This is a genomic window from Streptomyces sp. CMB-StM0423 (genome assembly GCF_002847285.1).
GTDB lineage: Bacteria > Actinomycetota > Actinomycetes > Streptomycetales > Streptomycetaceae > Streptomyces.
This window is the reverse complement of sequence record NZ_CP025407.1, coordinates 2,377,979-2,839,351: the sequence shown is the minus strand read 5'-3', so window position 1 is coordinate 2,839,351 and position 461,373 is coordinate 2,377,979. Positions and strand designations below refer to the sequence as shown.

The window sequence follows — 461,373 nt, the reverse complement described above, 5'->3', positions numbered from 1 at the left end:
TGCACCGCCGGGCCGCCGCCGCCGTCCGCTCCCGTACCCCCGTGCCCCTCGGGCAGGTCGCCCACCACCTGCGCCAGGCCCGCCAGTACGACGCCTGGGTGGACGCCGCCGAGGCCGCCGCCGAGCAGGCGGCCGCGCTCGCCGACGACACCGAGGCCGCCCGGCTGCTGGAGGACGTGCTGCGCACCGCCCCCCTCGCGCCGGCCGACCGGGTCCGTCTGACCATCAGGCTGGGCGACTGCGCCCAGGGTGCGGTCCGCTGGCCCGATGTTCAGGACCTGCTCGAACAGGCCCTCGCGCTCGAACCGCCACCGGCCATGCGCGGCCTGCTCCATTTCCAAGTCGGCCTCTTGCTGGAGGCTTCCGGGAGCGACCCGGCGCTGGTCCGCCGGGCGCTTGCCGCCGCCGTCGAGGATCTGCAGGACCCCTTCGAGGCCGCGCTCGTGATGAACGGGCTCGGGTTCCCCTTCGATGACGACGTACCGGCTGCCGAGCACGTGGCCTGGCTCGGCCGCGCCCTGGCGACGGCCGAGACGCTGGACGATCCGCGCGCGGCGGCACTGGTGCGTGGCAAGGCGGCGTCGCAGTTGGCGCTGCTGGGTGACCGGCGCTGGCGCGACGCGGCCGATCTCGTGCTGGAGCACTTGGTCGGCGCTCCCACGCACCGCGACGAGGCCGGTGCTCTGTACTCGGTGGCCGAGGCATGTCTGGCCGGGCACGACGCTCTCGCCGCGAGGCTGCTGGCGATCGTCCCGGACGCCCGCAGCGGGCCCGTGTCCGGCCTGTTGAGGAGCACCCTCGCGCTGGTCCTGGACCATGCCCGCGGGGCGTGGCGGGACATCGACCCCCAGGTTGCCCGGCTGCTGGAAGCGCTGCGCGACCGCCGCTACATGTGGATCGGGGCGGAGAGCGTGGCCGCCTGTCTGCAACTCGCCCGCGGTGAACCCGATGCCGCCCGCGACCGTCTCAGCCGCGGGATGAACGCGGCCTTTTCGATCGCCGCTCTGGAGGCCCTGCCGCCGATGGTGACGGCCACCCTGCGGCTGGCCGTCGCCGAACACCGGCCGGTCGAGGGGATCGAGGCGACCGCCGAGGCGTTCCACCGGTGGCGGCTCAAGCGGCTGTGGCCGCTAGCGGTGCAGTCGCTCCCTGCGTTGGTGGCGGCGCTGGCCGCCGCTGAGCGTACGGACGAGGCCGGTCGTTTCCTACGGGAGTTCGAGCAGGCCGTCGTGCCGCTGGACGCGCCGCTGGCGGCTGCGGCGCTGCCCCGTGCTCGCGGCCTGCTCGCCGCCCACCGCGGCGATCATGCGAACGCGGCCGGCGAACTGGCCGCAGCGGCAGAGGTGTACAGCGGGTTCCCCCGCCCGTACGAGGCCGCACAGTGCCGCGAAGAGGCCGCCGCAGTCCTGCTGGGCGCCGGAGATCCGGCCGGGCAGGCGCTGCTTCGTGAGGCGATCGAGGCGTTCGAGGGGCTGGACGCACGCTGGGACCACGACCGCGCCTCCCGGCTGTCCCGCGACCACGGCCTGGCCCCCGCAGCGCGCCACCGCGGCGGACGTCGCGGCTACGGGGACCGTCTCTCGCCGCGAGAGCGGCAGGTCGCCGCCATGGCTGCGGCCGGACGGACCAACCGGGAGATCGGCGAGACGCTGTTCCTCTCGACCCGCACGGTCGAAGGCCATCTGCGGATGGTGCTTCGCAAGTTGGGTCTGCGCTCACGGATCGGTCTCGCGCACCGCCTGGGAGAGGGTGCACGTACCGGCGGGAGCAAAAACACGTAGGTCCACGCGTGGCTACGCGTCGCCACGCTGCCATGCTCTCCGGCATGCCCGCTTCCCCGACTCCGACCGGCCAGACCGGGCCCCACGACGATGATGCCGAGCCGGACCCCGCCGCCCACGCCCGTCCCGAAGCCGGGACGCCCACGGTGGGGGAGCCGTCGCCCGGCGACAGCTCCTCTCCCGGATACGTGAATCGCACCCGCCCCACCGATTCTGACGCCCGGCCGGACGACGACGGATGGCTGCCGGCCTGAACGCCACGAGCTCGGCCGCATCGTGACCCGGACGCTCACCTCTCCTCCCCTTCCTTGACCTGAAAGGCAGGATCCTCCATGCCTCTCAACAGGCTCCGCGACCGATCATCCGCGCGCCCCCGCCGGCTGGAACGTCGCATATCCACAAGCAGATCGCCCGTGCCCCGCCGGGCGCGGTCCCGGCGGCGCCTGCTCACCGGCGTCGCGGTGACCGCGCTGGCCACCGGGATGCTGACGCCGATGGCATCGCAGGCCGCCGCCGGGAACGGGAGCGGGAACGCCGCCGCCGCGGCGCCCGGGGGCGAGGTGGTGCCCGTTCCCGGCGCCCGCGCCGGTTCGTGGCGGGTCACCCTGGTCACCGGGGACACCGTGCAGGTCAGCCGGGACGCCTCCGGGCGCTTCTCGGTCACGGCGGACCCGCAGCGGCGGCCGGACGGGCACGTTCCGACGTTCGAGACGTACTCAGGTCCCGAGGGCACGTTCGTCATTCCCGACGACGCCCGGGCCGCGGTACGCGCCGGAATCCTGGAACGCAAGCTCTTCGACGTCGCCTACCTCGCGCAGAATGGTTTCGCCGACGCGAAGTCCGACCGGCTTCCGCTCCTCCTCAGCTACCGGGGCGGTGCCCCGCAGACGTCGGTGGCCCGTACCGCGCGCGAACTGCCCGCCGCCGGCGCGCCGTTGTCGCTGGACTCGCTGCACGGTGCGGCGGTGAAGGTGGACAAGGGCGACGCAGAGCAGTTCTGGGAGGCGCTGCGCGGCAAGCTGCCCGCCCCCGGCGCCTCGGCCAGAGCGCCCAAGGCGCTGGCCGGCGGCGTCGCGAAGGTCTGGCTCGATGACAAGGTCAAGGCCGTACTGGACGAGAGCGTGCCGCTGGTCGGCGCGCCCGAGGCGTGGCAGAACGGCCTCGACGGCGCCGGCGTCACCGTCGCCGTCCTGGACACCGGCGTGGACGCCACCCACCCGGACCTGGCCGGGAAGATCGCCGCCAGCAAGAGCTTCATCAAGGACGAAGAGGTCGTGGACAAGCACGGCCACGGCACCCACGTCGCCTCCACCATCGCCGGGTCCGGCGCGGCGTCCGGCGGTTCGCACAAGGGCGTCGCCCCGGGGGCCAAGCTGGCCGTCGGCAAGGTGCTCAGCAACGCCGGTTCGGGCAGCACCTCGCAGATCGTCGCCGGGATGGAGTGGGCCACCAAGGAGGCCGGCGCGAAGGTCGTGTCGATGAGCCTGGGCAGCTCCGCCACCGACGGCAGCGACCCGCTGTCGCGGTCGGTCAACGAACTGACCCGGTCCACGGACTCCCTGTTCGTCATCGCCGCCGGCAACGACGGGCCCGGCAAGGAGACGGTGAGCGCCCCCGGTACCGCCGACTCCGCGCTGACCGTCGCCGCCACCGACAAGTCCGACGCCATGGCGGGCTTCTCCAGCCGCGGCCCGCGGTTCGGCGACGGCGCCCTGAAGCCGGACATCGCCGCGCCGGGCGTGGCCATCGCCGCCGCCCGCGCCTCGGGTACGTCCATGGGCACACCCGTGGACGAGAACTACACCAGCGCCGGCGGCACCTCGATGGCCACCCCGCACGTCGCCGGTGCCGCGGCGGTCCTCGCCCAGCAGCACCCGGACTGGTCCTGGTCCCGGCTCAAGACCGCCCTGATGTCCACGTCCAAGGACGCCGGGCACACCCCCGCGGAGCAGGGCGCCGGACGGCTGGACGTGGCGCGGGCGACCGGCCAGCAGGTGACGGCGACCACCGGCGCGGTGGACTTCGGCACCGTGGAGTTCCGTGAGAACGACCCGCTGGACCGTACGGTCACGTACGCCAACGACGGCGACGCCGACGTCACCCTCACGCTCGCCGCCGACTTCACCGCCGCAGGGCGGCTGACCACCGGCGGCGACACCGTCACCGTCCCGGCGCACGCCACCGCCGACGTCACCGTCACCGCCGACCCCGACGGCTTGGCGCAGGGCGCCTACTACGGCAGCGTCGTCGCCACCGACGGCAGCGGCAACCGCGTCTCCACCGCGGTCAACTTGCAGCGCCAGCCGAAGAAGGTCCTGCTCAGCGTCAAGGTCCTCGACCGCAAGGGCAACCCCGCCGGCCCGCAGATGTTCTCGGCCAGCGCCTCGGCCGTGGACGTTCCCGAAGTCTACGGTCAGCCCGCGAGCAGCTACGGCGACGGCACCGCGCAGTTCCTGGTCCAGCCCGGCACCTGGAGCGTCAGCGGCTCCGTCCTGGACAACACCGAGGACGGCAGCCCGGGCACCAGCACGCAGTTGTACGAACCCGAGGTGACCGTCGGCGAGAACGGGGCCGAGGTCACCCTGGACGCCCGCGAGGCGGTGCGGCTCCAGTACCGCACCCCCCGGCCGCACTCCGACAAATGGGAGGGCATCGCCGTCCAGAGCCTGCGTACCGCGTGGGACGGCACGCCGATCTTCTCCGGCGGGTTCGGGCTCTTCCAGGGCGAGCGGTACTTCACGCCCACCAAGAAGGTGACCAAGGGCGAGTTCCTCTTCTCCACCCGGACGACCCTGACCAACCCCCAGCTCGACATCAGCGTCACCTCCCCGGCCAGGACGCCGCTGGACGTCTACACCTACGGGAAGACCGACGGGAAGTTCTCCATGCCGCGGGGCGAGTACACGCCGTTCCCGGAGGGCCGCCACCGCAAGCAACTGGCCGACGTGGGCATGGCCACGCCCGAGGACATCGCCGGGGCGGACCTCAAGGGCAAGGTCGCCCTGCTGATGATGTCCCCCGATCCGGAGGACGGCGCCAACTGGGGCTGTTACCTCTACAACGACCGGATACAGCAACTGAAGGACGCCGGAGCCACCGGCGTGCTCCTCTACGCCAAGTACGTGCACCAGGGGTGCGCGGTGCCCACCGGGGGCCTGGAGAACGAGCGGGTTCCGCTGCCCGTCGGCCAGATCCTGCCGGACCAGGGCCAGAAGATCCGTAGCCAGCTCGCCCGCGGTCCGGTCACCGTTCAGATCGACAGCAACCCCGACATCGACTACGTCTACAACCTGCTGCGGTACGAGGACGGGCAGATCCCGGCGAACCTCACCTACACGTACAAGAAAAACCAGCTCGCCACCGTCCAGTCGCGCTTCCACCAGACGAACGGCAGCCGGTACACCACCGAGGCGTGGCACAGCCACAAGCCGCTGGAGACGGCCTCGTTCGCGGTCGGTTCGGCGTTCACCTCCGGCCGGGAGCGCCCGCTCTACCTGGGCGGCCTCTACTCCGACGCGCTGCGCACCGGCCAGGTCCAGGCCGTGCAGCCCAACGACAACCGCTCGGTCGCCACGGTCGTGGACCGGCCGGTCCGTACCGAACTCGACTGGCTCTCCACCCCGCTGACGCCCGGGTGGGCCCGGGGAAGCAACGTCCCGGGCGTCGGCTGGAAGCTGGGCTGCTCGTTCTGCGTGCAGGGTGGTCTGCTCCTGCCCGCCTACGAACGGGTGATCGGGGACGGCACGGAGAGCGGCTCCACGGTCGCCAACACCAACGTCACGGTGACCCGCGACGGCGTGGAGCTGGAGCGGGTCAAGACCCCGCTGCCGATCGAGGCGTTCCGGATACCGAAGGGCGAGGGTACGTATCAGATCAAGCAGAGCGGCGCCGGCATGGCCAACACGTGGACGTTCCGCTCCCGGGTGCGGGACGAGGACACCACCGGACCCAACGACATGTGCTTCCTCACGCAGATCGGCAACACCGATCCGTGCAACCCGCAGCCGCTGGTGTTCGTCGGCTACGACCTGTCCGCCGGCCTGTCCCTGGACAGCACGGTCCCGGCGGGGCGCAAGCACACGTTCACCGTGAACGTCCGCCACCCCGAGTCCACCGAGCGGATGCCGGAGATCGCCGGGCTGAAGCTCGGCTACTCCACGGACGACGGCGCCACCTGGAAGGACGCCACCGTCCGCAAGCGCGGCGGCGGCGACTACGCCGTCACCCTCACCTATCCGGCCCTGGCCGACACCTCCGGCTCCGTAAGCCTGAAGGCGGAAGCCTGGGACGAGGACGGCAACCGCGTCGAACAGACCAGCACCAAGGCGATCACCCTGCGGTAGTTCCCCGCACGACGCACCGCACGGCTGCCCCCGCCTCCCGGCGGGGGCAGCCGCACGCCCGGGGTCGGGGACTGCCCGGCGCGGGTTCACGGCGGCCTGATCCTGGGTGGGCATAGTCTGAACCTCCAGGTGTTCGGCGACCGGCCCGTGCCGTACGTCCGGGTTGCCGGGCCCTGGCGCCGAGCCCGCCCGGAGCCCTGGAGAAGCGCATGTCCCTCGCCGTCGTGGTCGGTGCCGGTGGCACCGGCGTGGCCACCGCACGTCTGCTCGCCGACGCCGGCCACCGGGTCCGCCTGGTCACCCGCGGCGGCGGCGGGCCCGAGCACCCGTCGATCGAGCGCGTGGCCGCCGACGCCGCCGACGCCGACCGGCTCTCGGAGGTCGCCCGGGGCGCCGCCACCCTGTTCAACTGCGCCGCCCCGCCGTACCACACCTGGCCCAAGGCCCTCCCGCCGCTGGCCGAAGGGCTGCTCACCGCGGCCGAACGCACCGGTGCCGACTACGTCATGCTCGACAACCTCTACGCCTACGGGCCGGTCGAAGGGCCCATGACCGAGGACCTGCCCCTGGCCCCCTCCAGCGTCAAGGGCCGCGTCCGGGCCGAGGTCTGGCGGCAGGCCGACGCCGCGCACGAGGCCGGCCGGGTGCGCGTGACGACCGTACGGGCCTCGGACTTCATCGGCGCCGGCGCGTACTCCGTCATCACCGTCAGCGTCGCGCCCAAGGTGCTGGCCGGGAAGCCCGCGCTGGTGCCCGCCGACCTGGACGCCCCACACAGTTGGACGGCCACCCGCGACGCCGCCCGGGCGCTGGTGACGGTGGCGCAGGACGAGCGGGCCTGGGGCCGCGTCTGGCACGCGCCCACGCCTCCGCCCCTCTCCGTACGCGAACTGGCCGCCCGCCTGGCCCGGCTGGCGGAGGTACGCGAGCCGCGGCTGCGCGCGATGCCGGGCTGGGTGCTCCGGGCCGGCGGGCTGTTCTCGCCGGTGGTACGGGAACTGCCGGAGATGCAGTACCAGTTCCAGCAGCCGTTCGTCCTGGACTCGTCCCGGGTCGAGGAGACGTTCGACCTCCACCCCACCCCGCTCGACGACGTGCTCGGGGAGATGATCACGGCCGGCTGAGCGCTGCGGTGGACCTCACAGTCCGGGGGCGCCCCACAGCGGGAACCAGCGGGTCAGGTCCTCCTCGACGCGCAGGTCGTCCTTGACCACCGCCTTGACCTGGAGTTCCAGTGGGTTGTCCCGTTTCTCGCCGGGCATCGGGGCGAAGGGGTAGAAGGTACCGCGCTTGTAGAGGTAGACCAGCGCCATGGAGCGCAGCTCGGCGTCGCGGAAGGTGACCAGGGAGCAGAGGAGCTGCGGCCCGAAGCCGCTGTCCTCCAGCGCCGAGTTCACCGCGTGCAGATCGCCCACCAGCGCGGGCAGGTCGTCCGGAGCGCGGCGGGAGAGCAGCCACGAGTACCCGTAGTCGTCGCGGCTGAACTCCACCGGCGCGCCGGCCCGTTCGGAGTCGGCGTCCAGCAGGGCCCGTACCTCCTGCTGGACCTGGGCGAAGGCGCCGCCCTCGATGGAGGCGAAGCACACCGAGCCCGCACCGGTCGGGGTGAAGCCGACGGCCGCCTGGAGCGTGATCGCCGCGGAGGGGAGCCCGAAGAGCTGGTCGAGGTCGGGCTTGACCGGCTTGGACCGGCCGAACAGGGAATCCAGGAAGCCCACGAGGTCTCAGCTCCTTCCCGCGGAGTCCCCGCCGCCCGCTTCGCCCAGCTCGGCGGAGATCCCGGCGAGGGCCTCCAGGCGGCGCTCCAGGGTGGGGTGGGTGGAGAACACGTTGGCCATCGTGCTGCCGGGGCGGATGGCGGGGGTGAAGAAGAACGCGTTGAACGCCTGCGAGGTGCGCAGATCCTGGGTGGGGATACGGGCGATGTCCCCGCTGATCTTGGTGAGGGCCGACGCCAGCGCGGAGGGCTTGGCGGTCAGCATGGCCCCGGCGCGGTCGGCGGCGAGCTCGCGGTAGCGCGAGAGGGCGCGGATGAGTACGAAACTGACCGCGTAGACGACTGCCGAGACCGCCATCACCGCGGCGAGGATGACGACGGTGTTCTGGTCGCGCGAGCGTCCGCCGAAGAGCTGGGAGTAGAAGGCGAAGCGGACGACGAGTCCCGCGATGACGCCCAGGAACGAGGCGATGGTGATCACCGCCACGTCGCGGTGCGCGATGTGGGACAGCTCGTGCGCGAGGACGCCTTCGAGTTCCTCGGTCGTCAGGCGGCGCTGCAGTCCCTTGGTGACGCAGACGACGGCGTGGTTGGCGTTGCGGCCGGTGGCGAAGGCGTTCGGCAGGTCCATCCCGGAGACGGCCACGCGGGGCTTGGGCATGTCCGCGGTGGCGCAGAGCCGGTCGATGATGCCGTGCAACTGGGGTTCTTCCTCGGGCGTGACGAATCTGCCGTGCATCGCGTACATGGCGATCCGGTCCGAGAACCAGTACTGCACCGCCAGCACCCCGGCGGCGATGACCACCACCAGCACGACGGACTTGAGCAGTGCGATCAGCGCGGCGACGAAGGCCACGTACACCAGCCCGAGCAGGAACATCGTGACCACCATGCGGGTGGTCAGTCGCCGGTCGGGCTCAAAGCGGCTGTGCATCAGTACTCACCCCGGGATCAGACCATCGTCGGAAAGCAGTTGCCCCACCTGGGTGAGGCTGGTGCCCTCGTCGGGCAGTACCAGGTCGGACGGCGTGATCTCCTCGTCCGGCAGCGGCCGGCCGAGGCTGCGTACGACGCCCAGAAGCGAGGTCAGAGCGGTGCCGAACGCGCCCTCGTCACGCGCGTCCGCGGCCGACTGGAGCGCGGTGTCCAGGTGGTTGAGCCGGTCCAGGTGCTGGTCGGCGACCTCGTACTGGCCTTCGCCGAGAATTCGGATGATCATGACGCTGCCTCCTCGTCCGAGCCGCTCTCCGCGGCGCCGGGACCTCCCTTCGCCTCCGGGCCGGAACCGGCGGGCAACTGCGCCTTCATCCGGGCCAGCTCGATCTCCACGTCCTGATCCGCGCCCACGCGCTCCAGCTCGGTCTCGATGTCGTCCCGGCCGCCCGGCTGCGTGGCGTCCTCCAGCGCCCCGGTAGCGATCAGCTCGTCCAGCGCACCGGCGCGCGCCTGCATCTGCTCGGTCTTGTCCTGGGCCCGCTGCACGGCGAGGCCGACATCGCCCATCTCCTCACCGACGCCGCTGACGGCCTCGGTGATCCGGGTCTGGGCCTCGGCCGCGGTGTAGGTGGCCTTGATCGTCTCCTTGCGGGTACGGAACGCGTCCACCTTCGCCTGGAGGCGCTGCGAGGCCAGGGTCAGCTTCTCCTCCTCCGCCTGGAGCACCGTCTGCTGGTCCTGCAGATCGGCGATCTGCTCGGCCGCGGTCGTACGGCGGGTGAGCGCCTCGCGGGCCAGGTCCTCCCGGCCGACCGCGAGGGCCTGCTGAGCCTGGCCCTCCAGCTTGCCCGTGGACTTCCGCAGCTCGTCCGTCTGCAGCTCGATGCGCTTGCGGCTGGTCGCGACGTCGGTCAGACCGCGCCGTACCTTCTGGAGCATCTCCAACTGCTGCTGGTACGAGTAGTCCAGGACTTCGCGTGGGTCCTCGGCCCGGTCGAGCGCCTTGTCGGCCTTGATCCGGAACAGGGCGCCGATGCGCTTGGTGATACTGGTCATGACGACCGCCCTCCTCTCGCCTCTCGACTCCGCATGACGCGCGAGAGACAGGCCGGGCGGTTGCGCGTACGCGCGCGGTGACGCCTGCCGCGTAGGGGCACAACCCCGACCATGGCACTTCCATTGTCGCGCACCGACGCGGTCCGGCATCTTCACCGGCCGCGGGCGGGCGCGTACCCGGGCCGACGGGGCATCCGGTGGGGCGCCTGGCCTCGCGCTGGGCGGCGGGATGCTACGCAGAGTGACGGCAGCGCCGGGAGGAAGGGGTGACCGGCGTACGGAGCCGACGGGGCGGCTCCGTACGCGACGGGTGACGGGCCGTGATCAGTCGGTGATGAACCACTCGTCCTTGAGGTATCCCATGGTGCGCCTGCCGAGTTCGCTGTCGGAGAAGGTGACGGAGGCCCTGACCGCTTCGGCGGGAATCTCGACCTTGTCGGGGGCGATCACGGCGACGCCCTGCGGGTCGACGGTGGCGGTCTTCAGGGCTTCCTTCTGCTCCGGCGAGATCATCTGGAACATGGCGAGGAACGCCGTCGAGCACGGGCCGACCCCCTCGGCTTCCCCCTTCTCGGCGGCGGGCCCGGCGACCTCGCACACGGTGTCGATGTCCTCACGGCCCACGGCATGGAGGTACACCTCGTACCGCTCGATCGCGCCCTCCTTCGTCTTGGGCGCGGGCTGATCACCGGCCGGCAGGGCGGACGGCTTCTCGCTCGGGGCGGACGGGGACGGGGCGGTCGAGGGCTTCTCGACCTCCGCGGACGCGGACGGCTCCGAAGCCTCCGACGCTGCCGGAGCCTTCGCGTCCGAGTCGTCCTTCGTCTTGTCCGGACCGCACGCGGTCGCGACCAGGGCCACACACCCCGCCACCGCCACGCTCACCATCGTCCGAGCCCTCATTGGTCCCCCTCAGCATCAGCCGTCAACACAAGGAGGTCACGCAGCCCACGCCGGAACGGTTCCGGCCGAGCCGGAGCAATGCCCGTAAGGACCACGAGGGGGCATGGGGGCGGGGCCGGGAGGATCTGGCGGGCCTGGCGGGCTCCGCTCACCGATCCCGCCCGGCCCGCCGAGTTGACCTCAGTGCTCGCAGAGGGAGAACTCGCGCTCGTAGAGCTGCTCGTTGTGCTCGTTGACGAAGAACTTGCGTTCGCGCATGAGCTGTTCGCGGTGGCCCTTGGCCTCCTCCAGCGTCATGGTCGACGTGTCGGCCCAGGGCTGCTGCGGTGGCACGTCGGACGTCGAGACGATGTTCTTCGACGGGTCGACCAGGAAGAACACGAGGATCTTGCGATGTCCCCGGCGGGTGGGGTCCGCGAGGCGGAACCCGCCGACGCGGTGCTGGAGGATGTTCGGGAAGGCCAGGCAGCGGCCCGCCGGGGTGGCTGCGGAGCCGAGGACCTGGTTCAGGGCGTCCTCGTTCTCCAGGCCGTAGACCTCGCGCACTCCGTTGTCGTCGTTCTGCTCATAGCTCGGGTGGTCGAGGCCCGCGCGGAAGCTCAGCCGGCTCTCTGTGATGTTCTCGCTGTCCCAGTAGTAGATGCCGGTCGAGACGATCCGCTCGTTCACCATCCCCTCGACGTGCCACGACCCACCGGCGTACTCCGGCTTGTCCGGGGTGAGATGGATGGTGGCCAGTTTGACTATGACCTGGAGCCGCCGGCCGCGCAGGTCGACGCGGGCGGAGTCGTCGGGCGGCTCGGGCGCGGTGAAGGCAGGCGCGTCCGGGATGACCGGGCTGCGGTTCTCCCACCAGTCGTCCTGGGCCTCCTCCCAGGCGCGTACGGCTTCCTCGTGGGCCGCCTTGTCGCTGTGGTCCTCCTCGTCCGGATACTCCGGCTCCGAGTCGTACCACCCGTACGGATCCGCCACGATCCGCAGGGGCCGCGGATGGCGCAGATCGGTGAGCACGTTCTCCAGCAGCGGCCGCAGGCGGGCGAACACGTCGGGCAGGACGCCGGCCAGTTCGCGATGGGTCTCGGGGTGGACATTGTTCACGTACGAACGGAAGGCGACCTCGCCGTCGGCACTGACGTCGACGTCCGTGGGCAGCCACTGGAACTTCTCCGAGAACTCGTACGTCGACCAGCGGTCCGTCGGGTTCTCCCAAGCCCGCTCCGGCGCGCCGCTCACCCCGTTCACGAGGCAGAACAGCGAGGGATGAACCAGATCCAGCACCTGTCCATCGGACCCGGGATGCCAGTCCCGCTCCTCTTCCGGAACCTCCTCCAGCACCCGGACCGCTTCCCGCAACCGGGACCGCAACTCGTCATCGACCAGCCGGTCCGACTGCCACACCCCGTCGACGGCGGAAACCTCCACGCCGTTACTCCCGTCGCGCAGCGCCGCGTAATGCGCGAGCTCGGCGAGCACGTAACGGACCTGCGCTTCGGTAAGGCCCTGGGCGATCGCCTCTTGCGTCCACCTGGCGACGACGCCGGCGTCGTTCATCTTGTCGAACCACTCCGGCTTCGCCCGGATATGGGCGCTGCACTGAATCATCTCAAGTTCCCGCAGGGTGCGAGGCTTCGCGAAGGAGAGGGAACGCGATGCCTGAAAGGGCAGCGGGAAAGCGGAAAGGCGACTCAATTCTCTTGGTCCTCCCAGTCGATGTGCGGTGGCCGGAAGGATACGGGAGCCCACTGACACCCCGGCCCACCCTCCCATCCCCCCAGGTCCGGGAGCCGGACACCGCCCCCGGGCCACCTCCGCCCGTACCCGAAGGGCGCCCTTGGGGCAGCCCGTGTCCGCCGGGTGTTCAGAAGTTCCTTGCCCGCGCGGGGGGATTGCCGGGCTACCTTGCGGCGTACGTTGCCGGGCCGGTGGAAGGGCGTGACGTGGTGAACGGTATTCGGTGGATAGCGAGTGCGCACGATCTGGGCTACACCTTCACGTTGTGCGAGAACATCACGCCGGAGGAGTTGCTGGTCCGGGTGGGCGCGGAGCCGCAGCACATCCACGAGATGACCGAGGACGCGGCGATGGAGTTTCTGTCGCGGGAGGAGGACGACCCGCTGGGTGATCTGGATTTCCCCGACCTCGATGACGAGGCCCACTTGTCACGCCTTGGCGAGGCCGGCTTCCTGTCCCGCCCCGAGGCAATCATCCGCGCCGGCGCCGTCCCCGGCTGGGCATACGCGATCGAGGAGTTCTCGGCCCGCTCCACGGCCCACCTGGCCGCGTTGTCACGCGGGACGCAGACCTACTCCGTGTACCGCAGCGTGAACGGGGAGCATCAGATCGGCTACGCCCGGGACGGAAAAGTCCTGGCCTACGTCGATCAGCTCATGCTGCGTTCGGGAGAAGTCGGAGCGGACGAAGGGATACCGGACTTCACCTACACCGACGAGGAACTCCTGGACACCGCCTTCCTGCGCTTCCTGGAGGGCAAGCACGGGATCGCCATCGCCTGGGAGGACACCTGGGGGCCCACTGCCCACCGCCGCCTTCGCGCGGATCTACGGGAAAGGGCCGGGCGGGTGCGCATCATGAAACTCGCAAACTGGGATCGTGACTTCAAGATCGTTCCTGCAAGGTGTTCCATCTCAACGAAGCGGTGGGAACGGTGATCGCGACGCATGGCGACTGGCGTGAGGACAACGAATGGGTGAACGGCCCCACGCCGTTCGGCCCCATGCCCGGAGTTTCGGGAAATGAAGTTGACTGAATCGCCGTCGATCTCGCCGCCCTGGGTGCGGGTGAGCGAGGTCTTTGCCGAACGCTGAGGCCGCCGGGCAGCACGGGCGAGCGTCACGGCAGTGGACCGCCGGGTTGCCGGTCGACGAACGTGCGAACGCGCGGGGTCGCGGCTCGGGGCGGGGAGCGCGGCCTGCGTCAGCTCGGCGAGCAGCCGACGCTGTGAGGCCGTCGGGGAGACATAGGGGACGGACATACGCCGCCATGCCTGGCACACGGCGCAGCCTGTCCCGGCCGACGTCTTCGGTCACCCCGCGAGCGGTCGTACCGAAGTGCTGGTCGTGATCTACTCGGCCCGCCTGACCTCGTGCCTTCACCCGTCATGTGTCCCGTGCATCGGTCGGAGCGATGTTCTGCGTGCCTGCCAATTCCGGTCGAGGGGCGTGCAATTGCAGGTGCCTTGTGGTCTGGTTTGGCCTCCGGTGCGTGTCTGCAATTTCAGGGCTCAGGTCACAGCTTGCACTGTGAGACACATCACGACGCCCGAGAGGTGTAGACCGCAGTTGCGCCGGATTCCCGAACGTGCAGTTCGTCGGGCGTTACCGCGAGGTAAGGAACTGTGCGTGGAGTGGAATCCATGATCGCGGGGTGAAAATGGCGCGCTGCTCATGCGTGTTCGCTCATGTGGTCGGGTTGGCTGGGTGCAGCAAGTTCATCGGGTGACGAGGGAGTCACCCGATTCTCCATATCCGGCCCCCGTTCGAAGAGGACCTATGACCGAGGAAGTCCCCGCAGAGGATCACAGCAGCCCGGTGACGCACGCCATGCTGCACGTCCCGCCCGTGTGCGAGGCGCTGTACCTCGCCAACGCGGACGCCTACTTCACCTACGCCCAGCACTGGCTCGACGACGAGGCCGCGGAAGAGGCAATCCACCTGGCCTTTCATCAGATCCGCAACCGCTGGGAGGAACTGGGCCGGCACGGCGACCTGCGGCAGCAGGCGTGGGCGATCCTGCGCCGGGTGGTCGCCTCGTACGTCGAGGAGTCGGAGGTACGGCGCGAGATCGCGCACGTGCTGGCCGTGTACCAGGAGCTCCTGGAGCAGCAGAACGCGGGCGTAGGGCTGTACGAGGCGATAGCGAAGCTCTCTCCGCGGCAGTTCGACGTGGTGGTCCTGCGCTACCTGTGCAAGTTCCCCACCGACCGGATCGCCTGGTACCTGGGTGTCACGGCCAGCACCGTCGACTACCACTGCCGTCGCGCCACGAAGCGCCTGGAGCGGGACCTCGCGCAGTTGCTGAAGAAGGACGGGGAGACGAAGTGAGCGAGCAGAGCTCGGCGGTGGAACAACTCCTGGCGGGGGCCGGGGAGATGATGCTGGCGGGCCGGCGGCGGTTCGATGTGGCGGCCGGGCTCCGGCGGCTGCAGGAGGGGCCGGCCGGGTATACGGGTCCGGGCACGGACGCCTCTCCCGTCGTGCAGGCGCGGGACGAGTTGTCGGTCCTGGTGCGCTGGACCGTCAACCGGGCCGGGGCGACCGGGTTCGTCGGCCGGCTGGCCAGTCTGCTCAGCGACCACGGGCCGCAGTGCCACGAGGTCTGGCTGGAGGTGCCCGACATAGACGGGGCGATCCGCGGCATGCAGGTCTTCGCCTGCATGCTGTACCAGGCGGATCACCGGGAAAGCGCGCAGTTCTGGTGGCAGTTGGCCGCCGGTGCCGGCAGCCGCGTCGCCGCCTACTGCCTGCATCTGCACCACCTCGGCCTGGGCGAGCCCGCCGAGGCCGGCCACTGGCGTACGCAACTGCAGGAGGACGGCGGCCCCGACGACGAGTTCATATCCGGCGTGAGCCTGTTCGCCGACTACGTCGACCGCCACTGCGAACCCGGCTGGGAACCGCACATGCACCGGGAAATACAGCGTCTGGCGTCCCGCGAAGACGTCCGCGACGCGCTGGTCTGCCGGCCGGAAAGCGAGATCGCCGACCGCTTCAAACGCCACTGCGAGCAGCACTGACGAAAGAAGGTGTCCCGGTGCCGAAGCTCACGCGCCCGCCGGCCAGTTCCGCCGTGCGTCCGAGGAACAACCAGACCTGTGTGCACCACGCCCCCGTCTGCCGGCGGAGTTGCCGGTGCCGCACGCGCAGGAGCGAGATCAATACGCACCTGCTGCACGGCCTGTACTACGGCCTCGGTACCGGGCTGGCGGGCCTGCTCTTCTGGTGGGTACAGCAGATGATCTAGTCCATTCCCCACGCTGACGGCACCGCGCCGGCGAACTCCGCCCGCGGTGCCGTCCCGGCGAGAGCCCCGAATCCTCCGGCTGCCGCGGGCCTTGTGCGAGCGAGGGCGACCGCTGGTGCGCGGAGTGCACATGACCCGGGTGCCTGACGGTCCGTCGGTGCTCACGGTTTCCAACTCCCGTGCCTGCGCGGGCTGATGCACCCTCAACCGATGGCGTGTCAGTGGTGGCGACTAGTCTTCGGCGACGTGCGCGAGCCGGGAGGGGTTGTCATGGCTGAGGGTCCGATCGAGCTGATCCGTCTGGAGGGGGACGGCAACAGCGTCGTTCTCCGGATCGACGGGAAGGAGGCGCGGAAGCCCCCTGTCGAGGAGGATGTGCTGGTCGGGGAGTTCGTGGTCGAAACGCCGTTCGTCCGTGGCACCCTCAAGACCTGGCTCTTTCCCGAGGACCTGGATGAGTGGCAGCAGGCTCTGGACGCGCTCGACGCGGGCCACGACATCGCCTGGCGCGAGGGATCCAGGGCTCCCTGGCTGTACGTCGAGCTCGACGGGGACGACGACCGGTGCCGGGTCACGATGAGGGACCATTCCGCCTCCCTGACGACGGTGACGGTCACCATCCCCCTGGCCGACGCCTGGTTCGACGACGCGTACCGGCGCCTGGACGCGGTCTGGGAGACCTGGCCCCTGGAGGAAGACTGATCCCCGGCCGACGGGATCACTCGGTGACGAAGGTGGCGTGCGCCGCGATGATCTTCCAGCCTGCCCGGTCGCGGGTCCAGGTCCGGGTGTAGCGCATCCGTGCGCGCAGCGGCTGACCGCCGACGGCGCCCTCCAGCGTGCCGAGGAACCACGTGACCCCGGTGTGCGCTGTGGCGAACACCTGGAGGTCCTCTTCCTCAAGGCCGGTCAGCACCTGGTGGCCGGTCCGGTGGGCATCCAGGTCGTCGTCCTTCGAGTAGAGGCGTCCGTCGGGACCGGTGAACCGTCCTGCGTCGTCGAGCAGTTCGCCCAGTGCGTCGACGTCGGAGGCGAGCTGGGCCGCCTGAAGGCGTCGTTCGGCCGTGCGGAGGCTTTCGGCGTGATCGTCGTTCGGCATCCGCCCAGCATGGCTGGTCCCGGTGCCGGAGCGGTCTCCCCTTCTGCTGATGGCAGATTCTGCCCGGTGTCAGCAGGAAAGGCGGCGAGGTGGGGCGGGCCCCTGGAGGCCCGCCCCAACCGTTCCGGATGGTGTCAGGTTGTTACGCCGTGGTTTGCGAGCCAGGTGAGTGGGTTCTTGGCCGAGCCGTAGTCCGGTGTCGTGCGGACCTCGAAGTGCAGGTGGGGGCCCGTGACGTTGCCCGTGGCGCCGGATTGGGCGATGCGGTCCCCCATGCCGACCGCGGCGCCCTCGGAGACGTCTGTCTGCGAGAGGTGGGCGTAGTGGGTGTAGTCCCCGTCGCCGTGTCTGATGACGATCTGGTAGCCGAAGGAGTCGTCCCAGCCTGCTTCCACGACGGTGCCCTTGGCCGCGGCCTTGACCGTCGTGCCGACCGGGACGGACCAGTCCTGGCCGGTGTGGCCGTTCTGCCAGTTCGCGCCCGACGCCTCGTAGCCCGCCGTGGGGGTGCTGCCGTCTACCGGCATGACGGCCGTCGGGTCGGGTGCGGCAGTGGCGGTGCCGTAGGAGGCGTTGTCGGCGTTGGTGCCCGGGCCGTCGGCGGGGCCGTCCAGGGAGAGTTCCATGCCGGGGGAGATCAGGTTCGGGTCCTCGCCGATGACGGATCTGTTGTTCTCGTACAGCGTCTTCCAGCCGCCGTCGACGTCCTGCTCCGCCGCGATGACGGAGAGGGTGTCGCCCGAGGCGACGGTGTAGGTGGTGTCCTCTGCCGCGAAGGCGGCGGACGCGCCGATGACCGGCAGGGCGAGGGTGGCGCCCGCCGCGGAGGCGCGGGTGGCGAGTTTGCGGGCGCTGCCGGGGCGGCGCGCGGCGCGGTGGCGGCCGTGAGGGGATGACATCGTACGGGCCTCTTTCTCCGGACGCCTGCGAGGTGAGCTGTCGGGTTCGGGCTGGAGCTGCCCGGCCGCCGGCTTCGGCGGCCTCACCCCGAGCCGTCGCAGGGACGGCGTGGTCCGGCGGGGGCCGGACCCGTGGGTCCCCCGCTCCTGCCCGGCGGTGCGAGCTGATCAGCAGGTACCGCGGCGCCGGGGGCAGGATTCGGCGGTCCGGCGCGCAGCGGGTGTTCGCCTTTCGAACGGGCAGCCACGCTAGGGGGATCATGTGTTCGACGGCAAGGCCGTCACGCATTCCCGCGGAATAATTGACTCCGCGTCGCGGCCAGTTGACGTCGTGCAGCCGCCAGACCCGGGCAAGCGCTCATTTGCCCGTCGGTCTCCGACAAAGGGAGTGGCGGGTGGTGATGCGTTTACATGCCGGTCGGCCGGCCGGATCGGTGTCCGGTGTTCGGGCCGCGCCGTCGCGCGCCGTGGCCCCGCCGACGTGATCATGGAACCGTGTTGCCCGCCCGCGGTGACGACCGACCCTCCGAAGGAATCGATCATGGACGCCGATGGCCAGCTCGCCTCCGAACCGCTGAATTGTCTGGTCACCGGGGCGTCCGGATACATCGGCGGCCGGCTCGTGCCCGAGTTGCTCGCGGCCGGGTACCGGGTGCGGTGTCTGGCCCGTACGCCCGGCAAGCTCCGCGATCACCCCTGGGCCGGGGACGTCGAGGTCGTACGCGGGGACGTCACGGACGAGGAGTCCGTAGCGGCCGCCCTGCGCGGGATGGACGTCGCGTACTACCTGGTGCACGCCCTCGGCTCCGGCGGTGGGTTCGAGGAGACCGACCGGCGGGCGGCCCGTGTCTTCGCCCGGCAGGCGGATGCCGCCGGGGTGCGGCGGATCGTGTATCTGGGCGGCCTTACGCCGCGGGGGGTGCCGGAGGCGTCCCTGTCTCCGCACCTGCGGTCCCGGGCCGAGGTCGGGCGGATCTTTCTGGAGGGGGCGGTGCCCGCCACCGTGCTGCGGGCCGCGGTCGTGATCGGTTCGGGGTCGGCGTCGTTCGAGATGCTGCGCTATCTGACCGAGCGGTTGCCGGTCATGGTCACCCCCCGCTGGGTGAACACACGCACCCAGCCCATCGGCGTCCGCGACGTGCTCCGCTACCTGGTCGGCTCCGCCGCCATGCCGCCGGACGTCGACCGGGCCTTCGACATCGGCGGGCCCGACGTCATGACGTACCGGGAGATGATGCGGGGCTACGCCGCTACGGCGGGGCTGCACAAGCGGCTCATCCTTCTGGTGCCGGTCCTCACCCCGCGGCTGTCCAGCCACTGGATCGGGCTCGTCACCCCCGTTCCCGCCGCCATCGCCCGGCCCCTCACCGAGTCGCTGCGCCACGAGGTCGTCTGCCGCGAGCACGACATCGCCCGGTACGTGCCCGACCTGCCGGGGCGCCCGCTGCCGTTCGACGAGGCGCTGGCCCTGGCGCTGCGCCGGGTGGGCGAGGCGCGGGTCGCCACCCGGTGGTCGTCCGCCGCCGTGCCCGGTGCGCCCAGCGACCCGCTGCCCACCGACCCGGACTGGGCGGGCGGCAGCCTCTACGAGGACGAACGCCGGCTCTCCGTCGACGTACCCCCCGACGTGCTCTGGAAGGTGATCGAGGGCATCGGCGGGGACAACGGCTGGTACTCCTTCCCGCTGGCCTGGGCGGTCAGGGGCTGGCTCGACCGGTTCGCCGGCGGCGTCGGCCTGCGCCGCGGGCGGCGCGACGCCGCGCGGCTGCGGGCCGGCGACTCGCTGGACTTCTGGCGCGTCGAGGAGATCGAGCCCGGCCGCCTGCTGCGGCTCCGGGCGGAGATGCGGATGCCGGGGCTGGCGTGGCTGGAGATGTACGCCGAGCAGGATGCCGCGGGCCGTACCCGGTACCGGCAGCGCGCCCTGTTCCACCCCCGTGGCCTCCTCGGGCACGCCTACTGGTGGTCGGTGTTCCCCTTCCACCACGTCGTCTTCGGCGGCATGGCCCGCAACATCACCCGGGCCGCCGCCAGGGAGGCGCGCGTCAGTCCGTCTCCCCGGCCGCGGTAGGCGCGGCGAGCGCGGCGAGCGCGGCGAGCGCCGCGTCGAGGCGTTCGGTTGCCTCCTCGGCGACCGGGCGCAGCGCGTCGAGTCCGGTGAGGGTGACCATCGTGCCGGGGTCGAGGGCCTGCACGGCGGTCCGGTTGCCGTCGCGGCGGACGACGACGTTGCAGGGGAGCAGCAGGCCGATGGAGCGGTCGGTGTCCAGGGCGCGGCGGGCGAGGGGCGGGTTGCAGGCGCCGAGGATGACGTAGTCCTCCATGTCGTGGTCGAGCTTCGCCTTCAGGGTGGCGGTGACGTCGATCTCGGTGAGGATGCCGAAGCCCTGCGCCGCGAGGGCGTCGCGGGTGTGGGCGACGGCGGTGGTGAAGTCGGTGTCGAGGTGCACGGTGCGGTCGTAGCGCATGGCGGTCGGCTGTCCTTCCGGTGGTCGGCGCGTGGGACGAGGGGCGGTGTCCGGGCGCCCGCGCGGTCTCGTCTGGCGGTTCTCCCGGGTGCTCCCCGCTTCCCGCTTCCCAAAATACCCCCCGGGTAATTGTGCTACGGTCGCTCATATACCCCCCGGGGTAATTAGCCACTGGAAGGGAGTACGTCGTGTTCTTCGTCGACACGATCGAGGTGCCGGGGCTCGGCAACCGCAGCTATCTCGCCGGCGGTGAGCACACCGCCGTCGCCGTCGACCCGCCGCGCGACATCGACCGCGTGATCGCCGCCGCCGCGCGGCGCGGGGTGCGGATCCCGTACGTCGTCGAGACGCACGTGCACAACGACTACGTCACCGGGGGTCTGGAGCTGGCGCGGGTCACCGGGGCCGCGTACCTCGTGCCCGCCGGCGCCCGCGTCTCCTTCCGGCGCGTACCCGTGCGCGACGGGGACCGTACGGAGATCGACGGCCGCCTCGCCCTGCGGGCGCTGGCCACCCCCGGGCACACCCCCCACCACACCTCGTACGTGCTGGAGGAGGACGGCACCGCCGTCGCCGTGTTCAGCGGGGGGTCGCTGCTCATCGGCACCGTCGGGCGCCCCGACCTGGTCGAGCCCCGGCTCACCGAGGGCCTGGCCCGGGCGCAGCACGCCTCCGCGCGGCGCCTCGCCGACGAGCTGCCCGAGGAGACCGCCGTGCTGCCCACCCACGGGTTCGGCAGCTTCTGCTCCTCCGCGCAGGCGAGCGGCAGCGACACCACCATCGGCCGGGAGAAGGCCGTCAACGACGCCCTCACCCGCGACGTCGACACCTTCGTCGCCGACCTGCTCGCCGGGCTCGACGACACCCCCGCGTACTACGTCCACATGAGCCCCGCCAACACCGCCGGCCCCGCCCCCGTCGACCTCACCCCGCCCGCGCGCGCCGCGGCCGGGGAGATCGCCGAGCGGCTCGCCGCGGGGGAGTGGGTCGTCGACCTGCGCAACCGGGTCGCCTTCGCCGAGGGGCACGTCTCCGGCTCGCTCAACTTCGAGGCCGCCGGGCAGCTCGCCACGTATCTCGCCTGGCTCATCCCCTGGGGCAAGCCCGTCACCCTGCTCGCCGAGTCCGCCGCGCAGCTCGCCGACGCCCAGCGCGAGCTGGTACGGGTCGGCATCGACCGCCCCGCCGCCGCGGCCACCGGCACGCCCGCCGACTGGGTACGCGACGGGGAGACCCCGGCCTCCTTCCCCCGCGCCACCTTCGCCGACCTGGCGGGGAAGGCGGCCGGCGCCGTCGTCCTGGACGTACGCCGCGCCGCGGAGCGCCGCGCCGCCGGGCACGTCGAGGGCTCCGTCCACATCCCCATCCACACCCTGCCCGGCCGCCTGGCCGAGGTCCCCGCCGGTGAGGTATGGGTGCACTGCGCGGGCGGCATGCGCGCCGCCATCGCCGCCTCCCTCCTGGACGCGGCGGGCCGCGACGTCGTCGCCGTCGACGACTCCTTCGACGCCGCCGCCGAGGCGGGCCTTCCGGTACGGACCGCCCGGTGACCGCCCGCCGGCGCCCGATACGCCCCGGCGGCTGTCCGGCGTACGGGACCCACCCCACCGGCGCCGTCCCGTGACCGCGGTCATACTCGCCCTCGCCGCCGGCGCGCTCATCGGCGTCGCCCTCGGCGCGCTCGGCGGCGGCGGCAGCGTCCTGGCCGTGCCCGCGCTGATCTACCTGTTCGGTTTCGGCCCCGTGGCCGCGACCTCCGCCGCCCTGGTCATCGTCGCCCTCACCTCGGCCACGGCGCTCGCCGCCCACGCCCGCGAGGGCCACGTGCGGTGGCGTACGGGCCTGCTCTTCGCGGCGGCCGGAGCCGCCCCCGCGATGCTCGGCGGGGCGCTCGCGGGCCACGTGCCCGGCGCGGTGCTGACCGCGGCCTTCGCTGTGGTCGCGGGAGCAGCCGCGGTGTGCATGCTGCGCTGTCGCCGGCGCGCGGAGGCCATTCCCGCGGTACGCCCCGGCCGTGCCGCCGCGGCCGGGGCCGGGCTCGGCGGGGTCACGGGGTTCGTCGGCGTCGGCGGCGGCTTCCTCGCCGTACCGGCGCTGGTCGGGGTGCTGGGCATGCGGATGAAGGCGGCGGTCGGCACCAGCCTGCTCGTCATCACCGTCAACGCGCTCGCCGCGCTTGCCACCCGCGCCGGCACCGTCGCGGACCTCGACTGGGCGGTCGTCGGCCCCTTCACCGGCGCCGCGGTCCTCGCCGCGGCCGGCGGCAAGCGGCTCGCCGCCCGGGTCTCCGGGGACGCGCTTCAGCGGATCTTCGCCGTCGCGCTGCTCGCGGTGGCCGCGTTCATGCTGATCGACGCGGTGGCGTGAGCCGGCCGCGGGGAGTGATCATGCCAGCGACAGGAACAGCTTCTCCAGCCGGGCGCGCATCGCCTCGGGGTCCTCCCCGTTCTTGCGGCCGGACTCCATGTCGGTCACGCACTGCTGCAGTCCGGTCGCGATGATCGCGAACCCGGCCCGGTCCAAGGCCCGGGAGGCCGCGGCGAGTTGCGTGACGACGTCCTCGCAGTCGCGCCCCTCCTCGATCATCCGGATCACCCCGGAGATCTGGCCCTGGGCCCGGCGCAGGCGGTTCAGCACGGCCTTGAGGTCCGCGCCCTCCAGCTCCAGTTCCACGCTCACTCCTCGGAAAAAAATACCCCTGTGGGTATCGTACGTCCCGGCCAGGGACGACGTCGAACAGTAAGGACACCACCCGCCATGACCAGCATTCCCACCAGCCTCGCCACGGACCAGGCCCGCACCCGGCTCGGCGAACTCGTCGTCGTCGACGTGCGCACCCCCGCCGAGTACGCCTCCGGCCACCTGCCCGGCGCGGTGAACATCCCGCTCGACCACCTGCGCGCCGCGCTGGACGACATACGCCACGCCGCCGAGCGCCGCGACCTCCTCGTCGTCTGCGCCTCCGGAGCCCGCTCCGAGAGCGCCTGCAAGCTGCTCGCCGAGGAGGGCGTCACCGCCGCCACCCTCGTCGGCGGCACCGGCGCCTGGGCCGCGGCCGGGCACGACCTGGACACCCCGGCGGCCTGCGACACCCGGGCCGGCTGGAGCATGGAGCGCCAGGTGCGCTTCACCGCGGGGAGCGTGGTGCTCCTCGGCCTGCTCCTGGGCGTCCTCGTCCACCCGGCGCTGCTGCTGATCCCGGCCGGCATCGCGGGCGGCCTGGTGTTCTCCGCGGTGACGAACACCTGCGGCATGGCGGTCGTCCTCGGCAAGCTCCCGCACAACCGCCCGCGCACCGCCGACCTCGACGCCGCCCGCGCGGAACTCCGCGGCCACTGAGCGCCGGGGCCGGTGAGCGGGGCGGCCGCCGAGCGGGGTCAGGTCACCAGGCCCTGCCGGTACGCGTAGACGACGGCCTGCACCCGGTCCCGTAGATCGAGCTTGGTGAGGATGCGGGACACGAAGGTCTTGACCGTCTCGTGGCTGAGTTGCAGCGCCGCGGCGATCTCGCCGTTGGACAGGCCGTCGGCGATGAGGCGGAGGACTTCGAGTTCGCGCGGCGTCAGCGGGATGTCGTGCGGGGTGCCGCCGTCGGCGGGGCGGATGCGGGCCGCGTAGCGGCCGACGAGCTTGCGCGTCACCTCGGGGTCCAGCAGGGCCGCGCCGGTGGCCACGGTGCGGATGCCGTGCAGGAGCTGGGCCGGCGGCGCGTCCTTGAGGAGGAAGCCGGCGGCGCCGGCGCGCAGGGCCTCGTACACGTACTTGTCCAGGTTGAACGTCGTCAGGACGAGCACCTTCGCCGGGCGCGGCACCCGGGCACCGGCCAGCCGGCGGGTGGCCTCGATGCCGTCGAGCACCGGCATGCGCACGTCCATCAGCACGACGTCCGGGCGCAGCCGGCCGGCGAGTTCGACGGCCGTCTGGCCGTCGCCGCACTCGCCCGCCACCTCCAGGTCCTCCTGGGCGTCGATGATGGTCACCAGGCCGGTACGGACCAGGACCTGGTCGTCGCAGATCAGGACGCGGATCGGCGCGGTCACGAGACACTTCCCGCCGGGATCCGGGCCCGTACGACGAAGCCGCGGCCCGTCTCCCCGCCCGCGCTGAACTCGCCGCCCAGCACGTCCACCCGCTCGCGCAGCCCCGCGAGCCCCCGGCCGCTGCCACCGGGCGAGGCGGCCGGCGCGGCGGCGCCCGCCGTGCTCACCGCCACCGTGATCTCGCCCGCCCCGTGGTGCACTTCGACCGACGTGGCGCTGCCGCGCGCGTGCTTCAGCGCGTTCGTCAGCGCCTCCTGCACGACGCGGTACGCCACGAGGTCCGCGCTGCCCGTCGACTCCGGCGGCGTGCCCTTCTCCGTGAACTCCACCGGCTGCCCCGCCTGCCGCGTCTGCTCCACCAGCGTCAGCAGTCGGCCGGCCGACGGGATGCCGGCCTCGCCGTCGTAGCCGGGGTCGAGCACGTCGAGCAGGTGCCGCAGGTCCGTGATGGCGCGCCGGCCGGTGTCGGTCACGGCGGTCAGGGTCGTGTCGAGGCGGTCGGGCGCGGCGGTCAGATAGCGGGCGGCCTCGGCCTGCACGACCATCGCGGTCACGTGGTGGGTCACGACGTCGTGCAACTCCCGGGCGATGCGCGTACGTTCCGCGGTACGGGTGTCCTCGGCGACCCGGCGCCGGTGCGCGGCCTCCGCCGCCCGGGTCGAGCGCAGCCACGATCCCATGCCCCACACGAGGGCCATCGCCAGGTAGTACATGACGAACTCGCTCGGCCCCTCGGTCCCGCCCACCCCGACGAGCGCGATCGCCAGCGCGACGTACGCGGCGGAGAACAGCAGCGCGAGGGGGCGGCGACGGCGCTCCAGGTGGGCGCCCGCGCTCATCAGGGCGATGGCCTGGGCGGTGCCGGCCAGGGAGTGGTAGCCGCGGAGCTGGTCGACGGCGAAGCCGGCCGTCACCAGGGTGAGGCAGAGCAGCGGCCACCGGCGGCGGAGGGCGAGGGGCAGGCACTGGAGCGCGACCGCGGCGACGGCGAGGGCGTCGAAGTCGCGTCCGGGGAGGCCGCCGAGCTGGGTGCCGTGGGTGTGGGACGCCGGGAGGAGGGCGGCGAAGAGGATGAGGAGACCGAGGGGGAGGTCCCGTACCGTGACGTCGAACCGGCGCCACCGCTCCGGGAGTTGCCGAAGACGCGTCACCGGTGGAGTGTAGCGGCGGCGCGAGGGGCCGCCGGGGGACGGGCCGGTGCCGGGTGGGCGGCAGACGGACGGGCCGCCCGGGGGCGGGCCGGTGCGCGAGCCGGCGGGGGGCGGGCGGCCGGCGGGCGGCCCGCCGTTGGGTGAGCCGCCGCCCCGTGCTCCCGGCATGACCGGCACCGTCCGCCCCCCCGCTCCGTACCCGCGCCTAGTCCTGGGCGGCCTGGTCCGCGACCTTCCGGATCGCGCGTACGGCCACCTCCGGCTCGTCCGCATAGATGTAGTGCTCGCTGTTCTCCGCCGTGCTCAGCTCGCTCCGCTCCGACAGCGCCAGCCACTTGCGCTGCCCCCCGAGCCACGCCCGCTCCAGCCCCTGCCCGTACTCCGGCACCGTGGCCAGGTACTCCTTCCCGTGCCTGATCACCTCGACCGGGATGTCCCCCGCGGACCGCACCTCCCCGTCCGTCACCGTCAGCTTCTCCGGCCCCTTCCCGCCGAGGATCGCGAGGGTCTGCTCGCGCAGTTCGACCGCCGGGCCGGTCGCGGAGTCGGGGATCTCACGGGCCAGGTCGGCGTTCTGCGTCGGCGAGGTGGCGTCCATGAGGACCAGCCCCTTGACCCGGTCGGTGTGGTCGGGCGCGTACCGCGCGGAGATCAGCCCGCCCAGCGAGTGCCCCGCCAGCACCACCGGCCGGTCGCCCGCGACCTGCTCGATCACCCCGGTCAGCACCTTCCCCGTGCTCTCGATCGTCTGCGGCCCCGCGGGCTTGTCGCTGGCGCCCTGGCCCAGCCGGTCGTACGAGCAGACGCGGTCCCCGGCGCTCAGCGTCTTCTGGATGCCGGCCAGCTTCGTCAGGTCGTCGCCGCCCCCGGAGAGCAGGACGACCACCGGCCGGCCCGCCGCGGGGCTGCCGGAGCAGGAGACGTTGACCGACTGCCCGCCGACGTCGATCTTCTCGGTGCCGGTGAGCAGGTCCTCGTCGGCCGTACGCTCCTGGGCGGCGGCGGACGCACCGCCCGCGGCGTCGGCGTCTTCGGTGTCCGAGGAGTCCGAGCAGCCGACGAGTCCTGCGCCGGCCGCCGTACAGCACAGCCAGACCAGTGCCGTCGCGGTGCCGTTGCTGCGGATGCTGCGGAACACGATGTCCTCCAATGAGCGGGAATCCGGGCGGAGTCGGCGGGCCGGGCCTGCCGGCAGGCCGGCCGCACTCCGGTTGCCCAGAACGCTAGGGACCTGGCGGCCCCGGAATCGTCACCGCAGGGAGGACACCTGCGCGTAGCTCGCGCGGGGGACAGCGGCCGCCGGTCCGGGGCGGCCCCGCCGCCGCCGGGGGTCAGCCGCGGGCCATGGCGATGACGCCGGAGAGGCGTTCGCCGGCCTCGTAGATCATGTACGGCACGCCGCGGTCGGTGCCGAACGCCGGGGCCGCCGCGCGGCCGTTCTCGGGGCCCGTGGTGCGGGAGTCGTAGAAGACGCCGAGGTGGTTGCGGCGGGAGAAGTCGGCGCCGACCTCGGTGATCAGGATGTTCCCGCCGCTGCCCTTGTCGGTGTGGTAGACGACGTACGCGCTGCCGCCCCGCTCCAGCAGATGCGCGCCGGAGACGTCGGAGGCGCCGACGGCGGCGTGGTCGATCAGCGGCGCGGGGTCGAACGTCCAGGTGCGGCCGTCGGCCGACCAGCCCCAGCCGATGTCGCGGTGGTTGGAGCGGTCGTTGCGCATGAAGAGCATGACGTAGTGGGCGCCGCGGCCCGGGAGTTCGTACGGGAAGACGCGGGCGTAGGAGGTCTCGGTGGTGCCGGCCGGGAGCATCGCGGTGGTCAGCACGGTCTTGTCGTACGTGAAGGCGATGCCGTCCTTGGAGCGGGCGAGGCGGGTGGTGTTGTTCTCGCCGTGGAAGTAGAGCCACAGCTCGCGGCGGCCGGCGTGCCACATGACGTGGGGGGAGGAGACGTGGCTGACGCTGTAGTGCGGGGACCAGACGTTACCGACGATCGGGTTGCGCGGGTACTCGGTGAAGGGCCCCTCCAGGGAGTCGCCGTAGGCGAGGCAGATGCCGCCGGGGTTCTCGTGGGGGGCGTAGTAGAGGTAGTAGCGGCCGCGCGGGGCGGAGAGGCGGTCGTAGACGCCGCGGACGCAGGGGAAGATGATCTCGCCGCTGGGGTTGTACGAGAGCTGCCCGGGGACCAGCAGCGTGCGCACGTACCGGTAGTCGGGGAACGCCCCGGGGGCGGCGGCCGCCGGGGCGGCACCGGCCCCGCCGAGCGCGAGCAGGCCGCCGCCGGCGGTGGCGGCGGACGCGGCGGAGGCGGTGCGCAGGAAGCGGCGGCGGTCGAGTGTCATGGGGGCTCCTCTGTCGGCTGCGGGGGTGGCGCGGCTGCGCGCGACGCGTACTGCTCATACGCACGAGCCCGGGAGCGGGACCGAAAAGGGCGGCGGCTAATGCGTATTACCGGGACTGTGCCGCCACCCTCCGAAGGCCGTCAAGGCAACCCGCAAGCTAATCACGGGTAATCACCACCGCCCCGTACGGGAACCGCCGAACCGCCTTCCCGGGGGCGGGATTCGGGGTCGGGTGGTAGCCCGTTTGCTGTTCGGTGCGGTGGGCTTCGGCCGCGTGGCGGGTGGCCCCGTCGGGGGTGTTCGTGGCGTGGGCTGTCGCCGCCAGGGCCGTCGGGGGGCGGTGGGCCGTGCGGGGGAGGTTCAGTGCGCGGGCCGTGGCCAGGGCGAGTTCGGCGTGGTCGGTTGCCGCGGCCGTGTCGCCGGTGGCGCAGTGGAGGAGGGCCAAGGGCGGCGTGGGCGTCCGCCTGCCGTGGCGCCCACCGGGCCGGGCGCGGCGAAGTCGGCCGCCTCGCCCGTTGCTGGAGGTGCGCTACCCCGCCGGGGTGGACCGGGACCTTCGCCTGGACGGGCAGGGTCTGACGCTCGTGCCGTCGTACTTCGCAGCCGACGCCCCCGTGAGCCTCGCGGACCCCGAACTCCCGCCCGTCCTCTGGTACCCGGTCCACCACCGGCAGGCCCCCGTACCCCCCGGTCCCGGCCATCCTCCGGAGCAGCGGCTCGCCGCGCTCCTCGGCCGGGCCCGGGCGGCCGTCCTGTACGCCACCGCGCACGGCGCGACGACGGGTGAACTCGCCCGCGCCACCGGTGCCCCCGCCTTCGCGGCCGCCCGGCACGCGGGCACGCTGTGCGACGCGGGCCTGTTCACCGCGGTCCGCGACGGCGGCTCGGTGCTGCACACCCTCACCCCGGCGGGCGCGGCGGTGCTGCGCGCGTCGGGTGCGGCGGGCGGAGCGGGCGCGGCGGCGGCCCGGCGGCCCGCGGACCGGAGTACGGCCCGGGGCCCGGCCCGGCGGCCCGCCGCGGTGCGGATCCGGTGCGGCTGCGGGGCGACCGCGGGTGGCCGGAGTGATCAGCCGGGATGAGCGGCAGACCCGGATGGCAGTGCCCCGCCGCAGTTCGCCGCGCCAAGAGTGGCGGCCGGCCCGTCGCCCTCGGGGGTCCGCGCCCCACCCGGCAGCGGCAGCCGCAGCACCACCCCGCCCCGCCCGGTGCTCTCGTCGGCCCCGGTCTGCTGCGCGCCAGGTGTCCCGGCCGACCGGGCCCAGACCCTCTTCGCCACGGCAGAAGCCTTCATCTTCCTGCGCACGGTACGAATCCCCCATCCTGCACTCCCCGAGCGGACCTGCACGGGGTGCAACGGAAGGGCCGGGCCGTGTCCACCCGGCCCTCCGCGTTGCGGTCACCACCATCGCCCGCCGGGTCCCCCGCGGACCACCCCTTTGCTCCCCACCGCAAACCCCCCGGTCAACGCCCCGCGCCCGGTGCTCGGCACCCCGGCCGTCCCCGGCCGCCGCGGCGCCCGCCGGCGCGCGCCCGCGGCGCCGGGCGCGGGCCTTGAGCGCGGGCCGAGTCCCGGTGGTCCGGGTGGACGGGAGCGGATAGTCTCAACTCCCGCCGTACGTAGGTATGTTCGGCCGTGACAGACGAGGAGAGTGGGCAGTGACGCCTGACGAAGGACCCGCGATACCCGGCATTCCGACCGACCGCCCCACCTCGGCCCGTGCCTACGACTGGATGCTGGGCGGCAAGGACAACTACGAGGTCGACCGCGACATGATCCGCGCCGGGCTGCCGCGGTTCCCCGAGGGCGTCGACATCACCCGGCAGAACCGGCTCTTCCTCTACCGCGTGGTGCGCTACCTCGCGAAGGAGGCCGGGATCCGGCAGTTCATCGACATGGGCTGCGGCCTGCCCACGAACAACAACGTGCACCAGGTGGCGCAGGAGTTCGACAGGTCCACCCACGTCGTCTACGTCGACATCGACCCCATCGTCCTCGCCCACGGCCGCGCGCTCCTCGCCGACGACGACTCCACCGTGGTGATCACGGCCGACATGCGCGACCAGGAGGTCGTCCTCGGCCACCCGGAACTCCAGCGGCTCATCGACTTCAACGAGCCGCTCGCCATCCTCTTCCTCTCCGTGCCCCACCACCTGGTCGACGCCGACGACCCGCGCACCATCCTGCGTACCGTCATCGACCGCTCCGCGCCGGGCAGTTACCTCGCGATCTCCCAGGCCGTCACCGACGACGAGGAGCACGCCCGGGTCACGTCGGAGTACATGAACAACAACCGGGTCCCGTGGCAGACCCGCACCCCCCAGCAGGTCGACGCCTTCACGGACGGCCTGGAGCCGGTCTCCCCGGGCATGGTGAACCTGGCCGAGTGGCGCCCGGACCCGTCCCAGCCGCCGCTGCCGCCGGTCCCGCCGGAGCTGATGGAGTACGTGGGCATCACGAAGCAGAGCAACAGGCTGTACGAGTACGGCGGTCTCCTCCGCAAGCCCTGACCCGCCCCCCGCCCCCCGCCCCCCGACCCGGACCCGGCGAACACCGCCGGGTCCGCTGCGCGCGGGGGTACTCGGTCCCGTACGGCCGGGGCGGGCTCCGGCCCGTAAAGGCCCGCCGGAGCGCGTTCGGAAAGTGAACGCGGGTGAGTGGACGTCGGGTTGAGTCCTGACGAGAGGTGTTGACAGCGGTTTCGGGCGGCTCTAGTTTCTGCCACGCCCCTCTGAGAGCGCTCTCACCCTCCTTTGTCCCCCACTCATTGCGAGGTACGCAGCTCGTGGGACCACAGCCGAAGCGCAGACGCATCCTCCTGGCCCTCACCGCCGCCGCCACCGTCGCCGCCGGGACCGCACTGCCCGCCGGGCCGGCGGCCGCCGCGGAGATACCGGTCGGGCGGGGGAGTTACTCCGACACCCGGCCGCCCGGCACCTCGGGACCCGTCGACAACGCCGGGCAGCCGGTGACGCCGAAGGTGACCGAGCGGGTCGCGGACCGGCCCGTACCGACCAACGACTGGTGGTCGTCGCTCGCCTTCAAGCGGGCCGCCGACAACCCGTACTCCCTGCCCATGTTCGGCCACCCCCTCAGCTACCGCGCCGTGGCCGGCGGTCTTGAGGTCGGGTACGCCACCGAGCACGTCGTCGTCGGGGGCGGCGTGCAGTACGAGTTCCAGCACAAGGCCGACCTCACCCTCGGCGTCGCCGGCCTCAACTCGCCCGACGCCCGGGCGGACGGCTGGTCCGACTGGACCGTCAGCCCCTACTGGGCCGGCGGCGGCCGCACCCTGCGCGCCACCATCGGCCACGGCAGCCCGTACGTCTACGCCGAGGCCACCGGCGGCGCCGCGCAGATCACCGCCGCCGCCGCGCCCCAGGTCTTCGCCGACGACGGCAACGCCCTCGGCATCACCGTCGGCGGCAAGCACTACGCGCTCTTCGCCCCCACCGGCAGCGACTGGACCGTCTCCGGCAGCACCCTCAGCGCCGACCTCGGCGGCAAGGACTACTACTCCGTCGCCGTCCTGCCGGACCCGGGCGCGTTCGAGACCTTCAGCCGCTACGCCTTCAGCTTCGTCACCGGCTCCCGCGTCGACTGGGACTACGCGCAGGACCAGGGCCGCATGAACGCCACGTACACCCTTCAGACCGAGGCCCGCGAAGGCACCGAGACCGGCACGCTCCAGGCGCTCTACCCGCACCAGTGGAAGCACACCTCCGACCAGCTCACGGCCTACGAGTACGTCTCGCCCCGCGGCACGATGAAGGTCCGCGAGGGCTCCTCCTTCACCACCTCCCAGGACGTCACCGGCGTGCTGCCCGCGCTGCCGGAGTCGGGCGGGGTGGACCAGGGGCGGCTGACCGCCTTCGTCAACGAGGTCGCCGACACCGCCGCCGTCGGCCGCGCCGACACGTACTGGACGGGCAAGGCCCTCGGCCGCCTCGCCCAGGTCGTGCCGCTCGCCGACCAGGTGGGCGCGACGGCGGCGCGGGACAAGATCCTCGGGGTGATGAAGGCGCGGCTGGAGGAGTGGTTCACGGCGGGCGGTGAGACGGAGTTCTCGTATGACGCGGTGTGGAAGACGCTCACCGGCTACCCGGCCTCGTACGGCAGCGACACCGAGCTGAACGACCATCACTTCCACTACGGCTACTACGTGATGGCCGCCGCTGTCGTCGCCCAGTACGACCCGGCCTGGGCCGCGGACTCCGCCTGGGGCGGCATGGTCCGCGAACTGATCGCCGACGCCGCCAACCCGGCCCGCGACGGCGACCGCTACCCGTTCCTGCGCGGCTTCGACGTCTACGCCGGCCACAGTTGGGCCGCGGGCCACGCGGGCTTCGCGGCGGGCAACAACCAGGAGGCGTCGTCGGAGTCGGTCAACCTCAGCGCCGGCCTGATCATGTTCGGCGCCGCGACGGGCGACACCGAGCTGCGCGACCTCGGCGTGTACCTGCTGACGACGGAGTCGGAGGCGGTACGCAACTACTGGTTCGATGCCGACGAGGACGCCTTCCCGGCCGACTTCCAGCACAACACGCTGGGGATGGTGTGGAGCGCGGGCGGCGCGCACGCCACGTGGTGGACCGGCAACCCGGAGGAGATCCACGGCATCAACGTCCTCCCGGTCACGGGTGCCTCGCTGCACCTGGCCCGCGACAAGGCGGCGATCGACCGCAACCTCGCGGAGATGGAACGCGAGAACGGCGGCCCGGCGGTGGAATGGCGCGAACTCCTCTGGGAGTTCCAGGCGCTGAGCAACCCGGCGGCGGCGCGTGAGGCGTACGCGGCGGGCGGCGGCGGCACGTACGCGCCGGAAGCCGGCGAGTCGTGGGCGCACGTCTACCACTGGATCCACACCTTGGCGGCGACGGGCGCCCCGGACCCCACGGTGACGGCGGACAGCCCGACGGCGGCGGTGTTCGCGACGGGCGGCACGAAGACGTACGCGGCGCACAACTACGGCGCGACGGACCAGACGGTGACCTTCTCCGACGGCAAAACCCTGAGGGTCCCGGCCCGCTCCTCCGCCACCGAAACCGGCTGACCCCACCGGCCCTCCACCCGTGCCCCGCGCCGCCCCGAACCCCGACCCCGCGGGGCGGCGCGGGGCGCACCTCGGGGGAGGAGGGCGCCTGGTAGGTCCTGGACGCGGACGGCAAGGAACTGGATCAGCTCTAGGTTTCAGAGCAGGAGTTGTTCTGCCGGGGCCGGGAGTTCCTGGCCTACCAGGGCGTGGAAGCGGGGGTAGGCGGTCGGGTGGCCCAGCAGGATGGCGGCCTGGAGGGTGTTGGCTTCCGGGTCCAGGATGAGTTTGGCGTAGCGCGGGGTGGGGGCCGGGTGGGTGTAGGTGAGTTCTATCGTGGCGTTCCCCGTGGGGTGGGGGTTGCCCATGCTGGCTACGTCTACGCCCGGGAGTTTCAGCACCGTTGACGGTTCCGCCGGGGACAGCGGCGGTGGCGGGGTGGGGTTGCCGGTGAGGTGGCCGGCCACGGTGGCGGCCATGTGGTAGCCGGGGGCCACCGTTCCCGTACGGCGGCCGCGGATCGCCGCGCAGTCGCCTATTGCCCAGATGGCCGGGTCCGGGGTGCGGCAGTCGTCGTTCACCAGGTAGCCGCCCCTCTCGCCCCGGGGCAGGTCCGCGGTCGCCGCCAGGTCGTCGCGGGGGCGGGTGCCCGCGGTGAAGAGCACCAGGTCCGCCCTGATGCGGGTTTCGTCCGTCAGGGTCACTCCCGTCGCCGCCCCGTCCGGGCCCGCGTCGATGGACTTGAGCGCCAGCCCCGCGTGCAGGTGGATGCCCCTCTTGCGCAGGCCCGTTGCCAGCATCTCCGCCGCCGTCAGGTCCAGTTGCGCCGGCATCAGGTGCCGGGCCGCCTCCACCACGTGCGGGCGTATGCCCAGGTGGCGGCGGAGCGCCTCCGCCGTCTCCAGGCCCAGGAGGCCCCCGCCCACGATGACCGCCCTCTTCCCGGGCGCGGTCTTTGCCGCCCGGCGGATCGCGTTGACGTCGTCCAGCGTCCGGTAGACGTAACAGCCCCGCAAGTCCGCCCCCGGCAGCGGCGGTCGGGCGGGAACAGCTCCCGTCGCCAGCACCAGGGCGTCGTACGGCAGGCATTCCCCCTCCGCCGTCGCTACCTCTTGTGCCTGTCTGTCTATCGCCGTTGCTCTCGTGTCCGTGCGGACCTGGAGTCCCGGGTCGTCCTGGGCACTCAGCTTCAGGTCCGCTTCCCCTACACCCCGCAATCTGTCCGTCAGCCCTATGCGGTTGTACGCCCCATGCCGCTCCTCGCCCAGCACCACGATCTGCCAGCGGTCCCCGCGGTCCCGTGCGCGCACCTCCGCCACCAGGCGGTGTGCCGTCATTCCGTAGCCGATGACCACCAGGCGGTTCATGCTGTGCTTCCCGCGAACTCCCGGCACAGGCCCCTGATGTCGTCCACGCACGAACCGCATCCCGTCGTCGCCCTCGTCGCCTCCGCCAGCGCCTCCGCCGTCCGCGCGCCCGAATCCCACGCCTCCGTCAGCGCCCCCTTCGTCACGTTGTTGCACCGGCACACCACCGCCTCCGGCGGCAGTTCCGGCAGGGGCCCGGTGCGCGGGGCGGGGCGGCCGAGGAGGAGGGCCAGGCGGCTTTCGGGGAGGGGGGTGTCGGTGGTGTAGAGCTGGGTGAGCGTGGCCAGGGCCTGGGGGAGGCCGGTCAGGACGGCGGCTCGCAGGCGGCCCGCGGGGTCGAGCGCCAGCCGGGCGTAGCGGCTGCGGGCCGGGTCGCGGTACGTGACGATCTCGTCCCCCCCGCCGCCCCGCCCGTCGCCCAGCACCCCCAGCGTCAGCCCCGGCACCCGCAGCCGGAACACCGGGCGCCGCCCGGCGGCGAGCCCCCGCGGCACGCCCTTGCCCGTCAGCGACCTCGCCACCGCCTCCGCCTGCTCCCACCCCGTCAGCAGCGAGCCCCCGGGCTCCGTGCAGTCGCCGACCGCGCGGATCGCCGGGTCGCTCGTACGGCCCGCGGCGTCGACCAGCACCCCGGTCCGTACCGCCAGACCCGCCGCCTCCGCGAGTCCCGTGCGCGGGCGGACGCCCGTGCAGCACAGGAGGGTGTCCCACGCCAGCAGCCATTCGTCGTCGAGCGAGAGCTTCCCCGGCTGCACCCCGGCGGCCACCCGGCCCAGCTCCAACTCGACGCCCAGCCCCGCCAGATGCCGGGTCAGCAGCGCGCCCGCGTCCGCGTCGAGGCGGTCGTCCAGCGGGTACGGGCCCGGGTGCACCAGCGTCACCCGGCGGCCCGCGCGGCGCAGCGCCGCCGCGGTCTCCACGCCCAGCGGGCCGCCGCCGAGGACGACGATGTCGTCGCCGCGCACACGGGTGCAGTCCGTGCGCGAACGCAGCCCGGTGACCCCGTCGATCAGCCAGCCCGAGGCGTGCCGCAGGCCGGGGACGGGCGGGAGGTGCGGGCGGGCGCCGGTGGCCAGCACGAGGGTGTCGTACGGGAGCCGGTCGTGTGCCGTCGTACGCACCTGCCGCAGGCGGCGGTCGATGCCGGCCGCGGAGACGCCGTGGCGGAAGTTCACGTCCGGGAGGTCCGGCAGCCGGAGGTCTGCGGGGGTGAGGCTGCCGTCGAGGAGGGCGGGGAGGAGGACGCGGTGGTACGCGGGGCCGGGTTCGGCGTCGAGGAGGGTGACGGGTCCGTCGTGGCCGTGGTGGCGCAGGCGTTCGGCGACCCGGTGGCCCACGGGCCCGCCGCCGACGATCACGACGCGGGCGGCCGGCGGACTCCCGGCGGTTCCGGACGGGCCCGCCTCCGCCCCGGATTGCGTGCCCGCCGCCCGGCGCCTCCGCCGCCCCGTGACCGTACGCCTCATCCCGCCGCGCCCCGCACCGCCGGCTCCCGCACCCGCTCCGGCAGCTCCACCGGCTCCACGCTCACCGCGCTCACCTTGAACTCCGGCATCCGGCTGCGCGGGTCGAGTGCCGTGCCGGTCAGCAGGTTCGCCCGTCCGTGGCCCGGGAAGTGGAACGGCAGGAACACCGTGTCCGTCCGCAGCGTCGCCACCAGCCGCACCCGCGCCAGCACCGCGCCGCGCGGCGAGCGCACCCGCGCCAGCTCGCCCTCCGCGAGACCCGCCCGCGCCGCCGTGTCCGGGTGGATCTCCACCGTCGCCTCCGGCGCGGCCCGTACCAGCTCCGGCACCCGGCGGGTCTGCGCGCCCGACTGGTAGTGCGCGAGCTGCCGGCCCGTCGTGGCCCACAGCGGGAAGCGGTCGTCGCGTGCGTCGGCCGGCTCGCGGTGGTCGACGTCCTGGAAGCGGGCCTTGCCGTCCGGGTGGGCGAAGCGGTCGAGGAACAGCCGCGGGGTGCCGGGGTGCGGCGGGGATCCTTCGGGGGTGGCGGGGCAGGGCCAGTGCAGCGCTTCGCCCGCGTCCAGGCGGTCGTAGCTGACGCCGCCGTAGTCGGCCGTGCCGCCGGCGGACGCGCGGCGCAGCTCGTCGAAGACCCGGCGCGGCTCCGCCGGGAAGCGGTGGGGCGGTTCACCGAGCCGGACGGCGAGTTCGTGGAGCACGGCCAGGTCGGTGCGTACGCCCGGCGGCGGCGTCAGGGCGCGGTGGCGGCGCAGGACGCGGCCCTCCAGATTGGTGAGCGTGCCCTCCTCCTCGGCCCACTGGGTCACCGGCAGCACGACGTCCGCCATCGCCGCGGTCTCCGACGGTACGAAGTCCGCGACGACCAGCAGGTCCAGCTCCGCCAGCCGGCGCTGGACCCGCTCGGCGTCCGGCGCCGAGACCACCGGGTTAGAGCCGAACACCAGGAGCGCCCGCGGCCCGTCCGCCGTACCGAGGGCGTTCAGCAGCTCCGCCGCGCTCAGCCCGGGACCCGGCAGGCTCTCCGGCGGCACGCCCCACACGTCGGCGACGTGCGCCCGCGCCCCGGGGTCGGTGATGTGCCGGTAGCCGGGCAACTGGTCGGCCTTCTGCCCGTGTTCGCGGCCCCCCTGCCCGTTGCCCTGCCCGGTCAGGCACCCGTACCCGGAGCCCGGCCGCCCCGGCAGCCCCAGCGCCAGCGCGAAGTTGACGAACGCCGCCACCGTGTCCGTGCCCTTGCTGTGCTGCTCGGCGCCGCGCCCGCTGAGGACGTACGCGCGCCGCGCCTCGCTCAGCAGCCGCACCGCCTCCCGCTGCGCGTCGGCCGGCACGCCGGTCACCAGCTCCACGCGCTCCGGCCACCAGCCGGCCGCCCGCCGCCACGCGGCGCGGAAGCCGACGGTACGGGCCGAGACGTACTCCTCGTCGTGCCGCCCCTCGGTGACGGCGATGTGCAGCAGCCCGAGCGCGAGCGCGAGGTCGGTGCCGGGGGCGGGCGCCAGGTGGAGCGCGGCGCGCTCGGCGGTGGCGGTGCGGCGGGGGTCGATGACGACGAGGGCGCCGGCCTTGTTGAGGTGGCGCATCAACGGGGGCATGGTCTCGGCGGGGTTGGCGCCGGCGAGGAGGATGGTGTCGGCCTCGCCGAGGTCGGTGACGGGGAACGGCAGCCCGCGGTCCAGGCCGAAGGCCGCGACGCCCGCCGCCGCGGCGGACGACATGCAGAACCGGCCGTTGTAGTCGATCATCCGGGTGCCGAGGGCCACGCGGGCGAACTTGCCGAGCAGGTACGCCTTCTCGTTCGTCAGCCCGCCGCCGCCGAAGACGGCGACGGAGTCGGGGCCGTGCGCGGCGCGTATCTCCGCGAGCCGGGCGGCGACCGTGTCCAGGGTCCCGTCCCAGTCGGCGGGGGCCAGGCGGCCGGTGCGGTCGCGGACGAGCGGGGTGCGCAGCCGGTCGGCGGCCCGCAGGACGGCTGGTGCGGTCCAGCCCTTCTGGCACAGCCCGCCCTGGTTGACGGGGAAGTCGGCGTCCGGCTCGACGCGCAGCGGCTCCGCGGGGGTGGCGCCTGGGCGCAGGCGGGTGCCGCACTGCAGCGCGCAGTACGGGCAGTGCGTGGCCACCGCGGAACCGGGTGGTGGGAGCGGGGTCGGCGAGGACGGTGCGGGCGAGGAGCCACTGCTCATCCGGATACCCCACTTCAGGCGTCACCGACGTCGGAGCCGTACGGGCATCATGACCCGCCGGGAGCGGGGCGGGAATTGGCAGATTGCTGTCAACTCCCGCACCCGCCACGTGAGGTCGGGCATTCCGGGCGCTACGCGCCCGCCGGCTCCCGCTTCTCCACGTCGTGGACCTGCGAGGACTCCGGAACCTCGACGGACGCCGGAGCCCCGGTGGACTCCGTCCTCCGCGCCGCCTCCGCGGCCCGCGGGCCCTCGCTCAGCCCGACCTTCGCGTGCAGCGTGCGCAGCGCCGCCGGCGCGTACCAGGCGGACCGGCCGAGCAGCCGCATCGCCGCCGGGACGAGCACGCCCCGTACGACCACCGCGTCGACGAGGATCGCCAGCCCGCTGCCAAGACCGAACATCTGGATGAAGCTGACGCCGCTGGTGACGAAGGCGAAGAAGCTGACGGCCAGCAGCCCCGCGGCCATCGTGACGATCCGGCCGGTGCCCGCGAGCCCCTTCGCGACCGCCTCGGCGGGTGTCGCGCCGGCGTCGTGCAGTTCCTTGATGCGGCTGGTGAGGAAGACCTCGTAGTCCATGGAGAGGCCGAAGACGACGCAGAACATCAGCACCACCGTGCCCGTCTCCATCGGCTGGGCGGTGAAGTCCAGCAGGCCGCTGAAGTTGCCGTCCTGGAAGATCCAGACCAGCGCGCCCATGGTGGCCATGAGGCTGACCGCGTTGAGGACCAGGGCGCGCAGGGGCTGGATCACGCTGCCGGTGAAGAGGAAGAGCAACACGAAGGTGGTGCCGAGGATCCAGGCGAGGGCCAGGGGCAATGCGTCGGCGATGGCGTCCTTGGAGTCCACGAGCCGGGCGTCGCTGCCGCCGACGAGCGCGTCCGCGCCCGCGGGGGGGTCGACGGCGCGGATGTCGCGTACGAGGTCCTGCGCGGCGCCCGAGGCCGGGGTCAGGTCGTGCACGAGGGTGAGCCGCCGGGCGTCCGGGGCGGCGAGGGCGTCGGCGGCCGGTCCCGGTGCCGCGTGCTTGCCGTCGGCGTAGCTGCCGGTGGCGGCGTCGACCTGGCGCACGCCTTCGAGCCGGGAGAGGTCGCTCGCGTACGCACCGAGCGCGCCGTCCGCGACCGGCCCGGTGGTGACGATCTGCACCGCGGCCTCCTCGTCGGCCGCGAACCCGGCCCGCAGTTCCGCGGTGACCTGGCGGCTCTGCGCGCTCTCGGGCAGCACCCGCTCGTCGGGGGTGCCGAAGCCGACGCCCAGCAGCGGGCTCGCGGCGAGCAGCAGCACGGCGAGCACGGGCAGGGAGGCCAGCACCGGCCGGCGCATCACGGCGGCCGCGATCCGGCCCCACAGCGGGGAGTCGGTGCGGTGGGCGGCGCGGGTGCCGGGGACGCGGCCCTTGTTGACGCGGTGGCCCAGCACGGCGAGCAGCGCGGGGATGACGAGCAGCGAGCTGACCGCGGCGATCGCCACCACGCCGATCCCGGCGTACGCGAACGAGCGCAGCGAGACCAGCGGGAACACCAGCATCGCGGCCAGGGCGGCGACGACGGCCGCGGAGGAGAAGGCGATGGTGCGCCCGGCGGTGGTGACGGTGCGGCGGACGGCGTCGGGTACGGAGTCGCCGGCCGCCAACTGCTCGCGGAAGCGGGAGACGAGGAGCAGGCCGTAGTCGATGCTCAGGCCGAGGCCGAGCGCGGTGGTGAGGTTCACGGAGAGGACGGAGACGTCCGTGATGCTGCCGAGCACGTACAGCTCGGCGAGGGTGCCGAGGATCGCGATCACGCCGATGACGAGCGGCAGCAGGGCCGCGACCAGGCTGCCGAAGGCGACCAGCAGCAGGACGAGGGTGACCGGGATGGCGACGGCCTCGGCGAGGGCGAGGTCTTCCGCGACCTGCGTGGCCATATCGCTGTTCACGGCGGCGGTGCCGCCGGCGCGTACGGAGACGCCGTCCCGCTCGCCGGTGTACTTCGCCATCAGCGCCTCGGCGTTCTCGCCCTCGTGCCGGTCGCCGCCCTCGACGTGGGCGAGGACGAGGGCCTGGTCGCCGTCGCGGGACTTCAGGGCCGCGTCGTCGCGGTCCCAGTACGACACCACGTGGGAGACGGTCTCTTCGGCGCGCAGCCCGTCGGCGAGCTGCCGGCCGCGCTCGGCGGCGGCGGGGGAGTCCGGCCCGCCGCGCTCGGCGTCGACGAGCAGGACGAGGTTCGTATCGCCGCCGAACTCCTCGTCGATGACCCGCTCGGCGCGGCTGGACGGCGCGTCCGGGTCGCTGAACCCGCCGCCGCTGAGCTTGCCGAAGGCGCCGAAGCCGGCGACGGCCATGACGGCGACCGCGAGTGTGGCGAGGACGAGCAGCGGGCGGGCGCGGCGGATGGCCAGCTCGGCAATGCGCGACAGCATCGGTCTACCGCCCCTCGGAGGTGTGGGTGATGGCTGACATAGCGGTCTCCCGATTCGTATAGGCCGTTCCTTCTGTTAGAAGTTATAACGTTCGCGAAAGGCTGGAGTCAACGGAATGAGTGATACCTTCTCACAAGACCTTGAGGTTGTAAGGGGTGAGGGCAGGCCATGGCCGCGAAGACGGACTCGACGACCCCCCGCGAGCGCTACCGCGCCCAGGTGCGCGCGGAGATCAAGGAGCACGCGTGGGAGCAGATCGGCACGGCGGGCGCCTCCGCGCTCTCCCTCAACGCGATCGCCAAGCAGATGGGGATGAGCGGCCCCGCGCTCTACCGCTACTTCGCCAACCGCGACGAGCTGATCACCGAGCTGATCAGGGACGCGTACCAGAGCCTCGCCGACACGATGCGCGCCACCGCGGCCGACGTGCCCGCCGGCGCTCCTGACGTCCGCGCCCTGGCGGCCTCCCTGCGCACGTGGGCGCTGGCCGACCCGCAGCGCTACCTGCTCATCTACGGCACGCCCATCCCCGGCTACCGCGCCCCCGACGACATCACCGCGATCTCCGCCGAGATCATGGGCACGGTGCTCGACGCCTGTGCCGCGCTGCCGTACGAGCCCGCGGAGGCACCCTTCGCCGGCCACCTGGCGACCCACCGCGACTGGGCCCGCGGCCACCCGGCGCCGCCCGCCGTCCTGCACCGCGCACTGACCGCCTGGACCCGGCTGCACGGGGTGCTGTCGCTGGAACTGGCGGGCCACTTCAGGGACATGGGCTTCGACCCCGCGAAGCTGTACGCGGCGGAGGTCACCGCCCTCACCGAGCCCCCGCCACCGCGCTGACGCAGCAACCCCGCCCGCCGACCCGCCCGTTCGCCCGCCCCTCCGGGCGACACGCCACCCGGCGCGCCGGCCGCGAGACCTCCCCGGCGGGCCGCCCGGGCGTCACCGTGGCGGACGACCTCGGAGCCGGCCCGCCCGATGTGGCTGTCCCAGCGCCGCCGGCCGCTCCGTATCAGACTCTCGGGTCGTCGACATCCAGGGTGATCTTGACCCCGGAAGTCGACAGGAACGTCGCGTGCGGTCCCGATGTCCGAATCTCTGTAAAGGGATTGGAGTCGGTGAAGAAGATCGCCCACACCACTGTACGGTCACTTTGCAGGCGGGCCACGAAGCCTTCGGAGCCGTAGGACCCGTCGCCGGCCCAGAGCAAGTCCCCGTCTTCCCTCTCCACCGAGGCCAGTCCGTCAACCTCTGAAGTCCAATCAGGACGGGACGCGACGTAGTCGGCGAGGTCGAAGCTGTCCCGTACTCGCAGCCCACTCGGGCTGTCCGGGTCGATGACCACGTCGTATGACCTCCCGTCCCGGAAGTGCAGCGCATTGCGGATCGGCAGTCTGAATTCTCTCCACAAATCCTCAATGACGCTCACCTGCCGCACCCTCCTGGTGGTAGATGCCGGGGCCGCTCACTCAGCCCCTGCCGCGGGACCGGTTCGCCCAACGCGTTCCGGTTTCGTCCCGAATTCATTCTCCGCTGAAACTGCTGGCCCCATGTTCTTCCGGTTGTCGAGGCCGGGTGCGGCGCATTCGGATCCACGCGTCTCACCGGCACGGGTTGGCCGATCTCGCGTGCCGCATCGAGCCTGCGGTTATCGTACGAGACAAGTTGGCCATCGACATCCATGACGTCGAGTGGAGCGTCGGGTCGTGACCAGTCCCAGTCTCCTGCCCTCATGCGGTCGGCGTAGTCGTTTTCCGTCACGGTTCGCTGCGAGAAGTTGATGTCCTCCGGGTCCACCCACTCGACATCACCCTGCGGAGCCAGGCCCAGCGGATCGACCCAGGTATGGGGGTTGGTGACATAGGTGAGGGGGTTGGGAGCCGGGCTCAGGCCCAGGGGATCGGGGGTGGTGTAGCGGGCCGTTGACGGGTCGTAGTACCGATTGATGTTGTAATAGAGACCGGTTTCGGGATCGGCGTACTGGCCGGGGAATCGAAGCGGTGTGTCGGCGGTAACCCTGAGATGTGCGGCGGTTCCCCACAGAGTGGTGCGGGTGCGCCAGGCTATTTCCCCGTTGCTGGGATCGATGAGTTCGCGCGGTGTGCCGACGAGGTCGGTGACGATTGCGAAGAAGCGACTGTCGATCTCTTCTTGGGCGGCGGTGTCGGTGAGGCGTTCGTGCTGGGAGACGGGGGCCAGTCCATCGTGGTTCCAGGTCTGGGTGACGGTGTCGGGCCGCGGGCCGCTCGTCGTGCTCTGTTCGATGAGAGTCGCGCCGTCGTAGGTGAATAGGGACTCTTCGACGACGGTGGTTCCGTCGGCGGCGAGGCGCTGCTTTGCGCAGCGCCGGCCGAGGGGGTCGTAGCGGTAGCGCCAGACGGCGGCGTCCGGGGTTGTCGATTCGGTGAGATGGTCTTCGGCGTCGTAGGTGAAGTGCCAGGAATCGGGCTTCTTGGACAGGTTGATCTTCTGGCGCAGGACGAGGCGCCCCGCAGCGTCGTGCTGGTAGCGAAAGCGACCAGCACGGATCAGGGTGGTGCCTTCGTAGGAGCGTTCTCCGGTCGCGTCGCCGGCTGCGTGGTGGGGTGGCCATGCGGCGTGGGTCTGGTTGCCGAGAGCGTCGTATGCGTAGGACTCGTTCCAGTCGGCCGCTCCGACGGCTGTCACCCGGCCGGCAGGGTCGAGCCCGAAGTTTTGCTCACCGGCCAAGTGGTCGTCCAAGGCGCTGAGGTGCCCATCCGGACGGTAGGTGTAGCTGCGCTGCTGGATGAGGGTGGCTCCGGGGCCCGCCGCGAGGGACTGGTGGGCGAGGCGTCCGGCGGAGTCCCAGCCTGTGGTGAGGGTGATGCTGCCGGAACGGCGGGTGATCTCGCGTCCGGCCAGGTCGTGCTCGAAGGCCAGGGTGTGCCCGTCGGTGGTCACCTGGGTGCGATTGCCCGCTGCGTCGTAGTGGTACCGAGTCGAGGTGCCGGTCGGAGTGGTGCGGGTTACCAGATTCCCGGCAGCGTCCCGGACATAGGTAGTGGTGTGGCCGTTGACTCTCTCGGAAAGGACGCGGCCGATCTCGTCGAGTTCGTAGGTCAGGGTTGCGTCCGGTCCTGTCGCAGTCTTCAGGCGGCCGACGGGATCGTAACGGTAGTGGGTGACCTGCCCTTCGGCGTCCTTGGCGACTATTCGTCCGAGCGGATCCCGGGAATAGGTGATGGTCTGGCCGAGAGGGTTGGTACGGAGGGCGAGCCGGCCGGCGGCGTCAAGGGTGTAGCCGGTGGTGCGGTCGTCGTAATCCGACTCCCCGACCAGGCGGCCGGATGCGTCGTATCGGTAGTTCCAGGTGTTGCCCTGGGGGTTTGTCACCCGGACCAGGTGCAGACCCGCGTCATAGTCGAATGTGTGGCGTGAACCATCCGGATCCTTCCGCGCCGTGAGCAGGTCGAAATGGGTGTACTCGTACGTGGTCTGTCGGCCTGCGGCGTCGATGTGACTGGTGCAGTTGCCCTCTCCGTCGTAGCGCCACTTCTCCACGGCCCCGTCCGGGCCGGTACGGGTGGCCAGATGTCCTTCTGGTGTCCACTCCAGTCGTGTGGTGGCTCCGAGCGCGTCCGTGTGGGCAACGGGGCGGCCGAGGGAGTCTCGCTCGTAACGGCTTGTGCCACCGAGAGGATCGATGATTTCGGCCGGGAGGCCGGCAGGGTTGCACAGAACGGTAGTGCTGTTGCCGAGCGGATCGATGATCGCAGTCTGCCGGCCGGCGTCGTCGACTGACACCTGGGTTGTCGCCCCTGTGGCATCGGTCTCCCTGATCAGATTTCCGCGGTCATCGTATTCCCAGGACCAACTCGTTCCGTCGGGCAGGTGTACTGCGGCGAGCCGCTGGCGGGTGTTGTACTCGCGGCGAACCGTCGAGCCGTCGGGGTAGACCACTTCGACGGGCTGTCCGTGGGGGTTGGTGGTGTACCTGGTTGTGTGGCCCAGCGCATCGGTGCTGGACAGAGGGCGATGCCGAGCGTCGTATTCACTCCGTGTGGTGTGACCCAGCGGATCGATCTCGGCGACGATCTGGCAGTTGTCATTGATGACGAAGTGGGTCTTATGGCCCTCGGTGGTGGTCAGTACGGTGACGCGGTGATCGGGCCAGGCGGGGTGGGCTGCGTCGTACTCCAGGGTGATGGCGAGATGCCCCGCCTCGCCGCCTTCGGCGATACAGCGGTCGTGTTCGTCGTAGGTGTAGCGGTAGGAGCGATCGTTGCGGTCGGTCCAGGAGGTGATGCGCAGGCGCTCGTCGTAGGTGTAGCGCAGGGGGAGCCCGGAGGAGTTGATGTCGTCGGTGAGGTTGCCGTCCTCGTCATATCCGAAGCGCTTGATCTCGATATCCGATCCGTCCTCGGCGGCCCCGGCGAGGTGGAGAGCGCTGACGCGGTCGTCGTCGGTGGTGAGCTTGAGGTGGTAGCCGCCCGAATGGACCAGACCCGTGGGTGACCCGTCGGCCTCATAGGTGAAGTCGACGCTGTGACCGTTAAGGTCGACGATCTGCTCGATCCTGCATACGCCGTCGGCGTCGGGGGAGGCGAATCGACGGCTATGACCGGTGACGGGGTCGGTGACGCTGTAACCGCCGGTATCGAGACTTGCCAGAGGCCAGCACGGGCCATTCTCCGGCGTGGTCGGCTCGGTGTCGGAGGGATGGGCGTAGGCGAGCAGGCGGCCGTCACAGGTCGCGAAGACCACGCCCCGCTCATCGACTTCCAGGTGTTGATCGATGGTCGAGGCCCAGGTGGGGCCGAACCATCCTCCGGCCCGGTATGCGGAGGAAATGCGTCGAGTGAAGACCAGCGGGAGCAGGCCGGGGAGCCTGACATCGGTTTGGGGCAGATACATCGCGCCGGTAGCCAGGTCGACGGGGTCGGTGAGCTTGGAGACGACATTCTTGAGGCGGTTGTGCGCGCCTTGGGCGGCGTCGTCAAGCATGGTGCGGCCCCGCTTGGCCAGCCCGAGCACGGCGGCCCTCATGCCTTTCAGACTCTTCATCGCATTGAGCCCGCCCTTGAGGCCCTTGGCCAGGCCGCCGAGGGTGGTGAGGCCCTTCATGCCGGGGATGCAGTCGAGGGCGGCGAACGCTACGTCCCACAAGGAGGCTTCGCCGTTCAGGTACTTGATCAGGGTGTCTGCCAGCACCACGAGAGCCGCCGCGAGGACGACCCACGCGAGCGGCCCGCCGATGATCAGGACGACGATGCCGAGGACCGCGACGATGACCTTGCAGACGGTGACGATGGTGTCCCAGTTGTCCTTGACCCAGTCGACCGCCTTCTCCCACCACTTCCGGTTCTGAATACCGGCGTCGGAGGCGTCCTCCAGCTTGTCCTTCGCCTCGGACGCGGCATCCTCACGCATCTTCTTCGCGTCGGCCGCCATCTTCTTCGCGGCTTCGAGACCGGACTCGGCGTTGTCGACGGCCGTCTGCGCGGAGGCCCGGGCGGACCTGGCGTCGGTGGCGTTGCGGGTGGCGGCGCGTACCTCGGACTCGTCGGGCTTCTCCTTGCCCTCCTTTTCGTCGTACTCCTCGGTTTTCGCCGTGGCGCGCTCGACCCAGGAGTTGGCCGAGTCCAGCCGGCCGGTCGCGGACGACAGCTCGTTACGCGCCTCGCGGCCTCTGGCTAACGCCCTGTCGGCCAGGGACTGAGCCCGCTCCAGCTTCGGCCAGTACGCGGCGAGGGCATCACCGGCGAGGTCGTAGGAGCGCTGAAGCTTCTTGAGGTTCTTGGGGACTTCCTCGAACTCGTCCTGGAACGCCTTCGCCGTCTTGCCCGCCCAGCGAAGGAGCGCGTCCTCACCGGCCATGCCCTTGATCTGCCGCAGCGCGTCCGCCACGTCACCGGCGAAGTCATGCAGTTCACGGGCCAGTTGCTTCACCCGCTCCGGATCCCCGGGTGTGGGATCCTCGTCCAGGTCCAGCACATGCCAATCCGTAGGCCGATTTCCCACGTGCCTCTCCCCTTGCCGGTGCCCCTCCACAGCCGCAGCGCTGCCCATGCCACGCTAGCCACGGTCACGCGTTGAAGAGAAGTGCGATCCTGGCCTCGCCCGGGGGTTTGGGAATCACTAGCGGAGGCTGCGGCACGACTTCCCGCGCCCCCTTGGAGCGTCCGCGGTTTATAGGTTGGCCGGAGGAATCCGGTAGCACAGCGTGATGGCATGGCCAGACCAGAGGACATCGGTCAGGCACGTTGGACGGGGCGCGAGAGGGCCGTAGGCTGCCGCCGAAACCAGCCTCCGGCTGATGCCGGTGCCTGGGACGCGCTCACTCTCTCGCGGAGCGGCCAACCCAGTCGCTTTCTGGAGGCCCTGTTGGTGAGCTGACTCCACTCGGTCCGGGTCGGCGGCCCGGAGTGTGCCAGCGGGTCGCCGGGGTCGTGAAGTGACTGCTCATGGGGCCCTGTGTGATACTTCCTGGCGGTGCAGAGAGCGCCCGCGAGGGAGAGGACCGGGCTCGATGGCGACCGGAGAGGCGTCGGAGCCGGCGGCCCCCGCCGGGCAGGGCGGCGCGGCTGCCGCCGCCGGTGCGGGGCGGGGCGCCCAGGGGTCCGGGACCGTGCAGATCGTGGATCACGCGCTCATGGTGCTCAAGGCCATCGCGGAAGCCGACCACCCTCGTGGCGTGCGCGAGCTGAGCCGCGACCTCGCGATCAGCAAGAGCTCCACGCAGCGCATCCTCGCCTCCCTGGAGCGGGTCGGCCTGGCCGTCGCGGACGAGGCCACCCGCAAGTACGTCGTCGGGCCCGCCGCGCTCACCCTCGCCTGGAAGCACGCGGACAACAGCGACCTGGTCAGCGCCGCCACCGGCACCACCGCCCGGATCGCCGCGGTGACCGGCGAGACCGCCTGCATCTCCACCATCGTCGACGGCCGCCGCGTCACCGTGCACGAGGCCGAGAGTTCGCAGCCGCTGCGGCTCATCACCGGCGTGGGCCGGCCCTACTCGCTGTTCTCCGGCGCCACCGGCCGGGTCCTGATGTCCCTGCTGCCCGCGGACGAACTCCGCCGGCTGGTGGCCGGGCACGTGGCCGACGGTCCTGACGAGACGGCCGCGGACCGGATTCTGGGACAGGTCGCCGAGGTCCGGCAGAACGGTTACGCGCTGAGCCGCAGCGAGTGGATCGCCGGCGGCTGCGGGGTGGCCGTGCCCATCGGCACGCAGGGCAGCCTCGTCGCCGCCCTCAGCATCTACGGGCCCGAGGCCCGGCTCACCGACGAACGCATGGCGGAGCTGGTGCCGGCGCTGCAGAAGGCGGCGGCGGAGATCGCCCTCCGCTGGCGCCAGCCCGCGTAGCGCACGCTCCCGGCAACCCCGCGCTCGGCCGCCCCGTCCCAGCACCCCCGTCCCCACCGCGATTTCCGGCCGGTCCGGCGCCAGTAGGCGTCTGACCGGCCTTTTTCGTGCCCGCATCCTTCTGCCTCCACCCCATTGACCTGCCCAAAAGCTGAAGGTACGGTGTCCCAATCGCTCTTGGTACAGTGTCCCAGAAGTTGAGGTGAGCCCCTGATGTTGCTCGGCTGGCGTGCACGAATCGGGCAGATACGCCCCGCGACGGCGATCGAAGGAGCGGAGGAGTGGCGTGAAGTAGCCCCTACGGGCGTGGCGTTCGCCGACGCCCGGACCATCGTCCCGCGCGTCGACGCCGCCGGACTGCGGGAGATGATGAGCCAGGTCGTCGAGGCGTCGCGGCAGTTGGCCACCGCCAAGGTGGACCTGATCGTGCAGTGCGGCGCCCCCGGCACCTTCATCCCGGGCCCGGGCACCGACGAGAAGGTCACCGGCGAGATCACCGCCGCCACCGGCGTACCGGCGATCACGATGCAGCAGGCGACCAACGACGCCCTCCGCGCCCTCGGCGCGACCAAGGTCGCCGTCGGCACCATCTACACCGACGAGGTCAACGAGTCCCTGCGCACCTACCTCACCGCCCTCGGCTTCGAGGTGACGGCGATGGAGGGCCTCCAGCTCACCGACCCGTACGACGCCAGCGTGCACGACGCCGACAGCGCCTACCGGCTCGGCCGCCGGCTGCACAAGGCGGCGCCCGACGCGGACGCGCTCCTCATCTCCTGCGGCACCTTCCGGACCTTCGAGGTGCTGCCGTACCTCGAACTCGACACCGGGCTGCCCGTCGTGACGAGCAATCAGGCGTCCCTCTGGCGGGCCCTGCGCCACCTGGGGCTACGGGACGGGATGCCGGTCCTCGGCCGGCTCGGCGGCATCCCGGGCCTCCCCGGCTGAGCGCACCCCGCCGGCCTGTCGGCCCGTCGAACCACACCCCACCGCACCGCAGAGGAACAGGACCGTGCTCGTAGACGCACTGCAGTTCAACAAGCCCGCCCGCGAACGCTTCGAGGAGTGGCGCGCCGCCGGGCTCACCGCCGTGCACGTCACCGTGGCGATCTGGGAGGACTCCACCGAGACCATGCGGGAGGTCGGCCGCTGGCAGCGGCATCTCGCCGAGCACGCCGACCTGCTGCGCGAGGGCCGCACCGCCGACGACATCCGCGCCGCGGACCGCGACGGCCGCACGGCGGTCGTGCTCGGCTTCCAGAACAGCAGCCCGTTCGAGGACGACCTCGACCTCGTCGGCGCGTTCCACCAGGCCGGCGTGCGGATCGCCCAGCTCACGTACAACACCCAGAACTCCGCCGGGGCCGGCTGCTGGGAGGCGGACAACGCGGGGCTCTCGCGCACGTACGGCGTGAACCTCATCCGGGAGATGAACCGGGTCGGGATGCTCGTCGACATCTCGCACTGCAACGAGCGGACCTCGCTGGAGGCGATCGAGACCTCCGAGCGGCCCGTCATGATCACGCACGCCAACCCGCGCGCGTTCGTCGGCGAGGACGTCGAACTCGCCTTCCGCAACAAGTCCGACACCGTGCTGAAGGAGTCGGCGCAGCAGGGCGGCGTCGTCGGGCTGAGCATGTACCCGCGGCTGGCGCCGAACGGGCAGGCGTGCACCGTCGCCGACTTCTGCGACATGGTCGCGTACACCGCGGAGCTGATCGGGGTCGAGCACGTCGGCCTCGCCTCCGACTACTACGCGGGCCAGGGCGACGAGGAACTGCACTGGTGGCGCCAGGGGCGGTGGAGCCGCAAGCCGATGGTGCCGATCTCCGGCCAGGTCGACTTCCCCGAGTGGTTCGCCGCGGGCAGCGGCTACGCCGACGTGCTCGCGGAGCTGCGCCGGCGCGGGTTCGGCGAGGGGGAGATCGAGCTGATCTCGGGCGGTAACTGGGTCCGGGTCTTCGACGAGGGCTTCCGGCCGGGCCCGCAGGGCTGAACCGGCCACGGAGCAACCAGCAAGACGACAACCAGCAAGACGACAACCAGCAGGACGACAGGACGGCGGAGGGACGTGGTGTGCGCAATGAGGCGCTTTGACGCGGTCGTCGTGGGCGGCGGCCACAACGGCCTGGTGGCCGCGGCCTATCTGGGCCGGGCGGGGCTGCGCGTCGCGGTGGTCGAGGCGCGCGACCGCCTCGGCGGCCCGTGCGGCCCGTACGAGTTCCTGCCGGGACGCACCCTGTCGTTCACCAACTCGCCCGGCTCGCTCAACCCCGCGGTGGTCCGCGAACTGCGCCTCGCGGACCACGGTCTGCGGTTCGTACGGGCCGATCCCACCGTCGTGCACCGCTTCGCCGACCGCAGCTTCGTCGGCTGGCGCGACCAGGCCCGCGTCGACCGGCAGCTCGACGCCCTCGCCGCCGGCGAGTCCGGCCGCTACCGCGAGCTGATCGCGGGACTCGACCGCCTCGGCGCCGCCCTCGGCGTCTCGCTGGACGAACCGCCGCCGCCCCTGGACGAATTGCGCGGCCGGCTGGCGGACCCGGACGACCTCAAGCTCTTCACCGCCGTCTTCGACGGCAGCCTCCGCGGACTGCTGGCAGAGCGGCTGCACTCCGAGCAGGTCGGGGGACTGCTCGGGATGCTGGCGCTCAACGCCCAGCTCGTCCCGCCGTCGGCGCCGGGCACGGCGATCGGGCTGATGATGCGCCCCTTCGCCCGGGCGTCGGCGGCGGGGCTCCGCGGCCCCGGCGACGCCGAGCGCGTCGCGCTGCGCGGCTCCACAGGACTGCCGGTCGGCTCGATGAGCGCCATCGTCGACGCCCTCGAAGCGGACTGCCGCGCGCACGGCGTCGAGTTCCACACCGGTACGCCCGTCTCCCGCATCCTCCACGACGAGCGGGGAGTCCGCGGCGTGGTCACCGCGGCCGGCGAGGAGTTCGCCGCCGGCCGCGTCGTCGCCGCGGTCAACCCCGTCCACCTCTTCCGCGACCTCCTCGACGACGGCGCGCTCGGCCCGGACGTCCGCGCGGACGTGGCGGGGCAGCGGATGCGCGGCTCGGCGTTCAAGCTGGTGCTGGAGGTCGACTCGCTGCCCGCGTACGCCGGTCTGCCCGGGGACGCGGACCCGGAGTCCGCGCGCGCCTGCCAGTTCCGCTTCGGCGACTCGCTCGGTCACATCGAGGAGTCCGTCACCGCCGCCCTCGCCGGGCGGACCTCGGAACGCCCGCTGATGTGGGGCCTGATCCCCACCCTCACCTCGCCGGGTCTCACCCCCGGGGACACCCATCTGATCAGCGTCAACGCCTGGCACGCGCCGTACGCGCCGGAGGCAGGCGGCTGGGACGGGGCGCGCACCGAGGCGTTCGGGCGGCGCTGCGTCGCGGTGCTGGAGGAGCTGATGCCGGGCCTCGGCGACCGGATCACCGGCCACCGCTTCCTCGGCCCCGTCGAGATCGAGCGCGAACTCGGCCTGGTGGAGAGCAACATCACCCACGGCGACATGCTCCCCGCCGGCCTCTTCGGCGCCCGCCCGCACCCCGCCGTCGCCGGCTACCGCACCCCGCTGCGCGGCTTCTACCTCTCCGGCGCCGGCGTCTGGCCCGGCGGCTACGTCACCGGCACCCCCGGCCGCAACGCGGCCCGCGCCGTCCTCAGCGACCTGCGCGCCCCGGCCCACGACCCGGCCCACGACCCGACCGACGACGAGCAAAGGCGACCGGCATGAGGTTCACGCATCGTCCCCGTCCGCCCCGCCCGCGCCGCGCACCCCGCAGGGGCCTCCGCGCCGCCGCCGGCTGCGCCCTCGCCGCCGCCCTCCTGCTCGCCGGGTGCAGCGCCAACCCGTCCTTCGGCCGCGACTCCGGCACCCTGGTCATCGGCGCCGAGGGCGAGATCCCGCCCCTCGACCCGCATCGCATGTCCGGCACCGTCGGCCTGCGCATCGTCGACGCCCTCTACGACCCCCTCATCCGCGAGGACCTGAGCGCCCGTACGGACCGCGCCCCCGCGCTGCGCCCCGGGCTCGCCGAGTCCTGGAAGTCCGCCCCCGACGCCCGCGGTTACACCCTGGAACTGCGCAAAGGCGTCACCTTCGCCGACGGCGCCCGCCTCGACGCCGACGCCGTCAAGCTCAACTTCGACCGGATCATGGACGAGGACTCCCCGGTCCACGACGCCACCGCCGCCGGGAACATGACGTTCCTGACCCGCTGGATCGAGCGCGTCGAGGTCACCGGGCCGTACGAGCTGACCCTGCGCCTCTCCGAGCCCTACGCGGGACTCCCGCGGCTGCTCACCGACCGGCGCATGTCGATCGTCAGCCCCAAGTCGCTGACCGCGGGCAAGCCCGACGACATCGGCCTGCACCCGGTCGGCACCGGGCCGTTCACGCAGCGCGCCGCCGACCACGGCCGGCGCATCACCCTGGAGCGCAACACCGGCTACTGGGGCGGCAAGCCGCGCACGCCGACCATCGTCGTCGAGTCCGTCACCGACCCCACCACGCTCGCCATCGCCGCCGAGACCGGCGAGGTCGACGCCATCCTGAGCGCCGGGGCCCAGCAGGTGCACCAGCTCACCCACGACGACGCGATGCGCGTGCAGTACCCGGACGCGGCGAACCAGTACTTCCTGCGGCTCAACGCCCGCATCGCCCCCACCGACGACCCGGAGTTCCGGCAGGCGCTCAACTACGCCGTCGACCGCGAGGCCATCGCGACCCTCACCCAGGGCCAGGTCGCGCCCTCCACAGGACCGCTGCCGCGCGGCAACGAGGCGTACGACGAGGCGGCCGCGGAGACGGACGGGGCGGGCAGTTCCCCGTACACGTACGACCCGGAGCGCGCCCGGCAGCTCATCCGCGAGAGCGGCGTCGAGACGCCCGTGCGCCTCACGCTCCTCGCCCCCGACAGCGGCCCCGGCTTCTCCCAGGCGACCGAGATCATGGCGCTGCTGGAGCAGGACCTGAAGGCGGTCGGGGTGTCGCTGAAGGTGCGGTACATGGAGTTCGCGTCGCTGGTGGCCGAGGAGGGCAACGGCTACGACGACCGCACCCACGGCTCGTTCAACGGCTGGACCACGGGCGCCGACGCCGCGGACTTCCTGGAGCGGATGTTCAGCGGCCAGGCGCACCCGCCCGCGGGCGTCAACCGGGGCTGGTACGCGAACGACGACGTCGACGCGCTCTTCGACCGGGCCAGGGGCGAGCCGGACACCGCGAGCCGCATGGGGCTCTACCGGCAGGCCGCAGACGAGATCGCCGCCGACGCCCCCTGGGTCTTCCTCTACCAGGACCGGCTGCCCCGGCTCCTCGGCGACAAGGTCCGCGGCGTCGCCCCCGCCGCCTCCGTCTACGTCGACTACACCACCATCCGCCGCCGGTGAGGCCGGCGACAAGGAGAGAAGTGAGACAGGTGCCGAGAGAAGTGAGGGGAGAACAGCCATGAAGGCCACCGCGGCAGCACCCCCGGGAGCCGCGGGCGCGCCCGCCGCCCGCCCCCCGGCGCGGACGCGCACGCGCGGCCGGCTCGCCCGGCTCTCCGCCGGCAACGCCACCGCGTACCTCGGCGGCGGCATCGTCGCCGCCACCGTCCTCGTCGCGCTCCTGGCGCCCCTCATCGCCCCGTACGACCCGCTGGACACCGATCCGGCGGCCATCGGCCTCGGCCTCTTCAGCGACGGCCACCTGCTGGGCACCGACGAGGTGGGCCGCGACATCCTCAGCAGGCTCATGTACGGGGCCCGGATGGCGCTGCTCGTCGCGATCCTGCCGACGGTCCTGGCGCTGGCGGTCGGCGGCTGCATCGGCCTGTTCTCCGGCTATGTCGGCGGCTGGGTCGACAGCGTGCTGATGCGCGTCTTCGACGTGATGTTCTCCTTCCCCGGCATCCTGCTCGCGCTGGGCATCGGCGTCGCGCTGGGGCCCAGCACCACGTCGCTGATCGTGGCGGTGGTGGTCGTGACGATCCCCGAGTTCGGCCGGATCGTCCGCGGCAACGTCGTCTCGCTGCGGCAGGAGCAGTACGTGGAGGCGGCCTCGGCCCTCGGCTACGGGCACCGGCGGATCGCGTTCCGCCACATCGCGCCGAACCTGCTGGGCGGGCTGGTCGTCTTCGCCACCCTCCAGACCGGCCGCAACGTCATCCTCAGCGCCAGCCTCGCCTTCCTCGGCCTCGGCGCCCAGCCGCCGACGCCCGACTGGGGCCAGATGCTCAGCGGCGGCCGGGCGCTGCTGGTGACCTCGCCGCACGTCGCCACCCTCCCGGGGCTGGCTGTCGTCGTCCTGGCGGTGGGCTTCAACCTCCTCGGCGACGGTGTACGTGACCGGCTCGACCCGCGCTCGCGGCGGTCGCGGGCGGCGAAGGACGACGAGACGGGAGACGCGGCATGCTGACCTTCATCCTGCGCCGCGGGCTGCAGATGATCCCCGTACTCCTCGGGGTGACCGTCGCCACCTTCGGCCTCGGCCAGATCATCCCCGGCGACCAGGCCACCGCGCTCCTCGGCCCCACCTCGTCGGAGGAGGACCGCGCGGCGCTCCGCGCCGACCTCGGCCTCGACGAGCCCGCGGTCTCGCGCTACTTCACCTACCTCGGCAACCTCTTCAGCGGCGACCTCGGCCGCTCCCTGTCCTTCGGCCGCCCGGTCTCCGAGGTGCTGTCCGAGCGGCTGCTCAACACCCTGCTGCTCTCCGGCACGGCCATCGTCGTCGCCGCGGTGCTGGGCGTCGCGATCGGTACGTGGGCCGCGCAGAAGCCCGGCTCCGTACGCGACCGGGGGCTGACCGTCGGCGTGCTGTTCCTCAACTCGGTGCCGTCGTTCTGGCTCGGCCTGGTCCTGATCGTCGTCTTCTCGCTGCAACTGCGGATCCTCCCGGCCACCGGCATGACCTCCATCGCCGGCGGCGGCGCCGTCGACACGGCCGCGCACATGGTGCTGCCCGTCATCACCCTGGCCGCCTGGTCGCTCGCGGTCATCGCCCGCATGACCCGCTCGGCGGTGCTGGAGGTCATCGACAACGACTACGTGCAGACGGCCCGTTCGCGCGGCATCGGCGAGTTCCACGTCATCGTCCGGCACGTGCTGCCGAACGCCATGCCGTCGGTGGTCACGGTGATCGGGCTCCAGGCCGGGTTCCTGCTCAGCGGGGCGGTGCTCACCGAGACGGTGTTCTCCTGGCCGGGCGTCGGCCTCGCGCTCCAGCAGGCCATCTCCTCCCGCGACATCCCCCTGGTCCAGGGCGGAATCCTCGTCATCGCCGTCGCCTTCGTGCTGATCAACCTGCTGGTCGACGTGGCGCAGGCGTACTTCAACCCCAAGATCAAGCTCGCGTAGCGGGAGGCACCACCGTGAACGTGCTGGACGTAGCGCATCTCGAAGTCACCCACCCGGGCCACGGCCACGACTCCTGGCTGACCACCGTCCGCGACGTCTCCTTCCGCGTCGCCGCCGGCGAGTCGCTGGGCGTCGTCGGCGAGTCCGGGAGCGGCAAGAGCCAGACGATGCTGGCGGTCCTGGGCATGCTGGGGCGGGGCGGCGCCCGGGTCTCGGGCCGGGTGGAGTTCGACGGCACGGACCTCACCGCGCTCAGCCAGAAGCAGTTGCGCGCGGTCCGCGGCTCCGGCATCGGGCTCGTCTCGCAGGACGCCCTGTCCGCGCTCAACCCCGCCATGACCATCGGCAAGCAGATGGCCGAGCCGCTGATCCGCTACGACGGCCACAACCGCAGGTCCGCCGCCGACCGGTGCACCGAACTGCTCCAGCTCGTCGGCATCCCCGCGGCCCGCGAACGGTTGCGCGCGTATCCGCACCAGCTCTCCGGCGGCATGCGCCAGCGCGTGCTGATCGCCATGGCGATCAGCCGCGAACCCAAGCTGCTCATCGCCGACGAGCCGACCACCGCGCTCGACGTCTCCATCCAGTCCCAGGTGCTGCGGCTCATCGACCGGCTGCGCCGGGAGCTGGACATGGCGCTGGTGCTCATCACCCACGACCTGGGCGTCGTCGCCGGGGTCACGGACCGGATCGCCGTGATGTACGGCGGGATGATCGTCGAAACGGCGTCGACCGCCGAGCTGTTCGACGCGCCGGGCCACCCGTACACGCGGGCCCTGATGCAGTCCGTACCGCGGATGGACCGGAAGCCCGGCGACCGGCTCCCCGCCATCCCGGGACTGCCGCCGCACCCGTCGGCGCCGCCGCCCGGGTGCGCGTTCCAGCCGCGCTGCGCGCTGGCGCGGTCGGAGTGCGGGGACGGTGTCCCCGTGCTGGCGCAGCCGGAGCCGGTACGCGCCGGGCACCTGGTGCGCTGTCCCGTCAACGTCCCCGTACCGACCGGAGGAGCCGGCTCATGACCGCCTCGGACACCGCGCCGCCCGCCGCCGTCGTGACGGATCTGCGGGTGGACTTCCCCGTACGCACCGGGCTGCTGCGGCGCGTCACCGGCACGACCCACGCCGTCGCCGGCGTCTCCTTCACCGTCCCGGCGCGCAGCATCGTCAGCCTCGTCGGTGAGTCCGGCAGCGGCAAGACCACCACGGGCCGCGCCCTGCTCGGCCTGTCGCCCGTCACCTCCGGCAGCGTGCGGCTGCACGGCCGGGAACTGGGCGAGCTGCGCCGCGACCGGGCGCTGCCGCGGGTGGCGCAGATCGTCTACCAGGACCCGTACGCGAGCCTCAACCCGCGGATGACGCTGCGCACCATGCTCCGCGAAGTCCTCACCGTGCACCGCACGGTGGACCCGGGCGGCGTCTCCGGACGGGTCGCCGAACTCCTCGACCAGGTGGGCCTGCGCACGCAGTTGGCCGGCCGCTATCCGCACGAACTGTCCGGCGGGCAGCGGCAGCGGGCGGCGATCGCGCGGGCGCTGGCCGTGGAGCCGCGGTTCATCGTCTGCGACGAGATCGTCTCGGCGCTCGACGTGAGCATCCAGGGCCAGATCCTCAATCTCATCCAGGACCTGCGCCGGGAGCGGGACGTCAGCTTCCTGTTCATCTCGCACGACATGGGGGTGGTCCGGCACCTCTCCGACCACGTCGTCGTGATGTACGGCGGGAAGGTGATGGAGAGCGCGCCGTGCGCCGAACTGTTCGCGGCGCCCCGGCACCCGTACACGCGGGCGCTGCTGCGCGCGGTGCCGGTGCCGGACCCGCGGGCGGCGGGCGTACGGGACGACGACGGCACACCGGCCGACGGCCCGCGGGCCGAACCACCGGACCCGTCGGCCCCACCGCCCGGCTGCCGCTTCCAGGCGTCCTGCCCCTTCGCCACCGCCGAGTGCCGGGAGGGCGACTCCCCGCCGCCCGCCGCCGTCTCGGCGACCGGCCACATCGTTTCCTGCCATCACCACGACACCCCGGCCGTGCGCGCCGCCCTCGCCGAAAGGACCCCCGCACCATGACCCCCGCCACCCCGGCCGCCGCCGAGTACACCTCCCACACGGAGGGCGCCCGGCGCGCGCCCGCGGGCACGTCCGTACCGCTGACCGACCCGGCGACCGGCCGCGTCTGGGCGGCTGCCCGGCTCGACCAGGACGCCGTGGACGACGCGGTGCGCGGCGCCGCCGCGGCGTTCCGCGAAGGACCGTGGGGCACGCTGCCCGCGCACGCCCGTGCCGACCTCCTCCACCGGCTCGGCGACGTGATCGTGGACCACGCCGACGAACTCGCCCGGCTGGAGACCCTGGCGAACGGCAAGCCGCTGGCGGCCACCCGCGGCGAGGTGCGGGCGCTGGCGCGTTGGTACCGCTACTTCGCCGCCGCGGCCGAGACCCTCGACGACCGCCACCGCACGCTCGGCGCCACGACGGACGCGCTGATCCGGCAGGAGCCGCTGGGCGTCGTCGCGGCCTTCACGCCGTTCAACGGCGCCCTGTCGCTGGGCTCGTGGAAGCTGGCCCCGGCACTCGCCGCGGGCAACACCGTCATCCTCAAGCCGCCGCCGCAGGCCCCGGCCTCGTCCGTACGGCTGGCGGAACTGGCCCTCGACGCCGGGCTGCCGCCGGGCGTCGTCAGCGTCGTCATCGGCGGCGCGGAGGAGGGCGGGCGGCTGGTGGCGCACCCGGACGTGGCGATGGTGACGTTCACCGGCAGCACCGCGGTCGCCCGCACCCTCGGGGCGCGCGCGGCGGGCCTGATGAAGCGCTACGTCTGCGAGGCCGGCGGCAAGTCCGCCCACATCGTCTTCGCCGACGCCGACCTGGACGCCGCCGTGACCGCCGCCCGCCAGGGCGCGTTCTCGGCCGCGGGCCAGACGTGCGTCGCGGGCTCGCGGATCCTCGTACAGCGCGAGGTGTACGAGGAGTTCCTGAGCGGGTACGCGGCGGCGGTGCGGCGGCTGCGGGTGGGCGACCCGGCGGACCCGGCGACGCACGTGGGCCCGGTGGCGTCGGCGGCGCAGTTGGAGCGGATCGCGGGGTACGTGGACGAGGCGCTGGCGGGCGGCGCCCGCGCGGTGACGGGCGGGCGGCGGGCGCCGGTGTCACCGGACTTCAAGGAGGGCTACTGGTACGAGCCGACCGTCCTCGTCGACACCGCCCCCGACGCGGCCGTCTGCCGCGAGGAGGTCTTCGGCCCGGTGGTCACCGTCCACCCCTTCGACACCGACGACGAGGCCGTCGAGATCGCCAACTCCGTCGAATACGGCCTGGCCGCCGGCCTCTGGACCCGGGACCCCGCCCGCGCCCACCGCACATCCCGTCGGCTCCAGGCGGGCGTGGTCTGGGTCAACACGTACCGCCTGCTGCACTGGAGCGTCCCCTTCGGCGGCTACAAGCAGTCCGGCATCGGCCGCGAGAACGGCGTCGAGGCGGTCGCCGAATTCCTTCAGACCAAGTCCGTGGTCACCGAATACGGCACCCCGGCGGACCCGTTCGGCGCCTGACGCCATCCCCGTACGAGACGACAGGAGAGCCCCTTGGAATTCCTCATCAACATACGCATCACCTGGCCCGAGGGCATGGACCCGGAGCACAAGGACTCCGTCTCCCAGGCCGAACGCCGCCGTGCGGCGGAACTCGCCGCTGCGGGCCACCTGGTCCGCATGTGGCGGGTCCCGGGCCGCACGGACAACTGGGGCCTGTGGCGCGCGGCGGACCCCACGGAGATGCACGCGATCATCTCGTCGCTGCCGGTGTGGCCGTGGATGGACGTGACGGTCCACGCCCTGGCGGTCCACCCGGTGGACCCGAAGGCGGCGGAGGTGTAGGGGTCAGAGCTGGCGGCGGGCGAAGGCGACGAAGTCGGCCCAGGCGTCGGGGGAGAAGGTGAGCTGGGGGCCGGTCTTGTCCTTGGAGTCACGGACGTGAACGGCGGAGGGGCAGGCGGCGACCTCGACGCAGTCGCCGTCGCCGCCGCTGCTGTGGCTGGACTTGCGCCAGGAGACGGCGACTTCGATGCAGTCGCCGTCGGGGCTGCTGCTGTAGCTCGACTTGAACCAGGCCAGGTCACGGGTGCTCATAGGGCTCCTCGCATCTGCAGCAAGAGGCTCACGGAATCCTCGGAGGTGAGAGCCTGCGCACACATCCTGGCATACCGCTGCTGAAGCACGCTGATCTCTTTGAGGTCGGAGATGAACAGCCCACCGCGTTGGGCCTCGCTGTAGGCGTACCAGCGGTTCTCCGGAGTCTCCAGTAGTTGCATCGGGCCCGCCAGTCCGGCGTGTGTCTCGCGCACTTGGGGCATGATCTGGAGCTCAACGTTCGGCAACCCTGCGATCTCCAGAAGGTGGTCGATCAGCCCTCGGGTGACCTCCACCCCGCCCAATCGGCGCAGAAGCAGGTGCTCCTCCAGGATGAAGCTGAACGCCGTGTTCACCCGCTCCCGCAGAAGACTCTGCCGCTCCGCCCGTGCTTCCCATTGGTCCTCGATCTGTGCTGCGCTCAGGGGCGGCAACTGGTTCCTGAACGACGCGCGCGCATACGCTTCTGTCTGAAGCAGGCCGGGAATCACGCGGCTCTCGTACGTGTACAGCGTGATCGCCTCCCTCTCCAGCCTCGCCCACTCCCGGAACCACCGCGCCAGCCCAGGCCGTCGCGCCAGATGCGGTACCGACCTCCGCAGCGCCCCCGTGTTCCCCAGCACCGGCTCCGCCCGCTCCACGAAGTCCGGCGGCGGCATCCGCCGACCGCCCTCGATCGACGCCACCGTGTGCTTCGAGTACCGCACGCGCTCCCCGAGCTGCTCCCGGTTCAACCCCGCGTGTTCTCGCAGCGCCTGGACCACCGCGCCGAACGTCCGCATGCTGTCCGACGACTCCGGCTCGCTCCCGCAGCCATCGCCACCACCCGTCTCCTTCGTACCATCGGCCATCCCGGCCACCTCTCGCGCACCTGCCCCGTACCTCACACCCAACGCACCTATGCTCACGGACAGTTATGAGTACTGTCCACCCTCCGTGCGCGTACGCTCGCGCAGCGTACGCGCACAGAGGGTGGCGCCGCGTCACTCCTGCTGCGGCCCGGCCAGCTCCAGGCGGGGCCAGTCGGCCAGGTCGGCGAGCAACTGCCGGTCGTGGGTGGCGACCACGACCGCGCAGGGCGTGGTCGTCAGGGCCCGGGTCAGCTCGTCGACCAGGGAGGCCGACAGGTGGTTGGTCAACTCGTCCAGCATGAGCAGGTCGGGCTGTTCGGCCAGGCACATCGCCAGGTGCAGGCGCCGCTGCTGGCCCTGGGACATGCGGCCCACCGGCGTACGAAGTGCTGTCGCGTCCAGCAGGCCCAGCCCGCTGAGCGAGGGCCCGGTCCCTTTCAGCCCCCGGGACCGGAGCCGGTCCACGTGTGCCTCGTACGCCCGGTACGCGGTGTGCTCCGGGTTCCAGGCGGGGACCTCCTGGGACAGCAGGACCACCCGCGCGTCGTGGTGGACGTGCAGGCTGCCCCCGGTGGGGAGTAGCTGCCCGGCCAGCACGCCCAAGAGGGTGGACTTGCCCGCCCCGTTGGGGCCGGTCAGCAGCAGCCGGTCGCCGCCGCTGATCGTCACCTCGACCGGCTGGTGCAGGCGGCCGGTGACCGTGAGGTCCTGCCCGTGCAGGACCGGGCGTCCGGCCCGGGTGGGCAGGTCCGGGAAGGACAGGCTCCGGGGCGGCTCGGGGACGGTGATGCGGTGCCGTTCGAGGTCTTCCACGCGCCTGTTGAAGGTCTGCACGACCCCGGCGGCGCGCGTTGCGCGCTGGTGTTTTCCTGTTCCCTTGTCCGGGCGCCAGCCGGTCTGGAGGCGTCCGCGGGCCTCCTCGGCGGCCCGGGTGAGCTGGGCGTGTTCGGCCTGCTGGGCGGCGTACTCCTGCTCCCACCGCTCCCGCTCGCGGCGACGGCCCCCGACCCAGCCGTCGTACCCGCCCGCGTACAGGCGACCACGACCGTCCCGGCTCGGGTCCAGGTCCAGGAAGGCCGTGGCGACCGCGCGCAGCAGCGCCCGGTCGTGGCTGACCACGGCCACGCCCCCGGCGCGCTCGCGCAGGCTGCGTTCCAGGAAGCCCAGGGCTGCTGCGTCCAGGTGGTTGGTGGGTTCGTCCAGCAGCAGCAGATCGGTGGTCGAGCCCAGCACGACCGCCAGGCGCACGCGGTAGCGCTGCCCGACCGACAGGGTCGCCAGGCGCCGGTCGCGGTCGGTGCAGGCCCCAAGTCCTTCCAGGGCGACGTCGACGCGCCGCTCGGCGTCCCAGGCGTCCAGCGCGGTGGCGATCTCCAGGGCCTGCGCGTAGGCGTCGTCCGCGCCGGGCGCACCCTGGGCAAGTGCCTCGGTCGCGGTGTCCAGCAGGTCCAGGGCGGTCAGGGAGTCCCCGACCGCTTCTTTCACCAGGTCGCCCACCGTGCGTTCGTCCTCGACGTGCAGGGTCTGCTCGACGAGCGCCAGGGTTCCCGTACGAGCGACCGTGCCCGCGTCGGGCGTCAGCGTGCCGGCCAGGACGTGCAGCAGGGTCGTCTTGCCCCGTCCGTTCTCGCCGACGACGGCCAGCCGGGAACCGGCCGAGACCGTGACGTCGGCGCCGGACAGGACCGTGCGCTCGCCCAGGCGGACCGCGATCCCCTCGGCGCGCACGTGTGCGGCGGCGCCGGCGGGAAGGTCCCGGGACAGGGCGGAGAAGGGGGAAGAGGAATCAGTACGAAGCATGCGTGTTCTCTCAGCTCGTCATGGAGCCGGGCACCACGCGGGGGCCGCCCGGCAGAAGGCCAGGACGGCGGGCGAGAGATCAACCGGGTTCCGCCGCCGTCAGCGGCGGAACCAGGGCTTCATACAGAAAGACATGCCCCCAGAGTACGGGCGGGCCCGAGCGGGAGCGAATCAAATTACCCCTCACTCCGAGCGCAGCGCGGTTGCCGTGCGCGTGGCGGCGGCCCAGGTGGCGGGGAGCAGCGCGCCCGCGGTGGCGATCGCGAGGCCCGCCAGGGCCAGCAGGACCAGGTGCGCGGGCGGGTAGATCTCGACCAGGGCGTCCGGGATATTCGTGCCGACCGAGCGGCCCATCTCCGGGACCACGTAGTGGTGCAGTGCCACGCCCAGCGGGACGCCCGCCGCGCCTGCCGCCAGGCCGATGCCCGCGACCGAGGTGAGGACCATCGCGACCGTCTGCCGCGGGCTCATGCCCAGGGCCTTGAACACGCCCAGGTCGTGGACCCGTTCGCGGGTGTCGAGGACCACGGTGTTGAGGACGCCCAGGCAGGCCACCGCCACCAGCATCGCCGTCAGCATCGCGATGAGGGCCTGCATGGCGACGAGCACGGGGGAGTCCCCGTTGTGCGCCACGGCCATCGCCTCCGCGCCCAGCGGCTCCAGGGTCGCGTTGAGCGCCTTGACGTACGCGCCGCGGTCCGTGCCCGGGGCCAGGTCCACCACGTACTCGTCCGGCTCCCACTTCGGGACCAGGCCGGAGACGGAGGCGTGCGCGGTGCGTACGGCCAGGCCCTCGTCGTTGAGGTCGAAGACCTCGCCGACGATGCGGAGTTCGGCGGTGCGGTCGCCGTCCCGCAGGGTGACGGTGTCGCCGATGGCGGTGTTCGTGGCCTGGAGGAAGCGCGCCGGGGCCACCGCCTCGCCGGGTGCGGTGAACCAGCGGCCCGCCGCCATGCGGTAGCCGTCGGCGGGTGCCTTGCCGCGGTACGTGACCAGCGGCACGGCGCCCTTGCGGCCGGAGACGCCGACCTCGGTCCGGGCGGTGGCGAAGTGGTGTGCCGTCTCCGGGTGGGCCTCGATCGCCGCGGTGATCTCCGCGGGGGAGGCGCCGGAGGCGGGTCCGGCGGCCGGAGCCGGGGGCTGCGGGGGCGCGCCCGGGTCGCCTTCCGTGCCGCCGGGGGCGCCCGGTGTCCCCGGGGCGCCCGCCCCGGGCGGCGGCATCATCCGGTGCACCGTCACGTCCCCCGCCTCGTCCGGCGTCCCCTCCCGCTCCAGCGCCAGCAGCGACGTCCCAAGACCCACCGCGAACGTCACCGTCAGCGCCCCGAACGTCACCGCCGCCGCCATCGTCGCCGACCGCGCGGGCCGGGCGAACGGGCCCGCCAGGCCCAGCACCACCGCCCGCGGCAGCGGCAGCCGGCCCAGCGCCTGCCGCACCCGGCGCCCCCGCGCCGCCCGCGGCGTGCGGCCGACGCTGAGCGCCGCCGTCGTATGCAGCCGGGCCGCGCGCAGCGCCGGGCCCAGGGCCGTCGCCGCGACCAGGGCGAGGACCGCGGCCGGCACCGCGAGCGAGACCCACAGCGGGATGAGGACCCGCCCCGTGCCGTACGCGCTGGCGACCTCGTTCATCAGCGGCACGGACAGCGCGTTGCCCACTCCCGCGCCCAGCGCCGCGCCCGCCGCCGCCGGGATCGCCGCCTGCGCGATGTACGCCCGCGCGACCTGCGACGGCGTGAAGCCCAGCGACTTCAGCACCCCGATCCGCCGCGTCGCCGCGCCCACCGCGCCGCTGACGACGATGCTCACGATCAGCACCGACATCGCCAGCCCCAGCAGCGCGAAGGCGGTGACGAAGGGGATGAAGGCGGCGGTGTCCTCGTTCGCGGCCTGCTTGACGTCGAGGTACGACTGAGACCCCGTCAGCGCCCCCGCGGGGGCGGCCGCCGCCACCGCCTTGCGCGCCGACGCGACCTCGCCGCGCGTGTCCGCGTCGGTCAGCCGGTACAGCATCTGGCGGTCGGGACGGGCGCCTTCGGCGCTGAGTTCGCCGAGCTGCGCCGGTACGACCCAGCCGTCCGCGCTCTCGCCCACCGACTCGGCGATCCCGACGACCGTGAGCACCGGCCCGTCCGCCACCCCGTCCGCCTCCACCTGCGCGCCGAGCGCCATGTCCATCGACCGCGCGCCCGACTCGATCACGATCTCGCCGGGCGCCCGCACCCAGCGGCCCTCCGTGACGTCCAGGTCGTCCACGTCACCGCCCGCCGACTTCCGCCCCGCCACCGTCAGCGGCGGCGACTTGGCCCCCTCGGGCGCGGTGGTGACGCGCAGCCGCAGCGAGGTGATTCCGTACGGGCCCGAGGCCGCGGTGACGCCTTCGGCACCGGCGGTGGCGCGTACCTGCGCGGCCGTCGCCTTCGCGGCGTCGAACTCCCCGGTGAGATGGGCGCCGTGCTGCCGGGCGAAGGCGTTGTCGAACGGCGCCCGGGAGGCGACGAGCAGCCCGGTCGCGAGCACGGCCGCGGCGACGGTGAGCACCGTGGTCAGCACCATCACGGTGGTCTGCACGCGCCGCCGGCCCACCCCGGCGCGCACCACCCGGCCCAGGGCGCTCACCGGGCGGCCCGGGGGGAGTCGCCCTGCGCGGCGGAGATGCCGTACGGAGTCCCCGTACCGCTGACCGTGCCGCTGCCCGTACCGCCGCCGTCTCCGCCGCTGTCCCTCTCGTCGGCCGCGCTGTCCCGCGCGATCCGCCCGTCCACCAGTTCCACCGTCCGTGTCGCGCACGACTCCGCCAGCGCCAGGTCGTGCGTGACCAGCACGATCGTCTGCCCGTCCGCGTGCAAGTCCCGCAGCAGCTCGCGGACTTCCGCCCCCGACGCGGTGTCCAGCGCACCCGTGGGCTCGTCGGCGAGCAGCAGCGACGGGCGGTTCATCAGCGCCCGCGCCACCGCCACGCGCTGCCGCTCCCCGCCCGACAGCCGCCCGGGGTACGCGCGGGCGTGCCGCTCGATGCCGAGGTACGCCAGCAGCTCCGCGGCCCGCGCGGCGGCGCGGGCGCGGGGTATCCCGGCCAACTGGGCCGGGAGCAGCACGTTGTCGGCCACGGTCAGGTCGTCGAGCAGGTTGAAGAACTGGAAGACCATCCCGACCGACGCCCTGCGGTACTTCGCCGACGCGCTCTCGCTCAGCCCGTCCACGCGCAGCCCGTCGACGGTGACGGTGCCGGAGTCGGGCCGGTCCAGGCCCGCGATGAGGTTGAGCAGCGTCGACTTGCCGCTGCCGGACGGGCCGAGGACGGCGAGCGCCTGCCCGGTGCGTACGGCGAGGGTCACGTCGTCCAGCGCGGGCGGGCCCTCGTCGTACGTCCTGCTGACCCCGCGCAGGTCGATCAGTACCCCGGAACTGTGGTCGCTCCCGGTGCGGGCGGTGTGCGGTGGTGCGGTCATGGCGCGGGTCCTCCCCGGCTCGGCGGTCGGCGTGCGGCAGCAGACGCTAAGTGCGGCGGGGGCGCGGGCACGTCGGCCGCGGTGCGGAAGGTCCGTACCGCATCCGGCCGACGGCGGACGGCGTCATCCGCGCGAGGTAGGCGCGGGGTGGAGGCGGGGTGGGCCCCGCGGTGGATCCGGCGGCGGCGGGCGGGTTGGCACACTGAGGCGGTGACGTGGGCGGGCGGGGCCATCGGCCGGTACGGGCGCGGGGCCGGACGTGCGGTGGGGCGGGCGCGCGGGTGGTTCGTGCGCCGGGGCACGGGCCGGGAGGCGCCGGCGTACGAGAACGGCGGCGTGGGACGGCCGGCGAGCGGCGGGGCGGGTGAACGACGGCCGGTCAGCGGCCCGGTAACGGACCCGGGCGACCCGGCGGGCCGCGGGACGGCCCCCGGGCCCCGGCGCGCGGTGGCCCGGACGCTGCGCCGCGCCGCGAGCCGCGCGGCCGGCGGCGGATCCCGCCGGCCCGCCGCAGGCGGGGTCGCGCCGCCGCGGCCGTCCCGGTGGGTCTGGACCGCGGACGTCGCTCTCGCCCTCGTGCTGTCCGTCGGCACCGTCGTCGCCGACCTCGACCGCTCCTTCTACGAGCCGCGCGGCGACGGCCCGCAGCAGGTCGCCCCGCGACCCCCGCTGCCCGGCCTGCCGGGGGTGCCGGAGCCCGGTTCGCCGCTGTTTCCTGAGCCCGGTTCCCCGCAGGTGCCGGAGCCCGGCTCGTCGCTCATTCCGGAGCCCGGTTCGCGGGGAGTGCCTGAGCCTGGCCCGCAGGGGCCGGAAGAGCCGCCTCGCGAGGAGGAGTACCTGCCGCCACCCGTCATCGAGCACGTGCTCCCGCCCGTCCAGGGCTGGGAGTTGGTGCTCGGCGCGCTGACCGCCGTCCCGCTGGTCGTACGGCGCCGCTACCCGCTTGCCGCGCTCTGGGCGGTGCTCGGCGCGGCCGTCGCGTTCCACCTGGGCGAAGTCGCCCGCGGCGCGACGGCGTTCGCCTTCGCCGCCGGGGTGGTCGCGGCGTACAGCGCGGTGATGTACAGCCCGTACCGCAGGAGCGCGCTGGTGAGCCTCGTCGCCGGGGTGCCGCTGTTCGCGGTGGCGGGGGTGGTGCCGGAGGTGGGGCGCGGGTTCCTGCCGCTGCTGGTGCTGCTGCCGATCGGGCTGGCCGCCAACGCGATCCACACGTGGCAGCAGCGCGTACGCGCCCTCCAGGAGCAGCAGGCGGCGGCGACGCGGCTGGCGGTGGACCAGGAGCGGTCGCGGATCGCACGCGAACTGCACGATGTCGTCACGCACAACGTCAGCATGATGACGATCCAGGCGGGGGCGGCGCGCAAGGTGCTGGACACGTCGCCGGAGCAGGCGCGGGAGGCGATGCGCGCGGTGGAGGCCGGCGGGCGGGCGGCGATGGCGGAGCTGCGGCACGTGATGGGGCTGCTGACGATGGCGGCGGCGGACCCGGCGGCCGGCCCGGCGACCGCTTCCGATGCGGCGGCGTACGGCAGCACCGCCCGCGACGCGGACGGCGTCCCCGATCCGGCGCCCGTCGCGGGCAATCCCGCACTCGCCGTCGACCTCGCCCCCCAGCCAGGACTCGGCCAACTCGCCGCCCTCGCCGGGCGCGTACGCGACACCGGCGTCCCCGTCGAACTCTCCGTGACCGGCACCCCCGAGGCCCCGCTGCCCGCGGGCGTCGACCTCGCCGCGTACCGCGTCGTGCAGGAGGCGCTGACGAACGCCGTCAAACACGCCGCCGGCGCCTCGGTCGCCGTCTGTGTGGCGCACGCCCCCGGCGAGTTGCGCGTCGAGGTGACCGACACCGGCGGCCCGCCCGCCGCCCGCGCCGCGGCGGGCAGCGGCCGCGGGCTCATCGGGCTGCGCGAACGCCTCGCGGTCTACGGCGGTACGCTCCACGCCGCCCCGCGCCCCCGCGGCGGCTACCGCGTCCGCGCCCTGATCCCGCTCCAGGACCGGCCGCCCGGCACGCACACCTGACGCACCGGCGGGGTGACGCGCATGCCCCTGGCAGAGCCGGGGGCGCCATGCAGACATAATGACCGGCATGCGGATCTCGGCACGAGCAGACTACGCGGTGCGCGCGGCACTGGAGCTGGCGGCGGCGACGGAGGACGCCCCGGTCAAGGCGGAGGCCATCGCGGACGCGCAGGGCATTCCGCACAAGTTCCTGGAGAGCATCCTCGGCGACATGCGCCGCGGCCGGCTGGTCGTCAGCCAGCGCGGCGGCCGCGGCGGCTACCGCCTCGCCGCGCCCGCCGACGAGATCACCATCGCCGACGTCATACGAGTCGTGGAGGGCCCGCTGGTCTCCGTGCGCGGCGCCCGGCCGCCGGAGCTGTCGTACGTGGGGCCCGCGGAGTCGCTGCTGCCGCTGTGGATCGCGCTGCGCGTGAACGTGCGCAAGATCCTGGGGGAGGTCACGCTCGCGGACGTGGCGTCGGCACGGCTGCCGGGGTACGTGCACGAGCTGGCGGAGGACCCCGACGCGTGGACGAACCCCTGAGGGCGTAGCGCACGCGCCGCGCGCCGTGCGACAGTGGCGGTCGCGTCTCCCCCCACGGACACCCGACTCCGAGGAGAGACGTGCCCGAGAACCGGCACATAGGCAGGCGAGCGCTGCTCGCGGGCGCGGCCGCGGGCGGCATCGCCGCCGTGATCCCGCAGCAGGCGGCCGCACGGGGCCGCCGCGTCGTGGCCCGCCCGCTGGCCAACCCCGGCGGCTCGCTGCCGATGACGCTCCTGTCGTACGTCCACCCCTCCGGCCGGGCCGTGGGCCGCGCGCTGGGCCCGGACGGCGAGGAGGTGCAGGCGGCGTGGCACGGCTTGCGGGTACGGCGGCCGCGCGCGCTGCACGCCTCCGGTTCGTACACCCTCCAGGGGGTCAACGGGCACGGCGCGCTGGTCGGTTACCACTTCCTGCCGGACGAGAACCGCACCCAGGCGGTCGTCTGGGGCCGCGGGGGCACGCCGCGGCGGGTGCTGGCGGGCGACGACTACCGCGCGTGGGGCACGCACATCGACGACCGCGGCCGGGTGCTCGTGCAGACCCAGACGGAGTTCCAGGCCGACCCCGAACTCCCGCCGCGCGGCGGCCTGTACGTCCTGCGCCCCGCCACCGCCGCCGCTCCGGTACGCATCACGCCCCCGGACCCGGAGGCGGTCAACGCCGCCCCCGACGCGCTCGGCGCGGGCGGTCACGTCATCGCGGGACAGGTGCGCTTCATGGCCTGGTCGCGGGATCCGTTCCTCTGGCACGCGGGCAGGGTCACCGAACTCACCCGGCTCACCGGTGCGTACCGCCCGGTCTTCGGCGCGGGCGTCAACGCCCGCGGCGTGGTGGCCGGTTCCGCGGAGGGCGACACGGGGGAGTGGCGGGCGTTCGTCTGGGACGGCGAGCGGCTGACGGACTTCACCCGCTTCGACGGCGGCGCCAGCAGCGTCCCCCTCGACGGCCGCTTCCTCAACACCCGCGGCGAGGTCATCGGCCGCAGCACGGCCACCGACGGCCCGTTCCTCTGGTCCCCCCGCCGCGGCCTCAAGCCCCTCCCCACCCTCCCGGCAGCCCTCTACGGCACCACGGCCACGGCTCTCAACGACCGCGGCGACGCGGCCGGCCACTGCTTCACGGAGGAGGGCCAGCGCGCGGTCTACTGGCGCCACGGCCGCATCGTCGACCTGGGCCTCCCCCCGGGCGCGGTGGAAAGCGAGGCAAGCTGGCTCACGACCACCGGCGAAGCCCTCGGCACCGCCCAGTTCCCCGACCCCGAGGGCGGCACGGTAACCCGCGCCTACCGCTGGACGGTCCACTGACCCCGCCCGCCGACGGCCCGTGGACCGTCGTGGGCCGGTCGGGCGGGCGGCTCGTCCCGGGTCGTGAACTTCGCGAACTCCTCGACGCCGCACGCCGGTCGGGCGGTCCGCACGTCGACACCGTCGACGCCGCGCGCTGACGGCCTCAGCCGCCGAAGTCCGCCGCGTGGTCCCTCGCCCACTCCGCGAACGTGCGGGCCTTGTGGCCCGTCACCTCCGCCACCGTGTGCGTCACCGGCTCCGGGTGCTTCACCAGCTCGGCGTGGGCCTCCAGGATTCCGTCCGCGAACGACGGGGGCAGGCCCGCCGCCACGTACGCCTTGCGGGCCACCTCCGGCGGGGACTCCTCGAAGCGGATGTCGCGGCCCAGGGCCTCGCCGATCGTGCGGACCTGCTCGGCCTGCGTGAGGACTTCGGGGCCCGTCAGGTGGTACGTCGCCCCGGCGTGGCCCTCGTGCGTCAGGGCGCGGAGGCCGACCGCGGCGATGTCGGCCTCGTGGATGAGCGAGCGGCCCGCCTCGCCGTACGGGGCGTGCACCACGTCGCCCGCGCGGATCTGGTCCGCCCAGTGCAGGGTGTTGGCGGCGAAGCCGCCGGGGCGGAGCAGGGTCCACTCCAGGGGCGAGGCGCGCAGCAGGCGCTCGATGGCGGTGTGGAAGCCGAGGATGCCGTCGGGCTCCTCCTCGGGGTCGTCGGCCGCGCCCCAGGCGGAGACGTAGGCGATACGCCGTACGCCCCCGGCCACCGCCGCCTCCAGGACGGCCGGGGCGGTGTCGGCGGTGGGCAGCGGCCAGACGAGGAAGACCGCCGAGACGCCCGCGAAGGCCGGGCCCAGCGTCGCCGGGTCCGCGAGGTCCCCGCGTACGACCTCCACCCCCGCCGGGAAGTCCGCGCGGGCCGGGTCACGCACCAGGGCGCGTACCGGCAGGCCCGCCCAGTTCGCCTGCGCAACGGCCTGACCTCCTACTCGTCCCGTGGCTCCGGTCACCAGGATCATGGTCGCTCCCTCTCGTCGGTGGCTCCGCAAGCCTCCAACTTCAACCGCACTTCAGGTCAAGGCGACCCCCCATGGTGCACGTAACACCACCCCCCATTGGGGTCGTGCGCCCAGTGCCCGCGCCCGTCACCGTCCGTAGCTTCGTAGTCAGGCACAGGGAGTGCCGCACCAACGAGGGGTGAAGACGATGTTCGGACGCAAGGAGCGCCGCGGCACCGCCGGGGAGCACGTCGCCGGCGGCGCGCCGCACGAGGCGCTGCGGCTGGTCAAGGTGACCAAGGTCTACGGGACCGGGGGCGCCGAGGAGGCCGCCGTCACCGCGCTCGACGGGGTGACGCTGAGCCTGCCGGCCGGGTCCTTCACCGCCGTGATGGGGCCCTCCGGATCCGGGAAGTCGACGCTGCTGCAGTGCGCCGCGGGCCTGGACCGGCCCGACAGCGGCGTGGTGATGGTCGACGGCGCGGAGATGACCGGGGGCAGCGAGACGGAGCTGACGAAGTTCCGCCGCGAGCGGATCGGGTTCGTCTTCCAGCAGTACAACCTGCTGCCCACCCTGAACGTCGCGCAGAACGTCGTGCTGCCGCTCAAGCTCGCCGGCCGCCGCGTCGACCGCGCCCGGGTCCGCGAGGTGCTGGCCCGCGTCGGCCTCGCCGACCGGATGCGGCACCGGCCCGACCAGCTCTCCGGCGGCCAGCGGCAGCGCGTCGCCATCGCCCGCGCACTCGTCGCCGCGCCGAGCGTGGTCTTCGCCGACGAGCCGACCGGCGCCCTCGACACCCGCAGCGCCCGCGACGTACTGGGCCTGCTCCAGGAGACCGTGCGCGTCGACCGCCGCACCGTGGTGATGGTGACGCACGACCCGGTGGCCGCCTCGTACGCGGACTCCGTCCTCTTCCTCGCCGACGGCCGGCTGGTGGGCCAGATGAACGCCCCGACCGCCGACGCCGTCGCGGAGCGGATGACCCGCCTCGGCGACATGTACGAAGCCGGTGCCCAGCACGACCCGCGCAACTCCGCGCCGATGGGGGTCTGACCGATGTTCTCGCTCGCCATGCGCTCCATCCGGCAGCGGCCCGGCCGCTTCGCCGCGACGCTCCTGTCCGCCTTCCTCGGCGCGACGATCATCATGATGTTCAACTCGCTCCTCGACACCGCGGGCGCCAAGGGCGTCGACGACGTCAGCTCGGAGTCCCTGTCCACGGCCGCCATGGTCGTCGGCGGCTACGGCTCGCTGCTGGTCTTCTTCGCCGTCGCGTCCACCCTCACGGTCGCCGTACGGCAGCGCACCACCGAGATCGACCTGCTGCGCTCCACCGGCGCGACGCCCGCGCAGATCACCAGGATGATCGTCGGCGAGGCGGCGGTGGTCGGCCTCGCCGGGTCGCTGCTGGCGATCGTGCCCGGCATGCTCGGCGGCCGGATCCTGCTCGACATGTTCCAGGACAGCGGGCAGGTCGCCGACGACGTCGACCACGCCTTCGGCACCATCGCGCTGATGTCCGGCATCGACATCACGCTGCTGGCGTCGGTCGGCGCCGCGTTCCTCGCGGTGCGCCGGGCCACCAAGGCGCGCGAGCAGCACGCCCCGCGCCGCCGGCTGCGCACCTGGGGCGGCTATGCCGCGCTGGGCCTGGGCGCGGCGCTGTGCCTGACCGGGTTCGCCATGGGCGACGCGGGCCCCGAGGCCATGGCGCCGCCGGCGTACGGGGCGATCCTGCTGTCGGTCGGCTTCGCGGCCTTCTCGCCGGCGCTGCTCGGCGGGCTGCTGCGGCTCACCGGCGGGCTCCTGACGGCGTTCGGCGGCGGCAGCGGCTACCTGACGGTGCACGGACTGCGGCAGCGGGCCGCGCAGTTGTCCGGGGTGCTGATGCCGATGGTCCTCTTCGTGGGCATCTCGGTCGCGACGCTGTACATGCAGTCCGTCGAGAACGACCGCATCGAGGCCGCCGGGCTGACGCAGTCGGTGGACGACAAGAACCTGGAGACCCTGAACTTCGTCGTCGTCGGGATCATCGCGGTCTTCGCCTGCGTGATGCTGATCAACACGCTGTACGCGGCGACCTCGTACCGCAGCCGCGAGTTCGGCCAGCAGCGGCTGGCGGGGGCGACCCCCGGCCAGGTGCTGGCGGGCGTCGGCCTGGAGGGGCTGCTGCTGACGGTGACCGGGGTGTTCTTCGGGACCGTCGCGGCGGTGGCCGGGATCGTGCCCTTCACGGTGGCCCGCACGGACGACGTGCTGCCCTCGGCGGGGTACGGGATCTGGCTGGCGGTCGTGGGGGTGGCCGCGGTGGCGACGATGGTCACCGCGCTGGGCACCACCCGGCGGGTGCTGCGGACGCCGGCGGTCGAGACGGTCGCGCTGGCGGCATGAGGGGGCGCACGGAAGGGCCCGCCGACGGGGTCGGCGGGCCCTTCGGCGTGGGTACGGGCCGGGCGGAACGGGCTTACGGCGTACGGGCGTCAGGCCCGCGGCGGCCGCGGTGCACCCGCGGCGTACGGGAGTTGCCCCGGCTCCGGCCCGGCACCCCTACTCCAGCTCGCGCTCCGCGTACACGCGCATCGCGTCCCGTACGAACATCGCCGTCCCCTCCCCGTGCGCGTCGTAATGCGCGCCGAACCGCGGGTCGTCCACGTACATCCGGCCCACCCCCGCGAACGCCTCCGCGGACGGCCCCCGCCCCTGCCAGCCGGCGCTGATCCACTCGTACTGCCGCCGCGCGATCTCCTGCGCCCGGGCGCCGTCCGGCGCCTCGCCCGCGGCGTGCGCCGCGGCGAAGTCGCGGGCGATGTCCTGCTGGCGGCGCTGGAAGTCGCTCTTCTGCTCCTCGCTCAGCGCGCGCCACCACCGGTCGCTCCGCTCGTACGCCGCCTTCCCCCAGCGCTCCGTGACCTCCTCCTCGTACCGGGTGTGGTCGAACCCGTCGAGCACCTCTTCCGCCATGAGCGGCTCCCCTTCCGTCAGCTTCCGCAATGTGGTCCTCACCGACGCGATCTGCCGCCCGATGCGCCGCCGCTCCTGCTCCAGTAGTTGCAGGTGCGTGGCGAGCGCGGCCGCGGTGTCCTGCGGGCCGCCGCCGGCGTCGAGTACCTCGGCGATGGCCGGGAGGCCGAGGCCGAGTTCGCGGAGCAGCAGGATGCGCTGCAGCCGGACCAGGGCGTGCTCGTCGTAGTAGCGGTAGCCGTTGGCCGCCACGCGGCTGGGGCGGAGCAGCCCCACGTCGCCGTAGTGGCGCAGGGTGCGGCTCGTGGTGCCCGCGGTGCGCGCGATCTCCTGGATGGACCACTCCATGGCGGTGCAAGCTCCTCGGTCCGCAGTGCCCGGCCGGCCGGATGGCCGGCCTGCCGGTCGGTGAGCTTTCACCGTAGAAGTTGACGTAACGTCAAGGTCAATCGTCGAAGCTGTGCGGCACCAGCTCGAAGCCCACGGCGAGGTCGGTGCCGCGGAGCCTGCCGGTCTCGGCGAGCATCTCCCCGATGAGCTTGCGGGCGTATGCGCGGGGGTTCTCCTCGCCCAGCCCGACGATGTACGCGTGGTGCTCGGCCAGCGACGCGACGGCCCTGTCCCTGGCGTTCTCGGTGACCTCCTCGGCGTGCGTGGGGTAGGGGGAGCCGGCGACGGCGGTCCAGCGGACGCCGCCCCACGGCAGGAGGCCCTGCTCCAGCAGCTCGGGGAAGATCCAGCGGTTGCCGGCGTCGCCGACGGCGTCCAGCACACCGCGGCCGACGGCCCGGTGGTCGGGGGTGTTGCGGGGGGCGCCGGGGCCCGCTCCCCAGGTGTCGTGGTGGTTGATCGTGAGGATCAGCTCGGGGCGGTGCCGGCGGATCGCGGCGGCGAGGTCGCGGCGCAGCGGCAGGCCCTCCTCGATGACGCCGTCGCGGTGGTCGAGGAATTCCAGCGCGGTCACGCCCACGACCGCGGAGCTGGCCCGCTGCTCCTCCTCCCGCACCCGGGCGCACTCGCCGGGCTCCATCCCGTCGATCCCGGCCTCGCCGCGGCTGGCGAGCACGTACGCGACCTGCTTGCCGGCGTCGGTCCACTTCGACACCGCGGCGGCGGTGCCGTACTCCAGGTCGTCGGGGTGGGCGACGATCGCGAGGGCCCGGTGCCAGTCGTCGGGGAGGGGCGCGAGGGACGGGTGAGCGCTGTCTGTCATGCCGCCATGGTCACATGACGCGGTGTCACGTCCCCGCCCCCCGGCGGGTTCCGCGGCGGAACGAGCCGGGCGCACGGCGAAGAGGCCGACGGTACGGAGAAGACGGCAGAGAGAAGGGGACGGCGAAGAGGCGGTGCCGGGCCCGGACCCGGCACCGCCTCGTCGGGGCGGGTCAGTCCAGACCGCGGTCCAGGACCCGGTACAGCTCGCCGTCGTCGTCGCCGTCCAGCGACCAGACCATCGCGCCGCCCAGGTTGCGGTCGTCGATGTACTCGGCCTTCTGGGCGATGACCTTCGGGTCGTCGTACGTCCAGAACGTGCTGCCGTCGAAGAGCCAGGCGTGGCCGCTCTTCTTGTCGCGGTAGACCTCGTACTTGCCCGAAGCCGCGAACTCCTTCAGCACCTTGTAGTCCTCGAAGCCCGCCTCCCAGGTGCCGGGCGCGGCGCCCGCGGCGGGCTGGTTGAAGCCGGTGCCGCCGCCTTCGACGCCCTTCCAGCCGCGGCCGTAGAACGGGATGCCGAGGACCAGTTTGTCCCGCGGTGCACCGCGCAGCAGCCAGTCGTCGACGACCTGCTGGAGGCTGTCGTCGGGGGAGTGGATGGCGGACTGCTGGTTGGTGTTCTTCTCCCAGGCGCCGTGCAGGTCGTAGCCCTGGAGGGTGGCGTAGTCCAGCTTGGGGAAGAGCTTGCGGGTCTCGTAGCCCGCGTCCATGGCGTTGGCGTTCGCCGGCAGGAACGCGGTCAGCAGCAGGTGCCGGCCGCGGCCCTCGCGCGAGCGCTCCACCTGGTCGAGCTGCCGGCGGAACTCGGCGACGACCGCGGTGAAGTTCTCCTTGTCCTCGGGGCGGTAGACGGTGTCGACGTCACCGGGGTAGTTCGGCCACTCCCAGTCCAGGTCGATGCCGTCGAAGACGCCCGCCGCGCTGCCGGGGCCGCCGCGCCCGTCGACCCGCGGCAGGTTGCCCTTGATGAACAGGTCGATGCAGGAGGACACGAACTCCCTGCGCGACTCGGGCGTGCGGACCGCGTCCGAGAAGTACGTGGACCAGGCCCAGCCGCCGAGCGACATCATGACCTTCAGGTCCGGGTACGTGGCCTTCAGCTCCCGGATCTGGTTGAAGTTGCCCGCGAGCCGCTGCCGCGGCGAGTCGGCGCGGCCGTCGACGGACTCGGCGGCGGTCATCGTCCGCCGGTAGTCGGTGAAGGCGTCGCCCTCGCCCGGGATGTCGTCCTCGAAGCACTTGCCGTCCGGGCTGACGTTGCCGAAGGCGTAGTTGAGGTGGGTCAGCCGCGCGGCGGTGCCGCTGGTGGCGAGGTCCTTGACGAGGAAGCCGCGGTCCCTGGCACCCCACTGGGTGAAGTAGCCGACGCGCCGGGCCTCGTCCCGGCCGCCGCGGCCGCCCTGGTCGTCGTCGCCGTGCTGCCCTGCGGCGGCGGGGGCTTGGCGCGGGGCCTCTTCGGGGGTCGCGGCGGTGGCGCCGGCCGTGGTGAGGCCGGGGGTGACCAGGAGGGACAGCGCACAGCCGGCCACGGCCAGGCGGCGCACGAGTCTTCGGTGCATGGAAACCCTCTTCTCGGGAGATCGCGCTTCTCTCGGGTGCGCCGAACGCTATTGGCCTAGACCAATAGGGGTCAAGGGTTCGTACGGTACGGCGCACCCGGCCGCACGCCGCTGCTCAGCGCGATAATCGCCACGTTCTAGGGTGAAGCCGGACAGCGGCCCGAGCGGAGGGAGTACGGGCATGACCGCGGACACCGACCTCGGCACCCTCCTCGACGGCAACGACGTCGCCGGGCTCCAGGAATGGCTCGCCGACCACCCCCCGCACGTCGTCGCCGACGAACTCGCCCGCGCCGACGAGGTCACCGCCGTCTTCTGCTTCCGGCTGCTGGAGAAGGACCGCGCCGTCGAGGTCTTCGAGGAACTGGGCGCCGGCGACCAGCAGAAGATCCTCGAAGGGCTGCGCGACCGGACCTTCCGGCACGTTGTCGAGGAGATGGACCCCGACGACCGCGCCCGCCTCCTCGGCGAGGCGCCCGCCAACTTCACCCAGCGCGTGCTGGCGGGACTCAGCCCCCGCGAACGCGCCCTGACCGCCCCGCTGCTCGGCTACGAACAGGACGCCGTCGGCCGGTACATGTCGCCGGAGCTGGTGCGGCTGAAGGAGCAGTCCACCGTCGCCGAGGCGCTGGAACGGGTGCGCGCGCAGGGCCCGGACGCCGAGACCGTCTACACGCTGCCCGTCGTCGACGACCGCAGGCACCTGGTGGGCGTCGTCTCCCTGCGGGAGGTGGTGCTGGCCCCGCCGGGGCGGCCGCTCATCGAGCTGGTGGACACCGAGTTCCCGCGGGTCTACGCCACCGACAACGCCGAGACTGCCGCCCGCCTCATGCAGGAGGCGAACCTCCTCGGCCTGCCCGTCGTGGACAGCGAGGACCGGGTCGTCGGCATCCTCACAGTCGACGACGCCATCGAGCTGATCGAGGAGGCGGACACCGAGGACGTGGCCCGGCAGGCCGGCGCGGAACCCATCGAGGGACACTACCTGTCGGTCGGGGTCTTCCGGCTCGCCCGCGCGCGCATCATCTGGCTGTTCCTGCTGATCCTCGCCGCCACCCTCACTGCCGGCGTACTCCAGGCGTTCGAAGGGGAACTGGAGGCGGTGACCGCGCTGGCCGTCTTCATCCCGCTGCTCGTCGGCACCGGCGGCAACGTCGGCGCCCAGGCCGCGACCGGCGCGGTGCGCGCCATCGCGGTCGGCGAGCTGCGCCCCGGCGACGTGGCCCGGGTGGCGTGGCGGGAGTGCCGGGTGGGGTTCCTGCTGGGCGTGGGGCTCGGCATCGTGGGCATGGTGCTGGCGACGATCATGACGGACGGCCGGATCGCGCTGACCGTGTCGCTGTCCCTGATCCTGATCTGCGCGTGGGCGGCGTCGGTCGGCTCCGTGATGCCGCTGCTGGCCAAGCAGTTGGGGATCGACCCGGCGGTGATCTCGGCCCCGCTGGTGACCACGCTGGTCGACGCCACGGGGCTGGTGATCTACTTCCTCCTCGCCCGCGTGATCCTCGGCCTGTGAGGGGTGCCCGAGGGGCGCTGCGGGCGGGGTGCGAGCGGGCCGCGGGCGCCGCGGGCGGGCCCGTGAGGCGCGCCGCGAGCGTGCGGGCGTACGCCCCGGGCACCCCGCGCACACCCGCCGGCGAACGCACTCCGTAAAGCTCTCCCCCGGGGTTGCGGGCCCCGGGCGCAGGTTGCCAAGCTTTCGCGCGTGTTCAGGCCGGAACGGCGCAGGCCGGGGATGGCCCGGGGCCCGGACGGCGACGGTGGCGACGGGGGTGTGAAGAAACGGTGCCTCTAGGGGAGCAGCCCGCCTATCTGCGGGTCGCCGCGGATCTCCGCCGGAAGATCGTCAGCGGCGAACTGCCGCCGCACGCCCGGCTGCCCTCACAGGCGCGCATCCGCCAGTTGTACGGGGTCTCCGACACCGTCGCGCTGGAGGCGCGCAAGGTGCTGATGGCCGAGGGTCTGGTCGAGGGCCGGTCCGGGTCCGGCACGTACGTGCGCTCGCGGCCCGAGCCGCACCGGCTGGTCCGTACCGGCTACCGCGGCCTCGCCGACCTCACCCCCTTCCGCCAGGAGCAGGCCGACGAGTCGGTCACCGGCTCCTGGGAGTCGCGCAGCGCACAGGAGCCCGCCGGCGGGGCGGTCGCCGCCCGGCTGCACCTGGGAGCCGGCGACCCGGTGATGCGTACGCGCTACGTCTTCCGCTCGGCCGGCGAGCCCGTACTGCTGTCCACGTCCTGGGAGCCGCTGGCGCTCACCGGCCGCACCCCCGTGATGCTGCCCGAGGAGGGCCCGCTCGCCGGCCGCGGCGTGGTGGAGCGGATGGCGGCGATCGACGTCGTCGTGGACAACGTCGTGGAGGAGGTCGGCACCCGCCCCGGGCTGGCCGACGAGGCGCACGCGCTGGGCGCCCTGCCGGGGCGGCCGGTGCTGTGCATCCAGCGGACGTTCTATGCCTCCGGGCGGGCCGTCGAGACCGCGGACGTCATCGTTCCGGCCGATCGTTACCGGGTCAGTTACCACCTGCCCGTCAAGTAACCCGAGCCCCGGGCCTTGTCTCCCGTCTCCGCCGATTCGAACTTTCGGCCGAGAATGGTACTTCTCGTGTAAAGCCGTATGCGGGGAGTGAATGCCGGGCGTAAGCTCTGGCATATTCGAAAGGCAAGCAGGCGCCGGGGACCGTGATCGTCCCGCGTGCGTCCTGGGCACACATTCATTCCTGGGGTGGGCATTATGGGTGCGGGTGACAGCGGCGCCGCACGCCCGTGGGTCATCGTCCGCGAGGACGACAACGGCAACCATTACCGCGTCGGCCGCTATGCCACGCGTGACGAGGCCGAGCGCGTGGTCTCCCGTTTCAGCCCCGCCGACGAACGGCAGATATACCGGGTGGAGCGCGCCGGCCCGAGCGACGCCAACCCCGTGTAGCTTCACGTACGCATGCAGGTGATATTTTCGCCCAAAGCGGGTATGTAACTACCACTCCCCTCAAGTCGGGCAAATCCGACAGAACTCCGCTGGGATGTGGTAGGCGTGAGCAACCCCCCGTTCTTCCGCCACGCCGCCGTGACACCGTTCTCCCCGCTCCCCGATCCCGGCGCACTGACCGGCTTCCGGGATCCCACCGGAACCGCGGGGCCGCCACCCGGCTCCGGCCTCACCGGATCTGCCGGCCCATCGGACCCCGCAGGACCCGCCGGTCTCGCCGGCTCGCCCGGCCCCGCCGAGTGGAGCTTCCCCGCGGATCCCGGCTGCGTGCGCACCGCCCGCGCCGTCGTCCGCGACACCCTGCGCACCTGGCACCTCGACCCCGTGACCGACCTCGCCGTGCTGCTCGTCAGCGAGCTGGTCACCAACTCCCTGCGCTACGCCTCAGGACCCGTCGGCCTGCGCCTGCGCCCGGTCGGCGGACCCGACGCCGGCGGCGGCGTCCGCGTCGAGGTGTCCGACACGCTGCCGGTCCCGCCGCTGCTCCGTACCGCCGCGCCGGACGAGGAAGGCGGCCGCGGCCTGCTGCTCGTCGCCAGTGTCGCGGTGCGCTGGGGAACCCGCTGCGGCGGAATGGGCAAGACGGTGTGGTTCGAGCTGGGGTCCGCTGGTTAGAACGTACGAGGGAGGCTTCTTCGGCGTACGGAAGGGGGCGCACGGGGGCGTAGCGCCGGGTGCCGGTCGGGCACCACTTCGCAGACGTGGCGGTTACGGGGACCGGAAGCGGTGGGGCGTTCCGAACCCGTGACCCGACGACCATGTTCCGGATACGGATCTTCCCGCATACTCTGCGGTGCGTACCCGGAGCAGGATCAGCAAAGGGGGCGGTCGCGTGGGAGCACCGTTCTGGCAGAGCAGTCCGCCGGGCTCCATCTACGACCACATCAAGGTGGCCTCCTTCGCCCTTGACGCGGAGGGGCACATCGAGCAGTGGAGTGCCCGTGCCGAGGAGCTCCTCGGCATCTCCGCCGCCGAGGTGCTGGGCCGCGACGCCGTCGAGGCGCTGGTTCCGGAGGAGCTGCGGGCGGACGTGGGGGAGAAGGTCGCCGAGATCCTCGACGGCCGCGAGTGGACCGGTCTGCTGCCCTACCGCAGACCGGCCGGGCCCGACGGCACCGACGCCGGGCACCCCGCCGTCGACGGCATCGCCGAGCTGTACGTCATGCCCACCACCGGCGTCGGCGGCACCCGCGGTGCGGTGTGCCTCACCGTCGACGCGTACGCGCTGCGCCGTATCGAGACCGACCTCGCCGCCTCCCAGGCCGTTTTCGGCCAGGCCCCGATGGGGTTCCTGCTGTTCGGCACCGACCTGCGGCTCGTCCGCGTCAACGAGCGGGTCGCCGCCGCCTTCGGCGGCACCGTCGCCTCCCACGCGGGCCGCGCGCCCCGCGACTACCTCCCCCGCCCCGAGGCCGAGCGCGTCACCGCCGCGCTCAAGCAGGTCCTCGACACCGGCGAGCCCGTCACCGACATGCAGATCCTCGGGCCCACCCCCGAGGAGCCGCAGACCGGCTCCGTACCGGCACAGCGCGAGGGGCAGCCGGGCAGCCTCCGGTGGTCCATATCGCTGTACCGCGTTCACAGCCGTACGGGCCGGCCCATGGGCGTCGCCGCCATCGTCTCCGACGTCACCCGCCGCCGCCGGGCCGAGAGCGAGGCCGCCAGCACCCGCCGCAACCTCGCGCTGCTCAACGAGGCCGGCGCCCGTATCGGCAACTCGCTCGACCTGGAGACCACCGCGCGCGAACTGCTCGGCGTCACCGTGCCGCAGTTCTGCGACATGGCGTGCGTCGACGTCTACCAGAGCCTCCTCGACGGCGACGAGGGCCGCCCAGGGCTTGCCGACGGCAGCGCGGAGCTGCGCCGCGTCGCCTTCGCCAGCGCCGTCTCCGACGCCCCCGTCACCGCCGTCGGCTCCACCCACCGCTTCGACTTCCACTCCCCGCACGCCGCCGCGCTGCGCACCGCCCAGGTGCGCCGGGTGCCGGGCGGCGACAGCGGTCTGGTGCAGACGACGCTCGCCGTGCCGCTGGTCGCGGGGGACACCGTCGTCGGGCTGGTGCAGTTCTCCCGGGCCCGCGGCAGCGAGGACTTCGGCGAACGCGACGCCGCCCTCGCCGCCCAGCTCGCCTCCCGCGCCGCCGTGTGCATCGACAACGCCCGCCTCTACCGCCGCGAGCACTCCCGCGCCCTCATCCTCCAGCGCAGCCTGCTCCCGCCCGGCGACCCCGAGGCGGCGGGCCTCGACATCGCCTGCCGCTACCTGCCCGGCAACACCGCCACCGAGGTCGGCGGCGACTGGTTCGACGTCATCGAGCTGCCGGGACACCGCACCGCGCTCGTCGTCGGCGACGTCATGGGCCGCGGCCTGCGCGCCGCCGTCGCCATGGGCGAACTGCGCAGCGCCGTACGCACCCTCGCCATGCTCGACCTGGAGCCGGCCGAGGTGCTCGCCGCCCTGGACGAGATCGCCGGCGGCCTCGGCGGCGTCTCCGACGAGGTCTACCTGGCCACCTGCTCGTACGTCGTCTACGACGCGGTCACCCGGCGCTGCACCTTCGCCAACGCCGGTCACCTGCCACCCGCCGTCGTCGAACCGGGCGAGCCGCCGCTGCTGCTGGAGGTGCCCGCCGGGATGCCGCTCGGCGTCGGCGGCGAGCCGTTCGAGGAGGTCGAGGTCGAGCTGCCAGACGGCGCCCTCCTCGCGCTCTACACCGACGGCCTCGTGGAGTCCCGCGACCACGGCCTGGACGAGGGCCTGGAGGAGTTCCGCAAGGCGCTCTCCGACCCCGCACAGCCGCTGGAGGACGTCTGCGACCACGTACTCGACACCCTCTACACCCGGCACGGAGAGGACGACATCGCCCTGTTGATGGCTCGTATCCGCGGACTGCCCGCCGACACCGTCGGCGACTGGCTGCTGCCCGCAGAGCCGCGCTCGGTCGCGCTCGCCCGCGAACACGCCCGTACGCAGCTCGCCGCCTGGGGCCTGGAGCCGCTGACCGACACCACCGAGCTGCTCGTCAGCGAGCTGGTGACGAACGCGCTCCGGCACGGCGAGGGCGGCCGCAGCGGCGGCGGCGAGCCGGAGATCCGGCTCCGGCTGCTGCTGGACCGCACCCTGGTGTGCGAGGTCTGGGACAGCAACCTGGTCCAGCCGCGCCGCCGCCGCGCCGGGGACACCGACGAGGGCGGCCGGGGGCTGCAGTTGGTCAGCATGCTCAGCGAGAACTGGGGCAGCAGACGCACGCACCGCGGGAAGACGGTCTGGTTCGAACTGGCCCTGCCGGGCACGGGCAAGCAGGCGGAACTGGACGAGGACGCGCTGCTGTCGGCGTACTGAACCGGGCCGCGGGGGCTTGGTTCGTGCGGGCGCCGGGCTCGTTCCGGGCGGGCTCAGGCCGCGGCGCGGCCGCCGCCGGCCGGTGGCGGCTCGCCGTCCTTCAGCCGGGCCAGCCGGGCGTCGATCTCCGCCCGCTTGCTCAGGTCGTCCACCTGCTCGAACTGCCCGTCCAGGGACGAGTCCGCCGGCTCCGCCCGGCCCATCGTGCGGGCCTCCTCGCGGCGGATCTTCGCCTCGAAGCGGCCCAGGTCGGCGGTGGGGTCGGTGACGTCCACGCTCGCGACGGCGTCGGGCATCCCGTTCCGTGCCTCCGCCGGCTGCGCGCGGGCCATGAGCCGGTCGCGGCGGGATTCGAGGCAGGTCAGCTTCTCCCGCATCGCGTCGAGGTTGTACGTCAGCCGCTCCACCACCTCCGTCTGCGCGGCGATCAGCGGCTCGGCCGCCGTCGCCCCGTTCTCCGAGGTGAGCTGCCGCTCCAGCGCCGTGCGGGCCAGGTTGTCGAACGTCTCGGCCTGCGGGGCGTCGCCCCCGGCGCGTACCTCGTCGGCCTTGCGGCTGGCGGCGAGGGCCTGGGCGCCCCACTCGTCGGCGGCGCAGGTGTCCTCCTTGTGGTCCGCCTCCATCAGGCGCAGGTTGCCGATGGTGGTGGCGACGGCCAGGTCCGCCTCGCGGATGTTGTTGGAGTAGTCCCGGATGAGCTGGTCGAGCGTCTTCTGCGGGTCCTCGGCCTGGTCGACGAGGGCGTCGACGTCGGCGCGGGCGAGCTGGAGGGTGCGGCCGAGGACGGTCTGCTTGCCGGTCACGGGTCTCCTTCGGTCTGGTGGCGGTGCGTTGCCGGTCCCGGGCGGTGTGGTGGCGGTCCCGGGCGGCCGCGGGCGGTCTGGCGGGAGTGCGCGCGGGGCGTGAGCCGTCGCGTAGCCCGTACTCCCGGAAGCTCTAGAAGCGGCCTCCACCGCCCATCCGCCCCCGCGTGCCCCCGCCGCCGAAGGTGCCGGGACCACGGCCGAAGCCGCCCCCGAAGCCGGTGGCGCCCCGGCGTCCGCCGGAGCCGTCCCCGGAGCCGTCGCCGAGCATGCCGCCGAGGATGATCCCGGCGAGCATCCCCGTGCCCATGCCGCCGCGTCCCCCGCCGCCGTAGCCGCTGCCGGCCGGGCCGCCGAAGGGCCCGCCGCCGTACGAGCCGTCGAAGCCCTGCACGTCCTGCTCCGCCAGCCGGCGCGCCTCGCGGCCGAGTTCGTCCGCGCGCTGCGCGTGCCGGAGGGCGCCGCTCGCATCGCTGTCTGCCGGCTCCCCGGCCAGCCGGAGGTGGCGCTCGCCCTCGCCCAGGCGGGTACGGGCCGCGGGGCCGATGCCGCCGCGGTGGGTGGTGACGAAGTCCCGGGCGGCGGCCACCGAACTGCGCGCGCCGATCAGCGCCTGGTCGAGCAGCCGCCGTGCCCGTCGTTCCGTCTCCTCCCGGCCGTCGGCCGCGGCGAGCGACGCCGCCAGGGCCGCGTCCGCCGCCAGCACCCGGCGCAGCGCTGCCAGCGGGTCGTACCTGCCGCCCGCCACCTCCTGCCCCACCTCCGCCAGGACCGTCTGCGCCCGCGTGATCCGGCCCTCCGCGTCGGCGCCCGACTCGTCCGCGGGCGTGCCGCGTTCCACCTCCTGCGCGGCGGCGAGGTCCTCGCGGATGTCGCGCAGCGCGTCGGTGAGCCGGGCGGCGGCCTCGCGCAGCTCGTGCTCGCGGCGCTCGACGGCCGCGACGAGGGTGCCGGCCTGGTCGAGTGCGCTCTCCGCGGCCCGTACGTGGACGGCGGCGGTGGCCGGGTCGTCCGTGCCGAGGGCGGTGCGGGCGTGGGTGAGGTGCTCGCCGGCGAACTGCAGGCGGTCGCGGGCCGCGGCGGGGTTGCCGGCGACGGCGGCTGAGGCGGCGGGGTCGTAGCCGTCGGCCAGCACGGTGAGTCTGCTCTCGGCGGCGCCGATACGGTCCGGAAGGCGCCGCGCGGCGGCCTCGGCGGTGGCGAGGATCTGCGGCGCCCGGGTCACCATCGCGCGCAGCCGGTCGAAGGCGTCCGACTCGGCGTCGAGCCGGGCGTTGGCGTCGGTGCAGCGGGCGACGATCTCCTCCAGCATGTCGCGGCGGGCGTCGTCGTCCTCGGGGCGCGCGTCGTCGAGCGCCTGCCGGAGGCGGAAGGCGGCGGTCAGCTCGTCCCGGGCGTACCCGACGGCGTCGGCGAAGGGCCGCGTGGCCTCCTCGCCGAACTGGTCGGTGGCGAAGCCGAGTTCCTCCTGACTGGTGCGCACGGCGTCGTCGGTCTCCACGAGGAGCCCCTTGGCGCGGGCGTCGAGGTCGGGGGTGCTGGTGTCCTCGTGCGGCCAGTGGGGCGGGCCCCGGCGCCTGGCGCTCCGCCGCCGGGAGATGAACAGGGCGGCGGCCAGCGCGACGGCGAGCGCGGCGACAAGGGGCACCACGAAGTCGGTGGGACTGGCGTCACCCTGGGCGGACTCGCCGCGGGGCCGGCCGCCCGGGTCGGTGGGCCCGGGGGTGACGTCGGCGGGGGGCGCCTGCCGGCCGTCGAGCACGGCCGCGAACCCGTCCGCCGCGCCGATGGCTGCCCCGGCCCAGTCGTTCTGGCGCAGGGCGGGCTCGACGGCGCGGGCGTCGACGGCGTCGACGTCGCTCCGGGAGATGCCGGAGCCTTTGCGGGCGGAGACGGCGAACTGGCGGTCGCCGGTGGCGACGGCGAGGAGGACGTCGCGCTGCTTGAGCCCGTTCCTGTCGGCGGTGGCGTCGGCCCAGGCCCGGGGGGAGAGGGTGGAGAAGTCGCGTACGTAGGCGACGAAGAGCCGAACCCGGTGCTCGCGGTGGAGCCGATCGAGCGCCCGGACGACGTCGGGGCGCCGGTCGCGGAGGGCATGGACGCGGTCGGTGATCTGCCCGTCGGGGTCGAGGGGGACGGGGTCGGTGAGGGGGGCGGACGCGAGAGGCAGGGCGGAGGCCGGGAAGGCGACGGGCAGCAGCGCGAGGACCCCGGCGGCGAAGAGCCGGGCACCGAGCCGCCGAATCCGCATGCGCACGCCTCCGCACCATCACGCGCCGCGGTCCCGGCACGCCCTGTACGGGAGGTTATGTGCCTTTAGGTCGAATCGCACCCGGACCCGATGCGCATGTCTCTCCCCGGCCCAGGGAAGTGATCGACTCCGACCACTTCAGGGGTGTACGCAGTTACAACCTGGGCACCCCGGACGGCTCCGGTGACATCGCCGAAGGTCTCAACGTCGAGTTCCGCGTGTGTGCGCCAGGCATCCAGTGCAGCGATGCCTGGGTGTACGGAACGGCCTGAGCCGATCCACCGTGTGGACCGAGCACGGGCAGGGGCGGTTCTCGGGGGTGCCGCTCCTGCCCGCCGCGGGGCCCCGCAGGGGCCCCGCGGTCAGGCCGGTCTCAGCACCCCTTCGGCTTCTCCCACGCGCATTCGACGTCCGCCGGGCGCTCCGCACCCCGCGTCGTCTGCGACCGCGGCGCCGCCGCCTCCGTGCCCTCGCCGTAGCCCGCCAGGGTCGTCACCACCTTGTCCTCTATGTCCTTCACCGAGCCCGCCAGGTAGTTGTTCAGCACCACGCTGAACACCAGGTCCCTGCCGTCCGCATCCGTCACGTATCCCGACAGCGCCGACGCCCCCGTCAGCGAGCCCGTCTTCGCGCGGGCGTTGCCCTCCGCCGGGGTGTCGCACATGCGCGTGCGCAGGGTGCCGCCCACGAAGCGGTCCTCCGCGCAGGCCAGCGGCAGCGACTCGTACCAGGCGTCGAACCACGGCTCGTCCTGGACCGCCGTCAGCAGCTTGACGAACTCGCGGCCCGGGATCGTGTTGCCCCGCGACAGACCCGAGCCGTCGACCTGGCGCAGCGTGGACGTGTCGACGCCGATCGACTTCAGGTACGACGAGACGCCCCGCAGGCCCGCGCTCCACGTGCCGGCGTCCGCCGTCTCCACGCCGATCGTCTTCGTCAGGATCTCCGCGTGGCCGTTGTTGGAGAGCTTCATGAACGGGACCATCAGGTCCTTCAGCGGCATCGAGCTGTGGCTCGCGACCGTACGGGCCCCCGCCGGCGTCGCCCGCCCCAGCAGCGTCCTGCCCCCGACCTCGACCCCGTGCCGCTCCAGCGCGTCCCGGAAGACGGCCGCCGCGTAGCCCGTCGGCTCCCAGACCGAGATCCACTCCTTGGTGGCGTTCGCCTTCACCGGGATGTTCCCGCTGACGACGATGGTGTTCGTGCCGTGCTCCCGCGAGATGCCCAGCGTGTCGCGCTCGCCCGCCGCGACCGTGGCGCCCCGGTTGTCGATCTTCACGTAGTCGTTGGCCGGCGTCACCTTCACCACCGGCCGGTCGCCCGCCTTCTTGCCCGGGTACGCCTCCACCACCACCGTGCCGGAGTCGTAGTCCGTGTCGGGGGCCACGGTCAGCGCGGAGATCTGCATCGCGTAGTAGTCCGACTCGTAGTCGGCGGACCAGCCGTTGCCGACCCGTTCGGCGTCGAAGCGGGTGTCGTCCGCGACGAGCCGGCCGACCTCGTCCACCCCGGCAGCCGCGACCTTCGCGGCCAGCGCGTCGTAGTCGGCCGCCAGCATCGTCGGGTCGCCGGTGCCGCGCAGGTACAGGTCGCCGCCCGCCGTGAGGGCGTCGGTGGACCAGGTGTAGTCGGGGCCCAGCAGCTCCATCGCCGCCGCCGACGTGGGCAGCTTGGTGTTGGAGGCGGGGGTGAGCCGGGTGGCGGCGGACTGCTCGTACAGCGTCTCGCCGCTCGCCGCGTCGGCCACCACGACGGACGCCAGCGCGCCTTCCAGGCGCTCGTCGGCGAGGACGTTGTCCAGCGCCTGCTTGAGCCCGTCGTCGTCGGGGTCCGCCCCGGCCGGGGCGCCGCCGCCGAGGCCGAGGGCGAGGAGGGCCGCCATTCCGGCGGCGGCCGGCCAAGTCCACGTACGCGCCGCTGACTTCGGGCGTCTGGGGGATCTGCTCATGACAGTGGAGCATGGCGAACCATGACACGGGCAACAAGTACCTTGCTGCCCGTGTCATTGGTCCGACCGGTGGTATCCAGCCGAACGGCCGGACGGAACGCTAGTCCTTGCGGCGGAAGATCTTGCTCCCCAGCCACACCAGCGGGTCGTACTTACGGTCCGCCGCCCGCTCCTTGAGCGGGATCAGCGCATTGTCCGTGATCTTGATGTGCTCGGGGCAGACGTCCGAGCAGCACTTGGTGATGTTGCAGTACCCCAGGCCGTGCTCGTCCTGCGCGGTGGTCCTACGGTCCAGACCCTCGTCCTTCGCCGCGTCGAGCGGGTGCATGTCCAGCTCGGCGACGCGCATGAGGAAGCGCGGGCCCGCGAAGGCCGCCTTGTTCTCCTCGTGGTCGCGGACCACGTGGCAGGTGTCCTGGCACAGGAAGCACTCGATGCACTTGCGGAACTCCTGCGAGCGGTCCACGTCCTCCTGCTGCATCCGGTACTCACCGGGCGCCAGCTTCTCGGGCGGGACGAACGAGGGGATCTCGCGGGCCTTCTCGTAGTTGAAGCCCACGTCCGTGACGAGGTCGCGGACCACGGGGAAGGCGCGCAGCGGGGTGACCGTGATGGTCTCCTCGCGGTCGAACACCGACATCCGGGTCATGCACAGCAGCCGCGGGCGGCCGTTGATCTCCGCGCTGCACGAACCGCACTTGCCCGCCTTGCAGTTCCAGCGCACCGCCAGGTCCGGTGCCTGGGTGGCCTGCAGCCGGTGGATGATGTCGAGGACGACCTCGCCCTCGTTCACCTCGACCTCGAAGTCCTCCAGGCCACCGCCCCCGGTGTCGCCGCGCCAGACCTTGAAGCGGGCGATGTAGCCCGTGGTGGGTGCCGTGGTCACTCGGTCAGCTCCTCGTCCGTCAGGTACTTCACCAGCTCTTCCTTCTCGAAGAGGTCGAGCAGGTCGGGCCGGATCGGCGGCATCTCGCGCTTCTCCAGCCGGATCTGGCCCCGCTCCGGGTCCGGCACGTCCGCCGCGGGCAGCGCGCCGCCCGCCGGGTCGGCGAGCCGGCAGACCAGGTTCTGCTTGCGCCAGTCGCGGTCCATCGCCGGGTGGTCGTCGCGGGTGTGGCCGCCGCGGGACTCGGTACGCTCCCGGGCCGCGCGCGCGACGCACTCGCTGACCAGCAACATGTTCCGCATGTCCAGCGCGAGGTGCCAGCCGGGGTTGAACTGCCGATGGCCCTCGACGCCGGCGCCCCTGGCCCGTACGCGCAGGTCGCCGAGGCGGTTCAGGGCCTCGCTCATCTCCGCCTCCCGGCGGATGATGCCGACCAGGTCGTTCATCGACTGCTGGAGTTCCTGGTGGAGCGTGTACGGGTTCTCCGGCGGCTTGACGCCGCCGTCCCCGTCCGCACCCGCACCCGCGGCCCCGGCGCCGCCGGCGCCGGCCTCCGCGCTGAACGGGCGCAGCGCCTCTGCGGACGCCGCCGCGATCTGCTCCTCGTCGACCTCCGCGCGCCCGTCGGCGGAGCCCGCCGCGTCGCGCGCGTACTCGGCCGCGTAAAGACCCGCGCGCCGCCCGAACACCAGCAGGTCAGACAGCGAGTTGCCGCCGAGGCGGTTGGAGCCGTGCATGCCGCCGGCGACCTCGCCGGCCGCGAAGAGGCCCGGCACGCCCAGCGCCGCCGCCGTGTCCGGGTCGACGTCCACGCCGCCCATCACGTAGTGGCAGGTGGGGCCGACCTCCATCGGCTCGGCGGTGATGTCGACGTCCGCCAGCTCCTTGAACTGGTGGTGCATCGACGGCAGCCGGCGCTTGATCTCCTCGGCGGGCAGCCGGGTCGACACGTCCAGGAACACCCCGCCGTGCGGGGAGCCGCGGCCGGCCTTGACCTCGGAGTTGATGGCGCGGGCCACCTCGTCGCGGGGCAGCAGCTCGGGCGGGCGCCGGTTGTTGTCCGGGTCCTCGTACCAGCGGTCGCCCTCGTCCTCGCTCTGGGCGTACTTCTCCTTGAAGACGTCCGGGATGTAGTCGAACATGAAGCGCTTGCCCTCGCTGTTGCGCAGGACACCGCCGTCGCCGCGGACCGACTCCGTGACGAGGATGCCCTTGACCGAGGGCGGCCAGACCATCCCGGTGGGGTGGAACTGGACGAACTCCATGTTGATCAGCGACGCCCCGGCGAGCAGCGCGAGCGCGTGCCCGTCCCCGGTGTACTCCCAGGAGTTGGACGTCACCTTGAACGACTTGCCGATGCCGCCGGTCGCGAGCACCACCGACGGCGCCTCGATCACGAAGAACCGGCCCGACTCGCGCTCGTAGCAGAACACGCCGGAGACCCGGCCGTCGGGCGCCTTGAGGATGCGCGTGACCGTGTACTCCTGGAAGACCTTGATCCGGGACTCGTAGTCCCCGCCGGTCTTGAAGTCCTCCTGCTGGAGGGAGACGACCTTCTGCTGCAGCGTACGGATCAGTTCGAGCCCGGTGCGGTCGCCGACGTGGGCGAGGCGCGGGTACTCGTGGCCGCCGAAGTTGCGCTGGGAGATCTTGCCGTCCTTGGTGCGGTCGAAGAGCGCACCCCAGGTCTCCAGCTCCCAGACGCGGTCCGGCGCCTCCTTGGCGTGCAGCTCCGCCATCCGCCAACTGTTGAGGAACTTGCCGCCGCGCATGGTGTCGCGGAAGTGCACTTGCCAGTTGTCGCCCGCGTTGACGTTGCCCATGCTGGCGGCGATGCCGCCCTCGGCCATCACGGTGTGGGCCTTGCCGAAGAGCGACTTGCAGATCACGGCCGTGCGCAGGCCCTGCTCGCGAGCCTCGATCGCCGCCCGCAGCCCGGCGCCCCCGGCACCGACCACGACGACGTCCCACTGCTGCCGTTCGACTTGCGTCATTTTCTGTGCTTCGCCTTTCCCATCGGTCGGCTCGCTGCGCCTCAGAAGAGCACCGGGTCGTCGAATGCGCCCGAGGCCAGCAGGTATACGTACAGGTCGGCGAGCCCCACGCTGATCAGGGACGCCCAGGCAAGCAGCGCGTGGCGCTCGTTGAGCTTGCCCACCAGGCCCCAGGCGCGGTAGCGCACCGGGTGCTTGGAGAAGTGCCTGAGCCGGCCGCCGACGATGTGCCGGCACGAGTGGCAGGAGAGGGTGTAGAGCCAGATGAGCACGACGTTGATCCAGAGCACGATGGTGCCGAGACCCACGTGGCCCCACTCGTACTCGCTGTTGCGGAAGCCTAGGACCGCGTCCCACGTGAGGATCGCGGCGACCGCGATCGCGGCGTAGAAGAAGTAGCGGTGCAGGTTCTGCACGATCAGCGGGAAGCGGGTCTCGCCGGTGTACGTCTTGTGCGGCTCGGCGACCGCGCAGGCGGGCGGGGAGCCCCAGAAGCTGCGGTAGTACGACTTGCGGTAGTAGTAGCAGGTGAACCGGAAGCCCAGCGGGAAGACCAGGATGATCGCCGCCGGGGACATGAACCACCAGTCGCCGAAGAGCGCGAAGTTGGGGCCGTTCTTCATGTCCACGCAGTCGGAGCCCAGACACGGCGAGTAGAAGGGCGAGACGTAGGGCGCCGCGTAGTAGTCGGCGTTGCTGAGCGCGCGCCACGTCGAGTAGACGATGAACGCCATCAGGCCGGCGAAGGTGGCGGTCGGCTGCACCCACCAGCGGTCGGTGCGCAGGTGGCGCGCCGCGATCGCGGCACGGCCCGGGGCGCGGACACCGCCCGGCTGGTCGGGGGTCGGTGGGCGTTCGGTTGTTCCGGTGGCCAAGGTTGTCTCCGGCAGGAGGGGATGGAGTGGGGTCGGTGATGGACGGGGTGCGCCTGCGGACCAGGGCCTGACGGGACCCGGGCGCGCGGACGCGGGGCGGGGGTGGCCGGGCTGCCCGCTAGGGGGCGTGCCGGCCGCCGGCGCCGAGTCCCTCGTCGTCGGCGTCCCGCCACAGGGTGTGGTCGTACGGCTGGTCGGGGATGGGGACCAGGGTCGGTCCCTCCTTCTCCGGGCCCTGGGCGGAGACCTCGCGCAGCAGGGCGAGGGACTCACGCAGGTGGTCGGCGTCGGTCCGTACGCGTCGCAGCTCCAGCGCGCCGGTGCCCATGCGCCGCTCCAGGCGGCTCACGGTGCGTACGAGATCGTCGACGCAGCGCTGCGCTGCGGTCAGTTCTTCGTTCAGGGTCATGACATGCCCTCACGTCTTCGGTCGGGCGGTGCTGACGGTGCCCCGCACGCGTCTTCGCGCACAGCGAAGACGCGCTCAGGGCGCTGTGGGGGGAAGTGTCGCGCGTCTCGCGCTCGCTTGGGAAGGGATCTGCAGATTTCCCCCTCCGGGGGTGACGTACGGGGCTGGATCCTGCCGATCCGTACGGAAAACACACGGTCCGCGGTCCCCACGGCTGGGCCGGACGGGTGGAGTTGGGCGGCGCGCCCGCCGTGTCGCCGCGGAGTGCGGGGCGGGCTCGTTTTAGGTGGCGGGACAAGAGAAGTGTGATGAACGGCCAATGACGCCGAAAGTGTGTATCGCGGAGGTATCGCACATGTCCCTTCACAGCCGCAGGCGCTACACCGCCGTGCTGCTCGCCGCGGGCGTCACCCTGCCCCTGGCGGGCTGCGACACCTCCCCGAACGGCGCCGCCGGCGCCGCGCACGACATCACCGCCGTCTCGCGCGAGCAGCTCCGGCCCGGCGGCACGGTCCGCTGGGCCGTGGACGAGGCACCGGAGACGTTCAACGTCTTCCAGGCGGACGCGAGCGAGGCGACCGACCGCGTGGCGGGCGCGGTGCTGCCGCGGCTGTTCACCCTCGACGCGCACGGCAAGCCGACCGCCGACCCGGACTATCTGGAGAGCGCGGAGGTCGAGGACCGCAGCCCGAAGCAGCGGGTGGTCTACCGGCTGAACCCGAAGGCGGTGTGGAGCGACGGACGGCCGATCGGGGCGGAGGACTTCGAGGCGCAGTGGCTGGCGCTGAACGGCGAGGACACCGCGTACTGGACGGCGCGCAACGCCGGTTACGACCGGATCGAGTCGGTCGAGGCGGGCGACGAGCCGGGCGAGGTACGGGTCGTCTTCGACGAGCCGTACGCGGACTGGGAGGCGCTGTTCTCGCCGCTGTACCCGATGAGCGTGACGAAGACGCCCGAGGCGTTCAACGACGGGTCGAGGACGGGGCTGGCGGAGGTCGCGGGCCCGTTCACGATCAAGGACGTCGAGGACAAGAAGAAGGACGGGAAGAAGGGCGAGAAGTACAAGGACGGGAAGAGGGCGGACAAGGAAGAGAAGGAAGAGAAGGGCGGGAAGAAGAAGGACGGCAGGAAGAAGGGGAAGCGGGACGAGAGCGAGCCGACGTCGGTGACCCTCGTGCGCAACCCCCGCTGGTGGGGCGACCGGGCGCTGCTCGACCGGCTGGTCTTCCAGGAACTGCCGCGCGGCGCCGGGCGGGAGAAGGAGCTTGACGCCGGCCGGCTGAACGTCGCCGAGGTCGAACGGGACGAGGCCCTGGAGGCCGCCCGCGCCGAGAGGGCCGCCAAGGCCACGGTGGAGGTCTCCAAGACCGACCGGGCCCAGGACGGCAAGCCGCTGGACCTGGTGACGCTGCCGAAGGCCGCCCCCCGCCCGTACACCGTGCACCGGGCGCTGGAGCCCGCGTACACGCAGCTCGCGCTCAACGGCAGCTCGGGCCCGCTCGCCGACGAGCGGGTACGCCGCGCCGTCGCCCGCGCCGTGGACCGCGGCACCCTGGCGCGCAGCGTCCTCGGCCCGCACGGCCTGCCGTCGAAGCCGCTGGGCAGCCACCTGCTGATGCCGGGCCAGCCCGGCTACAGCGACCAGAGCGCCGCGCTCGGCCCGCAGGACGTGATCGCGGCACAGAAGCTGCTGGCGGAGGCGGGCTGGAAGGGCGGCCCGCGGTCGGAGGAGGCGGAGGCGAAGGGCACCGGCGCCCGCGACCGCGCGGACGGCGCGCGGTCCGGCGACGACAAGCCGGCAGGCGCGGTGCTGCCGACGTACGACGTGCCGCTGTCGGTGACGCGGCCGGCGGAGACGCAGTACGTGGCGCTGGGCCGGCAGGCGGAGCTGTGGGCGGCGGCGGCGAAGCACGGCAAGTCCTCTCAGGCGTACAAGGAGGCCGTGAAGGCGGCCCGGCTGGCGCGCACGGCGCTGGCCGAGCGGGAGACGAGCGTGGCGCAGCCGCCGCGGCAGCGGCCGTTCGTCAAGAACGGCAAGCCGCTGACGCTCCGCTTCGTGGTGCCGGAGGGGCCCGGGACGGAGCAGTTGCGGTCGGTGGCGTCGCGGGTGGTGCGGATGATGGACAACATCGGCGTACGGACCGAGGTGGTGGAGGCCGGGGAGCAGGGCTACTTCAAGGACTACATCGCGGCCGGCGAGTACGACATCGCGCTCTACTCCTGGCCGGGCACCCCCTACCCGGCCACGGACGCCCGCCCGATCTACGCCAAGCCCGTACCGTCCCCCGACGGCTCCCTGGTCGTCGAGCAGAACTACACCCGCGTCGGCACGGACGAGATCGACCAGCTCTTCGACCAGGCGGGCTCGGAACTGGACGACGAGGTCGCCCAGGAACTCCTCACCCGCGCCGACGCCCGCATCTGGGCGGCCGCCGGCTCGATCCCCCTCTACCAGCGCCCCCAACTGGTGGCCACCACCCGCAACCTCGCCAACGCCGGCGCCTTCGGCTTCACCACCCCCCGCTACCAGGACATCGGCTACCGCAACTGACGCGCCCCCGGGCCGGCCGGTGGGGTCCGTACGCGCTGCCCCGCTGGCTGTCGGCGAGGACGACGGGGAGTGCACAGACGTCTGCGAGGTGTGCACGCCGGCGGCGCCGTACCCGGCCTGATCGACCTGCCAGTGTGGTGGTACGCCGGCCCGGGGGCAGCGGGAGCGGGCCGGGGTGTTGCGGCGGCGGCTCGTGGCGTGTGGCTGGGATCCGGACGAGGGCTGAGGGCAGGCCCGGGGCGGGGCCGGGTGGCGCAATGCGGGGGGCGGGTGGAGCGGGCTAGCGTACCGGCGCGCGTGGGGGTGGGGGAGGGGGACCGTACGATAGGAAGGCCGTGGTCGAATCGCCCGGCTGACCCCCTCTAGTTCGGGAGCACCGCCCAGTCATGCCGACGCGCCAGGACATTCGCAACGTCGCCATCGTCGCCCACGTCGACCACGGCAAGACCACCCTGGTCGACGCCATGCTCAAGCAGGCCGGCGCCTTCGCCGAGCACCAGCTCCAGTCCGTCGACGACCGGGTCATGGACACCGGGGACCTGGAGCGCGAGAAGGGCATCACCATTCTCGCCAAGAACACCGCGGTGAAGTACCACCCCAAGGGCGGCGACCCGGTGGTGATCAACATCATCGACACCCCCGGCCACGCCGACTTCGGCGGCGAGGTCGAGCGCGGCCTCTCCATGGTCGACGCCGTCGTGCTGCTGGTCGACGCCTCCGAGGGCCCGCTGCCGCAGACCCGCTTCGTGCTGCGCAAGGCGCTCCAGGCGCGGCTGCCCGTGATCCTCTGCATCAACAAGACCGACCGGCCAGACTCGCGGATCTCCGAGGTCGTGGACGACACGTACGACCTCTTCCTCGACCTCGACGCCGACGAGGAGCAGATCGAGTTCCCGATCGTCTACGCCTGCGCGCGTGACGGCGTCGCCTCGCTGACCCAGCCGGAGGACGGCACGGTGCCGGCGGACAGCGACAGCCTGGAGCCGTTCTTCTCCAGCATCCTGGACTACGTCCCGGCCCCGTCGTACGACGAGGGCGCGCCGCTCCAGGCGCACGTGACCAACCTCGACGCCGACAACTTCCTCGGCCGCATCGCGCTGCTGCGCGTGGAGCAGGGCGAGCTGAAGAAGGGGCAGACCGTCGCGTGGATCAAGCGCGACGGCACCGTGCAGAACGTGCGGATCACCGAGCTGATGATGACCGACGCGCTCACCCGCCGCCCCGCGCAGCTCGCCGGGCCCGGGGACATCTGCGCGGTCGCCGGCATCACCGAGATCATGATCGGCGAGACCCTCGCGGACCCGGAGAACCCGGTCGCGCTGCCGCTGATCACCGTCGACGAGCCGGCGATCTCCATGACCATCGGGACGAACAACTCGCCGCTGGTCGGCAAAGGAGTCGGCGGCGGGAAGAGCAAGGGCCACAAGGTCACCGCCCGGCTGGTCAAGGACCGCCTCGACCGCGAACTCGTCGGCAACGTGTCGCTGCGCGTGCTGACCACCGAGCGCCCCGACGCCTGGGAGGTGCAGGGCCGCGGTGAGCTGGCGCTGGCGATCCTGGTGGAGACGATGCGCCGGGAGGGCTTCGAGCTGACCGTCGGCAAGCCCGAGGTGGTCACCAAGGAGATCGACGGCAAGGTCCACGAGCCCGTCGAGCGCATGACGATCGACGCGCCCGAGGAGCACCTCGGCGCGATCACGCAGCTCCTCGCCGCCCGGAGGGGCCGGATGGAGACGATGACGAACCACGGGTCCGGCTGGGTCCGGATGGAGTTCGTCGTGCCCTCGCGCGGGCTCATCGGCTTCCGTACGGAGTTCCTGACGCAGACCCGCGGCACGGGCATCGCGCACTCGATCTTCGAGGGGCACGAGCCGTGGTTCGGCGAGCTGCGGACGCGCAGCAGCGGGTCGCTGGTCGCGGACCGGACGGGCGCGGTGACGGCGTTCGCGATGACGAACCTCCAGGAGCGCGGGACGCTCTTCGTCGAGCCGGGCACCGAGGTGTACGAGGGCATGATCGTCGGGGAGAACTCCCGCTCCGACGATATGGACGTCAACATCACCAAGGAGAAGAAGCTCAGCAACGTCCGGTCGTCCACGGCCGACATCGCCGAGTCGATCGTGCCGCCGCGGAAGCTGTCGCTTGAGCAGTCGCTGGAGTTCTGCCGCGACGGCGAGTGCGTCGAGGTCACGCCGGACACGGTGCGGATCCGCAAGGTGGTGCTCGACGGGCGCGAGCGCGCGCGGGCGGCCTCGCGGGCGAAGCACGCGTAACGCGGCCCGGCGGGCGGAGCCGGTACGCCGGCGGGCGGAGCCGGTACGCGCGGGGCGTACCCGCGGCATCTGAGACGCGGCAGGCACACGCCGCACGGACGCGCGGCGCGTACACCCTGAATCCCGCCACTCCCCGGACCGGCGCGCGGCGCGCGCTCCATCCGGGGGGTTGTGCTCCCCCGATGGCGTGCCCCCGGAAGCGCGGGCGCCCCTTATGGGGTCTTATGTCACTTAAGTGATACTAGGGACCCCTGGGAGGCACCCTCATGCGCCGAGCCACCCGCGCCTCATGGACCGCCTGCGTCGTGTGCGCCGCACTCGCCGCGACCGGCTGCGGCAGTGACAGCGGTGACGGCAGTTCGTCAGGCGGCGGCGGAGGCACCTTCACCGCGCAGTGGGGCGACCCGCAGAACCCGCTGGAGCCGGCCAACACCAACGAGGTCCAGGGCGGCAAGGTCCTCAAGCTGATCACCCGCGGGCTCGTCATCTACGACCCGAAGACCGCCGAGCCGAAGAACATGCTCGCCCAGTCCATCAAGAGCGACGACCAGAAGAACTGGACCGTCAAGCTCAAGAAGGGCTTCCGGTTCAGCAACGGCGAGCCGGTCACGGCCGATTCCTTCGTGGACGCCTGGAACTACGCGGCCAACATCAAGAACCGCCAGGTCAACGCCACCTTCTTCCGGTACATCGACGGCTACGACAAGGTCCACCCGACCGCGGAGGGCTCCGAGCCGAGCGCCCAGAAGCTCTCCGGCCTGAAGGTCGTCAACGACCGGACGTTCACCGTCAAGCTGTCGCAGGAGTTCTCCATCTGGCCGGAGACCCTCGGCTACCCGGCCTTCGCGCCGCTGCCGAAGGCGTTCTTCGACAACCACGACGCATGGCTCGACAAGCCCATCGGCAACGGCCCGTACAAGATCGAGTCGTTCTCCAGGGGCACGTCGATGAAACTCGTCAAGGACGGCAAGTACAAGGGCGACGACGCGGCCAAGAACGACGGCGTCGAGCTGAAGGTCTACACCGACCAGAACACGGCCTTCACCGACCTCCAGGCCGGCAACCTCGACATCTCCGACGAGCTGCCCGCCGGCCAGCTCGCCAACGCCAGGAACGACCTCGGCGACCGCTTCATCAACCAGAAGGCCGGCATCATCCAGACCCTCGCCTTCCCGCTCTACGACGACGCCTGGGGCGGCGCCGACAACGTCGACCTGCGCCGCGGGATCTCCAAGGCGATCGACCGCGACCAGATCACCAAGCAGATCTACGACAACACCCGCATCCCCGCCAAGGACTGGACCTCCCCGGTCATCGGCGCGAAGGGCGGCTTCGACGACACGATCTGCGGCGACCTGTGCACGTTCGACCCCAAGCAGGCCAAGAAGCTCATCGACGGCGCCGGCGGCCTCCCCGGCGGGAAGGTGACGATCTCCTCCAACGTCGACACCGGCTCCCACCGGGAGTGGATGGACGCGGTCTGCAACAGCATCAACAAGGCGCTCGGCAAGGAGAACGCCTGCGTCGTCAACCCCATCGGCACCTTCGCGGACTTCCGCACCCAGGTCGTGGACCGCAGCTTCAAGGGCCCGTTCCGTGCGGGCTGGCAGATGGACTACCCGCTGATCGAGAACTTCCTGTCGCCGACGTACGTCACCGGCGCCTCCTCCAACGACGGCGAGTACAGCAACAAGAAGTTCGACCGCCTCATCAACCAGGCCAACGCCGCCGAGAGCACCGCCGCGGCCGTCAAGAAGTACAAGGAGGCGGAGCGGCTGCTCGCCAAGGACGTGCCGTCGATCCCGCTCTGGTACCAGAACGGCATCGCCGGCCACTCCGACCGCGTCACCGACGTCACCCTCGACCCCTTCAGCGTCCCGAACTACCCGGACGTCAAGGTCAAGTAGTGCACGCGCGGCGGTCCGCCGCGGCCGGCGCGGGAGGGGCGGACACGCCAGGAGAGGAGGGGCGCCCATGGGCCGCTACGTGATCCGGCGGCTGCTGCAGATGATCCCCGTGTTCATCGGCACCACGTTCCTCATCTTCTTCATGGTCTACGCGCTCGGCGACCCGGTCGCCGCCATGTTCGGCGACCGGGCGCCCGACCCCGCGACCGCGGCGCAGATCCGCCGGGACCTCCACCTCGACAAGCCGCTCTGGCAGCAATACCTGCTCTACATGGGCAACATCTTCTCCGGCGACTTCGGCCAGGCGTTCAACGGCCAGCCGGTGCTGGACCTGATGCGCCGCGCCTGGCCGATCACCGTCCGGCTCGCCCTGCTCGCCGTCCTCTTCGAGATGCTCATCGGCGTCACCCTCGGCGTGATCTCCGGGCTGCGGCGCGGCCGGGCGGTGGACACCGGGGTGCTCTTCGCCACCCTGGTCGTGATCTCCATCCCGACGTTCGTCACCGGCTACGTGCTGCAGTACCTGCTCGGCGTCAAGTGGGGCTGGGTCAAGCCCGCCGTCTCCTCCGGGGCGCCGTGGAACGAACTGGTGCTGCCCGCGGTGGTGCTGGCGCTGGTCTCGCTCGCGTACACCACGCGGCTGACCCGTACCTCCGTGGCCGAGAACGCCCGCGCCGACTACGTCCGCACCGCCGTCGCCAAGGGCCTCCCGCGCCGCCGCATCACGGTCCGCCACCTGCTGCGCAACTCCCTGATCCCGGTGGTGACCTTCCTCGGCATCGACATCGGCAACCTCATGGGCGGCGCGATCGTCACCGAGCGGATCTTCAACATCCAGGGCGTCGGCTTCCAGCTCTGGCAGGGCGTCCTGCGCCAGAACGCGCCCACGGTGGTCGGCTTCGTCACCGTCCTCGTCATCGTCTACCTGCTGGCGAACCTGGTGGTGGACGTGCTCTACGCGGTCCTCGACCCCCGGATCCGCTATGCCTGAGCGCTACGAGGAGAAGCAGCGGGCGGACATCGGGACCCAGGAGGCGGAGTCGCTGCCCGGCAGCGACGTCCTCCAGGCCGAGGCCGGCGGCGCCCCCGGGACGGACCAGCCGGCCCACAGCCTGTGGTCCGACGCCTGGCAGGACCTGCGCCGCAACCCCGTCTTCGTCGTCGCCGGGCTGCTGATCCTCTTCCTGATCTTCGTCTCCCTGTGGCCCAGCGTGGTCGCCACCGGCAGCCCGTACGACTGCGACATCGCCAAGCGCAACCTCGGCGCCGAGTCCGGCCACCCCTTCGGCTTCGACAGCCAGGGCTGCGACGTCTACAACCGCACCGTCTACGGCGCCCGCGCCTCACTGACCGTCTGCACCCTGGCCACCCTCGGCGCCGCCGTCCTCGGCACCGTACTCGGCGGCCTCGCCGGCTACTTCGGCGGCTGGGGCGACGCGGTCCTCTCCCGGATCACCGAGGTGTTCTTCGGCATCCCGATCCTGCTCGGCGGCCTGGTCTTCCTCTCCGTCATCAAGAGCGGGTCCGTCTGGCCGGTGATCGGGCTGATCGTGCTGCTGGGCTGGCCGCAGGTGGCGCGGATCGCGCGCGGCTCGGTGATCACGGCCAAGCAGAACGACTACGTCCAGGCCGCCCGCACCCTCGGCGCCTCCACCCGGCGCATCATGATGCGGCACGTGCTGCCCAACGCCGTCGCGCCGATCATCGTCGTCGCCACCATCGCCCTCGGCACGTACGTGGCGCTGGAGGCGACCCTGTCGTTCCTCGGCGTCGGCCTGAAGCCGCCGACCATCTCCTGGGGCAGCGAGATCTCCACCGCATCCACCCAGATCCGCAACGCGCCGCACGCCCTGCTGTGGCCCGCCGGGGCGCTGAGCCTGACGGTGCTGGCGTTCATCATGCTCGGCGACGCGGTGCGCGACGCGCTCGACCCGAAGCTCAGGTGAGGTGTACGTGACCGCGCTGCTCGACGTCCGCGACCTGCTAGTGGAGTTCCGCACCCGGGAGGGGGTGGCGAAGGCCGTCAACGGCGTCTCGTACAGCGTGGCTCCGGGCGAGACGCTGGCGGTGCTCGGCGAGTCCGGCTCGGGCAAGTCCGTGACCGCGCAGGCCGTGATGGGCATCCTCGACTCGCCGCCGGGGTTCGTCACCGGCGGGCAGGTGCTCTTCCAGGGCGAGGACCTGCTGAAGCTGGGCCGCGAGGCGCGCCGCAAGGTGCGCGGCGAGCGGATGGCGATGATCTTCCAGGACGCGCTGTCGTCGCTCAACCCCGTGCTCACCGTGGGCTATCAGCTCGGCGAGATGTTCCGCGTGCACCGCGGCGCGAGCAGGGCGGAGGCGAAGGCCCGGTCGATCGAGCTGATGGAGCGGGTACGGATCCCGGCCGCCCGGGAGCGCGTCAACGACTACCCGCACCAGTTCTCCGGCGGCATGCGGCAGCGCATCATGATCGCGATGGCGCTGGCGCTCGGTCCTGAACTCATCATCGCGGACGAGCCGACGACGGCGCTGGACGTGACCGTGCAGGCGCAGGTGATGGACCTGCTGGCGGAGTTGCGCGAGGAGACGGGGATGGGGCTGATCCTCATCACCCACGACCTGGGCGTGGTCGCGGACGTCGCCGACAAGATCGCGGTGATGTACGCGGGCCGGATCATGGAGACGGCGTCCGTCCACGACCTGTACAAGGCACCGGCGCACCCGTACACCCGCGGGCTGCTGGACTCCATCCCGCGTCTCGACCAGAAGGGCCAGGAGCTGAGCGCCATCCGCGGCACGCCCCCCAGCCTGCTGGCCATCCCGCCGGGCTGCCCCTTCAACCCCCGCTGCCCGCGCGCCCAGGACGTCTGCGTGACGGACCGCCCGCCGCTGTACGAGGTGACGGACGACGACGGCCGCCCGCTACCGGGCCGGGGGAGCGCGTGCCACTTCTGGAAGGACCAGCTTCATGACCAGCCCTGAGGTGGCCGAGGCGCCGGCGGAGGCGCCGGGCGAGGAGCCGATCCTCGAAGTGCGCGACCTGGTCAAGCACTTCCCGCTCACCCGGGGAATCGTCTTCCGCAAGCAGATCGGTGCCGTACAGGCCGTCGACGGCGTCTCGTTCGACCTGCGGCGCGGCGAAACCCTCGGCATCGTGGGGGAGTCCGGCTGCGGGAAGTCGACCATCGCCAAGATGCTGGTCAACCTGGAGCAGCCCACCGCCGGCCTGATCCGGTTCAAGGGCGAGGACATCACCCGGCTCTCCGGGCGCGCGCTGCGGGCCGTGCGGCGCAACATCCAGATGGTCTTCCAGGACCCGTACACCTCGCTCAACCCGCGGATGACCGTCGGCGACATCGTCGGCGAGCCGTACGACATCCACCCCGAGGTGGCGCCGAAGGGCAGCCGGCGGCAGCGGGTCCAGGAACTGCTGGACGTCGTCGGGCTCAACCCCGAGCACATCAACCGCTACCCGCACCAGTTCTCCGGCGGGCAGCGGCAGCGGATCGGGATCGCGCGCGGGCTCGCGCTGCGGCCGGAGATCATCGTCGCGGACGAACCGGTCTCGGCGCTGGACGTCTCCGTGCAGGCGCAGGTGGTGAACCTGCTGGAGCGGCTGCAGAACGAGTTCCACCTGTCGTACATCTTCATCGCGCACGACCTGTCCGTGGTTCGGCACATCTCGGACCGGGTCGGGGTGATGTACCTCGGCCGGATCGTGGAGTCCGGCACCGACGAGGCGATCTACGAGCACGCCACGCACCCGTACACGCAGGCGCTGCTCTCGGCGGTGCCCGTGCCGGACCCGGAGGCGCGGGAGAGCCGGGAGCGGATCCTGCTCAGCGGCGACGTGCCGTCGCCGGCGAACCCGCCGTCGGGGTGCCGGTTCCGTACGCGGTGCTGGAAGGCGCAGCCGGTGTGCGCGGAGAAGGACCCGGCGCTGGACGTGCCGCCGTGGTTCCGGGACGCGGAGGGGGCGGTGGCGCACCCGTCGGCGTGCCACTTCGCGGCGGAGTGGGAGGACGAGGAGGGGCCGGGACAGGCGGCCCCCGGCGTGGGCGGGTAGGCCGACGGGGCGATCTGCCGTCGGTAAGTAAGTCGGGTTAGTCGGTTTTATCACGTATCGGTGTCATCGTGGGCGTCGGCAGCCGATGCCCCGTCACCGAGTAGAGGGACACCCACCATGAAGCGTTTGTCACGCCGTCGCGCCCACGTGCTGAGCGGGGCGCTGCTCGCCGCAGCGCTGGGCGCGGGGCCCGCCCTCGCGGGCGTCCTCCCGCAGGCCCACGCGACCGAGGGCCCGGTGGCCGGGGCGCACGGGCCGGGGGGCGGGGCGGAGGCTCCGGACACCGCGGAGGACATCGAGGCCGGGTTCGCGGCGGCGGAGGCGGAGCTTGAGGCCGAGGCGCAGGAGGCAGGGGCGTGGGGTCCGGACGACGACTGCGAGGAGCCGGAGACCGGCGGCGGTTCTCCGGGCGGCGGGGGCGAAGAGTCCGGCCCGGGTACGGAGCCGGTCGAGCCGGGCCACGACGGGGGTGAGGTGCCCGGTGCCGAGGCTCCGGGGGCGGAGGTTCCGGACGCCGAGGGCCCGGCGCCGGAGGTCCCCCCGGCCGAACTCCCCGACGCCGAACTCCCCGACACCGAGGCCCCGGACACCGAGGTCCCGGACTGGGAAGCCCCGGATACCGAAGTTCCGGACACCGAAGCCCCGGGCCCTGAAGCCCCGGATACAGAAGCTCCCGACGTCGAAGCTCCCGCGGCCGAGCCCCCCGCTGCCGAACCGCCCGGCGCCCCCGACGCCGAAGCCCCCGGGCCCGAACTCCCCGGCGCCGAGCCCCCCGCGTCCGACGTACCCGCGCCTCCGGCGCCGGACGAGGAGCAGCCCGCGCCCGGCGGCGGGGCGGACGGGGAGGGCGACGGCTTCGAGCCGCCCGACAGCCACAACCCGCCCGCCGACTACGACGACGCGGGCGAGAAGCCCGACGAACTGCCCCACACCGGCGCCGACATCTGGCTGCCGCTCGCCTCCGGCATCGGCGGTCTCGCCGCCCTCGGCGCCGGTGCCGTCGTGGTGGCCCGCAAGCGGCGCGCCCACGCCTGAGACGTCGTCCGCCCGCGCGACGACGGGCCCCGCGGCAGCGCCGCGGGGCCCGTTCCCGTACGTCGTCCGCCCGCGGCGGTCACGCGATGTCGATGACGCCTACCCGCTTCTCCGGGTCGGTCTCGCGCAGCGGGCCCATCATGGCGCTCGCCACGTCGTTCGGCGTGATCTCCGTCGTGCTGCCGTCGCCGCGCTGGACCATGAGTCCGGCGAAGGTGCTGCCGTACAGCTCCTCCAGCTTCTCCAGGTCGAACTTCGGCGCCAGCTTGCCGTCCGGCGTCGCCTGCATCGTCAGGAACTCGGAGATCGAGCGCTCCGGGCTGAACTGGATGTAGGCGTCGCCCGCCTGCACCGTCACCATCCCGGACATCGCCGTCTCGGCGAAGCCGTTCATCGCCGTGTCGAACTCCGCCTGGCTGACGGCCGGTTCCTGCTGCGAGACCGGCAGCGTCACCGGCTTGTTCGCGCCGCCGGCCGCGCGCTCGTCGAACGCCTCCTCCACCGCGCTCATGGACTTCTCCACGTCCACGGCCTCGTGCGGCTCGCCCTTCACGGGCACGGCCTTGCCGTCGACGAAGCGGATCATGCCGTCCCGGCCGCCGCCGGCCTCGTCGGCGATCTCCTGCAACTGGGCCCGCAGCTTGTCGGTGTCGTCGACCATCGCCGGGTCCACCTCGCGGGAGCCGCCGAAGAGCGAGCCGATGACGGACACCGGGTTGTAGTCGCTGCCCATCGCCGAGCGGACGCTCTCCGCGGTGTCGATGCCGAGGCCGGCCGACTGCGGCGTCAGCTCCTGCTCCTGGTCGCCGACGCGGAGCACGATCGGCGCCTGCGTGCGCTTCTCGACGGCCGCGTCGAGCTTGGCCACCGCCTGGTCGCGGGAGCTGCCGCCGATGTCGACGCCGAGGACCGTCGTGCCCTTCGGCACGTCGTCGTTGTTGAGGACGAGCCCCGCGCCGTACGCGATGCAGAGCACGCCGAAGACGCCGGCGCCGGCCATCACGGCGAGCTTCTTGCGATCGCCGCGGGCCCGGCCCGACGGGCTGCCGGAGCGGGAGCGGGCGGCGGAGGCCGGGGCGGGCGGCGGCACCGGCGGCCCGTCGCTGCCCGGTGCCGGTACGGGCCCGGGGGGCGGCACGGCACCGGGAGGCGGCTGCCCGGCGGGGTTGAACCCCGGTACGGGCGCGGCCCCTTGCGGGTACTGCGAGCCGTCCGGTCCCGCCTGCGGGAGGCCGTGCGCCGGGGTGTGCCCGGGACCCGGGCCCTGCGGTCCCGCCTGCGGTACGCCGTGGGCCGGGGTGCGCCCGGGGCCCCGCGGCACGCCGTGCGCCGGGGTGGGGTCAGGGCCCGACGGCACCGCGGGGATGCCGCCGACGGCGGTGTCGCCCATGCCGCCGGTGGGGGCCTGCGGCGCGGCGGAGCCGCGCAGGGTGCGGCCGGCGGCCGGTCCCGCGGGCTTGAGCGGCATGCTGCCGGTGGCGGGGCCCGACGTCGGCCCCGAGGGCACGCCCCCGGGCGGGCCGCCCGGTGCGCCGAGGCCGCCGCGCGGGGTGCCGCCGGCCGGAGTGGGCCGTACGGGCAGGGCGTTGGCCGGGTCGTCCCCGGCGAAACCGTGGCCGCTCTCGCTCACCGGTACGTCCACCGTGCCGGTGTCACCGGGCGCCGGGTGCGGCTGCGGGACGCCGGCCGGCGGGGTGTCCAGCGGCGGGCCGGCCTCGCCGGGCGGCGCGAAGGCGGGGAACTGCATCCCGGCGCCGTCCGTCGTGCCCGTGGGACCCGAGGGCGGCGTCATCGGGGGCTGCGCGGTCATCGGGGGCTGCGCGGGCGGCGGTGCCGGCGCGGCCTCGGGTGCGCCCTGGGCGGGCGCCGGGTCCTTCGGCGCCTTGCGGGGGGCGAACCAGTCGCTCGTCCGCGGCTTGGCGCCGTCGGCGCCGTCCTGCCCGTTCGCCGCCGCGGCGGCCTCGGCCGGTCCTGGCGCCGGTGCGGGGATGCCGGCACCGGAGGTGCCGGGCTCCTCCGCCCCGGCTTCGAGGGGCTGGCGGACCACGACGGGCGGGATCGGCCGGGAGCCCGGGATATTGATCCGGATCCGGGTCGTCAGCGTCGTCTCGGTCGCGGGAACGCCCGCGCCGCCGTCCCGGCCCGGCCCCGTGCCCGGAGCGGGCGCGGGGGGCGTGGCGGTCGGCGAGTCCGGTCCCGCGTACGGCGGGGTGCCCGACGGATACGCGGCGTCGCCGCGTCCCTCGGGACCGGATGGCGGACTGTCATTCTCTCGGCTCACGGCAGGTCTCCCGTAGTGCTCCGCCGCCCGTCATGGCACCCGCGGGCAGCTCGGCGGCGCGCACCACCATACTTGTCCGCTCCGACACTGAGGCCCGACAACCGCATTCGGCCACCCGCGCGAAGGCGTACTTGACAGCAACCGATGCCCAACAGAGCACGTCACTCGGGGAGTCGGGACGGCGGTTCTGCAACTGCGAGGAGCTGCGGCAGGGTGGTGCAGATCACAGCGGTCAGCATCCCGCCGAAGAGGAAGAGCGACGGCCCGAGTCCGGAGGCGAAGGCGAAGTCGCCCTCGGGGCGGTTGAGGGAGATGACGAAGATCGCGATGAGCCAGCCACCGCCCGCGGTGAAGCCCGCGCCGCGGCCCCCGGTGGCCACCCCGGCGCCGTAGCAGAGCCCGCCGACGGCGGCGAGGGCGAGCAGCAGCCCGCCCGGTGACCAGGCCCCCTGGACGAGTGAACCGGCGAGCCCGCCGAGGGCGCCGAGCACCAGGGCGGCCAGATACGTGAATACGCGCCCGAGCGTGATCGGCCGCGCGAGGGCGCTGCCGGGCGGCGGGGCCGCGGGGCGGCGCGCGGGGAGCTCTTGGTGGTGGCGCCGGCCCGGCCGCGCTTCTCCGCGCCCCCGGCGCCCGCGCTGCCCGTGCTCCGGCCGCCCCTGCGCGCGCCCCTGTCGCCGGTGCTTTCGCTGCCCGCGCTTCCGCCGCGGCCCGTTGGCCCGTTGGCCGGGCCGCCGTCGCCCGCGCGTGCGCGGTTCGTGCCGCTGTTGCCCTGTTTTCCACCGCTCGCGGCCGACTTGGGGCGTACGGACCGCTTCTTGGCGCTCACGCCGCCACCTCCGCGAACAAGTCGGTCTCCACCGCGCCCGGATCGCGCCGCGCGGCCTCCGCGCCGCCGGCGAGCCGGAACTGCTCGGTGGTCAGGATCGGCTGGCCCAGCCCGTTGGAGAGCGCGAAGGCGCCGCCGGCCACGGTGATCTGCGTCTCGTGCGCCGCCATCGCCCGCGCCTTCGCCGCCGCGTACGCGCCCCCCGCCACGGCCGACGTGACCTCGCCGTCGTCCACCACGCCCGGCAGGTCCGCGACGGTCGCGGTGCCGGGGAAGTGGTGGCCGGCCGCGGCCAGTTCGGCGAGGCCCTTCTCCGCCGCGCTGCGCGCGATGCAGGTCCAGTAGATACGGGCCACCGCCCACGGCTCCGCGGTGTCCGCGCCGTACGACGCGGCCGCGGCCAGTTCCGCGGCGCGGGTGGCGACGCGGTGGGCCTGGACGTGGTCGGGGTGGCCGTAGCCGCCCCGCGGGTCGTACGTGACCAGCACCTGCGGCCGTACCCCGCGGATCACCGGCACCAGCAGCCCCGCCGCCTCGTCGACGCCGGCCGACCAGAATGTGCCGGGACGCCCGTTCTGGTCGAGGCCCTGCATGCCCGAGTCCCGGAACCGCCCGGGGCCGCCCAGGAAGCGGTGGTCGGTGACGCCCAACGCCCGCATGGCCGCGGCGAGTTCACCGGCCCGGTGGGGGCCGAGCGCGTCGTCACGCTCGGGTCCCAGACGGGCGAGGGCGGGCGGAATGACCTCGCCCTCCTCGCCCCGGGTGCACGTCACCAGGGTGACGAGGGCCCCCTCGGCGGCGTACCGCGCCATGGTGGCGCCGGTGGTGATCGTCTCGTCGTCCGGATGCGCGTGTACCAGCAACAGCCTGCGCCTCGGAAGCTCCCTGCTCATGGAGGAAGCCTAGACGAGCGTACGGAAGGTCCCCCCGGTCAGAAATCGATGCTCTCGATCATCCCTGCCACGTTCTGTGTCACATCGTCGATCGTCGGCGCCATGGAAGAGCTGGCGAGGTAGAAGCCCAGGAGGATGCACACGACAGCGTGCCCGCCCTTCAGGCCACTCTTCTTGATGAGCAAGTAGACGATGATCGCGAGCAGCAGCACTAGCGAGATCGACAGAGCCATTCGGCTCACCTCCCGGAACCTGCGGTCGGGTCATCTGACGGGCCACGTGATGCATGCCCGTCGCGCGCACGCATCATAACTATCGGTGCCCGTGCATCGTTCGGCGCACCGGCGCATGAAGGGGTCGCACGCGGGAGGCCGTCGCGAAGCGGTGGCCGGGAGGCCGGAGAGCGGTGGAGCGGCTGTTGCCGGGGCGGTCACCAGGGGGGCTGGGAGGAAGGTTCCTGCCAGCGGGAGAGGGGCTCCGCGACGGGGTCGCGCTCCCCGCGCCCCGCGAGCGCGAAGAGGATCACGAAGCCGGCGAGCAGCAGTCCGATTCCGGTGCTCGCCTGCAACTGGTGCTCCGTGCTGAGGGCGCCGAAGTTCTCGAAGACCTCGTCCTTCAGATACCGCGAGGTGTCGGCCGCGCCCCAGCCCAGCACGAAGGCGCCGGCCGTCATGCCCAGCGGGCGGGAGAGCGGGGCGCGCTTGGCGGCGGCCACGGCGGCGACGAAGCACACCGCGGCGGTCGCCCACTTCCCGTACGCGAGCGGGGGCTGGAGCAGCGCCCACGACGTGTACTCGCCGGTGAGCCGGTGGCCGTACGCGTCCCAGCCGCCGCGTGCCGCCTCGCGCAGCTCCCACGCCACGAACGCCACCGCGGCGACGGCGAGGAAGGCCATCCCGGTGGCGGCGGCCCCGCGGGCGGGACGGCGCGGCGGCTGCCCGTCGGGCAGCAGGTAGTCGGCGCCGGTGCCGTCCGCGGGCCGCCGGCCGGCGGCGACGGAGATCAGCAGCACCGCGCCGAGCGTGACGGCGACGCCGGCGGAGAGCAGCGCACGGTTGCGCAGGTCCTGGTCGACGCCCTGCATCCAGTCGGCAGTCAGCGTCCACAGCGCGGGGGCGCGCAGCGCGATCGTGGCCGCGCCGGCCGTGGCGAGTGCGCCCGCGGCGGACGTGGAGTGCAGGGCGGTGATCCCGGCGACGGCGTACACGCCGACGAGGACGGGGTCGTAGAGAGAGGTGCCCCAGGGGCTCTCGGGGGCGGCGTCGGGGGAGCCCGCCCAGGCCCACCACAGGTCGGGCAGGCTCGCCGCCACGTCGACGTCGCGGCCGATCCACAGGAGCGAGAGCAGAGCGAGGAGCGCGCAGCACACGGCACCGAAGACGCGTGCGCCGCGCCCCAATATGTGTCCTTGTTCCATCGCCGGAAGACCCCCGATACGCAACCGTGCGCCTTTTGGGCCCACACGGCACCCAGGTCTACACCTCTCGGCAGCCCCGGACAACACCTCCGGCAAGACCGGCCGGGCGGCGGCGGCCGGCGGCCCGGATCCCGGCCGGATCCGGCGCGCAGACCGGACCCGGCCGGGGGACGGCACCCGCACGGCCGTACGCTCCCCAGAGTGTCGCGTTCGTATATCGGTGATGCGACAGACGGGTTGCCGACGTGTTAACGACCTTCGATGCGATATGTCGGACATGTCGGTCACTAAGGCGGCTTGTCAAGCACGTACGGACCTCAATCTGCAAAACATACGCTCAAGAAGCGATTCCGCACCTCAGCTTCCCCCGTCACCCCCTTGACTAGGGGATGAATCGGTTGCGAAAGTCCCGTCAACCACCGCAGCGTGCACGGGCGCTGCGGCACACCCGGTTCGGGAGCAATCACCTATGGACAGTCCGGTCCCGGCCATGGCGGAGGCGCCCAAAGGCGCACCGTACGACCCCGCAGGACTCGAGCGGGGTTCGGCCGGCCCTGGTGGGCAGCAGACTGCCGAACACATCGGCAAATCGCCCGGTCAGCTCATGTGGCAGCGCTTCAAGCGCGACCGCGCGGGGGTCATATCCGCGTATGTCGTCGGCTTCTTCGTGCTGGTCGCGATCTTCGCACCGCTGATCGCGAAGGCGTACGGGAAGTCGCCGTACACGCTGTACAACTCGGCCACAGGCAAGCCCGAGCTGTTCGACGCTCTCGGCTACCCGATCAAGCCCAACGGCGGCATCAGCGGGGAGTTCTGGTTCGGCCTCGAACCCATCCTCGGCCGCGACGTCTTCACGCTGCTGATCTACAGCATCCGCACCTCGCTGGCCATCGCCGTCGCGGTGACGATCCTGACCGTCGGCATCGGCGTCCTGCTGGGCGTGGCCGCCGGCTTTACCGGCGGTCGTACCGACACGCTGATCGGCCGGTTCACCGACCTGATGCTGGCCTTCCCGAGTCAGTTGTTCTTCGTGGCGTTCATGCCCGTCATCACCGCGATGTTCGTCGCTCCCGAGGACGCGACGCCGACCTGGCTGCGGATCACGGTCCTCATCGGGGTGCTCGCGGCGCTGAACTGGATGCGCATGGCGCGCATCGTGCGCGGTGTCGCGCTGTCGATGCGCGAGCGCGAGTTCGTCGAGGCCGCCAAGGTGAGCGGGGCGTCGAACTGGCGAATCATCCGCAAGGAGATGCTGCCGAACCTCGTCACCCCCATCCTCGTGCAGGGAACCTTCGAGCTGCCGCTCGTCGTGACGAACGCCGCGGGACTCTCGTTCCTCGGCGTCGGCCTGGTGAACCCGACCCCCGACTGGGGGCTGATGTTCGCGCGGGCCGCGGACGTGTCCGAAACCGTTCCCACGTTCATGTTCTTCCCCGGCGTCGCCATCGTGATCTTCGTGGTCGCCTTCAACCTGCTGGGGGACTCCGTCCGCGACGCGTTCGATCCGAAGGCCGCGCGCTGACGTTCGTACCGCCGCCAGGGTGCGACCGCCGTGGCACGGGTGTGAACACGCACACAGCAAGACAAGACCGACAGACAGGGTGGTAGACAGTGACTCTCAGGGGTGTACGCAGATCGCACGCCATTGTGGCGGCGCTCGCAGCCGGGGCCCTGGCCCTGAGCGGCTGCAGCAGCGGCTCGGAGAACACCGACTCGCAGCAGGACGACAAGAAGAAGGCGGCGGAGCAGCAGGCGCAGATCCCGTTCGGTGACGCCAAGGCGTCCACCGGGCCGGCTGCCGAGGTGAAGGGCGCCCAGGAGGGCGGCACGATCCCCGTCATGCAGCGCGACAGCTACGCGCACCTCGACCCGGGACAGATATACGTCTCGGACGAGGGCGCCCTGGCGCGGCTGATCCACCGTGGGCTGACCGGCTACAAGGCCGACTTCAACGGCAAGCAGACCCTCGTCGGCGACCTCGCCACGGACAGCGGCAAGCCCTCCGACGGCGGCCGCACCTGGACGTTCACGCTCAAGGACAACATCAAGTGGGCCGACGGCACGGACATCACGTCCACCGACGTCCGGCACACCTTCGAGCGCCAGTTCGCCGAGTTCATCAACGACGGCCCGGTCTTCATCCAGCAGTGGCTGGCCAACGTGCCGGGCACCGAGTACCGCGAGCTGCTGCCCGACGGTCCGTACAAGGGTGACCACCTCCCGGACTCCATCCTGGAGACGCCGGACGACAAGACCATCGTCTTCAAGTTCAAGGACCCGAAGCCGGACCTCCCGTACGCCCTGGCGATGCCGGGCTACTCGATGGTCTCCGAGGCGAAGGACACCCAGGAGAAGTACGACAAGGACCCGATGACGGCGGGCCCGTACAAGATCGAGTCCTTCAAGACCGGCAAGTCGATGACGCTGGTCAAGAACGAGAACTGGGACCCGGCGACCGACTCGACGCGGAACGCCTACCCGGACAAGTACGAGATCACGTTCAACATCCAGTTCGAGACCTCGGCCGAGCGGCTGATGGCCGACAAGGGTGTGAACAAGAACTCGATCAGCTTCACCAACAACGTGGACGCCGCCACGCTGCCGAAGCTGAACAAGGACGCCGAGGCCCAGAAGCGCTCGGTCAACGGCTACCAGCCGTACGTCGCCCAGATGGCCATCAACATGGACCGGGTCAAGAACAAGAAGGTCCGCGAGGCCATCGCCTACGCCCTGCCGATCCAGCCCTACCAGCAGGCGTTCGGCGGCCCGCAGGGCATGGAGCTGGCCGGCGGTCTGATCAGCCCGACCGTCTCCGGCTACGAGGAGGGCTTCGACCCCTTCGGCAAGCTGAAGAAGCCGCTGGGTGACCCGGCCGCAGCCAAGAAGATCCTGGAAGAGGCCGGCGAGACCGGTTACAAGCTCACCTGGGGCTACATCAACACCCCCGAGGGCCAGAACTACTCGCCCACGATGGAGAAGACCCTTGAGGAAGCGGGCTTCGACGTCCAGCGCAAGGAGATCGCGGCCGAGACGTACTACGACCAGATCGGTCTCGTCGAGAACGAGTTCGACATGTACGTGAGCGCGTGGGGCGCCGACTGGCCGTCCGCCAGCACCGTGGTTCCGCCGCTGTACGACGGCCGGCAGATCCAGGACGGCTCGTCGAACTACTCGCACACCAACGACGAGCACATCAACACCGAGATCGACCGGATTCAGAAGATCTCGGACCCGGCCGAGGCGGCCCAGGAGTGGAACAAGCTCTCCCAGTACGTGGTGGAGGACCTGATCTCCAACATCCCCATGACGTACTACAAGCAGATCCAGCTCTACGGTTCGAACATCGGCGGCGTGCAGTACGACGACGTCATCGGTGACATCGACCTGCGCAAGATCTACCTCAAGCAGTAGGCACCACCTCCGGTACGCGGGGCCCGCCCGATCGGCGGGCCCCGCGCACCACCCTTCAACCCACGTCGCCGCTTTGTCCTTCGAAAGCAGCCCACAGTCATGCTTCGTTTCCTGATTCGCCGGACAATCGGCGCATTGATCATCCTGCTGATCCTCAGCGCGGTCTGTTTCTTCCTGTTCTTCGCGATCCCGCGTGACCCCGCCCGCATCTCCTGCGGCGAGAAGTGCACTCCGGAGAACCTGGAGCTGATCCGCAGGGCCCTCGGCCTCGACGACCCCGTTCCCGTGCAGTACTGGAACTTCCTCTCCGGCATCTTCGCCGGCCGTTCCTTCCCGACGGGTGAATGCCCGGCGCCCTGCCTGGGCCGCTCGTTCGTGCACGACGAGAACGTCCTCACGCTTATCCAGGACCGCTTCCCCACGACGCTGTCGCTCACCATCGGCGCGGCCATCGTCTTCCTCTTCTTCGGCGTCGGGGCCGGCATGATCGCCGCCTGGCGGCGCGGCACGGTGCTCGACAAGTTCGTCAGCGGCAGCTCGCTGATCATCGGCTCGCTGCAGATCTACTTCATCGGCCCGCTCGTCCTGTGGGCGCTGGTGTACAGCACCGGACTCTTCGGCGACCCGGCGTACAACGCCTTCACCGACAATCCATGGAAATGGGCGGTCGGACTGATCCTGCCCTGGGCGGTGCTCTCCACGATCTTCGCGTCGAACTACACCCGTATGGTGCGGTCCACGATGATCGAGCAATTGCAGGAAGAACACGTCAGAACGGCCAAGGCCAAGGGCATGTCCAGCGGTACGGTCTTCTTCCGCTACGCCTGGCGCGGTGCCCTGATCCCGGTCGTCACGATCTTCGGCATCGACCTCGGCTCGCTGCTGGGCGGCGCGATCATCACCGAGTTCACCTTCTCGCTGCCGGGTCTGGGCCAGCTCTCCATCGATTCCGTGTTCAAGGCGGACCTGCCGGTGCTCATGGGCATCCTGCTGTTCTCGTCCACCATGATCATCCTCATGAACGTCATCGTCGATGCGGCATACGCCTTCATCGACCCGCGCATTCGTCTGTCCTAGGAGAAGAGCAGTGACCACCCTGACCAAGGAATCGGAAGGTTCCGCGCCGTCCGCGGGCGGTGCCTTCCTCTCGGTGCAGGACCTGCGCGTGCAGTTCACCACCGAGGACGGCGTCGTCAAGGCCGTCGACGGTCTCTCCTTCGACGTCGAGCGCGGCAAGACTCTGGGCATCGTCGGCGAGTCCGGCTCCGGCAAGTCGGTCACCAACCTGACCGTGCTGGGCCTGCACAACCAGATGTTCACCAACGTCGAGGGCTCCATCAGCCTCGACGGCGACGAGCTGATCGGCGCGCCCGAGCGCAAGCTGGAGAAGCTGCGCGGCAACAAGATGGCGATGATCTTCCAGGATCCGCTGACCGCGCTCTCGCCCTTCTACACGGTCGGCCGGCAGATCGCCGAGCCGTACCGCAAGCACATGGGCGTCTCCAAGCGCCAGGCGCACGCGCGGGCCGTGGAGATGCTGGACAAGGTCGGCATCCCCAACGCCAAGCTGCGCGCGGACGACTACCCGCACCAGTTCTCCGGCGGCATGCGGCAGCGGGCCATGATCGCGATGGCGCTCGTCTGCAACCCGGACCTGCTGATCGCCGACGAGCCGACCACCGCGCTCGACGTGACCGTGCAGGCGCAGATCCTCGACCTGATCAGGGACCTCCAGGACGAGTTCGGCTCCGCGATCGTCTTCATCACCCACGACCTCGGCGTCATCGCGAACGTCGCGGACGACATCCTGGTGATGTACGCGGGGCGCGCCGTGGAGCGGGGCACCACCCGCGAGGTGCTGCGCAAGCCGCAGCACCCGTACACCTGGGGCCTGCTGAGCAGCATGCCGCGGCTGTCCTCGGACGTGAACACCCCGCTCACGCCGATCAAGGGCTCGCCGCCCAGCCTGCTGAGCCCGCCGCCGGGCTGCCCGTTCCACCCGCGGTGCGGGTTCGCCGGCGAGGTGGGCGGCACGGCCTGCAGTACGGACCGGCCGGCGCTGCCCGACGGCCGCGGGGCCGCCTGCCATCTGAGCGCCGGGCAGAAGCAGGACATCTTCATCGAGCAGATCAAGCCCCGGCTGGGCTAGGGAGACTGACCACCATGAGCAAAGAACTCACCCTCCCCGGCCCCCGGGACGACACCCCGACCACGGCCGGCGAGGAACTGCTCACCGCGGAGGGGCTCACGAAGCACTTCCCGATCATGGGCGGCTTCCCGATCAAGCGACGGGTCGGCGCGGTGCAGGCGGTCGACGGCATCGACCTGGAGGTACGCGCGGCCGAGAGCCTCGGCCTGGTCGGCGAGTCCGGCTGCGGCAAGTCGACGACCGGGCGGCTGCTCACGCGGCTGCTGGAGCCGACCGGCGGCAAGATCACGTACCGCGGCCAGGACATCACGTACGCCAAGCGCAGGCAGTTGGCGCCGATCAGGTCCGAGATCCAGATGATCTTCCAGGACCCGTACTCGTCGCTGAACCCGCGGCAGACCGTCGGCACCATCATCAGCAGCCCGATGGAGGTCAACGGGATCGCCCCGCCCGGCGGGCGGGAGAAGCGGGTCCGCGAGCTGCTGGAGACCGTCGGCCTCAACCCCGAGCACTACAACCGCTTCCCGCACGAGTTCTCGGGCGGCCAGCGGCAGCGCATCGGGGTCGCGCGGGCGCTGGCGCTGAAGCCGAAGCTGATCGTGGCGGACGAGCCGGTCTCCGCGCTGGACGTGTCGATCCAGGCGCAGGTCGTCAACCTGCTGCAGGAGCTGCAGCGGGAGATGGGCATCGCGTTCCTCTTCATCGCGCACGACCTGGCGGTCGTGCGGCACTTCTCGCAGCGCGTCGCGGTCATGTACCTGGGGAAGATCGTCGAGGTCGGTCCCCGGGACGACATCTACGCCCGGCCGCGGCACCCGTACACCCACGCCCTGCTCTCGGCCGTTCCGGAGGCGACCCTCTCGGAGGACGAGGAGGACACGCCGCGGGAGCGCATCCGGCTGGCGGGCGACGTGCCGTCGCCGATCAACCCGCCGTCGGGGTGCCGGTTCCGTACCCGGTGCTGGAAGGCGCAGGACGTGTGCGCGGAGAAGGAGCCGCCGCTGGTGCAGATCGGCGGCAACAACGCGGGGCACCTGACCGCGTGCCACTTCCCCGAGGAGCCGACGGTGGAGCGGGATGAAGAGGTCATCCTGGACAAGGCGCTGGCCGCGCTGGAGGAAGGTTCGAGCGCGGCTCCGGTGAAGGAGTAGCGCGCAGCCCGTCCGTTACGGAGGCCGGTGCCCGGGGCACCGGCCTCCGTGCGTGTACGGGCGTGGCGCCGCGGGTCAGTTGAGGCGGGCGCGGGCGGCGCGGGCCTGGCGGCGCAGGTTGTCGGCGGCCTGGGGTTCCATGGCCGCGATCACCGAGGCGTACTCCTCCAGCTCGGCCGCCCCGGTGACGAAGTCGCCGCGGGCGATGAGGAGCTGGGCCCGCTCGTGGCGCAGCCGGGCGGGGTGGCTGGGGAGCAGCAGGGCCAGCTCGACGGCGGCGAGCTGCACGTCGGACTGCTCGGGGCGGCGGGCGGCCCAGGCGCGGATGTTGTTGAGGATGCGCAGCACGATGGCGAGCGGATCGGCGGGTACGAGCATCGCGGGCGACAGCGGCTCGCCGCCGGTGGCCTCGGAGACGAGCAGCTCGGCGTCGGCGGGGGAGAGGAGCCGGCCGCCGTCGAAGGGATCGGCGAGGACGGGGGCGCCCGCGGCGGCGCGGCCGGTGAGGGGCTGCCCCGCCGGGGTCGGCCCGAAGCCGACGACGAAGTGCCCGGGGAGGGCCACTCCGTACACCGGGGCGCCGGCGCGGCGGGCGACCTCCATCCAGATGACGGAGAGCATGATCGGCAGCCCGCGGCGGCGGCGCAGGACCTCGTGCAGTTGGGACGACTCCAGCCGCCGGTAGTCGCCGGGCGTCCCGTGGAACCCGTACCGCTCCCCGAGCAGCTCCGCGGCGGCCCGCGCCCACGCGCGGGGCCCGCCGGGTGCGTACGGCAACTGCCCGGCCAGCTCGTCCAGCTCGATCTGCACGGCGTCGATGCCGCGCTCGTCGAGCCCGGGATCGGTCTCGGCCCCGACGAGCAGACAGAGCAGCGCGAGATCGGGCCGCGGCACGCGAGCCTCCTCCGCGAACCGGGCCCGGTGATCGACTCCGGACGTACTCATGCCCCCATTGTGCGACGCAACAGGGAGTACGTCCCGCGCAAACGTGCGACAGGTGTGAAGGGAGGTAGGCGGTGGGAAGCCCTCGCGGGCCGGGCGGCGGGTGTCGCCCGGCCCGCTGTCCGCTACGGCGTGGGGTGGTGGCGGTAGTGGTAGGTGTGGTGGGTGGTGAAGCCCAGGGCGTGGTAGAGGGACAGGGCTGCGGGGTTGTCCGGTTCCACCTGGAGGTACGCCGCCGAGGCGCCCTCCTCCAGGGCGCGGGTGGCGAGGGCCGCCATCACCGCCGTGGCCAGGCCCCGGCGGCGGTGGGCCGGGGCGACCTCGACCGCCGCGAAGCCCGCCCAGCGGCCGTCGACCACGCAGCGGCCGATCGCCGCCGGGGTACCGGACGGATCCGCGCCGGACGGATCCTGGACCGTCGCGAACCACACCGACGGGCCGCCCTCCAGCACCGTACGGGCCGCGGGCGTCAGCTCCGCCGCCCGGTTGTACAGCGAGAACCACCCCGCCGACGTCGTACGGGACAGCGAAACCCGCCCCGCGTCCTCCCGGTCCGCCACCGGCGCCAGCTCGCCGATCTGCATCAGCGCCGCCCGCCGCACCGTCCACCCCCGCGCGTCCAGCTCCGCCGCCAGCGGCTCCGCCGTGTCCGCCGCGCCCGTCGCGACCTGCACCAGCGCCGGCAGCCCCCGCTCCCCGTACCACCGCGTCACCCGCGCCAGCGCCGCGTCCAGCGGCAGCCCGGGGTCGCCCAGCGGCAGCACCGAGTTGGCCCGGCTCGTGAAGCCGGCCGAGGCCCGCAGCGTCCAGTCGCCCAGCCGTTCGCTCTCCACCGGCGGCCAGCCCCGCGCCGCCACCCGGGTCAGCTCCGCCGCCGTCGCCGCCGGGCCGCGCCGCCGCGCCGGCGCGGCCGGTACGACCTTCGCCGCCACCACGGCGGTCTCCGGGATCCGGACGACCTGGCCGTTCCGCCTGGTGAGACGCAGTTCGCCGGCGTCCCAGGAGGTGAGCACACCGACCGCGTCAGTGAACCGCGCGTCCCCCTCGCAGGCATCTGTCAGTCGCCGTACCGAAACGCGTTTTCCCACGTCAGCGCGGGTGATACGGATTTCGAGCCGAGCCCCAGTGGTGAATTCCACAGCTCTCCACGCCCCTCTTGTTCGCTCCGTGCCCGGGAACGGAGATACTAGGTGCGGGCATCGACACGCCGCGCTCCCGCGCCGCCAGCCTGATCGAGGAGGAACGACAGCGTGACCTACGTCATCGCAGAGCCTTGTGTGGACCTCAAGGACAAGGCCTGCATTGAGGAGTGCCCCGTCGACTGCATCTACGAGGGCCAGAGGTTCTTGTACATCCACCCGGACGAGTGCGTCGACTGCGGTGCGTGCGAGCCGGTCTGCCCCGTGGAGGCGATCTTCTACGAGGACGACACTCCGGAGGAGTGGAAGGACTACTACAAGGTGAACGTCGAGTTCTTCGACGACCTCGGTTCGCCCGGTGGCGCCTCGAAGCTCGGCCTCATCGAGCGGGACCACCCGATCGTCGCGGCCCTCCCGCCGCAGGAGCACGACGAGTAAGCACGAGCAGGACCCAGAACCACGGCGATACGCATTGCCCCCGCCCCGTCGGCCCCGGGCTGATCGGCGGGGGCTGTTGCGTCGATTGAGGACAGTGAGAGTGCGACCCGTCACCGCCCGGCTGCCCGTCTTCCCCTGGGACCGGCTGGAGCCGTACAAGACCGCCGCCGCCGCCCATCCCGGCGGCATCGTCGACCTGTCCGTCGGCACCCCCGTCGACCCCGTTCCCGAGGTGGTCAGGGCCGCGCTCGCGGACGCCGCCGACAGCCCCGGCTACCCGCTCGCCTGGGGCACTCCGGCGCTGCGCGAGGCCATCGCCGGCTGGTTCGGCCGGCGGCTCGGGGCGGAGGTCGGGCCGGACGCGGTGCTGCCGGCGATCGGCACCAAGGAGCTGGTCGGCTGGCTGCCGACGCTGCTGGGGCTGGAGCCGGGCGACCAGGTCGCGTATCCGCGGCTCGCCTATCCGACGTACGAGATCGGGGCGCTGACGGCGCGGGCCGAGCCCGTGACGTACGCCGATCCGGTCACGGACCTCGACCCGGCGCGGGTGAAGCTGCTCTGGCTCAACACCCCGTCGAACCCCACCGGGCGCACCATGGACGCGGCCGAGCTGCGCCGCGCGGTGGGGTGGGCGCGGGCGCACGGGGTGCTGGTCGCCTCCGACGAGTGCTATCTGGAGCTTGGCTGGGAGACCGAGCCGGTGTCCGTGCTGCACCCGTCGGTCAGTGAGGGCTCGTACGAGGGACTGCTCGCCGTCCACTCGCTGTCGAAGCGCTCCAACCTGGCCGGCTATCGCGCCGGGTTCGCCGGCGGCGACGCGGCGCTGGTGCGCGAGCTGGTCGCGGTGCGCAAGCACACGGGGATGATGGTGCCGAAGCCGGTGCAGCAGGCGATGATCGCTGCGCTGGGCGACGCGCGGCACGTGGCCGAGCAGCGCGAGCGCTATGCCCGCCGGCGGGCCGCGCTTCGCGAGGCGCTGACGGGAGCGGGCTTCCGGATCGAGCACAGCGAGGCGTCGCTGTATCTGTGGGCGACGCGGGACGAGCCGTGCTGGGACACCGTCGCCGAGCTGGCGAAGCTGGGGATCGCGGTGGCGCCAGGCGAGTTCTACGGGGCCGCCGGCGAGCGGTTCGTACGGGTCGCGTTCACGGCCACCGACGAGCGGGTGGCCGCCGCCGTGGAGCGGCTGGCGGCGCTGCGGGGCTGAGGGCGCCGTCGGCGCCGCCGCCGTCCCGGGTGACCCCGGGAGCGCCGACGGCACGACCCGCCGCGGCGCTGACGGGCCGCCGGAACCGCGGAGGACGGCTCCGCGGGTACCGGCGGCCTCGTGGGTCAGCCGGGCAGGCTCAGAGGCCCAGGCCCGACGTGGGCAGCTCCGGGGTCAGGTTCCCGGCGGCGTCGCCGACGGCGCCCTGGCCCTGCTCGACGGTCTTGCCGGTGGTGTCCTGGACCGCGCCGAGGGCCTTTTCGGTGGTCGGGCCGGCGCTCTCGCCGAGCTGGTTCGCGGTCTCGGTACCGGTGGTGAGCACCTGGCCGCCGGTCTGGGAGGCGGTCGCGGGCAGCGCGCTGGTGTCCAGCGCGCTGACCGGGGTCAGGCCGTTCGTGCTGGGCAGCTCGACGGCGCTTGCGGCACCCGCGGCGCCGACGACCGGGGCGGCACCCGCAGCGACGACGAGTGCGACCCGGGCGAGGTGGCGCTTCAGGGGGTGGGACATGGTGCTCCTTTTGCGGAGGGCTACTGATGGGCATGTCCGCCGTGCGGACGCTGTGACTACCGCGTGAGGAGCCGGAAGGTTGCGGTCGCCCTACGTAAAGAGTTGGTAATGCGTCGCATAATCTGCTTCGCCAGAAAACTGGGCAAAGCGGGTCGGTGCGAGCACCGTTCGACGGGTCGGGGACCCGTCCCCACCGGGCATTTGTCGGATCGTGGAAAAGAACGCGGAATGGCGTCGCGCCGTCAGCCTGCGTTGACCGGCTTCCCCCGTACGGGTCTGCGGGTGCTACGGCTCGGTGACGATACGGACCGACGCCGCGCCCGCCTCCGCGTTCGCGCCCTCGACCTCGCGCCAGCCCGCAGACGACTCCTCGGCCCGCCACTCGCGGCCCGCGAAGGACACCTGCGCGACCCGCAGCCGCGGCGCCTGCGCCACCGCCCAGTGCGCCAGCTCCCAGCCGCGGCCCGCCGCGTCCGCGCCGCCGCCCGCGCCGTCCCCGGCGACCGGCAGCACCAGCACCTCCCCGGCGCCGGCCCCGTTCGCGCCCCCGGACCCCTCGCCCGAGCCGCCCGCGCCGGACGCGTCCGGCTCCGGCAGCACGCCGGCGCCGAACTCCCGCTTCAGCGCCTCGCGCAACAGCGCGGGGTCGCCGGAGCGGGTGTCGCCCTTCGCCGTCGTACAGGTGAAGGCGCCGCCGTCGCGGCCCGTCAGCGCGGCGGCGAGCCGGGCGGCGGCCGGCTCGTGCTTCGCGTACGCCTGCGGGAAGCCGCTGCGCTGCACGCGCTGCGCGGCCTCGGTGAGCGGCAGCCGGGAGTAGCCGGGGATCTCCGCCAGGTGCTCGTAGAACTTGCCGGTGGAGTACACCGGATCGAGGATCTCCTCCTCCGTGCCCCAGCCCTGGGACGGGCGCTGCTGGAAGAGCCCGAGCGAATCGCGGTCGCCGTGCTCGATGTTGCGCAGCTCCGACTCCTGCATGGCGGTGGCGATCGCGATGGTCACCGCGCGCTCCGGCAGCCGCCGGGAGGACGCCACGGCGCTTATCGTCGCGGCGTTGGCGGCCTGCTCAGGATCCAGCTCGTACGCCTCGCCCTCGCCCTTGCCGCGCACCTCGCAGCGCGGCGCGGGGCCGCCGCCGGTGTTGAGGTGGACCAGCAGGTACGCGCCCACGCCGCCGAGCACCGCGAGCGCGACGAACGCGCGGAGGAGGCGGCGGCGGAAGACGTCGGAGGCTGGCACGGGCCCACCGTAGCGTTCGCGGCGGACAACCGCGGCCGCCGGGAGCGCGGCGGGGGGTGGTCCCCGGTGGACGTACGCGGCGCGTACGGCGTGCGTACGGCGCGAGGGGCCCGGCGCACCGGGCCGTAGGGTCGTCGGCATGGACTTGACGCTCGATGCCGCACGGCTCACCGCCCAGCTCGTCGACACCGCCTCCGTCAGCGGCGACGAGAAGCACCTCGCCGACGCGGTCGAGACCGCGCTGCGTCGACTCGGCCATCTGGAGGTCGGCCGCGACGGCGACGCCGTCGTCGCCAGGACCCGGCTGGGCCGCGCCGAGCGCGTCGTGCTCGCCGGGCACATCGACACCGTGCCCGTCGCCGGCAACCTGCCCTCGCGCCTCGACGGCACGTACGAGGACGGCGTCCTGTGGGGCTGCGGCACCTCCGACATGAAGGCCGGCGTCGCCGTCCAACTGCGCATCGCCGCCACCGTGCCCGCGCCCAACCGCGACCTCACCTTCGTCTTCTACGACAACGAGGAGGTCGACGCCTCCCGCAACGGCCTGCGCCGCCTCGCCGAGCGCCACCCCGACTGGCTCGCGGGCGACTTCGCCGTGCTGCTGGAGCCGTCCGACGGCGAGATCGAGGGCGGCTGCCAGGGGACCCTGCGCGCCGTCCTCCGTACGGAGGGCGAACGCGCCCACTCCGCGCGGAGCTGGCTCGGCACCAACGCCATCCACGCCGCTGCCCCCGCGCTGGCCCGGCTCGCGGCGTACGAGTCGCGGCGCGCCGTCATCGACGGCCTGGAGTACCGCGAGGGCCTCAACGCCGTCCGCGTCTCCGGCGGCGTCGCGGGCAACGTCGTGCCGGACGTCTGCGAGGTCACCGTCAACTTCCGCTACGCCCCGGACCGCTCGGAGGAGCAGGCGATCGCCTTCGTACGGGAGTACTTCGACGGCTGCGGCATCGCGGAGATCACCGTCGAGGACAGCTCCCCCGGCGCCCTGCCGGGCCTGGCCCACCCCGCCGCCGCCGCGTTCACCGCCGCGGTCGGCGGCACCCCGCGGCCGAAGTACGGCTGGACGGACGTCGCCCGCTTCACGGCCCTCGGCGTCCCCGCGGTGAACTACGGCCCCGGCGACCCGAACTACGCGCACAAGCGCGACGAGCACGTGCACACGGCCCGTATCCACCACTGCGAGGAGCGGCTGCGCGCCTGGCTCACCGCCTGAGCGCGGGCCGTGTCACCGGCTGTTCCGCCGTGGTTTCTGCCGGGGTTCACATGGCTTCGAGCGGCTTCGCCTAGCCTGGGGCCCGGAGATCGCCGTACGCGGAGAGCCGTACGGGGGAGACTCGTAGCCGGACACGAGTCAGCACGAGGAAGGGAGCGCGCCCGTGGCGAACCGCGAGGAGTTCCAGGAGCAGCGGCTCGGCCCCGTCATCCGCCGCCGCAGCCGCATCCAGCGCGGGACGATGGACCAGCACCTGCTGGACACCCGGGAGCGCGCCGCGGAGTACGTGCACGAGGACCCGTGGCGGGTGCTGCGGATGCAGGCGGAGTTCGTCGAGGGGTTCGGTGCGCTCGCCGAGGTGGGGCCCGCGATCAGCGTCTTCGGCTCGGCCCGTACGGCGCCCGGGAGCGCCGAGTACGCGCGTGGCGTCGCGATCGGCAAGGGGCTGGTGGACGCCGGCTTCGGAGTGATCACCGGCGGCGGGCCCGGGGTGATGGAGGCGGCGAACAAGGGCGCGCTGGAGGCCGGCGGACTGTCCGTGGGGCTGGGCATCGAGCTGCCCTTCGAGCAGGGGCTCAACAGGTACGTCGACCTCGGCGTGAACTTCCGCTACTTCTTCGTGCGCAAGACGTGTTTCGTGAAGTACTCCCAGGGGTTCGTGGTGCTGCCGGGCGGCTTCGGCACGATGGACGAGCTGTTCGAGGCGCTGACCCTGGTGCAGACGAAGAAGGTCACCCGGTTCCCGATCGTCCTCTTCGGCAGCGAGTACTGGGGCGGGCTCGTCGACTGGCTGCGCAAGACCGTCGTGGACGGCGGCAAGGCGGCGGAGCGGGACCTCGACCTGTTCCACATCACGGACGACGTGTCCGAGGCCGTGGGGCTGGTCACCAAGGAGACGCCGTAGGTCCGGTACCGGGCCGGTAGGCGAGCCCGCGGCGGCCCCGTACGGAACCCGCTAGGCGAGCCCGCGGCGCGCGACCGCGGGCGGGCGGTGGCCCGCGATGGCGGCCACCATGTCCAGCACCTGCCGGGTCTCGGCCACCTCGTGCACCCGGTACACCTGCGCCCCCAGCCAGGCCGAGACCGCGGTGGTGGCGAGCGTGCCGACCAGCCGCTCCTTGACCGGCCTGTCCAGCGTCTCGCCGACGAAGTCCTTGTTCGACAGCGAGACCAGCACCGGCCAGCCCGCCGCCGTCATCTCGCCGAGCCGGCGGGTGGCCTCCAGCGAGTGCCGGGTGTTCTTGCCGAAGTCGTGCCCGGGGTCGATCAGGATGCCGTCGCGGCGTACGCCCAGCGCCACGGCCCGCTCCGCGAGCCCCAGGGTGACCCGCAGGATGTCGGCCATCACGTCGTCGTACGCGACGCGGTGCGGCCGGGTGCGCGGCTGCACGCCGCCGGCGTGGGTGCACACGAGCCCCGCGCCGTGCCGCGCGGCGACCTCGGCGACCAGCGGGTCGACGCCGCCCCAGGCGTCGTTGAGCAGGTCCGCGCCGGCCGCGCAGGCGGCCTCGGCGACCTCGTGCCGCCAGGTGTCGACGCTGATCACGACGTCCGGGTGGCGGCGGCGCACCTCGGCGATGAAGCCCGCCGTGCGGCGCACCTCCTCCGCCGCCGACACCTCCTCGCCGGGGCCGGCCTTCACCCCGCCGACGTCGATGATCGCCGCGCCCTCGGCGACGGCCTGCTCGACGCGGGCGAGCGCGGGCTCGTCGCGGAACGTGGCGCCCTGGTCGTAGAAGGAGTCCGGGGTCCTGTTGACGATCGCCATGATCACCGGCTCGTGCGCGGCGAAAGTGCGCGACCCCAGTCGCAGCATGCTGCCTCCTCTGACGCCCTCCGGGGCGGCGGCCCCGGGCTCCTGCCCGCGACCTTAGCCCGCGGGCGCGGCGGGGCGGGGTGCGGCGGGCGGGGCACCGGAGCTGTGCCGGTGCGGTGCCGGTGCGGTCCGTGCGCCGGGCCGCGGGGGCTGTCACAGGGCCCGGCTATGGTGGGGCGCAGCCACCCGGCGTACCGGGCGCGGCCATCCGGCGCCCCGGCTGTCCACGGGGAGACATCGTGTTCTGGTTCATGCTCATCGCCATGGTCGCGGTCGTCGCCGCGGTCACCGTCGTGCTGGCGGGTAACGGCGAGGAGGAGCTCACCGAGCCGCTGCCGGACCGGCTCCACGACCCGCTGCCGCCCGACCGCCCGCTCGGCCGCGCCGACATCGACGCGCTGCGGCTGCCGGTTGCGCTGCGGGGGTACCGCATGGACGACGTGGACGACGCGCTGGACCGCGTCGCCGCGGAGCTGGCGGAGCGGGACGCGCGCATCGCGGAGCTGGAGGCGGCCCTGGCGGGCGCGCACGCGGCGGCGTACCGCGGGGGACGGCCCGGCGGCCAGGGGTACGAGGACGCGCCGCCGGGGCCGGCCTTCGGGGGTGCGGGCGGGGTCGCGGCCCCGGAGGGCCGGAGCAACGGCGGTATGGACCTGGGCACCTGGGACCTGGGCGGGCGCGGCAACGGCGGTGCGGACCGGGTGGAACGGGACCCGGGCGGCCTGAGCAACGGCGGCACGGACCTGAGCGGCCGGGATCCGCGCGGCCCGGACCCCGGCGGTGCGGAGCCGCGCGACGGCCTGGACGGCCGGGCATGAGCGCCGAGGGCGGGGCCGTGGCCGGGCCCGACGGGCTGCTGCGCTGCCCCTGGGGGCTGTCCGCCGAGGACTACGTCGCGTACCACGACGAGGAGTGGGGCCGGCCCGTACACGGCGACGACGCGCTCTTCGAGCGGCTGTCGCTGGAGGCGTTCCAGTCCGGGCTGTCCTGGCTGACGATCCTGCGCCGCCGCGCGGGCTTCCGTGCCGCCTTCGCCGGCTTCGAGATCGCCGCGGTGGCGGAGTTCGGCCCCGGGGACGAACAGCGGCTGCTCGCCGACCCCGGCATCATCCGCAACCGGCTGAAGGTGCAGGCCACGATCGCCAACGCCAAGACCCTCGCCGCCTGGACCCCCGGCGAACTCGACGCCCTGATCTGGTCGTACGCGCCGGACCCCGCCGGCCGCCCCGCGCCGCGCACGCTCGCGGACGTACCGGCCGTCACCCCGGAGTCGAAGGCGCTGGCCAAGGAGCTGAAGCGGCGCGGCGTGCGGTTCGTCGGCCCCACGACGGCGTACGCGCTGATGCAGGCGTGCGGCCTCGTCGACGACCACCTCGCGGACTGCCACGCGCGGTAGCTCGAAGGGCGGCTCACGGCGGCGGGGGCGCCCCCGCCGCCGTACCGGATCAGCGGCCCGTGAAGCGCGGCTCCTCCTTCGCCACGAACGCCTCCACCGCGATCCTGTGGTCCTCCGAGGCGCCCGCGCGGGACTGCAGCTCCGCCTCCTTCGCCAGCGTCTCCGCGAGCCCGTGGCCCGCCCCGTACGCCAGCGACTCCTTGATCGCCGCGTACGCCCCCGTCGGCCCCGCCGCGAGCCGGCGGGCCACCGCCGCCGCCTCGGCGGCCAGGTCCGCCGCCGGTACGACGAGGTTCGCGATGCCCAGCGCCAGCGCCTCGGCCGCCGGGATCCGGCGCGGGAAGAGCAGCAGGTCGGCGGCGCGGCCGTGGCCGACGAGGCGGGGGAGGGTCCAGGAGACGCCGGAGTCCGCGGTCAGCGCGACGCCCGCGAAGGAGGTGTTGAACGACGCGGTGTCGGCCACCACCCGGTAGTCCGCCGCGAACGCGAAGCCCGCGCCGGCCCCCGCGGCGACCCCGTTGACGCCCGCGACCACCGGCTTCGGCATCCCGGCGAGCGCGGCGGCGATGGGGTTGTAGTGCTCGGTGACGGTGTCCATCGCGTGGTCCGTACGCTGCGCGGCGCGGGCCGCGGCGAGGGTGCCGATGTGCTCCTTGAGGTCCTGCCCCACGCAGAACGCCCGCCCGGCGCCGGTGAGCAGCACGGCCCGTACGGCGTCGTCCGCCGCGGCCTCCCGCAGGGTGTCGCGCAGGGCGTTCTTGGCCTCGGTGTCGAGGGCGTTCATCGCGTCCGGGCGGTTGAGGGTGACGGTCGCGAGCCCGTCGGCGACCTCGTACAGCACGGTGTCCGCCATGTTCTTCCCTTCGCTACGCCCCAGGGTCACCGGGGCTCTGCCGCGTCTCGTCCGGTGCCGTCAGCATGGCGGAGATCACTGCTCCGCGACATGTGACGTGCGTCAAATGGAAACGCGGCGCGCCCCGGCCGGGAAGGGCGCAGTATCGCATCCCTCTGGCGGGAATTGGGAGGTTTTGCGGTCGCACGTCGTCGAGAGTATGCGGACCGATGTTGGTCATCAGGACCGGCAATGCGGGATAATGGGCGAGAAGCACTGTGTTCGATGCCGGTGGCGACGAGCCTGTCCACGGGCCGTCGAAGCTTCTCAACGAAGAGCTGGTTTCAGGAAGGGGAACGAGCATGGCGGCCATGAAGCCGCGGACGGGCGACGGCCCGCTCGAGGTGACCAAGGAGGGGCGGGGCATCGTCATGCGCGTTCCGCTCGAAGGCGGCGGGCGGCTCGTCGTCGAGCTGACCCCCGATGAAGCCGACGCGCTCGGCGACGCCCTGAAGAAGGTCGTCAGCTAGTCGGACCGAGGTCCGGAAGAACCCTGTATGCGCCCCGGCCACGCGGTGGCCGGGGCGGATCGTCCTTCAGGACCCGGATCCCCTCCCGCGGGGGGCACCGGCAGGACCGGTGCCGTCCGGGCACTCTGCCCGTACGCCCGTGACATCCGTCACGTCCGGCGGGTCCGTCGCGCCCGTCACACCTCGCGCTTGACGGCGCACAGCAGCCCGTCCCCCACCGGCAGCAGCGCGGGCATCAGCTCCCGGCTCTCCTTCACCGCGCGCAGCAACTCGCGCACCTTCTGCACCTCGTCGGGCTGGGCCGCCGAGTCAACCGTGCGCCCGTCCGCGAAGACGCCCTCGAAGCACACGACGCCGCCGGGCCGCAGCAGGCGCAACGATTCGCCGAGATACTCCAGGCACTCCAGCGGGTCGCCGTCGCAGAACACCATGTCGTACGAGCCGTCCGCCAGCCGCGGCAGCACGTCCAGCGCCCGGCCGACGATGATCCGCGCCCGGTTCGCGGCGAACCCCGCCGCCCGGAACGCCTGGCGCGCGAACTGCTGCCGCTCCGGTTCCGGGTCCACGGTCGTCAGCACCCCGCCGGCGCGCATGCCCTGCAGCAGGTGGATGCCGGAGACCCCGGTGCCGGTGCCGATCTCGACCACCGCCTTGGCGCCCGCTGTGGCCGCCAGCAGCCGCAGCGCGGCCCCGGCACCCGCGGACACCTGGCGCAGCCCCGCCTCCAGGGCCCGCTGCCGGGCCCAGTGCAGCGCCGCCGTCGCGGAGCCCTGCGCACGCGTCGCAGCCGCCGGGTCGCCCGGGGTCACCCCGGCCCGGCCGCTGTCGGCGTCCGCGGCACCGTCCGTGCCGTACGCCTCCGCGAACGACCAGCTCGCCAGCCGGTTGCCGGTAATCGCCTTCTCCTGTTCCCCGTTGGCACCTGCACCTGCATCCGTCGCAAGCGTGACTGTATCCGCTGCCCCTGGGAACCTGCTGGCCGGACCGTGCGTTGGGGGAGACGGAAGTGATACGGACGAGGTAAGGATGCCGGCGGGGATGGTTCCGCTGAATGCGGGAAAATACCGGTCGGATGAGCTTATCCGGAGCTAACGGGCGAGGTGGATATGGTAGGGGGCCTACTGGACACCACCAGAGCCACCAGGGGAGGTGCGGCCGCGTCCGGCGAAGGGGGCACCCTTCGGCGATTCCGCCGAGGGTCCCGGGCACCGGATGAGCCGAAATCCGTGACCGACAATGCTGACGACCGCAGCCACGCCACCGACACCGTGACCGTTGCCGGATTCTCCGCGTTCCCGGCCGATGACGCGTCGTCCAAGGGGTGGACTCCGCCTTCGTGGGAGGAGATCGTCAGCACCCACAGCGGTCGCGTCTACCGTCTTGCCTATCGCCTCACCGGGAACCGGCACGACGCCGAGGACCTCACGCAAGAGGTCTTCATCCGCGTCTTCCGGTCGCTGTCGACGTACACCCCGGGGACGTTCGAGGGCTGGCTGCACCGCATCACCACGAATCTCTTCCTCGACCAGGTGCGGCGCAAGCAGCGCATCCGGTTCGACGCGCTCGGGGACGACGCCGCCGAGCGGCTGCCGAGCCGTGAGCCGTCGCCGCAGCAGCACTTCAACGACACGCACTTCGACGCGGACGTCCAGCAGGCGCTGGACACCCTCGCGCCCGAGTTCCGGGCAGCGGTGGTGCTGTGCGACATCGAGGGCCTGTCGTACGAGGAGATCGCCGCCACCCTGGGCGTCAAGCTGGGCACGGTCCGCAGCCGGATCCACCGCGGCCGTTCCCACCTGCGCAAGGCGCTCAAGCACCGCTCCCCGGAGGCGAGGGCCGAGCAGCGCTCGCTCGCCGGGGCGGGGCAGGGCGCCTACGGCCCGGACGAGGAGGGCGGAACGCTGTGAGCAGCGTGGGCGGGCTGTCGCCCGCCGAGCAGCACCTGGGCGAGGCGCTGGCGGCGCTGGTCGACGGGGAGCTGCCCCACGACTCGCGGGACCGCGTGCTCGCGCATCTGGCGACGTGTCCCCGGTGCAAGGCAGAGGCCGACGAGCAGCGTCGGCTCAAGAGCGTGTTCTCCGCCGCCGCCCCGCCGGCGCCCTCGGACGGGCTGCTGGCCCGGCTGGAGAACCTGCCGGGTGTCGACCTCGACGACGCCGCCCGCCGGTCGCCCTTCGCGGGCGGAGCCGGCGGCAACGCGCGTCCGGGCGGCAGGGCCGGAGGCGCCCGCCCGGCCAGGACCGGCGGCTTCGGCGGCGGCATCCTCGGCGGCGCCGTGCTCGACGGCGGCCCCGGGTTCCCGATCCACGAGGCCGAGCGGCCCTCCGTCGCCCGCGGGCGGCGCTTCGCGTTCGCCGCCGCAGGCGCTGTCTCCTTCGCCGCCCTCGCCCTCGGCGGCGCGCTGCCCATCGAGTCGGCCGTCGACCCCTCGGGCGGCTCCCCGGCGGTCACCCCCGGGGACCGCGGCGAGCCCGCGCGCTACTCGTACGACCCCCAGCTCTCCACCTCCGGCGGTGCGCAGGACGCCGGTCCGGTCCAGCCGTACAGCACGCAGAGCGGCTCGCTGCAGATGGCCGCCTCCGCGACGGCGGCCACGACCGCGACGCCGCAGCCGCCGCTGCTCTCCGTCTTCGCGGTGACCGAGCCGCCGGCGTCCGCGCCGCCCGCGTCCGGGCCGCAGACCGCACTGAGCGGGATGAACACCCCGTCGCCGCAGTGACCGCCCGCGGGGGACGGCGGGACGTCGGCCCCGGGGCGATGCGCGCGACCGCATGCACCTGATTGAATCGCTAGGGCCTGCCCGGCGGGTGAGCAACAACTGCGGGCCGCGACGGTCCGCGCCCAGTCGCATGCGGAACGTGTGGGGAGAACATGGACCAGGGGAAGCCGAGTTGGTGGAGGCAGGAGCCCGGCGAGCCTCCGCGCGAGGCCGAGTCGGACACCGCCGGACCGCCCACCGACTCCGACACCTACGCGCAACCGGCGCCCCCGCCGGCCGACGCGGGCCCACCACCGGGATACGACCCGGAGGTGGACCAGTTGCGTCGGGTCCGGGAGGCGTTGCGGGAGTGGCGCGACGGGGAGGACGACTACCACCGGGACCGGAGCCGCTCCTCTGCGGGGAGCGCGGCGGACGGCGGTGCTGCGGACGCGGGTGCTCGTACGGGTGGCACGGCGGATGCCTCGATGCCCCCGGCGGCGGGTGTGGAGACTCCGGCCGACGGCTCGGCGATCACCGCGGGGGGCGGCGGTATGCCAGCCCAGGACGCAGGTGCGGACAGCGCGGTGGAGCAGGGTGCGGACGGGCGGGACGTGACGGCGACGAGCGGGCAGCCGGCTCCGGGGAGCGGCGCTCCTGCGGGCACGGGGACGGACGCCGCGTCGGTGCCGGAGCGGGCAGAGGCTGCCGGGGCGAGTGAGCCGGGTGGCACGCCGCGCGCGGACGACGCGGCCGTTGCGAGCGCGGACGCTGCCGCCGACTCGGTCACGGCCGCGGATCTTCCCGCTGCGCGGGTCGCGGAGACCGGCGGGCCGGACGCGGGCGCGCTCCCGACGCGCCCCCGGGCGGGCGATACGCCGGGCCCGGCGGCAGCCGCGGACCGGGCCCCGGAGACCGATGGTCCGGGCACGGAACCGGGTGCGCTCCCGGCCGGGACCGGGACCGCCGATGCGGAAAGCACGGCGGCGGAGCCCTCTTCGTCCGCTGTGGGGCAGGACCGGGACGGTGCCGCGGCGGACGCCGGGGGCTCGGGGGAACGGCCCTGGGAGGTCGGCGTGCGGCCGTACCCGGGTGCTTCGGAGACCGGGGCCGGCGGCTCGTCGGGCGGCAGGGACATACCCGCCGCGGTGTCCGCCGTGGCGGGCGCCCGCGCAGGCAGAGCCGCCCTGCCGGAGCACGACGAACGGGACACCCCCGGGACACCGCCGGAGCCCGCAGACGCCCCGCAGAGCGCCGCGGAGCCCCCGCGGCCGGCCACCACCCCGGCCGGTGACCGCGTGGCCGCCTCCGGCCGGGAGGACCCCGCGAAGACACCGGACGACGCCGCGGCGCCGGCGGGCTCCGCCGGGCGGTCCGACGACACTGCCGCGTTGCGGACGGGCACTCCCGAGTGGTCCGGCGACGCGGACGGCTTCGGCCCCGCGCCTTCGGACGCATCGCACCGCGAGGTGGCCGACCGGCCGCCCGCCGCTGCCGCCGGGCCACGCGAGGGCGTAGAGGACGACGACACCACACAGCTCGCCGTCATCTCCGACTCCGACGCCGGGCCCTCCGGGGATGTCCCGGGCCCGCGGCGGTCTCCGGCCGACGCGCCCGTGCCACCCGCCGCCGCGGCGGCCGGTGGCGCCGCACCCGCCGGAACCCGCCACCCGGGCCCGCAGGGCGGCCACCCCGGCCACCCCGGTGCGCCCGGCGGCCCCGGGCCGCAGCCCCGGCCCCGCGCACCGTACGGGCCCGGCGCCCAGGCCCCCGTACCCGGCGCGACACCGCCCGGCGGCGTACCCCCGGGCGAGTACGGCCCGCAGGGCTCCGGGCGGCCCCCCGGCGCCCACCCGCCCACGGCGTCCGGCATGCCGGGACCCGGCGGCGCCCCCGGGTTCGAAGGGCCCGGGCGGCCCCCCGGCGGGCCCGGCGCGCCCGCACCGTTCGGCGCCTACCCGCAGGGCGGTCAGTGGCAGCGCTACGACCCCTGGGCGCCCGCGCACGCGGCACACGCGCCCGAGCGGCGCAAGGGGCGCATGGCGACCCTCGTCGGCGCGCTCGTCATCGCGCTCGTCGCCGGCGGCATCGGCGGCGCCATCGGCAGCTACATCGAGCGCAACGGCACCCCCGGCCAGCTCGAACTCGACCAGTCCTCCGCTGCCGACGACGACGGCGGCAAGCGCCCGCCCGGCAGCGTCGCCGGGATCGCCAGGTCCGCGCTGCCCGGGGTCGTGACGCTGCGCGTGAGCGGCGTCGCCGAGCAGAGCACCGGCACCGGCTTCGTCCTCGACAAGCGCGGGCACATCCTCACCAACAACCACGTCGTGCAGCCCGCCGAGGAGGGCGGCGACATAACGGTGACGTTCAGCGGCGGCGAGTCCAAGTCCGCCGAGGTCGTCGGCGGCGACGCCGGTTACGACCTGGCCGTCGTACGCGTCAAGGGTGTTTCGGGGCTGAAGCCGCTGCCCCTCGGCAACTCCCGCTCCGTCGCCGTCGGCGACCCCGTCGTCGCCATCGGCGCCCCGTACGACCTGCCCAACACCGTCACCTCCGGGATCATCAGCGCCAAGGAGCGCCCCATCACCGCGGGCGGCGAGCAGGGCGACGGCAGCGACATCTCGTACGTCAACGCCCTGCAGACCGACGCCCCCATCAACCCCGGCAACTCCGGCGGCCCGCTGCTCGACCTCGAAGGCCGCGTGATCGGCATCAACAGCGCCATCCGCGCCGCCGACAACGGCAGCGGCGAGCCGCAGACCGAGCAGGGCGGCAGCATCGGCCTGGGCTTCGCCATACCGGTCAACAAGGGCAAGGACGTCGCCGAGGAGCTGATCAACACCGGCAAGGCCACGCACCCCGTCATCGGCGTGACGCTCAACATGCAGTACACCGGCGACGGCGCCCAGGTCGGCACCTCCGCGGAGGAAGGCGGCACCGAGCCGGTCACCCCGGGCGGCCCCGCCGACAGCGCGGGCATCGAGCCGGGGGACGTCATCACCGGCGTCGACGGCGAAGCCGTGCACAACGGCGAGGAGTTGATCGTCAAGATCCGCAGCCGCAGCCCCGGCGAGGACCTGAGCCTGACCGTCGAGCGCGACGGCGAGGAGCTGACCGTCGACGTCACCCTCGGCGAGGGCGACTCCTCCGACTGACCCTGCCAAACGACCCCAAACACCCGCATCGGCCGCGGTGGACCAGTCCACCGCGGCCGATGCGGTACTCCCGGGGAGGCGGGGTCGCCAGGTACCGTGAGAGTCGCCCGGACCTGCCGGCAGCGGGCCGACGGACAGGACAGCAAGGAGTGCCAGGTGTTCTTCGACATAGGACCCCTCGAGCTGATCGCTCTCATCATCCTGGCCACGATCGTCTTCGGCCCCGACAAGCTGCCCAAGGTCATCCAGGACACCATGCGGTTCATCCGCAAGGTCCGGGAGTTCTCCGACACGGCCAAGGAGGACATCCGCAAGGAGCTGGGCCCGGAGTTCAAGGACTTCGAGTTCGAGGACCTGAACCCGAAGAACTTCGCCAAGAAGCACCTCCTCGACAACGACGACCTGGGTCTGAAGGAGATCCGCAACGGCTTCGACCTCAAGAAGGAGGTCGCCGAGGTCGGCGAGGCGGCGCGCACCGTGGGGGACATCGACGATGACGGTGCCGCGGGCGGCAAGCGGCTGAGCCTGACGAAGGACAGCGGCGGCGGCAAGGACGCCAAGAGTGACGCCGCAGGTGAGGCCAAGGGCACGGCCACCGCCGAGCGCCCGCCGTACGACGCGGACGCCACCTGATCGGCTCACATATCAGACCACCTGCCTGTCCTAGCGTATGCAGGTGGATATCCTCCCGTGTGTCTGGGTGAGCGCCCGGCATGCGGTGTGCCAGGCGGGGCGTGCGCCCCGGCGGGGGGCGACCGCCGACTGACAGGTCCAGGCCATGAGGAGGCACCACGCTGATGGAGATGACGAGCGAGGCGGAGCCCGGGGGGACGGTTCAGGAGTCCGAGCCACGCCTGGTGGACAGTTTTCTGCGGGCGTCCTTCCCCTGGTACGGGCTGGACGACGCGTTTTCGGGCCCGCGCTGGCTGCAGTCGACCGGGGGCGGCGACGGCGCGGTCGACCACGGCACGGTGGGCCACGGGGACATGCCCTCGTACCTCGCCGAGGCCGGGATGCGCGAGCACCGCTTCGCGGTGGTCGTGACCGTCGCGAGCCGCCCCGTGCGGCGCAGCGCGGACGGCACCGGGGTGCTGGAGGCGACGTCCGTGTCGTCCGCGGCCTGGCTGGCGGGCTCCGGGCTGCTGTCGTGCACCTGGCCGACGCAGATGGAGCGCCAGATCCGCGAGGAGTGGCTGGACCAGCAGACGTCGGTGGCCTGGGAGCTGGCCGACGACCTGGAGGGGTCCGGCTGGTCGGCGCTGTCGCTGCCGGTCGACGGTGAGGGGACGCAGTTCCACTACCGCGAGTCGGAGTTCGGCTGGGTGCTGGCGGGGACGACGCAGAACCAGGTGCACCTGGGTGCGTACGGCCGCGGCATGAGCGCCTACGGGCTCGCGTTCTCGGTGATCAAGGACATCACCACGTACGAAGACCGCCGCGGATAGCTTCCCGCGGCGGTCCGGGGCGCGGATCGCCTACGAACCGCGCCCCCCTGCTCCGTAGTGCCGGGGGCGTACGCCCCTGCCCGCGCCCGGCGGCCCGGGGCGTACCCCTCAGAACTTGTTGCGCGGCGTGACGCCCAGCGACATCCCCGCGAGCCCCCGCGGCCGCCCGCCGAGCTGCGCCGCGATGTCGCGCAGCGCCGCGCCGGCCAGGGACTCCGGGTCGGTGAGGACGACCGGCTTGCCCTCGTCGCCGCCGGCCCGCAGCGTCACGTCGATCGGGATGGCGCCCAGGACCGGCACCTCCGCGCCCGTCGTGCGCGTCAGCCCCTCGGCGACCTGCTTGCCGCCGCCGGTGCCGAAGACGTCGACCATCTCGCCGCAGTGCGGGCACGGCAGGCCCGACATGTTCTCCACCACGCCGACGATCTTCTGGTGCGTCTGCACGGCGATCGCCCCGGCCCGCTCGGCGACCTCTGCCGCGGCCTGCTGCGGCGTGGTGACGACGAGGATCTCGGCGTTCGGCATCAACTGCGCGACGGAGATCGCGATGTCGCCGGTGCCCGGGGGCAGGTCGAGGAGCAGCACGTCGAGGTCGCCCCAGAAGACGTCCGCGAGGAACTGCTGGAGCGCGCGGTGCAGCATCGGGCCGCGCCAGACGACCGGCGCGTTGCCCGGCGTGAACATCCCGATGGAGATGACCTTCACGTCGTGCGCCGTCGGGGGCATGATCATGTCCTCGACCTGGGTGGGCACCGCGTCCGTGCCGAGCATGCGGGGTACGGAGTGGCCGTAGATGTCGGCGTCGACGACCCCGACCTTCAGCCCGTCCGCGGCCATCGCCGCCGCCAGGTTGACCGTCACGGACGACTTGCCGACGCCGCCCTTGCCGGACGCCACCGCGTACACCCGGGTCAGCGAGCCGGGCTGGGCGAAGGGGATCTCGCGCTCCGCCTTGCCGTTGCGCAGCGACGCGGCGAGCGCCTTGCGCTGCTCGTCGCTCATCACGTCCAACTCGACCGTGACGGACGTCACACCCGCGACCTTCTCGACCGCGTCGGTGACCCGCGAGGTGATCGTGTCCCGCATCGGACAGCCGGCGATGGTGAGGAAGACCCCGACGGCCACCGAGCCGTCTGTCCCGATCTCGACCGACTTGACCATGCCGAGATCGGTGATCGGCCGGTGGATCTCCGGGTCGTTCACCATCGCGAGCGCGGCGCGCACCGCCTCTTCTGTGACAGCCATGCCACAAGCGTACGGCCGAGGGCTACGGGCGGGGAAAGCCAGGGCCCCGGGCGCCCGGTACGCTGCCGCACGTGATGAGGAGATCGGCGTTCCGGATGGTGGCGTTCGCCGTCTCCGCGACCGTTCTGGCGGGCTGTGCCGAGGACGGTCCGGAGGCCGGCGAGAACGGCGTCGGGAAGCTCTCTCCCGAGAGCATCAGGGCCAAGGCGGAGAAGGCCGCGGCGGGCGCGAGTTCGGTGCGGCTGGCGGGCACGCTGGTGAGCAACGACCAGCCGGTGAAGCTCGACATGAGGTTGTCGGCGGCCGGCGGGATAGGCGAAGTGTCCACGGGCGGCATGACGTTCTCGCTGCTGCGCGCGGAGGAGGACCTCTTCCTGAAGGCCGGCGACGAGTTCTGGCTGCACCAGGACGACGGCGAGGACTCCGACGGCAAGCCGTCGGAGTCCGATAGGGCGGCGGCGCGGAAGCTCGACGGCAAGTACGTGAAGGTGCCGCCGGAGGACACCGCGTACAAGCAGCTCAGCGGCTTCACGGAGATGAAGGTGCTGCTCGACGGGCTGCTGAAGCTCGACGGCGAGCTGGCCGCGGAAAAGAACGGCGAGGTCGACGGCTTCACGACGATCCGGGTGACGGCCGACGAAGGCGCGGGCGGGGCGCTGGAGGTGGCCCTGGAGGGGCGGCCGTACCCGCTGCTGCTGGAGCGCGCGGGGGACGCGGGCGAGCTGCGACTCCTGAACTGGGACGAGGAGTTCGAGGTCAACGCCCCGCGCAAGGAAGAGGTCGTGGACTACGGGCAGCAGATCTCGGCGAGCTGAACAGGCTCCGCTTGCACGGGGCTTGAGGCTGTCGTTACGAGTCCCGCCGCGCGCCGGGTACGAACGGCACTCCGGTGGTTCCCGCCCTACGCCCCCTTCGTGCCCTACGCCCCCTTCGTGCCCTGCGCCCCCTTCAGCCGCGCCGCCGCCGGAACAGCAGCCGCGGCAGCGCCGCCGGTGCCGGCCGGCGCGTCGTCGCCGGGGTCGCCGGCGGCGGGGCGGCCAGCGAACCGGACGGCAGCCCGTCCCCGGCGACCGCCGCCCCGCCCCGCGTCAGCCGCAGCACCCGGCTCTCCCGGGCCCAGCGCTCCGCGACGTGGTCGGCGTCCACCGCGTTGAGCCGCTTGCCCTTCAGCTCCGCCACGGCCGCCCGCCACGCCTCGCTCTCCGGCGCCAGCTCGGCCACCCGCGCCGGCCACGCGACCAGCCGCCCGCCCTTGTCCTTGCTGCGCGCGTGCACGGTCACCAGCGCCCCGTCGGCGAGCCCGAGCCCGTCGAGCGGCTGCTCGGCAGGACCGTCGCCGACGAGGACGACGCCGCCGTCGTGCCAGACGTGCCACAGCGCGCGCTGTGTGCCGTCGGGGCCCTCGATCCACACGAGCCCGGACTTCCTGGCGGCCTCTTCTGCGAGGGCGGCTGCGATCGGCTCCATGGCGCACGAGCGTAGCCGCCGGGCCCCGGGCCCGTACCCCTACAGCCAGCCGTTGCGGCGGAAGCCGCGGTGCATCGCCAGGCAGATGCCGAGGATCAGGGTGAGCACCATGGGATAGCCGAACTCCCACTTGGTCTCCGGCATGTGGTCGAAGTTCATGCCGTATACCCCGGCGATCATCGTGGGCACCGCGAAGATCGCCGCCCAGGACGTGATCTTCCGCATGTCCTCGTTCTGGGCCACCGTGGCCTGGGCCAGATTGGCCTGCAGGATGGAGTTGAGCAGCTCGTCGAAGTTGACCACCTGCTCGTGCACGCGGGCCACGTGGTCCGCGACGTCCCGGAAGTACTTCTGGATCTCCGGGTCGACGAACCGCATCGGCCGCTCCGACAGCAACTGCATCGGCCGCAGCAGCGGCGCCACCGCCCGCTTGAACTCCAGCACCTCGCGCTTGAGCTGGTACACCCGCCCGGCGTCGCTGCCGCGCCCGCTGCGGCCGTCGCTCGGTGAGAAGACGTCGATCTCGACCTCGTCGATGTCCTCCTGGACCGCGTCGGCGACGACGATGTAACTGTCGACGATCTGGTCGGCGATGGCGTGCAGCACCGCGGACGGGCCGGTCGCCAGCAGCTCCTGGTCCTGCTCCAGCCGGGCGCGCAGCGCGCGCAGCGAGCCCTGGCCGCCGTGCCGGACGGTGATGATGAAGTCCTGGCCCGTGAAGCACATCACCTCGCCGGTCTCCACCACCTCGCTGGAGGCGGTGAGTTCGGCGTGCTCCACGTAGTGGAGGGTCTTGAAGACGGTGAACAGCGAGTCCTCGTACGGCTCCAGCTTCGGCCGCTGGTGCGCGTCGATCGCGTCCTCCACGGCCAGCGGGTGCAGCCCGAACTCCTGGGCGATGCCGGCGAACTCGCGCTCCGTCGGCTCGTGCAGCCCGATCCAGGCGAAGCCGCCCCCGGCGCGCACCCGGCGCATCGCCTGGGCGGGGGAGAGCCGTTCGCTGATGCGCCGGCCGCCGCGGTAGACGGCGCAGTCGACGACGGCGCTGACGGAGGCCGGGTCGCGGGTGGGGTCGTAGCTGTGCGCGGACTGGCCGCGGCGCTTGATGGCGGGACGGACGACGGCTCGCAGGTCACGGATCATCGACATGGGCGAACTCCTTCACGCTCCTGCCGGGCGCGGGCCAACGCTGCCGGGAATGGGGATCTACGCAGAGGTACACCCACAAAGCGGGCACCGCTGAGCGCGCCGACGGCACGTCAGTGGATTACGGCGGAAAAGTGCGTGCTCAGCCGCCGGGCGCCGAACGGCGCGGCCGGGAGTCGGCCTGGAGATCCCCGCATCGTCGCGGGGGAGGACCGGCGAGGGTCAGCGAGTGCCGGGCCGGGCGGGAGAGCTGTCGGTACTGCAAGGTCGGCTGGGATCCACCGCAGTTCCCACCTCCTCCGGCCGGGCCCTGTCGAAGGGCGTGCGTGTCCAAGCCGTTCGCGTGCTGCTCATGTGCCTGTGCGTCGGGGATGTGCCCGCGCCGTACGTACGACGCGCATCAAGCCGACACGCAAGGTTAGCAGCCGCCGGTGAACCGGCCGTCCCGCGTTGACGCTTCCCCGGCGCCCGTAGGCTGAGGCACATGGCGTACGAGGACGTGCTGGCGCAGGTGGAACGGCGGCTGACCGGGGTGTTCGGCGAGCCCGACGCGCGGGCGTCGGTGACCTTCATCGGCACCGACCGCATCGAGGTGGCGCGTTTCACGTCGGCCACCGCCGAGGGCGAACCGCTCCTGCGTTACGCCACCCTCGGCATGTCCGCGCAGCCCATGACCGACCCGGCGCAGGCGCTGGCCGACCCGCTGCGCGGCCCGCGCGCCGAACTGCTGCTGACCGTACGGGCCGGTCTCGCCGACACCGGCAAGGTGCTGCGCCCGCTCGCCGTCCTCGCCGCGTCGCCCCAGGTGGAGGGCGTCGTCGTGGCGCCGGGGGCGTCGCTGGAGGTGGGCGGGCGGCTGTGGCCCGGCGCGCCGTTCCGCGCGGTGCTGGTCGCGGAGCCGGGCGGGCTCGTCGACGACGTGGTGCTGCCGGAGCCGCGGGAGCCGGTGCGGTTCCTGCCGCTGCTGCCGATGACGCCGAACGAGGCCGCGTGGAAGCGGGTGCACGGCGCGGCGGCGCTGAACGAGCGCTGGCTCGCGGCGGGCACGGACCTGCGCGACCCGCTGCGGCGCGGGGTGGAGCTGGGCGCGTAGCGCCGCCTCCCGGCGCACGCCGTACGGGGACGGGGTGGCGGCCGGCGCGCGCCGGGACGGCAGCGCGGGCGGCCCCGGACGGGTGATCGTCCTTGACGGCGCGGCGGCCGGGGAGGACCGTAAGTTCCTATGAGGGGCGAACCCAGTTGCCCGAAGTGCGGCGGGCGGGTCCGGGCGCCCGGTCTCTTCACCGACTCCTGGCAGTGTGAGCGGCACGGACCCGTGCAGCCGCTGCAGCCCGTCATACCGCCCAGCGTCGAGGCGCTCGGGGTGGTGGTGCACCGGGCCCAGGTGCCGGTCTGGATGCCGTGGCCGCTGCCCCTGGGCTGGCTGTTCACCGGCGTCGCGAACGCGGGCGACGACCGCAGCGGCGGCCGGGCTACCGCCGTCGCCTGCTCCGGACCCGGACCGCTGGGCGGTCCTGGCGAGCTGATCCTCGTCGCCGAGGAGCTGGGCGTCGGCCTCGGCGCGCGCTTCGCCGGCGTGCAGGGGCCCGACCCGGGGCCGGGGATGTGCACCGACAAGCCGCCGGACGCCAAGGTCATCGCCGCCGGCCGGCCCACCCCGCTGTGGCACGTCGGCGGCGTACCCGCGGACCGGGCCGTCTTCGCCGGGGAGGCGCGCGGCCTGTGGCTGTGGGCGGTGGTCTGGCCGGAGCAGTCGGGACTGCTGCTCTACGACGAGCTGGTGCTCACCGACCTGCGCGACGCCGGCGCCGAGATCGAGCTGCTGCCCTGCGGGGCCCTGTCGCCGCGGCTGCTCTAGGCCCTGTCTGGCAAATCCCGCCTGCGTCGCGACGCCTGGCACGCACGCTCGCTGCGTTGTCGGATCGACCGAACAGGCCCACTATGCGGTCGACCCTCCGCCTTGCGGTCGTACGCACCAGACGCCGCGACGCCCGCCCAGAGGGCGGACGGCGCTGTTTGCCGGACAGGGCCTACCCGCGCCGCGCGACGGGTGTCCGCGAAGCCGCACCTTCTCGGTTGGACAGCCGCCCGGGACCGTAAGCTGGGTGCCTTCCAGCGACCCCGAGCCCGTGCGAGGTACCGTCCGTGCGCATCGACCTGCATACCCACTCCGCCGATTCGGACGGTACGGACACCCCCGCCGAGCTGGTGCGCAAGGCGGCGGCCGAGGGTCTGGACGTCGTCGCGCTCACCGACCACGACGGCGTCGGCGGCCACGCCGAGGCGATCGAGGCGCTGCCCGCCGGGCTGACCCTCGTCCCCGGCATGGAGCTGTCCTGCGACCTCGGCGGCATCAGCCTGCACATGCTCGCGTACTTCTTCGACCCCGAGGAGCCGGAGCTGACCCGCGAGCGCGACGCCGTGCGCAACGACCGGGTGCGCCGGGCCCGGCTGATGACCGAGCGGCTGATCGAGCTGGGCGTGCCCATCACCTGGCAGCGCGTCCAGGAGATCGCCGGCGAGGGCGCCATCGCCCGGCCGCACGTGGCCAGCGCGATGGTCGAGGCCGGCATCGTCGACTCGGTCCAGGACGCGTTCACCGACGAGTGGATCGGCTCCGGCGGCCGGGCGTACGTGGAGAAGCACGAGCTGGACCCCTTCGACGCCATCCGGCTGATCAAGGGCGCCGGGGGCGTCACGGTCTTCGCCCACCCGCTGGCCGTCAAGCGCGGCGTGTGCCTGCCGGAGAGCGCGGTCGCGGAGCTGGCCGCCGCCGGCCTCGACGGCATCGAGGTGGACCACATGGACCACGACGAGGAGACCCGCGCCCGGCTCCGCGGCACGGCCGCCGACCTGGGCCTCCTCGCCACCGGCTCCAGCGACTACCACGGCGCGCGCAAGACATGCCGCCTGGGCGAGTTCACGACCGCCCCGGAGGTCTACGAGCAGATCGTCGACCGCGCCTCGGGCGCGGCCCCGGTAGAGCGCTAGCCGCGCGCCGGGGCGTTCGGGCCGGCGGGCGGGTATGCGACGCTGCCCGCCGGGGCCCGTTTCGTACGGGACGCCTTAAGCTCCTGGCGTGTTCGATCTCGCCCTCTTCGGCTCGGTCTTCGTCACGCTGTTCGTGATCATGGACCCGCCCGGCACCACGCCGATCTTTCTCGCGCTCACCTCGGGCCGGCCGCTCAAGCTGCAGCGCAAGATGGCCATGCAGGCGGCGGCCGTGGCCTTCGGGGTGATCGCGGTCTTCGCCGTCGGCGGGCAGCAGATCCTCGACTACCTGCACGTCTCCGTACCGGCGCTGATGGTCGCGGGCGGGCTGCTGCTCCTGCTGATCTCCCTCGACCTGCTCACCGGCAAGGCCGAGGAGCCCACCCAGACCAAGGACGTCAACGCCGCCCTCGTACCGCTGGGCATGCCGCTGCTCGCCGGACCCGGGGCGATCGTGACCGTGATCCTGGCGGTGCAGGACGCGCACGGGGTGCGCCAGGAACTGGCGGTGTGGGCGGCGATCGTCGCCATCCACCTCGTGCTGTGGGTGACGATGCGCTATTCGCTGCTGATCATCCGGGTCATCAAGGAAGGCGGCGTCGTGCTGGTCTCGCGGCTGGCCGGGATGCTGCTGGCGACGATCGCGGTGCAGCAGATCGCCAACGGCGTCACGGAGTTCATCCAGCAGGCGTGAGCGCGTACCGCCTCGTCACACCCCGAGGCCGCGGGCGCCGGGACCGCGCTCGCCCAGCCGGTCGTCGGTGTTGGCCAGCGCGCACTTGTCGAGCGACAGGCAGCCGCAGCCGATGCACTCGGTGAGGTTGTCGCGCAGCCGCTCCAGCCGGCGGATATGGGTGTTGAGGTCCTTGCGCCAGCCCTCCGACAACTGCGCCCAGTCGGCGCGGGTGGGCGTACGTCCCTCGGGCAGCACCGCGAGCGCCTCGCGGATGGCCGCCAGCGGGATCCCCACGCGCTGCGAGGCGCGGATGAACGCGACCCTGCGCAGGGTGTCCCGGGAGAAGCGGCGCTGGTTGCCGGTGGTGCGGCGGCTGCTGATCAGGCCCTGGCGCTCGTAGAAGCGCAGCGCGGACTGGGGGACTCCGCTGCGGTCGGACAGCTCGCCGATGGTGGCTTCCCTGGCCCGCGGGGAGAGGTGGTGCGTCATGTCCGCCAGCGTAACTCGACCTCAACCACGGTTGAGGTTCTCTGTGCCACTACCGGTCGGCCGACCAGAACGCGGCGAGTGCGGCGGCGGTCTCGGCCGGGCGGTCGACGTTGGGGGAGTGGTCGGCACCTTCGACGACGGTGCGGTGGGCGCGCAGCCGCCGCGCCATGTCGTCCATCTGCGATACGGGCCACACGTAGTCGGAGGCGCCGGTGAGCACGTGCACGGGCAGCGGCAGGCCGGCCAGCTCCGCGGTCCTGTCGGGCTCCTCGCGCAGTTGCCTGGCGGTGGCCATGAGCTGGGCGGGGCTGGTACCGAGCCAGCGGCGGTGCAGGAAGTCGTCCACGTCGGCGGGGGTGCGGGCGTCGGCGGCCTCGGGCGGGTCGAAGGCGCGCATGGCCTGCCAGACGGTCTCCATGTCGTACGTGGCCAGGGCGTCGCCGAGGAGCTTCGCGCGGGACTGCTGCTCGTCGCAGACGACGCCGGGGCCGCAGCTCATCAGGGTCAGCGAGGCGAAGGCGCCGGGCGCCCGGAGGGCGGCGGCGCGGGCGATGTGGCCGCCGAGGGAGTGCCCGAGGAGGTGCAGCGGAGGGTCGTCGGGGGCGGTGAGCGCGGTGGCGAGGGCGAGGAGGTCCTGCGCGAGTTCGTCCTGCGCGTACGCGTCCTCGTCGGCGGGGCCCTCGGTCTCGTACTGCCCCCGGCCGTCGACGGCGAGCACGCGGAAGCCGGCGGCGGCGAGGGGTCCGAGGAGGGCGATGAAGTCCTCCTTGCTGCCGGTGAACCCGGGCAGCAGGAGCGCGGTCCCGTGGACGGGCCGCCCGGCCCGCAGCGCGGCGAACGCCCCCCGCGGAGTGTCGACCCGCAGGGCCTCGACCCCGCCCGGCAACGCAACGAACGGCGGCTTGCTCATCCCCCGACCCTAACCGCGGCCGCACCCCCCGGGACACCCACCCCGCTCCGCGGGGGCGCGGAGGTGCGGCCGGGCCGAGGCGCCGGCCGCGGGCCCGCGGCCACCGGGCGGCAGGGGCTTCGCGGCGCGGCGGGGGCGGAGGCACCGTCGGCACCGGCAGGGCGTCCGGCGGTCGTCGGCAGGAGCTCGGCGATCGCGGAGGGATCCCGACGTCGGGGCACCGCGGCCGTGGCGCCTGCGACCGCCGCCTCGGCGGATGGCCACGGGCCAGGGGCGGCTCCGGGCCGGGCCCCGCGCGGTTGGCGGCGGGGCGCCGGCGTCGTGGTGCCTGGAAGCGCCGTTTCGGCGGATGGCTTCTGGCCGCAGCGGCTTGGCCGCACTGCCGGTCTTGGCGGGGCGCGGTGCCGTGGCGGCAGCCGTTCCTGGCAGCGGCGGCCCCTGGCGCGTAGCGCCACCGCTCGTGGCAGGCCGCGGGCCCGGGGCGTACGTCGTGACGTACGTCCCGGGCCCGAAGGGTGCTGTTGTGCTGCTACTCCGCCGCAGCCGTGCCCGCGTTGCCGCTGCGGGTGCGGCGACGGCGGCGGCGCGGCTTGCGGGATGCGGCGTCCGCCGCGGCCGCGGCCGGCTCCGCCGCGGTCTCCCGCGGCTCGGCTGCGGCCCCGGCGCCTTCGGCGGCCTCGGCCGCCACCGGGCGGCCGCTCCGCGTGCGGCGGCGCTGCCGCTGCGTACGGGTCCGCTTCGGGTGCTCCTCGGTGGCCGGCCGGCGCGAGCCCGCGCCGCGGCGGCCGCCGCCCGTCTCGCCCAGGTCTTCCAGCTCCTCGGCGCCGAGCCCCGCGCGGGTGCGCTCGGCGCGCGGCAGCACGCCCTTCGTACCCTCCGGGATACTCAGCGACTCGTACAGGTGCGGGGAGGTGGAGTACGTCTCCTCGGGGTTCTCCAGGTCGAGCTCCAGCGCCTTGTTGATCAGGTGCCAGCGCGTGATCTCGTCCCAGTCGACCAGTGTGACCGCCGTGCCGGACGCGCCTGCGCGGGCGGTGCGGCCGATGCGGTGCAGGTACGTTTTCTCGTCTTCCGGCGTCTGGTAGTTGATCACGTGCGTGATGCCGGCGACGTCGATGCCGCGCGCCGCCACGTCCGTGCAGACCAGCACGTCGACCTTGCCGTTGCGGAACGCCCGCAGCGCCTGCTCGCGCGCGCCCTGGCCCAGGTCGCCGTGGACCGACCCGGCGGCGAACCCGCGCCGGGTCAACTGCTCCGCGACGTCCGCGCACGTGCGCTTCGTACGGCAGAAGATCATGGTCAGCCCGCGGCCCTCGGCCTGGAGGATGCGCGCCAGCATCTCCGGCTTGTCCATGGAGTGCGCCCGGAATGCGTGCTGCTCGACGGCGGCGACGGTCGCGCCCTCGTCGTCGGGCGCGGTGGCGCGGATGTGGGTGGGCTGCGACATGTAGCGCCGGGCGAGGCCGATGACCTGCCCCGGCATGGTGGCCGAGAACAGCATCGTCTGCCGCTTGGCGGGCAACTGCTGGATGATCTTCTCGACGTCCGGCAGGAAGCCGAGGTCCAGCATCTCGTCGGCCTCGTCGAGCACCAGCACCTTGATCTTCGACAGGTCCAGCTTGCGCTGGCCTGCGAGGTCGAGGAGGCGGCCGGGGGTGCCGACGACGACGTCGACGCCCTTCTTCAGCGCCTCTAGCTGGGGCTCGTACGCCCGGCCGCCGTAGATCGACAGCGCGCGGACGTTACGGACCTTGCCGGCGGTCAGCAGGTCGTTGGTGACCTGGACGCACAGCTCGCGGGTGGGGACGACGACGAGCGCCTGCGGGGCGTCCGTCAGGGCGCCGGTGCCGGCGCGACCGTTCTCGACGTCGGCGGGGACGACGACCTTCTCCAGCAGGGGAAGGCCGAAGCCGAGCGTCTTACCGGTACCGGTCTTGGCCTGGCCGATCACGTCGGTGCCGGCGAGGGCCACGGGAAGGGTCATCTCCTGAATGGGGAAAGGAGTGGTGATTCCCACGGCCTCCAGGGCCTCAGCAGTCTCGGGGAGGATCCCCAGGTCTCGAAACGTGGACAGGATGCTTGCCTCTTCTGTCGGTCGCGGCGAGCGGCGGGGGACGGGGGTCGTACCGCGCGGGTGGCGCGGGACCACTTCTTCCGTCACTCGCGCGCTCAAGCCGCGAGAATTCCCTCCGGCGGTGTGCGTACGGCGGGACAGGCCGCACGGGCTCCGCTGAGAGCGGTCGGGGTCGGAGCCGATCGGGCCACCGACCGGGCATCCTTCAATACATGCTTCCCACGCGCCTCCGGGCTCACGCCCGCGGCGTGGGGGACCCGCCGTGACCGGCGAGTGCTATACCACTCTACCTAAAATCGTGCAGCCGTGTTGTGCGATGTCTCATAGTCCACGGGCTGACCAGGCTCTTCCCAGCCCCCTGCGGGCCGCTATATTCCGCTCCTATGGACACTCCCCCTGCCGACGAGGCCGCCCCCCAGGACACCGGCGAAACCGGCGCCGCCGCCGACACCGCCGCATCCGGCGTAGCCGCCGAGGACTGGGCGCAGGCCGCCGCCGACCCGCAGTACCGGGCCGCGGTCGTGGACCTGCTCGGCGCCCTCGCCTACGGCGAGCTGGCCGCCTTCGAGCGGCTGGCGGAGGACGCGAAGCTGGCGCCCGGCGTGGAGGACAAGGCGGAGCTGGCGGCGATGGCCGCCGCCGAGTTCCACCACTTCGAGCGGCTGCGGGACCGGCTGGCCGAGATCGACGAGGACCCGGCGCGGGCAATGGAGCCGTTCGCCGCCGCGCTGAACGAGTTCCACCGCCAGACGGCGCCGTCCGACTGGCTGGAGGGCCTGGTCAAGGCGTACGTCGGCGACTCGATCGCCAGCGACTTCTACCGCGAGGTCGCGGTCCGGCTGGACTCGGACACCCGCGGCCTGGTGCTGAGCGTGCTGGACGACACCGGGCACGCCACCTTTGCCGTCGGGAAGGTCCGCAGCGCGATCGAGGCCGACCCCCGGCTGGGCGGCCGGCTGGCGCTCTGGGCGCGGCGGCTGATGGGCGAGGCGCTGAGCCAGGCGCAGCGGGTGGTGGCGGAGCGGGACGCGCTGTCGATGATGCTCGTGGGCGGCGTCGCCGACGGGTTCGACCTGGCGGAGGTGGGGCGGATGTTCTCGCGTATCACCGAGGCGCACACCAAGCGGATGGCGGCGCTGGGTCTCTCCGCATAGCGCGGCGCCCGGGCGGTCCGCCCGGGCGCGCGTGGGTCTCTCCGGTTCAAGGGTTGGTACGGGTAGGGCCGCTCAGCGCACCGGGCGGCCCGCCAGGTACGCCGCCGCGGGGCGGCTCCGCTCCCGGTTCTTGACCAGCAGCGACAGCATCGCCGCCGAGAAGGCTCCGGCGACCGGCAGGACGATCGGCAGGTTCCCCGCGCCCAGCACCGTGTGGGCCAGGGCGGCGCCGAGCACGGCGGCCCCGGGTCCCGTGGCCAGCGTCAGGTTCCGGTGCCGGAACCGATCCGGATAGCGGGAGAGTGCGGCCAGGGCAATCGCCAGGCCGATGACTGCGGAAAGTACGGCTGCCAGGATCATCATCTCGCGCCCGCCCTTCGTTGGGCCCCACTGCTGGGGTGAACCGGACGCTCCGGATCTACCCGCATGGATTCGCGGGCAAACGACGGCCCCCCGGTGTCGGACACCGGGGGGCCGGACGAGCTGTGCGAGCGGGGGATCCGCCCTCAGAGGGCGCCGAAGCCCACCTTGCGCGCGGTGGGCGCGCCGATCTCCACGTAGGCGATACGGCCCGACGGCACGAGGATCTTCCGGCCGCGGTCGTCGACCAGGGTCAGCACCTCCGACTTGCCGCCGAGCGCGTCCGCCACCGCGCTCTCGATCTCTTCGGCGGACTGCCCGCTCTCCAGGCTGATCTCTCGGGGGGCGTGCTGCACGCCGATCTTGACCTCCACGGCCTGATCCCTTTCGGTCAGTTGGATGTACGAGTGCACACTAACCCGGCGTGCACATCCCGCGGGACCGATGCCTGCACGCCCGCAGCGAACACCGCTACGGGACGTGTCCGCGGGCCACGGCTACGGCTGGTCCGGGCCCCCGTGCATCGGGAAGCCGGCGATGCCGCGCCAGGAGAGCGAGGCGATCAGGCGGGCGGCGTCGTCGCGCGGGATGGACCGGCCGGAGCCCAGCCAGTAGCGCGCGGTGATCTGCGCCATGCCGCACAGCCCCACCGCGAGCAGCATCGCCTGCTCGACCGGCAGGTCGGTGTCCTCGGCGATGACCTCGCTGACCGCCTGCGCGCAGTCCAGGCTGACCCGGTCGACGCGCTCGCGCACCGCGGGCTCGTTGGTCAGATCGGACTCGAAGACCAGCCGGAAGGCGCCGCCCTCGTCCTCGACGAAGGCGTAGTACGCGTCCATCGTGGCGGCGACGCGCTGCTTGTTGTCCGCCGTGGACGCGAGCGCCGCGCGCACCGCCTTGAGCAGCGCGTCGCAGTGCTGGTCGAGCAGGGCGAGGTACAGCTCCAACTTGCCGGGGAAGTGCTGGTAGAGCACCGGCTTGCTGACGCCGGCGCGGTCCGCGATGTCATCCATGGCGGCGGAGTGGTACCCCTGGGCGACGAAGACCTCCTGGGCCGCACCGAGGAGCTGGTTGCGGCGCGCGCGGCGGGGGAGCCTCGTACTGCGTGGACGCGTCTCGGCCTGCTCCATGGCTGTCACTGCGCCTCCTGGTTCCTGAGATGATCGCCCCCGGGACGCCGGGCCTGTCCGGCGGGCCGACCGCAGGTGCCATCGTACGTGCGGGTAATCGTCCGGCGCTCCGTCGCTGCGCGAAATTTCATCGCCCCTGACCCGGGGCGAACCAGGGCAATACAGAGCACGTCACCGGTATTCGTCCTCGCCCCCTTCGACGACGCGGGCCTGCTCGGCGGCGTCGGCGGGGTTCACGTCGTCGCCGTGGCGCTCGCCCGGCGTGACGTCCTCGTCGCCCTGCTCCACCTCGGCGCGCTGCTCCGCGACGTCCGCCTCCGGGGCCTCGGCGTCCCGTTCCGCGGGGGCGTCCGCGCTCCCGTCCGGCCCGGTGCGGCGGGCGGGCTCGTCGAAGGTGTCCGAATCCTGCGGGTCGACAGCCATGGCGTCGTCTCCTGTCCGCGTCGTTCGTCACCCGGACTTCGGGCACAGTTTCGGGCGATGTCCTCCATACGTCCTCCATACGAGCGTAAGAGAGGGTGCTTTCGGCCGCGAGGCGGCTTGTGATGGCGAACACATGAACCACTGCGTGACTGTCTCGTAACATTGCCCCCATGCCGTCGACAGAGCGCTCTCTGGCGGGCGACGAAGCATTCCCGGCGAACGGCTCGCCCGGGACCGTGCCGCCCCCTCCTCCCGAAGGCCGGGGCGGCGTCGAGCGACGGCAGGTGACGCTCCCCGGACTCACCGTCGCCGTCCGCGGCCACCCGCCGGCGTGCGCGGGACTGCCGCCCGCGGTGTACGTGCACGGGCTCGGCGGCTCCGCGCTGAACTGGGCCGGACTCGGCCCCCTGCTCGCCGCCCGCGTCGACGGCGACGCCGTCGACCTGCCCGGCTTCGGCGACTCACCGCCCCCCGACGACGGCGACTACTCCCTCTCCGGCCACGCCCGCGCCGTCATCCGCTGCCTCGACGCGGCCGGTCGCGGCCCCGTACACCTCTTCGGCAACTCGCTGGGCGGCACCATCGTCACCCGCGTCGCGGCCCTCCGACCCGACCTGGTGCGCACCCTCACCCTCGTCTCCCCTGCACTGCCCGAACTGCGGCCGCAGCGCACCGCGATGCCCACCGCGCTGCTCGCCGTGCCCGGCGTCACCGCACTCTTCGCCCGGCTGACCCGGGACTGGACCGCGGAGCAGCGCACCCGCGCGGTGCTGGGCCTCTGCTACGGCGACCCGGGCCGGGTCAGCCCGGAGGGGTTCGCGGAGCACGCGCGCGAGTACGCCAAGCGCATGCGGCTGCCGTACCACTGGGACGCGCTGGAGCGGTCGGCGCGCGGGGTCGTCGGCGCGTACACCCTGGGCGGGCAGCATTCACTGTGGCGGCTGGCCGAGCGGGTGCTGGCCCCTACGCTGCTCATCTACGGAGGGCGCGACCAACTCGTATCGTTCAGGATGGCGCGGCGGGCGAAGGCCGCGTTCCGCAACTCACGGTTGCTGGCCCTGCCTGCGGCCGGGCACGTGGCCATGATGGAGTACCCGGAAGTGGTGGCCAGGGCGTTCACCGAGATGTTGGACGAGTACGAGACAGGGATCGCAGACGCGAGCCCCGGCGGGAGCTGACACACACGGTGGGCAGGCACAGCGCGTCCGGCAAGGGCAAGAAGCAGGCGCGGGACGGCGGCGGGACCCGGTCGGGGTCCGGGCCGGCGTCCGGGTCGGGGCCGCGGCCGCCGCTGCCGCGGCGGGGCGACACGGGGCCGATCCCGCGGATCAGCGACACAGGCCCGATCCCGCGGGTGACGGACACGGGTCCGGTGCGGCGGGTCTCCGACACGGGTCCTGTGCCGCGGGTGCCGGGGGACGGGCGCACGGTCTCGGGTACGGGCGCGATGCCGCGGTTCGGCGACACGGGTCCGGTGCCGCGGGTCTCCGCTACGGGGCCGATCCCGCGGGCCGGCGGGACGGGGCCGATCCCGCGGGGCTCCGGGACCGGACCGATTCCGCGGGTCTCCGATACGGGCCCCGTGCCGCGCGCCGCCGGGACCGGGCCGGTGCCCCGGGTCTCCGGCACCGGCCCGATTCCCCGCGTCTCGGACACCGGGCCGACGCCGCGGGTCGCCGACACCGGGTCGATGCGGCGCGTGGCCGGGCCCGGGGGGCCGCCGCCCGTGCACGGGATGCCGCGCCCGCCCCGTGGCCGCACGGCCCCCGTGGACGACACCGGCGAGCGCCCCCTCGGTCACCCCGAGCACCATGAGCCCGGCGGCGGTTGGGGTGTCCCGCCGTACGAGCAGCCCGGGCGCGGGCCCGTCGCCGCCACCGTCGCCGCCACGCCCACGCCCGTACGGCAGGACTACCTCGACGCCTTCGACGGGCCGGGGCCCGGCCACGCCGCAGAGCCCGCCGCGCGCCGCCACGGTGACGTGCCGGGTCCCGCCCCCGCCCCCGACGACTTCGGCTGGCCACCGCCCGGCGACGAGGAACCGCCCGACGGCACCGCGACCGCCCTGCACTCCACGGGCGGCGGCCACCGCCGCCGCCGGCAGCGCCCCACCAACCGCGGCCGGGTCGCCACCGGTGTCGCCGCCGCCGTCGTGACGTGCGCGCTCGCCGCCGCCATCGCCGGCCAGGTCTCCGACGGCCGCGCCAAGCGCGCCGACGCCGCCGCGTCCGACGAGCGCAAGCAGCGCGCCGGCGCCGACGACGCCGCCTCCCGCTCCGGCGACCGCGACGACCCGGCGGGCGCGGAGGACCCGGAAGGACCGGACGCCGACGAGGACGCGCGGGCCGTGCCCGCCACGTACACCGGGAAGATGGCGGCCACGTACCCCCTCAGCCGCAACCTCACCGGCTCCGGCAAGCTCACCACCGTCCCCGGCCGCGACAAGGCGCCCGGCCGCGGCGAGGTCGTCACCTACCGCGTGGACGTCGAGGAGGGACTGCCGCTCGACGGCGAGCTGTTCGCGGCCGCCGTGCACAAGACGCTCAACGACGAGCGCAGTTGGGGCGGCCAGGGCGACCGCACCTTCGAGCGGGTGGGCCGGGACGACGAGTCCGTGTTCGTCATCACCCTGGCCAGCCCGGGGACCACCGACGAGTGGTGCGCCAAGTCGGGGCTCGACACCAGCGACGAGGACGTGTCCTGCGACTCCGCCGCCACCGAGCGCGTGATGATCAACGCCTTCCGGTGGGCGCAGGGTTCGAAGACCTACGGCGACGACATCCACGCGTACCGGCAGATGCTCATCAACCACGAGGTGGGCCACCGGCTCGGGCACGGGCACGTCGGCTGCGAGCAGGACGGTGCGCTGGCGCCGGTGATGATGCAGCAGACGAAGTACCTGTCGACGGACGGCGCCACCTGCAAGCCCAACGCCTGGCCGTACCCGCGCGACTGACCCCCGGCGGGTGACGGGAGCGGGCAAAACGCCCCACACCCCGAATAGTCACGGGTATTCACCCCTTCCGGTGGTGCGACGGACAACCGTCCATCGCGCTGCCCCGCCGCGTGCGTACCGTCCTCCCACCGGATGGAGCCACAGCAGTTTCGGGGGTGTTCTCGTTGCGCATCGGCCTTCTCGCGGAGGGCGGATTCCCGTTCGCCGCGGGCGAGTCGCCGGGGTGGTGCGACCGGCTCGTACGCGGGCTTGCGCACCATGAGTTCGACGTTTTCGCGTTTGCGGTCGATGCGGCGCAGGAGGCGTCGGGGCTCGTACCGCTGCCGCCGCAGGTGCGGGCGGTGCACGTCGCGCCGTTGTGGCGCCCGGCGCCCGGCGAGCGCCGCTACGGGCGCGCCGAACGGCGGCGCTTCGCCGAGCACTTCGCGGAGTTGGCGGGCGCGCTGGCGGCCGGGGGCGCCGGGGAGGTCACGGGGCGGGAGTCCGGGCAGGACCGTTTCGCTTCCGGTCTCTACGGGCTGGCGGAGCTGGCCAGGGACGCGGGCGGGCCGGGGCGCGCGCTGCGCGAGGAGCAGGCGGTGCGGATCCTGGAACGGGCCTGCCGGGCGCCGGGCGCACATCCGGTGGTGCAGGGGGCGCGCGTCGTGGAGTTGCTCGCGGTCGCCGCGCATCTGGACCGGGCGCTGCGGCCGTTGGGCGCCGGGTGGTACGGAGACGGGGACGGCGGCGCCGGGCTGGCCGGGGCCGACCTGTGCCACGCCCTGTCCGGCGGCCCCGCGGCGCTGCCGGGGCTGCTCGCACACCGGTTCTTCGGCACGCCGCTGCTGGTCACGGAGTACGGGGTGCGGCTGCGCCGGCACTACCTGGAGAGCGGCTGGGGGGCGTACGCCGGCGGCACCGTGACCGTACGGACGCTGGTGGCGGCCTTCCACCGCCGGCTGGCGGCCGAGGCGTACGCCATGGCGGCGCTCGTGACCCCGGGCAACGCGCACGCGCGGCGCTGGGCGCTGCGCCTGGGCGCGGAGGGGCACAGGCTGCGGACGGTGTACCCGGGCATGGACGCGGCACGGTTCGCCGAGGTGGCGGAACCGCCGGCGGCCGGGGACGACAGCACCCTGGTCTGGGCCGGACGGATAGAGCCGGCCGGCGACCTCATCGCGCTGCTGCACGCGTTCGCGGAGATCCGCAGGGAGGAGCCGGCAGCCCACCTCGTCGTGGCGGAGACGGGCCCCCCGGCCGCCGCCCATGCGGGCTACCGCGACCACTGCCGCGCGCTGGCCGCCCAGCTCTTTCCCGACGAGGCGGCCGACGCGCACGCGGTGGGCGCAAGCCCGGTGTCGTTCGAGGAGATCGGCGACCCGGCGCTGCCGGACCGGGCGGCGGCGTACGCGGCGGGCGGGGTGACGGTGCTCTCCAGCGTGGTGGCGGGCTTCCCCGTGGGCCTGGTCGAGGCGATGCTCTGCGGCCGGGCGACGGTGTCGACCGACGTCGGCGCGGTCCGGGAGGTCATCGGCGGCACGGGCCTCGTGGTCCCGCCGCGGAACCCGCGGGCGCTCGCGGACGCCTGTCTGGCGCTGCTCCGCGACCCGGCGCGCCGCGCGCGGCTGGGCGCGGCGGCGCGGGCGCGCGCGGTGGAGCTGTTCACGGCGGAGCAGAACGTGGACGCGTTCGGCTCCATCTACCTGGAGCTGGCCTCCCACGGCCCGGCCCGCGCCACCCCGCATCCCTTCGCGCACCCTCCGGAGGCGTATCTGGCGGCCGCGCCGGCGCCGGACGCCGACCGGGCGGGTGCGGGCCCCGTGCTTGAGGGGGCCGACCGATGACGGACGGCCCGAGAGCGGCCCCGGAGCCCCGGACGCGTGAGCCGCAGATGCGGGAGCCGGCGCCGCCCACGCCGGCGGAAGACCTGGCGGAAGCGCTGGAGGAAGCTTTCGGCCCGCGCCCGGAACCCCCCGCCGTAACGTCCCTCCACCCCCCGCCCGCCGAAGGCGAGGCGGGTTCCCCCGGCGCGGGGGCGGCGCAAGCCGCGGCGCCGGAGACTGCCGCGCCAGGCGGGCAGGCGGCCTCCTACGGCGCTGTCGCCGCGGCCGTCGGTCACCCGGGCCCGCCGCGCACCGCTCAGCCGGCTCGCCCCGGTGCCGCTCCCGCCGTCGGGTCCTCGCCCACCGCGGCCCCGGCCGTCCGGCCGCGGCGCGGGTCCGCCGATCCCGTGCGGGGGCTCATGCACCGGCACCGGGAGCTGTGCCGGCGGGCCGTCGATCCGCTGGAGATCGCCGCCGGTCTGGAGGCGCACGGCGTCACCGACCGGACCGCCGTGCGCTACCGGCACCGGGATGTGTTCTCCCTCGCCGAGGAGATGTACGTACGGACCCGGCGCCCCGGCGCCGGGCCCCCGCCGCCGGGCGGCCCCCAGTCCCGTACGCCCCTCGCCCCGCTCGCCCATCTCCTGCCGCTCGGCGGCGGGTTGCTCGTGCTCGGCGCCGCCGGGCTGCACGGCCGGGCGCAGGTGGCGCTGACCGCCGCCGGCGTCGCCTGGGCCGTGGTCGCGCTGGTGCTCGGGTCGCAGCGGGGCCCGCTGCGGGTCGGGGCCGGGCTGCCGCCCGCGGCCGGGCTCGCCGTGGGGTGGCTGCTGGCGTACGCGGTCTACGGGGACTGGTTCCTCGGCGAACTGCTCGGCGGCGCCACCGGCGTCACCCGCACGCCCGTCGTGCCGTACGCCACCGCCGCCGCCCTCGCCGCGCTCACCGCCGCCGTGCTGCCCGCCGCGGCCGTGGCCCGGTGGTTCGCCGCCCGCGCCCGCGGCGGCCTGCGGGAGAGCCGTGATCTGGCCGAGTTCCGCGCCCGGGTCCGCCCGCTGCTCGCCGCCGCCGTCGCCGCCGTGCTGGCCGTCCTCGGCGCGCTGCAACTCGCCGCCGTGGCCGCAGGACCGCTCTTCGACGGGGCCACCCGCCGGCCCGCCGTCCCCGCCGCCGCCTGCGCCCTCGGCGCGCTGCTCTTCCTCGCCCGGCTGCTCGCCGTGCACGGCTTCCCCCGGGCCGCCGCGTACGGCCTCGCCGCCGCCTGCGCCGCGCAGGTCACGGCGCTGCTGCTGGTCCTGGCCGCCCGGGTTCCCGGGCTTGCCGTGCTCGGCCGTCCGGTCGAGCTGCTGGTCGCCGGCTCCGCCGGCTTCCGTATGGCCGCCGTGCCTGCGGTCGCCTGCGGCGCCGCCGCGCTCGCGCTGCTGGCGTACGCCGGCCGCGCACTCACCCGAGCCTCCGCTCATCGCAAGGAGCACAACGAGATGACCGCACCACCACTGGCCACGCCCTCCCCGGACGACGGGGGTGCGCGATGAGGGTGTTGCTCATCGGCGGCACCGGCTTCGTCGGCCGCTACGTCGCCGACCGCCTGCTCGCCGACCCCGCCGTGCAGCTCACCGCGCTCGGCCGCGGCGACGACGCCGACGTGCGGTTCGACCTGTCGTCCGGCAGCCCCGGCGCGCTGACCCGGTTCCTCGACGCCGTGCACCCGGGCGTCGTCGTCAACTGCGCCGGCACCACCCGCGGCAGCGCCCGCGACCTGACCCGGCACAACACCGTCGCCGTCGCCACCCTCTGCGAGGCCATGCGGCGCAGCAGTTGCTCCGCGCGGCTGGTGCACGTGGGCTGCGCCTCGGAGTACGGTCCCTCGCCGGCCGGCTCGTCGACGGCCGAGGACGCGCTGCCGCGCCCCGGCGGCCCGTACGGCGTGAGCAAGCTCGCCGCGACCGAGCTGGTGCTCGGGTCCGGGCTCGACGCCATCGTGCTGCGGGTGTTCTCGCCCGCGGGTCCCGGCACCCCGGCGGGTTCACCGCTCGGCCGGCTGGCGGAGGCGCTGCGGCGGGCGATGCAGCAGGGCGACGGCGAGCTGAAGCTCGGCGGACTCGGCGCGCAGCGGGACTTCGTGGACGTACGGGACGTGGCGCGGGCGGTGCACGCCGCGTCGCTGTCGGCGGCGCAGGGCGTGGTGAACATCGGCGGCGGGCGCGCGGTGCGGCTGCGGGACGCGGCGGCGGCGCTGGCGCGGATCGCGGGGTACGGCGGCCAGTTGCACGAGTACGACACCACGCTGACCGGCCGGATCCCGCAGCCCGCGGGCGCAGGACACGGCCTCGGGCACGGCGGCCACGGCCCGGGGCACGGCATGGGCCACCCCCTGGGCCACGGCCACGGTCCCGCGCACGGACCCGGCCACGGCACGAACGGCGGCCCCGGCACGGAACCGGCGGCGGTCGCCGCGGCGTATCCGTATCCGGACGGGTGCGGCGCCTGGCAGCAGGCGGACATCAGGACGGCGCGGGACCGCCTGGGCTGGCGGCCCCGGATCGGAATCGAGGAGAGCCTTGCGGACATCTGGATGGAGGCGGCATGCCGCATCTGAGACCTGACGGGCCGGGCAGGCCGCCCGGCGCGGCCGCGGCGCTGCGGGACCTGCCGGGCGTACCGCCCGCGCCGGAGGGCCGGCGGCAGCTCCCGCCGCAGCCGGCCGAGACGCCCCTCCGCCTCGCCGTCCCCGGCTACGCGCACCCCCTCGTCGCCCCCGTCGAGTGGGGCGAGCTGACCCGGCCCGCCGCCGCGGGCGCCGTCCACTGGACGGTGCTCGACGTCGCCGGCGGGCCCGGCGCCCGCCCCGACCCGCACTGCCTGGAGGCCGCGGGCCGGCTGAAGTCGGCGCGGGTGCGCACCCTGGGCATGCTCGACCTGCGCCACGGCCGCCGCCCCTTCGGCGAGTTGATCACCGAAGCGCACCGGTTCCTGGAGTGGTACCGCGTCGACGGCTTCTACCTCGGCCGCTGCCCCGCCGGCCGCGACCGGCTGCCGGAGGTCCGGCGGGTCACCACGACGCTCGGCGCGCTCGCCCCGCGCACCCACGTCGTCCTCGGCATCGGCACGCACCCGTACCCCGGCTACGCCGAGGCCGCCGACCAGCTCGTCACCTTCGCGGGTCCGTGGGCGGACTACCGCTGGTCGCAGGTCGCCGAGTGGACCGCGGAGTACCCCGCCGAGCGGTTCTGCCACCTGGTCCACGGCGTGCCGCCGACGCATCTGGACGAGGCGATGCGGGTCGCCCGCTGGCAGGGCGCGGCCTCGGTGTTCTTCACGGACAGGACCGGCTGGGAGGCGCTGCCCGGCTACTGGGACGACCTTGTCTCGCGTCTCGGACAGGGTGTCTCGGAATGAGGAGGTGCGTGGCAGTGTTACGGGAAGACCCACTGTGCTCTCACACGCTTACGGAGTTCCCGTGTCGCTGCCACCGCTGGTCGAGCCCGCCCCCGAGCTCTCCGTCGACGAGGTCCGCAGGTACTCGCGCCACCTGATCATCCCGGACGTCGGGATGGCCGGCCAGAAGCGGCTGAAGAACGCCAAGGTGCTCTGTGTGGGCGCCGGCGGCCTCGGCTCGCCCGCGCTGATGTACATGGCGGCGGCGGGTGTGGGCACGCTCGGCATCGTCGAGTTCGACGAGGTCGACGAGTCGAACCTGCAGCGGCAGGTCATCCACAGCCAGGCGGACATCGGCCGCCCCAAGGCGGAGTCCGCCCGCGACACGGTGCTGGGCATCAACCCGTACGTGAAGGTCCAGCTCCACCAGGAGCGGCTGGACTCCTCGAACGTCATGGAGATGTTCGCGGAGTACGACCTGATCGTCGACGGCACGGACAACTTCGCCACCCGCTACCTGGTCAACGACGCCTGCGTGCTGCTCGGCAAGCCGTACGTCTGGGGCTCCATCTACCGCTTCGACGGCCAGGCGTCGGTCTTCTGGGCCGAGCACGGCCCGTGCTACCGCTGCCTGTACCCCGAGCCCCCGCCGCCCGGCATGGTGCCGAGCTGCGCCGAGGGCGGCGTGCTGGGCGTGCTGTGCGCGTCGATCGGCTCGATCCAGGTCAACGAGGCCATCAAGCTGCTCGCCGGCATCGGCGACCCGCTGGTCGGCCGGCTGATGATCTACGACGCCCTGGAGATGCAGTACCGCCAGGTCAAGGTCCGCAAGGACCCGGACTGCGCGGTCTGCGGCGAGAACCCGACCGTCACCGAGCTCATCGACTACGAGGCGTTCTGCGGCGTCGTCTCCGACGAGGCGCAGGAGGCCGCGGCCGGCTCCACGATCACTCCGAAGCAGCTCAAGGAGTGGATCGACGACGGCGAGAACATCGACATCATCGACGTCCGGGAGCCCAACGAGTACGAGATCGTCTCGATCCCCGGCGCGCGGCTGGTCCCGAAGGACGAGTTCCTCATGGGCAACGCCCTGGAGGGGCTGCCGCAGGACAAGAAGATCGTCTTGCATTGCAAGACGGGTGTCCGGTCCGCGGAAGTCCTGGCGGTGCTGAAGTCGGCGGGCTTCGCCGACGCGGTGCACGTGGGCGGCGGCGTGGTCGGCTGGGTGAACCAGATCGAGCCGGACAAGCCCGTCTACTGACGCGGGGGCGTACGACGACGCGGCGTGCCGCCGCCGGAGGTTCTCCGGCGGCGGCACGTCTGTCTGTCTGGCGGGCTACTTGCGGCAGGTCGTGTCGTTCTTCGGGGCCCGGCCGTCGAGCAGGTACGTGTCGACCGCCTCCTGCGTGCAGCGGTTGCCGCTGCCGTACGCCCCGTGCCCCTGGCCGACGCGCGTGAGCTTCACCGCCACGTCGCCGCCGAGCGCGTCGACCATCCGCTGCGTGCCCTCGAACGGCGTCGCCGGGTCGCCGGTGCTGCCGACGACCAGCATCGTGTCCGCGCCCTTCGCGCTCACCTGCGGCGTCAAGCGCTTGCCCGTCACCGGCCAGCCGTCGCAGGACGCCAGGCCCCAGGCCATGAAGTCGCCGAAGACCGGCGACGCCTTGCGGAACTCCGGCAGCCGGTCGCGGATGTCGTCGATCGAGTAGCGGTCCTTGGTGTCCGCGCAGTTGACCGCGAGGAAGGACGACTGGAGCGTGGTGTAGTGCCCGTCGGGCTCGCGGCCGTTGAGTGCGTCGGCCAGGAGCAGCAGGGTCGCGCCGTCGTCGCCCTGCGCCTGCTCCAGGCCCTGGGTCAGCAGCGGCCAGAGCTGCTTGGAGTACAGCGACTGCGCGATGCCCCCGGTGGCCAGCGACTCCGTCAGGTCGCGGCCGGAGGTGGCCGGGATCGGCTTGCCGTCGAGCCGCTGCAGCAGGTCCGCGACGTCCTCGGTGGCCACCGCGGGCTCGCCGGCGGCGGCGTCGCCGAGGGGGCACTGCTTGCCCTGCCGGGCGCAGTCCTCGGCGTAGTTCTCCAGCGCCCGCTGGAAGCCCTTCGCCTGCGCCAGCGAGCGCTGCGCGCTGTTCTGCGTGGGGTCCACCGGGCTGTCGAGCACGGCCCGGCCGATCCGCTGCGGGAAGAGGTGGGCGTAGACGGCGCCCAGTTCGGTCCCGTAGGAGATGCCGAAGTAGTGCATCTTGTCGTCGCCGAGCGCGGCGCGCATGAGGTCCATGTCGCGGGCGGCGCTCTCGGTGGCGACGTGCGGCAGGATCCTGCCCGACTTCTTCTCGCAGGCGGCGGCGAAGTCGTGGATCCGGTCGAGGTACGCCTTCTCCTCCGCCTTGTCGTCGGGGGTGTTGTCGGCGGCGAAGTACTTGTCGAGCGCGCGGTCGTCGAGGCAGTGCACGCCCTCGCTGCGGCCCACGCCGCGCGGGTCGAAGCTGACGATGTCGTAGCGCTTGTGCAGCGTCTTGTACTGGGGGGCGAGGCCCGGGAGGGTGTCGATGCCGGAGCCGCCGGGGCCGCCGAAGTTGAAGAGCAGCGAGCCGATGCGGTCCGCCCGCGGCCCGGTGGCCTTGGCGCGGATCATGGCGATGCCGATCTTCTCGCCGTCCGGCTTGTCGTGGTCGAGCGGTACGTCGAGCGTGCCGCACTGCCAGTCGGTCTTCGCGGCCGGCGCCCCGGGCGCGGGCTTGGGGAGGTTCTTGCACGCCCCCCAGTGGATGCCGGCGGCCGCCGCGCCGTCCTCCAGGCCGCCGTCGCGCTCGGACGACGACGCGATGCCGCAGCCGGCCGCGGCCAGGGCGGTCAGAAGGACGGTGGCGGCGGTGACGGCGGTGGTCGGCTTGGTGACCCGCACGATGGCTCCCCGGTCTCGGCGGTGGCGGACTGCCATCGTCCGGCGGGGCGCGGACGGCCGCGCGCTGCGCGGGGCGTACGGGTGAGTACGGTGGTCCCCATACCGTTCACCCCCGCCACCAGGGAGGCCGCGTGTCCTACTACGTCCTCGACTACTCCTACGTCGACGACTACCTGGCGCGGCGGGACGCCTATCGCGAGGCCCACCTCGACCTCATCCGCGAGTACCACGGGCACGGCGACCTCTTCATGGCCGGCGCCATGACGGATGCCCCGCCGCGCGGCCTGCTGGTCTGGCGGACCGATGGCCCGGGGCCCGCCGAGGAGTTCGTCAGGAGGGACCCGTACGTGGCGAACGGGCTGGTGGACAAGTGGAGCATCCGGCCCTGGAACGTCGTCGACCTCTGACCCGCCCGCGGGCCACCAGCGTGCCGCCCGCCCGGCGGGGGCCGGCTACAGGGCGCCCTTGCGGGTCAGGTGGGTGAACGACAGCCAGCCCGGCAGCACCGGCATCCAGAACGTCAGCAGCCGGAACAGCAGCACCGCCGACAGCGCCGTGTCGCTGGGCATCCCCGCCGCCGTCAGACCCGCCGTGAGCGCCAGCTCCACCGCACCCACGCCGCCCGGCGTCGGGGCCGCCGAGCCCAGCGCATTGCCGGCGAGGAAGACGACCGCGACGCTCGCGAAGCTGAGGTCGCCGCCGAAGGCCCGTACCGAGGCGTCCAGGCAGAGCACGAACGACAGCGTCATCAGCACCATGCCGCCGATGCCCGCCGCGAGCTTCTGCGGGCGCTGGAGCACGTCCAGCATGCGCGGCACCACGCCCGCGAAGAGCGACCGGATCCGCGACGACACGGCCTTCCGCAGGAACGGTACGGCCGTGATGATCAGGATCAGCACCGCCGCCGCGAGCAGTCCCGCGATGACCGTACGGGACGGGGACAGCGACGGCGTCCGCTCCGTCCCCGTCAGATAGCCGAAGGTCAGCAGCAGCAGGATGTGGCTGCCGAGGCCGAAGAGCTGTGAGGCGCCGACGCTCGCGACCGCCAGGCCCGGCCGGATGCCCGACTTCTGCAGGAAGCGGGTGTTGAGCGCGACCCCGCCGACCGCCGCCGGGGCGACCAGCTTGACGAACGAGGCGGCGACCTGCGCCAGCACCGTGCGCCCGTACGGCACCCGCTCGGGGACGAAGCCCAGCAGCGACATCGCGGCGGCGAGGTACGTGGCGGAGGAGAAGAGCGCGGCCAGCGCCGCCCAGCGCCAGTTCGCCTGCGCCAGCACGTCGTCGACCTTGACGTGGGTGAGCTGCGTCAGCAGGAAGTACGCGGCGAAGACCCCCGCGATGATGCTGACGAGCGTGCGCGGCCTGATCCGCTCGATCCGTACCGGCTCCACCGGCGCCTGCGGCCGGATCAGCAGCACGTGCTGGCGGATCTGCGTCAGCACGTCCTCCTCGCGGGCCTCGTCCAGCGCGCCCTCGATCGCCCGCTTCTCGGCCTGCTTGGCGGCCCGCATGCTCTTGCGGTCCCCGGCCGCCTGGTGCTTGCGCGACCGCGACGCCTCGATGACCGCCTCCCGCTCGCGCGCCGCCCGCTCCCGGGAGAGCCGGCGCAGCTCCGCGCGGGTGTCCCGGGTCAGCGCGATCGGCTGGAGCAGCGGCAGCGCGTCGGCGATCGCGTCCGGGCCGAGGACCTCCACCGCCGCCGCGACCGCCCGCTCCGCGCCGACGCGCAGCGCGAAGGTGGTCAGCAACTGGGCGATGTCCATGCGCAGCACGAGGTCGCCCGCGGCGATGTCGCCGTTGCTGAGGTCGGTGAGGATCACCTTGCCCGACCGCGTCACCAGCACGGCGTCCGCGTCCAGCCTGCGGTGCGCGATGCGGCGCGACTGGAGCGCCTTGACCTGCCGCCAGCTCTCGCGCATCAGCCGGTCGGTGATCGCCTCGTCCGCGACGGTGGCCAGCGGCCGGCCGCCGGTGTGCTCGTAGACGAGTATGACCGCGTCGGGGCCGAGGTCGGAGGTGGCGATGAGCTTGGGGGCGTTGGCGCCGGCGGCGATCGCCGCGTACGACAGCAGCGCCTCCTGCTCCAGTGCCTGCCGCAGCGACTGCATGCTGCGCCGCTGGTAGACGCCGCGCAGCGACAGCCGGCGCCAGGCGCGGTAGAAGAATCCCTGGGCCTGCTGCTCGCGGTCGACGACGGTGACGTCCAGCGGCGGGCCGTCCTCCAGCGTGACGACGAACCGCCGTCCGCGGCCGTCGCCCTCCAGGTCCGGCTGCTCCTCGGGCACCAGCGCGCTGACCGGGCGGAAGCCGACGCGGCGCAGGCCGGCGAGGAGGTTGCGGCCGGTCGGGCGGACGTTGGGGGAGCCGACCGCGTACATCGTGCCGTAGGCGACGGTCCAGCCGATGAGGACGGTGAGCAGGATGGCGAACGGGGTGGTGTAGCCGCCGACGAGCACCGCGAGGCCGTCGAGCACCAGGACCGTCCACATCAGCACGCGCCAGCGGGCGTGCCTGGCCATGCCGACGGCGGTCATGTACGCGATGACGGGGGCGAGATAGCCGTGTACGGGGTCGGTGCGCTCGCCGCCGCGGGCGATCTGCGTCAGCGCCCCCTGCACGGAGCCGGGGGCGCCCTCGGAGACCCAGAGCGAGACGGCGAGCCCGGCGCCGTGCGCGAGGACGGCGGCGAGCACGCCGTCGGCGATGCGCAGGCCGTCGCGCTTGACGAGGCGTTCGACGGCGAACGCGACCGGGACGATGAGGACGGCGATGCTGGAGGTCAGGCCGCCGAGGGTGACGACGAACGAGGGCGTGTACTCCGCGCCCTTGGTGATGTCCTCCTCCAGGCCCTCGGTGGTGGCATGCGCGACGGCGGCCAGGCCCAGGACGGCGGCGATGCCGAGGACGCCGAGGAGCAGCCGCATGAGGTCGGAGGGGCGGTGCACGCGGGCGGGCAGGAGGGGGTCGTCGCCCTCGATGGGGCCGGGGGCGGCGCGGCGGCGGGAGTCGTGGCGGGTGGTGGCGGGGGACTGGGGGCGTGGGGTGTCGTAGAGGCCGCGGGGGTGGTCGGGGGAGTCGTCGCGGCCGGCGTCCTGCTCGTCGTACGAGCCCTGCCCGGCCCGCTCGTCGGGCCCGTCAGGCACTTCCTGTTCGCCGGGGAGGCCCTGCCCGTCCGGGTGGGTCTGCCCGTCCGGCCCGTCCCGCTCGTCGCGCGCGCCCCCCGCCTCGTACACGTCCACAGGGTCCACGGCTTCGCCCGCGCCGTGCTCCACGTGCGGCACCCGGCCGCGGCGCGCGCCCCCTTCGTCCCGCGCGGCACCGTCCAGGCGGGCAGGGCTCTGCGCCTCCGCGGCCGGCTCAGCCGGCGGAGGCTCGGCCGCGGAGTCGCGCCGCATGCCCTGGGTTGTCCCGTCTTCGTCTCGTATCACCAGTCACCGCCCGCACGATGGTGGCACGAGCATGTCTCCGATGGTCGCATCCGGGTGTGCTTTACAGCGGTGTGCCCGCTGCCGGTCGCGGCGCCGGACTGTCGGCGGTCTGGGGCAGGATGGGGCGGATGGACGACGCGACACCCTCCGCCGGCCCCCCGGGCCCGGACACGGGCCTTCTCGACGAGTATGCGGACCGGGTGCTCTCCGTGGCGGAGCGCATCCCGCCGGGCCGCGTGATGACGTACGGGGATGTGGCGGAGTTCATAGACCGCGGCGGGCCGCGCCAGGTGGGCCGGGTGATGGCGCTCTACGGGAGCGCCGTGCCCTGGTGGCGCGTGGTGCGCGCCGACGGCAGGCCGCTGCCCGGCCACGAGCGCGAGGCCCTGGAGCAGTACCGGGTGGAGGGCACGCCCCTGCGCGCCACCACCGCGGGTGACCAGCGCATCGACCTCCGCCGCGCCCGCTGGGACGGCAGCGGCGACGGTGTCGAGGGTCATATCTGACAGCTTCCGACACCGGGCACCAAACGGCCCGGGCCGCCGCCCGTACGGAGTACGGTTCGGCAACCGGCACCTCCCTCCCGTCCTCTGCCACCGGCGATACATGTGAGCACTTTGTCCGTCTCCCCCCCGGCCTACCGGCTCGTCCGCACCGCGCCCGTGCGGCCGGTCCCCCCTGTGCCGGACGCAGCGCAGCGCGCGGTGGTTCATCACGGGGACGGACCGCTTCTCGTACTCGCCGGGCCGGGGACGGGCAAGACGACCACTCTGGTGGAGGCCGTCACCGAGCGGATCAGGCGCGGGACGGACCCGGAGCGGATCCTCGTGCTGACGTTCAGCCGCAAGGCGGCGGTGGAGCTGCGCGACCGGATGGCGGCCCGGCTGGACGGCGCCCCGGCGCCGCAGGCCAGCACGTTCCACTCGTACTGCTACGCGCTGGTGCGGGCGCACCAGGACGCCGAGATGTTCGTCGAGCCGCTGCGGCTGCTGTCAGGGCCCGAACAGGACGTCGTCGTACGGGAACTGCTCGCGGGACACGACGCGGACGGCGCCCGGGCGCGGGTCGCCTGGCCGGCGGAGCTGCGGGCCTGCCTGACGACGCGCGGGTTCGCCGACGAGGTGCGGGCGGTGCTGGCGCGCAGCCGGGAGCTGGGCCTGGGGGCGGCGGCGCTGGACCGGTTCGCGGCGGCGGGGCGGCCGGACTGGGGGGCGGCGGGGGAGTTCCTGGCGGAGTACCTGGACGTGCTCGACATGCAGGGGGTGCTCGACTACGCGGAGTTGGTGCACCGGGCGGTGCTGCTGGCCGAGTCGGAGCGGGTGGCGGCGGAGCTGGCGGGGCGGTACGACGCGGTGTTCGTCGACGAGTACCAGGACACGGACGCGGCGCAGGTGCGGCTGCTGCGGGCGCTGGCGGGCGGCGGCCGGACGCTGGTCGCCTTCGGCGACCCGGACCAGTCGATCTACGCGTTCCGGGGGGCGGACGTCGGGGGGGTCCTGACGTTCCCGGAGGTCTTCCCGCGACGGGACGGCGCGCCGGCGCCGGTCGCGGTCCTGGGCACGTCGCGGCGCTCGGCCGCGAAGCCGCTGGCGGCGACGCGGCTGCTCACCCGCCGGATGCCGCTGCCGCGGCTGCCGTCGGCGGCGGTACGGGCGCACCGGGGGCTGGCGCCGGTGCGCGACGGGGGGCGGGTGGAGGCGTACACGTACCCGACGGCGAGCGGCGAACTGGACAACGTCGCGGACATCCTGCGCCGGGCGCACCTCGAAGAGGGCGTCCCGTGGCGCGAGATGGCGGTCCTGGTCCGCGCGGGCGCCCGCACGATCCCGTCGGTCCGCCGCGCCCTGACCTCGGCGGGAGTCCCCCTCCACATAGCGGGCGACGACCTGCCCCTACGCCACGAACCGGCGGTCCAGCCCCTGCTGACAGCCCTGAGAACAACGGCCGCAGCGGTACTGCCTCCGGCGGGGCCGGAGGAGGGGGAGGGCGGCGATACGACGTCTCGGCCCACTGAAGACGCGGCACTTGACGGGGGGACGAACCCCGCGGTGCGCGACGGCGGGGTCGCGGACGACGCGGAGCCCGGCGTCGGCGCGGTCCCGGGGCGTACGCCGGCAACGGGTGGGCGGGTGGAAGACCCGGCGCCGAAGGCGCCGCCGACCGATGCGACGCAAGACGCCGCACCCGACCCGGGGACGAACCCCGGCGACCGCGACACCGACCCCGCATCCGCCGACGAATCCCACACCCACCCCGAGCCCCGCACCGGCTCCGCACCCGCCCACGAACCCCACACCGACCCCGCACCAACCGACGAACCCGACGAACCCGACGCACCCCACACCGACCTCCCACCAACCCCCGACCCCGCAACCTGGATCCCCCCCGACGTCGCCATCGCCCTCCTCTCCTCCCCCCTCGGCGGCATGGACGCCGCCGACCTGCGCCGCCTCGGCCGCGCGCTCCGCGACGAGGAGCGGGCCGCAGGCCGCTCCGTACCGCGGCCCTCCGACGTCCTCCTCGCCGAGGCCCTCGCAGAGCCCCGCCGCCTCGTCGTCCACGACCGCGCCTACGCCGGCAACGCCCTCCGCCTCGGCCTCCTCCTGCGCAAGGCCCGCGACCTCCTCACCCGCGGCGGCACCGCCGAAGCCGCGCTGTGGGAGTTGTGGGACGGCACCCCCTGGCCCGCCCGGCTCCAGCGCGCCGCCGCCCGCGGCGGTCCCGCCGGGCGCAACGCCGACCGCGACCTCGACGCCGTCTGCGCCCTCTTCGAGACCGCCGCCCGCGCCGAGGACCGCACCGGCGGCCGCGGCGCCCTCAACTTCCTCGAAGAGCTCCAAGCCCAGGACATCGCCGCCGACGTCCTCACCCGCCGCGCCGACGACTCCGCGGGCCCCGACGCCGTACGCCTCATGACCGCCCACCGCGCCAAGGGCCTGGAGTGGCGGCTCGTCGTCGTCGCCCAGGTGCAGGAGGGCCTCTGGCCCGACCTGCGCCGCCGCGGCTCCCTGCTGGAGGCGGACCGCATCGGCCGCGACGGTCTCGCCGAGCCGCTGCCGCCCGGCGCGATCCTCGCCGAGGAGCGCCGGCTGTTCTACGTCGCCGCCACCCGCGCCCGCGAACGGCTCGTCGTCACCGCCGTGAAGGCGCCCGCCGAGGACGGCGACCAGCCGTCGCGGTTCCTCGCGGAGCTGGGCGTCGACCCCAAGGACGTCACCGGACGCCCCCGCCGCCCGCTGTCCGTCGCTGCGATGGTCGCCGAACTGCGCGCGACGACCGTCGACCCCGAGGCGTCCGACGCCCTGCGCGCCGCCGCCGCCGGGCGGCTGGCCCGGCTCGCGGCGCCGGCGGACGACGGCCGCCCGCTGGTGCCCGCCGCGCACCCGGACCGCTGGTGGGGCCTGGACGAACCGACCGAGAACGCGGTGCCGCTGCGCGACCGCGACCTGCCCGTCGTGCTCTCCGGCAGCGCCGTGGGGCAGTTGGTGGACACCTGCGCGCTGCAGTGGTTCCTCGGCCGCGAGGTACGCGCCGATGCGCCGGCGTCCGCCGCGCAGGGCTTCGGCCTCGTCGTCCACGCCCTCGCCGACGAGGTCGCCTCCGGCCGTACCCCCGCCGACCTCGACGCGCTCATGGAACGCCTCGACGGCGTATGGGACGGCCTCGCGTTCGACGCCCCGTGGAAGTCCGCGCAGGAGAAGGGGAACGCGCGCGCCGCCCTGGAGCGCTTCCTGCGCTGGCACGTGCTGGAGCGGGGCCGCCGTCCGGTCGACAGCGAGCGGGACTTCGACGTCACGCTGAAGGCCGGTACGTACGAGGTGCAGATCAAGGGCACCATGGACCGGATCGAGGAGGACGCCGAAGGCCGCGCGTACGTCGTCGACTTCAAGACCGGCAAGTCGCGGCCGACCGGACCCGAGGTCGCCGAGCACGCCCAACTCGCCGTGTACCAGGCCGCCGTCGCCGAGGGCGCGGCCGGCGCGGAGCGCACCGTGTCCGGCGGCGCCGAGCTGGTCCACCTGCGGATCGGGGCGCCCGTCCGGGAGGGCGGCGACGCGCTGCCGAAGGTGCAGCAGCAGCCGCCCCCGGAGGGCGACTGGGTGCCCCGGCTGCTGGCGACCGCCGCCGCCCGGGTGCTCGACGAGCGGTTCGGGCCGACGCCGGGCGACCACTGCGCGCAGTGCGCGTTCCGCAGCTCGTGCAGCGCCCGCCCGGAGGGCCGGCACGTCGTGGAGTGAGACCACAGTATGAGACCCCGGTGTGACACCGCGGCCGTCTGTGTGGTCGTATGACCAATCGGTCAGGTGTAAGCAACAAGTAAGGATTGACTGTGCGGAAGAGCGTGGTGGCGGCGGCGCTGGTCTCGGCCCTGGGTGTGACGGCCCTCTCGGCGTGCGGCAGCGAGGACAGCGGTCTCGCGGGCAAGTCGGCCGAGGAGATCAAGGACGAGACGGTGGCGGCCATGCGCTCCGCCAAGTCCATGACCCTGGACTTCCAGCAGACGGGGGCGGCGGCGACGGCGATGAAGCTGTCGGTGACCAAGGGGGGCGAGTGCACCGGCACCGTCACCACGCAGGGTGCCACCGCGGAGATCCGCCGCGTCGGCGGTACCTCCTACATGAAGCCGGACACGAAGTTCTGGGAGCAGAACGCCGGCAGCCCGGAGCAGGCGCAGCTCATCGAGGCGACGGTGGGCGACCGCTGGGTGGAGATGGGCGCCGGCCAGGACGACTTCGCGTCCTTCTGCGACCTCGACACGATCCTCAAGGACATGGACGACGAGGACAAGGGCGGCAAGGGCAACAAGAAGGACACCACGGAGAAGGGCGACGAGGGCGAGGTGCGGGGCACCCCGACCATCACGCTGATCGCCAAGGAGGACGGCGAGACCACGCGGGTCCACATCGCCACCGAGGGCGAGCCGTACATCCTCAAGATGGACATCGAGGACGGGGACGAGCCGGGCACGGCCGAGTTCTCGGACTTCAACGAGAAGGTCGACGTCACGGCGCCCGCCGACGCGGTGAACCTGAACGAGCTGGGCGGCTGAGCCCGTAGCGGATCCCGGGTGCGCAGCCCGGCTCGGTGCCGAACTCCGGCCGGAGCCGGGCGCGTACGCCCCGGAGCGCATCCCGCGTCCCGCGCGCCCGTCGGCAGCCGCACGGCCCCGGTTGTCGGCGGGCGCCGCTACGCTCGCTGGAATGCCGGCCCGTATCACCCACCCCGATCAGCTCAAGGAGCTCCTCGGGATCCCCTTCACCGCGGAGCAGACGGCGTGCATCACCGCACCGCCCGCCCCGCAGGTCATCGTGGCGGGTGCGGGGTCCGGTAAGACGACGGTGATGGCGGCCCGGGTGGTGTGGCTGGTCGGCACGGGGCAGGTGGCGCCGGAGCAGGTGCTGGGGCTGACGTTCACCAACAAGGCGGCGGCGGAGCTGGCGGAGCGGGTGCGCCGGGCGCTGGCGCAGGCGGGGGTCACGCCGGCGGGCGGTGCGGGCGGGGCGTACGGCGACGGCGCGTACGGCGACGGGGTGCCGGGCGACGGCGCCGCGGAGCCCGGCGAGCCGCGGATCTCCACGTACCACGCCTTCGCCGGCCAACTGCTCAAGGACCACGGCCTGCGCATCGGCCTCGAACCCGGCGCCCGCCTCCTCGCCGACGCCACCCGCTACCAGCTCGCCGCCCGCGTCCTGCGCACCGCCCCCGGCCCGTACCCCGCGCTGACGAAGTCCCTCCCGACGCTCGTCAGCGAACTCCTCGCGCTCGACGCCGAGCTGGCGGAACACCTCGTGGAGCCGGACGCGCTGGCGGACTTCGGCGCCGCGCAGCTCGCCGGTCTCGACCGGGTCCGGCTCACCAACGACGAGCTGCGCAAGGCCCCCAGGGCCGCGCAGGCCCGGCTGGAGCTGCTGCACCTCGTACGGGCCTACCGGCGTGAGAAGCGCCGCCGCGACCTCCTCGACTTCGGCGACCAGATCGCCCACTCCGCGCTGCTCGCCGAGGACCACCCGGCGGTCGGGCGGCTGCTGCGCGAGGAGTGCCGGGTGGTGCTGCTGGACGAGTACCAGGACACCTCCGTCGCCCAGCGGCGGCTGCTGGCCGGGCTGTTCGGCGGCGGTACGGGGCACGCGGTGACCGCCGTCGGCGACCCCTGCCAGGCGATCTACGGCTGGCGCGGCGCCTCCGTCGCCAACCTCGATGACTTCCCCGCCCACTTCCCGACCGCCGACGGCACCCCCGCGCGCCGCCAGGCGCTCGGCGAGAACCGCCGCAGCGGCGGGCGCCTGCTCGAACTCGCCAACGGCCTCGCCGCCCCCCTGCGCGCCCGCCATGTCGGCGTCGATGCGCTGCGCCCCGCCCCGGGCGCGGAGCGGCACGGCACGGTGCGCTGCGCGCTGCTGCCGACGTACGGGGCGGAGCTGGAGTGGCTGGCGGACTCGGTGGCGCATCTGGTGCGTACGGGCACGGCCCCCGGCGACGTCGCCGTGCTGTGCCGCACCGCGGGCGACTTCGGCGACATCCAGGCGGCGCTGGTCGCCCGGGACGTCCCCGTGGAGGTCGTGGGTCTCGCCGGGCTGCTCGACCTGCCGGAGGTCGCGGATCTGGTGGCGATGTGCGAGGTGCTCCAGGACCCGACCGCCAACGCCGCGCTCGTCCGGCTGCTGACCGGCCCGCGGTGGCGCATCGGCGCCCGCGACCTGGCGCTGCTGGGGCGCCGCGCGCGGCTGCTGGTGGCGACGGCGCGTACCGACGGCGAAGAGGGCGACGACGAGCGGCTGGCGCAGGCCGTGGAGGGCGTCGACCCGGCGGAGGTGGCGTCGCTCGCCGACGCGCTGGACACGTTCCTGGAGTCCCGGCAGCCCGACGACGGGCTGCCGTTCGGCGCGGCGGCGCGGAAGCGGTTCGGCCGGCTGGCGGCGGAGCTGCGGGACCTGCGGCGGTCGCTGGCGGACCCGCTGATGGACGTGCTGCACCGGGTGCTCGGGGTGACGGGCCTGGAGGTCGAGCTGTCCGCGTCGCCGCACGCGCTGGCGGCGCGGCGGCGCGAGACGCTGGCGCGCTTCCTCGACGTCGCCGCCGACTACGCCTCGTCGGCCGCGCTCGACGGCGAGGCGACGCTGCTGGCGTTCCTGGGCTTCCTGCGCACGGCGGCGCAGTACGAGAAGGGGCTGGACAGCTCGCTGCCGGGCGACGGGCGGGACACGGTCAAGGTGCTCACGGCGCACAAGGCGAAGGGCCTGGAGTGGGACGTCGTGGTGGTGCCCGCGCTGGTGGAGAAGCACTTCCCGAGCCGGCAGCCGCGCGAGTCGTGGGTCACGCAGGGCAAGGTGCTGCCGCACGCGCTGCGGGGCGACGCGGAGACGCTGCCGGACGTGGCCGAGTGGACCGCGCGGGGGCTGAAGGACTTCAAGGCCGCGATGCGGGAGCACCAGGAGGTGGAGGAACTGCGCCTCGGGTACGTCACGGTCACGCGCCCCCGGTCGCTGCTCCTGGGCTCCGGGCACTGGTGGGGCCCGACGCAGAAGGAGGCGCGGGGCCCGTCGGCGTTCCTGCACGCGCTGCGGGAGCACTGCGAGCGCGGCGGCGGCGAGGTCGAGGCGTGGGCCCCGGAACCCCCGAAGGAGGCGGAGAACCCGGCCCTGGCGGAGCACGCCGCGGAGCGCGCGTGGCCCCTCCCGCTCGCCCCGGCGGCCGCGGCCCGGCGCCACGAGGCCGCGGCGGCGGTGGCGGCGGCGCTGGCCCGCCGGACGACGCCGGACGCCCCGGGTGCCGACCCCGACGGCGCCGCGGCCCATCCCCTCGGGCCCGCCGACGTGCGGGTCGTCGAGTCCTGGGACCGGGACCTCGACGCCCTCGAAGCGGAGCTGCTCGCCGCCCGCCGGCCCGTACGGGACGTCACCCTGCCCGCCTCGCTCACCGCCTCGCAGCTCCTCCGGCTCGCCGCCGACGCCGAGGCGTTCACGCAGGAGCTGGCCCGGCCCATGCCCCGGCCGCCGATGCCGGCCGCGCGGCGCGGGACGCGGTTCCACGCCTGGGTCGAGTCGCGGTTCGAGGCGCTGCCGCTGCCCATGCTCGGCCCCGACGAGCTGCCCGGCGGCGAGGAGGACGCGCCGGAGATCGCCGACGAGCGCGAGCTGGCCGCCCTGAAGGAGTCCTTCGAGCGGTCCCCGTACGCCCGGCGCACCCCGTACCGCCTGGAGGCCCCCTTCCAGCTCAGCCTCGCCGGCCGCCTGGTCCGCGGCCGTATCGACGCCGTCTACCGCGACTCCGGCGGCGGCTACGAGATCGTCGACTGGAAGACCGGCCGCAGCGGCAGCGCCGACCCCCTCCAGCTCGCCGTCTACCGGCTCGCCTGGGCCGAGCAGGAGCGGCTGCCGCTCGCCGATGTCACCGCCGCCTTCCTGTACGTACGCACCGGGGAGATCGTGCGTCCGGCCACACTGCCGGGAAGAGCGGAGCTTGAGGCCCTGCTGTCGGGCCGGACCGATTAGGCTCGGGGGCATGAGCACCACCCCCGGCAGCGTCGCCGACCCGTCGGCGTACCTGCGGGACGAGCGCGCGGGGGCCGTGTGCGGCGCGGCGGAAGGGGAGCAGCAGTGACCACGGGCATCGACCGGGCGGCCTCTCGGACTGTCTCCTTCACGGCGGACAGCGGCGTCGACCGCGCCGCCCACCACCGCATCGACGAGGCGTGGCTTGCCGCGGCCTGGAGCCACCCGACGACCCGGGTCTTCGTGGTCTGCGAGGGCCAGGTGCTCATCGACGACACCGCGGACGGCGGCACGGCGCTGGTCACGACGCCGGCCTTCGAGGCCCCGCCGACCGAGCAGCACCGCTACTTCCTCGGCACCGACTCCGGCGGCGTGCGCTACTTCGCGCTGCAGAAGGACTCGCTGCCCGGCCGCATGGACGACACCGCGCGCGCGGCGGGGCTGCGTGAGGCGGGGCTGCTGCTGTCGGAGCAGGACGCCGGGCTGATGGTGCACGCCGTCGCGCTGGAGAACTGGCAGCGGCTGCACCGCTTCTGCTCGCGCTGCGGGGAGCGTACGGTCATCGCCGCCGCCGGCCACATCCGCCGCTGCCCGGCGTGCGGCGCGGAGCACTACCCGCGTACGGACCCCGCCGTGATCATGGCCGTGACGGACCCGGAGGACCGGATCCTGCTGGGCCGCCAGGTGCACTGGCCGGAGGGGCGCTTCTCGACGCTCGCGGGCTTCGTCGAGCCCGGGGAGTCGCTGGAGCACGCGGTGCGGCGGGAGGTCTTCGAGGAGGCGGGAGTGGTGGTCGGCGACGTGGAATACGTGGCCAGCCAGCCGTGGCCGTTCCCGTCGAGCCTCATGGTGGGCTTTCTCGCGCGGGCGGCGGACGCCAAGGGCGCGGAGATCCGGGTGGACGGCGAGGAGCTGCACGAGGCGCGCTGGTTCTCCCGCGAGGAGCTGGGCGCGGCCTATGAGTCGGGCGAGGTGCTGCCGCCGTACGGCATCTCGATCGCGGGGCGGCTGATCGAGCTGTGGTACGGCTCGGACCTGCCGCGGCGGCCGGGCTGACGGCCGCCGCGGGTCCTGCGGGCGCGCTGCCGGGCGCCGGGCTGCGCGCCCCGCGCCGGCGGCCGCGGTCAGGCGCCGAGGGCAGCCTTGACCTGCGCCAGCGAGGGGTTCGGCATGGCGACGGACTCGCCGCCCTGCCTCGGCACCACGACGACGGTCGGCACGAGCTGGTTGCCGTTGTTCACGCTCTCGACGTAGGCGGCGGAGTCCGGGTCCTGCTCGATGTTGATCTCCTCGAACGGGATGCCCTCGCGGTCCATCTGGCTCTTCAGCCGACGGCAGTAGCCACACCAGGTCGTGCTGTACATCGTGACGGTGCCCGCCATGTCGCTGCGCTCCTTTGGGGGTCGGCCGGGTCGCGGCGTGATCTGTTCCGGAAGGTGAACGTACCCGGGGACGCCGCCATTCCCGTAGTCCCGCCCGCCATCTGTGGATAACCCGGCCCCTCAACCCGGGCCTGTGGACAACCGGCACACCGGTCCCGGCAGACCTGGCAGCATGGCGGGGTGACAGCAGCACCGCAGCCCCCGTCGTCCTCGCAGCCCTCCCTGTCCCCGGAGCCCACGGAGTTCCCCGCCGTCCCGGGCTCGGCGGACGCGGTGCTGGCCGGGCTGGACCCGGAGCAGCGCGAGGTGGCGACGGCGCTGCGCGGCCCGGTGTGCGTGCTGGCCGGCGCGGGCACGGGCAAGACGCGCGCGATCACCCACCGCATCGCGTACGGGGTGCGGGCCGGCGTGCTCCAGCCGGGCAGCGTGCTGGCCGTGACGTTCACGAACCGGGCGGCCGGCGAGATGCGCGGCCGGCTGCGCCAGCTCGGCGCCCCGGGGGTGCAGGCGCGGACGTTCCACTCCGCGGCCCTGCGGCAGTTGCAGTACTTCTGGCCGCGCGCGGTCGGCGGCGAGCTGCCGCGGCTGCTGGAGCGGAAGGTCCAGTTGGTGGCGGAGGCCGCGGCGCGCACCCGCGTCCGCCTCGATCGCAACGAGCTGCGGGATGTCACCGGCGAGCTGGAGTGGGCGAAGGTCACCCAGACCGCCCCCGAGGACTACGCGGCGGCGCTCGCCAAGACCGGCCGCGACGCCCCGCGCGACCCGGCGGAGATCACCGGGATCTACCGGGGGTACGAGCAGTTGAAGCGCGACCGCGGCGTCATCGACTTCGAGGACGTGCTGCTGCTCACCGTCGGCGTGCTCCAGGACCGCCCGGACATCGCCGAGCAGGTGCACCGGCAGTACCAGCACTTCGTCGTCGACGAGTACCAGGACGTCAGCCCCCTCCAGCAGCGGCTCCTCGAACTGTGGCTCGGCGGCCGGGACAGCCTGTGCGTCGTCGGCGACGCCAGCCAGACGATCTACTCCTTCACCGGCGCCACCCCCGACCACCTGCTGGACTTCCGCACCCGGCACCCGGACGCCACCGTCGTCAAGCTGGTCAGGGACTACCGCTCCACACCCCAGGTCGTCCACCTGGCCAACGGCGTGCTCTCCCAGGCCACGGGACGGGCCGCCGCCGCCCGGCTGGAGCTGGTCGCGCAGCGCGACGCGGGCCCGGAGCCGGCCTTCGCGGAGTACGCGGACGAGCCCGCCGAGGCCGAGGGCACCGCCCGGCACATCCGCCGGCTCATCGACGCGGGCGTGGCGCCCAGCTCCATCGCCGTGCTCTACCGGATCAACGCCCAGTCGGAGGTCTACGAGCAGGCGCTCGCCGACCGCTCCGTGCCGTACCAGATGCGGGGCGCCGAGCGGTTCTTCGAGCGGCCGGAGGTGCGCGAGGCGGGGGTCAAGCTGCGCGGGGCGGCGGTGGCCGGCAAGAACGACGCGATGCTGGACGAGGCCGGCCGGGACGGCGACCTGGCCGCGCAGGTGCGGGCCGTGCTGGGGACGATGGGCTGGTCCGCGGAGGCGCCGGCCGGCTCGGGCGCGGCGCGGGACCGCTGGGAGTCGCTGGCCGCGCTGGTGCGGCTGGCCGAGGACTTCGCGCGGGCCCGGCCGGGTGCGGCGCTCGGGGATCTGGTCGAGGAGCTGGCCGAGCGCGCGGCGGCGCAGCACGCGCCGACGGTCGAGGGTGTGACGCTCGCCTCAGTGCACGCCGCGAAGGGCCTGGAGTGGGACGCGGTGTTCCTGGTGGGGCTCACGGAGGGCATGCTGCCCATCACGTACGCCAAGACGCCCGAGCAGATCGAGGAGGAGCGCCGGCTGCTCTACGTCGGCATCACCCGGGCCCGGGTGCACCTCTCGCTGTCCTGGGCGCTGTCCCGCTCGCCGGGCGGGCGGGCCTCGCGGCGCCCGAGCCGCTTCCTGACCGGGCTGCGGCCGGGCTCGGGACGCGGGGGCGACGCCGGGGCGGTGTCGCAGGGCGGCGTGGAGCGCGGTGGTGCCGAACGGGGCGCGGCGGCCCGGCGCCGGCGCCGCGGACCGGTGCGCTGCCGGGTCTGCGGGCGGACCCTGACGGACGCCGGCGAGCTCAAACTGATGCGCTGCGAGGACTGCCCCTCGGACATGGACGAGGGGCTGTACGAGCGGCTGCGCGACTGGCGCGCGGTCCAGGCGCAGCAACTGGGACAGCCCGCGTACTGCGTCTTCACCGACAAGACCCTGATCGCCATCGCCGAGGCCGCGCCGGTCAACGAGCAGGAACTGTCGGTTATTTCGGGTGTGGGCAAGCGCAAACTCGACCGATATGGCGGCGATGTCCTGGATCTCTGTGCCGGCCGGGAGCTGTCCGGCGAGCCCGCCGAGGAGCCCTGACGGGGTCCGGAAAAAAATCCCCGAAAAATGGTTTGCGATCGCCGGGAGTAGCCTCATAGCCTTCCGGCACGGAAGAACAGCTCTTCACGGAGCCGGTGATTCCGTGTTGTACTAGGAGACCTTGGACCGGCTCGCCGGTCCGACGAGACCAGAGAGGAGGAGAAAACCATGATCAGCATCACGAAACTTGAAGGTCGTGCTGCCGACGGTCGCGAGGTCGTCTCCTCCTGCCTGCTCGCCCTCTCCAAGCTCCAGGTCCCCGCCACCGGTGTGTCCGGTGTCAGCGGCGGTCTGGGTGCCGACATCCGTGACGAGCGACCGACCAAGGCACTCCTGGTAGCAGCGGCGCAGGCTCCGGCCTATGCGGCGGCGGCAGCGGGTGCCGGCCTCCAGCAGGAGTGGGCCAATGGCGCCTTTGCAGGCGGCATTGCGGCCACGACGCACATGCGGGCCTTCCGCGGGCCTGATCCCTGGAAAGAACCATCTTGATCGAATCGATTGAGACGGCACCTTCCAGGGCCGCGGAACCCGAACCGGGATCCGCGGCCCTTTTGATTTGCCCAACGCAGAAGTTGATCAAGACGACGAGCAAGGACGGAACCGTGTCACTCCCCGTGCACACCCCGCACAGGCCCACGCCCGACCCCGTGCCCGGCACCACCGACCTGGAGGTCCCCTTGACGACCCAGCTCACCGCTCTCACCGAGCTCGACGAGCGAATCGACGCGCTCGGCGACCTCGTGCCCTGCCGGAGCTACGACCCCGAAGTGTTCTTCGCGGAGACTCCGGCGGACGTCGAGTACGCCAAGTCCCTCTGCCAGACCTGTCCCGTCCGTGAGGCATGCCTCGCGGGTGCGAAGGAGCGCCGCGAGCCCTGGGGGGTCTGGGGCGGCGAACTCTTCGTCCAGGGCGTGGTGGTGCCGCGCAAGCGGCCGCGTGGGCGTCCGCGGAAGAACCCGGTCGTGGCATGAACGCCCACGGCACGATCGACCGTCCACGCGCACACGCACCGGCAGAGCAGGAAACGACGATGAGCCCGTCCACCGACTACCCCGCAGCACGTCACGAAGCAGGCGCCTACGACGAGCGCCAGAACAGGAACCTTCAGATGCAACTCATGCCAGAAGCCCTCGCCCGGGCCCAGTATCGGGACCGGGTAGAGGCCGCGGAGCAGGAACGCAGGGCCCTGCGCCTCATCGCCGCCCGGCGGATGCAGCGACGGGCCGAGCGCGCGCACATGCGCGCCCGGCGCGCGCTGGCCATGGCGGTCATGCAGTAACTGCCGCGGGCCGGGCCCGCGCCCGCGGCCGGCGGCGGCGACCACGGCTCCGGCCGCCGGCGGCCGGCCCCGGTCAGGCGGTCGCCGTCGCCGGGTCCTCCGTCGCCGAACCCTCGTGGGGGTCGTCCTCAGGACGGCCCCCTTCGGCGTACTCGGCGAAGCCCGGCAGCCACTCCGCCAGTTCCTCGCGCATCCGCACCTGCGCACCGAGCTGGCAGAGCACCCCGATGGTGCTGAGCGTCACCCGGTGTATCAGCAGATACGACGGCGGCAGATTGAGCTGCCGGCCCAACTGGTGCGCGGGGTTGCGGGGATCGGCTATCCGGGCCGCCTGCGTCCGCATCCACTCCCGGCTGAAGGCGAACTCCGGCACCGCCGCCGGCTCGATGATCGGCAGCAGATAGTCGATCACCGCCTGCGGGTCCAGCTCGACGTCCGGCTTCACGAACCCCTGCTCGCGCAGCAGCTCGTAGACCTCGTCCGCCTCGCCTTCGAGCGTCATCCCGAGCGCGATGCCGATCTCCTCCGGCAGTCCGCCCGGCAGCCGGTCGACCGTGCCGAAGTCCATCACCCCGAGCCGCCACTCCTCCGGCTCGCCCTCCTTCACCAGCCGGAAGTTGCCCGGGTGCGGATCCGCGTGCAGCAGACCCGTGCGCGCCGTACCGGCGAAGAGGAACCGCGCCAGCAACTGGCCCACCCGGTCCCGCTCCGCCCGCGAGCCGTTCGCTATCAGCTCCGAGACCGGCACCCCGTCCAGCCACTCGGTGACCAGCACCTGGTCCGCCTGGTGCACCACGTCCGGCACCAGCACATCCGGGTCGCCCGCGAACTCCTCCGCGTACGCGCTCTGGGCCTTGGCCTCCAGCGCGTAGTCCAGTTCCTCCGACACCCGGTCCCGCAGCTCCTGGATCAGCGGCTTGATGTCCAGCCCCGGCACCAGCGGGCCCAACAGCCGTGCGAAGCGCCCCAACTGCGCCAGATCGGACAGCAGCGCCTTGCCCGCGCCCGGGTACTGCACCTTGACCGCCACCTCGCGGCCGTCGTGCCACACCGCCCGGTGCACCTGCCCGATCGACGCCGCCGCCGCGGGCGTGTCCTCGAACTCCAGGAAGAGATCGCGCCAGTCCGGGCCCAGCCGCTCCGTCAGCGCTCCGTGCACCGTGCGCACGGGCATCGGCGGCGCCGCCTCCTGCAGCTTGGTCAGGGCCGCGCGATACGGCCCCGCGATCTCCTCCGGCAGCGCGGACTCGAAGACGGACAGCGCCTGCCCGAACTTCATCGCCCCGCCCTTCAGCTCGCCCAGCGTCTTGAACAACTGCTCGGCGGTGCGCTGCTGGAGTTCCCGTGCGACCAGCTCGGCCGGCCGGCCGCCGAGCCGCTTGCCGAGCCCCCAGGTGGCACGCCCGGCGAAGCCCACCGGGAGCGAGGCCAGCCTGGCCGTACGCGTGATCGCCTTGCGCGGAAGGTCAGACATGGGCCACTCCCGTATCCCGGTCAGCGGCTGCCGCCGCACCGCACCCGCACTTCGGGTGTGGATCGAGCTCCGTCAACTCCCAGGCCAGGCCCGGCAGCGCGAACTCCAGCCGGGCCCCCGTACAGACCGGCAGCCGCCCGTCGAGAAAAGTCAGCGCGTGGGCGGCCGTCAACCCTGCCACCATTGTCGCCAACGCCACGTCGCACGCGGCGACACCCTCCCGATCACCTCCGGCCCGCCACTGGGCGAGCATCCGGGGCCACTCCGGCTCCGCCTCCGTCCGGGCCGCCGCGAGGCAGCCCGCACACGCCGAACCACCCGGCAGCACGAGCGGTCCCACCACCCCCGTGCCCTCCAGCACCCCCGCGTACACGTGCGGAATGCCCGCTTCGCGGTACTGCCGTGCGACCTCCGGATCCGGCGCGTACGCTGCCAGCCCGTCCCGCGGCGCCAGCACCACGAGCGACACCGCCGCGCCCGGACGCCCGCCCCGCGCCGCCGGCCACGGCCCGGCGCGCCGCACGGCGCCCTGGGCCGCTTCACCGCGCCGCCGGCCGAGGTCCCCGGCGCCCAGACCGCCCGGCGCCACGTCCCACGGCTCGACGCAGCCGCCGTCGACGACCTCCACCCCGCCGACGCCCGCCGCGGAGAGCAGCGCCGCCACCGAAGCCCCCACCCGCCCGGCACCGCGCACCACCACCCGCAGCCCTCGCCGCGCTCCCAGCCGCGCCACCGCGGCCCCCGGCTCGGGGTGCACGACGGACAGCGAAGCCTGGTCCGCCCGCAGCCGCGCCGGTATCACCCCGTCCCGCCTGCGGCCCCCGGACGACGGACCCCGTCCCGTCGGCGCAGCGGACGGCTGCTGGCCGGACGACGGCGGCCTGGCCCGTCGCAGGACGACCGTCGGGCTGGACGACAGCGGGCCGCTCCGTGACGGATCGGCCGGGGGCCGAGCGGGTCGCGGCGGGTCGCCCGACGGCGGGGCGTGCGTCGCCGGAGGATCGGCGTGCGGGGAACGGTGGATGTGACGTGGACGGTCCGTGGAGGTCGGGTGGCCGTCCCGGGGAGTTCCCGTGCCATTCGGCGGGGGCGGTCCGTCGTCGATCAGCCCGGCCCGCGTCAATCGGGCGACCAGCGTGTCCACCGACCGGGGGGAGAGGCCGAACCTGTGCGCCTCGCGGCGCAGCGCGTCCAGCCCGCGCGTGCCGTCCAGCCGGCGCAGGAACAGCCCCGTCGCCGAGTCGACCGGATGGATCGACACCGCATGTGCCCTGGTCACGCCCATCTGCATGGTGTGCCTGCCGCGCCAGCTCCGCCGCAGCGCCGGCTTGATCATCGGATGCATCGCGCCCCCTCGTTCCTCCGTCACTCTGCCAGCCGCCCGCCCCATTGCGTCATGAGTTATCCACAGGTGCCGGAAAAAGTATTACGAATTGGCCGCGACCTCTGCGACGGTGCCGCACACCGTCTCCTGGCCGGGACTTTCTTCACCCTGACCAGGTAACGTCATGCCGTGCCCGCTGACCCAGAGCACATCCCGGGACGGCCGAAACCGTCGAGAGCGGTCGAGGTCAGACGCAGCGCGCGCAGGCGCAGGACGGTTTCCGCATATCGCGAGGGCGACCGCACCGTCGTGCTGATCCCCGCCCGCATGAGCGAGGCGGAGGAGCAGCGCTGGGTCACGGTCATGCTCGACAAGCTCCAGGCCCAGGAGAACCGGCGGATGCCCGGCGACGGCGAGCTGGCCGACCGGGCCGAGCGGCTGTCCGCGCAGTACCTCGACGGCCGGGCCCGGCCCAGCAGCGTGCGCTGGGTCACCAACCAGAACACCCGCTGGGGCTCCTGCACCCCCGCCGAGGGCACGATCCGCCTCTCGCACCGGCTGAAGGGCATGCCGGAGTACGTCATCGACTACGTGCTGATCCACGAGCTGGCCCACCTGCTCGTGCCAGGACACGGCCCCGGCTTCTGGGACCTCGTCGGCGCCTACCCCCGCACCGAGCGGGCCCGCGGCTACCTGGAGGGCGTCGTCGCGGGGGAGAGCCTGCCGTTCATCCCGCGCCCCGCGCCGACCAGCCCGCCGGCAGGCGGCGACTAGCCGTCGGCCCTCACGTCGGCCGCTCCCAGCCCGCCGCTCCCAGGCCCCGCCGTCAGGCCAGCCGCGCCCGGGTGCGTTCCATCAGCAGCGCCACCGACTCGTCGGCGACGCCGGCCACCTCGTCGTACCCGTACCAGCGCAGGTCCAGCGACTCCTCGCTGATCGTCGGCACCGCCCCCTCGGGGGCCAGCGCCGCGTACTGCACGTCCAGGTGCCAGGCGCACGGCGTGTGGTGCCGGTCGAGGCCCACGGGACCGCCGGGCAGCAGCGTGAGGTCCGCCACGCCCGATTCCTCGTGCGCCTCCCGCAGCGCCGCCGCGGCCAGCGTCGCGTCCTCCGGCTCGCAGTGCCCGCCCGTCTGCAGCCACATGTTCAGCTTGCGGTGGAGGGTCAGCAGCACCCGCTCGCGCGCCGTGTCGACGATCAGCGCGCTGGCCGTCACATGCCCGTCCGCGCACGGCTTCCACATCCCGTCGGGATGTGCCGCCAGAAACTCCAGGTACGTGAGGCGGAGCGCGTCCTGACCGCCGTCAGGCGCGCTCCACTCCTTCAGTACCCGCTCGGTGTCGGCCCGCAGCGTCACTTGTCCGCGTCGCCCTTGCCGTCGCCCCTGTCGCCGTCCTGCCCGTCGGGGCCTTCCTGCCCGTCCGGGCCGCCCTTCTCGTCCGGCGTGTCCTTCCCGCCGGCGTCACCGGATTCGGCGTCGGCACCCGAGCCCAGCAGCTTCTCCAGCTCCGAGAAGTCTGCCTGCTCGCTGTGCACGAACCCGTCCGGGTCGTCCAGGTCGCCCGCCGTCGGCAGCATGTCGGGGTGCGCCCACAGCGCGTCCCGGCCGTCGACCCCGCGCGCGTCCGCCAGTGACGCCCACAGCCGCGAGGCGTCCCGCAGCCGCCGCGGCCGCAGCTCCAGCCCGATGAGCGTCGCGAACGTCTGCTCCGCGGGACCGCCCGTGGCGCGCCTGCGGCGCAGCGCCTCGCGCAGCGAGTTCAGCGACGGGGCGTCCAGGTGCGGCTCCGCGGCCGCGTGCACGACCGCGTCCACCCAGCCCTCGACCAGGGCGAGCGCCGTCTCGAGCCGGGCCAGCGCCGCCTTCTGCTCCGGCGTGTCCTCCGGCTGGAACATGCCCTGCTGCAGCGCCTCCTGCAACTGCTCGGGCCGCTCGATGTCGACCTGGCCGACAAGATCCTCCAGCTTGGACGTGTCGACCTTGATGCCGCGCGCGTAGCCCTCGACGGCGCCGAACAGGTGCGAGCGCAGCCACGGCACGTGCGCGAAGAGCCGCTGGTGCGCCGCCTCGCGCAGCGCCAGGTAGAGCCGCACCTCGTCCTGCGGTACCCCCAGGCCCTCGCTGAACCTCTGGATGTTCACCGGCAGCAGCGCCGCCTTGCCCGCGGGCCCGAGCGGCAGCCCGATGTCGGTGGAGCCGACGACCTCGCCGGCCAGCACCCCCACCGCGTGCCCGATCTGGGTGCCGAACATGGCTCCACCCATCGAGCGCATCATGCCGATGAGCGGGCCGGCCATGGCCTGCATCTCCTCCGGCAGCACACCGCCCATCGCGGCGCCCACGCGCTCGGCGACCGGGTCGACCAGCTCCTTCCAGACCGGAAGCGTCGCCTCGACCCACTCCGCGCGGCTCCAGGCCAGCGCGACGCCCGAGCCGGAGGGCAGCGACGTCGCCCCGTCCAGCCACAGGTCGGCAAGGCGTACGGACTCCTCGACCGCCTTGCGCTCGGCGTCCCCGACGCTGCGGTCCTTGGACTCTCCCTCAGAGCCTCCGGCCTGGGAGGTGCCCCCAGCCGCGCCCTGGGCGACGGTCTGCCGGGCGATGTCCTTGGCCATGTCCCAGTTGACCGGCCCGCCCTCGTAGCTCAGCATCTGGCCGAGCTGCTGGAAGGCCGCGCCCAGGTCCTGCGGGCCCATGGCGCCGCCCTGACCGCCGAGCGAGCCGAAGATGGCCGCGAACGGGTTCTGCGGGTCGCTTCCGGCGCCCCCGAAGCCGAACGGGTCCCGGCTGCTCCGGTCGCCGTCCCCCTTGCGGGCACCCTTGTCGTCGCCCTCGCCGTCGTCGTCCGGCTCCTTCGGGGGGCCGAATCCGAATGGGGTGTCACTCACGGTTTCCTCGGCTCGTCGGGCCGCCTGCACAGGGCCGGCGGCGTACGCCCTCCACTACCTCCACCCTATGCCGCTTCGTATGCCTGCACGATGTCCTGGCGCCCGTCGCCCACGCTGTGGGTGCGGCTGGGGCAGGATGGATGGAACTACTGCACACAACCACTGGAGCCGCTCGGTGAGTTCCCCGGAACCGAACGTTCGCGCAGCGCGAAAGGCCGCCGATGGGGCCGCGGCCGACGAGCCCGCCCCGGGCGCGTGGCGCCCCGTCGTCGCCGTCACCGGGGCGGCGGCCGGCATCGGCGCCCTGGTCACGGAGCGGCTGGCGGCCTCGGACGAGGTCAAGCAGGTCGTCGCCATCGATGAGCGGCGCGGCGAGCTGCCCGAGGCCCACTGGCACGTGCTGGACGTGCGGGACCCCGCGATCGCCGACAAGCTGCGCGGCACGGACGTCGTCGTCCACCTCGCCCTCGACCTGGACCTGGAGACCGACGCCACGGCCCGCACGGCGTACAACGTACGTGGTACGCAGACGGTGCTCACCGCCGCCGCGGCGGCCGGCGTGCGCCGGGTCGTCCTGTGCACCTCCGCCATGGTCTACGGGGCGCTGCCCGACAACCCCGTCCCGCTCGCCGAGGACGCCGAGCTGCGCGCCACCGAGGAGGCCACCGGCGTCGGCGACCTGCTGGAGATGGAGCGCCTGGGCCGCCGCGCGCCCCGCGCGCACCCCGGGCTCAACGTCACGGTCGTGCGCCCCGCGGCCGTCGTCGGCGGCGTCGACACCCCGCTGACCAGGTACTTCGAGTCGCCCCGGCTGCTGGTCGTCAAGGGCACCCGGCCGTGCTGGCAGTTCTGCCACATCGACGACCTGGCCGCCGCGCTGGAGTTCGCGGCGCTGGAGAAGGCCGAAGGGGAGCTGGCGGTCGGCTGCGACGGCTGGCTGGAGCAGGAGGAGGTCGAGGAGCTGACCGGCATCCGGCGTATGGAGCTGCCGTCGGCCGTCGCGCTCGGCGCCGCCTCCCGGCTGCACCGCCTCGGGCTCACTCCGTCGCCGGCCGGTGACCTGGCGTACACGATGTACCCGTGGGTCGTCAGCGGCAGCCGGCTGCACGACGCGGGCTGGCGCCCGCAGCACACCAACGAGGAGGTCCTCGCCGAGCTGCTGGCCGAGGTCTCCGGCCGGCACACCGTCGCGGGCCGCCGGCTGGGCCGCAAGGACGCCGCCGCGGCGGGCGCCGCGGGCGCGGCCGGGGCGACGGTCGCGCTGCTGGGCACGGCGGCGGTCGTGCGCCGGGTGCGCAAGGCGCGGCGCGGCAAGATCTGAGCCCGCGCAGCGGCGGAGCGTCGCGTACGGACCGTGCCCCGGCCCGTACGCCGACGGCCCCCGCCGCCCGCCGCACGGGGGCGCGTCGCGTGTCCCGTGCGGCAGGATGGACGGATGGCAGACACCCCGCAGCACCCGGGCGAGCAGGCCGCCGCGGACCCCGTACGGCTCGTCGCGGTCCGTGAGCAGCCGCTGTCGCTCGACGAGGTCTTCGCCGCCGTGGGCGACCCCGCCGCGGGCGGCACGGCGCTCTTCGTCGGTACGGTCCGCGACCACGACCGGCAGGCGGCGTCCGAGCGCGTGCAGGACGTGACCGCGCTGGGGTACTCGTCCCATCCCACCGCCGAGGCCGAGATGCGCCGGATCGCGGAGAAGGTCGCGGCCGACTATCCGGTACGGGCCCTGGCCGCCGTCCACCGCGTGGGGGAACTGGCCGTGGGAGATCTCGCCGTCGTCGTCGCCGTCTCCTGCCCGCACCGCGGGGAGGCGTTCGACGCCTGCCGCCGCCTGGTCGACACCCTGAAGCGCGAAGTTCCCATCTGGAAACACCAGAAGTTCACGGATGGGACAGAGGAATGGGTAGGCGCTGGCTGAGGTTGTCGAGTTGCGTAACTTCCGGGCCCGCGTGAGCGTTGGCTTATCGGAAAGACCTCACGTCAGCTAGGAGTACGGGATGGCAGCGATAGCCTGGTTGGTCATACCCCTCGCGTCAGCCGGGGGAGCCGCGATATGGGCAAGCTGGGCCACGCGCACCCGCAAGGTGGGCGACAGCACGGAGCTCGCGGGGTACGCCCGCTTCCGGGAAGCCATGGAGCGTAGTCACTCGCGTTCCGGGGCCGCTTGAGCGTCCCGTACTGTCGTTCTATGCCACGCCGCACGGCGACGCTGCTCGCCTCCACCGTGACGCTGCTCGCCATCCTCGTCGCCGGGGTCTTCATCCCCGTGCCGTACGCCGAGATGTCGCCCGGGCCCACGGTGAACACCCTCGGGGACCACGACGGCGAGCCCGTCCTGCAGATCGAGGACCGCAAGACGTATCCGACGAGCGGCAACCTCAACATGACGACGGTCCGCGTCACCGGCGCCGACTACAAGATGAACCTCGTCGAGGCCGTCTACGGCTGGCTCTCGCCCGACGACGCGGTGGTGCCGCACGAGTCGCTGTACCCGGACAACAGCACCGCCGAGGAAGTCGACCAGCAGAACGCCGAGCAGTTCACCGCCTCGCAGGAGAGCGCCAAGGTCGCTGCGCTCGACGAGTTGGGCATCCCCTTCACCACGCGCGTGATCGTGGCCTCCGTGGTCGCCGGCGGCGCCGCGCAGGGCACGCTGCACGCCGGTGACGTGATCAAGGCGGTCGACGGCGAGCCCGTCAACGGGCCCGGTGACGTGGTGAAGCTGGTCACCACCCGCAAGCCGGGGGAGAAGGTCACGTTCCGCATCGTCCCCGCGGACAAGGCGGAGAAGGCCGAGAAGAACGGCGAGGACCCCCGCAGGCTGCCGGGCGAGGAGATCTCCGTCACCACCAAGGAGTCCGACCAGGAGCCCGGCAAGGCCATGGTGGGCATCACGGCGGGCACCGCGCACACCTTCCCGTTCGAGATCGACATCAAGCTCGCCGACGTCGGCGGCCCCAGCGCGGGGCTGATGTTCGCGCTCGGCATCGTGGACAAGCTCACCAAGGGCGACCTCACGGGCGGCGAGTTCGTCGCCGGCACCGGCACGATCAACACCGAGAGCCAGGTCGGGCCGATCGGCGGCATCCACATGAAGACCGTCGGCGCCCGCGACCAGGGTGCCAAGTTCTTCCTTACGCCCGCGGCGAACTGCGCCACGGCTGCGCGGGACGTACCCGACGGGTTGACGCTCATCGAGGTCCGGACGATGTCCGACGCGATGGACGCGCTGGAGGACATCCGCGACGGCAATCTGGACCAGCTCGACGAGTGCAAGGAGTAGTTGGGCGCGTACGGAGCGTGCGGAACGTGCAACGGCCGGCCACCCCGGAGGAGGCGGCCGGCCGTTACGGCGGGGTCAGTCGAACGTCGCCGCCAGCGCCCGGGCGAGCCCCGGCACCAGATCCGGCCCCGTGAGCACCTCCGTGGGCGCGTCCTTGGAGCGCAGCCGCACCGCGGCCTCCCGGCTGCCGTCGCGCAGCACGCCGACCGTCATCCGCACTTCCTCGCGCCGCGGATGCCCGGCGACCCAGGCGGCGAGCCCCGCCTCGTCGAGGTCGTCCGGCACTTCGGCCTCGGCCGCCGGCGGGAGCATCAGCCGCTCGACCGTGAGCGCGCAGCCACCGACCGCGTCGGGCCAGGCGATGGTGCCGAGGAACTCGTCGAGCGGCTGCCCCGCGGGCAGTTCCTGCTGCTCGATCGGCGTGTACGAGACCTGCGCGGCCGGCCCCGCAGCGGGCCCGGCAGGGCCGTCACCGGCGCCCTCACCTGCGTCGAGGTTCAGCCGCTCGGCAAGGTCCGGCTCCTGCGCGCGCAGCCGCGCGGTGTCGACGAGGGCGAACAACCGGGGCGGCCGGTCCCAGCCGAAACCGGCCGCGTACTCGTCAAGCTCCAGGACCGCGCGAGTCAGCGGGTCGGCTGCCAGGGGTGGACCGCCGGTGGGAGAGTTGGACATGCTCGCAATCCTGCCTCATCGGTCTCTGCCACCCCGCGGCGGGAACTGAGTAAAGCTTTAGTAAGTTGCCACATTGGGCCCCTGTGCCGCGGGGGCCGTATGACATGACGTTCACGTCTCGATCGAGGTGCCACCTTGGCTTTCCAGATGCCGGACCGCGGCGGGGGTCCTACCGGGCCACGGATCAGTGTGGGCAGGCCGTCCCGGCGAGTACGAACACTGCTGATGACCCTGGGTGCGCTTGCCATCCTGGGCATCATCTTCGTCATGTTCGCCGGCTTCTGGACGGACTGGCTCTGGTATCGCTCCGTCGGTTATTCGTCGGTCTTCACCACCCGGTTGTGGACCAAGGTGGGGCTGTTCTTCGTCTTCGGCCTGCTGATGGCGTTCGCCGTGGGCTTCAACATCTGGCTGGCACACCGGCTCCGGCCGCCGCTCAGCGCGATGTCGCTGGAGCAGGAGAGCCTCGACCGTTACCGGATGAACCTGGCGCCGTACAAGAAGTGGGTGCTGCTCGGCATCGCCACGCTGGTGGGCCTGATCGCCGGCGCCTCCGCGACCGGGCAGTGGCGCACCTGGCTGCTGTGGGTCAACGGCCAGTCGTTCGGCGAGAAGGACCCCCAGTTCCACAAGGACATCTCCTTCTTCGCTTTCGATCTTCCGTGGTACCGCTTCCTGCTCGGCTTCGGCTTCGCCGCGATCGTGCTCTGCACCATCGCGGCCGCGCTGACGCACTACCTCTACGGCGGTCTGCGTATCTCCAGCCCCGGCGCGCGGGCCACCTCCGCGGCGACCGGTCATCTCGCCGTGCTGCTGGGCACCTTCGTGGCGCTCAAGGCGGTGGCGTACTGGTTCGACCGCTACAGCCTGGCGACCAAGACCAGCGGCCTGAAGACCACCGACGGCTGGACCGGTCTGCGCTACGTCGACGCGAACGCCTATCTGCCGGCGAAAACGATCCTCTTCGTCATCGCGATCATCTGTGCGCTGCTGTTCTTCGCCACGCTGTGGCGGCGTACGTGGCAACTGCCGCTCATCGGCCTCGGTCTCATGGTCCTCTCGGCGATCCTGATCGGCGGGCTCTACCCGGCGATCGTGCAGAAGTTCCAGGTGCAGCCGAACGAGCAGGCCAAGGAGACGCCGTTCATCAAGAAGAACATCGAGGCGACGCGCAAGGCGTACGACATCGATGATTCCCAGGTGACGGAGTACTCGGGCCAGGCGCCCAAGGACACCACCAACGAGCAGTTGCGCAGCGCCGTCGACAGCACGGCGAGCGTCCGGCTGCTCGACCCGAGCGTGGTCTCGCCGACGTACCAGCAGCAACAGCAGGTCCGCGGTTACTACCAGTTCCCGGGCACGCTGGACGTCGACCGGTACGAGGACGAGGACGGCAACTCGCAGGACACCGTCGTCGGCCTCCGTGAGATCAACGTGAACGGCATCCCGGAGAAGGGCTGGATCAACAGTCACTTCCGGTACACGCACGGCTACGGCGTGGTCGCGGCCAAGGGCACCGAGGTCACCAAGGACGGCGACCCGGCGTACACGGAGAAGAACCTGCCGCCGGAGGGCGAGCTCGGCGACTACGAGCCGCGCATCTACTACGGCGAGCAGACCCGCGACTACTCGATCGTGGGCGGCCCGCAGGACGAGGTCGACTACGCCGACGACTCCGGCGAGAAGACGTACCGCTACAAGGGCGACAGCGGCGTCGACCTGTCCAACCCGATCAACAGGGCCGCATACGCGCTGACGTTCAGCGAGCCGCAGATCATGTACTCCGGTGCGATCGGCGACGGCTCGCAGATCATCTACAACCGCACCCCGAAGGAGCGGGTGGAGGCCGTCGCGCCCTGGCTGACGATCGACGGCGACCCGTATCCGGCGGTGGTCGACGGGCGTATCACCTGGATCGTCGACGCCTACACCACCAGCAACGGCTATCCGTACTCGACCAGGACCACCCTGGGCGACACGACGGCCGACTCGCTGACGGACGACCAGCGTTCGGTGATCGCGCAGCAGAACCAGGTCAACTACATCCGCAACTCGGTGAAGGCCACCGTCGACGCCTACGACGGCAGCGTGGACCTCTACGAGTGGGACACCGAGGACCCCGTCCTCAAGACCTGGATGAAGGCGTTCCCCGACACGGTCAAGCCGCGTGCGGAGATCAGCGACGCGCTGATGGACCACCTGCGCTACCCGCAGGACCTGTTCAAGGTCCAGCGCGAGCTGCTGACGCAGTACCACGTCACCAGTCCGAAGCAGTTCTACTCCGGCAGTGAGCAGTGGGAGATCCCGGACGACCCGACCACCAAGGTCGAGAGTTCGGTGCCGCCCTACTACCTCAGTATGAAGATGCCGGATCAGGACTCGCGGTCGTTCTCGCTGACGACCACGTTCACGCCACGCAACCGCAACAACCTGGGCGCGTACATGGCCGTGGGCGCGGACGCGCGCACCGACGACTTCGGCCAGATCAGAATCCTGAAGCTGCCACCCAACAGTCCCGTGCCGGGACCGAAGCTCGTGCAGTCCAGATTCAACTCCAACGCCGCGATCGCCGACCAGATCAACATCCTCCAGAGAGGCGATTCGGAAGTCATCTACGGCAACCTGCTGACGGTGCCGTTGGAGGGCGGACTGATCTACATCGAGCCGGTGTACGTGCAAGGCACCGGCACCGGCTACCCGTTGCTGCGCAAGGTGCTGGTCACGTACGGCGACCAGACGGCCTTCGAGGACACGTTGCCCAAGGCGCTGAACGTCGTCTTCGGGGTGGAGGAAGCGACACCACCCGAGGACACGGGCGAGGAGCCACCACCGGAAGAGGAACCGCCGGCCGGTGGCAGCCTCCAGGACGCCGTGGAGGACGCGCAGAAGGCATACGAGGACGGTCAGCAGGCGCTGCAGGACCAGGACTGGGAGGCGTACGGCAAGGCCCAGGACGACCTGGAGGAGGCGCTCCAGCGGATCGAGGACGCCGAGCAGCAGGCCGGCGCGAACGGCGACGGAGCCGGTGACGGATCCGGTGACGGATCCGGCGACGGCGGAGCCGACGGCGGCGGCGGTGACGGCGGAGGCGGCAGCGATGCCGGTGATGCCGGTGACGGCGGCGGCAGCGGGGCCTAGGTCGGCCGTGGCCCGCCGGACGTGACGTCCGGCGGGCCACGGGCCGCCAGGGCAGGCGGCGTTGGGACCCCCGGCAGCGTGATAGCCTTACGGCACACGACGCGGGGTGGAGCAGCTCGGTAGCTCGCTGGGCTCATAACCCAGAGGTCGCAGGTTCAAATCCTGTCCCCGCTACGCGAGATCGAGGCCCGGAGTCCATCGGACTCCGGGCCTCGACGTGTGTCTGGCGCGTGATCCGTGGGGGCAGTGCGGCGAGGGTGACGGATGTGCCGCGTGTCTGTTCTTGAGGTCATTGTTTTGGGGGTTGTAGGCGTGGCAAGGTTTGATCAGTCGTTGTGTCGGGAAGTCGACAAAACGCTGAAGTGACCTTCCTGGCTGCGGTATACCAGGTGTACGCGGGTTGCAGGTGGTGCGACGATGGACCTCATGGGGGACGAGGCAAGGGTGTTGGACGCCCGTAGGACAGGGGGCACCGGAGGGCAGGAGCGACAGGCTCCCGCCGCCGGGGAGTCGAGCGCTGCGCGCGGCCAGGATCCGGCCGTGGCGCAGCTCAGCGCGCGGGGCGCGGCCCTGCTGCGCAAGGGGGACCTGGACGGCGCGGAGCCGGTGCTGCGCGCGGCGACCGCCGAGGGCGACCGGGCGGCGGCGAACAACCTGGGCGTGCTGCTCTACCAGCGCGGCCAGGTGCACGAGGCGGCCGGCTGGTGGCGTATCGCCGCGGTCGGCGGCTCGCCCGCCGCCGCGCACGCGCTGGGGCGCTACTACCGGGAGAACGGCGACGAGCCCGGCGCCGAGTACTGGCTGCGCCAGTCCGCCGAGGCCGGGCACGCGCTGGGCGCGTACGCGCTCGCCGACCTGCTGGAGCACCGCAGCGACGTGGGCGCGGAGCGCTGGTTCCGGATCGCCGCGGACAAGGGGCACCGCGAGGCGGCCTACCGCCTCGCGCGCGTCCTGGACACCGGTACCCGGGCCGGGTCCGGCAGCGGCGTCGAGACCGGTACGCGGCTGACGCCCCCGGCGGCGCCGGGCGCGGTGAGCCTCGTCCGCGGCGGGTCCGCGGCCGGCGACGACCCGGTGGCCGAGGCCGAGCAGTGGTACCGGCAGGCAGCCGCGCGCGGGCACGTGCGCGCGGCGCTGCACCTCGGCACGCTCCTGGAGGAGCGCGGCGAGTCGCAGGAGGCCGGCCGGTGGTACGTGATCTCCGCGCGGGGCGGCGAGCCGCGCGCGGCCTGCGCGCTGGGCTTCCTGCTGCGCGACGCCGGGGACGACGCCAGCGCGGCCGTGTGGTGGCGCCAGGCGGCCAAGGACGGCGACGGCAATGCGGCGAACGCGCTCGGCGCGCTCTACGCGGACCGCGGCGAGCCGCAGGAGGCGGAGCGGTGGTACCGGGCGGCGCTCGGTGCGGGCGACGTCAACGGCGCGTACAACCTGGCGCTGCTGTGCGCCGGGGAGAACCGGGTCGAGCAGGCCGAGCAGTGGTACCGGCAGGCCGCGTACACCGGGCACTGCGAGGCGGCCAACGCGCTGGCCGTGCTGCTGCTGCAGCGCGGCGACGCCGCGGGCGCCGAGCCGTGGTTCTCGAAGGCCGCGGAGGCGGGCAGCGTCGACGCGGCGTTCAATCTCGGGATCATCCACGCGGGCCGGGACGACGAGGCGGGCGCGCGGCAGTGGTACGAGCGCGCCGCGTCGGCCGGGCACGTGGAGGCCGCGCTGCAGGTCGGCATCGCGCTGCTGCGCGACGGTGAGGAGAAGCACGCCGAGCACCGGCTGCGGACGGCCGCCGAGGGCGGCAGCCCCGAGGGGGCGTTCCGGCTGGCGACGCTGCTGGACGACCGGCGGCCCGGGCCCGGAGCGGGCCCGGGGCCGGACGCCGCGGGCTCGCGCAGCGCGCGGGCCTGGGGCGGCGCGGGTTCCGCGGGCACGGCGGGCGGCTCGGACGCCGACGCCGCCGAGTGCGAGCGGTGGTACGAGCAGGCCGCGCGGCAGGGGCACCGGCGTGCCCAGGTGCGGCTGGGCATGCGCGCGGCCGCCCGGGGCGACACGGAGGCCGCGGGCCGGTGGTACCGGGCCGCGGCGGAGTCCGGCAGCCGCAACGGCGCGTTCAACCTGGGCCTGCTGCTGGCCCGGGAGGGCAGCGTGCCGGAGGCGGCGATCTGGTGGCGCCGGGCGGCGGAGCACGGCCACGGCCGCGCTGCGCTGCGGCTCGCGCTGCTGGCGGCCCGGCGGGGCGACCTGCCGGAGAGCCAGCACTGGTCGTCGCGCGCGGTGGAGCTGGGCCCCGCGGAGGTCGCCGAGCGCGCCGCCCGGCTGCGGGACGCACTCGCGCAGGAGCTGACCGCCTGAGCGAACAGCCCGAACCGGCCCCGGCCGTCGCTGAACGGCGCGGGCAGGACCGGATGGGCCTCGTACGGCCGGAAGCGGCCGGCGGCATACAGCCGTCGGCCGCTTCCACGTGGTGTTCGCGCGTGCACAGGCAACGACGGAGGCCCGGACCAAGTGGTCCGGGCCTCCGTCAGTGGTAGCGGGGACAGGATTTGAACCTGCGACCTCTGGGTTATGAGCCCAGCGAGCTACCGAGCTGCTCCACCCCGCGTCGGTGAAACCAACACTACCCCTGGCAGATCGGCTAGTGCAAATTACTAAGCGCTGCGCTCCGCGCAGTCCGGGCAGATGCCGCGATACGTGACCTCCGCGCCGGAGATCCGGAAGCCGAAGCGCTCGGCCTCGGGCAGCGTCGACAGCAGGTCGCCCTCCGGGCGCACGTCGCGGATCGAGCCGCAGCGGCTGCAGACCAGGTGCTGGTGCGCACTGTGGGCGTTCGGGTCGTACCGCTTGGCGCGGCCGTCCGTGCTGACTTCGAGCACTTCGCCGAGGGCGACCAGCTCGCCCAGGGTGTTGTAGACGGTCGCCCGGGAGATCTCCGGGAGCCGGACGGTGGCACGCGCGAGTACTTCGTCGGCCGTGTAGTGCACGTGGTCGCCGTCCAGGACCTCGGCCACGACTCGCCGCTGCGCGGTGAGCCGGAAGCCACGGCCGCGCAGTCGCTCCAGGAGGTCGCTCATGCATTCAGAGTAGCAGCGCACCGCTCTATGACCAGAACCCATACGAACTTCATTGGCATCTTGACTTGGACTATGTCTAATGTAAGCTCGCTCGCAGACTACGGCGATCGGTTCCGTGACCGTGCTCCAGGCCCTGCGCGGCCGCGGACCGGTTGCCGTGCACGGACAGAGGGGTCGGGATGCCGGTCGGGCTCCCGGCCCCTCTGGCGCGTCCGGACGCGCTACGCGAGGGCTGTCTCGCGGCGCTCCGGCACCTGCCGCGCGGGGGTCCAGCAGCGGATGATGTCGCGTACGGACACGACGCCCACCGGCTCCGCGTCGTCGAGGACGATCAGATGGCGGAAGCTGCCGTGGGTCATGGCGTCGGCGGCGTCGTCGAGGGTCCAGCCGGGTGCGGCGAAGACGACGTCCGTGGTCGTGTGGTCGTCGGCTTTCTCGGTGTCCGGGTCCTGGCCCGCGCCGACGGAGTTGAGGATGTCGCGCTCGGTCAGGATGCCGAGCCCGCTGGTGTCGGGGTCGAGGACGATCGCCGCGCCGACGCGCCGCGCCGACATCAGCCGGGCGGCCTGGCGGAGTGTGTGTGCGGGACCGATGGTGAGGACCACCGTGCTCATGGCGTCGCGGACGAGCATGGGGTGGAGCCACCTCCTAGGCGTACGAACGGGCCCTTGCGCGACCTGTGAAGATTTTCACAAGTTCACAAGGTCTGTCATTGCCAGACTGGCACGCCAAGGAGAGTGCAACAAGGGGCGGGAGATGCCCGGCCGCCGGCCCCCGCGCCTCCGGGCGCGGGTTTGGCCGGCGGTCCGGACGTACTGCTACGGGCCGAGGTACTTCAGCAGCTCCTGGTGGAGCAGCCCGTTGGACGCCGCGGCGTTGCCGCTGTGCGGTCCCGGCTCGCCGTCGAGACCGGTGAACGAGCCGCCCGCCTCCGCCACGATCGCCGCGCACGCCGCCATGTCCCACAGCGACAGCTCCGGCTCCGCGCAGATGTCCACGGTCCCCTCGGCGACCATCATGTACGGCCAGAAGTCCCCGTAGCCCCGGCTGCGCCAGCAGTCGCGGGTCAGGTGCAGGAAGCCGTCGAGCCTGCCGCGCTCGTCCCAGCCGTGCAGCGAGGAGTACGCGAACGAGGCGTCCTCGATGCGCTGGACGCCCGACACCCGCAGCGGGCTCGCTTTCGCCAGGCTGCGGCCGGTGTACGCGCCACCGCCCACCACCGCCCACCACCGGCGGCCGAGGGCCGGCGCCGACACCACGCCGACGACCGGCTGGTTGCCCTCGGGGCCCGGCGCCATCAGCGCGATGAGCGTCGCCCAGACGGGGACGCCGCGCACGTAGTTCTTCGTGCCGTCGATGGGGTCGATGATCCAGCGTCGCGGGCCCGTTCCCTCGGTGCCGTACTCCTCGCCCATCACGGCATCGCGTGGCCGGGCGCGGCGGAGTGAGGAGCGGATCAGCTCCTCCGCCGATCTGTCCGCCTCCGACACCGGAGTCAGGTCCGGCTTCGTCTCGACCTTCAGGTCGAGGGCCTTGAACCGCTCCATCGTGGTGGCGTCGGCGGCGTCCGCCAGGACGTGGGCGAGACGCAGATCATCATGAAAACCGGCCATGCAACGAACAGTAACCCCAAAGCCGCACCGCCAACCTTCGTCCGCGCGCGCGGCGGGTCTCCGGGCCCCTCGTACGGACCCTTGACAGCACCTGGCGGTGCGTCAATTCTGAGCGCACGGTCGCCCTCTGGAGGCCAGGATGCCCACAGCGCGAGAAGGACTTCTCGACGCCGCCTTCGCGGCACTCAGGAGCCGGCCCTGGGCGGCGGTGCGGATGGTCGACGTCGCCGCCGCGGCCGGGGTGTCCCGCCAGACCCTCTACAACGAGTTCGGCAGCAAGGAGGGCCTCGCCCAGGCCCTCGTCAGACGCGAGATCGACGGCTATCTCGCGGGCGTGGAACGGACGCTTGCCGGCGCCCGCAGATCCGGCGCCGACGCCGGTGGCCGGCTGCTCGCCCTGGTCGCCTGGACCCTGCGCGCCGCGCGCGGCAACCCGCTGGTGCGCGCCGCGCTCACCGGCTGCTGGGGCGAGCAACTGCCGACCCCCGCGCGGCGCGTGCCCGCCCGGGGCGGGACACCGGGCGTACGGCGCAAGGACCCGTCGGTGGAGACGCCCGCGGAGCTGGTCGACGCGGTGCGCGACCGGGTACTGCGGGCGCTGGAGGAGCAGTTGCCGGGGGCCCCGGGCGAACGCCGCCGGGTCTGCGAGGCGGTGACCCGGCTGACGCTGTCCTACGTGGTCGCGCCCGCTGCCCGGGGCGAGGACGTGGAGCGTACGGTCCGCGGTCTGCTGGCGCTCAGTGGGCCGAGCCGGACAGTTGCAGGCCGATGACGCCGACGACCACCAGCGAGATGGAGACGAGCTTCAGCGCGGAGACCAGGTCGCCGAGGAAGATCATGCCGTAGATCGCGGTCCCCGCGGCACCGATGCCCGTCCACACCGCGTACGCCGGGCCGACGTCGAGCTTCTTCAGCGACAGCGTCAGCAGACCGAAGCTGCCGAGCGCGAACGCGGCGAAGGCGATCGTCGGCCACAGCCTGGTGAAGCCGTGGGAGAGCTTGAGGCAGACGGCGAAGCCGGTTTCGAGGATTCCGGCCACGACGACCAGCAGCCACGCCATCGTGTAGTGCCTCCCGTTCGGTTGACGCTCCTGCGATTATGCCCAACGCGCGTCCGCGGGGGCGATGGACCTGCCGAACGCTTCGGCGGCCCGCGGCCCGGCCGCGGTCAGTCGCCTTCCCGGCGGTCGCGGGTGGCGAGCAGGCGGCGCAGCGAGGCCAGCCGCGCGGGGTCGGCGTGGCCCCCGGCCACCCAGGCGTCCAGCGCGCAGTCCGGCTCGTCGTGGCTGCAGTTGCGCGGGCAGTCCGCCGTCCCGGGCTCCAGGTCGGGGAAGGCGTGGATGACGCGCGACGGATCGACGTGCGCCAGGCCGAACGACCGTACGCCCGGGGTGTCGATGACCCAGCCCCTGTCGTCGGGCAGCGGCAGGGCGAGCGCGGAGGTCGTGGTGTGCCGGCCGCGGCCGGTGACGACGTTCACCTCGCCGGTGGCCCGCTGGCGCTCCGGCACGAGCGCGTTGACCAGGGTGGTCTTGCCGACGCCGCTGTGGCCGACGAAGGCGGTGACGCGGTCGGTGAGCAGGTCCAGCACGCGGGCGGCGCCCTCGCCGGTGGCCAGCTCGTCGCGGTTGCAGGCGATGGCCCGTACGCCCAGCGGCGCGTACGACTCCAGCAGCTCGTCCGCGGGCGCCAGGTCCGACTTCGTCAGCACCAGCAGCGGGTCGAGCCCGCCGTCGTACGCGGCGACCAGGCAGCGGTCCACCAGCCGCGGCCGCGGCGGCGGGTCGGCGAGGGCGGTGACGATGGCCAACTGGTCGGCGTTGGCGACGACCACGCGCTCGTACGGATCGTCGTCGTCCGCCGTGCGGCGCAGCACCGACGTGCGCTCCCCGACGCGGACGATGCGCGCCAGCGTCCCGGGGTCGCCGGAGACGTCCCCGACGACGGCGACCCGGTCGCCGACGACGATGCCCTTGCGGCCCAGCTCGCGGGCCTTCATGGCGGTGATCGTGCGCTCCTGGACGAGGCAGGTGATGCGGCCGCGGTCGACGGTGAGGACGAAGCCCTCGGCGGCGTCCTCGTGCTTGGGGCGGTTACGGCTGCGGGGACGGCTGCCCCGGCGGTCCGGGCGTACGCGGACGTCGTCCTCGTCGGGGTTCTTGCCGTAGCGCCGCATCGCGCGGGTCAGTCTCTCGGGTCCGCGGCGGCGGGCGCGCCGGCTGCGGGCCCGGCTCCGGGGCCGGTGTCCTTCCCGGCGAGGAGGCCGGCCCACATCCGGGGGAAGCCGGGCAGGGTCTTGGCGGTCGTCTCCACGTTCTCCACCTGCACCCCCTCCACCAGCAGGCCCAGGACCGCGCCCGCGGTGGCCATCCGGTGGTCGTCGTACGTGTGGAAGACGCCGCCGTGCAGCGCACGGGGGCGGATCTCCAGGCCGTCCGCGGTCTCGGTGACGTCGCCCCCCAGCCCGTTGATCTCCCGGGTGAGGGCGGCGAGGCGGTCCGTCTCGTGCAGCCGCAGATGGCCGACGCCCCGCAGCCGGGACGGCGAATTCGCCAGCGCCGCCACCGCGGCGATGCCGGGCGTCAGCTCGCCGACCTCGGAGAGGTCGATGTCGATGCCGCGGACGCCGCCCGCCGAAGTGGCGCCGGTGAAGACCAGGTCCGTGCCGGCCGCGGTGGTCACCAGCTCGCAGGAGCCGCCCATCTCCGTGAAGATCTCGCGCAGCGCGTCCCCGGGCTGCGTGGTCTGCCGGGGCCAGTCGCGAATCGTCACCCGGCCGCCGGTGACGAGCGCGGCGGCCAGGAACGGCTGGGCGTTCGACAGGTCCGGCTCCACCGTCAGCTCCCGGCCGCGCAGGTCGCCCGGCGCCACCCGCCACAGGTGCGGCTCGCCGCCGTCCTCCGGCGCGTCCACCTCGGCGCCGGCCCCCCGCAGCATCTCCACTGTCATCCGGATGTGCGGCAGCGAGGGCAGCCGGTCGCCGGTGTGCCGCAGCTCCACGCCCTTGTCGAAGCGCGGCGCGGACAGCAGCAGCGCGCTGACGAACTGGGAGGACGAGGAGGCGTCGACCTCCACCGGGCCGCCCCGCAGCGTCCCCTCCCCGTACACCGTCAGCGGCAGGGCGCCGCGGCTGCCCTGCGCGGTGTCGTCGATCCGGGCGCCGAGGGTGCGCAGCGCGTCGATCACGCCGTGCAGCGGGCGCTCGTGGCTGCGCGGGTCGCCGTCGAAGCGGACCGGGCCGCCGGCCAGGGCGGCGACGGGCGGCAGGAAGCGCATGACCGTGCCCGCGTTGCCCACGTCCACCGCGGCGTCGCCCCGCAGGCCGCCGCCGGGGGTGACGCGCCACTCCTCGGTGCCGTCCGGTGCTGCGCCCTCCTCGATGCCGACGCCGAGGGCCCGCAGGGCGCCCGCCATCAGGGCGCTGTCGCGCGAACGCAGCGGCCGGCGCAGCCGGCCGGGACCGGCGGCGAGCGCGGCGAGCACCAGCGCCCGGTTCGTGACCGACTTCGATCCGGGCACGGTGACGGCCGCGGTCACCGTGCCCGAGGCGGTAGGCGCGGGCCAGGGGCTGCTCTGCGAAGCGGTCATGGCACTCACCCTATGCGGGCCGGACCGCCCCGCGCAGGGATCGCCCGCCGCCTGTGGACAACCGGCGGGTTGTGGACGGAGGCGCCGGGGTCGCGGGCGGGAGCGGGCGCGCCGGGCGGATCAGAGGTCGAGCAGCCAGCGGGCGCCGCCGGCGAGGGCGCAGAGCGCGACGACGTAGAACAGGAACACCCACAGCCCGGCGGGGGTGTGCGTCAGCCGCCCCAACTGGTCGGCGTCGGACTGCGGCGCCTCGCCGCGGCGCCGCTTGCGCTGCAGCTCGAAGACCGGTCGCACCCCGCCGAGCAGCAGGAACCACACGGCGCCGTACGCGAACGCCGCCTGCACCTCCGGCTCGGTCAGCCAGGAGACGAGGAAGAACGCGGCCCCGGTCAGGACGACGGTCACCACCCCGTACGCGTTCCGGATCATCAGCAGCATCGCCGCGAGCAGGGCGATCGCGCCCCACAGCGCCGCCGTGATGCGCCCGTCGGCCAGCAGCCAGGCGCCGGCGAGGCCGAGCAGCGGCGGGGCGGTGTAGCCGGAGGCGGCGGTGAGGACCATGCCGAGTCCGGAGGGCTTGCCGCGGCTGACGGTCAGGCCCGAGGTGTCGGAGTGCAGGCGTATGCCCTCCAGGCGGCGGCCGGTCAGCACGGCGACGAGGCCGTGGCCGCCCTCGTGCGCGATGGTGACGGCGTTGCGCGCCACCCGCCATATGCCCCAGGGCAGCACGGCGGAAAGCGCCACCAGCCCCGTCACCACGACCAGCCACTCCGAGGGGTCCGGCTGCGTGCCGACGACGCGGTCCCACAGCTCGCCGAGGCTGGTTCCTTCCATGTGCCCTCCCAGGTGCTCGGACGAGCAGGGTAGCCAAGGCACCGTGTGCGGGCTGTCAGAGGGGCGTGGCAGTCTTGTCACCCATGTGCGGACGGTACGCGGCGAGCAGGAAACCCGAGGACCTCGTCGACCTCTTCGAGGTGGAGAAGTGGGACCCGGAGGAGACGCTCGCGCCCGACTACAACGTGGCGCCCACCAAGAACGTGTACGCGGTGCTGGAGCGCCCCGAGCGGGACTCGGACGATCCCCGGCCCGTGCGGCAGTTGCGGGCGCTGCGCTGGGGCCTCGTGCCGTCCTGGGCGAAGAACCCGGACCTGGGCGTGAAGATGATCAACGCCAGGGCCGAGACCGTGCACGAGAAGCCGGCCTACCGCCGCGCGTTCGCCTCCCGGCGCTGCCTGCTGCCGGCCGACGGCTACTTCGAGTGGCTGACGTTCAAGGGCGAGCGGCAGTTGGAGGAGCAGGGCAAGAAGAAGCGGCCCCGCAAGCAGCCGTACTTCGTCACCCCGGCCGACGGCTCGGTCTTCGCGATGGCCGGCCTCTTCGAGTTCTGGCGGGACAAGACGCTGCCGGACGACGACCCGCGCGCGTGGTGGGTGACGTGCACGGTGGTCACGACGGAGGCGGAGACCACGGAGCTGGCCGGCGGTTCCGCGGGGGAGTCGGGGCCGCACACCCTCGCCGAGATCCACCCGCGGATGCCGCTGATGCTCCCCCCGGACCGCTGGGACGCCTGGCTCGACCCGGCCAACAAGGACCCGGAGGCCCTGCGTGAACTGCTGACCCCGCCGCCGGCGGGGCTGCTGCGGGCGTTCCCGGTGTCGACACAGGTGAGTGACGTGCGCAACAACGGCGCGGACCTGGTGGAGGAGATAGCGGCGCCGGAGGAGGAGACCCTGTTCTAGGGCCGGATCCGTCCCCGTTCTCCTACGGCCTGAGCTGCCCGCTCATGACCTGCCTTCAGGACGTTCCCGACTTACTCGCGCGCCGGGGCCGGGGCGGGGCTTCGGCGGCGAGACCAGTGGCGCGACGGTGATCGTCGTGCTCTGCGTTCTCGCCGCCGTCTTCGTGCTCATCATCCTGATGGCCCGTGCCCACGCGAAGAAGAAGCTCAAGGCCGACTGATCGGCACGACGCTCAGCGGGGCGGGGCGGCGGTGGCGCGGGTACGGAGCACGCCGGGCGTCAGCGCAGGCCGGCGAGCCAATCCGCGGCGGCGGCGGTGATCGTGGCGGCGGTGTCCGCGTCGTCGGGCGGCGCGCTCCTGGCCACGGCGAAGCCGTGGTCCGCGTACGGCACGGGCACGACGTCGACGTCCGCGGGGAACTCCGCGGGGCCGCCGAACGGGTCGCGCTCGCCCTGCACCACGCGGGTCGGCACCCCGGCGTCCAGCAACTCCGCCAGCCGGGACTTCTCCGGCTTGCCCGGCGGGTGCAGCGGGAAGGCCAGGGCGAGCACCGCCCGGGCGCCGAGGTCCCGGGCCGTACGGCACGCGACCCGGGCGCCCGCGCTCCGGCCGCCCGCGACGACCGGCACGCCGGGCTTCTCCAGGGCGGGCCACAGCGCCGTCCAGCCGGCGTCCAGGGTCTTGGGCGCGGGCGCCAGCTTGCGTCCCGCGACCCGCCACGGCTGCTCGACGAGCGCGACGGTGACCCCCTCGGCAGGCAGCGCGCCGGCCAGCGCCCGCAGGTCGCGGGCCTCGATGCCGCCGCCGGCGCCGTGGCTCAGCGCGAGCACCAGCCGCGGGCGGGCGGCCCGGTGCCAGGTGATGCGGGCGTCACCCGGCGGGGTGGGGACGGTCTGGGTGGTGGGCTTCACGCACCACAATCTAGGCGAGCGGCACCCGCCCCCCGCGCTCCCGCACAGGGGACGTCGCGGATCCGTGCACCCCTCCGCCCGCGCCCCTTCGCCACCCGTCCGGGCAGGCCCGGACCCGTACCCGGCGCCGCCGCGTACGGTCCGCCCGGGGAATGTGGCATCGGCGGCGTGCGTTCTCACCGGTGTACGTCACGTGATCGTCGAAGGGAAACGCATGACCGGGGTCGCATGCCCGTCGCGTCCGCAGCCGGAGGCAGCGGAGAAGTACTGGGCGGCGGATGTGCACGTACGTCGTCTATCCTCCGAACCGTACGGGGCCACGGGAGGCTCTACCACGGTGCTGGAGGAGGTGGGTCTCGTCACTGGGACCGACACGGGGAAGGGCGGGGCGGCCGAGGGGCCGAAGACGCCCGAGGAGACGTCCACCGAGCGGAACGCGCGCTTCGAGCGCGACGCGCTCCAGTTCCTCGACCAGATGTACTCGGCCGCGCTGCGCATGACGCGCAATCCCGCCGACGCAGAGGACCTGGTGCAGGAGACCTATGCCAAGGCGTACGCGTCCTTCCACCAGTTCCGCGAGGGCACGAACCTGAAGGCGTGGCTCTATCGCATCCTGACCAACACGTTCATCAACTCGTACCGCAAGAAGCAGCGTGAGCCCCAGCGCAGTGCCGCCGAGGAGATCGAGGACTGGCAGCTCGCGCGCGCCGAGTCGCACATGTCGACCGGCCTGCGCTCCGCCGAGGCCCAGGCGCTCGACCACCTGCCGGACTCGGACGTGAAGGAGGCCCTCCAGGCGATCCCGGAGGAGTTCCGGATCGCGGTCTATCTGGCGGACGTCGAGGGCTTTGCCTACAAGGAGATCGCGGACATCATGGGGACACCGATCGGTACGGTCATGTCCCGGCTGCACCGCGGTCGCCGCCAGTTGCGCGGTCTCCTGGAGGACTACGCGCAGGAGCGCGGCCTGATGCCGGCGGGTGCCGGCCCTGAGTCGGCCGGGTCGCACACGGGAAAGGGTTCGGGATCATGAGCTGCGGCGAGTCGCATGAGACGGATTGCTCAGAGGTCCTCGACCACCTCTACGAGTATCTCGACAAGGAGATGCCCGAAGGCGACTGCGCGAAGTTCCAGGTCCACTTCGACGAATGCAGCCCCTGTCTGGAGAAGTACGGCCTGGAGCAGGCCGTGAAGAAGCTCGTCAAGCGCTGCTGCGGGCAGGACGACGTACCTGCGGATCTGCGCGCGAAGGTGATGGGCCGGATCGACACCATCAGGTCCGGCGACGAGGTACCGGAGCAGCCGGTGCTCGACGCCGGGGACGAGGGCCGTCCCACGTCACTCGAAGGTGCGAATCCACCCGCCTCGTAGTGTTCTTTTACGCAACTGCGCCCCATTCGGCCGTAGGTGCCGCCCTATGCTCCCCAACTCGTACGGAGTACAGCGGGGACGAGGAGCGTGGGGCGCATGGGGCAGGTGGCGCAGGTCTGTGCGGCCGGGCGCGGCTGTCTGCTGTGCGCACTGCTCGCCACCGCGGCGTGCGCCGCTCCCGCGCTGCGGCCCGGGGCCGCCACCCCCTGGGCGGCGCTGGCCCTGCTGGCCGCCGTCTACGCGGCCGGTGAAATCCTCTGGCGCGTCCCGCCGCTGGCGGGACGGGTGCCCGACGGTATCGGCGCGTTCTTCCCCGTCCTCCTAGCAGGAGCGTTTCTGCTGCCGCCCTCCGCGGCGGCCCTCGTCCCCCTTCCGGGCGCGCTGACCGCCCGGATCTCCGAACAGCCCGCCGCCCCGCGGCGGCTGTGGCGGGCCGCGGAACTGGCGCTCGCCGGCTGGGCTGCCGCGTACGCCGCCGGGCGCATGCCCGGGGACGCCAGGCTCGGCGAGGCCGGGTTCCCCGAGCTCCTGCCCGCCGCGCTCGCCGCGGTCGCGGCCTTCTGGGCCGTACTCACCTGCCTGGCCGCCCTGATGACGGCCGCCGCCGAGCGCCGCTCCCCGCGCGCGGCCCTCGCGGGCGCGCCCGCGGCGGCGGGCACGTACCTCGTGCACGGGCTCGCCGGGCTGATGATGGCGATGCTCTGGCACAGTCCGCACGGACCCGCCAGCGGGCTGCTCGTCCTGCTGCCGATGGCCATCTCCTGCTGGGCGTTCGCCCAGGCCAACCGCGAACGCGCGGCGCACCAGGCGACGATCCGCGCGCTGGTGCAGGCCGTCGACATCAAGGACCGCTACACCCGCGGGCACAGCGAGCGGGTCGGCCGCGCGTCGGTGCTCATCGCGCGCGAGCTGGGCATGGACGAGCGGCGGCAGGAGGTCCTGCGGTTCGCCGGGATCCTGCACGACGTGGGCAAGCTCGGCGTGCCGACGCGCATCCTGTGCAAGGACGGGCCGCTGACGCCGGAGGAGCGGCGGATCATCGAGCTGCACCCGGAGTACGGGCACGAGATCGTCCGCGGCATCGGCTTCCTGGAGGAGGTGCGCTCGGCGATCCTCCACCACCACGAGCGGATGGACGGCGGCGGTTACCCGTACGGGCTCACCGGCGAGCGGATTCCGGAATACGCCCGGGTGGTGGCGGTCGCCGACGCCTTCGACGCCATGACGTCGACCCGTTCCTACCGCCGCGCGCGCGAGGTGCCCGCGGCGCTGGCGGAGCTGCGGCGGTGCGCGGGGGCGCAGTTCGACCCCCGGATGGTGCGCGCGCTGGCCGGCGCGATCGAGCGCCGCGGCTGGCATGCCGAGGTCACCGCGGATGAGCCGGCCGCGGTCCCCGCGCCGCTGCGCGGCGGGGCCGGGGAGCGGCGCGCGGACGGCGCGGCGGGCGGTACGGCGGACGTCGTACGCAGCGGTGGCGCCCCGTGAGTGAATCGGTTCGCCGCGCCCGCCACCGGACTCCGCCCGAGGTGCGCGTGGCGGTCGGGGCCGCCGGGGCGGCGACCGCGGCCGGGTTCTGCTGGACGCTCGCGCACGGTCTCGCCCAGCCCGAGGCCGCGCTCGCCTTCGGCCTCCTCATCGTGCTCGGCGAGGTGGCGGGCGACCACCGCGCGGGCGCCCCCGCGCGCATCCCCGCGCCGTTGGCGACCGCCGGCGCCCTCGGGTACGCGCTGCTCTGCATCCCCGCGGACGCGGCGGGGGGAGCGGTCCTGGAGATCGCCGCCGTGTCCTTCACCGCCACCGTCGTCGGCGCCGTCCCGCACGTCGCCCGGGGCCGCGCCCCCACCGCCGAGCACCTGGTACGCCGGGTCCTCGGCACCGCCTTCGCGGCCGCCTGCTGCCGCCCCCTGTGCGCCGGCGCCCCCGGCGAGGGCGACGGCGGCCCCGTCGCGGGCCTCGCCGTGGGCCCCGGCTACGTACTGGCGCTGCTCGGCGTCCTCGCCCTGACCGCGCTCTGCGACGCCGTGCTCGCCGCCTGCCTCGCCCGGGCCCGCACCGGCTGGCCGTACGGCCCCCTGCTCCGCGACGAGCTGCGCGCGCTGCCCGGCGTCGGCTCCGCGATGTGCGCGACCGGCGTCGTCATCGCGCTGGCCGCGCAGGTGGCCGGGCCGTGGGCGCTGCCCGTGCTGAGCCTGCCGCTGCTGCTCACCCAGGTCTCGCTCCGCCGCTACGCCGCGGTACGCCGCACGTACCGCCAGACCATCGCCTCCCTGGCCCGCGCGACCGAGATGGCCGGCTACCACAGCCAGGGCCACGCCCGCCGTGTCGCCGCCCTGAGCCGGGCGATCGGCCGGGTGCGGGGGCTCTCCGAGCGGGAGCTGGACGTGCTGGAGCAGGCCGCGCTCATGCACGACCTCGGCAAGCTGTCCCTGGCCGACCCCGTGCCGCCCGGCGGCGACGGGACGCTGCCGCCCGGCGCCGAGAGCCTCGCCGATCGGCGGCGCATCGCCCTGCTCGGCGGCGCGGTGGTGCGGCAGACCGGGGTGGCCGCCGAGGTCGCCGTCGTCGTGGAGCGGCAGGCGGAGCCGTACCGTGACCAGCCGGTCGCGGCCCGTATCGTCCGCGTGGCGGCCGCATACGACCTGCTGGTGACGGGGAACGCGAAGGGTGAGGGCGCGGTCGCCGCCGGGCCGCTGGCGGCCCTGGAGCGGCTGCGGCTGGCGGCTCGCGCCGAGTACGACCCGGTGGTGGTGGACGCGCTGCGGGAGGTGCTGGCGAGTGGCGCGTGCGCGAACTGACCGGTAAGAAGCGGGTGTACGGCACCGCGTGGTTGGATGCGGGCATAGCCCGGCACCCGAGCGGACAGGAAGTTGCGGGGAGCAACGGCGCCCCCCGGGAGAGCACGCCGTGCGGACGGGCCGCACAGTGGTCATCCTGGAGTCAAAGACGGCAGGCAGGAATCGTGAGGATCTTCGGCAGAACACGGCATCGGCCCTCCGCCTCGTGGCGGCAGGCGACCGACCGCGCGTTCACGTTGATCGGCGACGGCCGGTACGACGACGCGGGCGCGCTGCTCACCCGTGCCGCGGGCCTGGAGCCCTGGCTGTCGGAGTCGTGGTTCAACCTTGCGCTGCTGCACAAGTTCCGGCACGACTGGGAGCAGGCGCGCGCCGCGGGCCTGCGGGCTGTCGCGCTGCTCGACCGCGAGACCGGCGCGCCCGACTGGTGGAACGTCGGCATCGCCGCCACCGCGCTCCAGGACTGGCCGCTGGCGCGGCGGGCCTGGCAGGCGTACGGGCTGAGCGTGCCCGGCGGCGCCGCGCACCAGGGGGCCACCGACCCGCCGGAGGACATGGAGCTGGGCAGCGCCGCGGTGCGGCTGTCGCCCGAGGGCGAGGCGGAGGTCGTCTGGGGCCGCCGTCTCGACCCGGCGCGGATCGAGGTGCAGAGCATCCCGCTGCCGTCGTCGGGGCGGCGCTGGGGCGAGGTCGTGCTGCACGACGGGGTGCCGCACGGCGAGCGGGCCACGCTGGCGGGGCCCTCGTACCCGGTCTTCGACGAGATAGAGCTCTGGGCGCCCTCGCCGGTGCCGACGTGGGTGGTGCTGCTGGAGGCGGCCACCGAGGCGGACCGGGACGCCGTCGAGCTGCTGGCGGCCGAGGCGGGGTACGCGGCCGAGGACTGGTCGTCGTCGGTGCGGCTGCTCTGCCGTACCTGCTCGGAGAGCTGCATGCCCAGCGCCGAGGGCTCGCTGCAGGCGACCCTCGACCCGCACGACCACAGCGAGCCCGGCCAGCCGGGGCCGCTGGTGCACCGCACCGAGGACGGGCTGTGGGTGCCGGAGCGGGAGTGCGGGATAGCCGCGCCCGCGTCGCTGGTACGCGGGCTGCTGGAGAGCTGGGCGGCGGACAGCCCGGACACCCGGGACTGGCGGGATCTGGAGGAAGTCGTCTGAGGCTGTCGGAACCTGGCCGTACCCTGGACTCCGGTCTTTTCGTAAAGCTCGTGAGGGCGGGAACCAGGAAGGCGTGCGGCGAGCATGACGCAGCAGGCGGAGCAGCAGCAGGCGGGGCGGGAAGCGGAGTCGCCGGACGTGTTCATCGACGACGTGACGGACGCGGAGGCGCGTGAGCGGGCGGCCCGCGAGCGGGGCACGGCCCGGCCGATCACGGTGGTCGGCAATCCGGTGCTGCACCGCGAGTGCCGGGACGTGACGGAGTTCGACGACGCGCTGCGGCGGCTCGTGGACGACATGTTCGCCAGCCAGCGGGCGGCGGAGGGCGTGGGACTCGCGGCCAACCAGATCGGCGTGGACCTCAAGGTCTTCGTCTACGACTGCCCGGACGACGACGGCGTACGGCACGTGGGCGCCGTGTGCAACCCCGTGCTGGAGGAGCTGCCCGCCGACCGCCGGCAGCTCGACGACGGCAACGAGGGCTGCCTGTCCGTCCCCGGCGCGTACATGTCGCTGGCCCGCCCCGACTACGCGGTGGTGAGCGGCCGGGACCTCGACGGCAACCCCCTCCGGGTGGCCGGCACGGGCTACTTCGCCCGCTGCCTGCAGCACGAGACCGACCACCTCTACGGGCGGCTCTACATCGACCGGCTCTCCAAGCGCGAGCGCAAGGACGTCATGGAGCAGATGGCCGAGAACACCCCGCGGTACGAGACCGTCCCCAACGACTGACGCCCCCGGCCTGCCCGGATCCGCCGCCTGCCGGCCCGTAACCGCCGCCTCTTGCGCGGCGGTTACGGCAGTGGTCCAGTCCACTGGCGAAATGGCGGTGCGTTGACCGTGCGCCCGGCGCACGCGAGGCTCGGAGCCCCCATTCGTACGGCACGGAGGCCCCATGCTCAGACGTACGGTCAGACTCATCCTCAGCATCGTCATGATCGCGGCGGCGGGTGTCGTCGGTACGATCGCGACCGCCGGCACCGCGCAGGCGGACTCGTGCTACACCTTCAACCGGACGCTCTCGGAAGGGATGTCCGGTGCGGATGTCACCCAACTGCAGATCCGGGTGGCCGGGCATGTGACGTCCGGCGAAATCCTCGCCGTCGACGGCAACTTCGGCCCGCGCACCAAGGCCGCGGTCGCCAAGTTCCAGAGCGCGTACGGGCTTGCCTCGGACGGCGTTGCGGGACCCAACACGTTCAGCAAGATCTACAGCTTGCAGGACGCCGACTGCACCCCGATTCACTTCACCTACGCCGAGCTGAACAAGTGCAACTCCACCTGGAGCGGCGGCGCGGTATCCGCGGCGACGGCCAAGGAGAACGCCAAGCGCACCATGTGGAAGCTGGAGGCGATGCGGCACGCGCTGGGCGACGTGTCGATCAACATCAGCAGCGGCTTCCGCTCCACCTCGTGCAACAGCGCGGTCGGCGGTGCCTCCAACAGCCAGCATCTGTACGGCACGGCCGCCGACCTCGTCGGCTCCCCGTCGTTCTGCCGGCTGGCCCAGCAGGCGCGTACCCACGGCTTCGGCGGGATCCTCGGTCCCGGCTACCCGGGCCACAACGACCACACGCACGTGGACGGCCGGTCCTCGCGCTACTGGTCCGCTCCCTCCTGCGGCATCTGACCGCGGGCGGGCGCAGCAGAGCACACGCGGCGCGGCAACGCCGCCGCAGCAGCGAAGCGGCCGCCGGCCGGACCCGCCCCCCGCGGTCGGGTCCGGCCGGCGCCGCGGCTACGGCGGCCGCCCGGCGCACGGCGCTCAGAACTCGTCGTCGAACCCGACCGAGCCCTCCACCGCCACCTGGTACGCGGACGGGCGGCGCTCGAAGAAGTTCGTCAGCTCCTGCACGTCCTGCAACTCCATGAACGCGAACGGGTTCTGCGACCCGTACACCGGCGCGAAGCCCAGCCGGACCAGCCGCTGGTCCGCCACGCACTCCAGATACGCGCGCATCGAGTCGGTGTTCATCCCCGGCAGGCCGTCGCCGCACAGGTCCCGCGCGAACTGCAGCTCCGCCCGCACCGCCTCGTCGAGCATGTCGCGCACCTGCCGCCCCAGCTCCTCGTCGAAGAGGCCCGGCTCCTCCGCGCGGACCGTGTCGACCACGGAGAACGCGAAGTCCATGTGCATGCTCTCGTCGCGGAACACCCAGTTCGTGCCCGTCGCGAGCCCGTGCAGCAGGCCGCGGGAGCGCAGCCAGTAGACGTAGGCGAACGCGCCGTAGAAGAACAGGCCCTCGATGCAGGCGGCGAAGCAGATGAGGTTGAGCAGGAAGCGGCGGCGGTCCTCCCTGGTCTCCAGCCGGTCGATGTTCTCCACGGAGTCCATCCAGCGGAAGCAGAACTGCGCCTTCTCGCGGATCGACGGGATGTTCTCGACGGCGGCGAACGCCGCCACCCGCTCGTCCGGGTCGGGGAGGTAGGTGTCGAGCAGCGTCAGATAGAACTGGACGTGCACGGCCTCCTCGAAGAGCTGGCGGGAGAGGTAGAGGCGGGCCTCCGGCGAGTTGATGTGCTTGTAGAGCGTGAGCACCAGGTTGTTCGCCACGATCGAGTCGCCGGTGGCGAAGAACGCCACCAGCCGGCCGATGAGGTGCTGCTCGCCCGGCGAGAGCTTGGCGAGGTCGGAGACGTCGGAGTGGAGGTCGACCTCCTCGACGGTCCAGGTGTTCTTGATCGCGTCCCGGTAGCGCTCGTAGAAGTCCGGGTAGCGCATGGGGCGCAGGGTCAGCTCGAAGCCGGGGTCGAGCAGGTTCTTGGCTCCGGTGGCGGTGGTCACTGGCATGCCTCGCAGGTCTCGGGGTTCTCCAGGGAGCAGGCGACGGCGTCGTCGGCGTGCGGCTGCTGGACGGGCAGGGGTACGGGGGCGGCGCCGGCGGGCACGGCGGCGCGGGCCGAGCGGGCGATCCGGGTCGCCGGGCGGGAGCGCAGGTAGTACGTCGTCTTCAGCCCGGACTTCCAGGCGTAGGCGTACATCGAGCTGAGCTTGCCGATGGTCGGCGCGGCCATGAAGAGGTTGAGCGACTGGGCCTGGTCGAGGTACGGCGTACGGGCCGCGGCCATGTCGATCAGCGCGCGCTGCGGCATCTCCCACGCCGTGCGGTAGCGCGCCCGGATCTCCTCGGGGATCCAGGTCAGCTCCTGTACGGACCCGTCGTGCTCGCGCAGCGCCTCGCGGGTCTGCGCGTCCCACACCCGAGCGCCTTCAGCTCGGCCACCAGGTAGGAGTTGACCTGGAGGAACTCACCGCTGAGCGTCTCGCGCTTGAAGAGGTTGGAGACCTGCGGCTCGATGCACTCGTAGACGCCGGCGATGGAGGCGATCGTCGCGGTCGGCGCGATGGCCAGCAGCAGCGAGTTGCGCAGCCCCGTCTCCGCGATCCGGGCGCGCAGCGCGGTCCAGCGCTCCGGCCAGACCGCCTCGGCCTCGGGGTAGTGGTCGGGGTGCAGCACGCCGCGGGCGGCGCGGGTGCGGGACCAGGCCGGGTGCGCGCCGTGCCGCTCGGCGAGGTCGGCGGAGGCGGCGTACGCGGCGAGCATGATGCGCTCGGCGATACGGGTGGAGAGCGCCCGCGCCGCCGGGGAGTCGAACGGCAGCCGCAGCCGGAAGAAGACGTCCTGGAGGCCCATCACGCCCAGGCCCACGGGCCGCCAGCGGGAGTTGGACGCGGCGGCCTGGTCGGTGGGGTAGAAGTTGATGTCCACGACGCGGTCGAGGAACGTCACGGCGGTACGGACCGTGGCGTCGAGCTTCTCCCAGTCCATCGCCCCTTCCCAGCCGCCGGCGGTGTCGCCGAGATGGGCGGCGAGGTTGACCGAGCCGAGGTTGCACACCGCGGTCTCGCCGTCGTCGGAGACCTCCAGGATCTCGGTGCACAGGTTCGAGGAGTGCACGACGGCGCCGGGCTCCGCGGTCTGGTTGGCGGTGCGGTTGGCGGCGTCCTTGAACGTCATCCAGCCGTTGCCGGTCTGCGCGAGGGTACGCATCATCCGGCCGTACAACTGCCGTGCGGGGACCTGCTTGACGTACCGCCCCTCGGCCTCCGCGCGCGCGTACGCCGCGTCGAACCCGGCGCCGTACAGGTCGGTCAGCCCGGGCACCTCGGCGGGCGAGAACAGCGACCAGGGGCCGTCGGCCTCGACGCGGCGCATGAACTCGTCCGGGATCCAGTGCGCGAGGTTGAGGTTGTGGGTGCGGCGGGCCTCCTCGCCGGTGTTGTCCCGCAGCTCCAGGAACTCCTCCACGTCGGCGTGCCAGGGCTCCAGGTAGACGCAGGCGGCGCCCTTGCGCTTGCCGCCCTGGTTCACGGCGGCGACGGAGGCGTCCAGGGTGCGCAGAAAGGGGACGATGCCGTTGGAGTGGCCGTTGGTGCCGCGGATCAGCGAGCCGCGGGAGCGGACCCGGGTGAAGGGGATGCCGATGCCGCCGGAGTGCTTGGACAGCCGGGCGACCTGGTGGTAGCGCTCGTAGATCGAGTCCAGCTCGTCGAGCGGGGAGTCCAGCAGGTAGCAGGAGGACATCTGCGGGTGGCGGGTGCCGGAGTTGAAGAGGGTGGGGGAGGAGGGCAGGTAGCCGAGGCGGCTCATCAGCCCGTACAGCTCGGCGACTTCGGCCACGGCGGCGTCGGAGTCGCCGGCGGCCAGCCCGCAGGCGACGCGCAGGAAGAAGTGCTGGGCGGTCTCGATGACGGCGCGCTCGGTGGGGTGGCGCAGCAGGTAGCGGGTGGAGACCGTACGCAGGCCGAAGTAGCCGAACAGGTCGTCGCGGCCCTCGGCGACGGCCTCGTCGGCCAGCGCGTCGAGGCGGGCGGCGTGCCGCCGGACGAACGCGGCGGTGGCGTCGGCGACGATGCCCTCGCGGTGGCCCACGGCGATCGCGGCCGAGAAGCTCGTGGCGCCCTGGCCCGCGGCCTCCTCGGCGACGGCCCGGGTCAGCAGCCGGGCGGCCAGCTTCGAGTACTGCGGCTCCTCGGCGATGAGCGCCGCCGCGGCCTCGGTGGCCAGCTCCCGCAACTCCGCCTCGCCGGAGCCCGGGTGGCGGCCGCGCAGCGCGTCGGCGGCGACCCGGGCGGGGTCGGTGGCGGGCAGGTCGGCGGTCACCTCGGTGAGGGTGCGGGTGAGCGCGGCGGCCGGGCCGTCGCCGGCCCGGGGGGCGGCGGAGGCGGGCTCCGTGGGCGCGGCCGGTGGTGCGATCGTCAAGATGCTGCTCTCCCTCGTTCGGCGGGGCCGCGCGGGAGAGGCTGCGGTACGGGCGCAGGCGGGCATGCCGGATCCGTCGAGGCAACCCCGTGTGCGTCCGCGAGCCCAATCCACGAGACCCGGACGTCATCGATCGCTGCCGGAGGTTTTCGGGCTCACGACATACGGACCCGCCGGCGCGTGGCAGGCATGCCCGTATATCGCTTACCGTTGCGGGACAGCTCCGGACTTCCACCGGATTCCCCTGCGTCGGCAGCTAGGACGAGCATACATCTAGTGGCTCGCCAGGGAAGCACCCCTATATGTTGTGTCGCATGTCGGCCGGGCGTCAGAGGTCCGCGACGAAGGCCCAGAGCGGCAGATCCGGCAGCGGCAGCCAGTCCCGCGCCGGGGTGCGGACGAACCCCAGCCGCTCGTACAGCCGGTGGGCCGTGGCCATCTCCGGGGTGCTGGACAGCACCACCCGGTCCGCGCCCAGCTCCCGGGAGCGGTCCAGACAGGCCCGTACGAGCGCCTCGCCCACGCCGCGGCCGCGCGCCTCCCGGGCCACCGCCAGCATCCGGAACTCGCCCTCGCCCGGCCCGCTCAGCTCCGCGAACGGCGACCCCGCCGTCACGAACGTCACACTGCCCAGCACCTCCCCGCCGACCGCGCGGGCATCCCCTTCGACCGCGACCAGCACCTCGGCGCGCTCCGCCGCCGCCCGGCGGCGCACGTCCCGCAGCTCGTGCACATACTCGTCGTCCTCGCCGAACGTCAGCAGCCCGTCCGCCAGATACGCCTCGGCGACCAGCTCGCCCGCCCGCTCGTACTCCTCCGGCCGCACCGGCCGCACCGTGAAGTCCATGCCCCCGAGTCTGCCCTGCGCCACCGACAGCGGGCCGCCGCCCCCGGAAAGCCGGGGACGGCGGCCCGTACGCCTGCGGCCTCCGCCGCACCGCGCTCAGCAGCAGCGGAAGCCCTTGCGCGGGTCGTCGCCCGCGTCCGTGCGCATCCGCTCGAACTCGCGCCGGGTGGGCACCTTCGCGTCGGGGTCGTGCCCGCGCAGGTGCTCGACGTAGCGCTCGTACGCCGTGTCGCCGATCACCTCGCGGACGTACCACCAGACCTTGCGCCCAGCCGTAGCCAGCGCCGCCGCCCCGGTCATGACCCGCCTCCGTCCCGCGCGCCGCCGCCGGCACCCGGCTTGAACCCGCCGCCGCTGCCCAGCCCGGCCGCGGCCAGCTCCTGCTTCTCCTCCTTGGTCGCGATCAGTTGCGCCGGTGCGACGTACGACGACTCGTGGTACGGCTCCTCGTGGCTGACGACGGACTCCGGGTTGCGCAGCGACTTCACGCACACCCGGGCCGCGTCCAGGATCACGACGACCACCAGCAGCGCGAAGACCGCCGACAGCACCCCGTCGACCGTGGTGTTGGTGACGATCGTCTCGGCGTCCTCCAGCTCCTGGCCGGACAGCTTGCCGGAGTCGATGCCCTCCTGCGCCACGTCGCCCTGGGCGAAGAAGCCGACCCGCGGGTCGTCGGAGAACACCTTCTGCCAGCTCGCGGTGAGCGTGACCACGGCGACCCAGATCAGCGGGATGCCCGTCACCCACGCCCACTTCAGCCGCCCCGACTTGATCAGCAGCGTGGTGCAGATCGTCAGCGCGACCGCGCCGAGCAGTTGGTTGGTGATGCCGAAGAGCGGGAAGAGCTGGTTGATGCCGCCCAGGGGGTCGTTGACGCCGACCCACAGGAAGTAGCCCCACAGGCCCACGACGACCGCGCTGGTGGCGATGAGCCCCGGCCACCAACTGACGCGCTTGAGCGGCTTGTAGATGTTGCCGAGGGTGTCCTGGAGCATGAAGCGGCCCACCCGGGTGCCCGCGTCCAGCGCGGTGAGGATGAAGAGCGCCTCGAACATGATCGCGAAGTGGTACCAGAACGCCTTGAGACTGTCCCCGGTCACATCGGAGAAGATCTCCGAGACACCGATCGCGAACGTCGGCGCGCCGCCGGTACGGGACAGCAGCGTCGACTCCTCGACGGAGTCGGCCGCCGCTTGCAGGGCCGCCGGCGTGATCTCGTACCCGAAGCCCTGGATCGCCTGCGACGCCGACTGCGCGGTCTCGCCGATCACCGTGGGCGCCGAGTTCATCGCGAAGTACAGCCCCGGGTCCAGCACACAGGCGGCGATCATCGCCACGATCGCCACGGAGGACTCCATCAGCATGGAGCCGTAGCCGATCATCCGGATCTGCGTCTCCTTCTGCACCATCTTGGGCGTGGTGCCGGAGGAGATGAGGGAGTGGAAGCCGGACAGGGCGCCGCAGGCGATGGTGATGAAGACGAACGGGAAGAGCGAGCCGGCGAAGACCGGTCCCGTGCCCTCACCCGCGAATTCGGTGACGCCCTCCATCTTCAGCGTCGGCGCGGCCACGACCACGCCGATGAACAGCAGCGCGATGGTGCCGAGCTTCATGAACGTCGACAGGTAGTCGCGCGGCGCGAGCAGCATCCACACCGGCAGCACCGAGGCGATGAAGGCGTAGATGACCATCCAGATGACCAGCGACTCCTTGCTCAGCGTGAACGTGTCCGCGAGCGAGGACTCGGCCACCCAGCGGCCCGCGACCAGCGCGAGCAGCAGCAGGGCGATGCCGATCAGCGACACCTCCGCGACCCGGCCGGGCCGGATCATACGCAGGTAGAAGCCCATGAACAGGGCGATCGGGATCGTCATGCCGATGGAGAACGTGCCCCAGGGGGACTCCGCCAGCGCGTTGACGATGACCAGCGCCAGCACCGCCAGCAGGATGATCATGATCGCGAAGACGGCGAGCAGCGCGGCGGCGCCGCCGACCGGGCCGATCTCCTCGCGCGCCATCTGGCCGAGCGAACGGCCGTTGCGGCGGGTGGAGAAGAAGAGCACCACCATGTCCTGGACCGCGCCCGCGAAGATCACGCCGGCGACGATCCAGATCGTGCCCGGCAGGAAGCCCATCTGCGCCGCCAGCACCGGGCCGACAAGCGGGCCCGCGCCGGAGATCGCGGCGAAGTGGTGGCCGAGGAGGACCCTGCGGTCGGTCGGCTGGAAGTCGATGCCGTTGTCGAGCCGTTCGGCGGGGGTGGCGCGGTTCTTGTCGGCCTTGAGCACGCGGTAGGCGATGAACTTCGAGTAGAAGCGGTAGCCGATGGCGTACGAGCCGAGGGCCGCGGCCACCATCCAGGCCGCCGAGACCTCCTCGCCCCGGGAGAGCGCCAGCATGGTCCAGCCGACGGCGCCCACCAGGGCCACGGCGGTCCACAGGATCACGCTCTTCGGTTCCGGACGTGGCTTTTTGGGCACATCCGGGGGTGCTTGCACAGTCATGGCGGCTCCGTCCCCTGAGCTCTCAATCTCTTGCAATGCGCTCGAAATGTAGAGCAGGGTCAGGCCGCCGTCACTAGGGCGATCAGTCGCTATCCGATCACGAAAGCCCCGGCAGGCGCGCTGCGGCCGGGGGAGAGCGCCGGGGCCGGGTGCCGTGCCGGGCCCCGGCGGGGGCTCAGCGGTCCCCGGGGTCGGTGGCGATCACGCTGTACGGGTACGGCCGCGGCAGCGCGCTCGCCTCGCCGAGACGGGCGGTCTGCTCCGGCGTCAGCTCCCAGTCGGAGGACGGCAGCGTCGTGGTGAGCTGCTCGGTGGTGCGGGCGCCGATGATGGGGGCGGTGACGCCGGGGCGCCGCAGCAGCCAGTTGACGGCGACCTGGGCGGCGGGGCGGCCGGTCTCCCCGGCCACGGCGTGCAGCGCGTCCAGCGTCCGCCAGGTGCGCTCCTCACCCGCGTACGCGCTCCACGACTCGCTCCAGCCCATCCGCTCCGCGGTCTCCACCCGGCTGCCCGCGGCGGGCGCGTCGGTGCCGCGCCGGATCGACCCGGCGAGCCAGCCGCCGCGCAGCGGGCTCCACGGGATGACGCCCAGGCCCTCGTTGCGGCAGACGTCGAGCAGCTCCCACTCGGTCGAGCGGTCCAGCAGGTTGTACAGCGGCTGGAGGCAGGTGAAGGGCTCCCAGCCGTGCGCCCTGCTGAGGTCGATCGCCTTCTGCAACTGCCAGCCGGTGACGTTGCTGGCGCCGATGTGGCGCACCTTGCCGCCGGTGACCAGGGTGTCCAGCGTGGCCAGGGTCTCCTCCAGCGGCGTGGCCGGGTCCCAGGCGTGGATCTGGTACAGGTCGAGGTAGTCGGTGCCGAGCCGGCGCAGGCTGGCGTCGATGCCGGCGAGGATGTGCTTGCGGCCCAGGCCGCGGTCGTTGGGCCCGTCTCCGGTGGCGTAGCGGACCTTGCTCGCGACCACGAAGTCCTCGCGGTCGCGGCCCGCGAGCCAGCGTCCCGTGATCGACTCGGAGTCGCCGCCGGCGTAGATGTCGGCGGTGTCGATGAAGTTGCCGCCCGCCTCGGCGAACATGTCGAGGATCGCGTGGCTGGTCTTCTCGTCGGCCTCCCGGCCGAAGGTCATCGTGCCCATGCAGAGCTCGCTGACGCGGAGCCCGGTGTTGCCCATGAAGCGGTAGCGCACGGCGGGTGCCTTTCTGTCGCGGCGGGGGACGGGACGGCGGGAAGGGGGTACGGCCGGCATCCCCCTGGGCGCACACGTGCGCGCGGGCGGGTACGGCGGCACACAGCGGCGGCGGACCCGGCACCGGGCCGGGGCCGCCGCCGCGCGGTCGCTCAGCCCACCGGGCGGCGGAGGCGGGCGACGAACTTGTAGCGGTCGCCGCGGTAGACCGAGCGGACCCACTCCACCGGCTCGCCGTGGGTGTCGACCGAGTGGCGCGAGAGCATCAGCATCGGCAGGCCCGTGTCCGTACCCAGCAGGCCCGCCTCGCGGGGCGTGGCCAGCGAGGTCTCGATGGTCTCCTCGGCCTCGGCCAGGTGGACGTCGTAGACCTCGGCGAGCGCGGTGTAGAGCGAGGAGTGCTTGACCAGGCTGCGGCGCAGCGCGGGGAAGCGCTTCGCGGACAGGTGGGTGGTCTCGATGGCCATCGGCTCGCCGTTGGCCAGGCGCAGCCGCTCGATGCGCAGCACCCGCCCGCCGGGGGTGATGTCGAGCCGCTCGGCGAGCTGGTCGCCGGCGGTGACGTAGCCGATGTCCAGCAGTTGCGAGGTGGGTTCGAGGCCCTGGGCGCGCATGTCCTCGGTATACGAGGTCAGTTGGAGGGCCTGCGACACCTTGGGCTTGGCCACGAACGTGCCCTTGCCCTGGATCCGCTCCAGCCGACCCTCCACGACCAGCTCCTGCAGCGCCTGGCGCACGGTCGTACGGGAAGTGTCGAACTCGGAGGCGAGCGTGCGCTCCGGCGGCACCGGGGTGCCGGGAGGCAGGGTCTCGGTCATCTCCAGCAAATGCCGCTTGAGCCGGTAGTACTTCGGCACGCGGGTGGTCCGCCCGGTGCTTCCCCCGGCACGTCCCGGCTCGTCGGCTGCCGGTACCGTCGCAGCCGACGTTCCCTCGGCCGGTCCGGCGTTCGTCCTCATGACTCCTCCGTCTGGTAGCGGCTCACATCCTGGCACGGCTCGTCACCCGTCGGTGCACTCGCGGGGTGACGGGATAGCTCACATGTCGGTCCGGTAACGGAAGCCGAACCAGCAGGCCGCACACCCTTGACACCCTCATTGGTCTAGGCCAGGCTTCGTTCCACGATTGGTCCAGACCAAGACCGTCAACCTGGTCTAAACCATTAAAGACCACAAGTCCACTCCACGGGCAGGGTCCGGGCGCAAGGACTTTTCGGTGGCGAATCGCTGGCGAAAGACGGCAGGGGGGCGTGGGCCGGCATGTTGAGGAGGGTGACGTGAAGCGCACGGCGGTAGCGGTGCTGGCGGCGGCTGGCCTGGTGGCAAGCCTCGCCGCCTGCGGTTCTGACGATGGTGACGAAGAGAGCGACAAGGGCGGTGGCACCAAGTCATTCAAGGGCGAGACGCTCACCTTCTGGGCCATGGACGGCTCGACCCCGGACGACTGGCTGAAGGACGTCCAGGCCGAGTTCGAGAAGAAGACGGGCGCCAAGCTCGAATACAAGGTGCAGCAGTGGAACGGAATTCAGCAGAAGCTGACCACCGCGCTGTCCGAGGAGAGCCCGCCCGACGTGGTCGAGGTCGGCAACACCCAGACGCCCGCCTACGCGGCGACCGGCGGCCTGGCCGACCTGACCGGGCTGAAGGACGAGATCGGCACCGAGTGGACCGAGTCCCTCAACGAGTCGTCGGTCTACGAGGGCGCGCAGTACGCGGTGCCGTGGTTCTTCGCCAACCGCGTGGTGATGTACAATAAGTCGATCTTCAAGGAAGCCGGCATCACGGAGATCCCCAAGACCCGTGACGACCTCTTCGCGGCGTTCGACAAGATCGAGAAGAACACCGACGCCGAGCCGGTCTACATGCCCGGCCAGAACTGGTACTTCTTCGACGGCCTGCTCATCGGCCAGGACGCCGAGCTGGTGAAGCAGGACGGCGACAAGTGGGTCTCCAACCTCTCCGACCCCAAGGTCGGCCAGGCCATGGAGATCTACAAGCAGTACGCCGACTACTCCGAGGCGCCCAAGGACAAGGACGAGGCCACCCCGCAGCAGGGCGAGGTCTTCGGCAAGGGCAAGACCGGCGCGATCATCGGCATGGGCTGGGAGTCCGGCATCGCCGTCGAGGCGAGCAAGGACAAGAACTTCGAGAAGGAGATCGGCTACTTCACCATCCCCGGTGAGACCGCCGACACCCCCGAGAGCGTCTTCCTCGGCGGCTCCAACCTGGCCGTCGCCGCGGGCAGCGAGAAGCAGGAACTGGCCCAGGAGTTCCTGAAGATCGTGCTCTCCGACAAGCACGAGGGCGCCCTCGCGGCCGCCAACGGCGTGATCCCCAACAAGGACTCGCTGCTGTCGAAGCTGGAGGGCAACGAGGCGGCCGAGGCCGCGGCGCCCGCCGCCGCCGTCGGCGGCACCACGCCGCTCATCCCGGAGTGGGGCGCGGTGGAGAACACCCCCAACCCCATCAAGTCCTACATGACCGCCTACCTCAACGGTGACTCCCACGAGGACGCCGCGAAGTCGGTCGAGGACGACCTGAACGAGCGCCTGGCGCAGGAGTAAGCGTCATCGTGCGGGCGGGACCGGGTACGACCCGGCCCCGCCCGCACCCGCGGGTCCGAAACCACCTCGTCCCGAAGAGATCGCCGCATCATGACTGTGCAGATACCGAGGCCGGCAGCCGAGAAGGCCAGAGGCCGCGCCCGTACGACACCACCCCCACCGCCCGGACGCCACCGCAAGGCCCAGGGCTCCGCCGGCGCCCTCCCGTACCTGCTGCTCCTGCCCGCGCTGGCGATCACCACCGTGCTGCTCGGCTACCCGCTGGTGAAGAACGGCATCCTGTCGTTCCAGAAGCTGGGCATGAAGGAGCTGATCCAGCACCTCACCGAGTGGAACGGCTTCGACAACTACACCGATGTCCTCGGCGGCGAGGACTTCTGGCGCGTCACGCTCCGGACGGTGCTCTTCACCGCCGTCAACGTCACGCTCATCATGGTGCTCGGCACCCTCGTCGGGCTGCTGCTCGCCCGGCTCGGCCGCAAGATGCGGCTGACCCTGCTGATGGCGCTCGTGCTCGCCTGGGCCATGCCCATCATCGCCGCCACCACCGTCTACCAGTGGCTGTTCGCCGAGCGCTACGGCGTCGTCAACTGGATCCTGGACAAGCTCGGCTGGCACTCCATGGCCGACTACTCCTGGACCAGCAGCCAGTTCTCCACCTTCTTCGTGATCACGGTGATGCTCGTCTGGACGTCGATCCCGTTCGTGGCGATCAACCTCTACGCCGCCACGACCACGATCGCCAAGGAACTGTACGAGGCCGCGGGCCTCGACGGCGCCGGCGCCTGGCGCACGTTCACCTCGGTGACCTTCCCCTTCATCAAGCCGTTCCTGCTCGCCACCACGTTCCTGGAGATCATCTGGATCTTCAAGGCGTTCCCGCACGTCTACGCGATCAACGGCGGCGGCCCCGACCGGCTCACCGAGACGCTCCCCGTCTACGCCTTCGTCGAGGGCGTCGGCAACCAGCACTACGGCATGGGCGCGGCGATCTCCGTGCTCACGATCCTGGTCCTGATGGGGCTGACGTCGTACTACATCCGCATGGTCATGAAGCAGGAGAGGGAAGACTCGTGAGGCGCTCGTTCATCGGCCGCTTCTGGCCCAACGCGACGGCCATGGTGCTGTTCGTCATCTTCCTCTTCCCCGTGTACTGGATGTTCGCCACGTCGTTCAAGCCGACCGGCGACATCATCAGCGAGGATCCGGTCTGGTTCCCGATGGACCCGACCTTCGAGCACTACCGCACGGCCTTCGACGCCGACAACTTCTGGAACTTCTGGAAGAACTCGCTCACGGTGACCCTGCTGGCGGTCGGCTTCTCGCTGCTCATCGCCCTCATCGCGTCCTTCGCCCTGGCGCGGATGCGCTTCCGGGGCCGTACCGGCATCATCCTGATCTTCATGTTCGCGCAGATGGCGCCCTGGGAGGTCATGGTCATCTCGGTGTACATGCTGGTGCGCGACGCGGACATGCTGAACAGTCTGGTGCCGCTCACGCTCTTCTACACCGTGATGGTGCTGCCGCTGACCATCCTGACGCTGCGCACCTACGTGGCCGCGGTGCCCAAGGACCTCGAAGAGGCGGCCATGGTCGACGGCGCCACCCGGGTCCAGGCGTTCCGCAAGGTGATCTTCCCGCTGCTGGCGCCGGGCCTCATGGCCACCTCGCTCTTCGGCTTCATCACCGCCTGGAACGAGTTCCCGATGGTGCTGGTCCTCAACAAGGAGGCCGAGGCGCAGACCCTGCCGCTGTGGCTGTCCCAGTTCCAGACCCAGTTCGGCGACGACTGGGGTGCCACCATGGCCGCCGCGTCGCTGTTCGCCCTGCCCATCCTGCTGCTCTTCCTGTACCTGCAGCGGAAGGTCACCTCCGGCCTCACCGCCGGTGCCGTGAAGGGCTGACGTACCACCTCGTAAGCTGCGGCGGAACCACCCGCCGCGGGAAGGGACAGCACGACGGCCATGACGACACTCGCAGGGAGCACCGACACCCTGACCCGGGACGCCCTCGCCGTACTGCAGCCGAGCTTCCTGGGCACCACGCCCCCGGACTGGGTACTGCGCCGCCTCGACGAGGGGCTGACCGGCGTCGGGCTCTTCGGCCGCAACATCGAGAACCCCGAGCAGGTCGCCCGGCTCACCGCGCGGCTGCGCGCCGCCAGGACCGACGTGCTGGTGGCGATGGACGAGGAGGGCGGCGACGTCACCCGCCTTGAGGTGCGCACCGGCTCCTCGTTCCCCGGCAACCTCGCCCTCGGCGCGGTCGACGACCCCGGGCTGACCCGGGCCGTCGCCCGCGAGCTGGGCCGCCGGCTCGCCGAGGTCGGCGTCAACCTCGACTGGGCGCCGTCCGCCGACGTCAACTCCAACCCCGGCAACCCGGTCATCGGCGCGCGCTCCTTCGGCGCGGACCCCGCGCTCGTCGCCCGGCACACGGCCGCGTACATCGAGGGCCTCCAGGACGCGGGCGTCAGCGCCTGCGCCAAGCACTTCCCCGGCCACGGCGACACCAACGTCGACTCGCACCACGCCATGCCGCGCATCGACGTCCCCGTCGACGTGCTGCGCGAGCGCGAGCTGGTGCCGTTCCGGGCCGCGATCGCGGCCGGCACCAAGGCCGTGATGAGCGCGCACATCCTGCTGCCCGCGCTGCGCACCGACGTGCCCGCCACGGTCAGCCCCGCGGTGCTCACCGGCCTGCTGCGCGCCCCCGTCGCCGACGGCGGGCTCGGCTTCACCGGCCTGATCATCACGGACGCGCTGGAGATGCAGGCCATCGCCGCGACGTACGGCATCGAGGGCGGTGCCGTACGGGCCGCCGCGGCCGGTGCCGACGCGATGTGCATCGGCGCCCGCGGCGACGAGGAGATCGTGCTGCGCACCCGCGACGCCCTGGTGGCCGCGGTGCGCAGCGGTGACCTGCCCGAGGAGCGGCTCGCCGATGCCGCTGCCCGGGTACGGGCGCTGGCGGCCTGGTCGGCGTCAGCGGCGTCCGGCGCGGTGGAGGGGATCGCGCCGGACCCCGGCGTCGGCCAGGCCGCGGCCCGTCGGGCGCTGCGCGTCACGGGGGCGGCGGGCTACGAGCCGCCGGCCGGGCCGGTGTACGTCGCCGGGTTCACGCCGGTGGCCAGCATCGCGGTGGGGCAGGAGACCCCGTGGGGCGTCGGCGCGGAGCTGGAGCGCGCGCTGCCCGGCACCGAGTCCGCGGTCTTCGACGGCTCGGCGCTGGGCGCCGCCGCCGGCGGTGGCGGCAGGGCGGCGAGCCGGGAGGGTTTGTCGGCGCTGACGGCAAATGTGCTCGCGGCGGCGGGTGATCGTAGGATCGTCGCAGTGGTGCGCGACGTCCACCGCCACCCCTGGATGGCGGACGCGCTCGACGCCCTGCTCGCCGCCCGTCCCGACACCGTCGTGGTGGAGATGGGTGTGCCGCAGGCGCCGCCGCGCGGGGCGCCGCACATCGCGACACACGGTGCCGCCCGCGTCTGCGGGCGCGCCGCCGCGGAGGTCATCACCGGCAAGGGCGCCGGGGCCTGACCGCCACCCGCCCGTACCACCTGACACCGCATTACGGAGGCACCCCGCATGACTGCCGCCCAGCCGGGCCGGATCATGGCCGGCGAGATGGCCGAACAGCCCGAGGCCCTGCGCCGCGTCCTGGCGCACGGCGCCCCGGAGATCCGCAGGGTCGCCGGGGCGATCGCGGCCCGCTCCCCGCGCTTCGTCCTGCTGACCGCGCGGGGCACGTCGGACAACGCCGCGCTGTACGCCAAGTACCTGCTGGAGGTCCGGCTCGGGCTGCCGTGCGGGCTGACCTCGATGTCCACCACCACGGCGTACGAGGCCAAGCCGGACCTCACCGACGTGCTGGTGATCACAGTCAGCCAGTCCGGCGGCTCGCCCGACCTCGTCGCCTCCACGCAGGCCGCCCGCGAGGCCGGCGCGATCACGCTGGCCGTGACCAACAACCCGGACTCGCCGCTGGCCGGCGTCAGCGAGTACCACATCGACGTCCAGGCGGGCCCGGAGAAGGCGCTGCCCGCGACCAAGACGTACACCGCCTCGCTGCTGGCGCTCTACCTGTTCGTGGAGGGCATGCGCGGCGGACAGGGTGAAGCGGCGGCGGTGCTGCCGGAGCTGGCCGGGCAGATCCTCGCCCGGCAGGACGAGGTGAAGGCCCTGGCGCAGCGCTACCGCTTCGCCGAGCGGATGGTCCTCACCTCGCGCGGCTACGGCTATCCGACGGCCAAGGAGGCGGCGCTGAAGCTGATGGAGACGTCGTACATCCCGGCGCTCTCCTACTCCGGCGCGGACCTGCTGCACGGGCCGCTGGCCATGGTCGACAACGTCTCGCCGGTCATCGCCATCGTCACCGACGGCCGCGGCGGCGAGGCGCTGCAGCCCGTCCTCGACCGGCTGCGGGACCGTGGCGCCGACCTCGTCGTCATCGGCCCGCAGGCGCAGGTCGACGCCGCCGCGGGGGGCTTCGCCCTGCCCACGGCGGGCGTGGCGGAGGAGGTGCAGCCGATCCTGGAGATCCTGCCGCTGCAACTGCTCGCGTACGAGGTCACCATCGCCCGCGGCCAGGACCCGGACGCCCCGCGCTCGCTGGCGAAGGTCACGGAGACCCGCTGAGCACCTGATCGCGTACGGGCGACGGCCCCGGCTCCCTCGCGGAGCCGGGGCCGTCGCCTTTCGCACGGGCTACAGCAGCACGCCGCCGGAGACGTCGACGTACGCGCCCGTGAGCACCTTGGCGTCACCGGAGACCAGATACGCCACGGTGTCCGCGACCTCGCTGACGTCCGGGATCCGGCCGAGCGGCGACATCGCCGCCATGCCCGCCTTCGCGTCGTCGTTGTCGCGCAGCCAGGCCGCGTTCATGTCGGTGTCCAGGGCGCCGGGCGCGACGGCGTTGACGGTGATGCCCCGCTCGCCCACGGACTTCGACAGGAACTTGGTGAAGGCGTCGACCGCGCTCTTCGTCATCGTGTACGCCAGCAGCGTCGGCATCAGCGCGGCGTGCGTGGCCACCGTGGAGACGTTGACGATGCGCCCGCCGTCCCGCAGCCGGGACAGCCCCAGCTTGGTGACGAAGAACGGCGCCTTGGTGTTCACCGCGAACAGCCGGTCGAAGTCGGCCTCGTCGGTGTCCTCGATGAGCGCCTGGAGTGCCACCCCCGCGTTGTTGACGAGGATGTCGAGCCCGTCCGCGTGCCGGTCGAACTCCGCCCACAGCGCCGCCGCGTCGCCCGGCACGCCCAGCTCGGCCCTGATCGCGAACGCCTCGCCGCCGGCCGCCTCGATCGCGGCGACGGTCTCCTTCGCCGCCGCCTCGTTGCTGCCGTAGTGCACGGCGACCCGTGCGCCGTCCCGCCCCAGCCGCTCCGCGATCGCCCTGCCGATCCCGCGGCTTGCGCCCGTGACCAGTGCCGTCCTGCCGGTGAGCGCGCCCATGGCTGCGCCCCCCTTTCTGTAAAGGTCGCTACAGAAAGGACCGTATCATATTGTCTAGCGGGCGCTATAGAATTGTTTCCATGGCCACCAAGCAGCGCGGGCGCCCCCGCTCCTTCGACCGCGACGAAGCGCTGGAGAAGGCCCTGTACGCCTTCTGGAGGCACGGCTACGAGGCCACCTCCGTCGCCGACCTCACCCGCGTCCTCGGCATCGGCGCGCCCAGCCTGTACGCCGCCTTCGGCGACAAGAAGGCGCTCTTCGACGCCGCCGTCGAGGCGTACGCGACGACCGACAACGGCACGTTCATCGACCGCGCGATGGCCGAGGAGCCCACCGCCGTCGCCGCCTTCACCCGCATCCTGCGCGAGGCCGCCGTCGGGTACACCGCGCCGGACCACCCCCGCGGCTGCATGGTGCTCAGCGTCGGCGTGAGCGCCACCACCCCCGAGGTGGTGACCAAGATGCGCGAGCTGCGCGCCCTCAACCTCGCCGCCATGACCGCGCGCGTCCAGGCCGACGTGACCGCGGGCGTGCTGCCGCCCGGGACCGACGCGGAGAAGCTCGCGACCTACGCCGGGGCCGTCCTCCAGGGCATGTCCTCCCAGGCCAGGGACGGTGCCGACCGGGAGCTGCTGCAACGGGTGGCGGAGGTCGCCGCGGCGGGCTTCACGGCGTCGGCGGCGGACGGCCAAGTCGGTGCGTCCGGGGCGTAGACAGCCGGGAGTGGTCTAGTCCACAATGCTTGTCAGGCTTCCGCCCCTTCCGCACGACGGGGCGGAACGAGGCCCGAGACGTTCTCTGCCCTGACTGCGTCCCGGCCTCCTCACCGGTTGCGACGCCGCGGGGCCGCACACTTCGCGGCGCGCGCACCGGTGCTTGGCTCCGGGCCGCGGTGCCGGACGGGTTGAGGGTCCCGGTCCAGGCACCGCGGCCCGAAGTGCGTGATGGCCCGTGGCCCGCACCGCGGGCGCCGGCGGCTTCGCCGCGGCGCGCGGCCCGGCCGTGGCGGCCGGCGCACGTACGGCCGTCCCGCCTCCGGCCCGCTGTCGCCGAGGCGGGCTTCGGGTGCTTCGGGGCGCCGCCGGTAGGCTCCAGGTGTGCCGTCCATGAACGAACTCGTCCGCCGGCACACGGCGCTGAGCGAGACCGACCTGGAGTGGCTGCACCTCCTCGTATCGGAGTGGCAGTTGCTCGCCGACCTGTCCTTCGCCGACCTCGTGCTCTGGGTCCCGACCGTCGACGGCGCCCGCTACGTCTCCGTGGCCCAGATGCGCCCGAACACCGGCCCCACCTCGTACCAGGACGACATGGTCGGCCACACCGTCCCGCGCGGCCGGCGCCCCATGCTCGACGCGGCCCTCGACGAGGGCCGGATCGTGCGCGAGGGCGACCCGGAGTGGCGCGAGGAGGTGCCCGTACGGATCGAATCCATCCCCGTGCGCCGGGAGAGCCGCGTCCTGGGCGTCATCGCCCGCAACACCAACCTGCTGACCGTGCGCACCCCCAGCCGGCTGGAGCTGACGTATCTGCAGAGCGCCTCCGACCTCGCGCAGATGATCGCCGCGGGCGCGTTCCCCTACCCCGGGCAGCAGGGCGACACGGAGACCTCGCCGCGGGTCGGCGACGGCCTCATCCGGCTCGACGCGGAGGGCATCGTGCAGTACGCCTCGCCCAACGCGCTCTCCGCCTACCACCGCCTCGGCCAGGCCGCCGACCTCGTCGGCCGGCACCTCGGCCAGGCCACCTCGGAACTGGCCGTCAGCAAGGAGCCGGTGGACGAGGCGCTGGTCAAGCTCGCCAGCGGGTGGGCGCCGCGGGAGGCGGAGGTGGAGGGCAACGGCGGCGTCATCCAGTTGCGTACGATCCCGCTGAAGCCGCGCGGGACGCGCATCGGGTCGCTGGTGCTGCTGCGCGACGTCACCGAGATCCGGCGGCGCGAACGCGAGTTGATGACCAAGGACGCCACGATCCGCGAGATCCACCACCGGGTGAAGAACAACCTGCAGACCGTCGCCGCCCTGCTGCGGCTGCAGTCGCGCCGGCTGGCCGCCGAGGACCCCGACGGGCGGGCGCGGGCGGCGCTGGACGAGGCGGTGCGGCGGGTCGGCTCGATCGCCATCGTGCACGAGACGCTGTCGCAGAACCTCGACGAGACCGTGGAGTTCGACGAGATCGCCGACCGGGTGGTGGCGATGGTGGCGGAGATCAACCCGGGCCGGGTGACGGGCCGCCGCACCGGCCGCTTCGGCGTGCTCAAGGCGGAGGTCGCCACGCCGCTGTCCATGGTGCTGACCGAGGTGCTGCAGAACGCCCTGGAACACGGCTTCGGGCCGGGGGAGTCGGGGCGCGTGGAGGTCACCGCGCTGCGCTCCAGCGGGCGGCAGGACAGCCGGCTGCTGGTCACCGTGCAGGACGACGGGCGGGGGCTGCCGGAGGGGTTCGACCCGGCGACGTCCGGGAGCCTCGGGCTGCAGATCGTACGCACGCTGGTCGAGGGGGAGTTGGCGGGCACGTTTTCGATGGCGCGGGCGCCGGAGGGGGGCACGCGGGTGGTGTTCGACATTCCCGTGCAACCCGAAAAGCGCTGACGCGCCGGGGCGTTGCGGGTACGGAAGTGGACGGCACGGGTTGACGGGGGCGTAGCCCTTTACGGCGACACGGCGGCGGCACGCATCGGTCACGCGGCGGCATCGGAGCAGCAAAAAGCCCCGGGCCATCTGGCTCCGGGGCTCTGCGGTGACTCGTGGTGCGGCTTTGCGGCTGCTGCGCTGCGGCTCGGGGAGAGCGGCGCCGTGGGACCCACGGCGCCTTCGCGCATCCGGGGGGTGTCGGGTCAGGCGCTGGCCCTGCGCGCCCGGTTGCGCGCGGCGCGGCGCTTCATCGCGCGGCGCTCGTCCTCGCTGAGGCCACCCCAGACACCGGAGTCCTGACCGGACTCCAGCGCCCACTGCAGGCACTGCTCCATCACGGGGCAGCGACGGCAGACGGCCTTGGCTTCCTCGATCTGCAGCAGAGCAGGACCGGTGTTGCCGATCGGGAAGAAGAGCTCGGGGTCTTCCTCGCGGCAAACGGCGTTGTGACGCCAGTCCATGACTGCTCCATCTCTTCGCGTTGCTGTCAGTTGCTTGTGAATGTGAACGCTTTCACGAATCCTCCGACAAGTGAAGGGGTCGTACCAGGTTTCTGGTGTGACCTTCAGCATGTGGAGGGGGCGAGTGCGTCGGAGGCAGGTCCCCTGAAGGGAGGCGCTCCGACCGCCATGAAGAGGTTCGCAAACCTCAGCTTCGGATACAACCCCTTCCGGGAAGTTTCTTTGGATTCCTTGGTCTCAGTTGACAAAGGACCCCACTTCCAGGGGGTGAGGCGCAGCCTAAACGTTCGACTGGAAGGACTTTCGGGCCTTCCACTCACACAATCACACGCAGTGCGCGCCGTACGCCTGTGAAGGTCACGCTCGTACGCAGCCCTAGGTGGTCACCGTCCATCTGGAAGGGCAGTGGGGCCTGTGATTCCAAGGTGAAGTCGGTGAGATCGTGCAGGGACACCGCGTGCTTGCCGTGCGGCCCGCGCTCCGGCGACGAGGTGAGCAACTGGGTGCCGTAGCGCAGCAGCGACGGGGTGGAGAGCCGGGCGAGTCCGAGCACGTCGAGGGCGGTGTCGAAGGACGCGCCGGGGGTCGCGTAGAGGGGGCGGTTGCCCAGGTAGCTCCACGGCGAGGTGTTGCAGACGAGCGACAGCACCAGGCCCTCGACGGGGTCCTCGGCCGGGCGCCGCAGCGTGATCGCGCCGCGCCTGCGGTCGCCCTCGCCGAGCCACTGGCGCAGCAACTGCCGTACGTAGAGCGGGTGGGTGGACTTCTTGCCGCGCTCGCGCTTCTGCTCGACGCGGCCGACGACGCCCGCGTCGAACCCCATGCCCGCGCAGAACGTGAACCAGCGAGCCGGCGCGCCCTCGTCGTCGGTGTCCGGGGTGCCGGAGGCGAGCCCGAGGCCGACGGTGCGCTCGCTGCCGGAGTGCATGGCGTCGAGCAGCGCGCCGGTGGCCTCGACGGCGTCGTTGGGCAGGCCGAGGGCGCGGGCGAAGACGTTCGTGGAACCGCCGGGCACGACGGCGAGCCGGGGCAGCTCCTCGGGCGCGGGGCCGCGGTGCAGCAGGCCGTTGACGACCTCGTTGACGGTGCCGTCGCCGCCGAGGGCGACGACGATGTCGACTTCGCCGCTGTCCGCCGCGTGCCGGGCGACGTCGCGGGCGTGGCCCCGGTACTCGGTGGTGACCGTCTCCAGCTTCAGGTCGCTGGCGAGTGCGTGGATCAGCACGTCGCGGGTCCGGGCACTGGTGTCGGTGGCGGCGGGATTCACCACGAGGAGCGCACGCATGGCATGCAGGTTACCTACCGAAAAGTAGAGGGGCCCAGCCCCGGCGTAGCGGGCACCGGGGCCCCAGTAGGCTGGAGAGCATGAGCGGAACGCAGGGCCGGGGCGGGCGGAAGCAGGCGGCCGGGCCCGAGCGGGACAAGAGGGCCGGGACCGGGCGGAAGCCCGCGGCCGCGAAGAACACCGGGGCCGGCGAGGCCGCGAAGGAGACCGGGGCCGCCAAGGCGGGCAAGGCGAGCAAGGCGGACCAGGCAGGCAAGGCCGCGGAGGACGCGAAGGCCGGAAAGGCCGCGGAGGACGGGGCCGGGAAGGCCGCCGAGGAGAAGGGGCCGCGGCCGCCGCGGGTGACCGTCGCTGCCGTGCTGACCGCGGTCGAGGGGATCGTCATCGCGGCCCTCGGGGGCTACGAGCTGGTACTCGGGATCGTCGGCGAACCGGACAGCACCCGCCAGGCCGTCTTCGGCGGGCTCACCGTGCTGGCGCTCGCCGTGCTGCCGCTGGCCGCCGCGCACGGGCTGTGGCGGCAGCGCCGCTGGAGCCGGGGGCCTTCCATGATTACGCAGATCCTGGCGCTGCCGGTGGCCTTCGCGATGGTGTCGACGGGCGGCACGATGCTCGCGCTGGGGCTCGCGCTGGGCGCGGTCGCGGTCGGGGCGCTCGTATGCGTGCTCAGCCCGAGCACGGCGGAGGCGCTGGGCGTGGGCCCGAGCCGGACGGCGTAGCACCGCGGCACGGCCGGGGGAGGGGCGTACGCCCCCGTACGGCCCCGCCGTGCGGCCCGTACGGCACGAAGACCCCCTTCGCCGCCCTTGCATCCTCCGGGGATGCCCAGGGCGCCGGAGAACGGCGCACGGCGCCTCGCGGGTCACGGCGGGGCGCACGCGCCCCGCCGCTCACTCCTCGACGAGCAGCCGCTCGCGCAACTGCGCCAGCGTGCGTGCCAGTAGCCGGGAGACGTGCATCTGCGAGATGCCGACCTCCTGGGCGATCTGGGACTGGGTCATGTTCCCGAAGAAGCGGAGCAGCAGGATCTTCTTCTCCCGCGGCGGCAGCTCCTCCAGCAGTGGCTTGAGGGACTCGCGGTACTCGACGCCCTCCAGGGCGTCGTCCTCCGCGCCGAGGGTGTCGGCGACGGCCGGCGACTCGTCGTCGGTGTCGGGGACGTCGAGGGAGAGGGTGGAGTACGCGTTCGCCGACTCCAGGCCCTCCAGGACCTCTTCCTCGGAGATGTTGAGCTTCTGCGCCAGCTCGTGCACCGTCGGGGCCCGGCCGTGCAACTGGGAGAGCTCGGCGGTGGCGGAGGTCAGCGACAGCCGCAGCTCCTGCAGCCGCCGCGGCACCCGCACCGCCCAGCCCTTGTCGCGGAAGTGACGCTTGATCTCGCCGACGACCGTGGGAGTCGCATACGTCGAGAACTCCACGCCGCGGTCGGGGTCGAAGCGGTCCACGGACTTGATCAGGCCGATGGTGGCGACCTGCGTGAGGTCGTCCAGCGGCTCGCCGCGGTTGCGGAAGCGCCGGGCGAGGTGCTCCACGAGCGGCAGGTGCATCTGCACGAGGGCGTTCCGCAGCTCGGCGTGCTCGGAGGAGTCCGCGGGCAGCTTGCGCAGCTCGTAGAACATCGCCCGCGCGCCGCTGCGGTCCTGCGGTTCACGCCTGTCGTGCTGCTGCAGTCCGTCCATGTGGTCCGCCCGCTCTCGCTCCGCCGCGGCCAGCCGGCCCTCGTCTCGCATCGGAACGCCCCTGACGTACGTCACGTCAGCCCCGGCGCCGCGCCGCGCTCCTTGAGCAGGCTGATCGTGACCGTGCGGTCGTCCCCCACGGTCGCGTCCACCCTGCCGGCGAGCGCGGACAGCACGGTCCACGCGAAGGTGTCGCGCTCGGGCGCCCGGCCGTCTGTGGTCGGTGCCGACACCGTCACCAGCAGCGCGTCGTCCCCGAGCTGGAAGACGCAGGTGAGTACGGAGCCGGGAACGGCTTGCTGGAGGAGGATCGCGCAGGCCTCGTCGACCGCGATGCGCAGATCCTCGATCTCGTCGAGCGTGAAGTCCAGGCGGGCAGCGAGCCCTGCCGTGGCGGTGCGGAGCACCGATAGGTACGCCCCCGCAGCCGGCAGCCGGACTTCGACGAAGTCCTTCGGACTGGGCTCGCCTTCGAACTGGGACACCCTCACCTCCAAGGTGCGTGGCGACTCTCTGCCATGGGAACGCCGGCCTGCCCCCCGTCACTGGGAGTAACGGACCGGCGTGGCAAATCGTTCGCCTGCGACGCTACCGCGTGCGATGAGCTGCTGTCTCCTGGTCCGGAGAAGGCCACCCCATCCCGCGGCTGTCACTAATAGTAAACCCTGATTACGCTCCGTGGCTAGGGCTTTTCTCGTCCCAATTCCCGTGCGGTCACTCCGGGTTGCCATTATGGCAGGGCCCGCCGACAACCGCCGACCGGCTTCCCTCGTCCGGGCGACACCCGCGTCAGCCGGTGACGACCGCCGCGACCGCCGAGCCGCGCGGGAACGCACCGTCGGCGGCGAGGGCGACGACGGCGTAGAGCATCTTGGCGACGTACACCGGTTCGGGGGCGAGGCCGTGGCGGGCGGCGAAGTCGGCGGCGAAGGCGTCGAGTTCGGGGGTGGTGCGGGCGAAGCCGCCGAAGTGGAAGCCGTCCGCGAGGCGCCAGTCGCCGCGCCGGCCGCCGAACGCCGCGGTCTGCAGCCGCTCGACATCGGCGCCGAGGAAGCCGCCCTTGAGGACGGGTATGCCGATCGCCCGTGTGCCCGCGGGCAGTCCGGCGGCCAGGCCCGCGAGCGTGCCGCCCGTGCCGCAGGCGACGACGGCGGTCTGCGCTTCGCCTGCGAGCTCGCGGCCGAGTCCGGCGCAGCCGCGTACCGCCGCGGCGTTGCTGCCGCCCTCCGGGATGAGCTGGAAGTCGCCGAAGTCGGCGCGCAGTTCGGCGTGGAAGGCGGGGTCCGTGCGCCGCCGGTACGTCGCGCGCGGCACGAAGCGCAGCCGCATGCCGTCCGCCGCGGCCCGCGCGAGGGAGCCGTTGAGCGGGCGGTCCGCCAGCTCGGCGCCGCGGACCACGCCGATGGTGCGGATGCCGAGCAGCCGGCCCGCGGCGGCGGTGGCCCGCAGGTGGTTGGAGTACGCGCCGCCGAACGTCAGCAGCGGACGGTCGTCCCCGCCGGGGGAGCCGGCCGCGCGTGCCTCCAGGTTCGGCACCAGCTTGCGCCACTTGTTGCCCGGCAGCGCCGGGTGGATCAGGTCGTCCCGCTTGAGCAGCAGCCGGACGCCGCGGGCGGCGAGGCGGTCGTCGGCGATCTCCTCCAGCGGCGAGGGCAGCCGGGGCCGGAGCGCGGCGAGCCGCCCGCCGGAGGGTGGGCCGGCGGGCGGCTGGTCGTCGGGCCGCGGGGCTGCGGGCCCGGTGGGCTCCGGTGCGTACACGGGACGCTGTTCGGTGGCCGGTCGGGGCCGGTGCCGGGCGCTCGGCCCGGAGCGCCGCGGGGCCCGTCCCGGCTCAGCCGCGGGTGAGGAAACCGTCGCCGTGCTGGGCGATGTGGGCGTGGACGGCCTGGAGGGCGTCCTGCACCTCCTGCGGCGAACCGCTGCCCCGCTGCTCGTTGAAGTAGGCCGCACCGAGCCGGCGCAGGAGGGCCTGGCCCTCGCGCTGCGCCTGCACCTCCCCGACCTTCTCCTTGCCCTGGTTCAGCGCGGTCTCCGCCTTCTCCTTCGCGCGGTCGAGAAAGCCTGCCATGAGTGTCTCCTGACGTATTGCCTGACGTTTGGGGTGAATTCTTCCGCTGTTACCGCTATGGGCCCAAGTATCCCGCGCGTTTCTTAATGGATCAACGGCTGCCGGGGCCCGTCGGTTCCTGGGCGGCTTCCCCGGCGACCCGGTGCGCAAGCATCAGCAGCGCGGGAACCGCCGGGTGGCCGGGCGGGTCCCGCCAGGCCAGCACCACCGGGACGGCGGGCGCACCGGTCAGCGGGACGTAGGCAACCGAGTGATGGCGGTGCGCCTGCGCGGTGGCCGTAGTGGTGACGCCCACGGCGCGTCCCGCGGCGATGGCGGCGAGCCAGTCGTCGGTGTTGGCGACCTCGACGGTGCGGCGCGGACGGTGCCCCTGCGGCCAGAGTGCCGGGGTGGTGATGCCGGAGACGGTGTTGACGGCCAGCGGCAGGTGGGCGAGGTCGGCGAGGGCGAGGGGCCCGCGGCCGGGGGCGGCGAGCGGGCTGTCCGCGGGCACGGCGGCGACGCGGGGCTCGGTGCGCAGCAGTTCGGTACGGGCCCGGCAGCCGGCGGCGGGCGCGCGCAGCAGGGCGACGTCGACGCGGCCGCGGGCCAGGCCCGCGCAGCGGTCGTCGATGCGCAGCAGCTCCAGCGGCACGCCGGGGTGCTCCTCGTCCCAGCGGCGCAGCAGGGCGGTGGTCTCGTCGCCGAGGGCGGCCCAGGAGTGGCCGAGGCGCAGGGGGCGTACGACGAGTCCCGCCGGGTCCAGCGCGGCGTCCGCCGCGGCGACGGCGGCGCGGGCGCGGTCGAGGAACGCGCGGCCCTCGCGGGTCAGCTCCAGGTGGTGGGTGGAGCGGTCGACGAGGAGCACGCCCATGTGGTCTTCCAGGCGGCGCAGGGTGCGGGAGACGGTGGGCTGGCCGGCACCGAGCCGGGCGGCGGCGCGGGTGATGCTGCCCTCCTCGGCGATGGCGAGGAAGGCGCGCAGGTGCCGCAGCTCCACCGTCATGCTTCGGCAGCATAATCGCAGCCGGTTATGCATTTCACGTAGGGAGCGCGTGCTCGTAGCGTGGGGGCGTGACCTCCCAGAGCCCCGGTCCCGCCGCTTCCGCTCCTGCTGCCGCTTCCGCTTCTGTCACCGCCCCTGCCTCGGGCCCCGTGCCCGCCGGCACGGCCGCCGCGGGGGTACGTGCCGGGCGGCTCGGCGGCGGTGCCCGCGGGCGGCTGGGCGGTGTCGCGCTGGTGGTGACCGGCGCGCTGTCCACGCAGTTCGGCGCCGCGGTCGCCGCACTGCTGTTCCCGCGGGCGGGCGCGCTGGGCGTGGTGACGCTGCGGCTGACGCTCGCCGCGGCCCTGCTGATGCTGATCTTCCGGCCCCGGCTGCGGGGCCACTCGCGGGGCGACTGGGCCGTGCTGTGCGGCTTCGGCGTCGCGCTGGGCGGCATGAACCTGGCCATCTACCAGGCCATCGACCGGATCCCGCTGGGCGCCGCGGTCACGCTGGAGGTGCTCGGGCCGCTGACGCTGTCCGTGCTCGCCGGCCGGCGGGTGGCGAGCCTGCTGTGGGCGGCGCTGGCGCTGGGCGGGGTGATGCTGCTGAGCGGCGGCGGCTTCGGCGGCCTGGACCCGGTGGGCGTCGCGTTCGCTCTCGGCGCGGGCTGCATGTGGGCGACGTACATCCTGATGAGCGCACGGGCCGGGGCGCGCTTCCCGCGGGCGGACGGGCTGGCGATCGCGATGTCGGTGGGCGCGGTGATCAGCCTGCCGGTCGGGGTGGCGAGTGCGGGGAGCCGGCTGGTGGACCCGGCGACGCTGGGGCTGGGCCTGGTGGTGGCGGTGATGTCGTCGGGGCTGCCGTACGCGCTGGACCAGTTCGCCCTGCGCCGGCTGCCCGCCGCGACGTTCGCGCTGATGATGAGCCTGGCGCCGGCGGTCGCGGCGCTCGCCGGGTACCTGGTGCTGGACCAGGGGCTCACGGCGGTGCAGTGCGCGGCGATCGGCATGGTGATCGCGGCGAGCATCGGCGCGGTACGGACGACGCCGCGGCCCGCGGCGCAAGCGGAGGACGGCTAGCGGGGCGGCCGGCAGCCGGTACGCGCCTCTTGCTGCTCCTGCCGTTGCCGCCGCCGGTACGGCGGGCGGCCGGGCCGTCGGCGGATCACCGGTGGCATGCTCGTACGCCTGCACGACGAAAGGGAACGCGCATGACCTCGCCCGGCACCGTCCTCGACGCCCGCGCGCTGGGCCGCGCCCTGCTGCACCGGCAGTGGCTCGTCGAGCGGCACGAGGCGCCGCCGCTGGACGCCGTCGAGCATCTCGTGGCGCTCCAGGCGCAGTCCGGCGACGCCCCGTACTACCAGCTCTGGAGCCGGCTCGCGGGCTTCGGCACCGACGACCTTTCGGCGCTGCTGACCGGCCGGCAGGCGGTGCGGGTGGTCATGATGCGCGGCACGATCCACCTCGTCAGCGCCCGCGACGCGCTGCGGCTGCGGGCCGTCGTGCAGCCGTACCTCGACAGGACGCTGCTCGCCACCACCGCGGGCCGCAAGGTCCCCGGGCTCGACCCGCCCGAGCTGGCCGACGCGGCTCGCACGGCGCTGGCCGCCGGGCCGCTGCACAACGACGAACTGGGCGCGCGGCTCGCCGCCCGCTGGCCGGACGCGGAGCCGAACGACCTGGCGTACCTGGCCCGTTCGCTGCTGCCGCTGGTGCAGGTGCCGCCGCGCGGGGTCTGGGGCGAGAGCGGCGGGCTCGTGTACGCCCACGCCGACCAGTGGCTCGGCGCCTCCTCCGCCACCGACACCGCGGCGGACGAGACCGTGCTGCGCTATCTCGCCGCCTACGGGCCCGCCTCGGCCGCCGACGCGCAGAAGTGGCTGTCGCTGACCCGGCTCAAGGTGGTCTTCGACCGGCTGCGCCCGCGGCTCGTGACGTACCGGGACACGACGGGGCGGGAGCTGTTCGACCTCGCCGGCACCGAACTGCCCGACCCCGCCGCCCCGGTGCCGCCGCGGCTCCTCGGCCCGTTCGACAACGTGCTCCTCGCACACGCGGACCGCACGCGGATCATCGACAAGGCCGACGAGCGCCGGGTGTTCACGGCGAACGGCATCGTCCGAGGCACCATGCTGCTCGACGGCCGCGTCGCGGGCGTCTGGCAGCCGGAGCTGAAGCGGACCTCGGCCGCCGTCGAACTCCGGCCGTTCACGGCCCTGTCCGGCGCCGACAAGGACCGGCTGGCGGCGGCGGCCGCGGACCTGCTCGCCTTCGCCGCCCCGGAGGCGGAGAAGACGGAGGTCAGGTTCGCGGCACCCGGCTAGCCGCCCCGGGCCGCCCGGCAGGCCCCGGCCTGCTCAGTCGAGGAGGTCCCGCAGCGCGCCCGCGCGGCTGCGGGAGTTCCATGAGTTGCGGGAGGACGCGCTCGCGGAACGGCTGGCCGAGGAGACCCACGCCCCGGACCGCGACATCGCCCCGCAGGCCGCCGCCGCGCAGTTCGGCGGTGCGCACCGGATGCTGTTCGCCGAGACCGTCCGTCGCACCCTCGCGGGCGAGGACGCCGACAGCGTGGCAACCGCGCCTGAGGCCGCCGCCGAGCGGGTCTTCGGCTTCCTGGAGCCCTCCCTCGCCGGCTACGCGATACGGGAGGGGTGACAGGCGCCGCGGCGGTGCGCGGCACCGGGGGCGCCGCCCCGCCTCACGCGGTCATGAACTCCTCGCGGACGATCCCGCCCGCCGTGGCGCACCACGTGGCCACGTCCATCGCGCCCGTCGCGGGCAGCCCGTGCAGCTCCTGCATCTCGGCCACCGCCTTCGTCGTCGGCCCGTTGTACTTGCCCGTGGCCTTCGCCAGATGCAGCTTGCGCACCAGCATCTGCTGCACCGCGAGCACCGCCTCCCCGCTGTGGCCCGTGCTCACCGGCACCGTCAGGGCCTCCCACGTGGCGTTGTCCAGCGTGCCGTCCTCCGCGGCCGGCAGCCCCATCGTGCGCTGGAAGGTGTGCACCGCCTCCAGCGTCTCCGGCCCGTACGCGCCGTCCGCCTTCAGCTCGTACCCGTACGCGCGCAGCAGCCGCTGCGCCATCTCGACCGTGCCGCCCTTGCTGGACGTGTACGTGTCGGGCCAGGTGCGCTCCGGGATCTCGTCCGGGCCCTGGCCCAGCACCTGCGCCACCTGCCGGCGCAGCGCCGGGAACTCGCGGTAGAACAGCGCGCCCGGGCACTGGGTGTCGTTGAAGTCCCAGTGGCCGAAGATGCGGTCCGCGCCGAAGCCGTACTGCGTGCCGATCGTCACGCACAGCCGCTGCAGCGAGAACACCAGCGCGGCCGGCGGGGTGTCGTTGACGTAGTGGCCGTCGTTCTCGATGCCGATGGCGCGCCTGTTCTCGCCGACCGCGTGCGCGCTGACGACCTGGTGGCCGCCGTCGGCCAGCGCCTCCAGGCTTTGGTGGCGGCCCTCCAGGACGTAGCCGCCGCGGCTGATGGTGAAGTGCTGGCCGCTGTCGATCCAGCCGTTGTCGTCCATGTGCAGATCCTGGATCTTGCGCGCCATGAAGACCGCGGCCTCGTACGAGTAGTCCGTGGTGTTCGGGAAGGCGGTGTGGTGGACGACGATCTTCGTTGTGGTGCCGGACGAGAGGGAGACGGTGCCGCCGGGCGGCCGGGCGCCCCAGTCCCCGGTGCCGATCACGTACGACGGGTCGTCGGCCGTCCGGCGCAGCGAGGCGCCGCCGTCGGCCGCGGCGCTGCCGCCGAGCAGCAGCGCGCCGCCCCCGCCGGCGACGAGCACGGCGCCGGCGCCGGCCTTGAGCGCGGTTCGCCGGGAGACATACACGGGCCCAGGTCGCATGGCGGTCCTCTCGCGGTTCGGCACGCTGCTCCGTGTACGTATGTGCAACGGACACCCTGTTTATCCGACCGCGTGTGCCAATGTCCAGACCGCCAAGGTCAGTTGCGCCCGGAACCGGCCCCGCCGCTCAGCCGCCGCACCGCCCCGCCGCACGCCCGCTCTCGCCCGCTCAGCCGCCCGGCTGCCAGGGCGGCGTCTGCCCCCACTCCCACTTCGGCATCGGGCCCGCAGTGGGCGGCGGTTCTCCGGCGGAGTAGACGAGCGCCATCCGCGTACCCCACTCGACGTAGTACGAGAACACCCCCGCTCATGTCGCGTCCTCCCCGTCCTGTGCGTCCCCGCCGGCCGGTGCGCCGTCGGCGGGCGCCGGGTCCGCCGGCTGGTCGGGACCCTGGGCCCGTACGTGCCGTACGTGCTCCAGCGAGTCCCGCAGCTCTTGCAGCCAGTCGTCCGCGTGGCTCTCCACCAGCCGTACGCACCACCCCAGCGCCTCGCTCCGGCTGCGCGCCACGCCCGCCGCGATGAGGGTGTCGAGCACCTGCCGCTGCGGCTGCCGCAGCCGGGTCATCACGGGCGCGGAGACGTTCGTGAAGATCTCCCGCCTCCCGCCGCACTCGGCGCCCCAGGAGACCTTCCTGCGGTAGCGCCGCTCGGCGGCGCGCGCCACCGCCATCCGCTCCTTGCGCGTGCGCTCGCGGAACTCGGCGATGCGCCCGTCCAGGGCCGCGTCGCGCTCGGCGGGCGTCGCGTCCTTCGCCAGCCCCGCGGGCTCCGGGATCGAGCCGACGACGCAGATCTCCTCGCGGTCGACGGTCACCTCGACCGGCGAGGCGTAGAGGCCGTCGGGCAGCCGCCCGGTGAGCCATCCTCGTATCTCGTCCGTGTCCTGCGATGTAATCATGTAATCGAGATTACGCCACCCTCCTGTGGAAGAGAACGGGCGGCCGGGCGAAATTCCCGCAAGAATCTTTGGCGGAGCATGTCGAGAACCGCCGGCCGGCCCCGACGTCTCCTGTGAGAGGCGCCCGCACCGGGTGCCGGGAACACGGGAAGTGAGAATCATGAAGTACCTGGTGATGATCTACGGTTCGCAGGCCGACTACGACGCCATGAACGGCACCGGCTCCGACGGCCACCCCGCCTGGACCGAGAAGGATCTGCAGGCGATGTTCCAGCACATGGAGTCGATCAACAACGACCTCGCCGAGACCGGCGAGGTGCTGGAGGGCAACGGGCTGTCGGCGCCGAAGCAGGCCATCGTCGTCACCGGCGGCCCCGGCGGCGCGTCCGTCGTCTCCGACGGCCCGTTCGGCGAGACCAAGGAGGTCCTCGCGGGCTACTGGGTGCTGGACTGCGCCAGCGACGAGCGGGTCACCGAGATCGCCAAGCGCGTCCACCAGTGCCCCGTCCCCGACGGCTCGCCGGCCTCCGACGTCGTGATCCGCCCCATCCTGGAAGCGGCACCGGGCAAGTGAGCGCCCCTGTCGAGGACCTGCTGCGCCGTCACGCGCCGCAGGTCCTCGGCGCCCTCGTCCGGCGCTACGGCCACTTCGACGCCGCCGAGGACGCCGTGCAGGAGGCCCTGCTGGCCGCCTCCGGCCAGTGGCCGGCGCAGGGGGTGCCGGACAACCCGCGCGGCTGGCTCATCCGCGTCGCCTCCCGCCGGCTGACGGACGAGCTGCGCAGCGAGGAGGCCCGGCGCCGCCGCGAGGAGTCCGCCGCCGCGCTGACGCCCCGCGACGACTTCCGCGCGCCGCCGCCGGGGGAGGCGCGCCACCCCTCGGAGGACGACACCCTCACCCTGTTGTTCCTCTGCTGCCACCCCGTGCTCACCCAGCCGTCCCGCATCGCGCTGACCCTGCGCGCGGTCGGCGGTCTGACCACCGCGGAGATCGCCCGCGCCTTCCTGGTGCCGGAGGCGACGATGGCGCAGCGGATCAGCCGGGCGAAGAAGAACCTGAAGGACGCGGGCGCCCGCTTCCGCCGGCCGGAGCCCGCGGAGCTGCCGGGGCGCTTCACCGCCGTCCTGCACGTGCTGTACCTGATCTTCAACGAGGGCTACACCGCCACCTCCGGCGCCTCCCTGCGCCGCGCCGACCTGGCCGCCGAGGCGATCCGCCTCGCCCGCGCCGTGCACGCGCTCGCGCCGGACAGCGGCGAGGCGGCCGGGCTGCTGTCGCTGATGCTGCTCACCGACGCCCGCCGCGACGCCCGCAGCGGGCCGGGCGGCGTCCTGGTCCCGCTCGACGAGCAGGACCGCGGGAGCTGGGACCGCGCGCAGATCGAGGAGGGCGTGGCCCTGGTCAGCCGCGCGCTGACGACCGCAGCACTCGGCCCGTACCAGGTGCAGGCCGCCATCGCCGCCGTGCACGACGAGGCGGAGCGCGCCGAGGACACCGACTGGCGGCAGATCCTCGGGCTGTACGACCTGCTGGAGCGCCTCGCGCCGAGCCCCGTCGTCAGCTTGAACCGGGCGGTGGCCGTGGCGATGGCCGAAGGCCCGCGCGCCGGGCTCGACCTGCTGGCCAAGCTCGCGGACGACCCGCGGCTGGCGGAGCACCACCGTCTCGACGCCGTACGGGCCCACCTGCTGGAGCTGGCGGGGGAGACGGGGGCGGCGCAGGAGGCGTACGGGCGCGCGGCGGAGCGCACGTTGAGCGTGCCCGAGCAGCGTTATCTCCAACTGCGCGCCGCCCGGCTGCGCTGACGGACTGCTGCGCCGACAGGCGACCGTGCAGACAGGCGGCCGCTGGGTCAGCGGGCGCCGAACCTCGTCAGGCTCGCGAGGGCCCGTCGCGCCGACTCCGCCAGCGGGTGCGCGGGGCCGTAGACACGCTCCAGTTCGGGCAGGAGCGCGGACAACTCGCCGCCGGCCGCCGTGTGGTCGCCGAGCGCGAGCTGGAGCTGGGCCGTGCGGTGGCGCAGGCCGAGGGCGTCGGCCGGGTCGAGTCCTGCGTACGGGTTCGTGAAGTACGGCAGCAGCGCGCGGTACTCGGCGAGCGCCGCTGCGGCCGCGCCGATCTGCTCCAGGCACTGGGCGGCCTCGTAGCGGTAGCGGAGCGCCTGCGGGTCGGCCTGGCCGGACTCCGCGGCGCGCTCGTCCGCGAGCCGGCGCAGCTCCGGCAGCGCGCGCCGGTACTGTCCGTCGTCCATGAGCGAGGCCGCGTAGTGCCTGCGGATCATGCGGACCACCGTGGAGCCCTCCCCGTGGCGGGCGCTCGCCTCCGGCAGGATGCCGCCGAGGATGTCGACGGCCTGGGTGATGCGGCCGGCGTCGAGGAGCTGCTTGACCTCGTCCACGGCGGCGGCGAGGTCCGTGCCCGCCCGCGCGGGTGGCGCGCCCGCGGGCGTTGCGGAGGACGGACCGGCGGGCACGGGCGTCGCCGCGCCCCCGGGTGCCCCGAGCGCCTCCTGCGCGCCGGCCGGCCCGGCCGCGCGGCCTCCGGCGGGCGCCGCGGCCCGGTCAGGCCAGGGGGCGTGCGGGCGGCGGAAGGGCCGGGTCGGGTCGAGCATGCCCGCGGGGCGGCCGCCGTCGGGCGCGGGGAGCAGCGGCACCAGCGCCTCGTACACGTCGTGGGCGGTCGCCGGCCGGTCCTGCGGGTCCTTGGCCAGCAGGGAGAGCACCAGGTCCGCCAGCTCCCCGGGCACCTCGGGGCGCACCAGGCCCACCGGCGCGGGCGCTTCGTACAGGTGGCGGTGGAGCACGCCCAGGGCGGTGGAGCCGGCGAACGGCACGCCGCCGGTGAGGAGTTCGTGCAGCACCACGCCGAGCGCGTACAGGTCGGTGTACGGGCCGACGGCACCGCCCATCGCCTGCTCGGGCGCCATGTACGCGGGGGTGCCGATCGGCACCCCGGTGCGGGTCAGGCGGGTGGTGTCGGCGTCGAGGACGGCCGCGATGCCGAGGTCGAGCACGGTGACGGTGCCGTCCGGCCGGACCATGATGTTCCGCGGCTTGAGGTCCCGGTGGACGATCGGCACGGCGTGCACGGCGCAGAGCACCGCGCACAGTTGCGCGGCCACCGCCACGGCCCACTGCCAGGGGTACGGCTCGTGCTCCGCGAGATGGTCGGCGAGGTCGGCGCCGCCGACGTGCTGCATGACGAGGTACAGCTCGCCGGCGTCGCTGCCCGCGTCGTGCACGGTGACGAGGCCGGGGTGGTCGACCTGCGCGGTGGTGCGGCACTCGCGGGTGAAGCGGCGGCGCAGCTCGTCCGCCTGGGAGCCGGTCGTCATCGTCTCGACCCGGAGCAGCTTGACCGCGACGCGGCGGTCGAGCGTCCGGTCGTACGCCTGCCAGACCTGGCCCATGCCGCCCTTGCCGATCGGGGTGGACAGCTCGTAACGGCCCGCGACGAGACGGCCGTTCACCGGTCGCCTTCCTGCTCGCGGCGGAGGAGGTCGCTCAGCTCGTCGAGTTCGGCGCGGACCCGGGCGGCGCGGGGCGCGTCCGGCGCGGGCGGCTGGGGCGCGGCAGGCCGGGGCGGCGCGGCCCCCGGCGGCGGTGGCGGGGTGTCGTGCGCGTACGGCCCGGGGCCCTGCGCGTACGGCGAGGGGTGCTGCCCGTACGGCGGCGGGACGGGCGCGTACGGCGGCACCGGCCCGCCCGCCGCGGGACCGCCCGCGCCGAACCGCCGCCCGGCGGCCTCCCGGTGGTGCTGGATGTCGACCATGAGGAACCACGGGACGACCGACACGATGAGCACGATCAGCAGGATCCCGCCCGTGTTCTCGCGCCACGCCGGCAGCTCCTGGCCGTCCACCGTGGCCAGCATCGCCAGCGCGCCGGCGGCGACCGCGGCGGAGGCCCAGAACAGCACCCAGTCGAGGCGCGTACGCCGCAGGATCGCCAGCCGCAGCATCGCCGCCCAGGCGAGCAGGCCGAGGCTGGCGACGGCCACGACGGTGAAGACCACGCGCAGCACGACGCGCAGCGCGGGAGAGGCGGAACGCGGCTCCGGAGGGCCGTACATGCGGGTGCTCCTGTGCGGGACCGGTGGGGGTGCGGCGCCCGGCGGCGGGAGAGCCGCCGCCGGGCGTGGGCAGGTGTGCGGAAAAGGTGGAGAAAGCGTACCTACGCGGGCGCGCGCGTGCCCCGCGGTCCTACCAGGGTCCGACGCTGCCCTCGGCCAGCCCGTCGTACAGCCCCTGCACCAGCCGGCCGCCGAGCCGCCCCGCCTCGCGCAGCGCGTCCTCGAACGCGGCCAGCCCCCGGAACAGCTCGCCGTGGCGCCGCTGTTCCGCGGGCGGCAGCCGGGGGAGCTGGAGCCGGCGTACGTCGAGGCGGGTCGCGGTGGAGGCGTGGCTGCTGGCCTGCCGGGCGTTGGCCGTACCGCGCAGGAAGCCGGCGAGGAACCAGGGGTCCACGGCCGCCGCGTCCGGGCGCAGCAGCGCCAGGTTGCGGCCGAGCGCGGCGCCCGCGGTGTCCCCGTCGACGACCCGGGCGACCCGCCCGCCGCCCAGCACGGGCACCACCACGTCCCCCGCCGCGACCAGGAGCGGCTCCTCCGCCGCGCCCTCCGGCAGCCGCCCGGAGGGCGCGGTGCCCCCGGCGACGTCGTGCTCGGTCAGCACCGGCGGCGCCGCGCCGCCCGGCGGCACCGCGCCCGCGCCGCCCATCCGCAGCTTCAGGGCACCGGCCCGGGCCAGTTCCCCGACCGTGGTCAGCGGCGCCTCCCGGGCCGCGGCCCGCGCCGGGGGCGGCGGCGTGCGGTCCACGCTCAGCCGCAGGGCCTCGGCCAGCCGCTCCCGTACGTCGCCGAGCGCGGCCGCGGAGCCGTCCGCGGCGGCAGGCGGCAGGTGCCGGGCGGGCGTGAGGTCCACGTCGTCGTCGAGCAGGTCGACGACGGACACGGTACGCACCGCCCCCGGCTCCTCCGCGATCTCGCCGCCGCGGTCGAACGCGCGCCAGGCGGCGGTCACATCGGTGTGCAGCGGCGCCCAGCGGACCCGGTCCCGGCCGGTCCCGTAGCGCTCGGCGGCGTCCACGAACAGCAGCCGGAGCCCGCCCGCGGGCGCGGTCGCGCCGGGCTTGCGGAGCACCCAGAGGTGCAGCGGGAGCCCGTACGGAACCGCCGCACCGGCCGGCAGCGCGACGACGGCCCGCAGCGCCCCGCGGCGCAGCAGTTCGGCGCGGACGCGGCGGCCGGAGCGGCGGGAGGCGGCGGCGGGCGGCATCAGGAGGACGGCGGTGCCGCCGTCGCGCAGCCGGGCGAGCGCGTGCTGCACCCAGGCCAGCTCGGACTCGGTGCGGGCGGGCAGCCCGTAGCCGAAGCGGGGGTCGTAGGCGAGTTCGTCGTGGCCCCAGTTGCGCTCGTTGAACGGCGGGTGGCAGAGCACGGCGTCGACGGCGACGTCCGCGAAGGCGTCGGCGCGCAGGCTGTCCGCGGCCGCGGCCCTGACCTCGGCGCCGGTGTGCAGCGCGAGCCGCAGCGCGGCGAGCGCGGCCAGGTCGGGGTCCGCCTCCTGCGCGTAGCGGGGGCCTTCGCCGGGGGCGGCGGTGAGCAGGGTGCCCGCGCCGCACGCCGGGTCGAGCACGGCCGCCCGCCGGCCGACGCCTGCGGTCGCGGCCATCAGCGACGCCGGCTCCGGCGGGGTCAGCGTGTGCTGCCGGGGGTTGGCCTCCAGATAGCGGGTGAGCAGGAACTCGTACGCGCGCGGGGCGCTGCCCGCCTCCGCGGCCAGCTCGCCCGCGCCGCGCAGGAGCGGCAGGGCGGCGGAGACGTCGTCGGGGATGTTCACAGGATGCTGTGAACCGAGCCGTGCGGCCAGCACCTCCCGCAGCGCGGGCGGCAGTCCCGCGGCACGGGCGGCGTCGGCCCCCTCGGCCAGGGCGAGCCATTCGGCGGGCCGTTCCCGTACGACGAGCAGCGCCGCCCCCGCGAGGGCGAGCCCGGCGGGGGCGCCGTCGGGGTGCGCCGCCACCTGCTGCCAGACCCGCTCGCGCAGCGGCACGGCACGGATCTTCCCCTGGCCGCGCAGCCACTCCTCGACCGCGACGAGGTCGAAGGTGGGGCTGGCCTCGGTGCCGCCGACGGGGCGGGGGAAGTCCGCGTGCCGGCGCCGCCAGTTGCTGACGGCGGCCCTGCCGACGCCGGCGAGGCGTGCGATGCCGGCGGCGGTCACTGCGGTGTGCTCGTCCGGCACGGCGCCTCCTCGCGTGGTTCGGCCCTGCTGCGGCCAAAGTTGTGAGCCACAGCATAGCCAGACGCCTGCGGGAGCATGTCCACGGCGTGAATGGAATCTCGATGAATTCCTGTGTTGACGACGTTCACAGTCTTCTCTAATGTTGCCCCCAGGGCCCCGAACGGGGGTTCGCCGATCAGGGGAGGGACCCATGTCCGCATCCGTCACCGCGCCCCGCCGCGGAGTTCTCGCCGTCGCCGGCGCCGTCGCCGCCGTGCTCGCCCTCGGCGGGCTCACCGCCTGCGGCTCCGAGGAGCCGAAGACCGAGAAGGCCGGCTCCGCCGCGCAGGGCGGCGGGAGCGGGAAGGACTCGGAGAAGGAGGAGGCGCCGGAGGGGCAGGGCGGGGCGCTGGCCCCGGGCGACACCGCGGCCTACGACGACCTCAAGGCCACCGTCTCCGAGGCGTCGCCGTACGCCATAGACGAGATGGTCGAGGTCCCGGCCGGCCACAAGCCCTTCGAGGTGACGGTCACGCTGGAGAACGTCGGCGACGCGAAGTTCGATCCGACGATGACCCTCCTGATGGCCCGCGCGGGGGAGGAGGGCAACGAGGCCGAGGAGATCTTCGACGGCCAGGTCGGCGGCGGCTTCACCGGCACCGTGCTGCCCGGCAAAAAGGCCACGCAGAAGTTCGCCTTCTTCGTCCCCGACGGTGCGAAGAACCTCGATGTCGAGGTCGTGGTGGGCGACTTCGAGAAGGAGCCCGCCACCTGGAGCCTCCCGCTCTGAGGCCCGTCTCCCGGCGCGCCCGCCCCCGTCCGGGGCGCCGGTGAGACGGCTCGGCCGGTGTCGCCGCCAGGCGGTACATTGCGCTCATGTCGATACCGCCGGGCCCGCCGCCGAATCCGTACCAGCAGAACAACCCCAACCCCTACGCACAGCAGCAGCCCCAGGGCTCGGTGCCGCAGCAGTACCCGTACGCACAGCCGACGATGCCCGCCGGTGTCCCGATCACCAGCCAGCCCTCCGGCGGCCCGCCGGGCCAGCCGCCCGGCCAGCCCCCGGGGGCGCCGCCGCCCGGCTTCGGCGCCGCGGAGAAGAAGGGCGTGCCGGCCTGGCTGTGGGGCCTCGGGGGCGTGGTGGTCGCCTCCGCGGTGTGGGCGGGCGCGCTCTTCGCCACCGGCGGGTTCGACTCGTCCGAGGACCCCGAGCCGGTCCTCGGCTACGGCTTCGAGAAGGACCTCTGCGAGAGCACCGATCTGAAGGCGTTCGACGAGCAGTACGACACCTCGGACGCCGCCGGCGGCGCCACCGGCTGGGGCTCGGAGCAGGAAGAACTGTCCCAGAGCTTCTGCAGTTGGAGCCTGACGGACCGCGAGCAGGACCCGGACGACTACTCCAGCTCCTACGTCTCCGTCACCGCCATCTGGCACGGGGCGTCGGACCCCACCGGCGAGTTCGCCCCGACGTACAAGGGCTACGAGGACCGCTCGGACGCGGACTACAAATACAAGACCGAGCCGGTCAAGGGCTTCGGCGAAGAGGCGTACCTGGTCAGGGAGAACGGCGAGGGCGACAGCAGCAGCCGCTCCATGACCCTGGCCGTGCGCGACGGCTGGTTCACCTTCCAGATGGACTGGAGCTACTACGGAGGCACCGACTCCACCGCCCCGCCGTCGCCCGACGAGGTGGAGCAGATGCTGAAGGACGAGACCGAGACGGTGCTCGCCGATCTCAAGAAGTAGTCGGCGGCGGTGAGAACGCGCGCGTGGCGGCAAGAAGTTGCCGGCCCGCGGGCGTAGCAGGGAACTGCCACGGGGGCGGAGCCGATTCGCGCCGGGGCGGCCAGGAGACCGGAACGCGCCCGTACCGTCCGTGACGGTACGGGCGCGCGGGTGTCCGTAGCCCGTAAGGGGCTCAGCCCTGCTTGGTCTCCCAGAAGATCTTGTCGACCTGGGTGATGTAGTCCAGCGCCTTCTGGCCCGTGGCCGGGTCGGTGGACCCCTTGGCGGCGCTGAGGGCCTTGAGCGTGTCGTTGACGAGCTGGTGCAGCTCAGGGTACTTCTCGAAGTGCGGGGGCTTGAAGTAGTCGCTCCACAGCACCGAAACGTGGTGCTTGGCAAGCTCCGCGCGCTGCTCCTTGATGGTGGTGGCCCGCGCCTGGAAGTGCGGGTCGTCGTTCCCTTGCATCTTCTCCTGGATGGCCTTGACCGATTCGGCCTCGATACGGGCCTGGGCCGGGTCGTAGACGCCGCAGGGGAGGTCGCAGTGGGCACTGACCGTCACCTTGGGGGCGAACAGGCGAGAAAACATGGAAAGCAGCCGTCCTTCCTCGTGATCGTCTTCCAGGTGGGACATTACTCCGTGGGGAACGAAAATTCGCGAGTGCCCCGGAGGGCTTAGGTCAAAAGTCCAGTGGAAGGCTGGGCCTTGTGGACGACAGGCCGGAGGTGCATGCCCGATGCAGGGCCAGGTGAACGAGCGCAGGCACGACGCCGGGCGCCGAGGGCTGCAGCGCCTCGGCCTCGCGGCGGTCGACGGTCCGTCGATGGTGCCCACGCTGCGTCCGGGGGATCAGCTTGTCGTGCAGTACGGGGTGGAGGTGCGGCCCGGAGACGTGGCGGTGCTGCGCCATCCGTTCCAGCAGGATCTGCTGATCGTGAAACGGGTGGTGGCGCGCCGCGACGGCGGCTGGTGGGTGCTCGGCGACAACCGGTTCGTGGAGAACGACAGCCGGGAGTTCGGCGCCGTACCGGACGAACTGGTCGTCGCCCGCGCCCTCCTGCGCCTGCGCCCCCCGAGGGGCCTTCAGCCCTCGGTCCGCTCGGTCCCCGCGGCGGTCTCCTGGGCGGCGTCGGCGGTGCGGCCGTTGGCCTGGCGCTTCCGGGCGCGGTAGGCCGCGACGTTGGCGCGGGTCCGCTGCCGCGGTGGTGGCGGGAGGGGGGGGCTTCGGGGCGCGTACGTCCCCTGCTTCCGCAGTCCCTCACTTTCCCGTCCGCCGCGGCGGAGCCGGCCTGGCGGGTTGCTGTCAGTCCCCGGTGCGGTCCGCGCCCGGCGCGGTCTCCTGGGCGGCGTCGGCGGTGCGGCCGTTGGCCTGGCGTTTCCGGGCGCGGTAGGCCGCGACGTTGGCGCGGGTGGCGCAGCGGTCGGAGCAGTAGCGGCGGGACCGGTTCGTCGAGGTGTCGAGGAAGACGTTGCGGCACGGCGGGGCCGCGCAGAGGCCCAGGCGGTCGACGCCGAGGTCGGTGAGGTGCACGGCCAGCCCCATGCACGCCGCGGCGGCGAAGCCCGCCCCGGAGTTGGCCGACTGCTCCGCGATGTGCAGGTGCCACTTGGGCCGCCCGTCCTCGTCGCGGAAGTCGTGCCCGCTGACCTGCGGGCTGACCGGGAAGTCGATGAGCAGCGCGTTGAGCATGTCGACGGCGCGCACCTCGTCGCCCTCGTCGGCGGCTTCGAAGATCCCCCGCAGCCGCCCGCGCACCTGGCGCAGCCTGCTGACGTCGGCGTCCGTGGCCCGCCGGGTGAAGTTGCCGCTGTCCAGGAAGAGCTCCTTGGCCGCGTCCAGCGAGGTCAGCGAGTCGGTGCCGCGCTGCGGCTCCTCGGTGTTGACGAGGCGCACGGCCATATCTGAGTAATAGGCCAGTTCCACTTGTAGTCCTTACGGGCTCGGCTTATGCTGACGCGGCGGGGCCGTAATGGACGACCCCGTATAGAGGGTATTACGCAGCAGAGGCAGGGGAGGCAGCAATGGCCGGAACGACCGCCGCCGCGACGCCCGTGGGGGCCGACTGGCAGGGCTGGCAGGCGAGCTGGGACCGCCAGCAGGAGTGGTACATGCCGGATCGCGAGGACCGCTTCCGGGTGATGCTCGACGCCGTCGAGGCCCTCGTGGGCCCCGAGCCCCGGGTGCTCGACCTGGCCTGCGGTACGGGCAGCATCAGCGCCCGGGTGCTGCGCCGGTTCCCCGGCGCCCGCACCACCGGCGTCGACCTCGACCCCGCGCTGCTCACCATCGCGCGCGGCACCTTCGCCGACGACCCGCGCGCCGAGTTCGTCACCGCCGACCTCGCCAAGCCCGACTGGACGGCGCGGCTGCCGCACGGCTCGTACGACGCGGTGCTCACCTCCACCGCGCTGCACTGGCTCTTCTCCGACCAGCTCGCCACGCTCTACGGGCAGATCGCCGGCGTCGTCCGCGAGGGCGGGATCTTCGTCAACGCCGACCACATGCCCGACCCCGTGACGCCCGCCATCAACGAGGCCGTGCGCAACTGGAGCAAGGTCCGCCAGGACCGCGAGCGGGCGGAAGGCGTGCTGGACTGGGCGGACTGGTGGCGCGTGGTCGCGGCCGACCCGGTGCTCGGCGGCCCCGCGGCCGAGCGCTTCGCGATATTCGGCGACCCGAACGACCCGAACGAGGGCCACGCCGACGGCGACGTCCAGGCCCCCGCCTGGCACGCCGAGACGCTGCGCGCAGCCGGCTTCGCCGAGGCCCGTACGGTCTGGGCGTCCGCGCGGGACGCGGCGGTGCTGGCGCTGCGCTGAGCGGCCGCGCCGGCGGGCGGCGTCAGCCGCGGTAGCGCAGCCCGTCGACGAGCAGTCCGATCATGCGCCGCGTGTACTCCTGGTCGTCCGGGTCGATGATGCTGCTGAGCGCCTGCAGCAGGTCGTCGGGGGTCACGTCGGAGCGGATGTCGCCGGCCGCCGCGGCGGCGTCCAGCAGCTCGGTCAGGGCGGGGACGAAGCGCTCCTGGAAGTACCCGGGCAGGCTCTCGTACGTGCAGTCGCCGGAGTGGAGGGCGGCCTTCAGGCCCTGCTTGGCGGTGATGAACCGGGTGAAGCGGTGCAGCCACCGCGTCAGCGCCTCCACCGGCTCGTACTGCGCGGCGAGCGCGGGGGCGGCCGCGGCGCAGGCGTCGACCTCGTTGCGGAAGACGGCCGTGATGAGGTCGGAGCGCTGCGGGAAGTGCCGGTAGAGCGTCCCCGCCCCCACCCCCGCCTTCGCCGTGATGCGGCGTACGGGCGCGTCCACGCCCTCCGTCTCGAAGACCTCGGCGGCCGCGGTCAGCAGCGCGTCGAGGCTGCGCCGGACGTCCGGCCGCATGTGGCGGCCGGGGGCCGGCTCCCCCGTGGTGCTGCGCTCAGGCATGCGCGGACCCCTTGCAAAAGCGGAACAGTGTTCCGTATTCTCGGACTGAACGGCGTTCCGTATTCACTCTATCGGCGCGTACGACCCGCAGTCCACGCAGGAGGAGAGCCATGCAGTACCGCACGCTGGGCCGGACCGGGATCAAGGTCAGCCCCTACTGCCTGGGCGCGATGATGTTCGGCGCCCAGGGCAACCCCGACCACGACGAGTCCGTCCGCATCATCCACAAGGCGCTGGCCGCGGGCGTCAACTTCGTCGACACCGCCGACATCTACGGCCACGGCGAGTCCGAGGAGATCGTCGGCAAGGCGCTCAAGGGCCGCCGCGACGACGTCGTGCTCGCCACCAAGGCGCACCTGCCCATGGGCGACGACCCCAACCGGCAGGGCAACTCCCGCCGCTGGCTCGTCCGCGCCCTGGAGGACTCGCTGCGCCGGCTGGGCACCGACCACGTCGACCTGTTCCAGATCCACCGGCCCGCCCCCGACACCGACATCGAGGAGACCCTGTCCGCGCTCACCGACCTGGTGCGCGCCGGGAAGGTACGGGCCGTCGGCACGTCCGCGTTCCCCGCCTCGGACCTGGTCGAGGCGCAGTGGACCGCCGAGCGGCGCGGCCTGGTGCGGTTCCGCACCGAGCAGCCGAACTACTCGGTCCTCGACCGCGGCATCGAGCGCGAGGTGCTGCCCGTCTGCGAGCGCTACGGGATGGGCACGCTGGTGTGGAGCCCGCTGGCCGGCGGCATGCTCACCGGCCGCTACCGCAAGGGCCAGGAGCCCACCACCTTCCGCGGCGGCTACGGCTTCAGGCACCTCGCCGACGAGCGCAGGCTCGACACCGTCGAACGGCTCCTTCCGCTCGCGGAGAAGGCGGGCCTGTCGCTGACGCACATGGCGCTGGCCTTCGTGATCTCCCACCCGGGTGTCACGTCCGCGATCATCGGGCCGCGCACCATGGAGCAGTTGGACGACCTGCTCGCGGGCGCCGGGACGACCCTCGGCGACGACGTGCTGGACGAGATCGACGCCATCGTGCCGCCGGGCACGGAGGTCGGGCGGCTGGACATGGCGTACGACCCGCCGGCGATCCTGCACGCCGGGCTGCGGCGCAGGGCGCCGGGGGAGCGCGTGGCGGCCTGAGGGGCGCGGGCCGTACGCCGCCGCCCGTACGCGCCCGCCCGTACCGCGCCTCCGTACGACGCGCAGCGGGGCCGCCCGGCACACACCGCCGGACGGCCCCGCTCACGGTTCTCCACGGCCCGGACGCGCGCCGCCCGCCGGGCGTGCGCCGTACGGGCCGCGCGGCCGGCTACCGCCGCGCCACGCCCTCCGCGCGCGCCGCCGCGGCGACCGCGCGCGTGATGGCCGGCGCCACCCGCTCGTCGAACGGCGACGGAATCACGCACTCCGGGCTCAGCTCGGCCGCGACCACGTCGGCCAGCGCCTCGGCCGCCGCCAGCTTCATGCCCTCGGTGATCCGCGAGGCGCGGACCTGGAGCGCGCCGGCGAAGATGCCGGGGAACGCGAGCACGTTGTTGATCTGGTTCGGGTAGTCGCTGCGGCCGGTGGCGACGACCGCCGCGTACTTGTGCGCCACGTCCGGGTGGATCTCCGGGTTCGGGTTGGCCATGGCGAAGATGAACGCGCCCTCCGCCATCGTCGCCACCGCCCGCTCCGGCACCGTGCCGCCGGAGACGCCGATGAAGACGTCCGCGCCCGCGAGCGCCGACTCCAGCGAGCCCGTACGCCCCGCGCGGTTGGTCAGCTCCGCCAGTTCCCGCTTGGCGTCGGTCAGGTCCTCGCGGTCCGCGGAGACGATGCCCTTGCGGTCGGCGACGACCACGTCCCCGATGCCGGCCTCCACGAGGATCTTCGCGATCGCCGCGCCGGCTGCGCCGGCCCCGGAGATCACCGCGCGCAGCTCGCCGAGCGACCGGCCGCTGAGCTTCGTCGCGTTGCGCAGCGCGGCGAGCGTGACGACGGCGGTGCCGTGCTGGTCGTCGTGGAAGATCGGGATGTCCAGGCGCTCCTGGAGCTTGCGCTCGATCTCGAAGCAGCGGGGGGCGGAGATGTCCTCCAGGTTCACCCCGCCGAAGGAGGGCGCCAGCCGCGCCACGGTCTCGACGATCTCGTCGACCTCGCGGCAGTCCAGCGCGACGGGGACCGCGTCCACGCCGCCGAACTGCTTGAAGAGGATGGCCTTGCCCTCCATCACCGGAAGGGACGCCTCAGGCCCGATGTCGCCGAGGCCCAGGACCGCGCTGCCGTCCGTGACGACGGCGACGACCTGGGACTTCCAGGTGTAGTCGTGGACGAGTTCGGGCTGTTCCGCGATGGCGGTGCACACCTTGGCGACGCCCGGTGTGTAGGCGAGCGACAGGTCGTCCCTGTCGTTGACCGGCACGGTCGCCTGGACGGCCATCTTGCCGCCCCGGTGGAGCGCGAAGGCCGGGTCGAAGTAGTCGTCGTCTGGGCTGTCGGACGTATCCGTCCCGCTCGGAGGGTTGACGATCTCCGCTGCCACGTTGTTGACCCCTTAGTCACAGTCAGAAAGAGGAACCACCCCTCTCGGTCGAGGGGTGGGCGGGCACGTGTCCGGCCGCCTGGCCGCGGAGTGAGCGCCATGGCCACGGTGAGGCCCGGACACCGGGCGCGCCGCACTCGCGCCCTGGGCCCCGGATTTGGGGTGTAAGTGTCCGTTGTACAGGAAGCCGAGCGCCCCGTGCGAGCAACTTCTCGAGACTGAACGGAGCCGAATCGCATAGCCATGCGGAGGCTTGCATACTGCGAAATGGCGCGATTCAGGTGCTTTGGGCGGAATGCCGCAACGTGAGCTACGTCTCACTACCGAACCTGTTATCGGATTTTGACCCGGCAGCCTTCCTGAGCCGTGTCTTCCGGATGCAAAGATGCCGTCGTCGGCAGTCGTCGACATCCGCCCCAGGCGTACCAAACTGCCGCGTCCGGGGCCGTGAACTTCTGACCCCCGTTCACCCCCCGCAGGAGGATCCCGCAATGAGCCCTCGCACCACCCGGCGCACCGGAGCAGCCAAGTCTCGACTGGTGGCCGTCGGGGCACTCGCCGCCGCGGGGGCCCTCGTGCTCTCGTCCTGCGGCGACCAGACCGACGACGGGGGCGACAGCGGCGACGGCGGCGGCGAGACCAAGACCTCGTCGAACGCGGCGCCCGGCGCGCTGCCCAAGGCCATCAAGGACGCCGGCGTGATCAAGGTCGGTTCCGACATCGCGTACGCCCCGATGGAATTCGACCAGGGCGGCAAGCCCGCCGGCGTCGACATCGACATCGCCAACGCGCTCGGCGAGGAGCTGGGCGTCGAGTTCCAGTTCCAGAACAACGTCTTCGACAACCTGATCCCGTCGCTCGACTCCGGCCGCTTCGACATCATCATGTCGTCGATGACCGACAACAAGGAGCGCCAGGCCGAGGTCGACTTCGTCGACTACTTCTCCGCCGGCGTCTCCATCCTGGTCCAGAAGGGCAACCCCGACGGCATCTCCACGCTCGACGACCTGTGCGGCAAGACCGTCGCCTTCCAGCGGGGCACGGTCAGCGCGGACATCGCCAAGGCGCAGAACGAGAAGTGCGACAAGCCGATCAAGACGCTGCCCTTCACCAAGGACACCGAGGCGCTGCAGCAGGTCAAGCAGGGCCGGGCCGTCGCCGACCTGAACGACTTCCCGGTCGCCGCGTACAACGCCCGTGAGTCGGGCGGCGGCGACGACTTCGAGGTCGTCGGCGAGCAGATCGACGCCGCCCCGTACGGCATCGCGGTGTCCAAGGACAACGCCGAGCTGCGTGACGCGCTCGCCGAGGCGCTGGACGCGATCATCGAGAACGGCGAGTACCAGAAGGTGCTGGAGAAGTGGGAAGTCCAGCAGGGCGGCGTCGACAAGGCCACCGTCAACGGTGGCAACGAGTAACGACCGCCCGCAGCCGTTCCAGAGAGAAGTCCTCCCGTGACCGACCCGAACTCACCGGGCCCGGCCGACAAGCGACCGGCCGGGCCCGAGCTCTCGAAGACCGGCACCGCCACCGCGGTGCCGCCCGAGACGATCAAGGCGATACCCGTGCGCCACCCCTGGCGCTGGGTGAGTGCCGCGGTCGTCCTCGCGCTCCTCGGGCTGCTCGTCTACGCCTTCGCCAACGCCAAGATCGAGTGGGGCGACGTCCCCGAGTACCTGTTCTCCGACCGGGTCGTCGAAGCCGCCGGGAACACGCTGCTGATCACCGTGCTCGCCATGCTGCTCGGCGTGGTCCTCGGCATCGTGCTCGCGGTCATGCGGCTCTCGGACAACCCGGTGACCTCGACGTTCGCCAACCTCTACATCTGGTTCTTCCGCGGCACCCCGGTGCTGCTGCAACTGCTGCTCTGGTACAACCTCGGCCTCGTCTTCCAGACCCTCAACCTGGGTCCGATCTACAAGAACGAGATGACCGACGTCATGACCCCGTTCGTGGCGGCGCTCCTCGGGCTCGGGCTCAACGAGGCCGCGTACATGGCCGAGATCGTCCGCGCCGGCATCCAGTCGGTCGACGAGGGCCAGACGGAGGCGTCGCACGCGCTCGGCATGAGCCGGGGCAAGACGATGCGGCGCATCGTGCTGCCCCAGGCGATGCGGGTGATCGTGCCGCCGACGGGCAACGAGTTCATCAACATGCTCAAGACCTCGTCGCTGGCGATGGTGATCCAGTACACCGAGCTGACGTTCGTCTCCAACGAGATCTCCGCGACCAACCTGAACCCGATGGAGATGTACATCGTCGTCGCCATCTGGTATCTGGCGATGACCAGCGTGTTCAGCGTGATCCAGTACTACATCGAGCGGCATTACGCCAAGGGCTCCGTACGCCAGTTGCCGCTGACCCCGTGGCAGAAGATCCGGCGGAGCGTCTTCTCCGGGCCGCGGCTGAAGGGAACGAGGTGAGCGCCGCCATGACGGCAATGGTCAGGGCCGAGGGCGTACACAAGTCCTTCGGGCTCACCCACGTACTCAAGGGCATCGACCTGGAGGTCGCGCCGCGCGAGGTCTTCTGCCTCGTCGGCCCCTCCGGCTCCGGCAAGTCGACCTTCCTGCGGTGCATCAACCACCTGGAGAAGATCAACGCCGGCCGGCTGTACGTCGACGGCCACCTCGTCGGCTACCGGCAGCAGGGCAACAAGCTCTACGAGCTGAAGGAAAGAGAGGTCGCCGCGCAGCGCAAGGACATCGGCATGGTGTTCCAGCGCTTCAACCTCTTTCCGCACATGACCGCGCTGGAGAACGTCATGGAGGCGCCGGTCCAGGTCAAGCGGGAGTCCAAGGCGACCGCGCGGGAGCGCGCGCTGCGGCTGCTGGACCGGGTGGGCCTCGCGGACAAGGCGGCCGGCTACCCGACGCAGCTCTCCGGCGGCCAGCAGCAGCGCGTCGCCATCGCGCGGGCGCTGGCGATGGAGCCGAAGCTGATGCTCTTCGACGAGCCCACCTCGGCGCTCGACCCGGAGCTGGTCGGCGAGGTGCTGGACGTGATGCGCGACCTCGCGGAGTCGGGCATGACGATGATCGTCGTCACGCACGAGATGGGGTTCGCGCGGGAGGTCGGGGACGCGCTGGTGTTCATGGACGACGGCGCGGTGGTGGAGTCGGGCCACCCGCGGGACGTCCTGACGAACCCGCAGCACCAGCGGACGAAGGCGTTCCTGTCGAAGGTGCTGTGAGCCGCTTCCGGGTCCGCGGACCCGGGTGAGAAATTTCGCTCGGCGGGGCGGGGGCTGGTACGCCCCCGCCCCGGGGCGTAACTTCATGGTCATGTTCGCCGCCTACGCAGCCCGCATCGACCGTGACGAGCCGCTGAACGGCCTGGAGTTGGGGGAGCGGCCCGCGCCGCAGGCCCCGCCCGGATGGGCCGTCGTCGACGTCAGAGCCGCCTCCCTCAACCACCACGACCTGTGGTCGCTGCGCGGCGTCGGACTCGGCGAGGACGCCCTGCCGATGATCCTCGGCTGCGACGCGGCGGGCGTCGACGCCGACGGCAACGAGGTCGTCCTCCACTCCGTCATCGGCCAGACCGGCCACGGGGTGGGCCCGAACGAGCCGCGGTCGCTGCTGACGGAGCGGTACCAGGGCACGTTCGCGGAGCAGGTCGCCGTCCCGGTCTGGAACGTCCTGCCGAAGCCGAAGGAGCTGAGCTTCGAGGAGGCCGCGTGCCTGCCGACGGCATGGCTGACGGCGTACCGCATGCTCTTCACCAACGCGGGCGTACGCCCCGGCGACTCCGTCCTGGTCCAGGGCGCGGGCGGCGGGGTCGCCACGGCGGCGATCGTGCTGGGCGCGGCGGCGGGGCTGCGGATGTACGCGACGAGCCGCGACGAGGCGAAGCGCAAGCGGGCGGAGGACCTGGGCGCGGAAGCCGCGGTAGCCCCGGGCACGCGCCTGCCGCACCGGGTGGACGCGGTCCTGGAAACGGTGGGCGCGGCGACGTGGTCCCACTCGGTGAAGTCCCTCCGCCCGGGCGGCACCCTGGTCATCTCCGGCGCGACGAGCGGCCCGAACCCGTCGGCGGTGGAACTGCAGCGGATCTTCTTCCTGGAACTGAAGGTGGTCGGCTCGACGATGGGCAGCAAGGAGGAACTGGCGGGCCTGCTGAACTTCTGCGCCTCGAAGGGCGTCCGCCCGGTGATCGACACGGTGCTGCCGCTGGACCGCGCCAGGGAGGGCTTCGAGAAGATGGCGACGGGCGACCTGTTCGGCAAGGTGGTCCTGACCCGCTGAGCGCGCCGCTGAAGGGGCGGCGTCTGTGGGGGGCGGCGTCGGGGTGAGCCGCGTCGGGGTGAGCCGCGGCGCCGGGCGAGCGTAGCCGGGCACGACCCGGCCGGGGTGCGTGCGTCTCGCGGTGCAAAACTCGACCTTCGGCCCCGATTCGTCCCGTATCCGAGGCTGTTACCGCGAGTTACGCTCCGATCTCTCCACCCGACCTCCGCGAACGGCGGCAACCGGGCCGAGGAGCAGCTACCTGCACGTGGATGGGCGAAAGTCACCCCCGGTGGGTGTTTTGGCCAGGTTCGGCGGGTGGGTTACCGCGAGTTCGTCTCGGCTAGGCCCATCCGAGCCGCTGCGGGCGCCCGGGTCCCCACCCGTATGACCGCACGCGGGCGAAAGTCGGGCCGAACGGGCGATTTAGGCCGATTTTGAAGGGGGCGAACCCCGAACTCGTCCCGGTGGCGCGCATTCCGCCCGCCCGGCACCGCCCGGGGGCGGGCAAGCGAGCCCAGCCGGGCGAAAGTCGGCCCTCCGGGCTCGAATCGGGCCGGATTGCCGGGTGTTACCGCGAGTTACGGCCAGATTCCTCCGCCGGGGCCCCGGCACCGCCGTCGGACGGGTCATCTGCGAGCCGGCCGGGCCCGGCACCTCCCTGCCCGGTGCCGCGCCCGCCCGCGATGACGGCGGGCCCAACTCCCGGCGTCCCGGCCCCCGTCTTCCGGGGACGTCCGCGATCAGGGCGGCCCGCCTCCGTCTTCCGCCCCACGTCCACCGGGGACATCGGCGATGGGGCCCGCCCCGCCTCCGGCCTCTTCCCTCCGTCCGGCGGAGGGGTCGGCGATCGGGCCCGGCCCGCCTCCGGTCCCCGTCCACCTCCCCCGTCTGCCGGGGACATCGGCGATCGGGGGCCCCGGCGCCCGGCAGCCCGCCCAACGTCCGCCGGGGACCTCGGCGCTCGGGGAGGGCCCGGCGCCCGGCGGCCGGGCGCCCCCGTCCTCCGGGCATGGCATCCGTAGTGCAGTGTTAGGGTGCCCGCTCCCTCCGGGCCACCCATAGCCGCCGGTCTTTCGGGCCGGAGTGCGGTGTCAGGGGTGGGGCGAAGCCCCATCGCGCAGCGACGTCCCTGGAGCGAAGCGGAAGGGACGCCCTTGACACCGGACGCAGGCCCGCACACTCAGGAGTGGGGTGGCCCGGGGGGAGCCTTTACGACACGGCCACTCCCCTCACCGACACCCCCGTACACCGGCCCACCCCACGCACCACCGCCACCCCGACGCCGCACCCCCGTACCCGCCCGGCACAGACACGACGTACCAGCTCAACGCCCTACTGCCCCCGCGCTGTCAGAGCAGGCGCATACCCTTGGGCGGGCGTGAGGGAAAGTCCCGGCGGGAACGCCCGGGGCGGGTGTGAGGGAAGGTCCCGGCGCATACCTCGGGCGGGCGTGAGGGGATGACCCGGGGGAAACGCCCGGGGCGGGTGTGAGGGAAGGTCCCGGCGCATACCTCGGGCGGGTGTGACGGGTAGACCCGGCGCATACCCTTCGGCGGGCGTGCGGGAGCCCCTGGGGCGGCCATGAGAGGGCTACCCGCCCGCCTTCACCGTCACGTCCTTCGTGAACGGGCCCCACTTCCCGTCCGGCAGCTTCGCCCGCACCTTCACCGCGTACGTCGCCTTCCCCCTCTTCTCCAGCGGCAGGCTGATCCGCCCCGTGTCCTTCGGCGCCGACTCGCCCAGGACCAGCTTCGAGGCGAACTTCCCGTCCACGTACACCTCGTACTCCGTGATGTCCCCGCCCGCCTTCGGGGCGTTCCACACCAGGTCGAGGTTCCACGCGCCCGCGTCCTTGCGGGCCGTCGCCTGGAGGTCCGCCGGGATCTCCGCGCCCGCCTTGCCGCCCGGTTCCGCCTCCGTCGTGACGCTTGCGGACGGGCTGGCCGGGCCCGAGTTGCCGGCGGCGTCGCGGGCCTTGACCGTGAAGGTGTAGTGGGTGTCGGGGCGGAGGGTGGTGACCGCGGCGGTGGTCTCCGTGCCGCCGACGCTGTGGATCTTGGTGCCTTCCTGGTAAATGTCGTAGGACGTGACTTCCTTGTCGTCCTCCGACCTCGTCCAGGTCAGCGTCGCCGAACGCGGGCCGTCCGCACGCGCCTTGAGGCTCGCCGGCCGCGTGGGCGGCTTGCTGTCGTCGGCGTCCGCCGACGGGGTCGTGACCGCGGCGGCCTGGCCGGGGCCGGAGAGTTTGCCGTCGGCGTCCCGTGCGCGTACGGAGAAGGTGTACGAGGACGACGGCTTGAGGCCGGTGATGTCGATCATGTGCTTCCCGGCCGGTACGTTCTGGATCTTCTTGCCGTTGCGATACACCTCGTACCGCCGGACGTTCTCCGCCTCCGCCGCCTTGTTCCACATGACGTGCACGGACGTGGACGTGCTCGTGTAGACGGTCACGCCGGTCGGTACGGTGGGCGTCTCCGGCGGTTCCGCGGCGGCGCCGCTGTCCGAGCTGCAGGAGGTCGCGGTCAGGGCCAGGAGGCAGGCGGCGGTGGTGCTCAGCGCGGCGAGCGTGGGGGTGGGCCTCACAGGGACGCCTCTCATCGTGCGAGCAAAGGTCCAGACCTTTTTCGCACACTCACCGCGTACATTTCAAGACGTCGGCAGCGCCCCGCAGTTCAGTCCTTCCCGCCGCCTCCGCCGCGGTCCTTGCCGCCTCCGTCGCCGCCTTCTCCGCCGCTCCCGCCGCCGCCCACGCGCAGCAGCGCCGTGAGGTGCGCCGCCGCCGTGGACAGGTGGCGGCGGGCCTCACGGAGCTGGTCCGGCGAGACGCCGTTGTCGCGGGCGGCGTCGCGGACGTCGTCGCGGAACCGGTCGAGCAGGCGCTCCAGTTCGCGGGCCAGCTCGGCGGGGGTGGCGTCCTGCGGGGTGTCCTCCTCGGCCCACTCCGGGGTGTCGGCGGGGTCCGGCCTGAGGTACGACGGCCAGGGCGTCCTGACGCCGCCCATGCCCGTGGTTCCCGCGGCGGGGCCCATCCCGCCGGGCGGCTGGGTGGGAGCGGTGGCCGCGTCGGCGATCGTGGCGGACGGAGAGGCGGGCTCCGGTCCGGCGCCGTGGCCCCCGCCCGCGCCGGGCCCCGTACCTGCGTCCGTCCCAGCGTCCCTGTCCGTCCGCGTACCCGCCCCCGCCTCCGTACCGGCGCCCTCCGGCCCCGTACCGGCGCCCCCCGCCCCCGTGCCGCGGCCGCCGAAGCCGCCCAGGTTGCCCAACTCCCGCGTCAGCTCCGCCAGGCCGTCCATCAAGCCGCCCTGCCAGTCGCCCGTACGGACCCTCGTCTGCACCTGCTCCTGCACCTGCCGGGCGATCCGCTCCGCCTCGGTGCGCACCCGCTCCTGCGTCTCACGCGCGTGCTTGCGCGCCTGCTCCGCGTCCTGCCGGGCCCGCCGCGTCTCGTCCTTCGCTCGCCTCGCCTGCTCCTTGAACTCCTGCTTCGCCCGCTTGAAGTCCTCCTTCGCCTGCCGCCACGACTCCTTCTCGCCGGCGCTCGCGCCGCCCGACGTACGGGCCTCCTTGGCGGCCTGGCGCATCTCGCGGCGCAGGTCGCTTGCCGTGCCGCTGACGTCGGCCTGGATCTCGGCGGCGAGTTCGGCGACGGACTCGCGGATCTCCAGCTCCAGTTCCGCCAGCTCCGCCTGGCGGGCGGCGAGTTCGGCGCGGCCGGCCTCGGTGATGGCGTAGACCTTCCGGCCGCCCTCCGAGGTGTGCGTGACCAGGCCCTCGGTCTCCAGCTTGGCGAGCCGGGGGTAGACGGTGCCGGCGGAGGGGGCGTACAGGCCCTGGAAGCGCTCTTCGAGGAGGCGGATCACCTCGTAGCCGTGGCGGGGTGCCTCGTCGAGCAGCTTGAGCAGGTAGAGCCGCAGGCGGCCGTGGGCGAAGACGGGGGGCATGTCAGAGCACCTTCTTGTCGGACGGACCGGCGGGACCGGTCGGACGACCGGCCGGACCCGCGCCCGGCGGCGCGTCCTCCGGTTCTTCGTCCACCCCCTCCGGGCGGCGGAGCAGGGCGAGGGCGCCAGAGACGGTGGTCGCCTTCAGCGAGCCCTTGCCCGCCCCCAGGCGGCCGTCGACGGACTTCGCGCCCCACTGGCCGCTGACGTCCAGTGCCGGGAAGGCGTTGGAGACCGCGCCGCTCGTCGTGCTCGCGTGCACCTCGACGTCCGGCTCCTCGGGCAGCCGTACGGCGATCTCGCCGGAGACCGTGTTGACCCGGACGTCCGCGGCGCGGGCGGCGGGGGAGAGGTCGATGACCATGTCGCCGCTGACGGTGTCGGCCTGGACGCTGCCGCCGGCGCCGTCGATGAGGGTGAGGGGGCCGGAGACGGAGTTGTAGCGCAGGTCGCCTTCGAGGGCCTGGGCCTCCAGCTCCCCCGAGACCGTGTCCGCGCGGACCGGGCCGGAGAGCCCGACGAGGGTGGCGCCACCGCTGACGCCGCGTACGTCCGTACGGCCCGCGATGCCCGAGACGACCGCGTCGGCGCCGACGACGCCGACCTCGACGCGGGCGGTGGCCGGCACGGCGAGGGAGACGACGACGCGGCGGCGCCAGCCCTTGCGGTCGAGCCACTTCAGGAAGCCGCGCCAGGGCAGGTCCTCGTACGCGACCGTCAGCTCGCCGTTCTCCAGTGAGACGCGCAGCGGCGGGCCCTCGATCTCGCTGACCTCCAGGCGCGCCGCGCCCGGCCGGCCGGTGTCGTCGTGGGTCCCGACGACGTGCACGGCCCCGTTGACGATCCGCACCTTCAGGGCCGTGACCGGCTCCTCGAAAGCGAGGGTCTGGGGATCGGCCACAAGCTGCACCGACATCCACGGCCTCCTGACTCGGGCTCTGGCGAGCGCTCACACCCAACGCAACATATCGCGTCTCCGCCAAGACACGATATATCGCGGTGCACGGAAGTCAAGCGTGAGCCCCGGGGCGAGTCCGGTGTGGGGGCGCCGTCCACTCGCGTCGTCCTCTCGTCGAGGCGGGCGAGCAAGGCGGGGCGTACGCCTGAATCGCCGGTAGACGGCACCTGACGGGCTCAGTATGGTCCAGTAGGTCCCCCCGCCGCCGCTCACGGGCAGGGCCCGGCGTGGGAGACGTACGTCGACGGCCGTCGTGCACGGGGTGGGTTGATGGGCATTTTCGACAGGCGGCACCGCATTCGGTACCCCGCCGGGGGAGTCCCCCCGCGCTCCGCCGCGGAAGTCTGGAATGCCCTGGTCGGGCGGCGCGGCGAGAGTGGCGCTGCCGGGCACGTAACTCCCGCGGGCAGATGCGCATGGTTTCGCGGCAGTGGACGATCGGGCGGGGTGAGGACGGCAGGCTCGGCGCGACCGAGACGTTCCGCTTCGATCCGTCGGAACTGAAGCAGCCGCTGCTGACCACTGTCCTCGAAGCGGGATGGACGTGGCACGGGATCGCGCTCGGCAGGCTGTGACCGGTGCGGCCCGCTCCTGCGCCTACTCCTCGTCCTCGTCGTCGAGGCGGGCCAGCCAGGTGGCCAGGCGCTCGACCGGGACCTCGAATTCCGGGTTCAGGTCCACGAACGTGCGCAACTGCTCGGCGAGCCACTCGAAGGTGACTTCCTCCTCGCCGCGCCGCTTCTCCAGCTCCTCGATACCGCGGTCGGTGAAGTACATGGTGGGTGCTCCGGAACGGGGGGAAGTGACCGGTTCAGTATCGCTCACCGGGGGCGGCTGACCGGCGTGCGGCCGCGGGTACCGTCGCGGGGCGGCGGTCCGCGGACTAATGTCGGTGCATTGGGCACCGAGCGTAGTCGGGGGAACCGGATGAGCAGCAACCTGCCGCAGCGCGTGACTCTGCCGGACGGCACCGAGGTGTGGGTCCGGGCGACGCCGCTCGACGAGCGCGTCGCGGCGGGGGCGCGGGCGGGAGTGCCGGCGCCCGGGGGCGCCCGCCGGGGCGCCGGGCTGGACGTCGACCCCGGCGTCGAAGAGGGCCTCGACGCGGACTTCGCGGACGCCGACGACGATGCCGACCTCGAACCCGTCGCCGACTGGAGCCGGTTGACCTCCCGGGTCGCCGGGCTCACGCCCCTCGTCGGCGGAGTGGCCGCCTCCGTACGGGCCGCCGCCGCGGCCGCCGCGCCGGACGAGGTGAGCGTGACGTTCGGCGTGGAGATCTCCGCGGGGACGGGGAAGGCGATCGCGCTGCTCGCCGACGCGAACACCACGGCCCAACTGTCGGTCACCCTGACCTGGCAGCCCGGTTCGCGCCCGGCCGGGCCCTCAGGAGCCGAGTCCCCTACCGCATCGACCGCCGCGTCCGATACGGCTGCATCTGGTGCATCCGGCACGTCTTCCACGGCGTCTGCACCGGTATGAGGGTTCCGATCGAGAGCAGCGAGGCGGCGGACTACGCGCGTTACCAGCTCTGCAAACTGGCCGCCGCGGCGACCGTCGACATCCGGGCGGCGCCCGGTTCCGAGGACGGGTCGCTGTGGGGCAGCGGGTTCCTCGTCGCGCCGGAGTGGGTGCTGACCTGCGCGCACGTCTTCGTCCACCCCGACGGCTGGCGGCGCGGTACGGCGCCGGGCGAGCTGATCGGCGTGGTCGTGGGCGGGCGTACGGTGCCGGGGCGGGTGGAGTACAGCATGCCGTCGCCGGACAGCACCGCCGCGCGGATGGGCAGCGATCCGGAAGCACGGGACGAGACGTTCGCCGAAGCGGTGATGCAGGTGGGGCCGGATCTGGCCCTGGTACGGCTGTTGCCGGTCGGGGCCGAAGGCGCGGGCGTGGGTGTCCCGGGCGGCGAAGCGCGGTACGGGCTGCCGTACCCGGCCCTGTCCGGTGCCCAGACGGGCGCCCAGCCAGGCGTTCAGGCGGGTGTCCAGCCCGTCGCCCGGCCCCCGGCGGGCAGCGAACCCGTCTGGCTCGGCGACCGCTACGACGACTTCCTCGACCAGGCCGTCCTCCTCAGCGCCCCCGGGCGCGCTGGCGCCGGGAGCGGTGACGACGTCGACGCGGCGCTGCTCAGCGCCGAGTTCGCCGGGCGCAACGGGCAGCAGATCCTGCTCGGCACCCCCACCCCGATCCGCCGCGGCGCCTCCGGCGGGCCCGTACTGCACCTGGGCCGCGGCGAGGTCGTCGGCGTCGTCAAGGCCCGCTACCGCAGCGGCACCGGCGGCGGCACCGCCGTGTCCCTCGACGAACTCCACGCGCTCTCGCCCGAGCACCTGCTGCCCGGCGCGACCGGCCTGGGCCCCGAGCCGTACCGCGAGCTGATGCGGCTGCACGACGCCTGGCACTGGTACCGCCACCACGGCATCGACGACGAACGCACCTCCTGGACCGACCTGCAGCGCGCGCTGGGCCCGGCGCGGTTCGGCGCCTGGGGCGCGCTCGACCGGCTGAGCGCGCTGTGGCGGCTCGCCGACCTGCCCGCGCCGCGCGACCCGGAGGTCGTCGAGCGGCTGGTGCACCAGGTGCTCGACATCCAGGGCCGCCCGCTGGGCGCCCGGCGGCTGCGCGACTGGCGCGACGGCCACGGGCTGCTGCACCGGCATGCCGCGCCGGAGCGCGCGCTGCGCGACATGCTGCTGTATCTGAAGCTGGTGACCCGCGAGGCCGCCGCGGACCTCGAAGCGGGGGCGCGTACCGCCGTCGAGTCCCTCGAATCGTGGGTCGCGGAGCGGGCGGGCGAGCTGCCGCCGCGGCAGCGGCAGGAGATCCGCGCGGTGCGGCGGGCGCCGGTGAGCGTCCTCGTCACGTTCGACAAGCTGCCGTTCCTCGACCCCGCCGCGGGGTCCGTGCCCCGGTACAACTGGACCGTGCGGCGCGGCTACGGCAAGGGGGAGTGGGAGCACGTCGCGCTCGACCAGTCGTACGCCGGGGGTTCGTTCGAGGAGGCGGAGGAGCACGTGCTCCAGGCGCTGGCGCCGCAGTTGCTCGGGGCCGACGCGGAGGCGCAGACGCGGGTGCGGCTGGAGGTGGCGCTGCCGGAGGAGCGGCAGGCGCACCCCACGTACCGCTGGGAGCTGCCGGCGTCCGGCCGGGCGACCGCGGGCCGGCCGCCGGCGGGCACGGTGCGGCCGGTGGTGCACCGGGACGCGGCGCGTGCCGGTCCCGAGCCGGAGCCGCTGTGGCGCGACCGGTGGCGGCGGATGAGCCGCGCGCCGCGGCAGCGGCTGGTACGGGCCGCGCCGCCGGGCTGGGGGCGCGGGGCGGGCGACGGCGGGGTGCCGGTGTTCTGCCACGCGCTGGGCGACGGCAGCGGGCGGGCGGCGGTCGTGGGGCAGTTGCTCGACGAGGGCACGGCGGTCGCGCTGTGGCGCGCGGGGGGCCATCGGGGCGAGGAGTGCGGCGAGGAGTGCGCGGCGTACCACGCGGAGCTGGCGGCGCTGCTGGCGGACGGTGCAGGAACGGTCATGCGCGATCTGCCGGGGCGGCTGCACGAGGTGCGCCGGGAGGCACTGGAGGCCGGCCGCGGGTGCGCGGCGGACGTGATCCTCTTCTACGACGACGCGGACGACACGATCGGCGCGGGTGGTTGAGCGGCGGCGGAGGGGGAGTCGAGGGGCTTGGCGAGCGATACGGGCGAGTTGGCGCGGTACACGGATGACGTGATCGGGGCCCGTTGGGTGCTGTCGTGACCGGTGTGGCGCGTGTGGCGACGTACGCGGGCCCGGATCATCACCCCGGTGCGCCCTGCCCCAGGGGGCGTGAACGGCGTACGGGTGGTGGTGAATGGGTGAGCGGGGCGGTGAACGGGTGAACGGTGCGCGGGCGTCCGGGTGCGCCCTACGCGAACCTCGTGCCCCCACTGCGCAGTTGGACAAAACCGGCCCGCCACCACGCGGATTGGCCGATTCGGCACCCGGCGTCAGCGCGCCCGGCTAGCCTCTTACCCCCGTGAGGGTTGCCCTCGTCCGTCCCCGGGCAGACAGTGGGGCAAGCCCGCTGCCCGGTCGGCGACAAAGGGGTTACGACGTGAGCGAGTGGCTCATCTACCGAGGCACCGGCGCCCCCCACGACGGCATGGAGAGACTGCCGGCGCCGCCTCCCTGGCGAGAATTCGACGGCGGTCCACCGGTGCCTCCGCCGGCCGCGCTGGAGCCCTCCTCCGAGCGCAGGCTCGGCCAGCGGCGCCGCGAGGCCAGCCACCACCGGCCCAGCACCCGCGAGTGCGAGATGGTCAACGCCGCGCTGTATCTGCGCCGCCCGCTGCTCGTCACCGGGCAGGCGGGCAGCGGCAAGAGCACGCTCGCGCATTCCGTGGCGTACGAGCTGGGCCTCGGCCGGGTCCTGACCTGGCCCATCGTCAGCCGCAGCACCCTGCGCGACGGCCTGTACGCCTACGACGCCATCGGCCGCCTCCAGGACGCCCAGCTCAACCGCGCCGCACGCCAAGCCGAATCCGCCGAATCCGCCGGCGCCGCCGAGGAGCCCGGCGGCGGCATCGGGCGCTACATCCGCCTCGGGCCGCTGGGCACCGCGCTGCTGCCCTCCGCGCGCCCGCGCGTGCTGCTCGTCGACGAGCTGGACAAGAGCGACATCGACCTGCCGAACGACCTCCTCCACGTGCTGGAGGAGGGCGAGTTCACGATCCCCGAGCTGGAGCGGATCGCCGACCGCGCGCCGGTGGTCGAGGTGCTCAGCGACGACGGTACGAAAGTGCCCGTGCGCGGCGGCCGGGTGCGCTGCGGCGCCTTCCCGTTCATCGTGCTCACCAGCAACGGCGAGCGCGAGTTCCCGGCGCCGCTGCGCCGCCGCTGCATCGAACTGCAACTGCCGGTGCCGGACCGGGCGCGGCTGACGGGGATGGTCCGGGCGCACTTCCCCGAGGGTGACGACGAGCGGTTCACGGAGCTGATCGACCGCTTCCTGGCCGCGGGCCCCGGCGACGTACGGGCCGTGGATCAACTGCTCAACGCCATCGAGCTGACCCGGCAGGCCGATTGGGACCAGGCGGACGGCTCCGCCCGGCGCGTGACCGAGGAGCTGATGCGGCCCATCAACAGGCCGCGGTGAGCACGATGGCCGGGCGCGGGGCTGCTGCGGGCGGGCAGGAGAAGGCCGAGGAGCTGGTGGGCCGGCTCCTGGCGGCCGGGCTGCCGCCGGACGCCCGCGGCCTCGCCGACGTCCTGTGGTTCGCGGAGGAGCTGGCGCGCAGCGCGGAGGCGGCGGACGGCGCCGCATCGCGCGCCGATGCGCCGGGGCCGGCGAACCGCATGAAACCAGCCACTTTTCCCGAAGCCGCCGACGCTTCCGAAGGCCCCGATTCCGCGCCCGTCGAGGGCAGGGACGACGGCGCCGACGAGACCGGCGCGGGGGCGCACGCGGCGCCCGAGCGGCGCGTGGGGCTCGCGGCGGGCCCGGGACTCTTGCCGCGTACGCCGGTGCCGGACGCCGTGGACTCCCCCGCGTACCGGCAGGTCGGCCGTGTCGGCGTGCCGGAGCCCGCGGCGCTGCCCGCCCTGGTGCCCCTGCAGCACGCGCTGCGCCCGCTGCGGCGCTACCAGCCGCGGGTCGCGGCCGTGGCGCCGGGGGAGCTGGACGAGGAGGAGACCGCGGAGCTGAGCGCGCGGGCCGACCTGGTCATCCCCGTGCTGCGCACGCCCCGGCGGCGCGCCACGCTCCAACTGCTCATGGACGCCTCGCCCGCCATGGAGGTATGGGGCCGGCTGCTGGAGGACCTGCGTACGGTCGCCGAGCGCTCCGGTGCGTTCCGTGACGTCACCGTGCACCGCCTGCACCCGCTGCCGGACGGCGGCGTCGGCTGCACCGGCGAGCCGGGCCGGCCGTCGATGCTCCAGGACGCCGGCCAGTTGCACGACCCCGGCGGGCGCCGGCTGACGCTCGTGCTCAGCGACTGCGCGGGACCGATGTGGCACGACGGCCGGATGCAGCGGATGCTGCACGGCTGGCTCGGCACCGCCCCCGTCGCCGTCGTCCAGCCGCTGCCGCACCGGCGGTGGCGCGAGATGCCGTTCGCCGCGCTGCCCGGGCTGCTCGTCCGGCATCCAGGCCCGTACCCGACGCTGGAGTTCCGCCCCGGCACCCGCGGCGACGTGCCCCCGCCCGGGGCCCGCGCGCTGCCCGTGCTCGCGCCCGAGCCCGCCGCCGTCGGCACCTGGGCCCGGCTGCTGGCCGCCGGCGAGGGGCTGTCGCTGCCCGGCGCCGCCGGCTGGGTGCGCCGTGACCACGCCCCCGCCCCGGCCGCGGCGGCCCGCCCCGCGGACGTCCGGCCCGACCCGGCGGCCACGCTCGCCGCGTTCGACGCGACGGCCTCGCCCGCGGCCCGGCTGCTGGCCATCCACCTGGCCGCCGTGCCGCTCGTGCTGCCCGTCATCCGGCTGGTGCAGCGCGCGCTGTTCCCCGACACCGGGCCCGCGGAGACCGCCGAGATCCTGCTCAGCGAGCTGGTCGTGGCGCGCGACCCGGCGCGCGGAGCCGGGCGTGAGCCGGCGCGCGAACCGGTGGGCGACGACCCGTGGTTCGACTTCCGCCCCGGCGTGCGCGAGCTGCTGCTGCGCCGGCTCAGCCACGGCGAGGCGGCGCTCGTGCTCAAGCACTGCTCGCTCTACATCGAGCGGACCTTCGGGCAGGGCGCGCGCAACTTCCCCGCCGTCGCGGTCGCGTACCTCTCCGGCGAGGACCGCGAGCCCGACCTCGGCGGCGCCAAGGTCCCCGACCAGTTCGCGCGCGTCTCCGAGCAGGTGCTGCGCGCCTTCCAGCCCGCCTACCGCGGTCCTGCCGCGGCGGGCGGCGCGGAGCTGCTGCGGCAGTACGAGGACACCCGCAGCGTCCGCGACCTGCTGGACGCCGTACGGGCCCTGCGCCGCACCGTCGTCGAGGAGCGGGACACCGCGCAGCAGGGGCTCCTGGCCCGGGCGCTGCTGCTGCACTGGCAGCGGCTGCGCGAGCCGGACGCGCTGGCGGAGGCCGAGCAGTGGGCCCGCAGCGCCCTGGCCGCGGACGGCTCGGGAGCGCCGGCCGGGGCGCCGCCGCTGCGCGAACGGCTCACGTACGCCGAGGTGATGTGGGAGGTGGCCCGCGAGCGCGTGGCCGACGGCGAGCACGAGCAGGCCGTCGCCGCGCTCCGCGCCTCCGCCGCCCAACTGCGCGACAGCCGCACCCTGGCCACCACGCACGCCGCCCGGCGCGAGCGCGGCGGCCTGCTCGCCGAGGTGCTGCGCCGGCTGCACTCCCTGACCGGCGACGGCGCGGCGCTGCACGAGGCCGAGGAGACGATAGACGAGCTGCTGGCCGGCTGGCCGGACGAAGAGCTGGTGCCCGCACGGCTGTTCCTCGCCCGCGGCCGGGTCACCCTGGGCCGCGCCCAGGCGGAGCACACGGTGGACGAGATCCGGGCGTACGGGCTGCGCGCCGCGGCCGACCTGCGTACCGGCGTCGACCTGCTGCGCATGGAGGGCGGCCCGGAGCTGCGGCGCCAGGAGTGCGAGGCGCTGCTCGACCTGGCGGAGGCCAACACCACCGCCGCCGGCGACGCGGGCGCCGCCCGCGCGCTGGCCGCGCTCGACCGCGCCGGGCGGCTGGCCGCCGCGCTCGACGACTACCGGCTCCAGGCCGAGAGCCTGCGCCGCAAGGCCCAGGTGCGGATCGCGGAGTTCACCCGCGGCGGCGCCGCCGAGCTGCTGGTCGAGGCCGACGGCTGGCTGACGGACGCGCTGGCGCTGCTGCCGCCCGGGGCGGCGCTCTACGGCGAGGTGCTCACCGAGCACGGCGAGCTGCTGCTGCGCCGCGGCCGGCTGGCCCCGGACGACGCCGGGCTGCGCGGCCGGGCGGTGCCGGTGCTGCGCGAGGTGCTGGCGGAGACGCCGCAGCGCCATCCGGACCTGCCGCGGCGGCAGTTGCTCTTCGGCCGGGCGCTGCGGCTGCGCTACGAGGCGTCCGGCACCCGCACCGACCTGTACGAGGCGGAGTGGGTGCTCGACCGGGCCGCGCGGGAGGACGACGCACCGGCGCGGGTGCGCGCGCAGGCGTGGCTGGAGCTGGGTGACGTGCAACTCCTGCTCGACATAAGGACCGAGTTCCGGCAGCGGCAGGAGCGGGCGGCGGACTGCTACCGGCGCGCGGCGCTCCTGGCCGAGGAGGCGGGCGACGCGGCGGAAGCCGCCCGGGCGCACCACAGGCGCGGGCAGATGCTGGAGCCGACGGCGGGGCGCGCGGTGGCGCTCAGGGCGTACCGGGACGCCTGGGAGCAGTGGAGCCGGGCGGAGCAGACGGAGAGCGCGGGGGCGCTGCTGACCCGGGAGCAGATCCGTACCCTCGAAGCCGGCGACTGACCCGCCGCCGTTTTGCTGCACGACTGTTCGGGGAAGGACTCTCACACCCTTCCGGAGGAGTTACAGCGTGGAGAACCCCCTGTCGGCGAAGCCGGACGGGACACCGTCAGCCGCGGGCGCGGCCGTCCGTCTGCCCGACTTCAGCGACGTCGACGTGTATGCGGTGGCCGCCCGCGGCGAGCCGCCGGTACTCGCGGGAGCCGTCGCCCACCTGCTCCGCAACTGGCCGTCCGACAACGATGCCGGGGCCTACTTCGAGAACGGCCCGCCGGACGCCGGCCAGGCCGTATCCGGCGGCAATTGACCCGCCGGCGACATCACGGCGCACACTCCGGCCGACGCCACCTCAAAGCCCGCCGACGAAGCCGGGTGGTCGGATTGCGGCAGATTCCGTACAGAAGCAGTCAGTTGGGCTTCCGTTTGGTTTCACCTGTGTGACTTGTGCGCCATGCATCCAGGGGCGGTGGTTCGTCACCGCCCGGACTCGGGGGAGCCGGGGAGCCGCATGGACTACGGAGATACGGGCGCGGAGGAGGCGCCCTGGCCCGGTCGGCTGCTGGACATCGGCCGGCTGCGCGCCGCCGGGGTCGCGGCGGTGCCGTTCCGGCAGTTCATCCTCAAGGTGCACAGCCGGTGCAACCTCTCCTGCACCTACTGCTACGTCTACCACGGCGCCGACAGCGGCTGGCGCGGCCGGCCCGCCCGGATGCCGGAGGCGACCACCCGCCGCACCGCCCAGCGCATCGCGGAGCACGTACGTCTCCACCGGCTGAACCGGATCCGCGTCGAACTGCACGGCGGCGAACCGCTGCTCGCCGGCGCGGCCTCGCTGGTCCGGCAGACGGCGGTGGTGCGCGCGGCCCTGCCGGCCGACTGCGCCGTCGTCGCCGGCGTGCAGACCAACGGCACGCTGCTCACCGAGTCCGCGCTGGAGACGCTCGCCGCCGGTGACATCCGGGTCGGGCTGAGCGCGGACGGCGGCACGCCGGGGCTGAACAGCCGCCGGGTCGACCACGCCGGGCGTCCCGCCTGGCCCGCCCTGGAGCGCGCGGCCCGGCTCCTGCGCCGGCATCCGGAGAGCTACGGCGGCATCCTGTGCACGGTCGACGTCACCGCCTCGCCGGCCGCCGTGCTGGACTCGCTGTGCGCCCTGGAGCCGCCGGTCATCGACTTCCTGCTGCCGCACGCCAACTGGTCGGCGCCGCCCGCCCCGGTGCCGGGCCGCGGCCCCACCCCGTACGGCGACTGGCTCTGCGAGGTCTTCGACCTGTGGTGGGACCTGCCCAGGCCGTCGCCGCGGGTGCGGCTGTTCACCGAGATCCTCGGGCTGCTCCTGGGCCGGCCGAGCGCCACCGAGGCCGTGGGCCTCTCGCCGGTCACGGCGCTCGTGGTGGAGACCGACGGCGCCATCGAGCAGATCGACTCGCTCAAGTCCGTATACGAGGACGCGGCCGGCACCGGTCTCGACGTCTTCCGCAACTCCTTCGACGAGGCGCTCAACCACCCGGGCATCGCCGCGCGGCAACTCGGCCTGCGGGCGCTGTCCGCGCAGTGCCGAAGCTGCGCGGTCGTCGGGGTGTGCGGCGGCGGCAACTACGCGCACCGGTTCCGGGCCGGCGAGGGGTTCCGCAACCCCTCCGTGTACTGCGCCGATCTGGAGCAGCTCATCAGGCACGTCGCCCACCGTCTTTCGGCCGCGGTCGCGGGACAGCGGAAGGTGACGGCGGGTCCGCCGTGCGTGAGCTGACGGGCCACCAGATGGGGTACTGTGCCACGAGGACGGCCTGCCTCGGCACCGGAGGGAGACGGTCGTATGGCCAAGCCCATCAGCATCAGTTACGCGGGGTTCAACCGCCCCTGGGCGGCCTGGATCGCCTATCAGCTTGAGCTGCTCGGACACCCCACCTCGATGCTGCGCTGGAGCCCCGCGCCCGGCCGGCCGCTCGTCGACGAGCTCTCGGGGTTATTGGAGGCGCCCGACCGCATCCTGCTGGTGCTCGACGACTGGTTCTTCGGCCTCGGCCCGCGCGAGACGGACGAGTGGAACGAAGCCCTGCGGACGATCATTCCGCAGCACGGGCAGCGGTTCGCCGCCGCCAGCGTGGCCACCGACATGCCGGTCGCGGCGGCGGCCCTGGCGCCCGTGGACCTCCGCGACCTCGGCACCGTCGAAGCCCGGCGCCGCGTCCTGACCCGGCTCGGCATCGACCCGGACACCCCGGTGCGCCCGGACCGCGAGCCGGAGCGGGCCCCGCGGTTCCCCAACGACCCGCCCGTGGTCTTCAACACCCCCCGCCGCAACTACCGCTTCACCGGCCGCGACGACATCCTGGAGCAGCTCCACGGCACGTTGTCCGCCGCCGGCCAGGGCGCCAGGATCGCGCTGTCCGGCATCTCCGGCGTCGGCAAGAGCCAGATCGCCGTCGAGTACACCCACCGGTTCGGCAACGACTACGACGTCGTCTGGTTCGTCAACGCCAGCTACCGCATGACGGCCCGCGAGCAGCTCGCCGACCTCTCCGTACGGCTGAACCTCCCGGTCGGCAGCAACATCGGCGACCGGCTCCGCCGGGTCCGCGAGGCGCTGCGCTCCGGCCGCCCGTACCGCCGCTGGCTGGTGGTCTTCGACAGCGCCGACGAGATGGAGCTGATCGACGACATCATCCCCGAGGGCGACGGGCACGTGCTCATCACGACCCGTACCCGGGACTGGGCCGTCAGCGGCGGCGCCGAGCAGATCGAGGTCCCGCACTTCACCCGGGCGGAGAGCACCGCCTTCGCGCGCCGCCGCGCTCCCCGGCTGACCGAGACCGAGGCGGACGGACTGGCCGAGGCCGTCCAGGACCTGCCGCTGGTGCTGAGCCAGACCGCGGCGTGGCTCGACTCCAGCACGATGGCGCCGGCCGACTACATCGAGCTGCTGCGCGAGAAGGAACCCGGCAAGGTCGGCATCAGCATCGGCTCCGACTACCCCATGGGCTTCCTGACGAGCTGGTCGATAACGCTGAACGGGATGCGCGAGAAGACGCCCGCGGCGGCGGCGATGCTCAACCTCCTCGCGTTCTTCTCCCCGGACAGCATTCCGGTGTCCCGCATCGTCGAGCGCAGCGACCAGTTGCCGCCGCATCTGGCGGAGCTGGCCAACGATCCCATCAGTTGGCACTCCGCCCTGCGCCGGCTGTCGGAGTCCACCGCGGTGACGATCGACTACCTCACCGACCCTTCGCCGGAGACCGAGGTCGAAAAGGTTCAAATGCACCGTCTCTACCACCGCTTCCTGCGGAGTGACCTCCCGGAGGACGAGCGGGAGGCGATGTCGGCGACCGCGTGCCGGATCCTGGCGGCAGCAGACCCCCGCCGTCCCACGGACACGCGGGAATGGGCGAGGTATGCCGAGCTGCTGCCGCATCTGGAGCCGGCCGGTGCGCTGGAGAGCGCCGACCCCGCGGTGCAGGAACTCGTCCTGCACTGCATCAACTACCTGCTCCAGCGCGGCGAGTACCGCGCCGCCCTGAGGATGTGCGAGCTGACGCTCGCCCCGTGGACGATCCGGCTCGAACCCACGCACCGCTCGATGATCACGCTCGTGCACTCGCACGCCGAGGCGCTGCGCAACCTCGGGCGCTACCGCGAGTCCGAGGCCGTCGGCCGGCGGCTGGTGGACGTGCTGAGCCCGGTGCGCGACGAGGAGGACCCCGACCTGCTGGCGGCCAGAAACGGCCTGAGCGGCGCACTGCTGGGCCTCGGCGAGTACCAGACGGCGCGGGGGTTCTTCGACGACGTCCGGCAGAAGTACGCCGGTCTCCTCGGCGCCGACCATCCGCGCACCATGGCGCTGCGCAGCAACCTCGCGTCCGCCCTCGCACTGCTCGGCCGGTACGAGGACGCGCTGGAGATCTACCGGGTCCTGCTGGTCGAGCGGGAGCGGCGGCTCCGCACGCGCCACCACCAGACGATGGCCACCGGTACCCGCTACGCCTGGATGCTCCGCCTCCTCGGCCACTACGACGAGGCCCACTCCCGGCAGCAGCGCAACGCCGCGCTGCACCGCCAGATCATGGGCGAGCACAACCCGCAGACGCTGCGCGCCGAGCACAACCTCGCGCTGTGCATGCGCCGGCTCGGCAAGCTCGCCGAGGCCGACCGCGCCATGGAGTCCGTGGTCCAGCGCTTCACCCAGGTCCAGGGCCCAAGGCACCCCGAGACCCTGATGGTGGAGGCCGACTACGCCACCTTCCTGCGCGAGCACCGCGACCTGCGCCGGGCCCGGGAGCTGGCCGAGTCCGTCAACCGGCGGTACGAGGCGATGCTCGGCGAGCACCACCCGTACACCGCCGGCACCCTCGGCAACCTCGGACTGGCCCTGTGGCCCACCGGGGACTGGCAGGAGGCATCCGAGATCGCCGAGCTGGCGCTCACCCGGATGACCGCCGCCGTCGGGCCCGCGCACCCGTGGACGCTGGGCTGTGCGCTGAACGCGGCCGCCGCCCGCAACCGGCTGGACGCCCCCGACCACGCCGAGGAGCTGAGCCGGCAGACGGCCGACACCGTCAAGGAAGTCCTCGGCGCCCGGCACCCCATGGCGCTGTCGGCGATGATGGCGCTGGCGGACGACCTGCGGTCGCTGCGCCGCTCGCAGGAGGCGAAGAAGGTGGAGCGGGAGGCGATGCAGAACCTCAGCGAGACGCTGGGCGCCGACCACCCGCACACCCTGGCGTCGCGCCGCCGGGAGCGCCCGTACTGGGACTTCGAGCCGCAGCCCACATAGGGTCGGCAGACCCTCGGATCCTCCGCAGCCGAGAAGGGGCCCCGCGCAGTGCGCGGGGCCCCTTCTGCGCGGTGGTACGGACCGGGTGCCCGGTCCGTACCACCGCGGGGACTCAGAGGTCGAAGACCTCGGCCATCAACTGGGCGTGCTCCGCCTGGTGGCGCTTGGCCGAGCCGACCGCCGGCGAGGACGACGACGGGCGCGAGACCCGGCGCAGCCGGTCGGCGTTCGGCACCGGACCGGAGCCGATGATCAGGTCCAGGTGGTCGACCAGGTTGAGCGCGATGAACGGCCACGCGCCCTGGTTGGCCGGCTCCTCCTGGGCCCAGACGAACGTCGAAGCGCCGCTGTAGCGCGCCAGCTCCGCCTGGATCTCCGCGCCGGGCAGCGGGTACAGCCGCTCCAGCCGGATGATCGCGGTGTCCTGCGCGCCGCGCTTCTGCCGCTCGGCGTCGAGGTCGTAGTAGACCTTGCCGGAGCAGAAGACGACCTTGCGGACCGCCGCCGGCTCGACCGAGTCGTCGCCGATGACCGGCCGGAAGCCGCCCGAGGTGAACTCGTCCGTCCGCGACGCCGCCGCCTTCATCCGCAGCATGGACTTCGGGGTGAAGACCACGAGCGGCTTGTGGTGCGGGTTGTGGACCTGCCAGCGCAGCAGGTGGAAGTAGTTCGACGGCAGGGTGGGCATCGCGACGGTCATGTTGTTCTGCGCGGAGAGCTGCAGGAACCGCTCGATACGGGCCGAGGAGTGGTCCGGGCCCTGGCCCTCGTAGCCGTGCGGCAGCAGCAGCACGACGCCGGAGGACTGGCCCCACTTCTGCTCGGCGGAGGAGATGAACTCGTCGACGACGGTCTGCGCGCCGTTGACGAAGTCGCCGAACTGCGCCTCCCAGAGCACCAGGGAGTCCGGGCGGGCCAGCGAGTAGCCGTACTCGAAGCCCATCGCCGCGTACTCGCTGAGCAGCGAGTCGTAGACGTTGTAGCGGGCCTGGTCGGGGGCGAGGTAGTTCAGCGGGGTGTAGTCCTCGCCGGTCTTCTGGTCGACGAGCACCGCGTGCCGGTGGCCGAACGTGCCGCGGCGGGAGTCCTGGCCGGCGAGCCGGACCGGGGTGCCCTCCATCAGCAGCGAGCCGAACGCCAGCGTCTCGCCCGTGCCCCAGTCGATCGTGTCGTCCTCGACCATCGACACCCGGCGCTGCAACTGGGGCAGCAGCCGCGGGTGCACGGAGACCTGGTCGGGCAGGCTGACCTGGGAGTCGGCGATCCGCTTGACGACCTCCTCGGAGACGGCCGTCTCCACGGCGACCGGGAAGCCGGGCAGCGCGTGCGGCGGCACCTCGGCCGGCGCGGGCGTCTCGGTGGCGTCCCGTACCTCGGTGAAGACCTTCTCCAACTGGCCCTGGAAGTCCTGCAGCGCCTGCTCGGCCTCTTCCATGGTGATGTCGCCGCGGCCGATGAGCGACTCGGTGTAGAGCTTGCGCACCGAGCGCTTCTTGTCGATCAGCTCGACCATCTGCGGGTTGGTGAACTGCGGGTTGTCGCCCTCGTTGTGCCCGCGGCGGCGGTAGCAGATGAGGTCGATGACCACGTCCTTGTTGAACGCCTGGCGGTACTCGAAGGCCAGCCGTGCGACGCGCACGACGGCCTCGGGGTCGTCGCCGTTGACGTGGAAGATCGGCGCCTCGATCATGCGGGCCACGTCCGTGGCGTACATCGAGGAACGCGCGGACTCCGGCGGGGCGGTGAAGCCGACCTGGTTGTTGATGACGACGTGCACGGTGCCGCCGCAGCGGTAGCCGCGCAACTGCGACATGTTGAGGGTCTCGGCCACCACGCCCTGGCCGGCGAACGCGGCGTCGCCGTGCAGCGCCAGCGGCAGCACGGTGAAGTCCGTGCCGCCCTTGCCGATGATGTCCTGCTTGGCGCGGACCACGCCTTCCAGCACCGGGTCGACGGCCTCCAGATGGGAGGGGTTGGCGGTGAGCGAGACCTTGATCTGCTCGCCGTCCAGGCCGGTGAAGGTGCCCTCCGTGCCCAGGTGGTACTTCACGTCGCCGGAGCCGTGCATCGACTTCGGGTCGAGGTTGCCCTCGAACTCGCGGAAGATCTGCGCGTACGACTTGCCGACGATGTTCGCCAGCACGTTGAGCCGGCCGCGGTGCGCCATGCCGATGACGACCTCGTCGAGGCGGGACTCGGCGGCGGCGTCGATGACCGCGTCCAGCAGCGGGATGACGGACTCGCCGCCCTCCAGCGAGAAGCGCTTCTGGCCGACGTACTTCGTCTGCAGGAACGTCTCGAACGCCTCCGCGGCGTTCAGCCGGCGCAGGATGCGCAGTTGCTCCTCGCGCTCCGGGGTGTCATGCGGGCGCTCCACGCGCTCCTGGATCCACTTGCGCTCCTTCGGATCCTGGATGTGCATGTACTCGATGCCGGTGGTGCGGCAGTACGAGTCCCGCAGTACGCCGAGGATGTCGCGCAGCTTCATCATCGACTTGCCGGCGAAGCCGCCGACGGCGAACTCCCGCTCCAGGTCCCAGAGCGTCAGGCCGTGCTCGGTGACGTCGAGGTCGGGGTGCTTGCGCTGCTTGTACTCCAGCGGGTCGGTGTCGGCCATGACGTGGCCGCGGACCCGGTAGGAGTGGATCAGGTCGAAGACCCGGGCGGCCTTGGTGACGTCGTCGTCGTGGCTGGCGTCGATGTCGCGGAGCCAGCGGACCGGCTCGTAGGGGATGCGCAGGGACTTGAAGACCTCGTCGTAGAAGTCGTTCTCGCCCAGCAGCAACTGGTTCATGATCCGCAGGAACTCGCCGGAGGCGGCGCCCTGGATGACGCGGTGGTCGTACGTCGAGGTGAGCGTCATGACCTTGGAGACGCCCAGCTTGTTCAGGGTGTCCTGGGAGGTGCCCTGGAACTCGGCGGGGTAGTCCATCGCGCCGACGCCGAGGATCATGGACTGGCCGGGCATCAGCCGGGGCACGGAGTGCACGGTGCCGATGCCGCCGGGGTTGGTGAGCGAGCACGTCACCCCGGTGAAGTCGTCCATGGTGAGCTTGTTGGACCGGGCGCGGCGGACGATGTCCTCGTACGCCTGCCAGAACTCGAAGAAGTTGAGCGTCTCGGCCTGCCTGATGGCCGCGACGACGAGCTGGCGGTCGCCGTTGGGCTTCACCAGGTCGATGGCCAGGCCGAGGTTGACGTGCTCGGGCTTGACCAGGGTGGGCTTGCCGTCCTTCTCCGCGAAGGAGTGGTTCATCGACGGCATCAGCTTCATCGCCTGGACCATCGCGTACCCGATGAGGTGCGTGAAGGAGACCTTCCCGCCGCGGGCGCGCTTCAGGTGGTTGTTGATGACGATGCGGTTGTCGAAGAGGAGCTTCACCGGGACCGCGCGGACGGAGGTGGCCGTCGGCAGCTCCAGCGAGGCGTTCATGTTCTTGGCGACGGCGGCGGCGGGGCCCCGGAGGGTGACCAGCTCGGGGCCCCCGGCCGCGGGCGCCGCGGCGGCGGGCTTCGCGGCCGGCTTGGCCGCGGGCTTCTCGGTGGGCTTCGCCGCCGGCGGGGCGGGCGCGGCGGCCGCGGGCCTGGCCGGCGGCTGGGCCACGGGCCGGCCGTCGACGGCCGGCGGCGCGGCGGGCGCGGGGGCCTGCTGCGGCGGCGCGGCGGGGGCCTGGGCCGGAGCGGCTGCCGGAGCCGCCGCCTGGGCGGGGGCCGCCTGGGCCGGGGGCGCGGCGGACGGGGGCTGCGCCGTCTGCGTCGCCGCCCCCTGGTTCCCGCCGGCGGTGCCCGGCTTGTAGTCGGCGAAGAAGTCCCACCAGGCCCGGTCCACCGAGTTGGGGTCCTGGAGGTACTGCTGGTAGATCTCGTCGACGAGCCACTCGTTGGGACCGAAGGCGGCAGCAGGGTCCCGGCCCTGGCTGGGCTCTTCGGTACGGACGCTCGACGAGCTGCTCTTAGGGGACTGTGACGACACGGCGGCAACCGCCCTCTTCCGCTTCACAAGGTGATGGACAGCGGAAAACAAGGCTACGCCCCTGGAGCTGGTACGTGCAGGCCGCACCCGCCGGAGGTCGCGTAAGTCACAATGCGAACGTGGTTTGGATCCCGGATTTGGCGGGAAATAAAGAGAGTTTGCCTGCGTGCGGCATGGGGGCATCGAGGCGGTGGCGCCGCGTCCCGTCCTCGTACCGGGCCGTTCACCGGCTGCTCTGCCGCCGTTGCGGGTCCGTTACCGCGCCCGGCCAAGGTCAAGTGTAGGTCAAGTGCCGAACGAGCGTTAACCCGGAAGGGTGAGCTTGATCCGGCAGCCACGGGGTGATTCGGCCACCCCGATCCGGCCGCCGTGCAGACCCACCGCCCAGCGCGCGATCGCCAGCCCCAGCCCGGTGCCGCCGCCGTCCGCCCCGTGGTCGCCGAGCACGCCGTTCTCCCGGCCGCGGTTGAAGCGCTCGAAGACCCGGTGCCGCTCGGCCGCGGGGATGCCGGGGCCCTCGTCGAGCACCTCCACCTCCAGCGCGTCCGGCTGCGCGCCGGCGCGGGCGCGCACGGTGACCCGGCCGCCGGGCGGGCTGTGCTTCACGGCGTTGTCGATCAGGTTCGCCATCACCTGGTGCAGCCGCTCGGGATCGGCCCGTACGGACAGCTCCGGCGGCGAGACGTCCAGGTGCAGCCGGACGTCGCCGCGCCCGCGCGGGCCGGGGACGTCGCCGTCCCCCTCCGCCGTGCCGGCCGTGCCGTGCGCGCCGGTGCCGAAGTGCGCCTCCTTCAGCACGCCCGCGAGGTACGGCTCCACCGCGAACCGCCGCAGCCGCAGCGGCACCACCCCGCTGTCGATCCGCGACAGGTCGAGCAACTGCTCCACCAGCCGGCCCAGCCGCTCCGTCTGGCGCAGCGCGGTGCGCATCGTGTCCGGATCGGCCTCGGAGACGCCGTCGACCACGTTCTCCAGCACCGCGCGCAGCGCGGCGATCGGGGTGCGCAGCTCGTGCGACACGTTGGCGACCAGCTCCTTGCGGTGCCGGTCGACGGACTGCAGGTCGGCCGCCATCCGGTTGAACGTCTGCGCCAGCTCGCCGAACTCGTCCCGGCGGCGGGTGGCCAGCCGGGCGGTGTAGTCGCCGTGCGCCATGGCCCGGGTGACCGCGGTCATCTGCACCAGCGGCGACGTCAGCCGCTGGCCCACGAACTGGGTGATCAGCAGCGAGGCGATGAGCGAGAACACCGTGATCAGCCGGACCTCGGTGGAGGAGCGGATCGCCACCCACACCAGCCCGGTGGCGATCACCACAGAACCGATGACCAGCGCGCCCAGCGCCGCGTTCACCGACCGCACCGGGTCCAGCGGGCGCAGCGCCTCCCACACCCGGCGCCAGAAGCCGGGCTCCGCACCGCCGTCCGGCACCGTCATGTGACGGGGGTCTCCAGCGCGTACCCCACGCCGTGCACCGTACGGATCCGCTCCGCGCCTATCTTGCGGCGCAGCGCCTTGATGTGGCTGTCGACCGTCCGTGTCCCCGAGGCGTCCTCCCACTCCCAGACCTCCACCAGGAGCTGCTCGCGGGAGAGCACCGCCCGCGGCTGGTTGGCCAGACACGCCAGCAGCTCGAACTCGGTCGGCGTCAGATGCACGTCGTCCCCGCCGACCCGTACCCGCCGCTCGGTGTGGTCGATCTCCAGCTCGCCCAGGCGCAGCGTGTCGTCCCGGGCGGCGCCCGCCGCCAGCGTGGCGCGCTCCACGCGGCGCAGCAGCACGTGCACCCGCGCCGCCAGCTCGCGCATGGAGAAGGGCTTGGTCATGTAGTCGTCGGCGCCGACGCCGAGGCCGACGAGCATGTCCGTCTCGTCGTCCCGCGCGGTCAGCATCAGCACCGGCACCAGCCGCTGGGCCTGCACCCGGCGGCACACCTCCAGCCCGTCGAAGCCGGGCAGCATCACGTCGAGCACGAGCAGGTCGGGCGCCCACTCCGCGGCAGTCGCCACCGCGGCCGGGCCGTCCCCTGCCGTACGTACCTGGAAGCCCTCGGCGCGCAGCCGCGCCGATATCGCCTGCCCGATGGTCGGGTCGTCCTCCACGACCAGCACCCTGCGCTGGGCACCGGGCGTCACTGCGGCCGCGTGGTCGGCGCGGCCGTTCAGGGCTTGTCTGTCTGCCATGTGTTCGTGGCCCTCGCCGTCTCTTCCCCGTAGGCCCTCCGGTTCAGCTAGCAGCGTATGGGGAGGTGACACGCCTCGGCTACGGGGAACGGGGAGCCCCCGCCCGGGGTTCCCTACGCGCCGTCCCGCTCGCCGTCCGCCTCGCCGTCCGGCGGGCGGACGGCGAGGTGGACGGCGTCGGGGGCGCCGCGGCGTACGGGGATCTCCTCGGTGCGTACGTCCGTGAAGCCGGCGGTGCGCAGGGCGGCCTCGAAGCCGGGGGAGGGGCGGGCGGACCAGACGGCGAGGACGCCGCCGGGGGTGAGGCGGTCACGGCAGGCGGCAAGGCCGGCGGGGGCGTAGAGGCCCGAGTTGCCCTCGGTGACGGTCCAGTCGGGGCCGTTGTCGATGTCCAGGCAGACCGCGTCGTAGCGGTGCGGCGCGGTGGCGAGGTGGTCGAGGAGGTCGGCCTCGACGAGTCCGACGCGGGGGTCGGCGAGAGCCCCGCCGCTGAGGTGCGCGAGCGGCGGGGCCCCGGACGCCGGGCCGGAGTGCCACTCGATGACCGCCGGCTCGCGCTCGACCACCGTGATCCGCCCCCAGCGCGGGTCCGCCGCCGCCTCGGCGAGCGAGAAGCCCACGCCCAGCCCGCCGATCAGCACCGCGGGCGCCGCCGGGGCGGGGCCCAGCGCCTCGGCGGCGGCCCGGATCAGCAGCCGCTCGGAGCGGCCGTCGGAGGTGTCCATGAGGAAGACGCCGTTCGCGATGATCTCGTGGTGCGCCCCGCGCCGGCGCAGCACGACCTCCCCGTACGGGCCGGACCTGCGGTCGAGCGTCACCGCGCCCGCCGTGTCGTTCTCGCTGCTCATGGCCCCATCCTGCCCGATCGCTGACAGCGAACAGACGGCCGGGAACAACCCGGGACCCCTTCGGGTTGAGCGCATGTAACTCAACTTGCATGCCGAAGGGGAGATCAATGGCTACTGAGTCCGGCACTGACACGCCGCTGGCCCTGCCCGTCCTGCCGCTCGATGACGAGGTCGTGCTCCCCGGCATGGTCGTGCCGCTCGACCTCTCGGACCGCGAGGTGCGGGCCGCGGTCGAGGCCGCCCAGGCCGCGGCGCGCGGCAGCGGACGCAAACCCAGGGTGCTGCTCGTCCCGCGGGTCGACGGCACGTACGTGGGCACCGGCGTCCTCGGCCGTGTCGAGCAGGTCGGCCGGCTGGCCGACGGCGACCCCGGTGCGCTGATCCGCGGCGTCGCCCGGATCCGTATCGGCGCCGGCACCACCGGGCCCGGGGCTGCGCTGTGGGTGGAGGGCACGGAGATCGAGGAGTCCGTTCCCGACCCCGTTCCCGGCGCCGTCACGGAACTGACGAAGGAATACAAGGCGGTCGCGACCGACTGGCTGCGCAAGCGCGGCGCCTGGCAGGTCGTGGACCGCGTACAGCAGATCGACGACGTCGGCCAGCTCGCCGACAACTCCGGCTACTCGCCGTTCCTGACCATCGAGCAGCGCGTGGAGCTGCTGGAGACCGCCGACCCGGTGGCCCGGCTCAAGCTCGCCACGCAGTTGCTGAAGGAGCACCTGGCGGAGCAGGACGTCGCCGAGTCCATCGCCAAGGACGTCCAGGAGGGCGTCGACAAGCAGCAGCGCGAATTCCTGCTGCGGCGCCAGTTGGAGGCCGTGCGCAAGGAACTGCGCGAGCTGAACGGCGAGCCCGAGGGCGAGGAGTCCGACGACTACCGCGCCCGGGTCGAGGCCGCCGACCTGCCCGAGAAGGTCCGCGAAGCGGCCCTGAAGGAGGTCGGCAAGCTGGAGCGCAGCTCCGACGCCTCGCCCGAGGGCGGCTGGATCAGGACGTGGCTCGACACCGTCCTGGAGATGCCGTGGAGCGAGCGCACGGAGGACGCGTACGACATCACCGGCGCCAAGGAGATCCTGGACGCCGACCACGCGGGCCTGGAGGACGTCAAGGAACGCATCACCGAGTACCTGGCCGTGCGCAAGCGCCGCGCGGACCGGGGCCTGGGCCTCGTCGGCGGCCGGCGCGGCGGCGCCGTGCTCGCACTCGTCGGCCCGCCCGGCGTCGGCAAGACGTCGCTGGGCGAGTCCGTGGCGCGGGCCATGGGGCGCAAGTTCGTCCGGGTCGCCCTCGGCGGCGTCCGGGACGAGGCGGAGATCCGCGGCCACCGGCGTACGTACGTTGGCGCGCTGCCCGGCCGCGTCGTCCGCGCCATCAAGGAGGCCGGCTCCATGAACCCGGTCGTCCTGCTGGACGAGATCGACAAGGTCGGCTCCGACTTCCGCGGCGACCCGGCCGCGGCCCTGCTCGAAGTCCTGGACCCGGCGCAGAACCACACGTTCCGCGACCACTACCTGGAAGTCGAACTGGACCTGTCGGACGTCGTCTTCCTGGCCACCGCGAACGTCCTCGAAGCCATCCCCGAGGCGCTGCTGGACCGGATGGAACTGGTCCGCCTCGACGGCTACACCGAGGACGAGAAGGTCACCATCGCCCGCGACCACCTGCTGCCACGGCAGTTGGAGCGCGCGGGTCTGGAGGCCGGCGAGGTCGCCGTCGCGGACGACGCGCTGCGGAAGCTGGCAGGCGAGTACACCCGCGAGGCGGGCGTACGGAACCTGGAGCGCGCCCTCGCCCGGCTGCTCCGCAAGATCGCGGCGCAGCACGAACTGGGCGACGCGAAGCTGCCGTACACGGTCGGCGTCGACGCACTCCGCCCGCTCATCGGCCGTCCGCACCACACCCCGGAGTCCGCCACCGACCCCGCGTCCCGCCGCACCGCGGTCCCGGGCGTGGCGACGGGCCTGGCGGTGACGGGCGCGGGCGGCGACGTCCTCTACATCGAGGCATCGCTGGCCGACGCCGAGTCGGGCGCCTCAGGACTGACCCTGACGGGTCAGCTCGGCGACGTGATGAAGGAGTCGGCGCACATCGCGCTCTCCTTCCTGCGCTCGCGCGGCGCGGAACTGGAACTGCCGGTGGCCGACCTGAAGGACCGGGGCATCCACCTGCACGTGCCGGCGGGCGCGGTCCCGAAGGACGGGCCGAGCGCGGGCATCACGATGACGACGGCACTGGCGTCGCTGCTGAGCGGCCGGCAGGTGCGCACGGACGTCGCCATGACCGGTGAGGTGTCGCTGACGGGCCGGGTGCTGCCGATCGGCGGCGTGAAGCAGAAGCTGCTGGCGGCGCACCGGGCGGGGGTCACCACGGTGATCATCCCGAAGCGGAACGAGCCGGACCTGGACGACGTCCCGGCCGAGGTGCTGGAGAAGCTGGAGGTCCACCCGGTCTCCGACGTCCGCCACGTCCTGGAACTGGCCCTGACCCCGGCCGGCGCCACGGCGCAGGCGGCGGACCCGGAGGTGCCGGTGGCGGCGTGACCGAGGGCCTGACGGCCCGACCCGCGGATCCGCCCGTCCCCTGCCCCCCCGCCCCCTAGGCACGGCCCCTCCCGACCACCCACCCGGGAGGGGCCGTTCGGCGTGCGTTCTCGCCGGTACGGGACCGGGTGCCGGAACTGTCCGGGCGTTGGCAGCGTCCCGTCACCCAACGCACCCGAATCGTCACTGGCGTCGATCCTGGTCCGTCATCACCGCTCAGCCACCACCCCCGCGGCGCTCGCCGCCGCGACCCTGCTGGTCACCGCGTGCGGGGGCGACGACTCGCCGTCGTCGGACGACAAGATCGAGGGCGCGGGGCAGAGCAGCCCGGCCGCGTTGCCGACGGAGCCGGACGCGGGCCCGGAGGACGCGGAGCCGGAGGACGCGGGGCCGGAGATCGAGCTGCCGGGGAGCGTGGAACTGGTCTTCAAGGACTGGGAGCCGGACGACCCGGAGGAACAGGCGGTGCTGGACTCCGGCGCGCAGAGCGAGCGTGCGACGTACGAGGCGATCACGCAGGATCCGCCGAACCCGGACTCCGAGTACGTGGCGTCCTACCACGTCAAGGGCACCGGTGCCTGGACGGACACCCAGGACTGGATCGACGGCTTCAAGGACGCGAACGCCACCGTCGAGGGGAAAGTGCGCTTCCGGTCGCCGGTCGTCGAGGTGCACGACAACGGGACCACCGGATCGCTTCGCTACTGCGCGGACGAAAGCGGAGTGGAGACCGTCGAGCGCGAATCGGGAAAGGTGCTGTCCGCCGCGAAGCCGGGAGACGTCGTCCAGTACGACCTCACGCTGCAGAAGAGCGACGACGACGTGTGGCAGGTCGCGGGGGTGAACGGGAAGCGCGGCTCATGCGACGAGTGAGGACTCGGTGATGACACGCATCCGCGTCCCGCCATCGGGATCGGCGAAGACGGCAGCGTCGGCGAGCCCTACCGGCGCGGGGACGCCGGGACGATGCCGGCGTGCGCGATCACATACCGGCGCTCCAGCGAGGCCGGCGGCTCGTACGGGCTGAAGGCGTCGGTCACCTGGGAGGTCGACTGGACCGGCTCGGGCGACACGGGCGGCGACCTGCCGGACGGCGTCTTCGAGACCACGTACGACGTGACGGTGCAGGAGATCCAGACCGTCGTCCGCTGAGCGGACCGCCCGCGGCGCCGCTCACTCCTCGGTGAAGACGAAGGCGCGGCCCAGCGCCTGGTCGGTGATGCAGGTCTGCATCTCGCTCATGGTCAGCCGGTCCGCGAGTTCGGTGACGGCCAGCTCCCTGCCCTCGACGATGGTCGACCCCAGCATCATCAGCCGCCCCAGCAGGTCCGACGCCTCCTCACCGCCGACCGCGCCCGACTCCGGCTCGGGCGGCCGGGAGGCGTCGCGCGGCAGCGTACGGCGCAACGCGATGCGCACCTCCGCCAACTGCTCCGAGCTGATCGTCAACTTGTCGCCCACGGCGCCTCCTTGCCCTGATTACGACTCGTTCGGCCGCGGTGCCTCCCCCTAGTGTTCGGTCGCGGACGGGCTTTCGGCAACACGGCGGGGGGAGCGGAGGGCGCACGTGGGAGACAGGCCGACCGGCTGGACCGTGGTGGGCCTGCCGGGAGACCCGGTACCGGTCGAGCTGGAGACCCTGCGGAAGTTCAGGAAGTTCTGCACCCAGCGCGAAGACGACGCCTGGCGCGCCTCGAACCGCACCTACAGCCTGATCGTGCGGGTGGAAGAAGCCGGCCTGGCGGGTGACTGGAAGAAGGCGCTCCTGGGCCGGCTGGCCTTCATGCACGGGCAGTTGGAGCGCGAGGGCGGGGGCTACCGGGTTGCCGGAGAAGCGCTCGACGTCTTCATCAGGGCGGTACGGCCGATCCAGGAGCGGGCCGACGAGGCACTTGAGAAGGCCCGGATGGAAACGGGGCGGATGTCGGCCGCGATGCAGCAGGTCGCGGAGTACGACGAGCAGAAGAAGACGCTGGAGCGCCGCGGTGGGCGCGCGGACCCGTGGGACTTACGGGAGCGCGGCCGGCAGCAGGAGTCGGCGGAGGAGGCTGCCGACCGGCTCTCCCGGCATTACAGGGCGGCCCAGGATGCGAAGACCGACTTCGAGGGCCTACTGGCGACGTTCCTTGAAGAACTGCGCGGCGCCCTGAAGGACTACCTGATCCGGGCCGTCCGCGGGGACGTCCGGCCGCCCGACACCATGCCGGGCGGGCGGGACCCGGCCTGGTGGGAGACGGCGCTGCACTACCGCGACCAGGTCAAGGGGATCCTGGACGGCACGCTGGAGACCGCGGCGGGGATCACGGCGCAGACCCTCGACGGCGCCACCGATATCGGGGCGGAACTCACCTTGATGATGGTGGGCATGCGGACGCCCGGCGGCCCGGGCGCGGCCTGGGCCCTGGCGGGGGACCGGGCGGCGGTGTCGGCGTACTCGGGGAGCTACGCGTTCGGCACGTACGGGGCGAGGTCCCTGGACGAGGGCCGGCTGTACGCGAAGACCTGGATCCAGAACACCCCCGAGGGCCAGCGCCCGCACCGCCCGCCACCGCCGGACCGCGGGCCGGGGAGGTGGTCGGACAAGACGAGGGAGTCGATGTCGGTCGAGACGGCGGAGGCGCAGGATGAAGGCGACGGGGGTGAAGTGGCCGTGGTCGTACGAGTACGGGGGCAAGCGGTGGGACAACTTCGAGGACGGGCACCTGATCGACGCGAAGGCGAATTATTCGAGCCTGATCAGGGCGGACGGCAGGTTCTACGAGTTCATGGAGAAGAAGGAGATCACCAAGGCCCAGGAGGCTCTCGGAGCAGCGGGAGACGAACCGGTCCGCTACGTTGTCACGGACAGGAAGACCTATCAGACGTACCGAGATCTGTTCGATGAAAAGGGCATCCCGATCGACGTTGTCCACAAACCCTGAGGGGGCCCTGCCAACGTGACTGCGCCATCATCCGGCGCCCTCCACCTCGGGGCTTACTGGGGTGCCCGCGAGGAGAGCGCGGAGCAAGTGGCCGCCCGCATCGGTGAGACGATGCGAGCCCTGGGCGACGTGCACCAGGAGCTCAGCACCTGGTGGTGGGAGGACCGCGAGGAACCCGTCGACCCCGAATCGCCATGGCTCCACGACACGGCCGTCGAGACCAGGTGGGAAAACTCCGGGAAACGGTCCGGTGAAGGTGTCGGCTACAACCTCTGGTTTCACAGCAACCGGTTCCCGGACTATCACAGCGGACCCGGCCCGGACGGGATGTCAAGCCTGAGCTTCCGGGCCGGCGAGAGCGCGATCCCGCGTCTGGGGAACGCGGTGTCCCTCTCCCTGCCGTTGCCGGAGCACGCTCCGGACGGGCTCTACGACCCGGGTGCGATGCGCAAGGCCGTGCACTGGGTTGCCGAAATCTGGCGTCCAGACCACGCGTTGTGCGGAACCCGCGGACAACGCGACGCTCAGGGCAACCGGATGAAGGTCAGCCCCAAGGTCGGGTGGATCACCTACCTCGGGCCCCCGTACACCGACGGCATCGAGCGCGCCGGACTCCCCCACGGTGTCCAGGCCGCCGCACGTGCGGGTGGCGCGTTGCTCTGGTTTCCCCTGCCCGTCGAGGACGTCACCCCCGGCATGGTGGTCGACCTGCGGGAGGCTCTCGTTGCCGCCGGGTGTCTGCCCGGGAACGGGTGACCGCCGGTCCCTCCGGAGGAGCAGCTCCGGAGGGACCGGCGGGGGTTGAAGGGGCGGGTCAGCCGTTGGCCAGGGCCTGGAGGCGGTCGTAGGCGCCGTTGAACTTGTTGTGGTCGCCCACCGTCGGGCCCGTCGAGGTGTACTGCCAGAAGGTGTAGAAGCCCCAGCCCGCCGGCAGCGTGCCCGGCGCAGAGGCGTAGCGGGCGATCCACAGCGGGTGGTTGCCCGCGTAGCCGCCGTAGTTGCCGGTGCACTGGGTCCACCAGTTGGTGTTCGTGTAGATCACCGCGTACCGGCCCGTGCGCTCGCGGTAGCGGGTCAGGAACGAGCTGATCCAGCTCCGCATCGACGCCTGGCTGAGGCCGTAGCACGTGGCGCCGTACGGGTTGTACTCGATGTCCAGCACGCCCGGCAGCGTCTTGCCGTCGCGGGACCAGCCGCCGCCGTTGCTCGCGAAGTAGTCGGCCTGGGCGGCGCCGCTCGCGCCGTTGGGGAGGGCGAAGTGGTACGCGCCGCGGATCATCCCGATGTTGTACGAGCCGTTGTACTGCTGGGCGAAGTACGGGTTCTTGTAGCTGGTGCCTTCGGTCGCCTTGACGTACGCGAAGCGGTTGCCGGCGTTCCAGAGCGTGGACCAGTTGACGTTGCCCTGGTGGCTGGAGACGTCGACGCCCTCGACGGTCGCCAGCGGGCCGGCCTCCTGGCCGGCCGCGCCGGCCGACCCGGCGGGGGCGCCGGTGCCCTCGTGGAGGCGGATGCCGGCGCCCATGTACGCCTCGCCGCGCTCCAGGTCGCGGGGGTTGGGGTTGAGCCGGTCGCCGACCGCGGCGGCGGGGCTCGTCAGGCCGACGACGAGGGAGAGCGAGGTGGCCGCGACGGCGGTGGCGGCGGCGAGGGAGCGGCGCCCGATGCGCCGGCGGGTGCGGACTGCGGATGACATGCGTTCCTCCGGGTGTGGGGGTTCCTCGGTGGTGCCGGATTTGCCGGTGGTACCGGTGGTGCCGTGGTTCCGGTAAGCCGTGATTCCGGTGGTGCCGGTAGGCGGAGGGGAGGAGGTGCCGGGCGTGTGGTGCTGCCGGCTCTGGGGTGTGGCGGGAGCGGCGGGGCGGCAGTGGCCCGTCCTCGTACGCCTGCGGGGCCTTGACCCGGCCCTTGGTGTGGCCATGTCACTATCTGCTGCGCCGAAGGTAAGCGCATGCGCGTGGGAGCGAAAGAGGATCCGGCAGGTGCCTTTGGTCTACGCCTGCGAAATACTGGGGGAGCTGCGGCTTCTGTCGCTTCTGAAGAAAACTTTCAGCCCGTGGAAAGCCAGAAGGGCCCCTGACGTGCACAAGGCCGAAACCCCCGGAGGCGAGCAGGCGGACGAGGAAAATGGTGTGGACCACGTCTTCCTCGATCTGGAGCGGGAACTCGCCGTCTTCTACCGCCGGGCCCGCGGCATCGCGGCGGACATGGCCCGCCAGGTCGACCCCGGGCTCGAACCCGGCGCGTACGCCCTGCTGGCCCAACTGGAGGGCGCCGGGCGGCGCGCCACAGAACTCGCCGGCTACTTCAACATCGGCAAGGCGACCGTCAGCCGGCAACTCCACGCCCTCGAAGAACTGGGCCTCGTCGACCGCGAACCCGACCCCGCCGACGGCCGGGCGGCGCTCGTACGGCTGACGGCGGAAGGGCGGCGGCGGGTGCTGAGCGTACGGCGGGCGCGGCACGCCGAGTACGTCCAGCAGCTCGCCGGCTGGGACCCGGCCGAGGTCGCCGAACTCGCCCGGCTGCTGGGGCGGTTCAACGAGCTGAACGCGGGCGGGGGCGGCGGCGCACGGCGGTAGGGGCGGGCGGTGCTACGGGCGGGCTGCCGCCGCCTCGGCCGCGTCCGTCCCGGCGCGCTTTCCTCGTGCGCCGTCCCGGGCGGCTTCGTGCGTCGTCCCGGGTGCCCCGGCGCTGCTGCCGCCTCCCGTCAGCCGTGTGCCGCCAGATTCGCCGTCATGCCCCGCAGCAGCGCCTTCGCCTGCTCCTGTTCCTCCGCCGTCAGTCCCATCGCCTCGTCCAGCGACGGCACCACGACGTTCGCCTTCCGGCGCAGCTCCGTGCCCTCCGGTGTGAGCGACACCTCCACCAGCCGCTCGTCGTCGGCCCGGCGCCGCCGCGTTACCAGCCCGTTCGCCTCCAGCCGCTTCAGCAGCGGGGTCAGCGTCCCGTAGTCCAGGTGCAGCGCGGCGCCGAGGCTCTTCACCAGCGACGGGCCGTTCTCGTAGAGCGCGACCAGCACCAGGTACTGCGGGTAGGTCACGCCGAGCTTGTCGAGCAGCGGGCGGTACGCGTTCATGACCGCGCGCTGCGCGGAGTACAGGACGAAGCACATGAACTCGTCCAGCTTGCGGAACTCGTCCTCGGTCCCCGGCGCCTCGGCCGCGGTGTCGGTGGTCCCCATACGGGCCCCTCTCTCTGCGCGTACCGTCATCGTACCCGTCAGGGAGCTCCAAAGTTAATAATAAGCGATTGACTTGCGTGCAAGGTAATCGTGCTCTAGTGTTATGGGCATCGAGAGGGACCGACCCCCGGAGGAGCACCCGCCATGTCCGAGAACCAGAAGACCGCCGCGTACACCCCCGCCGCTCCCGTCCTGGAGCCCGCCGCCGCGGCCTTCGCCGGGGCCACCGCCAACCCGCCGTACCTGTTCGACCTCGGCCCCGCCGAGGGCCGCAAGACCGTCGACGAGGTGCAGTCGGGCGAGATCGAGAAGCCCGAGGTCGCCGAGGAGTGGGTCACCGTGCAGGGCGGGCCGACCGGCTCCGTGCGGGCCCGGATCGTCCGGCCCGCGGGTGCCGCGGGGGAGCTGCCCGTGATCCTCTACCTGCACGGCGCCGGCTGGGTCTTCGGCAACGCCCACACCCACGACCGGCTCGTGCGTGAGCTGGCGGTGGGCGCGCGGGCCGCGGTGGTCTTCCCCGAGTACGACCTGTCGCCCGAGGCCCGCTATCCCGTCGCCATCGAGCAGAACTACGCGGTCGCCCGGTGGATCGTCACCGACGGCGCCGCCAACGGCCTCGACCCCGCACGGATCGCCGTCGCCGGCGACTCGGTCGGCGGCAACATGTCGGCGGCCCTGACGCTCCAGGCCAAGGAGCGCGGGGACGTACCGCTGGTGCAGCAGGTGCTGTTCTACCCGGTCACGGACGCGAGCTTCGACACCGGTTCGTACCGCCAGTTCGCGGAGGGCTACTTCCTGCGGCGCGACGCGATGGAGTGGTTCTGGGACCAGTACACGACCGACGAGGCGCAGCGCGCCGAGATCACCGCCTCGCCGCTGCGGGCGAGCAGCGAGCAGCTCACGGGCCTGCCGCCGGCGCTCGTGATCACCGCCGAGGCCGACGTCCTGCGGGACGAGGGCGAGGCGTACGCGAACAAGCTCCGCCAGGCCGGGGTGCCGGTCACCGCCGCCCGCTACCAGGGCGTCATCCACGACTTCGTGATGCTCAACGCCCTGCGCGAGACCCACGCCGCGGACGCCGCCATCGGGCAGGCCGTCGGGGTTCTGCGCCGCGCGTTCGGCACCGAGTGAGTCCGTACCGCCCCTTCTTGCGCCTCCGTTCGGCCCGGGCAGCTTCCCCAGCCGCCCGGGCCGCGGGCTGTCCGGACGCGCCTGTGGCCTGTCACCTGACATCGTCCGTCATCTGTCAGCGGTCAGTCGTCAAACGTCACAGCTCCACCAGCACCGCCGACGCGTCGTCGTGCACCTTCCCCCTGCGGTAGCGGCTGCGGTCCGCGTCCGCCGCCTCCGCCGCCCGTACCTCCGCCACCACGCCCTGCGGCCCCGCCTTCCGCACCCGCTGGAGCAGCGCCGTCCAGTCGCCGAAGCCGAACACCTCGGTCCATCGCGTCACCCCGTCCGTGAGCGCCGCCAGCGCCGCCACCTCCGTACGCGGCACGCTGCCCACCACCGCCCGCGCGGCGACCTCCGGGTCGGCGGCGGCGGTGAAGAAACCGCCCTCGACGTTCCGCATCTCCTCCGCCGGACGGCTGCGCGGCAACTGCGACAGCCGCAGGTCGAGCACCGGCCGCACCGCACCGTCCGGCGCCTCCAGCAGCAGCGCCGCGTCGCACAGCACCAGGTACTCCACCGTCCCACCGTCCCACCGCGCCGCCGCCACCGTGGCCTGCGGCGTCCGCCGGTGGCTCAGGTCGCAGGCCGGGCCGTGGGCCGCCGCGGTGCGGCGGATGGCCGCCGTCAGGCAGTCCGCGAGCGGCGTCTCCCGGGCGCCCGCCAGCTCCAGGAACGCGCCGCCGAGCCGCGCCGCGAACCACGGCACCCCGTGGACGCAGCCGGTGTCACCGTCCCGCGGCGGCGTCACGCCGTCCAGCACCACCACCGCCCCGCCGGTGCCGGAGGCGGGCAGGGCCACGGCGGCGTAGTCCTCGTTCGGGGCGGGGGGCGCGGCGGGGTCGCTGGCCAGTTCGATGCGCATGATCCCAGTCTGCCCGTACGGGCCGCGCGGCCCGTGACGCCGAGCGGAAGGACCGGCGGCACCCTGGCAAAACATGTTCGCTCGTTCGAGTGAGCACCGGGGCAAAGTCCGCCTGCATAGGACACCTGCTGCCAAGGTCGACCCGCGGGCCTAGGCGCAACCGGACTCAGCCACCAACAGTCCGAAATGCAAGGACATGGCGCCGCGGGACAAAGAGTCGAAGGAGGGCCATTGCGGACCCCCGTGCAGCCGGATCGGCAGGAGGGCAGGGGCGCCGGACACGGTCGCGGTGCGCACCCCGCGCCGCGCACGTCGCCGCGCGCCAAGGCGGCGTACCTCGTCGTCGGTGCCGCGGTGCTCGCGGCGGGCGCGCCCGGCCTGGTCGGCGCGCTCCGCGGCGTGAGCGGCGCGGACCCGGAGGAGCGGGCGCAGGCGGCGAGCGCGCTGCAAGTGCACGGTGTGCTGCTGGCGTTGTGCGCGGTGCTGGCCGTGGGCGTCGTCGTCTACGCGGCGCGCGGCGTACGCGCCCCCGACGGCGCCGGCACGGGCACCGGCGAGGCCGCCGCGGAGCAGGCGGCCGAACTCGCCGCCGCCCGCGCGGAGCTGGCGGCCGCCAAGGAGAACCACGTCGTCGAGCGCGACTCGCTGCTGCGCGAGCGGGCGGCGCTCACCGAGCGCATCGGCGGGCTCCAGGCCAGCGTCCAGGGCACGTTCGTCGGGCTGTCGCGCCGCACGCTGGGGCTGGTCGAGCGCCAACTGTCGTTCATCGACGAGCTGGAGGCCCACGAGCAGGAACCCGGCACGCTGGACACCCTCTTCCGGCTCGACCACCTCGCGGCCTGCATGCGCAGGCACAGCGAGAACCTGCTGGTGCTCGCCGGCGCCGACCACCGCGGCACGCGGCGCGCGAACGTCCCGCTGATCGACGTGCTGCGCGCGGCGGTCGGCGAGATCGAGTCGTACCAGCGGGTGGTGCTCTCCCCCGACCTGCCGCAGGTGCACGTCACGGGCTTCGCCTCCGGCGACGCGAGCCACCTGCTGGCGGAGCTGCTGGAGAACGCCACGTCCTGCTCCCGGCCGGAGTCCGAAGTGCTGCTGACCGGGCGGCTGCTGGGGACGGGCGACCTGCTGCTCGTCGTACGGGACGAGGGCATCGGCATCAGCCCGGCGGGCCGGGTCGACGACCTCAACGTCCGGCTCGCCGACACCGACCCGGGCCCGGCGCCGCGGGAGGCGCTGGGGCTGGGGCTGTACGTGGTCGCGCGGCTGGCGGCGCGGCACGGGGTGGGCGTGGAACTGCGGCCGCGGGACCGGGGGGTGGACGCGGAAGTGCGGCTGCCGGGGCGGCTGTTGGTGGGCGGCGCGGCAGATGGCGCGGTCGACGGTGGCGGTGCCGCGGGGTTCGCGGGAGTCGGTGCGGTCGGTGGTGGCGCTGCCGGGTCCGTCGGTGGCGCGGCCGGTGCGGTGGGCGTTACCGGCGGCGTTGGTGCGGGTGGCGGTGACGCTGCGGCGGCCGGTGGTGCGGGGCATGCCGTGCCGGTGCGCGCGGCAGGCGGCGCAGAGCGGGAGAGCACGGCGGCTGCGTACGGCACCCGGCCGGTGCCGGGTTCGGGAACGGACGCGGGGGCCGCGGGCGTACGGGACGGGAGTGCGGCGCCCGTACGGCCGGCCGGGGGTGCGGCGCCCGTACGGGTCGGGGCGCAGCGCTCCGGCCCGCCGCCCGAAGGGGGCGTACGGCCCGCGACTCCGCCGTTCGCGTCGGCCCGGCCCGCCGTCGCACCGCGGACCGGTGGATGGGTGCGCGCCGAGGCGGGCATGCTGCCGCGGCGCCAGCCCGGCAGCACGGTCTCCGGCGGCGCGGTGGCGCCGCTGCGGCACGGTACGGCGACGGGCACCCCCGTGCCGGCCGGCGCCGGGGCAACCGCCGGTGCGGCGGTGCACGGTGCGGTGCCCAGCCACGCGGTGCCCGGCCAACCGGCGCCCGCCCACGCCTCGTCCGGCCACCCGGCACCCGGCCACCCGGCACCCGGCCACCCGGCGCCCGTCGCCGCTGCCGCTGCCGCGGGCCACCCGCCCGCCGAGCACACGGCGACCGCCCAAGCCGCCCCCGGCCACCCGGCGTTCGAGCACCCCGCGCCCGGCCACCCCGCGCCCGGCCACCCGGCGGTCCTCCACCCCGGCAACGCCGTCACCGGCAACCCCGCCACCGGCCCCGCCGCGCTCAGCCCCGTACCGGCCGGGCGGGTCGCCGCCCCCGGTCCGGCCGCCGGTGCTCCGGCCGCCCGTGCCGCCGCCCCGCAGCGCGGCGCCGAGTCCGCCGGCGGGTGGCCCGCTGCCCCGGTGCGGGCCGTGGTCGCCGTGCCCGCGCAGGCCGAGCGGCGGGGCGTGGACGCGCGGGAGGTGCGGCGGTTGCTCGGGGGGTTGCAGCAGGGGTCTCGGGACGGGCGGCGGGCCGCCGCCGCCGAGGCCGGGACATGGGACGCGAAGGAGCAGGGAGCCAGTACGTGAACAGCGCACAGGACCACCGGGAAACCATCAGCAGCCTGCGGTGGATGCTCGACAACTTCACCGCGGAGGTGCCCGGCGTACGGTCCGTGGTCGTCGTCTCCGTCGACGGGCTCCTCCTGCTCGCCGCCCCGCCGCAGTCCGCGTCGGCCGGGGAGCAACTGGCCACCGTGGTCTCCGGCATCGGCGGGCTCACCAACGGGGCCGCGGACGTCATGGACGGCGGCAGGGTGAAGCAGACGATGGTGGCGATGGAGGACGGCTGCCTGGTGGTGATGCAGGCCGGGGACGGCTCGCTGCTCGGCGTGCTGACCGAGCCGGACTGCGACCTGAGCGTGGCCGCGTACCACATGGAGCTGTTCGTCGGCCGCGTCGGCCACGTCCTCACCCCGGGTCTGCGCGGCGAGCTGACCGGCTGAGCGCGCCCGCCGTCAGCCGGGGCGTACGGCGCCGCGCAGGGGGCGGATGGTGACGGGGACGACCCGTACCCGCTGGCCCGTGCGCGGTGCCTCCACCACCCGGCCGTGCCCGAGGTAGAGCGCGACGTGCGAGGCGTCGCGGTGGTAGACCACGATGTCGCCGGGCCGCATCGCGGTGAGCGGCACCCGGCGCAGCTCCCGCCACTGCCCCCGCGCGGTACGCGGGATGCGGACGCCCGCCTCGCGCCATGCCCGTTGCGTGAGCCCGGAGGAGTCGTAGGCCCGGGGCCCGCCGGTGCCCGCGCGGTACGGCTTGCCGACCTGGTCGAGGGCGTACGAGACGGCCCGCCGCCCGGCGCGCGACGGCTCCCGCTCCGCCGTGCTCCAGGCGCCAGGCTTGTCCGCCCGGTCCGTACCGCCGGCAGCTCCCGGGCGGGCCCCGCCCGGCTTGCCGTCCGTCACCGCGTCCGGGCCGCCGCCGTCCTCGCCGTCCGGAGCCATCAGTTCGCGCCGGTCTTCTTCCGCTCCCCGTACCTCCAGTTGGTCGAGCGCCGCCAGCTTCGCGGGCGTCAGCTCCGCGAGCGCGTCGGCCACCTCGGTCAGCCGGTCGTCCACGCGGTCCCGGCGCCGCTTGCGTTCGCCCGCCAGCTCCCGCTGCCGGTCGAGTGCCTCCCGCGAGGAGTCCGTGAGCGCGCCGAGCCGCTTGGCGCCGGACTCCAGCCGGGTCACGACGGCGGCCTGGTTGCCGATGGCGCGGCTGATGACCTGTTTGCGGTCGAGTGCGGTCTCGGTGTCGCGGGCGACGAGGAGTTGCAGGTACGGGGCGAGGCCGGGGCCCCGGTACTGCGCGCGGGCGAGGAGTCCGGCGCGGCGGCGCGCGGTGGCCAGGTCGGCGCGGGTGTCGGCGAGGTCGCCGGTGAGCCTGGCGGTCTCGGCGCGGGCGTCCGTCAGGTCCTCGGCGGTCGCGTGGTACGCCTCGGTGGCGCGCTCGGCCTGCCCGTGGAGGGTCTGGAGCCGGGTGAGCAGTTCGCCGAGCGGGGCGTCGGCGGCCGGTGCCGCGCCGTCCGCCGCCGGTGCCGCGGGATCCGGGGCGGCGTCGGCGGCGGGGTCGGCGGGGTCGGCCGGATCGGCGGCGTCGGCCGCGTCTGCCGCCTCCGGTACGTCCGGCACGGGGGCCGCGTCGGCGGGCAGGGCCAGCACGGTGGCGAGGAGGACGGCGGAGGCGGCGGTGAGGGCGGGGCGGCGGGTGCGCGACATGTACGCAAGGGTTCCCCCGCGACCGCCGGATTCCCGTGAGCACTGGGCGAAACCGAGTAATACCATCACCCGTGAGGATTGACGGCCCGTCAGCGCGACCAGGGCCACTTGCGCCGCTCGGGCACGCCTTCCGGGTCGTACGTGTACACCCACCCCCGGGGCAGCTTCAGCCGCGGGCTGAGGTTCGCCGGCTCCAGCCGGTAGACGTGCACGGTCGGGGGGCCGCCTTCGGGGTCGGGCACCGGCACCTCGTACACCTTCGGCGGCCGGCCCGTCGCGCCGACGTGCACGGCGAGCGTGCGGCCGTCCAGCGGGCCGCCGACGAACGCGGTGTCCTCGGTGCGCACGGCGGTCAGTCCTCGCCGAGCAGGTGGCCGGCGTCGGGCAGGAACGGCGCGATGCGGCGTACGAGGTCGCCCGCGGGGCCGTCGGCCGTCTCCAGCTCCAGCGCCCGGCGCAGCACCCGGCCGCACTCCTCGTCGCCCGCGGCGGTGGCGACCAGCAGCGCGATGAAGTGGTCGACGAGCCAGCCGCGCAGCTCCGGCAGCGGCGGCTGCTTGCCCTCGTCCAGCCAGATCAGCGAGGCGCCCTCGACGGCCGTGATCCACGTGCGGATCATGGTGAGCAGCCGGTGTCCCGGCTCGGGCACGCCGATGTGCAGCAGGATCTGCCCGGCGGCGGAGCGGCGGACCTCGTCCACGATGGCGGTGGTGCGGCTGGTCTGGACGACGCTGCCGCCCTGGAGGAGGGCCTTGAAGCCGGCGTCGTGCTCGTCGACGAAGCCGAGGTAGCTGTCGAGGGCGCGGGTGAGGCGGCGGGTGAGCGGGCCCTGCTGGGGCTGGCGGAAGCACAGCTCCAGCTCGTCTGCGGCGCTGCGCAGGGCGGCCTCGTAGAGCTGCTGCTTGCCGCCGGGAAAGTAGCGGTAGACCAGCGGGCGGGAGACCTCCGCGGCGGCGGCGACGTCGTCCAGGGAGACGTCCTCGGGGGCGCGGTGGGCGAAGAGGCCGAGCGCGGCGGCGAGCAACTGGCTGCGGCGCTGGGAGACGCTCAGCCTGCGGTACGCGACCGCCGGCGGGGGCGCGGCGGGGCGGGCTCCCCGGTCGGACGCAGTGCTCATGTCCGGCAGCGTAGCCCGCCGGGCCGGCATCGGCGGCCCCGCCCCGTTCAGGCCAGCAGGCCCGAGCTGCGCCACAGCCTGCGTCCCACGCCCTGGAGCACCCCGATGTCGTCGAGGAAGTCCGTCAGCCGCTTCGCGCCCGTCTGCATCACCTCGCGCCGGTGCGGGCTGGCCTTGACCTGCGCCACCGCCTCCGCCCGGTTCAGGCCCGCGTCCGTGTAGACCTGCGGGTTGACGAAGGAGACGGAGAACACCCGGGCCGCCTCGCCGGAGGTCAGCCGGGTGAAGTTCCGCTCCCAGCGCGGCGCGGTGAGCATCTGCCGGCGCAGTTCCTCGCGCGCGTAGCGGACGTGCCGCGCCTCCTCCACGACGTGGATCCGGGTCACGCCGCGCACGAGGGTCTGGACCCGCTCGTCGGGGAAGACGAGCCGCTGCATCCAGTCGAGGATCTCCTCGCCGAGGAGGGTCGCGGTGAAGGAACCGGGGGTGGTGGAGACGGTCTTGAGGACGCGCGCGAGGTTGTGGTGGAAGCGGGTGACCGGGTACGGCTCCGCGCCGCCCTTGGTGATCATCCGGGCGAACATCATGGAGTGCCGGCACTCGTCGGCTATCTCGGTGAGCGCGTAGCGTACGTGGTTGCTCGTGACCGGCTTGTCGTAGATGTGCCGGACGAGCAACTGCATGAGGATGATCTCGAACCAGATGCCCAGGGAGGCCAGCGACGCCGCCTCCAGCCGGGCCAGCTCCATCCGCTGCTCCCCGGACATCCGCCGCCACATGGGGGTGTCGTAGAGGGAGACCAGCTCGGGCGGCCAGAACCACTTGCCCTCTTCGACCGGGGCGTCCCAGTCCAGTTCCTTGTCCGGGTCGAAGGAGTGCTTCTCCGACGCCGCGAGGAGCCGTTCCGCGACCTTCTCGCGGTCCTTGAGCGGGCCGAGGGCGTCCGTCAGCGCGAGGTGCCCCGTCGTCGTGGTCATCGCGTCTCCTGGGAGAGTTACCGGCGGTCACCTCTTATGAGACAGCTTGTCAGCAAGCCCGTCAATGCCCCCGCCGCGTTTGGTTGACGCGTGAGTAGGGTGACCAACTGACGGGCGGCGGGCGTCACTCGACGGTGACGATGCAGGTGACCCGGCCGTTCGAGCGCTCGGCCTGCTGCTCGCACTCCTCCCGGTCGGCCTCGCTGCTGGAGGCCAGCAGCCAGAAGACGGTGCCGCCGACGATGAGGAAGATCAGGCCGATGACGATGCCGATCAGGATGTCCTTCACCCGGGTCATCGTAGAAGTGGGCTCGGGGAGCGGTCCCGGGCTTCGCCGACCCGCTGCGTACGCACGCTGCCGCGCCCGTCGCGTACGCACGCTGCCCGCGCCCGCCGCGTACGGAGCAACAGCCCTGCCGCACCGCCCGCTTCAGCGCAGCGCCGCCCGCATCACCCCGCGCGCGACCGGCGCCGCGCTGCCGCCGCCGCTGATGTCCGCGCGGTCCGCCTCCGCGTCCTCCACGACCACCGCCACCGCCACCCCGGGCACCGCCGTCCCCGGCCGCTGCGCCCAGGAGATGAACCAGGCGTACGGGCTCTCGGAGTTGTCCACCCCGTGCTGCGCCGTGCCCGTCTTGCCGCCGACCGTCAGCCCGCCGACCGCCGCCAGCCCGCCGGTGCCGCTGCCGACCGCGTCGATCATCATCTGCCGCAGCAGCGCCGCCGTCCCCGGGGTCATCGCCGTCTCCTCGTACGCGGGCCGGGTCCGCGCCACCGTCTCCCCGCCGGCGTCCGCGAGCCGGTCCACCAGGTACGGGCGCATCGACCGGCCGCCGTTGGCGATCGTCGCCGCGACCCGCGCCATCTGCAGCGGCGTCGCCCTGGTGTCGTACTGCCCGATGGCCGACAGCGCGGCCTGCGCCGGGTCCATCCGCGTGTTGACATGGCTCGGCAGCACGGGCGACGGGATCGAGAGGCCGCCGTCGTTGAAGCCGAACGCCTCCGCGGTCTCCACGATCTGCTGGGTGCCGACCGTCGCGCCGAGCTTCGCGAACACCGTGTTGCACGACTCCGCGAACGCCTCCCGCAGCGGCGCGTCGGCGCAGCCGCTCGACTCGTTGCGCAGCAGCGTGGTGCTGCCGATGAGCCGGTACGGGTTCGGGGTGCGGGTCGGCGCGTCGATGTCGGTGACGATGCCGGACTCCAGCGCCGCCACCGCCGTGATCACCTTGAACGTGGAGCCGGGCGGATACGTCTGCCGGATCGCCCGGTTGAGGAGCGGCTGGGCGGGGTCCTTGCCGAGGCGATCCCAGGCCAGCGTGGTGGCGGGGGAGTTGCCGGAGAGCAGCGCGGGGTCGTAGCCGGGGCTGCTGACGAGGGCGAGGACGCGGCCGGTGGCGGGTTCGAGGGCGACGACGGCGCCCTTGCGGCCGCGCAGCCCGCGGAACGCGGCCTTCTGCACGGCCGGTACGACGGTGGTGTGCACCTGGCCGCCGCGCTGGCGGCTGCGGGTGAGGTCGCCCCAGAGCGGCAGCGGGGCGAGCCGGCCGTCGGTGCCGGCGAGGACCCCGTCCTCGGCGTCTTCGAGGAGGGTGGAGCCGTAGAGCTGGGAGGCGAAGCCGGTGACGGGGGCGTAGAGGCGGCCGTTCGCGTACGAGCGCTCGTAGCGCAGGCCCTGCCGGGTGTCCTCGGAGCCGGTGAGGCGGCGGCCCGCGGCGTAGATGTCGCCGCGGGGCTGGGCGTAGCGCTCCAGGGCGTGCCGGCGGTTGGCGGGGTTGGCGTCGTACTCGGGGGCGTTGAGCACCTGGACGCGGGCGGCGCCGACGAGGAGGCCGAGGAAGAGCAGCAGGCTGCAGGCGGCTGCGATACGGGTGTTGCGGATCACCGGGTGCCGTCCGCGGGGCGCGCCTCGTCGACCACGGGGACGACGAGGGGGACGGTGGCGGGGGCGGTCGCGGCGGCGGGTTCCGGTTCCGGTTCCGGCCGGGCGGGTGCGGCCTCGGGCGCCGGGCGCTCCTCCGGCGGCGTACGGGCCTCGTCGCTGAGCCGTACGAGCAGCGCGACGATCACCCAGTTCGTCACCACGGAGGACCCGCCCTGCGCCAGGAACGGCGTCACCATCCCGGTCAGCGGGATCAGCCCCAGCACCCCGCCCGCGATCACCACCACCTGAAGCGTGATGATCGCCGCCAGGCCCGCGGCGAGCAGCGCGCCGAACGGCTCGCCGATGGCGATCGCCGTGCGGTAGCCGCGGGCGACGAAGAGGGCGTACAGCAGGAACAGCGCGGTCAGCCCGGCGATCCCCAACTCCTCGCCCGCGGTGGCCAGGATGAAGTCCGACTTGCCGGCGAAGCCGATCAGCAGGGAGTGCCCCTGCCCGAGCCCCGCGCCCAGCGCGCCGCCCGCCGCGAACGCGAACAGCGACTGCGCCAACTGCCCGGGACCGTGCCCCTCCTCGATGGCGCGGAACGGCGACAGCCAGTCCTCCACCCGCGTGTGCACGTGCGGCTCCAGCGCCCCGACCGCCGCCGCCCCCGCCGCGGCCAGCAGCAGCCCGACGGCCAGCCAGCCGAGCCGCCCCGTGGCCACGTACAGCATCGCCACGAAGAGGCTGAAGAACAGCAGCGAGGCCCCGATGTCCCGCTCCAGGATCAGCAGCACCAGGCTGATGCCCCAGACCGCGACGATCGGCCCGAGCACGCGCCGCGGCGGCAGCAGCAGGCGGCGGATGCGCGGGCCGCTGGTGAAGGTGAGGGCGTGGCGGTTGGCGGCGAGGTAGGAGGCGAAGAAGATCGCGAGCAGCACCTTGGCGAACTCGCTGGGCTGGAGGGAGAGACCGCCGATCCGGATCCAGATCCTGGCGCCGTTGACGGCGGGGAAGAGGATCGGCGCGGCCATCAGGCACAGGGCGGTGAACGCGTACTTCGCGGCGCGCGGGCGCAGGTCGCGGTGGTCGCGGAGGAAGAGGAGGACGGCGGCGAAGAGGGCGATGCCCACGGTGGACCAGAGGAGTTGGGTGGGGGCGGCGCGGTCGCCGGGGGTGCCCTGGTCGAGGCGGTGGATGAGGACCAGGCCGAGGCCGTTGAGCAGCAGCGCCACCGGCAGCAGCACGGGGTCCGCGCGGGGGGCGCGGAAGCGGACGACGAGGTGGGCGAAGAGGGCGAGCCCGGCGAGGCCGCCGAGGTGGGTGGCCAGGTCGGCGGGGAGCGCGCCGGAGGTGGCGTAGCCGACGGCGGCGTAGCCGTAGGCGATGACGCCGACGGCGCAGACCAGGAGCCCGAGTTCGGCGCCGCGGCGGCGGGGGCGGGGCACGGGGGGCGGCGGCGTGGCCAGCCGCCGGGCACGGCCCGGCGGGCGGAGGGCCTGGGCCGGGTCGGTGGCGGTGGTCATTCGGGCAACGTAGCAAGCGGTGGCCGATTTGCCGGGTATGCCGGGGGTGGGGTGGGTCGCGGGGAGGGGCGGGGTGCCGTCCGCGGCCCTCGCGGCCGTACGGGGCGGGGCGCAGGACTGCCGCGGCGGTCAGCCCTCGGCCCGTACCGCCTGCGCGAAGCGGTGTGCCACCTGCTGCCAGACCTGCGCCGACTCCTGCTCGTCGCGGTCCGCCTCGGTACGCAGCAGGGCCGGGTCGAAGCCGCGGGCGCGGATGGACTCGTCGCTCCAGGCGTGTACGCGGTCGGCGCCGGCCTCGGGGTGGAACTGCACGCCCCACGCCCGGTCGCCGTAGCGGAACGCCTGGTGCGGGCAGCGCTCGCTCTCCGCCAGCCACACCGCGCCCGCCGGCAGCTCCGTGATGGCGTCGACGTGCCGCTGGACGGCGGTCACCCGCGGCGGGAGCCCCGCGAAGAGCGCGTCCTCCGCGGCCTCCGCGCGCAGCGCGATCGGCGTGCTGCCCAGCTCGGGTTCGCCGTGCGAGGCGGTGACCCGGCCGCCGGCGACGTGGGCGAGGAGCTGGCCGCCCTGGCAGACGCCGAAGACCGGGACGTCCCGCTCCAGCGCCTCGGCGACCAGCTCGCGCACCGCCGCAAGCCACGGCATCGCCACGTCGTCGTCGGGCATGGGGCCGCCGCCGAGCGGCAGGATCGCGGCGTGGTCGAGACGGCGGGGGAGGGGCGCGCCCGCGTAGGCGTGCACGATGTCGAGGGTGACGCCGTCCTGCTCCAGCCACGCGCCGAAGCGGCGGGGGCCGCCGCCGCGGCCGTTCTGCACCACGAGAACCTTCGTCATGCGTGCGATTCTCGGTCAGCTACGCGCGCGGGGTGTCGGCGGGGGTGGAGGGGGCCTGCGACGGGATCGCGTCGGCAGGGGCGGTGTCGGCCGGTACGGCGTGGGCCGGATCCGCGTCGGCGGGCACGGCGTCGGCGGGCACGGCGTCGGCGGGGGCCGCGTCGGTGCTTACGGCGTCGGAAGGGACCGCGTCCTCCGGTTCCGCCGCCGGCTTCGCCGCCTCCCCGAGGGCGATGACGACCTTGCCCGACGTGAGGTCAATCGGCCCGCGGTGCGGGTCGCCGGAGCCCACGTCGTCCACGACGAGCTCCATCCGCTCCCGCGCCCGCCGGGCGTGGGCATGGCTGGGCGCGAACAGCTCCGCAACGATGTTCATCCCCGTGCCTCCCGCGACTCGGCTCGTTCGAACAACGCCGCGGCCCGCGGAACCGTTCCCGCCCCGCCTCCCTTCCGGTCGGGACCACCGAAACACCGGAGTTCGGGGCCGGTCCCATGCCTGCACCCATACGCTTCGGACGTGGGCATCGCGGACCTGGGCGACCGACCCGGAGGCGTACGCGTGAGCCCTCAGCCCTCCTGGGCCGCCCCTGCCGTCCCCGTCTCCTGCTTCCCGTAGCGCTCGCGGGCCGCGTGCACCTCCTCGATGTGCTCCTCCGCCCAGTCCTTCACGGCGGTGAGGAGCCCGGCGAGGCTGCGGCCGAGCGCCGTCAGCTCGTAGTCGACGCGGACCGGGACGGAGGGCGTGACGGCGCGGGTGAGGATGCCGTCGCGCTCCAGGGTGCGCAGGGTCTGGGTGAGCATCTTCGGGCTGACGCCGGCGATCTTCCGGCGCAGGTCGCTGTAGCGCCGCGGGCCGCCGGACAGGGCGGCGACGACGAGGCTGACCCACTTGTCGCTGAGGCGGCCGAGGAGTTGGTTGGTGGGGCAGTCCCGCATGAACGCGTCGTACGCGAAGCGCTCCTGCTCGCGCCGCTGGGCCGCCGTCGTGGTCGCCATGGCTCTCCTCCGGGTGGCCTAGGCACTTTCAGGTAACTACTTACCGAAAGATACCAACTCTTCCTAGGGTTGCGGCAGCGGAGACCGATACCGATCAGGGAGAGACAGGTCATGCGTGCTGCAGTGGTGACGGAGTTCGGCGGCCCCGAGGCCGTGGCGATCGCCGACGTGGAGGTGCCCGAGCCGGGCGCGGGGCAGGTACGGATCAAGGTGGCCGCGGCGGCGGTCAACCCCGTGGACGGCGGTACGCGCGCCGGGGTCTTCGGCGCCGCGCCGGGCGGGGCGTACACGGGGCTCGGCTGGGACGTCGCGGGGACGGTGGACGTGGCGGGCGCCGGGTTCGCCGCGGGGGAGGCGGTGGTGGCGCTGGTGCACGGGGTGGCGAAGCCGCTGGGCTCGCACGCCGAGTACGTGGTCGTGGACGGCACGGCGGTGGCCCCGGCGCCCACGACGGCAGACGCCGTGCACGCCGCGACGCTGCCGCTCAACGCGCTCGCCGCCGACCAGGCGCTGGGCCTGCTGGACCCCGCGCCGGGCACCTCGCTGCTGGTCACCGGCGCGGCCGGGGCGCTCGGCGGGTACGCGATCCAGCTCGCCGCCGCCCGCGGCGTCGCGGTGACGGGGCTGGCCAGGGAGTCCGACGAGGAGCTGGTGCGCGCCCTCGGCGCGGCGTTCACGACGGCCCCGGCCGCCGCCGGCTACGACGCCGTGCTCGACGCGGCGGTGCTCGGCGGCGAACAGGCCCTGCCCTGGACCCGCGACGGCGGCGCGTTCGCCGCGGTCATCCCGGACACCGCACCGCCCCCGGTCCGCGGCATCCGCACGGCGGCCCTCGACGTCCGCGCCGACGGCAAGCGGCTGACGGAGCTGGCCCGGCTCGTCGACGACGGCGTGCTGACGCTCCGGGTCGCCGGGACACACGACCTGGCCGACGCCCCGAAGGCGCACGCCCGGCTGGCGGAGGGCGGGATACGGGGGCGGCTGGTGCTGGTGCCGTAGAAGGGGGTGCGGGCTGCCGTAAGGGGCGGGTCACCGGGAACAAGCCCCTTACCCAAGCCCGTTGTACGCGCCCGGCAGGCCCCCGCCGCATCTCAGCCCGCGGCCCCGAGCCGTGCCGTGATGCCGTCGCGGAGCGCGACCGTCCGCTGATCGCCGTAGCCGGCGAGCAGAGCGAGGGCCGTCTCCCAGTGGCCGCGCGCCCCGTCAGGATCGCCCGCCCGCACCGCCGCGGCGAGGCCGTCGAGCGCGACGGCCTCGTGCCAGGTATCGCCCAGCTCGTGAAAGCGGGCGGCGGCCTCGCGGTGGCAGGCGGCGGCCTCGTCGGCGCGGGCGAGCGCCCGGCAGGTCTCGCCGGTCCCGTGCCAGGCGAGCGCCTCCCGGCCGCCGTCGCCGATGCGGCGGTGCAGGGCGGCCGCCCGGTCGTAGGTGGAAAGGGCCTCGTCGAACAGCCCGTTGGCCCGCTGCGCCGCCCCCAGGGCCAGTAGCCGCAGTCCCTCCGACGTCGACTTGCGGCGCCGTACGGCGATGTCCACGGCGCGCCGCGCCGACTCCAGGGCCGCGGCCGGCTCGCCGCGCTCGCGCTGGATGCCGCTCAGGGTGCGCAGCACGCTGCCCTCGCCGGGTTCGTCACCGAGGTCCCGGTAGGCGGCCAGCGCCCGGTGCGCGTAATCGTCCGCCGGGGTGAGGTCCCCCGCGTCGTAGTGCGCGGCGGCGAGGTTGGACAGCTCGACGGCCACCCATCGGGGCAGGTCCAGTTCCCGGTAGGCGTCCAGCGCCTGGGCGAAGTGGGTGACGGCGGCGTCGAGCCGCCTGCGGGTGAGGAGGACGAGACCCAGCGAGTTCAGCGCGGCGGCCTCGTCCTTCCGGTCCCTCAGCTCCCGCCGGAGTACGAGGACTTGGCGATGGCACTCCTCGGCCTCCGCGAGGCGGCCGGCGCGCCGGTGCACCTCGCCCAGGCACCGCAGCACCCACGCCTCGGCGTACCGGTCGCTCAGGGCACGGCTCGCCGCCAGCCCGAGGCGGGCCGTCTCGATCCACTCGGCGAGGGGCGCGGCGTGGATCGAGCCGCGCCACTGCACGACCGGGAGCTGCCAGGCGAGGGTGTGGAGTTCCGCCCCGGCGGCGGCCCGGGTGGCGGCGTGGACGTTGACGCGCTCGCGTTCCGCCCAGTCCACGGCCGCGTCGTAGTCCGCGAAGGACAGGGGAGCGGCGCCGTCGTCGGGCCGGGGGAGAGGCAGTTCGATCCCGTCGGTGCGGACCCACTCGCGCGCCGTCTCGGCGGTCAGCAGGTACCACGTCAGTACGCGCCTGAGCGCGGCGTCCCGTTCGTCCGGGGGCATCTCGGCGTGCGCCCGGTCGGCGGCGTACGCGCGCAGCAGGTCGTGGAGTTCGTACCGGTCGGGGGCGGTCTGCTCCAGCAGGTGGACGCCGACGAGCGCGTCGAGCAGCCGCCGGGTCCCGCGCCGCGGGCCGGCGGCCAGCGCGGCGGCCGCGGCGAGGCTGAAGTCCGGCCCGGGGTGCAGGCCGAGGAGCCGGAACAGCCGGGCCTCCGCCTCCGGCAGCGCCTGATAGGACCAGGCGAAGACCGCGCGCACCCCGTCCTCGTCCTCGTCGTCTCCCATGCTGAGGGTTTCCCACAGCGACGACTCGTCCCGCAAGTCGGCCAGCAGATCGCCCAGGCCCAGGTGCGGACGGCTGACGGCCCGCTCCGCCGCGACCCGCAGGGCGAGCGGGAGCCGGGCGCAGAGCCGCGCCATCTCCGTCAGTTCGGGTGCGTCGTCCCCGGCGCGGCGCCCCGCCGTGGTGGCGCGCAGCAGCGCGACCGCGTCGGGCTCCGGCAGGGGGCGCAGCGTGAGCTGGTGCGCGCCGTCGCGTACGGCCAGGCCGCCGAGGTGGCGACGGCTGGTGACGAGCGTGAGGCAGCCGGGGCCCGCGGACAGCAGGGGGCGGACCTGGGCGGCGGAGGCCGCGTTGTCCAGCACGGTCAGCACCCGGCGGCCGGCGAGGTGGGAGCGGTACAGCGCGCCCGCGGCGTCCGGTTCTGCGGGGATCGCCGGGGCCGGGACGCCGAGGGCGGTGAGCATCCGGTGCAGCGCCTCGACCGGCAGCAGCGGCCGGCCGGGGTCGTAGCCGCGGAGGTTGACGTGCAACTGCCCGTCGGGGAAGCGTGCGGCGATCCGGTGGGCCCAGGCCAGCGCGAGGGAGGTCTTGCCCACCCCGGCCGTCCCGGTGACGACGACCGGCGCCGGTGCCCCTTCCGCGCCGGCGAGTATGCCGTCCAGGTCGTGCAGTTCCGCGGCCCGACCGGTGAAGTCGCGGGGCGCGGCCGGCAGTTGGCGGGGGACCGGGACGCCGGGGTCCGGGGTCCCGGGGTCCGCGTGGTGGACGTGCAGGCCGCCGCTGATGTCGCGGGCCTGGATCACGGCGCCCGCGGTGCCGGACATCTCGGAGCGGGTGGTGCCCGAGCGGTCGCCGGAGTCGTCCGCCGGGCGCGTCACGGCAGGGCGAGGACGCAGAACTCGTGGTCCTCCGGGTCGGTCAGGCAGGTCCACGGGGCGTCGCCCTGGCCGACGTCGAGGTCGCGGGCGCCGAGGGCGCGCAGCCGGGCCACCTCCGCCTCCTTGTCGCCGCCGGGGTACGGCAGCAGGTCGAGGTGGACCCGGTCGGGGGCGGTCTTCGGGTTCGGGACGCGGAGGAGTTCGAGGTACGGGCCCGTGCCCGCGGCCGCGCGCAGCACCCCGTGCTCGTCGCTCACCTCGTGCACCGTCCAGTCCGTCGCCTCGCCCCAGAAGCGGGCCATGGCCCGCGGGTCCGCGCAGTCGACGACGACCGCGGCGATCGGCCCGGTGCCCCGGTAGACGTCCCGCGGCTCCAGCACGCAGAACTCGTTGCCCTCCGGGTCGGCGAGCACCGTCCACGGCACCTCGGTCTGGCCCACGTCCACGGGGGTCGCGCCGAGGGCGCGGAGGCGGGCGACCAGCTCCTCCTGGTGGGCCGCCGAGGTGGTGGCGAGGTCGAGGTGCACGCGGTTCTTCGCCGCCGTCTTGGGCTCCGGTACGGGCACGACGTCGATGCCGAGGGCGACCGGGTGCGGCCACTGAAGGCCGCCGCCGGGGCCGGCGTAGGAGGTGGCGCCGGATACGTGCACCTGCCAGCCGAGCGCCTCCGCCCAGAACCGGCCGGCCGCCGGATGGTCGACGGCCTTGATGTTCACCTGGACGGGTCGCAGAGCCATACCGGCGATCCTATGCACCCGTGTCGCGCGTGGCGGCTCGCTTCTTGAAATCGAACACACGTATGATAGCGAGTCGTGAGCGACTACGAGTTTCCGGAGGAGTTGCTGCGGGCGAAGCGGGAGTGGTTCGCCGTCGCGCAGCGGTTGGAGGAGTTCCCGCTGCGCCCGTACACGGACAGTGCGGGCGTCGAGCACCGGGCCGGCAGCGGGTGGACGCCCGAGCTGGACCGGCAGGAGACGGTGCTGCGGAAGAGGTTCCGCGACCTGTCCATCGCGATATCGATCCACCCGTTCTGGGAGACGCTGAACGGGGGTACGGTCGCGGCGCGGATGGCGCTGCGCGAGGCGGCCCGGCCGCCGGCCGGCTGAGGCGCGGGCGGCGGGCCGGGCCAGGACAGCGGTCCGGGGTGGGCGGGAAGTCCGCCCACCCCGGGGGTGGTTCGACGGGTCTGCGGGTTACGGGATTACGGGTTACGCCGCCGGGGCCGCACTCAGCCGCGTACCGGCTCCGGGGCGGGTGCCGCGTCGTCGCCGGTACCGGCGGCGTCCGGCGCGACGGCGTCCGATCCGTCGGTGTCCGTCACCTTCTGGTCCTCCTGCGCCGCCGTGCCCGTGGGCGGCACGTGGTTCAGGAGGCGTACGGCCAGGACCGCCACCCCTGCCAGCAGCACCGCCGCGATGATCGCCGCCACGTGCATCCCGCTCACGTACGCCTCCCGCGCCGGCGTCAGCAGCGCCTCCGCCGTCCGCGCCGGCAGGTCCGCCGCCGCCGTCGCCGCGCCGGTGATGCCCTCCCGGGCAGCGTCCGCCGCCGGGCCCGGGGTGCCGGCCGGCACGCCGTCCTCCATCTGCCCGCGGTAGACGATCGTGCCGATGCTGCCCAGGGTCGCGATGCCCAGCGCGTAGCCGAACTCGCCGCTGGTCTCGTTCATCGCCGCCGCCGAACCCGCCTTCTCCGGCGGCGCGGAGCTGACGACCAGGTCGGTGCCGAGGGTCACCAGCGGCCCCGCCCCCAGGTTGATGAGCGCGAAGCCCGTGACGACGTACGGCAGTCCGCCGGAGACGTCGGCCATCACCAGCAGCAGCAGGCCCACGACCGAGACGCACAGCCCGCCGCCGATGAGCCGGGCCGGGCGGACGTAGCGGGCCGCCATGGGGGCGAGGCCGAAGCTGAACCCGGAGGCCACCACCGCGGGCAGCATCCACAGGCCCGCCTTCAGCGGCGTGAGCCCCTGCACCATCTGCAGGTACTGCGTGATGAACAGCATCAGCGCGCCCATGAGGAACGTGCCGGCGAACATCCCGCCGAGCGCGGTGCAGAAGGCCCGGTTGCGGAACAGCCGCAGGTCCATCAGCGGGTGCTCCAGCCGCTGCTGGCGGCGTACGAAGACGGTCCCGAACGCCCCGCCCGCCGCGAGCGCCGCCAGCGGCACCGGCGCCCAGCCGTCCTTCGCCAGCTCCTTCACCGCGTACACCAGTGGCAGCACCGCCGCCAGGGACAGCGCCACGCTGGCCAGGTCCAGCCGGCCCGCCTTGGTGTCGCGGTACTCGGGCAGCACGATCGGGCCCAGGACCAGCAGCAGCACCATCGCGGGCACCCCGAGCAGGAACGCCGAGCCCCACCAGAAGTGCTCCAGCATCGTCCCGCCGACCAGCGGGCCGATCGCCGCGCCGCCCATGAAGCACATGAACCAGACGCCGATGGCCGCAGAACGCTGCCGGGGGTCCGTGAACATGTTGGTGATCAGCGCCAGCGTCGAAGGCGCCAGCGTCGCCCCCGCGATGCCCAGCAGCGCGCGGGAGGCGATCAGCATCTCCGGGCTGGTGGAGTACGCGGCGACCACGGAGGCGACGCTGAACGCCGCCGCGCCGGTGAGCAGCAGCCGGCGGCGCCCGATGCGGTCGCCGAGGGTGCCCATCGTGACGAGGAAGCCGGAGAGCATGAACCCGTAGATGTCCATGATCCAGAGCTGCTCGGTGCTGCTCGCCCCGAGGTCGGCGCTGAGGTGGGGCAGGGCGAGCAGCAGGACGAAGACGTCGATGGAGATGAGCAGGACGGGCAGCGCGAGCACCGCGAGCCCGATCCACTCCCGCCGCCCGGCCCGTGTCGCGATGTCGGTGGCCATGAGGTGTGCTCCTTGTCGGAAACAACCGTCCGGCGCCCCCTTCGGGCGCCTCTCACCCGTGCGTCGAGCGGGCGGGACGGATTTCGACAGCGGAGCGGAGGAAATCTCGAATGTGAGGTGGATCACATGGCGTGGCTCAGAGGCGGACCGCCGCGCCCGTCACGTGCACCCGGGGATCGCCCGCGCGCAGCTCGACCTCCAGCAGTGAGGGGCTGCCCATGTCGTGGCCCTGGTGGAGGGTGAGCCGGTCCTGCCCGGCGGCGAGGCCGAGTTCGCGGGCGTACGCGCCGAAGGCGGCCGCCGCCGCGCCGGTGGCCGCGTCCTCCACCACGCCGCCGACGGGGAACGGGTCGCGGACGTGGAAGACGGCGGGGGACTCGCGCCAGACGAGCTGGACGGTGGTGAGGTCCAGCCTCTCCATCAGGGCGCGCAGCCGGCCGAAGTCGTAGTCGAGGTCGGCGAGGCGGGCGCGGGTGGCGGCGGCGAGGACGAGGTGGTGCGCGCCGGCGAAGGCGATGCGCGGGGGCAGCGCCGGGTCCAGCTCGGCGGCGGACCAGCGCAGCGCGGCCAGCGCCTCGGCGACGTCGGCGGCCGCGGCCTCCCGCACGTGCGGCTCGACGCTGCTGAGCGTCGCCTTCAGCACCCCGTCCGCCTCGGTCACCGCCACCGGCACCCGGCCGGGCCGGGTGTGCAGCGCGAAGTCGCCCGCGCCCAGCCGCTCCGCGAGGGCGACGGCGGTCGCGACGGTGGCGTGGCCGCAGAAGGGGACCTCGGCGGCGGGGCTGAAGTAGCGGGCGGTGAACGACCGGCCGGCGCCGGCCTCGTCCGCGGGGCCCGGGGTGAGGAAGGCGGTCTCCGAGTAGCCCACGTCGGCCGCGATGGCGGCCATCCGCTCGGCGGAGAGGCCGGCGGCGTCGAGGACGACGCCGGCCCGGTTGCCGCCGGCGGGGTCGGTGCTGAAGGCGGTGTAACGCAGTACGTCGGTCATGAAGGGGCAACCCGAGGCGGTGTGCTCGGTGTTCCCGCAGGTACGAGGCGGGGCCGCCCGGCGGAGAGCCGGCCGGCCCGCGGGCATCAGCGCCCGAGCACCGGCGGGCCCGGTTCGTACCGCCGCCAGCCCTCGTTGAGGCGGACGAGGCGGGCGGGGTCGGCGATGCCCCGTACCAGCGCGATCTTGCCGTGCACGAGGTCGAACGTCAGGGTGCCGATGACCTTGTCGCCGACCGCGAAGAGGATGGCGGGGCCACCGTTCACGGGTGCGGAGTGGACGATGATCGCGCCGTCGGCGAAGCGCTGCTTCGCGGCCGGGGACCCGAACCCGGCCCGGGCCGCGGCGGCGACGCGCCGCGGCGTGTAGTACCGCAGCATCGTCCCGGTCAGGCCGGCCGCGTCGGAGATGGCGGCCGCGTCGTCGGTGAGCAGTTCCACCAGTCGTTCCGTACGGCCCGAGGCGGCGGCGGTGAAGAACTCCTCGACGATCCGCAGGGCGGCCGCCCGGTCGACCTCGCCGCCGCGGCTGCGCGTGGCGGCGATGCGGCTGCGGGCCCGGTGCAGGTGCTGCTGGCTCGCGGACTCGGAGATGCCGAGGATCCCGGCGATCTCGGCGTGGCCGTAGGAGAAGGTCTCGCGCAGGAGGTAGACGGCCCGCTCGACCGGTGACAGGCGCTCCATGAGGGTCAGCACGGCCAGGGACACCGACTCGCGCCGCTCGAAGGTGTCGGCCGGGCCGAGCATGGGGTCGCCGTCGAGGAGCGGTTCCGGCAGCCAGGTGCCGACGCTGCGTTCGCGGCGGACGCGGGCCGAACGGAGCCGGTCGAGGCACAGGTTGGTGACGACCTTGGTCAGCCACGCCTCCGGCACCTCGATCCGCCGCCGGTCGGCGGCCTGCCAGCGCAGGTACGCGTCCTGCACGGCGTCCTCGGCGTCGGCGGCGGAGCCCAGCAGCCGGTAGGCCAGCGAGGCCAGCCGGTCCCGGCTGGCCTCGAACCTTCCGGTGTCGAAGCGGTCGGTGGCGGTGCCGTCCATACGCTCCACCCTAGGCGTTCCTGCTCACGGGGTCGGTGCCGCGATCCCGAACACCGGCTCTCCGGCCGGACTTCGGGGGCGGCGGGAGTGTCCTCCCTTGACCTCATGCCGACGTGAAGTCGCAGCATGACATCCATGACCACGAACCAGGAAGCGGTGGCAGAGCACCGCGACACCGAAGCCCTGCTTGCCGTCATCGACGCCGCGGACCGGCTGCCGGGCGCGGCCCGGCTGCGGGACCGCTCCTACGAACTGCTGGCCCCCGCCCCGGGCTCGACCGTCGTCGACGTCGGCTGCGGCGCCGGCCGGGCCGTGGCCGAGCTGGCCGGACGCGGCGTCCACGCGGTGGGGGTGGACCCCAGCCCGCGGATGCTCGCCGCGGCCCGGGAACGGTGGCCGGAGGCCGAGTTCCGGGCGGCGGGGGCGGAGGAGCTGCCGTTCGCCGACGAAAGCGTCCACGGCTACCGCGCCGACAAGGTCTTCCACGTACTCGAAGAGCCCGGGCGCGCCGTGGCGGAGGCGCGGCGGGTCCTCCGCCCCGGCGGCAGGATCGTCCTGGTCGGGCAGGACTGGGACGCCATCATGATCGACTCGGACGACGCGGCGCTCACCCGCACGATCGTGCACGCCCGCGCCGACCTCCTGGGCGCGCCCCGCGCCGGCCGCCAGTACCGCGGCATGCTCCTGGCCGGCGGCTTCGCCGCCGTCACGGTCGAGGTGCACACCAGCGTGTTCACCGACCCCGCGATGCTGTCGCTGCTCACCAGGCTCGCCGAGCCGGCCTGCGCGAGCGGCGCCGTCGCCCGGGACCGGGCGGACGCGTGGCTCGCGGAACAGCGCCGGCGTGCCGAGGCCGGCCGGTTCCTCGTCGCCGTGCCCGTCTTCGTGGCCGCCGCTTCCGCCTGACATGCCGCCCGGCCACCCGGGGCCGTCCGGGACGTCCACGGCACCGGCGTGCGCCGTCCCGCACATCTAGGCCGCCACGGGTGGGGTCTCGCCGGTCGCGTCCCACGAGGGGTCCGGCGCGGTCTCCGCCGCGGCGGCAAGCGGGTGCCGGCGCCTGGCCAGGCCGTACGTCGGGTGCAGGGTGGCCCACAGCGAGCCGCTGACGATGGCCGTCTTGACCCGCGCGGCCGTCCGGCCGGCCACGTACCGCGGCTTCGCCTCCGCCGCGTCGTCGACGGGCTGCAGGATCCCGTCCCGCCGCCCGAGGCTGATGTGGTTGAACGTGTAGACCAGCTTGGTGTACGCGACCTCGCGGCCGGTCAGGTGGCCCAGGATCGCGCCGATCGCCTGCTTGCCGGTGTAGCCGGCGGAACCGCACGACATCGGCAGCGGCCTGCCGTTGTCGCCGATGGCGCAGACGCTGTCGCCGACGGCGTAGACGTCCGGGTGCGAGACCGACCGCATGGTGCGGTCGACGGCCAACTGCCCGTTGCCGGTGACCTCAAGACCGGCGGCGGCGGCCAGCGGGTCGACCGCGAACCCTCCGGTCCACACCGTGGCGTCGGAGGCCACGGCGGTGCCGTCGGCGCACCGCACCCCCGTCGCCTCCACGGCCTCGACCCGGGTGTGCTCCCGCACGGCGATGCCCATCCGGTCGCAGGCCCGGCGCAGGTGCGCGCGGGCACCGGGGGAGAGCCGGGCGCCCAGCTCGCCGCGGGCCACGAGGGTCACCGGCAGTCCCGGCCTGGCCTCGGCGATCTCGGTGGCGGTCTCGATGCCGGTCAGCCCGTCGCCGACGACCAGCACGGCGCCGCCTTCACCCCGCCTGTCCAGCCCGTCCAGCCGGGCGCGCAGGCGCAGCGCGGCGGGCCGGGCGGCGACGTGGAAGGCGTGCTCGGCCACCCCGGGGACGCCGCGGAGGGCGACGCGGCTGCCGAGGGCGTAGACGAGCGTGTCGTAGTGCAGCAGACCGCCGCCGTCGGCGTCGGCCACGGCGACGACCCGGCTCTCGGGGGCGACGGCGGTGATGCGGGCCACCCGCAGCCGTATCCCCGTGCCCGCGAACACGTCGGCCAGCAGCGGCGTCTCGATCTCCCCGCCGGCCGCGAGCCGGTGCAGCCGCAGCCGCTGGACGAACTCCGGCACCGCGTTGACCACGGTGATCTCGGTGTCCGCGGGGGACAGCCGACGGGCCAGGTTCCCGGCCGTGTAGGCGCCGGCGTAGCCGGCGCCGAGGACGACGATGCGGTGCTTCATGTGCGGCTCCCTCTCGGTCGCTTGCTTCGGGACCTGAGCGGGACAGCGCGTCGATTGCTGACAGGAACGGCACGTGACATGGATCACAGCGCTACGGGAGCCGTGCGCGCCCGGGTCCGCGGCCGGGCGATCTTCAGTTCGTATGGCTGACGTGCGCGCGTCACTTCCCTCTCATCTCGCCGCCTGAGACTCTCCCCACGTCGCACCCCCCGAACGGAGAGGTGACCCATGCCCGAGTTCCCCCTCACCCGCCGCCGCGCCCTCGGCACCGCGGCCGCCGCCGCCCTCGCCCCGACCGTCGTCGGGCTCACCGAGGCGCGGGCCGACAGCCGCGCGAGCGGCGACGGCGAGGACGAACTGCACGTGATGAGCTTCAACCTCCGCTACGCCTCCGCCACCCCGCCCAACTCCTGGCCCGAGCGCCGCCCCGTGATGCGCGCCCTGCTGCGCGCGGAGGAGCCGCACCTCGTCGGCACCCAGGAGGGGCTGTACCCGCAACTGCTCGACATCGCCGCCGATCTCGGCCGCCACCACGCCTGGATCGGCACCGGCCGCAAGGGCGGCAGCAAGGACGAGTTCATGGCGGTGTTCTACGACATCCGCCGGCTGGCCCCGGTCGCGTTCGACCACTACTGGCTCTCCGACGAGCCCTACCTGATCGGCTCCAACACCTGGGGCAACGCCGTGCTGCGGATGGTCACCTGGATCCGCTTCCGCGACCTGGTCACGGGCGGCGAGTTCTACCACGTCAACACCCACCTCGACCATGTCAACCAGCAGGCGCGCGAGCGCTCCGCCGACCTGATCACCAGCCGCTTCGCGGAGTTCGACGCCGCGCTGCCGCGGGTCGTCACCGGCGACTTCAACGTCCCCGCCCACCGCAACCCCGTCTACGACGCGATGCTCGTGGGCGGCGGCCTGGTGGACACCTGGGACGCGGCGGAGCGGCGCAGCGACGCGTACGCCACCTTCCACGGCTACCGGCCGCTGGTGCCGGACGGCGACCGCATCGACTGGATCCTCGTGACCCCGGGCGTGCGGACGCGGTACGCGAAGATCAACACCTACGAGCGCGGCGGCCAGTTCCCCAGCGACCACCTGCCGGTCCAGGCGTTCCTGCGCTTCTGACCCACCGGGCGCCGGCGGCCGGTAAGGCCGCCGGCGCCCCCGGCTCCCGGCCGGGCGGTCTAGGCTGGCTGACGTGACCGGGCGGGGGCGGGGTTATCGCTATGTCGGACCGGCGGAGCTGAAGGCCGCGGTCCGGCCCGGTGACGGCGGGCGCCGTATCGCCTCGGCGGGCGACTTGGCCGACTGGATCGCGGCGCAACCGGCGGCGGACCCGGCCGAGCCGTTCACTTTCGTGGTCGGCATGGACGGTGTGCTCCGGCTGGCGCCGCGGCGGAGCGAGCACGTGGCCTGTGCGGGTGGGGACATGGTTCTCGGTGCCGGCGAGATCGGCTTCATGCGCCAGGCGGGCCGGTGGGCCGTGCGCGAGGTCAGCAACCAGTCCACCGGGTACTGCCCGGACGTCGGCTCCTGGGCGGAGGTCGCCCGTGCTCTGGACGCCGCGGGGCTCCGGCGGCCTTCCGGCTTCACCCACGAGGTCGTCTTCCGGCGGTGCCCCGGCTGCCGGGAGCGCAACATCGTGCGTGAGGACGACTTCGTCTGCGTCTTCTGCGGCACCGATCTGCCCGCGGCATGGAACGTGGATCCCACCCCGCCCGCCCGGCCCCGGCCCTAGTCCTCGGTCCCGTCCCGTTCCGCCCGGCCGCGGAGGCGTTCCAGTTCGCGGCGGTCGCGCTTCGTCGGGCGGCCCGTGCCGCGGTCGCGGCGGGCTACCGGGGCGGCCATCTCGCGCGGCGGCGGGGGCGGGCTGTGGTCCGCGTAGCACTCGACGGCCACCGGGGCGCCGACCCGCTTGCGCAGCAGCCGCTTGACCACGACGATCCGCTCCCGCCCGGCCAGCCGTACCCGCACCTCGTCGCCGACCCGCAGCGCCTGGGCCGGCTTCACGCGGTCGCCGTTGACGCGGACGTGCCCCGCCTTGCAGGCGGTGGCAGCCGCGGAGCGGGTCTTGGTGAGCCGTACGGACCAGATCCAACTGTCGACCCGTACGCTCCCGTCCTCTCCAGCCATGTCATCGACTCTACGGGGCGGGCTTCCGGAATAATCCCGTCCGACCCGACCTTGGAGGGGACCATGAAGGCGATCATCACGGATAGTTACGGCGGACCCGAGAACCTGCGCCTCGACGAGGTGCCCAAGCCCAAAGTCGGTCCCGACCAGGTGCTGGTGCGGGTGAAGGCGGCCGGGGTGAACCCCGTGGACTGGAAGGTCGCGAAGGGCTGGCTCGACCCCGTGATGTACGTCGGCTTCCCGCTGATCCCCGGCTGGGACGCGGCCGGCGTGGTGGAGGAATTGGGCGCGGACACCCCGGAGTTCGCCGTCGGCGACGAGGTGCTGGGGTACGTGCGCCGGGACGAGGTCGGGCAGGGCACGTACGCGGAGTACGTCGCCGCGCCCGTACGGACCCTGACCCACAAGCCCGCGGCGCTGGGCTGGCAGCAGGCCGCGGCGCTGCCGCTGGCCGGGCTCACCGCGCTGCGCTCGCTGGACCGGGTGGGCGTGGGGGACGGTGAGACGGTGCTCGTCCACGGCGGCGCGGGCGGTGTCGGCTCGCTCGGCGTGCAGCTCGCGGTCCTCCGCGGGGCGCGCGTGATCGCCACCGCCAGCGAGCGCAACCACGACTTCCTCCGCTCGCTGGGCGCCGAGCCCCTGACGTACGGCGAAGGACTCGCCGACCGGGTGCGGGAGCTGGCCCCCGACGGGGTGGACGCGGCGCTGGACTGCGCGGGCGGCGGGGCGGTGCAGGTCTCGCACGACGTGCTGAAGGACCCGGCGCGCTCGGCGTCGATCGCGGACGGCGAGGTGAAGAAGCTGGGCGGGCAGGTGGTGTGGGTCCGCCCGGACGCGGAGGGCCTGGCGCACCTGGCGGGACTCGCCGCGGCGGGCAAGCTGACGGTGCACGTCGACGCCCTGCCGCTGGCGGAGGCCGCGGAGGCGTTCCGCCGCAGCGAGTCGGGCCGTACGAGGGGCAAGCTGGTCCTGGACGTGCCGTAGGCAGGCGACTCAGGGGGCGGATCCCCGCACGGGTCCGCCCCCCACCGGCGAGGTGACCCCGTCACGGGGTCACCTCGGCACCGCCCGCGCTATCTCAGCTCCGCCCGGTGAGTCGCGCCGCGGGAGCCTTCCGTTCGTACCGTCACCCGGCCCCGCCTGCCCGGTGTCACCTCCACCGTCGGGTCCGCGCTCGTCACCGCGCGGACCGGCAGCGGGAGTTCGAGGCTGATCTGCGCCGCCGTGTGGCCCGGGTCGGAGACCGCCAGGGAGATCGCGTCGCCGCGGCGCCGCAGCAGCACCGTGGCCGGGCCTTCGCTGCGGATGCCCGCCGCCGTGGCCGCGGTCCAGAAGTGGGCCGCCGTCAGGCCCAGATCGCGGATCTCGACCGCCTGCGCCGCCGCGTCGTTCGCCGCGACCCGCACGGGGCCGCGCGCCGACCACGCCGCCGTCGCCACCCGGCTCGCCGTGGGCAGCAGCGCGTACGCGTAGCGCGCCCCGGCCGGCGACGTGCCGTGGTCCAGCCAGAGCGTCAGGTAGCGCCGGGTGTGCGGGGTGGTGGAGCCGCCGGTGTCGGCACCGGTGTTGATGTCCCGCCACGCACCCGTACGCTCCTCGCGCACCGCCCGCAGCCGGGATCCCGCGCCCCCGTCGAGGAAGACGTACCCGCCGACCCCCTCCAGGTGCGCCCACCGTGCCCGGTCGAAGTCCCCTTCCCAGCCCGTCTCTTCCGGCTGCCGCCGCCCGTCCACCACGAACGCCGGCTCGCCGTCCCCGCGCAGGCCGCGGTTCTCGACCGTCGTCTCGATCACCCTGCCGTCGCCCGCCGTGATGTCCGCGCCCAGCGCGACCACCGCGTCGTCCAGGAAGAACCACGTCTTCCTGGCCCGCAGCGAGCTGCCGTCCGCCCGCAGCTCGAACGCCGCCGCCCCGTACCGCTCGTGCAGCACCGCGCCGCCCGACACCTCGTTCGCCGGGCGGAACTCCGTCCAGGCATTGCCCAGGTTTGCGCGCGGGCGGGTGTCGACGGTCGTGCCGGGCAGCCGGTACGCGTTCACCGTGGGCCAGTAGGCGTCGCCGAACTGCCCCTGGTCGCCGGGGAGGTAGAGGTAGCCCATGCCGTCCCCGGTGTACCAGCCGTGGCCGTTCTCGCCGTTGCCCGCCTCGTACGCGGCGACGCGCTTCGACGACAGCGACAGCGTGTACGACCAGCCGGGCCGCCGGTGCACGACGCGCTCCATGGCGGCGAAGCTGTGGTGTCCCGTGAGCGGCGGTTCTGCCGGCACCGCGGGGTCGGTGAGCACGGCCTTGGCCCGCTGGATGTGCGGGAGGCCGACGAGCGAGAGGTACGGGTACGCCGACTGCCGCTCGATCCAGCCCTTCGCCGCCGCGTGCCACCGCGCGGCCTGCTCCGCGGGCGCGGCCTCCGCCAACTGCAGGATGTACGAGACGGCGAGCGCCCCGTCCACGTGGTCCGGCGCGCGCTCGCGGGAGATCGCCCGGCCGCGTACCGCGTCCATCATCAGCCCGTCGGTGATCACCGGCGCGAACGACCGCTCGACGGCGTCGAAGAGCACGGTCGTCGCGGGGTCGGTGACCGCCCACGCCGAGCCGGCGAGCAGCGCCATCAACTGGCCCGCGGCGGCCAGGAGCACCGCGCCGTACGTGCCGGTGTAGGCGACGGAGCCGTGCTGGACGAACGAGCCGTCGCGGTAGAAGCCGTCGCCGGAGGTCACGTACTGGAAGAGGCTGTTGCGCCCGCCGTCGCGCACGTCGGACAGGCCGTCGCGGGCCAGCGCGGTCTTCTCCGGGCTGCGGCCCAGCAGCCCGCGCAGCGCGACGATGACGCACTTGTCGGCGCGGTTGGCGCCGGTCTCGGAGAGCGTCGGGGAGCCGGTGCGGCGGTCGGGGTCGGGGACGAAGCGGTCGACGGTGGCGAGGTACGCGGCGAGGTCGGCGGCCGGCAGCGCGGCGCGCAGCAGGACGCAGCAGTCGAGCAGGGCGCGCGGGGAGCCGATCTCCCAGAACCACCAGTTGCCGGTCGGGGTACGGCCCGGGTGGTACGCGGCGCCGTGGAGGAAGCGCAGCGCGTCGAGCAGCGCGGCGGCGACGTCGGCGCGGCCGGTGAAGGAGGTGCCGGGGGCGGTCCAGGCGGTGGCGAGGGTGCGCAGCCGCGGGTAGCACTGGCCGAAGTTGCCGGCGTCGGCGACGGGGGCGAGGTCGGGCCAGAGCGCGGTGCGGCCCGCCGACCGGTCCAGGGTGTCCCACCAGCGGCGGGCCTCGGCGTCGAGGTCGGCGAGGGCGGCGGCGAAGTCGGGGTCTGCGGGGTCGTAGCCGTCGCCGGCGAGCATGCGGGCGGCGCGCTCCAGCAGGGCTTCCTCGTCGGCGGGTGCGGCGGCGGCCGGTGCGCCGGGCGCGGCGCTCGGGGGCGCGGCGTACACGGTGGCGGCGGTCGCCGGGACGAGGAGCGTCCCGGCGCTCGCGGCGAGCAGGGTGCGGCGGGAGGGCAACGGCGGGCGGACGGGGTGCATCGGGCTCCCTCGGTTCGTAGGAAAGGGGCCGTACTCACCGGGGGATGTAAGCGCTTGCACCAGGAGTCGGCAACCCCCGCCGCAGGACCGGGGGTTGCCCGCCGCGCACCCCTCAGCGCGAGGTGAGGTCCGCCGTCGCCTCCGGCGGCTGCGTGTCCTTCGCCGCCTCCGCCCCGGCCGCGGCGTCCCCGGCCGCCGCACCCGCGGCCGCAGCGCCCTCCTCCGGGTCGGAGCCCAGCGAGTCGATCAGCGCGTCCTGCTCCGCCCCGCCCTCGGGCCGCAGCAGCCCGATGCCCGCGTACAGCACCAGCGACGTCAGCAGCGGCAGCCCCACGAGCGCCGCCTGCGTGGTGCCGTCCAGCACCCACTTCAGCACCGTCCACAGCCCGAGCCCGCCGCCCCACGACACGATCGCCGCCGTCGGCCCGCAGCGCCGGAACCACGGCAGCATGCCCAGCATCAGCGGGATCGAGATCGGCCCCATCGTCGCCGCCACCAGGTCCACCACCACGTCGAGCACGAAGCCCTCACCGCCGGTCGCGATCGCCAGGATCATGCTGACCGACACGAACGCCACCGTCGTCACCCGCGCGAACGTCAACTGCGCCCGGTCCGTCAACTGCCGTACCCGCGGCACCAGCACGGGCGCCATGTCCCGGGTGATGACCGCCGAGATCACGTTGGAGTCCGACGCCACCATCGCCATCGTGTGGCAGAAGAACCCGGCCAGCACCAGACCCGTCAGACCGGCCGGCATCAGCTCCTTCGCCAGCTCGATGTACGACTCCTCGCTGTTCTCCAGGCCCGGCACGATCAGCGGCGCCGCGAACATCGGCAGGAAGAGGATGAACGGCCACACCAGCCACAGCCCGCTGGACAGCAGCGCCGAGCGCTTCGCGGCGGAGCCGGACGGCGCGGCCATGTAGCGCTGCGCCAGGTTCCACATGCCGCCGTTGTACTCGAAGGTCTTCACCAGCAGGAACGCCAGCACGAGCGTCGTCGTCACCGGCCCGGTCACCGGGTCGTGGTGGCTGTCCGGCAGGTCGTCCCACATCGTCCACAGCGTGTCGATGCCGCCCAGCTCCGCCAGCACGGCCACGAACATCACCGCGCCGGCCAGCAGTTGGATGATGAACTGGCTGAAGTCCGTGAGCACGTCCGCCCACAGCCCGCCGACCGCCATGTACGCCATCGTGGCCACGCCGGTGAAGAGGATCCCCCACTCCAGCGGCACGTCCGCGAAGCCCTGGAGCAGCACCGAGATCGCCACCCACTTGGCCGCGATGTCGACGACCTTCAGCAGCGCGCCGCTGTACGCCAGCACCTGCTGGGTCGGCAGGTCGTACCGCTTCGCCAGGTACTCCAGCGGCGAGGCCACGTCGTGCTTCGCGCGCAGCCGCGCCCAGCGGGGCGCGAAGAGGAACGCGCCGATCCCGATGCCGAGGCCGATGGTCAGCGCCCACCACACGTACACCGTCAGCCCGTGGTCGTAGGCGACGGCGGCGAACGCGACGAACATCACCGCGCTGTAGCCGGACATGTGGTGCGAGATGCCGGCCAGCCACCACGGTATGCGGCCGCCGGTGGTGAAGAAGTCCTTCACGGTGTGGATGCGGTTCTTCGACCACCAGCCGATGCCTACCATCACGCAGAAATAGGCCCCGACCATGATCCAGTCAGCGATGGACATCGCGGCTCCTGCCTGTGTCTTCTCCGATGGGTGGGGGGTGGTGCGCGTGCCGCGTGCCGAGCGCTCACCAACGGGCCCGCGCGGGGGCGAAGCCGGGGTGGAAGCGGCGCATGTACGCGGTGTCGTCGCGGCGCCGGACGCCGCACCTCTCGTACTGCTCGTGCAGCACGGCCAGCGCGTCGCGGTCGAGTTCGACGCCGAGTCCGGGACCCGGCGGCAGCGGTACGGCGCCGCCGGCGAAGGCGAGGGCCCCGGGCGCGATCACGTCCTGACCGTCCCGCACCGTCAGCCAGGGGGTGTGGGTGTCGCAGGAGTGGTCGAGGTTGGGGGTGGCGGCGGCCAGGTGGGTCATCGCGGCGAGGCTGATGCCGAGGTGCGAGTTGGAGTGCATGGACAGGCCGATGCCGAACGTCGCGCAGAGCGCCGCCACCTGCGCGGACCTCAGCAGCCCGCCCCAGTAGTGGTGGTCGAGCAGCAGCACCCCGATGGCGCGCTGCGCGATCGCCGGCGGCAGGTGGGCGTGCGTGACCACGGCCATGTTCGTGGCCAGCGGCATCGGCACCTTCGCCGCGACCTCGGCCATCCCCTCGATGCCGGGCGCCGGGTCCTCCAGGTACTCCACGGCCCCGGCCAGCTCGGTGCCGACGCGTACGGAAGTCGCCGGTGTCCAGGCGGCGTTGGGGTCGATGCGCAGCGGCAGTGCGGGGAAGGCGCCGGTGAGGGCGCGTACCGCCTCGATCTCCTCGTCGGGCGGGAACACCCCGCCCTTGAGCTTCAGCGAGCGGAAGCCGTACTCCCCGACGAGCAGCCGCGCCTGGGCGACGATGCCGTCCGGGTCGAGCGCCGGGCCGAAGCGGTCCTCGGGCGCGTCCGGGTGGCCGGCCCACTTGTAGAAGAGGTACGCGCTGTACGGCACTTCGTCGCGCACCGGCCCGCCGAGCAGGTCGGCCACCCGGCGCCCGGTGGCCTTGCCGGCGATGTCGAGGCAGGCGACCTCGAAGGGGGCGAAGACGGAGTCGACGGTCTTGCCGTTGCTGCCGGCGCCGGTCAGGCCGTGCTGGTCGGTGAAGACGCCGGCACCGACGCCGGCGGCCACGCGGGCGTAGAGGTCGTGGTGGTGACCGGCGTCGGCGCCGGTCAGGTCGCGCGCGGCGGCGCGCAGCCGGTCCAGGTGGGAGGCGTCGCCGTAGCTCTCGCCGAGGCCGCTGAGGCCGTCCTCGGTGACGACCTCGACGACGCTGCGCAGGGCCCACGGCTCGTGTACACCGGCGGCGTTGAGCAGCGGCGGGTCGCGGAAGGCGACGGGGGTGACGGTGATCTCGCGTATCCGCATCATCGGCCTGCCCCCGCCATGTCCAGCCCCGCGGCGACGATCAGCTCCAGCTCGGCGAGGTGCTTGGGGTGCGGGTCGACCAGCGGCGGCCGTACGCCGCCCGCGTCCAGGCCGCGCATCCTGGCGCCGGCCTTGACCAGCGCGACGGCGTAGCCGGGGACTTCGTTGCGCAGGTGGACCAGGGGGATGAAGAAGCCGCTCAGCAGGCGGCGCACGCGCGCGTCGTCGCCGGCGGCCCGCGCGCGGTGGAAGGCGAGTGCCACCTCGGGGACGAAGCAGAAGACGGCGGAGGAGTACAGCCGCGCGCCCACGGCGGCGTACGCGGCGGCCGAGACCTCGGCGGTGGGCAGCCCGTTGAAGAAGGTGAAGTCCTTCGCGGGGCCTTCGCCGCCGGCGAGCGCGGCGTGCACGGCCGGGACGACGCGCTGCATCAGCTCGATGTCGCCGAGCCCGTCCTTGAAGCCGGTGACCGTGGGGATCCGGGCCAGCTCCGCGGCGCCCGCGGGGGTGAAGCGGGCGTTGTCGCGCTGGTAGACGACCAGCGGCAGGCCGGTCGCGGCGGCGACCTCGCGCACGTACGCGACGAGGCCCGCCTCCGGCGCGGCGACCAGGTACGGCGGCATCAGCAGCAGCCCGTCCGCGCCGGCCTCTTCGGCGGCTCTGGCGCACGCGACGGCGTGCGGCAGCGGGCCGCCGGCCCCGGCGAACACCGGCACCCGGCCCGCCGCGGCCGCGACGGCGGTACGGACCACGCGCCGGTGCTCGGCGCCGTCGAGCGCGTGGAACTCGCCGGTGCCGCAGGCGGCGAACACCGCGCCCGCGCCGTGCGCGACGCCGTCGGCGACGTGCCGGGCGAGCACGTCCTCGTGCACCGCGCCGGCGGCGTCGAAGGGGGTGAGGGGGAAGAACAGGATGCCGTCGAGCTGCACCGGAACCTCGATTCATCTATCTGAACGAAAGATATGAATCTGAATTAGTGCCGGAAACGTAGAGGTGGGGGCGACGGCCGTCAAGGGGGTGCGCGCGGGTTCCGGCCGCGGGGGCCGGGTGCCCCGGGCGCGCGAACGGGGGCCTCAGTGGGGCCAGATGGGCGGGTCGGTGCAGAACGGGCCGCCGAGGTGCGCCTGGTCCGGCGCGTCCGGGGCGTCGGGGCCCAGCTCGGCCAGCAGCTTGTCCGCGTACGCCTCGGAGTCGTCCCGCGGCTCGTAGCCGAGCGCCCGCGCGGTGCCGAGGTCCCACCAGGCGCGGGTGTTGGCGGAGCTGCCGTAGACCACGGTGTGGCCGACGTCCGGCGCGCTCAGCGCGGCGTGGAACAGGCGGGCGCCGTCGGCGGGGCTGAGCCAGAGGGAGAGCATGCGCACGCTGGTCGGCTCGGGGAAGCAGGAGCCGATGCGTACGGAGACGGTCTCGATCCCGTGCTTGTCCCAGTAGAGCTGCGCCAGGTCCTCGCCGAAGCACTTGGACAGGCCGTAGAAGGTGTCGGGGCGGTGCGCGGCATCCGTGCCGATCAGCTCGGCGGCGGGCACGCGGCCGGTGCGGCGGGGGCGGGGGTGGAAGCCGACGGCGTGGTTGCTGGAGGCGAAGACGACCCGGCGTACGCCCTCTTCGCGGACGGCCTCGTAGAGGTGGTACGTGCCCTCGACGTTGGCCCGCAGCACCTTCTCGAACGTCGACTCCAGCGAGATCCCCGCGAGGTGGAGCACTGCGTCGACGCCGCGGACCGCCTCGCGCAGCGCGGCGCGGTCGGCGAGGTCGGCGGTCACGGCGCGCTCGGGCCCCGGGGTGACGGCGACGCGGTCGAGCAGGCGCAGCTCGTGGCCGTGGGCGGGAAGCAGGCCGCGCATCAGGGTGCCGATGCCGCCGGCGGCGCCGGTGAGCAGGACGGTGCGCGGGGTGCGGTGGGCTGACATCGTGGCTCCTCGGTGGTGCGGGGCGTCGGGTGGACGGGGCGGCGGGGAGGCGGTCTTGACGGTCCGTCGGGGCGGCCTTAGCGTGCCTGTTCACCAATATGGACGCCGGGCAGAAATGTGTACACCCTGATGATGACACCTCGTGCTTCGGTCTTTCTGTATCCGTGGGACGTCGTCGGCGACCACGCCGCCGCGCGCCGGGTCGCGGAGTTGGGCGTACGGCAGGTGACGCTCGCCGCCGCCTACCACTCCGTCCGCGCCGTGACCCCCCGTCACCCGCGCCACCGCATCGTCACCGCCCGGCACTCCGCGGTGCTCTACCCGCCGGACCCGCGCCGGTGGGCGGGCCGGGCGCTGCGCCCGTACGAGCAGGACTGGGTGGCCGCCGCGGACCCGTTCGGCGAGGCGGCGGAGGCGCTGGCAGGGGCGGGGGTGGAGGTGCACAGTTGGGTGGTCCTCGCGCACAACTCCCGGCTGGGCGCGGAGCATCCGCAGACGTCGGTGGTCAACGCGCACGGCGACCGCTACCCCTGGGCGCCCTGCATCGGCCGGCCCGACGTGCGCGACTACCTCGTCCGGCTCGCGGCGGAGGCAGCCACCCGGCCGGGGGCGCGGGGCTGCGAGCTGGAGTCGTGCGGGTGGTACGGGCTGGCGCACCTGCACGCGCACGACAAGACCGGCGGGGTGGCCCTGGACGCGGCCGGGCAGTTGCTGATGTCGCTCTGCTTCTGCGACCGCTGCCGCGACGGCTACGCCGCGTACGGTGCGGAACCCGGCGACCTGCGGTCGGCGGTCACCGCGGCGCTGCGCCCGTACTGGGACGGCGCCGCCGCCGCGCCGCCGGCCGCGGCCGACGCGGTGGAGGCGGCGGGCACCTGGGCCCGGATCGTGGGGCTGCTGGGCGCCGAGCGGGCCGCGGCGGTGCTGGGCTGGCGGCGCGCGGCGGCGACCCGGCTCCAGCGCGAGGCGGTCGCGGCGGTACGGGCCGAGGCCCCGGACTCCGCGTTCCGTGTCCTGCTGCACGCCACCCCGGAGCCGTACGCCTGCGGCGCGAACGCGGGGGTGGACCCGGCGGAGGTGCTGCAGTTCGCGGACGGCCTGGTCCTCCCCTGCACCGGCGGCCCCGCCGCCCGTACCGCCGCCCTGGAACCCTGCGTCCCGCACCGCCGCCCGCACACGACCCTGGCGGCGAACCTCACGGTGGTGGCGGGCATGGGCGGCACCCCGTCGACCCTGGCGGCGGACGCGGCCCACGCGGCGAAGCTGGGCGCGGACGAACTCCGGCTGTACCACGGGGGACTGGCATCGGGCGAGGACCTGACCCGCATCGCGGAGGCCCTGGGGGCCTGACACCGGCAGGGCCGTCCTTGTGTGTCCGCCTGATGGCCACTCGGCGCACCGGGCTCCTCCTGCACCGCCCTGCATTGCCACGCAGCCGTAAGGACGCCGGCGTGATAATCGGCTTCGGTCCTGCTGGCCGGGATCACGGTCGCGGTGCTCTCTGCCGTGCTGCCGTACTCACTGGAACTGGCGGCCCTGCGCCGCCTGCCGACACGGACGGTGGGCGTGCTGGTCGGCCTCGAACCGGCAAGCGCCGGCCTCGCAGGAGTGCTGGTCCTCGACGAACACCTGGGAACAGTCCAATGGGCAGCTCTGGCATGCGTGGGCATCGCGAGCGCCGGAACGGTGATCCACCAGAAAGCCGAACGGCCACCCGGACCACCGGTACCCCACCATCCCACCGCGACCCCCACCCCCACCGCCTGCGAGCCACCGTCGGCAAGAACACACCGAACTCCGCCCGGCCGCACCGAACAGCCAACTTCGGCCTGTTCTCCACCTCGCTGCGCGAGCGACGTACCTTCCGGGTCGCCCGCCCCTCCGGCCTCCGATCCGCGGTCGCCCTCCGCCCCGTGCTGACGAGCGGCACCGGCAGGGGGCGACCTCGGTACATCCGGTGGGGTCAGCCGGTTGCGGGCGGGGCCGAAGCGGACGGGGTCACGTGGACCTTCGGGCCCTGGCCTGCGTCCGCCGGGCGGGTGCCGGACAGGGTTGCCGCCACCTCGTCCAGGCCGATCGTCGCCGCGATCAGCGGGCGCGGGTCCACCGAGCCGTCCGCGTACGCGGTGATCGTCGCCGCCAGGCCCGGGGACGCGCTCAGGATGCCCACCGCCGTGGCGTCCTTCAGGGCCAGGGCACGGGTGTCCAGCAGGCTCGGGGTGCCCGCCAGGCCGATGTAGACCACCGTGCCGCCCGGCTCCACCCACTCCACCGCCCGCGCGGGCAGCGACTCCGCGTTGGAGGCGTCGATCACCGCCTCGTACGGAACGGAAGGCAGCGACTCCGCCGTCCAGCAGCGGTCGAAGCCCAGGGACGCCGCGAACTCCAGCGTCGCCGGGTCGCGGCCCAGGAGGTGGACCTCCGCGCCCGCCCGGCGGGCGAACATCGCGGCCAGCAGCCCGATCGTGCCGGGCCCCGTGACCAGCACCCGGTCGCCCGGTTCGAGCCGGGCCGCGCGGGCCGCGCGCAGCGCGTTGCCGCCCGGTTCGACCAGGGCGCCCAGCGCGTCGTCGACCGTGTCGGGCAGGGAGTGCAAGGACCGGGCCGGGACCGCCAGTTGGGCCGCCAGCGCGCCCGCGCGGCCGAGGATGCCCACCTCCTCGCGGTCCTCGCACAGGTGCTGCCTGCCGACCCGGCAGCGGCGGCAGGCGCGGCAGCCCAGCATCGTGTCGCCCATCACCCGCCGCCCCAGCCAGCCCGGGTCCACGCCCGCGCCGACCGCCGCGACCCGCCCCGACCACTCGTGCCCGGGGCGTACGGGGAACCGCGAGCGGCCGTCGCGCAGATACTGCAACTCGCCCGAGTACAGCTCCACATCCGTCCCGCACACCCCCACGCGCGCGACGTCCACCACCGCCTCGCCCGGCCCCGCCACCGGCGGCTCGACGTCCTCGACGCCCGCCCGCCCCGGGCCGTGCAGCACGAACGCCCTCAAGGCAGGACCTCAGTGCGACTCACGGCTCACCTCGGCACCCGAGGAGCCCACCAGGAAGTCCAGGTCCGCGCCGGTGTCCGCGCCCTGCACGTGGTCCACGTACAGCCGCTCCCACCCGCGCCGCGGCGCCGCGTAGCCCGCCACCGTCGCCGCGTTCGGCGTCCGCGCCGCCAGTTCCGCGTCCGGTACGTCCAGCGTGAGGCTGCGCCCCGGCACGTCCAGGCTGATGAAGTCGCCGGTGCGTACGAGGGCCAGCGGCCCGCCCGCCGCCGCCTCCGGCGCGACGTGCAGCACCACCGTCCCGTACGCCGTGCCGCTCATCCGCCCGTCGCAGACCCGCACCATGTCGCGTACGCCCTGCTCCAGCAGCTTGCGCGGCAGCGGCATGTTGGAGACCTCCGGCATGCCGGGGTAGCCGCGCGGGCCGCAGCCGCGCAGGACGAGCACCGAGTCGGCGTCGACGTCGAGGTCCGGGGCGTCGATGCGGGCGTGGAAGTCCTCGATGCTGTCGAAGACGACCGCCCGCCCGCGGTGCCGCAGCAACTCGGGGGAGGCGGCGGCGGGTTTGATGAGGGCGCCCGAGGGGGCGAGGTTGCCGCGGAGCACGGCGATGCCGGCGGCGGGCAGCAGCGGCGCGTCGCGGGTGCGGACGACCTCGGGGTCCCAGATGCGCGCGCCGTCGAGGTGGTCCACCAGCGGGCGGCCGGTGACGGTGAGCGCGGCCGGGTCGAGCAGGTCGCGCACCTCGTTCAGCACGGCCGCGAGGCCGCCCGCGCGGTACAGGTCGTCCATCAGGAACCGCCCGGCCGGCAGCAGGTCGACCAGCAGCGGTACGTCCGCGCCGACGCGGTCGAAGTCGTCGAGCGTCAGCTCCACGCCCAGGCGGCCGGCGAGGGCGAGGAGGTGCACGACGGCGTTGGTGGAGCCGCCGGTGGCGGCGAGCGCGACGATCGCGTTGCGGAACGAGGCGGCGGAGACGATCCGCGACGGGGTACGCCCCTCCCGTACCAGCTCGACCGACAGCTTCCCCGACTCGTGCGCCGCCTCCAGCAGCCGGCTGTCGGGCGCGGGCGTGCCGGCCAGGCCCGGGAGGACCATGCCCAGCGCCTCGGCGAGGACGGCCATCGTGGAGGCCGTGCCCATGGTGTTGCAGTGCCCGCGGCTGCGGATCATCGACGACTCGGAGCGGGTGAACTCCTGCTGGGACATCTTGCCCGCGCGCACTTCCTCGCTCAGCCGCCACACGTCGGTGCCGCAGCCGAGCGGCATGCCGCGGAACGTGCCGGTGAGCATCGGCCCGCCGGGGACGACGAGGGCGGGCAGGTCCACCGAGGCGGCGGCCATGAGCAGCGCGGGGATGGTCTTGTCGCAGCCGCCGAGGAGCACCAGGCCGTCGACCGGGTTGGCGCGGAACATCTCCTCCGCCGCCATCGCCGCCATGTTGCGCCACAGCATCGCCGTGGGGCGCACCTGGGTCTCGCCGAGCGAGACCACCGGGAGTTCGAGGGGGACGCCGCCGGCCTCGTGCACGCCGTCGCGTACGGAGCGGGCGACCTCGGTGAGGTGGGAGTTGCAGGGGGTCAGGTCGGAGGCCGTGTTGGCGATCGCGATGTGGGGCCGGCCGGAGAACGCGTCGTGCGGCAGACCGCGGCGCATCCACGCGCGGTGTATGTACGCGTTCCGGTCCGTACCCCCGTACCACTGGGCGCTCCGCAGCTCGGCAGCCATACACCGTCCTTCTGGTGGCAGGGGCGAACTCCCGCACAGTAAACGGTTGCTGCGCACGCTGCCTACCCGGCGGCGGCGGTCCGGCCTATTATCCCAACATGTCTTGGGAAAATGACGCGCCGCTCGTGCCGCTGCGCGCGCTGGCCAACCCGCTGCGTATCCGCATCGTCTCGCTGCTCACGGGCGCGCCGATGTCGGCGACGGAGGTGGCGGAGGAGCTGGGCATCGCGCACGGCTCGGCGAGCTACCACCTGCGGCGGCTGACCGCCGCGGGCTTCCTGCGGCGGGCGGACGGCGCACCCGGCGCCGGGTCCGGGGCCGCGGCCGGTGGCGCGGCCAGGCGCGGACAGCCGCCCAGGCGGTACGAGTACGACCCGGACAGCGCCCGGCGCCTGGACCGCTCGGGCGACGCCGGTCCGCTGCTGGAGGCGCTCTTCACCGATCTGCGCCGCCGCGCGGCCGCGGGCCGGCAGGTCACCAGCGCCGACGCGGAGGTCTGGCTGCCGCGCGAGACCTGGGCGGAGGTCTGCGCGCTGACGGAGCGCGCCGTACGCCTCGTCCACGACAAGGCGGGACCGCCGCGGACCGGCGACGGCGTCCACGTCAGCTTCACCGCGATGCTGCTCGAACTCGGCGGCCGGCCCGGCGAGTCCGGCGCCCCGCGCGGCGCACCCGGCGGCGAGCGCGGCTGACTCCCACCCCGTACGCACGTGTCGCATCCCCGGCCCACAGGAGTGCTCATGAACCCGTCCGCGTACACCTCGCCCGCCTCGCCCGCCTCCTCCGGCATCCCCGCCGCCGACCTGGCCGCGTACGCCGCACTCGTCCTCGACGTCGCCACCCCCGTCGTCCCCGGCGACCTGGTGGCCGTCAACGCCGAGATCGAGCACGCCCCGCTGGCCCGCGCGCTCGCCGAGGGCGCGTACGCGCGCGGCGCCGGCTACGTCGACATCTGGTACTTCGACCCGCACGCCAAGCGCTCCCGCGTCCGCCACGCCGACGCCGCGACGCTCGGCGAGGTACCCGGCTGGCTCGACGCGCGCAACAACGAACTCGGCCGCCGCCACGGCGTACTGATCAACATCCGCGGCGAGGCCGAACCCGGCCTGCTCGACGACACAGAACCGGCCAGGGCCGGCCTCGACCGCATGCCCAACCTCGCCTCCCGCTACCGCCTCCAGCGCGACGACCTCGTCCGCTGGACCGTCATCGGCTGCCCCACCCGCGCCTGGGCGCGCGGCGTCTTCGGCGAGGACGACGTGTCCCGGCTGTGGGGGCACCTCAAGCACTTCCTGCGTCTCGACCGCCCCGACCCGGCCGCCGCCTGGCGGGACCGGCTGGCCGAGCTGAAGGCCCGGGCGGTCCGGCTCGACGGACTGGGCCTGGACGCGGTGCACTTCGAGGGCCCCGGCACGGACCTGACCATCGGGCTGATCCCGGGCGGCCGCTGGGACGCGGTGGGCTTCGACAGCGCCGACGGGCGCCGGTTCGTCGCCAACCTGCCGTCGGAGGAGGTCTACACGACGCCGGACCACCGCCGGGTCGAGGGCACCGTACGGGCCACCCGGCCCCTCGCGCTGGCCGGCACGGTCGTCACCGGCCTGGAGCTGACCTTCGCCGCCGGGCGCGTCAGCGAGGTCCGGGCGAGCAGCGGCGCGGAGGTCGTACGGGCCCACCAGGCGGCCGACCGCGGCGGGGCGCAGCTCGGCGAGGTCGCGCTGGTGGACGGGACCTCGCCGATCGGCAGGTCGGGCGTGACGTTCCTGGAGACTTTGCTCGACGAGAACGCGACCTGCCATCTGGCGTGGGGCGCGGGGATGCCGCAGACCGTGCCGGGGGCGGCGGAGCTGAGCGCCGCGGAGCGGGACGCGCTGGGCATGAGCGTCTCCGCGGTGCACACGGACTTCATGGTGGGCGGCCCGGAGGTCACGGTCACCGGCATCGGGCACGACGGCGGCCGGGTGGTGATACTGCGGAACGACGAGTGGCAGCTCTGATCCCGGACCGCCGAGACGCCGGACGCCGGGCTCTTGGCACCGGACGCCGGACCGCCACCGGCGCGCGGCGCAGGACCGCCCGGGCGCCGGACACGACGGAGGCGCGCGGGTGCGGGGGAGTGCCCCCGTACCCGCGCGCGTGTCCGCGTCCCGGCCGTCACTCCGCCGCGAACACCCCCAGCGCGTCGTACGCGATCCACGACCCGCCCGTCTTGCGCAGCGTCAGCACGTTCTCGCCCGCCGTGAAGAGGTCCGCCGCCAGCGGCAGTTCGTACGACGACGGCTTCAGCACGCTGCCCGAGCGGGCCGCGTCGCCCTCCAGCGAGCCGCGGGTCGCGCCGCCGCGGAACTCCAGCGTCTTCACCACCCGGCCGTTGAGCGCCAGTTCCGCGGTGCCCGCGGCGGTGGCGTGCGAGTCGATCAGCCACAGCGCGAAGCCGAGGTCCCGCTCCGGCGCGGCGGGCAGGTCGAAGCGCAGTGTGAACGTGTGCTCCTTGCGCCCGGCCCAGGCGTCGCCCGGCCCGGGGTGCAGATAGCACCAGTCGCGGGCGGGGTCCGAGGTGCCGTGGCGGAAGTCGACGTCCTGCGGGAAGGCCGCCGGGTACTGCGCGCTCAGGTTCGGCGACAGCGCGAACTCCAGCCCCCGGTGGTCGAACTCGCCGACCCGCGCCACCGGGCGGCCCGCGGCGAGGGACCGCTCGCTCGTCCCCGCCGCGGCGCGCGCGGGCCGGGTACGGGCGCCGGAGTCGACCACGGCGACGACGGTGTAGCGGCGGGTCAGCGGCTCGGGGCCGACGCGGTGGGTGTGGTGCGGGAAGAGCGTACGGGCCAGGAGGGTGTCCCCGGCGGCGGTCAGCTCGTACACCTCGTAGTGGTCGACGAGTTGCGCGCCGCGCGTCTTGTACGGCTGCCACGTCAGCTCGACCACGCCGAGCCCGCCCGCGGCGGCGAGCCCCGAGACGGCGCCGGGCGCGGCGCCGGAACCGGGCCGCCCGGCGGCGGAGTTCGCGGTGGGTGCGGTCATCGTCAGCTCACCTTCTGCATGCCGGGGCGGTCGTGTGCGACCAGGAAGCGGTCGAGCGTGAACCCGGCCGCCCGGTTGTCGGCCCGTACGTACGGCACCGCCCGGTACTCGGCGGTGACCGCGTCGGCGTCCGCGTGCCCGAGGACGTAGCCGCGGCGGCCGTCGTAGAACCGCATCCAGGGGTGCTGCATCCAGTCCTTCGTGTAGTTGTCCGTCGGTGCGCCGTCGCCGTCCGAGGCGATGGACGTACCGAGGAACTCGCTGCCCACGACGGGCGATCCGGGGTCGGCGAAGTCGGCGAGGAGGTCGCCGGCGATGGAGCGGTGGCAGTCGCCGGTGAAGACGACGGCCGGCGGCACGCCGGGCTCGCCGAGGACGTCGAGGAGGCGCTGCCGGGCTGCCGGGTAGCCGTCCCACTGGTCGACGCGGTTCTCCGTCACCCGGACCAGGCCGACCTGCTGGAGCAGCAGGTTCCAGCGGGCGTCCGAGGTGCGCAGTCCGTGGTACAGCCAGCGCTCCTGCTCCGCGCCGAGCATGGTGCGCCCGGGCGCGTGCTGCTCGGCGGCGTCGGCCGGCTTGGGGTCGCGGTACTGCCGGGCGTCGAGGACGTGCAGGCTGGCCGGGCCGTAGCGCAGCCTGCGGTGCAGCCGGGCGTCGGGGCCGTGCGCGAGGGCGAGCGCGGGCAGCGGGCAGTTCTCGTAGAACGCGCGGTAGGCCACCGCCCGGCGCAGGAGGAAGTCCTCCTCGCTCAGGCCGTAGTACGACTTCTCGTCCGAGTAGTCGTTCTGCACCTCGTGGTCGTCGGGGGTGAGGATCCACGGCGCCGCGGCGTGCACGGCCTGGAGGTCGGGGTCCGACTTGAAGAGCGCGTAGCGCACCCGGTAGTCGGCGAGGGTGTTCGTCTCGATCTCGTGGCGCGCGCCGGGCAGCGGGGCGCTGCGCCACATGTTGGCGGCGGTGATGCCGTACTCGTAGATGTAGTCCCCGAGGAAGAACACCACGTCGGGGTCCTGGGCGGCCAGGTCGCGGTACGCGGAGAAGTAACCGTGGTACCACGCCTGGCAGGAGGCGGTGGCGAAGCGGAACGAGCCGCGCGCGGAGCGGGGGTCGGGCGCGGTGCGGAACCGGCCGACGGGGCTGGTGTGGCCCTGCGTACGGAAGCGGTAGAAGTACTGCCGGCCCGGGCGCAGCCCGCGGACCTGCGGGTGGACGGAGTGCCCCAGCTCCGGCAGCGCCACCGCCGACCCGGCGCGGACGACCCGGCGGAACCGCTCGTCCTCCGCGACCTGCCAGCCCACGTCGTAGCCGGCGCGCGGCATGCCGCCGTGCCCGTCGCCGGCGAGCGGGTCCGGCGCCAGCCGGGTCCACAGCACGGCGCCGTCGGCGGCCGGCTCGCCGCTGGCGACGCCCAGCCGGTACGGGTCCTCGCGCAGCCGGGGCGCGCCGCCCGCGGCCCCGGCCCGCCCGGCGAGCCCGGCCCCGGCCAGCAGCGCGCCGACGCCGACGCCCGCGGCCTGGAGGAAGGACCGCCGGCGCGGGGAATGGGGTGGTGAAGTCACCTGAGCCTCCCGGACGTTGTGAAGATCCGGAAGGATGTTCGCCGCCCGGGGTGGCCGGGGCACGACGTGCAGGTGAAGGACTGCGGGACGGCAGAGAGACGATCAACGGGGCGGCGCGGGCCCGCCCGTGGGCGTACGGGCCGTCAGCCGTACTGCGCGACGCGCCGCTCGGCGGCGTCGAGGTACTCGTTCAGCACCTGCCGGGAACGGGCGAGCGTCGTGATGTGCGCGTCGAGCCCGTCCAGCCGGTCGCGGAACTTGTCGATCAGCTCGGGGCAGGGGTAGAAGTCGGGCCCCGTACCGGTGGCGCAGGGCAGGAGCCAGGCGATGTCCGGGGTCGACAGGCCCGCGTCGAGCAGCCGCCGGATCTGCGTGACGGTGAGCACGGCGTCGTCCGTGTACTCCCGGTAGCCGTTGCCGGAGCGCTCGGGCTTCAGCAGGCCCTGGGCCTCGTAGTAGCGCAACTGGTGCGCGTTGACGCCGGTGCGCCGGCTCAGCTCCCCGATCCGCATGCGCGCTCCTCTCCGCCCGCCGGGCTTGACCTTCATACCGGTGTGAACGTTGACCATTCTTCCATGACGACCAGTACACAGGCCGAAACCACCGCCGCCCCCGCCCCCGTCGCCGTGCTCGGCCTCGGGCTGATGGGGCACGCCCTCGCCGCCGCCCTGCTGCGCGCCGGGCACCCCACCACCGTCTGGAACCGCACCGCCGCCAAGGCCGACGACCTCGTCGCCGCGGGCGCCGTACGCGCCGACACCCCCGCCGCGGCCGTCGCCGCCGCCCCGCTCGTGATCGCCTGCGTCACCGACTACGACGCGCTGCACACCTTCCTCGACCCCGTCGACCCCGCCGCCCTCGGCGGCCGGACCCTGGTCAACCTCACCACCGGCACCTCCGCGCAGGCCCGCGACACCGCGGCCTGGGCCGCCGGGCGCGGCCTGACGTACCTCGACGGCGCGATCATGGCCACCCCGCAGGGCATCGGCACCGCGGAGATCACCATCGTCGTCAGCGGGCCGCGCGCGGAGTTCGACCGCCACACGCCCGCCCTGCGCAGCCTCGCGGGCGACACCCCGTACCTCGGCGCGGACCACGGGCTGACGTCGCTGTACGAGATGGCGATCGTGGGCCTGATGTGGAGCATCCTCAACGGCTGGCTGCAGGGCGCCGCGCTGCTCGGCACGGCGGGCGTGTCCGTGGCGGACTACACCGCCATTGCGGCGAAGGGCATCCAGACCGTGGCCGACTGGCTCCCCGGCTACGCCGGGCAGATCGACACAGGCGTCTTCCCGCCGGACGACGCCACGCTGGACATCCACCGGGCGGCGATGGCACACCTCGTTCAGGAGAGCGAATCCCTGGGCGTGAACGCCGAGTTCCCGGCGCTGATCAAGTCCCTCGCCGACCGCGCCGCCGCGGCGGGCCACGGCGGCGAGGGATATCCGGTGATGATCGAGGAGTTCCGCCGCCCGGCGCCGCGGCCCGCGTGACCCCAACGCCGGAATACCACCGACAGACCAGGACTTGGCAACGGACATGACCACGACCTCGTACGACCCCCGCGCGCTGCTGGCGGAGAGCCGGCTCGGCGTGCTGGCCACGATCAAGAAGGACGGCCGCCCGCAGCTCTCGCCCGTCATGCCCTTCTACGACCCGGACTCCGGCGTCCTGTACGTCTCGATGACCGAGGGCCGGGCGAAGACCGCGAACCTGCGCCGCGACGCCCGCGCCGCGCTGGAGGTCACCGCCCGCGACGGCCGCTCCTGGGCCACCGCCGAGGGCACCGCGACCCTCGTCGGACCCGGCACCGACCCGCGGGGTCCCGAGGTCGAGGCGCTGGTGGACTACTACCGCGCCGCGGCGGGGGAGCACCCCGACTGGGACGAGTACCGCGCGGTGATGGTCTCCGACCGCCGGGTGCTGATGAAGATGGCCGTGGACCACGTCTACGGCGAACGGCTCGGCTGACCGCACCCGTACACCGGGGTGACGGGCGGCCGCCCGTCACCCCGTTCGCGTCCGCGGGCGTCATCCCCGCGGCGGAGGGGGAACGGCGGCGTACGTGCTTTTCAGTACGCGGAAGTGCCGTACGGGCGACGACGACGGCACGGGGTCCCGGCGGAAACGCTGGAGGGGTTCTTCGAGACCCCAGAAGCGGAGACCCCTTCCCATGGCGACCTTCCTGTACCGGCTCGGCCGGTTCGCCTTCCGCCGGCGCCTGCCCGTGGCGCTGCTGTGGGCGGCCGTCCTCGGCGCCGCGTTCCTCGGCGCGACGAGCGCCGGAGAACCGCCCGACGACTCCTCCTCGATGCCCGGGATCGAGGCGCAGCACGCGTACGACCTCATCGACGAGCGCTTCCCCGGCGCCGCGGCCGACGGGGCGGACGCCCGGGTCGTCTTCGTCGCCCCTGAGGGCGAGAAGATCACCGGGGGTACGGGCCGCGCGGCGGTCGACGCCTTCGTCGCGGACGTGGCCCGCGCACCGCAGGTCGCCGCGGCGGCGAACCCCTTCGACGGGCAGGGCGGCGTCAGCGACGACGGGACGACCGCGTACGCCACCGTCACCTACGAGGTCGCGGAGGACGACGTCGGCGACGCGGCCAGGACGGCGCTCGACGACGCCGTGGCCCAGGCGCGGGAGGCGGGGCTGACCGTCGAGGCGGGCGGCAGCGCGGTGGAGTCCGGGGAAGCGGCGGGCATCGGGGAGGTCCTCGGGATCGCGGTGGCCGCCGTGGTGCTGCTCGTCACCTTCGGCTCGCTGGCCGCCGCCGGGCTGCCGCTGCTCACCGCAGTCGCCGGGATCGGCGTCAGCATGTGCTCGATCATGGCGCTGGGCAGCGCGCTCGGGCTGTCCTCGACGGTCGGCGAGCTGGCGATGATGCTCGGGATCGCGGTCGGCATCGACTACTCGCTCTTCGTCGTCTCCCGCTACCGCGAGGAGCGGGCCGCCGGCCACGAGCCGCGCGAGGCCGCGGGGCGGGCGACGGGCACGGCGGGCTCCGCGGTGGTGTTCGCGGGGCTGACGGTGGTCATCGCGCTGGCCGGTCTTTCGGTGATCGGGGTGCCGATGCTGACGAAGATGGGTCTGGGCGCGGCGGGGGCGGTGCTGGTGGGGGTGCTGGTCGCGCTGACGCTGGTGCCGGCGCTGCTGGGGTGGTGGCCGGACGCGGTGCTGGCACGGCGGGAGCGGAAGCGGAAGCGGCGGGGGAGCGGGGCCGCCGCGGCCGGTACGGGGCCCGGGGGCGGGGGCGTTGCGGCCGGTACGAGCCCTGCGGACCGTACCGACTCCGCGGACCGGACGGGCCCTTCGGCCCGTACACCCCTCGGCGTCCGCTGGGCCCGCTTCGTCCTGCGCCGGCCCGTCCCCGTCCTCCTCGCCACCGTCGCCGGGCTCGGCCTCCTCGCCGTACCCGCCGCCGATCTGCGCCTCGGCATGCCCGGCGACGAGGCCAAGCCCACCTCCACCACCGAGCGCCGCGCCTACGACGCCCTCGCCGCCGGCTTCGGTCCCGGCTTCAACGGCCCCCTCACCGTGGTCGTCGACGCCCGCGGCGCCGCAGAACCGCGGGACGCCGTCGCCGGGGTGGCCGCGGCGCTCGACGCCACCGAAGGCGTCGCCTCCGTCTCCCCGCCGCGCTACGACGAGCCCGGCGAGACCGCCGTGCTCTCCGCCACCCCCGCCACCGCGCCCACCAGCCAGCGCACGAAGGACCTCGTCCACGACATCCGCGGCCAGCGCGCCGCGACCGAGGCCGCCACCGGCGCGACGTACGAGGTCACCGGTGCCACCGCGCTCAACATCGACGTCGGCCAGAAGCTCCAGGACGCCCTGGTCCCGTATCTGGCGACCATCATCGGCCTGGCGTTCCTGCTGCTCCTGCTGGTCTTCCGCTCCGTGCTCGTGCCGCTGAAGGCCGCGCTCGGGTTCCTGCTGTCGGTGCTCGCCGCGCTCGGCGCCGTCGTCACCGTCTTCCAGCAGGGGCATCTGGCGGGGCTGTTCGGGGTCGAGCAGACCGGGCCCATCATGAGCATGATGCCGATCTTCCTGGTGGGCATCGTCTTCGGCCTGGCCATGGACTACCAGGTCTTCCTCGTCTCCCGGATGCGCGAGGCGTACGTGCACGGGGAGGACGCCCGCGCGGCCGTCGTCAGCGGCTTCCGGCACAGCGCCCGGGTGGTCGCGGTGGCCGCGGTGATCATGATGGCGGTCTTCGCCGGGTTCATGACCGGCGGCGAGCAGGTCATCAGGATGATCGGCTTCGGGCTCGCCGTCGCCGTCCTCTTCGACGCCGTCGTCGTCCGTATGGCGTTCGTGCCCGCCGTGCTGGCCCTGCTCGGCAAGCGCGCCTGGTGGCTGCCCGGGTGGCTGGACCGGCTGCTGCCGCGCGTCGACGTGGAGGGCGAGGCGCTGGGCCGCGGGACGCCGGGACCGCGGCCGGTCCCTGACGGCGGGCCGGGCCACGACCTGACGCGCGTCTGACGCGCCGGGCCGTAGGGTCGGCTGCCCGCACCGCGGTGCGGCGGCCGGCCCCGGCGCGTACGACCACGAGCCGGTCCACCCGAGGGGAGAACACCGTGTTCCCCACCTGGTCGCGGTTCACCGACCGCCACCCCCGCCTCGTCGAGGCGGCCCTGCTGCTGCTGGTGACGGCCGTCACCAGCAGGCAGCACGCCGGCGCCGCCCACGGCTGGGCCGCCGGGCAGCCGCTCGTGGCCGCGGCGCTGGTCCCGCTGCTGTGGCGGCGCCGCCACCCGGGCCCTGTCGTCGTCGCCACCGCCGTGTGCGGGGCCGCGTCCGCGGGGCTGGGCTACCCGCTCTCGCTGCCGCTGCTGGCGCCGTCGGTCCTCGCGCTGTACGAGCTGGCCGTACGCGCTCCGCAGCGGACCGTCTACGCCCACTACGCCCTTGTCCTCGCCATGGTCGTCCCCGTCGCGCTGCTCGCCGAGAACGAGGGCCAGGACTGGGCCGAGGAATCGGTCGGCCCCGTCTTCTGGCTGCTGCTGCCGGTGCTCGCGGGCATCGCCGTCCAGGCGCGCCGGGCGTACCTCGACGCCGTGCACCTGCGCGCCGAGCACGCCGAGCGCACGCGAGAGGAGGAGGCGCGCCGCCGGGTCGCGGAGGAGCGCGTACGCATCGCCCGCGAGCTGCACGACGTCGTCGCCCACCACATGGCGCTCGCACACGCCCAGGCCGGCACCGCCGCCCGGCTGGCGCGCACCCGGCCGGACCAGGCCGGGGAGATCCTCGGCGAGCTGACCGGCACGACCTCTGCGGCGCTGCGCGAACTCCAGGCCACCGTCGGCCTGCTGCGCCAGCCCGGCGACCCGGAGGGACCGGACGGGCCCGATGGACCGGGCCTGCCCGGCGGCTCCGGGGAGCCGCTGGAGCCCGCGCCCGGCCTGGACCGGCTGCCGGAGCTGGTCGCCGCGTTCGCCTCCGCCGGGCTGCCCGTCAGCGTTGCCGCCGAGGGCGCGGAGCGGCCGCTGCCGCCGGGGCTCGACCTCACCGCGTACCGGATCGTGCAGGAGGCGCTGACGAACGTCGCCAAGCACGCGGGTGCGGGCAAGGCCCGGGTGCGGCTCGCGTACGCGCACGACCGGCTGACCGTCAGCGTCAGCGACGACGGCGGCGCGGGCCGGCCGCCACCGCCGCCGGGCGGCGGCTTCGGGCTGATCGGCATGCGCGAGCGCGCCCGCACCGCGGGCGGCAGCCTGCGCGCGGGCCCGCGGCCGGACGGCGGCTTCACGGTGACCGCGGAACTGCCCCTGCCCGTACGGCAGGAGCCCCCCGTCCCCCCGGTGCCCGGGCAGCCGACCGAGCAGACCACCGAGCAGACCACCGAGCCCTCCGGAGATCCCCGATGACCGTCCGCGTCCTCCTCGCCGACGACCAGGCCCTGCTGCGGGCGACGTTCCGGATACTCCTCGACTCGTACCCCGACCTGGAGGTCGTCGCCGAGGCCGCCGAGGGCGGCGAGGCCGTCGAACTCACCCGCGTACACCGACCCGACGTCGTCGTCATGGACATCCGCATGCCCGGCACCGACGGCCTCGCCGCGACCGAGGCGATCTGCGCGGACCCGGAGCTGGCGGAGGTGCGCGTGCTCGTCCTCACCACGTTCCAGACCGACGAGCACGTGGCCCGCGCGCTGCGCGCCGGCGCCGCCGGCTTCCTCGGCAAGGACGCCTCCGCGGACGAACTCATCGACGGCATCCGCACCGTCGCCGCAGGAGACGCGCTGCTCTCCGCGGCCGCCACCGGCGCGCTCATCGCCCGCTTCCTCGCCACCCCCGAGCCGGGCACCGCCCGCGCCGTACCGGAGGACCTGGCGGTGCTCACCGCCCGGGAGCGCGAGGTGACGGTGCTGGTTGCGCAGGGGAGGTCCAACGCCGAGATCGCCGCGGAGCTGGTCGTCAGCCCGCTGACCGTACGCACCCACGTGCAGCGCGCGAAGACCAAGCTGGCCGCCCGCGACCGCGCCCAACTCGTCGTCCTCGCCTACCAGTCGGGGCTGGTGCGGGCCCCGGAGTGAGCGGCGGGACGCGGCGCGGACGGGTGCGGCGCGGCGGGGCCAGGGAACGAAAAAAAAGCGGCCCGGGGAGGAACTCCCCGGGCCGCTTCGGCATTTCGGACACTGTGCGGATGCCCGAGCACACCAAGAGATCGCGATGTGGCGATCTCACGCACCACCGCCCGGGCGCGGCCGCCAGTCGAGCGCGGGCGCATGGTTGAGGATCTCGTTCTCCAAGTGCTGCAGCGCGGGCCGGGGATCGATCCCCAGCTCCTCCGCCAGCCTGCGCTGGTTGGTGCGCAGCACGGCGAGGGCGTCGGCCTGCCGGCCGGCCCGGTAGAGCGCCAGGCTCAGCAGCTCGCAGCCGTACTCACGCAGCGGATGCGCCTGCGTGAACGCCTCCAGCTCCGCCACGGCCATCTCGTGGGCGCCCACCGCGAGCAGCGCGGCGCACCGCCCCTCGATGACCGACAGCCGCAGCTCCTCCAGCCGGGCGACCTCGGGCCGTACGTAGGTGGTGTCGGCCACCTCCGCGTACGCCTGACCCCGCCACAGCATGAGACCGGCTTCTAATTCACGCAGCGCCTCCTGGGGCTTGCCCCTGTCCAGCGCCTCCCAGCCGGCGCCGGCGCGCTCGCTGAACCGGCGCACGTCGACCTCGACGACGTGGTTGTCCAGCAGGTAGCCGCGACCGTAGGTGCGGAGCACGGTCGCGGGGGTGCGCGGGGCGCGGTTGGGTTCCAGGACGCGGCGCAGGTTGGCCACGTACGCCTGCAGTGACGTGATCGCCGAGGGGGGCGGATTGCCGGTCCACAGCTCCTCGACGATGACGTCGACCGCCACCGGCTGGCCGACCTTGCTGACCAGCAGGGCGAGTAGCGCGCGTTGCTTCGGGGCGCCCAGGTCGAGCAACCGGCCGTCGACGACGGCTTCGATGGGGCCGAGTGCCCGGAACTCCGCCATGGGCCGGGACGGGTCGGGGGTCATGGCCGGCTGCGCGGCGCCCCAGCGGATCGGGCGCGACGGCGTCGGGGGCGCGGACGGCGGCGCCTCCGGCAGGGTCGGAGCGCTGGGCGTTCCGACGACGAGGGCGGACGGAGTGGATTCGAGTTCGAGGTCGAGTTCCTTGGCGAAATACACCTTCAATATCTCGTTGGCGCGGCGGAGTTCCTGAACCTCACGCTCCAGCTCCGCGATGCGCCGCGCATCTCCGGTGCCCGTTCCCATACGCTGCCCGCCCTCCGAATGGGACTGGCAGCTTCCACCCGATCCAGCGCCGATAACCATCGTGTCGACGTTGGTTCTGTCGTTCGTCATCTCTGAACTCCCAACATCTCACCGCCTTTTCCGGGGCGCCTGGCCAGGGCCGGGTATCGGCCTGGCCCGGCTGCCGGCCGTACCGCCAAGCAGGATCCGGTCACCGTACGTTCCGTGCGGTGTACGCGAGTGGTGCTGCGCGGCGCTCTGCGGAGCGCTCCCGCACCGCGGCATGACAGCGGACCGCCCGTGGGGCGGCGCGGGGGGTGTGCGCTGCCGGGTCACGAGGCGGTCCGCGGAGACGACGTGCGCCGCGTCGGAGAGCGTAGGCGCCGAAAGGATTTGCCGCCGAAAAGCAGCAATCTCAACTGGAGTTTCGCGAAATTCGACCTTTGCCGGATATGGCGGCCAGGAGTTCTCTAGCCGACCGCGTGGCCAGTGGCCTGGATCCGGACCTGCGTCGATCATTAGCATTTCTGCTGCCCCCGTGTTTGTTGTCCAGTCCCCCGAGACTGGCCGGGGGTCAGCGTAGCCGTGAACGCTAATCCAGTCAAGGCCCGGCAATGCCGACCGCGGTTTTACGCGGCCGATACACAACGCAATGGATCAACGGCCGCCGGACACCGAGAGCAACGATCGATGTGGGGGCTTCGACGCTTTTCTCCCCGGCTATTCGATCTCAACATCGCAATGGGGGGTTGTCAACACGGTTCCCGCGCTGGTGATGCCTTCCTGACCCCGTATCCGGGTGTTCCCGCACGTCGAAGGTCTGATCGATTACCGCGTCCGGGCCGGAGCGGCAAGGTCCTGCCATCCGCCGGGATATGGCAGGAAGTTGCTAGCCAGAGTCTTGCCGGGACGTTTTTGCAAGATCGACCCGACCTTCGCCCGGACTCCCTCGGAGAGGTTGCCGCCCAGGTGGGCGGGGGTGCGGAGGGTGGGAAATTCGCGGAATTCTCAGCTCCGTTTTTGGCCTGTCCGCGCCACCGTCGTAGACCTCGTGTCAGCACCGCCGGGCTCCGACCGGCGCGTAGCAGAGCGTGACGGCGGATCTTGGTGTACGGGCCGTCCGCGGGCCGTCCGCGGGGACGGCCCCGCGGACGGCAAGTCCGGCAAAGTCGGCAATGAAATTTCATCCCGGTCCGCGGCGAACGAACGGATACCGCTCCCGGGCCGGTCAGGGGCCCGTCCGGATGCGGACCCTCACCTTTCCCGTGCCGGGTTCAGACGATTATCCCGGCGAAATAATCCGCCGTTCGCCGAGACGTCACCGACGCCGCGGAACCGACCCCGGCGGGCGACGCGTCACCGGACGTTCTCCCGTCGTTTCCGATTTCCCGGTGCGGTGAATTAAATCTTCCGTGCCGGTCCCGCGGGGCGGCCGGTCCTTTGCAATGAGAGCGAAAGCGGAATCGGTCCCTGGGGTGCCGGCGGCCGCGGCTCGGGGGGTGCCGCGGACCGGACCGGCAACGGTGGGCCGCCGGTGCCGGCGCGGGCCGCGGGGGAGCAGCCGCGCGCACGGGGGGCGTCCGGGGGCCGTACCGCGAGGTCCTGCCGCGCCGAGCGGGGTGGAAGATGGAACGTATTGTCCATCTTTTCCCTTCTCGGGTCGGGGGCAGCAGCGAGCCTCAATCACTTGACAGTTGGCGGCCGCGAAATGTGACCGACGATCAAGGACTTCTTCTCGCGGTGCTGGTCGGCGGGCTGTCCCGCCGGCGCCGCCAAGCCGGCGCCAACCCGCTGGATAGTGCCAGCCAAATCGCCCGGCCGATGCTGAGACCACGCAGCATCGGTAGAGAGACGTCGGCATGACGGTGTCGAGGAGGCTCATCCGGAAGCTCTGCTTCCTGATCGTGGGGATGACGACAGCGCTCGGTCTCGGTTGCCGCTTCCTGCGGTTCGGCGGCGGGCGGGGACTGCCCGGGATCCCCCGATGTCCTGCCTGAGCCGTCACCTCATGGAAGGCCGAGCATGGAAGCCATCGAAGTTCCGGTTCTGATCGTGGGCGGCGGCGGTTGCGGCCTGTCCGCGTCCATCTTCTTGTCCGACCAGGGTGTGGAGCACCTGCTGGTCGAGCGGCACACGGACACGTCGAGGCTGCCGCGCGCCCACTACCTCAACCAACGCACCATGGACATCTTCCGGCAGCACGGGCTGGTGGACTCCGTCCACGAACTGTCGGCGCCGCCGGAGATGTTCGGCAGGGTGCGCTGGCAGACCTCCCTCACCGGGGACGGCCGGCTGGACGGGCAGGTCATCTACGAGATGGACGCCTTCGGGGGCGGTGCCCTCACCGAGGTCTACGCGGAGCACGGCCCCGTCCTGCCCGCCAAGCTCCCGCAGTTGCGGCTGGAGCCGATGCTGCGCCGCCGCGCCGAGCGGGACAACCCCGGCCGGGTGCTCTTCGGCCACGAGCTGACCACCTTCTCCGACAAGGGCGACCGCGTCGTCGCCGAGATCCGCGACGTCGCCACCGGCGAGACCACGACGGTCACCGCGCAGTACGTCGTCGCCGCCGACGGCGGCCGCACCATCGGCGCCGAACTGGGCGTGGAGATGCAGGGCGTGCCCAGCATGCTGAACGTCACCACCGCGTACCTCACCGCCGACCTCTCCCCGTGGTGGCACGACGGCACGATCATCACCTGGTTCGTCAACCCCTACCGCCCCGACCTCTCCGGCACGCTGATGGAGATGGGCCCCACCTGGGGCAAGCGCTGCGAGGAGTGGGCGCTGCACTTCAACCCCGGCGACGCCGACCGCGACGACCCGGAGGCGATGACCGCCCGGATCCGCGAGGTCCTCGGCGTACCCGACCTGGAGCTGACCCTGCACCGGATCAGCCAGTGGACCGTCGAGGGCGTGCTCGCCGACCGCTACCGCCACGGCCGCGTGCTCATCGTCGGCGACGCCGCGCACCGCCAGCCGCCCACCACCGGGCTCGGCCTCAACGGCGGCGTCCAGGACGTGCACAACCTGGCGTGGAAGCTGGCCGCCGTGGTCGCCGGCCGCGCCGACGACAGCCTCCTCGACTCCTACGAGACCGAGCGCCGCGCCGTCGGCAAGCGGAATGTCGACTGGGGCCTGTCGACGTGGTTCCACCACAAGGTGGTGACCGAGGCCGCCATCGGCCTCGGCGCCCACATCCCGGTCGACCGCCGCTCGGCGGTGTTCTCCGCCTACTTCGACCCCTCCCCGGTCGGCACGGCCGTACGGGCCCGGGCCGCGGAGATCTTCCAGACCCACCGCTCCGAGTGCCAGGCGCACGACCTGGAGGTGGGCTTCGCGTACGAGGACGGCGCGCTCGTCCCGGACGGCACCGCGCCCCCGCCCCGCGCGCCCCTCGGCAACACGTACCACCCCACCACCCGGCCCGGGCACATGCTCCCGCACGCCTGGATCGAGCGGGACGGCGAGCGCCTGTCCACCCACGACCTGGTCGGCCGCGGCGGCGGCTTCGTGCTGATCGCCGGCCCCGAGGGGAAGGCGTGGTGCGACGCGGCGGCGGAGGCGGCGGAGAAGTTCTCGATCCCCCTGACGGCGGTACGCATCGGCGACGGCGCCGAGTACGCCGCCGCGGACGGCCGGTGGGCGGCGGTCCGCGAGATCACCGACGAGGGCGCCGTCCTGGTGCGCCCCGACCACCACGTGGCCTGGCGGAGCGCGTCCGCCGGAGCCGATCCGGCGGCTGCGCTGGGCGACGTGCTCTCGCGCGTCCTCGCCCACGGCGGCACCCGGCGCGGCTAGCACGAACGCAGCACGGCAACACGGCAGCACAGCACGACAACAGCACGACGGGGAGGGACAGCGGCTCCGGACACGATGCCCACCGGACGCCGCCCCCTCGCCGGGCGCCCCGCCGGACCGCCCGCGGTCCCGGCGCCGCGCCCCCCAGCCCGTACGAAATGTCCGGCTCGGCCTCGGGTCACATTCCCCCCGCCGCCCCTGTCATGAGGGTTGAGGACGCACGTCCGTCACACGCGACAAGGAGAAGATCGTGGCAACACAGAGCGCGGACGCTGCTGCCGGGCCCGGCCCGGGAGCTGCCGGAGCGGCAGAGCCCGACCCCAAGCGGTGGCTCATCCTCGTCGTCATCTGCGTCGCACAGCTCATGGTCGTGCTGGACGCGACCATCATGAACCTGGCCCTGCCGTCGGCGCAGGAGGACCTCGGGTTCTCGCTCGCCAACAGGCAGTGGATCGTGACCGCGTACGCCGCGGCGTTCGGCAGCCTGCTGCTCTTCTGCGGCCGGCTCGTCCTGCTCTTCGGCCTCAAGCGGAGCTTCCTCGTCGGCCTGATCGGCTTCGCCGGCGCCTCCGCCGTCGGCGGCGCCGCGAACAGCTTCGAGATGCTCGTCTCCGCCCGCGTCGGTCAGGGGGTCTTCGCCGCGCTGCTCGGGCCCGCCACCCTGACGCTGCTGACCACGACCTTCACCGACCCCAAGGAGAAGGGGAAGGCGTTCGGCGCGTACGGCGCGGTCGCGGCCAGCGGCGCGGGCCTCGGCCTGATCATCGGCGGCGCGCTCACCTCCGGCCTCTCCTGGCGCTGGTGCATGTACGTGAACCTGCTCTTCGCCGGCGTCGCGCTGCTGGGCGCCGGGCTGCCGTTCGGCCGCAACGCGGCCCTCAAGGCCATGCGGACGAAGCTCGACTTCCCCGGCGTCGTCCTGGTGTCCACGGCGATGTTCTGCATCGTCTACGGCTTCTCCAACGCCGCGAACGAGGACTGGAGCACCCCCCAGACGTGGGGCTTCCTCGTCGCCGGCGGCGTGCTGCTCGTCGCCTTCGCGGCCTGGCAGGCACGCGCGGCGCACCCCCTGCTGCCGCCGCGCGTCGTCCTCGACCGCAACCGCTCCGGGGCCTATCTGCTGATGCTGCTCGTCGGCGCCGGCATCTTCGGCTTCTTCCTCTTCCTCATCTACTACATGCAGACCACGCTGGACTACTCGGCGATCACCTCGGGCGTCGCCCTGCTGCCGATGGTCGTGTTCACCGCCGTGGCGGTGAACATCGGCAACATCAAGATCATGCCGAAGTACGGTCCCAAGCCGCTGGTCATCGCGGGCCTGACGCTCAACGCCGGCGCCCTGGTCTGGCTGACCAGGGTGGAGGTCGACTCCAGCTACGCCGCCGCGCTCCTCGGCCCGATCCTGGTCCTCGGCTTCGGCATGGGCTTCATCTTCGCCGCGGCGCTGCAGACCGGCACCACGGGCGTGGAGCCGCAGGACGCGGGCATCGCCTCGGCGAGCATCCAGGTCGGCCAGCAGCTCGGCGGCTCCCTCGGCACGGCCCTGCTCAACACCATCGCGGCGAGCGCCCTCACGGACTACGTGAAGGAGCACTCCCAGGGAAAGCCGCCGACCGAGGAACTGCTCCAACTGGCCGCGGTCGACAGCTACGTCACCGTGTTCTGGTGGTGCGCCGGCCTCTTCGCGGCGGGCGCCGTGATCTGCGGTCTGCTCATCCGCTCCGGCCCGCTGCCCGCACCGGCTTTCGGCGCGAAGCCGGCGGACAAGGCGGAGAAGGCACACTCCTGACGGCAGCCGCCAAGTGGACGCCAAGTCGTTGCTGTGTGGTGGCCAAGTGCGGTGCCGGATGCTGGTTTGGCGTGAGCTCGGGGTGGTGTGTTGCGCGTGTCGGTCGGGTGTTTCGGGGCTGGTTGAGGTGGTGGCCTGGTGAGCGGGAGTCCGGTGCACAAGCGTGGTTTGTATATAGGTGTTCTCGCGCAGCGTGCTGCTGCGAGGCACGGGTCGGTGCTGCTGACTTTGGATCACGATCTGGATGTGCTGCCCGAGGCGGGACGGCGTATCACGGTCAGCGAACTCGCCTACCACGTCTCCGACCTCGCTGCCCGCCTTGCGGCGGCGGGGGTGCGGGCGGGGGAGCATGTGGTCGTCTACAAGCGGCCGAACTTCGACTCCTGGATCCTGGGCACCGCCGTCGCGCGGCTCGGTGCGATACCGGTGATGCTCTCCCCGGCCCTCGACGCCCCTACGGTCGCGGCGTTGATGCAGCGCCTGGGCCGCCCCCGCCTGCTGACCGACGCCGCGAAACACGGCCTCCTCGCGGGCGAGGACCTCGATGAGCTGACCGCTTCGGTGATCACGGTGGCGGCGCTGGGCGAGTTGGAGGGTTCGCCGGGGGTCGCGGTGGTGTTCACCGGGCTGGACGAGCCGGCGATGATCACGCATACCTCGGGGACGACGGGTCTGCCGAAGCTGGTGGTCCACACCGCGCGGACGATGCGCACCAGGTTGCGGCCGCAGTTGTTCATGCTCGGGGTGATGCCCCGGCGGGAGACCGCCGCGATCAGTATCCCCTTCGTCCACTCCCGCCTGTTCGCCGCGATGGCACTGGTGCTGTTCAAAGGCATGCCGACGCTCCTGGTCAACAACCACGACCCCGAAGCCGTCGCCACCTTCTTCCTCAAAAACCGCCCCGGCCTCATCGAAGCCCTCCCGAACTCGTTCCTGGCGTGGGAGGGGCTGGTGCACGACCCGCGGCGGCCGTTCGCGTCGGTGAAGTACTTCTCCTCCACCTTCGACGCCATCCACCCCCGCACCGTCCGCCGCCTGCTGGACGCCTCCCGCCGCCGCTCCCCCCAGTTCTTCCAGATCTACGGCCAGTCCGAAGTAGGCCCCGCGGTCGGCCGCCCGTACTACCGGCGTCACGCACGTGAGATGGACGGGCGGTGCGTCGGCTTCGCCCTCCCCGGCAGCGCGAAGGTACGCGTCACCTCGCAGAACGGCCGCCAGGTCACCCCGGACAACCCCGGGTTCATCGAAGTCCGCTGGGACGGCATCGCCAAGACCTACCACGGCGAACAGGACCGCTACGACGAGAACGTCCACCAGGGCTGGTGGCGCACCGGCGACATCGGCTACCGCACCCGCGCCGGCTGCCTCCACATGCTCGACCGCGAGATCGACACCATCCCCGGCATCGGCTCCAGCCTCGAAATCGAAGACACCGTCCTGGACCGCCTCGACGAACTCGTCGAACTCGCCATCGTCCAAGGCCCCGGCAACACACCCGTCCCCATCATCTGCACCCGCAACGACGAACCAGTCGACCCCCACCGCTGGCACCAAGCCACCCGCGACTACCCCCAACTCACAGACCCCGTCCACATCCCCCTCGCCCAACTCCCACGCACCGCCACCCTCAAAACCCGCCGCGTCGAACTCACCCGCATCCTCCACGACAAACTCCAAGAACAACCCTGAACCACACCGCCGCCCGATACCGGCGGCGTGCGCGTTTACCAAGGAGATTCCGCATGAGCGTCCGCATGTTCCGTGCCAAGATCAAGGAAGACAAGGTCGAGACCGCGGAGAAGGCTGCGAAGGAACTCTTCGCGGCGATCGAGGAAGCGGAGCCCGAGGGCGTCCGCTATTCCTGGTGCAAACTCGCGGACGGGCGGACCCTCGTTCTCGTGGTGGATCTGGCGGATGACGAGAAGAACCCCCTTCTCACCATGCCCGCCTTCCAGGAGGCGATGAACGGCCTGAAGAACGAGTGGATCTCGGAGCCGCTGTCGGTCGAGCCGATGACATCCCTCGGCTCGTACCGCCTCTTCTACTGATTCCACCCGGACGACCGTCCTGCCCGCCGCGGCACCGCCGCGCGTGCGCCGGCGGCCGGGGTTTCCCCCTGGCCGGCCGAGGGCGGTAGTTCACGGGCTCACTTTCCCGTAACCGCGTTTCCCGGGTGCGGAACGAGCCATCGGCCACGAGCCTTCCGGTCACCGCCCGCGGGGTGGGCGGCCGCGGCCCGGCGCCAGTCGAACGCAATTTTCCCATCAAACGCGTGTAGCCGATGCTCATTGCGCCGCCGGCTGTTTCGACGTGCGCCGGACGGCTTTGGCGAGGAGCCTTCTCTCAACGCGTCTTGTCTGGGTGCAACAGAAACATCGAAACGGAGGAACAGGCGAAGATGCGTAGTCTGAAGAGGTTCCGCGTGCCGCTCGCCGTCGCGGCGGCGACGGCTCTCGCCGGTGTGGCAGCCGGGCCGTCGGGTCAGGTGGCCGCGGCGGAGAAGGGCTCGGGCACGCTGTCCGGCGACGCCCCGGTCGAGGTGATCGCGAAGGGGCTGCACTCGCCCCGCGACCTGATCTGGACGCCCGAGGGGCGGCTTCTCGTCTCCGAGGCGGGGGGGATCGAGCAGCTCTGTGACAACGCCGACATCATGACGGCGAAGTGCTTCAGCACCACGGGCGCCATCACCGACATCACCGACGGCAAGCCGAAGCGGATCGTCGAGGGCCTGGCCTCGAACGTGAACAACGCCGAGGTCGTCGGCCCGAACGCGATGGTCTACGCCGACGGCAAGCTGCACGTCCTGGAGGCGGGCCACGGCAACGGGCTGCCGGGGTGGCTGCCCCGCGACCTGAGCAACACCCTGAAGAACCAGTACGGCAGGGTGCTTGAGGTCAAGGGGAAGAAGGTCAGGGCGGTCGCCAACCCCGGCGCGGCCAGCTACAAGTGGATGCAGGAGAACCCGGACCTCGTCTCCGAGGACCCGACGGCCAACCCGGTCTCGCTCGCTGCGAAGCCGGGCGGCGGCTTCTACTACGTGGACGCGGCCGCGAACATCCTCGGTGAGATCGACCGCCGGGGCAACGTCGAGATCCTGAAGTGGTTCCCGAAGGCCCCGAACGGCGCCGACGCCGTGCCCACCTGCGTCGACGTCGGCCCCGACGGCGCGGTGTACGCCGGGCAGCTCACCGGCTTCGGCAACACCGGCAACAAGGCGGCCAACATCTACCGGTACGACCCGAAGACCGGCGAGCTGAAGGTCTGGGAGAGCGGCTTCGCCACCATCTCCGGCTGCGGCTTCGGTGCCAACGGCGACTTCTACGTCACCCAGTTCGACCGGACGGGCTTCCCGCCGCCCGGTGACCCGCAGGGCGTCGTCGTCCAGATCGCCAAGGACGGCACCCGCACCGAGCTGGGCGCGGGCAAGCTCTTCGCCCCGCAGGGCTTCCTCGCGGGCCCCGACGGCTCCATCTACGTCACCAACAACAGCGTGTGGTACCCGGTCGGCACCACCAACCGCTGGGACCAGGGCGAGGTCGTCAAGATCGGCTGACCCCGGCCGCCGTCCGTGACGGAAAGGCTGTCGTCGACCGGGTGACCGGTCGACGACTCCCTTGCCGCGGCGGCCGGCCCCCGGTCGCGCACGTGGTCACCCAGCAGTACCTCACCCCACTCAAGAGGAGATGAGAGCTCGATGCGTCGTCTCGCAAGATGTCGGATGCTGCTCGCCACGGCAGCGGCGACAACGCTCGCCGGTGTGGCGGCCGGCTCGTCAGGACCCGTGGCCGCCGCCGACCACGGCAGGGGCTCGGGCACGCTCGGCAAGAACGCCGAGGTCGAGGTGATCGCGGAGGGGCTGTACTCGCCGCGCTCCCTGACCTGGGGCCCGGGGGGACGGCTGCTGGTCTCCGAGACCGGTACGCCGCCGCTGACGGCGCCGTCCGAGTGCAACATGGTCTCGGAGGAAATCGTCTTCGAGATGAAGTGCTTCGGCCACACCGGCTCCGTCGCCGACATCACGAACGGCACGCCGAAGCGGATCGTGGAGAACCTGCCCTCGGCGCTGAACCTCCAGGACATGATCGGCCCGAACGGGCTGGCCTACAGCCAGGGCCGGCTGTACACGCTGCAGGCGGGCTCGCCGCAGACCCTGCCCACCGACCCGTGGCTCTCCGACGGCCTGCGGAACAAGCTCAAGCCGTACGTCGGCACCCTGCTCGACGTCACCAACCCGAAGAAGCCGCGGGTGGCCGCCCGGCCGGGCGCGGCCGACTACGACTACATCAACGAGAACCCGGACCCGACGCCCGACTTCGACGTCACGAACCCGTACTCGCTGACGCCGAAGAAGGGCGGCGGCTTCTACTACGTGGACGCCGCGGCGAACGTGCTCGGTGAGATCGACCCGTGGGGCAACGTCGAGATCCTCACGAGCTTCCCGCTCAGCCAGGCCGGCTCCGACGCCGTGCCCACCTGCGTCGCCCAGGGCCCGGACCGCGCGGTGTACGTCGGCGAGCTGACCGGCCACGGCAACACCGGCGAGGAGGGCGCCAAGGCCGCCAAGGTCTACCGCTACGAGCCGTGGAGTGGTGACCTGGAGGTCTGGCAGCGGGGCTTCAGCGCCATCACGGGCTGCGGCTTCGGCAAGAACGGCGACTTCTACGTCACGCAGTTCACCTCGACCGGCTTCCTGCCGTCGCCCGACGACGACGGCGGCAGCGTCATCCAGATCGGCCGCGACGGCACCCGCACGGAGCTGGGCAAGGGCAAGCTGTTCTTCCCGCACGGCTTCCTCGCGGGCCGCGACGGCTCGATCTACGTGACCAACAAGAGCCTGTGGTGGCCTCCGGGCACCACAGGCGACTGGGACAAGGGAGAGGTCGTCAAGATCGGCTGATCGACGACCGGGCGTCTGCCCAGGGGCCGGTGCCGTGGCTGCCAAGCCGTCGGCCCGGCCCTCGCCCGTGTCCGCCCGAATCGTGCGCGGTGCGCACCGGTTCTGTCCGCACGTGTCCGTAACGGAGGGGTCTCATGCGAGTTGGCATCTGGTTCATCGGCGCCCGCGGGTCGGTCGCCACCACCGCCGTCATCGGGGGGCTCGCGCTGCGCGCCGGCCTGACCGAACCCGTGGGCTGTGTGACGGCCCACCCGGACCTGGCCGCCGGCGTACTGCCGGGCTTCGGCGACCTGGTCTTCGGCGGCCACGACGTGAACACCGGCACGGTGGCCAAGAAGGCCGAGCAGCTCGCCACCGCGGGCGTGGTGCCCGCGCGGCTCGTACAGGCGCTGGAGGCGGACCTCGCCGAGGCGGAGGCCGAGGTGCGGCACGCGCCCGCCGGCGGCACCCAGGCGGAGACGGCCGCCGCGGTCGCCGCCGACATCGGGGCGTTCGCCGAGCGGCACGCGCTGGAGCGGGTCGTCGTCGTCAACGTCGCCTCCACCGAGCCCGCCGCCGAGCCGCACCCGGCGCACGCGGACCTGGCGGCGCTCGACGCGGCGCTCGCCGCCCCCGGCCGGGTGCTGCCGCCCAGCTCCCTGTACGCGTACGCGGCGTTCACCGCCGGCTGCGCGTACGTCGACTTCACCCCCTCCACGGGGGCGCGGCTGCCCGCGCTCGACGAACTGGCCGCCGCCCGCGGCCTGCCGTACGCGGGCCACGACGGCAAGACCGGTGAGACGCTGCTGAAGTCGGTGCTCGCCCCGATGTTCGCGATGCGCAACCTCGCGGTCCGCTCGTGGTCGGGCCTGAACCTCCTCGGCGGCGGCGACGGCGCCAATCTCGCCGAGCCGGGCGCCAACGCGGCCAAGTCCGTCAGCAAGCAGCGCGTGCTGCGCGAGACCCTCGGCTACGCGCCGGAAGGCGACACCCACATCGACTACGTCGCCGACATCGGCGACTTCAAGACCGCCTGGGACCTCATCACCTTCGGCGGCTTCCTCGGCACCCCGATGCGGCTGCAGTTCACCTGGGAGGGCTGCGACTCGGCGCTCGCCGCGCCGCTGGTCCTCGACCTGGCCCGGATCTCCCTGGCCGCGCACGCGGCGGGGCGCACGGGCCCGCTGACGCCGCTGGCCTTCTTCTTCAAGGACCCCCTCGGGGACGGCGACCACGCGCTGCACGCCCAGTGGGCGGAGCTGCGCGCGTTCGTGGCCGGCCTCGACGGCGACGTCCGCTGAGGATGCCCGGTACGGAGTGAACGGCCGGGCAGGTCGCGGTGGTACGCGCCCTGCCCGGCCGGTCCCGGCGTGACCGCCGGCGCGAGCGGCGGTCAGTCCTTCACTTCGCCCTTGATGTACCGCTGGACGAACTCGTACGCGAGGTCGCCGAACTGGGTGCCGAACTCCATGGACCGCTCGACGGTGGTCTTGAAGTGCACCCCGGCCCAGACCCTGCTGTAGCCGCAGTCCTTCACGAACTCGGTCCAGGTGTCGTAGTGCAGCTCCATGTCCTCGGAGGGGGTGATCCCGGGCTCCGTCAGCGTCCAGCCGGCGGGGATGGGCCAGGTCCAGTCCAGCCGGTCGTCGCCGAGGAAGCGCCGGGCGGCCTGCGCCTCGGCGGCGCACAGCGTGGTGGAGCCGGACGGGTAGTCGGGGTGGTCGCCCACGGGGATGAAGCTGGTCCACTCGTCGGCGGGCATGTCGTGCACGGTCCCGATGCCGGGCCCGCCCCAGGCGGACACCTTCTGCTTGCCGTACACGTGCCTGATCGCGGAGAACGGCCGGGGGGCCTGGTACTTGACCTTGAAGTGCCAGGCGGCGATCAGGTCCTCGACCTGCGCCAGCGAACTGGTGTAGATCAGGTGGACCCATTCGTCCAGCTCAAGGTCGTGGGCTATCCCCGCGGCCTTCGTCGACTGGCCGATGCCCAGGAACTTGTTGTCGAAGAACTCGGTCTTCACCTTCCGCTCGTCGTCGAGCGTGGCGGAGGCTTCCAGGATCTCGTCCACCGAGCGCTTGAAGCGGCGCGGGTCGGTGTGGTCGAGGTGGTCCGGCGGGGCCAGCCGGAACTGGCTCGGGTGCCGGTAGGTGTCCGGCTTCACCAGCCCCATCTGCGGCGTGACCATGTGCTGCACGGTGAAGATGCCCTTGTCGCCCGGGCCGCCGCCCACCCGGCGGCGGTGCGGGGTCCTGGCCGGCTGCCACTTCGACGGGTTGACCAGCTTGTAGGCGGTGTTCACCGGCTCGAAGCCGGTGTAGTCCTCGTAGGGCTGCCCGTGGTACTTCCGGCCCTCGTCGCCGAAGAGGTTCATGCCGTCGCGGGCGCGGGCCTTGAGGACGCCCTTGGCGGCCAGGTTGCCGATGCCCACCGGGCTGCTCGGGTCCGTCGACTGGTCGTCGGGGTCCAGCCCGAGCGTGGTCATGACCTGCCGGAAGGCCGCCACCCGCTCCTTGAATACGGACGCGAACACCACGTTGGCGGCGTGCAGCGCGGCGACGTTCTTGTTCCGGTTGGTGTGGGACTCGCTGGCGGGGCGGCGGGCGATGCGGGTGTGCCGGCCGACCGCGGTCGGGTGGTAGGGCGCCAGCGCGTCGAACCACGCGGTCATCGTGAGATGGGTGAGGTAGACGAGGACGGTCGCGTCCATCGGGCCGAGCGGCTCCTCGGACGGGTTGGCCGCCGTGCTGAGCAGGTCCCGGTGGAAGTTGCCGGTGTCGAAGTCGAATTCGATGGCGGCGGCCGGCTTCGCCGCCGGTCCCGTGCCCTGGCTCGCGGCGGCGGTGCCGGTTCCCAGGGTCGCCAGCGCGGCGGTCGAGGCGCCGCCGAGCAGCAACGACCTGCGACCTGGGGAGAAGCCTGCGGAGGAGGAGTTTCCGGACGTCATCGTATTTTCTTCCTTGTCCCTAGCGAGGATGCGTTGCACGTCCCAGGCGGGGCCCGTGGGGGGTCGGGCCACGCCTGGGAGACCGGAGTCGGCCGTTGTTCGCCCGAGTCGTGCGGTGGTGCGCTATGCCGGGTAGTTCCCGTAGCGCCGTTCCCGCGCCCGCAGGTCGGTCAGCGCGGTGTCGAAGTCGGCTCGCGTCATGTCCGGGAACAGGACCGGGGAGAAGTGCAGTTCGGCATACGGGGACATCAGCGGGAAGAAGGACGACATCCGGATCGCCCCGCCGGTGCGGATGAGGAAGTCGACCTGCTTCGGGACGTAGGCGTTCTCGGCCAGGATCTCCTCGGTCAGCTCCGGGACCTTGCCATTGAGCCTGTTGAAGAGCTGGATGACCTCCTCGGTGAGGGACATGCCCATGATGTAGTGGAGCGTGAAGCCCGCCTCCCTGTTGGACTCGTCCCGCAGGTTCTCCAGCTCGGTGAGGTACTTCTTGGGCACCAGGTCGAGCGACCCGGAGAAGTCGAACCGGCAGTTGTCGTGCGTGCGCCGGGCCACGTCGTTGAACGCGACCAGGAACGTCGTCACCGCGGGCTCGGGGCGGCTGAAGTTCGCGGCCGAGGAGGTGGTGATGTACAGGGTGGTGATGCCGTCTTCCCTCGCCCAGTCCATGAACTCGACGAGCTTGTCCGCCATCGCCTTGTAGCCGTCGTCGAGCGACACGCCGTTCGCCTTGGACCAGCGGCGCATTCCGTCCGGCAGCAGCATCAGGTTGGTCACTGTCATCCCCTTTGGTGTGCGTGGTCAGATGTGTCGGAGGGTTGTGCGCACGCGGGAGCGTGAATTGGCCGGAGGAGGTCCGGCGCAACCTGCTGCGATCAGTCCTCGGCCTCGCCCGAGACGTGCCGCTGCACGAACTCGTGGGCGAGGTCGCCGAACTGCTTGCCGAACTCCACGGACCTCTCGGCCGTCTTCGTGAAGTTCACGCCGGCCCACACCCGGCTCAGGGCGGCGTCCCGGACGAAGGTGGTCCAGGTGCCGTAGTTCAGCTCGACGTCACGGGCCGGGACCAGCCCGGGCTCCGTCAGCGTCGAGCCGGCTTTGAAGGTGTACGTCCACTTGAGGACGTCGTCACCGAGGAAGCGCCGCGCCCCCTGCGCCATGGCGGCGCAGAGCGCGGTGGAGCCGGACGGGTACTCGGGGTGGTCGTTCACGGGCAGGTAGCCCGCCCACTCGTCGGCGCGGAGGTCGACCGTCCCCTTGCCCGGACCGCCCCAGGCGCGCACCTTCTGCCTGCCGTACACGTGCCGGACCGCGCTGAACGGCCGGACGGCGTCGTACGCGTGCTTCAGGTGCCAGGAGGCGATCAGGTTGTCGAGCTGGGCCACCGAGCTCGTCATGTAGAGGTGCACCCAGCCGTCCAGGTCCAGGTCGTGGGCGACCGCCGCGGCCCTCGTCGCCAGCAGGATGCCCTGGTAGTTGTTGCTGAAGAACTCCGCCTTCGCCTTCTGCTCGTCGGTCAGCGCGGCGGAGGCGCCGAGGATCTCGTCGACGGCGCGCTTGTAGCGGCCCGGTGCGGTGTGGTCGCTGTGGTCGGGCGGCGCCAGCTCGAACCGGCCGGGGTCCCGGAAGGTGTGGCCCTGGACCAGCCGGAGCTGCGGGGTGGCGAAGTGCTGGACGGTGAAGATGCCCTTGTCGCCCGGGCCGCCGCCGACGCGGCGGCGGTGCGGGGTCCTGGCCGGCTGCCACCTCGACGGGTTGACCAGCTTGTAGGCGGTGTTCACCGGTTCGTAGCCGGTGTAGTCCTCGAAGGGCTGGCGGTGGTACTTCCGGTTCTCGTCCCCGAGGAAGTTCATGCCGTCCTGCCGCCGGGCCGCGACGGCGGCCTTGCCGGCCAGATTGCCGATGCCCGCCGGGGTCGCCGGGTCCTCCGACTCGTCGTCGGGGTCGAGACCGATCGCCTCCAGCAGCCCGCGCAGAATGTAGCCCCGCTCCGGGTAGGCGACGCTCACCACCTGGTACGTGGCGTACAGCCCGGCGATGTTCTTGTTCCTGTTGGTCTCGGACTCGCCGGCGGGGCGGCGGGGGAGCCGGGTGCGCACGCCGACGGCGGTCGGGTGGTAGGGCGCGAGCGCGTCGAACCAGGCGGTCTGCATGACGTCCTGGATCCAGAAGATGAGGGTGACGTCCGCGGGGCCGAGGTCCTGCGTCTCCCCGCTGGAGTCGCCCGCCACGGTGAGCAGGTCCCGGACGAAGTTGCCCTTGTCGAGGTCGAAGGCGGGCGGCGGCTCCGCCGCCGGTCCTGGCTCGGCGGCGGCCGTACCCGCGTGGCCCAGGGTGGCCAGCGCCGCGGCCGAGCCGCTGCCGAGCAGCAGCGACCTGCGCCGTGGGGAGAAGCCGGGGACGGAGGAGCTTCCGGACGTCGTCATCATCGGTTCCTTATCGACTGTGCGCCGCTGGAGAGGACAGGTCGGCCGGCGGACGTTCCCGGCCCAAGCGAAAGCGGCCGGCGATACCCGGGTCACCCCGGCATCACCAGCCGCTTGAGCTGCAGTCTGGGCGCAGTGCGCCTCAGGATTACGCGGTCTTCGTCTCCTCGGACAGCTCTTCCGGCTTCCCGTCCGCCTTCTCCTCCGCGGGCCCCTCCGCGGGCGTGGGCAGCGGGCCGCCGCGCAGCATCAGACCGGCGACGACCGCGCCGATCACGAAGAGAGCGGTGCACCACCAGAACACCGTGGTGTAGCCGTCGATCGCCGCGAGGTCGAGCTGGCTCTGCGACGGCTGCCCCTGCACGTTGCTCTCCAGCCAGTTGCCGGTGGCGGTGGCGGCGATGGTGTTGAGCAGCGCCGTGCCGACCGCGCCGCCGAGCTGCTGGCCGGTGTTGACGCACGCCGAGGCGATCCCCGCGTCCCTGGGCTCTACGCCCGAGGTGCCGGTGCGCAGCGCCGCGGCGTAGATGAAGCCCATGCCGAGGCCGACCACCATGAGCGGGCCGAGCAGGTGGGTCACGTAGCCCGAGTCCACGCCGATCACGGTCAGCCAGGCCATGCCGAGCGCGCTGAGCACCAGACCGAAGGTGACCAGCGGCCGGGGGCCGTACTTCGGCATCAGCCTGATGGCGCCGGCGCTCGCGCCCACGGTCGTGCACACGACCATCGGCAGCAGCGCGACGCCCGAGGTGATCGCCGAGTAGTCGAGGTTGGTCTGCATGTAGTAGATCAGGAACAGCATCACGCCGAACATGCCGGTCCCGACGAGCAGCACCGTGAAGTACGCGCCGCCGCGGTTGCGGTCGAGCAGGATCCTGGGCGGCAGCAGCGCGTTGGTCGCGCGCGTCTGCGAGAACGCGAAGACGAGGAGCAGCGCGCCGCCGAGCACGAGGACGCCCCACGTCGAGGTCGTGCCCCAGCCCTCGTCGGCGGCGTTGGCGAAGCCGTAGACCAGGCAGAACATGCCGCCCGAGGCCAGCACCACGCCCGGCACGTCCAGCTTGGCCCCGGTCTTGGGCTCCCGCTGCATCAGCATGACGCTGCCGGCGAAGGCGACGACGGCGAAGACGAGGTTGACGTACATGCACCAGCGCCAGTTCAGCGCCGAGACCAGCGCGCCGCCGAGGATCAGGCCCAGGCCCGCACCGCTGGCCGCGACCGCGCTGTAGATGCCGAACGCCTTGGCCTTCTCCTTCGGGTCGTGGAAGGTGGTGGCCAGCAGCGCCAGACAGGCGGGCGCCAGCATCGAGGCGAAGGCGCCCTGGCAGGCGCGGGCCGTCACCAGCATCTCGAAGTTGGTCGCGGCCCCGCCGACGGCGGAGGCGCCGGCGAAGCCGGTCAGCCCGATGAGGAAGCTTTCCTTACGCCCGATGATGTCGGACAGCCGCCCGCTGAAGAGCAGCAGGCTGCCGAACGGCAGCGCGTACGCGGTCACGATCCACTGCCGGTCGGAGTTGGAGAACTCCAGCGCTTCCTGCGCCGACGGCAGGGCGAGGTTCATCACGGTCATATCGAGGCCGACCATGAGATAGGCGGTGCAGATGACGCCGAGGATGAGCCACCGCCGGGGATCTCCGAGCGCTTCCGAGCCCGGCCCGCCCGCTGGGGCTGCGCTCCGTGATTCCATGATCATCTCCTGGTGTGCCATCGGTCGTACCTGAGGGGGGGTCACACATAGGACGGGCACGGCGGGGCGGCGCGTGACATGACGATCGATCGGAACCGGCCAGACTCGCGGAATTCCAGCGGCAGTTGGCGTGATCCCGGCGTCCCTGCCGCGGCGGCCTCCCGGCGCCGCACGCCGTCGCGCGTACCGGGAGGCCGGCTGCATACCGAGGTGCGGCGGCAGGCCGCGGGTCCGGGGAAAAGGTGCCTGCCGCCGCGGTGGGCTCAGTCCCCGACCTCACCCTTGATGTGCTTCTGCACGAACTCGTGCGCCATGTCGCCGAACTGCTCCCCGAAGGCGATGGACGTCTCGATGGTCTTGCTGAAATGCACCCCGCCCCACACGCGGCTGGCGCCGCACTTCTGCGTGAAGTCGGTCCAGGTGGGGAAGTGCAGTTCGACGTCCTTGGCGGGGACGACGCCGGGCTCCGTCCGCCCGGAGCCGGCCGGGAAGGTGAACTTCCAGTCCAGCTCGTCGGAGCCGAAGTAGCGCCGCGCGCACTGGGACGCCGCGGAGCAGAGCGTCGTGGAGCCCGACGGGTACTCCGGGTGGTCGCCCACCGGCAGGTAGCTGAACCACTCCTCGGCGGGCATGTCGTCGACGGTGCCCATGCCGACGCCGCCCCAGGACTTCACCTTCTTCTTGGCGTACACGTGCTTGATCACGGTGACCGGCCGGGCGGCGTCGTACTTGACCTTCTGGTTCCAGACGGCGATCAGCGGGTCGAAGGTCGCCAGCAGGTGCTCCAGGATGAAGTGCGCCCAGCCCTGCACGCCCAGCTCGCCGTTCTGGTCGTGCTTGCGCGCGATGACCAGCGCCGAGTGGCCGATGCCCCAGATCTTGTTGTCCATGACCTCGACGATGGCCTTCTGCTCGTCGGTGAGCGCGGCCGACGCCTCCAGGATCTCGTCCGCGGAGCGCTTGAAGTCCCGGGGCCGGGTGTGGTCGACGTGCTTGGGCGGCGGGACGGTGAAGTCGCGCGGGTCGTCGAAGATGTGCGGCTTGACCATCCGGATGTGCGGGGTGACGAAGTGCTGGGCCACCCAGATGCCCAGGTCGCCGGGGCCGCCGCCGACGCGGCGGCCGTTGTGGGCCTGGAGCTGCGGCTGCCAGCGCGAGGGGTTGACCACGTCGAAGGCGGTGTTGACGGGCCGGTAGCCGGTGTAGTCGGCCCACGGCCTCGGGTTGTACTTGCGGCCGCCCTCGTAGCCGAGGAAGTTCATGCCGTCGTTCTTGCGGGCCTCGAAGACGGACTTGCCGGCGATGTTGCCGATGCCGACCGGGTTGGCCGGGTCCATCGAGTCGTCGTCGGGGTCCAGGCCGATGCTCGTCAGCAGGTCCCGCATCGGCTGGACCCGGCTCGGGATCACCCGCTTGACCAACTGGAACTGGGAGTAGATACAGGAGATGTTCATGTTCCGGTTGGTGGCGGACTCGCTCGACGGGCGGCGGGGAATCCGGGAGTGCACACCGACCGCGGTCTCGTGGTAGGGCGCCACGGCGTCGAACCACCCGAGACCCGTCAGGTGGTTGATCCAGAGGAACACCGTCACGTCCATCGGGCCGAAGATCGCAGAGGAAGGCGAGACCCCGGCGCCGTTGTCCTCGGGCTGGAACCACTCGATGTAGTTGTCCTTGTCAAGGTCGAACTCGGCCTGGGCCCTGGCCACCTTGCTGCTCTCGGCGGCGGCGGCGATGCCGGTGTGACCCAGGGGGAACAGCGCCGCGGCGGAGGCACCGCCGATGAGCAGCGACCTGCGCCGCGGGGAGAAGCCTGAGACAGGAGAGTGTCCGGTCGTCATGTGCCGTCCTTGTCCTTGAGAGGGGGATTCCTTGCATGGCAGAAGGCACGGTCCGTCGGGACGGACCGTGCCTTCTGAGATCGAGGGCCGGCTCAGCCAGTCGTGCGCATCATCGGAGAACGGGGGCGGGTCAGGTCCCCGGGTGTTCATCCGTGTTGCTTGTGCGTCTCCATCAGCCGGACCGGTTCGTACCCGGCGGAAAGCTGGTAGTACGCACAGACGTCGATGAATTCCCCGTCGGGGAACCATTTGACGCCGAAGAGGTTCAGACGCTCACCGGAATACGCGTACGGGGCGTTCGTCGCGAACCGCGCGATGTGCGGCTCTATGGGCGCCGGCACCGCCGCCGGATCCAGGCCGCGGCCCGGCGGCGGGGCGAATGCGACCCGTACGATCCGCGAGGAATCCCAGCGGAAGGTGATGTTGGCCCGCATCGACCTGCTGGCGAATTCCAGCATGCCTTCGTCCGCGTCGTGCAGCCCGAGTTCGCGCAGCATGGCGCGGAGCGCGCTCGGCTCCGGACGTCCGTCCGGGGTGAACTGGAAGTACAGGTTCATCGTCTGCCGGTGGTAGTCGACCCCGACCATCGCGACCTCGTCGAGGCCGTAGCGGGCGAAGAGGCCGGCGTTGTCGGCCACGGCGTGCGACACCGACGGGACCTCGGCCAGCTTCGCCACCGGCTGCAGGTCCTGCGGGAAGTGCGCGTAGAACTTCTTGAAGCCGCCGGTGACGCCGCAGTCGACGAAGTGCTCCCTGATGGTCCAGCGCCCCTGCAGATCGGACAGCAGGGAGTGGACGGGGTGCTCCGTGGGTTCGACGAAGCCGTGCGCCACCGCGTGGGGGTACGGGTCACCCAGTCCCGGAGAGGCGGTGAAGCTGTAGTCGAGTTCTCCCGCGTGCCGCCCGCCGGTCTGCAGACTGAGGACCAGCAGGGCGTCCCCGATCGACTCGCCGAATGTGCTCAGCAGGGGCCAGACCTTGTCCCGGGAACAGGCCACACCCACTAATTGAGCCGACTCTTCGATGGCCGAGTAAACTCTCTCGAGCTCGACAGCTCCGGACATGATGCGTGCGTCCTCCAGTGTGAAGGTGAGCGCTGGTATATGCAGTGAATCCGGGCGGGCGGACCGGGAGTTGTGGAAAGAAACCACTCCCGGTCGAACGCCGGGGAAACCGTGGGCGGGAAACCCGGCACCGCAGGTGCGGAGACGCGTCAACGCCACGAAGGGCGGACTCCGGCGGTGCAATCCTATGTATAGGTTCTTCGCCCCTGGTCGTCAAGGCCCCGGCGGGCCGACGCCACCCGGACGCGGCGGCACCGGTCCGTGCCCTGCCACGATGCCCGGCAGAACCCGGACCGGCACCCGGTGCCCGCGCCGGGATCGGCGACCCGGGCCGGCACCGGTCGGTCACCGGACCTTCGTGGCGCAGAGGAGGGCCGGCACCGGGATGACGTCCTTCGGCAGCTCGGCGGCGTCCTTGGTGACCGCCTTGGTCACCGTGAACCCGCACTCCTCCAGCCAGCTCCGGTAGACCGACAGCTTCTGCGGGCCGCCCTGGCCCATGGTGCAGCCGATGAAGAAGGCCGGGAAGAAGTCGACGTTGTAGTTGTCGGTGTCCTTGAGGTTCTCGGGGTACACCGGGACCAGCACGTTGACCTGCCCGCCGACCGGCAGCGACCGGTTGACGCCGGTCAGGATGCGGACCACGTCGTCCTTGTCGAACATGTCCAGGAAGTGCTTGATGAGGACGACGTCGAAGCCCTGCGGGATCTCCTCGAAGACGTTGCCGCCGATGAACGAGCAGTGGTCCGCCACGCCGTGCGCGCGGAAGTTCTCCAGCGCCTCCTCCTCCTTCTCCGGCAGGTCGAACGTCGTCACCCGGAGCCCGGGGGACGCCTTCGCCTCGTAGGCGTGGATCGCCCCGAGACCGGTGTTCCCGGCGAGGTCGAGCACCTGCGCGCCCGCCGCGATGTCGACGTTCCCGAAGAACCAGGGGTCGATGTTCGCGGTGACGTTGTCCATCAACGTCCCCCAGGACTCGCGGAGATCCTTGTGCTCGGCCACGGCGTCGTACATCGTGCCCTCGGTGACGCCGTAGAACTCCTTGAGGCCGACGAGAGTGCCGGTCCGCGCGCTCTCGGTGAGGTGGAAGAGCTGCCTGAGCGCGACCACCTTGATCATGTTCATGTAGGTGAGCGCACGCTTCAGGTCGCGCTCGGGCACCTCGCCTAGCGCGTCGAGGGTGTACGTGCCGGACGCCTCGTCGCGCGCGACGAAGCCCTCCTTGATCAGCAGGAACAGAAGCTGCTCCACGGCGTCCGCCTTGGTGCCCACCGCGTCGCCGAGGTCGGCCGCGGTCATGCCGGGCTTGTCGCGGAGCGCGTCGATGATGCCGAGCTCGAAACAGGACAGCAGGGTCATGAACCGGGTGGGGCCCACCATGTAGTCGCGGATGCGCGCGAGTGTGGCTCCTTGTGTCATTTCTCTGGCTCCCTTTGAGTTGGTCGTCTCCCGCGGCTGGCGGCCCTACGTCGTCGCGAGGCCCGCCGCCTGCGGCAGCCGGTCGGCGGCGTTGGTGGCCACCGCGAGCACGCCGCCCAGCCAGGGCGAGTAGTGGTCCGGGTGGGCGGCCAGGTCCGCCCGCAGTTCCTCCGGTGCGACCCAGCGGACGTCGGCCACCTCCGCCGGGTCGGGCTTCAGCGACACGTCCGCCGGGACCAGCCCGACCACGACGTGGTCGTACTCGTGCTCGACCCGGCCGGTGTGCGGGTCCTCGGCCCGGTAGAGGTACACGCCGGCTTCCTGGAGCGGCACCCCGGGCAGCCCGATCTCCTCGATCAGCCGCTCGCCGGCGGCCTCGAACAGCGCCTGCCCCGGCGCCGGGTGGCCGCAGCAGGCATTGGCCCAGCGCAGCGCGAACCGGGTCTTCACCGCGGCCCGCTGCTGGAGCAGGATGCGGCCCTGCTCGTCCAGCAGCATCACCGAGTACGCCCGGTGCAACCGGCCCGGCGCCGTGTGTGCCTCGGCGACCCGGAGGGAGCCGAGTGCGGTGCCGCCCGCGTCCACCAGCTCCACCAGTTGCGATTCCCGAGTAAGCATGACGAAGTCTCCCGCCTCCCGTGTGGATGAATGGGGCATGCCGGCGCCGTTGCCGCGCATGCCGGAGGTGTACGTGCCGCGGTGGGCTCAGTCCGCGTCGTCCGGGGTGTCCCGGCTCCATCTGCCCAGCGCCATCTCGGCGGTGATGCCGGGGCCGAAGCCCGCGATCACGCCCGTGGCGTTCGCCTGCGGCGTCTCCTCCTCGATCAGCCGGCGCAGGGCGTCGAGGACGACGGCGCTGGCGATGTTGCCGCGCTCGGTGAGCGTGGCCCAACTGTGCCGGAACATCTCGCGGTCGACGTCGAGGAACCGGGCGAGGTCGTCCAGGATCCGCGGGCCGCCGGCGTGGATGATGTAGAAGTCGAGCTTGCCGATGTCCCAGTCGTGGTCGGTGGCGAAGTCCCGCAGTACCGGGGCGAGCGGCTCCATGGTGCCGGGGACCCGGCGGTCGAGCTGGAAGTGGAAGCCGGTGTCGCGGACGGCGTAGGAGATCCAGTCCTCGGTGTCCGGGATGAGGTACGAGCCGTTGCGTTCCAGGTCGACGCCGGTGCCGCCGTCGCCGCGGACGACGGCGGCGGCGACCGCGTCGCCGAACAGCCCGTCGGACAGCAGGGAGCCGATGTCGTCGTCGCCCGGCTGGTAGCACAGGGAGCACAGTTCGCACGAGACGATCAGGACGTTGCTGCCGGGGTGGGCCAGGCAGAAGTCGTGGGCCCGGTTGATCGCCGCCCCGCCGGCCGCGCAGCCGAGCTGGGCGATGGGGAGCTGGCGGGTGTCGGTGCGCAGCCCCATGGTGTTGATCAGCCAGGCGGTGAGCGACGGCATCAGGAACCCGGTGCACGACACGTAGACGATCGCGTCGATGTCGCGTGCCGCGACCTCCGCGTTGGCCAGCGCCTCCTCGATGACCCGCGGGCAGCGCTTCTTGGATTCGACTTCGTAGACGCGGTTGCGTTCTTCGAAGCCGGGATGCCCGAGGGTCTTTTCGATGGGCTGGACGATGTGCCGTTTCCGTACGCCGGTATTACGGATCAGCCGCAGTGCCAGGGGAAGCTGCGACTTCCCGCCGTGGACGCGCTGGGCGAACTCCAGCGTCTCTTCCATGGTGATGACATATTCCGGCACGTGCACCGACGGCTTACAGAGCCTGGGCATAGGTACCTTCTGTCGTAGAGATCAGACGGCCGGCAGCCGAATCGCGCGCAGGGTTCCCCTGCCACGCAAAACCGCAGCGGACGTGATCCGCTGCGGTCGGGATGTCGTGCGAGATTGGGCACGCCCGCGAAGGGCGGACTCGGAGCGACAAGTATATTTATAGATTCTTCGCCGGTCGGCCGTCAAGCCCCCGCCGTCGCCGGGGTAGTTGGTCATGCGTGTGACGTGCCACAAGTCACCCACGGTCACGAACCGGAGCGGGGATCGCGTCCCTGACCCACCGCGTATGCGTACGTGTGCGGTGCGCCGGTGCAGCCGGTTCCTATCCGGCCGTTGCGTCGGCGTACGGTGCTGTGGCCCGGCGTTCATTCCGGCTGCATCTCGTCCAGCGTGGCCGTCACGTCGTCGGGGTGGTAATAGACCCGGCCGATTTGCTTGTATCGGCGCCAGCGGTGCATGTGGGCGTAGCGGTAGACCGTGCCCTTGGGTATCCGCCAGATGCTGGCGATGTCGTTTGCCGTCAGACCGGTGCTCGCGAGTTGGTACTTCATCCGACCTCTCTTTGCGTGCGCATCCGGCGGGCGAGTCTGCTCCACCAGGTGACCGGCCAGGTGTGGGCGGCGGAAGCCGTACAGACGATCTCGGAGGGCATCGTGTCGCCATGGGTGCGGATCAGGGCGACGAGGGTGCCCTCGCAGCCGACGTCGGGACAGTCGCCCAGGTGGACGCGCCGCAGGCTGCCGGGGTCGGCGACCTTGCGCGCTCTCCGGGAGAGTTCCTGGATCTCCTCCGCGATGTCGCCCGCCGCCGGGTGGTGGGCGAGCCACTCGACATGCCGGCACAGGAAGCGCGCGAGCGCCGGGACGTCTCTGGCCGGGGAGTTCAGCCGGCGCTCCTCGGCGACGAGTCCCGACCAGGACGCCAATACCGTACGAATGGCGGCGCGCACCTCGGCGGCGGCGGGATTCATCGTGCCGGTCGCGGAACTCTTCCTGGCGACCTTCCGGATGACCCGGACCATTTCGGGACGCGGACTTCCGGTGCAGTCGGAATACAGTGCGGGAAGGTTGAGCAGATTGCTCTCCAGCCGGCCCCGGCAGGATGTGCAGAGGCTTTTTCCGTCACCGGTCCTTCCGCTGTTTTTCGCGGAGCTTCCGTTGAGCGCACTTCTGCAGGACGGGACTCGACATGGTTCGTGCCTTGTGAACATTTCCCCTCCGTGAGTATTCGCGGAGCGCCGGCGGTGTCACCCTCGGACGGCTTGGGGGTCGCGAACCCGCCGTGCGAAAAACAGTCTGCAAGACGACTGATTCACGTCAAGGGAAGGTCTGGTTCGTAGCTAGATCCTGTCAGTTTGGTGGGCTTCCCGGCTCCCGGCATGGGCGCGGGGTTCGTCCGGCAAACGGCTCCCACCAGGGCGTCCGTCCCTCGCTACGGCATCTTCCGGAAGATGATGTTCGGGCGGCGCGATCCGGTTGCCGATATCGGTAAAACACCGGATGTGCCGGTGGTTGACGTCCCGAAACGGGCGAACGAATATCCGATTCCTGATGCCCGCGGAATTTTGACAAACGGGAGTGAATCGTCTTGGCAACTCACCCTGGCATGCCTTCTGCGAGCCCGCGTTCCACGGCCGCGATGAGCTGCGGCCGCAGTTCCTCGGGGCGGATGATCGCGTCCACGGAACCCACCTGCTGCGCGCGCCGGATCGAGTGCACGCCGTCGAACTCCGCGGCGACCTCGCCCAGTTTCTCCGCGCGCACCGCCGCCCACACGCTCTCCAGCCGCCCGGCGAGCTGCGCCCGCTCCCTGCCCGAGGCCGCGGAGAGACGGGTCTCCAGGTCGGTCACCCGGGCGTCCGCGGCGGTACGGGCGTCGACGTCGGCGGCGAAGACCACCGCGGCCGCCGGCGCGCCGCCGAGGACCGAGGCGTACGAACCGTCCACCGCCAGCACCGTCATGCCCCGGTTCAGCGCCTTGGAGAACACCACGAACGCGCCGCCGTGGTAGCGCGAGATCACGCAGAACACGATCGGGCCGCGGAAGTTGACGATCGCCCGGCCGATCTCGGCCCCGTACTCCAACTGCAGCTCGCGCATCGACTCCGGCGAGCCGTCGAACCCGGACAGGTTCGCCAGCACCACCAGCGGCCGGTTCCCGCTCGCCGCGTTCACCGCCCGGGCGACCTTCTTCGACGACCGCGGGAACAGCGTGCCCGCGGTGTACGCGTCCGGCCCGTCGGTGGGCGGGAAGCCGCGCCGCTGCACCGAACGCGACTCGATGCCCACCAGGCACACCGGCCGCCCGCCCAGGTGCACGTCCTGCACCACCGCGGTCTCCGCGTCCGCCATGTCGGCCCAGCGCTCCAGCACCGCGTGGTCCTGGTCGGTGACCGCGCGCATCACCGTGCGGATGTCGAACGGCTTCTTGCGGTCCGGGTTGGTCACGGGGGAGAAGATCTCCCCGACCGTGGTGAAGTCGCTGCCCTCGGCGGCGTGCGGGAAGTCGCTCACGTCCCGGTCGACCGGGTCGGCGGTGCGCGCCCGGCGCGGGCCGGCCTCGCCGGGCAGCACGTAGCTGTGGTCGTAGTACGACAGCAGCACGTCCCGCGCGGCCTTCAGGTCCGGCGCCCAGTACTGCGCCTGCCCGTTCGGGCCCATCACCCGGTCGTAGCCGCCGATGCCGAAGTTGTCCTCCGCGGAGACGCCGCCGGAGAAGTCGAGCGACCGCTTGCCGGTCAGCACCATCGCCGAGTCGGGGGTCATCACGAGCACGCCCCGGGTGTGCATCAGCATCGTGGCCTCGGCGTTCCAGTACGGCTGCGCGCCGACGTTGACGCCGGCGACGACGACGTTGACCTCGCCGCCGTCCTGCGTGAAGTGCACGATGCGGCGCAGCGCGCGGGCGATCCAGTCCATGTTCTCGGTGCCCGAGTCCATCGCGATCCGGGCACCCGCGGACAGCGCGTACCACTCGACGGGCACCCGCAGCCGCTCCGCCAGGTCGAGCGCCGCGACCACCCGCGCGCACTCCGCCTCGGAGAGCGCGCCCAGCGCCTTCACCGGGTCGCCGAGGAGCACGACGCGGGTGACGCCCTCCGGGTAGCGCTCGGTCGGCGTGGTGGCCACGCCGGCCACGATGCCGGCCTTGTTCAGGCCCTTCGCCCGCTGTACAGGGGCCAGCGCGCCGGAGTCGTCGAGGTCGTGCTCGGTGAACGTGCCGCCGGCGCCGGCGATCATGTCGAACAGCTCGTACGGGTAGACCGTGCCCCGGCGCCGCACCCGCAGCACCTTCTGGCCGTAGTCGTCGAGCGGCTGGAGCAGATCGGTGGGCGGTTCCGTGACGCTGAGGCGGACGCCTTCGGCCACGTCGTACGAGACCCGCACGGCGGCCGGCACCAGACCGCCGCGCCGGTCGCGCCGGCAGCCGAGGAGCAGCACCTCCTCCACGCCCAGGCCCCGGGTCGTCGGCAGGACGCGGCGGGCCACGTCGTTCAGCTCCGCGAGCGTCAGGTCGCTGGGCGGGCGGACGTTGATGAAGATGCGGTTGGTGTCCTGGCGTCTGCTCCCCGGCCGTCTGACCTGCTCCCTGCGGATCGCGTCCAGGCAGGCGCCGAGCGCCGCCTCGACCTCGGGCAGCGCGAGGATGCGGCCCTCGTCGTCCCGCAGCGGGGTCAGGTCGCGGACCTGGGCCATGGCGACCAGCCGCTCGTCCGCGGGGTTGCTCGGCGCGACGCAGCGCAGCAGGTAGACGTCCTCGTTGACGGACGGCAGCCGGGTGAGGTCGAAGTTCCGCAGCCGGCGCAGCAGCAGCCGCTGGCCGATGAGCGGGTGCATGCCGCGCATCAGCGTGTCCTCCACCGGTCCTTCGGGGGAGGGCAGGAAGGTGAAGTGCTGCGGCGCCGCGCCGTTGTGCCCGGCGACCGTCGTGGTGATCCGGTGCAGGCTGGCGGGCAGCGCCCCCGACAGCGCCGCGCGCAGCCCGGCGGCCATGTCGTCGGTCTCCGGGGGCCGGCCGGTCCAGGTGAGGTAGAACTCGGCGACGACGGCGGTCGAGTCGGGCTCCGCGGCGGCCACTTCCGCCACGGTCGCGGCGGCCCCGGCCAGATCGCCGAAGTCGGCGACGGTCACCAGCAGCCGGTGCGAGACGCCGTCGAGTTCGTAGCGGCCGGTGACGAACGGCCGGCCCGCGACCGTCTCGCAGCGCACGCCGGTCAGCCGGTGGTCGCGGTACGCGCGGCGGACGAGGACCTCCAGCAGCGGGTCCGCCTCGGCGTCCGGGCGGGCGATGCGCTCGCCCAGCAGTTGGATGAGCGATTCGGGGCTGGCGACCATGTCGGCGATCCGCCGGTCGCGGTCGGGCGCGTCCGGGTGCGCGTCGAGGTGGTGCAGGTGGTCGCGGATCCGGTTGTAGACCGTGGCGCGGGTGTGGCGCAGCAGCGGCTGCGCGTACCAGCGGAACACCAGGCTCCGTGCGAGCCCGCCGACCAGCGGGAAGCGCAACTGCGTCGCCCGGATCAGGCGTTCCAGGGCCTGGCTCACGACCTGGCGCAGCCCGTCGGGCGGCGGTGCCTCGGTGAGCCACTGCTGCAGCAGCGCGGTGATCACCGCGACGTCCGCGGTGGCGGCCTGCCGGGCGAGGAAGATGCGGAAGACCGCTTCCTCCAGCGCGGGCGTACGGTCGAGACCCTCGACGCCGTAGTGGCCCAGCACACGGGTCAGCCGGCTCTGGAACGTCTCGGAGAGCCCGGCGCGTTCGGCGTCGAGGCTCTGCAGGTACGTGTGGAAGAACTCGCGCGGGCTGCGCACCCAGGTCTCGGCCGCGGTCTCCTCGTGCTCCGGCTTGTTGCGGCTCAGCTCGGAGAGGTCGGCGAAGACCTCCAGCAGCCCGGCCTCCGCCGCCAGCGGGCGCTCCGGCAGCACGGCGCGCACGGCGAGGTAGCCGGCGAGGGCGTCGTCGGCCCCGGCCGGGTCGACGTCGAAGCCCAGGAGCCTGCTGCGCAGGTCCGCGAGGCCGCGACCGGCCCGCTGCTCCGCGCTCCGCCCGGCGGCCTCCGCGGGCAGGTCCAGGTCCGCGCCCGCGGCCACGGGCGCGGCGTCGACGTCGTCGAGCGGCTCCAGCCGCAGCAGCGGCGCACCGGTCTCGACCTGGCTGCCGACGGCGACCAGCGACTCCTTGAGCACCGCGCGGAACGGCGCGCGCAGCACCGTCTCCATCTTCATGCTCTCCAGTACGAGCACCGGGGCGCCCTCGTCGACCTCCTCCCCGGCGCCGAGCGGCGTCGCGACCACCAGCGCGGGGGCGGGGGAGCGGACCACGCCGCCCTCGTCGCGGCTGATCCGGTGCGTCACACCGTCGACCTCGACCAGGTGGACCGGCCCGTGCGCGCCGGTGACCAGCCGGAAGCGGTGGCCGTTCAGCCGGATCTGCCCGGTGTGCTCGTCGAACCGCTCCAGCACGGCGTCGACGGCCCGCACAGTGCCGTCGTCCGTGTCCGTGCCGGAGCGGAAACCGACGCGGTAGCGGCCGGGGCCGGTCTCGGCCACCGTGAGCCGGTACCCGGCGCCGCGCAGCGTGAGGTCGACCGGCCGGCCGCCCTCGTGGTGCACCTGCGGGCGACCGCCGCGCGCGGTGCCCAGCAGCCGCTGCAACTCGGCCTGCTTCCCGTCCTCGTACGCCTCGATCGCCGCGACGGCCAGCGCGACGCCGGAGTGCCGCGGCGACGCCAGCCCGCCTCCGGCCCGTACCCGGTCGATCCAGCCGGTGTCGGCCCCGGCGTCGATCACCGCGGGCTCGTCGAGCAGGTCGAGGATGAAGCTCTTGTTGGTGGTGCCGCCCTCGATGAGCACCGTGGTCTCGCGCATCGCGTGCCGCAGCCGGGACAGCGCCTCCGCGCGGTCCCGCCCGTACGCGATGACCTTGGCGATCATCGAGTCGAAGTCGGCGGGGATGGTGTCGCCCTGGCTGACGCCGGTGTCGACCCGGATGCCGGGGCCCGCGGGCAGGTCGAGCAGCGCGATACGGCCCGGGGCGGGCGCGAAGTCGCGGTCGGGGTCCTCGGCGTTGAGCCGGGCCTCGACGGCGTGCCCCAGCTCGGCCGGCCGGTCGCCGGTCAGCCGGCCGCCCGCGGCCACGTGGAGCTGCGCCTTGACGAGGTCCATGCCGGTGGTCGCCTCGGTGACCGGATGCTCCACCTGCAGCCGGGTGTTGACCTCCAGGAAGGCGAACATGCCGTCCTTCGGCTGGTACAGGAACTCCACCGTGGCCGCGCCGCGGTAGCCCACCGCGAGCGCCAGCCGCTCCGCCGACTCCTTCAGCCGCGCCACCTGCCCGGCCGCCAGCACCGGCGAGGCCGACTCCTCGACGATCTTCTGGTTCCGGCGCTGCACGGAGCAGTCCCGTACGCCCAGCGCCCACACGCCGCCCTGGCCGTCGGCGATCACCTGGACCTCGACGTGCCGTGCGTCGACCAGCAGCCGCTCCAGGAACAACGCGCCGTTGCCGAAGGCACGTTCCGCCTCCTGGCTGGTGCGCTGGAACGCGTCGGTCAGCTCGTCCGGCTCGTGTACGGCGCGTACGCCCCGGCCGCCGCCGCCCGCGGTCGCCTTGAGCATCAGCGGATAGCCGATCCGCTCGGCCTGGCGCAGCGCCGTGTCCAGATCCCCGACGGGGCCGCGGCTCCAGGGCGCGACCGGGACGCCGACCTCCTCGGCGAGGAGCTTGGCGCTGATCTTGTCGCCCAGCTTGTGCATCGCCTCGGGTCCCGGACCGATGAAGGTCACGCCGAGCTTCCCGCACAGCTCGGCGAAGGCGGGGTCCTCGGCGACGAAGCCCCAGCCCACCCAGGCGGCGTCGGCGCCGGACCCGACCAGGGCGCGCTCCAGCACGGCGAGGTCGAGATAGGGGCGGTCCGCCGCCTTGCCCAGGTCGTAAGCGAGGTCTGCCGCGCGTACGAATGTGGCCGTGGCGTCGGCGTCGGTGTAGAACGCCACGGTCTCGATCCGTGGCGCGCCCGTGGCGTTGAGCTCGCCTACGGCCTTGATGAGCCGCATCGCGGCCTCGCCACGGTTGATGATCGCCACACGGCTGAACACCGGTCGGACCTCCCAAGTTCACATACAGTCGGCGGGCGCGCCGGCGGCTGTTCCGCCCGGCGCGCCCGCTGCGTGTCGGGTCGGGGCCGGATCCGGCCCCGGGCCACGGGGTGGTTCAGGGTTGTTCTTGGAGTTTGTCGTGGAGGATGCGGGTGAGTTCGACGCGGCGGGTTTTGAGGGTGGCGGTGCGTGGGAGTTGGGCGAGGGGGATGTGGACGGGGTCTGTGAGTTGGGGGTAGTCGCGGGTGGCTTGGTGCCAGCGGTGGGGGTCGACTGGTTCGTCGTTGCGGGTGCAGATGATGGGGACGGGTGTGTTGCCGGGGCCTTGGACGATGGCGAGTTCGACGAGTTCGTCGAGGCGGTCCAGGACGGTGTCTTCGATTTCGAGGCTGGAGCCGATGCCGGGGATGGTGTCGATCTCGCGGTCGAGCATGTGGAGGCAGCCGGCGCGGGTGCGGTAGCCGATGTCGCCGGTGCGCCACCAGCCCTGGTGGACGTTCTCGTCGTAGCGGTCCTGTTCGCCGTGGTAGGTCTTGGCGATGCCGTCCCAGCGGACTTCGATGAACCCGGGGTTGTCCGGGGTGACCTGGCGGCCGTTCTGCGAGGTGACGCGTACCTTCGCGCTGCCGGGGAGGGCGAAGCCGACGCACCGCCCGTCCATCTCACGTGCGTGACGCCGGTAGTACGGGCGGCCGACCGCGGGGCCTACTTCGGACTGGCCGTAGATCTGGAAGAACTGGGGGGAGCGGCGGCGGGAGGCGTCCAGCAGGCGGCGGACGGTGCGGGGGTGGATGGCGTCGAAGGTGGAGGAGAAGTACTTCACCGACGCGAACGGCCGCCGCGGGTCGTGCACCAGCCCCTCCCACGCCAGGAACGAGTTCGGGAGGGCTTCGATGAGGCCGGGGCGGTTTTTGAGGAAGAAGGTGGCGACGGCTTCGGGGTCGTGGTTGTTGACCAGGAGCGTCGGCATGCCTTTGAACAGCACCAGTGCCATCGCGGCGAACAGGCGGGAGTGGACGAAGGGGATACTGATCGCGGCGGTCTCCCGCCGGGGCATCACCCCGAGCATGAACAACTGCGGCCGCAACCTGGTGCGCATCGTCCGCGCGGTGTGGACCACCAGCTTCGGCAGACCCGTCGTCCCCGAGGTATGCGTGATCATCGCCGGCTCGTCCAGCCCGGTGAACACCACCGCGACCCCCGGCGAACCCTCCAACTCGCCCAGCGCCGCCACCGTGATCACCGAAGCGGTCAGCTCATCGAGGTCCTCGCCCGCGAGGAGGCCGTGTTTCGCGGCGTCGGTCAGCAGGCGGGGGCGGCCCAGGCGCTGCATCAACGCCGCGACCGTAGGGGCGTCGAGGGCCGGGGAGAGCATCACCGGTATCGCACCGAGCCGCGCGACGGCGGTGCCCAGGATCCAGGAGTCGAAGTTCGGCCGCTTGTAGACGACCACATGCTCCCCCGCCCGCACCCCCGCCGCCGCAAGGCGGGCAGCGAGGTCGGAGACGTGGTAGGCGAGTTCGCTGACCGTGATACGCCGTCCCGCCTCGGGCAGCACATCCAGATCGTGATCCAAAGTCAGCAGCACCGACCCGTGCTTCGCAGCAGCACGCTGCGCGAGAACACCTATATACAAACCACGCTTGTGCACCGGACTCCCGCTCACCAGGCCACCACCTCAACCAGCCCCGAAACACCCGACTACGCCCACCCAGCATCCGCCATCCCACTTGGCCGCCAACACAACAGTGACTTGGCGCCCACTTGGCGATTCTTCAATTGCAATTCCACTGGGTGGGCGCAGGGTTCACGGAGTGATGACCTGAGGCGTACCGGCAGGCGTGTCTTCGTCCGCTTCCATTTCCTCGGCAATACGCATGGCTTCGTCGATAAGGGTTTCGACAATCTTGGATTCCGGCACCGTGGCGACGACCTTCCCCTTGACGAAGATCTGCCCCTTGCCGTTGCCCGAAGCCACGCCGAGGTCGGCGTCGCGGGCCTCGCCGGGACCGTTGACGACGCAGCCCATCACGGCGACGCGCAGCGGCACCTCCATGCCGTCGAGGCCGGCGGTCACCTCGTTGGCCAGCTTGTAGACGTCCACCTGCGCCCGGCCGCACGAGGGGCACGAGACGATCTCCAGACGGCGCTCCTTGAGCCCGAGGGACTCCAGGATCGCCGCGCCGACCTTGACCTCCTCGGCCGGCGGCGCCGACAGCGAGACCCGGATCGTGTCGCCGATGCCCTCGGCCAGCAGCGCGCCGAAGGCCACCGCGGACTTCACCGTGCCCTGGAACTCGGGCCCGGCCTCGGTCACGCCGAGGTGCAGCGGGTAGTCGCAGGCCGCGGCCAGCTTGCGGTACGCATTGATCATCACGACCGGGTCGTGGTGCTTCACGGAGATCTTGATGTCCCGGAAGCCGTGCTCCTCGAAGAGCGAGCACTCCCACAGCGCCGACTCCACCAGGGCGTCCGGCGTCGCGCTCCCGTACTTCTCCATCAGCCGCTTGTCCAGCGAGCCCGCGTTCACGCCGATGCGGATCGGCACCTGGGCGTCCGCGGCGGCCTTGGCGATCTCACCGACCTTGTCGTCGAACGCCTTGATGTTGCCCGGGTTCACGCGGACGGCGGCGCAGCCCGCGTCGATCGCCGCGAAGACGTACCGCGGCTGGAAGTGAATGTCGGCGATCACCGGGATCTGCGACTTGCGCGCGATCTCCGGCAGCGCGTCGGCGTCGTCGGCCGAGGGCACGGCGACCCGAACGATCTGGCAACCCGACGCCGTCAGCTCCGCGATCTGCTGGAGCGTCGCGTTCACGTCGGCCGTCACGGTCGTGCACATCGACTGCACGCTCACCGGCGCGTCGCCGCCGACGAGCACGGCTCGGTCGTCATGGCCCAGCCTGAGCTGCCGGCTCGTGCGCCGGGGAGACACCTGCTGGGGCACCTTGGGCATGCCGAGGTCCACCACGTCTGATCATCCTCTCGATTCTGTCGTGCTGGGCCGGCACCGGTGGCGGGCCCCTCGGGTTCGGTCTGCGGGGCGGGCGGTCAGCGGTCGCGGTACGCGACGTACTCCACCATCAGGTCCAGCCGCTCCCGCCAGCCGTCCGCCAGCGGCGCACCCTGGAGGGCCGTGCGGGCGGTCCCGACGAGCTGGTCGATGTGCTCCTCGACCTCCTGGCGTACGCCGGACGCGAGCATCGCGGCGCTGAGCGCCTCGGTGTCCCACGTGCGCTCCGCCACCAGCTCGGCCACCCGGGAGTCCTTGGTGGCGGCGAGGGCGAGCAGGAGGTTCATCTTGTGCTCGCTGACGTCGAGTCCGGCCGGCTTGCCGGTCGCCTCGGAGTCGCCGAAGGCGTCGAGCAGGTCGTCGCGGAGCTGGAACGCCTCGCCGGCGGCGACGCCGTACGCCTCGAACGTCTTCTGGAGGTCCTGCCGCCCGGCGAGGGACGCGCCGAGGGCGAGGGGGCGGTGGATGGTGTACCGGCCGGACTTGCAGACCGCGATCCAGCGGGCGAGGTCCGTGTCCGGCTTCGGCTCCGCGGCCAGCGCGATGTCGAGCTGCTGGCCCACCAGCATCTCGGTGCCCAGGTCGGTCCAGATCTCCATGGCCGGTCCGGTCAGCCCGGCGGCGAGCCGGGTGGCGTAGCCGTACGCGAGGGCGCCGGCCAGGATGCCGATCCCCTCGCCGTAGCGGCGGGGCTCGCCGGTCCAGCCCTTGTCCGCGTGGACGGCGGCGTGCTTGGCGTGCAGGGTCGGCGCGCCGCGGCGGGTGGGCGCGTTGTCGAGGATGTCGTCGTGCAGCAGCGCGGAGGCGTGCAGCAACTCCAGTGCCGCGGCGGCGCCGATGACCGCGTCCTCGGCGGCCGAGCCGTCGAGGGCACCGCCGGCCGCCAGGTATCCGCTCACGCAGAACGTGGGCCGCAGCCGCTTGCCGCCGGCCGCGATCAGCTCCGCGATGCCCTCGATGGGCAGCGCCGCGCGCGGGTCGACCGCCTGCCAGCGGGCGATCTCGGCGCTCAGCAGGTCCTCGATGCGCGCGACGGCGCGGCCGACCAGCTCCTCGGTGGCGTCGTCCGAGGGAAGGTCCTTGCCGGCGCCGGCGCCGTCCTTCTTCGGCAGTTCGAGCCCCGACGGCGGCCGGAACACGACGGTCTCCTTGGCGGTGACCTCGGTCTCGACGTCGGCGTACCCGAGGGTCGCGAGGCGCTCGATGACCTCCTCGACCAGCACCTCGGGCGCGCTCGCGCCGGAGCTGACGCCGACCGTGCTGACGCCCTCCAGCCAGGCGGGGTCGAGATGGTCCACGCTCGGCAGCAGCCGCGCCTCGGCGCCGGCGGCCTGCGCGACCTCCACCATCCGCACGGTGTTGCTGGAGTTGGCGGAACCGACGACGAGCACGAGTTCGCTGCGCCAGGCGATCGACTTCACCGCGGTCTGCCGGTTCTGGCTGGCGTAGCAGATGTCCTCGCTGCCCGCGCCGGCGATCTCGGGGAACCGCTCGCGCAGCACGGACACGATCTCCTCGGTGTCGTCCACCGAGAGCGTGGTCTGGGTGAGGAACGCGGCGCGCGTGCCCTCCGGCAGCTCCAGGTTCCTGGCCGCCTCCGCGTCCTCCACGATGATCGTACGGTCGGGGGCCTCCCCGTAGGTGCCCTCGATCTCCTCGTGGTCGGCGTGCCCGACGAGGAGCAGCGTCCGCTCGTCACGGGCGAACCGGCGCGCCTCCTGGTGCACCTTGGCCACGAGGGGGCAGGTCGCGTCGATGACCTGGAGGCTGCGCCGCGCCGCGTTGCCGCGCACCTCGGGGGAGACGCCGTGCGCGGAGAAGATGCACACCGCCCCGTCCGGCACCTCGGTCTCGGAGTCGACGAACCTGACGCCCCGCTCCTCCAGCCGGCGTACCACGTGTTCGTTGTGGACGATCTGCTTGCGTACGTACAGCGGTGCGCCGTGGATCTCGAGCGCACGCTCGACGATCTCAATGGCCCTGATCACTCCCGCGCAGAAGCCGCGCGGCTCTGCGAGAATGAGCTTCTTGCCGCCCGATTGCTTCTTGTTATCCACCGCGGTAGCCATATGGAAAAGACTGCGGAACCGCGGCTGTGAGCGTCAAGGATCATTGCGGGGCAACATATTGTCACGGGTATGCCAGGGTGCGTCTTGCCTGGTCAGCCGGGGTACTTGGCCTTACGGCGGGGCGGACGGGGGGCAACCGATTAAAGCATGGAAAGTCCCCGTAGAGTCGTGGCACGGGGTGCCTGCGAACGGCTTGGCCCGGACTGTGCCGCGAGTTGGCACCGACTTGACGGTGTGCCCCGCAATGCGTTGCCCCAGGCAGCCTCCTGATTCACCCGCGCGGGAGCCCCGGCCGCCCCGGCTGCGGAACCCCGGCAGCCGGGGTTCCGCCAAGTCGGCGCCAACCGGTTCCACAGTCAGGGCCAAGTCGGGTGCCGGACTCTGGACAGGTTGAGCTGATAGCTGCCCCAGCAATCTGACCTGACTTCGAGCGTCGACCCCCATCGACTTGCGGAGGATTCCATGTCCGGTGCTGCTGATGTCGAGCGTGTCTATTCAGCCATGGAGGAAGCGGCCCGCCTCCTCGACATCACGGTCTCCCGGGAAAAGGTCAGGCCCGCGCTGGAGGCGTACCACGAGGTGCTCGCGGACGCCGTGGTGGTCTTCTCCATGGCCAGCGGGCGGTACGCGACGGAGCTCGACTTCAGCGTCTCGGTGCCGGCGGAGGCCGGCGACCCGTACCGCGTCGCGCTGGCCAAGGGGTTGACCCCCCGCACCGGCCACCCTGTCGGCAGCCTGCTCGCCGACACCCAGGAACACTGCCCCGTCAGTATGTTCGCCTTCGACGGCGAGATCACCGGCGGGTTCAAGAAGACGTACGCGTTCTTCCCCACGAACGATCTGCCGAGCGCGTCGAAGCTGGCCGGGATCCCCTCCATGCCGGACAGCGTGAAGGAGAACGCCGGGCTGTTCGCGCGCTACGGCCTCGACAAGGTGCAGATGACGTCGATCGACTACAACAAGAAGACGGTCAACCTGTACTTCAGCGAGATGTCCCCCGACATCCTCGGCCCGGAGGCCGTCCGGTCGATGATCCGCGACATGGGTCTGACGGAGACCGGCGAGGTGGGACTGACGTTCGCGCGCCGCTCGTTCGCCGTCTACCCCACGCTGAACTGGGAGAGCGGCAGGATCGACCGGCTCTGCTTCGCAGTGATCAGCAGGGACCCCACGCTGACGCCCGCCGAGCGGGAAGAGGACCTGGCGAAGTTCTCGAAGTACGCGAACAACGCGCCGTACGCGTACGCGGGCGAGGCGCGCACCCTCGTCTACGGGCTCACGCTCACGCCCCGCGAGGAGTACTACAAGCTCGGCTCGTACTACCAGATCAGCGACACCCAGCGGAAGTTGCTCAAGGCGTTCGATTCGCTCAAGGACTAGACCGTCCGCTCGGCCGGAAGGGCCGGTGTCCCCGTCGCGGGAACACCGGCCCTTCCGCCGTCCGTACGGCCCTAGATCGCGAGCGCGATGTCGACGTCCGCCAGCTCGGCCTCGATGCCGATGGCGGTGATCCGCCCGTCGTCGACGGTGAAGCGGAACGCGAGCCGCGGCCGGCCGCCCTTCGCCCAGACCAGCCCGGCCGTCCCGTCGATGAGCGCCGGCACCGGCGCCCAGGCGCGGCCGGCGAAGACGCGGGTCACGGCGTCGGCGCCGCGCAGCTCGGCGTCGACGCCCATCTGCACGGCGGTCGGGTCGGAGCGCAGCACGATGTCCGGGTCCAGCATCGACAGCAGCGCCTCGAAGTTGCCCTCGCGGGAGGCGGCGAGGAAGGCGTTGGCCAGATCGGACTTGCCCTTCTTGGGGCCGTCCGCGCCCTCGTCGTACACGCCGACGGCCGCGGTCCTGGCCAGCGGTGCGGCCCGCTGCACGCGGCGGCGGGCGCGGCTGGCCAACTGGCGGGCCGCGGCGGGGGAGCGGTCGACGATGGTCGCTATCTCCTCGAAGGGGACGGCGAACATGTCGTGCAGCACGAACGCCAGCCGCTCGGCGGGCGTGAGGGTGTCGAGCACCACCAGCAGCGCGACGCCGACGGAGTCGGCGAGGACCGCCTCCTCCTCCGGGTCGTCCGGTGCGGCCTCGTCGTGCGGCTCGCCGGCCTCGGTGGTGTCCACCAGGTCCTCGGGGCGTGACTTGCGGGACTGGAGCATGTTCAGCGAGACCCGGGCGACGATCGTCGTCAGCCAGCCGCTGAGGTTCTCCACCTCGTCGGTGCGCGAGCGGCTCAGCCGGATCCACGACTCCTGGACCGCGTCGTCGGCTTCCGCGGCAGAGCCGAGCATCCGGTACGAGAGCGCGCGCAAACGGGGGCGATCACTTTCGAACCGCTCGGCCAGCCAGTCGTGATCACTCATCTGGTCAAGTCCTCTCCCCGGATCCTGCCAAGTTGGTGACCGGCGGGATCCCGCCGATGTGACGGGCCTGGAACCGCCACCGGCCCGGTGTCGTGCCACGTCGCCGCCTCCCGTCCGTGCCGGTCGCGGCTGTCGGTGACAACAGCCGGCAACGAGCTTACTCCGTAGGGCGACGGCCGTGACCTGCGCCTCCGCTCCGGCAGCCGGATGCCCGCCCGGTACGTACCGGACGAGCACCCCCGCGCCGGAGCGCCGGCCCCCGTCCCCGCGGCCCTGGAGGGCTCGCGCGGTGCAGGGGACTCGGGCCCGGGCGCCGGTTACGCGCGTTCCGCCGTGAAGAAGACGAACGTGCCGGGACCCCACTCCTCGCGGATCCGCAGGCCGGCGTCCGCCAGCAACTGCCTGAGCGCGTCCGGGTCGAACGGGCGCGGCCCGACCCGGTACTCGGCGGGGGTGTGGGCGGCGACGAAGTGGCGGTAGACGGGATCGTCCGAGTTCCGGAACGTCATCACCGTGAACGTGCCGCCGGGCCGCAGGCACCGCCCGACCTCGGCGACGGCCGCCGGCGGGTCGGGGAACGCCTGGAGCGCGTTCCAGCACAGCACCGCGCCCAGGCTCGCGTCCTTGAAGGGCAGCGGCGCGGCGCCGGACCTGATCGCCGGGACCCCGGCCAGCCGGGCGCGCAGCATCGAGAGCATCGGGCCGGTCGCGTCGAGCGCGATGACGCGCTCCGCGCCGACGGTGTCCGCGAGGACGCCGGTCCAGCGGCCCGCGCCGCAGCCGAGGTCGAGCACCGGGCCCTCGACCGGGCTCACGTGCCGGGCCAGGTAGTCGTCCTCGATGCCGGTGGTCACCGCGTCGTCCCAGTTGCTGCCGCACAGCCGCAGGAAGTTGGGGCGGGCGATCCGCTCGTAGAAGAGGGTCATGCCGGGCGTCTCGGCGACCATGAAGTCGAAGTCGTCGGCCTCGTCCCCGGCCATGGTCTTGGTGAGGTCCAGGATGCCGGCCGAGATCGGGTACGCGGTGTCGCACCCCGTGCACCGCGCCCGGCGGGCGGCGACCTCGAAGGCGCCGCCGCAGCCCGGGCAGCGCAGCGCCGGCCCGTGCGTGTCGAAGAGGTTCACGGCCGGCTCGGCCGCGCGGATGACCTGCGCGTCCGGCGGGAAGTCGATCTCGGCGGGTACGGCGGGGGAGGTCCAGTTGCGCACCGCCCAGTACGCCTTGGCGCCGAGGCCGGCGAAGGCCGTCCCGGTGTCGGCACGCCAGCCGCGCACGACCTCCTCCGGCGACATCGCCTCGATCCAGCGCTTGTCGAAGTCGCCCTCCGCGCCGTACCGCTGCCAGGCGGCCGGGGAGGGGAACACCCGGCCGAGAACGGGGTGTTCGGGGTCGAGCGTGGCCAGCGCCCGGTCGAGCCGGGAGTAGTCGTCCTCGTGCAGGCGGGCCTGCCCCGCCGCGGCGAGCACGCGCTCCCGGGCCGCGGGGAAGTGCGCCAGCAGATAGCACAGCGCCAGGAAGAGCGGGTCGCCCTGGTCGCGGCCGCCCGCCAGGTCGGCGTAGACGTCGAGGCCGGTGCCGGCCGCGGTGGCGATGGGCCCGTCCGTCGACGGATACTCGGTCTCGACGAGGAGGCCGAGCAGCACCGCCGCGTAGCCGCGTCTCCGGTCGTCCAGCGCCTCGAACCGGCCGGCCAGCTCCTGCGCGGCCGGCAGGGCGAGGCCGGTGGCGGCACCGTCCCGCCACAGCTCGCCGGTCAACTGCCCGAACTCCGCGTCGAGACGGTCGTCTGGTGCGTCCACGAAGGCGCTGACGAGTTGGTGCACCTTCGCCGGGGCGGCGGAAGCGCTCATGTGCGATCCTTTCGCGATAGGCAGGTGGGGCTGCGTAAGGCAGTATTGGCGCGCGCCGGATGCAGGACTCTGCCGCGGGCGGTCGGAATGTCAGCCGCTGAGCAGGTCATCCGCGGAACACGGTTTCGCGGGAATGCTGCAGCCAAGGAATCATGCCCCCAGTTTAGTTGCCGGCCGCTTCCCCCGCCTTCTCCCGGCGCGATCATCTTATGGGGGAGAGCCCGCTTCCTGCCCGGGGACGGATCGAGCGATCCGGCGGGGGCAGTTTATTGCCATACCGCGCGGACAACGCGCCGGTGGAGGCGATGGAGTATCGCAGTGGAGTACAGCCCCTGCGACGAGCAGCTCAACGCCGAACCTTATCCGCTGTACGCGCAGCTTCGCGGAAAGGCGTCCGTTTACCACGATGAGGAACTGGACATCTGGGCGCTGTCGCGGCACGCGGACGTCGACGCCGCGCTGCGCTGCGCGACTCGGCGGGCTGCTCCAGTGCCGACGGCCCCCTGCTCGACTCCGCCGTCTGGGGACCCGACGCGCACAAGGTGATGTCGTTCAGCGCCATGGACCCGCCCGACCACACCAGGACCCGGGCCCTGGTGTCCGGCTCCCGATGGACGTGATCCCGGAGCTGGTCGGCGTCCCGCACGAGGGCCGGGCGGCGGCGCGGCGGCCGGGAGCCCGGGACGTTCGACCGGATCATCGAGTACGGCGACGGGTGGTTCCCGTTCGGCGCGAGCCCTCCGGGGCTCGTTCCCGCCGTCGCTGAGCTGCGCGAGCGCGCCGCCGTCTTCGTCAGGCCGCGGGCGCCCCACTGGGACGCCCCGTACCCCGCGGTCATGGGGTGACCGTTCAGGCCCGTGGCGGAGCCGGCGTTGACGATCGAGCCGCCGCCGGCCGCGCGCATCGCCGGAACCACCGACTTCACGCCGAGGAACGCCCCGGTGAGGTTGACCTTCGGGGCCTGTTCCTCCCGGTGTTCATGCGGTGGACGGAGCAGGACGGGGCAGGACGGGGCCGGCGTGCCGGGCGCGCGGCCCCGCGGCCGTCCCGGCTCCCGGCGGGGTCAGAACCCGATGGCCTCGCGGAGCAGCAGGACGGTGCCGCGCCCGGGGAAGTAGTTCGGGTTGAAGGCGTGGAGGATGAGGACGCGGTTGAGGGCGCTGCGCACCCCGTACGCCTTCATGGCCCGCTCGTCCTCCAGCCGGGTGCAGTGGGTTTCGAGCCGGCGCAGCCCGGTCTCCACGTCGGGCACCACCTTCTGCGCCCCGACGACCCAGATGGCGTGGTCGGCGCCGCCGGTGTAGCCGGTGAGCTGGCTGCCGCTGGCCGAGCCGATCACGAGGGAGCCGGTCTCGGTGACCGCGTGGACGCTGCCGACGATGACGTCGTGGTGGCCGAGCAGCCGCCGGATGTCGGTCCGCTGGGCGGTACGGTCCATGGCCAGGCTCTGCGTCCTGACGGAGGCGTACCGCTCGCCGTTGAGATCCTCGGCGATGCCGGACAGGCGCAGCGTCTCGCTGGCCCCGGTGAACACGGTGGCGCCCTCGGGAACCAGCTCTTTGACCCGGGCACGCGCGGCCGCGGCGTCGTGGAGGATCTCCGCCTCGAAGCCGTTGCCCTTCAGCGCGGTGGCCACTGTCTCCAGGCGCTCCGCGGGCGCCGGCTCGGTGAACGACGGTGCCGGGGTCGTCATGGTTTCTCCTGGTTGGTCGGGTGTGGCGGATCTGAGTGAGCAGGCGGTGCCGTCGGGGCGCGATCGCGGGGGACGGAGAAGCGGGTCGCGGTGGTTCCCGGGCCGCCTGCTCGCCGGATGACGTGTTCGTCGTCTCCCTCTGTACGACAGGACACCCCGCCGGAATGTGACGTGCGATCCCCCGCCGGGGTGACTACCGGGCCGAATACACCGGCGTCACCATCGCGGACGAATCCAGCTCCCTCCCCGACCTGGCGTCCGGCGCCGCCCTTTCGGCCACCGCGAGGTCGGACGTGCCGGCCGCCGGCATACGCAACCTGCTGTTCGTCAGCGTCTTCCCCTAGACACCGCCGAGGTGCGCGGGCGCCTCGAAGAGGGTCTGACGGTCACCGCCGACCGTGCCCTGGCGCCGGCCGGTGTCAGCCTCGACGACGTGGCCAGCGGGTCCTGCCGGCGGTCGTGAGGCATTCCTGCAGCGGTGTTTCGACATGCTGAAGATTCCCGTCTCCCGCACCACATGGGACTACTTCGCGACGACGAGCCACATGGGTCCCGGCGACCAGTTCAGCGCCCTCGAATACTCGCGGAGAGCGGCCGCTGCACCCCCGGCGACGTGATTCTCCTCATCGGCGAGGGCGTGGGCTTCCAGTTCGGCGTCGCCGTACCCGAAGTCCGGTAGCCCCGGCCGGCGGCGGCGCCTGCACGTACCGGAAAGTGGATAGTGGAGCGGCGGACGAGCGCTCCCGCGTTACTTGAATTAATGCCTCGCCGCACCGCTCCACGGTTTTGAGTATGGGGACGCTCCTTGGGCAGGACTGTGCCGCGAGTTGGCGGCGGCTTGGCGCCCGCGGCGGCCGGGACCGATCGATCAAACGCCCGCAAAAATGACAAGAGTCTGCCATGCCGGGCCACCGGCAACATGTTGCCTCGCGGGACTCCTTGCTGAATTCGGTCCCGGCCCCGAGTGTTGTTCCATGACACTTCTAGATTCGCTCCGTGGTCCGAAGGATCTCAAGGACCTTGGGCCGAATGAGCTCACCGGTCTTGCCGCCGAGATCAGGGACCGATTGATCTCCACGGTGTCGGCGAACAGCGGGCACCTCGGTCCGAACCTCGGCGTGGTGGAACTCACCATCGCCATGCACCGCGTGTTCGATTCCCCCCGCGATCCGCTCATCTTCGACACCGGCCACCAGTCGTACGTGCACAAGCTGCTGACCGGCCGGCAGGAGGAGTTCGCCACCCTGCGGCAGCCCGGCGGCATGTCCGGATACCCGTGCCAGGCCGAGTCCCCCCACGACCACGTGGAGAACTCGCACGCCTCGACCTCCCTGTCGTACGCCGACGGTCTCGGCAAGGCGTTCAAGCTGCGCGGCGAGGACGACAGGACGGTGGCCGCCGTCATCGGCGACGGGGCGCTGACCGGCGGGATGGCCTGGGAGGCGCTGAACAACATCGCCGCGGCCAAGTCGAACCGGGTCGTGATCATCGTCAACGACAACGGGCGTTCGTACTCGCCGACGCACGGCGCCATCGCCACCCACCTCGCGCAGGTGCGGACGTCGCAGAAGTACGAGAACGTGCTCGCCTCCATCAAGTCGACGCTGCCGAGGACCCCGTTGGTCGGCGCGCCCCTCTACGAGACGCTGCACGGGATCAAGAAGGGTCTCAAGGACGTCCTGCAGCCGCAGGTGATGTTCGAGGATCTGGGCCTGAAGTACGTCGGCCCCATCGACGGCCACGACCAGGCGGGGCTCGAACTCGCGCTGGCCCATGCCAAGGACTTCGGCGGCCCGGTGATCGTGCACGTGCTGACCCGCAAGGGCCACGGCTATGCGCCCGCCGAGAACAACGACGAGGACCACCTGCACCAGGTGGGTGCCAACACCGACCCGCTGACCGGCGCGCCGGTGAAGAAGGCCGCGCGGACCTGGTCGCACGTGTTCGCCGACGAGATCCTGAAGATCGGCGGCAAGCGCGAGGACGTGGTGGCGATCACCGCCGCGATGCTGCACCCCACCGGGCTCGCGCCGTTCGCCAAGGCACATCCGGACCGGGTCTTCGACGTCGGCATCGCCGAGCAGCACGCCGTCACCATGGCGGCGGGGCTCGCGATGGGCGGGCTGCACCCGGTGGTGGCGCTCTACTCGACGTTCCTCAACCGGGCGTTCGACCAGATGCTGATGGACGTGGCCCTGCACAAGCTGCCGGTCACCTTCGTGCTGGACCGCGCCGGGGTCACGGGCCCGGACGGCGCGAGCCACAACGGCATGTGGGACGGCTCGATCAGCCAGATGATCCCGGGCATGCGCGTCGCCGCCCCGCGGGACGCCCAGCGGCTCTCGGAGCTGCTGACCGAGGCGCTGGACGACTCCACGGGCCCGACGCTGCTGCGCTGGCCGAAGGCGCCGGCCGGCGAGGAGGTCCCGGGTCTGGGCAAGCTCGGCGGCATGGACGTCGTGGCCCGCCCCGGGGAGGGCACCGCCACCGACGTGCTGCTCGTCGGCGCCGGCGTGATGGCCGGGGTGTGCGCGGACGCCGCGGCCCGGCTCGCGGACCAGGGCATCGGCGCGCTCGCCGTCGACCCGCGGTGGGTCAAGCCGGTCGACCCGGCGCTGGCCGCCGCCGCCCGCGACGTACGCCTCGTGGTCACCGTCGAGGACAACGGCATCTCCGGCGGCTTCGGCGACGCCGTCTGCCGCGATCTGCGCGACGCGGGCGTCGCCACCCCGGTGACGTCCTTCGGCCTGCCGCAGGAGTTCCTGGACCACAACAGCCGCGGCGGCATCCTCGAACAGGCCGGGCTCACCGGCCAGCACATCGCACGCTCCGTCACCGAGGCGGTCTCCGGCCGCCGCAGCGAGGTCGTCGGCTCGCGCTGACCACGGCGGACGGCGAGGGCCGGGGCCCCTGTGGGGCGCACCGGCCCTCCCGTGCCGTACGCAACTTGCGCAACCGCGCCCTGTACGGGGAGACTCGGCCGCGCCGGCATCGAGCCGGCCGCCGGCGTCCTCGCCCGCCCCGAGTCCGGGCGGCGCGGTCGGCAGCACGCCCCTGGGAGGGCGTCGTGCAGGCGTGACCTGCACCCCCGCATGATCGGCGGGCATTCCCCTCGCGTTGCCAAGTCGACACCAAGCCGATCGCAAGCGAAATGAGCAAACATATACATCGCTTGTGCACCGTTGCTATAGCGGCGGCGGCGCGGCCGAATTTGCTGTAACCCCGAACGGGCGCGACGGGAAACTTCGGGGAAACCTCTACCTCAGAAGGTGGATGCCAGGCATGTCGACTCTTTGCAAGCCAGCGGTGAGCGTGCCGGAATACGTCATCACCATGGAAGAGACCCTGGAATTCGCCAAGAAGGTGCACGCGGGAAAGCCGCAGTTGCCGTTGGCGCTTCGACTCATCCAGAAGACCGGTGTGCGTAAAAGGCACATCGTCCAGCCCATCGAGAAGACCCTCGACCACCCCGGCCTGGAGGAGCGCAACCGGGTCTACGAGGTCGAGTCGAAGAGGATGACCCCGCCGGTCATCGAAGAGGCCCTGGCGAACGCGGACGTGACCGCCCGGGACATCGACGCGATCATCTACGTGTCCTGCACCGGCTTCCTCATGCCGTCGCTGACCGCGTGGCTGATCAACAAGATGGGCTTCCGCTCCGACACCCGCCAGATCCCCATCGCGCAGCTCGGCTGCGCCGCGGGCGGCGCCGCCATCAACCGCGCCCACGACTTCTGCCGCGCGTACCCCGGCAGCAACGTCCTCATCGTCTCCGCCGAGCTGTGCTCGCTCTGCTACCAGCCGGAGGACGACGGCATCGGCTCGCTGCTCTCCGACGGCCTGTTCGGCGACGCCGTCGCCGCCGCCGTCGTCCGCGGCCGCGGGGGCACCGGCGTGACGCTGGAGCGCAACGCCTCGTACCTCATCCCGGACACCGAGGAGTGGATCTCCTACGCGGTCCGCTCCACCGGCTTCCACTTCCAGCTCGACCGCCGGGTGCCCGGCACCATGGAGCCGCTGGCCCCGGTGCTGCGCCAACTGGCCACGAAGCACGGCTGGGACGTCGAGAACCTGGACTTCTACATCATCCACGCCGGCGGGCCGCGGATCCTGGACGACCTGAGCAAGTTCCTCAACACCGACCGGCACATGTTCCGGCACAGTTGGTCGACCCTCACCGACTACGGGAACATCGCCAGCGCCGTCGTGCTGGAGGCGCTGCGCCGCCTCTTCGAGGAGAACTCCGTCGTGCCCGGTGCCAGCGGGATGATCGCGGGCTTCGGCCCCGGCATCACCGCCGAGATGTCGGTGGGCAGTTGGGTCGGCGAGGACCCGCAGCAGCAGGCGGCCGGTACGCCCGTCGCCGCCGCCGTCGGCTGAGCCGGCGTACAACCGCCGTGCCCCGTCAGCCTCCACGAAGGGAAGATCGCATGACCAGCCTGGTCGTCCCGCCCGGTCAGGGACGGAAGCTCATCACGAAGGCGCAGGAGGTGACCTTCAAGGTCACCGGCGCGGACAACGGCTTCGCCTCCACCTTCGAGGTCGTCGTCCCACCCGGCTTCGACGTCGGCGCGCACGTGCACGAGGACGCCAAGGAGTTCTTCTACGTCCTCGAAGGCGAGCTGGAGCTGTTCGCCTTCGAGCCCGTCGCACGCACCGAGGACACCTGGCACAACTGGGAGTCCCCCGAGGGCGGCAAGCCCCTGCGGGCCGGGCCCGGAAGCTGCATGTTCGTGGACAGCGGCACCCCGCACGCCTTCCGCAACCCCACGAGCACCCCGACGCGCATGCTCTTCCAGAGCTCACCGCCGCCCGACCACGAGCGCTACTTCGAGGAGATCTGCGAGATCTTCTCCAGCGGCAAGACCGTGGACCCCGGCGCCGTGCAGCTTCTCCGGGACCGCTACGACGTCAAACAGATCACGCCGCTTCGCTACGGGTAACCGGCCACTCCACCAGCACCACCCGAGAGGGCACGATGGACAGCATTCCATTGGTTCACGCGAGTTTGGGCATGCAGGAGCTGGCCGCCGTCGAGGAGGTGTTCGACTCCGACTGGACGGCCGGCCAGGGCCCGCGGGGCAAGGCCCTCGAAGCCGAGCTGGCCCGCCGCTACAGCGTCGCCGACGCCGTCACGCTGAGCAGTTGCGCCGCCGCGCTGCACCTCGCCCTGCTCGCGCTGAAGGTGGAGCCCGGCGCCGAGGTGATCGTCGCCGACTACACCTTCCCGGCGCCCGCCCACGCGGTGCACTACGTCGGCGCCACTCCCGTGTTCGCGGACGTACGGGCCGACACCGGCACCGTCGACCCGGAGGCGGTCGCCGACCTCATCGGCCCGCGCACCGCCGGCATCATCGCCGTGGACACCGTCGGGCTGCCCGCCGACTACGCGGAGCTGCGGCAACTCGCCGACCGCCACAAGCTGTTCCTCATCGAGGACGCGGCCTGCGCCATCGGCGCCACGTACCAGGGCCGCCCGGCCGGCTCGCTGGCACCGGTGGCCTGCCTGTCCTTCCACGGGCGCAAGGGGATCACCTGCGGCGAGGGCGGCGCGCTGCTCGCCGAGGACCCGGCGATTGGCGCGGATGTGCGATTGCGCTCGTCGTTCGGCATCGGGAGCATCTTCGACAAGGCCCGGGTCATCGGCCTGCCGATCCCGATCTTCACCGACATCGGTTACAACTACAAACTGTCCGACATCTCCGCCGCGATCCTCCAGGTGCAGCTCGGCCGGATCGAGGAGCTGCTCGACCGCCGCAACCGGGTGGCGGCCCGCTACGGCGAACTCCTCAAGGACGAGGAGCTCGTCACCGTCCCGTACGTGCCCGCGGACCGCACCCACGCCTGGCAGTCGTACCTGCTGACGCTCGACCCGGGCGTCGACCGGGCCGGCGTCGCCGCCGACCTGCGCGCCCAGGGCATCGGCTGCGGCCACGGCACCTGGGCCAGCCACCTGCAGCCCGCGTACGAGACCGGCCAGACGTGCCCCGTCTCGGCGGACCTCGCACAGCGCCAGCTCGCCATCCCGATGCACGCCGAACTCTCCGTCCAGCAGGCCGAGCGGGTCGTCGAGGCGCTGCGCCCGGCGCTGCGCAACAACACCGGCTCCTCGCGGCACTACGAAGGTTCCGCCGCGCCCCGGACCACGTCCCCTGCCCAGCAGGGCAACAAGGGAGGAGCGGCATGAGCGACGGCCGTCCCAACTCCGATCGGGTGCTGCGGCTCATCACCGGCTACTGGGCCACCGGCATCGTGGGGACCGCGGCGAAGTACGCGCTGTTCACGCACATCCAGGACGGTGCCCGTACGGTCGACGCCCTCGCCGCCCGCGCCGAACTGTCCCTCCGCGGCACGCAGGCCCTGCTCGACGGACTGGTCAGCCTGGACCTCGTCGAGCGGAGCGGCGGCGAATACCACAACACCGAGGAGGCGGCCACCTACCTGGTGGACCACCTGCCGACCAGCCTCACCAGCTTCGCCCAGTTCAAGATGGGCCACATGGGCTCCCTCACGGACCTGCCCGAGGTGGTGCGGTCCGGCGGCCCGCTGTCCACCTCCGTGGTCGAGGTCGCCGACAACCCGCACTGGGAGGCGCTGGTCACGGCGCTGGCCGCATCGTCGGTGCCGGCGACGGAGATCGCCGCCGAGGCCCTCGGGATCGCGGATGCCGGGGAGGTCTCGATCCTCGACATCGGCGGCGGCTCGGGCATCATCTCCGGCACCTGGCTGGAGCTCAACCCGGCCGCCCGCGCCACCCAGCTCGACTGGGCGCCCATCAACGCCATCGCGTGCCGGCTGCTCGCCGAGCGCGGGGTGGGCGAGCGCGTCGACTACGTCGACGGCGACTTCCACACCACGGAGTTCGGCACGTCCGCGTACGACTACGTGGTGTATTCCAACATCGCCCGCCAGGAGGGGCCGCAGGACAACATGGCCCTCTTCGCGAAGATCAGGGCCGCCCTGAAGCCCGGCGGCACGCTGGTCGTCTCCGACTACGTCGTGGACGACGACCGGGGCGGCGGCTCGAAGTACGCCCTGCAGTTCGCCTCGGAGATGCTGCTGAAGAGCAGGCAGGGCAGCACCTGGCGGCGGGCCGACTACCACGAGTGGCTGGTCAAGTCGGAGTTCGAGGAGATCACGTTCCAGCCCACGCCCTCGCCCGCCACACTGATCTTCGCCAGGTAGAGGGGCGAGCCGACCGTGGCACGGGGGAGCGGGACAGCTTTCGGCGGAGGGAATGCAGTGAGCCCTGATGGCAAGAGGGCGGTCGTCTCGACGGGTACGCGGTCGGCGGTCGCTTCCGGCACCTCCCGGGACGCGGCGCCGTGAACGCCGGCGCCGTAGTCGCGGCCAAGGAGCACGAGGACGCGTGGGGTCCCGAGGACCTGTTAACCGGCCGGGCGACCAGCCCCGCCGGATACCTGGGCGACACGCCCACGCCGCTGGTCGGCCGCACCCGCGACCTCGACCGGCTCGCCACCGTGCTGTCCGCGCCCGACGCCGGTCTGGTGACCGTCACCGGACCGGCAGGCGTGGGCAAGAGCCGGCTCGTCATGGAGTACCTCCGCCGCTTCGGGCCGGGCCCCGGCGGCACCGTCGAGGTGTTCGACTTCGGCCGGATCACGGACCCGGCCATCGGCGCGCTGATGCTGCGCCGGCTCAAGGAGCAGCTCCACGACGGCCCCGCCGCCGTCCAGTCGGCCCTGGAGGGCCTCGGCCCCGGGCCGTACACCGTGCTGTTCGACCACTACGAGGACGTCGCCGATGAACTGGCGCCACTGCTCACGGAGTTCCGGCGGAGCTGCCCGCAGGTACGGGTGGTCACGGTCGGCACGGCCCGCCTCGGGCTGTACGGCGAGCGGGTCGTACGGCTGCGGCCGCTGCCGACCGGGAACGGCGTCGAGGCCGACCTGCCGGCGGTCTCGCGGATTCCGGCCGTGGAGCTGTTCGTACAGTACGCGCGGGCGGTACGGCCCGAGTTCAAGCTGACCGCGGAGAACTTCCGCTACGTGCTGGCCCTCTGCCGGCTCGTCGGCGGGCTGCCGTTCGCCATCGAGCTGGCCGCCGAGCAGGTCAAGCTCGCCGAACCCGACCTGATCCTGGAGCGCTTCGAGCGCGGCACCGGCGACCTGCGGCGCATCGACCAGCACCCGTACTCGCGGCACTCCAGCATCTCCGGCATGGTCTCCTGGGTGTTCGCCCGGCTGCCCGCGGAGGAGCGGCTGCTCCTCAACCAACTGGCGATCTTCGAGGGCCCGTTCACCACCCGGGCCGCGGCCGGCGTGCTCACCGGCTTCGACGCCGCCGGCTACCGGACGCTGGAACGGCTCATCGACGCCAGCGTGCTCATCCCCGACGAGCGGCCCGACGGCGAGCTGAGTCTGAGCATCCCCAGCTCCGTACGGCACGCCGCGGCCAGGTCGCTGGCCCTGCTGCCCGTACACGAGACGCTGCGCAAGGCCCACGGCGAGTACTTCCTCGCGCTCGCCACGCCCCACCCCACGCCGTCCGAGCCGGGCGCCCCGTCCGCCGGCCCGCGCACTGCGCCGGGACCGGAGACCCGGGCGGACCTGCTCGCGGCGTTCGGCTACTGGCGGGAGGCCCGCGACGGCCGGTTCATGGCCCTCATCGCCGGTGCGCTGCGCGACCAGTCCACCGGCGCGGCCCAGACACGGCAGTGCCTGCGGCTGACCGAGGAGGTGCTGCGGGCCGGCGTCGAGGACGCCCGGCTGCACGCCAGGACGCTGGAGGCCGCCGGCGGGCTGGCGATGCGGCTCGGCTCCGGCGCGGCCCGCGGCTATCTCGCCCAGGCCCGCGACGCCTACCGCGCCGTGCACTGCGACGTCGGCCTGGTGCGCTGCCTCGGGCTGCTCGGCGACGAGGCGTACGCCGCCGGGGACCTGGAGCGCGCCCGCCGCCGGTTCGAGGAGGGGCTGGCCGTCCTGGCCTCTCCCGCCCGCGCGGGGGTCACCGGGGACACCGCGATCAGCGTCGGCCGGTATCTCAGCCGGCGGCTCGCCGTGGTGGCGCGCGACGCGGGCAACCTGGCCCGCGCCGACGAGCTGGCCCGTACCGCCCTGGCGGCGGAGCTGGGCCGCGAGGACTTCGGCGGCGCGGTCACCGCCCGCTACGTCCTCGCCTCCGTCCGGCTGCTGGAGCAGGACTCGGCGGAGGCGCGGGCCCTGTTCGCGGACGCCGCCGAGCAGCTCGGCGGCCTCGCGGACGCGGCGGAGCAGCCCGAGTGCCTGGAGATACTGGCGATCACGCTGTACAAGTGGCGCCGGATCACCGACTGGCGGCTGCTCACGGCGACGCTGGGCCTGGCCAACCTGCTGCGCCGGCGGCTCGGCCACCCCCGCCCGCGGCCGCTGACCGACCTGACCACGGCGATCCTCGCCACCGCCAGCCAGGAGCTGACCGCCGACGACTACATGTGGGCGTGGCGCTCCGGCGCCGAGCTGACCTGGGAGGCGGCGCTGCGTCTGATGCCCGCCGCGGACGCCCGCCCGGTGGCCGGGGACGACGTGCCCACCGACGTGGCCGACATCCTCACCAAGCGGGAGCTGGAGGTCGCGCTGCTGGTCTCCGAAGGGCTGACGAACCGGGTCATCGCCCGCCGGCTCGGCATTGCCGAGTGGACGGTCGTGAACCATCTGCGCAAGGTGATGCGCAAGCTCGGCTGCCAGTCCCGGGTGCAGGTGACCCGCCGGCTGGCGACCGGCTGAGGCCGGCGGCGGAAGGCGGGTACCGCACCCCGCCTTCCGCCCGCCCCCGCCCCAACGCCGGGCGTTCACGCGGTGTTACGTGATCCGTACACGCCCGTGCTGACACCGTGTCGACCCGCCCCGTACGATCCGTTACCGGGGGACGGGGAGAGCTGCGTCACGTCAGGGTGGGGGAGACTCGTGCGACGACGGCCCGCGGGGTGCGCCGGATCCGTGCTGCTCGCCGCCGTGCTCGCCCTCGCGGGCTGCACCGGCGACGACGGGAAGCCCGCCGCCGGACCGTCGCGCGCTTCCGGTACGCAGAGCGCCCCGACCCCGGCACCGACCTCCGCGCTCGACGCCGACCCGGCGAAGGCCCCGCGGGACGAAGCCGCCGCCCGCACCCTGATCGACGAAGTCATCGCGGACCCCGCGCTCTTCGGCCCCGAGGCGGTCGAGGCCACGCCGTACGAGAGCGACCCCGGCCGCTGGTCCGTCCTCGGCGACGACTGCGTCTGGCACCGGGAGCCGCTGCCCGACGGCGTACTCGCCACGCTCACGCGGTACTTCGAGGTCCCGCCCGCGGCGGGGAAGGGCGCCGCCCGGCTGGTCGCCGTGGTCACCGTGCACCGCACGGCCGGGGAGGCGGACTGGGAGAACGCGGGGATGCTGGAGGAGATGCTCCGCTGTCCCGAGCAGCAACTCGGCGCGGGCGAACGGCTCACGGACCTGATCTCGTCCGCCTCCTACTACGGCGACTCCGCGAACGGCTATGCCGACGACGTGCTGCGCGAGAGCGGCGACTACCGCGGCGCGGGCGCGGCACCGGCCCCGTACGCCTGGATGCAGATGCGGCTCGGCCAGGTCACCGTCTCGGTCTCGGTCAGGGCCGGGCGCGGGTACGACATGACGGAGGCCCAGGACATCGGGCGGGAGGCGGGGGTCCGGATGCTCCGGCGGGTGGTGGACGCGCTCGGGCGCGACGGGACCGGCGGCAAGAGCGGGGAGGCCGCGGCGGGCGCGGCGGGCACGGGCGCTCAGGGCAAGGGTGCCCAGGGCAACGGCGCGGAGGGGAACGGCCGGTGACGGAGCAGCTCACGCCCTCGGATCCGGTACGGATCGGCGGCCACCGCCTCCTCGCCCGGCTCGGCGCCGGCGGCATGGGCGTCGTCTACCTCGGCCGCGCGGACACCGGCGGGCTGGCGGCGGTCAAGGTGATCCGCCCGGAGTACGCCGCGGAGGCGGACTTCCGCGCCCGGTTCCGCCGCGAGGTCGCCGCCGCCCGGCGGGTGCGCAGCCCGTGGGTGGTGCCCGTCACCGGCGCCGGCCCGGACGCCGAAGCCCCCTGGCTGGCCACGGCGTTCGTGCCGGGCCCCGCGCTCGCCGAGGCCGTCGCCCGCTGCGGCCCGCTGCCGGAGCGCGGCACGCGGATACTCGGCAAGATCCTCGCCCGTGCGCTCGCCGCCGTGCACGTGGCCGGGCTCGTCCACCGGGACGTCAAGCCCGGCAACGTGCTGCTCGCCGTTGACGGCCCGCGGCTCATCGACTTCGGCATCGCCCGCTCCCCGGAGGAGACGGCGCTCACCTCGCCGGACGCCGTCGTCGGCACCCCCGGGTTCCTCGCGCCCGAGCAGGCGCGGGGCCGGGAGGTCGGCCCGGCGGCCGACGTGTTCGCGCTGGGCTGCGTGCTGGCGTACGCGGCCACCGGGCGCCCGCCGTTCGGCACCGGCGCCGTGGACGCGCTGCTGTACCGCACGGTGCACGACGAGCCGGACCTGGCCGATGTCCCCGACGGCGTGCGGGAGGTGGTCGTCCGCTGCCTCGCCAAGGACCCCGCCGCCCGCCCGACGGCCACCGAACTCGACGACGCCCTGGTCGAGGACGCCCCCGAGGGCACCGCGGAGTGGCTGCCGGACGAGGTCGTACGGCTGATCGCCGACCGCTCCGCCGCGATCCTGGCGCTGCCCGACATCGACGCCACGGAGGCTGCGGCGCCCGGGCCGGGCCGCGCCACCGGCCGCCGCCGCTTCCTCGCCCTCGGCGCCGGCGGCGCCGCGCTGCTGGCCGCGGGCGGGGGCGCGGCGCTCTGGGCGGGACTGCGGGACGACGGCGGGCCGGGACCCGCCGCGCGCCGGTGGATCCTCGGCGTCCAGGCCGACCTGAGCGGGCCGCAGCGGGCGGCGGGGCGGGCGCAGGAGCGCGGGGTGCGGCTGGCCGTCGAGCAGTTCAACGCCCGGAAGCGCCGGCCCTTCGAGGTGGACGTCGCCGTCGCCGACGACCGCGGCGACCCCGCCGGGGCCGAGCGCGCCGCGCGGCGGCTCGCGGCCGACCGCGACGTGCTGGCCGTCGTCGGCTCCACCGGCGACAAGACCACCGGCGCGGCCCTCGGCCCGTACGACGAGCGGCGCGTCCCGCAGCTCACGGTCTCCTCCGCGCAGGGCGCGTACGGCACCGCCTCCCGCCGCTCCCTGCTGCAGACCGTGCCGACCTACGGCACCACCAGCCTGCCCGCCGCGCTGATGCTCCGGGCCGCGGGGGTGCGCCGGCTGGGCATGGTGATCGACCGGGCGGCGGGCGAGTTCGCGTGGGAGGAAGGCCACCTCGCGTACAGGACCATCGGGCTGGTGGAGATCGAGGTGTACCCGCGGGTGGTGCCGCGCAGCGCGGCCTCGCCCGTCGCGGTGCTGGCGGACGTGCTGGACCGGGAGCCGGACGCCGTCTACTACGCGGGCGGTTCGCGGCGCGGCGCGGACCTCGCGCGCGGGCTCGCGGGACGGGGCTTCACGGGCGTACGGATCCTCGGCTACCCCGCCGCCGGGCCGGAGTTCACCGCGCGGGCGGGCGCGGCGGCGGACGGCTGGGAGGCGTACGCGCCGTACATCGACCCGGGGGCGAAGCCGGTCGCGGAGTTCGCCGCGGCGTTCCGCACACGGTACGGGCAGGCCCCCGGGCGGTGGGCGGCCGAGGCGTACGACGTGACGCGGATGGTGCTCGACCGGCTCACCGAGGCCGCCGGGGGCGGCGGCCGGCCGGCGCGGGGGGAGCTGTTCGGGCTGCTGGCGAAGGGCACGTACCGCGGGCTGGTCAGGGAGTACGCGTTCCAGGACGGCTACTTGCAGGGCGTCGAGATGTTCCACTACCGCGCCGCGGACGGCCGCTTCGGCTACGCGGGACCCGCGGACACGGGCGAGTGAGGGGACCCGTGCCGTGCGCGCGCTGACCTCCGGCGACCCCGGGGCCGTCGGCGGCCACCGGCTGCTGGCGCGGCTCGGCGCCGGCGGCATGGGTGTGGTCTACCTCGCCCGGACGCCGGGCGGCGCGCTGGTCGCGCTGAAGGTGATCCGCGCGGAGCACGCCGCGGACCCGGACTTCCGCACCCGCTTCCGCCGCGAGGTGACGGCGGCGGGCCGGCTGCGGGGCCGCGGGCTGGTCCCGGTCGTCGCGGCGGACGCGGAGGCCGGGGAACCGTGGCTGGCCACGGAGTTCGTGCCGGGCCCGACGCTGACGGAGACGGTGGACGGGCACGGGTCGTGGCCGGAGCCGGCGGTCCTGCGGCTGGGCGCGTACCTGGCCCGTACGCTCGCGGACGTCCACCGCGCGGGCCTCGTCCACCGGGACGTCAAGCCCGGCAACGTCCTGCTGACGCTCGACGGCCCGCGGCTCATCGACTTCGGCATCGCCCGCGCGCCGGGGGCGACGGCGCTGACGAAGAGCGACGTGGTGATCGGCTCCCCGGGCTACCTCGCCCCGGAGCAGGCCGGCACGGGCGCGGCCGAAGTCGGCCCGCCCGCGGACGTCTTCGCCCTCGGCTGCGTCCTGGCCTACACGGCCTCGGCCCGCCGCTCCTTCGGCACGGGCAACCCGGCGGCGGTCGTCTTCCGCACGGTCCACGAGTCCCCGGACCTGTCCGGGGTCCCGGAGGGGCCGCTACGGGGCTGGGTGGAACGGTGCCTGAGCAAACCCCCGGGGGACCGCCCGACCGCGGCGGAGCTGGCGGCGGCGTTGGAGTCGGCGGCGGGGGAGCCGGGGCCCGCGGGGGAGGGGCCGGAGCCGCCGCCCGCCGCCGGCGGTGCGGGCGCGGCGCGTCCCGGGCCCCCGGCTGCGCGGCCGCCCGCGGCGGGCGGGTCAGGGGACACCGTTGCGGATCCCGTGAGTTGGCTGCCGGGTGCGGTGGTGCGGGTGGTTGCCGAGCGGGCCGCCCGGGCGCTCGATATTCCGCCTCCGGCCCGCGACACCCTCGTCTCCGACTCCCCGCCGCCCACGCCGCCCACCCGGCGGCGGTTCCTGGTGGCCGGCGGGGTGGCGGGGGCCGTCGCTGCCGGGGGCGGGCTCCTCGCGTACGGGCTCGGCCGGGGCGGGACGTCGGGCGCGGGGGACACTTCCGTGCACACCCTCGGGCTGCACGCCGACCTCAGCGGGCCGGGGAAGGACGCGGGCCGCGCCCACGAGCGCGCCGCCCGGCTGGCCGTCGACCGGCACAACGCCCGCGAGAACACCGGGTTCCGCCTCGCCCTGGAGGTCGCCGACGACGGCGGCAGCCGGGAGGGCGCCGCGCGCGCCGCCCGGCGGTTCGCGGATGACGCCGCCGTACGGGCCGTCCTCGGGCCGACCACGGCCGCCGGTGCCCGGGCCGCCGCTGGGGTCTACCGCGCCGCCCGGCTCGGCGCCGTGCTCGTCGGCGTCGACGGTACCGGCGTCCCGCAGGCCGACGCGGAGACGCTCGCCGTCACCCGGGCGCCCGAGGAACTGGTGCCCGCGGCCTTCCTCCGCTACCTGACCGACGTCCGCCCCGTCGTGCACACCGCCGTCCTCCGCGACGAGGGCGACGCGGCCTGGGAGTTCGCCCGGGCCCTGATCGACAATCCGCCCAACGGCGGCAGCGTCTCCGTGCACGGGACGAAGGACGGCATCACCGCCGCCGTCGGCTCCGCGCTCGACGAACGCGCCGAGGCGGTCCTCTACGCCGGCGGGTCCCCGGACCGCGCCGGCCGGTGCGCCCGCGCCCTGACCGCCGCCGGCTTCACCGGCGTCCGCGGCGGCACCTGGCACACCCTGGGCCCGGCGTTCCTGTCGGCGGCCGGCACCGCCGCGGCCGAAGGCTGGCTGTCCGCCGCCCCGTTCACCGACCCCGCCGCGGCGCGGGACTTCGCCGCCGCGTACCGCGGCGCGTACGGCGTGGCGCCGCCGCGCTGGGCGCCCGAGGCGTACGACGCGGTGGGCCTGGTCGCGGCGGCGATCGCCCGGCAGAAGAAGACCGCGACGGGCGACACCGTCGACCGCGGGGCCCTCGCGCAGGAGCTGTTCCGGGACACGTACCGCGGCGTGGCCAAGAACCTCCGCTTCGCGCAGGACTGGACACACCAACTGGAGCTGCCCGGAACCCTCTTCCTCTACCAGGCCCGCGGCGGCGCGTTCGCCTTCCTCGGCCCGTACGACGAGGTGCGGCGCCCCTGACCCGCGGCGTCCGCCGCCCCCGGTCCGCTACGCCTTCCGCGCCACCGCCGCGTACTGGGACACCTCCGCGTCCAGCAACTCCGCTTCGCTGCCGGCGTCCGGGTCCCTGCCGGGCTTCCAGCGGTGCGGGGGGACCAGGCCCGGAGTGACCAGCTCAAGACCGGCGAAGAAGGGTCTTATCGACTCTTTCGCGCGTATGGTCAGGGGGATGCCCTGCCGGTGGTAGATCTCCTGGATCTTCCCCATGCCCTCGGGGTCGAAGTCGGGGGTGCCGTGCGACAGGGCCAGGAAGCTGCCCGGGGCCAGCGGCTTGAGCAGCGTCTCCATGATCTCGTGGGGTGCGTCGCGGTCCGGGATGAAGTGGAAGAGCGCGTTGCAGGAGAGCGCGACCGGCCGGTCCAGGTCCAGCGTGCCCCGTAACTCGGCCGCGTCCAGGATCGTGTGCGGCGCGGTGACGTCCGCGTGCAGATAGGCGGTGCGGCCCTGCGACGCGCTGGTCATCAGGGCCTCGGCGTACCGCAGCACCAGCGGGTCGTTGTCGGTGTAGACGACCCGCGCGGCCGGGTTGGCGTCCTGCGCGACCTGGTGGAGGTTGGGTTCCGTGGGTATGCCCGTGCCGATGTCGAGGAACTGGTCGATGCCCGCCTCGGCGGCCAGCCAGTGGGTCGCGCGGCGCATGAACGCGCGGTTGACGCGGGCGGCGGTACGGGCCTGGGGCCAGACGGAGAGCACTTGCCGGGCGGCGGTGTGGTCCACCTCGTAGTTGTCGTGCCCGCCCAGGATGTAGTCGTAGATGCGGGCGGGGTGCGCCCGGGTCTGGTCGACGCGGGTGGGATCGGCGGTCTCGTCGGTCACCTGGTCAGTCCGTTTCGGTCGTGCCGGCGCTCGGCGGTGGGGGGCGGCGTACGGGACGCGCGGGGGCAGCGGCCGGTGTGCCCGTCAGGAGAGCAGGAAGTCCGCGTCCCCGTTCTTGATACCCGCGATGAACGCGCGCATCTCTTCGGCGGTGTAGATCAGCGCGGGACCGTCGTCCGCGGTGCTCTGCCGCAGCGCCACGCGGCCGTCCACGAGCCGCTTAGCCTCGACGCAGGCGTCGCCGTTGGGGCCGCTCCACGGCTTGTCCCAGCCGTCGGTGCCCAGCTCGCGGGCGGGCATGCCGTTGTACACCTGCCCCCCGCCCGGTGCGCCGGTGCGGTGGGCGTCGTTCGTACCGTGCGTGTGCGCCATCCTCATACTTCCTTCCGGATGCTGGCGATGATGTTCTCGGTCTGATGTGCCGGCGGCGCCTGGGTGGATATCCGGTTGAGGGCCTCCAGGCACTGGGAGACCAGCGCGGTGTCCTCCACGTAGGCGGGGCCGGTCAGGCTCTCGCTGTAGCCGAAGTCGCCCAGCTCCGGGGCGGGGAAGCGCAGCAGGTGCAGCGGCCCGTACATGGCCGGGTGCGGGCCGGTGTCGAACGGGAGCACCTGGAGGGTGACGTTCGGCATCCGGGTGGCCTCCGCCAGCCGGTCGAGCTGCGCGCGCATCGTCTGCGGTCCGCCCACGGTGCGGCGCAGAGCCGCCTCGTCGACGATGGCCCACAGCCGCAGCGGCTTCGGCTCGCGTATGAGCAGTCCCTGGCGCTCCATCCGCAGGGTGACGCGGCGCTCCCGCTCGCCGGGGGCCAGCGTCAGTTGCCCGGCGGAGAGCAGGGCGCGGGCGTAGTCCTCGGTCTGCAGCAGTCCGGGCACGCAGTGGGGCTCGTACGCGCGGATGAGGGTCGCGGCCGACTCCAGGCTCACGTACAGGCCGAACTGCTCCGGCAGGACGTCGCGGAACCGGTGCCACCACCCGGGCTTGTTGGCCTCCTCGACCAGGTCGAGGAAGGACTCGATGTCGTTCTGCGGCAGACCGTAGGTGCGCAGCAGCTTCTCCACGGAGGCGTACTTGAGGCCGACTTCGGCCTTCTCCATGCGCCGGACGCTGGTCGCGTTGACGCGCAGCGCCTTGGCGGCCTGCTCGGGGGTGAACCCGGCGCTCTCGCGCAGGTTCTGCAGCCGGCGGCCCAGCACGAGCTGCCCGGCCGTGGGGGCCGACTGGCCGGATATGGCCGCCGCGCCCGCCTCGCCGCCCGCTCGCGCCATCGCGTCTGCACCTCCCGGAACAACTGTGGGGCGTTGTCGGTGGGGTTGCCGGTGCGCAGTGTGCCACGCCACTGGGATCGTTCGCAGCGTTATGCATTCCCGCATGTGCAGTCTGCAAAACAGCGCTTGCGATCGGTGACCGGCCCACGCATAGTTGGCGAGTGACGCCGTTCACACGGCCGACGCCCGCCCACGTGCGAATCTCCGGGGCGGTCGGACGCCGTGTCCCCCTCGACGGACGTACGGAAGGCATCCGGCCCATGGCCTCCTCATCCCACATCGCGCTCGGCACGACGGCGGACTTCGACGCCGCGGCGCACGGCGAGAGCTTCGAGCTCGTGGCCAGGGCCGCCGCGGCGGCCGAGGCGCGGGCGCACGTCCGGCGGCTGCTCGACGGCTGGCGGCTGGGCGGCGACGCGTGCGACGCGGCCCAGTTGGTGATCTCCGAGCTGGTGACCAACGCCGTGCTGCACGCGAGCGGCGGCCGGATCGTCTGCCGGCTGGCGCTGCGGCCGCCGGGGGTGCGGCTGGAAGTGCGGGACCAGGGCGGGTCGTACGGGGTCCCGATCCACACCGTCGCGGGGCCCGAGGACGAGTGCGGGCGCGGGCTGGGCCTGGTGGCGGCGCTGAGCGAGGCGTGGGGGACGGAGCCGTCGGGACCGGGGTTCGCGGTGTGGGCGACGCTCAGGGCGCCGCGGCCGGTCTGAGACGGGCGGGCGCGTGCGGCGCACGGCGGGGAGGGGGCGTACGCTCCCGCGGGGCCGAACTTGGGTGCTGCGGGTCGAGTCCCGCGGCTGGGAAGTGAGTCCGCCGCTATGGAGTGAGCCGGCAAGGGGCCCCCGCTACCGGTCCGCCGGCAGCAGCGGGTTGCCGTTCGCCGCGACGAAGTCGCGGGCCGCGACGCCGAAGGCGCGGATCCGGTTGGTCTCCCCCGCGGTGCGCCACATCAGCCGCCATTCGTACGGCAGCCCGTCGGACATCGGCACGTAGACGACGTCGGGGCGCGCGTCGTACAGGCTCGCGTGCGTCGGGACGGGGAAGACGCCGCGGCCGGCGCCGACGAGCGCGAACATCTCCTGGATCGTGGCGAAGTCGTCGCCGCGCTCGATGGGCCGGCCCGCGGGGGTGACGGCCGGCACCGAGAGCGCGTCCACCTCGTCGGGGATCGCGCGCGGGCGCAGTACCTTGTCGCGGGCCAGGTCCTCCAGCGAGACGGACGCGCGGCGCGCGAACGGGTGCCGGGCGGAGACCGCCAGCACCGGGGGCTCGCTGAACAGCACCGGGCCCGCGGACAGCTCCGGGTCGAAGACCGGCGCCGCGAGCAGCAGCACGTCCACGACGTCCCCGGCGAGCAGCCCGGCCACGTCCGCGTACCGCGCCTCGGTGATCTCCACCCGGCAGTCCGGGTGCCGGATGCGGAACTCCTCGGCGACCTGCATCACGAACTGCGCCACGGCGGTGCCGAGGAACCCGACCCGCAGCACCCCCTCCACCCCGCGGCCCGCGGCCACGGCGCGCGTGAAGCCGTCGAGGAGCTGCCGGTACGCGGGCTGCACGTCGTCGTAGAGGCGGCGGCCGATGGGCGTCAGTTCCACCCGGCGGCTCGACCGGTCGAACAGCGGTGCCCCGACGGCGCGCTCCAGCTTCTTCACCGACTTGCTCACCATCGCCACCGACACGTGCAGCCGCTCGGCGGTGCGGCCGAAATGCAGCTCCTCGGCCAGCGCGAGGAACGTCTCGATCTCGCGCCGCTCCATGGCGCCCCCTTCCGGCTACGGTCACGATCACCCCTGGTCAGAGGGGATATCCGGGGATCGTCAACCCCCGGTTAACGATACTTGCCCGGTTGCTCGTTGTTGTCGATTCCTTTTCGGCGGAGGGTCGTGGTGTGGCGGAAACACACCGCCCACACCACGCACCGCATCCGGGGAGGACTCCGTATGACTCGCCACGACCTGACCCTCGTCACGGGCGGCACCGGCAAGACCGGCGGCCGGCTCGTCCACCTGCTGACCGGCCGCGACCTGCCGGTCCGTATCGGCTCCCGCTCCGGCGGCGTCCCCTTCGACTGGGAGGACCGCGCGACCTGGGGGCCCGCGCTCGACGGCGTGCGCTCGGTTTACCTCTCCTACTACCCGGACCTCGCCGTCCCCGGCGCGCCGGAGGTCGTCGGCGCCTTCGCCGAGCTGGCGGTGGCGAAGGGCGCGCGGCGCCTGGTGCTGCTGTCGGGCCGCGGCGAGGAGGAGGCCGCGGCCACGGAGAAGGCGGTGGCGGCGACGGGCGCGGACCTGACCGTGCTGCGGGCGGCGTGGTTCATGCAGAACTTCAGCGAGAGCTACCTGCTCGACCCCGTGCTCGCCGGAGAGGTGGCGCTGCCCGCGGGTGACGTCCGCGAGCCGTTCGTGGACGCCGACGACATCGCTGCCGCGGCGGTGGCCGCCCTCACCGAGGACGGCCACGTGGGGCGCACGTACGAGCTGACAGGACCCCGGCTGCTCACCTTCGCCGAGGCCGTCGCGGAGATCGCCGCGGCGACCGGGCGGGATCTGAGCTACGTCACGATCCCGCTGGCCGACTTCACCGGGGGGCTGGCCGCGGAGGGCGCCCCGCAGGAGGTCAGCGACCTGCTGACGTACCTCTTCACCAGCGTCCTCGACGGCCGCAACGCCCACCTCGACGACGGTGTCGGGCAGCTCCTCGGCCGCCCGGCCCGCGACTTCGCCGGCTACGCCCGCGCCACCGCCGCGACGGGCGTCTGGAACCCGGAGAACGCCTCGTGAAGAACCTTCAGACAGCCACCCTGCTCGCCGGCGTCCTCACCTCAGGACTCATGGCCGGCCTCTTCGCGGCCTTCGCCTACGCGGTGATGCCGGGCCTGGGGCGGTCCTCGGACCGCACCCTCGTCGAGGCGATGCAGGGCATCAACAAGGCGATCATCAATCCGGTGTTCATGCTCCCGTTCATGGGCTCGCTCCCGCTGCTCGGCCTGGCCGTCGTGCTGGCGTGGCGCGGCCAGGGCCGCGAGGCGCTGCCGTGGCTGATCGCGGCGCTGGTGGTGTACGTGGTCGCGTTCGGCGTCACCGTCGCCGGGAACGTCCCGCTGAACGACCAGCTCGAACAGGCCGGCGACCCGGACCGGGTGCAGGACCTGGCCGCGGTCCGGGCGGACTTCGAGGACAGGTGGGTGGCCCTGAACGTCGTCCGGGCGGTGCTGCACACGGTCGCCTTCGGGCTGCTGGCGTGGGCGCTGATCGTGTACGGGGCACACCGGCCGGCCGGCGACGCGGAGGCGGCGCGGGGCTCCGGCACGGGGTGGCAGGGTGCGCCCGCGCAGCGGGGTGCGCCCGCGGCGCCGGGGCAGCCGGGTCCTGGGTGGCAGTACCGGGCGGAACCGGCGGCCTGGCCCGGGCCGGCGGCGGCTCCCCCGCCGACGACGTACCGCTGATGCCGGCCCTCCCGTCGCCCGTCGCCCCTGGAGTGGGGGCGGCGGGCGGCGTCGTCGATGTACGGCGTGCGGGGGCTTACCCGGCGGGGTCCGCGCCGTTCAGGGTGCGCTGCATGAGGATCGTGTCGACCCACTGCCCGTTCTTGAACCCCACCTCCGTCAGCCGCCCCACCTGCGTGAACCCGTGCCGCCTGTGCAGCCCCGCCGAGGCGTCGCTGCCGGTGTCGGCGATGACGGCGATGATCTGCCGCACGTCCGCCCGCATACACCGGTCGACCAGCTCCGCGAGCAGCGCGCCGCCGATGCCCTGCCCGGTCCTGCCGGGCGCGAGGTAGACCGAGTTCTCGACGGTCCGCCCGTACGCCGGCTTCGGCCGCCAGGGCCCGGCGTAGGCGTACCCGGCGACGGTCCCGTCCACGTCGGCGACGAGGAACGGCAGCCCGCGGTCGGTCAGTTCCGCCAGCCGCCGGTGCCAGTGGCCGACGGGCGGCGGGGTCAGCTCGAAGGAGATCACGGTGTGGTCGACGTAGTGGGCGAAGATCGCGGCGGTCGCCGCCATGTCGTCGGCGGTCGCGGGGCGGATGACGGCCTTTGCCGGGGAGGTGGACACATGACCATTGTGCGCCGGGTGGGGGAGGGGGCGTCCGGCGGGCGGGGGTGGTGCGGCGGGAGCGCCACGGGCGGGAAGCGCGGACGGCGCACGGGGTGACGTGCGCGTCGTACGGGCCGGGGGCGGCGGTCCGGGTGTCCTACGGACCTGCGGCGTCCGCGATCCGGGCCGTGATGCGGTCGGCGTCGGTGCGTTCCGCGGGTGGCAGGGGGCGGATGCGGGCGGCCTCGGCGAGGAGGCGGGCCGCGTCGCCGGCGTCGCCCGCCAGCGACGCGGCGCCGGCCAGCCCCTCGGTCGCCAGTGCCACGGCCCGCGGGTCGGAAGCGGCGCGGCCAGCGCCAGGCTCTCGGTGTGCCGGGCGCGGGCCCGGTCCGCGTCGCCGCGCTGCTCGGCGACGAAGCCGAGTTCGGCGAGGACGTAGGCGAGCCCCGAGCGGTGGCCGTCGTCGCGGTGGGCCTGCTCCGCGGCGTAGAGATGCTCCTCGGCGGCGTCGAGCCGGCCCTGTCTGCGGGCGGAGGTCCCGAGGCCGACGCGGCGGCCCGTATCCACGAGGTCGCCGGCGGCATCCCGGTCGGCTCGGTGACGTACGGCATCGAGCCGATGGACGCCGCCGCCTTCCGCGCCGCCTGACCCCCGGGTCCGGCCCCGGGGGTCAGGCCCGTAGCCCCGGCCTCCCGGGGCTACGCGCCGTCCTTCCCCGTGCCCGGCAGCCCGAGCAGGTCCTCGGTGCTGCCGGCGTCGGCCGGCAGGGCGTCGAGGGCCGCGACGATCGTCCGCTCCTCGAAGCGGAAGTGGGACTCCACGATCGCGCTCAGCCCCTCCAACTCGCCCCGTACCCGCGCCGCGTCCTGCTCGTCGGGGTCCTCGGACACCTGGTCGAGGACCCGCTCCAGGCTCTGCAGGAGGCCGCTCATCATCGCGTGGTCCTCCTCCATCTTGGCGATCAGCGGCCGCAGTTCCGGGTCGCGCGCGGCGAGCGCGGGGAAGGCGCCGCGGTCCTCGCCGGTGTGGTGCGAGGTCAGCGCGGTGCAGAAGGCGAGGCAGTGGGCTTTGAGGTCGCGCGGCCGGGGGCCGCCGGCCAGGTAGTCGTCGGTCTCCGTACGGAGCCGGGCGAGCTCCGCGCGGAGCCCGCGGTGGATGGCGAGGAGTTCGTCGCCGAAGGCGACGAGCCGCGCACGGGATTCGGGGGACATGGCGCCATCCGATCACGGCGGCCCCGGCCCCCGGAGCCGGGGTCTCCCCGGCCGTTCGGGGGCGGGCTCGCCGGGCCCGCGGTTAGCCAGCGGCTGGCCAAGTGACCGTCAAGCATCGGCCAAATCCCCGGCATGACCCGCGCCGGGCGGCTCACCAGCGCATACGCTGCACGCACGGTCCTGTCCCTGCCACGGGCGGCGCGGCAGGGACAGGAACGGGGCCGGTCGCGTACGGCCGGGTTCAGGGCGTGCGGCCGATGAACGCCAGCAGGCGGGTCTGCACGTCGGCGCCGTCCGGGACCTCGACGCGCGGCCCGTAGTGGCCGCTGCCGCGCAGCACCTCGTCCATCGGCAGCATCCCCGCGAGCAGAGCGGCGCACTTGGCCGGATCCAGGCGCTCGTCCTGGCCGGTCGCCCGGGCCAGATCCCAGGTGTGCATGAAGACGTCGCTCGTGTAGAAGCGGTCGATCGCCTGGGCCAGCGGCAGGTCGCCGGTCTGCGGGTGCGAGAGCGTCCTGCCCGCGGTGGCCGGGTCGTCCAGCAGCGACTGCACGGCGTCGTTGTGGACCTGCCAGGCCGCCACCGGGTCCTCATCCACCGGGGGGCCCTGCGGCAGCTCGATGCCCGCGCCCGCCTTCAGGAAGCCCGGGAACCACTCGACGAGGTGCCGTACGACGTCCCGCGCGACCCACCCCTCGCACGGCGCCGGGTCGTCCCACCTGCCCGCCTCGACGCCGCGGACGCGCGCCGTGAAGCCGGCGGCGATCCGGCGGTGCTCTTCGGCCGCCTGGGTGCCGTCGAGGAGGGAGTCGAGCCGCTCGTACCCCTCGCGGATGCCGGTCTCGGCGCCGCTGGCGATCATCCCGTCGCGGGATTCGAGGGAGTCGAGCAGCGACGTGGCGGTGAGCCGGGTGCGCCCGCCGAGGTCCTCGAAGACGGCGGTCTCCAGGCTGACGCTGTCGGGCATGCCCTCGTAGGTGAAGGTCTGGACGATGCGGTCGGCGGGGCGCACCTCGTGGAAGACGCCGTGGAAGGCGTACTCGTTGCCCTCCTCGTCGGCGTGGACGTAGCGGTAGGAGCCGTCGGTGCGGGCGTCGTACCGGTCGATGGTCATGGTCAGCCCGCGCGGCCCGAGCCACTGGGCGACGAGGTCGGGGTCGGTGTGCGCGCGGAACACCCGCTCGGGCGGGGCCTCGAACTCCCGGGTGATCACGATGGTGGGCAGCGCCGGGTCGAGGACGATCCCGGTCTCGTTGCGGTGGCGGGTGGGCGTGGTGCTCATGATGCTTCTTCCTTCGTCGTCCGGGGGTTCGCCGCCGGCGGTACGTCCTGGGCGTCCATCCGCTCCAGGACGGCGTCCAGGCGGCGGTAACGGTCCTCCGCCGCGCGCCGGTAGCGCTCTATCCACTTCGTCATGAGGTCGAAGACCTCCGCCTCCAGGTGGCAGGGCCGCCGCTGGGCGTCCCTGCTGCGGCTGACCAGGCCGGCGTCCTCCAGGACGCGGATGTGCTTGGAGACGGCCTGCACGCTGACGTCGTACGGCTCGGCCAGCTCGTTGACCGTGGCGTCGCCCGCGGTGAGGCGGGCGACGATGTCGCGCCGGGTCGGGTCCGCCAGGGCGGAGAACACCAGCGACAGTCGTTCGTCGGGCTCGGGCTCGGGGACCGAGGTCATCTCACGTCCTCAACTGTTCGGTTGAATACACGCTAGCCCGGACGCCGGCGCATCGTCAACCGTTCGGTTGAATATCCTGGTGGCTACCGCTGGGGGAGCCCGCAGCTCGCGCCCGAGCGGGCCGGGAGGAAGGGGAAGCGCAGCCGGTAGCGGTTGCGGGAGACCAGGCGGTAGACGGCCGCGGCGGGGCGGCGTACGGGCCGGGCGGCGAGCGTGCGGCCCAGGAGCCGGCCCGCGCGGTTCCCGCTGCGCAGGGTGCCGGCGATGGCCAGGGCACCGCCCGGCGGCGCGGTCGCCGCCGGGGCCGCCCCGGAGGGCGCGTGCCCCACCTCCTCGACCAGCACCACCTCGCGCAGCAGCCGCTCCTCCGGCACCCCGTACACCGCCGGGTCCACCGACTGCCACGGCACGATCCGCACGTCCGGCGCGAACCGCCGGCGCCCGAAGTCGGCCCACCCGGTGCAGAACCCGCAGTCACCGTCGTACAGCAGCAGCATCCCGCGCCTCCTCCGTCTCGTGCGGTGTCCCGCTCGTCCCCTCCAGCATGTGGTGGTGCGCAAGACCGGGCAAAGCCGGGGGCAGCTCAGGGGGCAGCGCGAGACCCGCGCGGGCGAACAGCCCGCGGTACTCGGCGAGGGTGCGCTCCCGCCCCGCCGTCAGCACCATCATCTCCACGTCGCTCAGCGCCATCGCCACCTCGGCGTCCGCCTGCGTACGGGACCCGCCCGCCGCCTCCGGCAGGACGAGTGCGGGCACCAGCACCCGCCCGCCGGGCCGCAGCGCCGCCCGGCAGGCGCGCAGCACGCGCACGCAGTCGTCGTCGCCGAAGTTGTGCAGGATGTTCTTCAGCAGGCAGGCGTCGGCCGGGCCGCCGCCGTCGCCCGCCGTGACCGCGGCGAAGAAGTCGCCTTCCACCAGCGTGCACCGGTCCGCCACCCCCGCCGCCCGCAGCACGCCCGGCGCCGCGGCGAGGGCCGCGGGCCGCTCCAGCAGGGTGCCGCGCAGGTGCGGGTACGCGCGCAACAGCGCGGCGAGCAGCGTGCCGTCGCCGCCGCCGACGTCCACGAGGTGGCGGATGCCGCCGAAGTCGAAGCCCGCGAGCACCGGTTCGGTCACCGCGGCCGTCACCGTGCCCATCGCCTTGTTGAACCGTGCCGCCAGCGGCCCGTCCGTCTCCAGCGCCGCGAAGAGGCCGGTGCCGTGGGCGTGGTGGAAGGCGGAGCCGCCGTCGCGTACGGCGTCCTCCAGCGCGCCGTACGCCTGCCACACCGCCGGGTCGCCGTACAGCTCCGCGAGCCGGCGCAGCCGCGGGTCGTCGCGGAACAGCTCGCCGAGCAGGGTCAGTTCGTAGCGCCGGCCGGGCCGTACGGTCAGCAGGCCCAGCGCCGTCGCGGCGCGCAGCAGGCGGCGCAGGGACGGCTCGTCGGTGCCGGTGGCGTGGGCGAGGCGGTCGGCGGGCAGCGCGGTGCCGGCGAGCGCGTCGGGGATGCCGAGGCGGACGAAGGCGCCGGTGATCCGGGAGAGCGCGAAGCCGTAGACCAGGGTGCCGGTCGCGGCCCGTACGGCGGCGGCCTCCTCGGCCCCCCGCCCGCCGCCGCCGCGCCCGGCCCCCTGGCCGGCCGCGGTACCGGCGCCCTGCTGCCCGGCGTGCTGCCGCCCGCCAGGGCGCAAGGCCCCCTGCCCCTCGCGCGGTTCCGCGCCGCGGCCCGCCCCCGCAGGCCGCGTCCCCTCCTGCCGGTCGCGCTCGTCCCGCTCGCGCGTACGCTCCCCGCCCCCGTCGTGCGTCGGCTCGCTCATGCTCCGGCCCTTCCGCTCGGCGTCTCCATGCCCCGGAACGTAGGACCGCCGCCCGCGCCCGCGCATCCGCAGTTCGCCGGAGGGGCCGCCGCACACGAGCGGGCTACGGGGGATTGACAAACCGGGCCCCGGGCGCGCTGCCCCCGCCCGTACCCGGACCGGCCCGCGGCGTCAATCCTCAGAACTCCTCCGTACCGGCCGCCAAGACGGTGCATTGACCGGATGCCGGGCCCCGCCGGCGCACCTAGCTTCGGAGTCTCCCGACGAAAGGAGAGGGTCATGACCACGACCCTTCAGCCCCCCACCACGGCGGACTCCCGCATCGCCGTCTGGGCGCAGAAGAACGCGGCGGAGCACGACGAGCACTTCGTCGCCCCGACCGACCGCGTCGTCCCGGTGCTCTTCACCCCGCTGATCGCGCTGACGGTCGCCGGGGCGGTCGGGTGCGCGCTCGGCCCGGTGACGAGCTTCGTCACGGCCTTCGGCTACCACGACGGCACCTCGCCCGACACCCCCGGCGGCGCCGCGCTCCGGGGCCGTTCGGTCGACCAGTTGACCGGCGGCCACCCGGGCATGGTCTGACGGCCGGCCCGCACCTCCGCCGCCGTACGGCCTGACGTCCCGGCACCGCCCGCACCTCGGTACCACCCGGCGTCCGGCCGGCCGCGGCGCTCCCGGGCGGACGGCACCCCCGCCGCCGCCCGGGAGCGCACTGCCGTTCCGCCAGAAGGGAGACCCCACCCGTGACACCCCCCAGTGCTCCACCCCCCTCCGCTGCCGCCGCCCGCCTGCCGGCGGGCCGGTTCGCCGACCGGCTCTACGGCGGCCGGGACGACATCGACACCGTGTTCCGCAAGCTGGAGCTGATGACCTCCGTCGGCGCCACCATCGGCGCCGTCGAGCAGCTCGCCACCGCCGAGACCCTCGCCGACGACGGCCTGTTCGCCTGGCCCGTGATGCGGCTGCGCGCGCCCATGTGGTGGCGCCGCGCCGGCGAGGAGCGGCTGGAGAAGGTCTTCGGCTACCCCGGCATCGTCGGCCTGGTGCAGACCCGCGCCCTGACCGGCCTCGGCCTGCTGCTGCCCGGCGCCACCCGAGCGCAGCGCGGGGTGCTGGCCGCGACCATGTGCGGCACCGCGCACGGCCTGCACACCCGCATGGGCGGCTTCGGCCTCGACGGCTCCGACCACCTGACGTTCGTCAACTACGCGGTGTCCGCCGCGGAGAAGGCGTTCGGGCACGACCCGCGGGCCCGCGAGATGCTGGTGCGCTTCCTCGCCGCGCAGGTCTGCATGGCGTACTTCACCTCGGGCGCGGCCAAGCTCATCTCCCCGGTGTGGCGTGACGGCACGGCGATCCCCGAGATCTTCCGTACGAGCACCTTCGGCGACCCGCTCTTCTACCGCGCGGTACGCGACCGGCCGTGGCTGGCGAAGTCGGTGGCGTGGGCGACGATCCTCGGCGAGATGGCGTTCCCGCTGGTGCTGGTCGCGCCGAAGCCCGTGGCACGCGGCATCCTGGCCTCCGGCACGGCGTTCCACCTCGGCAACGCCCGCTTCATGGGCCTCAACCGCTTCGTCTGGTCCTACTGCTCCACCTACCCGGCGCTCGCGCACGTCTCCCGCTCCCTCGGCCCGCGCGCCCGCACCGCCGCCCCGGCCGCCTCCCCTGCGTCGCACGCCGCCACCGCGGGCCGGCTGCTGCGCGCCGCCGCCGGACCCCGCGGCGCCGCCGCCGTCACCGCCGGCGCCGGGCTCGCGCTGCTGGCCGGCGCCGCCGTCCGGCAGGCGGGCCGCGCCCGCGACGCCCGGCTGCGCCGCGACGCACCCGGCGAACTCCTCACCGTCGCCGGCCGCACCCTCCACGTCCTGCCCCGCAACTCCGCCGCGGACGGGCCCTCCGTCGTCTTCGAGAACGGCCTCGCCGCCCCCGCCACCCAGTGGGGCTGGGTGCAGCGCGGCCTGGACCCGCGGACGCCCAGCGCCGCGTACGACCGGCCCGGCATCGGCTGGAGCGACGCCGCCGACCGCCCGCAGGGCCCGGACGAGGCCGCCGACGTCCTCGCGGAGACCCTGCGCACCCTCGGGCTCAAGCCTCCGTACGTCCTCGTCGGCCACTCCATCGGCGGCCTGCTGGTCCGCACCTTCGCCCGCCGCCACCCCGAACTCACCGGCGGGCTGGTGTTCGTGGACGCCACCCACCCCGAGCAGTTCGTCCGCTCCCCGCGGCAGCGCGAGGCGCTGCCCTGGATCCGGCAGCGCATGACGACGACCGGGCTGCAGGCGGCGCTCGGGCTGCTGCGCTACTCCAGCCGCCCGCAGCAGATGAGCGGGCTGCCGGCGCCGCTGGGCGAGGCCACGGCGCGGATCGTGCGCCGGCCGCGGCTGTGGCGTACGGCGCGCGAGGAACTGGCCGAGTCGCAGCGCACCTGGTGCCCCGACGCGCGGCAGCCGCTGCCCGCGACCGACACCCCGGTCGCGGTGGTGACCGCGGGCGAGACGGTGCGCAGCGACCCACTGCACGCCGAGTTCCAGCGGGAGCTGGCGCTGCTGTCGACGGTGTCGCGGCACGATGTCGTGGAGGAGGCGGGACACGAGTCGCTGGTGCTGGACGAGGCGCACGCCGCCCATGTCGTACGGGCCGTGGAGTGGGCGCGTATGCGCGCGGCCAAGGGCGCCGCCCCCGTCGTGACCCTGAAGGCCGGGAAGGCGAAGCCGGCCCCCGACAGCGCCTGAGGAGACCGCACATGACCACCTCCACCGCACTCCCGCGGGCCGCCGCCCGCTACGGGCTCTACGGCGTCCTCGCCTCCTGGCTGGGGCTCACCGCGGCCAAGCAGTTCCGCAGGACCCCGAAGTTCCTCACCCGCATCGACCCCATCAACACGGCGATCCCCGTCACCACGTTCTTCGCCCCCAACCCCGGCCGCTCCGACATCCACGTCCTCAAGCGCGAGCGGCTGGCGGACGGCGGCACCACCCAGTGGTCCGAGTACCCGATGCTGGAGCGGCGCACGATCCGGCACATGCTCTGGCACCCCGGGCGGCGGGTGGAGAAGCTGCTGCCCGACACCGTCTCGGAGCTGACGCAGCTCGCGCTGGACGAGAAGCGCATCGAGGTACTGCAGTTGACCATCCCCTATCTGGCGCTGCTCACCTTCGTCACGCACCACTGCCCGCACCCGCCGGGCTCCCGGCAGGTGCAGTTCCTCGTGGTGTCCTCCGGCGGCTTCGACGAGGAGGAGGAGCCGCGCACGCTCTTCGCGTCCGACTTCCACGAACTGCCGGAGAAGGTCCGCACCTGACGGCCGTACGCGACCCGCATGCGTCACCCGCGTACGCGGCCGCCTCCGCACCCGGCGCACCGCGCCCTCCCTCAGGCGCGGTGCGCCGGGTGCGCGATCAGCGACTGCTGCAGCGCGGCGATCACCGCCTGCGTACGGTTCCCGGCGCCCAGCTTGCGCAGGATGTGCCCCACGTGCGTGGACACCGTGGCGGGGCTGATGCACAACGAGCGGGCGATGGCCCCGTTGGACATGCCCGCGGACATCAGGCTCAGCACCCGCTGCTCCCGCTCGGTCAGCACGTCCACGCCGACGGTCAGCGGCCCGCTGAGCACGTCGCTCAGCCGCCGCGACACCCGGCGCAGCAGCCGCGGCGAGACGAACAGGTCCCGGGACGCGGCCGCGTACAGGCCGGCCGCGGTGTCGAACACCGAGTCGTCCGGCAGCATCACGGCCGACGCGCCCAGCGCCAGCGCCTGCGCCACCTGGCTCTCCTCACCCCCGCACACGACGGCCAGCGGCCGCGGCCGGCCCACGCCCCCGCCCGCCCCGGCACCTGTCCCGGCGCCGCCGTCTTCTGCCCCGTACTCGGCGGTCCCCCGCGGCGGCACCAGCCGCCGGAACTCCCGTACGGACTCCCCCATGGCCGCGGCCGGCCGCGCCAGCCAGACGTCCACCCGCCCGGCCTCGGGGCGCGAGACGGCGTCGGCCACCACGGTGCTGCTCAGCACGATGTCGATGTGGAATCTGTCGAGTGCGAGCCCGAGCACGTGCGACAGGTGCCGGCGGTCAGGCGTCACGATCCCAATGGAAAGCACGCGAACTCACCTCACTGATACGGAAACGGTCGCGCAGTCAACCCGACTGGTCAATTCGCAAGCTACCGCCCTACCCGTGGGTGACCCGCGCGTGGGACCCGGCGGATCGTGCCCGGTTCGGCCCGTTTCCACAGCCGTCCACCCGGCCCTGAACGGGCGCGACGGCACCGCCCGCCCGGCCCGCGGGGCCCGCTTGTGGGGAAAACAGCCCTGTATCGTGGCCGACTTCCGCCCCACCCGTAGCGGAACCATCCTGTCCGCGGTCGCGTCCGAAGAAGCTGAGTCGATCACGACAAGAAGACAAGGACACAAGCGACTGTATGGGTGCGAACACAAAGAAGTGGGCGTTACTGGCCACGATGGCCGCGGTGCTGCTGGCCGCGGGCTGCGGGGACGACGGCGACGAGGGGAGCGACGCCGCCGACGGCGGGGCCCCGCTGGCGGAGGAGTGGAAGACGCCGGCCGTGGCGCACGAACCGAAGGACGTGTGGCTGCCGCCGCTGTGGGTCACCGGTGACCAAGTCGTCGGCATCAGCACCGAAGGGGTCACAGGACACAACGCCAAGACCGGCAAGGCCGCCTGGGAACTGGCGCCGCCGGAGGGCGCGGGACAGCCCTGCGCCGCCTCGCCGACCGTGAACGCCGACGGCGTCGGCGCGGTGCTGTTCGGCCCGGCGGACGCGAAGGCCGGCGACGACTCCTGCGCGGTGCTCGCGGTGGTCGACACCAAGAGCGGCGAGCTGCTCTGGAGCAAGGACCTGACCTCCGGCGACAGCGCGTACCCGAGCGCCGACGTCATACCCGTCAGCGTCGGCGAGGAGGCGGTCACCGTCGAGCTGATCGAGGACGGCCTGCACCGCTTCTCACTCGACGGCGAGGAACTGCCCACCCCCGAGGTGACGGTGGGCGAGCAGTGCGACGACTTCTACGTCGACTGGCGGCACAGCGCCAAGTACCTGGTCGCCGTCGTGGACTGCCCCGACCTGACCGGCGCCGAGAACCACATCGCCGGATACGACGCGGTAAGCGGCGAAGAGCTGTGGACCGCGGCGGACTTCACCGACGAGGACCAGCCCGCCCGGGTCGAGATCCTCACCGACGAGCCGCTGACGGTCGCCACGCAGGAGCGGCTGGTGTCGTTCGGCGAGGACGGCAAGGTGCTGACCGACCTGCCGCTGAAGCGGCCCGACGGGTATCTCCACCTCGACCCGGGGGACTTCACCATCCGGGACTCGGTGCTGGTCACCAGCTACGACGACGCCACCAACGACTACGTGGGCATCGATCTGACCACCGGCAAGGAGCTGTGGAAGAAGGAGTTCGACTTCGCTCCGCACCCGCTGGCCCCGGGCAGCGGTTCGGGCGGCGAACTGGTCGCGCTCCGCGACGGCATGATCGAGGGCGAGAACGCCATGGGCGAGTACCTGGCGCTGTGGGACGCGCGGAAGGGCGGCGAGCCGTCGACCGCGGGCATGCTGCCGGAGAACGCGGGCTCCGCGCAGGCGGTGGCCAGCAGCGACGACGGCGGCGTGCTGTACGTGCTCGCCGAACCCGAGGTCGGCGAGGAGGCGCTGCAGATCGAGGCGTACCGGCGGTAGCGCGCCGGGCGGGGGCCGCCGCCGTACGCAGGAGCGCACGGCGGGCCCCCGGGCCCGCGCCGGCCGTCGGGGCGGAGCCGAACTCCCCGCCGCAGTACGGAAGTCGGGGACTCCGGCTAGCCCCAGGTGCGGGCCGGGGGATGGCGCCCGCGGCTAAGGGGGTGGCAGCCGGAGGGAACCGGCGGCGCCGCCGCCCTAGCGTTCCGGCGTATGAGAACTCCCGCGCCGCGCCCCTCGCGCCGCTCCCTGCTCGCCCTCGGCTCCGCCGCTGCCGCCGCGCCCGTGCTGGGCGCCACCCCGGCCCACGCCGGGACCGGCGGCGGCCAGGCCCCGGACGCCCCGGACGACTTCGACGAGCTGGACATCGCCGAACTGCGCCGCCGCATGGCCGACGGGCGGCTCGACGCCGTCCGGCTCACCCGCCACTACCTGGAGCGGATCGAGCGCATCGACCCCCTCCTCCGCTCGGTCATCGAGGTCAACCCCGACGCGCTGCGCGAGGCGCGGAAGCTCGACGGCGAACGGCGGCCCCGCGGCCCGCTGCACGGCATGCCCGTGCTGCTCAAGGACATGTTCGAGACCGCCGACCGGATGCACACCACCGCCGGTTCCTACGCCCTGGAAGGGATGCGGGTCCGGGCGGACTCCGCCGTCGCGGCCCGGCTGCGCGCCGCCGGCGCCGTCATCCTCGGCAAGACCAACCTCAGCGAGTGGGCCGGCGGCATGTCCCTGACCCACCACGCCGGCTGGAGCGCCCGCGGCGGGCAGACCGCCAACCCGTACAAGCTGGACCGCTCGCCCCACGAGTCCAGCTCCGGCACGGGCGCCGCCGTGGCCGCCAACCTGTGCGTCGCCGGCATCGGCACCGAGACGAACGGCTCGATCCTCGATCCGTCGTCCGCCAACTGCCTCGTCGGCGTCAAGCCGACCGTCGGGCTCGTCGGCCGCGGCGGGATGATCCCCGGGGTGCCGAGCCAGGACAGCGTCGGCCCGATGGCCCGTACCGTACGGGATGCCGCGATCCTGCTCGGCACCCTCGTCGGCGTCGACCCGCGCGACCCCGCGACCGAGGCGAGCCGCGGCCACCAGCACCGCGACTACACCCGCTTCCTCGACCCCGGCGGGCTGCGCGGCGCGCGGATCGGGGTGGCGCGCGACGTCTACTTCGGCTACAGCCACCACGCCGACGAGATCGCGGAGCAGGCGATCGCCGCACTGCGCGCGGCCGGTGCCACCGTGGTCGACCCCGCCGACATCCCCACCGCCGGGCAGCTCGACGACCTGCCGGGCCAGGTCGTCGTCCAGGTCTACGAGTTCAAGCGCGGGATCAACGCCTATCTGGCCGGCGCCGCCGGCGACGTCCCGCGCAGCCTCGCCGAACTGATCGAGTTCAACCGCGAGAATGCCGACCGCGAGCTGCGCTACGTCCGGCAGGACGGTCTGGAGACGGTGCACCGGCTGGAGTACGGCGAGGCGGAGTACCGGGAGGCACTGGGCGTCAACCACCGGCTGGCGCGCGCCGAGGGGATCGACGCGGTGCTGCGCCGGCACCGCCTCGACGCGCTCGTGATGCCCACCAGCGGCCCGCCGGCCAAGATCGACCTGATCCGCGGCGACACGTACGGCGGCGGCTCCTCGACCCCCGCGGCGCTCGCCGGGTATCCGGCGGTGAGCGTGCCGGCGGGGTTCGCGTTCGGGCTGCCGGTCGGGCTGACGTTCATGGGGACGGCGTGGAGCGAACCGACGCTGCTGCGGCTGGCGTACGCGTACGAGCGCGCGACCGCGGTCCGCAGGCCGCCGGAGTACCGGGCGCCGGACGTGGGCCTGTAACGGCCCGACGCCCGCCCGCGTCAGTGCGCGATGCCGTCGATCAGCTCCCGCGCGCCCTGCCGCAGCAGCGCGAGCGCGACGGACGTGCCGAGGTCGGGCGGGGTGAGCCGGCCCGCGGACTCGCGGGCGTCGAGCACCGTCTTGCCGTCGGGGCTGAACACCCGGCCGCGCAGCCACAGTTCGTCCGGCGCCGCGGTGGCGAAGCCGGCGATGGGGCTGTTGCAGTGGCCCTGGAGCACGTGCAGGAACATCCGCTCGGCCATCGCCTCGCGGTACGTCTCCGGGTGGTTGAGGTCGCTGACGACGTCGATGGTCGCCGTGTCGTCCTCGCGGCACTGGAGGGCCAGGATCCCGGCGCCCAGCGGCGGGCACATCGTCTCCACCGGCAGCACCTCGGTGATGACGTCGGCGCGGTCGATGCGCTCCAGGCCGGCCACGGCCAGCAGCAGCGCGTCGACCTCCCCGGCGTACAGCTTCGCCAGCCTGCGGTTCGCGTTGCCGCGGAACGGCACACACTCCAGGTGCGGGTACGCGGCGGAGAGCTGGGCGATCCGGCGTACGGACGACGTGCCGATCCGGGTGCCGGCGGGCAGGTCGTCGAGCCCCAGCCCGCCGGGGTGGACCAGCGCGTCGCGGATGTCGTCGCGGCGCAGGAACGCGGCGAACGTCGTCCCGGCCGGCAGCGGCCGGTCCGCGGGCACGTCCTTGACGCAGTGCACCGCCAGGTCGGCCTCCCCGGTGACCAGCGCGGCGTCGACCTCCTTGGTGAACGCGCCCTTGCCGTCCACCTCGGACAGGTCGCCCAGCCACTTGTCGCCGGTGGTCTTCACCGGCACCACCGCGGTGCGGATGCCGGGGTGCCTGGCGGCCAGCCCGGTGCGGACGCGCTCGACCTGGGCGAGGGCCATGGGGGAGTCGCGCGAGACGATGCGGATGAGCTCGGGCACGGACATGCCGTACACGATAGACCGTCAGAAACGGGCCCTCCGGCCGGGCCCGGACCCCGTGCTCGGGCGCGACTCGTACCCGCCTCGAACGCGTGCGCCGCCCGGAAGCCCACTGTCGGCTTCCGGGCGGCGGACCTGCTGGTGACGCCTTGATCAGCGTTTCGCCGGCGTTACCTGACGCCGGGAACGGTGAACGACGGCGGGCCCGCGGGGAGCGCCACCGTGTTCCGGCTCACATAGGTGTCGAGGTACGGCGAGCGCTCGCCGCCCGTCGCCACGTCGTCGGCGGTACCGTCCAGGGCCAGGTTCAGCGTGGCGTTGCCGACCTCGATCGTCTCGCCGGACGGGGTGTCCCGCCAGGAGCCGGTCTGGATCGTGCCGATCTCCACGGCCAGTACGTGCCCGGCCGCCAGCCGCCAGTCGGTCGACTTCAGGTCGACCGTGAACCGGCCGCGCTCCAGCAGCGAGACCTGCTCGTCGAACATCACGGCGGTGCCGTCGGGGGCGACGTCGTACAGCTTGATCATGACGTTCCCCGCGCCCTTCGCGTTCAGCGCGATCTGCGGGGTGCCGGTGACGCGCACGTCCCGCTGGAGCGGCTTCGACCACGCGAAGAAGCTCGACGTGACCTCGCCCGCCCGCTGCTGCTTCGCGGCCTCGGCGGCCAGCCCGTCCGGGGCGGCCGGCTCGCGCGCTGGCGCGTTCTCCATGTCCCACTTGCCGGACGGCTGCGCCGGCTTGGCGGGCGCCGCGCGGCCGGAGGCGGTGAGGTCGGCGCGGGCGGACGCGCCGCCGTCGTCGACGTACGAGCCGCCGCCCAGGGAGATGCTCGCGCGCCGCTCGACGACCGGCCAGGTGCTCTGCGCGCGCCAGTCGCCGCTGTTGTCCTCCATGGCGTACTTCGGGTAGCGGACGGTCGGCTTCTCGCCCTTCAGATACTGGTCGAAGAAGGAGAGCGTCTCGTCGTACCAGCCCTCGCGGCCCATCGCCAGCCGGCCGTCGGGCACGCGGTCGCCGCCGCGGACGTGGTCCCACTGGCCGAGCCAACCGCGCTCGGGGCCGCGGTGGTTGTCCAGGTACTCCTCCATCTCCTCGGGCTTCGTGTTGGGCTCGATGAAGCCCTGCGTGACGAAGAGGGGAGTGTCGCTGCCCTTGGCCTGCCGCGCGAGGTCACGGGACTTCCAGTGCTTGCTGTCCTGGTCGGAGATCCGGTAGCCGGCGGAGTTCTCCGTCAGGCACTCCGGATGGGTCTCCTCCCAGCGGGCGTTGGCCGCGTAGCGGGGGTCGTCGTCGGCCAGCGGGGGGATGGTCGCGATGTCGTTGTACGCGTTGGCGGTGCCGGTGACGTTGGGGCGCGGCACGCCGTTGGAGTAGATGTACTGGTACATGTCCCAGACCGGCTCCTGCGACACGACGGCCTTCAGGGCCGGCTGGTCAAGGTTGTTGCCGATCAGCCCGGTCACGCCGTCGTACGACTTGCCGTACATGCCGACCGCGCCGGTCGACCACGGCCGGCCGGCGGCCCAGTCGATCGCGGCCTTCACGTCGGCCTGTTCGCCGGGCCCGGCCCAGTCGAGGCAGCCCGTGGAGCCGCCGAAGCCGCGCAGGTCGACCATCACGAAGGCGTAGCCCTCCGCGAAGATGTCGGCGCCCTCGGTGAAGTCCTGGAACCGCGAGGAGGGTCCGGTGTGCGACCAGCCCTCGTCGCCGGTCGCGCCGGCGTGCGCGAAGTACGGCCCGACGGACAGGATGACGGGCACCTCCTCGCCCTTCTCCAGCCCTTCGGGCAGCAGCACGTCGGCGTGCAGCTCGGTGCCGGAGTCGTCGGCGGAGGGGAAGTAGTGCTGGGTCCATTCCGCGCCCTCGGGCACGCGGTCGTTCTCGTCGTGCGTGACGGGATCGGTGGCGGTGGCGATACGGGCCTGGGGGCCGGCCGCGGTCGCCTCGGGCGCCGCGGTCGCGGGCCCGGCGAGCGCGCCGGTCGCCGCGAGGGCGGCGGCGAGTGCGGAGGCGGCCCAGGCGGCCGCGTGACGTCTCTTCACATGCTCCTCCGGGATGACGGTACGGAGTTGTGGGGGGACGGCGGCTGGGCGCACCCGGGAAAACCACACGTCGCGGGCGCGACCGGGACCGACGCGTGGAGCGTATGATCACATCGCGTACACGTCAACGAGCCCGTGCGGCCGGCCTGCTGGCCGGGGCCGTACGGGCTCCGTGCGGGGGCGGCGCTAGACCGCGACGCTTTCGGCGGCAGGCCGCGCGGCCTCCGGGGCGCGGCGGCGGGCGAGCAGCGGGCCGAGCGCCAGCAGCGCCAGGCCGGCGAGGGACCAGCCGGCGAGGACCGTGAGCGGGCCGGCGGCGCCGTTGCCGTCGAAGTGGGCGACGGAGCGGGTCAGGGAGCCGCCCGCGCCCGGGGGCAGCAGCCGGCCGAGCATCCCCGCCGGCTCGGGGAGCAGTTCGGGGGCCGAGGTGACGCCCGAGAACGGGTTGCCGAGGAGCATCACCAGCAGGCTGCCGAGGCCCATCCCGGCCCGGCCGAGCACCGCGCCGAGGCCCGCGACCGCCGCGGCGCCCGCGAGGACCGTGAGGCCGAGCGCGCCCGCCTCCGCCCACCAGTCGCCGGCCAGGGCGCCGAGCCAACTGTCCGCGAGCGCGGCGGCGACGAGGCCGACGGCCGCGGCCGCGCCCACCACGGCGAGCACCCCGCGACCGCCCCGCAGCCCCAGCAGGGTGACCAGCCCGCCGACCAGGAGGCCGGCCAGCGCGAGCGGCAGGACGCTGGAGCTGAGTGCGGAGCCGCGGGGGTCCGCGGACGGCAGCGGGACCACGTCCTCCGTGGGCACCGGCTTCCCCGCCTGCTCCCCGACGGCCTCGGTGAGCATCTGCGCCACGCTGGGCCCGGCGGCGGTGGCCACCAGCAGCTCGGGTCCGTCGGGGGAGGCGACGACGGCGCCGTAGACCTCGCGCTCCTCGATCGCGGTACGGGCCGCGTCCGCATCGGCGTACCCGTGCACCTCGAAGGCGCCCTCGCGCTCGGCCAGTTGCGCCTTGAGCGGCGCGGTGGCCTGCGCGGGGCCCGCGACGCCGAGGGGCAGGTCGCGCGGCGCGAGCCGGGCGTTGGGCCAGACGAACGCCCAGAGGGCGAGGGCAACGAGGGCGGGGACCAGGAAGACGACCGCGAGCACGCTGCGGGTGGAGGACATCGGGGGCCTCGATCATAAAGAGAAGGATCGTTCGTTTTACGATCCTCACCCTGCGCGCGATCACCGGCACTTGTCAAGAAGGAACGTTCGTTTTACTCTGTCGGCCATGGCTCGCGTATCCCAGGCCCACCTGGACGCCCGGCGCCGGCAGATCCTGGACGGCGCGCGGCGCTGCTTCACGCGCAACGGGTTCCACGCCACGTCGATGCAGGACGTCTTCCAGGAGACCGGGCTCTCCTCCGGCGCCGTCTACCGCTACTTCCGCGGCAAGAACGACCTGATCACGGCCGTCGCCGAGGAGGCGTTCGAGCGGATGCGGCTGGCCTTCGAGTCCGCCGCCCGCGAGGCCCCGCTGCGCCCCCTCGACCACGTCATCGACGAGGTGCTGAGCCACGTACTGGAAGAGCAGGCCCGCAACTCGGGGGCGGACCGGCCGGGCGCGTTCGCCGAGCTGATCGTGCAGGTCTGGAGCGAGACCCTGCGCGACGAAAGGCTGGCCGCGACCCTGACCGCCGGCTACGACCGGATGCGCGCCATGTGGGCCGAGGCCGTCCGCACCTACCAGGACGCGGGCCACCTGCGCGCGGACATCCCGACCGACCACGTCGTCCGCGCCCTGATGGCGCTCGTCCAGGGGTCCATCGTGCAGCGGGCGGTCTTCAAGGACGTCGAGGGCGAACTCCGCAGCGGCCTGCGCGCCCTGCTGTCGCCGCACGCCTGAGCGCGCGGCCGGACCGGCCGCGCGCTCAAGGGTACGACCCGGCCGCGGAGGGGCGGGGAAAGCGCTGCCCGCTCCGCGGCCGGAGTCGAGGACCGTTACATGTGCGCTCGCGCCTGGTGCTTGAACGCCACGGTCAGACCCATGGCGAGCAGCCCAAGCAGGGCGGTGACACCGCCGACGAAGCAGTTGGCCCAGATGACCGAGTTGGGTGCGCCGTGGGTCACGGTGACCACCCAGGGGGAGATGACCAGCCAGGCGCCGAGGGGAATCGTCAACCATGCCAGGCCGGACGTCCGCTCCGGGGCGAGTGCCAGGCCGAGCCCGATCAGGGCGATTGCGATGCCGACGATCAGGTTGTTGATGGTGAGGTTGGTGTTCCCCGTGAAGTGCACGACCCAAGGCGAAATCGCGGCGAATAGGCCGGCCAGAAGGATCAGTCCTTCGAGGGCAATCACACCACCTCTGGCCGCCGTGCGATCGAGCCGGTCCCGCATCTCCACTACATCGGGGTGCGAGGTCATCTCGGTGTCAGTGGTGTGCTGCTGATACGACATGGTTGCCGCCTCCTCTCCAGAGACAGAGTCGGATGCATCCCTTTTCGTACGATACGCCTGTTTGGGTGACTCTGCGTGGTGAGGGCTTTCGGCCCGGTCAGAGGGCCTGCGCGCCGCCTCGCCGGCGGACCATCTCGGCGATCCAGACGGGCGCGAACGGAGACGTGCAGCCCGGGGACGTCGGGTAGTCCTTCAGCACCCCCAGGCGCTCGCCGACGGCCACCGCGCGGGCGCGGTGCGCGGGGTACTCGATGCCGATCTGCGCCAGGCAGGTGTTCATCGCCCACTGCAACCGGTCGGGGGCGGCCTTCAGCTCCGCCTCGATCACGTCGAGCAGCCCCGCGGGGTCGAGGCCCGCGGGGCTCTTCACCACGCGCTCGGCGGTCAGTGCCCAGCCGGCGCTCGCCACCACCGGGTCGGGGTCGGCGAGCCAGGCCAGCCGCAGCTCCTCGGCGTGCGGGTTCTTCTTCACCGCGTAGTTCACGAGCCAGTCGTGCACCTTGGGCGTACGCGCCTCGCGCAGCATCGCGTCCAGCTCGTCCCGCTCGAACGCCTTCGGGCGGCAGACCAGCAGCGCCAGCAGCCGCGCCGCGGTGTCGCCGGTCCGCCACAGCTCGCGGGCCAGCGGCTGCTGCGTCCTGAGCCGCTTGGCGAGCGCGCGCAGCTTGCCGAGATTCACGCCGTGGTCGTCGCCGTGCCTCTCGTTCACCGCGCGCGCCTTCGGATCCTCCAGCTCGGCGAGCTCCGCCATTACCTCGGTCAGGGGCATCTCGGCCACCGCATCCTCCTGCCGGTCGGTGGGAGCCTGGGGTCTGTCGTCCATCTCGCGTCGTTCGCCCGCAGGGCGGGCCGCAGACGGGAGATTGAAGACAGACCCTAGCCCCTGGACTACGGCCGGCTCGCCGCCCGCAGCCCGTTCAGCGTGATCGTGCCCCGGTCGAGGCGCACGCCGGCCGTGTACCGGTACGCGGCCCGCACCTCCGGGTCCGTGAGGTCCAGCACCCCGCCCGCGTCCGCTGTGAACAGGAACTCCCAGCCCGCGCCCTGGTCGATGTACGCCGTGGTGACCGTGGACCGCGCCACCAGGGCGTAGCGGGAGCCGGGGCGGGAGAGGTCCACGGTGCCGTCGAGGTTGTCCAGCGGCTCCTGGCCGACGGTGATCAGCTTCCCGTCGATGCGCAGGTCCCAGCCGGCCCGCCGCAGCCCGTTGTGGTGGCGGAAGAGCAGATAGTTGTCCGCGTCCTTGGCGAGGCCGACGAAGACGGTGTCCTGGCCGCCGGTCCCCGCGAACGTGCCGGTGTCCAGCACCAGCGCGAAGGTGTCCGTGCGCGGCGCGGTGCCGGAGAGGAACAGCAGGTGCGTCGGCGCCTGCGTGGTCACGGTCAGCCTGCCGTCGCCCGCGGTGGCGGTGCCCTGGTGCGAACCGCGCGGTACGGGCAGCACGGTGAAGCCCGCGAGATCGGTGTCGAACCGCTCGTCCAGTTCGGCCACCGGGTACGCCCCGGGGCCGGGCGGCGGCGGGAACAGGCCGACGTCCGCGAGGTGGTCGTCGAGCAGCGCGGTCAACTGGTGCAGCTTCGCGGGGTGGCGGTCCGCGAGGTCGTCCGTCTCACCGGGGTCGCGGCCGACGTGGTACAGCTCGGCGGCGCCGCCGCGGAGCCGGCGTACCAGCTTGAACTCGCCGTGACGGACGGCCGCGTGCGGGTGGCGGTTCTGGTTGAAGTGCGGGTAGATCCAGAAGAGGGTGTCGCGGCGGAGCGGCCCGCGGCCGATGAGCAGGGGGGCCAGGCTCGTACCGTCGAAGCGCGCGGCGGGGGCGCGGCCGCCGGCGGCCAGGTCGAGAGCCGTCGGGAGCACGTCGATCGTGGAGACGGGCGTGGCGTCCGTGCGCCCCGGCGCCACCCGGCCCGGCCAGCAGGCGACCAGCGGCACCCGGATACCGCCCTCGTACAGCTCGCTCTTGCCGCCGCGCAGCGGCGCGGTCGCGTCCCGGTACGGGCTGCCGTTGTCGGACGTGACGAGGATCAGCGTGCGCCCGGAGAGCCCGTGCTCGTCCAGCGCGGCGACGATGCGGCCCACCTGCTGGTCGATGCTCTCCAGCATCGCGGCCAGCGCGGGCCGGTTCGGCAGTTGGCCGGCGCCCGGCTTGGCCTCGTACTTGGCGAGCAGTTCGGGCTTCGCGGCCAGGGCGGTGTGCACGGCGTAGTTGGAGACGTGCAGGAAGAACGGCTCGTCGCGGTGGCGCGCGACGAAGTCGACGGCCTCGTCGGCAAGCCGGTCGGTGAGGTACTCGCCGGGCGTGCGGGCCGGCAGGTCGGGCATGAAGCGGTACGGGTGGAAGTAGTCGCCGTCCGCGATGTACAGCCGCTCGGAGGCGATGGCCTCGTCCAGCCCGTGCGCGTAGGGGTTGCCGGGCCGCTCGGTGTACTCGCCGCTGTAGGTCTCGGTGAGGTGCCACTTGCCGACCAGGGCGGTGGTGTAGCCGTACGGGCCGAGGAAGTCGGGGACGGTGGGCACGTCGGGGGAGAGGAACTTGTTGCTCGCCGCCGGTGCCTCGCGGAGGAAGTCGGTGATGCCGGTACGGGCCGGGTACAGGCCGGTCATCAGCGCGGCGCGGGTCGGCGAGCAGATGGGCGCGGCGGAGTACGCGCGGGTGAAGCGCATCCCCTCGCGCGCCAGCCGGTCGATGTGCGGGGTCTCGTTGAAGGTGTTGCCGTACGCGCCGAACTCGCGCCAGCCGAGGTCGTCGATCGACACGACGATGACGTTGGGCGGCGGCGGGCCTGCGGCGGTGGCGCTCCGGGCGAGTGCGGGGGCGGCGACGGCCGTGAGGCCGACGGCGGAGGCGCCGCGCAGGACGCTGCGGCGCGAGGGGCGGCGGAACGTCGTCGGGGGCATACGGCTCAGCGTCCGGGGGCCCGCGATCGGGCGTCAACACCCCGGTGAATTAGTCCGGGACGGGCGCGCGGAGTGCGGCGCGGACGGGGGCGGCCAGGGGAGTCCGGACCGGGGAGTGCGGCCGGGGGAGTGCGGCCGGCGGGGGGTCAGTCCGCGGGGCGCAGCCGTACGTGGATGTGGCCGGCGTCCGGCGCCGCGGGCCCGCCGTCCGGTTCGGTGATCCCGGCGACGTCGAGCCCGGCGACGGCCGCCAGGGTCTCGAAGCCGTCCCGGGTGTACCAGTGCAGCACCCACGGCCGTTCGGTGATGCTGCTGCCCGACGGGTGGTAGCGCTCGTAGCGCAGCAGCGTCGTCTGGGTGCGGGTGTGCTCGTCGCGGTTCTCGGCGACGACGCGGACCCGCAGTTCGGCGCCGTCAGGCCCGGTGGCGGTGCGGGCCCTGCCGACGTCCGCCGCGGCGGTGGGCGCGGGCAGGTGCAGCGGGATCAGGGCGGTGCCGCCCGCGGCGAGGTGGGTGCGGATGGCGCGCAGCGCGGCCAGCGCGGTGGCGTCGTCGGGCAGCAGGTTGAACGTCGGCCCGGCGAGGAAGACGGCGGCGTAGCTGCGCGGCAGGTCCAGGGCCTCCATGCGCTGCTGGAACACCTTGACGGGCAGGCCCTCTTCCGCCGCGCGGCGGCGCAGCCGGTCCAGCATGTCGGCGGAGGAGTCGACGCCGTCCACGTCGAGACCGCGGCGGCGCAGTTCGAGCAGCGGCTCGCCGTCGCCGCAGCCCAGCTCCAGCGCGGGCGTACCGGCCTGCTCGACGAAGGCGGCGTACGGCTCGGGGTCCTGGGTGACGGACTTCAGCGGCCCGTACAGCTCCGCGACGATTCCGGTGTAGAAGTCTGCTGGATCCATGTTCGCCACCTTATGCGGGCGGCGGCGGGGGTGACAGCTCCCCGGGGAGGGAGGTCGCCCGGGTTCCGCACCCGCGGCCGGCGCCGTGCACTCCACCCCGCGGTGCTACGCCGGGACTCCGCGCTCTGCAGCCCACCCGGAGCGCATCCGGCCCCGCCGCCGCGGCGGCCGGCCGGGGCGAACCGGCGTGCCACGCGGGTCACTTGACGAGAACGTGCTCCCCTCGCGGCCGGCGTCCCGGTGACGTACGAGGCGCCGATGGCCCGGCAGCACGGGGGGACCGACCCGTTCGCGTTCTTCATCGACGGGTGACACACGCCCGCGACGACCTCACGCGCCCGCGGGCGTGACCGCCGGGCCCGCGGCCCGCCGGAAGTGCCAGACGATCCCCGCCGGGACGCCCGCGTGGGACACCGCCGCGGCCTCGGGGACCAGTTCGCGAAGGGACCACGGCCACGCCTCCCACGGCCCCGGGTCCGCCGCCGGGGCCGGGATCGCCTTCGCCTCCCCGGCGTCCTGCACCCCCGGCTCCTCGCAGCCCAGCACATCGAGCCCGGCCGCGAGCGCGGCGCGCACGTAGTCCCCGACCGCGTGCCGGTACGTCTCCACCCGGGCGGGGCTGCCGTCAGCCAGCCGTACCGCCGGGATCGACCCGAGCGCCACCCGCTCCGGGTGGACGTCCGAGGTCACGAGGTGTCCACCCGGCCGCAGCACGCGCGCGAACTCCGCCATGACCGGGCCCAGATCGGGGACGTGGGTCAGCGCGAGCGCGCAGACCGCCACGTCCACGGCGCCGTCGGCGACGGGCAGCGCGTCGAGCGCGCCGAGGCGGAAGCCGCCCTCCGGCACCCGCTCCCGGGCCCGCGCCAGCATGTCCGGGGAGCTGTCGACGCCGAGGACGCGGTGGCCGCGCCCGGCCAGCAGGGCCGCCATCCGCCCGGTGCCGCAGGCGGCGTCCAGGGCGACGCCCGCGGGCAGCGCGTCGAGGAACGCCCCGACCACCGGCTCGTCCAGGTCGAACGCGGTGTTGGGCCCGTCGTACGTCTCCGACCAGATCCGGTAGCCCTCGACCGTGGACACCCGGGCGACGTCCACGCCCGCGCCCGCCAGCGCCTCGTCGCCGAGCAGCCGCCGGATCCCGCCGAGCCGCGCGGCGACGAACGCGCGGTCGTACTCCCCGGTGAACGAACGCACCAGGGCGATGCCCTCCATGCCGACCGCGTAGGCCAGCGGATCCTCATGCCGCACGGCCGCGACGCTAGTAACGCGCCCGGCACCCGCGCCACCCGATTTCGCGGCCGCCCGTCCGGCCGCCACCGGGGCCGGCGTCCCCTACCGGCGTATGCGCGGGTTCGGCACACTTGTGACGCTGACGGCCGTTTCCCCAGCGCGCCGCGGACGAAGGGGGTCATCCTGTGCCGGACGGTCCTGCCTTACCGCCCACGGGGCCACCGAGTCCGCCCGGGCCGGGCACCCCGGTGGCGTACCCCACGCCCCCGGCGTATCCCACGCCCCCGGCGTATCCCCCCGCCCGACCGCCTGTGCCCACCGCCGCCCCGCCGCCGGCGGAGCGGGGCCACCGCGTGCAGTTCTGGATCGGGACCGTGGTCCTCCCGGTCCTCCTCGCCGTGTCGGGCCTGGTCGCGACGTTCGCGATCGCGCCGTGGCAGGAACAGCGCGCCCAGAGCGGGGTCGAGCGCCGGGAGGCGGCGGAAGAGGCGCGGCAGCCGCCCGTGGAGGTCGGCAGCATCCAGGAGGTCTTCGACCCCGAGTCCGGCTACTGGGTCCTGGCGGAACCGCTCCCGCCGGCGGAGGAGGCGGAGTGGACGGCGCTGTTCCCCGGTGAGGAAGCGGATCTGGCGCGGCGGGCGCAGGCTGTCCAGGTGATGCAGCCGGCCGCCGTCGACTGCGCCGACTGGTGCCCCGCCACCGCGAAGGTGTACCGGCTGTCGCTGTACGGCAGCCGCAGCGCACCGGTCGAAGTCCTGGACATCCACGCCCGCGTCCTCTCCCGGAACCCCGCGCCCGACGGTGCCGTGATCAAGCCGGCCACGGGCGCGCTGGGCGAGGTGGCGCCGGCGTCGATCGACCTCGACTCCGACGACCGGCGCCTGTACTCCCAGGACGAGGACGGAGTGACCGGCGACCGGCCGTACTTCCAGGACACGTCACTGACCCTGGCGAAGGGCGAGCACCAGACCTTCGGGATCACCACGACGAGCCGCGGCACCGACTACCGCTACGAACTCGTCGTGACGCTGGAGGCGGACGGCGAGCGGACGACGGTGGCCGTCCGCCCGAACGGCACGTCCTCGGGCGCCCCGTTCCGCAATCCCGGCACTCCGCCGCAGTACTCGAAAATATATGAATGCGACATGAGCCCGAGTTGCCATATCAAATACCCCCCCGAGTTCGATTTGCCGTAGCCGCGCTTCGCTGCGGCCGCCGGGCGTGGTCGATGTCATCCTGGTATGGCTACCTTTGGCGGATTTCATGCGGAGGGGTCCCATGGGCAGGGCAGACACCACCGGGCACGTACGCGAACGAGCGGCGGACGCTGCCGACCTCTTCGCGGAGCTGCGGGAACGGGAGTTCGGATATCTCGACGAGGGCGGGCACACCTATCTCGACCACACCGGCGCCGGGCTCCCGCCGCGCTCCCTCGTCGCGGGCAGCGCCCGGCGCATCACCGGCGGGCTGTTCGGCAACCCGCACTCCGAGAGCCCCGCCTCGCGGGCCTCGGGGGACGGGCTCGCCGAGGCCCGCGAGGCGGTGCTGCGGTACTTCAACGCCGACCCCGCCGAGTACGCCGTGATCTTCACGCCCAACGCCACGGGCGCGCTGCGCCTGGTCGGCGAGGCGTATCCGCTCGGACGCGGCAGCCGGCTCGTCCTCTCCCTCGACAACCACAACTCCGTCAACGGCCTGCGGGAGTACGCGCGGGCGCGCGGCGCGACCGTCGAGTACGTCCCGCTGCGCACGCCGGACCTGGGCATCGACGAGGACCGGATGCACGCCGCGCTGGCCGTACGCACCCGGCGCCCCGCCCTCGCGCACCACGGCCCCCGGGGGCTGCTCGCCTACCCGGCGCAGAGCAACTTCACCGGCGTACAGCACTCCCTGGACTGGATCGCCACCGCCCAGGCCCAGGGCTATGACGTCGTGCTCGACGCGGCCGCGTACGTCCCGACCAATGCCCTCGACCTCGGCCGCCACCACCCGGACTTCACCGTCGTGAGCTGGTACAAGCTCTTCGGCCACCCCACCGGCCTCGGCGCTCTCGTCGCCCGCAGGACGGCGCTCGCGAAGCTGCGCAGGCCGTGGTTCGCCGGCGGCACGATCTACGCGGTCAGCGCGCAGGCGCAGTGGCACGTCCTGGCCGACGACGAGGCCGCGTTCGAGGACGGGACCGTCAACTTCCTCGCCATACCGGACGTCACCGCCGGCCTCGCCTGGATCGAGGGCATCGGCATCGACCGCGTCCACGACCACGTCGACGCCCTGACGGCGCACCTGCTCGCCGGGCTGCGGACGCTGCGGCACGGCGACGGCTCGCCGCTGGTCCGGGTGTACGGTCCTGACCGGGCCGGCGCGCCGCGCGGCGGCACGGTCGCGCTGAACGTACTCGACGCCGAAGGGCGGGTCGTCGACGAGCGCGTCATCATCCGCGACAGCGGTGCGTACGGCATCTCCCTGCGCACCGGCTGCTTCTGCAACCCGGGCGCGGGCGAGGCGGCGTTCGACCTGCCGCCGCGCCGGCTGCGCCGGGCGGCGCGCAGGCGGCTCGGCTCGCTGGAGGACTATCTGAAGATGCTGCACCTGCCGTCGGCGGGTGCGGTGCGCGTGTCCCTGGGGGCGGCGTCGCAGCCCGCGGATGTCGAAACGTTTCTGTCGTTCGTGACGCAGACCTACCGGGACCGCGTCCCCGACGTGGCCGACCTCGCGCCGCGGCTGGGCTGCTGACCCCGCGGGCCCCGGACCCCGGCCCGCGTCAGCGTCCCTGCCGGCTCCGCTCGGCGCCGTCCCGGCACTTGCGTACGACCACCCACCACGTCAGCGCCAGGAACAGCACCGCGAAGCCGGCCAGGATCAGCCACCCGCGGGCGGCCGGGTGCGCGAACGATTCTCCGTACGACGCCAGCAGCGGCCGCCCCGCGGGGGATGCGCCCGTACGCCACAGCGACTCCAGACCCACCCCGCTGCCCAGCGCCTCGAACGCCCACCGGTTGGTCATCGCCAGGCTGATCGCCTCGCCGCCCGGCGTCATCCGCGGCACCGGCACGAACGCCCCCGAGAACAGCACCTGCGGAAAGCACAGCAGCGGCAGCATCAGCGTCGCCTGCCCCGGCTCCGCCACCGCCGCGGACGCGAGCAGCCCGAGCGCGAGGGCGGCGGCGGAGGCCAGCGCGCTGGAGGCGAAGAGCGAGGCGTACGTGTCCCAGCCGGCCGACGGCAGCCGGTCCAGCGCGCGCAGCACGGCGAGCAGCAGCGCGTCGGCGAGGGCGAGCGCGGGGAGCATGGTGGTGAGTTTGGAGGCGACGTACGGGCCGATCCGCAGGCCGGCGAGCCATTCGCGGCGCAGCACGGCGAGTTCGGTGCAGATCTGCAGCAGGCCGTACGTCAGCCCGAAGAAGAAGGCGCCGAAGGCGATCCAGAACATGATCATCGCGGTGGACGCGGGGTCCGGGGATGCGGGGCCGAAGGCGCCACCGCGGAAGAGCACCGCGAACATCGCCACGATCATGACGGGGGAGCCGACGAGGACGGCGACGGAGAGGCGGTGGTGGAGGAGGAGCGCGGTGCCGCGCCGGGTGAGCAGGGCCCACTGGCGCAGGGCACCGACGCGGGCGGGCAGGGTGGCGGGGACGGCGGACGAGGGGGCCCGGGCGGGCGCGGCGGGGTCTGCCGGTGCTGCGGGACCGGCGGGTGTCGCGGGGCTGATCGGTGCTGCGGGGCCTGACCGGGCGGTGGGCTCCGTCGCGGTCGCGGTGGCCAGGCCGGTGGCGGCGACGGCTCCCGCCGCCGCGACGGCCCCGGCGGGTGCCACTTGTGCGGTCGGTGTCACGTGTGCGGGGGGTGCGGCGTGGCCGGGGGTTGCCGCGTGGCCGGCGGGTGCCGCTCGGCCGGCGGCAGTCGTCGGGCCGGCGGGAGCCGTCGGACCGGCCGGTGTCGCCGGGCTGTTCGGTCCCGTCGCCTCTCCCGCCTCCCTCCGGTCTCTCCGGGACGCCGCCCCCGGCGCTGCCGCCGGGCCGGAGGGTGCCTCGGGACCCCAGGTGTCCCCCAGCTCCGGGAAGTCGCCGGCGCCCGCCCCCGGCGCCCGTGCGCCGGCGGCCACCGCCCCGTACACCTCCTCCGCCGTGGCCACGCCGAACGCCTCGCACAGCGCGCCCGGTTCACCCGCGTAGGCGACCTCGCCGTCGGCCGACAGGAAGACCACCTGGTCACCGCGCGGCAGATCGGCGAGCACGTGCGTGGTCAGGACGACCGTCGTGCCGTCGTCGGCCAGCCCGCGCAGGGTGTGCATCAGCTCCGCGCCGGTGGCCGGGTCGAGCCCGGACGTCGGCTCGTCGAGGAAGAGCACCCGGGGCCGGGTCAGCAGCTCCACCGCGATGCTCGCCCGCTTGCGTTCGCCGCCGCTCAGGGCCCGTACCGGCGTATCGCGCCGCGAGGTCAGCCCCAGCGTGGCCAGCACCCGGTCGACCGTCGCGGCGACGGCCGCGGCCGGGGTCTTCGGCGGCATCCGCAGCCCGGCCGCGTACACCAGCGTGCGGTGCAGCGGCAGCTCACGGTGGATGATGTCCTCCTGCGGCACGTACCCGAACTCGGGCCCCGGCGGCCCCGGCGGCGCCCCGTCGTGCCACACCTCGCCCTCGCTCGGCACGCTCAGCCCCGCCAGCGTCTGCAGCAGGACCGTCTTGCCGGCGCCGCTGCTCCCGGCGATCACGGTGAGGGTCCCGGGCGCGACGTCGAGGGACACCCCGCGCAGCACCCGGCCCGCCCCGCGCACGTCCCGGCTCACCCGCCGCGCCCGCAACCGCAGGCCGCCGGCCGGCGAAACGGACACACCGGCGGGACCGCCGGGGGAGACACCCGGGCGCAGGGGCGGCGTCGACATGAGTGCAGCATGCCAAAGGTTCGGGGTGCCGGACCCCCGCGGCTCGCGCGCGGTACCAACGATCGGACGATCCGTCAGCGGCCGCCGTCCGCCCGCGCGGGCGCCTCCGGCCGCCAGTCGGCGGCGAGCAGCCCGAGGATCACCTCGTCCAGGAACGTGCCCAGCACCCAGGCCGAGGAGCGCAGCACGCCCTCGCGGACGAAGCCGTTGCGCTCGGCGGCGCGCAGCATGGCGGCGTTGTCGGCCAGGGTCTCGATCTGCAGCCGGTGCAGGCCGCGTACGACGAAGCCGTAGTGGCAGAGCGCGGCGACGATGTCGGTGCCGTAGCCCTTGCCGCGCGCGTACGGCATGAGCCCGAGGCCCACGTGTGCGGACCGGTGATGGGTGTCGATGCCCCACAGCGCCGCCGTGCCGACCAGCGCCCCGCCGTCCAGCTCCACCACCGAGAACGGGACGATCCCCTCGGCCTTGTCGTCGACCAGCAGCGGGTTGTCCTTCGACGCGGCGGCGACCGGCCGCCACGGCGTGGCCTGGGCCCGGGAGCCGGCGACGACGTCGTCGTAGAGGTCGGCCTGCAGAACCGGGATGTCGTCCGCGTGCCGGGCCCTGAGCCCGACCTTCGTGCCTCGTAGCATCCCTGTTTCCTAACCGGCGGGACCCACCGCCCGCAAACGCATTCACCCGGCAAGCCGTGCCCGTTCGGGGGAAAGCGGTCGCCGCGGCTCACGGGTCACTCACGGCAGCGGGCTCGGGCCGCGCAGCCGCCGTCGGCTGTGGAGGACGTAGAGCGTCAGGACGGCGCAGCCGGTGAGCATCAGCCCGAGGCCCAGCGGGATGCGGTAGGCCGACATGGTGACCAGGCCGGAGAGCTGGAGGACGAGCTCCAGCACGAGGATGAACCTGAGCATCCGGATGCCCCCGCGCGGGCCGGTCATCGGGCCGCCCCGGATAAGCCTGTTGTCATATCCGCTCCCTCCGGTGTGGCCTGCATTCTGCCGCGTTCCGCCCGGGACCGGGCGGAAAGGGAGGAACGGGGTCAGGCGATGAGAAGACGGAGGCCCAGTTCGGCCGCGTCGAGGGCGAGGAGGCCGCGGTTGCGCTCCGTCCAGCGGCCCGAGGCGAGGTCGTCGCGGAGGCCGGTCACCGCCCGGCGCTCCGCCTCCGGGCCCACCCTCGTCCACACCGACACCGCGCGGCGCACGCGGTCCTCCAGGTACGCCTCGGGCTGCCGCCGGTGCGCCTCGAAGAAGCCGTCCGCGCAGTCCCACGGGATGAGCACCGGCTCCGCGCGCCCGCCGATCGCGCGCGTCAGGTCGGCCAGCGCCGGCCAGTCCGTGCGGAGTCCGGCGAACTCCGGCAGGTAGTCGCGGGTGAGCCGGAACCGCTCGCGCCGGCCCGGGTCGCAGGCGTCGTACGTGAACACCACCACCCGCCGCGCCACGCGCCGCATCTCCCGCAGCCCGGCCACCGGGTCCGGCCGGTGGTGCACGGTGCTCACCGCCATGGCCGCGTCGAACGCCCCGTCAGGGAACGGCAGCCGCTGCGCACTGGCCGCCACACACCGTGCCGCCCCCGGCGGCCGCTGCGCCCGCATGACCGCCGCGTCGGTGGCCGGGTCGTCGACCAGTTCCGCGATCTCCCGCAGCCCGAACCCCAGCCGCCGGTACCCGAGCACCTCGCGCAGCCGCTCCACGTCGCCCGCCGCGTACGTCCGGTAGCCGGCCGCGGTCCGCGCGGAGGGCCGCACGAGGCCGATCTCGTCGTAGTGAGGCAGCGTGCGCACGCTCACCCCGGCCAACCCGGCCACGCGCCCCACGGTCAGATGTTCCGCCACGCCCCCGACGATGCCCCCTCACGCCACGTGAGGGTCAAGCGGCCTTCCTCGCGCCCGGCACTCCGCAGTACGTTGGCCCCGACGCACCGCGCTCCACCTAGTTCCACCCCCGCGACCCCCAGGGCGGTCCTGATGGCAGACCACGCACCGGACGCGATCGACACGAGCCGCCCGCATTCGGCGCGTATCTGGAACCACCTGCTCGGCGGCGAGGACAACTACGAGGCCGACCGGGCCGCCGCGGCGGCGATCCTCTCGGTCTTCCCGGGGATGGCCGACATCACGCGCCACTCCCGGCAGTTCACCGGCCGCGCGGTCGGCCACCTGGTACGCGACGCGGGCATCCGCCAGTTCCTGGACGTCGGCAGCGGACTGCCCACGGCCGACAACACCCACGAGATCGCCCAGCGCACCGCGCCGGAGGCGCGGATCGTCTACGTCGACAACGACCCCCTGGTCCTGGCCCACGCCCGGGCCCTGCTCACCTCCACCCCCGAGGGCCGGTGCCAGTACGTCGACGCCGACGCCCGCGACACCGACCGGATCCTCGAAGAGGCGGCGCGCACACTGGACTTCACGCGGCCGGTGGGGCTGATGCTGATGGGGATCCTCGGCCTGATCGAGGACTACGACGAGGCCCGGTCCCTCGTACGCCGCCTCCTGGCCGCCCTGCCCCCGGGCAGCCACCTGGCCCTCAACGACGGCACGACCACCGACCCGGCCTACGTCGAGGCCCTCCACCGCCACAACCCGAGAGCGGCGGTCCCGTACACCCCGCGCGCCCCCCACCAGATCGAGCGCTACTTCGAGAACCTGCACCTCCTGCCCCCGGGCGTGGTCTCCTGCCCCCGCTGGCACCCGGACCCCACCGCGGAGACCCCGCCGGAGGTGGCCGCCTACGGCGGCGTAGCCCGCAAGCCGTAGCGCGCGCCGGGGTCGCAGCCGCGTCCGGTGCGGGCAGGGGCGGCTGACCGGCGGGCGGCTTACAGTGGGCCGCCATGAGTGCTGCCGCCTCCCGCCGCTCCCACTCCTCGCGGTGGCGGGCGCCTTGCAGGTGCTCGTGCTGGCGGTCCTTCCCGCCGAGTGGCCGCTGCGCGTGCTGGACTGTGAGGACATCGCCCGCGAGAGCCTCGACGGCGAAGGCTGGTACCGAGTCGAGCACAGCGTCGGACCGCTCGGAGTCGGGTGCCGCGTGGAGCAGGAGGGCGCGGTCGTCGCGTACGCGGACTTCCCCACCCTCCCGGCCGCGCCGGGCGTACTCATCCTGCTTGCCCCGCTGCTGATCACCGCCCTCGCCGCCCGGCGACTACGCGCCGCACGACCCGCAAGCACCCACCCGGACCCGGCCCGCACCGAAGCGGTGACCCGCCCTCCCGGCTGCGCCGTCCCTCAGGCCGGGAAGGTGGCACCCCAGGTGGCGGGGCCGACGATGCCGTCGACGGCGAGGCCCTTCTTCGACTGGAAGTCCCGGCACGCCGCGTACGAGTTGGGGCCGTAGGCGCCGTCCGCGGTGAGGCCGTAGCCGTGGCGGGCGTTCATCTGGTTCTGCCACGTGGCCACGCTCGCGTGGCTGAAGGTCGGCGGCTGGCGGAAGTTGACGCCGGGGTGGGGGAGCGGGCCGCCGCCGGGGTTCGTCGCGCCGTTGAGCACGCCGTTCACGTACAGGTTCCCCGGGCAGCCGGTGCTCAGGTGGTCCCGATGGCCGCAGATGGCCCGGGCCGCACCACCCTGCGTGCGCAGCCGGTTGACGGCGTAACGGAAGGCGTTGATCAGGCCGGTGGTGATGGTGTCGTAGTCGCCGGCGGTCCCGCCGACGAGACCGCAGACGGCGTACCAGTTCTGGTTGCCCGGATCGGTGCCGTTCGCCGCCGTGCGGCGGTTCTCACCGCGGCCCTGGAACACGTAATCATGCACGCAGACGAGGTGGCTGTACGCGATGTCGGCCCAGCCGTTGCTGTCCATGTGGTAGTTCTGGATCCCGCGCACCTGGGCGGCGCAGTCCGCGTGATTCGCGCGGGCGACGCGGACGGCGTCGACGTGATGGATGGTCACCCCGCCGTGCTGGGGCGTGATGTTGGCGTTGGTGTTCCGCGGAGCGCGTGCACCCCAGCCGGACCGGGAGACGAAGGTGGTCACTGGCCCCTCCGTCCGGACAGCGCGCAGTCGACGGTGGCGTTGAGCGGCTCGGCCTGTGCCTGCCGCAGGCCGGCGGACGGGTAGACCGCGCCGGGATGGTCGGGACGGTTCACGATCGGCAACTCGCGCGGCCCCGCGGCGAAGGCCGGACCGGAGCAGATCACGGGTGCGCCGGCCACGGCGACCGCGGCTATCCCCAGGAAGCCACGGCGGGATGGTCGTTGCGACATGTCGTCTCCAGACGGTCGTGGGGGTGTCGTCGGCTGACTCGCACGCATCGCTGCTTTCTCGCGCACACCAGAGGTACAGGACCCCGGTAGCGCCACGGTTGCGCCGTCACGCGCACACGCCTGTCGCACGGACCCCCACGCATCGCCGGCCCCGGGAACCGACGGCCGTCGCCCGCACACAAGAAGACCCCGCACTCAGCGCTTGCGCTGGTCACGGGGTCTCGGGCACCTCAAGCGAGGTGCCCCCGGCAGGATTCGAACCTGCGCACACGGCTCCGGAGGACGTTCGATTTCCCGGTATTCTCGCAGGTCAGAAGTATACCTGACGGCTTGTCAGCGAGGGAATCCCGCGCATGCCCCGCGGCCGCGAAAGCGTCAGATTTGACCGATATGGCCGAAGTGGCGTTGTGATCCCTCTCGGGCTGACCTCTGACGACCAAGATGCTGGGACCTAGAGACCAATTTTCGAGCGCTCAAGGGCTGATGACGGCCCCAGGTGCGGGGCGGCCGGCTCGACGCCGTGCTCGGGTTGCGAGCCTTCCAGGGCTGATGAGCCCACTGGACGGCCGAGGGCGGCCTGCTGACCCGGGGCGGACCACCTCCGCTCGCGCGGAGAGCACCGGAGGTCGACAGGGCCGTGAGTTGCCTTGTTCGGACCACCTCCGCTCGCGCGGAGAGCACGTTCGGTGGCCGCCAACACTGCCTGCCTGCCGCGGACCACCTCCGCTCGCGCGGAGAGCACCCGTTCGTCGTGACCGCCCACGTGTGGACGTGCGGACCACCTCCGCTCGCGCGGAGAGCACATCTCCTCGGTCACCCAGAGGACATCGCCCTTCGGACCACCTCCGCTCGCGCGGAGAGCACGTTCGGTGGCCGCCAACACTGCCTGCCTGCCGCGGACCACCTCCGCTCGCGCGGAGAGCACCGGTTGATGTCCTCGACGTCGCCGACAGCGAACGGACCACCTCCGCTCGCGCGGAGAGCACGACGCACGCCTCCCGCCGGGTGCTGGCGCTCACGGACCACCTCCGCTCGCGCGGAGAGCACAGATCAGAGACCTTGCTCGTCGCCTCGGGCGGCGGACCACCTCCGCTCGCGCGGAGAGCACGTTGCTTGACTTGCGTGGCGGCGGAGGGGGACGGGACCACCTCCGCTCGCGCGGAGAGCACCGGCCGTCGGCCGGGTGCACGTAGGTGACCCGCGGACCACCTCCGCTCGCGCGGAGAGCACATGCGGAGCTTCGACTTCTTCGACCGCCACGCCGGACCACCTCCGCTCGCGCGGAGAGCACGCCCACTGTGGGCTCTGTTCGAGGACCGGCAGCGGACCACCTCCGCTCGCGCGGAGAGCACAGGGTCGCCAGATCCGGGCCGACCTCCCCGCGCTGGACCACCTCCGCTCGCGCGGAGAGCACGAGCGTCTGCCCGTCGCCCATGGCGTCACGGTCGGACCACCTCCGCTCGCGCGGAGAGCACCGCGGCACTGCGCGGCGTGGTCACGGCTTCTCCGGACCACCTCCGCTCGCGCGGAGAGCACAGGTAGGGCTTGTTCGTGATCAGTTCGGCGATCGGACCACCTCCGCTCGCGCGGAGAGCACGCGGACATACCGGCCGCCCACGGGACCAGGAACGGACCACCTCCGCTCGCGCGGAGAGCACAGCGACATCCGGCGCAGGCCGCCGCCCCTGCGCGGACCACCTCCGCTCGCGCGGAGAGCACTTGCGGGCAGCGTCCGCGGTGATGCCGAACGGCGGACCACCTCCGCTCGCGCGGAGAGCACCGCGCCTGACGCCACCCCGTACGCGGGCCGGGCGGACCACCTCCGCTCGCGCGGAGAGCACCCGCACCGGCCCCGGCAGCCGCGGACTGACAGCGGACCACCTCCGCTCGCGCGGAGAGCACGAGACCGTGCCAGGGGTCTTGGCCGTCCCGATCGGACCACCTCCGCTCGCGCGGAGAGCACGATAAGGGGCGCCTGCCGCGGGACATACGGAACGGACCACCTCCGCTCGCGCGGAGAGCACGTCTTGCCGTACGGGTCGAACTCGCCATTCACCGGACCACCTCCGCTCGCGCGGAGAGCACGGGGAGCACCTGCGCGGCGTCGGTGACCTCAACGGACCACCTCCGCTCGCGCGGAGAGCACGGTGCCGAGGCGCGCCAGCCAGGCATCTACGACGGACCACCTCCGCTCGCGCGGAGAGCACAGCACTTCTCCTCGACGGACTGGGACTTCCTCCGGACCACCTCCGCTCGCGCGGAGAGCACCGCTTCGGCGGCTCGGGGTGGTCGAGGGCGTGCGGACCACCTCCGCTCGCGCGGAGAGCACGGAACGCCGGCAGCGGAGTACGCGGCGGCACGCGGACCACCTCCGCTCGCGCGGAGAGCACTAGTCGAGGCTCCCGAAGACGTCGCTCACGTGCGGACCACCTCCGCTCGCGCGGAGAGCACTGCTTCATCCCCACCCATCCCATTGGAGGATTCGGACCACCTCCGCTCGCGCGGAGAGCACGGAACGTCACGCTCGACGTACAGCGCCAGCACCGGACCACCTCCGCTCGCGCGGAGAGCACTCGCCGACGCCGCACGCGCACGTCGGCTAGAGCGGACCACCTCCGCTCGCGCGGAGAGCACTGGAGTTCACCGACGAGCAGGCGATGTTCGTGCGGACCACCTCCGCTCGCGCGGAGAGCACCCATCAAGCTGTCCACGATCGACCCGATCTTCCGGACCACCTCCGCTCGCGCGGAGAGCACGTGCTGGAGATGAGCGTCGAGAAGCGTTTCGCCGGACCACCTCCGCTCGCGCGGAGAGCACTCCGGCCCGTCTCCCGCCACCTCCCCAGCGGCAGGACCACCTCCGCTCGCGCGGAGAGCACCGACACATCGCGAAGCGCGTCCTGATGGACGCCGGACCACCTCCGCTCGCGCGGAGAGCACCACACCCTGGCCGAGATCGTCTGCCCCTCGATCGGACCACCTCCGCTCGCGCGGAGAGCACCGGGGGGACCTCCTCGGCCGCGCCATCGCCGACGGACCACCTCCGCTCGCGCGGAGAGCACGGGAGCACAACGGATCCGAGCCCAGCGCGCGGCGGACCACCTCCGCTCGCGCGGAGAGCACTCTTCGGTCTCGGTCTCGGTCACCGCGCTCTCCGGACCACCTCCGCTCGCGCGGAGAGCACACCTGCTCGGCGGCCGTAGACGTGGTGTCGTCCGGACCACCTCCGCTCGCGCGGAGAGCACCGCTGCCGCCACCCCGATGCGAAGCCAGTAGTCGGACCACCTCCGCTCGCGCGGAGAGCACGACGAAACCGCCGTCGACGGCCGGCTCCAGGACGGACCACCTCCGCTCGCGCGGAGAGCACTTCTCCGGGGCGAGCGGGTTGCGGAACGGCACCGGACCACCTCCGCTCGCGCGGAGAGCACCGGTCGGCGTCGGCCTTTCCCCGCGCCGCCGCCGGACCACCTCCGCTCGCGCGGAGAGCACCCCTGCCGCCGATGATGTCGCTGCCGTTTCGAGCGGACCACCTCCGCTCGCGCGGAGAGCACAGGCGGTCAGCGCGTTCCGTACCGCTCTCAGGCGGACCACCTCCGCTCGCGCGGAGAGCACTCGCTCACGAGATCGCCGACCTGCGGCTGCCACGGACCACCTCCGCTCGCGCGGAGAGCACGGGTACTTGGGCTGGAGCGGGTTGAGCCTGGGCGGACCACCTCCGCTCGCGCGGAGAGCACGGCCCTTTCCGTTTCGGCGGCACGCCGGTTCGCGGACCACCTCCGCTCGCGCGGAGAGCACTCCCGGACCCGATCGGCGAAGGCACCGTGCGCCGGACCACCTCCGCTCGCGCGGAGAGCACCACCGCTTCGGTCTGGAACTGCTGGACTCGTACGGACCACCTCCGCTCGCGCGGAGAGCACTCCCGGATCTTGGCGATGTACTCGCGGGTGAACGGACCACCTCCGCTCGCGCGGAGAGCACGCGCGCAGCCGGCGCTTGTGCGCGGCGATCTCCGGACCACCTCCGCTCGCGCGGAGAGCACTCGCCCGGCTGCAGCTGGTCGCGGGCGACCGCCGGACCACCTCCGCTCGCGCGGAGAGCACGCACAAGCCGTCGCCGACGGCCTCGACCGCCTCGGACCACCTCCGCTCGCGCGGAGAGCACCTACCCCCGGGTGGCCTTGGCTCGGCGTGCCCCGGACCACCTCCGCTCGCGCGGAGAGCACACATGGAAGCCGTGCTCGCGGGCCGCCGCGTACGGACCACCTCCGCTCGCGCGGAGAGCACGTATCCCTGACAGCTCAACATGTCAGGGATACCGGACCACCTCCGCTCGCGCGGAGAGCACTCTTTCTGACCTGCGGTGTTTCAGGCGCTTTGCAGTTCCTTGACTCTGGCTGGTGCGTTCACCTCTGCATGATGTCAGAGGCGTGTGCTGGAGTACGCGGAGTACGAACCGGTGTGCGTGGGGGGGCGGGATGTGATCGATACGCGGCTGTGGGGGAAGGCTGACGGGCTGGAGCGGCCCTATCCGTTGGTCGGGCATCTGGTGGATACCGCGATGGTCGCGGGTGGCCTCTGGGATTCCGTGTTGGCTGCGGGGCGGCGGGAGTTGATCGCCGGGGCGCTGGGTGTCTGTGGTGCTGATGCCCGGCGGGTGGTGATGTTCTGGGCTGGTCTTCACGATGTGGGGAAGATCCTGTCGCAGTTCCAGGAGTTGGCCCGTCGGGACCAGCCGGCGCATTGTGCGTTCCTCGGCGAGGCGCCGTACGTGCTTGAGCCCGGGTTGCAGCAGTCGGCGAAGATCCGCCATGAGCTGGCGACGAGTCGGGTGGTGCCGCAACTGCTGGCGGAGCTGGGTTATCCGGTTTCGGGCCGGCCTGCGGGGCTGTTGCTGATGCAGGTTGCCCAGCTTCTCGGGGGGCACCACGGCCGTTACCCGCGGGCGGCGGAGGAGCGGGACTTGCGTGATCCGCTGGCTGGGCTTCCCGAGCTGGGCTGCGGTGGTTGGGAAGATCAGCGGCGCGAGCATGTGACCGCGTTGCACGAGGTGTTGGGGCGGCCGGTGGTGCCTGCGGTGCGGGCGCTGCCGGTGGATTTGGCGGTGGTCGTGGCGGGTGTGGTCATCATCTCGGACTGGCTGGCGAGTCAGGAACACGCGGTGGCGGCTCAGCAGGCCGCTGCGGAGGCCGATGGCGGTCTGGCTTCTCCGGAGGCGTTGGCGGCCCATGCCGAGCGTGCTGAACGCGCCGCTTCCGGGCTTGTCGAGGCTGCTGGACTGGGCTGTGCGCGGTTTCGTTCGGGTGGGCTGAGGGAGCTGTTTCCGCAGATCGCGAAGCCGTATGAGCTGCAGGCCAGCCTGGAGCGGGGGCTGTCGGGCGCGGTGAGGGGTCCGGGTGTGTTGCTGGTCACCGCACCGCCGGGGGAGGGCAAGACGGAGGCGGCGTTGTACGCGGCGGCGCTGATGGGTGAGGTGTGCAGCAGCAGCGGGGTGTTCTTCGCGTTGCCGACTCAGGCGACGGCCAATCAGATGTACGGCCGGGTGCTCGACTTCACGGCACGCAATGTCCGCGGCCCGGCGAAGATCTCTTTGCTGCACGGTGCGGCGGATCTCTTCGCGGGGTATGCGGAGCCTGCTGCGGGTGAGGATGAGGTCGAGCCGCGGGTGCTGTCGCAGAACGATGCCGACTCCCGGGGTGCGGCGGAGGCGGCGTCGTTGGTGGCCGGCCGGTGGTTACGCATGCGTGGCCGGGGCATTCTCGCGCCTGTCACGGTGGGTACGGTCGATCAGGCGTTGATGGCCGTGTTGCCGATCAAGTGGAATGCGCTGCGCCATCTGGGTCTGTCGGGCAAGACGGTGATCATCGATGAGGCTCATGCCTACGATGCCTACACCCACGCTCTGCTGCTGCGGCTGCTGACGTGGCTGGGCGCGATGGATGTCCCGGTGGTGCTGTTGTCCGCGACGCTTACCGGCTCGACGGCGACAGGTCTGATCGAGGCGTATCTGGTCGGCGCCGGTCACCCGCCCGGCGCATCCTCGATTCCCCAGCCCGCCTACCCAGGGTGGCTGTACGCGGATGCCGCCCAGGGCAGGACCATCGGCCCATCGGCTGTGATCACCAGCGAGCGGGCGCGCACTCTGACGATCGCCCGCCGGGAGGTGGCCCACTCCTACGACCCCACGCGCGCTGACGGGCGCTTGGCCCTGTTGTTGGAAGAGCTTGAGCCGGTGGTGGCCGAAGGCGGCTGCGCGGCGGTGATCTGCACGACGGTCGCGGAGGCGCAGCAGACGTACCAGGCCCTGCGCGAGCACTACCGTGCCCTGTTCGGCGCCGACTACCGCGGCTGGGACGACCGTTCGGCCGATGACGCCGCCGGAAGCGGTGCTGCTGCCGGGCCGCATCTGCGGCTGCTGCATGCGCGCTTCCCTGCCCACCGCAGAGGGCAGATCACCGCGGAGATGGAGCAGTGGTTCGGGCCTGTCGGCAAGGAGGGCGTACAGCGCCCGAGGCCGCCGCGTGGTGCCGTGCTCGTGGCCACGCAGGTGATCGAGCAGTCGCTCGATCTGGACTTCGACCTCATGATCACCGATCTGGCGCCGATGGCATTGCTGTTGCAGCGGGCCGGGCGAATCTGGCGGCACGCGGCAACGCCGCGGCCACGGTGGTGCCAGGACCCGCGCCTGGCGGTCCTCATCCCGGCAGATGACGAGGGCCGGCTCTCACCGCCGGCGGCATGGGGCGATGTGTATGCGCCGTCCCTGTTGCAGCGGACGGTGGATCTCCTGGAGCAGCACGGATCTGCTTGCGTCCGGGTGCCCGGTGATGTGCAGACGCTGGTCGACGGCGTTTACGCCGAGGAGTTCGTCTCCAGCAATCCCGAGAACCTGATGAAGTGGGACATCAAGCGCCTGGGCGATGAGATGGCTCGCACGCATCTTGCCGGGATGGTGATGCTTCCGCCGCCGCAGCAGGTGGGCTCGTTGCACGAGCTGACCACCAGCGAGGCGGACGAAGATCTCATCGCCACCCGGCTCGGGCTGGAGAGTGTGCCGCTGCTGCCCGTCTTCGTCGACGCGGCAGGGCGCCGATGGCTCGACGAAGCATGCGAAGTCCCACTACCGCCCCGGGGTAGCCGCCCCGACGGCCGCTTCACCCGCGCAGAAGTCCGCGCACTGCTGGGCTACGTGGTTCCGCTCGCCCACGGCCGCTGGCACCAGTCGGCCGGCGAGGCCCACGAACCTCCGCCGGACTGGAGACAGGAGCCCAGGCTCTCGCGCCTGGTGCTCGCTCCCCACCAGGTCACTGAACAGAGCACAGCCGGCGCGATCTTCGGAGACCACGTACTGACCCTGACGCACACGTTGGGGCTGACTGTACGGCGACTCGATGAGTAACCCTACTACTCCAGACGTGCTTTGTACTGACGTACCTCACCACCTTTCAAGAAACTCCACAGTGGATCAAACAGCCCCCTACCGTCGAGTTGTCGCGACTGTAGGAGGGCCGTCCCTGGCATCCAGTCAGGGCGGTCCCTCCGGACCCCCGCCTGCGCGGGAACGGGACCTGACAGGTCTGCGCGCTCCTGACCTGCCTGACCGCCGGGCCACCTCCGCCGTGGCGGAGAACCGGTCTCACGTTACGTCACTTCGGCGGCCAAAGCCCCGGTCGCAACCGCCAGTCTCATCGTCCCGTTGAGGTGCGCTATCTGCCATGTCTGACGTCCAAGCCGACTATTTCGATCTCCGTAGCCGTCCGTGGATCCCCGTGCGGACAGCGGATGGTGCCCGCGCCGTTGGTTTGCGTGAGTTGTTTCTCGACGCGCATCGCGTCGAGTCGCTGGCCGTTGGGCTGCCGCCGGCCGCTTCCGGGCTGCTGCGCATCCTGTGTGCGATGGCTGCCCGCTTGTCCGGTCTGGACGCGCTCTCCGACAGTACGGTCTGGCTGGATCGCCGCTATGAACTCCTGCAGGCTGCCCGAGGGTTCGAGCCGTCGGTGGTGGAGGAGTACTTCGCCGAGCACGGCGGGCGGCTGCGGCTGCATGATCCGGTGCGTCCGTTCCTGCAAGATCCTCGGTTGGATGAGCAGTGTGCCGGCAGGTCGGGGGTGAACAAGCTGGTCATGGCACGTCCGGCCGGCAACAACCAGGTGTTCTTCGGGCACTTCACCGATGGTGAGCAGGTTCCTCTTCCGTCGTCCGAGGCGGCGCTGCATCTGATTGCGCAGATGTACTACGGCCCGTCCGGGCAGTGCACCCCGCGCACGGTGGACGGCCAGCGCTTCGGCAACACCTACGCCGGGCCGCTGCGGCGGGCGTTGTCGTATCACCCGGTGGGCAGGTCGCTGTATGAGTCGTTGCTGCTGGGCATCCCCGCGCCCGGTACGTGGCAGCAGGCGAGCGGTGGCCCGGACGCCGATAGGTGCCCGTGGGAGCGCGATGAGCTTCCCGACCCGCTGACGCCACCGGACGGGGCCGTGGGTCCGCGGTCGCTGCTGACCCAGCGCTTTCAGCACGCGGTGCTGCTGTACCCGGGTGAGGACGGGCAGAGCGTCGTGGACGCCACGATGACCTGGGCCTTTCGCAGCGTTCGGCCGCCGGATGCCGACCCGTTCCTGGTGTGGGACGAGGGCCGCGACGGCACGCTACGGCCGCGCGACGCGCAAGCTAAGCGGTCCTTGTGGCGGGACTTGGACTCACTCGTGCTGCTGCATCGCGGTGATGGCGGCCGGCGCCCCGCGGTGCTCGACAAACTCGCCGGCCAACTCCCCGACGAGGTCATGCGTGCCGTCCGGGTCGTCGCCTATGGCTTCGACCAGGACGGTCAGACGCGGGATCGCACCTACTTCACCGCCGCCACACCCGAGCTGTTCACCCTCCTCGATGCCTCCGCGGACCGTCAGGACAATGCACTTGCGCGTGGGGCGAAGGATGCCCGGGTAGCGGCGGAGAAGGCCGCGAGCCGACTGGCTTACGCCCTGGGCAGCGCCTGGCGCGCGTATACCACCCCGTTCGGGGACGACCGCCTGGCCCGCACCGCCGGTGACGCCCCGGCGCGCACCGGCAAAGCAGGCAAGAGCGGCGGACCGTGGCCGAAGCAGGCCCTGGCCCGGTACTGGCCGGCAGCCGAAGAGCGTTTCTGGGCGCTGCTGGACGCCGGCGATTTCAGCGGCGTCCAGGGCACCTTCGGCCGGATCGCCTTGACCACCTACGACGAGATCACCCGGCCAGTCGCCAGCACCCCCCGAGGCGCCAAAGCCCGTGAATCCGCCCGCGGACTGGTGCGCAGCCTGCTGGATCCCGACCGCCGCACGTGAAAGGAGAGCACCCGATGACGAGCACCACACCCCCGCCGGAGGGCGAGGAGGTCACGGCGCCGGATCGCCAGGAGTTCCTGCGGCCCTACGACACCTTCGTCGCCGCCGTCCGAGCCGCCTGCGCCGATCCCGGTACCCAGCAGGCGTTGCGGCGCGGCCTGGGCAAAGCGGTCGAGGAAGTACCCGCCCGAACCCACGCGAAGCTGCTGCGCCCCGGGCTGGTCCCCGACCATGCCCGCGGCGATGCCCGACGTGCGCACTACGCGGTGGCCGCGTTGATCGCCGCCCGCCCACGCGCCCAGCGTGACCCCGACGGTGAACCCCCACCCGCCGCCGCATCGGACACCACCACGACCCCAAACGCCGACAACTCCCCACCTCCCACCTCCCAGGCTCGTGACACCGCCTCCTTCGGTCCCTGGGGCACCAGCTTGGGGGAGAGCCTCGCCCTGGCCGTAGCACGCCGCGACGGGGAACCACTGAAAGAAGACGGGGTGGAAGCCCGTCTGCACCTGATGGTCCGCCAGGACGTCGACGGCATCCACCGCATGCTCCCTGGCGTGCTGCGCCAACTGGGCACTGTCGGCGTCCCGGTGGACTATGCGTGCCTGCTCAGCGACCTTTCCGGGTGGCGGTATCGCCGCGATGCGATCGCCGCGCGGTGGCTGGAGCACTACTACCGCACCCTGCGCCGGCAGCGCGCTGCCGCAGCAGCCCGCAACGGCCCCGCGGCCAACGAACCTCAGGGCACCGCTGCCCCGGCCACCTGACCTGCACGCCCCTCTGCTGGCCCGCAACGACCGGCTGCGAACTCATGACACGCCACCAGGAACGAAAGGGAACCGCTATGGGCACGCCCGCAGCTTCCGCGCCTGATCAGCCTCGTTTCGTGGACATCCACGTCCTGCAAACACTGCCGTACAGCAACGTCAACCGCGACGACCTCGGCTCGCCCAAGACACTGACCTTCGGCGGCACGAACCGCACCCGCATCTCCAGCCAAGCCTGGAAGCGCCCCACCCGAAAGGCCGTCGAGGAAGCCATCGGAGAACAAGCCGTCCGCACCCGCCGCCTGCCCCAGCAAGTAGCAGGGGAACTGACCGACAACCGCGGATGGCCAGCCGACCTAGCCGAACTCGCCGCAGCACAGATCATCCGCTCCACGGACTCCAAACTCGCGCTGGAACAGGGCGACAAGACCACCGCATCCCTGCTGTTCCTTCCCGACACCGCGGCCCCCGCCCTCGCCGACATCGCCGAAGACCACCGCGAAGCCCTCCACAAGGCACTGGGCACCAAAGCCGCAGCCAAGGCGCTGCTGCCTAAGGACGACATCCACGCCGTCCTGCGCTCCCTCAATGGCTCCATCGCCCTCTTCGGCCGCATGCTCGCGGAAATCCCCGGCGCTGGCGTGGACGGCGCCGTCCAGGTCGCCCACGCCTTCACCACCCACAGCACTGCCGTGCAAGCAGACTTCTTCACCGCCGTCGACGACGCCGAGCAGTGGGCCACCGACGCCGGCAGCGCCCACATGAACACCGCCGAGTACAGCAGCGGCGTCTTCTACCGCTACGCCACCCTCGACGTGCGTGAACTCACCGACAACCTCACCGACCCCGACGCCCATCACGCCGACACCGTCACCGCCCGCACGCTGGCCGCCGCGTTCGCCACCGCGTTCATCACCAGCCTGCCGCAGGCGAAGAAGACCTCCACCGCCCCGCACACCATCCCTGACCTGGTGCACATCGCCGTACGCTCCGACCGCCCCGTCTCCCTGGCCGCCGCCTTCGAACAACCCGTACCGGCGCTGGCGGCCGGCTGGGCCGAAGGCTCCCGCGAAGCGCTCGACGACTACGCCCAGCGCATCCGCCGCCTGCTTGGCGGCTCCGGCCTGATCCACAGCGCCTACGCGTCCATCGACGACAAACCCCGCGACGGACTCGGCAACCAGGTCGCCTCCTACCCCGAGCTCGTCGACGCCGCCCTCGCCGCGGTCTGGCCACCGGAAGGGGCCGGCCAGTGACCGGGCTCCTCCTCCACCTCGCCGCCCCGCTGCAATCCTGGGGCGAACACAGCGCCTTCACCGACCGCGACACCGTCGCCCACCCCACCCGCTCCGCCCTCATCGGGATGATCGCCGCCGCCATGGGCATCCCCCGAGCCGAAGCCCTTACCGACGACCTCTCGCGCCCGTTCAGCCGGCTGCCGCGCCTGCGCTTCACCATCCGCATCGACCGGCCCGGCACCCACCTGGTCGACTTCCACACCGTCGGCGGCGGCTACCCCGCCCACCGCACCCTGCCCACCGCCAAAGGCACCCGACGAGGCAAAGACACCGCCACCCTCGTCTCCCACCGCCACTACCTCACCGACGCCGCCTTCACCATCGCAGTCACCGCACCCGGCGACACGACCCTCCTGGCCGACTGCGCCCACGCCCTCACCCACCCTCGCTGGCCCCTCTACCTCGGCCGCCGCTCCTGCCCACCCGCACCACCGCTCCTCCTGCGCGCCGACGCCCCCGACCCCGTCGACGAACTCAAACAAATCCCCCTGGCTCGGCCCCAACCCACCACCCACGGGACCGACGAGGCTGCGACGGTCACCGTCCGCCTGACCTCCGACACCCCCTTCAACGAAGGCCCACACCCGGCCCCGTCCAGCAAGCACGCCGTAACGACCCTCAACGACGAACCAGTCCGCCTGACCGCCCGCGACCGCATCCACCACGCCAGAACTGCCTACACCACGAGCTGGGAACTCCCCGCCGAACAATGCGCCGGCTACGGAAGCGACTACCTCGACGCCCTCGACACCTACCTCCACCCCCGGGAGGGATGACACATGGCCACCACCACACCGCAGGCCCCGGCCACCGCAACCGACCACGCCTGGCTGACCCGGCTCGCCCTCAACCCCGCCAACCGCCACGTCCAGCGCGACCTCACCAACGCCGGCCGCCTCCACCACCGCGTCATGAGCCTTGTCCCCGACCACCTCGGCCCCAACCCCCGCGCCCAGGCCGGCGTCCTGTTCCGCCTGGACACCGACACCATCGGCGCCCCCACCCTGCTCGTACAAACCCGCACCCCACCCGACCCCGGCCGCCTGCCCCACGGCTACGCCACCGCCCAGACCCGCAGCATGCAGCCCGCCCTTGCCGCCCTGCGCCCCGGCCTGCTCATCCGCTACCGCCTGCTGGGCAACGCCGTACGCCGCTGCGGCCGCAACAGCACCGCAGGCAAATGGAAACAAGCCATCCCCCTCCACGGCGACGACGCCGACCGCTGGTGGACCACCCGCGCCACCACCGCCGGCCTCACCCTCCACACCATCCTGTCCACCTCAACCGACGCCCTTACCACCTGGCACCCACCCCAGCCCACCACCAGCAGCCACCCCCCCAGCCCACCCTCCGACCGCAGCAGGGACGATCTGCGCATCGACCGCGCAGCCACCCTCTTCGAAGGCACCGCCACCGTCACCGACCCCGACACCCTGCGCACTGCCGTGCTCAACGGCATCGGCCGCAGCAAGTCCTACGGATGCGGCCTGCTCAGCCTCGCACCCGCCACCGCCGCACAGGGATAACCCCAACCCATGCCAGCACCCCAACACACACCCACCCAAGCGCGACGACGCATCGCAGCCCCCACCCTCGCCATGCTCCCGCGCGTCGGCGACTCGCTGTCGTTCCTGTACGCCGACGTCGTGCGCATCGTCCAAGACGACACCGGCGTCTGCGCCGAGACCACCTCAGCCAACGGGGACACCACCCGCGTCTACCTGCCCATCTCGTCACTGTCCTGCATCCTCCTCGGGCCCGGCACCTCCATCACCCAGCCCGCCCTGACGACCCTCGCCCGCCACCAAACCACCGTCATCTGCACCGGCTCCGGCGGGGTCCGCTGCTACTCGACCACCACCCCCGACTCCCTCACCACCCGCTGGCTTGAACACCAAGTCGACCAATGGAGCGACCCAGACCGCCGCACCGCCGTAGCCACACACATGTACCTCAAACGCTTCCCCACACCCGTCCCGGCCTCCACCACCGTGCAGCAACTACGCGGCCTCGAAGGCCAGCACATGAAAGCCCTCTACAAACTCCTCGCCCAACAACACCGCATCGGACGATTCCGCCGCCGATACGACCCCGCCTCCTGGGACACCCAAGACCCCGTCAACCTCGCCCTCTCCTCCGCCAACACCTGCCTCTACGGCATCGTCCACGCCGCGATCACCGCCCTCGGCTGCTCACCCGCCCTGGGATTCATCCACCAAGGCAAACAACACGCATTCGTCTACGACATCGCCGACCTCTACAAAGCCGAACTCACCGTCCCCCTGGCATTCGCCCTCCACGACTCACACCAACCAGAAGCCGAAGCACGACGACGCTTCCGCGAAGACCTACGCCTCTTCAAACTCCTGCCGAAAATCGTCACAGACATCCAAAACCTCCTCGCCCCCGACGAAGACAGCACCCCCGCCGACGGACACACCGTTGAGATCGTCAACCTCTGGGACCCGACCACCGGCTCAGTACCCGCCGGCGTGAACTACGCCGACCAACCCACACCCGAATGAAACCCCCTGCCAACAGCAGATAACCCTGAGCCCCAACCCCTCGGCATCGGAAGGTTCCCCAAACCCGTGCCCGCGATGACTGTCATGGCCACCACAGCCGTCCCCGACCACGTCAGAGGCGCACTCACACGCTGGATGATCGAACCCACCCCCGGCCTCTACGTCGGCACCCTCTCCGCCCGAGTACGCGAAGAACTCTGGTCCGTCATCCGCGCCTCCATCGGCCCCGGCGCCGCCGTCCTCCTCCACCCAGAAGCCAACGAACAAGGCTTCACCATCCACACAGCAGGCGAACGCCGCCGTATCCCCCTTGACTTCGACGGACTCACCCTCATCGCCTTCCAACCAGAGGACAATCACGAAACGATCAAACCCTGCTGAGGCTCAGGCCGACACACGAGCCCCCGCCCAGGCAGGGGCGGGCCTCGCTCGGAGCACAATCGGAGGCACGCGGAGAGCACGTGTCCGACGTGACGGCCTCCATCAGCGTTCCGGACCACCTCCGCTCGCGCGGAGAGCCGGCCTGTTGTCGTGTCGACGCGGTGTTCGGTGCGGGACCACCTCCGCTCGCGCGGAGAGCCGGGGTCGGCCAGCCGGTCGTACTCCGGAGCGGTCGGACCACCTCCGCTCGCGCGGAGAGCCGTCGCCCTCAGCCAGCTCGCCGTCCCGGATGCCCGGACCACCTCCGCTCGCGCGGAGAGCCGGTGTAGGCGTCCATCGAACCGGCCACCTGCGCCGGACCACCTCCGCTCGCGCGGAGAGCCGGGCCCCTCAACCGGCCGCACCACCGCCAACTGCGGACCACCTCCGCTCGCGCGGAGAGCCGGAGTGGTTCCTGCCTGACCCGGAACTACGCACCGGACCACCTCCGCTCGCGCGGAGAGCCGTCTTTCTGACCTGCGACGTCTCAGGTGCTTTGCAATTCCTTGACCTTGTCACGCCAGTTCATCACTGCATGGTGTCAGAGGCGTGTGCTGGAGCACGTGGATACCGGGAGGGCGTCGGGCGATCGATCCACGATTGTGGGGGCTGCCCGGGCTGGAACGGCCGATCCGTTGGTCGGGAAAACTGGCGGCTGCGATAGTGGGCGTGCTCAGGGATTCATGTGGACGGGCTCCCCGCGCGGAGCGGGTGCTTAGAAGGCACCTGCTCTATCCGCGGACCAACGGGGGCTGACCTGCATGTATACAGCTTTCTGGTGCTGGCCTTCTGGGCGCGGGGGACCCATGGGGGAATGACCAGGGCTGCATCAGCGCCCCATCCGCCGATACAAGCGCGAGCGGCTTGCGCCGGCGGCGCTGCGCCGAGGGCTGCTCGCGGTCCGGTACCTATGCCTGGTGGGGCAGCGCGAGTGGTCCGGCGCCCTGCGCACCCCACCAACCGATTAGGACGGAGCCGTCCGCGTTCGGCACGCTCGACGAGTAGGCCCTCGACCGCAGGCACGACGATGGCGCAGAAAACGAAGAGGTGCCGGTGAATGCCTGGGTGACGCCTCGCCTGCCTGAGCGCTCGCCTACGCCCAGTCCAAGACCGCCAACGTCCTCTTCGCGGTAGAGGCGACTTCGCGGTAGAGGCGACGCGCCGCTGGGCCGACGACCGCATCACGGCCAACGTTCTGATGCCCGGCACCATCTACACCAACCTCGAGCGCCACACCGGCGGTCAGGGCAGCGGCGCCATCCCCGCCGAACTGATGAAGACCGTCGAGCAGGGCGCCGCGACCTCCGTCCTCCTCGCCCCTCCTGGCGGGCGTCGGCGGCCCGCGTACGGCCAGCCGGGCCCGGCGCTCACGCTGCTCTCAGCCCGCCTTCTCGAAGGAGATGAGGTCGTTCGGGCAGCGGGCAGCACGCTCGTTGAGCGCGGCAAGTTCGGCGGTGTCGGCTGTCAGGTCCCACCGGTGCTTCGTTTTCACCCACTGCTGCAGGTACTCGCAGGACGCTTGCTCGGCGGGTACCCACCAAGTCGACGGATCCTGGTCCGACTTCGAGCGGTTCGAGCGGGCCGTCACCGCGACGAGCGAGTCGTCGGCGCCGAGGTCGTTGGCGTACTCCTTGCGCCGCTCGGCACTCCAGCCGGACGCGCCGCTATCCCACGCTTCCGCCAGCGGCACCAAGTGGTCGATGTCCAGGCCGCGCGCGCCGTCGACGTAGGTGTCGTCGTAGTACGAGTACCAGCGGCCACCGGTGATCCGGCACCTGCTGTCAACCTCCGGAGCCTCGATTGCCTCGGCAATCAACACCTCCGCCCTCGTGTCGCAGCCGTCCTTGTCGTCATCGACCCAATGACGGAAGAGATCGCGGTTGTAGCCCTGCCGGGATTCGGCCGCGACGGGGAGCTGCTCGATCGCCGTACGCAACGGCAACGTCACCGGCGCTGCTGGTGCTGGGTGGGTAACCGCACCCGCCGCAGGGACGGGATCGGCGACCGGCACCGCGGCAGCCGATCCCACCGACCCGGCCAGGATCGCCGCGAGAAGAGCGAGTACGGCCAACAGGCCGCGAGAGGTCTTCTTCATGCAGGGAGGCTGCGCACCGTCAGCCTGCGCATGCGCACCCGGCCACCGGTCCACCCGCAGGAGTCATTGCACCGCCCGGCGTTGACGCCGCCCGCCAGGAGCTTCGGTGCCGCGCGGCGAACGGCCAGGAGTCAACAACCGGCACCGTGGCGTCCAGGCCGTCGCCGACAGATCGTCTGCGTCGAGCGCACCTCGCCGGTCAGTGCTCGACGGAGGCCATGATGATGGCGATGCTGTGGCGCGGCGAAGCCGGAGTGGTGAGCCAACAACCTTTTAATCCGTTGGTTGTGGGTTCGAGTCCCACGCGGCCTACCGCTAGAGCCCAGGTCAGAGCGTATATGACCTGGGCTCTTCTGCGTTTTAGGCTAGTTGAAGATCGTTTGCTGGCACGCTGCTGGCCCGAACGCCAAAGGATCATGATTCCTGGCCCGCCGGTTTCGTGAGGTGCGGGACCTCGATGGGGTCGGCGCCCTCGCCGGAGACAAGGTGTACCCGGGTGGCCGACGTCATGTACGAGTCGGTGCTCGCTCGACTTCGCGACGTCATGCGCTTCGACCCCGGATCCGAAGGGAGCCGGCGGTGGCCAGGTAGCCGCGCTGGCGGAGGCAGAGCCTCATCGCGGGCCGGGCCCGGGGGACGGCGTGCTCCGGGAAGAGGGCATGCCGTGTCAGCTGCGGGATCCTCACAGCCAGTTGAGGCGGGTGGCGTACCACGGGCCTGCGTCGAAGTCCGCGGTGGCGTGGCAGGTGGGGAACGACGCCGCCCCCGCCGGTGGCGGTGTGTGGAGCCGCAAACGGTATTCACAGCACGAACCCTCTTGCGGAAATACTTCACCCCTCCTCGGCGTTGGCCTTCCTGGCCGAGGAGGGGATGGTGTCGGGTCTGAAGTTGTTCCGTACGAGGACGGTGGACGGCGGCGTGGCCGAGGTCGCTTCGCGTCTTGCTGAGGTCGAGGCGGATGTGCAGGGGCTCGTCGAGGCGCACATGGAGACGCTGCTCGGGGTGCGGTTCCTGGCGAGTGAGTACGGCACCGGGCCGGTACATGGGGGCCGGATCGACTCCCTCGGGCTGGACGAGAACGGATCGCCAGTCGTCATCGAGTACAAGCGGGGTGTCGACGCCGGCGTCATCAACCAGGGCCTCTTCTACTTGGCCTGGCTGATGGATCACCGGGCCGAGTTCGAGCACCTGGTCCGCGACCGGCTCGGGGCGACGGCCGCGTCCCAGGTCCTGTGGAGCGGGCCGCGGCTGATCTGCATCGCCGGCGACTTCACCCGCTACGACGTGCATGCCGTGCGCGAGCACCGTCGGTCGATCGACCTGGTCCGCTACCGACTCTTCGGCAGTGACCTGATCGGTCTTGAGACCGTGGCGTCCGTCAGTGGCGGCACGCAGGTGCCTCGCCGAGCGCGCCGCAAGGTGGTTGCCGAGGCGGCGGCTGACGTTCAGGGCGCGGCGATGGTCGAGCTGGCGGGCGCGGTCGATGAGGCGCTGCTCGGGCTCGGGGACGGCGTGACCCGTATGGAGCGCAAGCAGTACCGGGCGTATCAGCGGCTGCGGAACTTCGCCTGCCTCATCCCGCCTCAGCAGACCAAGGTGCTGGTCTATCTGAAGGCCGACCCGAAGGACATCGACCTTGTTCCGGGCTTCACCCGGGACGTGTCCGGTCTCGGTCACCACGGAACGGGTGACCTGGAGGTGCAGCTCCGTACGCCGAGGGACGTGGAACGGGCGCATGACCTCTTCCGGGCGAGCTACGCGGCGGCTTGATCGCTCGCTTGTGGTAGTTCGGGCCGCGTGGCCGGAATGGAGCAGTTGCCCGGGCTGCGACTGACGTCGCCAAGTGCGCCTGCAGGGAGGTGCTGCTCATCGCCGGGGACGGAGGTATGTGTGGCGGGTAAGGACCAGCCGGGAGCGTCGGCGGACATCGAACTCTCTCTGGTGTCTGCCCCTTCCCGGAAAGACCAAGGTGCTGGTTCGTCAAGGCCGACTTGGAGGAGGTCGGTCTCGTCCAGGCTTCGTACGGGACGTGCCAGGCCCCGCCATCACCCCGCGGGGGAGACCTCGGGGCAAACTGCGCACCGAGCAGCACTTGGAAAGCCGACCCTCTTGATCCGTCTCGGCAAGGTCGTCGCGTAGAGGTCACTGCCCTCTTTCAGCGCGGACGTTCGAGTCGAGGGGCGGGGACCGTGCGGCCCTCCTTCGGTGTTCGGACACGGTGGCCGATGGCCTACCAACGCTGCGCAGGATCACTGGTTTGGCCAACTGGCGCTCCTACGCTGTTATGCCCCGCTTCGCCGGTCAGAGGTTGTCTCGGTCGTCGGCCGGGACCGCCCCATCCTTGGCGTGCTCCCGCCGCGCAGCACGGGAATTGCCGATATCTCCTCGCTCACTCGCCTGGTCGAAGTCGTCCGGCGCGATAGTCCGGATGATTCCCAGGATTGTCGTTACGGCAGGTCTGCCGTTCCCCGGAAAGAGTGACCCCTGCAGTGGGGCGGGCTCGCGTTTTTCACGAAGGCGGAGATTCCTCTGCCCGGGATTGACCGCATCGTGGAGCATAGTGAGAGTGTGGTGGCGCTTTCGCCGTACGAAGTGACCGGTAGGGGCGTCCGCGTTCGTAGGTGCCGAGAGTTCCCGCTTCCGTTCTCACGATTGTCAGCTCATGCGGTAGTCCGTGCGGGGGGTCTAGCGTGCGAATGCACGAAGATGGGCCCCAAGTTGGCTGGCGCTCGCGTCGGGACCCATCTCCTCGTGCTTTATCACCCGACGCACCAGGAGGTACGGAAGTTGATTCAGCACGTCCGCAGGGGGCTGGCACGTCTGGCGCCGCCGCCCGTCGATAGCATTCCGCTGCCTGCACTGTTCCAAACGGCTGATGCCAGCGTTTTCCTGCTCACGTTCCGGTTTGGCTCCGCGCTGACCGCCGCAGTCATGGCGGCGGCGGTCATCTGGCCCGCTGCTTTGCCGACGGAAGTGCAGATGATGCTGACGGCGTCGGCGTTGTCCGATCGCAGTGCCGTCTCTTTCATCAGAATCCGCTACGCCGACTGACGCAGCGGTTGGCAGGGCAGCCCGCGTTCCGGCCAACCGGCTGGGTCAGGGGTGAGGCGTCTGCTCGGCACTGTTCGAGCAGACGTCTCGGCTCTCCTCCCCGATGACTGCACCGCCGCCGCGGCGCACCCGCGCCGGGCGCACGACGCTGCCCTCGTGAGAGGCGGCGCAGTCACCTTCGAATCTGTGGGGTGAACACCATGCTGCTGCGCAACGGCCCGGGCGGGGCGCGCGCGACTCTCCAGCCCGGCCACCCCGACTACGTACTGCCCCACCAGTCTCTCGCGCCGCCCACGAGTGCACCCGTCACGTACAGCGCGTTCTGCCAAGACCACTGGCCGGTTTACTGGCGGTTCGGCTGCGCCGTCGCCTGCTCGCCGAACCGCGGTGGTGAACTCGCCCGCGCCGCCCTGCAGGAGGTCGCCGCCCGCTGGCCGACGGTGCTGGGAAGCGCATCGGCCGCGGCGGCGGCCTGGGACCTGCTGTCACAGGAGTGCGCGGCCCAACGGACGGGACCGGCCGCACGGCTGTACCGCGTGCTCCCTCGTCTTGAGGCCGACGCGCTCGTGCTGCGCCACAAGATGGGGCTGACGCCTCATCAGGCCAGCTGTGCCATGGGGCTGGCGGCTGCGGACTTCGAACTGCTGCACGGCAGGGCCGTGCTAAGCCTCCGGCAGTGAATATGACACCGTCGAATGCCGTTTGTTGTGCGCCGGGGCATCAAACGACGTAAGAGCGCCTATACCATTCGAAGGTGCATCGCCCGATGATGGTTGCCGGTAGCAAACGTGCGAGCAACTCCCCTAGCATGGAAGCACCATCGATGCGCCGTGTCAGCGCAGGTAGACGCGGGGAACTGTAGCCCGGGGAGCAGCCCATCGTTGATACCAGCAAACCCAGCGTTGCCAGAATGTATGACCACCTCCTCGGCGGCACGGACAATTACATCGTCGACCGGGAGGCATGCCATGAATTGCTGCGCCTTGCCCCCAGTACACGTGAGTTAGCGCTAGTAAACAGGGCGTTCCTTGTTCGTGCGGTCCGGTATCTCGCCCGTCAGTGCGGCGTGCGCCGATTCCTCGACCACGGCTCCGGCCTGCCGACCCGTCCGAATGTTCACCAGGTGGCGCAGGAGGTCGACGAGGCCAGTGAAGTGGTCTACCTCGACAATGATCCCGATGTCCTCAGTTATGGCCGCATGATGCTGGCGGAGGATCCGGAGACGACGGCCGTCCTGGGCGCGGACATGCGCGACACGGAGGCGATCTTCAGGAGCGGGGAAGTCAGACGCCTACTGCGGGACGAGCAGCCCGTAGCGGCCTTGTTCGTAAGCGTTTTGCACTGCATCCCTGATGGTGATGATCCGTGGGCGCTGGTGAACAGGGTCGCCCGCCGGCTGCCTCCCGGTAGCTACATGGTGATCTCGCAGTTGGCGAGCAGTGACCCTGATCTTCGGCACCAGGTAACGGAGTTCATGCGTCAAGCCACCGGCGATAAGTGGGGTCGCGTCCGGTCGCTAGAGGAGGTAGAGCGGTATTTCGAGCACCTGGAGGTGCTGGAGACGCCAGGGCCCGTCGAGGTTTCTCGCTGGCTGCCGGACAGTGACTTGGCACCGCGCCAGAGGGACCCGGACCCGGAGTGGATCGAGTTCGGCGCCGTGGCACGGATCACGTAACTACTCTGCGGGACTGCCGGACAGTTCGGCGATGCACTCCAGAAGCAGATCCAGGGTCTCCTGCTTCGACAGCGTCTCGCCCCACAACTCGTCGATCGACGCTTGGTAGACCTCCACGTCGTCCGCGGCGAAGAAGGTGCCGCCGCGGTTCATGTCTTCCAGATAGATCGTCCGTCCGGACGCGCTGTCGTGCGGCTTGAACAGCGTCATCGCCGGATGGGCGGGCAGCTTCGACTGCGTGACGGAGGACGGCAGGATACGGATGTGCACGTTGGGCTTGTTCTCGGCGAAGTTGTGCAGATGCCGCAACTGCTCGCGCATCGCCAGCTTGCCGCCCAGCGCCGCCCTTACAGCCTGCTCAAAGATCACCGCGGAATACTCGGGCGCGTCATGCTGGTCGAGCAGGTGCTGGCGGCGCTGCCGCAGCTCCAGACGCCGCTTCATGGCCGCTCGGTTCTTCTCCCGCTTCGCCGGGTCCGGGTAGGTGTCGTAGAAGTTCTCCATCACCGCCCAGGCGTAGCCGGCGGTCTGGAGCATGCCGGGGATGAGGAGTTGGTGGCACGTCTTGATCACCTTGGACTGGGTCTCAAGGGCTAGCAGACCGACCATGATGTCGCCAGCGACGTCGGAGAAGTGGGTCCACCACTGCTCACCGCGGGACTGCTGCAACAACGTCTCCACCTCCTGGCGGATCTCAGCAGGAGCGTCGTAGAAGCGCAGCAGGGCGTAGACGCGCTCCTCCTTGAGCAGCCTCGTGGTGACCTTCTCGCACCGCTGCAACGTGGCGAGGGAACCAATGTACGGGATGTTGTGGGCGGCCACCTGTTCCAGCGTCAGCCCGCTCTGGATACGCAGATGCCGCAGCAGAGCCCCGATGAGCTGTGCTGCGGCCTTCGGCGTGGCAGGGGGCGTCTCCCCCTCCCGGCCTACCAGGGTCAGAACCTGAATGGACATCCGAACTCCTCGCGGTGAACGACGGCTTCGCGTCGCGCACCCCAGGATGGACAGTCCGCTGGGCTGAGAGCAAGCGCTGCCCGCGCGTTTTTAGACAGGCATGTTGCTGAACTCCCCCTTGCCTACGCCATCGACGAACGCGTCGAACTCGGCCTGTGTGTAGATGAGTGCCGGTCCGTCGGGGAAGCGCGAGTTGCGGATGGCGTATTCGTTCTGAGTGAGACGTGCGACTTCGATGCAGTCGTTCAATGCATCGCTGGACTTGGCCTTCTGCCACCGCGCCCCGAGGATCTGGTCGGCCGCGATGCCGTTTTCCCACTTGCCCATCCTGTGCCTGCCTTCCGCCCGTGGCCAGCGGTGATGCTTCACCGCCGCGCTGCCTCAGCTGGACACACCCACGTGAGTTTTCACTCCGGAGTGAGATTTTCACGGAGTGTGAGAATGGTCATGATTCTATGCCGAGGGAGGGCTTGAGCGGTGTCCCTCGAAAGGGTGTTCCTGCCTCGCAGGAGATCATTAATAAGATCAACGGGTAAGTGTCTGTCCGGATGCTGATCGGGGTGAAGAATGGCCGGACTTGAACCGTGGCGGTTCTGGGACATGGTGACTTGGGGCTGGCGTCAGCTCGGCGAACAATGCAGAGTTGACGTGTCTATGTAATTTCGGGGGTGCGTGGTCGGCCAGAAGTTACGGCCGCGCCCCAGGTCCTGGGGGCGGTCTGCGCCTGATCTGTATCTCCAGCGGAGTTCATCCGTCACGACGTGCAGGCCAAGTGAGCACCCGAGGCCGACCGACCTGGTCCCTACAGACTTCGGCAGGGACCTGCTCTGGCTTGAGACCGGGAGCCCCGTCTCGTTTCTCTCCGTCGGTGGCCAGGCCCTCGGGGCATGGCCAGGCGGTGTACGCGAGGGGTTATCGGGTTGACCATGTGCCCCGTGTGGCTTGCGCTGGCGTGGTGGTTGGCGGCCCGGCGCGAGTGGTGGACGCCGGTCGCCTCCGCTGTGGTGGGGCGGGTGTGGTGGCGTGCTGCCAGCGGGTGCGGACGGTGGCGATGTCGGCGAGGGCGCGGCGGGCTCCGACGACGAGTTGGAACGGGCTGGCCGCCGGGTCGCCGGCGTACGCGGCGATGCATCGGCCGGTGTGTTCGGCTGTGGCCAAGAGGGAGCGCTGTAGGACTCGCTCGGCCCAGTGCTCGACGGAACCGGCGGGTTCGGCCAGCAGGCGCAGGACCTCGCTCGGTTCGCTGCCGTCGTCCAGCAGGCCGCGCTGCTGTGCCTCCCACAAGACGGTGACGGGGTCGACGGGTTCGTGGCGTCGGGCCAGGGCGGTGATGCACTGCCACAGGCCGGTGTGCAGCGGCAGGGTGAGGTCTTCGGGGAGCAGCCACCGGACGGCTTCGATGTCGGAGGGGTGGGCCGTGGCGGTGGCGAGCAGTATCTGCTCCTCCTCGACGCCCTCCGTGTGGCCGGGCACTGCGCCCCGCGGCGGTGCTGCGGTGCGGGGCCGTACGCCTGCCCGGGGCGGGAAGCGGTTCGCGATGTCGTCCACGACCGCGGCGAGGGCGTCGGCTTCGGCGAGCACCGTCTGGACGGGGTGGGGGAGGGAGACGTCGTGGACGGTGTGGACGAGGCGGTCGGCGGCCGTGTGCAGGCGGCGGCGGGCGTGCTCGGCCTCGACCATGCGGGCATAGGCGGGGGCGTGGCCGGGGCGGGGGCAGAGGTGGATGAGGGTGTGCAGGTAGGAGGCGGTCAGCCCGCGCGCCTGTTCCCGGCTCGTGGCGAGTACGCGGTCGAGCCACGTGGTGTTCTTCGCGTGTTCGGCGGGGTCGGGCCGGGGCAGGGTGGTGATCGCGGTGTACAGGGCGGTGTGTGCGGCGGTGGAGAACGAGTCGGCGGCGATGCCGCGCACGTCGTCCAGACGGCGTGGGTCGAACAGGAGGGCTCCGAGGAGGGCCTGCTCGGCGTGGAACACGGGCTGGGGCGGTGCGATGGGGGCGAGGTCGTCTTCGTCGGGTTCGGGGGCGTGGGGCATCAGGCGGCGAGGGTGAAGTCGTCGGGGTCGAGGGTGGCGCCGAGGTGCGGGGCGAGGAGATGTCCCGCGAGGAGCGGTGGGACGGCGTTGCCGATCTGGGAGAACTGCTGGCCCTTGTTGCCGGCCCAGGGGTAGTTGGCGGGGAAGGTCTGCAGCACGCCGGCCTCGCGGACCCCGATGCGGATCGGCTCCGGCGCGGCGGTATCCCCGGCGTCAGAGGGGGTGGCGACCCAGGTGCATTCGTTCGCGCGGTGTCCGAAGAACAGCGTGCCGGCGGGCTCGTCGATCGTCCGGGTGGTGGCGTGGGCCTGGTTGTTGCTGCGCAGGGACCACGACCAGCGACGTGCCCGCCCGCCCGGCGCGGCAGCCGAGACGGCACGGCTGTCGCCGGCCTCGTGGCACCACGCCGGCCCTCCACCGCGACGGCCGGGGGAGGTGGCGCCGTCGTCGGCGGGGTGTGTCCAGGTGCCGCGCTTGCGGGCGTCGGTGAGGGTCTTACGGGAGCCGGAAGGAAACGGTTCCGGGCCGCCGCCGGGTCCCCCGCCGGCGCAGACGGTGGGAACGGGCCGGTCGGTCGCGCCCCACCCGAGGGCCTGGGCCATGCTGACCCAGCGGGCGCGGCCCGGGCCGAACAGCGACTCCGGCTCAGCGGCTTGCGCATGCGTCGGCGCAGGCGGATGCGCCGTACGCACCCGGGAGGCCAGCAGAACGGCCCGCCTTCTCGTCTGCGGCACCCCGTAGTCCGCGGCGTTGAGGATGCCCGCCCATACCGAGTAGCCCCAGGCGCGCAGGATCGCCGCGTACTGCTGCCACAGCGGAAGGACGTGGGGGACCTCCTCCATCGCGATCCACTCGGGCTCGCCGACCGTGTTCAGGGCGTGCAGGTAGCGCATCGGCTCGGCGGCCAGCAGGGAGCGCTCATCACGACAGGCGGACAGCAGTCGGGCTCTGGTGTCGCGGCCGGCGGCGAGATCCTCGACCGCCTGGTGGACCAGCGGCTGGTCCACCAGGCCAAGTCGCTTACCGGCGATGCTCCACGCCTGGCACGGCGGGGAAGCGATCAGCCCGTGTGTCCGGCCGGGGAACGGCCATGTCGGGTACGCCGCGACGTCGGTGCGGACGGTCAGGTGCCCGGCGGCGGTGCGGGTCCGGCAGGCCCATGCGTCCCATTCCAATCCGACGTCCCGTACGCCGAGGACGCTTGTTGCCTGGCTCCAGCCTCCTGGTCCCGCGAAGAGGTCGAGGATCACGCGGCCAGATCGAAGTCGTCCTGCGCGGCGTCGCCGCGGCACGCCCAGGGTGAGCAGCCGTCCACGACACCGTTCTCCAGCCTTTCGGCCTCGCTCGCGCTGAGCGCTGCTCGTTCGGCTGCGGTGACGTGATCGATCGGGGCCTGATCGAGCGGCAGGCGGGAGCGGTGCAGAAACGCCTCGCCGAGCAGTTGGTTTCCGCCGGCGTTGGCGCGGGCGTTGCCGTTGCGGATGGCCGCGTCGAACTCGACGACGTCCGCCCACTCATCCGGGGAGTTGTCCCTGATGTGCCTCCATTGTGCGTTGCCGTGGAAGGGGCATCCCAGGCAGCTCGATTTCGGTGTCCCGGCGAGGCCGAGTGAGGTCAGGTATCGGGTGCAGTCTGCTCTGGTCCAGTCCAGGTCCAGCAGCGGGTGGAGGTTGCGCATGTACTTGACGTCGGCATCCTTGGCCCGGTGGAACTCGTCGGTGGAGATGCCCACCCACTGCTCGACGAACACCCCCTTGGGGATGCGAGCGGGGTAGGGGTAGCCGAGTAGCTCGCGGACCTTCTGCTTGATCGGTTTTATCTTGTATTCGCCGGTGCATTGTCTTCGGGTCATGCCGGGGCGCCCGTCCTTGTTGAGGATGTGGAGGGGCATGGACGCGAATCGGTGATGCGGGTCGAGGGCATCTTCGCGGATGTTCCCGGACGAGACACGCAGTAGCGGTATCCCGGAGGGCTTGGCGATGTCTTGCTCCAGACGGTCGAGATGGGCGTAGACGGCTTTCGGTTCCCATCCGGTGTCGGCGAATATGGCGTAGTCGACCTTCGGGAGGATCCCTTCGGCGGAAAGGGCGAGGAGGGTGCTGGACTGAACTCCGGCGCCGAGGGAAAGGACGCGGAATCGGGGCTGATCTGAAATGGTCTGTCCTGAAGACGGGGAAATAGGGTGGCGCGTTGTTGGTGGGCAGGCAGGGGAGCGGGAGCGTCGGGTGGGATCAACGGGTTCGGCGTGGGCGCGGAGTTGCTGGCGGTGCGGCGATGTCGGACGACTGGCCGTGGGGTGCGGCCGGGATGTCGGCCAGTGTGGGGATGCCGAGGCTGATGCGGACATCCAGTCCGTGGGCGTGGGCGTGCCCGTCGGTCAGGGTGACGGCGCTGATCAGACCGCGTTTGCTCAGCTTGTCCGGCGGGCGGTAGGACGCGCCGTCTGCCATCGGGATGAAGTGGTGCTGTTCCAGAATGGAGCGGGCCGTGGCGCTCTTGGCTGTCACCGAGACGGTGTTGTCGCTGAACCGGAAGTGGAGGTCCGGATTGCTTACGGGACGATCGGGGCTCCAGAGCGTCGTCC

General features: G+C 73.0%; 387 protein-coding genes, 3 tRNA genes, 2 pseudogenes, 2 CRISPR repeat arrays and 1 riboswitch (2 of these 395 only partly in view). Of the genes and pseudogenes, 199 read left to right on the top strand and 193 right to left on the bottom strand.

Going from position 1 to position 461,373, the window contains the following annotated elements; genetic code table 11:
- The 3 genes from CXR04_RS11995 to CXR04_RS11985 all read left to right on the top strand — a co-directional run.
- A protein-coding gene (locus tag CXR04_RS11995) for an ATP-binding protein (RefSeq protein WP_101421835.1) crosses the window boundary here: on the top strand, positions 1 to 1,781 show its 3' portion. 1,111 nt of this gene lie to the left of the window's left edge; only the last 1,781 of its 2,892 coding nucleotides appear in the window; the start codon falls outside the window, past its left edge; the stop codon is at positions 1,779 to 1,781.
- Positions 1,782 to 2,194: 413 nt separating this feature from the next.
- Positions 2,195 to 6,124 carry a S8 family peptidase gene (locus tag CXR04_RS11990; RefSeq protein WP_159072305.1) on the top strand — a complete coding sequence of 1,310 codons (3,930 nt, stop codon included), beginning with the start codon at positions 2,195 to 2,197 and terminating at the stop codon, positions 6,122 to 6,124.
- 209 nt (positions 6,125 to 6,333) lie between these two features.
- A complete protein-coding gene (locus CXR04_RS11985; RefSeq protein ID WP_101421833.1) occupies positions 6,334 to 7,248 on the top strand; it encodes an NAD-dependent epimerase/dehydratase family protein in 915 nt (304 codons plus the stop codon).
- A gap of 15 nt (positions 7,249 to 7,263) precedes the next feature.
- Here the strand turns inward: CXR04_RS11985 and pspAB are convergent, their stop codons facing one another.
- The 6 genes from pspAB to CXR04_RS11955 all read right to left on the bottom strand — a co-directional run bounded on the left by pspAB (position 7,264) and on the right by CXR04_RS11955 (position 12,425).
- A complete protein-coding gene (pspAB, locus tag CXR04_RS11980; RefSeq protein ID WP_101421832.1) occupies positions 7,264 to 7,842 on the bottom strand; it encodes a PspA-associated protein PspAB in 579 nt (192 codons plus the stop codon).
- Between the two features lie 6 nt (positions 7,843 to 7,848).
- Positions 7,849 to 8,775 carry a zinc metalloprotease HtpX gene (gene htpX, locus CXR04_RS11975; protein ID WP_101421831.1) on the bottom strand — a complete coding sequence of 309 codons (927 nt, stop codon included), beginning with the start codon at positions 8,773 to 8,775 and terminating at the stop codon, positions 7,849 to 7,851.
- 6 nt (positions 8,776 to 8,781) lie between these two features.
- Positions 8,782 to 9,060, bottom strand: a complete 279-nt coding sequence (gene pspAA, locus CXR04_RS11970; RefSeq protein ID WP_101421830.1) for a PspA-associated protein PspAA — start codon at positions 9,058 to 9,060, stop codon at positions 8,782 to 8,784.
- On the bottom strand, positions 9,057 to 9,833 hold the full coding sequence (locus CXR04_RS11965) for a PspA/IM30 family protein (protein ID WP_101421829.1): 777 nt from the start codon (positions 9,831 to 9,833) through the stop codon (positions 9,057 to 9,059). The genes pspAA and CXR04_RS11965 overlap by 4 nt, the downstream gene beginning before the upstream one ends.
- Positions 9,834 to 10,157: 324 nt before the next feature.
- Positions 10,158 to 10,736: a hypothetical protein gene (locus CXR04_RS11960; protein WP_101421828.1), complete on the bottom strand. Its 579-nt coding sequence runs from the start codon at positions 10,734 to 10,736 to the stop codon at positions 10,158 to 10,160.
- Between the two features lie 180 nt (positions 10,737 to 10,916).
- Positions 10,917 to 12,425 carry a DUF4246 domain-containing protein gene (locus CXR04_RS11955; protein ID WP_101421827.1) on the bottom strand — a complete coding sequence of 503 codons (1,509 nt, stop codon included), beginning with the start codon at positions 12,423 to 12,425 and terminating at the stop codon, positions 10,917 to 10,919.
- A 233-nt stretch (positions 12,426 to 12,658) separates the two neighbouring features.
- On the opposite strand from CXR04_RS11955, the gene CXR04_RS11950 reads away from it, so the two are divergent.
- The 5 genes from CXR04_RS11950 (at position 12,659) to CXR04_RS11930 (ending at position 16,418) form a co-directional block, all read left to right on the top strand.
- The gene (locus tag CXR04_RS11950; RefSeq protein WP_234380184.1) at positions 12,659 to 13,405 is read left to right on the top strand and encodes a DUF6461 domain-containing protein; all 747 of its coding nucleotides are present in this window, start codon (positions 12,659 to 12,661) and stop codon (positions 13,403 to 13,405) included.
- Positions 13,406 to 14,245: 840 nt separating this feature from the next.
- Entirely contained in the window at positions 14,246 to 14,797 is a 552-nt protein-coding gene (locus tag CXR04_RS11945) for a sigma-70 family RNA polymerase sigma factor (RefSeq protein WP_101421826.1), read from the top strand.
- Positions 14,794 to 15,489 carry a hypothetical protein gene (locus tag CXR04_RS11940; protein ID WP_101421825.1) on the top strand — a complete coding sequence of 232 codons (696 nt, stop codon included), beginning with the start codon at positions 14,794 to 14,796 and terminating at the stop codon, positions 15,487 to 15,489. The genes CXR04_RS11945 and CXR04_RS11940 overlap by 4 nt, the downstream gene beginning before the upstream one ends.
- Positions 15,490 to 15,506: 17 nt before the next feature.
- A complete protein-coding gene (locus CXR04_RS11935) occupies positions 15,507 to 15,716 on the top strand; it encodes a hypothetical protein (protein WP_101421824.1) in 210 nt (69 codons plus the stop codon).
- A gap of 270 nt (positions 15,717 to 15,986) precedes the next feature.
- Positions 15,987 to 16,418 (top strand): DUF5959 family protein, encoded by a 432-nt coding sequence (locus CXR04_RS11930; RefSeq protein ID WP_101421823.1) that lies wholly within the window; start codon positions 15,987 to 15,989, stop codon positions 16,416 to 16,418.
- A 16-nt stretch (positions 16,419 to 16,434) separates the two neighbouring features.
- On the opposite strand, the gene CXR04_RS11925 is transcribed toward CXR04_RS11930, so the two are convergent.
- Entirely contained in the window at positions 16,435 to 16,815 is a 381-nt protein-coding gene (locus CXR04_RS11925) for a nuclear transport factor 2 family protein (RefSeq protein ID WP_101421822.1), read from the bottom strand.
- Between the two features lie 134 nt (positions 16,816 to 16,949).
- Entirely contained in the window at positions 16,950 to 17,714 is a 765-nt protein-coding gene (locus CXR04_RS11920) for a peptidoglycan DD-metalloendopeptidase family protein (RefSeq protein WP_101421821.1), read from the bottom strand.
- 541 nt (positions 17,715 to 18,255) lie between these two features.
- On the opposite strand from CXR04_RS11920, the gene CXR04_RS11915 reads away from it, so the two are divergent.
- Positions 18,256 to 19,785 (top strand): SDR family oxidoreductase, encoded by a 1,530-nt coding sequence (locus CXR04_RS11915; RefSeq protein WP_101421820.1) that lies wholly within the window; start codon positions 18,256 to 18,258, stop codon positions 19,783 to 19,785.
- Here the strand turns inward: CXR04_RS11915 and CXR04_RS11910 are convergent.
- Entirely contained in the window at positions 19,760 to 20,182 is a 423-nt protein-coding gene (locus CXR04_RS11910) for a DUF302 domain-containing protein (protein WP_101421819.1), read from the bottom strand. The genes CXR04_RS11915 and CXR04_RS11910 overlap by 26 nt on opposite strands.
- A gap of 188 nt (positions 20,183 to 20,370) precedes the next feature.
- On the opposite strand from CXR04_RS11910, the gene CXR04_RS11905 reads away from it, so the two are divergent.
- Positions 20,371 to 21,732, top strand: coding sequence for an MBL fold metallo-hydrolase (locus CXR04_RS11905; RefSeq protein ID WP_101421818.1), 1,362 nt, complete (start codon positions 20,371 to 20,373; stop codon positions 21,730 to 21,732).
- Between the two features lie 70 nt (positions 21,733 to 21,802).
- Positions 21,803 to 22,549 carry a TSUP family transporter gene (locus tag CXR04_RS11900; RefSeq protein ID WP_101421817.1) on the top strand — a complete coding sequence of 249 codons (747 nt, stop codon included), beginning with the start codon at positions 21,803 to 21,805 and terminating at the stop codon, positions 22,547 to 22,549.
- 18 nt (positions 22,550 to 22,567) lie between these two features.
- Here CXR04_RS11900 and CXR04_RS11895 read toward each other — a convergent pair whose 3' ends face one another.
- Entirely contained in the window at positions 22,568 to 22,855 is a 288-nt protein-coding gene (locus CXR04_RS11895) for a metal-sensitive transcriptional regulator (protein WP_047017838.1), read from the bottom strand.
- 84 nt (positions 22,856 to 22,939) lie between these two features.
- Here CXR04_RS11895 and CXR04_RS11890 point away from each other — a divergent pair, with 84 nt between their 5' ends.
- Positions 22,940 to 23,521: a rhodanese-like domain-containing protein gene (locus CXR04_RS11890; RefSeq protein ID WP_101421816.1), complete on the top strand. Its 582-nt coding sequence runs from the start codon at positions 22,940 to 22,942 to the stop codon at positions 23,519 to 23,521.
- Positions 23,522 to 23,559: 38 nt separating this feature from the next.
- Here CXR04_RS11890 and CXR04_RS11885 read toward each other — a convergent pair whose 3' ends face one another.
- From CXR04_RS11885 to CXR04_RS11870, 4 genes are all read right to left on the bottom strand, one after another.
- A complete protein-coding gene (locus CXR04_RS11885) occupies positions 23,560 to 24,222 on the bottom strand; it encodes a response regulator (protein WP_101421815.1) in 663 nt (220 codons plus the stop codon).
- Positions 24,219 to 25,373, bottom strand: a complete 1,155-nt coding sequence (locus CXR04_RS11880) for a sensor histidine kinase (RefSeq protein ID WP_101421814.1) — start codon at positions 25,371 to 25,373, stop codon at positions 24,219 to 24,221. The genes CXR04_RS11885 and CXR04_RS11880 overlap by 4 nt, the downstream gene beginning before the upstream one ends.
- A gap of 205 nt (positions 25,374 to 25,578) precedes the next feature.
- Positions 25,579 to 26,523 carry an alpha/beta fold hydrolase gene (locus CXR04_RS11875; protein ID WP_101421813.1) on the bottom strand — a complete coding sequence of 315 codons (945 nt, stop codon included), beginning with the start codon at positions 26,521 to 26,523 and terminating at the stop codon, positions 25,579 to 25,581.
- Between the two features lie 181 nt (positions 26,524 to 26,704).
- Positions 26,705 to 27,712, bottom strand: a complete 1,008-nt coding sequence (locus CXR04_RS11870) for a hypothetical protein (protein WP_101421812.1) — start codon at positions 27,710 to 27,712, stop codon at positions 26,705 to 26,707.
- Between the two features lie 542 nt (positions 27,713 to 28,254).
- Between CXR04_RS11870 and CXR04_RS11860 the strand changes: the two genes are divergently transcribed.
- The 3 genes from CXR04_RS11860 (at position 28,255) to CXR04_RS11850 (ending at position 32,766) form a co-directional block, all read left to right on the top strand.
- Entirely contained in the window at positions 28,255 to 28,794 is a 540-nt protein-coding gene (locus CXR04_RS11860) for a hypothetical protein (protein ID WP_234380183.1), read from the top strand.
- A 577-nt stretch (positions 28,795 to 29,371) separates the two neighbouring features.
- Complete coding sequence (locus CXR04_RS11855) at positions 29,372 to 30,223, top strand: SAM-dependent methyltransferase (protein ID WP_101421810.1); 852 nt, start codon at positions 29,372 to 29,374, stop codon at positions 30,221 to 30,223.
- A gap of 275 nt (positions 30,224 to 30,498) precedes the next feature.
- Positions 30,499 to 32,766 (top strand): glycosyl hydrolase, encoded by a 2,268-nt coding sequence (locus CXR04_RS11850; protein WP_101421809.1) that lies wholly within the window; start codon positions 30,499 to 30,501, stop codon positions 32,764 to 32,766.
- A 137-nt stretch (positions 32,767 to 32,903) separates the two neighbouring features.
- Here CXR04_RS11850 and CXR04_RS11845 read toward each other — a convergent pair whose 3' ends face one another.
- From CXR04_RS11845 to CXR04_RS11830, 4 genes are all read right to left on the bottom strand, one after another.
- Positions 32,904 to 34,112 carry an NAD(P)/FAD-dependent oxidoreductase gene (locus tag CXR04_RS11845; RefSeq protein ID WP_101421808.1) on the bottom strand — a complete coding sequence of 403 codons (1,209 nt, stop codon included), beginning with the start codon at positions 34,110 to 34,112 and terminating at the stop codon, positions 32,904 to 32,906.
- Entirely contained in the window at positions 34,109 to 35,470 is a 1,362-nt protein-coding gene (locus CXR04_RS11840; protein ID WP_101421807.1) for an FAD-dependent oxidoreductase, read from the bottom strand. The genes CXR04_RS11845 and CXR04_RS11840 overlap by 4 nt, the downstream gene beginning before the upstream one ends.
- Before the next feature lie 104 nt (positions 35,471 to 35,574).
- Positions 35,575 to 37,758: a molybdopterin oxidoreductase family protein gene (locus CXR04_RS11835; RefSeq protein WP_101421806.1), complete on the bottom strand. Its 2,184-nt coding sequence runs from the start codon at positions 37,756 to 37,758 to the stop codon at positions 35,575 to 35,577.
- A 131-nt stretch (positions 37,759 to 37,889) separates the two neighbouring features.
- Positions 37,890 to 40,166, bottom strand: a complete 2,277-nt coding sequence (locus CXR04_RS11830) for an MMPL family transporter (RefSeq protein ID WP_101421805.1) — start codon at positions 40,164 to 40,166, stop codon at positions 37,890 to 37,892.
- Positions 40,167 to 40,334: 168 nt separating this feature from the next.
- Here CXR04_RS11830 and CXR04_RS11825 point away from each other — a divergent pair, with 168 nt between their 5' ends.
- Positions 40,335 to 41,009, top strand: coding sequence for a TetR/AcrR family transcriptional regulator (locus tag CXR04_RS11825; protein ID WP_101421804.1), 675 nt, complete (start codon positions 40,335 to 40,337; stop codon positions 41,007 to 41,009).
- Between the two features lie 172 nt (positions 41,010 to 41,181).
- Here the strand turns inward: CXR04_RS11825 and CXR04_RS11820 are convergent, their stop codons facing one another.
- Positions 41,182 to 41,598 carry a hypothetical protein gene (locus tag CXR04_RS11820; RefSeq protein WP_101426322.1) on the bottom strand — a complete coding sequence of 139 codons (417 nt, stop codon included), beginning with the start codon at positions 41,596 to 41,598 and terminating at the stop codon, positions 41,182 to 41,184.
- The gene (locus CXR04_RS11815; RefSeq protein WP_101421803.1) at positions 41,595 to 46,151 is read right to left on the bottom strand and encodes a DUF6531 domain-containing protein; all 4,557 of its coding nucleotides are present in this window, start codon (positions 46,149 to 46,151) and stop codon (positions 41,595 to 41,597) included. Before CXR04_RS11815 ends, CXR04_RS11820 begins: the two co-directional genes overlap by 4 nt.
- A gap of 508 nt (positions 46,152 to 46,659) precedes the next feature.
- Here CXR04_RS11815 and CXR04_RS11810 point away from each other — a divergent pair.
- From CXR04_RS11810 to CXR04_RS11760, 11 genes are all read left to right on the top strand, one after another.
- Positions 46,660 to 47,496: an IclR family transcriptional regulator gene (locus CXR04_RS11810; RefSeq protein WP_101421802.1), complete on the top strand. Its 837-nt coding sequence runs from the start codon at positions 46,660 to 46,662 to the stop codon at positions 47,494 to 47,496.
- Positions 47,497 to 47,709: 213 nt separating this feature from the next.
- Positions 47,710 to 48,444 carry a maleate cis-trans isomerase family protein gene (locus CXR04_RS11805; protein WP_101421801.1) on the top strand — a complete coding sequence of 245 codons (735 nt, stop codon included), beginning with the start codon at positions 47,710 to 47,712 and terminating at the stop codon, positions 48,442 to 48,444.
- Between the two features lie 64 nt (positions 48,445 to 48,508).
- Positions 48,509 to 49,492, top strand: a complete 984-nt coding sequence (locus CXR04_RS11800) for a membrane dipeptidase (protein ID WP_101421800.1) — start codon at positions 48,509 to 48,511, stop codon at positions 49,490 to 49,492.
- An 87-nt stretch (positions 49,493 to 49,579) separates the two neighbouring features.
- A complete protein-coding gene (locus tag CXR04_RS11795) occupies positions 49,580 to 51,223 on the top strand; it encodes a phytoene desaturase family protein (RefSeq protein ID WP_101421799.1) in 1,644 nt (547 codons plus the stop codon).
- On the top strand, positions 51,220 to 52,881 hold the full coding sequence (locus CXR04_RS11790) for an ABC transporter substrate-binding protein (RefSeq protein ID WP_101421798.1): 1,662 nt from the start codon (positions 51,220 to 51,222) through the stop codon (positions 52,879 to 52,881). Before CXR04_RS11795 ends, CXR04_RS11790 begins: the two co-directional genes overlap by 4 nt.
- Before the next feature lie 58 nt (positions 52,882 to 52,939).
- Entirely contained in the window at positions 52,940 to 53,890 is a 951-nt protein-coding gene (locus CXR04_RS11785; RefSeq protein ID WP_101421797.1) for an ABC transporter permease, read from the top strand.
- Positions 53,884 to 54,831 (top strand): ABC transporter permease, encoded by a 948-nt coding sequence (locus tag CXR04_RS11780; protein ID WP_101421796.1) that lies wholly within the window; start codon positions 53,884 to 53,886, stop codon positions 54,829 to 54,831. The genes CXR04_RS11785 and CXR04_RS11780 overlap by 7 nt, the downstream gene beginning before the upstream one ends.
- 14 nt (positions 54,832 to 54,845) lie before the next feature.
- A complete protein-coding gene (locus CXR04_RS11775) occupies positions 54,846 to 55,850 on the top strand; it encodes an ABC transporter ATP-binding protein (RefSeq protein WP_101421795.1) in 1,005 nt (334 codons plus the stop codon).
- Positions 55,847 to 56,896, top strand: coding sequence for an oligopeptide/dipeptide ABC transporter ATP-binding protein (locus CXR04_RS11770; protein WP_101421794.1), 1,050 nt, complete (start codon positions 55,847 to 55,849; stop codon positions 56,894 to 56,896). The genes CXR04_RS11775 and CXR04_RS11770 overlap by 4 nt, the downstream gene beginning before the upstream one ends.
- Positions 56,893 to 58,377, top strand: coding sequence for an aldehyde dehydrogenase (locus CXR04_RS11765; protein ID WP_101421793.1), 1,485 nt, complete (start codon positions 56,893 to 56,895; stop codon positions 58,375 to 58,377). Before CXR04_RS11770 ends, CXR04_RS11765 begins: the two co-directional genes overlap by 4 nt.
- A gap of 33 nt (positions 58,378 to 58,410) precedes the next feature.
- Complete coding sequence (locus CXR04_RS11760; protein ID WP_101421792.1) at positions 58,411 to 58,701, top strand: muconolactone Delta-isomerase; 291 nt, start codon at positions 58,411 to 58,413, stop codon at positions 58,699 to 58,701.
- 3 nt (positions 58,702 to 58,704) lie between these two features.
- Here CXR04_RS11760 and CXR04_RS11755 read toward each other — a convergent pair whose 3' ends face one another.
- From CXR04_RS11755 to CXR04_RS11735, 5 genes are all read right to left on the bottom strand, one after another.
- Entirely contained in the window at positions 58,705 to 58,953 is a 249-nt protein-coding gene (locus CXR04_RS11755) for a DUF397 domain-containing protein (protein WP_101421791.1), read from the bottom strand.
- A complete protein-coding gene (locus CXR04_RS11750) occupies positions 58,950 to 59,804 on the bottom strand; it encodes a helix-turn-helix domain-containing protein (protein ID WP_101426321.1) in 855 nt (284 codons plus the stop codon). Before CXR04_RS11750 ends, CXR04_RS11755 begins: the two co-directional genes overlap by 4 nt.
- Positions 59,805 to 59,936: 132 nt before the next feature.
- The gene (locus tag CXR04_RS11745) at positions 59,937 to 61,604 is read right to left on the bottom strand and encodes an ABC-F family ATP-binding cassette domain-containing protein (RefSeq protein ID WP_101421790.1); all 1,668 of its coding nucleotides are present in this window, start codon (positions 61,602 to 61,604) and stop codon (positions 59,937 to 59,939) included.
- Between the two features lie 183 nt (positions 61,605 to 61,787).
- The gene (locus CXR04_RS11740; RefSeq protein ID WP_101421789.1) at positions 61,788 to 64,202 is read right to left on the bottom strand and encodes an ABC transporter permease; all 2,415 of its coding nucleotides are present in this window, start codon (positions 64,200 to 64,202) and stop codon (positions 61,788 to 61,790) included.
- A 14-nt stretch (positions 64,203 to 64,216) separates the two neighbouring features.
- Positions 64,217 to 65,053 (bottom strand): ABC transporter ATP-binding protein, encoded by an 837-nt coding sequence (locus tag CXR04_RS11735; RefSeq protein ID WP_101421788.1) that lies wholly within the window; start codon positions 65,051 to 65,053, stop codon positions 64,217 to 64,219.
- 447 nt (positions 65,054 to 65,500) lie between these two features.
- Here CXR04_RS11735 and CXR04_RS11730 point away from each other — a divergent pair, with 447 nt between their 5' ends.
- The 3 genes from CXR04_RS11730 to CXR04_RS11720 all read left to right on the top strand — a co-directional run bounded on the left by CXR04_RS11730 (position 65,501) and on the right by CXR04_RS11720 (position 68,908).
- Positions 65,501 to 67,075: a histidine kinase gene (locus tag CXR04_RS11730; RefSeq protein WP_442802452.1), complete on the top strand. Its 1,575-nt coding sequence runs from the start codon at positions 65,501 to 65,503 to the stop codon at positions 67,073 to 67,075.
- Between the two features lie 67 nt (positions 67,076 to 67,142).
- Positions 67,143 to 67,601: an RrF2 family transcriptional regulator gene (locus CXR04_RS11725; protein WP_101426320.1), complete on the top strand. Its 459-nt coding sequence runs from the start codon at positions 67,143 to 67,145 to the stop codon at positions 67,599 to 67,601.
- Positions 67,602 to 67,681: 80 nt separating this feature from the next.
- Positions 67,682 to 68,908: a hypothetical protein gene (locus CXR04_RS11720; RefSeq protein ID WP_101421787.1), complete on the top strand. Its 1,227-nt coding sequence runs from the start codon at positions 67,682 to 67,684 to the stop codon at positions 68,906 to 68,908.
- A 145-nt stretch (positions 68,909 to 69,053) separates the two neighbouring features.
- On the opposite strand, the gene CXR04_RS11715 is transcribed toward CXR04_RS11720, so the two are convergent.
- Positions 69,054 to 69,905, bottom strand: coding sequence for an NAD(P)H-binding protein (locus CXR04_RS11715; protein ID WP_101421786.1), 852 nt, complete (start codon positions 69,903 to 69,905; stop codon positions 69,054 to 69,056).
- Between the two features lie 187 nt (positions 69,906 to 70,092).
- Between CXR04_RS11715 and CXR04_RS11710 the strand changes: the two genes are divergently transcribed.
- The gene (locus CXR04_RS11710) at positions 70,093 to 70,938 is read left to right on the top strand and encodes an ABC transporter ATP-binding protein (protein WP_101421785.1); all 846 of its coding nucleotides are present in this window, start codon (positions 70,093 to 70,095) and stop codon (positions 70,936 to 70,938) included.
- Between the two features lie 3 nt (positions 70,939 to 70,941).
- Complete coding sequence (locus CXR04_RS11705) at positions 70,942 to 72,276, top strand: ABC transporter permease (protein ID WP_101421784.1); 1,335 nt, start codon at positions 70,942 to 70,944, stop codon at positions 72,274 to 72,276.
- 156 nt (positions 72,277 to 72,432) lie between these two features.
- Here CXR04_RS11705 and CXR04_RS11700 read toward each other — a convergent pair whose 3' ends face one another.
- The 3 genes from CXR04_RS11700 to CXR04_RS11690 all read right to left on the bottom strand — a co-directional run bounded on the left by CXR04_RS11700 (position 72,433) and on the right by CXR04_RS11690 (position 75,620).
- Positions 72,433 to 73,194 (bottom strand): MerR family transcriptional regulator, encoded by a 762-nt coding sequence (locus CXR04_RS11700; protein WP_101421783.1) that lies wholly within the window; start codon positions 73,192 to 73,194, stop codon positions 72,433 to 72,435.
- Positions 73,195 to 73,291: 97 nt separating this feature from the next.
- On the bottom strand, positions 73,292 to 74,059 hold the full coding sequence (locus tag CXR04_RS11695; RefSeq protein ID WP_101421782.1) for a PIG-L deacetylase family protein: 768 nt from the start codon (positions 74,057 to 74,059) through the stop codon (positions 73,292 to 73,294).
- A gap of 172 nt (positions 74,060 to 74,231) precedes the next feature.
- A complete protein-coding gene (locus CXR04_RS11690) occupies positions 74,232 to 75,620 on the bottom strand; it encodes a glycoside hydrolase family 18 protein (protein WP_199850443.1) in 1,389 nt (462 codons plus the stop codon).
- A 181-nt stretch (positions 75,621 to 75,801) separates the two neighbouring features.
- On the opposite strand from CXR04_RS11690, the gene mgtE reads away from it, so the two are divergent.
- From mgtE to CXR04_RS11665, 5 genes are all read left to right on the top strand, one after another.
- Positions 75,802 to 77,136 carry a magnesium transporter gene (gene mgtE, locus CXR04_RS11685; protein WP_101421780.1) on the top strand — a complete coding sequence of 445 codons (1,335 nt, stop codon included), beginning with the start codon at positions 75,802 to 75,804 and terminating at the stop codon, positions 77,134 to 77,136.
- A 269-nt stretch (positions 77,137 to 77,405) separates the two neighbouring features.
- Positions 77,406 to 78,158 carry a GntR family transcriptional regulator gene (locus CXR04_RS11680; RefSeq protein ID WP_101421779.1) on the top strand — a complete coding sequence of 251 codons (753 nt, stop codon included), beginning with the start codon at positions 77,406 to 77,408 and terminating at the stop codon, positions 78,156 to 78,158.
- 195 nt (positions 78,159 to 78,353) lie between these two features.
- On the top strand, positions 78,354 to 78,548 hold the full coding sequence (locus CXR04_RS11675) for a hypothetical protein (protein ID WP_101421778.1): 195 nt from the start codon (positions 78,354 to 78,356) through the stop codon (positions 78,546 to 78,548).
- A gap of 174 nt (positions 78,549 to 78,722) precedes the next feature.
- A complete protein-coding gene (locus CXR04_RS11670) occupies positions 78,723 to 79,223 on the top strand; it encodes an ATP-binding protein (RefSeq protein WP_442802451.1) in 501 nt (166 codons plus the stop codon).
- Positions 79,224 to 79,440: 217 nt separating this feature from the next.
- The gene (locus CXR04_RS11665; protein ID WP_101421776.1) at positions 79,441 to 81,951 is read left to right on the top strand and encodes a SpoIIE family protein phosphatase; all 2,511 of its coding nucleotides are present in this window, start codon (positions 79,441 to 79,443) and stop codon (positions 81,949 to 81,951) included.
- A gap of 53 nt (positions 81,952 to 82,004) precedes the next feature.
- Here CXR04_RS11665 and CXR04_RS11660 read toward each other — a convergent pair whose 3' ends face one another.
- The 7 genes from CXR04_RS11660 to CXR04_RS11625 form a co-directional block, all read right to left on the bottom strand.
- On the bottom strand, positions 82,005 to 82,754 hold the full coding sequence (locus CXR04_RS11660) for a PspA/IM30 family protein (RefSeq protein ID WP_101421775.1): 750 nt from the start codon (positions 82,752 to 82,754) through the stop codon (positions 82,005 to 82,007).
- Positions 82,755 to 82,887: 133 nt separating this feature from the next.
- Positions 82,888 to 85,005, bottom strand: a complete 2,118-nt coding sequence (locus tag CXR04_RS11655) for a TPM domain-containing protein (RefSeq protein ID WP_101421774.1) — start codon at positions 85,003 to 85,005, stop codon at positions 82,888 to 82,890.
- A gap of 373 nt (positions 85,006 to 85,378) precedes the next feature.
- The gene (dacB, locus tag CXR04_RS11645; RefSeq protein ID WP_442802369.1) at positions 85,379 to 86,953 is read right to left on the bottom strand and encodes a D-alanyl-D-alanine carboxypeptidase/D-alanyl-D-alanine endopeptidase; all 1,575 of its coding nucleotides are present in this window, start codon (positions 86,951 to 86,953) and stop codon (positions 85,379 to 85,381) included.
- Between the two features lie 100 nt (positions 86,954 to 87,053).
- Positions 87,054 to 87,839, bottom strand: a complete 786-nt coding sequence (locus CXR04_RS11640) for a succinate dehydrogenase/fumarate reductase iron-sulfur subunit (protein WP_101421771.1) — start codon at positions 87,837 to 87,839, stop codon at positions 87,054 to 87,056.
- A complete protein-coding gene (locus CXR04_RS11635) occupies positions 87,836 to 89,833 on the bottom strand; it encodes a fumarate reductase/succinate dehydrogenase flavoprotein subunit (protein WP_101421770.1) in 1,998 nt (665 codons plus the stop codon). The genes CXR04_RS11640 and CXR04_RS11635 overlap by 4 nt, the downstream gene beginning before the upstream one ends.
- 41 nt (positions 89,834 to 89,874) lie before the next feature.
- Complete coding sequence (locus tag CXR04_RS11630) at positions 89,875 to 90,708, bottom strand: hypothetical protein (protein WP_101421769.1); 834 nt, start codon at positions 90,706 to 90,708, stop codon at positions 89,875 to 89,877.
- Between the two features lie 118 nt (positions 90,709 to 90,826).
- Positions 90,827 to 91,117: a hypothetical protein gene (locus CXR04_RS11625; protein ID WP_101421768.1), complete on the bottom strand. Its 291-nt coding sequence runs from the start codon at positions 91,115 to 91,117 to the stop codon at positions 90,827 to 90,829.
- A 355-nt stretch (positions 91,118 to 91,472) separates the two neighbouring features.
- Between CXR04_RS11625 and CXR04_RS11620 the strand changes: the two genes are divergently transcribed.
- The 8 genes from CXR04_RS11620 to CXR04_RS11585 all read left to right on the top strand — a co-directional run bounded on the left by CXR04_RS11620 (position 91,473) and on the right by CXR04_RS11585 (position 102,931).
- Positions 91,473 to 93,671: an ABC transporter family substrate-binding protein gene (locus CXR04_RS11620; protein WP_101421767.1), complete on the top strand. Its 2,199-nt coding sequence runs from the start codon at positions 91,473 to 91,475 to the stop codon at positions 93,669 to 93,671.
- A 386-nt stretch (positions 93,672 to 94,057) separates the two neighbouring features.
- Positions 94,058 to 95,944: a translational GTPase TypA gene (gene typA, locus CXR04_RS11615; protein WP_101421766.1), complete on the top strand. Its 1,887-nt coding sequence runs from the start codon at positions 94,058 to 94,060 to the stop codon at positions 95,942 to 95,944.
- Positions 95,945 to 96,210: 266 nt separating this feature from the next.
- Positions 96,211 to 97,851 (top strand): peptide ABC transporter substrate-binding protein, encoded by a 1,641-nt coding sequence (locus tag CXR04_RS11610; protein ID WP_101421765.1) that lies wholly within the window; start codon positions 96,211 to 96,213, stop codon positions 97,849 to 97,851.
- A 67-nt stretch (positions 97,852 to 97,918) separates the two neighbouring features.
- Positions 97,919 to 98,842 (top strand): ABC transporter permease, encoded by a 924-nt coding sequence (locus CXR04_RS11605; RefSeq protein WP_101421764.1) that lies wholly within the window; start codon positions 97,919 to 97,921, stop codon positions 98,840 to 98,842.
- A complete protein-coding gene (locus tag CXR04_RS11600; protein WP_101421763.1) occupies positions 98,835 to 99,797 on the top strand; it encodes an ABC transporter permease in 963 nt (320 codons plus the stop codon). The genes CXR04_RS11605 and CXR04_RS11600 overlap by 8 nt, the downstream gene beginning before the upstream one ends.
- A gap of 7 nt (positions 99,798 to 99,804) precedes the next feature.
- Positions 99,805 to 100,812, top strand: a complete 1,008-nt coding sequence (locus CXR04_RS11595; RefSeq protein WP_101426319.1) for an ABC transporter ATP-binding protein — start codon at positions 99,805 to 99,807, stop codon at positions 100,810 to 100,812.
- Positions 100,799 to 101,896: an ABC transporter ATP-binding protein gene (locus CXR04_RS11590; protein ID WP_101421762.1), complete on the top strand. Its 1,098-nt coding sequence runs from the start codon at positions 100,799 to 100,801 to the stop codon at positions 101,894 to 101,896. Before CXR04_RS11595 ends, CXR04_RS11590 begins: the two co-directional genes overlap by 14 nt.
- 126 nt (positions 101,897 to 102,022) lie before the next feature.
- Positions 102,023 to 102,931: an LPXTG cell wall anchor domain-containing protein gene (locus tag CXR04_RS11585; RefSeq protein WP_159072304.1), complete on the top strand. Its 909-nt coding sequence runs from the start codon at positions 102,023 to 102,025 to the stop codon at positions 102,929 to 102,931.
- A 79-nt stretch (positions 102,932 to 103,010) separates the two neighbouring features.
- Here CXR04_RS11585 and CXR04_RS11580 read toward each other — a convergent pair whose 3' ends face one another.
- The 5 genes from CXR04_RS11580 to CXR04_RS11560 form a co-directional block, all read right to left on the bottom strand.
- Positions 103,011 to 105,212 (bottom strand): hypothetical protein, encoded by a 2,202-nt coding sequence (locus tag CXR04_RS11580; RefSeq protein WP_234380180.1) that lies wholly within the window; start codon positions 105,210 to 105,212, stop codon positions 103,011 to 103,013.
- A gap of 161 nt (positions 105,213 to 105,373) precedes the next feature.
- Complete coding sequence (locus CXR04_RS35750) at positions 105,374 to 105,703, bottom strand: DUF6113 family protein (protein ID WP_234380179.1); 330 nt, start codon at positions 105,701 to 105,703, stop codon at positions 105,374 to 105,376.
- A 334-nt stretch (positions 105,704 to 106,037) separates the two neighbouring features.
- Positions 106,038 to 106,934 (bottom strand): N-acetyl-1-D-myo-inositol-2-amino-2-deoxy-alpha-D-glucopyranoside deacetylase, encoded by an 897-nt coding sequence (mshB, locus tag CXR04_RS11570; RefSeq protein ID WP_101421760.1) that lies wholly within the window; start codon positions 106,932 to 106,934, stop codon positions 106,038 to 106,040.
- Between the two features lie 38 nt (positions 106,935 to 106,972).
- Entirely contained in the window at positions 106,973 to 107,167 is a 195-nt protein-coding gene (locus CXR04_RS11565) for a hypothetical protein (protein WP_101421759.1), read from the bottom strand.
- 197 nt (positions 107,168 to 107,364) lie between these two features.
- Positions 107,365 to 108,333: a hypothetical protein gene (locus tag CXR04_RS11560; RefSeq protein WP_101421758.1), complete on the bottom strand. Its 969-nt coding sequence runs from the start codon at positions 108,331 to 108,333 to the stop codon at positions 107,365 to 107,367.
- A 487-nt stretch (positions 108,334 to 108,820) separates the two neighbouring features.
- Between CXR04_RS11560 and CXR04_RS11555 the strand changes: the two genes are divergently transcribed.
- From CXR04_RS11555 to CXR04_RS11535, 5 genes are all read left to right on the top strand, one after another.
- Entirely contained in the window at positions 108,821 to 109,873 is a 1,053-nt protein-coding gene (locus CXR04_RS11555; protein WP_234380178.1) for an ABC transporter permease, read from the top strand.
- A 125-nt stretch (positions 109,874 to 109,998) separates the two neighbouring features.
- Positions 109,999 to 111,762: an ABC transporter substrate-binding protein gene (locus CXR04_RS11550; RefSeq protein WP_101421756.1), complete on the top strand. Its 1,764-nt coding sequence runs from the start codon at positions 109,999 to 110,001 to the stop codon at positions 111,760 to 111,762.
- 99 nt (positions 111,763 to 111,861) lie between these two features.
- Complete coding sequence (locus tag CXR04_RS11545) at positions 111,862 to 112,839, top strand: ABC transporter permease (RefSeq protein ID WP_101421755.1); 978 nt, start codon at positions 111,862 to 111,864, stop codon at positions 112,837 to 112,839.
- A gap of 10 nt (positions 112,840 to 112,849) precedes the next feature.
- Complete coding sequence (locus CXR04_RS11540) at positions 112,850 to 113,911, top strand: ABC transporter ATP-binding protein (protein WP_101421754.1); 1,062 nt, start codon at positions 112,850 to 112,852, stop codon at positions 113,909 to 113,911.
- A 14-nt stretch (positions 113,912 to 113,925) separates the two neighbouring features.
- Positions 113,926 to 115,062, top strand: a complete 1,137-nt coding sequence (locus tag CXR04_RS11535) for an ABC transporter ATP-binding protein (RefSeq protein WP_101421753.1) — start codon at positions 113,926 to 113,928, stop codon at positions 115,060 to 115,062.
- Between the two features lie 75 nt (positions 115,063 to 115,137).
- On the opposite strand, the gene CXR04_RS11530 is transcribed toward CXR04_RS11535, so the two are convergent.
- Both CXR04_RS11530 and CXR04_RS11525 read right to left on the bottom strand, forming a co-directional pair.
- Positions 115,138 to 116,007, bottom strand: coding sequence for a transglutaminase-like domain-containing protein (locus CXR04_RS11530; RefSeq protein ID WP_101421752.1), 870 nt, complete (start codon positions 116,005 to 116,007; stop codon positions 115,138 to 115,140).
- A 122-nt stretch (positions 116,008 to 116,129) separates the two neighbouring features.
- Positions 116,130 to 117,143, bottom strand: a complete 1,014-nt coding sequence (locus tag CXR04_RS11525; RefSeq protein WP_101421751.1) for a GNAT family N-acetyltransferase — start codon at positions 117,141 to 117,143, stop codon at positions 116,130 to 116,132.
- Positions 117,144 to 117,254: 111 nt separating this feature from the next.
- Here CXR04_RS11525 and fdxA point away from each other — a divergent pair, with 111 nt between their 5' ends.
- Both fdxA and dapC read left to right on the top strand, forming a co-directional pair.
- Entirely contained in the window at positions 117,255 to 117,581 is a 327-nt protein-coding gene (gene fdxA / locus CXR04_RS11520; protein ID WP_027754067.1) for a ferredoxin, read from the top strand.
- Between the two features lie 100 nt (positions 117,582 to 117,681).
- Complete coding sequence (gene dapC / locus CXR04_RS11515) at positions 117,682 to 118,788, top strand: succinyldiaminopimelate transaminase (protein WP_101421750.1); 1,107 nt, start codon at positions 117,682 to 117,684, stop codon at positions 118,786 to 118,788.
- Positions 118,789 to 118,927: 139 nt separating this feature from the next.
- Here dapC and CXR04_RS11510 read toward each other — a convergent pair whose 3' ends face one another.
- Together CXR04_RS11510 and CXR04_RS11505 are read right to left on the bottom strand one after the other, a co-directional pair.
- On the bottom strand, positions 118,928 to 119,296 hold the full coding sequence (locus tag CXR04_RS11510; RefSeq protein ID WP_101421749.1) for a hypothetical protein: 369 nt from the start codon (positions 119,294 to 119,296) through the stop codon (positions 118,928 to 118,930).
- Between the two features lie 285 nt (positions 119,297 to 119,581).
- On the bottom strand, positions 119,582 to 120,532 hold the full coding sequence (locus CXR04_RS11505) for a heavy metal transporter (protein ID WP_101421748.1): 951 nt from the start codon (positions 120,530 to 120,532) through the stop codon (positions 119,582 to 119,584).
- A 139-nt stretch (positions 120,533 to 120,671) separates the two neighbouring features.
- Between CXR04_RS11505 and dapE the strand changes: the two genes are divergently transcribed.
- Positions 120,672 to 121,745, top strand: a complete 1,074-nt coding sequence (gene dapE / locus CXR04_RS11500; RefSeq protein ID WP_101421747.1) for a succinyl-diaminopimelate desuccinylase — start codon at positions 120,672 to 120,674, stop codon at positions 121,743 to 121,745.
- Positions 121,746 to 121,908: 163 nt separating this feature from the next.
- Positions 121,909 to 122,649: a TIGR00730 family Rossman fold protein gene (locus CXR04_RS11495; protein ID WP_101421746.1), complete on the top strand. Its 741-nt coding sequence runs from the start codon at positions 121,909 to 121,911 to the stop codon at positions 122,647 to 122,649.
- Positions 122,650 to 122,700: 51 nt separating this feature from the next.
- On the opposite strand, the gene folP is transcribed toward CXR04_RS11495, so the two are convergent.
- Positions 122,701 to 123,561: a dihydropteroate synthase gene (gene folP, locus CXR04_RS11490; protein ID WP_101421745.1), complete on the bottom strand. Its 861-nt coding sequence runs from the start codon at positions 123,559 to 123,561 to the stop codon at positions 122,701 to 122,703.
- A gap of 239 nt (positions 123,562 to 123,800) precedes the next feature.
- Here folP and CXR04_RS36650 point away from each other — a divergent pair, with 239 nt between their 5' ends.
- Both CXR04_RS36650 and CXR04_RS11480 read left to right on the top strand, forming a co-directional pair.
- Positions 123,801 to 124,379, top strand: a complete 579-nt coding sequence (locus CXR04_RS36650; protein ID WP_101421744.1) for a DivIVA domain-containing protein — start codon at positions 123,801 to 123,803, stop codon at positions 124,377 to 124,379.
- Entirely contained in the window at positions 124,376 to 124,957 is a 582-nt protein-coding gene (locus CXR04_RS11480; protein WP_101421743.1) for a DNA-3-methyladenine glycosylase I, read from the top strand. Before CXR04_RS36650 ends, CXR04_RS11480 begins: the two co-directional genes overlap by 4 nt.
- Positions 124,958 to 125,006: 49 nt before the next feature.
- Here the strand turns inward: CXR04_RS11480 and CXR04_RS11475 are convergent, their stop codons facing one another.
- On the bottom strand, positions 125,007 to 125,810 hold the full coding sequence (locus tag CXR04_RS11475) for an enoyl-CoA hydratase-related protein (RefSeq protein WP_101421742.1): 804 nt from the start codon (positions 125,808 to 125,810) through the stop codon (positions 125,007 to 125,009).
- A 341-nt stretch (positions 125,811 to 126,151) separates the two neighbouring features.
- On the opposite strand from CXR04_RS11475, the gene CXR04_RS11470 reads away from it, so the two are divergent.
- Positions 126,152 to 126,319: a DUF3117 domain-containing protein gene (locus CXR04_RS11470; RefSeq protein WP_018834979.1), complete on the top strand. Its 168-nt coding sequence runs from the start codon at positions 126,152 to 126,154 to the stop codon at positions 126,317 to 126,319.
- A 176-nt stretch (positions 126,320 to 126,495) separates the two neighbouring features.
- Here CXR04_RS11470 and CXR04_RS11465 read toward each other — a convergent pair whose 3' ends face one another.
- Positions 126,496 to 127,128 carry an O-methyltransferase gene (locus tag CXR04_RS11465; protein ID WP_234380177.1) on the bottom strand — a complete coding sequence of 211 codons (633 nt, stop codon included), beginning with the start codon at positions 127,126 to 127,128 and terminating at the stop codon, positions 126,496 to 126,498.
- A 297-nt stretch (positions 127,129 to 127,425) separates the two neighbouring features.
- On the opposite strand from CXR04_RS11465, the gene sigE reads away from it, so the two are divergent.
- From sigE to CXR04_RS11440, 5 genes are all read left to right on the top strand, one after another.
- Positions 127,426 to 128,226 (top strand): RNA polymerase sigma factor SigE, encoded by an 801-nt coding sequence (sigE, locus tag CXR04_RS11460; protein ID WP_199850442.1) that lies wholly within the window; start codon positions 127,426 to 127,428, stop codon positions 128,224 to 128,226.
- Entirely contained in the window at positions 128,223 to 129,038 is an 816-nt protein-coding gene (locus tag CXR04_RS11455; RefSeq protein ID WP_101421740.1) for an anti-sigma factor family protein, read from the top strand. The genes sigE and CXR04_RS11455 overlap by 4 nt, the downstream gene beginning before the upstream one ends.
- 1,136 nt (positions 129,039 to 130,174) lie before the next feature.
- A complete protein-coding gene (locus CXR04_RS35740) occupies positions 130,175 to 132,172 on the top strand; it encodes a trypsin-like peptidase domain-containing protein (protein WP_442802450.1) in 1,998 nt (665 codons plus the stop codon).
- 156 nt (positions 132,173 to 132,328) lie between these two features.
- Positions 132,329 to 132,805 carry a sec-independent translocase gene (locus tag CXR04_RS11445; RefSeq protein ID WP_101421738.1) on the top strand — a complete coding sequence of 159 codons (477 nt, stop codon included), beginning with the start codon at positions 132,329 to 132,331 and terminating at the stop codon, positions 132,803 to 132,805.
- Between the two features lie 164 nt (positions 132,806 to 132,969).
- On the top strand, positions 132,970 to 133,617 hold the full coding sequence (locus CXR04_RS11440; protein ID WP_101421737.1) for a hypothetical protein: 648 nt from the start codon (positions 132,970 to 132,972) through the stop codon (positions 133,615 to 133,617).
- A 108-nt stretch (positions 133,618 to 133,725) separates the two neighbouring features.
- On the opposite strand, the gene CXR04_RS11435 is transcribed toward CXR04_RS11440, so the two are convergent.
- Positions 133,726 to 134,862 (bottom strand): Mrp/NBP35 family ATP-binding protein, encoded by a 1,137-nt coding sequence (locus CXR04_RS11435; protein WP_101421736.1) that lies wholly within the window; start codon positions 134,860 to 134,862, stop codon positions 133,726 to 133,728.
- A 95-nt stretch (positions 134,863 to 134,957) separates the two neighbouring features.
- On the opposite strand from CXR04_RS11435, the gene CXR04_RS11430 reads away from it, so the two are divergent.
- Entirely contained in the window at positions 134,958 to 135,677 is a 720-nt protein-coding gene (locus tag CXR04_RS11430) for a hypothetical protein (protein ID WP_101421735.1), read from the top strand.
- Between the two features lie 133 nt (positions 135,678 to 135,810).
- Here CXR04_RS11430 and CXR04_RS11425 read toward each other — a convergent pair whose 3' ends face one another.
- Together CXR04_RS11425 and CXR04_RS11420 are read right to left on the bottom strand one after the other, a co-directional pair.
- Positions 135,811 to 136,329, bottom strand: a complete 519-nt coding sequence (locus tag CXR04_RS11425; protein WP_101421734.1) for a hypothetical protein — start codon at positions 136,327 to 136,329, stop codon at positions 135,811 to 135,813.
- A 39-nt stretch (positions 136,330 to 136,368) separates the two neighbouring features.
- On the bottom strand, positions 136,369 to 137,478 hold the full coding sequence (locus CXR04_RS11420; RefSeq protein WP_101421733.1) for a magnesium and cobalt transport protein CorA: 1,110 nt from the start codon (positions 137,476 to 137,478) through the stop codon (positions 136,369 to 136,371).
- Positions 137,479 to 137,959: 481 nt separating this feature from the next.
- Between CXR04_RS11420 and CXR04_RS11415 the strand changes: the two genes are divergently transcribed.
- The 4 genes from CXR04_RS11415 to CXR04_RS11400 all read left to right on the top strand — a co-directional run bounded on the left by CXR04_RS11415 (position 137,960) and on the right by CXR04_RS11400 (position 141,160).
- A complete protein-coding gene (locus CXR04_RS11415; RefSeq protein WP_101421732.1) occupies positions 137,960 to 138,568 on the top strand; it encodes a suppressor of fused domain protein in 609 nt (202 codons plus the stop codon).
- A gap of 129 nt (positions 138,569 to 138,697) precedes the next feature.
- Complete coding sequence (locus CXR04_RS11410) at positions 138,698 to 139,333, top strand: DUF6758 family protein (RefSeq protein ID WP_101421731.1); 636 nt, start codon at positions 138,698 to 138,700, stop codon at positions 139,331 to 139,333.
- A 287-nt stretch (positions 139,334 to 139,620) separates the two neighbouring features.
- Positions 139,621 to 140,466 (top strand): PHP domain-containing protein, encoded by an 846-nt coding sequence (locus tag CXR04_RS11405; RefSeq protein WP_101421730.1) that lies wholly within the window; start codon positions 139,621 to 139,623, stop codon positions 140,464 to 140,466.
- An 88-nt stretch (positions 140,467 to 140,554) separates the two neighbouring features.
- The gene (locus tag CXR04_RS11400; protein WP_101421729.1) at positions 140,555 to 141,160 is read left to right on the top strand and encodes a MarC family protein; all 606 of its coding nucleotides are present in this window, start codon (positions 140,555 to 140,557) and stop codon (positions 141,158 to 141,160) included.
- Positions 141,161 to 141,175: 15 nt separating this feature from the next.
- On the opposite strand, the gene soxR is transcribed toward CXR04_RS11400, so the two are convergent.
- From soxR to CXR04_RS11385, 3 genes are all read right to left on the bottom strand, one after another.
- Complete coding sequence (gene soxR, locus CXR04_RS11395; RefSeq protein WP_101421728.1) at positions 141,176 to 141,631, bottom strand: redox-sensitive transcriptional activator SoxR; 456 nt, start codon at positions 141,629 to 141,631, stop codon at positions 141,176 to 141,178.
- Between the two features lie 49 nt (positions 141,632 to 141,680).
- Positions 141,681 to 142,541 carry an alpha/beta fold hydrolase gene (locus CXR04_RS11390; RefSeq protein WP_101421727.1) on the bottom strand — a complete coding sequence of 287 codons (861 nt, stop codon included), beginning with the start codon at positions 142,539 to 142,541 and terminating at the stop codon, positions 141,681 to 141,683.
- 529 nt (positions 142,542 to 143,070) lie between these two features.
- The gene (locus CXR04_RS11385; RefSeq protein ID WP_234380176.1) at positions 143,071 to 144,525 is read right to left on the bottom strand and encodes a DEAD/DEAH box helicase; all 1,455 of its coding nucleotides are present in this window, start codon (positions 144,523 to 144,525) and stop codon (positions 143,071 to 143,073) included.
- Positions 144,526 to 144,998: 473 nt separating this feature from the next.
- Between CXR04_RS11385 and CXR04_RS11380 the strand changes: the two genes are divergently transcribed.
- On the top strand, positions 144,999 to 145,769 hold the full coding sequence (locus tag CXR04_RS11380) for a ferritin-like fold-containing protein (protein ID WP_101421725.1): 771 nt from the start codon (positions 144,999 to 145,001) through the stop codon (positions 145,767 to 145,769).
- 72 nt (positions 145,770 to 145,841) lie between these two features.
- On the opposite strand, the gene CXR04_RS11375 is transcribed toward CXR04_RS11380, so the two are convergent.
- From CXR04_RS11375 to CXR04_RS11360, 4 genes are all read right to left on the bottom strand, one after another.
- Positions 145,842 to 146,132: a hypothetical protein gene (locus tag CXR04_RS11375; protein WP_442802368.1), complete on the bottom strand. Its 291-nt coding sequence runs from the start codon at positions 146,130 to 146,132 to the stop codon at positions 145,842 to 145,844.
- 143 nt (positions 146,133 to 146,275) lie between these two features.
- Positions 146,276 to 146,503, bottom strand: coding sequence for a DUF3107 domain-containing protein (locus CXR04_RS11370; RefSeq protein ID WP_018834999.1), 228 nt, complete (start codon positions 146,501 to 146,503; stop codon positions 146,276 to 146,278).
- A gap of 123 nt (positions 146,504 to 146,626) precedes the next feature.
- The gene (locus CXR04_RS11365; protein ID WP_101421724.1) at positions 146,627 to 147,268 is read right to left on the bottom strand and encodes a TetR/AcrR family transcriptional regulator; all 642 of its coding nucleotides are present in this window, start codon (positions 147,266 to 147,268) and stop codon (positions 146,627 to 146,629) included.
- Between the two features lie 162 nt (positions 147,269 to 147,430).
- Complete coding sequence (locus CXR04_RS11360) at positions 147,431 to 147,682, bottom strand: hypothetical protein (RefSeq protein ID WP_101421723.1); 252 nt, start codon at positions 147,680 to 147,682, stop codon at positions 147,431 to 147,433.
- Positions 147,683 to 147,852: 170 nt separating this feature from the next.
- Between CXR04_RS11360 and CXR04_RS11355 the strand changes: the two genes are divergently transcribed.
- From CXR04_RS11355 to moeZ, 7 genes are all read left to right on the top strand, one after another.
- The gene (locus CXR04_RS11355) at positions 147,853 to 148,860 is read left to right on the top strand and encodes an alpha/beta fold hydrolase (RefSeq protein ID WP_234380175.1); all 1,008 of its coding nucleotides are present in this window, start codon (positions 147,853 to 147,855) and stop codon (positions 148,858 to 148,860) included.
- Between the two features lie 377 nt (positions 148,861 to 149,237).
- Positions 149,238 to 150,638, top strand: coding sequence for a DUF3152 domain-containing protein (locus CXR04_RS11350; protein WP_101426316.1), 1,401 nt, complete (start codon positions 149,238 to 149,240; stop codon positions 150,636 to 150,638).
- Between the two features lie 155 nt (positions 150,639 to 150,793).
- Positions 150,794 to 152,461, top strand: a complete 1,668-nt coding sequence (locus tag CXR04_RS11345; RefSeq protein ID WP_101421721.1) for a DUF3492 domain-containing protein — start codon at positions 150,794 to 150,796, stop codon at positions 152,459 to 152,461.
- Complete coding sequence (locus CXR04_RS11340) at positions 152,458 to 153,972, top strand: hypothetical protein (RefSeq protein WP_101421720.1); 1,515 nt, start codon at positions 152,458 to 152,460, stop codon at positions 153,970 to 153,972. Before CXR04_RS11345 ends, CXR04_RS11340 begins: the two co-directional genes overlap by 4 nt.
- Entirely contained in the window at positions 153,969 to 155,036 is a 1,068-nt protein-coding gene (locus CXR04_RS11335; protein WP_101421719.1) for an NAD-dependent epimerase/dehydratase family protein, read from the top strand. The genes CXR04_RS11340 and CXR04_RS11335 overlap by 4 nt, the downstream gene beginning before the upstream one ends.
- The gene (locus CXR04_RS11330; protein WP_101421718.1) at positions 155,024 to 155,836 is read left to right on the top strand and encodes a spherulation-specific family 4 protein; all 813 of its coding nucleotides are present in this window, start codon (positions 155,024 to 155,026) and stop codon (positions 155,834 to 155,836) included. The genes CXR04_RS11335 and CXR04_RS11330 overlap by 13 nt, the downstream gene beginning before the upstream one ends.
- Before the next feature lie 61 nt (positions 155,837 to 155,897).
- A complete protein-coding gene (gene moeZ, locus CXR04_RS11325) occupies positions 155,898 to 157,076 on the top strand; it encodes an adenylyltransferase/sulfurtransferase MoeZ (protein WP_101421717.1) in 1,179 nt (392 codons plus the stop codon).
- 75 nt (positions 157,077 to 157,151) lie between these two features.
- Here moeZ and CXR04_RS11320 read toward each other — a convergent pair whose 3' ends face one another.
- Complete coding sequence (locus tag CXR04_RS11320) at positions 157,152 to 158,714, bottom strand: alpha/beta hydrolase (protein WP_101421716.1); 1,563 nt, start codon at positions 158,712 to 158,714, stop codon at positions 157,152 to 157,154.
- Between the two features lie 131 nt (positions 158,715 to 158,845).
- Between CXR04_RS11320 and CXR04_RS11315 the strand changes: the two genes are divergently transcribed.
- Positions 158,846 to 159,121: a YciI family protein gene (locus CXR04_RS11315; protein WP_101421715.1), complete on the top strand. Its 276-nt coding sequence runs from the start codon at positions 158,846 to 158,848 to the stop codon at positions 159,119 to 159,121.
- 45 nt (positions 159,122 to 159,166) lie between these two features.
- On the opposite strand, the gene CXR04_RS11310 is transcribed toward CXR04_RS11315, so the two are convergent.
- On the bottom strand, positions 159,167 to 162,112 hold the full coding sequence (locus CXR04_RS11310) for a flippase-like domain-containing protein (RefSeq protein WP_101421714.1): 2,946 nt from the start codon (positions 162,110 to 162,112) through the stop codon (positions 159,167 to 159,169).
- Positions 162,113 to 162,273: 161 nt separating this feature from the next.
- Between CXR04_RS11310 and CXR04_RS11305 the strand changes: the two genes are divergently transcribed.
- The 5 genes from CXR04_RS11305 to nudC all read left to right on the top strand — a co-directional run bounded on the left by CXR04_RS11305 (position 162,274) and on the right by nudC (position 171,693).
- On the top strand, positions 162,274 to 162,651 hold the full coding sequence (locus CXR04_RS11305; RefSeq protein ID WP_101421713.1) for an MGMT family protein: 378 nt from the start codon (positions 162,274 to 162,276) through the stop codon (positions 162,649 to 162,651).
- 174 nt (positions 162,652 to 162,825) lie between these two features.
- Positions 162,826 to 166,383 (top strand): ATP-dependent DNA helicase, encoded by a 3,558-nt coding sequence (locus CXR04_RS11300; RefSeq protein WP_234380172.1) that lies wholly within the window; start codon positions 162,826 to 162,828, stop codon positions 166,381 to 166,383.
- A 92-nt stretch (positions 166,384 to 166,475) separates the two neighbouring features.
- Positions 166,476 to 167,195, top strand: coding sequence for a hypothetical protein (locus CXR04_RS11295; RefSeq protein WP_101421712.1), 720 nt, complete (start codon positions 166,476 to 166,478; stop codon positions 167,193 to 167,195).
- 151 nt (positions 167,196 to 167,346) lie between these two features.
- On the top strand, positions 167,347 to 170,637 hold the full coding sequence (locus CXR04_RS11290; protein WP_101421711.1) for an ATP-dependent DNA helicase: 3,291 nt from the start codon (positions 167,347 to 167,349) through the stop codon (positions 170,635 to 170,637).
- Between the two features lie 105 nt (positions 170,638 to 170,742).
- Positions 170,743 to 171,693 (top strand): NAD(+) diphosphatase, encoded by a 951-nt coding sequence (nudC, locus tag CXR04_RS11285; RefSeq protein WP_101421710.1) that lies wholly within the window; start codon positions 170,743 to 170,745, stop codon positions 171,691 to 171,693.
- A 68-nt stretch (positions 171,694 to 171,761) separates the two neighbouring features.
- Here the strand turns inward: nudC and CXR04_RS11280 are convergent, their stop codons facing one another.
- Complete coding sequence (locus tag CXR04_RS11280) at positions 171,762 to 172,019, bottom strand: mycoredoxin (RefSeq protein WP_101421709.1); 258 nt, start codon at positions 172,017 to 172,019, stop codon at positions 171,762 to 171,764.
- Between the two features lie 180 nt (positions 172,020 to 172,199).
- Between CXR04_RS11280 and CXR04_RS11275 the strand changes: the two genes are divergently transcribed.
- From CXR04_RS11275 to CXR04_RS11260, 4 genes are all read left to right on the top strand, one after another.
- Positions 172,200 to 174,437 carry an ATP-dependent DNA helicase UvrD2 gene (locus CXR04_RS11275; RefSeq protein WP_324841485.1) on the top strand — a complete coding sequence of 746 codons (2,238 nt, stop codon included), beginning with the start codon at positions 172,200 to 172,202 and terminating at the stop codon, positions 174,435 to 174,437.
- 168 nt (positions 174,438 to 174,605) lie between these two features.
- Positions 174,606 to 174,926 (top strand): hypothetical protein, encoded by a 321-nt coding sequence (locus tag CXR04_RS11270; protein ID WP_101421707.1) that lies wholly within the window; start codon positions 174,606 to 174,608, stop codon positions 174,924 to 174,926.
- Positions 174,927 to 175,084: 158 nt separating this feature from the next.
- Positions 175,085 to 175,408: a WhiB family transcriptional regulator gene (locus CXR04_RS11265; protein ID WP_276314995.1), complete on the top strand. Its 324-nt coding sequence runs from the start codon at positions 175,085 to 175,087 to the stop codon at positions 175,406 to 175,408.
- Positions 175,405 to 175,716 carry a hypothetical protein gene (locus tag CXR04_RS11260; RefSeq protein ID WP_164716094.1) on the top strand — a complete coding sequence of 104 codons (312 nt, stop codon included), beginning with the start codon at positions 175,405 to 175,407 and terminating at the stop codon, positions 175,714 to 175,716. Before CXR04_RS11265 ends, CXR04_RS11260 begins: the two co-directional genes overlap by 4 nt.
- A 73-nt stretch (positions 175,717 to 175,789) precedes the next feature.
- Here the strand turns inward: CXR04_RS11260 and CXR04_RS11255 are convergent, their stop codons facing one another.
- Both CXR04_RS11255 and CXR04_RS11250 read right to left on the bottom strand, forming a co-directional pair.
- A complete protein-coding gene (locus CXR04_RS11255; protein WP_101421705.1) occupies positions 175,790 to 177,190 on the bottom strand; it encodes an ABC1 kinase family protein in 1,401 nt (466 codons plus the stop codon).
- On the bottom strand, positions 177,183 to 178,535 hold the full coding sequence (locus tag CXR04_RS11250) for a ThiF family adenylyltransferase (protein WP_101421704.1): 1,353 nt from the start codon (positions 178,533 to 178,535) through the stop codon (positions 177,183 to 177,185). Before CXR04_RS11250 ends, CXR04_RS11255 begins: the two co-directional genes overlap by 8 nt.
- A 168-nt stretch (positions 178,536 to 178,703) precedes the next feature.
- Here CXR04_RS11250 and CXR04_RS11245 point away from each other — a divergent pair, with 168 nt between their 5' ends.
- Positions 178,704 to 179,288 (top strand): M48 metallopeptidase family protein, encoded by a 585-nt coding sequence (locus CXR04_RS11245; protein ID WP_101421703.1) that lies wholly within the window; start codon positions 178,704 to 178,706, stop codon positions 179,286 to 179,288.
- 52 nt (positions 179,289 to 179,340) lie between these two features.
- Here the strand turns inward: CXR04_RS11245 and CXR04_RS11240 are convergent, their stop codons facing one another.
- Positions 179,341 to 179,871, bottom strand: a complete 531-nt coding sequence (locus CXR04_RS11240) for an NUDIX hydrolase (protein WP_101421702.1) — start codon at positions 179,869 to 179,871, stop codon at positions 179,341 to 179,343.
- Positions 179,868 to 181,403, bottom strand: a complete 1,536-nt coding sequence (locus tag CXR04_RS11235; RefSeq protein ID WP_101421701.1) for a zinc-dependent metalloprotease — start codon at positions 181,401 to 181,403, stop codon at positions 179,868 to 179,870. Before CXR04_RS11235 ends, CXR04_RS11240 begins: the two co-directional genes overlap by 4 nt.
- Before the next feature lie 175 nt (positions 181,404 to 181,578).
- On the opposite strand from CXR04_RS11235, the gene CXR04_RS11230 reads away from it, so the two are divergent.
- The 3 genes from CXR04_RS11230 (at position 181,579) to CXR04_RS11220 (ending at position 184,683) form a co-directional block, all read left to right on the top strand.
- Entirely contained in the window at positions 181,579 to 182,724 is a 1,146-nt protein-coding gene (locus CXR04_RS11230; protein WP_101421700.1) for an SDR family oxidoreductase, read from the top strand.
- A gap of 114 nt (positions 182,725 to 182,838) precedes the next feature.
- Positions 182,839 to 183,318, top strand: coding sequence for a molybdenum cofactor biosynthesis protein MoaE (locus CXR04_RS11225; protein WP_101421699.1), 480 nt, complete (start codon positions 182,839 to 182,841; stop codon positions 183,316 to 183,318).
- Between the two features lie 270 nt (positions 183,319 to 183,588).
- Positions 183,589 to 184,683 (top strand): YlbL family protein, encoded by a 1,095-nt coding sequence (locus CXR04_RS11220; protein ID WP_101421698.1) that lies wholly within the window; start codon positions 183,589 to 183,591, stop codon positions 184,681 to 184,683.
- A 75-nt stretch (positions 184,684 to 184,758) separates the two neighbouring features.
- Here the strand turns inward: CXR04_RS11220 and CXR04_RS11215 are convergent, their stop codons facing one another.
- On the bottom strand, positions 184,759 to 185,355 hold the full coding sequence (locus CXR04_RS11215; RefSeq protein ID WP_101421697.1) for a PPA1309 family protein: 597 nt from the start codon (positions 185,353 to 185,355) through the stop codon (positions 184,759 to 184,761).
- A 147-nt stretch (positions 185,356 to 185,502) separates the two neighbouring features.
- Between CXR04_RS11215 and CXR04_RS11210 the strand changes: the two genes are divergently transcribed.
- From CXR04_RS11210 to CXR04_RS11200, 3 genes are all read left to right on the top strand, one after another.
- The gene (locus tag CXR04_RS11210) at positions 185,503 to 188,493 is read left to right on the top strand and encodes a UPF0182 family membrane protein (RefSeq protein WP_199850624.1); all 2,991 of its coding nucleotides are present in this window, start codon (positions 185,503 to 185,505) and stop codon (positions 188,491 to 188,493) included.
- A gap of 100 nt (positions 188,494 to 188,593) precedes the next feature.
- Positions 188,594 to 188,667: transfer RNA gene (locus CXR04_RS11205), tRNA-Met, on the top strand.
- Between the two features lie 366 nt (positions 188,668 to 189,033).
- Positions 189,034 to 190,836 (top strand): tetratricopeptide repeat protein, encoded by a 1,803-nt coding sequence (locus tag CXR04_RS11200; RefSeq protein ID WP_101421695.1) that lies wholly within the window; start codon positions 189,034 to 189,036, stop codon positions 190,834 to 190,836.
- Between the two features lie 173 nt (positions 190,837 to 191,009).
- Here the strand turns inward: CXR04_RS11200 and CXR04_RS11195 are convergent.
- From CXR04_RS11195 to hisN, 4 genes are all read right to left on the bottom strand, one after another.
- Positions 191,010 to 191,086: transfer RNA gene (locus tag CXR04_RS11195), tRNA-Met, on the bottom strand.
- A gap of 46 nt (positions 191,087 to 191,132) precedes the next feature.
- Positions 191,133 to 191,555, bottom strand: coding sequence for a Fur family transcriptional regulator (locus tag CXR04_RS11190; RefSeq protein WP_101421694.1), 423 nt, complete (start codon positions 191,553 to 191,555; stop codon positions 191,133 to 191,135).
- A 221-nt stretch (positions 191,556 to 191,776) separates the two neighbouring features.
- The gene (locus CXR04_RS11185; protein ID WP_101421693.1) at positions 191,777 to 192,187 is read right to left on the bottom strand and encodes a CBS domain-containing protein; all 411 of its coding nucleotides are present in this window, start codon (positions 192,185 to 192,187) and stop codon (positions 191,777 to 191,779) included.
- 186 nt (positions 192,188 to 192,373) lie between these two features.
- On the bottom strand, positions 192,374 to 193,168 hold the full coding sequence (hisN, locus tag CXR04_RS11180) for a histidinol-phosphatase (RefSeq protein WP_101421692.1): 795 nt from the start codon (positions 193,166 to 193,168) through the stop codon (positions 192,374 to 192,376).
- 214 nt (positions 193,169 to 193,382) lie between these two features.
- Here hisN and CXR04_RS11175 point away from each other — a divergent pair, with 214 nt between their 5' ends.
- Positions 193,383 to 193,940: a TetR family transcriptional regulator gene (locus tag CXR04_RS11175; protein ID WP_442802449.1), complete on the top strand. Its 558-nt coding sequence runs from the start codon at positions 193,383 to 193,385 to the stop codon at positions 193,938 to 193,940.
- On the opposite strand, the gene CXR04_RS11170 is transcribed toward CXR04_RS11175, so the two are convergent.
- The 4 genes from CXR04_RS11170 to CXR04_RS11155 all read right to left on the bottom strand — a co-directional run bounded on the left by CXR04_RS11170 (position 193,906) and on the right by CXR04_RS11155 (position 197,590).
- Positions 193,906 to 194,229: a DMT family transporter gene (locus CXR04_RS11170; protein ID WP_101421690.1), complete on the bottom strand. Its 324-nt coding sequence runs from the start codon at positions 194,227 to 194,229 to the stop codon at positions 193,906 to 193,908. The two genes, CXR04_RS11175 and CXR04_RS11170, sit on opposite strands and share 35 nt — an antisense overlap.
- 107 nt (positions 194,230 to 194,336) lie before the next feature.
- Positions 194,337 to 195,344, bottom strand: a complete 1,008-nt coding sequence (gene rsgA, locus CXR04_RS11165; protein ID WP_101421689.1) for a ribosome small subunit-dependent GTPase A — start codon at positions 195,342 to 195,344, stop codon at positions 194,337 to 194,339.
- Positions 195,345 to 195,352: 8 nt separating this feature from the next.
- Positions 195,353 to 196,756, bottom strand: coding sequence for a 3-phosphoshikimate 1-carboxyvinyltransferase (gene aroA / locus CXR04_RS11160; RefSeq protein WP_234380171.1), 1,404 nt, complete (start codon positions 196,754 to 196,756; stop codon positions 195,353 to 195,355).
- 120 nt (positions 196,757 to 196,876) lie between these two features.
- Positions 196,877 to 197,590 carry a M50 family metallopeptidase gene (locus CXR04_RS11155; RefSeq protein ID WP_101421688.1) on the bottom strand — a complete coding sequence of 238 codons (714 nt, stop codon included), beginning with the start codon at positions 197,588 to 197,590 and terminating at the stop codon, positions 196,877 to 196,879.
- Between the two features lie 83 nt (positions 197,591 to 197,673).
- Here CXR04_RS11155 and CXR04_RS11150 point away from each other — a divergent pair, with 83 nt between their 5' ends.
- Positions 197,674 to 198,495, top strand: coding sequence for an SOS response-associated peptidase (locus CXR04_RS11150; RefSeq protein ID WP_101421687.1), 822 nt, complete (start codon positions 197,674 to 197,676; stop codon positions 198,493 to 198,495).
- Positions 198,496 to 198,774: 279 nt separating this feature from the next.
- Here the strand turns inward: CXR04_RS11150 and CXR04_RS11145 are convergent, their stop codons facing one another.
- A complete protein-coding gene (locus CXR04_RS11145) occupies positions 198,775 to 199,407 on the bottom strand; it encodes an alpha/beta hydrolase family protein (RefSeq protein ID WP_101421686.1) in 633 nt (210 codons plus the stop codon).
- Between the two features lie 349 nt (positions 199,408 to 199,756).
- Here CXR04_RS11145 and CXR04_RS11140 point away from each other — a divergent pair, with 349 nt between their 5' ends.
- The 7 genes from CXR04_RS11140 to CXR04_RS11110 all read left to right on the top strand — a co-directional run bounded on the left by CXR04_RS11140 (position 199,757) and on the right by CXR04_RS11110 (position 206,360).
- Positions 199,757 to 200,440, top strand: coding sequence for a sigma-70 family RNA polymerase sigma factor (locus tag CXR04_RS11140; protein ID WP_101426312.1), 684 nt, complete (start codon positions 199,757 to 199,759; stop codon positions 200,438 to 200,440).
- Positions 200,437 to 200,778, top strand: coding sequence for a mycothiol system anti-sigma-R factor (gene rsrA, locus CXR04_RS11135; RefSeq protein WP_101421685.1), 342 nt, complete (start codon positions 200,437 to 200,439; stop codon positions 200,776 to 200,778). The genes CXR04_RS11140 and rsrA overlap by 4 nt, the downstream gene beginning before the upstream one ends.
- Positions 200,779 to 200,883: 105 nt before the next feature.
- Entirely contained in the window at positions 200,884 to 202,263 is a 1,380-nt protein-coding gene (locus CXR04_RS11130) for an HD-GYP domain-containing protein (RefSeq protein ID WP_442802448.1), read from the top strand.
- Complete coding sequence (locus tag CXR04_RS11125; RefSeq protein ID WP_101421683.1) at positions 202,260 to 203,573, top strand: HD domain-containing protein; 1,314 nt, start codon at positions 202,260 to 202,262, stop codon at positions 203,571 to 203,573. Before CXR04_RS11130 ends, CXR04_RS11125 begins: the two co-directional genes overlap by 4 nt.
- Before the next feature lie 164 nt (positions 203,574 to 203,737).
- Positions 203,738 to 204,730, top strand: a complete 993-nt coding sequence (locus tag CXR04_RS11120) for a tetratricopeptide repeat protein (RefSeq protein ID WP_101421682.1) — start codon at positions 203,738 to 203,740, stop codon at positions 204,728 to 204,730.
- A gap of 84 nt (positions 204,731 to 204,814) precedes the next feature.
- Positions 204,815 to 205,462, top strand: a complete 648-nt coding sequence (gene def, locus CXR04_RS11115) for a peptide deformylase (RefSeq protein ID WP_101421681.1) — start codon at positions 204,815 to 204,817, stop codon at positions 205,460 to 205,462.
- A 163-nt stretch (positions 205,463 to 205,625) separates the two neighbouring features.
- Positions 205,626 to 206,360, top strand: a complete 735-nt coding sequence (locus CXR04_RS11110; RefSeq protein WP_101421680.1) for a D-Ala-D-Ala carboxypeptidase family metallohydrolase — start codon at positions 205,626 to 205,628, stop codon at positions 206,358 to 206,360.
- A gap of 135 nt (positions 206,361 to 206,495) precedes the next feature.
- On the opposite strand, the gene CXR04_RS11105 is transcribed toward CXR04_RS11110, so the two are convergent.
- From CXR04_RS11105 to CXR04_RS11075, 7 genes and pseudogenes are all read right to left on the bottom strand, one after another.
- A complete protein-coding gene (locus tag CXR04_RS11105; protein ID WP_101421679.1) occupies positions 206,496 to 207,521 on the bottom strand; it encodes a ribonucleotide-diphosphate reductase subunit beta in 1,026 nt (341 codons plus the stop codon).
- Positions 207,512 to 209,934, bottom strand: a pseudogene (locus tag CXR04_RS11100) (ribonucleoside-diphosphate reductase subunit alpha). Before CXR04_RS11100 ends, CXR04_RS11105 begins: the two are co-directional and overlap by 10 nt.
- A gap of 123 nt (positions 209,935 to 210,057) precedes the next feature.
- A riboswitch (cobalamin riboswitch) is annotated at positions 210,058 to 210,204 on the bottom strand.
- A 58-nt stretch (positions 210,205 to 210,262) separates the two neighbouring features.
- A complete protein-coding gene (locus tag CXR04_RS11095) occupies positions 210,263 to 210,781 on the bottom strand; it encodes a GNAT family N-acetyltransferase (RefSeq protein ID WP_101421678.1) in 519 nt (172 codons plus the stop codon).
- Positions 210,782 to 210,877: 96 nt separating this feature from the next.
- Positions 210,878 to 211,081, bottom strand: a complete 204-nt coding sequence (locus tag CXR04_RS11090) for a YbdD/YjiX family protein (protein WP_101421677.1) — start codon at positions 211,079 to 211,081, stop codon at positions 210,878 to 210,880.
- Positions 211,078 to 213,288, bottom strand: a complete 2,211-nt coding sequence (locus CXR04_RS11085) for a carbon starvation CstA family protein (RefSeq protein ID WP_199850441.1) — start codon at positions 213,286 to 213,288, stop codon at positions 211,078 to 211,080. The genes CXR04_RS11090 and CXR04_RS11085 overlap by 4 nt, the downstream gene beginning before the upstream one ends.
- A gap of 175 nt (positions 213,289 to 213,463) precedes the next feature.
- The gene (locus tag CXR04_RS11080) at positions 213,464 to 214,474 is read right to left on the bottom strand and encodes an aldo/keto reductase (RefSeq protein WP_101421676.1); all 1,011 of its coding nucleotides are present in this window, start codon (positions 214,472 to 214,474) and stop codon (positions 213,464 to 213,466) included.
- A 152-nt stretch (positions 214,475 to 214,626) separates the two neighbouring features.
- Positions 214,627 to 215,433 carry a GntR family transcriptional regulator gene (locus CXR04_RS11075; RefSeq protein ID WP_173534882.1) on the bottom strand — a complete coding sequence of 269 codons (807 nt, stop codon included), beginning with the start codon at positions 215,431 to 215,433 and terminating at the stop codon, positions 214,627 to 214,629.
- 317 nt (positions 215,434 to 215,750) lie between these two features.
- Here CXR04_RS11075 and CXR04_RS11070 point away from each other — a divergent pair, with 317 nt between their 5' ends.
- The 5 genes from CXR04_RS11070 (at position 215,751) to CXR04_RS11050 (ending at position 221,671) form a co-directional block, all read left to right on the top strand.
- Positions 215,751 to 217,037 carry an extracellular solute-binding protein gene (locus CXR04_RS11070; protein WP_101421675.1) on the top strand — a complete coding sequence of 429 codons (1,287 nt, stop codon included), beginning with the start codon at positions 215,751 to 215,753 and terminating at the stop codon, positions 217,035 to 217,037.
- 90 nt (positions 217,038 to 217,127) lie between these two features.
- Positions 217,128 to 218,114, top strand: coding sequence for a carbohydrate ABC transporter permease (locus CXR04_RS11065; protein WP_101421674.1), 987 nt, complete (start codon positions 217,128 to 217,130; stop codon positions 218,112 to 218,114).
- Positions 218,111 to 218,941: a carbohydrate ABC transporter permease gene (locus tag CXR04_RS11060; protein WP_101421673.1), complete on the top strand. Its 831-nt coding sequence runs from the start codon at positions 218,111 to 218,113 to the stop codon at positions 218,939 to 218,941. Before CXR04_RS11065 ends, CXR04_RS11060 begins: the two co-directional genes overlap by 4 nt.
- Positions 218,942 to 219,001: 60 nt before the next feature.
- On the top strand, positions 219,002 to 220,573 hold the full coding sequence (locus CXR04_RS11055) for a glycoside hydrolase family 3 protein (protein ID WP_101421672.1): 1,572 nt from the start codon (positions 219,002 to 219,004) through the stop codon (positions 220,571 to 220,573).
- Positions 220,574 to 220,621: 48 nt separating this feature from the next.
- On the top strand, positions 220,622 to 221,671 hold the full coding sequence (locus tag CXR04_RS11050; protein WP_101421671.1) for an SIS domain-containing protein: 1,050 nt from the start codon (positions 220,622 to 220,624) through the stop codon (positions 221,669 to 221,671).
- Between the two features lie 69 nt (positions 221,672 to 221,740).
- Here the strand turns inward: CXR04_RS11050 and CXR04_RS11045 are convergent, their stop codons facing one another.
- Positions 221,741 to 222,493 carry an SDR family oxidoreductase gene (locus CXR04_RS11045; protein ID WP_101421670.1) on the bottom strand — a complete coding sequence of 251 codons (753 nt, stop codon included), beginning with the start codon at positions 222,491 to 222,493 and terminating at the stop codon, positions 221,741 to 221,743.
- An 80-nt stretch (positions 222,494 to 222,573) separates the two neighbouring features.
- Between CXR04_RS11045 and CXR04_RS11040 the strand changes: the two genes are divergently transcribed.
- Both CXR04_RS11040 and CXR04_RS11035 read left to right on the top strand, forming a co-directional pair.
- On the top strand, positions 222,574 to 223,206 hold the full coding sequence (locus CXR04_RS11040; protein WP_101421669.1) for a TetR/AcrR family transcriptional regulator: 633 nt from the start codon (positions 222,574 to 222,576) through the stop codon (positions 223,204 to 223,206).
- A gap of 393 nt (positions 223,207 to 223,599) precedes the next feature.
- Positions 223,600 to 225,081 carry a PAS domain-containing sensor histidine kinase gene (locus CXR04_RS11035; protein ID WP_101421668.1) on the top strand — a complete coding sequence of 494 codons (1,482 nt, stop codon included), beginning with the start codon at positions 223,600 to 223,602 and terminating at the stop codon, positions 225,079 to 225,081.
- 245 nt (positions 225,082 to 225,326) lie between these two features.
- Here the strand turns inward: CXR04_RS11035 and CXR04_RS11030 are convergent, their stop codons facing one another.
- Positions 225,327 to 225,584: a WhiB family transcriptional regulator gene (locus CXR04_RS11030; protein ID WP_101421667.1), complete on the bottom strand. Its 258-nt coding sequence runs from the start codon at positions 225,582 to 225,584 to the stop codon at positions 225,327 to 225,329.
- 316 nt (positions 225,585 to 225,900) lie between these two features.
- Complete coding sequence (locus tag CXR04_RS11025) at positions 225,901 to 226,869, bottom strand: diacylglycerol/lipid kinase family protein (protein WP_101421666.1); 969 nt, start codon at positions 226,867 to 226,869, stop codon at positions 225,901 to 225,903.
- Positions 226,870 to 226,949: 80 nt separating this feature from the next.
- Between CXR04_RS11025 and CXR04_RS11020 the strand changes: the two genes are divergently transcribed.
- Positions 226,950 to 227,588: a hypothetical protein gene (locus CXR04_RS11020; protein ID WP_101421665.1), complete on the top strand. Its 639-nt coding sequence runs from the start codon at positions 226,950 to 226,952 to the stop codon at positions 227,586 to 227,588.
- Positions 227,589 to 227,759: 171 nt separating this feature from the next.
- On the opposite strand, the gene CXR04_RS11015 is transcribed toward CXR04_RS11020, so the two are convergent.
- The 5 genes from CXR04_RS11015 to CXR04_RS10995 form a co-directional block, all read right to left on the bottom strand.
- The gene (locus tag CXR04_RS11015; protein ID WP_234380170.1) at positions 227,760 to 228,599 is read right to left on the bottom strand and encodes a SigB/SigF/SigG family RNA polymerase sigma factor; all 840 of its coding nucleotides are present in this window, start codon (positions 228,597 to 228,599) and stop codon (positions 227,760 to 227,762) included.
- Between the two features lie 20 nt (positions 228,600 to 228,619).
- Positions 228,620 to 229,033, bottom strand: a complete 414-nt coding sequence (locus tag CXR04_RS11010) for an anti-sigma regulatory factor (RefSeq protein ID WP_027753975.1) — start codon at positions 229,031 to 229,033, stop codon at positions 228,620 to 228,622.
- A 304-nt stretch (positions 229,034 to 229,337) separates the two neighbouring features.
- Positions 229,338 to 230,306, bottom strand: a complete 969-nt coding sequence (locus CXR04_RS11005; protein WP_101421664.1) for a 1-aminocyclopropane-1-carboxylate deaminase/D-cysteine desulfhydrase — start codon at positions 230,304 to 230,306, stop codon at positions 229,338 to 229,340.
- Positions 230,307 to 230,379: 73 nt separating this feature from the next.
- On the bottom strand, positions 230,380 to 230,616 hold the full coding sequence (locus CXR04_RS11000; RefSeq protein ID WP_037740986.1) for a hypothetical protein: 237 nt from the start codon (positions 230,614 to 230,616) through the stop codon (positions 230,380 to 230,382).
- Positions 230,617 to 230,707: 91 nt separating this feature from the next.
- Positions 230,708 to 231,601 (bottom strand): LysR family transcriptional regulator, encoded by an 894-nt coding sequence (locus tag CXR04_RS10995; RefSeq protein ID WP_101421663.1) that lies wholly within the window; start codon positions 231,599 to 231,601, stop codon positions 230,708 to 230,710.
- 149 nt (positions 231,602 to 231,750) lie between these two features.
- Between CXR04_RS10995 and CXR04_RS10990 the strand changes: the two genes are divergently transcribed.
- From CXR04_RS10990 to CXR04_RS10980, 3 genes are all read left to right on the top strand, one after another.
- A complete protein-coding gene (locus tag CXR04_RS10990; protein WP_234380169.1) occupies positions 231,751 to 232,665 on the top strand; it encodes an EamA family transporter in 915 nt (304 codons plus the stop codon).
- A gap of 131 nt (positions 232,666 to 232,796) precedes the next feature.
- Positions 232,797 to 233,912 (top strand): winged helix DNA-binding domain-containing protein, encoded by a 1,116-nt coding sequence (locus tag CXR04_RS10985; protein ID WP_101421661.1) that lies wholly within the window; start codon positions 232,797 to 232,799, stop codon positions 233,910 to 233,912.
- Between the two features lie 85 nt (positions 233,913 to 233,997).
- Positions 233,998 to 234,243, top strand: coding sequence for a hypothetical protein (locus CXR04_RS10980; protein WP_101421660.1), 246 nt, complete (start codon positions 233,998 to 234,000; stop codon positions 234,241 to 234,243).
- Positions 234,244 to 234,286: 43 nt separating this feature from the next.
- On the opposite strand, the gene CXR04_RS10975 is transcribed toward CXR04_RS10980, so the two are convergent.
- From CXR04_RS10975 to CXR04_RS10965, 3 genes are all read right to left on the bottom strand, one after another.
- On the bottom strand, positions 234,287 to 235,438 hold the full coding sequence (locus CXR04_RS10975) for a peptidoglycan recognition protein family protein (protein WP_234380168.1): 1,152 nt from the start codon (positions 235,436 to 235,438) through the stop codon (positions 234,287 to 234,289).
- A gap of 169 nt (positions 235,439 to 235,607) precedes the next feature.
- Positions 235,608 to 235,739, bottom strand: coding sequence for a hypothetical protein (locus CXR04_RS36405; protein WP_267898186.1), 132 nt, complete (start codon positions 235,737 to 235,739; stop codon positions 235,608 to 235,610).
- Positions 235,740 to 235,745: 6 nt separating this feature from the next.
- A complete protein-coding gene (locus CXR04_RS10965) occupies positions 235,746 to 236,339 on the bottom strand; it encodes a hypothetical protein (RefSeq protein WP_234380167.1) in 594 nt (197 codons plus the stop codon).
- Positions 236,340 to 236,499: 160 nt separating this feature from the next.
- Here CXR04_RS10965 and CXR04_RS10960 point away from each other — a divergent pair, with 160 nt between their 5' ends.
- Both CXR04_RS10960 and CXR04_RS10955 read left to right on the top strand, forming a co-directional pair.
- Entirely contained in the window at positions 236,500 to 236,913 is a 414-nt protein-coding gene (locus CXR04_RS10960; RefSeq protein ID WP_101421658.1) for a YciI family protein, read from the top strand.
- Positions 236,910 to 238,145 carry an RNA polymerase sigma factor gene (locus CXR04_RS10955; RefSeq protein ID WP_101421657.1) on the top strand — a complete coding sequence of 412 codons (1,236 nt, stop codon included), beginning with the start codon at positions 236,910 to 236,912 and terminating at the stop codon, positions 238,143 to 238,145. The genes CXR04_RS10960 and CXR04_RS10955 overlap by 4 nt, the downstream gene beginning before the upstream one ends.
- A gap of 47 nt (positions 238,146 to 238,192) precedes the next feature.
- Here the strand turns inward: CXR04_RS10955 and CXR04_RS10950 are convergent, their stop codons facing one another.
- The 3 genes from CXR04_RS10950 to CXR04_RS10940 all read right to left on the bottom strand — a co-directional run bounded on the left by CXR04_RS10950 (position 238,193) and on the right by CXR04_RS10940 (position 242,584).
- The gene (locus CXR04_RS10950) at positions 238,193 to 239,809 is read right to left on the bottom strand and encodes a serine/threonine-protein kinase (protein ID WP_101421656.1); all 1,617 of its coding nucleotides are present in this window, start codon (positions 239,807 to 239,809) and stop codon (positions 238,193 to 238,195) included.
- Positions 239,806 to 240,411, bottom strand: coding sequence for a hypothetical protein (locus tag CXR04_RS10945; RefSeq protein ID WP_101421655.1), 606 nt, complete (start codon positions 240,409 to 240,411; stop codon positions 239,806 to 239,808). The genes CXR04_RS10950 and CXR04_RS10945 overlap by 4 nt, the downstream gene beginning before the upstream one ends.
- Positions 240,412 to 240,541: 130 nt before the next feature.
- Positions 240,542 to 242,584 carry an N-6 DNA methylase gene (locus tag CXR04_RS10940; RefSeq protein WP_234380166.1) on the bottom strand — a complete coding sequence of 681 codons (2,043 nt, stop codon included), beginning with the start codon at positions 242,582 to 242,584 and terminating at the stop codon, positions 240,542 to 240,544.
- Positions 242,585 to 242,774: 190 nt separating this feature from the next.
- Between CXR04_RS10940 and CXR04_RS10935 the strand changes: the two genes are divergently transcribed.
- Together CXR04_RS10935 and CXR04_RS10930 are read left to right on the top strand one after the other, a co-directional pair.
- Entirely contained in the window at positions 242,775 to 243,353 is a 579-nt protein-coding gene (locus tag CXR04_RS10935; protein WP_101421654.1) for a DUF4352 domain-containing protein, read from the top strand.
- An 86-nt stretch (positions 243,354 to 243,439) separates the two neighbouring features.
- Complete coding sequence (locus CXR04_RS10930; RefSeq protein WP_101421653.1) at positions 243,440 to 244,309, top strand: hypothetical protein; 870 nt, start codon at positions 243,440 to 243,442, stop codon at positions 244,307 to 244,309.
- A gap of 172 nt (positions 244,310 to 244,481) precedes the next feature.
- On the opposite strand, the gene sodN is transcribed toward CXR04_RS10930, so the two are convergent.
- Entirely contained in the window at positions 244,482 to 244,877 is a 396-nt protein-coding gene (gene sodN / locus CXR04_RS10925; RefSeq protein ID WP_101426309.1) for a superoxide dismutase, Ni, read from the bottom strand.
- Between the two features lie 148 nt (positions 244,878 to 245,025).
- On the opposite strand from sodN, the gene sodX reads away from it, so the two are divergent.
- Entirely contained in the window at positions 245,026 to 245,460 is a 435-nt protein-coding gene (gene sodX, locus CXR04_RS10920; protein ID WP_101421652.1) for a nickel-type superoxide dismutase maturation protease, read from the top strand.
- Between the two features lie 132 nt (positions 245,461 to 245,592).
- On the opposite strand, the gene CXR04_RS10915 is transcribed toward sodX, so the two are convergent.
- Positions 245,593 to 246,189, bottom strand: coding sequence for a CGNR zinc finger domain-containing protein (locus tag CXR04_RS10915; RefSeq protein ID WP_101421651.1), 597 nt, complete (start codon positions 246,187 to 246,189; stop codon positions 245,593 to 245,595).
- 122 nt (positions 246,190 to 246,311) lie between these two features.
- Here CXR04_RS10915 and CXR04_RS10910 point away from each other — a divergent pair, with 122 nt between their 5' ends.
- On the top strand, positions 246,312 to 247,109 hold the full coding sequence (locus CXR04_RS10910; RefSeq protein WP_101421650.1) for a class I SAM-dependent methyltransferase: 798 nt from the start codon (positions 246,312 to 246,314) through the stop codon (positions 247,107 to 247,109).
- A 22-nt stretch (positions 247,110 to 247,131) separates the two neighbouring features.
- Here CXR04_RS10910 and CXR04_RS10905 read toward each other — a convergent pair whose 3' ends face one another.
- Positions 247,132 to 247,713 carry a TetR/AcrR family transcriptional regulator gene (locus CXR04_RS10905; protein ID WP_101421649.1) on the bottom strand — a complete coding sequence of 194 codons (582 nt, stop codon included), beginning with the start codon at positions 247,711 to 247,713 and terminating at the stop codon, positions 247,132 to 247,134.
- A 110-nt stretch (positions 247,714 to 247,823) separates the two neighbouring features.
- Here CXR04_RS10905 and CXR04_RS10900 point away from each other — a divergent pair, with 110 nt between their 5' ends.
- On the top strand, positions 247,824 to 248,852 hold the full coding sequence (locus CXR04_RS10900; RefSeq protein ID WP_101421648.1) for an aldo/keto reductase: 1,029 nt from the start codon (positions 247,824 to 247,826) through the stop codon (positions 248,850 to 248,852).
- A 169-nt stretch (positions 248,853 to 249,021) separates the two neighbouring features.
- On the opposite strand, the gene CXR04_RS10895 is transcribed toward CXR04_RS10900, so the two are convergent.
- On the bottom strand, positions 249,022 to 250,236 hold the full coding sequence (locus tag CXR04_RS10895; RefSeq protein WP_101421647.1) for an NAD(P)-dependent malic enzyme: 1,215 nt from the start codon (positions 250,234 to 250,236) through the stop codon (positions 249,022 to 249,024).
- Positions 250,237 to 250,727: 491 nt separating this feature from the next.
- On the opposite strand from CXR04_RS10895, the gene CXR04_RS10890 reads away from it, so the two are divergent.
- The 4 genes from CXR04_RS10890 to CXR04_RS10875 all read left to right on the top strand — a co-directional run bounded on the left by CXR04_RS10890 (position 250,728) and on the right by CXR04_RS10875 (position 254,483).
- Entirely contained in the window at positions 250,728 to 251,654 is a 927-nt protein-coding gene (locus tag CXR04_RS10890; protein WP_199850439.1) for an ABC transporter substrate-binding protein, read from the top strand.
- Between the two features lie 36 nt (positions 251,655 to 251,690).
- Entirely contained in the window at positions 251,691 to 252,659 is a 969-nt protein-coding gene (locus CXR04_RS10885) for an amino acid ABC transporter permease (protein WP_101421645.1), read from the top strand.
- A 17-nt stretch (positions 252,660 to 252,676) separates the two neighbouring features.
- Entirely contained in the window at positions 252,677 to 253,429 is a 753-nt protein-coding gene (locus CXR04_RS10880) for an amino acid ABC transporter ATP-binding protein (protein WP_101421644.1), read from the top strand.
- A 91-nt stretch (positions 253,430 to 253,520) separates the two neighbouring features.
- Positions 253,521 to 254,483 (top strand): zinc-binding dehydrogenase, encoded by a 963-nt coding sequence (locus CXR04_RS10875; protein ID WP_101426308.1) that lies wholly within the window; start codon positions 253,521 to 253,523, stop codon positions 254,481 to 254,483.
- A 1,572-nt stretch (positions 254,484 to 256,055) separates the two neighbouring features.
- Here the strand turns inward: CXR04_RS10875 and CXR04_RS10870 are convergent.
- The 3 genes from CXR04_RS10870 to CXR04_RS10860 form a co-directional block, all read right to left on the bottom strand.
- Positions 256,056 to 257,048, bottom strand: coding sequence for a fibronectin type III domain-containing protein (locus CXR04_RS10870; RefSeq protein WP_101421643.1), 993 nt, complete (start codon positions 257,046 to 257,048; stop codon positions 256,056 to 256,058).
- Positions 257,049 to 257,137: 89 nt separating this feature from the next.
- Positions 257,138 to 258,406 (bottom strand): PadR family transcriptional regulator, encoded by a 1,269-nt coding sequence (locus tag CXR04_RS10865; protein ID WP_234380165.1) that lies wholly within the window; start codon positions 258,404 to 258,406, stop codon positions 257,138 to 257,140.
- A 1-nt stretch (position 258,407) separates the two neighbouring features.
- Positions 258,408 to 259,322: a DUF4097 family beta strand repeat-containing protein gene (locus CXR04_RS10860; RefSeq protein ID WP_101421642.1), complete on the bottom strand. Its 915-nt coding sequence runs from the start codon at positions 259,320 to 259,322 to the stop codon at positions 258,408 to 258,410.
- 458 nt (positions 259,323 to 259,780) lie between these two features.
- On the opposite strand from CXR04_RS10860, the gene CXR04_RS35735 reads away from it, so the two are divergent.
- Positions 259,781 to 259,939 carry a hypothetical protein gene (locus CXR04_RS35735; RefSeq protein WP_234380164.1) on the top strand — a complete coding sequence of 53 codons (159 nt, stop codon included), beginning with the start codon at positions 259,781 to 259,783 and terminating at the stop codon, positions 259,937 to 259,939.
- 22 nt (positions 259,940 to 259,961) lie between these two features.
- On the opposite strand, the gene CXR04_RS10850 is transcribed toward CXR04_RS35735, so the two are convergent.
- The gene (locus tag CXR04_RS10850) at positions 259,962 to 260,141 is read right to left on the bottom strand and encodes a DUF6104 family protein (RefSeq protein ID WP_101421641.1); all 180 of its coding nucleotides are present in this window, start codon (positions 260,139 to 260,141) and stop codon (positions 259,962 to 259,964) included.
- Between the two features lie 150 nt (positions 260,142 to 260,291).
- Here CXR04_RS10850 and CXR04_RS10845 point away from each other — a divergent pair, with 150 nt between their 5' ends.
- The 7 genes from CXR04_RS10845 to fxsT all read left to right on the top strand — a co-directional run bounded on the left by CXR04_RS10845 (position 260,292) and on the right by fxsT (position 272,537).
- The gene (locus tag CXR04_RS10845) at positions 260,292 to 260,846 is read left to right on the top strand and encodes a CU044_2847 family protein (protein ID WP_101421640.1); all 555 of its coding nucleotides are present in this window, start codon (positions 260,292 to 260,294) and stop codon (positions 260,844 to 260,846) included.
- Entirely contained in the window at positions 260,843 to 263,014 is a 2,172-nt protein-coding gene (locus tag CXR04_RS10840; protein WP_101421639.1) for a VMAP-C domain-containing protein, read from the top strand. The genes CXR04_RS10845 and CXR04_RS10840 overlap by 4 nt, the downstream gene beginning before the upstream one ends.
- A 436-nt stretch (positions 263,015 to 263,450) precedes the next feature.
- A complete protein-coding gene (locus CXR04_RS10835; protein ID WP_101421638.1) occupies positions 263,451 to 264,491 on the top strand; it encodes an AAA family ATPase in 1,041 nt (346 codons plus the stop codon).
- Between the two features lie 5 nt (positions 264,492 to 264,496).
- The gene (locus tag CXR04_RS10830; protein WP_234380739.1) at positions 264,497 to 267,769 is read left to right on the top strand and encodes an SAV_2336 N-terminal domain-related protein; all 3,273 of its coding nucleotides are present in this window, start codon (positions 264,497 to 264,499) and stop codon (positions 267,767 to 267,769) included.
- 67 nt (positions 267,770 to 267,836) lie between these two features.
- A complete protein-coding gene (locus CXR04_RS10825) occupies positions 267,837 to 268,073 on the top strand; it encodes a hypothetical protein (RefSeq protein WP_101421637.1) in 237 nt (78 codons plus the stop codon).
- A gap of 201 nt (positions 268,074 to 268,274) precedes the next feature.
- Positions 268,275 to 269,516: an FxsB family cyclophane-forming radical SAM/SPASM peptide maturase gene (locus CXR04_RS10820; protein ID WP_101421636.1), complete on the top strand. Its 1,242-nt coding sequence runs from the start codon at positions 268,275 to 268,277 to the stop codon at positions 269,514 to 269,516.
- A gap of 66 nt (positions 269,517 to 269,582) precedes the next feature.
- Positions 269,583 to 272,537 carry an FxSxx-COOH system tetratricopeptide repeat protein gene (gene fxsT / locus CXR04_RS10815; RefSeq protein WP_101421635.1) on the top strand — a complete coding sequence of 985 codons (2,955 nt, stop codon included), beginning with the start codon at positions 269,583 to 269,585 and terminating at the stop codon, positions 272,535 to 272,537.
- Between the two features lie 112 nt (positions 272,538 to 272,649).
- Here the strand turns inward: fxsT and CXR04_RS10810 are convergent, their stop codons facing one another.
- The 4 genes from CXR04_RS10810 to CXR04_RS10795 form a co-directional block, all read right to left on the bottom strand.
- Positions 272,650 to 276,510: a multifunctional oxoglutarate decarboxylase/oxoglutarate dehydrogenase thiamine pyrophosphate-binding subunit/dihydrolipoyllysine-residue succinyltransferase subunit gene (locus tag CXR04_RS10810; RefSeq protein WP_159072303.1), complete on the bottom strand. Its 3,861-nt coding sequence runs from the start codon at positions 276,508 to 276,510 to the stop codon at positions 272,650 to 272,652.
- A gap of 303 nt (positions 276,511 to 276,813) precedes the next feature.
- Positions 276,814 to 277,944, bottom strand: a complete 1,131-nt coding sequence (locus CXR04_RS10805) for a HAMP domain-containing sensor histidine kinase (RefSeq protein ID WP_101421633.1) — start codon at positions 277,942 to 277,944, stop codon at positions 276,814 to 276,816.
- Positions 277,941 to 278,690 (bottom strand): response regulator transcription factor, encoded by a 750-nt coding sequence (locus tag CXR04_RS10800; protein WP_101421632.1) that lies wholly within the window; start codon positions 278,688 to 278,690, stop codon positions 277,941 to 277,943. Before CXR04_RS10800 ends, CXR04_RS10805 begins: the two co-directional genes overlap by 4 nt.
- Positions 278,691 to 278,803: 113 nt before the next feature.
- Entirely contained in the window at positions 278,804 to 279,538 is a 735-nt protein-coding gene (locus CXR04_RS10795; protein ID WP_101421631.1) for a spermidine synthase, read from the bottom strand.
- Positions 279,539 to 279,645: 107 nt separating this feature from the next.
- On the opposite strand from CXR04_RS10795, the gene lon reads away from it, so the two are divergent.
- The 3 genes from lon to CXR04_RS10780 all read left to right on the top strand — a co-directional run bounded on the left by lon (position 279,646) and on the right by CXR04_RS10780 (position 283,230).
- A complete protein-coding gene (gene lon / locus CXR04_RS10790) occupies positions 279,646 to 282,078 on the top strand; it encodes an endopeptidase La (protein ID WP_101421630.1) in 2,433 nt (810 codons plus the stop codon).
- Between the two features lie 102 nt (positions 282,079 to 282,180).
- Positions 282,181 to 282,951 carry a hypothetical protein gene (locus CXR04_RS10785; protein ID WP_234380163.1) on the top strand — a complete coding sequence of 257 codons (771 nt, stop codon included), beginning with the start codon at positions 282,181 to 282,183 and terminating at the stop codon, positions 282,949 to 282,951.
- Between the two features lie 93 nt (positions 282,952 to 283,044).
- Complete coding sequence (locus tag CXR04_RS10780; RefSeq protein WP_234380162.1) at positions 283,045 to 283,230, top strand: hypothetical protein; 186 nt, start codon at positions 283,045 to 283,047, stop codon at positions 283,228 to 283,230.
- Between the two features lie 21 nt (positions 283,231 to 283,251).
- Here the strand turns inward: CXR04_RS10780 and CXR04_RS10775 are convergent, their stop codons facing one another.
- Positions 283,252 to 283,539, bottom strand: coding sequence for a hypothetical protein (locus CXR04_RS10775; protein ID WP_101421629.1), 288 nt, complete (start codon positions 283,537 to 283,539; stop codon positions 283,252 to 283,254).
- Positions 283,540 to 283,645: 106 nt separating this feature from the next.
- Between CXR04_RS10775 and CXR04_RS10770 the strand changes: the two genes are divergently transcribed.
- Positions 283,646 to 284,962 carry a hypothetical protein gene (locus CXR04_RS10770; RefSeq protein ID WP_101421628.1) on the top strand — a complete coding sequence of 439 codons (1,317 nt, stop codon included), beginning with the start codon at positions 283,646 to 283,648 and terminating at the stop codon, positions 284,960 to 284,962.
- A 52-nt stretch (positions 284,963 to 285,014) separates the two neighbouring features.
- On the top strand, positions 285,015 to 285,755 hold the full coding sequence (locus CXR04_RS10765; protein WP_324841423.1) for an Imm52 family immunity protein: 741 nt from the start codon (positions 285,015 to 285,017) through the stop codon (positions 285,753 to 285,755).
- A 58-nt stretch (positions 285,756 to 285,813) separates the two neighbouring features.
- On the opposite strand, the gene CXR04_RS10760 is transcribed toward CXR04_RS10765, so the two are convergent.
- On the bottom strand, positions 285,814 to 286,695 hold the full coding sequence (locus CXR04_RS10760) for a lysozyme (RefSeq protein WP_101421626.1): 882 nt from the start codon (positions 286,693 to 286,695) through the stop codon (positions 285,814 to 285,816).
- Between the two features lie 436 nt (positions 286,696 to 287,131).
- On the opposite strand from CXR04_RS10760, the gene CXR04_RS10755 reads away from it, so the two are divergent.
- Positions 287,132 to 287,581 (top strand): MarR family winged helix-turn-helix transcriptional regulator, encoded by a 450-nt coding sequence (locus CXR04_RS10755; RefSeq protein WP_101421625.1) that lies wholly within the window; start codon positions 287,132 to 287,134, stop codon positions 287,579 to 287,581.
- A gap of 128 nt (positions 287,582 to 287,709) precedes the next feature.
- On the opposite strand, the gene CXR04_RS10750 is transcribed toward CXR04_RS10755, so the two are convergent.
- Positions 287,710 to 288,183: a MarR family winged helix-turn-helix transcriptional regulator gene (locus CXR04_RS10750; protein ID WP_101421624.1), complete on the bottom strand. Its 474-nt coding sequence runs from the start codon at positions 288,181 to 288,183 to the stop codon at positions 287,710 to 287,712.
- A 144-nt stretch (positions 288,184 to 288,327) separates the two neighbouring features.
- Between CXR04_RS10750 and CXR04_RS10745 the strand changes: the two genes are divergently transcribed.
- Positions 288,328 to 289,314 (top strand): alpha/beta hydrolase, encoded by a 987-nt coding sequence (locus tag CXR04_RS10745; protein WP_101421623.1) that lies wholly within the window; start codon positions 288,328 to 288,330, stop codon positions 289,312 to 289,314.
- 136 nt (positions 289,315 to 289,450) lie between these two features.
- Here the strand turns inward: CXR04_RS10745 and CXR04_RS10740 are convergent, their stop codons facing one another.
- Positions 289,451 to 290,218, bottom strand: coding sequence for a protein phosphatase 2C domain-containing protein (locus CXR04_RS10740; protein ID WP_101421622.1), 768 nt, complete (start codon positions 290,216 to 290,218; stop codon positions 289,451 to 289,453).
- A 231-nt stretch (positions 290,219 to 290,449) separates the two neighbouring features.
- On the opposite strand from CXR04_RS10740, the gene CXR04_RS10735 reads away from it, so the two are divergent.
- Positions 290,450 to 292,726, top strand: a complete 2,277-nt coding sequence (locus CXR04_RS10735) for an ATP-binding protein (protein WP_101421621.1) — start codon at positions 290,450 to 290,452, stop codon at positions 292,724 to 292,726.
- Positions 292,723 to 293,142 carry a roadblock/LC7 domain-containing protein gene (locus tag CXR04_RS10730; RefSeq protein ID WP_101421620.1) on the top strand — a complete coding sequence of 140 codons (420 nt, stop codon included), beginning with the start codon at positions 292,723 to 292,725 and terminating at the stop codon, positions 293,140 to 293,142. Before CXR04_RS10735 ends, CXR04_RS10730 begins: the two co-directional genes overlap by 4 nt.
- Before the next feature lie 12 nt (positions 293,143 to 293,154).
- Here the strand turns inward: CXR04_RS10730 and CXR04_RS10725 are convergent, their stop codons facing one another.
- The 10 genes from CXR04_RS10725 to CXR04_RS10685 form a co-directional block, all read right to left on the bottom strand.
- Complete coding sequence (locus tag CXR04_RS10725; protein WP_101421619.1) at positions 293,155 to 294,399, bottom strand: C40 family peptidase; 1,245 nt, start codon at positions 294,397 to 294,399, stop codon at positions 293,155 to 293,157.
- Positions 294,400 to 294,488: 89 nt separating this feature from the next.
- A complete protein-coding gene (locus tag CXR04_RS10720) occupies positions 294,489 to 294,746 on the bottom strand; it encodes a hypothetical protein (RefSeq protein WP_101421618.1) in 258 nt (85 codons plus the stop codon).
- A 5-nt stretch (positions 294,747 to 294,751) separates the two neighbouring features.
- Positions 294,752 to 295,516, bottom strand: a complete 765-nt coding sequence (locus CXR04_RS10715) for a TetR/AcrR family transcriptional regulator (protein ID WP_234380160.1) — start codon at positions 295,514 to 295,516, stop codon at positions 294,752 to 294,754.
- Positions 295,517 to 295,563: 47 nt separating this feature from the next.
- Positions 295,564 to 296,493, bottom strand: coding sequence for an AurF N-oxygenase family protein (locus tag CXR04_RS10710; protein ID WP_101421616.1), 930 nt, complete (start codon positions 296,491 to 296,493; stop codon positions 295,564 to 295,566).
- A gap of 124 nt (positions 296,494 to 296,617) precedes the next feature.
- On the bottom strand, positions 296,618 to 296,782 hold the full coding sequence (locus CXR04_RS35175; protein WP_199850696.1) for a hypothetical protein: 165 nt from the start codon (positions 296,780 to 296,782) through the stop codon (positions 296,618 to 296,620).
- A 141-nt stretch (positions 296,783 to 296,923) separates the two neighbouring features.
- Complete coding sequence (locus CXR04_RS10705) at positions 296,924 to 298,378, bottom strand: penicillin-binding transpeptidase domain-containing protein (protein ID WP_101421615.1); 1,455 nt, start codon at positions 298,376 to 298,378, stop codon at positions 296,924 to 296,926.
- Positions 298,375 to 299,883: an FtsW/RodA/SpoVE family cell cycle protein gene (locus CXR04_RS10700; RefSeq protein WP_101421614.1), complete on the bottom strand. Its 1,509-nt coding sequence runs from the start codon at positions 299,881 to 299,883 to the stop codon at positions 298,375 to 298,377. Before CXR04_RS10700 ends, CXR04_RS10705 begins: the two co-directional genes overlap by 4 nt.
- A 129-nt stretch (positions 299,884 to 300,012) precedes the next feature.
- Positions 300,013 to 300,717, bottom strand: a complete 705-nt coding sequence (locus CXR04_RS10695; protein WP_101421613.1) for a type 1 glutamine amidotransferase — start codon at positions 300,715 to 300,717, stop codon at positions 300,013 to 300,015.
- 19 nt (positions 300,718 to 300,736) lie between these two features.
- On the bottom strand, positions 300,737 to 301,093 hold the full coding sequence (locus tag CXR04_RS10690; RefSeq protein WP_101421612.1) for a DUF6191 domain-containing protein: 357 nt from the start codon (positions 301,091 to 301,093) through the stop codon (positions 300,737 to 300,739).
- 191 nt (positions 301,094 to 301,284) lie between these two features.
- A complete protein-coding gene (locus tag CXR04_RS10685) occupies positions 301,285 to 301,713 on the bottom strand; it encodes a winged helix-turn-helix transcriptional regulator (RefSeq protein WP_101421611.1) in 429 nt (142 codons plus the stop codon).
- 111 nt (positions 301,714 to 301,824) lie between these two features.
- Here CXR04_RS10685 and CXR04_RS10680 point away from each other — a divergent pair, with 111 nt between their 5' ends.
- Positions 301,825 to 302,712: an NADP-dependent oxidoreductase gene (locus CXR04_RS10680; protein ID WP_199850438.1), complete on the top strand. Its 888-nt coding sequence runs from the start codon at positions 301,825 to 301,827 to the stop codon at positions 302,710 to 302,712.
- Positions 302,713 to 302,804: 92 nt separating this feature from the next.
- Here the strand turns inward: CXR04_RS10680 and CXR04_RS10675 are convergent, their stop codons facing one another.
- Both CXR04_RS10675 and CXR04_RS10670 read right to left on the bottom strand, forming a co-directional pair.
- Positions 302,805 to 305,210: an ATP-binding protein gene (locus CXR04_RS10675; RefSeq protein WP_234380159.1), complete on the bottom strand. Its 2,406-nt coding sequence runs from the start codon at positions 305,208 to 305,210 to the stop codon at positions 302,805 to 302,807.
- Positions 305,207 to 305,947 carry a VOC family protein gene (locus CXR04_RS10670; protein WP_101421609.1) on the bottom strand — a complete coding sequence of 247 codons (741 nt, stop codon included), beginning with the start codon at positions 305,945 to 305,947 and terminating at the stop codon, positions 305,207 to 305,209. Before CXR04_RS10670 ends, CXR04_RS10675 begins: the two co-directional genes overlap by 4 nt.
- A 75-nt stretch (positions 305,948 to 306,022) precedes the next feature.
- Here CXR04_RS10670 and CXR04_RS10665 point away from each other — a divergent pair, with 75 nt between their 5' ends.
- Positions 306,023 to 306,316: a hypothetical protein gene (locus tag CXR04_RS10665; RefSeq protein WP_101421608.1), complete on the top strand. Its 294-nt coding sequence runs from the start codon at positions 306,023 to 306,025 to the stop codon at positions 306,314 to 306,316.
- Positions 306,317 to 306,438: 122 nt separating this feature from the next.
- Here CXR04_RS10665 and CXR04_RS10660 read toward each other — a convergent pair whose 3' ends face one another.
- The 3 genes from CXR04_RS10660 to CXR04_RS10650 all read right to left on the bottom strand — a co-directional run bounded on the left by CXR04_RS10660 (position 306,439) and on the right by CXR04_RS10650 (position 310,098).
- The gene (locus CXR04_RS10660) at positions 306,439 to 308,073 is read right to left on the bottom strand and encodes an MFS transporter (RefSeq protein ID WP_101421607.1); all 1,635 of its coding nucleotides are present in this window, start codon (positions 308,071 to 308,073) and stop codon (positions 306,439 to 306,441) included.
- A 136-nt stretch (positions 308,074 to 308,209) separates the two neighbouring features.
- Complete coding sequence (locus tag CXR04_RS10655; protein ID WP_101421606.1) at positions 308,210 to 309,061, bottom strand: PhzF family phenazine biosynthesis isomerase; 852 nt, start codon at positions 309,059 to 309,061, stop codon at positions 308,210 to 308,212.
- Between the two features lie 86 nt (positions 309,062 to 309,147).
- Complete coding sequence (locus CXR04_RS10650; protein ID WP_199850437.1) at positions 309,148 to 310,098, bottom strand: sigma-70 family RNA polymerase sigma factor; 951 nt, start codon at positions 310,096 to 310,098, stop codon at positions 309,148 to 309,150.
- A 135-nt stretch (positions 310,099 to 310,233) separates the two neighbouring features.
- Between CXR04_RS10650 and CXR04_RS10645 the strand changes: the two genes are divergently transcribed.
- On the top strand, positions 310,234 to 311,004 hold the full coding sequence (locus CXR04_RS10645) for a methyltransferase domain-containing protein (protein ID WP_101421604.1): 771 nt from the start codon (positions 310,234 to 310,236) through the stop codon (positions 311,002 to 311,004).
- A 66-nt stretch (positions 311,005 to 311,070) separates the two neighbouring features.
- On the opposite strand, the gene CXR04_RS10640 is transcribed toward CXR04_RS10645, so the two are convergent.
- Positions 311,071 to 312,300 (bottom strand): NAD(P)/FAD-dependent oxidoreductase, encoded by a 1,230-nt coding sequence (locus CXR04_RS10640; RefSeq protein ID WP_101421603.1) that lies wholly within the window; start codon positions 312,298 to 312,300, stop codon positions 311,071 to 311,073.
- Between the two features lie 228 nt (positions 312,301 to 312,528).
- On the opposite strand from CXR04_RS10640, the gene CXR04_RS10635 reads away from it, so the two are divergent.
- Both CXR04_RS10635 and CXR04_RS10630 read left to right on the top strand, forming a co-directional pair.
- Positions 312,529 to 313,428: an endonuclease/exonuclease/phosphatase family protein gene (locus tag CXR04_RS10635; protein WP_101421602.1), complete on the top strand. Its 900-nt coding sequence runs from the start codon at positions 312,529 to 312,531 to the stop codon at positions 313,426 to 313,428.
- 73 nt (positions 313,429 to 313,501) lie between these two features.
- Positions 313,502 to 314,041, top strand: a complete 540-nt coding sequence (locus tag CXR04_RS10630) for a hypothetical protein (protein ID WP_101421601.1) — start codon at positions 313,502 to 313,504, stop codon at positions 314,039 to 314,041.
- Here the strand turns inward: CXR04_RS10630 and CXR04_RS10625 are convergent.
- The gene (locus CXR04_RS10625) at positions 314,038 to 314,436 is read right to left on the bottom strand and encodes an RNA-binding S4 domain-containing protein (RefSeq protein ID WP_101421600.1); all 399 of its coding nucleotides are present in this window, start codon (positions 314,434 to 314,436) and stop codon (positions 314,038 to 314,040) included. The two genes, CXR04_RS10630 and CXR04_RS10625, sit on opposite strands and share 4 nt — an antisense overlap.
- A 63-nt stretch (positions 314,437 to 314,499) precedes the next feature.
- Between CXR04_RS10625 and CXR04_RS10620 the strand changes: the two genes are divergently transcribed.
- A complete protein-coding gene (locus tag CXR04_RS10620; RefSeq protein WP_101421599.1) occupies positions 314,500 to 315,420 on the top strand; it encodes an NADP-dependent oxidoreductase in 921 nt (306 codons plus the stop codon).
- Between the two features lie 89 nt (positions 315,421 to 315,509).
- On the opposite strand, the gene CXR04_RS10615 is transcribed toward CXR04_RS10620, so the two are convergent.
- The 5 genes from CXR04_RS10615 to CXR04_RS10595 form a co-directional block, all read right to left on the bottom strand.
- Positions 315,510 to 317,948, bottom strand: a complete 2,439-nt coding sequence (locus CXR04_RS10615) for a polysaccharide lyase 8 family protein (protein WP_101421598.1) — start codon at positions 317,946 to 317,948, stop codon at positions 315,510 to 315,512.
- A 112-nt stretch (positions 317,949 to 318,060) separates the two neighbouring features.
- Positions 318,061 to 319,638 (bottom strand): sodium:solute symporter family protein, encoded by a 1,578-nt coding sequence (locus CXR04_RS10610; RefSeq protein WP_101421597.1) that lies wholly within the window; start codon positions 319,636 to 319,638, stop codon positions 318,061 to 318,063.
- A 64-nt stretch (positions 319,639 to 319,702) separates the two neighbouring features.
- Complete coding sequence (locus CXR04_RS10605) at positions 319,703 to 320,971, bottom strand: enolase C-terminal domain-like protein (protein WP_101421596.1); 1,269 nt, start codon at positions 320,969 to 320,971, stop codon at positions 319,703 to 319,705.
- On the bottom strand, positions 320,971 to 321,900 hold the full coding sequence (locus CXR04_RS10600; RefSeq protein ID WP_101421595.1) for a 5-dehydro-4-deoxyglucarate dehydratase: 930 nt from the start codon (positions 321,898 to 321,900) through the stop codon (positions 320,971 to 320,973). Before CXR04_RS10600 ends, CXR04_RS10605 begins: the two co-directional genes overlap by 1 nt.
- Before the next feature lie 144 nt (positions 321,901 to 322,044).
- Entirely contained in the window at positions 322,045 to 322,881 is an 837-nt protein-coding gene (locus CXR04_RS10595) for an NAD-dependent epimerase/dehydratase family protein (protein ID WP_101421594.1), read from the bottom strand.
- 129 nt (positions 322,882 to 323,010) lie between these two features.
- Between CXR04_RS10595 and CXR04_RS10590 the strand changes: the two genes are divergently transcribed.
- Entirely contained in the window at positions 323,011 to 324,231 is a 1,221-nt protein-coding gene (locus CXR04_RS10590; RefSeq protein ID WP_199850436.1) for a hypothetical protein, read from the top strand.
- A 120-nt stretch (positions 324,232 to 324,351) separates the two neighbouring features.
- On the top strand, positions 324,352 to 324,801 hold the full coding sequence (locus CXR04_RS35730) for an EamA family transporter (RefSeq protein ID WP_324843324.1): 450 nt from the start codon (positions 324,352 to 324,354) through the stop codon (positions 324,799 to 324,801).
- 43 nt (positions 324,802 to 324,844) lie between these two features.
- Here CXR04_RS35730 and CXR04_RS10580 read toward each other — a convergent pair whose 3' ends face one another.
- Positions 324,845 to 325,876 carry a zinc-dependent alcohol dehydrogenase gene (locus CXR04_RS10580; RefSeq protein ID WP_101421592.1) on the bottom strand — a complete coding sequence of 344 codons (1,032 nt, stop codon included), beginning with the start codon at positions 325,874 to 325,876 and terminating at the stop codon, positions 324,845 to 324,847.
- A gap of 9 nt (positions 325,877 to 325,885) precedes the next feature.
- On the bottom strand, positions 325,886 to 327,604 hold the full coding sequence (locus tag CXR04_RS10575; protein WP_101421591.1) for an IlvD/Edd family dehydratase: 1,719 nt from the start codon (positions 327,602 to 327,604) through the stop codon (positions 325,886 to 325,888).
- A gap of 98 nt (positions 327,605 to 327,702) precedes the next feature.
- Between CXR04_RS10575 and CXR04_RS10570 the strand changes: the two genes are divergently transcribed.
- Together CXR04_RS10570 and CXR04_RS10565 are read left to right on the top strand one after the other, a co-directional pair.
- Positions 327,703 to 328,296 carry an ArsR/SmtB family transcription factor gene (locus CXR04_RS10570; RefSeq protein WP_101421590.1) on the top strand — a complete coding sequence of 198 codons (594 nt, stop codon included), beginning with the start codon at positions 327,703 to 327,705 and terminating at the stop codon, positions 328,294 to 328,296.
- A gap of 48 nt (positions 328,297 to 328,344) precedes the next feature.
- The gene (locus tag CXR04_RS10565) at positions 328,345 to 329,601 is read left to right on the top strand and encodes an aminopeptidase (RefSeq protein WP_101421589.1); all 1,257 of its coding nucleotides are present in this window, start codon (positions 328,345 to 328,347) and stop codon (positions 329,599 to 329,601) included.
- A 157-nt stretch (positions 329,602 to 329,758) separates the two neighbouring features.
- Here CXR04_RS10565 and CXR04_RS10560 read toward each other — a convergent pair whose 3' ends face one another.
- The 3 genes from CXR04_RS10560 to CXR04_RS10550 form a co-directional block, all read right to left on the bottom strand.
- A complete protein-coding gene (locus tag CXR04_RS10560; RefSeq protein WP_101421588.1) occupies positions 329,759 to 330,625 on the bottom strand; it encodes a polysaccharide lyase family protein in 867 nt (288 codons plus the stop codon).
- Positions 330,626 to 330,627: 2 nt separating this feature from the next.
- Positions 330,628 to 332,184 (bottom strand): alkaline phosphatase D family protein, encoded by a 1,557-nt coding sequence (locus tag CXR04_RS10555; protein ID WP_101421587.1) that lies wholly within the window; start codon positions 332,182 to 332,184, stop codon positions 330,628 to 330,630.
- Positions 332,185 to 332,327: 143 nt separating this feature from the next.
- Positions 332,328 to 332,696 (bottom strand): MerR family transcriptional regulator, encoded by a 369-nt coding sequence (locus CXR04_RS10550; RefSeq protein WP_101421586.1) that lies wholly within the window; start codon positions 332,694 to 332,696, stop codon positions 332,328 to 332,330.
- Positions 332,697 to 332,759: 63 nt separating this feature from the next.
- Here CXR04_RS10550 and CXR04_RS10545 point away from each other — a divergent pair, with 63 nt between their 5' ends.
- The 5 genes from CXR04_RS10545 (at position 332,760) to CXR04_RS10525 (ending at position 338,720) form a co-directional block, all read left to right on the top strand.
- Entirely contained in the window at positions 332,760 to 333,677 is a 918-nt protein-coding gene (locus CXR04_RS10545) for an NAD(P)-dependent oxidoreductase (RefSeq protein ID WP_101421585.1), read from the top strand.
- 46 nt (positions 333,678 to 333,723) lie between these two features.
- Complete coding sequence (locus CXR04_RS10540) at positions 333,724 to 334,155, top strand: PPOX class F420-dependent oxidoreductase (RefSeq protein WP_101421584.1); 432 nt, start codon at positions 333,724 to 333,726, stop codon at positions 334,153 to 334,155.
- A gap of 202 nt (positions 334,156 to 334,357) precedes the next feature.
- A complete protein-coding gene (locus tag CXR04_RS10535; protein WP_101421583.1) occupies positions 334,358 to 336,667 on the top strand; it encodes an MMPL family transporter in 2,310 nt (769 codons plus the stop codon).
- Positions 336,668 to 336,762: 95 nt separating this feature from the next.
- A complete protein-coding gene (locus CXR04_RS10530; protein ID WP_101421582.1) occupies positions 336,763 to 338,052 on the top strand; it encodes a sensor histidine kinase in 1,290 nt (429 codons plus the stop codon).
- The gene (locus tag CXR04_RS10525; protein WP_101421581.1) at positions 338,049 to 338,720 is read left to right on the top strand and encodes a response regulator transcription factor; all 672 of its coding nucleotides are present in this window, start codon (positions 338,049 to 338,051) and stop codon (positions 338,718 to 338,720) included. Before CXR04_RS10530 ends, CXR04_RS10525 begins: the two co-directional genes overlap by 4 nt.
- 147 nt (positions 338,721 to 338,867) lie before the next feature.
- Here CXR04_RS10525 and CXR04_RS10520 read toward each other — a convergent pair whose 3' ends face one another.
- Positions 338,868 to 339,926, bottom strand: a complete 1,059-nt coding sequence (locus tag CXR04_RS10520) for an AfsR/SARP family transcriptional regulator (RefSeq protein WP_101421580.1) — start codon at positions 339,924 to 339,926, stop codon at positions 338,868 to 338,870.
- A 2,001-nt stretch (positions 339,927 to 341,927) separates the two neighbouring features.
- Between CXR04_RS10520 and CXR04_RS10515 the strand changes: the two genes are divergently transcribed.
- The 7 genes from CXR04_RS10515 (at position 341,928) to CXR04_RS10485 (ending at position 351,669) form a co-directional block, all read left to right on the top strand.
- On the top strand, positions 341,928 to 343,703 hold the full coding sequence (locus CXR04_RS10515; RefSeq protein WP_101421579.1) for an FAD-dependent monooxygenase: 1,776 nt from the start codon (positions 341,928 to 341,930) through the stop codon (positions 343,701 to 343,703).
- 250 nt (positions 343,704 to 343,953) lie between these two features.
- Entirely contained in the window at positions 343,954 to 345,492 is a 1,539-nt protein-coding gene (locus CXR04_RS10510; protein WP_267898185.1) for an MFS transporter, read from the top strand.
- Between the two features lie 138 nt (positions 345,493 to 345,630).
- Complete coding sequence (locus CXR04_RS10505) at positions 345,631 to 347,181, top strand: class I adenylate-forming enzyme family protein (protein ID WP_324841395.1); 1,551 nt, start codon at positions 345,631 to 345,633, stop codon at positions 347,179 to 347,181.
- A 53-nt stretch (positions 347,182 to 347,234) separates the two neighbouring features.
- Positions 347,235 to 347,540: a hypothetical protein gene (locus tag CXR04_RS10500; RefSeq protein WP_101421576.1), complete on the top strand. Its 306-nt coding sequence runs from the start codon at positions 347,235 to 347,237 to the stop codon at positions 347,538 to 347,540.
- Between the two features lie 350 nt (positions 347,541 to 347,890).
- Entirely contained in the window at positions 347,891 to 349,045 is a 1,155-nt protein-coding gene (locus CXR04_RS10495) for a ScyD/ScyE family protein (RefSeq protein ID WP_159072302.1), read from the top strand.
- A gap of 141 nt (positions 349,046 to 349,186) precedes the next feature.
- Positions 349,187 to 350,389, top strand: a complete 1,203-nt coding sequence (locus CXR04_RS10490) for a ScyD/ScyE family protein (RefSeq protein WP_101421574.1) — start codon at positions 349,187 to 349,189, stop codon at positions 350,387 to 350,389.
- Between the two features lie 134 nt (positions 350,390 to 350,523).
- Positions 350,524 to 351,669 (top strand): inositol-3-phosphate synthase, encoded by a 1,146-nt coding sequence (locus tag CXR04_RS10485; protein WP_101421573.1) that lies wholly within the window; start codon positions 350,524 to 350,526, stop codon positions 351,667 to 351,669.
- Between the two features lie 92 nt (positions 351,670 to 351,761).
- Here the strand turns inward: CXR04_RS10485 and CXR04_RS10480 are convergent, their stop codons facing one another.
- The 15 genes from CXR04_RS10480 to ispH form a co-directional block, all read right to left on the bottom strand.
- Positions 351,762 to 353,315 (bottom strand): DUF6851 domain-containing protein, encoded by a 1,554-nt coding sequence (locus tag CXR04_RS10480; RefSeq protein ID WP_234380158.1) that lies wholly within the window; start codon positions 353,313 to 353,315, stop codon positions 351,762 to 351,764.
- A 123-nt stretch (positions 353,316 to 353,438) separates the two neighbouring features.
- Entirely contained in the window at positions 353,439 to 354,098 is a 660-nt protein-coding gene (locus CXR04_RS10475; RefSeq protein WP_234380157.1) for an undecaprenyl diphosphate synthase family protein, read from the bottom strand.
- Positions 354,099 to 354,190: 92 nt separating this feature from the next.
- Complete coding sequence (locus tag CXR04_RS10470) at positions 354,191 to 355,741, bottom strand: DUF6851 domain-containing protein (protein WP_199850435.1); 1,551 nt, start codon at positions 355,739 to 355,741, stop codon at positions 354,191 to 354,193.
- Between the two features lie 148 nt (positions 355,742 to 355,889).
- Entirely contained in the window at positions 355,890 to 357,428 is a 1,539-nt protein-coding gene (locus CXR04_RS10465) for an MFS transporter (protein ID WP_234380156.1), read from the bottom strand.
- 263 nt (positions 357,429 to 357,691) lie between these two features.
- Positions 357,692 to 359,269 (bottom strand): DUF6851 domain-containing protein, encoded by a 1,578-nt coding sequence (locus tag CXR04_RS10460; protein ID WP_199850434.1) that lies wholly within the window; start codon positions 359,267 to 359,269, stop codon positions 357,692 to 357,694.
- Between the two features lie 146 nt (positions 359,270 to 359,415).
- Positions 359,416 to 360,333, bottom strand: coding sequence for an aromatic prenyltransferase (locus CXR04_RS10455; protein WP_101421570.1), 918 nt, complete (start codon positions 360,331 to 360,333; stop codon positions 359,416 to 359,418).
- 345 nt (positions 360,334 to 360,678) lie between these two features.
- The gene (locus CXR04_RS10450) at positions 360,679 to 361,752 is read right to left on the bottom strand and encodes a methyltransferase (protein WP_234380154.1); all 1,074 of its coding nucleotides are present in this window, start codon (positions 361,750 to 361,752) and stop codon (positions 360,679 to 360,681) included.
- 45 nt (positions 361,753 to 361,797) lie between these two features.
- Complete coding sequence (gene idi / locus CXR04_RS10445; RefSeq protein ID WP_234380153.1) at positions 361,798 to 362,370, bottom strand: isopentenyl-diphosphate Delta-isomerase; 573 nt, start codon at positions 362,368 to 362,370, stop codon at positions 361,798 to 361,800.
- A gap of 87 nt (positions 362,371 to 362,457) precedes the next feature.
- Complete coding sequence (locus tag CXR04_RS10440) at positions 362,458 to 363,474, bottom strand: type III polyketide synthase (protein WP_101426301.1); 1,017 nt, start codon at positions 363,472 to 363,474, stop codon at positions 362,458 to 362,460.
- A 416-nt stretch (positions 363,475 to 363,890) separates the two neighbouring features.
- A complete protein-coding gene (locus tag CXR04_RS10435) occupies positions 363,891 to 364,076 on the bottom strand; it encodes a helix-turn-helix domain-containing protein (RefSeq protein ID WP_101421567.1) in 186 nt (61 codons plus the stop codon).
- The gene (locus CXR04_RS10430) at positions 364,073 to 364,546 is read right to left on the bottom strand and encodes a hypothetical protein (protein WP_234380152.1); all 474 of its coding nucleotides are present in this window, start codon (positions 364,544 to 364,546) and stop codon (positions 364,073 to 364,075) included. Before CXR04_RS10430 ends, CXR04_RS10435 begins: the two co-directional genes overlap by 4 nt.
- 574 nt (positions 364,547 to 365,120) lie before the next feature.
- Positions 365,121 to 370,619, bottom strand: a complete 5,499-nt coding sequence (locus CXR04_RS10425; RefSeq protein ID WP_101421566.1) for an ATP-binding protein — start codon at positions 370,617 to 370,619, stop codon at positions 365,121 to 365,123.
- 115 nt (positions 370,620 to 370,734) lie between these two features.
- Positions 370,735 to 372,285, bottom strand: a complete 1,551-nt coding sequence (locus CXR04_RS10420) for a class I adenylate-forming enzyme family protein (protein ID WP_234380151.1) — start codon at positions 372,283 to 372,285, stop codon at positions 370,735 to 370,737.
- A gap of 141 nt (positions 372,286 to 372,426) precedes the next feature.
- Positions 372,427 to 373,575, bottom strand: a complete 1,149-nt coding sequence (gene ispG, locus CXR04_RS10415; protein ID WP_101426299.1) for a flavodoxin-dependent (E)-4-hydroxy-3-methylbut-2-enyl-diphosphate synthase — start codon at positions 373,573 to 373,575, stop codon at positions 372,427 to 372,429.
- A gap of 95 nt (positions 373,576 to 373,670) precedes the next feature.
- Positions 373,671 to 375,701: a 4-hydroxy-3-methylbut-2-enyl diphosphate reductase gene (gene ispH, locus CXR04_RS35725; protein WP_101421564.1), complete on the bottom strand. Its 2,031-nt coding sequence runs from the start codon at positions 375,699 to 375,701 to the stop codon at positions 373,671 to 373,673.
- Between the two features lie 462 nt (positions 375,702 to 376,163).
- Here ispH and CXR04_RS10405 point away from each other — a divergent pair, with 462 nt between their 5' ends.
- A complete protein-coding gene (locus CXR04_RS10405; protein WP_101421563.1) occupies positions 376,164 to 377,081 on the top strand; it encodes an aromatic prenyltransferase in 918 nt (305 codons plus the stop codon).
- Between the two features lie 71 nt (positions 377,082 to 377,152).
- On the opposite strand, the gene CXR04_RS10400 is transcribed toward CXR04_RS10405, so the two are convergent.
- From CXR04_RS10400 to CXR04_RS10385, 4 genes and pseudogenes are all read right to left on the bottom strand, one after another.
- On the bottom strand, positions 377,153 to 378,052 hold the full coding sequence (locus CXR04_RS10400; protein WP_101421562.1) for a sigma-70 family RNA polymerase sigma factor: 900 nt from the start codon (positions 378,050 to 378,052) through the stop codon (positions 377,153 to 377,155).
- Between the two features lie 317 nt (positions 378,053 to 378,369).
- On the bottom strand, positions 378,370 to 379,902 hold the full coding sequence (locus CXR04_RS10395) for a class I SAM-dependent methyltransferase (RefSeq protein ID WP_101421561.1): 1,533 nt from the start codon (positions 379,900 to 379,902) through the stop codon (positions 378,370 to 378,372).
- 778 nt (positions 379,903 to 380,680) lie between these two features.
- A pseudogene (locus CXR04_RS35720) lies at positions 380,681 to 380,899 on the bottom strand (SDR family NAD(P)-dependent oxidoreductase); the annotation flags it as partial.
- A 66-nt stretch (positions 380,900 to 380,965) separates the two neighbouring features.
- A complete protein-coding gene (locus tag CXR04_RS10385) occupies positions 380,966 to 381,595 on the bottom strand; it encodes an LUD domain-containing protein (protein ID WP_101421560.1) in 630 nt (209 codons plus the stop codon).
- A 488-nt stretch (positions 381,596 to 382,083) separates the two neighbouring features.
- Here CXR04_RS10385 and CXR04_RS36400 point away from each other — a divergent pair, with 488 nt between their 5' ends.
- From CXR04_RS36400 to CXR04_RS10340, 10 genes are all read left to right on the top strand, one after another.
- Entirely contained in the window at positions 382,084 to 382,212 is a 129-nt protein-coding gene (locus CXR04_RS36400; protein WP_267898184.1) for a hypothetical protein, read from the top strand.
- Positions 382,213 to 382,569: 357 nt separating this feature from the next.
- Positions 382,570 to 384,477 carry a 1-deoxy-D-xylulose-5-phosphate synthase gene (dxs, locus tag CXR04_RS10380; protein ID WP_101421559.1) on the top strand — a complete coding sequence of 636 codons (1,908 nt, stop codon included), beginning with the start codon at positions 382,570 to 382,572 and terminating at the stop codon, positions 384,475 to 384,477.
- A gap of 400 nt (positions 384,478 to 384,877) precedes the next feature.
- Entirely contained in the window at positions 384,878 to 385,975 is a 1,098-nt protein-coding gene (locus CXR04_RS10375; RefSeq protein ID WP_199850432.1) for a type III polyketide synthase, read from the top strand.
- A 50-nt stretch (positions 385,976 to 386,025) separates the two neighbouring features.
- Entirely contained in the window at positions 386,026 to 386,538 is a 513-nt protein-coding gene (locus CXR04_RS10370) for a cupin domain-containing protein (RefSeq protein WP_047018081.1), read from the top strand.
- A gap of 35 nt (positions 386,539 to 386,573) precedes the next feature.
- Positions 386,574 to 387,782: a DegT/DnrJ/EryC1/StrS family aminotransferase gene (locus CXR04_RS10365; RefSeq protein WP_101421558.1), complete on the top strand. Its 1,209-nt coding sequence runs from the start codon at positions 386,574 to 386,576 to the stop codon at positions 387,780 to 387,782.
- Positions 387,779 to 388,780 (top strand): class I SAM-dependent methyltransferase, encoded by a 1,002-nt coding sequence (locus tag CXR04_RS10360; RefSeq protein ID WP_101421557.1) that lies wholly within the window; start codon positions 387,779 to 387,781, stop codon positions 388,778 to 388,780. Before CXR04_RS10365 ends, CXR04_RS10360 begins: the two co-directional genes overlap by 4 nt.
- A gap of 140 nt (positions 388,781 to 388,920) precedes the next feature.
- Positions 388,921 to 391,320, top strand: a complete 2,400-nt coding sequence (locus tag CXR04_RS10355) for a LuxR C-terminal-related transcriptional regulator (protein WP_101421556.1) — start codon at positions 388,921 to 388,923, stop codon at positions 391,318 to 391,320.
- A 180-nt stretch (positions 391,321 to 391,500) separates the two neighbouring features.
- The gene (locus tag CXR04_RS10350; RefSeq protein WP_234380150.1) at positions 391,501 to 392,385 is read left to right on the top strand and encodes a hypothetical protein; all 885 of its coding nucleotides are present in this window, start codon (positions 391,501 to 391,503) and stop codon (positions 392,383 to 392,385) included.
- Complete coding sequence (locus tag CXR04_RS10345) at positions 392,382 to 394,493, top strand: bifunctional serine/threonine-protein kinase/ABC transporter substrate-binding protein (RefSeq protein ID WP_101421554.1); 2,112 nt, start codon at positions 392,382 to 392,384, stop codon at positions 394,491 to 394,493. Before CXR04_RS10350 ends, CXR04_RS10345 begins: the two co-directional genes overlap by 4 nt.
- A 13-nt stretch (positions 394,494 to 394,506) precedes the next feature.
- Positions 394,507 to 396,753, top strand: a complete 2,247-nt coding sequence (locus CXR04_RS10340; RefSeq protein WP_101421553.1) for a bifunctional serine/threonine-protein kinase/ABC transporter substrate-binding protein — start codon at positions 394,507 to 394,509, stop codon at positions 396,751 to 396,753.
- Between the two features lie 27 nt (positions 396,754 to 396,780).
- Here the strand turns inward: CXR04_RS10340 and CXR04_RS10335 are convergent, their stop codons facing one another.
- The 3 genes from CXR04_RS10335 to CXR04_RS10325 all read right to left on the bottom strand — a co-directional run bounded on the left by CXR04_RS10335 (position 396,781) and on the right by CXR04_RS10325 (position 398,876).
- Positions 396,781 to 397,608: an SAM-dependent methyltransferase gene (locus CXR04_RS10335; protein WP_101421552.1), complete on the bottom strand. Its 828-nt coding sequence runs from the start codon at positions 397,606 to 397,608 to the stop codon at positions 396,781 to 396,783.
- Between the two features lie 84 nt (positions 397,609 to 397,692).
- Positions 397,693 to 397,986: a DUF397 domain-containing protein gene (locus CXR04_RS10330; RefSeq protein WP_101421551.1), complete on the bottom strand. Its 294-nt coding sequence runs from the start codon at positions 397,984 to 397,986 to the stop codon at positions 397,693 to 397,695.
- Positions 397,983 to 398,876: a helix-turn-helix domain-containing protein gene (locus tag CXR04_RS10325; RefSeq protein WP_101421550.1), complete on the bottom strand. Its 894-nt coding sequence runs from the start codon at positions 398,874 to 398,876 to the stop codon at positions 397,983 to 397,985. The genes CXR04_RS10330 and CXR04_RS10325 overlap by 4 nt, the downstream gene beginning before the upstream one ends.
- Positions 398,877 to 399,136: 260 nt before the next feature.
- Here CXR04_RS10325 and CXR04_RS10320 point away from each other — a divergent pair, with 260 nt between their 5' ends.
- Positions 399,137 to 399,583, top strand: a complete 447-nt coding sequence (locus tag CXR04_RS10320; protein WP_101421549.1) for an ATP-binding protein — start codon at positions 399,137 to 399,139, stop codon at positions 399,581 to 399,583.
- 135 nt (positions 399,584 to 399,718) lie between these two features.
- On the opposite strand, the gene CXR04_RS10315 is transcribed toward CXR04_RS10320, so the two are convergent.
- Entirely contained in the window at positions 399,719 to 400,633 is a 915-nt protein-coding gene (locus tag CXR04_RS10315; RefSeq protein WP_101421548.1) for a LysR family transcriptional regulator, read from the bottom strand.
- 183 nt (positions 400,634 to 400,816) lie between these two features.
- Between CXR04_RS10315 and CXR04_RS10310 the strand changes: the two genes are divergently transcribed.
- Positions 400,817 to 401,656: an NmrA family transcriptional regulator gene (locus CXR04_RS10310; RefSeq protein WP_101421547.1), complete on the top strand. Its 840-nt coding sequence runs from the start codon at positions 400,817 to 400,819 to the stop codon at positions 401,654 to 401,656.
- Complete coding sequence (locus CXR04_RS10305; protein WP_101421546.1) at positions 401,653 to 402,321, top strand: anthrone oxygenase family protein; 669 nt, start codon at positions 401,653 to 401,655, stop codon at positions 402,319 to 402,321. Before CXR04_RS10310 ends, CXR04_RS10305 begins: the two co-directional genes overlap by 4 nt.
- Before the next feature lie 76 nt (positions 402,322 to 402,397).
- On the opposite strand, the gene CXR04_RS10300 is transcribed toward CXR04_RS10305, so the two are convergent.
- Positions 402,398 to 402,931, bottom strand: a complete 534-nt coding sequence (locus tag CXR04_RS10300) for a GNAT family N-acetyltransferase (protein WP_101421545.1) — start codon at positions 402,929 to 402,931, stop codon at positions 402,398 to 402,400.
- 139 nt (positions 402,932 to 403,070) lie between these two features.
- The gene (locus tag CXR04_RS34800) at positions 403,071 to 403,238 is read right to left on the bottom strand and encodes a hypothetical protein (RefSeq protein WP_159072301.1); all 168 of its coding nucleotides are present in this window, start codon (positions 403,236 to 403,238) and stop codon (positions 403,071 to 403,073) included.
- A 44-nt stretch (positions 403,239 to 403,282) separates the two neighbouring features.
- On the opposite strand from CXR04_RS34800, the gene CXR04_RS34795 reads away from it, so the two are divergent.
- Entirely contained in the window at positions 403,283 to 403,561 is a 279-nt protein-coding gene (locus CXR04_RS34795; protein ID WP_159072300.1) for a hypothetical protein, read from the top strand.
- Positions 403,562 to 403,611: 50 nt separating this feature from the next.
- Here the strand turns inward: CXR04_RS34795 and CXR04_RS10290 are convergent, their stop codons facing one another.
- The 5 genes from CXR04_RS10290 to CXR04_RS10270 all read right to left on the bottom strand — a co-directional run bounded on the left by CXR04_RS10290 (position 403,612) and on the right by CXR04_RS10270 (position 407,595).
- The gene (locus tag CXR04_RS10290) at positions 403,612 to 404,124 is read right to left on the bottom strand and encodes a hemerythrin domain-containing protein (RefSeq protein WP_101421544.1); all 513 of its coding nucleotides are present in this window, start codon (positions 404,122 to 404,124) and stop codon (positions 403,612 to 403,614) included.
- Between the two features lie 241 nt (positions 404,125 to 404,365).
- Positions 404,366 to 405,406 carry a TIGR03086 family metal-binding protein gene (locus tag CXR04_RS10285; RefSeq protein ID WP_101421543.1) on the bottom strand — a complete coding sequence of 347 codons (1,041 nt, stop codon included), beginning with the start codon at positions 405,404 to 405,406 and terminating at the stop codon, positions 404,366 to 404,368.
- Positions 405,403 to 405,798, bottom strand: coding sequence for an ArsR/SmtB family transcription factor (locus CXR04_RS10280; protein WP_101421542.1), 396 nt, complete (start codon positions 405,796 to 405,798; stop codon positions 405,403 to 405,405). Before CXR04_RS10280 ends, CXR04_RS10285 begins: the two co-directional genes overlap by 4 nt.
- Positions 405,799 to 405,881: 83 nt before the next feature.
- Complete coding sequence (locus CXR04_RS10275) at positions 405,882 to 406,295, bottom strand: thiol-disulfide oxidoreductase DCC family protein (protein WP_101421541.1); 414 nt, start codon at positions 406,293 to 406,295, stop codon at positions 405,882 to 405,884.
- A complete protein-coding gene (locus CXR04_RS10270; RefSeq protein ID WP_234380149.1) occupies positions 406,273 to 407,595 on the bottom strand; it encodes an acetylserotonin O-methyltransferase in 1,323 nt (440 codons plus the stop codon). Before CXR04_RS10270 ends, CXR04_RS10275 begins: the two co-directional genes overlap by 23 nt.
- Before the next feature lie 279 nt (positions 407,596 to 407,874).
- Between CXR04_RS10270 and CXR04_RS10265 the strand changes: the two genes are divergently transcribed.
- The 3 genes from CXR04_RS10265 to CXR04_RS10255 all read left to right on the top strand — a co-directional run bounded on the left by CXR04_RS10265 (position 407,875) and on the right by CXR04_RS10255 (position 410,899).
- Positions 407,875 to 408,177, top strand: coding sequence for a hypothetical protein (locus tag CXR04_RS10265; protein ID WP_101421540.1), 303 nt, complete (start codon positions 407,875 to 407,877; stop codon positions 408,175 to 408,177).
- Positions 408,178 to 408,338: 161 nt separating this feature from the next.
- Positions 408,339 to 410,330 (top strand): alpha/beta fold hydrolase, encoded by a 1,992-nt coding sequence (locus CXR04_RS10260; protein WP_101421539.1) that lies wholly within the window; start codon positions 408,339 to 408,341, stop codon positions 410,328 to 410,330.
- Between the two features lie 11 nt (positions 410,331 to 410,341).
- The gene (locus CXR04_RS10255) at positions 410,342 to 410,899 is read left to right on the top strand and encodes a hypothetical protein (protein ID WP_101421538.1); all 558 of its coding nucleotides are present in this window, start codon (positions 410,342 to 410,344) and stop codon (positions 410,897 to 410,899) included.
- Between the two features lie 71 nt (positions 410,900 to 410,970).
- Here CXR04_RS10255 and CXR04_RS10250 read toward each other — a convergent pair whose 3' ends face one another.
- On the bottom strand, positions 410,971 to 411,678 hold the full coding sequence (locus CXR04_RS10250; protein WP_234380148.1) for a response regulator transcription factor: 708 nt from the start codon (positions 411,676 to 411,678) through the stop codon (positions 410,971 to 410,973).
- A 338-nt stretch (positions 411,679 to 412,016) separates the two neighbouring features.
- Between CXR04_RS10250 and CXR04_RS10245 the strand changes: the two genes are divergently transcribed.
- Both CXR04_RS10245 and CXR04_RS10240 read left to right on the top strand, forming a co-directional pair.
- Positions 412,017 to 413,294 (top strand): outer membrane protein assembly factor BamB family protein, encoded by a 1,278-nt coding sequence (locus CXR04_RS10245; RefSeq protein WP_101421537.1) that lies wholly within the window; start codon positions 412,017 to 412,019, stop codon positions 413,292 to 413,294.
- A gap of 210 nt (positions 413,295 to 413,504) precedes the next feature.
- Positions 413,505 to 415,124, top strand: a complete 1,620-nt coding sequence (locus CXR04_RS10240; RefSeq protein WP_101421536.1) for an amidase — start codon at positions 413,505 to 413,507, stop codon at positions 415,122 to 415,124.
- Positions 415,125 to 415,144: 20 nt separating this feature from the next.
- On the opposite strand, the gene hemC is transcribed toward CXR04_RS10240, so the two are convergent.
- The 3 genes from hemC to CXR04_RS10225 all read right to left on the bottom strand — a co-directional run bounded on the left by hemC (position 415,145) and on the right by CXR04_RS10225 (position 419,274).
- Positions 415,145 to 416,077, bottom strand: a complete 933-nt coding sequence (gene hemC, locus CXR04_RS10235; protein WP_101421535.1) for a hydroxymethylbilane synthase — start codon at positions 416,075 to 416,077, stop codon at positions 415,145 to 415,147.
- A 164-nt stretch (positions 416,078 to 416,241) separates the two neighbouring features.
- Entirely contained in the window at positions 416,242 to 418,113 is a 1,872-nt protein-coding gene (locus CXR04_RS10230; protein ID WP_101421534.1) for a CocE/NonD family hydrolase, read from the bottom strand.
- Between the two features lie 186 nt (positions 418,114 to 418,299).
- Positions 418,300 to 419,274, bottom strand: a complete 975-nt coding sequence (locus CXR04_RS10225; RefSeq protein WP_101421533.1) for a hypothetical protein — start codon at positions 419,272 to 419,274, stop codon at positions 418,300 to 418,302.
- Positions 419,275 to 419,380: 106 nt separating this feature from the next.
- On the opposite strand from CXR04_RS10225, the gene CXR04_RS10220 reads away from it, so the two are divergent.
- The gene (locus tag CXR04_RS10220; RefSeq protein WP_101421532.1) at positions 419,381 to 419,995 is read left to right on the top strand and encodes a TetR/AcrR family transcriptional regulator; all 615 of its coding nucleotides are present in this window, start codon (positions 419,381 to 419,383) and stop codon (positions 419,993 to 419,995) included.
- Between the two features lie 95 nt (positions 419,996 to 420,090).
- Here CXR04_RS10220 and CXR04_RS10215 read toward each other — a convergent pair whose 3' ends face one another.
- The 5 genes from CXR04_RS10215 to CXR04_RS10195 all read right to left on the bottom strand — a co-directional run bounded on the left by CXR04_RS10215 (position 420,091) and on the right by CXR04_RS10195 (position 425,591).
- A complete protein-coding gene (locus CXR04_RS10215) occupies positions 420,091 to 420,549 on the bottom strand; it encodes an SPW repeat protein (protein ID WP_101421531.1) in 459 nt (152 codons plus the stop codon).
- 97 nt (positions 420,550 to 420,646) lie between these two features.
- A complete protein-coding gene (locus CXR04_RS10210; RefSeq protein WP_442802447.1) occupies positions 420,647 to 421,318 on the bottom strand; it encodes a DNA alkylation repair protein in 672 nt (223 codons plus the stop codon).
- 119 nt (positions 421,319 to 421,437) lie between these two features.
- A complete protein-coding gene (locus CXR04_RS10205; RefSeq protein ID WP_101421530.1) occupies positions 421,438 to 423,447 on the bottom strand; it encodes a sulfatase in 2,010 nt (669 codons plus the stop codon).
- A gap of 146 nt (positions 423,448 to 423,593) precedes the next feature.
- Positions 423,594 to 424,343: a class I SAM-dependent methyltransferase gene (locus CXR04_RS10200; RefSeq protein ID WP_101421529.1), complete on the bottom strand. Its 750-nt coding sequence runs from the start codon at positions 424,341 to 424,343 to the stop codon at positions 423,594 to 423,596.
- Positions 424,344 to 424,673: 330 nt separating this feature from the next.
- Positions 424,674 to 425,591: a class I SAM-dependent methyltransferase gene (locus CXR04_RS10195; protein ID WP_101421528.1), complete on the bottom strand. Its 918-nt coding sequence runs from the start codon at positions 425,589 to 425,591 to the stop codon at positions 424,674 to 424,676.
- 335 nt (positions 425,592 to 425,926) lie between these two features.
- Here CXR04_RS10195 and CXR04_RS10190 point away from each other — a divergent pair, with 335 nt between their 5' ends.
- Both CXR04_RS10190 and CXR04_RS10185 read left to right on the top strand, forming a co-directional pair.
- A complete protein-coding gene (locus CXR04_RS10190) occupies positions 425,927 to 426,769 on the top strand; it encodes a hypothetical protein (RefSeq protein ID WP_159072299.1) in 843 nt (280 codons plus the stop codon).
- 82 nt (positions 426,770 to 426,851) lie between these two features.
- Positions 426,852 to 428,306 carry an aminotransferase class V-fold PLP-dependent enzyme gene (locus tag CXR04_RS10185; RefSeq protein WP_101421526.1) on the top strand — a complete coding sequence of 485 codons (1,455 nt, stop codon included), beginning with the start codon at positions 426,852 to 426,854 and terminating at the stop codon, positions 428,304 to 428,306.
- A gap of 28 nt (positions 428,307 to 428,334) precedes the next feature.
- Here CXR04_RS10185 and CXR04_RS10180 read toward each other — a convergent pair whose 3' ends face one another.
- From CXR04_RS10180 to CXR04_RS10165, 4 genes are all read right to left on the bottom strand, one after another.
- The gene (locus CXR04_RS10180) at positions 428,335 to 430,458 is read right to left on the bottom strand and encodes an ABC transporter ATP-binding protein (RefSeq protein WP_234380147.1); all 2,124 of its coding nucleotides are present in this window, start codon (positions 430,456 to 430,458) and stop codon (positions 428,335 to 428,337) included.
- Between the two features lie 74 nt (positions 430,459 to 430,532).
- Positions 430,533 to 431,093: a GNAT family N-acetyltransferase gene (locus CXR04_RS10175; protein WP_101421525.1), complete on the bottom strand. Its 561-nt coding sequence runs from the start codon at positions 431,091 to 431,093 to the stop codon at positions 430,533 to 430,535.
- A 99-nt stretch (positions 431,094 to 431,192) separates the two neighbouring features.
- Positions 431,193 to 431,393 carry a hypothetical protein gene (locus CXR04_RS10170; protein ID WP_101421524.1) on the bottom strand — a complete coding sequence of 67 codons (201 nt, stop codon included), beginning with the start codon at positions 431,391 to 431,393 and terminating at the stop codon, positions 431,193 to 431,195.
- Positions 431,394 to 431,494: 101 nt separating this feature from the next.
- Positions 431,495 to 432,274, bottom strand: coding sequence for a MerR family transcriptional regulator (locus CXR04_RS10165; RefSeq protein WP_199850620.1), 780 nt, complete (start codon positions 432,272 to 432,274; stop codon positions 431,495 to 431,497).
- A gap of 150 nt (positions 432,275 to 432,424) precedes the next feature.
- Here CXR04_RS10165 and CXR04_RS10160 point away from each other — a divergent pair, with 150 nt between their 5' ends.
- Positions 432,425 to 433,216: an SAM-dependent methyltransferase gene (locus tag CXR04_RS10160; RefSeq protein WP_101421522.1), complete on the top strand. Its 792-nt coding sequence runs from the start codon at positions 432,425 to 432,427 to the stop codon at positions 433,214 to 433,216.
- A 112-nt stretch (positions 433,217 to 433,328) separates the two neighbouring features.
- Positions 433,329 to 433,790 carry a hypothetical protein gene (locus CXR04_RS34790; protein ID WP_159072298.1) on the top strand — a complete coding sequence of 154 codons (462 nt, stop codon included), beginning with the start codon at positions 433,329 to 433,331 and terminating at the stop codon, positions 433,788 to 433,790.
- Here the strand turns inward: CXR04_RS34790 and CXR04_RS10155 are convergent.
- From CXR04_RS10155 to CXR04_RS34785, 3 genes are all read right to left on the bottom strand, one after another.
- Positions 433,682 to 434,428: a peptidoglycan recognition protein family protein gene (locus CXR04_RS10155; RefSeq protein ID WP_101421521.1), complete on the bottom strand. Its 747-nt coding sequence runs from the start codon at positions 434,426 to 434,428 to the stop codon at positions 433,682 to 433,684. The two genes, CXR04_RS34790 and CXR04_RS10155, sit on opposite strands and share 109 nt — an antisense overlap.
- Positions 434,425 to 434,658, bottom strand: coding sequence for a twin-arginine translocation signal domain-containing protein (locus CXR04_RS10150; protein WP_234380146.1), 234 nt, complete (start codon positions 434,656 to 434,658; stop codon positions 434,425 to 434,427). The genes CXR04_RS10155 and CXR04_RS10150 overlap by 4 nt, the downstream gene beginning before the upstream one ends.
- A 243-nt stretch (positions 434,659 to 434,901) precedes the next feature.
- Positions 434,902 to 434,965, bottom strand: a tRNA-Arg gene (locus CXR04_RS34785).
- A gap of 284 nt (positions 434,966 to 435,249) precedes the next feature.
- Positions 435,250 to 439,001: direct repeats of the CRISPR family, unit length 29 nt; unit sequence CGGACCACCTCCGCTCGCGCGGAGAGCAC.
- Positions 439,002 to 439,085: 84 nt separating this feature from the next.
- On the opposite strand from CXR04_RS34785, the gene cas3 reads away from it, so the two are divergent.
- The 8 genes from cas3 (at position 439,086) to cas2e (ending at position 448,944) form a co-directional block, all read left to right on the top strand.
- A complete protein-coding gene (gene cas3, locus CXR04_RS10145) occupies positions 439,086 to 442,052 on the top strand; it encodes a CRISPR-associated helicase Cas3' (RefSeq protein WP_234380145.1) in 2,967 nt (988 codons plus the stop codon).
- 316 nt (positions 442,053 to 442,368) lie between these two features.
- Positions 442,369 to 443,970 (top strand): type I-E CRISPR-associated protein Cse1/CasA, encoded by a 1,602-nt coding sequence (gene casA, locus CXR04_RS10140; protein WP_101421519.1) that lies wholly within the window; start codon positions 442,369 to 442,371, stop codon positions 443,968 to 443,970.
- A gap of 14 nt (positions 443,971 to 443,984) precedes the next feature.
- Entirely contained in the window at positions 443,985 to 444,740 is a 756-nt protein-coding gene (gene casB / locus CXR04_RS10135; protein ID WP_101421518.1) for a type I-E CRISPR-associated protein Cse2/CasB, read from the top strand.
- A 119-nt stretch (positions 444,741 to 444,859) separates the two neighbouring features.
- On the top strand, positions 444,860 to 445,996 hold the full coding sequence (cas7e, locus tag CXR04_RS10130) for a type I-E CRISPR-associated protein Cas7/Cse4/CasC (RefSeq protein WP_324841352.1): 1,137 nt from the start codon (positions 444,860 to 444,862) through the stop codon (positions 445,994 to 445,996).
- Entirely contained in the window at positions 445,993 to 446,814 is an 822-nt protein-coding gene (gene cas5e, locus CXR04_RS10125; RefSeq protein ID WP_101421516.1) for a type I-E CRISPR-associated protein Cas5/CasD, read from the top strand. Before cas7e ends, cas5e begins: the two co-directional genes overlap by 4 nt.
- 3 nt (positions 446,815 to 446,817) lie before the next feature.
- A complete protein-coding gene (locus tag CXR04_RS10120) occupies positions 446,818 to 447,564 on the top strand; it encodes a type I-E CRISPR-associated protein Cas6/Cse3/CasE (protein WP_101421515.1) in 747 nt (248 codons plus the stop codon).
- Between the two features lie 9 nt (positions 447,565 to 447,573).
- Positions 447,574 to 448,563 (top strand): type I-E CRISPR-associated endonuclease Cas1e, encoded by a 990-nt coding sequence (gene cas1e, locus CXR04_RS10115; RefSeq protein ID WP_101421514.1) that lies wholly within the window; start codon positions 447,574 to 447,576, stop codon positions 448,561 to 448,563.
- Between the two features lie 66 nt (positions 448,564 to 448,629).
- A complete protein-coding gene (gene cas2e, locus CXR04_RS10110; protein ID WP_101421513.1) occupies positions 448,630 to 448,944 on the top strand; it encodes a type I-E CRISPR-associated endoribonuclease Cas2e in 315 nt (104 codons plus the stop codon).
- A gap of 111 nt (positions 448,945 to 449,055) precedes the next feature.
- Positions 449,056 to 449,450: direct repeats of the CRISPR family, unit length 29 nt; unit sequence CGGACCACCTCCGCTCGCGCGGAGAGCCG.
- 911 nt (positions 449,451 to 450,361) lie between these two features.
- Here the strand turns inward: cas2e and CXR04_RS10100 are convergent.
- Positions 450,362 to 451,078: an HNH endonuclease family protein gene (locus CXR04_RS10100; protein WP_101421512.1), complete on the bottom strand. Its 717-nt coding sequence runs from the start codon at positions 451,076 to 451,078 to the stop codon at positions 450,362 to 450,364.
- Between the two features lie 873 nt (positions 451,079 to 451,951).
- Here CXR04_RS10100 and CXR04_RS10095 point away from each other — a divergent pair.
- From CXR04_RS10095 to CXR04_RS10080, 4 genes are all read left to right on the top strand, one after another.
- Positions 451,952 to 452,848, top strand: coding sequence for a DUF5655 domain-containing protein (locus CXR04_RS10095; RefSeq protein WP_101426292.1), 897 nt, complete (start codon positions 451,952 to 451,954; stop codon positions 452,846 to 452,848).
- A 1,017-nt stretch (positions 452,849 to 453,865) separates the two neighbouring features.
- A complete protein-coding gene (locus tag CXR04_RS10090) occupies positions 453,866 to 454,129 on the top strand; it encodes a hypothetical protein (protein ID WP_159072297.1) in 264 nt (87 codons plus the stop codon).
- A gap of 191 nt (positions 454,130 to 454,320) precedes the next feature.
- Positions 454,321 to 454,809 carry a hypothetical protein gene (locus CXR04_RS10085; protein WP_159072296.1) on the top strand — a complete coding sequence of 163 codons (489 nt, stop codon included), beginning with the start codon at positions 454,321 to 454,323 and terminating at the stop codon, positions 454,807 to 454,809.
- A 197-nt stretch (positions 454,810 to 455,006) separates the two neighbouring features.
- Positions 455,007 to 455,804 (top strand): SAM-dependent methyltransferase, encoded by a 798-nt coding sequence (locus CXR04_RS10080; protein ID WP_267898214.1) that lies wholly within the window; start codon positions 455,007 to 455,009, stop codon positions 455,802 to 455,804.
- On the opposite strand, the gene CXR04_RS10075 is transcribed toward CXR04_RS10080, so the two are convergent.
- From CXR04_RS10075 to CXR04_RS10050, 6 genes are all read right to left on the bottom strand, one after another.
- Positions 455,805 to 456,758 (bottom strand): helix-turn-helix domain-containing protein, encoded by a 954-nt coding sequence (locus CXR04_RS10075; RefSeq protein WP_101421508.1) that lies wholly within the window; start codon positions 456,756 to 456,758, stop codon positions 455,805 to 455,807.
- Positions 456,759 to 456,848: 90 nt separating this feature from the next.
- Entirely contained in the window at positions 456,849 to 457,085 is a 237-nt protein-coding gene (locus tag CXR04_RS10070; RefSeq protein ID WP_101421507.1) for a DUF397 domain-containing protein, read from the bottom strand.
- A 585-nt stretch (positions 457,086 to 457,670) separates the two neighbouring features.
- The gene (locus CXR04_RS10065; protein WP_101421506.1) at positions 457,671 to 458,789 is read right to left on the bottom strand and encodes a DnaB-like helicase N-terminal domain-containing protein; all 1,119 of its coding nucleotides are present in this window, start codon (positions 458,787 to 458,789) and stop codon (positions 457,671 to 457,673) included.
- The gene (locus CXR04_RS10060) at positions 458,789 to 460,039 is read right to left on the bottom strand and encodes a DNA cytosine methyltransferase (protein ID WP_101421505.1); all 1,251 of its coding nucleotides are present in this window, start codon (positions 460,037 to 460,039) and stop codon (positions 458,789 to 458,791) included. The genes CXR04_RS10065 and CXR04_RS10060 overlap by 1 nt, the downstream gene beginning before the upstream one ends.
- The gene (locus CXR04_RS10055) at positions 460,036 to 460,944 is read right to left on the bottom strand and encodes a hypothetical protein (protein WP_101426291.1); all 909 of its coding nucleotides are present in this window, start codon (positions 460,942 to 460,944) and stop codon (positions 460,036 to 460,038) included. Before CXR04_RS10055 ends, CXR04_RS10060 begins: the two co-directional genes overlap by 4 nt.
- 76 nt (positions 460,945 to 461,020) lie before the next feature.
- A protein-coding gene (locus tag CXR04_RS10050) for a hypothetical protein (RefSeq protein ID WP_159072295.1) crosses the window boundary here: on the bottom strand, positions 461,021 to 461,373 show its 3' portion. Its footprint extends 247 nt past the window's final position; only the last 353 of its 600 coding nucleotides appear in the window; its start codon lies off the right edge, out of view — the gene reads right to left on this strand; its stop codon occupies positions 461,021 to 461,023.

Coding starts and splice junctions, on each gene's coding strand:
- CXR04_RS10640 (WP_101421603.1), bottom strand. CDS start 312,300: ATGAAGCACCGCATCGTCGTCCTCGGCGCCGGCTACGCCGGCGCCTAC.
- CXR04_RS10175 (WP_101421525.1), bottom strand. CDS start 431,093: ATGCTACGAGGCACGAAGGTCGGGCTCAGGGCCCGGCACGCGGACGAC.
- CXR04_RS10710 (WP_101421616.1), bottom strand. CDS start 296,493: ATGACCACGACGACGGGGCACCTCGCGCTGACGGACGCCCTCGGCCCG.
- CXR04_RS10465 (WP_234380156.1), bottom strand. CDS start 357,428: ATGGAATCACGGAGCGCAGCCCCAGCGGGCGGGCCGGGCTCGGAAGCG.
- casB (WP_101421518.1), top strand. CDS start 443,985: ATGACGAGCACCACACCCCCGCCGGAGGGCGAGGAGGTCACGGCGCCG.
- CXR04_RS11925 (WP_101421822.1), bottom strand. CDS start 16,815: ATGCCGAACGACGATCACGCCGAAAGCCTCCGCACGGCCGAACGACGC.
- CXR04_RS10635 (WP_101421602.1), top strand. CDS start 312,529: ATGCCCGAGTTCCCCCTCACCCGCCGCCGCGCCCTCGGCACCGCGGCC.
- CXR04_RS11965 (WP_101421829.1), bottom strand. CDS start 9,833: ATGACCAGTATCACCAAGCGCATCGGCGCCCTGTTCCGGATCAAGGCC.
- CXR04_RS11000 (WP_037740986.1), bottom strand. CDS start 230,616: ATGGCAGGCTTTCTCGACCGCGCGAAGGAGAAGGCGGAGACCGCGCTG.
- CXR04_RS10595 (WP_101421594.1), bottom strand. CDS start 322,881: ATGTCAGCCCACCGCACCCCGCGCACCGTCCTGCTCACCGGCGCCGCC.
- sodN (WP_101426309.1), bottom strand. CDS start 244,877: ATGTTTTCTCGCCTGTTCGCCCCCAAGGTGACGGTCAGTGCCCACTGC.
- CXR04_RS10820 (WP_101421636.1), top strand. CDS start 268,275: ATGGACTACGGAGATACGGGCGCGGAGGAGGCGCCCTGGCCCGGTCGG.
- CXR04_RS11770 (WP_101421794.1), top strand. CDS start 55,847: ATGACCGCCTCGGACACCGCGCCGCCCGCCGCCGTCGTGACGGATCTG.
- CXR04_RS10910 (WP_101421650.1), top strand. CDS start 246,312: ATGGCCGGAACGACCGCCGCCGCGACGCCCGTGGGGGCCGACTGGCAG.
- CXR04_RS10800 (WP_101421632.1), bottom strand. CDS start 278,690: ATGGCAGACAGACAAGCCCTGAACGGCCGCGCCGACCACGCGGCCGCA.
- CXR04_RS11695 (WP_101421782.1), bottom strand. CDS start 74,059: ATGACAGACAGCGCTCACCCGTCCCTCGCGCCCCTCCCCGACGACTGG.
- CXR04_RS10780 (WP_234380162.1), top strand. CDS start 283,045: ATGCCGGCGTGCGCGATCACATACCGGCGCTCCAGCGAGGCCGGCGGC.
- CXR04_RS10520 (WP_101421580.1), bottom strand. CDS start 339,926: ATGGGAACGGGCACCGGAGATGCGCGGCGCATCGCGGAGCTGGAGCGT.
- CXR04_RS11785 (WP_101421797.1), top strand. CDS start 52,940: ATGAAGGCCACCGCGGCAGCACCCCCGGGAGCCGCGGGCGCGCCCGCC.
- CXR04_RS11530 (WP_101421752.1), bottom strand. CDS start 116,007: ATGAGTACGTCCGGAGTCGATCACCGGGCCCGGTTCGCGGAGGAGGCT.
- CXR04_RS10265 (WP_101421540.1), top strand. CDS start 407,875: ATGACCACGACCCTTCAGCCCCCCACCACGGCGGACTCCCGCATCGCC.
- CXR04_RS11985 (WP_101421833.1), top strand. CDS start 6,334: ATGTCCCTCGCCGTCGTGGTCGGTGCCGGTGGCACCGGCGTGGCCACC.
- CXR04_RS11700 (WP_101421783.1), bottom strand. CDS start 73,194: ATGGAGTGGTCCATCCAGGAGATCGCGCGCACCGCGGGCACCACGAGC.
- idi (WP_234380153.1), bottom strand. CDS start 362,370: ATGCTTACTCGGGAATCGCAACTGGTGGAGCTGGTGGACGCGGGCGGC.
- CXR04_RS10905 (WP_101421649.1), bottom strand. CDS start 247,713: ATGCCTGAGCGCAGCACCACGGGGGAGCCGGCCCCCGGCCGCCACATG.
- CXR04_RS10860 (WP_101421642.1), bottom strand. CDS start 259,322: ATGTCGGTGCAGCTTGTGGCCGATCCCCAGACCCTCGCTTTCGAGGAG.
- CXR04_RS10995 (WP_101421663.1), bottom strand. CDS start 231,601: ATGACGGTGGAGCTGCGGCACCTGCGCGCCTTCCTCGCCATCGCCGAG.
- CXR04_RS10915 (WP_101421651.1), bottom strand. CDS start 246,189: ATGGCCGTGCGCCTCGTCAACACCGAGGAGCCGCAGCGCGGCACCGAC.
- CXR04_RS11415 (WP_101421732.1), top strand. CDS start 137,960: ATGGCGTACGAGGACGTGCTGGCGCAGGTGGAACGGCGGCTGACCGGG.
- CXR04_RS11590 (WP_101421762.1), top strand. CDS start 100,799: ATGACCAGCCCTGAGGTGGCCGAGGCGCCGGCGGAGGCGCCGGGCGAG.
- CXR04_RS10185 (WP_101421526.1), top strand. CDS start 426,852: ATGGGCAGGGCAGACACCACCGGGCACGTACGCGAACGAGCGGCGGAC.
- CXR04_RS11565 (WP_101421759.1), bottom strand. CDS start 107,167: ATGGCTCTGTCGATCTCGCTAGTGCTGCTGCTCGCGATCATCGTCTAC.
- CXR04_RS11545 (WP_101421755.1), top strand. CDS start 111,862: ATGCTTCGTTTCCTGATTCGCCGGACAATCGGCGCATTGATCATCCTG.
- CXR04_RS10985 (WP_101421661.1), top strand. CDS start 232,797: ATGACCTCGCCCGGCACCGTCCTCGACGCCCGCGCGCTGGGCCGCGCC.
- CXR04_RS11765 (WP_101421793.1), top strand. CDS start 56,893: ATGACCCCCGCCACCCCGGCCGCCGCCGAGTACACCTCCCACACGGAG.
- CXR04_RS10605 (WP_101421596.1), bottom strand. CDS start 320,971: ATGCGGATACGCGAGATCACCGTCACCCCCGTCGCCTTCCGCGACCCG.
- CXR04_RS10680 (WP_199850438.1), top strand. CDS start 301,825: ATGCGTGCTGCAGTGGTGACGGAGTTCGGCGGCCCCGAGGCCGTGGCG.
- CXR04_RS10065 (WP_101421506.1), bottom strand. CDS start 458,789: ATGCCCCACGCCCCCGAACCCGACGAAGACGACCTCGCCCCCATCGCA.
- CXR04_RS10935 (WP_101421654.1), top strand. CDS start 242,775: ATGTCCGCATCCGTCACCGCGCCCCGCCGCGGAGTTCTCGCCGTCGCC.
- CXR04_RS11890 (WP_101421816.1), top strand. CDS start 22,940: ATGACCAGCATTCCCACCAGCCTCGCCACGGACCAGGCCCGCACCCGG.
- CXR04_RS10310 (WP_101421547.1), top strand. CDS start 400,817: ATGACTCGCCACGACCTGACCCTCGTCACGGGCGGCACCGGCAAGACC.
- CXR04_RS11385 (WP_234380176.1), bottom strand. CDS start 144,525: ATGACCCTTCCCGTGGCCCTCGCCGGCACCGACGTGATCGGCCAGGCC.
- CXR04_RS11210 (WP_199850624.1), top strand. CDS start 185,503: ATGCCGGACCGCGGCGGGGGTCCTACCGGGCCACGGATCAGTGTGGGC.
- CXR04_RS10270 (WP_234380149.1), bottom strand. CDS start 407,595: ATGAGCGAGCCGACGCACGACGGGGGCGGGGAGCGTACGCGCGAGCGG.
- CXR04_RS11025 (WP_101421666.1), bottom strand. CDS start 226,869: ATGCGTGCGCTCCTCGTGGTGAATCCCGCCGCCACCGACACCAGTGCC.
- CXR04_RS10435 (WP_101421567.1), bottom strand. CDS start 364,076: ATGAAGTACCAACTCGCGAGCACCGGTCTGACGGCAAACGACATCGCC.
- ispH (WP_101421564.1), bottom strand. CDS start 375,701: ATGGCTACCGCGGTGGATAACAAGAAGCAATCGGGCGGCAAGAAGCTC.
- CXR04_RS11085 (WP_199850441.1), bottom strand. CDS start 213,288: ATGACTGTGCAAGCACCCCCGGATGTGCCCAAAAAGCCACGTCCGGAA.
- sigE (WP_199850442.1), top strand. CDS start 127,426: ATGGTAGGGGGCCTACTGGACACCACCAGAGCCACCAGGGGAGGTGCG.
- CXR04_RS10560 (WP_101421588.1), bottom strand. CDS start 330,625: ATGACCGCACCCACCGCGAACTCCGCCGCCGGGCGGCCCGGTTCCGGC.
- CXR04_RS10470 (WP_199850435.1), bottom strand. CDS start 355,741: ATGACGACGTCCGGAAGCTCCTCCGTCCCCGGCTTCTCCCCACGGCGC.
- CXR04_RS11035 (WP_101421668.1), top strand. CDS start 223,600: ATGAACGAACTCGTCCGCCGGCACACGGCGCTGAGCGAGACCGACCTG.
- ispG (WP_101426299.1), bottom strand. CDS start 373,575: ATGCCCAAGGTGCCCCAGCAGGTGTCTCCCCGGCGCACGAGCCGGCAG.
- CXR04_RS10070 (WP_101421507.1), bottom strand. CDS start 457,085: ATGGGCAAGTGGGAAAACGGCATCGCGGCCGACCAGATCCTCGGGGCG.
- CXR04_RS10930 (WP_101421653.1), top strand. CDS start 243,440: ATGTCGATACCGCCGGGCCCGCCGCCGAATCCGTACCAGCAGAACAAC.
- CXR04_RS10485 (WP_101421573.1), top strand. CDS start 350,524: ATGCGAGTTGGCATCTGGTTCATCGGCGCCCGCGGGTCGGTCGCCACC.
- CXR04_RS10405 (WP_101421563.1), top strand. CDS start 376,164: ATGTCCGGTGCTGCTGATGTCGAGCGTGTCTATTCAGCCATGGAGGAA.
- CXR04_RS10590 (WP_199850436.1), top strand. CDS start 323,011: ATGATGACACCTCGTGCTTCGGTCTTTCTGTATCCGTGGGACGTCGTC.
- CXR04_RS11045 (WP_101421670.1), bottom strand. CDS start 222,493: ATGGGCGCGCTCACCGGCAGGACGGCACTGGTCACGGGCGCAAGCCGC.
- CXR04_RS11945 (WP_101421826.1), top strand. CDS start 14,246: ATGACCGAGGAAGTCCCCGCAGAGGATCACAGCAGCCCGGTGACGCAC.
- CXR04_RS11960 (WP_101421828.1), bottom strand. CDS start 10,736: ATGAGGGCTCGGACGATGGTGAGCGTGGCGGTGGCGGGGTGTGTGGCC.
- CXR04_RS11810 (WP_101421802.1), top strand. CDS start 46,660: ATGGCGACCGGAGAGGCGTCGGAGCCGGCGGCCCCCGCCGGGCAGGGC.
- CXR04_RS10330 (WP_101421551.1), bottom strand. CDS start 397,986: ATGAGGATGGCGCACACGCACGGTACGAACGACGCCCACCGCACCGGC.
- CXR04_RS10610 (WP_101421597.1), bottom strand. CDS start 319,638: ATGTCCATCGCTGACTGGATCATGGTCGGGGCCTATTTCTGCGTGATG.
- CXR04_RS10205 (WP_101421530.1), bottom strand. CDS start 423,447: ATGCCCCCGACGACGTTCCGCCGCCCCTCGCGCCGCAGCGTCCTGCGC.
- CXR04_RS10645 (WP_101421604.1), top strand. CDS start 310,234: ATGACCACGAACCAGGAAGCGGTGGCAGAGCACCGCGACACCGAAGCC.
- CXR04_RS10740 (WP_101421622.1), bottom strand. CDS start 290,218: ATGCGCATCGAACTGGCCAGCGACCCCGCCGCGCCCCCCGCCCCGAAC.
- CXR04_RS11710 (WP_101421785.1), top strand. CDS start 70,093: ATGTTCGGACGCAAGGAGCGCCGCGGCACCGCCGGGGAGCACGTCGCC.
- mshB (WP_101421760.1), bottom strand. CDS start 106,934: ATGAGCAGGGAGCTTCCGAGGCGCAGGCTGTTGCTGGTACACGCGCAT.
- CXR04_RS10690 (WP_101421612.1), bottom strand. CDS start 301,093: ATGAACATCGTTGCGGAGCTGTTCGCGCCCAGCCATGCCCACGCCCGG.
- CXR04_RS10965 (WP_234380167.1), bottom strand. CDS start 236,339: ATGATTACATCGCAGGACACGGACGAGATACGAGGATGGCTCACCGGG.
- CXR04_RS11750 (WP_101426321.1), bottom strand. CDS start 59,804: ATGGCCGATGGTACGAAGGAGACGGGTGGTGGCGATGGCTGCGGGAGC.
- CXR04_RS11150 (WP_101421687.1), top strand. CDS start 197,674: ATGTGCGGACGGTACGCGGCGAGCAGGAAACCCGAGGACCTCGTCGAC.
- CXR04_RS11290 (WP_101421711.1), top strand. CDS start 167,347: ATGCCGGCCCGTATCACCCACCCCGATCAGCTCAAGGAGCTCCTCGGG.
- CXR04_RS11110 (WP_101421680.1), top strand. CDS start 205,626: ATGCTCAGACGTACGGTCAGACTCATCCTCAGCATCGTCATGATCGCG.
- CXR04_RS10245 (WP_101421537.1), top strand. CDS start 412,017: ATGGGTGCGAACACAAAGAAGTGGGCGTTACTGGCCACGATGGCCGCG.
- CXR04_RS10325 (WP_101421550.1), bottom strand. CDS start 398,876: ATGGCGCGAGCGGGCGGCGAGGCGGGCGCGGCGGCCATATCCGGCCAG.
- CXR04_RS10210 (WP_442802447.1), bottom strand. CDS start 421,318: ATGCCCCTGACCGAGGTAATGGCGGAGCTCGCCGAGCTGGAGGATCCG.
- pspAA (WP_101421830.1), bottom strand. CDS start 9,060: ATGATCATCCGAATTCTCGGCGAAGGCCAGTACGAGGTCGCCGACCAG.
- CXR04_RS10385 (WP_101421560.1), bottom strand. CDS start 381,595: ATGACGACCCCGGCACCGTCGTTCACCGAGCCGGCGCCCGCGGAGCGC.
- CXR04_RS10550 (WP_101421586.1), bottom strand. CDS start 332,696: ATGCGGATCGGGGAGCTGAGCCGGCGCACCGGCGTCAACGCGCACCAG.
- CXR04_RS11675 (WP_101421778.1), top strand. CDS start 78,354: ATGGGTGCGGGTGACAGCGGCGCCGCACGCCCGTGGGTCATCGTCCGC.
- CXR04_RS11065 (WP_101421674.1), top strand. CDS start 217,128: ATGACTGTGCAGATACCGAGGCCGGCAGCCGAGAAGGCCAGAGGCCGC.
- CXR04_RS11610 (WP_101421765.1), top strand. CDS start 96,211: ATGCGCCGAGCCACCCGCGCCTCATGGACCGCCTGCGTCGTGTGCGCC.
- CXR04_RS10865 (WP_234380165.1), bottom strand. CDS start 258,406: ATGCCCCCCGTCTTCGCCCACGGCCGCCTGCGGCTCTACCTGCTCAAG.
- CXR04_RS10150 (WP_234380146.1), bottom strand. CDS start 434,658: ATGTCGCAACGACCATCCCGCCGTGGCTTCCTGGGGATAGCCGCGGTC.
- def (WP_101421681.1), top strand. CDS start 204,815: ATGACGCAGCAGGCGGAGCAGCAGCAGGCGGGGCGGGAAGCGGAGTCG.
- CXR04_RS10620 (WP_101421599.1), top strand. CDS start 314,500: ATGAAGGCGATCATCACGGATAGTTACGGCGGACCCGAGAACCTGCGC.
- CXR04_RS10450 (WP_234380154.1), bottom strand. CDS start 361,752: ATGACACAAGGAGCCACACTCGCGCGCATCCGCGACTACATGGTGGGC.
- CXR04_RS11690 (WP_199850443.1), bottom strand. CDS start 75,620: ATGCACCGAAGACTCGTGCGCCGCCTGGCCGTGGCCGGCTGTGCGCTG.
- cas1e (WP_101421514.1), top strand. CDS start 447,574: ATGCCAGCACCCCAACACACACCCACCCAAGCGCGACGACGCATCGCA.
- dapE (WP_101421747.1), top strand. CDS start 120,672: ATGGACTTGACGCTCGATGCCGCACGGCTCACCGCCCAGCTCGTCGAC.
- CXR04_RS10945 (WP_101421655.1), bottom strand. CDS start 240,411: ATGTACGGCCCTCCGGAGCCGCGTTCCGCCTCTCCCGCGCTGCGCGTC.
- CXR04_RS11780 (WP_101421796.1), top strand. CDS start 53,884: ATGCTGACCTTCATCCTGCGCCGCGGGCTGCAGATGATCCCCGTACTC.
- CXR04_RS10880 (WP_101421644.1), top strand. CDS start 252,677: ATGGTCAGGGCCGAGGGCGTACACAAGTCCTTCGGGCTCACCCACGTA.
- CXR04_RS11260 (WP_164716094.1), top strand. CDS start 175,405: ATGAACGCCCACGGCACGATCGACCGTCCACGCGCACACGCACCGGCA.
- casA (WP_101421519.1), top strand. CDS start 442,369: ATGTCTGACGTCCAAGCCGACTATTTCGATCTCCGTAGCCGTCCGTGG.
- CXR04_RS11845 (WP_101421808.1), bottom strand. CDS start 34,112: ATGAACCGCCTGGTGGTCATCGGCTACGGAATGACGGCACACCGCCTG.
- CXR04_RS10240 (WP_101421536.1), top strand. CDS start 413,505: ATGAGAACTCCCGCGCCGCGCCCCTCGCGCCGCTCCCTGCTCGCCCTC.
- CXR04_RS11215 (WP_101421697.1), bottom strand. CDS start 185,355: ATGTCCAACTCTCCCACCGGCGGTCCACCCCTGGCAGCCGACCCGCTG.
- CXR04_RS10890 (WP_199850439.1), top strand. CDS start 250,728: ATGAGCCCTCGCACCACCCGGCGCACCGGAGCAGCCAAGTCTCGACTG.
- CXR04_RS10695 (WP_101421613.1), bottom strand. CDS start 300,717: ATGACGAAGGTTCTCGTGGTGCAGAACGGCCGCGGCGGCGGCCCCCGC.
- CXR04_RS10275 (WP_101421541.1), bottom strand. CDS start 406,295: ATGCTGCTGCTGTACGACGGTGACTGCGGGTTCTGCACCGGGTGGGCC.
- CXR04_RS11435 (WP_101421736.1), bottom strand. CDS start 134,862: ATGGCTGTCACAGAAGAGGCGGTGCGCGCCGCGCTCGCGATGGTGAAC.
- CXR04_RS11705 (WP_101421784.1), top strand. CDS start 70,942: ATGTTCTCGCTCGCCATGCGCTCCATCCGGCAGCGGCCCGGCCGCTTC.
- CXR04_RS11095 (WP_101421678.1), bottom strand. CDS start 210,781: ATGGACTTCACGGTGCGGCCGGTGCGGCCGGAGGAGTACGAGCGGGCG.
- dacB (WP_442802369.1), bottom strand. CDS start 86,953: ATGAGCAGATCCCCCAGACGCCCGAAGTCAGCGGCGCGTACGTGGACT.
- CXR04_RS10535 (WP_101421583.1), top strand. CDS start 334,358: ATGGCGACCTTCCTGTACCGGCTCGGCCGGTTCGCCTTCCGCCGGCGC.
- CXR04_RS10725 (WP_101421619.1), bottom strand. CDS start 294,399: ATGTCGCGCACCCGCCGCCCCGCCCTCACCGCCGCCTCCGCCGTCCTC.
- CXR04_RS10315 (WP_101421548.1), bottom strand. CDS start 400,633: ATGGAGCGGCGCGAGATCGAGACGTTCCTCGCGCTGGCCGAGGAGCTG.
- CXR04_RS11725 (WP_101426320.1), top strand. CDS start 67,143: ATGCGGATCTCGGCACGAGCAGACTACGCGGTGCGCGCGGCACTGGAG.
- CXR04_RS10975 (WP_234380168.1), bottom strand. CDS start 235,438: ATGCGACCTGGGCCCGTGTATGTCTCCCGGCGAACCGCGCTCAAGGCC.
- CXR04_RS11105 (WP_101421679.1), bottom strand. CDS start 207,521: ATGCCAGTGACCACCGCCACCGGAGCCAAGAACCTGCTCGACCCCGGC.
- CXR04_RS10225 (WP_101421533.1), bottom strand. CDS start 419,274: ATGTCCTCCACCCGCAGCGTGCTCGCGGTCGTCTTCCTGGTCCCCGCC.
- CXR04_RS11050 (WP_101421671.1), top strand. CDS start 220,622: ATGACTGCCGCCCAGCCGGGCCGGATCATGGCCGGCGAGATGGCCGAA.
- CXR04_RS10540 (WP_101421584.1), top strand. CDS start 333,724: ATGACCACGACCTCGTACGACCCCCGCGCGCTGCTGGCGGAGAGCCGG.
- CXR04_RS11920 (WP_101421821.1), bottom strand. CDS start 17,714: ATGTCATCCCCTCACGGCCGCCACCGCGCCGCGCGCCGCCCCGGCAGC.
- CXR04_RS10395 (WP_101421561.1), bottom strand. CDS start 379,902: ATGAGCGCTTCCGCCGCCCCGGCGAAGGTGCACCAACTCGTCAGCGCC.
- CXR04_RS10075 (WP_101421508.1), bottom strand. CDS start 456,758: ATGTCCATTCAGGTTCTGACCCTGGTAGGCCGGGAGGGGGAGACGCCC.
- CXR04_RS11270 (WP_101421707.1), top strand. CDS start 174,606: ATGATCAGCATCACGAAACTTGAAGGTCGTGCTGCCGACGGTCGCGAG.
- hemC (WP_101421535.1), bottom strand. CDS start 416,077: ATGTCCGTGCCCGAGCTCATCCGCATCGTCTCGCGCGACTCCCCCATG.
- CXR04_RS11535 (WP_101421753.1), top strand. CDS start 113,926: ATGAGCAAAGAACTCACCCTCCCCGGCCCCCGGGACGACACCCCGACC.
- CXR04_RS11835 (WP_101421806.1), bottom strand. CDS start 37,758: ATGAGCAGTGGCTCCTCGCCCGCACCGTCCTCGCCGACCCCGCTCCCA.
- CXR04_RS36400 (WP_267898184.1), top strand. CDS start 382,084: ATGCTGAAGATTCCCGTCTCCCGCACCACATGGGACTACTTCGCGACG.
- CXR04_RS11020 (WP_101421665.1), top strand. CDS start 226,950: ATGAGCGGAACGCAGGGCCGGGGCGGGCGGAAGCAGGCGGCCGGGCCC.
- soxR (WP_101421728.1), bottom strand. CDS start 141,631: ATGACGCACCACCTCTCCCCGCGGGCCAGGGAAGCCACCATCGGCGAG.
- rsrA (WP_101421685.1), top strand. CDS start 200,437: ATGAGCTGCGGCGAGTCGCATGAGACGGATTGCTCAGAGGTCCTCGAC.
- CXR04_RS11655 (WP_101421774.1), bottom strand. CDS start 85,005: ATGCGGATTCGGCGGCTCGGTGCCCGGCTCTTCGCCGCCGGGGTCCTC.
- CXR04_RS11790 (WP_101421798.1), top strand. CDS start 51,220: ATGAGGTTCACGCATCGTCCCCGTCCGCCCCGCCCGCGCCGCGCACCC.
- CXR04_RS10715 (WP_234380160.1), bottom strand. CDS start 295,516: ATGAGCACTGCGTCCGACCGGGGAGCCCGCCCCGCCGCGCCCCCGCCG.
- CXR04_RS11620 (WP_101421767.1), top strand. CDS start 91,473: ATGTCCCTTCACAGCCGCAGGCGCTACACCGCCGTGCTGCTCGCCGCG.
- CXR04_RS11335 (WP_101421719.1), top strand. CDS start 153,969: ATGAGGGTGTTGCTCATCGGCGGCACCGGCTTCGTCGGCCGCTACGTC.
- CXR04_RS10900 (WP_101421648.1), top strand. CDS start 247,824: ATGCAGTACCGCACGCTGGGCCGGACCGGGATCAAGGTCAGCCCCTAC.
- CXR04_RS11410 (WP_101421731.1), top strand. CDS start 138,698: ATGAGGGGCGAACCCAGTTGCCCGAAGTGCGGCGGGCGGGTCCGGGCG.
- CXR04_RS11625 (WP_101421768.1), bottom strand. CDS start 91,117: ATGACCCTGAACGAAGAACTGACCGCAGCGCAGCGCTGCGTCGACGAT.
- CXR04_RS10570 (WP_101421590.1), top strand. CDS start 327,703: ATGTCTTGGGAAAATGACGCGCCGCTCGTGCCGCTGCGCGCGCTGGCC.
- CXR04_RS10805 (WP_101421633.1), bottom strand. CDS start 277,944: ATGACGGTGCCGGACGGCGGTGCGGAGCCCGGCTTCTGGCGCCGGGTG.
- CXR04_RS10280 (WP_101421542.1), bottom strand. CDS start 405,798: ATGACCTCGGTCCCCGAGCCCGAGCCCGACGAACGACTGTCGCTGGTG.
- CXR04_RS10495 (WP_159072302.1), top strand. CDS start 347,891: ATGCGTAGTCTGAAGAGGTTCCGCGTGCCGCTCGCCGTCGCGGCGGCG.
- CXR04_RS11030 (WP_101421667.1), bottom strand. CDS start 225,584: ATGGACTGGCGTCACAACGCCGTTTGCCGCGAGGAAGACCCCGAGCTC.
- CXR04_RS10875 (WP_101426308.1), top strand. CDS start 253,521: ATGTTCGCCGCCTACGCAGCCCGCATCGACCGTGACGAGCCGCTGAAC.
- CXR04_RS10575 (WP_101421591.1), bottom strand. CDS start 327,604: ATGGCTGCCGAGCTGCGGAGCGCCCAGTGGTACGGGGGTACGGACCGG.
- CXR04_RS11470 (WP_018834979.1), top strand. CDS start 126,152: ATGGCGGCCATGAAGCCGCGGACGGGCGACGGCCCGCTCGAGGTGACC.
- CXR04_RS11360 (WP_101421723.1), bottom strand. CDS start 147,682: ATGGCTGTCGACCCGCAGGATTCGGACACCTTCGACGAGCCCGCCCGC.
- CXR04_RS11255 (WP_101421705.1), bottom strand. CDS start 177,190: ATGTCTGACCTTCCGCGCAAGGCGATCACGCGTACGGCCAGGCTGGCC.
- CXR04_RS10490 (WP_101421574.1), top strand. CDS start 349,187: ATGCGTCGTCTCGCAAGATGTCGGATGCTGCTCGCCACGGCAGCGGCG.
- CXR04_RS10370 (WP_047018081.1), top strand. CDS start 386,026: ATGACCAGCCTGGTCGTCCCGCCCGGTCAGGGACGGAAGCTCATCACG.
- CXR04_RS10960 (WP_101421658.1), top strand. CDS start 236,500: ATGAAGTACCTGGTGATGATCTACGGTTCGCAGGCCGACTACGACGCC.
- CXR04_RS10460 (WP_199850434.1), bottom strand. CDS start 359,269: ATGACGACCGGACACTCTCCTGTCTCAGGCTTCTCCCCGCGGCGCAGG.
- CXR04_RS10160 (WP_101421522.1), top strand. CDS start 432,425: ATGGCAGACCACGCACCGGACGCGATCGACACGAGCCGCCCGCATTCG.
- CXR04_RS11280 (WP_101421709.1), bottom strand. CDS start 172,019: ATGGCGGGCACCGTCACGATGTACAGCACGACCTGGTGTGGCTACTGC.
- CXR04_RS10760 (WP_101421626.1), bottom strand. CDS start 286,695: ATGTCATCCGCAGTCCGCACCCGCCGGCGCATCGGGCGCCGCTCCCTC.
- CXR04_RS11755 (WP_101421791.1), bottom strand. CDS start 58,953: ATGAGCACCCGTGACCTGGCCTGGTTCAAGTCGAGCTACAGCAGCAGC.
- CXR04_RS10565 (WP_101421589.1), top strand. CDS start 328,345: ATGAACCCGTCCGCGTACACCTCGCCCGCCTCGCCCGCCTCCTCCGGC.
- CXR04_RS10120 (WP_101421515.1), top strand. CDS start 446,818: ATGGCCACCACCACACCGCAGGCCCCGGCCACCGCAACCGACCACGCC.
- mgtE (WP_101421780.1), top strand. CDS start 75,802: ATGACCGCGGACACCGACCTCGGCACCCTCCTCGACGGCAACGACGTC.
- CXR04_RS11015 (WP_234380170.1), bottom strand. CDS start 228,599: ATGCGAGACGAGGGCCGGCTGGCCGCGGCGGAGCGAGAGCGGGCGGAC.
- CXR04_RS11250 (WP_101421704.1), bottom strand. CDS start 178,535: ATGCATCCGATGATCAAGCCGGCGCTGCGGCGGAGCTGGCGCGGCAGG.
- typA (WP_101421766.1), top strand. CDS start 94,058: ATGCCGACGCGCCAGGACATTCGCAACGTCGCCATCGTCGCCCACGTC.
- CXR04_RS11375 (WP_442802368.1), bottom strand. CDS start 146,132: ATGATGATCCTGGCAGCCGTACTTTCCGCAGTCATCGGCCTGGCGATT.
- CXR04_RS10840 (WP_101421639.1), top strand. CDS start 260,843: ATGAGGGTTCCGATCGAGAGCAGCGAGGCGGCGGACTACGCGCGTTAC.
- CXR04_RS10360 (WP_101421557.1), top strand. CDS start 387,779: ATGAGCGACGGCCGTCCCAACTCCGATCGGGTGCTGCGGCTCATCACC.
- CXR04_RS10215 (WP_101421531.1), bottom strand. CDS start 420,549: ATGTCGTATCAGCAGCACACCACTGACACCGAGATGACCTCGCACCCC.
- CXR04_RS10845 (WP_101421640.1), top strand. CDS start 260,292: ATGAGCAGCAACCTGCCGCAGCGCGTGACTCTGCCGGACGGCACCGAG.
- CXR04_RS11635 (WP_101421770.1), bottom strand. CDS start 89,833: ATGACGCAAGTCGAACGGCAGCAGTGGGACGTCGTCGTGGTCGGTGCC.
- CXR04_RS11090 (WP_101421677.1), bottom strand. CDS start 211,081: ATGACCGGGGCGGCGGCGCTGGCTACGGCTGGGCGCAAGGTCTGGTGG.
- CXR04_RS11185 (WP_101421693.1), bottom strand. CDS start 192,187: ATGCTCGTCCGCGACGCCATGAGCACGGTGGTCCTCACCATCGGTCCC.
- CXR04_RS10220 (WP_101421532.1), top strand. CDS start 419,381: ATGGCTCGCGTATCCCAGGCCCACCTGGACGCCCGGCGCCGGCAGATC.
- CXR04_RS10655 (WP_101421606.1), bottom strand. CDS start 309,061: ATGACCGACGTACTGCGTTACACCGCCTTCAGCACCGACCCCGCCGGC.
- CXR04_RS11225 (WP_101421699.1), top strand. CDS start 182,839: ATGGCAGACACCCCGCAGCACCCGGGCGAGCAGGCCGCCGCGGACCCC.
- CXR04_RS11430 (WP_101421735.1), top strand. CDS start 134,958: ATGGTGGCGTTCGCCGTCTCCGCGACCGTTCTGGCGGGCTGTGCCGAG.
- CXR04_RS10100 (WP_101421512.1), bottom strand. CDS start 451,078: ATGAAGAAGACCTCTCGCGGCCTGTTGGCCGTACTCGCTCTTCTCGCG.
- CXR04_RS10515 (WP_101421579.1), top strand. CDS start 341,928: ATGGAAGCCATCGAAGTTCCGGTTCTGATCGTGGGCGGCGGCGGTTGC.
- CXR04_RS11355 (WP_234380175.1), top strand. CDS start 147,853: ATGCCGTCGACAGAGCGCTCTCTGGCGGGCGACGAAGCATTCCCGGCG.
- CXR04_RS11220 (WP_101421698.1), top strand. CDS start 183,589: ATGCCACGCCGCACGGCGACGCTGCTCGCCTCCACCGTGACGCTGCTC.
- CXR04_RS10255 (WP_101421538.1), top strand. CDS start 410,342: ATGACCACCTCCACCGCACTCCCGCGGGCCGCCGCCCGCTACGGGCTC.
- CXR04_RS10285 (WP_101421543.1), bottom strand. CDS start 405,406: ATGAGCACCACGCCCACCCGCCACCGCAACGAGACCGGGATCGTCCTC.
- CXR04_RS11930 (WP_101421823.1), top strand. CDS start 15,987: ATGGCTGAGGGTCCGATCGAGCTGATCCGTCTGGAGGGGGACGGCAAC.
- CXR04_RS11155 (WP_101421688.1), bottom strand. CDS start 197,590: ATGGAAGGAACCAGCCTCGGCGAGCTGTGGGACCGCGTCGTCGGCACG.
- CXR04_RS11425 (WP_101421734.1), bottom strand. CDS start 136,329: ATGGAGCCGATCGCAGCCGCCCTCGCAGAAGAGGCCGCCAGGAAGTCC.
- CXR04_RS10440 (WP_101426301.1), bottom strand. CDS start 363,474: ATGGAAGAGACGCTGGAGTTCGCCCAGCGCGTCCACGGCGGGAAGTCG.
- CXR04_RS11440 (WP_101421737.1), top strand. CDS start 132,970: ATGGAGATGACGAGCGAGGCGGAGCCCGGGGGGACGGTTCAGGAGTCC.
- CXR04_RS10525 (WP_101421581.1), top strand. CDS start 338,049: ATGACCGTCCGCGTCCTCCTCGCCGACGACCAGGCCCTGCTGCGGGCG.
- CXR04_RS10850 (WP_101421641.1), bottom strand. CDS start 260,141: ATGTACTTCACCGACCGCGGTATCGAGGAGCTGGAGAAGCGGCGCGGC.
- fxsT (WP_101421635.1), top strand. CDS start 269,583: ATGGCCAAGCCCATCAGCATCAGTTACGCGGGGTTCAACCGCCCCTGG.
- CXR04_RS10685 (WP_101421611.1), bottom strand. CDS start 301,713: ATGGCGACCACGACGGCGGCCCAGCGGCGCGAGCAGGAGCGCTTCGCG.
- sodX (WP_101421652.1), top strand. CDS start 245,026: ATGCAGGGCCAGGTGAACGAGCGCAGGCACGACGCCGGGCGCCGAGGG.
- CXR04_RS11175 (WP_442802449.1), top strand. CDS start 193,383: ATGGTCGACGTCGCCGCCGCGGCCGGGGTGTCCCGCCAGACCCTCTAC.
- CXR04_RS11075 (WP_173534882.1), bottom strand. CDS start 215,433: ATGAGGACGAACGCCGGACCGGCCGAGGGAACGTCGGCTGCGACGGTA.
- hisN (WP_101421692.1), bottom strand. CDS start 193,168: ATGGCCGGTTTTCATGATGATCTGCGTCTCGCCCACGTCCTGGCGGAC.
- CXR04_RS11190 (WP_101421694.1), bottom strand. CDS start 191,555: ATGAGCGACCTCCTGGAGCGACTGCGCGGCCGTGGCTTCCGGCTCACC.
- CXR04_RS10545 (WP_101421585.1), top strand. CDS start 332,760: ATGACGACCAGTACACAGGCCGAAACCACCGCCGCCCCCGCCCCCGTC.
- CXR04_RS11715 (WP_101421786.1), bottom strand. CDS start 69,905: ATGATCCTGGTGACCGGAGCCACGGGACGAGTAGGAGGTCAGGCCGTT.
- CXR04_RS11910 (WP_101421819.1), bottom strand. CDS start 20,182: ATGCGCTACGACCGCACCGTGCACCTCGACACCGACTTCACCACCGCC.
- CXR04_RS10650 (WP_199850437.1), bottom strand. CDS start 310,098: ATGGACGGCACCGCCACCGACCGCTTCGACACCGGAAGGTTCGAGGCC.
- CXR04_RS10745 (WP_101421623.1), top strand. CDS start 288,328: ATGTCCGAGAACCAGAAGACCGCCGCGTACACCCCCGCCGCTCCCGTC.
- htpX (WP_101421831.1), bottom strand. CDS start 8,775: ATGCACAGCCGCTTTGAGCCCGACCGGCGACTGACCACCCGCATGGTG.
- CXR04_RS11380 (WP_101421725.1), top strand. CDS start 144,999: ATGGACACTCCCCCTGCCGACGAGGCCGCCCCCCAGGACACCGGCGAA.
- CXR04_RS11055 (WP_101421672.1), top strand. CDS start 219,002: ATGACGACACTCGCAGGGAGCACCGACACCCTGACCCGGGACGCCCTC.
- CXR04_RS35735 (WP_234380164.1), top strand. CDS start 259,781: ATGGTTTCGCGGCAGTGGACGATCGGGCGGGGTGAGGACGGCAGGCTC.
- CXR04_RS10700 (WP_101421614.1), bottom strand. CDS start 299,883: ATGACCACCGCCACCGACCCGGCCCAGGCCCTCCGCCCGCCGGGCCGT.
- lon (WP_101421630.1), top strand. CDS start 279,646: ATGGCTACTGAGTCCGGCACTGACACGCCGCTGGCCCTGCCCGTCCTG.
- CXR04_RS11305 (WP_101421713.1), top strand. CDS start 162,274: ATGGACGACGCGACACCCTCCGCCGGCCCCCCGGGCCCGGACACGGGC.
- CXR04_RS10480 (WP_234380158.1), bottom strand. CDS start 353,315: ATGACGTCCGGAAACTCCTCCTCCGCAGGCTTCTCCCCAGGTCGCAGG.
- CXR04_RS11330 (WP_101421718.1), top strand. CDS start 155,024: ATGCCGCATCTGAGACCTGACGGGCCGGGCAGGCCGCCCGGCGCGGCC.
- CXR04_RS11475 (WP_101421742.1), bottom strand. CDS start 125,810: ATGGCGGACACCGTGCTGTACGAGGTCGCCGACGGGCTCGCGACCGTC.
- CXR04_RS10320 (WP_101421549.1), top strand. CDS start 399,137: ATGGCCTCCTCATCCCACATCGCGCTCGGCACGACGGCGGACTTCGAC.
- CXR04_RS11805 (WP_101421801.1), top strand. CDS start 47,710: ATGTTGCTCGGCTGGCGTGCACGAATCGGGCAGATACGCCCCGCGACG.
- CXR04_RS10365 (WP_101421558.1), top strand. CDS start 386,574: ATGGACAGCATTCCATTGGTTCACGCGAGTTTGGGCATGCAGGAGCTG.
- CXR04_RS11170 (WP_101421690.1), bottom strand. CDS start 194,229: ATGGCGTGGCTGCTGGTCGTCGTGGCCGGAATCCTCGAAACCGGCTTC.
- CXR04_RS11870 (WP_101421812.1), bottom strand. CDS start 27,712: ATGACACTCGACCGCCGCCGCTTCCTGCGCACCGCCTCCGCCGCGTCC.
- CXR04_RS10795 (WP_101421631.1), bottom strand. CDS start 279,538: ATGAGCAGCGAGAACGACACGGCGGGCGCGGTGACGCTCGACCGCAGG.
- CXR04_RS10670 (WP_101421609.1), bottom strand. CDS start 305,947: ATGGCTCTGCGACCCGTCCAGGTGAACATCAAGGCCGTCGACCATCCG.
- CXR04_RS10750 (WP_101421624.1), bottom strand. CDS start 288,183: ATGGGGACCACCGACACCGCGGCCGAGGCGCCGGGGACCGAGGACGAG.
- folP (WP_101421745.1), bottom strand. CDS start 123,561: ATGCTGCGACTGGGGTCGCGCACTTTCGCCGCGCACGAGCCGGTGATC.
- CXR04_RS11555 (WP_234380178.1), top strand. CDS start 108,821: ATGGACAGTCCGGTCCCGGCCATGGCGGAGGCGCCCAAAGGCGCACCG.
- CXR04_RS11420 (WP_101421733.1), bottom strand. CDS start 137,478: ATGTCGATGATCCGTGACCTGCGAGCCGTCGTCCGTCCCGCCATCAAG.
- CXR04_RS11825 (WP_101421804.1), top strand. CDS start 40,335: ATGGCCGCGAAGACGGACTCGACGACCCCCCGCGAGCGCTACCGCGCC.
- CXR04_RS10375 (WP_199850432.1), top strand. CDS start 384,878: ATGTCGACTCTTTGCAAGCCAGCGGTGAGCGTGCCGGAATACGTCATC.
- CXR04_RS10400 (WP_101421562.1), bottom strand. CDS start 378,052: ATGAGTGATCACGACTGGCTGGCCGAGCGGTTCGAAAGTGATCGCCCC.
- CXR04_RS11830 (WP_101421805.1), bottom strand. CDS start 40,166: ATGCTGTCGCGCATTGCCGAGCTGGCCATCCGCCGCGCCCGCCCGCTG.
- CXR04_RS11915 (WP_101421820.1), top strand. CDS start 18,256: ATGGACGCCGATGGCCAGCTCGCCTCCGAACCGCTGAATTGTCTGGTC.
- CXR04_RS11600 (WP_101421763.1), top strand. CDS start 98,835: ATGCCTGAGCGCTACGAGGAGAAGCAGCGGGCGGACATCGGGACCCAG.
- CXR04_RS11310 (WP_101421714.1), bottom strand. CDS start 162,112: ATGCGGCGCGACTCCGCGGCCGAGCCTCCGCCGGCTGAGCCGGCCGCG.
- CXR04_RS10430 (WP_234380152.1), bottom strand. CDS start 364,546: ATGGTCCGGGTCATCCGGAAGGTCGCCAGGAAGAGTTCCGCGACCGGC.
- CXR04_RS10290 (WP_101421544.1), bottom strand. CDS start 404,124: ATGTCCCCCGAATCCCGTGCGCGGCTCGTCGCCTTCGGCGACGAACTC.
- CXR04_RS11605 (WP_101421764.1), top strand. CDS start 97,919: ATGGGCCGCTACGTGATCCGGCGGCTGCTGCAGATGATCCCCGTGTTC.
- aroA (WP_234380171.1), bottom strand. CDS start 196,756: ATGACCGCTTCGCAGAGCAGCCCCTGGCCCGCGCCTACCGCCTCGGGC.
- CXR04_RS11745 (WP_101421790.1), bottom strand. CDS start 61,604: ATGCTTCGTACTGATTCCTCTTCCCCCTTCTCCGCCCTGTCCCGGGAC.
- CXR04_RS10180 (WP_234380147.1), bottom strand. CDS start 430,458: ATGTCGACGCCGCCCCTGCGCCCGGGTGTCTCCCCCGGCGGTCCCGCC.
- CXR04_RS11390 (WP_101421727.1), bottom strand. CDS start 142,541: ATGAGCAAGCCGCCGTTCGTTGCGTTGCCGGGCGGGGTCGAGGCCCTG.
- CXR04_RS10500 (WP_101421576.1), top strand. CDS start 347,235: ATGAGCGTCCGCATGTTCCGTGCCAAGATCAAGGAAGACAAGGTCGAG.
- CXR04_RS10170 (WP_101421524.1), bottom strand. CDS start 431,393: ATGACCGGCCCGCGCGGGGGCATCCGGATGCTCAGGTTCATCCTCGTG.
- CXR04_RS11480 (WP_101421743.1), top strand. CDS start 124,376: ATGAGCGCCGAGGGCGGGGCCGTGGCCGGGCCCGACGGGCTGCTGCGC.
- CXR04_RS11795 (WP_101421799.1), top strand. CDS start 49,580: ATGAGGCGCTTTGACGCGGTCGTCGTGGGCGGCGGCCACAACGGCCTG.
- dxs (WP_101421559.1), top strand. CDS start 382,570: ATGACACTTCTAGATTCGCTCCGTGGTCCGAAGGATCTCAAGGACCTT.
- CXR04_RS11040 (WP_101421669.1), top strand. CDS start 222,574: ATGGCCACCAAGCAGCGCGGGCGCCCCCGCTCCTTCGACCGCGACGAA.
- CXR04_RS10200 (WP_101421529.1), bottom strand. CDS start 424,343: ATGGATCCAGCAGACTTCTACACCGGAATCGTCGCGGAGCTGTACGGG.
- CXR04_RS10660 (WP_101421607.1), bottom strand. CDS start 308,073: ATGGCCACCGACATCGCGACACGGGCCGGGCGGCGGGAGTGGATCGGG.
- CXR04_RS10625 (WP_101421600.1), bottom strand. CDS start 314,436: ATGGCTGGAGAGGACGGGAGCGTACGGGTCGACAGTTGGATCTGGTCC.
- CXR04_RS10615 (WP_101421598.1), bottom strand. CDS start 317,948: ATGCACCCCGTCCGCCCGCCGTTGCCCTCCCGCCGCACCCTGCTCGCC.
- rsgA (WP_101421689.1), bottom strand. CDS start 195,344: ATGCGGCGCTACGGCAAGAACCCCGACGAGGACGACGTCCGCGTACGC.
- CXR04_RS11510 (WP_101421749.1), bottom strand. CDS start 119,296: ATGTCCCACCCCCTGAAGCGCCACCTCGCCCGGGTCGCACTCGTCGTC.
- CXR04_RS11340 (WP_101421720.1), top strand. CDS start 152,458: ATGACGGACGGCCCGAGAGCGGCCCCGGAGCCCCGGACGCGTGAGCCG.
- CXR04_RS10830 (WP_234380739.1), top strand. CDS start 264,497: ATGGCCGGGCGCGGGGCTGCTGCGGGCGGGCAGGAGAAGGCCGAGGAG.
- CXR04_RS10475 (WP_234380157.1), bottom strand. CDS start 354,098: ATGACAGTGACCAACCTGATGCTGCTGCCGGACGGAATGCGCCGCTGG.
- CXR04_RS10455 (WP_101421570.1), bottom strand. CDS start 360,333: ATGTCCGGAGCTGTCGAGCTCGAGAGAGTTTACTCGGCCATCGAAGAG.
- CXR04_RS11735 (WP_101421788.1), bottom strand. CDS start 65,053: ATGACCGCACCACCGCACACCGCCCGCACCGGGAGCGACCACAGTTCC.